Origin of the sequence: Candidatus Pantoea bituminis, assembly GCF_018842675.1 — a bacterium.
GTDB classification, from domain to species: Bacteria; Pseudomonadota; Gammaproteobacteria; order Enterobacterales; family Enterobacteriaceae; genus Pantoea; species Pantoea phytostimulans.
The window spans coordinates 3,053,209-3,514,581 of the sequence record NZ_JAGTWO010000004.1 but is presented as its reverse complement, the minus strand read 5'-3'; the positions used below and the strand labels follow the sequence as shown (position 1 = coordinate 3,514,581).

The window sequence follows — 461,373 nt, the reverse complement described above, 5'->3', positions numbered from 1 at the left end:
TCCGTTGGTGAATGTGTTCCGTGGTATCTCTGAAACCATGTTCAAAGTGACGCACATGATCATGCGTTATGCGCCGGTTGGCGTGTTTGCGTTGATCGCGGTCACTATTGCTAACTTCGGCTTTGCTTCACTCTGGCCGCTGGCAAAACTGGTGTTGCTGGTTTACGCCGCAATTCTGTTCTTTGCCTTTGTGGTGCTGGGGTCGGTTGCGCGTTTCTGCAAGCTGCGTATTACCACGCTGATGCGCATCCTGAAGGATGAGCTGATTCTTGCTTATTCGACGTCAAGCTCTGAAACCGTGCTGCCGCGTATCATGCAAAAGATGGAAGCCTACGGCGCGCCGAAAGCTATCACCAGCTTTGTTGTGCCTACCGGTTACTCATTTAACCTGGATGGTTCAACGCTTTATCAGAGTATTGCTGCCATCTTTATCGCCCAGCTTTACGGTATCGACCTGTCGCTGACCGACGAGATTATCCTGGTGCTGACGCTGATGGTGACCTCAAAAGGCATTGCGGGCGTACCGGGCGTGTCGTTTGTGGTGCTGCTGGCTACGCTGGGCAGTGTCGGTATCCCGCTGGAAGGTTTGGCCTTTATTGCGGGTGTTGACCGCATCATGGACATGGCACGTACCGCCTTGAACGTGATCGGTAATGCGCTGGCGGTGCTGGTTATCGCGCGCTGGGAAGACCAGTTCGATGCGAAACAGGCAGCAGAATATGAATTAAAGCTGCGGACACAGACCGCAAGCTAATCACTGCTTTCTCTATGAAAGGGGCTCAACGGAAATTGAGCCCCTTTTTATTTGGATGTTTCCCGGTAAGAAGCACGCGGGTAAGCTGTTTTTTACCGGGAAGCCTGATTACGAAATACCCCGAAGACGTTAAGGTGAGTCTTCGCTCGCTGGCCAGAAATTTAGGTGTGTCGCCTTCAGCGCTAAGTCGCCGCACGTTTACTTCGAAACTGCACAGTAAAAACCTTCGCCGTTGCGGCGGCCGGTCTAAAGGTTGCTGCTCCCTTACTTCACCTCATTTTTTTACCCTTGCCACAGCATCAATAAAAAATTGATCTCACTCGATGAATTAATCATTCGTTATGATAAAACATTAAGCGAATAAATTATTCCTAAACGGAGCCTGTCATGAACCTCGATCTTAGCCAGATGATTACCGAAGGCCGTAATCCAGCCAGTCAAAATATTGATGAACTCCCTACTGAAGCGATGCTGCGTGTCATTAATGACGAAGACAAAAAAGTCGCGCTGGCGGTTGAAGCGATTGTGCCGCAAATTGCTGAGGTGGTTGATGCAATTTGCGCGGCGTTTAAGGCGGGTGGACGCTTGATCTATTGTGGCGCGGGCACCTCTGGACGTTTAGGCATATTGGATGCCAGCGAATGTCCACCTACCTTCGGCACGCCGCGCAGCCAGGTTATGGGGTTAATTGCGGGTGGGCACACTGCAATTTTACAGGCGGTCGAAAACGCAGAAGATAATCGTGAGCAGGGCGCACAGGATTTGGTTGATATCAACTTTAGCCGTGAGGATGTCTTAGTCGGCATCGCCGCCAGCGGGCGCACGCCTTACGTGATCGGGGCGCTTGACTATGCCAACGGTTTGGGCGCGACCACCGCTGCGCTCACCTGTAATCCCAACAGCGCAATGGCGCAGATTGCCCGCATCGCCTTAACGCCGGTGGTGGGGCCGGAAGTGGTCACGGGATCGTCACGAATGAAAGCAGGTACAGCGCAAAAGTTAGTGCTGAATATGCTCACCACGGGCGCGATGATCCGCAGCGGCAAAGTGTATGGCAACTTGATGGTCGATGTTGAAGCGACTAACCAGAAGCTGGTACAGCGTCAGGTCAATATCGTGATGCAGGCGACCGATTGCGATGAAGCCACCGCCAGCGCAGCGCTGAAGGCGTGTGCGGGCCATTGTAAAACCGCCATTGTGATGGTGTTGGGTGGATTAAATGCTGATGAGGCAAAGTCCTTGCTCGCTAAACATCAGGGCTTTATTCGCCAGGCGCTGTATGACGCAGGAGCACGCTGATGGCGAAAATCACCGACGCGCTGTTACGTGACATCTTGCAGGCCGTGGGCGGTGCAGAAAACGTCGCGGTGTGCGGCAACTGCATGACGCGTCTGCGTTTGACACTCAACCACGCCGAACTGGCCGACATCGGTAAATTAAAAACGTTGCCGGGCGTGCTGGGTGTGATTGACAGCGATGCGCAGTTGCAGATTGTCCTGGGTCCGGGAAAAGCGCAGACTGCGGCTGAAATGATGCAAGCACTGTTGATAAACAGTGACGCTGGATCCGATCTAAAAGCCGTGGCAGCGCAGCATAAACAGCAATACAAGACGAAACAAACCAGCGGGTTGCACCAGTTTTTATCACGTTTCGCCACTATCTTTACGCCGTTGATTCCAGGGTTTATCGGTGCAGGCTTATTATTGGGTTTCGCCACGCTGATTGAGCAAAGCTTTCATCTTACCGCGCCTGGGGATCACGCCCCTGGGTTGCTGCATACCGTGGCGTACATGAAAGTGTTCGGCAAAGGGCTGTTTACTTTTCTTAGCATCCTGATTGGGTACAACGCGCAGAAGGCTTTCGGCGGCACGGGCGTCAATGGTGCGATTATCGCCTCGCTGTTTATTCTGGGTTATCACCCTGACGCCAAGGTGGGTTATTTCAGTGGAATGGAAACATTCTATGGGCTGAGCATTGATCCCCGCGGCAATATTATTGGCGTTTTACTGGCGACAATATTCGGTGCGTGGGTCGAAAAACAGTTGCGAAAAATCATTCCCGATAATCTGGATATGATTCTCACGTCACTTTTCACCTTGATCATTACCGGCGCTATCACCTATCTGTTAATTATGCCGATCGGTGGCGAATTATTTAAAGGCATGTCGTGGTTATTCATCCATTTAAATAACAATCCGTTCGGTTGTGCGCTGCTTGCTGGGCTGTTTTTAATTGCGGTAATGTTCGGTATTCATCAGGGCTTTATTCCGGTCTATTTTGCCCTGATGGAAACGCAAGGCTTCAATTCGCTGTTCCCTATATTAGCGATGGCGGGCGCAGGCCAGGTTGGCGCTTCGCTGGCACTTTGGTGTAAAGCGGAAAAGGGCGCACTGCTGCGGGCTCAAATCAAAGGGGCAATTGTGCCGGGCCTGTTAGGTGTTGGCGAACCGCTAATTTATGGGGTAACTCTGCCACGTTTGAAACCCTTTATCACCGCATGTGGAGGTGGAGCATTGGGCGGTTTTTTCATTGGTTTGGTGGCATGGCTGGGCTTACCGGTGGGGATGAACACGGTATTTGGGCCTTCAGGTTTAGTCTCTTTGCCGTTAATGACCTCCAGTCAGGGTATTTTTGCGGGCATGGCGGTGTATTTGGTGGGTTTAATCGTGGCCTGGATCGGCGGATTTTTACTGACCTGGTGGTTTGGCACACGTGATGTTGATCTCAGCTAACCGGGCCAAATCATACTGTAACCCAGACGGCGTAAAGTGATCTAAGTTCCACTTACGCCGTCTGGTTAAAATAAATTTACCGGGAAGCGCAGTGGTAAATCAGAGCCAATCGTAAGTAAGCTGTAAAAAAACATTAAGGTATTATAAGCACTAAAGTCTCATGTCAATATGAAGAGAAGGGTTATAGGCTGTTTTGATTCAGCACTTTTTTCTGGTTACTTCACAACTAATTACTGAATATCCTGCCGCTACGCTTTTGTAATACGTAGCAATTACGTCTATATATCAATTCATAATATTTTCAGCCTTGAGTGATTAATTTTATTCAGTAATGCTCGGCTGTATAAAATAATAATCAGTCACTGATCCCGACTTTTTTCAGCAATCTGGGAAGCGTTAATTCCTGCAATTTTATCATATCCATCCTTTTTAAACCTTGCCTGGCAAGGTGATTCCTGCACGCCTTTTTTGGAGATAAAAATGAGGTTGAAATTAAACCCGATTGCTTTAGGGATGATGACAGCACAACTGCTGTTTACGCCAGTTATGTCTGTTCAGGCGGCTACGCTGGGCACTTATACGCCGCAGGTAAATGATAATCAGGTTGGCAAGCTGGTGGTGAACAGCGGCACAGAAACGTTGAGCGGCAATCAAGCTTTCACGGCGGGAACAGACGGTGCTGTTACTACCGCGCTAGGGCAGGTTGTCATCACGCAGGGATCGCAATATCTCAATCAAGATCGTCTTGATCCCGGCCCACAAAATTTCGCGATTACGATCCCCGATGCAGCCACCGGTTCAAATACGACTTTTCAGGTCTATAACCCTGCCAGCCTAACGGCTTTAGCGCCAGTTACTGGCACCACCCCTGTTCCCGATGTACAAAATGTCCTGGGCGAGCAATATATCAATGCACGCATCGCGGATGTTACTGGCGGTACGCTAAATGTGAATATCGGCCAGGCAAACGCTGCCAGCAGCGCCGGCACGAATAGCTGGTCAATGGCAGCTAAACAGACGCAACTGTTTGATGTGGGTGCCAACAGCACGGTGAACTGGAACAGTAATAACCGCATCAGCTTTTTTGGTAGCGCCGCCACGCCGAATGGCGCGAGTGCAACCAGCAGCTATCAGGTACAGAATTTAGCTTCCTACAACGGCGCATTCAGTGTTACCACCCTGAATGGCAGCAGCACCAACTTCACCGTCACCAATGCCAGCCAATTGCGAGCCTACAACAACTGGCTGATTGACCAACTCAAAGCCGGCAACCTTGATAAAACACGCTATCAGGCTGAATTCAACAAGGCGGTGACATTCACTAACGCCAATATCGTTTACAACGTCAGCGCCACGCCACCGGATGAAGTTACGCAGAGTATTGGGCAACGCATTGTGATCAATGCTGATGGGGCTAACGCGCGAGTGAATCTGGCGGCAGGAAAAACGCTGGAAGTGGTGGGCGCAACAGGTGGAGCAATAAGAGCGGCCAACGGCGCAGAAGCGGTGATCGATGGCAAGCTCGCCAGCCGGGGAGCCGTGACTAACAACGGTACGGCGCTGGTGTTAACCGATAACAGCAAAGGCACCAATAATGGTGTTATTAACGGCGGTTTTCTCAATCGGCAAGATGGCACCGGTATTGGCTCAACCGGTTATGGCGCAAACGGGGTAGCGGTGCAGAGCGGCAGCACTTTTGATAACAATGGAATACTTAATCTGGCGACCACCGGCAGCAATTCTCAATATGGCGTAGCGGGCATCACGCTGGCAGATAACGCCACGGCCAATAACAGCGGCAATATTAATGTTGGCGTTAACGGTTCCAGCGCGCGCGGTACCACGTCTGGCGTGTTACTGACCGATCCCAGCGCCACGTTTACCAATACCGCTAGCGGTAATATCTATATTGGTCGTGGGCCACAAAACAGCACCGGTGAAGCGGTGGCCGACACCGCAATGAACCAGAGCGGCCTGACCAGCGGTATCGCGCTGGTGGCGAACGGCACCGCGATTAACGCAGGCAATATCACTCTCGGTTCACGGGTACAGAACGGCGCGGGCATGTCTGCAACCAATGCCAACAACGCCACCTTGATGAATACCGGCACGATTAACGTGAACGGCGCAGCAGCAACGGTTCCGCGTGAAAACATCGGCATGGCGGCTATCAACAGCAGTGGCAATATTGTTAACGATGGCACCATCAACCTGAATGGTGTTAACGGCACTGGCCTAAAAGTGTTGGCAACCAACGGCAACACCGCCAGCGCCAGCTCTACCGGAACCATTAACGTGGCGGGCGGCGCCGATCCTGCCAGCGGAACACGCAATTACGGCGTATGGGTAGAAGGGCAAGGCACTGGCACGGCGCAGTCTACCGTTGATGGCCCGATCAACCTCAGCGGCATTGGCGCAATTGGGGTGCATGCCCGCGGCAATGCCACGATACAAGTTGCGCAGCAAGCGGTGCCGACTTTCTCCAACGGCAGCAATCAAATTGCCTTCTTTGCTTACGGACCCAACGCACGCATCAACGTGGCGGGCAATAATCCGTTTGATGTCACCACGCAAAACTCCACGCTGTTCCGCGTTGAGCAGGGCGCCGATTTCGACGGCAGCAATCTGTTGCTTACCGCATCCGGCGCAGGTTCAACCGCCGTGATGGGCAGTGGAACCGGCGGCACCCGCGTGAATACCCAAAATGCGGTGATCAACGTCAGCGGCACCGGCGCGAACGGCGTCACCATTGAAGGCGGTGCACTGGGCACAATAGATGCCGCTACCCGAATGAATCTGACAGGCAGCAATGCGATTGGCGCGATTGTTGATGGGCAAAAACACACACTCGCGGGCAGCAACAGTGGAGCGCCAGTCGCCAGCACCAGCCTGAATTCAGCGGCAACCCTGAACGCCTCACAAAATGGCCTAACTGGCTATCTGGCCCGTAACCGCGCACAGTTAACCAACACGGGGATATCAACTTCAGCGGGGCAAACTCGACCGGCATTCGCGTTGAAAGCGGCGCAACCGGCACCAACAGCGGCAATATCGCTATCAATGATGGCGGCACGGGCATCGCGGTGAACAGCAGCGGCACCACCACGACCGCCAATAACAGCGGCGTGATTAACGTCAACGGTGGCAGCACCCGCAGCCGTACTCGAGGCGTGAGTGCCAGTGGCAGCGCTGCAGTGGTTAATCTCAATAGCGGCGCGGTAAACCTCAACGGCGTTGGCGCGATAGGCGCAGAAGCAGTAAGTGGTGCGCGGGTTAACGTCTCATCAGCCTCCACGCCGGTGTTTAACAACAGCGAGCAAATTGCCTATCACGCAGCCGGCTCAGGTTCTCTCATCAACAGCGCCGCAACCGTGCTTGACGTCAATAGCAGCGGCTCAACCGGTTATCGTATTGATGATGGTGCGACGCTGGCACTGAGCAACGGCAGCGCATTAACCAGCAGCGCCGCCAACAGCACCGGCGTGATCGTTTCTGGCAGCGACAGCACACTGAACAGCGGCAGCAGCCAGTTCAACGCCAGCGGTAATGGCAGCACCGCAATACGCGCGGAAGGCGGTGCACAGGCCACGCTCGACGCGGGCAGCGCCATCACGCTAAGCGGCGACAGCAGCGTCGGCGTACTGGTTAACAATCTGCGTACCGATCTCAGCAACACGTTAAACGGCGATTCCGCACCGACGCTCATCACGACCAACGGTTTAGTTAACGGCGCAGGCAGCAACGCGGTAGGTATCGACGTCACCAACGGCGCAGAGCTGGTTAACAACGGCAACGTTGATCTTACCGGCAGCAGCAATATCGGCATTCGTTCGCGCAGCGGCAGCACCATCAGCAATAACGGTGTGGTCAATGTGGCAAACGGAACCGGGCTGGATGTCAGCGGATCGGGATCGACGCTGGCGAAAGGGGAGTGATCACTGTCGCCAACGGTGTGGCGGGGTACGCATTAGTGATGGCGCACAGCTGGCTTTAACCGGCAGCGACACGGCGATTACCACGAATGGCAATGCGCACGGCATTTTGCTGGACAGCGGCGCGTCTTCACTCAGCGCCAGCGACGCCACCATCAATGTTAACGGCTCCGGCAACGGCATCGAAAACCGTGCGGAGCTGGGTAACGTGAGTCTGAGTAATCTCACCGTGAACGTGGGTGATGGCAACGGCATACGAACCGCCGTGCCGTTCGATCCCGCTTCAACCGTGACCACCAACGTCAACGGCAGCGGGACCGGTTTGAATATCGTCAATGCCGACGGCTCAACCACGCAGGGCGATCTCACGTTGGGTTCGGGTTACGTCTTTAACGTCAACGGCGCGGGCGGCACCGGGATTCGCGCCAATACCACGGGCAGAGTGATGACCGCAGCCAACGTTAATATCAATGATGCCGCCGGCGGCTCAGCTCTGGTTTCCAGCACCGCAGGCAGTATCCTGAACACCGGCACTTTTACATCAAATAGCCTGACTTCACCGGTGGTTGATTTGCGCGGTGGACAAACTCTGTTTGAAAACCTTGGCACTATCATCACCGCCAACCCTTCTACCGTCGCGGTGGCGGGCAGCAATGCCAACGATGAGATCCTGTTGACCGAAGGCGGCGTAATCGGCGACATCAATCCTGGCGGCGGCCGTGATACGTTCCGCTGGACCGGCGGCACGCTCAACGGCAGCCTGACGATGGGCGGCGATAACAACAATCTGGCTGAAGTCAGCGGTGTTGATCTCAGCACGACTTACCATCTCACCAGCGGAAACGGCACCGGCAATACGCTGACCTTTAATGATATCGCTGCGCGAGGCGGCTCGTTCAGCGCCGACGATCTCAGCAAAGGGGTAAACCTTGGCAGCGGCTGGAGCACCCTAAACTTCTATGGCTCGCAATGGACGCTGACCGATAACCTGCAACTGGCGCACAGCACCATCAACATCGGTAGCGATTCAATACTGTATGCAGGCAACAATGTGCATCCGACGCTGGCGGGCGGCAGTGATAACTCGCTGGTGGTGAATAACGCAGGCGTTATCGATTTAACCAACGGCGGCGGTTCACCGGGAAATACGTTGGATATCGAGGGTTCTCTGGCCTCCAGCGGCGGACAGCTCAATCTGCTCACCCATCTCAACCAAGGCGGGGCGCTGAGCAATCAGTTCACTGACCATCTCAATGTTGAGGGGAACGCCAGCGGCACCACGCTAATGAATGTACAGCTCGATGCGGCAAGCACCGGTATGCTGACCGATCTCAACCGTAATGGCGGCATTGATGCCGGTGAAGGGATTTCATTGGCGCAGGTCGCAGGCAATGCCAGCGGCAACAGCCTGGCGCTGGCGGGCGGGTACATTGCGGCAGGGCCGTGGCAATATCGTCTCTACAGCTTTGCACCAGGCAGCAGCGATCCGAATCAGCGCCTGGTCAATGGAACGGGCAATAATTACTGGGATTATCGTCTGGCAAATTACTACGTCTGCGAGGGAGAAAGCAGCTGTTCAACATTCGTGACCACGCCGTTTGATACCACAACTAACCAAAATATCAGCAGTAGCCGAGCGGAATCACGCCCAGCGGTCGTGCCGCAGGTGCCATCCTATATCTCCGCACCCGTTGGATTGGCTTATTACACCGCCGCGATTATTGACGATCTGCATAAGCGTTTGGGTGAACTACGCCACGAGCAAACGCGCTCAGAAGGCGATGGCGGCGAGATGTTTTTGCGCTACATCGGTTCTAACCTGAAATACAAAAGTGACCAGCGTTTCCGCGATTACGGCTACGATTTTGACCTCGACTACAGCGCGGTTCAGGTGGGCGGTAATCTGCTGCGCCTTGATGGTGAAAAAGATAGCCTGCGCGGCGGCTTAGCCTACACGCGCGGTAACACGCGTATTCGGCCTGACGCTGCAGACGGTTACAGCAGCACCAGTTTTGACAGCGACAGCCTGGCCTTTTACGGCACTTGGCAGCGCCAAAATGGGTTCTATCTTGATGGCGTGTTGTCGTTTGATCGCCATCGCGGTGAAACCGATGTCGCAAGTAAGAAAGATGTGGCGACGTTAAAAGCGAATGGCTGGACCGCGTCATTAGAGAGCGGTTATCCCTTTGAGCTGGCACACGATATCAAGTTAGAGCCGCAGGCACAGCTGATGTACATGAAGCTCAACATGAGTGATTTTGTTGATGCAGATGGCAACAAGGTGCGTTACGACAATGATAATCAGATTCTGGGTCGTCTCGGTGCACGCCTGGATCGCACCTGGACGGACGAGAGCCATCGCCAATACACACCTTATCTGCGCGCGAACTACTACAAAGGCTGGGGCGGCACGGTAAAAAGCACGGTTTCAGCCGTCGATAATCCCTCATTCAGCGGGAGTTTCGATAGCGGCCACGTCGGGCAAATGTGGGAGTTAGGCGCAGGCGGAACCGCAACAGTGAAAAAAGATCTGTCGTTGTATGCAGAAGCGGATTACCGCAAAGAGATTGATAGCAACGGCGCCAAAGGGTGGCGGTATAACGTTGGCGTGCGCTGGCAATTCTAATCTACCCTTCATTCTTCGCGTTGCAGATGCGTTGGCTACGCAGTTTCACACCCGTCGCTTACTTCAGTAAGCCGGCGAGCCTTCCTGCAACGCGAATTATTCGGGTAGAGCCGTGCAGTTCTGTCATTCTCGCGGTTGCTGCGTTTTAAAGAAGGATTTCATTTACTCTCAAACCCTTCTAATCGATTCAAACGCCTAAAAAATGTGAAAGCCGCCTCAAAGCGGCTTTTTTCATGGGGAAAATTAATCAGAAACGCTAAAGAGTCTGCGGCGACTTGCCGAAAAGATAAAAATTCGTAATCGTTTTCTTTTTACCTGGCCGGCTTGCCTCAAGGAATTTCCCATGCGTAATAACCAACCCGTATCTCAGCGTGAGTATGTGTTTGATGATCATGCGACATTGATGTCGACCACCGATCTCAATAGCCACATCACCTACGCCAACGACGCGTTTATCGAGGCCAGTGGATTCTCGCCAGAAGAAGTGGACGGTCAGCCGCACAACATGGTGCGCCACCCGGATATGCCGTCTGAGGCGTTTGCTGATATGTGGGCAACGCTGAAACAGGGGGAACCCTGGACCGCGCTGGTAAAAAACCGTCGTAAAAACGGTGACCACTATTGGGTGCGCGCCAACGCCATTCCTGTGGTACGCGAAGGCAAAGTGCAAGGCTATATGTCTGTGCGAACCAAACCCAGCACAGAAGAAGTGCGCCAGACCGAAAAGCTCTACCGCGAATTTCGTGAAGGTCAGGCCAAAGGACGCCGTTTTCATAAGGGATTGATCGTGCGGAGTGGCTGGCGTGGTTTTAGCTCCATCCTGAAAACCCTGCCGCTGCGCTGGCGCATCCGCAGCACCTTATTTGCACTGCTGCCGCTTTCCGTCGCCAGTGTCTGGCTACTCGGCGTGACATCTCTGCAGCTCAGCTGCTTTGCGGGCGGCATGGCGATGCTGCTATTGCTGGCCAGTGCATGGCTGGAACAACAAATTTCGCGCCCAATCGAACGCATGTGCAAACAAGCGTTAAGCGTGGCAACCGGATCCAGCCATAAAGTTGAACAGATGGATCGTGTTGATGAAGTGGGCATGACGCTGCGCGCTATTGGGCAGCTCGGCCTCATGTTCCGCTGGCTGGTAGATGACGTTAGCGGCCAGGCGATAAACGTCTTGAGCGCCAGCGATGCGATTGCGCGCAGCAACAACGAACTGAGTCGACGTACTGAACAGGCTGCGGCCAATGTGCAGCAAACCGCTGCCACCATGAACGAAATGACCGCCACGGTGAAGAGCAACACCGAAACCGCCAGCGAAGTGAATTCGCTCTCCGCTAACACCAGCGGCGCCGCGATCAAAGGCGGTGAAGTGATGAAAGAGATGATGGGGATGATGGGGGAGATCGCCGACAGTTCTAAGCGTATCGCCAACATTACCAGCGTGATCGATGGCATCGCCTTCCAGACCAATATCCTGGCACTGAACGCAGCCGTAGAAGCGGCGCGCGCCGGCGAGCAGGGCAAAGGTTTTGCTGTGGTGGCGGGTGAAGTCCGCAGTCTGGCGCAGCGCAGCGCCAAAGCCGCCAGCGAGATCAAAACGCTGGTGGAAACCAGCGCCAGCCGTGTGAAGTCGGGGAGTGATCATGCAGATGCTGCGGGTCGAACCATGCAGGATATCGTCTCGCAGGTGCAAAACGTGACGTCGCTGATTGCACAGATCAGTGCGGCAACCGCCGAACAATCCATCGCCCTCAGCGAAGTCAGCACGGCGGTTGAAGATCTTGATGATATAACGCATCAGAACGCTGCTCGCGTACAGGAAAGCGCTGAAGCATCGGGCCGCATGACGCATCAGGCCAACCGTTTGGTCGAAGCGATCAGCGTGTTCCGCTAAGAAGCCACCGCCTGCGTGCTGTCTCGACCCGCACGCAGTGCGCCGGGCGATTGTCCCACAATGCGTTTAAATGCGCGGCTAAACGCCGCCAGCGAGCCGTAGCCAAGATGATAGGCGACGGCTTCCACGGCTTCGCCATTATTCACGATACGCTGTACCGCCAGCCGCATGCGCAGTTCAGTCAGATAACGCAGCGGCGTCATGTTAGTTGCATTCAAAAAGCGCTCCGCAAACACCGAACGTGAACAACCCGCTTCGCGGGCTAAACGTTCCACTGTCCAGTTTTCGCCGGGTTCACGGTGCATCGCGGCAATCGCCTGACTCAACCGCGGATCGCGCATCGCCTGCACTAACCCGCTGCTTTGACCGCAGCCGTTCTCTACCCAGCCACGCACAATCAGGGCGGCGACCACATCGGCAAGGCGCGACAAAATACCGGCGAAACCCGCCTGTCGAGTACGTGATTCTCGCTCCATCGCCGCCAAAATTGGGCTGATTTCAGGGTACTGTGACAATAAGGTGCTGACCAGCATCACGTCTGGCATGGTGTTGATCAGCGGCTGCATGCCACCCAATTCAAACGCCATACAGGCGCTAAACAGAATCACGCTGTGTTCGTCTTTACACGCATCGGCGGGCGCGGCAATCGCACAAACGCTGTCGCAGATCGGCTTGCTTTCCAGCTTGTTAATCGACTCGCATAACGCTTCTTCGCTGGAGATCAAACTGTGCGGCTTGCCGTGCGGCACCAGCAGAGCATCGCCGCTGTTGAGCTGAAAAATGTTGCCGGAAGCGCTGCGCACCAGCAGCGAACCGCGCCCGACAAAGTGAAACTGCGCGCGGCCTGGCGCGTTATCAAAGCGCAGTCCAAACGGCGCAGAGACTTCGATACGCTGGTAATTCACGCCATACAGGCGCATTCCCATCAGCAGTTCACTGGTCAGATCTTCATAGTGGCTCATGCGATTCCAGACGAATTATCAATAAACACGGTGTACGCATCATAGATCGTCTTTTGTCTGCCCTCTATGCTCACACTTACTTTTTTATCCTCTGGAGAAGCAGCATGAGTCTGAGCACAGAAGTGGCTGATGAGGTTTCCTCACCCGCCCGTCCCGCGTGGGGCGCGGTATTTGCTATGGCGTTTGGCGTTTTTAGCTTAATTACCGCCGAATTTTTACCGGTCAGCTTGTTGACCCCGATGGCGGCGAGTTTGAACGTCTCAGAAGGACAGGCGGGGCAAACGGTGACGGTTACCGCGCTGGTCGCGCTGTTTACCAGTTTGATCACGGCCAGCGTTACGCGCCGTCTTGATCGCCGCGTCGTAATGCTGACATTTTCACTGTTAATGATCGCCTCAGCGTTGCTGGTGGCGTTTGCGGAAAACCTGACTGTGATCCTGCTGGCCCGCGTGCTGCTGGGCATGGCGATCGGGGGATTCTGGACGCTTTCGACCGCCATTACTATGCGGCTAGTGCCCAGCGATCAGGTGCCGCGCGCGTTGTCGATTGTGTTCAGCGGGATTTCGCTGGCAACGATTATCGCCACGCCGGCAGGCAGCTATCTTGGTGGCCTCATCGGCTGGCGTAACATCTTCCTGCTGACAGCGATGTTGGGCGCGGTGGCGCTGTTGTGGCAATTCTTTACCCTGCCTGCGATGCCTGCAGAGAACAAAGCGCGCAACGGCGGCGTGTTAGATCTGCTGCGAATCAAAGTGATGCGCTGGGGAATGCTGGCAGTGATCATGATGTTCACCGGTCACTTTGCCTTCTTTACCTATCTGCGCCCGTTCCTTGAAGGTGTGGCGTTACTGAATCTGAATCAGCTGTCGCTGGTGCTGTTGGCCTTTGGCGTCGCGAACTTTTTCGGTACTTCGCTGGCGGGTTATCTGGTGACGCGCAGCGTGTCGTTAACCTTAAGCGGCATGGCGTTGTTGATGAGCGCAACGGCGTTTCTGTTAGTGACGTTTGGCGATGTAAGCTGGATGGTCGGCGCAGGCGTAGCATTGTGGGGCATGGCGTTTGGATCGATGCCGACCGGCTGGTCAACCTGGATTTCTCGTGCAGTACCGGATGATGCAGAATCGGGCGGCGGCTTGCTGGTGGCAACCATTCAGCTGGCAATTACCTTTGGTGCTGCGGCTGGCGGCTGGATGTTCGATTTACAAGGCGCAGGCGGTGTGTTCCTCGCCAGCGGCGCGCTGATGTTACTGGCAGCCATCACCATCTTTACTCGCGTGAGACACCACGGATAACTTTCTTCTATGGCAGCGATATATGCTGCCTTTTTTATTTGGCATAGTGAATTAACCTTTTGCGTCTTTACTGCGCTAATTGTGCTTTTTATAATCAGTTATTTTGAATGAGTTCAGCAAATCTCTCCGCTTTTTCTTGATCAACTTCTCACCTAATATATCTATCAACAAGGCGACAGCGCCTAACTTCTTAAAAATTGACCAAGGAATTGACCATGAATACCATCAAAACTTTTGCTGCTGTAATGACTCTTTCACTCCTGCCTTTTGCTGGTTTTGCACAAACCGTGACCGCTACCGGCACTACGCTGGATGGTGCAGAAGCGAAAATCGCTGCACAGGCTCAGGAAACTGGTGCTTCCTATAAAGTGACTGAAGCTTACTTCAATAACGGCGTACACATGACCGCTGAATTGACTAAATAAGTTATCTCTTGCGCCGACAGGACGCCTTTGGGCGTCCTGTCGGCGTTTCTGCCAGTACCTGGCAATAATAATCCTGTCACTTTCCCACCGAAATAATTATTATTCTCAAAAAATATCCATTCTCATTTTTTATACCCTAAATAATTCGCGTTGTAGGAAGGCGGCAAATCCGTAAATCCTGATGAGCATATTGAGGTCAGTGATTCGCGTGAATGAGAGCAGCCAACGAGCCTGCTATGAGAAGCATGACGGGAATTTTTGCTTTATTTATCAGGTTGCAATGATGGGCTTTCTTTCCGCTGCTTTTCGCGGTGGATTTACTATGGAGAAGTTATGAAAGCTTTAACGACTAAGCAATGGGCGCTGCGTCCTCTGCTGCTGGCAACAGCACTGTTTTCTGTTTCGGGTCTACTGGCTGCACAAGCTGAAGATCTGAATCAACCGATTGGTAAAGGTGCTTACGAGCTGGCAGTAAGCCAGAAAGATAACGCACTTTTCCTGGCGACTGCGCAAAACACTGACGGCAAAGGCGGCACCGTTTTCCGTCTTGATCCGCAGGATTTAGCGGTGAAGCAATCAATCAACACTGAGCTGAAAACCTTTGGCGCTGCGATTAATCCGCAAACCAATATTCTTTACTTCGGCAATACCGTGAATGGCTCGTTAACCTCTGTTGACGCCAGCAGCGGCAAAGTGCTGAACACGCTGGTGCTGGACAGCCGCAAGCGTGGTGAAAACGTGCGTCCACTGCAGCCGCGTCAGGTGGCCGTTGATGCGAAAACCGATCGCGTCTACGTCACGGGTTTAGGCCCTGAAAGCGTGGTGTGGGTCGTTGACGGTAAAACGCTGCAACTGATCAGCACCGTGACGAACACCGGCAAAATGGGCACCGGTTTAGCCGTCGATTCTGACGCGCAAAAAATCTATGTCACCAATAGCGACGGCGAGTTGGTCACTATCAATACGCGTACCAATGCCATTGAGAAAAAGCAGAAGATTGATGCGGAAAAAGAGCATTTCTTCCTGAATATCGCTCTGGATACAAAAGGTCAGCGTGCGTTCCTCAGCGATTCAAAACAGTCGCAGGTGCTGGTCGTTGATTTACGCGATCAAAAAGTCATTCATAAGATTGACGTGCCGGAATCGCTGGCGGTGCTGTTCAATGCCGATCGCGATGAGCTGTATGTGACACACCGTAAAGCGGGCGAAGTGAGCATCATTGATGCCAGCAGCTACAAGGTGAAGCGTACGGTGAAAACGCCGGGTCTGCCGAACAGCCTGGCGCTGTCAGCCGATGGCAAAGCGCTGTTTGTTAGCGTCAAGCAGCCGGGTTCGCGTAAAGAGCCACCGAAAAATCCAGACAGCGTGATGCGTATAGCGCTTTAAGTCTGATCTCTGCGTGCGTCCTCTGTCCTCTGCGCGCTGTCCCCCATCCCGGCCTTCCCCGTGAAGCGGGGAAGGAGACGCTGCCACATGCAGCTTTACTACTCGCATATTGCAGCATCTTCCTCCCCCATGTATGGGGGAGGACTGAGGTGGGGGCAAACGACCTTGCACTTAGCTTACTGAGGTATTCGCTGCTTTGGTGAGGTATTCGCTGTCCCCCATCCCGGCCTTCCCCGCGAAGCGGGGAAGGAGACGCTGCCACATGCAGCTTCAATACTCGCATATTGCAGCATCTTCCTCCCCCATGTGTGGGGGAGGACCGAGGTGGGGGCCAAACGACCTCGCACTTAGCGTACTGAGGTATTCGCTGCTTTGGTGAGGTATTCGCTGTCCCCCATCCCGGCCTTCCCCGCGAAGCGGGGAAGGAGACGCTGCCACATGCAGCTTCAATACTCGCATATTGCAGCATCTTCCTCCCCATGTATGGGGGAGGACTGAGGTGGGGTCAAACGACCTCGCACTAAACGACAGCCAGCACAGTCCAAGCCCAAACTACACCTCTTCGGACGCCTCACGCATCATCTCTTCATGCGGAATGTCCTGCAAAATCTGCTCGAAACTGCGCAGACGTTTGTAGATCGACATTAACTCCACCAGCGTTGACCACGACGTAATCAGATACTGGAAAGAGCTACGCACCTGATCAAATACGTTGGTAATCTGGTTTAACAATCCCAGCGTAATGGTGCCTGCCACAATCGACGGAAACAGCAGGAACAAGCCAAAGACGTTATCCACCTGCAAATAAAGAATGCGGGTGATATTGAAATAGAGATAGTGAAAGTAAAGGCGGAAATAGTTAGTCCGTACCCGGCTGAACAGCTCCTGCACGGTGGGTGGCGAGGCGCGTGAAGCATCATCTTCGCCGTAAACCAGCTCTTTACGATATGCTGCTTCTACTCGCTGATTGCGGAACTCCAGCCCCGGCAGTTTAATTCCCACCAATGCTAACAGCCCGGTACCAAACACTGACCACAGCACCGCGGCGATCACCAGCGCATAGGGAATGTTACCCAGAAACGGCACATCTTTAACGTGATGTGACAGCGTGACCAGCACCGGTAAAAAGGCCACCAGCGTCATAATTGCCTGAATAAAGCTCACGCCCCAATCTTCCAGCGTGGTGGCAAAGCGCATGGTGTCTTCTTGTACACGCTGAGCGGCGCCTTCGACATGACGCAGGCGTTGCCAGTTGTGCATGTAGTAATTGTTCATCGCGGTACGCCAGCGGAACACCCAATGACTAATGAAGAATGAGTTCATTACGCCAATCACTACGGCAATCAGTGCGATGCCTAAAAATGCTCTGACTTCACCATAAAATTCACTGATTTGTACCGAACCGGCTTTCGTCAGCGCTTTCTGGATCAGGTCATAGAAAGGCCCATACCAGGCGTTAATCGCCACGCCAACCTGCACGCCAAACCAGGTCACAAAGATAATCAGGGCTGAACCCCACACTGACCAACGCTGCCAAGGATGATTATCAATCACCCGCCAGGCCAGCGCGAAAACGGTCACCATGATCCAGTAATAGGCATAAAACCATAGCTGACTGGCAGCGATAAAGCGTGCTGCCGTGGTCGGTAAAGGCTGTTTCATTGCGGCATCAAAAGCTGGCCATAACGCAGGTATACGATCGGCAAAACCGAACCACGCAAAAATAGCCAGCAAGCTCCAAATCGCTGCTGAGCTAAAAAACAGCGCTGGCCGGGGAAAAAGGACTTAAACATAGGTTCTCCGCTGTTGTGTGCAGACTGTTATAACGTTTTTGGCTGCTCTCTGTAAGTGATGTGATGTATCAGACAATGAATGCGTGGCGATGGATGTTAATGAATTTGTGCGATTTTGTTTCCATCCCCTCAATCTTTGTGGCTAACGGTGTTACACTAACGGCAATTGTTACCGGTAACAATGAAGCTGTAACCCTAAAACCGCTTATAAAAACCATTACAACGCAATCAATTACTCTTTCATGCCGCATTGTATGCGGTACTGAGGCAATGTCATGTCAGAACAAAAAAGGGTCATTCACGCAGGGATTTTTTGCTGAAGACCATCACCCTGGCGCCAGCAATGGCGGTGGGTGGCGCTACTATGGGTGCATTCACAACACCAATGGCAGCGCAGGCTGCAGAAGTAAATTCAACCGGCCCGCAACAGGCGCGTGATTATCAACCCAACTGGTTTACTGCCGAAGAGTTCGCTTTTATTAAGGCGGCGGTCGCGCGCCTGATCCCCAAAGATGATCGGGGTCCCGGCGCACTGGAAGCGGGCGTACCGGAATTTATCGATCGTCAGATGAACACCCCTTATGCGACCGGTGCAACCTGGTACATGCAGGGACCGTTCAATCCTGACTTGCCGAAAGAGCTGGGTTATCAGCTGCCGCTGGTGCCACAGCAAATCTATCGGCTGGGCCTCGCCGATGCGGATGACTATAGCAAACAGCAGCATGGAAAAGTGTTCGCTGAGCTGACTGGCGACCAGCAAGACGCCTTGTTACAGGCAATGGAAAGCGGCAAAGCCGAGTTCAAACAACTGCCAAGTAAAACCTTCTTTGCGTTCCTGATTCAAAACACCCGCGAAGGCTTCTTCAGCGATCCGATCCACGGCGGCAATCAAGGCATGGTGGGCTGGAAGCTGATTGGCTTCCCAGGCGCCCGCGCCGACTTTATGGATTGGGTAGAGCGCGGCGAACAATATCCGTTCCCGTCAGTGTCGATTCGCGGAGAGAGAACGTAAGCATGGCTAACGAAAATAAAAAAGTAGACGCGGTGATTGTTGGGTTCGGCTGGGCTGGCGCAATCATGGCGAAAGAGCTGACCGAAGCCGGGTTAACCGTGCTGGCGCTGGAGCGCGGTCCGCATCGCGATACGTATCCTGATGGATCGTATCCGCAATCCATTGATGAACTGACCTATAACATCCGCAAAAAGCTGTTCCAGGATCTGTCAAAAAGCACCGTAACGATTCGCCATAACGCGTCGCAAACCGCCGTGCCTTATCGTCAACTGGCTGCCTTTTTACCCGGCACCGGCACCGGCGGCGCGGGTCTGCACTGGTCTGGCGTGCACTTCCGTGTTGATCCGACTGAATTGCGTATGCGGAGTCATTACGAAGAGCGTTACGGCAAAAACTTCATTCCTGAAGGCATGACGATTCAAGATTTCGGCGTGAACTACGACGAGCTGGAACCCTTTTTTGACAAGGCTGAGAAAGTGTTTGGCACCTCCGGTACGCCGTGGAGCATCAACGGTAAAGTGGTGGGCAAAGAGATCGGTGGCAACCCGTTTGCACCCGATCGCTCAGATAAGTTTCCATTGCCAGCGCAAAAGCGCACCTACTCGGCGCAGCTCTTTTCCCAGGCGGCAGAATCGGTTGGCTATCATCCTTATGACTTGCCTTCAGCGAACACTTCTGGCCCCTATACCAACACCTACGGCGCGCAAATGGGCCCGTGTAATTTCTGCGGCTACTGCAGCGGTTATGCGTGCTACATGTATTCCAAGGCATCGCCAAACGTCAACATCCTGCCCGCGCTGCGTCAGGAGCCGAAGTTTGAATTACGCAACAACGCTTACGTGCTGCGCGTTAATCTGACCGATGACAAAAAGCGCGCCACCGGCGTGACGTACGTTGATGGTCAAGGCCGTGAAGTTGAGCAGCTGGCGGATTTGGTGATTCTTTCTGCTTTCCAGTTCCACAACGTGCATCTGATGCTGCTGTCGGGCATTGGCAAGCCCTATAACCCGATTACCAATGAAGGCACCGTTGGTCGCAACTTCGCGTACCAAAACATCTCCACGCTTAAAGCGCTGTTCGACAAAAACACCACCACCAATCCGTTTATTGGTGCGGGTGGCGCAGGCGTAGGTGTGGATGACTTTAATGCCGACAACTTTGATCACGGCCCGCACGGCTTTGTCGGTGGTTCGCCGTTCTGGGTTAACCAAGCGGGTACCAAACCGATTTCGGGTCTGCCGACGCCGACCGGCACGCCAAACTGGGGCAGTAAATGGAAAGCCGCCGTCGCGGACACTTACACCCATCACGTGTCGATGGATGCCCACGGCGCGCACCAATCTTATCGTGCCAATTACCTTGATCTCGATCCTAACTACAAAGATGCCCACGGCCAGCCGCTGCTGCGCATGACCTTTGACTGGCAGGAAAACGACATCAAGATGGCGCAGTTCATGGTCAGCAAAATGCACAAAATTGCTGAAGCGATGAACCCTAAATTGATCATGGGCGCCGCGAAAACCGCTGACAGCCATTTCGATTCCACCGTTTATCAAACCACACACATGAATGGCGGGGCGATCATGGGTGAAGATCCCAACACCAGCGCGGTTAACCGCTATCTGCAAAGCTGGGATGTGCCGAATGTGTTTGTACCGGGCGCGTCAGCCTTCCCGCAAGGGCTGGGTTACAACCCAACAGGCATGGTGGCGGCGCTGACGTATTGGTCCGCGAAAGCCATCCGCGAGCAGTACCTGAAAAATCCAGGTCCACTGGTGCAGGCATAAGGAACATGGCGATGAAAAAAGGCATTTTGGCCCTGATTCTGGGCACGTTGACGTTCTCTGCACTGGCGGACGACAGCAACAGCGATTTGGTAAAGCGCGGCGAGTATCTGGCGCGTGCCGGTGACTGCGTGGCGTGTCACACCAGCAAAGACGGAAAACCCTTTGCGGGTGGTTTACCGATGGTCACTCCGATCGGCACTATTTATTCGACCAATATCACGCCGGATAAATCGACCGGGATCGGTGATTACAGCTACGACGACTTCCAAAAAGCGGTGCGTCACGGCGTGGCGAAAAATGGCGATACGCTCTATCCGGCGATGCCATTTCCCTCTTATGCAGTGGTCAATGATGACGACATGAAGGCGTTGTATGCCTATTTCATGCATGGCGTTGCGCCAGTTAATCAAGCTAATCAAGACAGCGATATTCCCTGGCCGCTTTCGATGCGTTGGCCGCTGGCGATTTGGCGTACTGTGTTTGCACCGGAAGTGAAGGCTTTCAAGCCGGCTGAGCAGGAAGATCCCACGCTGGCACGAGGACGTTATCTGGTTGAAGGCTTAGGCCACTGCGGCGCATGCCACACGCCACGTAGCATCACTATGCAAGAGAAAGCCCTGACCAATAACGAAGGGAATGATTATCTGTCTGGCAGCAGCGCACCGGTTGACGGCTGGACCGCCAGCAACCTGCGCGGCGACAACCGCGATGGTTTAGGCCGCTGGAGTGAAGACGATTTGAGCCAGTTCCTGCGTTACGGTCGTAACGATCACACCGCAGCCTTTGGCGGCATGACCGAAGTGGTTGAGCATAGCTTGCAGCACTTGAGCGACAGTGACATCACGGCGATTGCGCGTTATCTGAAATCATTGGGTGCGAAAGATCCGCATCAAACGGTGTTCAGCGTTGATGAGGCAACGGCGAAAGCGCTGTGGAAAGGGGATGATCATCAGGCGGGTGCCTCGCTGTATGTCGACAGTTGTGCAGCGTGTCATAAAACCGATGGCAGCGGCTATCAACGTTTTTATCCTGCGCTGCGCGGCAATCCGGTGGTGTTAGCTGACGATCCAACCTCGCTGATTCATATCGTGCTGGTGGGCGGCGAATTGCCGGGTGTGAAAGGTGCGCCATCCACCATCACCATGCCTGCATTTGGCTGGCGCATGAATGATCAGCAGGTCGCGGATGTGGTGAACTTTATCCGCACCAGCTGGGGAAATAAGTCCGACAAACAGGTCAGCGCTAAAGACGTTGCCGAACAGCGTAAAGATGTGAAGGATCGCACTGGTAGCGCAGATATCAAGGTGCTGGAAGGCAAGTGATTTTTGGTGGCGTACGCATTTTAGACGGCGTACGCTGTCCCCCATCCCGGCCTTCCCCGCGAAGCGGGGAAGGAGACGCTGCCGTATTTGAGTAAGGAGACGCTGCCACATGCAGCTTCAATACTCGCATGTTGCAGCATCTTCCTCCCCCATATATGGGGGAGGACTGAGGTGGGGGACAAACGACCTCGCACTCAAGAGGACCGAGGTGGGGCCAAACGACCTCGCACTTAAAAAAACAAGCGCAGATGTTAAATATTCTCTAAATCAATACCGCGCGTTTTCGGGCCATAAATTCCCACCGACAACATCACCATCAGCATACTCAGCACAATAAAGGCGATCACGCCTTGCGTGCCGGCGTATTGCAAAATCAAGCCAATCAAAATGCTGCTGAACACTGTCGATAAGCGGCTGAACGAGTAGCAAAAGCCAACCGCACGGGCGCGAATATGCGTCGGGAAGATCTCAGTTTGATAAGCGTGATAGCTAAATGTCAGCCAGGCGTTGGAATAGGTGATCAAAAAGCCGCAAATAATCAGCAGCACCGGATTGGTCTGGAAGGCGAACAGCGTGCCGAATATCACCGTCATCAGCGACGACATCACAATCTGCCATTTATTTTCAAACTTATCGGCGTAACGGCTGCAAATCAATGAACCGAGCGGGTAGGCCAGCGTGATAAAAAAGGCATAAAGCAAACTGTGTGTGACCGTGGTGCCTTTGCCCGACAGCAGCGCGGGCAGCCAGTTACCGAAGCCGAAGAAACCAATTGCCTGGAAGAAATTCATTACCACCAGCATCAGGGTGCGCTTGCGATAAGCGGGTGCCCAAATCTCGCTGAAACGCCCTTTTTCGGCAGTTGTGCCGCGGCATCATCGGGTGGAAAATCTGCGCCCGGCGTCATGCCACAACGCTTTTCCATTGCCGAGAGCACCTGATGCGCCTCTTGATGACGGCCTTGTTGCGCCAGCCAGCGTGCCGATTCCGGCAGGTTTTTGCGAATAAACCAAATCACCAGTGAACAGAGCGCGCCTGCAATCACCACCCAGCGCCAGCCTTCCAGGCTGAGGATGGTTTGCGGCACCAGCCACCACGACATCAAAGCCACCGCAGGCACTGAGAGAAACTGAATGAAAAATGAAAACGCGAAGGCGCGGCTACGCAGATGCGTAGGTACCCATTCCGACAAGTAGGTATCGATGGTGACAAGCTCAATGCCCAAGCCAATACCGACTAGAAAGCGGAACAGGATGATCATTTCGGCGCTTTGCTGAAAAGCCATCAGCAGCGAAAACAGGCCATACCACATGAGTGCGCACATAAACGTCAGGCGGCGACCAAAGCGATCGGCGTAGGGTGCTAACAGGCTTGCGCCAAAAAACAGACCCAGAAACGTTGCAGAAGCAAAAGCGGCCTGATCGGAAAAGCCAAACACGCCTGCGCTGCCCGTATGAAAAACGCCGGTGGCCAGCAAGCCAGAACTGATATAGCCGGTTTCAAACAGGTCGTAGAGTTCGAAGAAGCCGCCTAGCGCCAGCAAAGAAATGAAACGCCACAAACCGGCGGAGGAAGGCAGCGCATCAATGCGTCCCGCTAAGCTGTTGTTGGGTGCCGACGAAGCGTGCGTCGGCGCCATCCCTGTTGGGCAGGCTGTTGTCATTTTTACGTAAACCTCGGTGTGGCAGTGTTTGCAAATCTCGCTAGCGGTCTTGATTAGATTTAAAAATAATTAACCGTTAGCAAGCGAAGAGATAGCAGGATAATAAATTCGAGGATCGTTGCCGAGAGGCAAGTTGGTGAGTATTTAGCAACGTACGTTGCAGTTTTCGCCGTCCATGGCGAATCGGGATTAATGCAGTTGTGGATAGACGCCTGGACCAATCGGTAAACCTAACGCGTACCAGACCAGAAGCAGTGCAATCCAGCTGATAAAGAACACCAGCGGATAGGGGAAAATCAGCATGTAGTAAGTGCCAAGCTGTGCATCTTTTTGGTAGCGCTGTAGAAAGGCCAGAAACAGCGGCAGGAACGGCGACATGGGTGCCAGCGGTAGCACGGAGGAATCGGCAATACGGAAAATCATCTGGGCAAACGCGGGATGGAAGCCGAGCAGCATAAACATCGGCACAAAAACCGGCGCGAGAATCGACCAGATGGCCGAACCGCTGGCGATAAACATACAAAGAAATGCTGAAAGGAACATCAGGCCCAGAAACGCAGGTGCACCGCTGATTCCTGCGCTTTCCAGCACGTCGGTCAGACCGAGTGCCATGAATTTGCCCATGTTGCTCCAGTTAAAGAACGCCACGAACTGCGACAGCGGAAACACCATCACGATAAAGCCCGCCATATTCTTCATCGGATCGACCAGCAGCTGCGGAATATCATCCGGGCGACGGATCTGCTTCGTGACCACGCCGTAAGCTATCGCCACCACGAAAAAGAACAGGATGATGATCGGTACGATGCCTTGAATGAAGGGCGAGGGAATGATCGAACCGGTTTTAGGATCGCGCAGCGGCGCATGTTCGGGCACCACCAGCAGCGCCATTAAGCCAATAAACAGCAGCGCGGCAATGCCCGCTGTACGCAGGCCCCGATTCTCCAGCGGTGTCAATGCAGCAAGTTTTTCGCCGCTGCCATCTTTCCACTGCGGCAAGCGCGGCTCGACGAATTTATCGGTCAGCAGCGCGCCGGCAATGGTCAGCACAATCACCGACGACGCCATGAAAAACCAGTTATCGATCACGCTGACGTGCACGGTATCGCTCACTGCTTTTGCCGCTTCGGTACTAATGCCCGACAACAACACGTCGGTGGTCACAATCAGTAAGTTGGCGGTAAAACCGGATGCAACGCCCGCGATCGCGGCCAATAACCCGGCAACCGGATGACGCCCGACCGCAAGGAAAATCAGCGCGCCGAGCGGCGGCATCACCACTAAAGCTGCATCAGAAGAGATGTGGCTAAAGAAAGCGATGAACAGCACCATGTAGCTGGCGTAACGGCGGCTAACGCGTGAGGCCATTTTCACCATCAGGGATTGCAGCAACCCGACTTTTTCCGCCAGACCAGCGCCAATCACCAGCGCCAGAATCGATCCCAACGGCGTAAAACTACTGAAGTTCTTGATGATATTCGGCAGGATCCACTGTAAACCCGCCACGCTAAGCAAATTATTGACCCGTACCATCTCGCCGTTACTGGGGTTTTTAACGGCTAAATCCAGTGCGCTGATCACGGCGGTTGCCACCATCAACGCCACAATCAAATAAACAAACAGTAAAAAGGGATTGGGTACTTTGTTGCCAACGCGTTCAATCCAGCTGAATACCTTACCCGGGCTGCGGTTCTCCGATGCGACTTCCATCCGTCCTTCCTCGTTTTGTGTTTGCTTGTTTTTATCTCGGTCCGCGCCATGAGGCGCGGCCGGTGGCTCAATCGGCCAATTTTGACGGCGTGATGCCGTCCGGTATTGGGCATGCGTAAGGCTGCGCCTGACGTGCCTTGCTGAATTCGTCGCGACAGCGCGCCAGCGCATCGTCATCGTTGAGCAGGGTTAATGCCGTTGCCGCCATCACCTTTCCTGCCAAAAACATGCCTTTATGCGCGATGCTGGTGCGGCCTTGCGCCACCAGTTGCCACGTATGCAGCGGTGTACCGAAGGTAAAGCAGGGCGCAAAGCACTGCGCAGTGGGCGTAACCCAGCTCACATCGCCGACATCGGTTGAGCCATACAGCATTTCACGCGTGATCGCATACGGGGCGACCTCATCCATGAAAAGCTTGTCACCCAGCGTCTCAACCCACGCCTGACCCGCTTCGCCACCCGTACGTGCCGCATTCAGCTGCGCATTGCGTAAGTCATCTTTCGTTAACGTGGCGCGGATCTCTGCCGCGAACGCGCGCTCCTCATCGCTGTAATCAGGTAAGCCAAACTGATGCAAATAACGCTCCATCACAGCTTCCAGTGCGCGATTTGGCACATAATTGGAACAGGCTTTGTCAAAACGCACTGACATCTGGGTATCTGTCATCAGCGCCGCGCCTTTGGCGATATTGATCACCCGTTGATAGATATCCTGCGCCTGTTGCAATTCAGGGGCGCGAATCAGGAACAGCACTTCGGCATCGGCCTGCACGACATTAGGCGAGACGCCACCGCTGTTGGTCACCGCATAATGCAGACGCGCTTCCTGCACAATGTGTTCACGCAAGAAATTGGCGCCGGTATTCATCAGCGTCACCGCATCCAGTGCGCTACGCCCCAAATGCGGTGAGTTAGCGGCATGTGCCGCGACGCCTTTGAAGTGAAACGCCGCCTGAATATTGGCTAACGTGCTGAGGTTGAACATGCCGCTGAAACCTTCAGGATGCCAGGTCACTGCGGCATCCACATCGTTGAAGAGACCTTCACGCACCATAAACGTTTTGCCGGAGCCGCCTTCTTCGCCTGGGCAACCATAAAAGCGCAGCGTGCCGCCGGTGTTGTGTTGCTGCATCCAGGCTTTCACCGCAAACGCCGCAGCCAGCCCGGCGGTACCCAGCAGGTTGTGGCCGCAGCCGTGACCATTACCGTTTTCCACCAGCGGTTTCGGTTGTGCACAGCCAGCCTGCTGGCTCAGGCCCGCCAGCGCATCGAATTCCCCCAGGATGCCGATAACGGGTTTGCCACTGCCAAAACTGGCGATAAACGCGGTATCCATGCCGCCGACACCGCGCTCAACGTCAAAACCCTCTTCTGCCAGCGCATCAGCCAGCAGCGCGGAGGAGCGGGTTTCGGCGAAGCGGGTTTCCGGCACGTCCCATATAGCATCGCTAAGCGCGCTAAAGCGGGCCTGATGCTGCTCGATATAATCCGCAATAAACGATTCAATCATCGTGCACCGCCAAACTGCGCCTGATTCAGCGCCAGCGTAGAGAGCAATGTGACGGCGGTTGCCATCACCTTCTCATCGAAATCGAATTTCGCGTTGTGATGGCCCGCGGCCAGTTCGCAGCCAAAAATGGCGTAGGAGGCTTGTCCACCGCGCTGCTTAACGCGCTCCATCATGTAGGTGGCATCTTCCGAACCAGCGGCTTGCTGTTTGCGATCGACAACCGAGTTGAACACACCGAGCGCTTCAGCCTGCTGGTGGATGAAATCTACCCAAGGTTGCGTTGGCGTAGAACTGCGTGCAGCGCCCATCAGCTTCACCTCATATTCAACGCCATACATAGCGGCTGCACCGGCGATGACGCGCAGCGCCTGCTGATAAATGTCGTCGTTAACTTCATTGCTGACGCCGCGTGTTTCCACCTTCATCAGCGCACAATCGGCGACTACATTACGCCCCGTTCCCGCCTGCAACACGCCGACATTGACGCGCGCCACGCCGCCGCTGTGCTGGGTTAAACCGTGCAGCGCTAAGGTGGCCTGCGCCGCCGCTAACAGCGCATTGCGGCCTTCCTCGGGGCGGCCACCTGCATGCGCGCCCACACCGGTAAAGCTCACGTCCAGCTTGGTGGTGGCGAGGAAACTGTCGCTGCCACACACCAGTTCGCCTGCCGGTACGCCAGTGCCGAGGTGAATGGCAGTGAACAGATCAACATCATCGACCACGCCCGCTTCAACCATCGCTTTGGCACCCTGCACGCCTTCTTCAGCAGGCTGAAAGATAAGTTTGATGGTGCCGCTCAACTGCGTTTTCATCGCCATTAACAGTGAGGCAACGCCAAGGCCGATGGTGGTGTGACCATCATGTCCGCAGGCGTGCATCATGCCTGGATTGCAGGATGCAAAGCCTTCGCGCTGCGGCAGGTGATCCGCGGCCTGACTTTCATTCAAATCCAGCGCATCCATATCAACGCGAAAACCCATTACCGGGCCGGGACGACCGGTCTCCAACGTGGCAACGATGCCGCAAAATCCGCCCGAGAAGTAAGATAACCACTGCGGCAGCGCACCTTGTTGCAACGCACGGGCTTCCTGAAGCTGTAGCACTTCGGCAGAGGGCAAGCCCATGCGTGCATCCGCATTAATCACTTCACGACCCAGTTGCAGTTGATAACCGAGATTGTGCAGCGCTTCGGCGACCAATGTAGCGGTGCGAAACTCTAGCCAGCCTGACTCAGCAAATTGATGGAAGTCGCGCCGCCAGCTTTTCATCTGCGGAATCAATGCGCTGACGTGGTCGGAAAGGGTATTCATCGGCAATCTCCTGGTGTTGGTTTTTTATGCATTGTTCTGAATCTACACAATGGTAAACACCCACATAAGATGCGAATATCTTGTGTCTGATAAACAGCGGTTATCACAAAAATCATGCCTGCTAATCTCAAACTTCATCAATTACGCGCGTTTGTTGACGTAGCGCGTCAGGGCAGTATTCGCGCGGCTAGCCGTTTATCGGGCCTTTCACAGCCGGCGTTGACGAAAGCGATTCAGGAACTGGAGTCGGTTCTTGGCGCACGGCTGTTTGTTCGCCGCCAGCAAGGTGTGGTGTTGACCGACATCGGTGATAACTTTTTCGTCACGCCAGTCTGGTGTTGGAGGAGTTGCGGGTAGCGCAAGAAGATATTCAGCAGCGTCTGGGGTTGGGCGGTGGGCAAGTGAATATTGGTGTAGGCGGCAGCGTTGCGCGCACCATCATGCCGCAGGTAATCAATCAGTTTCACCGTGAATATCCGCTGGTCAAAGTACGCATTGTTGAAGGCCAGTTGGTGTCGATGGTGCATGAATTGCGCCAGGGCGCGCTGGATTTCACCATCAATACCTATGATCAAAGCCATCTCGATCAGGAGTTGATGTACGAGCGCATGATGGAGCGCGAATACAAAGTGGTCGTGCGGAAAGGGCATCCGCTAGAGAAAGCGCGCTCGCTGGCAGAGTTGCAGCAATGTGACTGGACCATGCCAACGCCCAAAGGCAGCTATTATCGCTTGCTGCATGATCTGTTTGGCGATCGCGGCATGGCACCGAAAATTGTCGTTACCTGCGAAACCTTTATGGCCTGCACCAGCCTGGTGGCGCAGAGCGATTTCGTCTCTATCTTGTCGGTGGATGTGATTGATGATCCTATTTTAGGCCGACAGTTGGTGGCATTAGAGCTGGATGAACCGCTGCCGAAAGCGACCTTTTATTTGATTCAACGAAAAGACGCTGCGCTAACGCCGATGAGCAGCTACATGGCGCAGTTATTCCGTAGAAATTGCCAGCAGTGACAAGTGACCAGCTCTCATCGTCTACACTTTGGAGTGTGGTGAATTAATCCATCCAACCCACCAATGGAGGTTACGATGCAAGTGAGTCCTTACCTGTTTCTCTACGGCCGTTGTGAAGAGGCGATCGAGTTTTACTTGAATGCGACGGGTGGCGAGCTGCTCTATAAGGTGACTTTTGGCGATATGCCGGAGCAGGGCGAGCAGGTCGGCGATAAATCAGCGCCGCCGCTACCCCTGAAAAAATCATGCATGCGCATTTGCGTATCGGGCAAGGGAGCTGATGTTAAGTGACGGCAACCCTAATCAGCCGCCCGCTTCTGAGCACGCAGGTTACGCGGTCAGCCTGGCGACAACCGATACGGCGCAAGGTGAAGCCTGGTTTGAAAAGTTATCAGCCGGGGGAAAATCACAACGCCTTGGCAGGAAACATTCTGGGCCAAAGGGTTTGGTATGTTCATCGATAAGTTCGGAATTCCATGGCGCATCAATGTCTTGAAGCCGCATGAATAAAGGCAAAGCGCTCTTCCCCAAGTGGGGAAGAGCGAGGCAGGCGGCGAATGCCGCCTGTGGCATTAGAAGTTATAACCTGCAACCAGGTAATAACCCCAACCGGTAGATTTCACTTCAAAATCACCGTTACCAAAGTTCAGCTCACGGCCATCAGCCCACTGTCCGCCATTGTGGAAATAACGCGCCACGGCAGAGAAATGCCAGTGATCGTAACCCAAAGAGAGGATGTGGCTAGAGGCGATAGAGTTGCTGGTACGTGAAGAGCCGCCTTTTTCGGCCAGGTCTGAACCCCAATCGAAGTTAGTGAAGCCCACGTAACCCAGATTACCCCCACAGCGTGGTGATCGGTACAAAGTATTTCACTTTGAAGCGATAACCATCCCAGCTATTTTCGTTCGCCGCGCCGTAGTTTTCCCACTGGTATTTCGCATAAACGTTCAATGAAAGGCCAACATCGCTGTGCGTATCGATGTCGGTTCCTAAACCCATGTACCAGGTATTTTGGCGATTATCGCTGTTACGGCCCATGTCGTAGATGTAGTTATTGGCGAAATACCACTCTTTGAATGGACCAAACGCCAGGCTGGTGCCGGTCAATTTGTCGATAGAGAAGCGCGGTTCGATCTCCATGAACATCGGTGAGCCGTGGTCAAAAATGCCGTTGGCATTGCTGTTGCCCACGCCGAAGAAGTTTGTCAGGTCGAGGTAGCCATAAAAATCGAACCAATCTTTCTTGGCGAAAGCTTCATATTCCAGATAAACATCGTTGTTGAACTGGGGTCCGAAACGCGTGTGGTAGCTGCCCACCACGTTGACGCTTTGGTGCCACCAGTCAGAAACATACTGCGGATCGCTTTCAGCCGCTTGCGCAGCGCCGCTCATGGAACATGCCAGCAAGGCACCTGCTACCAACGTTTTAAATTTCATTATCATTAACCACATGCTTTTGACCGCTGCACGACTGGCGCGATCAGAGTGAAATCGATCCCTTGATGGGCAGTGAATTGTTTTAATCAGCCAAAGGCGTTTTTAAGCTCGCGTAGCGTGCCTGCAACAAGGGGATAGAAAATAGATTTTGCTCACGTTTGTCAAAATGTGTTGCATGATAATTCAGCTGAAATGTGATGATGATCACATTAATAGTGGGTGGCGAACGGAACCAGGCAACCGTTTACGTTGTCAGGTTCCGTTTCGAACAGGTGAGATCAGGGAAGGGTAACGCGAACCTGCAAGCCGCAAATGGCGCCTTGTGGATTGAAACAGTTGGAAAGTGCGACATGAATGCTGTTCTTCTCCGCCACGCTACGCACAATCGATAAACCCAGACCGCTGCCTTGGGCTTTCACATCTGGCGAACGAGCAAAGCGATCAAAAGCACGCTCAATAAACGATTCCGGTATACCCGGCCCGTTATCAACAATATCGACCACCGTTTGTCCCGCAACGCGATGCAGTAAAACATCCACCAAACTGCCTTCTGGCGTATGTAACATGGCGTTACCAATCAGGTTATCGAACAGGCTACGTAGTTCGGAGCGGCTCGCCTGCAAACGATAATGGGTAGAGCCGTTGAAACCGATGTCGATACCACGCTTATCTGCCACAACCATGAGCTGCTCAATGCTCTCTTTCAGCAGATCGTCCAGTTCAATATTCTCGATGCTGGCGACCACGGTTTGATCTTCCTGACGTGAAATATTCAGTAACTGTGTGACCAAATGACGTGTGCGCGTCACGCCCGCTTCAAGCTGATCAAACTGGCGGCTGGCTTCACCCTGTTGAATATGTTGGCGTAAATTTTCTAGCTGTAAGGTAACAGCGGTGACAGGCGTTCGCAGTTCATGAGCAGCATCTTCCAAAAATTGACGCTGGGCCGACCAGGCTGCGCGCAGTTTATCGAGTAGCGAGTTGTAAGCCGCAACCAGCGGCAGGATCTCATCCGGTAAGCCATCGGGCGAAACATTGTGGGGATGATGAGTTTCCTGGGCGGCGATCTGGCGCGATGCGACGCGGAGATCGCGGGTGATCTTACGCACGACCAACCAGATCACCAGCAGCGAAAGCGGCATCATTAGGATCAAGGGTACGATCGCTGAGAGTGCCCGCTTCACCATCAACTCTTTCATATAGCTCAGGTTATGCATCACCTGAATGGTTTTGATATCACTGCCGGGTTGGCCGGGTCGCGTATAAATACGCCATTCGCAATCATGGCAACCGCCGACATCGGCATCGTGATAGCCTTTTTCGCTTGCAGCGGGGCGTGCAGTTCTGGCCAGGAGCTGGCGCGCAGTTGACCATCGGCATCCCAGAGCTGAACCACAAACGCGCTTTTCAGCTTGTCGGCTGGCACCATAAGGGGCATTAACGCAGGAATTTGTTTGTTGGTTGCCCAGGCATCGGCGATTTTAGAGAGCTGATCATCCTTCATAGTGCCAATCATGTCGCCATAGCAGCTAAAGAAATACCAGCTCACGCCGCCAATCATCAATAAATGGATAATCAGCAGCGTGCTCAATAATTTATTACGCAGGGATCGCATAAAAGTGAAAGGTTTCATATTGCCGGTACTCGCCAGCCTAACCCGCGCACATTGCGGATTGCATCGTTGTCTAATTTGCGGCGCATACCGTGAATCAACACATCCACCGCGTTGCTGGTGACCTCTTCGCCCCAACCGTAAATGCGATTTTCCAACTGCTCACGAGACAAAATGGCGCCCGGACGCTCCAGCAAGGCATACAAAAGCGCATATTCACGCGCGGTAAGCTGCTCGCGCTGGCCTTTGTACATCACTTCACGCGTCAACATGTCTAGCTGAACATCGCCGCTGCCTAACACCGAATCTGCCGCGCCGTGACGACGTCGAGTAATGGCACGCATTCTTGCCAGCACTTCTTGCAGATCAAAAGGTTTAAGCAGGTAATCATCTGCGCCGGTGTCCAGCCCTTGTACGCGCTGTGCCACGGTATCGCGTGCGGTGAGAATCAGCACTGGCGTCGCATCGCCACGGCTGCGCGCCCGGCGTAACACCTGCAAACCGTCATCACGCGGTAAACCGAGATCGAGCAATACGCAGCTGTAGCCGCCCTCAGCCCAGGCATTATGGGCAAAAACGCCGTCACGAACCCAGTCAACTGACCAGCCCGCTGCTTCCAGCGCCTGCTGTAAATTTGCGCCAATCATTTCATCATCTTCGACTAACAACACACGCATGGATGATGTCCTCTAAAAAGTTGCTGGCAGTGTAGCGCTGGCAGCAGTTTAGCGCTGGATAGTTAGCGCAGAATTATATCCGTTAACCTTCACGCGGTAGACAGGTGGCCGCAGCACGTTTTAGGTCAGGTTTAAGACCCGAAAAGCGCAGATGCTAATTCTGCGCTAATTTTCTGCTAATTAAGGGATAAATTTAACGCGTTAAAGTGGGTTCACTGCACATCAGGCGATATCAGGAGGAACCCATGAATCAGCGCGAGTTTATTCGTAGTTTGCTGGAGTGGATTGAAGGCAATTTAGGACACGATTTGCATCTGGACGAGGTAGCACGTCGCTCCGGCTATTCCCGTTGGCACCTGCAACGATTATTCCGGCAGCACACCGGTTTCTCACTGGCTGAATATATTCGTCAGCGGCGTTTAACCGAGTCTGCGTTGACCTTGCTCAGTAGCAATGAAGCCATTTTACAGGTGGCGATGAGTTATGGTTTCGATACACAGCAGGCGTATACGCGTACCTTTAAAAACTATTTTATGGTGACGCCAGGGCAACTGCGTCGTCAAAGACGCGTCGAACCCGATCGTCTTTTATTCCCGCTGGCTATGGCAAGCTGAAAATTCCGACGTTCTTGCCATGGCATGCGTTGCAAACGCTGTTGATCGAGAACGTCGGAATGATCGCCTTTGGCCAAATGATGGTATTGGCAGGTGTACGCATTCGGCATCTGCCTTGTACCCGGATAATAATAAACAGGCGGGATACTGACGAGAGTAAGACATATCAGCCAAGATGAAATGCGTTTGTATTAGACAGAGCAAGAGAAAATAACAGAACGGCGAGCATGAAAAAATAAAGTAAAGGCTGTTTCTCATTGGTTAGTTTTATTGTTTTTTTCCGCGATGAGGATATTTTCGCTCGGTTGCAGGTTCCCTCTGAATGAGCTCCTGCATTGGCATTGCTGTTGAAGTCACTGTTGAAGGCTTCACTGAAGATAGCACCATCCTAAGCACCGCTGTGCCTACTTTTTGGCATTTTTAACCGGGTGAGGTTCTGCTGGTTTCGTCGCCTGTTGCCGCATTGATAATGCCATTTTTATCGCCTTCAATTAAACCTTATACGCTAATGTCCGTTATTAGTTTCTGGGCAGGTTTATCGACATAATTACCGATAGCAGATCAAAAAAATACCGCTTTAAGACTCCACTCTCTTATTTTCCTTCTTGGTTAGTTCAGCGTGTGAAACGACATTGATTTAAATATAAACTCACGATAAACGCGAATTAACGCCCTGAGCGTAACGTATGATATTTTTATTTCAAATGATGCGAAAGAGATCAGCCAGGGATGAGTAATGGATAACAGTGATAACCTGACCGCCATGCTGTTGTTTGCGCGTGTCGTAGAGTTAAAAAGTTTCACCGAGGCGGCACGCGCACTGGGATTATCTAAATCTCACGTCAGTCGCGAAATTGCCCGGCTGGAAGTGCGGCTTGGTATCAAACTTTTACAACGCACCACCCGCAAAATGGCGCTCACTGAACTGGGTCAGGCCTATTATCCTTTCTGCATGCGGATGCTAGCTGAGATGCATCGTGCGGATGCCTTCGTGCAGCAGATGCATCAGGAACTTACAGGCAATGTGCGGTTGCAAGCACCGGTAACGTATGGCTGCCAATGTATTGTGCCGCTGCTTAATCGCTTTCTTCGCCGCCACCTGCATATCAATATTGATCTTGATTTAACCGATCGCAACAGTGATGAAATCAGCGATCAGGTTGATGTGGCGATTGTTATCCGCGCCCGTGCACCTCAGCAGGGCAATTTTCGCGTCCTCAGCGATATCGATTGGGGATTGTACGCCGCGCCAGGTTATCTGATGCAGCATCCTGCTATTAGCCATCCTGATATGTTGCCACGCCATGATTTGCTGATGTTTCATGGCCCTGCGCACACGGCGGCACTGCCGTTTCGCCGAGATAAGCAGCGACTGGTGGTGGAAGTTCGCAGCCGTTTTCGTGCTAACAACAGCATGGCGCTATTAAACGCCGCACTCGCCGGTAGCGGTATTGCTTATCTGCCTTCCTATATGGCGCAGGAAGCAGTGGCGCGGGGAGAAATTCAGCAGCTGTTGCCGGAATGGCAAATGGATCGCCTGCAAAGCTATCTGCTATTACACGATGCCGAACAGCCGACTTCGCCCATCAGCTTACTCTGCGACACGTTAATTAACGCATTAGCATCGGCGTGATTGTTGTTCAGTAGCAACAGAAAGGGCTACAGAGTAAATATCACGCCGCGACTGTTGTTTGATATGCACCATTGGTAGCCTGACTCCCTGATCATTATCGGGAATTTGCTATGGGACAGAGTGCAGTTGTGGAGTTTCAATACTGGCGGCGCAACTTATGGGTTTGCGTATTGGGATCGTTCAGCACCATTGTAGCGATGACACTGCTGTTGCCGTTCTTGCCGCTTTATGTTCAGCAATTAGGCGTAAGTGAACCGGCTGCAATTGCTCGTTGGTCAGGCATCGCTTATGGCGCCACGTTTTTTACAGCTGCCCTGACCGCGCCGCTCTGGGGAAAACTGGCCGATCGCTACGGACGAAAACTGATGCTGATCCGCGCCAGCCTCGGCATGGCGGTGGCGATGTCGCTGATTGGTATGGCAACCGCGCCGTGGCAACTGGTTGCGCTACGTTTACTGGCGGGATTATTAGGCGGTTATGCCTCTGGCTCGACCATCTTAGTGGCCTCGCAAACACCCAAATCGCAGACCGGCTGGGCACTGGGAATATTGGCCTCAGGGATTATGGCCGGTAACGTCGTGGGGCCGTTGCTGGGCGGTGCGTTGCCGCCGTTGATTGGCATTCGACAAACTTTCTGGCTGACCGGTGCAGTGATTTTCCTCGCTTTCCTGGCGACGACCTTTTTATTAAAAGAAGTCCCTAAACCAAAAACGAGAGAAAAAACCAGCACGACAGAGCACGAAGCGGAACAGCCTGTGAATCGTTCGCTGGTGCGGTTAATGTGGCTTTCGGGCATGCTGCTGATTTTCGCCAATATGTCGATTGAACCGATTATTACTCTTTATATCGGTCAGTTTGTGCAGGGTGATCAGGCAGTGACATTCATGGCGGGCTTGGTAATGTCTGCCGCCGCGTTGGGCAGCATTCTCTCTGCACCGAGGCTGGGTAAGCTGGCAGATCGTATTGGCCATTGGCGTGTATTAACCGCAGGCTTGCTGGTGTGTGCGCTGTTATTAATCCCGCAGGCATTTATCACGGCGGCATGGCAATTAGTGGTTTTGCGATTCCTGATGGGAATGGCGCTGGGCGGATTAATGCCCTGCATCACCGCGATTATCCGCCACAACGTGCCGGAAACGCAGGTCGGACGGATGCTGGGCTATTCGACTTCGGCGCAGTATATCGGTCAGGTCAGCGGGCCACTGTTTGGTGGATTTGTCGGCGGCGCTTTTGGAATGAGGCCGGTATTTTTAGCCACCTGCGTAGTGATGGCAATGTGTAGCTGGCTGAACTGGCGGCGTAGCCGGGGTTAATGGGGTTGGCGTTCGCTCAGAGCTCGCTGTCCCCCATCCCGGCCTTCCCCGCGAAGCGGGGAAGGAGACGCTGCCGTATTTGAGTAAGGAGACGCTGCCACATGCAGCTTTACTACTCGCATATTGCAGCATCTTCCTCCTCCATGTATGGGGGAGGACCGAGGTGGGGGCCAAACGACCTCGCACTCAAGAGGACCGAGGTGGGGGACAAACGGCTCCGTACTGAGCTTACTGAGGTATTCGCTGCTTTGGTGAGGTACTCGCTGTCCCCCATCCCGGCCTTCCCCGCGAAGCGGGGAAGGAGACGCTGCCGTATTTGGGAAAGGGGACGCTGCCGCATGCGGAAAGCATTAGCCATAAAAAAGGCGGACCGAAGTCCGCCTTGTGTCATTCGCTTAACGCGTATTACTTGCTGTCTGGCAATGCATAGGCAATCACATAATCACCCAGCTTGGTACCAAACGAACCGTGGCCGCCAGCAGCAATGACAACATACTGCTTGCCATTTACTTCATAGGTCATCGGCGTTGCCTGGCCGCCTGCTGGCAGACGTGCCTGCCACAACATTTCACCGGTATCGGTGCTGAAAGCGCGCAGATAGTTATCTGCGGTTGCACCAATGAAGAAGACTTTACCGGCGGTAGTGATTGGGCCGCCCAACATTGGCATGCCCATTTTGAACGGTACTGGAACCGGTGCGCTGTCGCGGACGGTACCGATACGTTTTTTCCACACTACGTCGTTAGTTTTCAGGTCAACAGCAGAAACGTAACCCCATGCTGGTTGCTTACACGGCAGACCGAACGGAGAAAGGAACGGATTCAGCTCAACGCCGTAAGGCACGCCGTACTGTGGCTGAATACCGGTTTCTGTACCGGAACCGCCTTCAGCACCTTTCGGTGGCTCAATTGGGTTGCCGGGACCACGCGGGATCAGCTTCGACACAAACGGCAGCGCCATTGGGTTAGCAATCGCGATCTGACGATGTGGATCGACCGCAATACCGCCCCATTCGAACATGCCGAGGTTACCTGGGAACACCAACGTACCTTGCTCTGACGGCGGCGTGAACGGACCTTCATAGCGCAGACGCTTGAAGATCACGCGGCACACCAGCTGGTCATACATCGTCGCGCCCCACATGTCCTTGTCTGTCAGATTCTGTTTAGGACGGAAGGTCAGTTCAGAGTACGGTTGCGTGGCAGAAACATGATCGCCTTTGGCGGCACCCTGTGGAACCGGCGTTTCTGGCGCAGGAACCACTGGCTTACCCGTACGACGATCCAACACGAAGATGTTACCGGTTTTAGCCGGAGCATAAATCACCGGAACGGTGTTGCCATCTTTGTCGGTGATATCAGCCAGCGTTGGCTGTGAAGGCAAGTCCATATCCCACAAATCGTGGTGAACAGTCTGATACGACCATACCAGTTTACCGGTAGTGGCGTTCAGAGCCAGCACGCTGCTCGCGTAACGCTCCTGCTCTGGCGTGCGATTACCGCCCCAGATATCTGGCGTGGTAACGCCCATCGGCAGGTAAACGGTATCCAGTTTTGGATCGTAAACCGCAGGGGCCCACGAGTTCGGCGAGTTCATGGTGAAGGTGTGTTCATCAGCCGGAATCGCGTTAGGATCTTTCGCGCCTGGATCAAACACCCACAACAGTTTACCGGTGTTCACATCAAAGCCACGAATAGCACCTGAAGGTTCACGGGTAGAGTAGTTATCTGTTACGGCACCTGCCATCACGATAGTGGTATCGGTGATGATTGGCGGAGAAGTAGGCTCATACTGGCCCGGCGTAGTAACCGGCTGCTTGTGCTGCAGATCCAGCTCGCCGTTATTGCCGAATGCTGGGCAACGCTCACCGGTTTCTGCGTCCAACGCAAACAGACGACCATCGTTCACTGGCAGATAGACACGACGCGAGCACAGCGCAGGCTGGCTGTTTGCTGCATCCGCTGCGGCCGGAACTTCATGGTAAGAGACGCCACGACAGGTAATATGCTGGAATGTTGGGTTCGGCTTCAAGCCGGGATCAAATTTCCATTTTTGCTTACCGGTTGTAGCATCCAGCGCAAACAGAATCTGATGCGGGGAACAGAGATAAAGCGTGTCGCGGATTTTAATCGGCGTGACTTCATCGGTGATTTCACCCGGATCGTTCGCGGTTTTCAAATCGCCGGTCTGGAACTGCCAGGCAACCTGCAGCTCTTTAACGTTTTGATTGTTGATCTGCTTCAGCGGAGAAAAACGTGTACCCTGCTGGTCGCGGGCATAAGCCGGCCAGTCAGCGTCAGCGATGTTGCTCAGCGGCTGGGCTTGGGGAGCATTGTCGGCAGTCGCCGGCACTGAACCCTCAATGACCTGCGGATCGTTGAAGACGGCATAGGCGAGAACCAGAACGCTGGCAACCAACGCCACGCCCATTGCGCCTAACGCACCTTTGCCGACGCTGTTAAAGCCGCGATAAACAAACGGCAGAATCAGCCAGATGCCGAAGATCACCAGTACGTCAGTACGCGGCGCCAGCGCCCAAAAGTCAGTACCGACTTCCCAGACACCCCACACCAATGTGGCGAGCAGCAGCAAAGCGTAAACGATCAGCGCGGCACTGTTGCGACGCCAAATCAGGAAAGCGGTAAGCAGCATCGCTGCACCGCCGATGATGTAATACCAGGAACCACCAATGGCGGCTAACCAAATACCGCCAATCAACATAAACGCACCTGTTAGCACTGCGAACAGCACTGTCAGGAGACGAATTACGCCAAAAGATGAGGAGTTTTTCCCCATAATATCGACCTCGTTTCGTTGCCATAAACATGAGAAAACAACCGTATAAGCTGTTTTCAGTTATAAGATACTGATGGAAAAGGTGTTCTTATCTGACTCTTCCAATAAGTCTTTAGATCCCTGTGAAGTAAATGTTATAGCAAAATCGTTAAGAGGTTTGATTTTTTAGCTTAATGCTCTTAACGTAATGAATAATGCGACATTTTATGGGGTTATATGCGAGGTAAGGGCGCGAGTATGCGCCCTTAAGACAACGAGGCCATATTTAGCGTTATATCTCCAGCAGTTCACCTTCAGAGCGCTGTTGCTGCCAACCACTCATATTCAACGTCGCCAATTGTTCAGCCGATAATCGCGGTTCATGACTGCGGACAATCACCTCAGCGTCTCTTTCACGAAATGACGCCATAAAAAAAGGAAAGGTGAATTTTTGATAATTTTCATTAAAGAAACTTTCATTCAGCACAATGCCAGAGAGGGGAAAAGAATCCATCACGCGCCAGTCTGCGCCAGGCGGTGCAAAGTCATAGAGCCAGAAACTAAAATCGTTTGATAATTCAAGCAGTGCCGCGTAATGCGCTTTTAAACTGTAATAATTGATACCAAGCCTAACGCGGCTGTTTTTCAAATGAGAATAAGCCTGAGGCACCTTAATCATTCCCTGTAATCTAATTTCTTCAAACGGGATAATCATTAATGTTGCTTCATTAGCGAGTTGGTTATGTAATGAAATTATGTTGCGCGTATTAAGTATGTTTGGATTGTCCTGGGTTGAATGGAGATAAGGCACGCTATAGCAAATGCCAACGACATTACTATTCACGTGATGAATTGGTTCAGTAACATAAGGATTGTATAAACTGTTTTCCATTATCTCTATTAAAAAATTATAAAAATTAATTGGATATTAATTATTGATATAAACATTTTTACGTTAAAAACGCGGCTAAATATAAAACAATTTTGTAAGTCAAATCACCCTTTTTATTGTGTTATTTAATTTATATCTGGTATTAAACCGGGAAATTACCGCTTGGCTTCCAATAATTACGACAAATATATTCAACAAGCGGAACAAGTAGGACGTTAATTGAATTATCAAAATAACATCGCGTAAGTGAATGAACCTCAACGATCGTTCGCACGGGATGCCGTTGCCTGGCAGGCTATTTTCACGCACCCTAAAGCTGAGTAAAGGCAGGACAAGGTGCGGCTGCGCCACACAGAACACCGTGCAACGACGCGGGACAGGCCGTTTTAGGCCACTTAAAAATGGGATGGAAAAATGGGATTTATGGCATCGGCAGCGGAAGATTCGCTGCTGCGACATCGCGCGTTTGTGGCTTTCTGGCTGGCTCGAACCTGCTCGTCGTTTGGTTTTCAGATGTTTTCGGTGGCGATCAGCTGGCAGATTTACGCGCTCACCAACAGCGCGTTAGCGTTGGGCATGATTGGACTCATGCAGTTTTTGCCCTCGGTATTATTGGCCTTGCCTGCCGGACATTTAGCCGATCAGTTTGATCGCCGCCGAATTGTGCTCTTTGGTCAGCTGATTGAGTTCGCGGCATTAGCGGCGCTGGTGATGCTAACGCTGTTCCACTGGGCGGATAAAACCGCATTGTGGGGATTAGTCTTTATGATTTCGGTAGCGAAAGCTCTGGAGTGGCCGGCTATGTCATCCATGCTGCCAGCGCTGGTGCCACCGTCGATGTTAGCGCGTGCCATGGCTTCTAATGCGGTTGGCGGCCAGGCAGCGGTCATCGTCGGGCCGACTTTGGGCGGCTTGCTTTACGTTGCGGGTCCCGATGTGGTGTATGGCGTCTCAGGCTTGTTTTATCTGATCTCATTGATTCTGGTGAGCCGTTTGCGCTACGAGCGTCCACCGCAAGTTCGGCTGCCGATGAACATGAAAAACCTGTTTGCCGGTATTCACTTTATCCGTGAGCGCAAAGATGTATTGGGTGTGATTTCGCTTGATCTGTTTGCCGTGCTGTTGGGCGGTGCCACTGCGCTACTGCCGATTTTTGCCAAAGATATCCTGCATACCGGACCTTGGGGATTAGGCATGTTGCGCGGTGCGCCTTCCATCGGTGCACTATTAGTCGGTTTATGGCTGAGCCGTAACAAGCTGGAAAAGAACGTCGGCATGATTATGTTTGGATCGGTGGCGGGTTTCGGCGTGGCGACGTTGGTATTTGCGCTCTCGAGCCAGCTCTGGTTGTCGTTGATTGCATTAGCGGCGCTCGGCGGCTTCGATATGGTCAGCATGGTGATTCGCGGATCGCTGGTGCAACTTGATACACCAGACGATATGCGCGGCCGAGTCAACGCCGTCAACGCTATCTTTATTAACACCTCTAACCAGCTGGGTGAGTTTGAGTCGGGCTTATTGGCCGCCTGGTTGGGTGCTGCGCCCGCCGCTGCGATTGGCGGCATCGGTACGCTGATTGTGGTGGCATTGTGGATGAAGTTATTCCCACATTTGCGTAAACGACAAAAGCTGGAAAATGAAACGGTGCCATGAAAAACCGGCCTTAAGGCCGGTTGAGTGAGAGTCCAGTAACTGCAGCCTGACGTGCGCGGAGAAAAGCGTGCGTCAGGGGAGGCAAAACATGCCGCCTATTTTCCCAGGTTGGCGTCAAAAGTATTCCAGCTTGTTGTCATATCCACTACGCTGCGGGTTTTGCGGGCCTCATCGATTTTAATGGCGGTGAGTCCCGCTTCCAGCGCGTCCACCACCGAAACTTTCAGTGGCGTTCCCTGTTTAATGTGTTTCACAATCTCTTCAGCCATTAAGGCGTCGGCACCGTAGTGTCCGTCGTAGGCATTGCCGCTGTAAGCGGTATCCACTTCCTTTTCGCCGGTTCGGGCATTGTGCACGCGGAAATAGTTACGTACAAAGTCGCCTTCCGCCATGCCATCCGTTCCCATTACACAGAACCGACGAAACTCGTCCGGTACGTTGAGGTTGGCGTGAAAAGCCAGCGTTGCGCCGCTGGCATACTCAATGATCGCCGTTTGGTAATCGACGATATCGGCATCGCTATCAAACACGGCATCGGTGCTGGACCAACCGCTGGGTTTCACGTGATAAACCTCTGAATCTGCAGTCACCGCACCTTGTGGGGCGTGTTGCGGCGTAAACGATTTGCGTCCACCAAAGCTGGCTACGCGTACCGGGCGTTCACCCATAAGGCCTTGGTAGAGATCGATATCGTGACAGCACTTTTCCAGGATATACGGGCCGGCGTATTTCTCCAGACGACGCCAGTCGCGCTGGAAGAACGCACCGTGATAAGGCTTGATATGCTCGGTCGCTTCAATGGAGGTAATTTCACCTAATCGACGGTCATCGCGCGCCGCCAGCAAATCGTGATACAGCGGCGAATAGCGCAGCACCAAACCGACCAAAATTTTATTCTCGCCATACTGATTAACCAGCTTCGCCATCGCCATGGTCTGTTCTTCATTGATTACCACAGGCTTTTCGGTAAACACGGTAAAACCGGCAGCCAGCGCTTTGCCGACATGCTCAAGGTGGAGGAAATTGGGCGAACCCACTAACAGCAGATCAAAACCGCCGTGCTGCAATAGCGCTTCAATAGAATCAAATGCTTTACCAGGATCGATGCCAAAACTGTGCAGATTGGGTAGCCCGGCGGGGGCTGGATCGCAGTAGCCGACAACCGAAAATGATGAATCGGCTTTATTGAACTCTTTCACTACATGGGACAAGCGAAAGCCAAGACCGATAATGCCTACTTTCATGTTAAACCCCTGACGGAAAATTCTTGAACATTGAAGAGTGGAAGCTCGCCGCTGAATCACCGCAGCTGCTGATAATCTGACCATCAACTTATTACGATAGAAAAACTAATGTCAATAACTTGCTGCGAGCGGTACAAGAGCGATTTTTGATAATATTCTGTTTTATAATGATTAATCTGTATTTTTTCTTTGCCATATTTATTTGTGATTGCGATTTAAGTTTTTTCCCCTATCGTTCGGTCATTAATGAAACAACCCTAAAAACGGTGGAGGCGGGAGGAAGCGCGTGCAATCACACTATCTCCTTGGCATTGATGGCGGCGGTACACGATGCCGTGCGCGACTCACCTCGAACGGCACGGTGTTAGCAGAAGCCATTGGCGGCCCCGCCAACGTTTGGTCAGATTATGATGCGGCGTTGAAAAGCGCCGAACAGCTTATTGCCCAGGTTATTGCTCAGGCTGGATTACCTTCGCAGGCGCTGACACAAACCACCGTTGTCGCAGGCCTGGCGGGTGCGAATGTCGCGTCAGTTAAAGCACGGCTAGCGAGTTGGCAACCGCCGTGTGCCGCGTTGCGGGTAGTAAGTGATGTAGAAATTGCCTGTGCGGGTGCACACGCGGGAGAGCCGGGTGCGGTATTTATCATCGGCACCGGCAGCCAGGGCGCCGCCTGGGATGGTGAACACTTCACACTGCTTGGCGGCTGGGGTTTTGCGCTTTCCGATCAAGGCTCTGGTGCCGAGTTAGGACGCCGTGCGTTGCGACTGGCGCTGCTGGCCCACGAAGACATTATTCCAAAAACCGATTTTACCGACAGCCTGATGGCGCAGTTTGATCGCAGCCCGGAAACCATGCTGCTGTGGACGCGTAATGCAGTTCCCGCTGACTGGGCTCGCGTTGTGCCGCCTGTCTTCGCAGCGGCTGACGCGGGTGATGCGCATGCGCGTTCGTTATTGCAACAGACCGCTGACGATATCGGCTTGATGGTGCGCCGCCTAACCACCTTGAGCGCCGGGCGCTTAGCGCTGATGGGCGGACTCGCCGATCCGATTCAATCCTGGCTTGCTGAAGACATTCAGGCGCTGTTGGTGGCCCCGCAATGCGATGCGCTAGCGGGTGCTATAAGCCTGGCTCAACGCGTTAATCGATAACATAAGGGATTTATGACCGCGCCGAACGTTACCGCACGCATCCTGCGTCTGATTGTTGAAAATGCTCCTATTAGTCAATCCGATCTGAAAGTGCGCAGCGGACTCAGCATGTCAACGGTATCACAAGCCACTAATCGCTTACTGGCTCAGGAAGTGGTACAGGAGCTGGGTTTACGCCGCGTCTCCATGGGCCGCCCTAAAACTCTGCTGGGTCTTAATCCCGATCGCGCCAGCGTGATTGGAATTCAGCTCAACGCCGAACGCAACCTGATCGTTACGACCGACCTCAACGGCAATCTGCTGGGTGAACAGCAAATGCCGTCGGGTGCTATGACGCCACGCCAACTCGGTGATGCGCTGGCAAAATTCCTGCGCAGTGTAGAAGGGAAACGCGTTGGTGCCATTGGTCTGGCGTTATCGGGGCTGGTGGATGCCGAAAACGGCTATTGTATTCGCTCCAAAGTGTTGGACTGGGATAACGTTCCCATCGCACGGCTTTTAGAAGAGCGTTTTTCTCTGCCGGTTTTCATTGAAAACGACGCCAACGCGATGGCGATGGCGGCGCTGGTGTTTGGTCAGTTGGGCACGGCACAATCCGCGATTATCGCGACTTATGGCAAAGGGATTGGTGCGGGGATTGTCTTGAATCGTCAGCTTTATCGCGGACGCCACGGCAAAGCGGGTGAGATTGGTAATGCGCTGCTCGGGGATGGCTCGATGCGTCTGCTGGAGGAGGTTGCCTCTTCTAAAGCCATTTTGCAGCGTGTGGCCCGCGACGAGCAGGACGAGGCGCTGACGTTACAGGCATTAGATCTACGGCCTACGCCTGATGTTTTAGCGGCGCTAGAAGAAGCGGGGCGTGAACTGGGTATTTCGCTGGCAAACCTCTCTGTGGCTTACGATCCTGACGTGGTTTATCTGGCGATGGAGCCGCACATGGCATCACGTATTCTGCTTGATCATATCACCCAAAGTTTTCAGGCCTATCGCTTAAAGTTGACGCCGCAAATGACGCCATTGCAGTTCCTTACCGAATCAAATCGCATGTGGGCGTTGGGTGCGGCAGGCTTCGCCATCAATAAGCTGCTTGATCTGCTGGCTGCCGAGGCCGATGAAGAGCCCGTCACCTGAATCTCAGCAGGTAAAAGGGCGCCCCGGCGCCCTTTTTACGTCATGTTTTCAAGCTGCGGTTTAACGCAGACGCTGGCCTTGTTCATCAAACAGCAGGCAATGCGCTGCTGAAATGCCCAGCCGCACCCGTGCACCCAGTTCACGCTGATGTGTTTCTCGCTCTTCCACCACTAACATCTGCTCACGACCAATATCGAGGTAGAGATAGTTGGTGTGGCCGAGCAGCTCGCTAAAGGACAACTCGCTTTCAAACTGCAATGCTGGTGCGGTTTGTTCAACGGGCTGAAAGTGTTCGGGACGAATACCCAGCTTGAGCTGCTGCCCTTCACGACACGGCGCCGTAATCTTTAGCACCAAATCGCTGATATTCAGCTCCGGCACGCGTAACTGCACTTCACCATCACCTACCGCACTGATTTCAGCCGCCAGAAAGTTCATTCTTGGCGAGCCAATAAACCCGGCGACAAACAGGTTGTCGGGATCTTTGTACAGCGTCAGCGGTGCGCCGACTTGCTCAATGCGTCCCTGACGCAGCACTACGATGCGATCCGCCAGCGTCATCGCTTCCAGCTGATCGTGCGTCACGTAAATCATGGTGTTGCCCAGCGAGGCATGCAGACGCGCAATTTCAATACGCATTTGCAAACGTAGCTCAGCATCCAGATTGGAGAGCGGCTCATCAAACAGGAAGATGCGTGGATGACGAATGATGGCGCGCCCAATAGCCACACGCTGCCGCTGCCCGCCCGATAAGGCGCGCGGCAGACGATCAAGTAATTCGGTCAGATGCAGACGCGCCGCCGTCTGTTCAATCGCTTTGGCGATCTCCGCTTTCGGCTTTTTCATCACCTCAAGCGGATAGGCCAGGTTACCGCGCACTGTCATATTCGGGTAGAGCGCGTAAGACTGGAACACCATCGCAATTCCGCGTTCGGTTGCAGGCTGGTGCGTCATCTCTTTTTCTTCAATCAATAACTGCCCGCTGCTGATCTCTTCTAACCCGGCGATCATACGGAGCAAGGTAGATTTACCACAGCCTGAAGGGCCGACAAAGACCACAAATTCGCCGCTGTTGATCGTGAGATCGATGCCATGAATGACGTTAACGTGCTCATACGACTTTTTAACATTCTGCAAGCGCAGGCTGGTCATGAACTACCTCACTCAGAGTAACTGGCCCATATAAATGGCGTTGTTGCGCACGATGTGACTGAACCCCAGGCGCTGATAGAAAGCGCAAACCTGCTCATTTTGCAGGCTCACGCCAAGATGCACGCCGTTGACGCCCGCAGCGCGCAGCGCCGCCAGTTCATGCTCGATTAATTTGCGTCCCCAGCCGCCTTTTTGCACCGGCGGTAACAGGTTGATATGCAGATGCGCGGGCCAGTGTTTTACCAGTTGTTCGGCAGCTGCGTCGGGATGGTTAATGCTGTCGAGTATTTTGCTGTCGAATGCCGCAACCGGCTGGCGATGCTGGTATTTTTGCTGCAAGACCGGCCACCATTCAGCCGCTAACTGCGCTTCAAAAGCGCGTGTGTCTGGTGCAGCCACCACATAGCCCATCACTTCACTTTCACTCTCTAATACAAAAGCAAAGTCAGGCGCGAAGCGTGCATAAGGCACTGCAAAGCGCTGGCCAGGGTATTCAGGATCGGCATAAAGCGCGCTGGCATCGGTTCCCACATTCGCTGTTTGCAGGCAGATGCGGTAAAGCGCCGGGAAGTCCGCTGGGGTTGCCGGACGAATAACAGGTTGATTCGCCATCATCGTTTCTCGTTGGTCAGGAGATGAACAGTTTTTACGTTAATGAAAGCTGACTTAGTTTTCAAGATGGAATAATTACCTTGTCGCACAGGAGTGGGGCCGGAAGCAATGTTTATAGCGCAACGGCGAGTACATCTGTGATCGCTGACACGCCCATGCTGCGCCGTCTGTGGCGCATTTAAGGCGCGATTAAACGTCGCAAATGTGAGCGTGATAGGATTTTCATATGTTTTATCATGGGGTTATTTTGATGTGATAAGTACGAGATAAGATGCTGATAATTGACGCGGATGGTTGCTTTTTCATCGGTTGTGCTGCCGTTAACCAGTACACACGACGTGTAAGGGCGACGTGATGGTGTTTATTTGCGCAAGTTCACAACTCAACGTATCTCCGTATCGTCTGTTTGACTTTATTTTTTTATTAAAGTAAGTATGTGGGAGTGCAATTTCTGTGCGGCTTCAGTCTGCGGGATTGGCAGACGGTGAAATGAAGGGATGCCCGTTCTGTGATGGAGAAACCGAGCATTATGTCTAGTTCCTCAGTTCGTTCGTTCCGAATCCGTAATGTGCGTGCGCTGTCGCGCCTGATAGCGGCGGGCCTGCTGGTGAGCAGCGTTTCATATGCTGCACCCGCCGTCACCCTGAATGAATGGGATATCTACAACTATCCGCAGCAGACCGAAGCGGTGGATCAGGGCATTAAAGCGTTTTCGCAGCAGAATCCTGGCATTGTGATCAATCGCTCGGTTCACTCGTTTGAAGATACGCGCATCCCGCTCAAGCTGGCATTAACGGCCGGAGACGGCCCGCAGATCGCGCAGGTCAATCAAGGCGGTGGCGATATGGGTTCGCTGGTGAAAGATAAACTGCTGGTGCCACTCGACAGCTATGCCAGCAGCGACGGCTGGACCACGCGCTTCCCCGATTCCATTCTCAAACGTAACCGTTGGTCCGACAGCGGCGACTTCGGCAGCGGCAAACTGTATGGCGTGGCGAGCCTCGGTGAAATGGTCGGCCTCTATTACAACAAAGCGCTGCTGGATAAAGCGGGCATTGCAGTGCCAAAAACGTTGCCTGAGCTGGAAAGCGCGATGGCGAAGCTTAAAGAGCAGGGCGTTCCACCGATGATGCTGGGCTTGCTGGATGGCAACATGGGTCAGCAGCTGCTCAGCACGATTTGGCAGGCGCAAATTGAAAGCAGCGATCGTAAAAAACTGGATGATCTGATCTACGACGTGGGCGGCACCTTTAAAGATAACAAGCTGGTCAAAGCCGCCAATATGATGAAAAGCTGGAATGAGAAAGGCTATCTTTTCCCGGGTTTTCAAGGCATTGGTCATGATGATGCCGCTACGCTGTTCCAAAATGGGCAGGCAGCTTTTCTGATCAGCGGGACCTGGTATCTTGGCCAGTTTAAAGACAACAAAGATATTCATTTTGCTGCCATGCCAGCGGGCGAGGGCGTGCAGCATGCCTTAATGGTGGGCGGCACCGATTTAGCTTTCTCTGTTACCAGTACGGCTAAAAGCAAAGAGCAGCAAGATGCGGCCGCGAAATTCATTGATTACATGGTTTCAGACACCATGGCAAACCGCTGGTTGAGCGTGGGCTTCCTGCCCGCCAGCACCAACAAAGAGGCCAAAATGCCAGCGGATAATGCACTGTTGGCTGAAGCTTATCAGGTTTGGTTAACGCTTAACGCCCATGATGGTTTAGGGCATTACGTGGACTGGGCTACGCCAACCATGAACGCCGAGTTGAATCAGAATGTGCAACTGCTGCTGGGCGGACGTCAAACTGCCGATCAGATGGTGAATAATTTCGATAACAACTATCAGCGTTACCTGCAAACTCTGAAAAAGTAAGCTGAGCGGCCCGGCTCTGCGTCGGGCCAGATCGTTGTTCTGACCACGAGTACGGTTATGTTGAATCAAAGCGGTTGGCGTAATTTTCTCTATTTTCTGCCGGCGGTGCTGGTTTATGCGGTGTTTTTGTTATTACCGCTGCTGGCGTCGTTGGGTGTGAGTTTTACCGAATGGGATGGCACGTCGCTGCCGATTTTTACCGGTATCAGCAACTACATGCGGATGTTCAGCGATCCGATATTTTGGGTGGCGTTGGGCAACAATGCGGTATTGATGCTGTTTTACACGCTGCTGCCCATCAGCATTGGCCTGTTGCTGTGCAGCTTTCTCTACGACACCCGCAATAACAAAGAGCGCAGCGTGCTGCGTATCCTGTTTTTCCTGCCTTATATCATGCCGATGGCGGTGTTGGGCGTGGTGTGGCGCTGGCTCTACAATCCGGCTTTTGGCCCCATTGATCAGGTGTTACGTGCCATAGGCTTGCCACAATTAGCCCTCTCGTGGTTGGGTGATTTTACCTGGGCGCTGCCCGCCGTTGGCATGGTCGCTACCTGGTATTTCTTTGGTTTTTGTCTGGTGCTGTTTATGGCGGGCTTGCAGCGTATGGATCCCTCATTGTTGGAAGCGGCCGATTTAGATGGATCATCCCGTCGGCAAAAATTCATGCGCATCACCTTGCCAGGCCTACGTCCTGAGCTGCGTATTGCACTGCTGTTGACTGTGATCGCCAGCCTAAAAGCCTTCGATCTGGTTTATGTGATGACGCAAGGCGGGCCGGGAACGTCAACTATGGTCACCAATATCTTTATGTATAAGCAGGGTTTCGATCTGCACTATTTCGGTTACGCCTCATCGGTGGCCGTGTTTAGCATGATGATTGTGTTAATCATTAACTACCTTATTCATCTGGCTTTAAAGGAGCGTTACTGATGCGCAGCACACCGGTAATCTCCCGCACGCTGATCTGGATTGTGGCGCTGATGACCATTCTGCCTTTTATCATGGCATTAATGACCTCATTCAAAACGCAGATGGAACTGTTTCAGGGCGTGTTCACGCTGCCCGCTTCCATCAACTTCAAAAATTATGTCACCGCCTGGCAGCAAGGCCATTTTAACATCTACTTTTTTAACTCGGTGCTGGTGGTGATCCCGGTCGTGCTGTGCAGCATTCTGCTGGGCATTTTGGCTGGATTTGGTTTTGCCTGGCTAAAAATCCCCGGCAAAAAACTGATCGCTGCAATGCTGGCGTTGGGCATGGTGCTGCCGAGTGAAGCCTTTATTATTCCGCTCTATCATGAGCTACGTTGGATGGGCCTAACCAATACCTATCTGGCGCTGATCCTGCCGCAAATCGCGCTGTCGCTGCCCTTTACCACGTTGATGATTGCCAGCGCCTTTCAGCAGGTACCGAAGGAGCTAGTTGAAGCTGCGGTTATGGATGGTGCATCGCGAGTGAAAATTCTGTGGGGCATTCTGGTGCCAGCCATTTGGCCGACGTTGTCGACGCTGGCGCTGCTGCTGTTTATCTGGACGTGGAATGAGTTCCTCATCCCGCTGATTCTGGTCAACAAAGATGAGTTGCGTACGCTGCCGATCGGCATGATGTTCTTTCAGAACAAAAACACCATCGATATTCCCGTGCTGATGGCGGGCGCGATGATTGTGATTTTGCCGTTGGTGGCGGTATTCCTGATCTTCCAGCGCAAATTTATCAGCGGCGTGACCGAGGGCGCGGTGAAGTAATTTGCGAGACATCGCACAAAACAGCCATTAAGTCACCCAAATCGGTGCGGTGGCGACCAGACAAAGGTGCGCTGCGCCGAAGCGTGTTGCAATTCCTCTTCCTTAACCTTTCGGGAGACGCACGATGCCCCTTTCTTTGGCAGATTTTCATCCCGCCGCTGATGGTGAAACCCTCGACACCGCGGTGCTGCAACGCGCTATCGATCACGTTATGGCCGCTGGCGGTGGATGCCTGACGATTCCACCAGGTCGCTATCGCAGCGGCACGCTAACCTTACCCTCAAATTTCGAGCTGCATTTAGAGGCGGGCGCGGTGTTAATCGCCAGCCGCGACGTTGCAGATTATCAAGGCATTCAAGCACAAAGCAGCGCTGAGAAGTCGCATAACGTGTTGCTCTACGCGCTGAACCGCCGCAACATCACTATCAGTGGCAAAGGCTGCATTGATGGTGATGGTGAAGCCTGGTTTGCTGCGGAACGCGACGATCAGGGCTATCGTCTGCCCTTAGCCGATCGTCCGCGCATTATCGTGTTTGAAGCCTGTGAGCAGGTCACGCTCGAGGCGTTCAGCATTGTACAGGCACCGATGTGGACCGTGCATTTAGTCAGCTGCCGCCACGTACATATCGATCACTTAACCATCGATAACAGCATGACCATGCCAAATACTGATGCGCTGGATATCGACAGCTGTGAAGCCGTCTTTGTCAGCAACAGTTATTTAAGCGCGGCTGATGACGCAATCTGCATTAAAACTACCCACAAACCGGCATCGCTGCGTCGTCCCGCGCGGCAAATCATGATCACGAACTGTTTGCTGCGTTCCTACAGTTGCGCTTTCAAAATTGGCACCGAAACCTGGGATGATATTGAAGATGTCACCGTGACCGGCTGCACTATTTTTGACTCGAATCGCGGCATTGGTATTTTGTCGCGTGACGGCGGCGCGATGCGACGTCTGCTGTTCAGCAATATCACTTTTGCTTGCCATTACGCACCGCCGTGTCACTGGGGCAAAGCAGATCCGCTGTTTGTTTCGGTGCGCTCGCGCGATCCCTGATTCAACCCGGGATCGTTGAGCAACTGCAATTTGCTAACGTCAGCGGCGTCGCTGAAGGCGCGATCAATCTGCACGCCGCGCAGCCGGGTTGGATCCGTGATGTGTTGATTACCCAGGTTCAGTTAAGGCAAACCGTGGCGCAGGTTGAGCAAGGCTATTATGACGTGCGTCCACCCTGTAACCCCGATTCACCGACAGGCATGGGACTGGATAACGCCTACAAGCTCAACCCAGAGACCGGTGAAGCATTTGGCGTAGAGCGTTATCCCGGCGGTTTACCGGGACTGTATGCGCGTGGTGTAGAGAATCTTCAGTTGCATAACCTGGCGATTGAACGGCCTTCACCGTTACCGCCAGGCTGGCATCCCGATGGCGTGCGGGTGTTAACGGAATAACCGTGACAGAGCAGCTTAGAGCGCGGCGGCGATAGCAGCACCCAGTTCTTCGGTGCTGGCGCTGCCACCAAGGTCGCGTGTCAGGTTTTCCCCGCAGCCAGCGTACGCTCAATCGCGTTGAGCACGGCGTCGCCCGCCTCTTTATAGCCAAGGTGTTCCAGCATCATTGCGCCACACCAAATCTGTCCAATCGGGTTGGCAACGCCTTTGCCGGCAATGTCAGGGGCAGAACCATGAACCGGCTCGAACAGGCTGGGAAATTTGCCTTCAGGGTTGATATTGGCGGAAGGCGCAATGCCAATGGTGCCGGTGCAGGCGGGACCAAGATCTGACAGGATGTCGCCAAACAGGTTGCTGGCAACCACCACATCAAACCAGTCAGGATGCAGCACAAAGTTAGCGGTCAAAATATCGATGTGATACTTGTCGACGTTGACTTCAGGGTAATGCTCGCTCATTGCTTCAACGCGGCTGTCCCAATAGGGCATGGTGATCGCAATACCGTTCGATTTGGTGGCGGAAGTGAGATGCTTCTTCGGACGACGCTGTGCCAGTTCGTAAGCAAATTTCAGAATGCGATCGACGCCGACCCGCGTCATCACCGTTTCCTGAATCACCACTTCGCGATCGGTACCAGGGAACATGGTGCCGCCTACGCTGGAGTATTCGCCTTCGGTATTTTCACGTACTACATAAAAGTCGATATCACCCGGTTCGCGATTCGCCAACGGCGCTTTCACTCCGGGCATCAGGCGCACAGGACGCAGGTTAACGTATTGATCAAATTCCCGGCGGAACTGCAACAGCGAACCCCACAACGACACGTGATCGGGAACAACGTCCGGCCAACCCACTGCGCCAAAGTAGATGGCATCAAAAGTTTTGAGATGCGGAAACCAATCATCCGGCAACATTTTTCCGTGCTGCTGCCAATACTCGGCGCTGGCGTAGTCAAACCACTCCCAGCGCAGCGGAATATTAAATTTCTCTGCCGCCGCGTTCATAACGCGAATGCCTTCAGGCATCACCTCTTTCCCGATGCCGTCTCCGGGAATAACCGCAATACGATGGATTTTGTCTGACATAGGGTACCTTTGCATTTGCTGTTTGAGTTATAGCCACAGTATAACTGTGCATCTTGAGGAAATAATTAGCCTGAAAATTAAGCCAATGTTGAATCAAAGTAGAGAATCCCGTACATCGACCGACGATTTAGCCTTTTTTATTCGTATTGCCAGTTTGGGCAGTTTGACGGCAGCGGCACGCGAATTGGGTTTATCGCTGGCGGCAGTCAGCAAACGTCTTAGCCTGCTTGAACAACGGCTAGGCGTGCAGTTATTGCGTCGCACCACGCGGCGGCTGGAGCTGACAGTGGAAGGCAGGCGTTATTTCGACGGTGCGCGTCCGCTGTTAGATCAACTCATGGCGCTGGAAGAAGCAGTAAGCGGCGAAACCGAACAGTTACGCGGCACGCTCAACATCAACGCCTCTTTCGGCTTTGGACGTCGCTACGTTGCACCTTGCGTCTCGGCATTTGCTGCCCTGCATCCGCATTTGTCACTGTCGCTGCAACTGAGTAGCCAGCCGCTTAACTTTTTGGATGCGCAGGTGGATGTGGATATTCGCGTCGGCGAACCGCCCGATTCGCGGCTGGTGGCGCGTAAACTGCATACCAATCCGCGCGTGTTGTGCTGCTCACCCGCTTACGCCCAAAAACAGGGTTTACCGCAATCGATTAGCGAACTCGCCCAACACAACTGCATCTTGCTGCGTCAGTATGAGAGTGACTTTGCCTTGTGGCGTTTTGTCTCGGGTGAACAGAGCCTGAATCAAAAAGTACGCGGAAGCTTGATCACCAATGATGGCGAAGTGGCGATGCGCATGGCGCTGGATGGTCACGGGATTTTGCTGCGTTCATGGTGGGATGCGCAACACAGCATCCATCGCGGTGACTTGCTGCATGTGCTGCCTGAATGGCACGCGCCCGATGGCGATATTTTTGCTGTCTGGCAGGCGCAGCGCCAGCTTCCGGCGCGTATTCATGCATTTGTGGATTTTATGCAGCTCAGGCTAGCAGCGGATCTTCAGGTACAACAGCAGGAGGCGCAGAATCATCCTGTTAGATGACGTGCTGGCGCAATGGTGCGATCGCCTCACGTTCTACGTAGTGGATTGTTGGTAATCATAGCTTGCAGCTTTTTAGTGTTCTGCGACGAATTAAGCCGTTAATAGTGGCGCTTTCCTCTACACTGGGAGCACGCATCATAACGGAGTGGATCTTATGAACGACAAGAAAATGATTTCTATCGATCAGTTCAACACAGCGGAACGTGTTGAAGTTGACGAAGCATTGCAGGCGCTAATGCAAAAATATCGCGCTAAGTCAGGCAAAGAGCCGGACAGCAAAAAGAGAAAGAGCTCAGCGCAGAAGCACGCGAAGTGGTGATGACCGCTAAGCTGGCACGCGAAAAGAGAAAGCCGAACGCACCGCCAAAAAACCGGCCCGCAGAAAGAAACCCTCTTCAATGGCAGCCAGTGAAGTCAACGATTTCAGTTGGTCAGCCTCTGTTGATCGCGGTAAGCGACGTTAAGCAACGCACTGGACAGGGTCATAATAACCTGTGACCCGCTGTATCTATCCCACGCATCATTCCTCACCGTTTAACCCTCGCCGATATTTTTCTGCTTATCTGCATCCGTGATATTGACCCTTGCTGTGCACTCTCGCTGACTACTGCGCATGCGGATTCGCAAGTGCGTGATTTTGCTGTTCCGCTGTGGAAAAGCCGGGTAGATCAGGCACGTAAGGCTAACGCGTTGCGTTTACATATTTTTTACTAATGCGTATGATTCTCATTCTTTTTATATTTCCCGCCGCGCTGCGGCCTGACGGGAGCCGTTCGTCCATTGATGGAGTTAAGAATGAAATCTTTGTTCAGCTCGCATAAAGCCGCGCTCGCGCTGGCCGTTGCCGCGACTTTTAGCCTGACTGCTTGCCAGACGCCTGCGAAAAAGCCGAAGAACCGGTAGTAGCAGCCGCACAAGCACCAGCCGATACCAACCTGACACAGCGCGAGCTGGGCGATGGTTTGTATGAAATGGCCTATCTGCCAGCGAAAAACGCGCTTTACGTTGCCAGCGCGCAGGGCTTCAAAGATGTCAGCGGCGGCATGATTTATCGTCTGGATGCAACTACGCTGAAAACCACCGGCGAAGCGCATACCGATCTGAAAAACTTCGGCATGTTGATCGATCCAGACGGCAGCGCATTGTACGCGACCAACTCGCTGGATGGTGGCATCTCTAAAATCGATCCAGAAAACGGCAAAGTGCTGAAACGTCTGATGTTCAGCGAGAGAAACGACAAGGGCTTCCCGTTTGGCGCGCGTGAAATCTTCTGGCACGAAGGCCAGCTCTATATCGGCGGGGTAGGCGATCCGGGTGTGATTTGGGTGGTTGATGCCAAAACCATGAAGCTGAAAACCCGCATCAAAAATGCCGGCAAATGGGTCACCGGTATCATCTACTCATCCGTTACTGATCGTATTTACGCAGCGAACGGCGGCGGCGAAATCCTGGTGATCAATCCGCGCAGCCACAAAATTGAAAAACGCCTGACCGCAGGCGATGGCAAAGAGTATCTGTTCCTGAACATGGCAGAAGATCCGGCTACCGGCCGTCTGTTCGTGACGGACAACTCTAAAGCGAAGAACACACTGGTGTTTGATGAGCGCAGCGGCAAAGTGATCAAGCGCCTGGATCTGGGTGATTCGTTGGGCATTAAATTCAACGCTAAGCGCAATGAGATCTATATCAGCCAGCGTGAATCGAAGAAAGTGCTGCAACTGGATGCCACCACTTACGCGGTGAAAAACAGCTGGTCATTCGACAGCCATCCAAACAGCCTGTTCGTGTCGCCGGATGGACAGACGCTTTACGTTACTGTGAAGCAAGAGTTTAACAAGGACCACAGCACCAAAGGTCCTGACAGCGTGGCGCGTATCGCACTGAAATAAAAAAGGCGGCATCGCTGCCGCCTGATGACAAGGACGCTGCGGCGTCCTTTTTTATTTTTCTACGCCCTGAACCAGCACCACACGATAGTGGGCACCTTTCAGGCGATGCTCTTTAGCCGCCTGATATTCCGGGCTGTCATACCATGCGTGAGCCGCTTCCACACTGGGAAACTCCAGTACCACCACGCCTTCTGCTTCCGGGCCTTCCAGCGTTTCCAGCGCGCCGTAAAAGGCGAGGGCATTAATGGGATGATCGCCGCGAGCTTTGCCCGCTTTCTCGGCGTAGGTTGCCATTTCGGCGTCATTCAGGGTTTCATCACGAATAAATACAACGTAAGCGCTCAACAGAATTCTCCTTAAGCTTTTTTATCTTCGGTGTTGGTATCAAAATCAGCAGCATCATGACGCTCATGCAGCTGATCGGCAGGTTCACCCATCACGCGGTTCACTTTGCGGCCACGAATCACCGCAGGACGTTGCGCAATCTCTTTCGCCCAACGCTGCACGTTTTTATAGGATTGAAGATCTAAATATTCAGCAGCACCGTACAGATCGTTAAGCACAAGATTGCCGTACCAAGGCCAGGTGGCGATGTCGGCGATAGTGTAATCGTCACCGGCAAGATAGCGGTTCTCGGCAAGCTGGCGATCCAGCACGTCAAGCTGACGCTTGGCTTCTAACGTGAAGCGGTTGATGGCGTATTCAATTTTTCTGGCGCGTAATGGTAAAAGTGACCTAAGCCACCGCCAAGGTAGGGCGCAGAACCTTGTAGCCAGAACAACCAGTTCAGCGTTTCAGTGCGCTTAGCGATATCTTTCGGCAGGAAGTGACCAAATTTTTCTGCCAAATAGAGCAGGATATTGCCCGATTCAAACACACGGATCGGTGGCGTTGCTGAGTGATCGCTGAGCGCGGGAATTTTTGAGTTAGGGTTAATATCAACAAAGCCGCTGGAGAACTGATCGCCTTCGCCAATGCGAATCAACCACGCGTCATATTCAGCGTCATTGACGTTCAGCGCCAGCAGCTCTTCCAGCAGAATAGTGACTTTCTGGCCGTTTGGTGTGCCCAGTGAATAGAGCTGAAGCGGGTGTTTGCCAACCGGCAGACTTTTTTCGTGCGTAGGGCCAGCGAAAGGGCGGTTAGTTTTTGCGCCGTTGCCTTTGGCTTCGGGATCCCAGGTCCAGACTTTCGCGGGCTGATACGTATTTTCCGACATGGTAAAGGTTCGCCTTGTTGTGATTGAGTTTTCTTTCGAGTGTAGCAGGTGGCTAAAAGCCGGTTTAACCCTGCTGGCGGTGAACGATGGATGTATGGCTGGGATAAAGCATAAAGTCGACGCTGCCTTCGACACAGGAACAAAAGGGGATTCCCTTTTTCAACCGTTGCAAAAGCAGGCTCTATACCCGCCTGCGGGGTGTTGCCTGTTCAGGCTAAAGAGTTGCCGACTTTGCGGCGTGGATTACCGGTGCAGGCTGGTTGGCAATGTCAGGCGCATTGCTGAACGCAAAAAGGCAGCGGATGAGCTGCCTTTTTAGTGTTTATCTCTCTATTTTAACCCAGCAGTTCGCGCTCAATCAGCTCGCGCGTTTCAACTGCCTGCACTTTCATTTTTTCCGGATAACCAAACAGCGAAGAGGCGATGATCGATTCGCCGCCCACTTTGTAGCTGCGGTTAGCAAAGTCCATATCGCGCAGCGTCTGGAACAGCGTCGGGAAGTCGACTTCACCTTCGCCCACGCCCACGTGTTGGTGAATGGTGGCATCCACACCAGGCGGGTTAACAATGTAGCGGCAATGTTTGGTGTGGTTCATTGTATCGGCGATGAGTACGTGCGAAAGATCGTCTCCGGCATATTGCAGCATGCTTTTCACGTCGCCTTTGCCTTTGTCGTAGAAGAAGGTGTGCGGCACGCTGTAAACGTATTTGACGTTCTCACTGCGAAAAGACTTCACGATATCGGAGGTTTCGTTGTTCTCTTCGCAAAAATCCCACGGATGTGACTGGATTTCGACGCGGATGCCTTCACGTTCGATAATCGGCAGCAACTCTTCCATTGAGCGATAGAACATCTCTTCACAGATTTCCGGTTCGTTTGGCGTCCCTGATAATTCGGTGTTGATTACCTGAACGCCCATTTCGACTGCGATCTCGATCATGCGTTTCCAGTTTTTCACCGCCGCCTGACGACGCAGTTCATCTGGACCAGACCAGCGATACACCACAATAAAAGAGGAGATTTCAAGGCCGGTCGAGCGCAAGGCGTTCTTGTACTCCGTCATGATTTCGCGGCTGGCTTTGGGATGCTTATAAAACGGGTTAATTTGCGGATGTGGCGACTGTTCGATGTATTTATATCCCCAATCGGCTACCTGATTAACCATGCGGGTGATGCCCATATCTCTAATCACATCCACATCAAAAGCGATTTTCATCTGTCTACTCCGGGGCGTTTAAGGTTGCAGTTCTTCGTTAAAGCAACTCTTCGTTAAAAACAATGCCGGTCTGCTTTCTGACTTCGTCCATCGCGCTCAAGGTGAGAATCGCGGTGTCGAGAGAGTGGCGCGGCGAATCAATCCGGTTTTGACCAATGCACCAGGCAAAATGGTTAATTTCATGGCACAGCTGGTCATAACGGTTATTCGGTTCTTCCCAATGCAGCGTACGACTGCCGTCACTGGACGTGAGGCGGAAATGGCCTGGGGCATAAAACTGGCCATCCATGACAATGCTGGCGCCGCGACCCGCAATGACGGCAGTGCCGGGCGTATTGCTGAACAGCGTGGTATGCAATACCGAATGCATGCCTTGCGCGTGGGTAAAGAGCATTGACGTTTGTCCATTGACGCCGCCTGCAACATCCTGACCTTTTGCCACAATGCTGGTGGGTGCGCCGCCGACAAATACGCTGAAGCCCACCAGATAGCTGCCAAGATCCAGCATTGGGCCGCCTGCCAGCTCTTGGTTAAAGATGCGGTGATCCGGCGTGAAAAATTCACCATGATCGGCAATCAAGGTATGAACATCGCCGAGGGCGCCATCATCAAGCAACTGGCGAATGACATCATATTTAGGCGCGAAATCGCACCACATGGCTTCCATACATAGGACGTTACGCGCCGCAGCCGCGTGTTTCAGCTGCTTAGCCTGGTCGGCATTCAGCGCCAATGGCTTTTCAATCAAGACATTTTTGCCCGCTTCAATCACCCGCAGGCCGTCCGGGAAATGATGGTTGTGCGGCGTAGCGATATAGATCGCATCAACGTCGTCACGCGCCAGTAATTCATCAATGCCGCCGCAGGCGTGGGCAATTGACCATTTGTCGGCAAAGCGCTGCGCTTTGTCACGGCTACGTGATGAAACGGCAACCAATTGCTGATCGGTATGATTGCGCAGCGCATGGGCAAAGTGATCGGCGATCCAGCCGGGGCCGACAATGCCCCAGCGCAGCACCGGAATCTGTTTGGCATCGGGCAAACGTGGAACAGGCAGCGTTGAAGGGAACATAACATCTCCATTTACAAGTGTTCGCGTTGGGTCTCTCGCAGGCCGATACGTTCAACAGCCTTTCACTTCAGAACGTACGACACCGTTTTCACCCTTTGGCTGTCGCACATCGATAGATTCATCTCTTTTTAGCAAATGCGTGTTCTGGAATGAATCCAAAAAGAAATGAATGTTTCATTTTGCGAAGAGGATCAACTTTATGAGGTGTTTCCTATCAAAATTATGATAGGAAATTGGCCCGCAATGGGATAATAAAGTCAGGGTATAAACGAGATACAACGTGACAGGCGGAAAGATCGTCGCCGACGTTTATCAAAATGCTGATGAGAGCGAATAAAATGTCTGGAGAGAGTGATGTCGAAAGTCACCATGACCGCGATTGCGCATGAAGCAGGAGTTGGCGTGGCCACAGTGGATCGCGTGCTTAACCGACGAGCACCGGTACGCGGCGTAACCGAACAGAAAGTGTTAGCGGCGGCAAATCGGCTGGGCTACCGGCTGGAGCAGTCACGCATTTTACATCCGAACCAGCCTGCCGCTGCCATTACGTTGCGCATGGGCTTTATTCTGCTGTCGGCAAGATACTCCTTTTATCAGCCGCTCAGTGATGCGTTACGTGAACAGGCGGAACCTTTCCAGCCGCCGGGTAGCGAAGCTGAATTTTGCTGGCACGACATCAACGAAGTGGAAGCGGTAGCAACGTCGCTGCGCAATCTGGCAAAGCGCGTTGATGTCATCGGTATCGTTGCGCTGGATCATCCGTTAATCCGTCACGCTATTCAGGATGTAACGCGCAACGGCGTACATGTTTACGCGCTGTTTTCTGATTTTTCGCCCTGCGGTCATGCAGGTTTTATTGGCCTTGACAACCAGAAAGCGGGCCGCACGGCGGCGTGGATGGCACAGCATCTGCTGAAAAAGCCTGGCTGCGTAGGTGTGTTGCTTGGCGACCATCGATTCACCTGTCAGGAGCGTTGCGAAATCAGCTTTCGTTCTTACCTACGTGAAGCGGGCGTCACCCAGCGGGTGCTCGAACCCTTAAAGACGCACGAATCGATTGAGGGCGGATATTTGGCCGCTCAGCAACTGCTAAAAGATCATGATGATTTGGTGATGATCTATGCGCCCTGCGGGGGGATCGAAGGCGTGGTGCGGGCATTACGACAAAGCCAACGGAAAGGGATTACGCTGCTGTGTCACGGCCCGATTCAGGATGATGAACTGGCGCTGATTGATGGCACAATTACGCTGATGCTAAGGCATCGTATTGAAGAGATGGCTAAAGTGGTCATTACCACCTGTGTGAATGCGCAGACTGAAAACAGTGGGCATTTTTCCCAGGTGACATTGCCATTTGACGTGGTGACGCGAGAAAACCTTTAGTTTTAATCGGTTATCTTATCAATGATAGTAAACTATCAAAAAATGAAACAAAACAATGCGATCGTTATCAAAAAACGAAACTTCCATTGTTGTTTGATATGAAATTTTCGTTTGATACTGTCGGCAACTCTCATAGCACGGACAGATATCATGACGATTCATATTGCCAATGCGCCTTGTAGTTGGGGCGTGGATAATCCCAAAAATCCCTTTTACCGCCGTGGCAGAAGGTCCTGAGCGAAGCAGCTCTGGCTGGATACAAGAGTATTGAACTAGGCCCGTGGGCTTATCTGCCTGCTGAACCCGCCGAACTCACTAAACAGTTGAACAACTTTTCGTTGTCGTTGGTAGCGGGAACGATATTTGACGATTTAGTTAGTGAAGCTCATTTCCCGGCAATGGTGGAGTTAACGCACAACATCTGTCGCATTCTCTCCAACGTGCCCACCGCAGAAAAAGTCCATGGCAAGAATGCGCCGGCACCTTATCTGGTGATTATCGACTTTGGTAATCCTGAACGCGCTAAATATGCCGGTCAATCTGACAAAGCGCCGCGCCTTTCTACCGAAGAGTGGCAGCGTATGATGCAGCACATCACCACGTTGAGTGACATCGCCTGGCGCGAATATGGCGTAAGGCCGGTGATTCATCCGCATGCGGGTGGCTGCATTGAATATGCGGATGAGCTGGCGCAGCTGGTAAACGATATTCCTCACGAGGTAGCGGGTTTGTGTCTCGATACCGGGCACCTTTACTACTCCGGCATGGATCCCATTACCTATCTGCAACGCTATTGGGAGCGTATCGATTACCTGCATTTTAAGGATATTAACGATGCGGTGTGGCGTGATGCCATTGCGCGCGGACTCGATTTCTTTACCGCTTGTGCCGAAGGCGTGATGTGTCCGATTGGCAAAGGGGCGATTGATTATCCTGCGGTTCGCGCCTTTCTGGCGGAGCGCAACTATCAAGGTTGGATCACCATCGAGCAGGAGCGCGATCCACGTAATGCGGATACCAGCCTGCGTGATGTGACCGCCAGTCTGCATTATCTCCAGTCGGTCGGATTTTAGGGGCAACACTATGATCAATGGTAAAAAAGCGATTGGCCGTTCACTACGCTGGGGCATGGTAGGCGGCGGCGGAACCAGCCAAATTGGTTATATTCACCGCTCGGCAGCGTTGCGTGATGGTAACTTTTCACTGTTAGCGGGCGCATTTGATCTTGATGCGCAGCGTGGCCGAGATTTCGGGGTTGCGCTCGGCGTGGCGGCGGAGCGCTGTTATCCCGACTATGAAACGCTGTTCGCGGCGGAAGCAGCACGTGAAGATGGTATTGAAGTGGTCTCGATTGCTACCCCAAACAATACGCACTTTGCAATTTGCTGCGCTGCCATTAACGCTGGGCTGCATGTGGTGTGTGAAAAGCCGCTCTGTTTCACTACCGCCGAGGCGGATGAACTGGAGCGCTTGTGTGCAGAGAAAAACAAAATCATCGGCGTAACCTACGGCTATGCCGGGCATCAACTGATTCATCAGGCGCGTGAGATGATCGCCGCCGGGTTGTTGGGTGAGATCCGCATCATCAACATGCAATTTGCCCACGGTTTCCACAATGAAGCGGTTGAGTTGCAGAGTGAGAGCACGAAATGGCGCGTGGATCCGCGTTTTGTCGGGCCGAGTTACGTGCTGGGCGATTTGGCGACGCATCCGCTGTTTATTGCCGAAACCATGGTGCCAAACTTGCAGGTGAAGCGGCTGCTCTGTTCACGGCAAAGTTTTGTTGCTACGCGTGCGCCGCTGGAAGATAACGCCTTTGTGATGATGGAATACGATAACGGCGCGGTGGGCACCATGTGGGCTTCAGCGGTGAATGCCGGTTCGATGCATGGCCAGAAAGTCCGCGTCGTGGGCGCAAAAGCCAGCCTGGAGTGGTGGGATGAGCAACCTAACCAGCTGCGCTATGAGATTCAGGGTGAGCCGGTGCGCATCATGGAGCGTGGGATGGGGTATCTCAATGAGCGTGCGCTTGCTGACGACCGCATTGGTGGGGGCATCCTGAAGGGTTATTTGAAGCCTGGTCAAATCTCTATCATCGTTTCGCGCAGGCCATTGATGCCACCGACCGTGGCGACAGTGCTTTTCTGCAAGATTTTTGGTATCCCGATGTCCATGCTGGTTTGATGGGCGTGCGCTGGGTGGAGAAGTGCGTGAAATCAGCAGATGCCGGCGCGGTATGGGTAGATTTTTGACGTAAAGGAGGGTCGAAAATAGGTTTGACCCGCAGGGCGAGCCACAGGGATGTGGCGAGATCATCGAACGTTCAATGAACGGGTTCGACCCGTAAAAACGCAAAAACCCGCCAGAGGCGGGTTCTTTAAATATGGTGCCCGAACCCGGAATCGAACCAGGGACACGGGGATTTTCAATCCCCTGCTCTACCGACTGAGCTATTCGGGCAACGGGGCGCATTAAACCGTAAAGGCTTCGGCCCGTCAACGGCTTTCATGAAAAAACCGTGGGAAACGTGACTGATTGCCTGAATTTCAGGCAAAGGCGGTGAAATATCAGGCTAGTGCGCCATTTTTGCGGCACAACGCTATGCCCAAAACATCTTCGGCCAGGCTTTTCGCTGTCGTGACATCCTGCACATTCCGCTTCACCAGCAGTTTGCTCAGACAACCTTCAAGTATCAGTTCAATCTGATCGGCAACCATGGACGGATTATCTAACGCTAGCGCGACTAAAATGTCGTGGGTAAATTGCCATGAAGCACGCTTTTGCTGCTCTGCCAGCTGATGTATCGGCTGATCGGGTTGTGGATAGAAGCTACAAGCCGCAATAAACAGGCAACCAGGAAAGCGTCCAATGCTGACTTGTTGGCTGAGTACCTGATAACGCGCCATCAGCTTCTGTTCATGGCTGAGCGTCTCATCCAGCAAAATCTGTCGGCGCCAGGTATCAATTTGCTGAGCATGATAACGCAGGGCATCGTACAGCAAGGCATCACGGTCGGGCCAAAAACGCTGCAATTGTTCAATCGGAAATTGACTCTCGCCTGCCAACTGTTGCAGCGATGTGGTGGCGGCAAGGCCGTTCTGTTCAAGCACATTCAACGCATGCTCGAGTATTTGTTCACGTTGCAAGTGACTCTCCTCTGGTATGCGAACCCGCTGATACGCGCGGGCGGTGTCCTGACTCCAGTTTTGTTTACTGGCCCAGTTTCTGCAAATGCGCGCGGAAATCAGCGGCATTGAGGAAGCCGGTGACCCGCGAATCAGGAATTTCTGCGCCTGTAGCGTCAAAGAACAAAATGGTGGGCAAGCCCAGTACATTAAGACGTTTTAACAGCGCATTATCGCTGGCGCTATTGGCGGTAACGTTGGCCTGAAGTAACTGCACTTTACTCAGCTGATCGCGAACTAAGGGGTCGCTAAAAGTATATTTTTCGAACTCTTTGCAGGCGACACACCAATCGGCATACAGGTCGACCATAGTGATACGCCCTTGCGCCTGCTGTAAAGCATTGTCGAGCTGTGAGGCAGACGCAATCGATGAGAAGGGCAGATGAGCTACGCTTTGTTGCGCCACGCTGTTACCGAAGGCCCAGTCTTGTAATGGGCGCGCACTGATCAACGCGGCGGCGAGCATGATGATTTGCACCACACGCCATTTGCCGCTGTGGGCGCGCAGGCTAGCGCTGAACGCCCACGCGAAGAAGGCCACGCCAAGCAAACTCCAAAGCCGTATTCCCCAGATGTCACCTAAAATCCGCTCCAGCAAAAACACCGGCAAGGCGAGAATGACAAAGCCAAAGCCTTCTTTGACCATTTGCATCCACGGCCCGCTTTTCGGCAGCAGCTTATTGCCAAACATCGTGACAACAACCAGCGGTAGCCCCATTCCTAGCGCATAGAGCCACAATGTGCCTGCGCCGGCCCAGAGATTTCCGCTTTGAGCAATATAGAGAAGAATGGCGCTGAGCGGCGCGGTGGTACAGGGCGAGCAGATCAATCCGGCCAGTGCGCCCATCAGGAATACGCCAATTAACGAGCCGCTTTGTTGGCGATTGCTCCAGAGTGTCAGGCGTGTTTGTAGCGTCGAGGGCAGCTGCAAGGAGAACAGCCCAAACATCGACAAGGCCAGAATAATAAACAGGGCGGATAAACCGATTAATACGTAAGGATGCTGGAGCGCAGCCTGAAAACGTAATCCCGCCGCCGCCACGATCACGCCTAACAGCGTGTAAGTCAGCGCCATGCCCTGTACGTAAACCATCGCCAGGGCAAACAATCGACCCAACGAATAGTTACGCTGACCGCCAAGAATAATGCCCGAAATCAGCGGGTACATCGGTAGTACGCAAGGCGTAAACGCGACGCCAATGCCAATTAACAGCGCCCAAAGCGGCGAGAAAGGCAGCGAGTCGGTGGGTGCGGGTTGCGCATGGGCGACAGGCGGCGTGCTGTTAGCCGCAACCGCACTTAAAGGAACGGTGCGTGTTTCAGGTGGATAACAGAAACCGGCTGCAGCACAACCTTGGTAAGTGACGCTGATCGTCGCCCCTTTCGCGGCCTGTTGCAGCGTCACGGGGATCGTCAAATCTTGCGGATAGATTTCGCTTTTGCCGTAGAACTCATCTTCATGCGGCTGGCCAGCCGGGAGATTGAGCGGAGCGATCTGCGCATTTTGCGGTGTGACGTGAATCTGCTGCCGATAAAGGTAATAACCCGATTTCACTTTCCAGCTGAGCTGGAGTTGTGAACCTTGCTGATTGAAATCAAAAGTAAACGCCTGATCGACCGGCACAAAGCGGCTGCTGTTGTTGGGAGAAAAAGCGACGCCTGCGCCTGCAGGCAGATAAACAGCGCAAAAAATAGCGTGATTAGGCGAGAGATGCGTGCAGCCATGACAAGTATTCACTGTCTCCATGTTGAACCGGCAACGCCAGCAGTTCGGGCACATCATAAGGATGTGCACCTTTAAGCAGATCCATTAACGCTTGCTGATGATCGCTGTCGCATTTCAACAGCATCTGCACCTCGTTGGCCTGCTCGAGCTTGCCTTGCCAGACGTAATAAGAGGTCGCGCCAGGCAGCAAGGTCACGCAGGCAGCCAGTTTCGCTTCTAACGCCACTTTGGCTAACTGTTGAGCACAAGCTTGATCGGGTGCGGTGCAAAGGATAATGGCGGCATTCATCGCGCGGCTCCTGAGTAAAAGAGCGCCGATGATAGCACGCTCCAGGGGCAACAACGTTTACAGGTTGTAACCGCGCTATAACACCAATCCACCAAAGACAAAGCCGAACAAAACCGACAGCGTAATCGCCAGCACGCCTGGAATGATAAACGAGTGATTAAAGACAAACTTGCCAATGCGGGTGGATCCGGTGTCATCCATTTCAACCGCCGCCAGCAAAGTAGGATAGGTAGGCAAAACAAACAGTGCTGAAACAGCAGCAAACGAAGCAATTGCGGTCAGTGGGGAGACGCCCAGCAGCAGCGCGGCAGGCATTAGCGCTTTGGTGGTGGCCGCTTGTGAATAAAGCAGCGTCGCGGCAAAGAACAGCACCAAAGCCAGCATCCACGGGTAAGTTTGCAGCGTATCGCCCGCCAGCGTTTGAATATCGCTAAGGTGCGCTTTGACAAAGGTGTCGCCCAACCAGGCAACACCCATCACGCAGATACAGGCGCTCATGCCCGATTTAAACGTGCTGGCGCTGAGAATTTCCCCGGTATCGATCTTGCAGGTCAAACAGATCAAGGTCGCGATGGTAAGCATAAACACCACAATCGCTTCGTTACGTGGCAGCACCGGATTAGCGATCAGCCCGACACTTTCACTGGTTGCGGTGGCATACAGCACCACCGCGACAATGGCGATTAAGAACAGCCAAACGGATTTTTTCGCGCCGGGTTTAGCCACAAAATGCGTCGCGCCGCGCAGCACCACTTCACCTTTGGCTAATCGCGCTTGGTAAACCTCATCATCTTTTAACTCTTTGCCAAGGAAATTGGTCACCAGCGCGGCAAGGAAAATCCCGACCATGGTTGCCGGAATGGCGATGGCCAGCAGGGTAATATAGCTGACGCCGCGCGGTTCCAGCAGTGTGGCAAAAAACACCACCGCAGCAGAAATAGGTGAAGCAGTAATCGCAATTTGTGACGCCACCACGGCGATGGAAAGTGGACGAGAAGGGCGCACGCCTTGCTCTTTGGCAACTTCGGCAATCACCGGCAGCGTTGAGAAAGCGGTGTGACCGGTTCCTGCCAGCAAGGTCATCACGTAGGTGACCAGCGGGGCGAGAAAGGTGACGTAGCGTGGATGCCGTCGCAGCAGGCGTTCGGCCAGGCTGACCAGATAATCCATGCCGCCTGCCACCTGCATGGCAGCAATCGCGGCGATCACCGCCATGATGATTTCAATCACGTCGAAGGGGATCACGCCGGGCTTCAGGCCGCAGAACAGCGTCAGAACCAGTACGCCTAAACCGCCGGCGAAACCAATACCAATGCCGCCGAGGCGTGCACCTAACCAGATCGCCAATAAGACAATTGCCAGCTCAACGAATACCATCCTGCCACTCCAAAAATTGACCTGCGAAAAATGGCGTGTAGCTTGGCAAAAAAAGGCACATCGCGTTGATCGCGGCGTGCCTTTAAGAAAAGAGTTAATTTAAGTTTTACTGCTCGCTTTCATCGGTATAGCGTTTTGCTTTATATACCGGATACATCAGGTTCTGTACCGAGAAAATATCGTCCAATTCGCTTTCCGTCAGCAGACCGCGCTCCAGCACCACTTCACGCACGCTCTTACCGGTTTCGGCACAGATCTTACCGACAATGTCACCATTATGATGACCAATGTAGGGGTTGAGATAGGTCACGATGCCGATAGAGTTGAAGACATAGGCTTCACATACTGCTCGGTTGGCGGTAATGCCGTTAACGCATTTTTCCAGCAGGTTGTAACAGGCATTGGTCAGGATGCTGATCGATTCAAACATCGCCTGACCAATCACCGGTTCCATTACGTTCAGCTGCAACTGACCCGATTCAGAGGCCATCGTCACGGTAATGTCATTGCCGATGACCTTGAAGCAAACCTGGTTCACCACTTCAGGCACCACCGGATTCACTTTGGCTGGCATGATTGAAGAGCCGGCCTGTAATTCTGGCAGGTTGATTTCGTTCAACCCTGCACGCGGACCTGAAGAGAGCAGGCGCAAATCGTTACAGATTTTGGATAACTTCACCGCCAGACGCTTCAATGAAGAGTGCACCATGACGTAGGCGCCGCAGTCTGACGTCGCCTCAATCAAATCTTCAGCCGGGATAACCGGCAGGTTGCTGACTTCCGCCAGACGCTGTACCGCCAAATGTTGATAACCGTCTGGCGTGTTCAGGCGCGTGCCGATGGCCGTCGCGCCAAGGTTAACTTCCAGCAGCAATTCCGCCGTGCGGAGAATGCTTTGGTTTCTTCATTCAGCAGGACGCTAAAGGCGTGGAATTCCTGGCCCAGCGTCATTGGCACCGCATCTTGCAGCTGTGTACGCCCCATTTTCAGGATGGTTTGGAATTCGTCAGATTTGCGCTGAAAGCCTTCGCTAAGCTGATGAATGCCGTCGAGCAGTTTCAGGATTGAGCTGTAAACCGCAATGCGAAAACCGGTGGGATAAGCGTCGTTGGTTGACTGGCATTTATTGACGTGATCGTTGGGGTTCAGATACTGGTATTCACCTTTCTGATGTCCCATCAACTCCAGCCCGATATTCGCCAGCACTTCGTTGGTGTTCATGTTAACCGAAGTGCCTGCGCCGCCTTGGTAAACATCCACCGGGAACTGATCCATGCAGCGACCATTATTTAAGACTTCATCACAAGCCTGAATGATGGTGTTAGCAATATTGCGTGGAATGGTTTGTAGCTCTTTGTTTGCCATTGCAGCGGCTTTTTCACCATCACCATGCCGCGAACGAATTCGGGAATGTCGCTGATTTTGCTGCTGCTAATGTAAAAATTCTCAATCGCACGCAGAGTATGAACGCCATAATAGGCATCCGCCGGAACCTCGCGCATACCTAACAGGTCTTCTTCGATACGAATGTTGTTCGCCATGGTAACCTTCTTGTTGTTGCCGCTTTGAAATGCCGCTATCCATCACAGATGATCTGTTTTATTTTGTCTTGAAGAGCCAGCACCGTCATTTTATCCATCTTCGAACGGGCGAGCACGATCATATTCTGATGCATCTAAAAAGCATGAATGCAGATCACCTTACCGATGTCGCCGGGTTAACGATATGTGAAGTTGGTTACAAAATTAACCCCAAAGTAAAAATTTGGCAGGATCGGTTGAAATCGCGGCGGCGGGAGCCCATCTCTTTTCATATCATCACTCTGATGAACGCTTTCTGCTGTTTGGCATGACGCCGGGCAGCCACAACTCACAGGAGTATTCGGTGCGCTGGTTACCGTTAGTGATCTTTTTTGTATTGGCCTGGATTGAGATTTCCCTCTTCATCCAGGTTGCGCACGTCATCGGCGTGCTGTTCACCATGTTGTTGGTGATCTTTACCTCATGTATTGGTGTGTCGCTGGTGAAAAATCAGGGCATGAAAAACTTCATGGCGATGCAGGAAAAACTCGCACGTAATGAAAGTCCGGCTAACGAAATGATCAAAAGCGTTTCGTTGATCATCGCCGGTTTTTTGCTGCTGCTGCCGGGTTTTTTCACCGACTTCCTCGGTTTGCTGCTGCTGTTGCCACCGGTGCAAAAACATCTGACATTGAAGTTGATGCCGCATCTGCGCGTCTGGCGTGGGCCGGGAGCAGGCCCAGACAGTGGTTACACGATGGATGGTGAATTCGAACGCAAAGAGGGCGATCGCATTGAGCATAAAGACGATCCCAAGGATCGTTAATATAAGCAGCTGATAAAACGCGACGAAAGTCGCGTTTTTTATTTATCCGTTCACATTCCTGCTTCAAAGACGCATTGATCGGTCAAAAAGTGGTCGGTTATCACATTCAAGTAAAAAAATTGTTGTCCAGCCCCTTGAAAGCACAAGAGCCCGCCCCTACTTCTCTGGTCACGAGGCCGGAAGCCAAACAGACCGGCGTTCAACCCAAAAATGAATGATTGGACTTCTCAAAGGAGAGCTATCAAATGAAAATTCGTCCATTGCACGATCGCGTTATCGTCAAGCGTAAAGAAGTTGAATCCAAATCAGCTGGCGGCATCGTGCTGACCGGTTCTGCAGCCGCTAAATCCACTCGTGGTGAAGTGCTGGCTGTCGGCAACGGCCGCATCCTTGAAAGTGGCGACGTTAAGCCGCTGGACGTGAAAGTTGGCGATGTAGTGATCTTCAGCGAAGGTTACGGCGCGAAAACGGAAAAAATCGACAATGAAGAAGTGCTAATCATTTCTGAAAGCGACATTCTGGCAATTGTTGAAGCGTAATTTTTTACGCGTAATTCACTGAACGAAACGAATTTAAGGGATATTTGAAATGGCAGCTAAAGACGTAAAATTCGGTAATGACGCACGCGTAAAAATGCTGCGTGGCGTAAACGTACTGGCAGATGCAGTAAAAGTTACCTTGGGTCCAAAAGGCCGTAACGTAGTTCTGGATAAATCTTTTGGTGCACCTACCATCACTAAAGATGGTGTTTCTGTCGCACGTGAAATCGAACTGGAAGACAAGTTCGAAAACATGGGCGCGCAGATGGTGAAAGAAGTGGCCTCTAAAGCGAACGACGCTGCAGGCGACGGCACCACCACCGCAACCGTTCTGGCTCAGTCTATCGTTAACGAAGGCTTGAAAGCTGTGGCTGCGGGCATGAACCCAATGGATCTGAAGCGCGGCATCGACAAAGCGGTTATCGCTGCAGTTGAGAAGCTGAAAGAACTGTCTGTTCCTTGCTCTGATTCAAAAGCTATCGCACAGGTTGGTACCATTTCTGCTAACTCTGATGAAACCGTTGGCACCCTGATCGCTCAGGCGATGGAAAAAGTGGGTAAAGAAGGCGTTATCACCGTTGAAGAAGGCACCGGTCTGCAAGACGAGCTGGACGTGGTTGAAGGTATGCAGTTTGACCGCGGTTACCTCTCTCCGTACTTCATCAACAAGCCAGAAACAGGCGCCATTGAGCTGGAAACCCCGTTCATCCTGTTGGCTGATAAGAAAATCTCTAACATCCGCGAAATGCTGCCTGTGCTGGAAGCCGTTGCGAAAGCAGGCAAACCACTGCTGATCATCGCTGAAGATGTTGAAGGTGAAGCATTGGCAACGCTGGTGGTGAACACCATGCGCGGCATCGTTAAAGTGGCTGCGGTTAAAGCACCTGGCTTCGGCGATCGTCGTAAAGCCATGCTGCAGGATATTGCTATCCTGACCGGCGGTACCGTGATTTCTGAAGAGATCGGCATGGAGCTGGAAAAAACAGCTCTGGAAGATCTGGGTCAGGCAAAACGTGTTGTGATCAACAAAGACACCACCACCATCATCGATGGCGTGGGTGAAGAAGCGACCATTCAGAACCGCGTAACTCAGATTCGTCAGCAGATCGAAGAAGCAACGTCTGACTACGACAAAGAAAAACTGCAGGAGCGCGTAGCGAAACTGGCAGGCGGCGTGGCCGTACTGAAAGTGGGCGCAGCGACTGAAGTTGAAATGAAAGAGAAGAAAGCGCGCGTTGAAGATGCCTTGCATGCAACCCGTGCTGCGGTAGAAGAAGGCGTGGTTGCTGGTGGTGGTGTAGCGCTGGTTCGCGTTGCAGCACAGCTGGCTGATCTGCGTGGTCAGAACGAAGACCAGAACGTAGGTATCAAGTTGCGCTGCGCGCAATGGAATCTCCACTGCGTCAGATCGTTTCTAACGCCGGTGAAGAGCCTTCTGTTGTCGCTAACAACGTTAAAGCAGGCGACGGTAACTACGGTTACAACGCGCAGACTGAAGAATATGGCAACATGATCGACTTCGGTATCCTGGACCCAACCAAAGTAACCCGTTCTGCTCTGCAGTACGCGGCTTCTGTTGCGGGCCTGATGATCACCACCGAATGTATGATCACTGATGCGCCTAAAGGCGATACCCCTGATTTAGGTGGTGGCGCTGGCGGTATGGGTGGCATGGGCGGTATGGGCGGCATGATGTAATTGCCGTTGACTGCTTAAGTCACGAAGCCCCCGATCGGAAACGGTCGGGGGTTTTTCTTTTTGTATGGAAAATAGTATAAGTAGTGGCGCAATAGTTGGGCTTAACGGGATTAGGGCAATGAATGTTCAGAAAAAAGTGCGCTTTTCTGCTACGCTGCCACCCGACTCTGATGATAATAAATGGGGATTACAATGCGGATTAACCTCTTGCTCGGACTGGCGGCTGGCGCGTTACTGCTGGCGGGCTGCAGCAGCTCAACTCAACTCTCTTCTGGCGGCCAACGTGTAACATTTACCGATCAGCAGCCCGGCAACGAGTGTCAGCTTCTGGGTAACCTTACCGGCTCACAAAGCAACTGGCTGACCGGTGCGGGTGGCGAAACCAGCGCACTGCGTGGAGCAGCCAATGATTTGCGTAATCGCGCAGCAGAAATGGGTGGCAACGTTATTTACGGTGCAACCAGCCCAACACAAAATATCTTGTCTGCCTTTGCACCGCTCGACAGCAAAATGAGTGGTCAAGTCTATAAGTGCTCGCAAAGCTAAACCGCGTTTGATGCGAAAAGATTTTTCTACTGGCCGGATTTGACTCCGGCCATTTTTATTCCTGCTTGAGTTGCAGATCCAGCGGCGTTTTGCTCGGCTCGCCACCGATTTCACGTGCCAGCTTCGGCACCAAATACCCCGATACCAACGGTAAGAGATTGCGCATCAGCGCACGCGCTTCTTCATCAGAAACAAAGAAATGCGCCGCGCCCTGTACTTTGTCCAGTACGTGCAGGTAATAGGGCAGAATACCGGCGTCGAACAGCGCATTGCTTAAGGTTGCCAGCGTTTGCGCGTTGTCATTCACGCCGCGCAGCAACACGCTCTGATTCAGCAGCGTGACGCCTGCGCGCTTCAGCTTGTGCATCGCATCACGCAGCGCATCGTCAATTTCCTGCGCATGGTTGATGTGCGTTACCAGCAGCACCTGTAACCGTGTTTCGCCCAGCAGCTGGCATAATACGTCAGTGATGCGCGCCGGAATCACCACCGGCAAGCGGCTGTGAATACGCAAGCGTCTGAGATGCGGAATTTTTTCCAGCTCGGCAATGAGCCATGCCAATTCATGATCTTTTGCCATCAACGGATCGCCGCCGGAGAAAATGATTTCATCCAGTTCCGGGTGGTCCGCGATATACTCCAGCGCCGCTTGCCAGTTGCGCTTGTTGCCTTGGTTATCCTGATAGGGAAAATGACGGCGAAAGCAGTAGCGACAGTTGACTGCGCAGCCGCCTTTTACCAATAAAAGTGCGCGGTTTTTATACTTATGCAGTAAACCGGGCACAACGTTATTTTGTTCATCCAGCGGATCGGTGCTATAACCTGGCGCATCAATGAATTCCTGACGACTGGTCAGTACCTGCAACAGCAGCGGATCCTGTTCATCGCCTTTTTCATACGGGCAATGAACGCGCGGGGCACGCGCAGGGCGAAGAGGCGACGTGCATCTGCACCTTGCGCCAGCTCTGCATGCTGATCCAGGGCTAAAATTTGCAGTAATTCATTAGGTTCAGTGACAACATCAGCAAGTTGCTGCAACCAATCTTCTCTGGAAGGTGTATTTAGGGTTACAATGTGTGCCATTTTTTTGGCTAAGTACCAGTATCAATTTTCGTAGAGGGCCTTCATGGCGACTTATTCTAGCAACGATTTCCGTCCCGGTCTTAAAATCATGTTCGAAGGCGAGCCATATGCCATCGAATCCAGTGAGTTCGTTAAACCGGGTAAAGGTCAGGCATTCGCACGCGTTAAAATGCGTCGCCTGCTGACGGGTTCTCGCGTTGAGAAAACTTTCAAATCCACCGACTCCGCTGAAGGCGCAGACGTAGTGGATACCAACCTGAACTATTTGTACAACGACGGTGAGTTTTATCACTTCATGCACCCGGAAAGCTTTGAGCAGTTCCAGGTTGAAGAGAAGACCGTTGCTGAAGCAGCGAAATGGCTGCAAGACAATGCTGAATGTATCGTTACGCTGTGGAACGGTCGTCCGATCGCTGTTCAGCCGCCGAACTTTATCGAAGCAGAAGTTATCGAAACCGATCCGGGCCTGAAAGGTGACACCGCAGGTACCGGCGGCAAGCCAGCTAAGCTTTCTACTGGCGCAGTGGTGAAAGTGCCATTGTTCGTTCAAGAAGGCGAAGTGGTTAAAGTTGACACCCGCTCTGGCGAATACGTGTCACGCGTTAAATAAGTACATAATCAGGCGCATCCATCGATGCGCCTTTTTCTTGTGTGAGTTGAGAAAATGAAAAAGCTGGCAAAATTTATCGCATTCGCGTTGCTGGTCTCCTCTGCGCTGAGCGCCTGCAACACTTTCCACGGTTTTGGTGAAGACGTTTCCCATTTAGGCGGAGCGATTTCGCGCGCAGCAAACTAATTTCCCGACTGTTTTCTTTTGTGGTACTGACAGCAGCAACCCGCTGAATTCCGGCTATGCTTAAATCGCTGTACTTTTACTGCAACCAAAAAAGGAAATTAGTATGTTAAAGAAAAGTATTGTCACAATCTTCTCTGTATTGCTGCTCTCTTCATTGCTTTCGGCATGCAATACCACGCGTGGCGTTGGTGAAGATGTAGAAGCAGGCGGCCAGGCTATTCAAAACAGCACGAAGTAATTCTAACCGGTGCGAAACAGCGCGTTTCGTACCGGATTTTCTTAGCTACCTTGTTTCACCCAGATCAATTCCTCTACCGGGAAACCGGCCTGACGCGCCTGCTCAACCAATTTCTGTTTAACGGCTGGCTCAAGCTGAGGCGTTCGAGACAAAATCCATAAATAGTGACGATTCGGGCCGCATATCAGTGCATAACGGTATTCCGGGTCAAGCGCGATAACGTTATATCCGCCATAGAACGGGCCAAAGAAAGAGACTTTCAGCGCGGCTCGCTGCTTGTCGCCAGTAAAGTAGGCTTTACCTACACTTTCCTGCCAGCGTTGTTTCTGGGCGTTAAAGCCGCGGTTTACGACCTTCAAGCCGCCATCTTCTCGCGGGCTGTAGTTTGCTGTGACCTGCTCAAGCCCACGCTCGAACCGATGATCTAATCTGGCGATTTCATACCATTTACCGAGATAACGCTGACTATCAAAGTTTTCGATAACGGTAACATTCTTCGGCGGCGTGGTGCTGCAGGCTACGGAGAGAAAAGCGCTGAGGCTGGCGACGAGAGTTTTCCATGGTGACATGTGCGATTCCTTTGTGATTTAACTGCTTAAGTATAGAAGAGCTGCCGATATTTTTTCCCGCTTCGGCATGAGATTGTTTGCCGCAGGCAATGCGGGTAGACTTCCCTCCCTTATTTGTATCAGGAGTCATCACCATGAGCGAAACGGCAAGCTGGCAACCTAGCGCATCCATTGCCAATTTGTTGAAACGCGCCGCTATCTTAGCGGAAATACGGCGTTTCTTTGCCGATCGCGGCGTATTAGAAGTTGATACGCCTGCCATGAGCCAAGCCACGATTACCGATATCCATCTGGTGCCTTTCCAGACACGATTTGTCGGGCCCGGCGCGGCGCAAGGGCGCGATCTTTGGTTGATGACCAGCCCGGAATATCATATGAAACGCCTGCTGGCAGCGGGAAGCGGTCCGATCTACCAAATGAGCCGCAGCTTTCGTAATGAAGAAGCGGGACGCCATCACAATCCAGAATTCACCATGCTGGAGTGGTATCGCCCACACTATGATATGTACCGGCTGATGAATGAAGTTGACGACCTGATGCAGCAAGTGCTGGAGTGCGACAGCGCTGAATCACTTTCTTATCAGCAGGCGTTTATTCGTCATCTTGAAATTGATCCGCTTTCAGCCGATAAAGCGCAACTGCGTGAAGTTGCAGAGAAGCTGGGCGAGGGCGAATTAGCGCGTGCAGAAGACGATCGCGATACGCTGCTGATGCTGCTGTTTATGCTGGGCGTTGAGCCAAAAATCGGACAGGATAAACCCTGCTTTGTTTATCACTTCCCTGCCAGCCAGGCAGCATTAGCAGAAATCAGCACGGAAGATCACCGTGTAGCAGAGCGCTTCGAGGTCTATTACAAAGGCATTGAGCTGGCGAACGGTTTCCGTGAGCTGACCGACAGCCGTGAGCAGCGTCAGCGCTTCGAACAAGATAACCGCCGGCGTGCCGCGCGAGGCTTACCGCAACATCCTATCGATACCAATTTGTTAGACGCGTTGGCGCATGGTATGCCTGCTTGCTCTGGCGTTGCACTGGGTGTTGATCGATTAATTATGCTGGCTCTGAAAGCGCAGTCGCTGAATGAAGTGATCGCTTTTCCAGTCGATCGTTGCTAAAGGCTTTATCTCATGCGGCAGTGCGCAGCTGTTCCCGATGCGATGCGCACTGAAAAAGGCAGGTAAAAACGCGGCTCCTACAAGGATGTAGGTGATTTGATATGTCATCCCTGACTTATCATTGAATTGTGAGCGACAGATAACAACGTTACTGGCTGTTGTCTGGGAATTCCTGAATGGTCACCGGCAGCGTTAATTTCTGATCGTTACGTAAAACCTGCACGTCTATTACTGAACCCGGGCGAATCTCCGCCACCTGATCCATGGTTTCCTGTGCGGAAATGGCCGGTTTATTATTCACACTCAACAACACATCATTGACCTGAATGCCGCCTTTGTCTGCCGGCCCATCTGGCGTCACCACGCTGACAATAATGCCTTGTACGCGATCCAGATTACTGCCCTGACCATGTAGCGGCGGCAATTCACGGCCTGTAATCCCGATATAACCACGAATCACACGACCATCGCGGATCAGTTTATCCATGATTTTTGACGCCAACGCGGTGGGAATGGCGAAACCAATCCCTTCCGGCGTTTCACCATCGTTACTTTTGTCGAACGTTAAGGTATTGATGCCCATTAACTCGCCCAGCGAATTAATCAGTGCGCCGCCGGAGTTACCTTGGTTGATTGAGGCATCCGTTTGCAGAAAGTTTTGCCGCCCGGATGAACTCAAGCCCACGCGGCCGGTTGCGCTGATAATGCCTTGGGTCACGGTTTGACCGAGATTGTAGGGGTTACCAATCGCCATCACCACGTCGCCAATGTGCGCAATACGTTGCGAATTAATTGGAATTACCGGCAGGCCGGAAGCGGTAATTTTTAGCACCGCTAAATCGGTCATTGCATCGGAACCTACCAAGGTGGCTTCGAAAAAACGGCCATCTTGTAACGCGACAATAATTTGATCCGCGTTATTGATAACGTGTTTATTGGTGAGGATGTAGCCTTTTGCGTTCATGATTACGCCAGAACCCAGCGTAGTAATGCCACGATTGTTATTACCGTGCGCGCTGCGGTTATAAACATTCACTACCGCAGGCACGGCGCGGCGCACCCCTTGATTGAAACTAAAGGGTGTTTCGTCATTGCTGTTATCTTGGATGTGCAGGGCTTCGCTGCCCATGCGCAGTGCAGGCAAGGCCGCAAGTAAAATACCCGCAACAATCAGGCCCAACACAACCGAACGCAAAAGTTTAAGAAACATGGTGTTAAATCACGCCAGGGAGATCGCTGGGGAGAATAACATGAGTGCGGCGGACACACACGTGCTTGTGTCCGCCGCAGTAGAGGGTTTATCTATCTCAACAGGCCGGTTTGTCTTAAAAGCGACTTACCTTAAAAGCCGCTTATCTTAAAAGCAGATAGATATTTTCATCGCCACGTACCACATTCAGAGCCAGTACTGGAGGTTTACCTTCCAGTACCTTGCGCATTTCTGCGATAGATTGCGTGCGATTGCGGTTAACGCCAACAATCACATCCTCTTTCTGCAGACCAACCTGCTCGGCAGGTGTACCTTTTTCGATGGTATCGACTTTAACGCCTTTATCACCGGTTTTGGTCTGGCCGTCGCTCAACGTAGCGCCTTGTAAGGCTGGCGACATCAGTTGTGCGCTGGCGGTACTCTGCGCGCTTTGCTCAAGCGTTACGTTAACCGTAATTGGCTTGCCTTCACGCAGCAGTCCTAACTTCACCTGTTCGCCCGGTGCGGTGGTGCCAATTTTGACGCGCAATTCAGCGAAGCTGGTAATCGGTTTATCATTCACTGAAGTGATGATATCCCCAGATTTAAGCCCCGCTTTCTGCGCTGCTGACTGCGGCAGCACTTCAGAAACAAAGGCACCGCGTTGTGCATCAACGTTAAATGCTTTCGCCATATCGGCGGTCATTTCTGTGCCTTTGATGCCTAACTGGCCGCGCTTCACTTCACCGAATTTGATCAGCTGCTGCGCCAGATTCATCGCCATGTCGCTTGGAATCGCGAAACCAATACCGATATTGCCACCGCTTGATGCCAAAATAGCGGTGTTGATACCGATCAGTTCACCATTGAGATTGACCAGCGCGCCGCCAGAGTTGCCGCGGTTAATGGCTGCGTCGGTTTGGATAAAGTTCTCCAGCCCTTCAAGGTTTAAGCCGCTACGGCCCAGCGCAGAAATAATCCCGGAGGTTGCGGTTTGACCAAGGCCAAACGGGTTGCCAATGGCCACGGCAAAATCACCCACTTTGAGCTGATCTGAGTCGGCAATTTTCACCTGCGTCAGATTTTTTGCGCCTTCGATCTGGATGAGTGCAATATCAGTCTGCTCATCATGGCCGATCAGCTTGGCGTCATATTCGCTGCCATCGCCCAGTTGGACATTGATTTTGTCTGCGCCATTCACCACGTGATTGTTCGTTAGCACGTAGCCTTTTGCGGCATCAATAATCACACCCGAACCCAGTCCTTCAAACGGCTGCGGCTGATTATTGCCACCCGGCATCTGGCCAAAGAAACGTTTTAACGGTTCGGGAATCTCCTGCGTTTGTGCAGCAGATTCAGTGCCTTCAACATGAACGCTAACCACAGCTGGCAACACTTTTTCCAGCATTGGGGCCAGGCTTGGAAGCGGCTGACCTTGGATTTGTGCTGGCAGCGTCGCCATCGCGCCAGGCGCGGCGGCAAGACTCATCCCAATACTCAAGGCTAATGCGCTAAACAGTCGTGCTTGTTTTTTCATTGCTACAACGCTCTCGCTGCAAAAAGTGGGGGGAATAAAAGAGTGTGACAGTCGTTTGAGGTCAGGGTTCGTAAAAACAAAGGGCGCAGACTCGCTGCGCCCCAAAATGATTAATCGCGTGCTGCTCGTTCGCCACGCAACAGGCCGGAAGCACCTTCCGAATAATCACGCGGCATCTGAACAGGCGCTTGATCATTATCGGCTTCCGCTTCAGTCAGCTGATAAGCAAAAGGGTTTTTCTCGCCTGGCAGATTTGGCAGCAGGTCATTGGAGCCTTTTGCCATGTGTTGATACAGCTGGCGGTAATCGCGCGCCATATTATCCAGTAACTCCGCGCTTTGAGCGAAGTGGTTGGTTAGCTCTTCGCGGTAGTCCGAAAGCTCCGCTTTGGTCTTTTCCAGTTCGTACTGCATGCTGCGTTGCTCACGCAATTTTTTGTTGCCAAAACGCATTGCAACCGCGCCGACAATAATGCCTACCACTAAACCAATTAGCCCGTATTCCCAGGTCATAATGACTCCCGTGTAATTTCCGTTGTTCCGTAGGGCATTGCACCTTTCCATAATAGTCACTATACCCGTTAATCTTATGGATGTGGAACTCTGGAGCGGCATCGCTTAGTGTAGAGTGGCCTTTTTTCGACAACTGCTGTGTGAATAAGACAAATTTCAGGGACTGTGAGAGAACAATGCAAACTTCATCTCCGCTTGCACGCTATGAGCAAGCGTTATCGCAAGGCGAGTTTAAGCCCGATGATGTCCAACGCGACGCTATCACCCGATTAGACGTGCTCCAGCAAGGATTAATAGCACGTAAGAATAGCGCTGCGCCATCTGCTCAGGGCCTGTTTGGTCGCCTGTCAAAACTGATAGGTAAAGAGAAAAGTGAAGTGCAACCGCCGGTACGAGGTCTGTATATGTGGGGCGGCGTGGGGCGCGGTAAAACCTGGGTCATGGATTTGTTTTTCAGTCTATTCCTGGCGATCGCAAACTGCGTTTGCACTTCCACCGATTTATGTTGCGGGTACATGAAGAATTAACGGCCCTGCAAGGCCAAAGCGATCCGTTACTTATCATCGCCGATCGTTTCAAAGCTGAAACCGATATCCTCTGCTTCGACGAGTTTTTTGTTTCCGATATTACCGATGCCATGCTGCTGGGTACGTTGATGGAAGCGCTGTTTGAGCGCGGCATTGCATTGGTTGCCACCTCTAACATCCCGCCTGACAATCTGTATCGTAATGGCCTGCAACGTGCCCGTTTCCTGCCCGCTATTGAGCAGATCAAAAAGCATTGCGATGTGATGAATGTGGATGCGGGTATCGATTATCGCTTGCGCACCTTAACGTCTGCGCATTTGTGGAAGTTCCCCTTGAATGACCAAACCCACAAAGAGATGGAACAGATGTTCCTGGCGTTGTCGGGCAGCAAACGGGAAGCGGCGCCGGTCCTGGAAATCAACCATCGCAGTATGGCAACGTTGGGCGTTAGCGAAGGCGTATTAGCTATCGATTTCCTGACGCTATGTGGCGAAGGGCGTAGCCAACATGACTACATTGAGTTGTCGCGCCGTTTTCACAGTGTGTTGCTGTATGATGTGCCGGTGATGATCTATAAAACCGAAGATCAGGCGCGCCGCTTTCTGGCGCTGGTCGATGAATTTTATGAGCGCCATGTCAAATTAGTGGTTGCGGCAGAAGCCTCGCTGTTTGAAATCTACCAAGGTTCACGTCTGAAGTTTGAGTATCAGCGTTGCCTGTCGCGATTGCAGGAAATGCAGAGCGAGGAATATCTTCGCCTTAAGCATCTACCTTGAGCAATAAAGTGGGGAAATGGTGAAATAGGGTTCGATTTTTGTAATCGACTTCTCTATAATCTTGCGACCCCACGTTACAGCAAAGGATTTTTTCCCAAATCCTCTGTGTTCCAGTAACTCTATCCGAAGGGGTGGCTTGCTGGTCAAAATGGTCGTGTGAGCCTCAATCGTTTACTTAAGCGTTTGGGATTTCACCAACGTGTAACTTAATTTGGGTAAGCTTTTCGATGAAAACTTTTACAGCTAAACCAGAAACCGTCCAACGTGACTGGTATGTTGTTGACGCAACTGGCAAAACTTTGGGTCGCCTGGCGACTGAACTGGCCAGCCGTCTACGTGGTAAGCATAAAGCGGAATACACTCCGCACGTTGATACCGGTGATTACATCATTGTTCTGAACGCAGAAAAAGTTGCTGTAACCGGCAACAAGCGTTCTGACAAGATCTACTATCACCACACTGGTCACATCGGTGGTATCAAACAGGCGACCTTTGAAGAGATGATTGCTCGCCGTCCTGAGCGTGTGATTGAGATCGCGGTTAAAGGCATGCTGCCGAAGGGCCCGTTGGGTCGTGCTATGTACCGTAAACTGAAAGTTTACGCAGGCAACGAGCACAACCATGCGGCACAGCAACCGCAAGTTCTTGACATTTAATCGGGATTAAAGGCAATGGCTGAAACTCAAAACTACGGCACTGGTCGCCGCAAAAGCTCATCCGCACGCGTCTTCATCAAGCCGGGTAGCGGTAACATCGTAATTAACCAACGCTCTTTGGAGCAATACTTCGGCCGCGAAACTGCACGCATGGTTGTGCGTCAGCCGCTGGAGCTGGTTGATATGGTTGGTAAATTCGATCTGTACATCACTGTTAAAGGTGGTGGTATTTCTGGTCAGGCAGGTGCGATCCGTCATGGTATCACCCGCGCTCTGATGGAATACGACGATTCTCTGCGTGCTGAACTGCGTAAAGCGGGCTTTGTTACCCGTGATGCGCGTCAGGTTGAACGTAAGAAAGTCGGTCTGCGTAAAGCACGCCGTCGTCCACAGTTCTCCAAGCGTTAATTGTTTGTTGCTTCGGCAACGTCAATTGGCTCAAAAAACCCGCTTCGGCGGGTTTTTTATTTTTGGGCTTTTTTCATCAAATAGTGTCTAAAACGCCCACGCTGCTCGCAAAATACCCTCAAAAATTCATTCCTCGCCCACAAGCTGCCTAAAATCTGGTAAACTCTGTGTCACTTTGCGCCCGCTGAGCCGGCGCGTTATGCGCTTTCCCTCGGTCGGGACGTCAGTCGACGCTGCTAACGCGGGCTGCGTGCGAGATCTATAAGCAGGTGAGTCGCCGAGTGGTTGGCTATTCGCAGTAACTTTTTGTGAACAAACTTGGAGGTTTTCATGGCTGTCGCTGCCAACAAACGTTCGGTAATGACGCTGTTTTCTGGTCCTACTGACATTTTCAGCCATCAGGTACGTATTGTCCTGGCGGAGAAGGGTGTCAGCGTAGAGATCGAGCAGGTCGAAATGGATAACCTGCCGCAGGATCTGATTGACCTCAACCCGTATCGCACCGTGCCGACGCTGGTAGATCGTGAACTGACGCTTTATGAATCACGTATCATCATGGAATATCTTGATGAGCGTTTTCCACATCCACCGTTGATGCCGGTTTATCCGGTTGCGCGTGGTGAAAGCCGCCTGATGATGCATCGCATCGAGCAGGACTGGTACAGCCTGATGAGAAAGGTTGAGAACAGCAGCGGTCAGGAAGCTGAAGCAGCACGTAAGCAGTTGCGTGAAGAGTTGCTGGCCATTGCACCGTTGTTTGGACGTACGCCGTTCTTCATGAGCGAGGAGTTCAGCCTGGTTGATTGCTACCTGGCTCCTTTGCTGTGGCGTTTACCTTCAATGGGTATCGATCTGATTGGTTCAGGTTCTAAAGATCTGAAAGGCTACATGAATCGCGTATTTGAGCGTGACTCTTTCCTTGCTTCATTGACTGAAGCCGAACGTGAAATGCGCCTGCAAGTCCGGGGCTAATTTATGGAAATGTCGCAACTCACTGCACGTCGTCCCTATCTGTTACGTGCTTTCTATGATTGGTTGCTCGATAACCAGTTAACGCCGCATTTGGTGGTCGACATCAATTTGCCCGGTGTGCAGGTTCCGTTAGAGTATGCGCGTGATGGACAGATTGTCTTGAACATCGCGCCGCGTGCAGTCGGTAACTTGGATCTGGCCAATGATCAGGTGTCATTTAATGCACGTTTTGGTGGCGTTCCACGTCAGGTAAACGTGCCAATGGTGGCAATTCTGGCTATTTATGCCCGTGAAAACGGCGCAGGCACCATGTTCGAACCTGAACCCGCTTACGAACATTCCGCACCGGAAGAGTCAGAAGCGCAGGAAGAGACTGTGATGTCAGTGATTGATGGTGATCGTCCTGATGATGCCAACGATAATGAAACGCCGCCTGATGATGAGCCGCCGCCGCGTGGTGGTAGACCTTCACTGCGTGTAGTGAAGTAAGCAAAGCAATATGATAAATGCCTGTCACTCGCTGATGGGCTTTTTTTGCGCTAAAGATAATTAATAACGGCAAAAAAATCCGGGAACGCGCACGTTACCCGGATTTTTTATTCGCTAGTCATCGCGGTGACGATTAATAAACGTCACGCAGATAGCGCTTCTCTTTCTTCAACTGATCGATGTAATCAGCGGCACGCTCGCTGGAAAGTCCGCCATATTGACGAACGATTTCATACAGCGCACTGTCCACATCTTTGGCCATGCGCGAAGCATCGCCACATACGTAGAAGTAAGCACCTTCCTGCAGCCAGGCGTATAACTCTGCACCTTGCTCTAACATACGGCTTTGCACATAGACTTTTTGTCTTGATCGCGTGAAAACGCCAGATCAAGACGAGTCAGTAAGCCGCTTTCCTGCCATGCCGTCAGCTCTTCACGATAAATAAAGTCATGTTCCTGATGCTGATCGCCGAAGAATAACCAGTTTTTACCCTGCGCACCGGCAACCTGACGTTCCTGCAGGAAAGCACGGAACGGCGCGATACCGGTACCTGGACCCACCATGATCAGCGGCGCATTAGTATTCGACGGTACGCGAAACGCTTTGTTAGGCGAAATGAAGATAGCTGGCTTTTCACCACGACGGACGCGTTCGGCCAGGTAGGTTGAGCAAACACCGCTGCGATTACGTCCACCGCTGTGATAACGCACAGAAGCTATCGTTAAGTGCACCTGATTCGGATGCGCTTTGGAGCTGGAGGAGATGGAATAGGCGCGATGCTGTAAAGGGCGCAGCAGGGCAACAAATTCTGATACTGATAGCGAACGTGTCAGTTCAAGTTGCAGCAGATCTAACGTGTCCTTGCCCCACAACCAAACGCCCAACGCATCTTTGTCATCATGTTGCAGTACGTGGCGCAGTTCCTGGTTAGTGGTATTTTGTCCTACCCACTCAATGAGTTTGCGCGACGGCTCTGAAATCTCAAATTGATAAGTCAGCAGATCGCCCAAGCTTCTGTCGAAGCCGGAAACAGGCGTTTGGTAATCCGCATTTAACTGCGTTAACAGCAGGCTAACCAGCGAAGGTTCGTTTACAGGAATCACACCCAGCGCATCGCCCGCTTCATATTTCAGGCCGCTGTCGGTCAAATCAAACTCGAAGTGACGGATGTCCTTAGCGGATTGTTCGCCTGACAGACGCTTATTGGTAACCAGCGCGGCGGCATACGGGTTGGATTTATTGCTACCTGGAATGACCGGTGCTTCTGGTGCGCTATCCAGCACGGTACCGCTGCTGCCAGCACTTGACGCAAACTGCGGCATTGAGCTGTTTAACCACTCGTTAGAAGGCTCTTCGTAGTCGATGTCACAATCAATACGATCATAGACACGCTTCGCACCCAGCTGCTCAAGACGCATATCGATAAATTTACCGGCCTGGCAGAAACCATCGTAGCCAGTATCGCCAATGGCCAACACGGCAAAATGCATCTGCTCCAGACGCGGCGCGGTGCTGGCAGAAATTGCATTCCAAAACAGCTGCGCGTTATCTGGCATCTCACCTTCACCATAAGTGGAGGTAACAATCAGCACGTGACGCATTGTCGCGAACACATCGAGATCGACTTCACCCAATGCCTGAACCACCGGCACCAAACCTTTAGCGCGTGCAGATTTAGCTGCAGTTTGTGCCAGCGCTTCTGCATTACCGGTTTGGGAACCGTACAGAACATGCAGCTGAGTTGTCGCGGCTGCACCAGTACCCGCTGCGACCTGCTGTTTATCTTCTAACACTAACAGACGGGAGTGGAGACCGGCGAGAAAGCCCGCCAGCCAATACTTCTGGTCGCCATTAAATGGCGCATCTTCAGGAATGTAAGGAATTTTCATGGATACTTTTACTCAATCCCGTTCTTACCCATCCTATTTCATGTTGCAGAGGTGTGGGCTGCGTCGTTTCCCCAGTTACAACATGATTGCTGTTGCTGGGGATTCGTCGTTAGCCAACTGCCTGTAACACAAACTATTTAAGGCAATTATTAATGTTCATATTCGTTTTCGTCAGTGTTGCTGTTAGGACAGTTTCCCGACAGCAGCAGCAATTTCTGGCAAAGCAGCGCGTGCGAACAGCTCTTCGAAATCAGGCAGATGACCTAACACCTCACGGTTGCAGGCGTCCTGATACATGATCCAGCCATAGGTTGCCAGGCTGTCCATTGAGCGAATGTTGCGTTGCGTCAGCGCAGCCTTGTAATCCGTCATACGTTTAGTGCCGATCAGGCTAGCCAGCTCATCGTCGGTGTAGCTCTCAATCGCCGCACGTGCGTGGCGTTGAAGTTTGCTGATCAACGAGAAGTCTTCAGTCATCAACAGGTTACGTACCGCTTTCTCTACCGCAGGATCTTCCACAGAAGTGCCTTTAGGTAATTTACCCAGCGCCAGCTGTTGTGCAAAGCTCAACACGGTGTAGTTGTTCAGCAGTACGAACATTTCCAGCGTATCGGTTGCGCCATAAGCCGGCACCGCGCCATTAGCAATAGTTTTGCCTTCACGCCAGGCTGATTTGAACTTAGCAACCTGATGTCCAGCCAGCGCAGTTGATAACTCTTCCAGCAAATCTTTACGTGATTTCGCCTTCAGGATTTCGCCACCATCTTGATACAGCAGCAGTGAGCGCGGCATCACGTAAACAAAGTGGTGACACTCCGTTTCCCAATTCTCTAACAGCCAGGCAGCGCGTGGTGACTGGGTCGCTTCCAAATGCCAGTTCAGCATCGTCAGCACCGCTTGCTTGTGCGTTTGCGCCATCTCGTCCTGATCGGCGATAGAACCGAACAGTACTGAGTCACCTGCGGCATGGCTGGCGAGTGATCCATACGGGTCATACTGGTAAGCGAAACCGCCGCTCATGCCGTTGCCGAAGCCTGTACCAAATGTACCCAGGTTCAGGATTGCGCCATTAGTCATGTATTCGCAACAGAAGTCACCAACACCTTCAACTACTGCGGTTGCGCCTGAATTACGTACGGCAAAACGGTCACCCGCCTGACCTTGAACAAACAGGCGTCCACCCGTTGCGCCAAACAGCGCAAAGTTACCGATCAGCACGTTGCCATCGCTGTCTTGTGCGCCGCCGCCCGGAGACATTACCACCAGCTCGCCACCACATTGACCTTTACCAACACCATCATTACAGGTGCCGTAATGCTTTATTTGCATACCGTCATTGCAGAAGGCACCGAAAGATTGGCCCGCAGAGCCAGAAGTGCTGATCTTCACCGTTTCAGGTGCCAGATAGCGACGACCACGATCATCCTGCAACACCGCTGGCATTGCGTTCAGTTGCTCAGCCGTCAGTTGATGATTGAGCTTGCGTTCAATATCAATCGCTAGCTGGCCGCCGACACTCTTGTTCCGGTTGTTCAACGTGATGTTATTGCCCAACGAAATGTCATTCTTGCCTTGCGTGACCAGTTCAGTGTTCAGCTGCTCAATCCAGGCATCATCCAGTTCGAAATCTTTTTCCAGATACACGGGACGATCGATTTTCAGCTCGGGCACCACGGTTAACATGGCGCGGAAATCGAGTTTACCGACTTCCAGTGGGTGATCCATTAAGTGCAGCAGATCAGAGCGTCCACGTGCTTCACGCAGCGAATGCAGGCCCATGCGCGCCAGGATTTCACGCACCTCATGCGCAACGTTCATGAAATACTGTGCCAGCTGACGGGGATCGCCATCAAAGGCTTCGGCATTAGTGGTTAAACCTGCCGGGCACTTAACGTTACAGTTTTTCGCCATCACACATTTCAACATCATCAGTGCGGTGGTACCAAATTCAAAGCTGTCGCCACCCAGCAGCGCCGATTTCACGACATCGCTGCCGGTCTGCTGTGCGCCAGAGCAACGCAGCAAGACTTTCTCACGCAGGCCGTTAGCACAGAGCGCCTGATGTACTTCCGCGATGCCGATTTCCGCCACGCGTCCAGTGTATTTCAGACTGGTGACGGAAGCTGCGCCGGTGCCGCCAGTATTCCCTGCAACGTTGATAACGTCTGCGCCTGCTTTCGCTACGCCAACCGCAATCGTACCGATGCCTTCCGATGAGACCAGTTTAACGATGACGCGAACGCGAGCGGCTTTACAGTCGTGGATCAGCTGCGCTAAATCCTCGATAGAATAGGTGTCGTGGTGAGGTGGCGGTGAAACCAGCTCGACACCCGGCGTACCGCCACGGGCTGCTGCGATTTCCACGGTGACTTTAGGCGCAGGTAACTGACCCCCTTCGCCTGGCTTCGCACCTTGGCCAATTTTGATCTCCAGCTCTTCCAGCATCGGATCAGCTAAATAAGCCGCCCATACGCCAAAACGGCCCGAGGCCAGCTGTTTGATACGTGATGCACGGATGGTGCCGTGGCGTGAATAGTGTTCACCACCTTCACCGCAGTTGCTCATGCCGCCAACCATATTGGTGCCGTGTGCAACCGCTTCATGGGCCGGGGCGACCAGCGCGCCGTGGCTCATCGCACCGGAAGCAAAAGTGCGGGTGATTTCACAGGCTGGCTGGATTTCGTTCAGTGGCAGTGAAGGCAGCGTGGTGAAAATCCGTGACAGATAATCTGCGGCCTTGCCATAAGCGGTGACATTCAAGCCATTGCTCACCACTTCGGTGCTTTCAATTTCATCATTGAAGCGTGATTTCAACGCACGTGATAGCGCTGCGAGGCGTTCGCTTTCCGGCTTCAGGCCGGTGATCGCATCCGTTAAACGCAGCGTAAAGTGGTTAAGGCTGCCATCAACGGCTTCACAGACCAAACCACGTATAGCAAAACCGTTGTTGGTCAACGAGTAACGTCCCAGCTTACGACGGAATTCTGCTTCACTGTCGATGTGCGTCAAATCCGCCGGAAAGGCCAGAATATCGCGCAGTGCAGCTGGACGACGCTTACGTTCTTCATACATCAGACTAGAGAACTGACGATAATCTGAAGTGATGGAGAAGTTGTTGATCACTTCATTTGGGATACGCTCAAAGCTGCTGTCCTTAAAGGATTCCGCTTTGATTCCAAATGCGTTATCCAGCTTGGCCAGCGTCATCAAACGGATGAAGTTATCTTCTTCACGCGCTTTGTCGGCAAAGCGAATAGGCTCTTCAGTCATGTCGATAAAGGTGCGAACAGCGATGGTGCCATAAGAGTGACCGGCACCTTCAGCACGCTCTTTAAACAGGCCAAGCAACGGCACTTCGGACTCACCCTGAATTTTCAGGGCGCTCTGATGCCAGTCAACCGCCATCTGCGCGATAGTGGCAAAACCTGCGCCACCGACCGGGGTACGGATATTTGGAAAATACTTTTTCAGTACTGGATCGTCAGTATTAAGGAAGTTCGGCTCAAAGAACTCACCGCAGCTGTAACTTTCTACGGTGCACAGGCCAACTTTACCCATGGTTTTCATCAGCGCTTTTTCGGCCGCTTTGGCATAGCGTTTAAACGCTTTATTGCCTTCTTCACCTTCGCCATATTTCTCTTCGGCACGCATCTGCACGCCAAGCGGATAAATAGCGGAAGCACCAAAGCCCAAGGCTGCTGCGATATGGTGTGAAGAGATGCTCTGGCCACTTTCAACCACCAGCGAAACATCAAGACGCAAACCTTCCTGCACCAGACGCTGATTGATAGCAGAAACCAGCAGCAGCATTGGAATCGCAGCTTGAGTTGAAGAGATGTGGCGATCGGTAAGCACCGCGATGCCGCCTTGGGTGCGGGCAAAATCGACGACCTGTTGCGCCAAATCGTCGATGGCTTTTTCTAGCGCATTGGCATTTGCTGTGCGGCTCAGCAGATCTTTGCCAACGACTGGCTCGTACAGCATCTCAAAGCGTGCGTAAGGTGCAACGTCTTGCTCACGCAACTGCAGCATATCGAGATGGCTAAGAATCGGCGTTGGCACGATGATTTGACGGCCTTTGCTGCGGCCCAGATGCGGTTTCGCACCCAGCGCTACGCGCAGCGTCATGCCGTCTACTTCACGGATCGAATCCAGCGGCGGGTTAGTAACCTGCGCAAAACGTTGAGAGAAGTAGTGCGCCATCCCACCTTCATGATCGGATAAGCCGTTAATGGCGTTGCCGTAACCCATCGCGGAGATTTTCTCTGCGCCGGTTGCCAGCATGGGATCCATCATGAATTTGAAGCTTTCTTGGTTGTAATAGTACGCCACGAAGCGTTGATAGGCTTTCAGGTCGCCACGATAGCGCAGCGGCGAGCCTTGCTGCTCTGCTGGGATCACCGGCAGATCTTGCAGATCGACACGGGCTGTAGCCAGCAGGGCAGAATAATCTTTTTCAGCTGCCAGTTTTTCCAGCGCCTGATGCGTGGTATAGCTGCGTTTTTCACGATGATCGAAATAGAGCATACCGCCTGCTTCGATACGGCCGCGACGCAGAACACTTTCCGGTGGGAAAGCAATTTGGCCCGCTTCGGACATCGCACCAATATAGTCTACTGTTTCAACAGAACGCAGTGGACGCAGGCCAAGACGGTCAAGACGTGCACCGATGACTTCACCATTACCAAAAATCAACGCAGCCGGGCCATCGTTCTTCTCTTCATACAGCGAGAAGTACTCCAGCATGTCACGCACCTCATTGGATAAGGAGGTGTCGTTTTCCCAGGCTGGCGGCATCATGGAAACAACGGCGGTGATCAGATCGAGGCTGTCTTCCATCAAGCGGCTGTGAATACTTTGGTCGAGACGCGAGCTGTCGGATTGGCCTTTTGGACGCACAATCTTCTTACCCCGCGCCAGCGCCAGAGCTGACTCCGCAATGCGGTTTTTACGGTCGGTGTTTAACTCGCCGTTATGCGCCATCAGGCGGAACGGCTGCGCCATGGTGGTATGCGGATCGGTATTGGTAGAGAAACGGGTATGGAAGAATAATCCACGTACCTGATGATCGGGATCGGTCAGGTCTTTGAAGTAAGGAATCACTTCGTTTGAGTTCAGACGCGCCTTGAATACCTGCGTCCGTGACGAGAGCGAAAGAGGATAAAGCCCACCAAATTCGCTTTCAGTAAAGGCACGCGCTTCGATAGCCAGCAGGGCGCGATAGATGCGTTGTTCAAAGTCGTTTTGATCGACGACATCCTGCGGTGCAGTGAAAATCCACTGCACAATCGGTAACTGGAATTGCACAGCGGCCGGACGCGTCACGCTGCTGTCTAGCGGCATGTCACGTTTCATGATGATAGACAGGCCAAAGCTGTTCAACGCTTCTTCTACCAGACGTTCAGCATTTGCACGCAGCTCGGCATCTTTTGGCACAAAGAAGTTACCGACGCCAAAACGGCCCGCTTCCAGCGCCTGGCCCGTAATCTTACGGAAGAAGTGCAATGAAAGGTCAACGTTTACCCCAGCACCGTCACCGACGCCTTCAGCCGACATGCCCCCGCGGTGAGGTACAGTACAAAGGGCGCTGTGCGCCATCTGCAGGATCTCATGGGTCTGCTCGCCGTCCTTACGCGTAATGAAACCTACACCACAGCTATCACTCCCTGCTGCTGGGTCATACAAGCCATAGGGATTAGGTTTTTTATTGGACATTGAGGGTCTCCTTAAACTGCTTTAGACATTACCTGCATTATTTCAAACACTAAGCGCCAATGAGCGCAGTTTCATTTTCATTGCCACACGCTGTCGAGCGGGCATTATTGCTCCGAGCAGTTCACTCCAGACAGGTTTAAAACGTCCTTGATTGAGCTGCTCTTAGATTTCCGGTCTCTTAAAGGAGATGACTTACACCACGCGGGAGTCTTCTGATTGCATAGATATGCCGAGACACTGGCCCGTCAGGAAAGCTTTCAGCGGATTTCCAACTTATCGGGAAAGCGGAAACAGGTCAAATAACGATACTTGTCAGGGTTATTTGAGTCTTTTCGTCATTAACTACATGATTTTAAAGTATTAAACAGCTAAATTTATCGCTGTTAGCCGGTACGTTAATGGCCCATAAATGTGAACTGTCTCACTGTGGTGCAGCGATCAAATCTCTGCACCATGCTGGTGATAGGGTCTTTAACAGCATTAAATGCTGTTACGGCCATTTCATGCACAGGATGTATCTGTTTTTCTTATATGGGTATATTTGAATGAAATATGGCGATGTTATAAGTAAAATTAATTAAGCCGAATATGCTTAAAACAGTGCTTAAGATGAATGGGTATGCAAATAGATAAGTAAGCCTGTGCAACAGAATGCTGCCAGGATATTGAAAAAGGGGAATGCTAATCGGTCGCCATCGTTCAGGCGGCCCTACAGATTATTCAGTTAGCACAATTAGTCAAGGGTTTTAAGCTTAATGTCATCAACGTCGGCGATTGATGCGGCTGATGCACCAAAATAGAGCAATCACGTCTTTAACCCGCTGATGCATGACGCCGCCAGAAGCGTAATTACGCTATCATGTGCCTGTTTCTCTTCCAGGGAGTATTTATGAAACAAATTCGCCTGCTGGCGCAATATTACGTTGATTTGATGGTTAAGCTTGGCTTGATACGCTTTTCGCTGCTTTTGGCCTCAGCGCTGGTGGTATTGGCGATGATTGTCCAAATGGCAGTCACGATGGTGCTGCGTGGGCATGTCGAAAGTATCGACATGGTGCGATCGGTATTTTTGGCCTGCTCATTACACCTTGGGCGGTCTATTTCTTATCGGTGGTGGTCGATCAACTGGAAGAATCCCGGCAGCGACTGGCACGGCTGGTTGATAAACTGGAAGAGATGCGTACCCGCGATCTTGAACTCAATCAGCAGATGAAAGAGACCATTTCACAGCTGAATCAAGAGATCGCTGACCGTAAAAAAGCTGAACTGGCGCGCGAGCAGGTTATGGATAAGCTGCGTGAAGAAGTGGCGCGACGTGAGCAGGCACAAATTGAGCTTGAGCAACAATCCTCCTTCCTGCGTTCTTTCCTGGATGCCTCTCCCGATTTGGTTTTTTACCGCAATATTGATAAGCAATTTTCTGGCTGTAATCGGGCAATGGAATTGTTAACCGGAAAAAGCGAGAAGCAGCTGATTGGTCTGACGCCACGCGATATTTATGATGACGATGCGGCGACAAAAGTGCTGGAAACCGATGAGAAGGTCTTCCGTCATAATGTTTCTCTGACTTACGAACAATGGCTGCAATATCCTGATGGTCGTAAGGCCTGTTTTGAAATTCGAAAAGTGCCTTATTATGACCGCGTGGGTAAGCGTAGTGGGCTAATGGGTTTTGGACGCGATATAACGGAGCGTAAGCGCTACCAGGACGCTTTAGAGAACGCCAGCCGGGAGAAGACGACCTTTATCTCTACGATCAGCCACGAGCTGCGCACGCCGCTTAATGGCATTGTCGGTCTCAGCCGCATTTTGCTGGATACCGATCTTAATCAAGAACAGCTCAAATACCTCAAAACCATCCATGTTTCCGCCATCACGCTCGGCAATATCTTCAACGATGTTATTGAAGTCGACAAAATTGAGCGGCGCAAAGTACAACTTGATAATCAGCCGATCGACTTCACCAGTTTCCTTGCCGATTTAGAAAATCTTTCTGGCTTGCTGGCTCAGCCAAAGGGGCTGAAGTTTGTCATGGCGCCGCAGTTGCCTTTACCGCATAAAATCGCCACTGATGGCACGCGTCTGCGCCAAATTCTTTGGAACCTTATTGGTAATGCCGTGAAGTTTACCCAACAAGGTGAAATTGTCGTGCGCGTTGCTTACGAGCAGGATGAAACGTTGCGCTTTGAGGTTCAGGATTCTGGCTTAGGTATTCGCCAGGAAGAGCAGGACAAGATTTTTGCGATGTACTATCAGGTGAAAGATCAGCATGGCGGTAAACCTGCAACCGGTACCGGTATTGGGCTGGCCGTTTCACGTCGGCTGGCACAGGCAATGGGCGGGGATATCACCGTTAGCAGCGCACCAGGCCAAGGTTCTTGCTTTACCGTGAAGATCAAAGCGCCGCGTGTCGCTGAAGAGGTGGAAGATGATGGCGTTGATGACAACATGCCGCTGCCTGCGTTACACGTATTGCTGGTTGAGGATATTGAGCTCAACGTGATTGTCGCGCGTTCGGTCCTTGAGAAATTAGGCTGTAGCGTTGAAGTAGCCATGACGGGCGGCGAGGCGCTGGCCATGTTTGATCCACTGGAATTTGATTTAGTCCTGCTGGATATCCAACTACCTGACATGACCGGCCTGGACGTTTCACGCGCCATTCATCAGCGTTATCAAAACAGCGACCTGCCGCCGCTGGTCGCGCTCACCGCCAATGTGCTCAAAGACAAGAAAGAATATTTCGATGCCGGTATGGATGATGTGCTGAGCAAACCGTTGGCCGTACCCGCGTTAACGGCAATCATCAAAAAGTTCTGGGATTATCAAGCCGAGACTGATGAAGAAGAAACCGAATCCGCGCAAGAGACAACGCTTACGCTGCTTGATGTATCGATGCTTGAGCAATATATCGAGCTGGTTGGCCCAAGCTTGATCACGCAAAGCCTCGACATGTTCGAAAAAATGATGCCGGGATATGTAGATATTTTAGAGTCCAATTTGATGGCGCGCGACCAGAAAGGTATTGCTGAAGAAGGGCATAAAATTAAAGGTGCGGCGGGTTCGGTGGGTTTACAGCATTTACAGATGCTGGCGAAGCAGATTCAAAGCCCTGAGCTTCCTGCATGGTGGGATAACGTGGCTGAGTGGATTGAAGAGCTGAAACATGAATGGCGTCATGATGTACAGGTGCTACGCGAATGGGTAGCTGAGAAAGAAAAGCAGATCGCTAGAAAAAAATGACCCCAGCCGAGGCCGGGGTGCGCGAATACTGCGCCAACACCAGGGAAAAAGGCGCTGCTGCTATGCTTAGAGTATTTGAGCGCAACAGCGTGGTATTGGTTAACACTGTCATCACCTTAGCAAATTCATCTTAACTTGTGACAAGATTCATTAAAATGTGTGATGTTGAGCAGCGTTTAAATACAGAAAACATTAATTTGGCAACACAGTCAAGTAAGGAATTAATTTCTGCGATGCATTGCTTTATTTTTAACCAGATGTGGGGTTTTTGCACGCTTTTGCGTCACTTGAGAAGCTTAAAAGAAAAAGCCAAACGGCAATTTAACGCTCACACAGCAAATTGGGATATTTTCTTAGTTAAGTTTATAAAAAATAAAGCTAAATGTTTCATCGGGCATGGGTTATCCAAAACGTTTTGGAAACCTTAAAGAGAAATTTCCAGTTAAAGGTTCTACCAATTGATTTCCGTCTAACGTTAGGTGAAAACTTTAATCTTTTTTGTTTAAAGTAAAAGGATTAAAGATCGGAATTTGCACATTCTTTAGAATTTATCGATCAATCAATGAAGAGTAACGAACTAATCATTTTGCGATAGTTAAGTGTAGTGAAACATTTATGATGGCGTATATCACAAATTGTTAAGTGTTTTTTTGAAAAAAGTCTAACTGAAGCAGGGTAATGGAACCGATTCCTTTTTGCTGGAAGTGCTTGAAGTAACTGGATCTGTTAAAGCTGATTTGCAATTTTACTGCGTAATCTGTCTGTAAAATAACCCGTATCGTTTGGCTTTATTGCCTGATAAATCCATTTTAAGCCTGTGATTTCTACAGCAATTGATTAATGCCTAAAACAAGTAAGAGAAGATTGCATGAGTAAGTATAAAGGAAGCCTCGGACAACGTATTAAGCGCATTGTTGTCCGCATGCTGTTGGCATGGTTAGGGATTTGGGTAGCAGGCATTGTGCTTTTTTCGTTTTTGCCGGTTCCTTTTTCCGCCGTGATGGTTGAGCGACAACTGGTCGCCTGGATAAATGGCCGGTTCGATTATGTGGCGCATTCGGATTGGGTAGGGCACGACGAAATCTCACCATGGATGGCATTAGCCGTGATTGCATCAGAAGATCAAAAATTTCCGGTGCACTGGGGATTTGATGTAGCAGCTATAGAGTCTGTGTTGGATAACAGCAATGAAAAAATGCGCGGTGCATCTACACTGTCACAGCAAACGGCCAAAAATCTGTTTCTGTGGGATGGACGCAGTTGGGTGCGTAAAGGTCTGGAAGCCGGTTTGACCGTGGGAATTGAAACCGTGTGGACCAAACGCCGCATTCTGACGGTTTACCTGAATATTGCTGAGTTTGGGGACGGAGTCTTTGGCGTTGAAGCGGCATCGCAGCGTTTCTTTCATAAACCCGCCAGCCGCCTCAGTATGTCGGAAGCCGCGCTGCTGGCTGCTGTGCTGCCTAATCCTATTCGTTTTCGTGCCGATGCGCCTTCAGGTTATATCCGGCAACGTCAGCAATGGATCATGCGGCAAATGCGCCAGCTGGGCGGCGAGGGATTCCTGCAACGCAATAAGCTGGATTAATCAGTCTTCGTCAAAACCCGCTTCAAACAGCTCAATGACAGCAGCTAGCGCCTGAATTTCTTCCGGGCCGCTGGCTTCAATTTCGATATGGCCGCCTTTGGCAGAGTCCAGCATCAGTAACGCAATAACGCTACTGGCTTCGGCTTCAGTACCCGCTTCATTGCGTAATAGTACTTCTGCGTCAAAACTTTGTACCAACTCAAACAGCTTCATTGCCGGGCGCGCATGCATGCCCAGCTTATTTTTGATTTCTACAGTTTGTTTGACGGTCATGATTTGCGTTTTTCCAACGTACGATGACGAGACTGTACATTTTTACCGCGGGAGCGGAAATAATCTGCTAGCTGTTCAGCAATATAAACTGAACGGTGTTTTCCCCGGTACAACCGATGGCTACGGTTAGGTAACTGCGGTTGTTGGTTTCCAGCATCGGTAGCCACAATTCAAGATAGCTACGCGTCTGATAGATAAAGTTGTGCACTTCAGTGTGGCGATCCAAAAAAGCCGCTACCGGACGGTCAAGACCGGTCATCGGACGTAATTTGGGATCCCAATGCGGGTTCGGTAAGAACCGAACATCAAAGACATAATCAGCATCTATCGGAATACCATGCTTGAAGCCAAACGACTCAAATACCATGGTCAGTTCGCGTTCGCGCTTGCCCAGCAGACGGGTACGCAGCATTTCAGCCAGTTCATGCACGGACATTTCTGACGTATCGATAATTAAATCGGCACGCGAGCGTAGCGGCTCCAGCAGATCGCTCTCTTCGTCAATGGCACTTTCCAGCGACAAGTTTTTGCTGGAAAGAGGGTGCAAACGACGCGTATCGCTGTAGCGGCGAATCAACGTATTACGATCAGCGTCGAGAAACAGCAGCTGCGGTGAAAACGTATCAGGCAGATTATTCAGAGCGGTTTCGAAGATTTCCGGCGATTCTGGCATGTTACGCACATCAATGCTGACAGCAGCGGAGATGTTGCGTTCTGCCAACGAGTTTGCTAACTCCGGCAGCAAGACCACCGGCAGATTATCGACGCAGTAAAACCCCATGTCTTCCAGTGCGCGCAACGCCACTGATTTTCCTGAGCCTGACCGACCGCTAACGATCATCAGCACCATGACCTTCTCTCCCGTTTTAAAACCGGCACCGGGCCGGTAAAGACGCTTTACTGTTCTGACTGGCCTTCTGTAATAATCGCGTAGAGCTCTTCATTACTTTGCGCCGCTCGCAGGCGACGACAGACGGTTTTATCTGCCAGTCTTTTCGCCACCAGTGAAAGAGTATGCAAGTGCGTTTTGCATTGATCTGCGGGAACCAGAAGGGCAAACAACAGATCGACCGGCTGATTATCCACCGCGTCAAAGGCGATGGGCTGTTCAAGACTAATGAACACGCCTACCGCGCGCAATGTATCTTCATCCAGCTTGCCGTGAGGAATCGCAATTCCATTGCCAATACCGGTGCTTCCCATGCGCTCACGGGTAAGAATTGCTTCGAAAAGCGTTTGGTGCGGCAGGTTGAGCTGCTTGGCGGCCAGTTCGCTGATAATTTCCAGCGCCCGTTTTTTGCTCTGGCAATGTACGCTGCTGCGGGTGCAGTCCAGCGAAAGTACGGAGCTCAATTCCAGTGTCAGATCGTTGTTCATCATCGTTTCACTTGCGAGTTCACTTAGCCACTCACGTTCGCATATAACCGCTATGTTGACGTCAGATGGCGCTGGCTTAGATGACAAAACGGGGCGGTTAATCCGCCCCATCCTGTGCGCTCTAGCGCGTTAAGCGCTTAACCAGCGTGAAGGTTAGTGTTTTTTCAGTTTGTCTTTGTGTTTGGTCAGTTGACGGGTGAGTTTATCAATCAAACCGTCAATAGCCGCATACATATCTTCCGCTTCCGACGTGGCGTGCAGTTCGCCACCGCTGACGTGTAAAGTCGCCTCGGCAATTTGATTGACCTTCTCGACTTTCAGAATAATATAAACCTGATTGATACGATCAAAGTAGTGTTCCAGTTTGGCAAACTTACCGTTAACGAATTCACGCAGAGGTTCGGTGATTTCGACATGTTGCCCAGTGAGGTTCAGCTGCATAGGTCTTCCTTCTCATTTCTGTCAAACCAGCTGTTTACGCTGGTTCGATGGCGGGATGGATAAAGACTCGCGGTACTTAGCGACGGTTCGACGCGCCACCATGATCCCTTGTTCAGATAACATGGAGGTGAGCTTACTGTCGCTCAAGGGCTTGGCAGGATTTTCCGCCGAAATTAATTTTTTGACCAATGCACGAATCGCAGTAGACGATGCTTCGCCGCCACCTTCGGTATTCACGTGACTGGAGAAAAAATACTTCAATTCAAAGATGCCACGCGGGCTATGTAAATATTTTTGCGTGGTAACGCGGGAAATTGTCGATTCATGCATTTCAACGGCTTGCGCAATATCTGCCAATACCATTGGACGCATAAACTCTTCGCCTTGTTCAAAAAAAGCGTGTTGTTGTTCAACAATACAACGAGTCACTTTTAGCAACGTATCGTTGCGGCTTTCCAGGCTTTTAATTAGCCACTTTGCTTCCTGCAAATTACTACGAATAAATTGATTATCGCTGTCGTTGCGCGATGAACCCCCATCGCAGCATATTGCTGGTTGATCTTTAAACGTGGCACGCTGTCAGCGTTGAGATCCACTGTCCAGCGTGTGCCGACTTTACGTACCAGCACGTCGGGAATCACATACTCAGGTTCGCCGGTATTCACCGATTGGCCAGGACGCGGATCCAGTGATTGGATCAGCTGCATGGCCTCTTTCAACACATCTTCTTTTAAACGCGTTACGCGCATCAGACTGCGGAAATCGTGATTAGCCAATAAGTCGAGGTGGTTGCTAACGATCAGTCGCGCTTCTGCCAGCATCAGCGTATCAGGAGCATATTGTGAAAGCTGCACCAGTAAGCAATCACGCAAGTCACGAGCGCCAACGCCGATGGGATCAAAACGTTGGATACGTTTTAATACGGCCTCAACCTCATCAAGCTCAAGCTCTTCATTGCCGATGCTGTCGAGGATCTCTTCAAGCGAAACGGTAAGATACCCGGTATCATCGATGGCATCGACAATGGAGGTCGCAATCGCGCGATCGTTATCGGTAAAAGGTGTTAATCCCACCTGCCACATCAAATAATCTTGCAATGATTGTGTTGTTTCGCCTTGATAAATAGGCAATTCATCATCTTGATAATCGGTTCCGGTGCCTGAAGGCGTGCCTGCGGTATAAATCTCGTCCCAGGTTGCATCAAGCGGCAGCTCTTCCGGCATATCTTTCTGCTCTAACGCTTCACGTGTATCCAGCGCTTCGGCTTCTTGATATTCGCGGGAATCAACTTCGTCGTGCAGATCGGTTTGTTCAAGCAGCGGATTACTTTCCAGCGCGAGTTGTAGCTCTTGCTGAAGTTCAAGCGTTGAAAGCTGCAGCAGACGAATGGCCTGTTGCAGCTGTGGTGTCATCGCCAGCTGTTGGCTGAGCCTGAGTTGTAAACCTTGCTTCATAGACAGGATTGATTTTCCTCAGCAAACGTCAGTGTTAGCGACACCTTATCAGAGTCTGAACTCTTCGCCCAAATAAACCCGCTTAACTTGCTCATCTGCAAGAATTTCTGTAGGCGTGCCGTGGGCAATCAAGTGACCTTGGCTCACGATATAGGCGCGTTCACATACCGCCAGCGTTTCACGAACGTTGTGGTCGGTGATTAGCACGCCAAGGCCGCTATCACGCAAGTGTTCAATGATCTTTTTGATGTCGATAACTGAGATGGGGTCAACACCGGCAAACGGTTCATCTAACAGAATAAATTTTGGATTTGCGGCCAGGGCACGCGCAATTTCGACGCGACGACGTTCACCCCCAGACAATGCCTGTCCCATGCTGTCACGCAGGTGTTCGATGTGGAACTCTTCCATCAGCTCGTTAGCACGATCCTGACGTTGCTCTTCAGTCAGATCATCACGGATCTGTAACACCGCCATGAGATTGTCGAACACGCTCAGGCGGCGAAAAATGGACGCTTCCTGAGGAAGATACCCGATGCCACGACGCGCGCGCATGCAGCGGCAGGATACTGATATCTTCATCATCAATGATAATGCGGCCCGCATCGCGCGGCACAATGCCCACGACCATATAAAAAGTCGTGGTCTTGCCCGCACCATTGGGACCCAGCAGGCCGACAATCTCGCCGGACTTCACTTGCAGACTAACGTCTTCTACCACGCGACGGCCTTTATATGCCTTCGCCAGATTTTCTGCGATTAATGTGGCCATAGCTATCAGTTACTCTTTTTCCGCTGTTGGACGAACCTTGCTTATCTTGCAACTGCGATGGCACCAGCACGGTGGTCACTCGTTTACTTTGACCCTGACTGTACGCCTGCATTTTTTGTTCTTTAACCAGATACGTTATGCGATCGCCTTTGATGTTGCTGTCTTGCTGTTCGATGTACGCATTGCCAGTCAACTCAACAAAATCGTTGGCCAGTTCGTAATGCAATTTTGAGGCATGGCCCTGAACCGGTTTGCCGCTGTCCTGCATTTGATAGAAAGTGGCGGGGTTACCGTAAGCATCAACAATGGTTTTCTTGCTGTCGCCGCCAGGACGCGTAACCACCACTTTGTCCGCAGTGATTTTGATCGAGCCTTGCGTCACGATAACATTGCCGGTAAAGGTGGCCACGTTGCCTTGCAGATCCAGCGCCTGGTTCTGCGAATCGATATTCACGGGTTTATCCGAGTCACCGGTCAAGGCCAGCGCTGGAACACTGGTCGCAAGCAGCACGCTGGCCAGTAAATACTTAAGGCTGTTTTTGTTCATTTTGAATTTCATAAGAAGTTTTGACCTTTTCGATTAACTCGGCGTTTTTTGTCCGTAAATTACCGCGCATTTTCATGCCGGTAGAGTTAAAGCTGCGGCCATAGAGCGTTACCTGGTCGTCAGACGTCACGTCCTGACTGACAAGGTTCACTTGAGCATTGTCAGTTTTGATACGCTGAAGCTGAGAATCCTGCGTCAGCGTAGTGAGCTCAACATGTCCATACAGATAAAGCATACGATCTTTGGTCAGCTTTGCTTTATCTGCGCGTACCGACCAGGTTGGCACTTTGTTTTCATCGTAAGTGGTCATCACTGGATTATCGAACCAGCTCAACTCATCGACTGAAAAGTAGGTCACCTTGTCTGAAACCAGCTTGTACGTCAGGGCACCTTGCGGGTTATACACCACCGTATTGGAGTCTGCGCTGGTGTAAGTTGGCGCCTGATCGTTAGCAACGGGCGCGCTAGTGTCGTCCTGATTAGTCAGATTCCAGCCGATAAGAACCAGTGCAATCAAAGTCAGAATCAGCGTTATCCAACGCCTGCTTTTACTCATACCGATTGCCCTTTGGCATCCTCAAATTTATCTTGCGCCATTAAGATCAGATCGCATAATTCACGTACCGCACCGCGTCCACCGGCGATACGCGTCACGTAATTGGCGCGTGGCAGTAAAACAGGATGTGCATCTGCAACGGCAACACTCAGACCTACTTTGGCCATAACCGGCCAGTCGATGAGATCGTCACCGATGTAGGCAACCTGTTCATCAGAAAGAGACAGTTTATCCAGAAGTTCACGATAGGCCAAAAGCTTATCCGACTGGCCCTGATAAAGATGACGTATGCCGAGGGTTTTGCAGCGATCTTCCATCAGTCGAGCGTTGCGGCCGGTTATAATAGCCACTTCTACATCGGAGGTCAGCAGGCAGCGAATGCCGTAACCGTCGCGGACATTGAAAGCCTTCAGCTCTTCACCGTTATTTCCCATGTAAATGACGCCATCTGACATCACGCCATCAACATCACAAATCAGCAAACGAATCTTACTGGCGCGCGCCATTACAGCGGCACTAACCGGTCCGTAACACGTTTCAACGGTGGCACTTTCTAACGGCATTCTCTTTTCCTGTTCAGACCACGCCTGCGCGCAGCATGTCATGCATATGTACCACACCGAGCAGACGATCGTCATCGGCCACCAGTAGCGCGGTGATGTTTTTGGTTTGCATCAAATTCAAGGCATCCACCGCCAGGACATTAGGGCGAACGCGAATGCCGCCACGCGTCATTACTTCTGCAATGGTTGCCCGCTGGAAATCGATGCCCATGTCGAAGATGCGGCGTAAATCACCATCGGTAAAGATGCCTTCAATTTTCATCAGATCGTTAACGATAACGGTTAACCCGAGGTTTTTACGTGTAATTTCCAGCAGCGCATCACGCAGAGAAGCGTCGTGCGTGACATGCGGCATTTCATCACCGCTGTGCATAATATCACTGACATGCAGCAGCAGTTTGCGACCCAACGCGCCGCCTGGATGTGAAAGGGCGAAATCTTCAGGCGTGAAACCGCGTGCTTCTAATAGCGCAACGGCTAATGCATCACCCATGACCAGGGTGGCGGTAGTACTGGTGGTGGGCGCAAGGCCGAGCGGACAAGCTTCCTGCGGCACCTTGATACATAAATGCACATCCGCCACGCGTCCCATGGCGCTTTCAGCGCGGCTAGTCATGCAAATGAGTTTAATTTTTTGACGCTTGATCACCGGGATCAACGCCAGAATTTCGTTAGACTCACCGCTGTTTGAAATGGCAATGACAACATCATTGCTGCTCACCATGCCAAGATCGCCATGACTGGCTTCGCCAGGATGAACAAAAAATGCCGGGGTACCGGTGCTGGCAAACGTTGCTGCCATCTTTTTACCGATATGACCCGATTTGCCCATTCCCATGACCACAACTTTGCCTTTACAGGCGAAAATCATGGCGCAAGCACGCGCGAAATCCTCATTGATATATTGGTCGAGTTGTTCCAGTCCTTCACGCTCAATGCGCAGCACCGCTTTTCCTGCTTGCTGGAAATCAAAATCACCGATCGATTGCTGATGTGACATGGCAAATCTGTCCTTTTTATCCGTCTATAAACGCCGGCTGTAACCACAGCAGCGTAACCCAGACGATGAACCCACAGAGTAAAAGTGTGCCTGCGGTGCGGCCTATACGGCGGCGGCGCAGTAAGCAAAGCAGGGCAAAGAGGGCGCTTACGCCGAGCATGACCCAATAATCACGTGCGAAGGCGTGATAATCTACGCTGCCAGGATGCATCAGTGCCGGCAGGCCCAGCACAATGGCAATATTATAAATGTTGGCACCGATCAGATTACCGATAGCGATATCATCTTCACCTTTCAGCGCACCTGCGATGACGGTGGCCAGCTCTGGCAAACTGGTGCCGACTGCAATTATCGTCAAGCCCATGACGAGTTCACTGACGCCAAAATAGTCTGCAAATACCGTGGCGTTATCGATCACCATACGTGTCGACATCGGTAAAATAATCAGCGCAACGGCCAGCCAGAGAAAGGCCACCGTGTTATTGCCCTCTTCGCGTGGCAGTTCAGCCAATTGTTCACGCGTTAACGTGTCATTGTTATTAAGTTCGGCTTTACGAGCAATGCGGATCACCACGATCAAATAGAGGGCGGCAATGGCAATCAATCCCAGACCATCAAGTCGACTAAGATGATTATCAAACAGCATAATACCGCTCAGTAATGAGACCAGCAGCATTAGCGGCAGTTCGCGGCGAATCAGATTTGAATGGACAGTCAGCGGGTGCAGTAAAGCCGCTCCTCCCAAGATCAGCAATATATTAGTAATGTTCGAGCCCAGCGCGGTGCCAACAGCGAGATCCATTTGACCATGCTGCGCCGCTGAGAAGGAGAGAATGATTTCTGGCAACGACGTACCCATGCCGACCACCGTCATGCCTATAATCAACGGTGGTATGCCAAATGAGCGGCAGAGAATCGAGGCGCTAAACACCAGACGATCGGCACCATAAGCCAGTAAAAGCAGACCGATAATCAGCAGTGCGGTAGCTACGAACATTAAAAATCCTTGCGTGTAAATCGGGGTCGGCACGCCTTGTCCGACTGATTTAAGATTCTGTGTGCTGAAACAGGCGCTGATTTTGACCGCCTAAACGACAAAAGTAAATTTTATGCCCGTTTTCGCTAAATCTTAGCGGTAAGTTTCTGTAAAGCTATCGTGCAACAAGGTTGAACAGGCTACCATCGTACCCCATGTTTACGCCCGATCTGCATAAGAGGTAAGAATGATCCAGCAGCAAACGAATCTGGTAGAGGTTCGTGGCGTGAGTTTTTCGCGCGGAGATCGCAAAATCTTTGATGACATTTCGCTCACGGTGCCGAAAGGTAAGGTGACGGCGATAATGGGACCATCGGGGATAGGTAAAACTACGTTGCTACGCTTGATTGGCGGCCAGCTTCAGCCTGATGGCGGAGAAATCTGGTTCCGTGGCGAAAATATCCCCACGCTTTCACGCGCTAAATTGTACGAAGCGCGTAAAAAAATGAGCATGTTGTTTCAGTCTGGCGCGTTGTTCACCGATCTTACCGTCTATGAAAACGTGGCCTGGCCGCTGCGTGAACATACCCAATTGCCGCCGGCTCTGCTACACAGCACGGTGCTAATGAAGCTAGAAGCGGTGGGTTTGCGCGGCGCGGCCCAGCTGAAACCCGCCGAGCTTTCTGGCGGTATGGCACGTCGCGTGGCCTTGGCGCGTGCAATTGCGCTTGAACCTGAATTAATCATGTTTGACGAACCTTTTGTCGGCCAGGATCCCATCACTATGGGCGTGCTGGTTAAATTGATCGATGAATTGAATCACGCCTTAGGTCTGACCTGCATTGTCGTGTCGCATGATGTGCCAGAAGTGTTAAGTATTGCGGATTACGCTTATATCGTGGCAGGACAAAAAATTATTGCACAGGGTAGCACGCCGGACCTGCGGGCAAATCCCGACCCACGCGTGCGCCAGTTTATTGATGGGATTGCGGATGGACCTGTCCCATTTCGTTTTCCGGCCGGCGATTATCTTGCCGATTTAACCGGCTCAGGGAGAATTTAAGCTGATGCTATTGAAGGCACTGGCGTCATTTGGACGTCAGGGAATTGAAACCTGTGCCAGCTTTGGCCGCGCAGGCTTAATGCTGTTTCACGCACTGGTGGGTAAGCCAGCGTTTCGCAAACACGCGCCGCTGCTGATAAAGCAGCTTTATAGCGTCGGCGTCCTGTCATTGCTCATTATCGTGGTTTCCGGCTTATTCATCGGCATGGTCCTTGGGCTGCAAGGATATCTGGTGCTCACTACGTACGGTGCAGAAACCAGCCTCGGCATGCTGGTGGCTTTGTCGCTGCTGCGTGAACTGGGGCCGGTGGTTACCGCGTTGCTCTTTGCCGGTCGTGCGGGTTCAGCATTGACCGCTGAAATCGGGTTAATGAAAGCCACAGAACAGCTCTCCAGCATGGAAATGATGGCGGTAGACCCGTTACGTCGCGTGGTTTCACCGCGTTTCTGGGCCGGCTTTATCAGTATGCCGTTGTTAGCGCTAATTTTTACGGCGGTGGGAATCGCGGGTGGTGCCTTGGTTGGCGTGAGCTGGAAAGGCATCGATCCGGGTTTCTTCTGGTCTGCGATGCAGAACGCCGTCGACTTTCGTACCGACGTGGTCAACTGCATCATTAAAAGCGCCGTGTTTGCCGTGACGGTAACCTGGATTGCCTTATTTAATGGATATGATGCGATTCCGACTTCTGAAGGAATCAGTCGCGCGACGACGCGCACCGTAGTGCACGCTTCACTGGCGGTGCTCGGTTTGGATTTTGTGCTGACAGCACTGATGTTTGGGAATTGATGCAATGCAAAGCAAAAAAAGCGAAATCTGGGTTGGCGTATTCATGATCATGGCGTTACTGGCCATGCTATTTCTCTGCCTGCGCGTAGCAGATCTTAAATCTATGGGGACCGATCCCACATGGAAGCTGTTCGCGACCTTCGACAACATTGGTGGCTTGAAAGTCAGCTCACCCGTCAAAGTGGGTGGCGTGGTTATTGGTCGCGTTACAGATATTTCTCTTGAACCGAAAACGCTGCTGCCGCGTGTCACCATGGATATCAGCGACCAGTACGCGGATAAAATCTCCGATACCAGTTCACTGGCGATTCGTACGCAAGGCTTGTTGGGTGAGCAATTTCTGTCGTTAAATCTAGGGTTTGACGATCCCGAGCTGGGCTCGGCGATGCTGAAAGATGGCGACACGTTACGCGATACTAAGTCGGCGCTGGTGCTGGAGGACCTGATCGGTCAATTCCTGTATAAGAGCGGCGATAATAAAGACAATAACGATAATAAGGATGCGCAGGGCAGTACCAATGCTGCTGCGGCACCGGTTCAACCTTAAGAAAGAGGTCACACACGATGTTTAAACGTTTACTGATGATTGCCATGTTGGTGGTAACACCGTTAGCAGCGAATGCCGCCGATCAGAGCAATCCTTATAAAATGATGAATGAGGCGGCGCAGAAAACCTTTACGCGCTTGAAAGTAGAGCAGCCGAAGATCAAGCAGGACCCCAATTATTTACGTGAAATCGTACGTCAGGAGCTTCTGCCGTATGTGCAGATTAAATATGCAGGCGCATTAGTGCTGGGTCGCTACTACCGTGATTCGACTCCGGCGCAGCGTGAAGCCTATTTCAGTGCATTTGGTGATTATCTGGCGCAGGCTTATGGTCAGGCGCTGGCGTTGTATAACGGCCAATCCTATCAAATTCAACCAGAGCAGCCGATTGGCGATACTAATATCGTGGCGATCCGTGTGTCGATTATTGATCCTAATGGCCGCCCACCGGTTCGCCTGGATTTCCAGTGGCGTAAAAATAGCCAAACAGGAAACTGGCAGGCTTACGATATGATTGCTGAAGGCGTTAGCATGATTACGACTAAGCAAAATGAATGGAGCGATCTGCTGCGCACCAAAGGTATTGACGGTCTGACGGCGCAACTGAAGCGTTCTGCTGCTCAGCCGATCACGCTGGATAAACAGTAACAATGGGCGAATCACTTCGCTGGCAGCGTGATGCCAGCACGCTGTTGCTCAGCGGCGAGCTTGATCGCGATACGTTGCTGTCCCTATGGCAGCAGCGAGATACATTGATCAAGGATGTTCAAACCATCAATGTTGCCGCGCTGGAGCGCGTAGATACAGCAGGATTAGCTTTATTGGTGCATCTACGAGAAATTGCCCGCGCTCAAGGCATCACGCCATGTTTCAGTGGGATCAGCGATAAACTGCAATCTTTGATTACCCTTTACAATCTGCAGCAGATTATTGTTTCTGCGGATAAAAACGCCTGATTTCCTTCTGTTAAGCTAAGCCCCTGTTTTGTACAGGGGCTTTTGCGTATTTAAGAGTCAGGCGCTTTCCTCTAAGATGTCATCCTTATTATTATCAAGTGAAGTTAAAAGCAATGGAAAACAGTGAAATTCAGGCTGTGCTAATGCAAGCACTGCCTTTGGACGAAGTCCATGTGATGAGCAATGATGGCAGCCACTTCCAGGTTATCGCGGTGGGCGAGCTGTTTGGCGATCTTAGCCGCGTAAAGAAACAGCAGGCTGTCTACGCGCCGCTGATGGAATATATTGCGGATAATCGCATCCATGCTGTCTCCATCAAAACCTATACTCCCGCTGAATGGGCACGTGACCGTAAACTCAACGGTTTCTGAGCCGTCAGCGTGGCGAGCTCGCCACTGGCGAGCCCAATCTTTAGCTAGTTAATTGAGAGCCGTGTTAATGGACAAATTTCGTGTGCAAGGCCCCACCCGCTTAAGTGGTGAAGTAACCATCTCTGGGGCAAAGAATGCCGCGCTGCCTATCCTGTTTGCCGCGTTGTTGGCTGAAGAGCCGGTTGAAATTCAAAATGTGCCAAAGCTGCGGGACATTGATACCACCATGAAGCTGCTGACCCAGCTGGGTGCAAAGGTTGAGCGCAACGGTTCCGTACACGTCGACGCCAGTGCAGTTGATATTTTCTGTGCGCCTTACGATTTGGTTAAAACCATGCGTGCTTCTATCTGGGCGCTTGGCCCACTGGTTGCACGTTTTGGTCAAGGACAGGTTTCACTGCCAGGCGGCTGCGCAATTGGCGCGCGTCCGGTTGATTTGCACATTACCGGTCTTGAGCAACTGGGTGCAGAGATTAAGCTGGAAGAGGGCTATGTTAAAGCCTCTGTGAATGGCCGCCTGAAAGGCGCGCTTATTGTCATGGATAAAGTCAGCGTTGGCGCAACCGTGACCATCATGAGTGCTGCAACATTGGCAACCGGTACCACCGTGATTGAAAATGCCGCTCGCGAGCCGGAAATCGTCGATACCGCGAACTTCCTGAACACGCTGGGCGCAAAAATCAGCGGAGCGGGCAGTGATAAAATTACCATCGAAGGTGTTGAACGCTTAGGTGGCGGTGTTTACCGTGTTCTGCCCGATCGTATTGAAACCGGTACGTTCCTGGTAGCAGCGGCCATCTCTGGCGGGAAGGTACTGTGCCGTAACACGAAACCTGACACCCTGGATGCGGTGTTAGCGAAATTGCGTGATGCTGGTGCCGATATCGAAATCGGTGAAGACTGGATCAGTCTCGACATGCATGGCAACCGCCCGAAAGCGGTTAACGTGCGTACCGCGCCACATCCAGGTTTCCCAACCGATATGCAGGCACAGTTCACGTTGTTGAACATGGTTGCAGAAGGTACCGGTGTTATTACCGAAACCATTTTTGAAAACCGCTTTATGCATATCCCAGAATTGATTCGTATGGGCGGTCATGCCGAGATAGAAAGCAACACGGCGATTTGTCATGGTGTAGAGACGTTATCGGGTGCGCAGGTTATGGCCACCGATTTGCGTGCTTCTGCAAGCCTGGTGCTGGCAGGCTGTATTGCTGAAGGCACGACGTTTGTTGATCGTATTTATCACATCGATCGCGGCTACGAACACATTGAAGACAAACTGAAAGCGATGGGTGCGGATATTGAGCGCGTCAGTGGCGAATAAGCACGTCTAAAGCTTTGGTTGAACAAGCCAGCCTCGGTTTCCGCGGCTGGTTTTTTTGTGCACTATCCAACAATCTATTCTGAGTCCGATTCGGCTTTTAGTGCTGCGCTATCGGCCAAGGGCCGGATACGTTTTTCCGATCCAATAAACATTGGGTGATGGGATCGTAATAGCGACTTGGCCAAATTTCTGCTGGATGGACCTTGATCGCATCCGCGATCAGCCATTCGCCTTTGGGCCAAGGGCGCGATAACGCATTTGCCAACGTTGATGAACTCAACCCTGCTTCGCGGGAAAGCGCGGCTAAAGTCGTACCACGTTTACGTAGTGCCGCGATAATGTCGGCGGGGTGCCAGTCTTCATTCCTTTTTGCATAAACCTGTTCTCCTTGTCCTTGTTAATGCGTCACCCTGAGGGCGATCCTCATTCTCTTTGAATATTATAACTGGAAAGTTCTGGGTCTTTATAGCAAATAATTTCCATTAAGTTCCAGTAATATTCGGATCGAACGCATAGAACTGCGCGGCCTGGCGCAAAAGCCTTGCAAAAGATGTAAGCCAGACAGAAGAAGGGGGAAATCAAAGAAACGGAGCCGTTTAAGGCTCCGTGAGGATTAGAAATCGCGTTGTACTGACATGTGCGCGAGCGATTCCAGCGCGCGACGCCACGGTGTTTCCGGCAGGATTTTCAACGCAGCAATCGCTTTATCCGCTTCTTGCTCTGCGCGCGAGCGCGTCCATTCTAATGAACCGCATTGATGCATTGCTTCTAGCACCGGCTCCAGCAAATGACGTCCGTTGCCTTGCTCAATCGCTTCGCGGATCATCTTCGCCTGTTCCGGCGTGCCGTGCTGCATGGCATGAAGCAGTGGCAGAGTTGGCTTGCCTTCGCTGAGATCGTCGCCTGTGTTTTTGCCTAGCGTTTCACCGTCGGCACTGTAATCCAGTAAATCATCAATTAACTGGAAAGCGGTACCAAGAAAACGGCCATAATCCTGCAACGCTTTTTCCTCTGCAGGTGTGGCTTCAGCAAGAATCGCGGATGCCTGAGATGCAGCTTCGAACAGGCGCGCGGTTTTACTGTAAATCACGCGCATGTAACTCTCTTCGGTGATGTCGGGATCGTTGACGTTCATCAACTGTAAGACTTCACCTTCTGCAATCACATTCACCGCTTCAGACATCAATGCCAGTATGCGCAGCGAGCCCATGCTGGTCATCATCTGAAAGGCGCGAGTGTAAATAAAATCGCCTACCAGCACGCTTGCTGCATTACCGAATGCAGCATTCGCTGTCGCTTTGCCACGGCGCATATCGGATTCATCCACCACATCATCATGCAACAGCGTGGCGGTATGGATAAATTCGATCAGCGCCGCATTGGTCACATGCAGGTCACCCTGATAGCCCATTGCGCGAGCGGAAAGCACGGCAATCATCGGACGGATGCGCTTTCCGCCGCCACTGATGATGTAATATCCCAGCTGATTGATGAGCGAGACATCTGAATCGAGCTGGTCGAGGATGGTCTGGTTAACGGCAGCCATATCCTGCGCGGTTAATTCATTTATCTGTTCTAAGTTCATTCGTCTTTTCAGCTATGACTCGTTTCTCTGCCATGGTAATTGCTTTTACCCAGCCAGCGTTCAGGTTATCTGTTACTGATTGTACTTGAATTTTCAGGTTGATAAACGTTTGCGTTCAGCCTGTGTTTTTTTCTGCAAGAGAGTGCAAAGTGCTCTTGTCTTCTCCTGGAGTTTTGCGTAGAATTCGCGCCCTATTGTGAATATTTAGCGCGCCGCCTGATCAACTAAAAAGGCAAGCGCAGAAGCGGAGTTTTATATGTACGCGGTTTTCCAAAGTGGTGGTAAACAACACCGAGTAAGCGAAGGTCAGACCGTTCGCCTGGAAAAGCTGGACATCGCAACCGGTGAAACCATTGAGTTTGACCAGGTTCTGATGATTGCAAATGGCGAAGACGTGAAAATCGGCGCGCCACTGGTTTCAGGCGGTGTTATCAAGGCTGAAATCGTTGCTCATGGTCGTGGCGAGAAAATTAAGATCGTTAAGTTTCGTCGTCGTAAGCACTACCGTAAGCAGCAAGGCCACCGTCAGTGGTTCACTGACGTGAAAATCACTGGCATCACTGCCTAACAGGAGATCTGAGAAATGGCACATAAAAAGGCTGGTGGCTCGACTCGAAATGGTCGTGACTCCAATGCAAAACGTCTGGGTGTTAAGCGTTTCGGTGGTGAATCTGTTCTGGCAGGTAGCATCATCGTTCGTCAACGTGGAACCAAATTCCACGCAGGTACCAACGTAGGTTGTGGTCGTGACCATACCCTGTTTGCTACCGCAGACGGCAAAGTACAATTCGAAATCAAAGGTCCGAACAACCGTAAATACATCAGCATCGTTGCTGAGTAAGGTTGTCGTGACGCAGACGTTTAACGTCTGAACGCACGAATTGAAGGCCCCGCAACTCATGCGGGGCTTTTTACATTCTGCGCTTGGTTGCCTTAAAGGCGACGCATCACAAAAGTTTGCTGTACACTTTATGTACGCACTGGCGAAAGCCAATCCTGATTTATCCGCCGCTGGTCAGCGCAGAAGACCCTGGCGGACCCGTTTGCAGCTGTGTTGCAGACGATTGTGTGACGGAGAGAGAAAATGAAGTTTGTTGATGAAGCAACAATTTTGGTTGTTGCAGGCGATGGCGGTAATGGTTGCGTCAGCTTCCGCCGCGAAAAATATATCCCGAAAGGGGGTCCAGACGGCGGTGATGGTGGCGATGGCGGTGATGTTTATCTGCTCGCTGATGAAAACCTGAACACGCTGATCGACTATCGCTTCGAAAAATCCTTCCGCGCAGAACGTGGACAGAACGGCCAAAGCCGTGACTGTACCGGTAAACGCGGCAAAGATATCGTTATTAAAGTCCCAGTGGGGACGCGAGTGATTGACCAAGGCACCGGTGAAACGCTGGGCGACATGACGCGCCATGAGCAGAAGCTGATGGTCGGCAAAGGTGGCTGGCACGGTTTAGGCAATACCCGCTTCAAATCCTCGGTAAACCGCAGTCCACGCCAAAAAACCATGGGTACGCCTGGTGAGAAGCGCGACTTGCAGCTGGAGCTGATGCTGCTGGCAGACGTCGGTATGCTTGGCTTACCGAATGCCGGTAAATCGACATTTATCCGTGCTGTTTCTGCCGCTAAACCTAAAGTTGCGGATTATCCGTTTACTACGCTGGTACCAAGCCTTGGCGTCGTGCGTATGGATAGCGAGCAGAGTTTCGTGGTCGCTGATATCCCGGGTCTGATCGAAGGCGCAGCGGAAGGCGCAGGCTTAGGCATTCGCTTCCTGAAGCACCTCGAGCGCTGCCGCGTATTACTGCATCTGATCGATATAGCGCCAATCGATGAAACCGATCCGGTTGAAAACGCGCGCATTATTCTTGGTGAGCTGGAAAAATACAGCGAAAAGCTCTTCAACAAGCCACGCTGGTTAGTGTTCAACAAAACTGACCTGCTGAGCGAAGAAGAGGCGCAGTCCCGTGCTAAAGCGATTGCTGAAGCGCTGGGGTGGGAAGATAAGTATTACCTGATCTCTGCCGCCAGCCGCAATGGCGTTACTGATTTGTGTTGGGACGTGATGAGCTTCATCAACGCCAATCCAAAAGAAGCCGATGTCGAAGAGAAACAACCGGAGAAAGTGGAGTTCATGTGGGATGATTACCACCGTGAAACCATTGAGAATACGGTTGAAGAAGAAGATGACGAAGAGTGGGACGACTGGGATGAAGAAGACGACGAAGGCGTCGAAACTGTCTACCAGCGTTAAGCATTTACGTCTCATCAAAACTTGCCCCATCGGGGCAAGTTTCGTTTTATCCTAGTACCGCCACACTGAGCCGCGCGCTACAGCACAATTGATCCCGCTTGTTACGAATTTCAATCTGCCATACCTGACTACGCGAACCCAAATGCAGTGGACGACAAATGCCGCGCACCTCGCCGCTGGAAACCGCACGATGATGGCTGGCATTGACTTCAACGCCCACGACGCTGCTGCCTTCATCCACGCACATGTACCCCGCAATCGACCCCATTGATTCAGCCAATACCACAGACGCACCGCCGTGTAACAGACCAAAAGGTTGATGAGTACGCGCGTCTACTGGCATGGTGGCCTCGAGATAGTCATCACCGATCACGGTGAAAACGATCCCCACATGCGCCACCAGTGAATTTTCACCCAGCGCATTCAATGCGTCTAAACCGATGGATCGTTTCCAGATCGCTGCCATGCATTACGCTCCTAACGTTGCGCCGCCGTCGACCACAATATCTTGCAGCACCACATGGCTGGCCAGATCAGAGGCGAGGAATAGCACGTTAGCCGCAACTTCTTGTGGCTTAGCGATTTTACGCAACGGAATACCCAGCTTGAATTGTTCCGGGAAGCCCTCAATCATCTCCTGCTCGCCGGTTGGCGTGTGCCACAGGCTGCGCTGCATATCGGTATCGGTCGATCCTGGCGAAACGATATTACAACGCACACCGTATGGCGCCATTTCTAGCCCAACGGTTAAACACAGGCTGCGTAGCGCAGCTTTCGATGCGCCGTAAGCAGACATACCGATGCGCGGCGCATGTGCTGCGTTAGAGGCAATGGTGACAATAGCGCCCGCACGTTGTTCACGGAACACCGGCAAGGTTTGCTGGAACAGGTTAAATGCGCCGCCAGCATTCACCGCCAGGCACGCTTGCCAGTCAGCGAAGGTCAGTTCATCGGTTGCACCAACGCGTAAAATTCCCGCTGCATTGACCAACACATCAATACGCGGCTGCGCGGTCAGAACACGCTGGCAAACTGTTTTCACCTGGTCAGGGTTGGCGACATCCATGGTGTGGCAAGGAAACGGATAATCATGCTCATGAAAACGCAGATCGAATGCTTCTACCTTCGCCCCAGCTTGATGAAAAGCCAACGCAGTATGATAACCAATCCCTTGTCCGGCACCGGTTACCCACACAATCTTCCCGCTGAAATCAAACGTGTTATTCATTACGCTGGCTCCCGTGAAAGCAGCGCCCACCAGCCATCTATGCTCGGATTTTTTGCCAGGCTGACAAAATCAATATCGCTATGAACCTGACGCCAGCGTGCCGCCAGCGACATTACGCGCACTGAATCCAGACCGTAATCGATCAGGTTTTCGCCATCTTCTGGCACGTCATCATCTTCCAGCAGCGGCAGGATCAGCGCACGCAGATCATCTTTACTGAGCGGCAACGGCATTAGGTCGGCGGTCATGACCACTTTTCCGCTGCGGCCTGCTGTATAAGTCAGCGCCATCATGTGTTCGTCGCGGGTAAAATCTGCCAGCGCATCCGCCACCATAAAGGGCTGAATATTACGCATAAAGGCATCCGTTGCGGTCGTCAGGCAGCCAATGTGCGCGTAGACACCCGTGATGATCAACTGATCACGGCCCATCTCTTTCAGCGTTGCTTCCAGTGGCGAACGATGAAAAGCGCTGTAACGCCACTTCGTCAGCACATGGTCATCTGCATCCGGGGCTAGCGCCTCAACGATTTTCTGCTGATCGGGATGCTTGTTCAGTCCCGGTCCCCACATATCATTGAGCAGGGCGCGATCTTCATCGCTTTGCTCATTGGGCTGCGCGGTATAAAACACCGGAATACCCTGCGCTTTACAGTAGCGGCGCAGTCGGGCGATGTTCTCGACCACTTGATTGACGAGCGGGCTGTTTTCGCCCCAGAAGTTAAGGAAATAGGCCTGCATATCGTGAATCAGTAAAGCTGCGCGCTGAGGCTCCAGCGTCCATTTCACTTTGTTGTTTGGCAACTCGGTGGCAGTTGGCAACGAATATGAGGTCAATTTTGGAATAGCCATTAAAATCTCCAGAACAAATCAGGCTTGCGCTTGTTGATCAGCAAGTTGTTGGCGCAGACGTTTTTTGTCCACCTTGCCGACGGGGGTCAGCGGCAGGGCATCTACGCAGGTAATACGATCGGGCAGTTTAAATTCGGCAACGCCCAGCTCACGCAGGTGGCGACGCAGCACCACCGGTTTGATCGGTTGGCTGGCGACAATAAAGGCACAGCTTTTCTCGCCCATCAGCTCATCGTTCATTGAAACCAACGCCGCATGGATCACATCTGGATGGCGTTGCAGCAAGTTCTCTATCTCTTCCGCCGCGATTTTTTCGCCGCCACGGTTGATCTGATCTTTTTCACGCCCCTGGACAATAATGTTGCCGTCTGGCGTCATTTCGATCAGATCGCCGGAGCAATAAAATCCATTTTCATCAAAGCTGGCGGCATTGTGTTCCGGGCTGTTGTAGTAGCCGCGGAAGGTATAAGGGCCACGCGTCATCAGGCGGCCAACTGCGCCAACGGGCAGCGGATTACCGTTCTCATCAGCCACCCAGACTTCATCATCAGGAGAGATCGGGCGGCCTTGAGTGGTGAGAATGGTTTTCTCATCATCGTCCAGTCGGGTGTAGTTGACTAAGCCTTCGGCCATGCCAAACACCTGTTGCAGCTTGCAGCCAATCTCAGACTGAATGCGCGCGGCTAAGGTTTCGCCTAGCTTGGCACCGCCAACCTGAATGCGTTGCAGAGATGCCAACGGCTTGTTGGTTCCCCATTCCTGGATGGCCTGTAACCACAGACTCACCGCGGGCGGTACTAAACCGGTGTCAGTGATTTGATGCTTTTCGATCAACGGGAAGCAGAGCGTCGCGCTGGGGTCGGCCGCTAAAATTACTTGCCCGCCTGCGTCAAATACGCCAAGCGCGCCCGGCGAACTCATTGGAAAATTATGTGCAGCGGGCAGGGCGATCAGATAACGCGTTTCTGCCGTAACGTGGCAAATCACATTGCTGTCGCGGATGCTGTAGTAGTAGTCGTTATGGGTACGTGGAATCAGCTTTGGCGTACCGGTACTGCCGCCGGAGAGCTGGAAAAATGCCACTTCATCGCCCGCTGTTGGCGTCGCGTTGAATTCACCTGCCGCTTCTGCCAGCAAGGATTCCAGGGTGTTTTCCGGTTGAGTATCATTGCGCAGAATAACCTGTTGCAGTGAAGCGTGTTCACGGCAAAGCTGTTCAATAAAGCGGTCATCAGCGAACAGCGCGTGGCTGCGATCGGCAATCAACAGTTTCGGTTCGATCTGGCTGGCGTAGGCGCTGAGTTCGGTGCGTTGATGACTGAACAGCGCATTCACGGGCGCAACGCCAATTTTAAACAGGGCAAACAGTGTCAGGTAAAACTCCGCCACGTTGCCGAGTTGAACCAGCGCAGTATCACCATTTTTTAGGCCGCGTCTTTGCAGCGCAGCAGCCAGGTTATCGCTGAGTTCAGCGAGCTGACGATAGCTGAACTGACGATCGCCATCAATTACTGCCACGGCATCGCTGTTTTTATGTCGTGCCAGAATGTCGGTCATCGGCACATCAAGCCAGTAACCTTTTTCGCGGTAGCGCGCGGCGAGATCTTCAGGCCAGCGGCTGTATGAAATTGTCATGGAATACCCTTTATTGCAGTCCAAATGCGCGAAGCATGGTATCGAGTTTAACGCCAGTTTCACGCCATTCTGATTCAGGTTGTGAATCGGCAACAATACCTGCGCCAGCAAAAGTTGAACGCGTGCACCTTTAACCGTGCCGCAACGAATCGTGACAACCCACTCACCGTTGCCTTGATCGTCACACCAACCGACGATACCGCCAAACAGCTGGCGTTCGAACGGCTCCAATGCCTGAATCAGGCGCTGAGCGCGCTGGTGCGGGAAGCCACTTAAAGCCGGGGTTGGATGCAGCAGGCACGCCAGCGACAACGCATTTTCCTGCTCATCCAGCACTTCGCCATCAATCTGCGTGGCAAGGTGCCATAAGGTCGATGTGGTGATTAATGAGGGAACAGTGGGCACTGAAAGCAAACGGCTACGCGGTTGCAGCGTTTCGCGCATCGCATCGGTCACTAACTTGTGTTCATGACGATCTTTATCAGAGTTCATCAAGGTTTCGCCAGCGGCGCGGTCGCGTTGGCTATCATTCTCACGGCGGGCAGAACCCGCCAGCGGACAAGAGCTGAAATCGCGGCCCTGTTTACGCAGCATCAATTCCGGGCTCGCGCCGACTAACGCGCCGCCTTCCGGCAGCGGCAGGTGGAAGTGATAGCTGTTAGGGTTTTGCGCGACAATACGTTGCATCAACGCCGCCGTATCAACGGGCTGTTCGGTAGCGATATCCATCAAGCGCGACAGCACCACTTTATCCAGATCGCCGCGCTGCGTTGCCGCAACAGCTTGCGCCACCATCGAAGTAAAAGCGTCGTGATCCGGCACCGCAGTACGACGGCGCACGTGCGGCAACGTCTCTTCGGGCGCCGTTTGCGGCACGTTTAAATCTGCACGATTGAAGGTTTGATAAGACTCAGGAATAAACAGCGCAGAAGGCTGATTGACGTCAAACGGGATTGCGCCCACCAGAATCGGATTCGCAATGCCCTGTTTTCTTGCAGATGCAAAGTGCTGCTGCAATTGTTGTTGAAAATCCCCGCCCAACGCCGCGCCATCTTTTACCGGCGTGGTAATGGTAGTGAAACAGCCTTGGGTTGTCAGACTGCGCCACGGGGAAGTAAACAGAAAGCCACGACACAGCGCCGAGAAATCCTGCAACAAGGGATTTTCAAACGTCAACGTTTCCACCATAATTTTCACCTATAAATGATAAGATAATTAATAATGATTATCATTTGTATTGTGGCTCTGTAAGCTACGTTGATTAGTTTGGAGTGTCAATAAATTCGCGGGGTTTCGACTGCGTTTTCATGCTAAATCAGCATATTGAGCAGGGTTTTTGTCACAGCTAAAGGTGGATTGGATCTTATGTATAAACGGGATTTTTGGGCGATGATCGCCCTCTTTTTCGCCAGCATGCTGGTTCTCAGTGGCGTTGCTCACGCTGAAAATGGCTGGCCGCGCACGGTGCAGGGCGCCAAAAACAGTATCACTTTGCAGCAGGCGCCCACGCGCATTGTTTCCACCAGCGTCACGCTCACCGGTTCTTTATTGGCGATTGATGCACCAGTGATCGCCAGCGGCGCGACAGCACCTAATAGTCGACTCGCTGATGCACAAGGTTTCTTTCGTCAGTGGGGCGATGTCGCAAAACAGCGCGGGGTAAAACGTTTATACATTGGCGAACCAAATGCAGAAGCGATCGCCGCTGAAGCGCCTGATCTGATCGTCGTCAGTGCAACAGGCAATGATTCAGCCATCAAGCTGGTTGATCAGCTTTCAGCCATCGCGCCGGTGTTGGTGGTGAATTATGACGATAAAAGCTGGCAGCAGCTGGTGAGCGTTTTGGGTGAAGCGACCGGGCACGAAGCCCAGGCAGCGGCGCGCGTCAAAGCTTTTGACGATCATGAAAACGCGCTGAAAAGTAAATTAACGCTGCCACCACAACCTGTTTCTGCCATGGTGTGGAACGGAGATGGGCGCGCGGTAAATCTGTGGACTGCTGAATCTGCGCAGGGCAAGTTGCTGCAACAGTTGGGTTTCACGCTGGCGACGCCGCCGGTCAATATTCAGCAAGGGCACAGCATGGGGCAGCGCAAAGACATTATTCAGTTATCGGGTGAAAACCTGGCGGCTGGCCTAAACGGCAACAGTTACATGCTGTTTGCCGCCGAGGATAAAACCGCCCATGCGGTGATGAATAATCCGTTCCTGAAGCAAACGCCTGCGGTAGAAAAAAGCAGGTCTATGCGCTAGGTCTGGACACGTTTCGCCTCGATTATTACAGCGCCAGCAACCTGCTGACGCGTCTTGAGCAGCTGTTTGTTAAATCATAAGCTTTGTTCCGCCAGCTTTGGCGCTGGCGGTTGATAACGTCGCAACTGTCCCATTACCAACCACATCAGCACACCCAACAGCGCGGCAGCAAAACCAAACAGGCTTGCCGCCTGTTGCGGCAGCAGCAAAGAACCCATTGAACCAATGATGGCAGCGCCTATTGCATCGCCTGTGACGTTCTGCGCCGTCCACAAGCTATTAATGCGACCTAACAGCGCATCCGGCGTCAAGGTTTGGATCATCGCGTACTGTACCAGGCTGTTAATCGCGCTGAAGTAGCCAAACGCCACCAAACAAACCAACCCCAATTCAAAGCGTGGCATCAGGCTAAACAAGCCGAGGGCGATAAAGGCTGCAATCGCGCTGGCTAATACTAAGAGACCCGGACGCGGCGAATGGGTCAGTCGCCCGCTGGTCAGCGCGCCTACGGCAGCGCCGAGCGGCACGGCGGCATACATCAGCCCGAGCTGATCAAGGTCAACCTGCCAATGCGTTGCCAACGATGGATAAAGCACCCGTACCGCGCTGGCTAACGTGACCAACGCACCAATCAGCGCAACCATGCCGACAATCGGGCTGGCAAACAGAAATTGCACGCCAGTGGCTAAGGCTTTAAGGGGATGTTCTCGCGGCTGTGGCGGCGGAGATAACGCCGGTAATCTCAACAGCGTTAACACCGTCAGCAGCGTACCGAAAGCGGCTAACCCATAATTCCAGGCGACGCTGCCGTGGGCAATCACTAATCCTGCAATGGCTGGCGAAAGAATCGAGCCAAAGCGCACTGTTAACATAGTAATCGCGCCCGCTTTCATGATGTTTTCACGGCCTACCAGCGCGGGCGTGGCGGCCAGCAGCGCCGTTACGCCAATCGCGCCAAAAAAGCCGTCCCACAATCCCAGCGCAAAGACCGCGATTACCGAAGGTTCAGGCAGCAGCGCATTAATGCACAGCGCGACAAAACCCAAGCCGCAGGTGGAGCGGGCAAACAGAATAAGACGACGACGTTCATAGCGATCGGCTAATACGCCACCGGTAAGCAGGCCGATAAACATTCCCGCGCCTGCCAACGTGACGGATAACCCGACCAACAGCGGCGAATGGGTGAGTTGTTGAATTTGTACCGGAACGGCAACGGCTAGCATGCCGAGCGAAACAATGGAGATAAAGCGAGCAATAAACACGGCGCGAAAAGCGGGATGTGTTTTAAGCAGGCTGAGATCGATAAAGTAGGAGGGTTTGTTCATTTCATCGCCTATAAACGCCGATTTTCCTCGTCATTGAGTGAATAAGTCATGGTAACATACAAAAATACGAGTAATAACGATAATAAGTATCATTATCAAAGTGGCTTGCCCGCAGTGTCGTTGATCAGTGAAGGTTTAAAACGTTATGCGCCAACTCCGTGCGATAGCAGGTTCAGGGATGCTGCTGTTGCTGCTTCTTGCGCTCAGTTTAATGCTGGGAGCAAAATCCATTGCTTTACATGATGTCACGCACGCGCTGTTTTCAAGCTGCACCAGCGCCGACTGCGTAATAGTACGTGATGCGCGCTTGCCGCGAACCCTGGCGGGCTTATTAGCGGGAGTTGCGCTGGGCATTGCTGGCGCTTTGATGCAGAGCCTGACGCGTAATCCGCTCGCCGATCCCGGTATTCTGGGGGTTAACGCTGGCGCGGGCTTTGCCGTGGTGATTGGCATAGCGCTGTTTGGCGCAGATTCACCGCTGGACTGGCTCGGCTTTGCTTTTGCCGGTGCGCTGATCGCCTCTTTGCTGGTGGCCTTAACGGGCGCGCTCGGCGGCGGCCGCGTGAACCCGGTTCGCCTGACGCTGGCGGGCGTGGCGCTCGGCGCAGTGCTTGAAGGCTTGACCTCCGGCTTATCGTTGCTGAATCCTGAAATCTACGATCATCTGCGCTTTTGGCACAGCGGCTCGCTCGATATCCGCAACTTCTCTGTCCTGAAAACCACCTTTCCTGCGGTTGTGATTGGCTGTGCCGTGGCGCTGCTTCTGGCACGATCCTTAAATAGCCTGAGCATGGGCGGTGATATGGCGACCGCGCTGGGCACGCGCGTGGCACGCACGCAACTGTTTGGACTGCTGGCAATTGCGCTGCTCAGCGGGGCAGCAACCGCTGCCGTTGGGCCGATTGCGTTCGTTGGATTGATGACGCCTCATTTAGCGCGCTGGCTGGTGGGCAACGATCACCGCTGGCTGCTGCCAGCCACTTTATTGATGACGCCTTGCCTGCTGCTCGCGGCCGATATTCTGGGCCGCATAGCGGTACCGGGTGAATTGCGTGTTTCGATTGTTACCGCGATTCTTGGCGCACCCATGTTGATTGTGTTAGTACGACGCAAACTGGGAAGAGGGCAAATATGAGTCGGATGATGATCAATAGCATTGTCCTGCTGATCGCATGCCTGTTGCTGGCCTTTTTAGGCGTAACGCGCGGGACCTTACCGATTTCCGCTGAGCAGCTGTGGCAAGTGATTAATGGCGATGCAGCACGCAATATCCAGTTAATCGTGATCGAATGGCGCATGCCACGCGTGTTGATGGCGCTGTTGATTGGCGCGGCACTTGGCGTCAGCGGCGCGATTTTCCAGTCTCTTCTGCGCAATCCGCTGGGCAGTCCCGATATTCTCGGCTTTAACACTGGCGCTTACAGCGGCGTATTGGTGGCGCTGGTGCTGTTTCAACAGAACATCGAAGGCATGACGTTGGCCGCGCTGCTGGGTGGCTTGATCACTGCTGGCGTGGTGTATCTGTTTGCCTGGCGAAACGGTGTTGATACCTTTCGGTTAATCATTGTCGGAATCAGCGTGCGCGCCTTATTAATGGCGCTGAACAGCTGGCTGATCATCAGCGCTTCGCTGGAAGCCGCACTCAGCGCCGGTTTATGGAGCGCCGGATCGCTCAACGGCATTACCTGGGCCAAAACGACGCCTGTTATCCTCGTATTGCTGTTGGCAATGGTAGCAACCGCCTTATTAGCACGGCGCATGCGCCTGCTGGAAATGGGTGACGATACCGCTTGTGCGCTGGGCGTGCCGGTCGAACGCAGCCGCATCTGGCTGATGTTGATCGGCGTAGTGCTAACGGCCGCGTCTACTGCATTGGTGGGACCTATCTCGTTTATCGCCCTGTTGGCACCGCAAATTGCCCGCCGTTTGTCGGGCGGCGTGAAAGGCGCTTTGCCTCTGGCGGCATTGTGTGGCGCGCTATTGCTGACGGCAGCAGATTACGCCGCACAGCACTTTTTCTTGCCTTACCAGTTGCCGGTTGGCGTGATTACGGTCAGCCTTGGCGGACTTTATCTGATTGCCTTACTGATACGGGAGGCGCGACGCCAATGACAGGCACATCCAGGTTACAAGGTGATGCACTCACGCTGGGCTACGATAAGAAAATCGTGGCCGAAAATCTCTCGGTAGCCATTCCTGATGGCGAATTAACAGTGATTATTGGCCCCAACGCCTGCGGTAAATCCACGCTGTTACGCACCTTAAGTCGTTTGACTGCACCGCTGAAAGGGCAGGTCATGCTGGATGGCGAAGCCATTGCGCGTTATGCCACTAAAGAGGTCGCGCGACGGTTGGGCTTGTTGCCGCAAAGCTCTAATGCACCCGCCGGGATCAGCGTCAATGAGCTGGTGGCGCGTGGGCGTTATCCACATCAAGCCTTATTTGGTCGCTGGCGTGACGAAGATGAAGCAGCGGTGCAGCAAGCGATGCTGGCAACCGGTGTCGCAGATTTGGCTAATCAGCAGGTAGATACACTTTCTGGCGGTCAGCGGCAGCGCGTGTGGATTGCGATGGTGCTGGCCCAGCAAACGCCGCTGCTGCTGCTGGATGAGCCGACAACCTGGTTGGATATCACCCATCAGATTGAATTATTAGAGTTAATGCAGGATTTGAATCAGCAGCATGGCCGCACGCTGGTGGTGGTACTGCACGATCTTAATCAGGCGTGCCGTTACGCCACCCATCTGATTGCGATGCGCCATGGGCGCATTATCGCGGAAGGCAAACCCAGCGAAATCATTACACCTGCGTTGATTGAATCGATTTATGGACTGCGCTGCATGATTGTTGATGATCCGGTCGCGCATACGCCAATGATTGTACCGCTGGGTCGGTCACGCACGTAAACAGATTTCAACGGACAGTGCGTGTGTGGGCCACTGACGTATTCAGGCCAAAAAACCAGAAGCAATGACCCAGAGAAAAAACAAAAACACCATGCCAGAAACAACACAGGGCGGTGATGACGCCCTGTGTTTTTAGTACGTCATTGTCAGAGCGCCGCCAGTAACCGCTGCAAGCGCGGCCCAATCTGCTCAAACATGCGTGGCGAGATGATATCAACGTGCGCACAATCCATCGGCCAGATCTCCAGCTCCGCAACATACGGCGACCAGGCACGAGTGGCATCTTGTCCCGGCTGCTGCGTTTGTTCTGCGAGGAACAGCGTGGCGCGACCGTTGAAACGGATACTGCGTGCCGTCGCCAGCAAACGTACTGAACTGGCGTAGTTGGCTTCGATAGTGTTAAACATCGCTTCCATCCCTTCGCCTGCCTGCTGACGCTGCGCAGCGATAAACTGTTCACGCTCGCGGTTTACCTCCTCCAGCACCGCCGGATCCAGGACATTTTCACCGCGCTTCTCATCCCAGTTCTGTGTTTCGGGTGGCCAGGTATCGAGCAGGCCAAGGAACGCCACTTTTTCGCCAAGCGCTTCGAGACGCGCAGCAATGCCTTGCGCCAGCGTGCCACCTAGCGAATAACCGATGAAATAGTAAGGGCCGTGAGGTTGCTGCTGACGAAGCGTGGCCAGATGTGCATCGCAGACCGCATCAAGATGCTGAGCCTGATTCAACGGACTATCGATATCCGGCGATTGAATGCCCATCAACGACCAGCGCGCATCCAGATAGCGTTGCAGCACGCTGAACTGCCAGGCAAAACCGGAAGCGGGATGGAAGCAGAACAGCGTTGGGCCATCGCCTTTACGTAACGGCAATACGGCTTCAAATCCGGCGCGACCCGCATCTTCCTCACTGCTTAACAGCGCAGCGAGTTTTTCTACCGTTGAAGCCACCATTACTTGGCCAACCGAAACCGGCAGGTTCAGGCTACGGCGCAGTTGCGCTGCAAGGCGCATCGCCAGCAGTGAATGGCCGCCCAGAGCAAAAAGTCATCCTGTGCGCTGATATTGTCACGCTCAAGCAAGGCGGAGAAAGCAGCGGCCAACGTGGTTTCCAGGCCGGGATGCGGCGCACGACCTGCGGCTGCAGCCTGGCTTTGCGGCATTGGCAGCGCTTTGCGATCGAGCTTGCCGTTGCTGCTCAGCGGGAAAGCGTCAAGTTGAACCATCGCCACCGGCACCATGTGCGCGGGCAGATGAGCGGCGAGGGCGGCGCGCATCGCCTCGCTGTCAATCGGGTGATCCGCAACGACATATCCCACCAACTGTCGCGCATCGCCTTGCTGAATGGCATTGCCCAGCACCACGGCATGTGTCACCGCTTGCTCCACGCCGGGTAATGCCGCCATCGCATGATCGATCTCATTCAGTTCAATACGTTGACCACGAATCTTTAGCTGATCGTCGCTGCGGCCCAGATATTCCACCGCGCCGTTTTCCAGCCAGCGTGCTACGTCGCCGGTGCGATACATCCGCGTGCCGTTGCCGTAAGGATCGGCGACAAAACGGCTGGCAGTAAGATCAGGGCGATCAAGATAACCGTGCGCCAACTGCACGCCAGTCAGGTAAAGATCACCGGCTACGCCTGGCGGCACCGGCTGCAAGCGCGCATCAAGAATGCGTAAACCGGTGTTCCACACCGGGAAGCCAATCGGCACGCTGGCACCCTGGACTGCCGCCAGTTCTGCGCCAAAAGCAGGATAGTAACTGACATCAACGGCGGCTTCGGTTGGACCGTATAAATTATGCAACTCAACTTGAGTAAGCGCTTGCCATTGGCGCGACAGCTCCGCAGGCAGCGCCTCGCCACTGCAAAAAACACGCCGCAGGCTGGCACATTGCGCTACTGCTTTATCATCCTGCAGCGAAGCGACAAAGGCCGCTAACATTGAAGGAACGAAGTGCGTGGTGGTAACGCGGTGGCGTGCGAACAGGTGTTGCAGCGCTTCGGGATCGCGATGCGCATCGGGTGGGGCCATCACTAATTGCGCGCCCACCAGCAGCGGCCAGAAAAACTCCCACACGGAAACATCAAAGCTGCTCGGGGTTTTTTGTAACACCACGTCGTCAGCGGTCAGCGGATAGTGATCCTGCATCCATAGCAGGCGGTTGACGATCGCTTCATGCCCGACCAAAACCCCTTTCGGACGACCGGTAGAACCGGAGGTATAGATGATGTAAGCGCCATCTTGCGGATGCGGCAAGAGAGAGGTGATTTCAGCAACCGGAGCCAAAGTGCATCGTAGAACATCGGTTCTACGGGAGAAATCGCGGCCAGGCGCTGGGCCAGATCGCGGCTGGTTAGCAGCGTTTTCGGTGCGGCATCTTCTAACATCATCTGCAAACGATCGTCTGGATAGCCGGTATCCAGCGGCAAATACGCGGCGCCAACGCTAACAATTGCCTGTAGCGCCAGCGATAGAAACACAGAGCGCGGCAACGCCACGGCGACGATGTCACCGCGCTGAACGCCTTTAGCGATCAGTTCACTGGCCAGCGCCTGAACCTGTTGCTGCATCTCCTGATAATTTAGGTTGTGCAGGTTATCGGCCAGCGCGGGTGCATGCGGCGTACGCTGTGCCTGCTTGATCAGCAGGCTGCTTAAGGTTTCAGCGGGCAGCGTCACAGTAGTTTGATTGATATCTGCCAGCTGTAGATTTTCATCGGGTGTGAGCAGATTCAGTTCACCGCAGGCGCGATCTGGCTGTGTAGCGAGTTGGTTCAACAGTAAAGTGAAGCGATTGAGGTGCTGTTTCAGCGTGCTTTCACTGTAGCGTTCAGCATTGGCCAACAGTTCAAGGGTTAAGTCACCTTTCTCGCTGATGTAAATGGCGATCTCAAGATCGCGAACCGGGCCAGAAGCGAGCTGATGCGTGACGCCTTCAATGCCAGCGAAATCCAGCTGGTAATCGAACATTTTGAGATTGATCACCGGGCCATAAAGCGGATCGGTATCGCCAAGGCGACCCAGATCGCGCTGCACCTGCTCAGCATCAAAGCGTTGGTGACGGCGCATCTTTTTTACTTCTTTCGCGAGCTGTGTCGCCAGTGTGATCAACGGTTGTGTAGGATCGTAATGCACTGCCATCGGCAGCACATTGATCACCGGGCCGGTGGCGCACAGCGCGGCCGATCCGATACGGCGCATAAAAATAAAGCCAGCGGCAAAATCATTTTGTCCGCTCAGGCGTGCCAGCCAGAGCGCGACCAGCGCAAAAGCGGTATCCGCGGCGTTGAGATTATGTTGCTGCGTATGTGACAACAACGTCTGGAAAGAAGGGCGATCCAGCGCCAGTTCCAGACGCAGCAGATCGGTGCTGGCACTTTGCCCTGCCAGCGGCTGTGCGGCCAGCGAGGCGGGTGGCGGAAGCTGAGCCCCTTTTTCCCGCCAGAATTCACGGTCGCGCTGCCAGGTCGCCGATTGCTGGTAACGCTGATACTCCTCAACCACTTCACTGAAGGGCACAAACGGCGTGGGTTCCGGCGCTTCGTTACGTTGCCCAGCGGTATAAAGATTGGCGATACGACGCGTCAAAGCAGTAAAGCTAAAACCATCAACAACCAGATGATGATAGCGCTGATACCAATACCAATGCTGATCGCCAAGACGCATCAGGCTGTGATGCCACAAGGGCGCACCGCTTAACACACGCAAATCGCCAGACATATCCTGATGCATCAAGGCGCGAGCTGCTGCTGCGGGATCGGTTTCGTGACGTAAATCGATGACATTGGGTTCACTAAAGGTCTGCGGAGAAGACCACTGCTGTGGCTCGCCATCTTGCTCGCCAAACGCCATATTCAGCGTATCCGCTTCTTTCATGCCAGCGACAATGGCCTTGGCCAGCATGGCACTGTTTAGCTCGCCGCGCAGCTCAACAAAGTGTGCGACCGCGTAAGCGTTGTGGTGTTTCGACAGCTGATCGGCAATCCAGATGCCAGGCTGCGCAGCGACCAGCGGCAGAGTGATATGTTCAGTAGGATTTCGGCTCATCAGGGTTTCAGACATCGTCGCTCCGGTTTGGGTTTTCGGTAACCGGACGGATGTCGTGCCAGTTTTCGTTTAACCAATGCAGGCAGGCTGCTTGCGGTTGCGGGCCGAATACGGTTTGCCATCCTGCGGGAATCGCATTGAAGGCGGGCCATAAACTGTATTGTTGCTGCGCATTTTTTAGCACATGACAATCCTGCTGGGGATCGTCAAATGGGTTGAGATGTTGCATGTCTGTCTCCTGCTCATAAAAGGCGAGCGAGATAAGCGGATTACCGGTGTTGCCACATTGCTTTCAGTCCATTCAGCAGGCCACCGCGCCAGCACAGCGCATCGTGACCGCCTTCGACCGGGTGATAGTCGACCTGATGTCCACATTGAGTCAGGTCACTTTGAAGTTGTTGGTTTGCTGCCAATATCAGGCGCTCGCGCTTGCCCGCTTCCAGGTAAAAACGGCGCGGTGGCGCAGCCAATAAACCTTGCTGCAATTGCTGTGGCAGCCAGCCGTTGGCCTTACCGCGTTCTGGCCACCAAAGGAACCCGATAAGCTGACGGCGGCACCAAAGGTTTCTGGCCAGCTCAACGTGGCGTAAACCGATGAGAGGCCGCCGAAGCTTTGTCCGACAATAACCGTGTCAGCCGCTTCATGAGAATAGGCGGCCCATTGCTGTATTTGGGGCAGCAGCTCCTCTTGAATCGCCAGCCAAAAGTCGGCGTTACAAGGGAGTTCCTGGGTGCGGTGCTCGCGATCAATGATATCAATCATCACATAGACCGCAGCAGGCAACTCGCCCGCATCGGTAAGCTGCTGTAACGGCCCCGCAACAGGCATGGTATGTGCCCAAAACTGGCCATCTAAAAGCAGCGCCAACGGACGGTGTTCAACAGACGTATCGCCTGTGGTGTATAGCCAAATTGAGCGTTCATTGCCCAGCCGTTCACTGCGCCAGATGTGATGCTGCAACGGCAGTATGGGCGCAAGGCCTTCATCAACGGCGCGCCAGTCATCCTGATTCGGTGAGTGCGGCAGATGCAGCGGAGAAACGCCCATGCCACGTCCACCTGACCAACCGCGCAAAGGATTGAGCGAATCGATTTGTGCCGTAGGGAATTTATCGCGCCACCAGTTGCGTAGCGTATGCATGTCGGGCTGCCCTTGAAAGGCATCAGCCTGATCATCGGGCATCAGGCAATAGCTGCCGCGCCAGGTTGCAGGCAAGGTGGTTTGCCAGAACCAGACATCGGTCTCAGGAATGCGCGCTAAAGAGGGGGAGCAGCTTGCTGATGGTGATCGGTCACGCCGGTAATATTGATCCATACCCGCTGAGTTGATGACTGTGATTCATCACCTTGCGGGTCGCGCCAAAAAACGTGACGTTGCAATCACCGGTTTCACTGGCCTCAACGAAGGGAATACCACGTTGTTGTTGTTCTTGCCACCAGCCTTCACTTCCGGTCATTTCATTTAACCACGTCATATACACCATCAGCCGATCACTGCACGTTGTTACTTTCATGAATGTTATGAATAATACTATTGATAATTATTTGCATTTGCAATAGGGTGTTTCCGCTCTACGGGGAGCGCGCGCGTTCCGTCTACCGCATCTGCTCTAATGAAGAGACGATGTTCTCCAAAGGACGGCCCGGTTAGATCTGGAATGCGTTGCAGGCAAGGTAAATACCTTTCACCGGCGCGCCAGCAGTTGCAATGCTGTTGGCAATCCAGGAAATAAAAAATGAAGAAATTATCACGGCTTTCATTAGCCATTTTGCTTGAAATCGGTTTAGCCGCATCTTTTGTTCCCGCAGCGCTTGCCGCGGAAACCACCTCTGAATCAAACACATCCAGCGACGATAACGCATCCACTGACGGTAGTAATGGCACGCTGGTGGTCAATGCAGCAGAACAGACGCTGCAAGCCCCAGGTGTTTCGACTATTACCGCTGACGAAATCAAAAAACGCCCGCCGGCACGTGATGTCTCTGAGATCATCCGTACCATGCCTGGCGTTAACCTCACCGGGAACTCTACCAGCGGCCAGCGCGGCAACAACCGCCAGATAGATATTCGCGGTATGGGCCCGGAAAATACCTTGATTTTGGTTGATGGCATGCCGGTTTCCAGCCGCAACTCGGTACGCCTTGGCTGGCGTGGCGAACGTGATACGCGCGGCGATACCAGCTGGGTTCCCCCTGAGATGATCGATCACATCGAAGTGATTCGCGGTCCGGCTGCGGCACGTTACGGCAACGGTGCGGCGGGCGGCGTGGTGAATATCATCACCAAGAAAGAGAGCAATGCATGGCACGGCTCCTGGAATACCTACTTCAATGCGCCAGAGCATAAAGAAGAAGGCTCGACCAAACGCACCAACTTCAGTTTGATGGGACCGTTAGGCGATGACTTTAGCTTTCGTCTTTATGGCGGACTCGCGAAAACTCAGGCTGATGCCCAGTTTATTAACGAAGGCCATCAGTCGCTTCGCACCGGCTCTTATGCAGATACCGTGCCTGCAGGGCGTGAAGGCGTAGAAAATAAAGATATCAATGCATTGCTGCGCTGGGCTTTCGCTCCCATGCAGGCGCTTGAATTTGAAGCGGGCTATAGCCGTCAGGGCAACCTGTATGCAGGCGATACGCAAAACACCAATACCAGTGCCTTGGTGCAGAGCAAATATGGTGAAGAAACCAACCGGTTATATCGCCAGAACTTTGCGGTGACCTGGACCGGCGCGTGGGATAACGGCATCAGCACCCGTAGCTATGCGCGGTATGAAAATACCCGCAACTCGCGCATGAACGAAGGATTGGCGGGCGGAACAGAGGGCATTTTCTCTGATGACGGCTTCTCAACCATTCAGTTAGATGACGTGATGCTGCACAGTGAGATCAGTGTGCCGTTTGAGTTGTTGGTTAATCAAACGGCGACCTTCGGCACCGAGTGGAACCAGCAGCGCATGAAAGATGGTTCCTCTAACAGCCAGGCGCTTTCGGGTGGCAATATTGACGGTTTATCTACCGGCACGCGCAGTCCTTATTCGCAGGCTGAAATCTTTTCACTGTTTGCCGAAGATAATATCGAAGTGACAGACAGCACGATGCTGACGCCAGCATTGCGCTTTGATCATCACTCGATTGTGGGTGACAACTGGAGCCCATCGCTGAATCTGTCGCAAGGTTTGGGTGATGACTTCACGCTGAAGTTAGGGATTGCGCGTGCGTATAAAGCGCCAAGCCTGTATCAGACCAACCCGAATTATGTGCTTTATAGCCGTGGCCAAGGCTGTGCGGCCAGCGCGGGTGCCTGTTATCTGATGGGGAATGATGACCTTAGTGCCGAAACCAGCATCAATAAAGAAGTTGGGCTGGAGTGGAAACATGACGGTTATCAAGCGGGCGTGACTTGGTTCCGTAATGACTATCGCAACAAAATCGAAGCGGGTTATTTGCCGACCGGAACGTCCACTTCCGGCACCACGGATGTCTATAAGTGGGAAAACGTACCGAAAGCGGTCGTTGAAGGTTTAGAGGGCACGCTGAATATTCCTTTCTCCGACACGGTGGCGTGGAACAACAATCTGACTTATATGCTGCAGAGTAAAAACAAGGAAACAGGCGATCGCTTGTCGATCATTCCTGAATACACCTTGAACTCTTCCCTAAGCTGGCAGGCCACGCAGGATCTGTCGCTGGAAACAACCTTAACGTGGTACGGCTCGCAAACGCCGAAGAAATATAACTACAAAGGGGAAGCGGTGACCGGCAGTGAGAAGGATCAGGTTAGTCCTTATTCAATCGTTGGTATGAGCGGCACCTACGACATCAATAAGTACGCCAGCGTGACGCTGGGTATTGAAAACCTGTTCGATAAACGTCATTTCCGCGAAGGGAATGCGCAGACAACCGGTAACGAAACAACCGGCGCGTATATGTATGGCGCAGGCGCGAATACTTATAACGAGTCAGGTCGTACGTACTACGTGAGTGTTAATACTCACTTCTAATAAGCCGCAATAAAAAACGCAGCGGGTAGCAAGCCCGCTGCGTTGATCGTATTACTTCACTCAGTTGTTCTTATTGATATCGCTATATAGCCTGCTCTCGAAACGCACCAGCGGAATTCGGCGTTGGCGTTGATCCTCTGGCGGCACAGCATAACCAGAAAGGAATTGCACGAAAGCCACACGCGTACCGCTTGAGGTCGTTATAAAGCCTGCCAGGTTATACACGCCTTGCAGTGAACCGGTTTTCGCTGAAACTTTGCCATCCAGTCCCGCTTCATGTAATCCGCCGCGATATTGCAATGTGCCATCGTAGCCCGCTAACGGCAGCATAGAGATGTAATCCAACGTATTGTCGTTCTTGGCGATGTATTGCAGCACCTGCATCATGGTTTCTGGCGAAATCAAATCGTGGCGTGATAAGCCCGATCCGTCGACCTGAATGCTGTTGCCCAGATCAATATTGGCTTTCTGCTTCAGGATGCGGCGGATCGCATCTGAACCCGCACGGAAAGTGCCCGGCACGTTGAAATAGTGATGGCCGATGGTACGGAAAACGGTGTCGGCAATCATGTTGTCAGACTTTTTCAACATCATGCGCAACAGCGTATGCAGCGGCGCGGATTGCGTCGAGGCTAATACGGTGCCTGGCGACGTGGCTTGCGCTTGACGAACCAGATGGCCGCTGTAATCGATATCCGCTGCACGCAGTTCCGATTTTAAGATTTCGCCAGCCCAGGCTGCACCATCCTGTACTGCAAACGCCAGGGGCAGGGGTTCTGCGCGCTGTCGCATACAACCGGTTAAGGTATAGCGGTTCAGTTCACCCGGCACCACATCCAGTTCACAATATTGACCTTCACCGCTGTTGCGGCCAAGGGTGCGAACTTGACTAAACATGTGTGCAGGATAATAAGAAGCGATGCGTACAAAGGCGTTCTCGCCTGGCGTATTGGCGCTATAAAGTGAAACTGAGAAACAGTTTTTATCCACTATTGCCGCCGCAGGAGGCGCACTAAAGCACTGTGTGAGATCGTTCCACGGCCAGCCGGGTGCCATGTCATGGCTGGCAAACACCGAAGTATCAATCACCAGATTGCCTTTGATATGCGTCACGCCCTGCTTTTTAACGCAGCGACCATATTGCGCAGATCCTGACGGCTCAGCGTAGGATCGCCCGCAAAACGTGCCACTAAATCGCCGTTCAGCGTGCCATCAACAATGGCACCTTTGGTTTCAAACGTGGTTTGAAAACGGTAGTCGCCGCCTAATTCTAGCAAGGCCGCCAGCGCAGTGATCACTTTCATGGTACTCGCGGGCAACGCCATTTGCTTGCCGTGGTAATCGATGATCGGAGTTGATGCGCCGATTTTCTGCACCATCAACGCCAAATTAGCGCCGTCGGGCAAATATTGCATATATTCATCAACGGGGGCTGCTTGTGCCTGCAGCATAAATGCACAGGTTAATCCGGTAACAAGTCGTGAAAATCGCATAATCTCGCGGTAACTGGCATGTGAGGACGTCAATACTACGTCCCTGGACGGTGCAAAGTAAACGATGACCCGCAGGGAACTCTGGGGTAAAATACGTATCAAATTGCAAAACCTTTTCTGGCCTGGAAACTTATCTGGGTCAGGATTCTTTTGTTTTCAAAACGGCACAACGTGTCGCAGAACGCTTTTTCTGCAATCACCGGTCAGGATGACACCGTTAAACAGGAAAGATGACGAGGAGCTTAAATGAATCAGATTCCGATGACGTTAAGAGGCGCTGAAAGATTGCGCGAAGAGCTGAACGAGCTGAAAACCGTGAAGCGCCCGCGCATCATCGCCTCGATTGCTGATGCTCGCGAGCATGGCGATTTGAAAGAAAATGCTGAATATCACGCTGCGCGTGAAGAGCAGGGCTTTTGTGAAGGCCGCATTCAGGAGATCGAAGCAAAACTCTCCAATGCACAGGTGATCGACATCACCCAAATGCCTAAAACCGGTCGCGTGATTTTTGGTTCAACGGTTAGCGTGCTGAACCTTGATACCGATGAAGAGTCAACCTATCGCATTGTGGGCGATGACGAAGCGGATTTTAAACAAAATCTGATTTCGGTGAACTCGCCAATGGCACGCGGGCTGGTGGGTAAAGAGGCCGATGATGTTGCTATCATCAAAACGCCTGGCGGCGATGTGGAATATGAAATCCTGAAGGTGGAATACCTTTAAGATGTTGCTACGCTTTGAAAAGCACAGAAGCACAATGTAAAGAAAGGAAAAAGGCCGCACTGCGGCCTTTTATCCTATGTGAGAGCATGGCACTTTCACTGCCCGATTATCGTGGCAGAGAAATTTTGCTCTCTTTAGCAGGGCGATACAGCACCAGCGTTTTGCCGATCACCTGAACGTTGTTGGCGCGTGTTTCACGCACGATTGCTTCAACGATCAGCAGTTTGGTTTCACGATCTTCCGAGGCAATTTTCACCTTGATCAATTCGTGATGTCCTAATGCGTATTCGATTTCGGCCAGCACGCCTTCGGTAAGGCCATTTCCACCGATCATCACGACCGGCTTGAGCGGATGGGCAAGACCTTTCAGGTGCTGTTTTTGTTTGGTACTTAGATTCATCGTATTTTTTACTTACTCAGGGATTGAAAACGGTTCATTCTACCGCCATCTCGGGTATATCGCCAAATCGACGCAACCCATTGCGTGCAGGTTTATCGCTACGATGACGATTTAGTTGGAAAAATTATGACGGGTAAAAAGCGTTCAGCCAGTTCTAGCCGCTGGCTCCAGGAACACTTTAGCGATAAATATGTGCTTCAGGCACAGAAAAAGGGTTGCGCTCGCGCGCCTGGTTTAAACTTGAGGAAATACAGCAGGGTGACAAGCTTTTCAAACCCGGTATGACCGTGGTAGATCTGGGTGCAGCACCCGGTGGCTGGTCGCAATACGTTGTACAGCAGATAGGTGCAAAAGGTCGGGTCATCGCTTGTGATATTCTGCCGATGGATCCGATTGTCGGTGTCGATTTCCTTCAAGGTGATTTTCGTGAAGAATCGGTGATCAAAGCGCTGCTTGAACGCGTTGGTGATCAGAAAGTCCAGGTTGTCATGTCCGATATGGCACCTAACATGAGTGGTACACCTGCCGTAGATATTCCCCGGTCGATGTATTTAGTGGAACTGGCGCTGGAAATGAGTCGGGATATCCTGGCACCCGGCGGCAGCTTTGTAGTGAAAGTGTTTCAGGGAGATGGCTTCGATGAATACCTACGGGAAATTCGCTCCCTTTTTACGAAAGTGAAAATTCGGAAGCCAGACGCTTCGCGTTCACGTTCGCGTGAAGTGTACATTGTGGCGACTGGGCGCAAACTATAACCAAATTGCTGGAGAAGTAGGCTAGATCGCTGCGATTCCATGTATGAAGGATATATAGTACCCTACGCTATCTGTTAACACCGTTGTAATATGAGGTTAATCCCTTGAGTGACATGGCGAAAAACCTGATTCTCTGGTTAGTCATCGCGGTCGTGCTGATGTCTGTATTCCAGAGCTTTGGGCCCAGCGAGTCGAATGGCCGAAGGGTTGATTATTCAACCTTCCTGTCGGAAGTGAACCAGGATCAGGTCCGCGAGGCACGTATTAACGGGCGTGAAATTAACGTAGTTAAAAAAGACAGCAATAAATACACCACTTACATTCCTGTCAATGACCCCAAGTTGCTCGATAACCTCTTGACCAAAAACGTCAAAGTGGTTGGCGAACCGCCGGAAGAACCGAGCCTGTTGGCTTCAATCTTCATTTCGTGGTTCCCGATGCTGCTACTGATTGGCGTGTGGATCTTCTTTATGCGGCAGATGCAGGGCGGCGGTGGCAAAGGCGCGATGTCCTTTGGCAAAAGCAAAGCCCGCATGTTGACAGAAGATCAGATCAAAACCACGTTCTCTGACGTCGCTGGTTGTGATGAAGCGAAGGAAGAAGTTGCTGAACTGGTGGAATACCTGCGCGAACCAAGCCGCTTCCAAAAACTGGGTGGTAAAATTCCGAAAGGCGTTTTGATGGTTGGCCCGCCAGGTACAGGTAAAACGTTGTTGGCAAAAGCGATTGCCGGTGAAGCTAAAGTACCTTTCTTTACTATCTCAGGTTCTGACTTCGTAGAAATGTTCGTAGGTGTGGGTGCATCTCGTGTGCGCGACATGTTTGAGCAAGCGAAGAAAGCTGCACCTTGCATCATCTTTATCGATGAGATCGATGCTGTAGGTCGTCAACGTGGTGCCGGTTTAGGCGGCGGTCACGATGAGCGTGAGCAGACGCTTAACCAGATGTTGGTTGAGATGGATGGTTTCGAAGGTAATGAAGGCATTATCGTTATCGCAGCAACTAACCGTCCTGATGTGCTTGACCCAGCGCTGCTGCGTCCGGGTCGCTTCGACCGTCAGGTTGTGGTTGGTTTGCCAGACGTACGTGGACGTGAGCAGATTCTGAAAGTACATATGCGTCGCGTTCCATTAGCGACCGATATTGATGCTGCAATCATTGCTCGTGGTACGCCAGGCTTCTCCGGTGCGGATCTTGCTAACCTTGTGAATGAAGCTGCGCTGTTTGCTGCTCGCTCTAACAAACGTGTTGTGTCGATGGTTGAGTTCGAAAAAGCGAAAGACAAAATCATGATGGGTGCGGAACGCCGCTCTATGGTGATGACGGAATCGCAGAAAGAATCAACCGCATATCATGAAGCAGGCCATGCAATTATTGGTCGTCTGGTTCCAGAACACGATCCGGTTCACAAAGTAACAATTATTCCACGTGGCCGCGCGTTGGGTGTGACCTTCTTCTTACCGGAAGGCGATGCAATCAGCGCCAGCCGTCAGAAACTGGAAAGTCAGATCTCTACGCTATACGGCGGTCGTTTGGCTGAAGAGATTATCTACGGTGCTGAACGTGTTTCTACCGGTGCGTCGAATGACATCAAAGTCGCGACAAATCTGGCACGCAACATGGTTACACAGTGGGGCTTCTCGGAGAAACTCGGTCCATTGCTGTATGCGGAAGAAGAGGGTGAAGTGTTCCTTGGGCGTTCAGTTGCTAAAGCGAAACACATGTCTGATGAAACCGCGCGCATCATTGATCAGGAAGTTAAGCACCTGATTGACAGCAACTACCAACGTGCTCGCCGCATTCTGGGTGAAAACATGGACATCCTTCATGCGATGAAAGACGCGCTGATGAAGTATGAAACCATTGATGCACCACAGATCGACGACCTGATGGCACGCCGCGAAGTGCGTCCACCAGCGGGCTGGGAAGATCCAGGCAGCAGCAATTCTGACAGCAACGGTACGCCAAAGGCGCCACGTCCGGTTGATGAACCGCGTACGCCAAATCCTGGCAATACTATGTCAGAGCAGCTCGACAAATAAGCTGTAACGTCGTCAAATAAAACCCCGGCTGGTCCGGGGTTTTTTATATCCTGAAATTGTTACTCAAGGAGTTTTTCGCCATGAAGTTGTTCGCTCGTGATTCCCATCTCGATTTATCTTTTCCCCATGTGATGGGTATTTTAAATGTCACGCCGGATTCCTTTTCAGATGGCGGTAAACATAACGTCTTGGTTGATGCGCTCACGCATACCAACGAAATGGTCAATGCAGGTGCCACCATTATTGATGTTGGTGGAGAATCGACACGTCCCGGCGCAGATGAAGTCAGTGTTGAAGAAGAGCTGGAGCGTGTTATTCCGGTTGTTGAAGCGATTGCCCAGCGTTTTGAAGTTTGGATTTCAGTCGATACCTCAAAACCTGAAGTTATTCGTGAATCTGCACGTGTAGGGGTTCACATCATCAATGACATTCGTTCATTATCTGAACCGGGTGCACTTGAAGCGGCGGCTGAAACGGGACTACCTGTGTGTCTGATGCACATGCAGGGCGAGCCGCGTACTATGCAGCAGGCACCAGAATATGAAAACATTTTAAGCGAAGTAGACGCTTACTTCGTTAATCAGATCGCACGCTGTGAAGCCGCAGGGATTAAAAAAGAGAATCTGATACTCGACCCAGGCTTTGGTTTCGGTAAAAATCTGAGCCACAACTATGAGCTGCTGGCTCACCTTAGCGATTATCACCATTTTGGTTTACCGCTATTGGTGGGTATGTCGCGTAAATCGATGATTGGCCAATTATTAAATGTCGGTCCTGGCCAACGTTTAACGGGTAGCCTCGCCTGTGCGGTCATTGCTGCTATGCAAGGCGCACAAATCATTCGCGTACATGACGTCAAAGAAACTGTCGAAGCGATGCGCGTAGTTGAAGCAACGCGTAGAGCAAAAGGATAATTAGGCATGAGTAATCGTAAATATTTCGGTACAGATGGCATTCGCGGCAAAGTGGGTGAAGCACCTATTACACCTGATTTTGTACTGAAATTGGGCTGGGCGGCCGGTAAAGTGCTGGCGCGACACGGCTCAAAAAAATTATTATCGGCAAAGATACGCGTATTTCTGGTTACATGCTGGAATCAGCATTAGAAGCGGGTTTAGCCGCGGCAGGATTATCCGCAGCCTTTACAGGGCCAATGCCTACGCCCGCCATCGCTTATCTGACTCGCACTTTTCGTGCCGAAGCTGGCATTGTGATCTCCGCGTCGCATAATCCTTTTGACGATAATGGCATTAAATTTTTCTCATCTGAGGGCACTAAATTGCCTGACGAAGTAGAGGAAGCCATTGAATTAGAAATGGAAAAGCCGATTACTTGTGTCGAGTCAGCTGCATTAGGGCGCGCTAGCCGTATTGTCGATGCTGCCGGACGTTACATTGAATTTTGCAAAGGCACCTTTCCAAGCGAACTCAATCTCAACGGACTGAAAATTGTGGTGGATTGCGCGAATGGCGCGACGTATCACATTGCTCCTAACGTATTGCGCGAATTGGGTGCGACGGTTATTGCTATTGCCACCCAGCCGGATGGGATGAACATCAACAAAGAGTGCGGCGCGACCGATCTGAAAATGCTTCAGCAGCGTGTACTCGCCGAAAAAGCGGACATCGGCTTAGCCTATGACGGCGACGGCGATCGCATCATGATGGTTGATCATCTTGGCGAAAAAGTGGATGGCGACCAGATTCTCTACATCATCGCGCGTGAAGGCTTGCGTCAAGGCCAATTGCGCGGCGGTGTAGTCGGCACGCTGATGAGTAATATGGGCTTAGAGTTGGCGCTTAAGCAGTTAGGCATTCCTTTTGTTCGGGCTAAAGTCGGTGACCGCTATGTGCTGGAAAAAATGCAGGAAAAAGGCTGGCGCTTAGGAGCAGAGAACTCTGGTCATGTCATTTTGCTGGATAAAACCACGACGGGTGATGGCATCGTAGCAAGTTTGCAAGTACTCACTGCAATGGTGCGTAACCATATGAGCCTGCACGATTTGTGCAGCGGTATGAAAATGCTGCCTCAGGTATTAGTCAATGTACGCTTTACGGGTGAACACGATCCGCTGGAAAGCGAAGCAGTGAAAGCGGTAACCGTAGAAGTGGAAAAAGCCCTGGCTGGACGTGGTCGCGTATTGCTCCGTAAATCAGGAACTGAACCTCTGATTCGCGTCATGGTTGAAGGTGAAAACGAGGCACAGGTAATTGAATTAGCCAATCGTATCGCCGATCAAGTGAAGGCTGTTTAAGCTGTTTAAAGGCGGTCGGCAATAGGCCGAACCGCCTGTAAAATCACCGGGATGGCGCTTTTTTCTGCAATCAGCGTGTCTGTTGCAAATTGCACTTGCAGAGGTATGCGCCTTTGGTTAGTATTCACACCCGCTTCTGATGGGTGATGACGAGATATCCCATCAATACTGGTTGAAGCTTTAACTGTACGATTACCGTGCAAGGAACAGGTTGAATATGTACGAAGCTCTTTTAGTTGTTTTCCTTATTGTAGCTATCGCCCTCGTGGGTATGATCATGCTGCAGCAAGGCAAAGGCGCTGATATGGGAGCCTCATTCGGTGCAGGCGCATCCGGTACGTTGTTTGGTTCAAATGGGTCAGGAAACTTCATGACTCGTATGACTGGCATCTTAGCGGCATTGTTCTTCATCATCAGCTTGGTTCTGGGTAATTTGAACAGCAATAAAACTTCGAAAGGAAGCGAGTGGGAAAATCTTTCTGCGCCAGCGCAGTCTCAGCAGACTGAACAGCCAGCGCAACCGGCAACGCCGGGTAACGATATTCCTAAGTAAATTCGTCAACGCTTGCGACGCAACTGATTCACGTTGCGGTCTGAAAAGTGCCGAGGTGGTGGAATTGGTAGACACGCTACCTTGAGGTGGTAGTGCCCGATTGGGCTTACGGGTTCAAGTCCCGTCCTCGGTACCAAATCTTAGTATTACTTGCATTTAATGCATGTTCGGCGTAATATTCGCCACGTTTTCGGACGCGGGGTGGAGCAGCCTGGTAGCTCGTCGGGCTCATAACCCGAAGGTCGTCGGTTCAAATCCGGCCCCCGCAACCACTTTCCCTTAGAGTTCTTTTTCAAATATACTGTATGCATCCACGGGCGCATTCGCAGCGAATTTTAAAAAATTCTTTTGGATTGGGTCCGAGCGCTTCGCGGCATACAGGGTCCAGTGATAAAAAGCCCCGAATTTTCGGGGTTTTTTGTTATTAGCGAATCGTAATACTGGGCTTTAGGCCCTTTTTTTATGTCTTGGGGTGGGCTTGTCCACATTAGAGCAAAAATTGACAGATTTGATATCGGCTCCGGTAGAAGCACTGGGCTACGAACTGGTGGGAATTGAATTCGTTCGGAGTCGCACATCAATCCTGCGCATCTATATTGATAGTGAAGATGGCATCAATGTCGATGATTGCGCGGATGTCAGCCACCAGGTGAGCGCAGTAATGGATGTTGAAGATCCCATTACCGTGCCTTACAACCTTGAGGTGTCCTCACCGGGACTCGATCGTCCGCTGTTTACCGCTGAACATTATGAGCGCTATGCAGGTGATGAAGTGACTCTGGTGCTGCGTATGGCCGTTCAAAACCGCCGTAAATGGCAGGGAATCATCAAGTCTGTAGAAGGCGAGATGATCACGGTAAACGTTGAGGGTAAAGATGAAGTGTTCGCGCTGAGTAATATTCAGAAAGCGAACCTGGTCCCCACTTTTAAAAGTCCGGATTGAGGCTAACCAGGATGAATAAAGAGATCTTAGCTGTTGTAGAAGCCGTTTCTAACGAAAAAGCCCTGCCGCGTGAGAAAATCTTCGAAGCGCTGGAGAGCGCGCTGGCTACTGCGACCAAGAAAAAGTACGAGCAAGAAATTGAGGTGCGCGTAAGCATTGATCGCAGAAGTGGCGATTTCGATACTTTCCGCCGTTGGGAGATCGTAAACGAGGTTACACAGCCAACGCGCGAGATCACACTGGATGCGGCCCGCTTCGAAGACGAAGCATTCAATCTGGGCGAATATGTTGAAGATCAGATTGAATCGGTTACTTTTGACCGCATTACTACTCAAACCGCGAAGCAGGTTATCGTACAAAAAGTACGTGAAGCTGAGCGTGCGATGGTGGTTGATCAATTCCGCGAGCAGGAAGGCGAAATCATTACTGGCGTGGTAAAAAAGTTAACCGCGACAATATTTCGTTAGACTTAGGCAGCAATGCCGAAGCGGTGATTCTGCGTGAAGATATGCTGCCGCGTGAAAACTTCCGCCCAGGCGACCGCATTCGTGGCGTACTCTATTCAGTACGACCTGAAGCGCGTGGCGCGCAGCTGTTTGTGACGCGTTCCAAACCGGAAATGTTGATCGAACTGTTCCGCATCGAAGTGCCAGAAATTGGCGAAGAAGTGATTGAAATTAAAGCCGCCGCTCGTGATCCGGGCTCGCGTGCCAAAATTGCTGTAAAAACCAATGACAAACGTATCGATCCGGTAGGTGCTTGTGTGGGTATGCGCGGTGCGCGTGTTCAGGCTGTATCCAGCGAACTGGGTGGCGAGCGTATCGATATCGTGCTGTGGGATGACAATCCGGCACAGTTTGTTATTAATGCCATGGCTCCGGCTGATGTGGCATCAATCGTGGTTGATGAAGATAATCACACCATGGATATCGCTGTAGAAGCTGGAAATCTGGCTCAGGCGATCGGCCGTAACGGCCAAAACGTGCGTCTGGCTTCCCAATTAAGTGGTTGGGAACTGAACGTGATGACCGTCGATGATCTGCAAGCTAAGCATCAGGCTGAAGCACATGCAGCTATCGATATGTTCACCAAACATCTCGACGTTGATGAAGAATTCGCTACCATTCTGGTGGAAGAAGGATTCTCTTCGCTGGAAGAATTGGCTTATGTGCCTATCGACGAGCTGTTGGAAATTGACGGCCTCGACGAAGAGACCATTGAAGCCCTGCGTGAACGAGCAAAAAATGCGTTAACCACCCTGGCATTAGCGAAAGAAGAGAGCCTTGGTAATCAGGAGCCCGCTGAGGATCTTCTGAATCTTGAGGGCTTGGATCGTGCGCTGGCTTATCGCCTGGCAGCAAAAGGCGTTTGCACGCTGGAAGATCTCGCTGAGCAAGGTGTTGACGATCTGACGGATATTGAAGGCATGACTGATGAGCAAGCAGGCTCGCTAATTATGGCCGCACGAAATATCTGCTGGTTCGGCGATGACGCGTAATAACAGGAAGGAACAGCATGACAGATGTAACCGTAAAATCGCTGGCCGCAGAAATTCAGACTCCGGTCGATCGCCTGGTACAGCAATTTGCTGATGCGGGGATCCCTAAGTCTGAAAACGACGCCGTATCCCAGCACGAGAAAGAAACCTTACTGTCTCACTTGAATCGTGAGCATGGTCAGGCCGGTTCAAGCAAGCTGACGTTGCAGCGTAAAACGCGTAGCACCTTGAATATTCCTGGCACCGGGGGTAAAAGTAAGTCGGTGCAAATTGAAGTCCGCAAAAAGCGTACATACGTGAAAGGCGATGCAGATGCTGAGCAAGCTCAGGCAGAAGCTGAAGCCGAGGCACAGCGTGTAGCGGAAGAGCAGGCGCAACGCGAGGCTGAAGAAAAAGCCCGTCGCGATGCTGAACAGAAAGCGCAACGTGAAGCCGAAGAAAAAGCCAAGCGCGAAGCCGCTGACAAGGCCAAACGTGCAGCAGCGGAAAATGAGAAAGTGAATAATCAACCTACCGATGACGTGACCAAGGCTGCGCAATCTGACAAAGCCCGTCGCGAAGCAGAAGCTGCCGAACTTAAGCGTAAAGCTGAAGAAGAAGCACGTCGTAAACTCGAAGAGGCTGCCCGCCTCGTAGCAGAAGAAGCCCGCCGTCTGGCCGAAGAGAAATCGGCCGAATGGGAGAAACCAGAAGAAGAGGATAAAGGCGACTATCACGTCACCACCTCGACTCACGCCCGTCAGGCGGAAGACGAGAATGATCGTCAGGTTGAAGCGGGTCGTGCACGTGCGCGTACTACTGCTAAAGCAACGCGTCCGGCTAAAAAAGGCAACAAGCATTCTGAAGCCAAAACTGACCGTGAAGAAGCGCGTGCCGCTATTCGTGGTGGTAAAGGCGGTAAACATCGCAAGCCAAGTGCTCTGCAGCAGGGCTTTAACAAGCCAGCTCAGGCCGTGAACCGCGATGTTGTCATCGGTGAAACCATTACTGTAGCTGAACTGGCTAACAAAATGGCGGTGAAAGGTTCTCTGGTCATCAAAGCGATGATGCGAATGGGCGCTATGGCGACCATCAACCAGGTTATCGATCAGGAAACCGCTCAGCTGGTTGCTGAAGAAATGGGCCATAAAGTTACCCTTCGTCGTGAGAACGAGCTGGAAGAAGCGGTAATGGACGATCGTGACACCGATGCTGCACAGGAATCTCGTGCACCGGTTGTGACCATCATGGGCCACGTTGACCACGGTAAAACCTCTTTGCTGGATTACATCCGCTCTACCAAAATCGCCTCTGGCGAAGCGGGCGGCATTACTCAGCATATCGGTGCTTATCACGTCGAAACTGACAACGGTATGGTGACCTTCCTTGATACCCCGGGACACGCCGCGTTTACCGCAATGCGTGCACGTGGTGCTCAGGCTACGGATATCGTAATCCTGGTTGTTGCAGCCGATGATGGCGTAATGCCACAGACCATCGAAGCAATCCAGCACGCCAAAGCAGCGAAAGTGCCGGTTGTTGTTGCGGTGAACAAGGTTGATAAGCCAGAAGCCGATCCAGATCGCGTTAAAAACGAACTGACTCAGTACGGAATCATTCCGGAAGAGTGGGGCGGCGAAAACATGTTCGTTAATGTCTCTGCTAAAGCAGGTACCGGCATTGATGATCTGTTGAATGCGATTCTGCTGCAGGCAGAAGTATTAGAATTAACCGCTATCCGTGAAGGTATGGCGAGCGGCGTGGTTATCGAATCGTTCCTCGACAAAGGTCGTGGTCCGGTTGCAACCGTGCTGGTACGTGAAGGTACGCTGAACAAAGGCGATATCGTACTGTGTGGCTTCGAATATGGCCGTGTACGTGCGATGCGTGACGAACTGGGCCGCGAAGTGATGGAAGCTGGTCCTTCGATTCCTGTTGAGATCCTGGGTCTTTCTGGTGTGCCAGCAGCAGGCGACGAAGCGACTGTTGTACGTGACGAGAAGAAAGCGCGTGAAGTTGCACTGTATCGTCAGGGTAAATTCCGCGAAGTGAAACTGGCGCGTCAGCAGAAGTCGAAGTTGGAGAACATGTTCGCCAACATGACCGAAGGCGAAGTGTCCGAGCTGAACATCGTGCTGAAAGCCGATGTACAGGGTTCAGTGGAAGCGATCTCCGACTCCTTGCTGAAACTCTCCACCGACGAAGTGAAGGTGAAGATTGTTGGCTCTGGCGTGGGTGGTATCACCGAAACCGACGCAACGCTGGCTGCAGCTTCTAACGCAATCATCCTTGGCTTTAACGTACGTGCCGATGCATCAGCACGTCGTGTCATCGACGCTGAAAGCGTAGATCTGCGTTACTACTCGGTCATCTATAGCTTGATCGATGAAGTTAAAGCAGCGATGAGCGGTATGTTGGCACCTGAGTACAAACAGCAGATTATTGGTCTGGCTGAAGTACGTGACGTGTTCAAATCACCGAAATTTGGCGCTATCGCAGGTTGTATGGTGACGGAAGGTAACATTAAACGTCACAATCCAATTCGCGTTCTGCGTGACAACGTGGTGATTTACGAGGGTGAGCTCGAATCACTGCGTCGCTTTAAAGATGACGTTAACGAAGTACGTAACGGCATGGAGTGTGGTATCGGCGTTAAGAACTACAATGACGTACGTACCGGCGACATGATTGAAGTCTTTGAAGTGATTGAAGTTAAACGCACCATCGAGTAATAGACGATGTGATGCAATTTGGGAGGCCGCTGGCCTCCCGAATTATTTGGGAGAAATAATTATGGCGAAAGAATTTGGTCGCCCGCAGCGCGTGTCACAAGAGCTGCAAAAAGAGATCGCGATGATTTTGCAACGCGAAATTAAAGATCCACGTCTGGGCATGATGGTTACTGTCTCCGGCGTTGAGGTCTCCCGCGATCTCGCTTATGCCAAAGTGTTTGTTACCTTCCTCAATGATAAAGATGAAGAAGCGGTCAAGAATGGCCTGAAGGCATTAAAAGAAGCCTCTGGCTATATTCGTATTCTGCTGGGCAAAGCCATGCGCCTGCGAATCGTGCCTGAACTGACTTTCTTCTACGACAACTCGTTGATCGAAGGGATGCGCATGTCGAATCTCGTCAGCAGCGTAGTGAAAAGCGACGTTGAACGTCGTGGTACAGATGCAAAGGATGAGGACGAGGAAGCGTAATGAGTCGTCCTCGTCGTCGCGGCCGCGATGTCCATGGCGTTCTGCTACTGGACAAGCCGCAAGGTGCCTCTTCCAATGATGTCTTGCAAAAAGTGAAGCGTATCTTCAACGCCAACCGCGCAGGACACACTGGCGCGCTCGATCCACTGGCGACCGGTATGCTGCCGATTTGCTTGGGCGAAGCCACCAAGTTTTCTCAATACCTGTTGGATTCCGATAAGCGTTATCGTGTTATTGCTCGTCTTGGTGAGCGAACAGACACGTCGGATGCTGACGGAAGCGTAGTGCAAACGCGCCCAGTAAAATTTAGTCAGTCTGAACTCGATAGCGCGCTAGAGAGTTTCCGCGGTGATACTTTGCAGGTACCTTCAATGTTTTCAGCATTGAAGCATCAAGGTCGCCCGCTCTATGAATATGCACGTCAAGGCATTGAGATTGAGCGTGAAGCACGTCCCATCACTGTTTACGAACTGCAGTTTATTCGCTGGCAAGATGATGAGCTTGAGCTGGAAATCCACTGTTCTAAAGGCACTTATATTCGCACCATTATCGACGATTTAGGTGAAAAGCTTGGCTGTGGTGCACATGTCATCATGCTGCGTCGTGTACAGGTTGCGCGTTATCCCTTTGAGAAAATGGTCACGCTGGAGCAGCTCACTGCGCTGGCTACCGCAGCAACAGAAGCTGGTCTTTCCTTAGAAGAGCAGCTTGATCCTCTGTTGTTACCGATGGACAGCCCGGCATCTGATTTTCCTGAAGTGAATTTGCCACTGGCTGCCGCAGCCTATTTCAAGCAGGGCCAGCCTGTGCACGCCAGCAATTCACCTGCCTCGGGATTGGTTCGCGTCTACGAAGGTGATGAGCGCAAATTCATCGGCATGGCTGAAATTGCCGATGACGGGCGCGTGGCGCCACGTCGTTTGGTAGTTGAGTATCAAGATTAAGCCACGCCCTGTTTTTGTCTGAGGGCATTTGCGTTGCTATCGGACGAAGAGTAGAATGGTGCGGCTTTAAAGCGGGATGCTGAATTAGAGATCGGCACCCATACATTCATTTAACTGGAGTTTATTATGTCTCTAAGCGTAGAAGCTAAAGCAGAGATCGTTGCTAAATATGGTCGTGGTGCTAACGACAGCGGTTCAACTGAAGTTCAGGTTGCTCTGTTGACCGCGCAGATCAGCCATCTGCAGGGCCACTTCTCTGAGCACAAAAAGACCACCACAGCCGTCGCGGTCTGCTGCGTATGGTATCACAGCGTCGTAAGCTGCTGGATTACCTGAAGCGTAAAGACGTTGCACGCTACAGCAGCCTGATCGAAAGTCTCGGTCTGCGTCGCTAAGTCTGAAGAATCTGATCGAAGGTGCTGCGCAGTAATTTGCAAAGAACATCCCATACGATCAGATTTGTGCGAGTTTCGCGAAAAGGGGGCCTTTATGGCCCCTTTTTTCGAGCAATCCGCAGCAATCCGGGCCAAACTCATGTATTGTTGCTTAGAGTGATCTTCGATTGCAGAGGTTCGCGCGGCTAATGAGAGGCTTTACCGCATGGGCGGTTAAGGTTGTCATTAGTCGCGAGGATGCAACAGAAGATCGGTAATCAATGGCAGGCTAAAGATGGCTTGCCCCGAAGTTAAGGATTTTAATTTTGCTGAACCCGATCGTACGCAAATTCCAATATGGTCAGCATACCGTCACGCTGGAAACTGGCATGATGGCACGCCAGGCCACTGCAGCTGTTATGGTAAGCATGGATGACACTGCGGTATTTGTTACCGTTGTAGGCCAGAAAAATCTAAACCAGGCCAGGATTTCTTCCCGCTGACTGTAAACTATCAAGAACGTACCTATGCAGCAGGTCGCATCCCGGGCAGTTTCTTCCGTCGTGAAGGCCGTCCAAGCGAAGGCGAAACGCTGATCGCGCGTCTGATTGACCGCCCGATTCGCCCGCTGTTCCCAGAAGGTTTCGTTAACGAAGTTCAGGTTATCGCGACTGTTGTTTCTGTAAACCCACAAGTTCACCCTGACATCGTTGCGATGATCGGTGCATCAGCAGCGCTGTCGCTGTCTGGTCTGCCTTTCAACGGCCCGATCGGTTCTGCACGCGTAGGTTACATTAACGATCAGTATGTGCTGAACCCAACTGCAGATGAGCTCAAAGAATCTCGTCTGGATCTGGTGGTTGCAGGTACGCAGAATGCTGTACTGATGGTTGAATCTGAAGCAGAGATCCTGTCTGAAGAGCAAATGCTGGGTGCCGTAGTATTTGGCCACGATCAGCAGCAAATCGTTATCGAAAACATTAACTCACTGGTTGCTGAAGCAGGTAAACCACGTTGGGATTGGCAGCCAGAAGCGCCAAACGTTTCACTGAATGCACGCATTGCAGCTCTGGCTGAAACTCGCCTGAGCGATGCTTATCGCATCACTGAAAAACAGCAGCGTTATGAGCAGGTTAACCTGATCAAGAGCGAAACTACGGCTGCTCTGCTCGCTGAAGAAGAAACGCTGGATGAAGGTGAAATCAGCGATCTGCTGCACGCTATCGAGAAAAACGTTGTACGTACTCGCATCCTGAATGGTGAATTGCGTATCGATGGTCGCGAAAAAGATATGATTCGTGGTCTGGATGTGCGCACTGGCGTACTGCCGCGTACTCATGGCTCCTCTCTGTTTACCCGTGGTGAAACTCAGGCGCTGGTAACAGCCACGCTGGGTACGACACGTGATGCGCAGAATCTGGATGAGCTGATGGGTGAACGCACCGACAGCTTCCTGTTCCACTATAACTTCCCTCCGTACTCCGTAGGTGAAACCGGTATGGTGGGATCGCCTAAGCGTCGTGAAATTGGTCACGGTCGTCTGGCAAAACGCGGTGTGTTGGCAGTTATGCCAAAAGCGGAAGATTTCCTTACACCGTTCGAGTTGTGTCTGAAATCACCGAATCTAACGGTTCATCTTCAATGGCTTCTGTATGTGGTGCATCGCTGGCCCTGATGGATGCAGGTGTACCGATCAAAGCGGCCGTTGCGGGTATCGCGATGGGCTTGGTTAAAGAAGACGAAAAATTTGTCGTGCTGTCAGACATCCTGGGTGACGAAGATCACCTCGGCGACATGGACTTCAAAGTAGCGGGTAGCCGTGAAGGTATCACTGCGCTGCAAATGGATATCAAAATCGAAGGTATCACTCGCGAAATCATGCAAGTGGCTTTGAATCAGGCTAAGGGTGCGCGTCTGCACATTCTGGGCGTGATGGAACAGGCTATCAGCACGCCGCGTACTGAAATCTCTGAATTTGCGCCACGCATTTACACCATCAAGATCAGTTCAGACAAGATCAAAGATGTCATCGGTAAAGGCGGCTCAGTAATTCGTGCGCTGACTGAAGAAACCGGCACTACCATTGAAATTGAAGACGACGGCACCGTGAAAATCGCGGCAACCGATGGTCTGAAAGCGAAAGAAGCGATTCGCCGTATCGAAGAGATTACAGCTGAAATCGAAGTAGGCCGTATCTACAGCGGTAAAGTCACCCGCATCGTAGATTTTGGTGCCTTCGTCGCTATCGGTGGTGGTAAAGAAGGTCTGGTGCATATTTCTCAAATTGCTGACAAGCGCGTTGAGAAAGTCACCGATTATCTGCAGATGGGTCAAGAAGTGCCCGTTAAAGTGATGGAAGTTGATCGCCAAGGCCGCGTACGTCTGAGCATCAAAGAAGCCACAGAGACAAAACCGCAGGTTGAAGAAGCTGCAGCTGTGAGCACACCTGACGCAGAGTAAGACGTTCCTGATTTGCCTCTCCTTGCTTAGCAGGGAGAGGCGTTTGTGTTATCGCGAGGGCGGGAATCCTTGTGCGCAGCAGGCGGATGACAGGACGGTTATCCTAATGTTTGTATTCGGGAGTGGGAAATGAAGCCTTTTTTGCGCTGGTGTTTTGTTGCGACAGCTTTGACGCTGGCAGGATGCAGCAACTCCAATTGGCGTAAGAACGAAGTTCTTGCAGTACCTTTACAGCCCACACTGCAGCAAGAAGTGATTCTGGCGCGCATGGAACAAATTCTTGCCAGTCGAGCCCTCACCGATGATGAACGCGCACAGCTGTTATATGAGCGCGGAGTGTTGTATGATAGTTTAGGTCTGCGGGCATTAGCGCGAAACGATTTTTCGCAAGCGCTGTCTATAAGACCGGATATGCCAGAAGTATTTAATTACCTCGGCATATACTTAACGCAGGCTGGCAACTTTGATGCCGCCTATGAAGCGTTTGATTCTGTACTTGAGCTTGATCCAACTTACAACTATGCGCATTTAAACCGTGGTATCGCCCTCTATTACGGCGGTCGATACAAGTTAGCGCAAGATGATCTGCTGGCGTTTTATCAAGACGATCCTAACGATCCTTTCCGCAGTTTGTGGCTTTATCTCGTTGAACGCGAGATGGATGTCGACAAAGCAAAAGTAACTTTGCAACAGCGTTACGACAAAGCGGTTCGAGATCAATGGGGATGGAACATTGTCGAGTTCTACTTGGGCGATATCAGCGAAAAAACGCTGATGGAACGTCTCAAGATGGACGCAACGGATAACACCTCGCTCGCTGAACATCTCAGTGAAACCAACTTCTATTTAGGTAAGTACTACCTAAGTCTGGGGAGAAGGACGACGCGAAAGCGTTGTTCAAACTGGCGGTGGCCAACAATGTAAATAACTTTGTTGAACACCGATACGCATTGTTGGAACTGGCGCAACTCGGCCAGGCACAAGACGATTTATCAGAATCTGACCAGCAATAGCTGACGAACTTTTATTGCCTAAAAACCTGTAAAGTCATCATCTTGATAGGTGAGGGCTTTCCTGTTCGTCAAAACTTCTAATTTGAGCCGGTTCACACTTTTTGATGAAAATAACTGAAAGTTTTCACGACGAGTTATGTAGACTGGCCGCCGCAATCTAAGAGGCACGTGTACTACATGACTGATATTCAAACCACTTTTGCTGACCTTGGCCTGAACGCCGACATCCTCGAATCACTGAACGGTATGGGCTATGTTAAGCCATCCCCAATCCAGGCTGAGTGTATTCCTCACCTGCTGGCGGGCCGTGACGTGTTAGGCATGGCGCAGACCGGGAGTGGTAAAACCGCGGCCTTTTCTCTGCCGCTGTTAAACAACATTGATCCAACCGTCAAAGCACCACAAATTCTGGTGCTGGCACCGACCCGCGAATTGGCGGTTCAGGTTGCTGAAGCTGTAACTGATTTTGCTAAACACATGCGTGGACTGAACGTTGTGGCCCTTTACGGCGGCCAACGTTATGACGTACAGCTGCGCGCTTTGCGTCAGGGACCACAAGTCGTTGTGGGTACACCTGGCCGTCTGCTGGACCACCTGAAACGCGGCACGTTAGATCTTTCTAACCTGCGCGGTCTGGTGTTGGACGAAGCTGACGAAATGCTGCGTATGGGCTTCATCGAAGACGTTGAAACCATCATGGCTCAGATTCCAGCCGGTCATCAGACCGCTCTGTTCTCTGCAACCATGCCAGAAGCGATTCGTCGTATTACTAAACGCTTCATGAAAGATCCTCAGGAAGTGCGTATTCAGTCAAGCCTGACCACGCGCCCGGACATCAGCCAGTCTTACTGGACCGCTTACGGTCGTAAAACCGACGCGCTGGTTCGTTTCCTTGAGTCTGAAGATTTTGATGCCGCTATCATCTTTGTGCGCACCAAAAACGCAACACTGGAAGTGGCCGAAGCGCTGGAGCGTAGCGGTTACAACAGTGCTGCATTGAACGGTGACATGAACCAGGCGCTGCGTGAGCAGACTCTGGAGCGCCTGAAAGATGGTCGTCTGGATATCCTGATTGCAACCGACGTTGCTGCACGTGGTCTGGATGTTGAGCGCATCAGCCTGGTTGTCAACTATGACATCCCGATGGACGCAGAATCTTACGTTCACCGTATCGGCCGTACCGGTCGTGCGGGTCGTGCTGGCCGCGCGCTGCTGTTCGTTGAGAACCGCGAGCGTCGTCTGCTGCGCAACATCGAACGCACCATGAAGTTGACTATTCCAGAAGTTGAGCTGCCTAACGCAGAGCTGCTGGGTGAACGTCGTCTGGCTAAATTTGCTGCTAAAGTTCAGCAGCAGCTGGAAAGCAGCGATCTGGATCTGTATCGCGCGCTGCTGGCTAAGATGCAGCCAGAAGATGAGATGGATTTAGAAACGTTGGCTGCTGCGCTGCTGAAAATGGCACAGGGTGAACGTCCACTGATTCTGCCACCAGAAGCACCGCGTCCAGCACGTCGTGAGTTCCGCGATCGTGATGAGCGTGATGGCCGCCGTGACAGCCGTGATTCACGTGGTCCACGCGAAAACCGTGAAGGTGGCGATCGTCCACGTCGCGAGCGTCGTGATGTCGGTGAGATGCAGCTGTATCGTATCGAAGTAGGCCGTGATGATGGTGTTGAAGTTCGTCATATCGTTGGTGCTATTGCTAACGAAGGTGATATCAGCAGTCGTTACATCGGTAACATCAAGCTGTTTGGTACGCACTCAACAATCGAGCTGCCGAAAGGCATGCCTGGCGATGTGCTGCAGCACTTCACTCGTACGCGTATTCTGAACAAGCCGATGAATATGCAGTTGCTGGGTGATGCACAGCCAAACGAAGGTCGTGGCGGCGAACGTCGTCCAGGCGGTCGTGATGGCGGTGGCGAGCGTCGTGGCGGTCCAGCCGGTGCAAACCGTGAAGGTCGTGAAGGCGGTCGTCGTTTCTCTTCCGAGCGCCCAGCTGGCGGTCGTGAAGCAGGCGGACGCACTTTCAACCGTGAAGGTAGCCGTGGCCCACGTCGTGAAGACGGTGCCGCAGTAGCACCACGTCGTCGTGATGCATAAGACTTTGCTGGGCGGAAACGCCCACTGAGTTGCAATAAAAAGGAAGCCCATGTGGCTTCCTTTTTTTATGCATTTAACCCGTCCTGAATAGCGCTGGTCGCCTGCTGACGACGCGGACTTTTTTAAAATCCAGCATCATTCTGATCAGCGCTTCATTCCCCAGCAAACAAAGCGCATTGCACATCAGCAGCCTTCAAGCGTTTCAACGAGAAAATCCCGGTCCGAACTTTCGTCAATAAGCGGCAATAAAAAGCGCCACCACCAGAACAATTACAGGGTTCGAGCGGCTTCCATGGCAATGGCAAACGACCGCAAACGTGCTTGAGGATCATGAATCTGGCCGTTAACCATAATTTCATCTGCCTGCGTTTCACGCTGCAAGGCTGCTAATCCGTGACGTATTTTGTCAACGTCACCCACCAGAGACATGCTCAGTGCTTGTTGCACGCCATACTGTTCGGAAGGCGACCACAGATTATCCATGTTCTTAACCGGAGCAGGCAGCGGACCTGGTTTACCGCGACGCAGATTTATAAACTGCTGCTGCTGCGACGTAAACAGGAAGCGTGCGTCGCTGTCGCTATCAGCAGCAACGATGTTAATGCACACTGTCGCGTAAGGTTTGGCCAGTCGCGCAGAAGGTTGGAAGTTTTCGCGATAAACATGCAAAGCCTGGAATAACTGATCGGGCGCAAAATGCGAGGCAAAAGCAAACGGCAAGCCCATTTTGGCAGAAAGCTGCGCGCTATACAGGCTGGAACCGAGTAACCAGACGGGAATCTTCATCCCTAAACCGGGTACGGGCTGTACAGCGGGATGTTCGCCTTCTTCAGCATCGAACCAGTTGATCAATTCCTGTACATCTTCCGGGAAGGTATCAGCATGAATCCCCGAAAGGTGGCGACGCAGCGCCATCATGGTCCGCTGATCCGAACCTGGCGCTCGGCCCAGTCCCAAATCTATACGGCCAGGATAAAGTGAAGCGAGCGTACCGAACTGCTCAGCGATCACCAATGGCGCATGGTTAGGTAACATGATGCCACCGGAACCTAACTGCAGTGTTTCGGTATTCGCGGCAAGATAGCCAATCAGCACAGCGGTTGCTGCGCTGGCAATGCCGGTCATATTGTGGTGCTCAGCCAGCCAGTAACGCTGGAAGCCTAAAGCTTCAGCCTGGCGGGCCAGCGCCAGCGAATTATGGAAAGCGTCACGCGCCGTGGCGTCTTGCGGAATTGGGGCCAGATCCAATACGGAAAGGCGGACGTTTTTTCTCAGACATGGGTACTCCAAAGTGTATGGCGCAGGCGTTAAACCCTTCTCCAACCAGTATTACGCATCATTACCCATATTAAAACTGTTAACACTGACCGAAATATAGCCTCTATGTGCCTTTCAGGGTTGCGGCGTTAATGCCATACCGGCGAGCTTGCGCCAGTAACCGTTACAGTCATTGCCTTTTGCTAGCAGCAATGGACTCTGGCCCTCTTCATTAGCGCGAAAGCGCTTAATTTCTGAAAGCGTACCGACGTTTTGCGGCGATAAGCGCACGATATCAACCCAATTATGCATGCCAACCAGATCGTTGCCGAGGTTATAGCAGTAGCCGCTCATGGTCTGAATGCCGTTAAGCACAAACACCTGCTGGCGTTCTTGTGACATCACGCGACGGCCATTGGGATAATTGATACAACAGGTTTCGCAGGCATCCTTGGCGCGATTTTCTGAACGTGCAGTAAAGCAGCGCGCCGATAGCGCCAGCGGCAGATTGCCGTAGCCAAGAATCTCTACTTCAAACTGCTGACGAATACCGCGCTCATCACACTGCTGAAGCAGCAGTAAAAGCCAGTCACGCGACATCTCAACCGGCATGCACCAGCGCGTCATTCCCTCTTTCACCAACAGTTGCAGCGTGTCGGTGTTATAAATATTGAGTGTTGGCCCGGCAACAAAGGGAAGATTGCGTTCCGCCGCCATATTCACCGTGCCGAAGTCATTCGCTTCAATGAGAAATTCGCCATTTTCGACATAACGCTGCAACTCCTTCAATTCAGAAGGGGATTGCAGCAGCGCCAGCGTGCTGATAACCACCTGTTTACCACTTGCTGCCAACTCGCGCGCCAGCATCATCCAACCCGAAAAAGAGGTGGCCCGGCGTTTGCTACAGACGGCTTCGCCCAGGTAAATGATTTCTGCGCTGCTGCTCGCGGCTTGATGATAAAACGCTTCCAGCTGATCGGCGGGCCAATACCAGAGCACCGGCCCAAGGGCATATTTCATAACGACTCCTTATTGCCACTCGCGGTGATACGCACCTAGCGTGGTTTGCGTACCTTCAGAAAGTGCACCCAGCGAATTCATCCATTGTGGTGCCACCACAAACTGTTCGGGTTGTGCGATACAGCGGTCAATCGCCTGCCGCCAGACACGGGCAACGTCAGCCACATACGCGGGGCTGCGTTGGCGTCCTTCAATCTTCACCGATGCCACGCCAGCCTTAAGCAGTTCGGGTAGCAGTTCCAGCGTGTTCAGACTGGTCGGCTCTTCCAGCACGTGATAAAGCTGCTCATCAACCTGGTAGCGGCCTTTACACAGCGTGGGATAACCGGCGCTTTCATTAGGCGCATAGCGATCAATCAACACTTCATTCAGCCGGGATTCCATGCCTGCAGGAGTTTGCTGCCAACGGACAAATTTTGCGGGCGAACAAGCGCCTGCGCTGTTGGGAGATTCACCCGTCAACCAGGATGAAAGATAACAACGGCCTTCAGCCATAATGCATAAACTGCCAAAGGCGAAGACTTCCAGCGGCACCGGCGTGCTGCGTGCCAGTTGTTTAACCTGATGAATCGATAGCACGCGCGGTAGCACCACACGATGCAAATTAAAATGGCGATGATAAAAACGAATCGCTTCAAGGTTGGTTGCTGAAGCCTGCACCGACAGATGACGTTCAACCTGCGGATAATGTTGAGTGGCATATTCCAGCGTCGCGATGTCGGCAAGGATTAACGCATCTGCGCCGTTTTGTGCCGCGACATCAATGGCTCGCTGCCAACGTCCTGCGCCATCGGGATGTGCAAAAGTGTTGATCGCCACATGCAATTTACGACGATGCTGATGAAGATAGCGCGCCGCTTCCGCTAGCTTCTTATCGGTGAAATTCAGCCCGGCAAAATGGCGTGCATTGGTGTCATCTTTCAGGCCAACGTAGACCGCGTCAGCCCCATTTTCTACCGCAGTGCGTACTGCCGGCAGATTCCCTGCTGGGCAAAGCAGCTCCATGGTCAATCCTCACGATATGCAATGGGCATCGAGTCTAGGCATACGTGCGGGAGAAAATGTTGATTTAAGGCAGTGAAACCCTAAATCATCAACGTGGCTGCTGTTTTTTTGGGCATTATTAGTCGGGTTTTATTGATCTGAGCGGACGCGCGGGCAACATGATGTGGCACTATACGTAAAATTTTTTAAGGGAGTAAAGAGTGTGTTTAGCCAGCTGCATGCGCATTGTGTCAAAAAAGGACCAAAAATCTTAGGGTTATCTGCATCACTCACCCCATTTTTCGTTAAAAAGTTGTTACTGCAACAACTCTTAAACTGGCAATTTCGTCATTCTTTGGCTGAAGGTGAGTTAAACTTTCTGGAAGGGCGCTTTCTGGGTATCGAAATTGGTGATGTGAATTTAACATGGGTCACCACGATTCAGAATGGCCAACTGGCGGTATTGCAGGATGCCGAAGCGGATGTCTGGTTTCGGGGCAATGCCAACGACTTATTGCTGGTGGCAGCACGTAAAGCAGATCCCGATATGTTATTTTTTCAACGCCGACTGGTTATTGAAGGCGATACAGAATTGGGACTGGAGGTGAAGAACGTAATGGATGCAATTGAACTTGACGCCATGCCCACGCCGTTACGCACGGGATTGCAGCAGCTTGCTGCTTTTGTGGAAGCTGGTATGACACTGGACTCAAAAGCCGCTCAGGCACGCGCAGGTGACACATGTTGATTCGAACCGAGATTGGTGTCGATGCAGCAGGTATCGACAGTTTACTGAAACGCTGCTTCAAGAGCGCCGCCGAAGCGGAATTAACACAGTCATTACGCGAAGATGGTTTACTCACGCTTGGCGTAGTGGCCACGGACGATGAAGGTCAGGTTTTAGGTTATGCGGCTTTCAGTCCAGTGACGTTGCAAGGTGAAGATCGTGGCTGGGTAGCCTTAGCCCCGTTGGCGGTGGATGAAAGCTTGCGCGGTCAAGGCATCGCCAAGCAGCTGATTTATGAAGGGCTGGATACGCTCAACGAGTTCGGCTACAGCGCGGTCGTGGTGCTAGGCGATCCGGCATTTTTTAACCGCTTTGGTTTTGAACCGGCGGCGCGACACGGCCTACATTGCCGCTGGCAGGGCGCAGAAGCAGCTTTCCAGATCTACCGTCTGGCGGAGGACGCTTTTGAGGGCGCAGAAGGACAAGTCGAGTTCGGCGAACCCTTTAATCGCTTCAACTAAACCAGTCCTCAAGGCTGGCAGGTTGGCTGGCGACTAACAGCAGTTTTTGCTGACGCGTCAGCTGCTTAACCTGATACTCCAGTTGCGATGCTCGGGCACGATCGCCAGCTTCGCAATGGAACACTAAATCAAGAGGACCTTTGCCGCGCAGGGCGCGAGCACCGCGTCCATTTTGATGCTGATTAACGCGACGAATGACGTCAGTGGTAATTCCTGTGTAAAGGATGCCTGCGGCAGTGCGCACAATGTAGAGCTGCCAGCTCTGATTCATAACCCATTTTCTCTCAATAATGCCTGCCGGGCAGTGTAGCGCGCTTGTGGCGTGGCGGCTATCTGGCGAATTGCGCATTGAATGGAGCGCCTTGTGTCCGACCGTCCTCATCTGGTTCGTTACCTGAAAAAGCAACACGTTCTTTCTCTCTGCTGTACTGCGGACAGTGAATTATGGTGCGCCAACTGTTTTTATGTTTTTGATGAAACGCGCATGGCCTTTTGGATCATGACGGAGACAGATACGCGCCACGGCTTGTTGTTAATGAAAAATACGCAAGTGGCGGGCACCGTGAATGGTCAACCTAAAACGGTGTTATTGATAAAAGGCGTACAGTATCGCGGGCGAATCGCGTTATTAAACAGTGAAGATGAGACTGAATCGATAGCGCGTCAGGCTTATCAGAAGCGCTTCCCTGTTGCGCGCAAAGTTTCCGCACCGCTTTGGGAGATTCGTTTAGACGAATTGAAAATGACTGATAATGCCTTGGGATTCGGTAAGAAGATTATCTGGCAGCGAGCCAATCTGGACTGAAAATTCCCTTTCCCTGGCGGGAAAGGGAAATAAGCTTACAGCGCTTGCAGAATCCGCACTGACTCGCGGTTAAACGCCGGTAAGTCATCAGGCGTACGGCTGGTGACAAGCTTGTCATTATCCACAACGACTTCTTTGTCATGGAAGTCCGCCCCGGCATTAATCAGGTCGATGGCGATAGCCTTGACCGAGGTCATTTTGCGTCCACGCACGCCGTTAGCGCTAATCAGCAACTGCGGACCGTGACAGATAGCAAAGATCGGCTTGCCGGTAGCGACAAAATCTTTCGTGAACGTGACAAAACGATCATCGCCGCGCAGTGAATCTGGGGAGTGTCCGCCCGGTAGCAGCAGCGCATCAAATTCAGCAGGGCTGACATCATCGATGCTGCGATCGATTGTCACTTCTGCTTCGCCTTTTTTGCCTTTAACGGTTTTCCCGGCCTGCATCTCAATGGTTACAACGTCAAAACCTGCTTGCTTATAAGCATCTGCAGGTGAGGTAAATTCTGAGTCTTCGAATTCATCGGTGATCAAAACCGCAACTTTCTTGCTCATTTATTCCTCCTTAATAGTGTGTAGCGCGACTTACGCTATTCTCTACCCATCGTGCTTCACGCTGCAGCAGCACTGCTGCAATCTGAATAACTCAGGATATTCATACCCATTAAGCCTGGTCGGCAATGATGAAAATGCAAGCCAAGCCGGGGATATGAGCACTCTTTTTGTCATTAAGTAGAATAATGTATAAGGGGATGCGATGAATCGCGTTTTACTGACTGGTGCAACCGGGTTGGTGGGGTCATATCTGCTACGCCTGTTGATTGAGGATTCACGCATCGACGAAATCATCGCGCCCACGCGGCGGCCATTACCCGCGATGCGTAAAGTGGTGAATCCCGTTGAAGCGGATCTCACAGATGTTTTGGGCCCGCTAGAAGCCTCGCTGGATACGGTATTTTGCTGTCTGGGTACCACGCGCAAGCAGGCGGGCAGTAAAGAAGCGTTTGTACACGTTGATTACACGTTGGTGGTAGATAGCGGATTAAGCGGCTTACGGCTCGGAGCAAAACAGATGCTGGTGGTCAGCGCACACGGCGCTAATCGTAGCTCGCCGTTTTTCTATAACCGGGTAAAAGGTGAGATGGAAAACGCGCTGCGTCATCAAGGCTGGCCGCACCTTACGCTGGTGCGACCTTCACTGCTGCTGGGTGAGCGGTCGAAGAAACGTGGCGGTGAAAGTCTGATGGCCCCGCTGTTCACTATGTTGCCTGGCAACTGGCGTTCGGTGCAGGCACGCGATGTCGCGCAATGCCTGCACGATCAGGCATTTTTACCGGGAAAAGCGCGCGTCACAGTCATTGAATCCGGTGACATTCCGCGCAACTTAACGTAAATACCAGAGTTGTTGATTGCGGCTGCCGCGCCATTGCAGCGTGGCATCTTTCTCTGCCTCAATGAAACGCCCATCAATTAACACATCGATAAAATCCAGCACTTCGCGCTGTGACGCATTCAGTTCGTCAATTTGATAGCCGGTCCACAGCCAAATATCTTTCCCCGCGCACGCTTTGCGTACTCGCTTAACCAGACGGCGAATGTGCGGCACGTTATGCGGATGCAGCGGATCGCCACCGCTTAGCGACAACCCCTGGCGCGGAATGCGCGTATCCATTAAATCTGCCAACAGACGCTCCTCCATTTCCAGGCTAAAGGGCACGCCAGAATCGAGCCGCCAGGTGCTTTGGTTGTAACAGCCGCGACACTGATGCTCGCAGCCTGCCACAAACAGCGTGCAGCGAGTGCCGGGTCCATTCACGACATCGACGTCGTAATAGCGATGAATATGCATCATCCCAGCGGTCCGCTGTCGAGATGTTTGACGCGGCGCTGTACTTCCTGCTGCTTGCCGCTGTTAAAGGGTCGGGCATCCGGGCTGCCGAGATAACCGCAGACGCGTCGCGTAACCGAAACGCGCGCCGGATCGTGATTACCGCATTGCGGACAAGTAAACCCGCGGCTGGTACAGCTAAACTCGCCGCTGAAGCCGCAGTCGTAACATTCATCGATAGGCGTATTGGTGCCGTAATAAGGCACGCGGTCGTAGCTGTAATCCCAGACATCCTCCAGCGCTTTCAGGTTGTGTTGCATATTGGGATATTCGCCGTAACAGATGAACCCGCCACTCGCTAACGCCGGATAGGGCGCTTCGAAGTCGATTTTGTCGTAGGGATTAACCTTTTTCTCCACATCAAGGTGGAAGCTGTTGGTGTAATAGCCTTTATCGGTGACGCCTGCGACCACGCCAAATTCGGCCGCATCAAGGCGGCAAAAACGGTCGCACAGATTTTCACTTGGCGTGCTGTAGAGGCTGAAGCCATAGCCGGTTTCGGCTTTCCAGGCTTCTGTGGCTGCCCGCATATGCGTAATAATGGCAACGCCTTTGTTACGCAGCGCCGCACTGTCGTAAGGATGTTGAGCGCCGCCGCTCAGTGCATTCAGTGTTTCATGCAGGCCGATAAAACCCAGCGAAAGCGATGCGCGACCATGGCGAAAAATCGGGCCAATCTCATCATCCGCTTTAAGCCGAACGCCACATGCGCCTTCCATATAGAGAATCGGCGCGACGCGCGCTTTGGTTTTCTCCAACCGTGCCACACGCGTCATTAATGCGCGTTTCGCCAGCGCCAGTCGCGTATCCAGCAGCGACCAAAAACGCGCATCATCCCCTTGGGCTTCCAGCGCAATGCGTGGCAGGTTCAGGCTGATTACGCCAATGTTATTGCGTCCTTCGTGAATCTGCTGGCCGTTCTCTTCGTACACGCCCAGAAAGCTGCGGCAGCCCATGGGCGTTTTGAATGAGCCGGTGACCTGAACCACCTGATCGTAATTCAAAATGTCGGGGTACATGCGTTTGCTGGCGCATTCAAGCGCCAGCTGCTTGATATCGTAATTGACGTCGCCCGCGCGGCGGTTAACGCCTTCACGAATCGCAAACACCAGCTTAGGGAACACCGCCGTTTTATGATTTTTACCCAATCCGGCCAGACGGTTACGTAAAATGGATTGCTGAATCAAACGCGACGCCCAATCGGTGCCGAGACCAAAGCCAAATGTCACAAACGGCGTTTGTCCGTTGGCGGTATGCAACGTGTTGACTTCATATTCCAACGACTGAAAAGCGTCATAACACTCTTTTTCAGTGCGTGCCCGCGCATAGGCTTCTGGCTCCGCGATCTGCCATTCGTCAGCCACCGCGCGATGTTTCGCCAGGCTCAGCGCCACAAACGGCGCGAGCACTTCATCAATGCGGTTGATAGTGGTGCCGCCGTAAATATGACTGGCGACCTGCGCAATAATTTGTGCGGTCACGGCGGTTGCAGTGGCAATGGATCTCGGCGGTGCGATCTCCGCGTTGCCCATTTTGAAACCGTTGTTCAACATGCCCGTTAAATCGATCAGCATGCAGTTAAACATCGGGAAGAAAGGGGAATAATCGAGATCGTGATAATGAATTTCACCGCGTTCGTGCGCCAGCACAACATCACGCGGCAGAATTTGCTGCTGCGCATAATGTTTAGCGACGATCCCCGCCAGCAAATCGCGCTGCGTCGGGATCACTTTGCTGTCTTTATTGGCGTTTTCATTGAGCAAGGCCGCATTGGTCTGATCGACCAAACCGCGAATAGCGTGATGCAGTTTGCCACGTTGTTCACGTGCGACATCGCGGTCATGACGATACTCAATATAAGCACGCGCCAGATGCGGATAAGGCCCACACATCAAGGTTTCCTCAACGGCACACTGAATATCACGAATATCGACTTCATGCTGTTCTGCCAGCTGCGCGCTGACGTTATCTGCCACCGCTGCACACCAGGCCGCATCATCAACTTTTACTGCTAATGCTGCGGCTGCAACCGCATCACGAATGCGCTGCGCATCATACCCAATGCGACACCCGTCGCGTTTTATCACCACCGTTGCCATCTTCCTGAATCCATATGTAGGTGTTTTTAAGGAGCATACGCACTACATGTAGTTATTTCCTTGAAATAATACTGCTCAATTTGACCGAAAACAAAGAAGCGATATCCAGTTTTGAAAAAGGCGTCCGCAGCCTAAAAACGGGGATAGGTTCACACTTCTCTGCGACACACTTGATTTACGCCGCGAAACAACTTTAATGAAGCCTTTGTGCTCTCTTCTCGTCATTGACTCTACAAGGATGCCCGCCGATGTCGTTACGCCGTTCTTTTGTTGCCTGTTGTTGCGCTTTGTCCTTCTCCGCTTTTGCCGAAAACTTGTCTTTAATGCCTTGGCCGCAACAGGTTGAACAGCCTGCCAGCGGTGAAAAATTACGTTTGACGCCACAGCTGACGCTGAATATTTCTGGCGATCATCTGGCTGGCGCTGAGTCGCGTTGGCTGGCGCGCATTGCCCGGCAAACGGGCTGGCCATTGCTGCCAGCGGCGCAGCCGGTTGAGCATCCAACCATTCGCGTGGTGATTGCGCGCGCCGTTGACCCGCTCCCTAAACCGGACAGCGATGAAAGCTACCAGTTGCAGGTCAACGGTGACGGTGTGCTGCTCAGTGCAAATACCCGGTTCGGCGCGATGCGCGGTATGGAAACGTTGTTACAGCTGATTGAAAATGGGGACAAAGAGACGGCAATACCTTACGTCACCATTCACGACAAACCGCGCTTTCCATGGCGTGGTTTGCTGATCGACGGCGCGCGTCATTTCATGCCGATTGAAACCATCAAACGGCAGATCGATGGTCTTGCTGCTGCGCGTATGAACGTTTTTCACTGGCATTTGACTGACGATCAGGGCTGGCGCTTTGCATCCAGCCATTATCCGCAGCTGCAACAGAAGGCCAGCGATGGCCTGTTTTATAGCCAAGAAGAGATGCGCGAAGTGGTGCGCTATGCTACCGAGCGCGGCGTGCGTGTGGTGCCGGAACTGGATGTACCGGGACACGCTTCTGCTATCGCGGTGGCGATGCCTGAACTGATGAGCGCGCCGGGACCTTACAAAATGGAGCGTGGCTGGGGCGTATTTAAGCCGCTGCTCGATCCCAGCAATGAGCAGGTTTATCAGGTGATCGATACGCTGGTGGGCGAAATGGCGGCGATCTTCCCCGATCCCTACCTGCACATTGGTGGTGATGAGGTGGATCCCACTCAATGGAATGCGTCCAGCAAAATTCAGCAGTTCATGCGCGACAATAACCTGAAAGATGCCCATGCGTTACAGGCTTACTTCAATCTGCGGGTCGAGAAGATTCTTGAAGCGCATCATCGTCAAATGGTGGGTTGGGATGAGATTTATCATCCTGACCTGCCACGCAGTATTTTAATTCAGTCATGGCAAGGCCAGGATGCGCTGGGCGCGGCGGCCAAAGATAATTATCGCGGCATTCTCTCTACCGGTTTTTATCTCGATCAGCCACAACCTGCCGATTATCACTATCGCAATGAAATCTTCCCGCAAGGTCTGGAAGCACAGGATGAGATCCACAGCGGCGAACAGGCGCAGAGCTGGTCATTTACTCTGCCACGCCTCAAAGGCAAGGCCGTCGACGGCAGTTTTACGCTGATCGAGGGCAAAGAGGGTTGGCGTGGCTTTATCGATTTCGCTGGTAAATCGCGTCGCATGGTGAAGAGCATTACCTGGCTTTCATCGCAGCAGGTGAGCTTTGAGGTTGATACTTGGATGGGGCCTCTTAAACCGACCCTGACGCTCACGCCAGATGCGCTTAGCGGTTACATGCTGGTTGGCAATGTGCGTTATGCTACACAAGGGAAGCGGATGGCGAAAGTGCCAGCAGGTATCGCCCCAACGCTGCCGAATATGCAGCAGATGCAGCAAAACCTGTTGGGCGGTGAAGCCGCGCTCTGGGCCGAGAACGTTAACAGCAGCATCATTGATACCAAATTATGGCCACGTGCTTTTGCGGTTGCTGAACGTTTGTGGTCGGCAAAAGACGTCACTCAACCCGACAATATGTATCAACGCCTTGAAGCTATGGATCGCTGGACCACGATCTCAGTCGGCACGCAGCAACATGCACAAGCTGAACAGCAGATGATGCGATTGGCGAATCGTAGTGATATTCAACCGCTACGGCTGTTCGCACAAGCACTGGAACCGGCGCAATATTACACGCGTCAGCATCTGAAATTTCAGGCGGGACATTATGATTATCACGAACCCTTGAATCGTCTGGCGGATGTGCTGCCAGCAGAAAGTCTTGCGGTACGCGCCCTGGACAAACAGGTGGATGCGCTGATTGCCAACCGGGCCAATTCATCCGCAGCGGCAGCGATTCGTGCGCAGTTGCACATTTGGCACGATAACAACGATCAGTTAAAACCGCTGCTAAGCGCCAGTTATATGTTGCAGCCGCTTGAAAACAGCGCCAAACAGGTCAATGAGCTGAGCCAAATGGGAATTGAATTGGTGAATGCCTATACGCGTAATCAGGCATTTGGTGCCAACGACGTGGCCGACATGCATGCCAAACTGGATGCAGCGGCGCAATTGCAGGATGAAACGGTGATTGCACTGGTGCGGCCGCTAGAGAAATTGTTGCGCGCCTTTAAATAAAAGAGCGCGTCGCTTGAGGCGGCAAGCGGGTAAGTCCCCGGGCGCTTACGTAGGTAAGTGGCCGGGGCGAACACACGCAGCCAACGCATCTGTCGTTCGAAATATGCAGCGGGATTAAATGGGCCTGCTGACAGAATGACGCCGCACCAGCGTCGGACTAAACATATTCGTCACTTCAGGCAGCGGCTGGTCGTTAGCCAATGCTAACGCCAGTTCTGCGGCCTGCTGCGCCATGGTGACTATCGGATAGCGCACCGTGGTAAGGCGCGGACGTACATAGCGTGACACCAACACATCATCGAAACCAATCAGTGACATCTCTTCCGGGACACGTACGCCGTTGTCGCTTAGCACCGCCAGTGCACCGGCAGCCATCGAGTCGTTATAGCAGGCGACGGCGGTGAAATTTCTGCCGCGTCCTAACAGCTCAGTCATTGCCTGTTCGCCGCCGACTTCATCCGGTTCGCCCCACGTCACCAGGCGGTCGTTACACGGCAAACCGTGCTCTTTCAGCGCGTCGTAATAGCCTTGCAAACGATCTTCCGCGTCGGAAATGGTATGAGTAGAGCAGACGAAGGCAATATTTTGATGGCCCAACTGAATCAGATGGCGCGTCGCCAGCCAGGCACCGTAGCGGTCGTCGAGCGCGATGCAGCGTTTTTCAAAGCCTTTGAGCAGCCGATTGAGCAGCACCATCCCCGGTACTTGCTTCATTAACACTTCCAGTTCGGCATCAGGAATTTTTTGGCGTGAACCACCAACGCTGCACAGCGATGACGCATTAATTGCTCAATCGCCTGCCGCTCTTTTTGCTCATTGTGGTAACCGTTACCAATCAGCAAAAAGTTACCGGTTTGTCCTGCCACCTCATCAACAGCTTTAACCATTGCGCCGAAAAAGGGATCGGAAACGTCACCCACGACTAAACCCAGGGTTTCAGTGGATTGCTGCGCCAGGGCGCGTGCATTGGCGTTTGGATGATATTGCAGTTGCTCCATTGCCTGGCCTACAGCCTGACGCGAGCTTTCACTGGCTTTAGGGGAATTATTGATAACGCGAGAAACCGTGGCGACAGAAACGCCCGCCAGTCTGGCAACATCCTTAATGGTCGACATGCGTTTACCTGCTTCCGGGGAAAACGTTTACACATGGCATCAGTGTTACGGAAAAGCAGGCTCACATCAACCCAACAGAATGCCAGCGTCGTCGCAAAAGAGCGCAAAATCAGCCCTTGTGCAGCGGCTTACAAGGGCGACGCGTTGCATGTTATGCTGTTTTTCCCCAACACCTGCTGTGAAAAACAAAGATGAAAACAAGAGTGCCACATCTGGCGCACTGGGGCGCCTTTAACGCCGTGACAGAAAATGATCGTCTGATTGGCTGCGAACCGTTTTTCGCCGATGCCGATCCGTCACCGATGCTGAATACTATTCCTGAACTGGTCTACTCCGATAAACGTATCCGCCAACCGATGGTGCGTCGCTCGTGGCTAAAATCGCGCGAAAACAGCGATCGCACATTGCGTGGCCGGGAAGATTTTGTCGCGGTGGATTGGGATACCGCGCTGGATTTAGTGGCAGACGAAAACCGCCGTATCCGCGAGCGCTACGGCGCATCGGGTATTTTCACCGGTTCGTATGGCTGGTCTTCTGCGGGCCGTGTTAACCATGCGCGCACGCTGGTTCGCCGCTTTTACTTTAAGGGCGGCGGCGGTGTTGATCAGCAGGGGAATTACAGTTGGGGCGCAGCACAGTTTTTCCTGCCGTATGTGATTGGCACGTATATGCCGCTTACCGGTCGTGTGACCGATTGGCCAGAAGTGGTTGAACACGCGGAAATTTTTGTCGCCTTTGGCGGTCTGGCGCTGAAAAATGCGCAGGTCGCTTCCGGCGGTGCCGGTCAGCACACCTTGAAACCGGCGCTGGAACAGCTCGTCGCCAAAGGTACGCCGATCATCAACATCAGTCCGATGCGTGACGATTGCCCCGCCTTTGTTAACGCCGACTGGATCCCGATTCGCCCCAATACCGATGCCGCATTAATGATGGCGCTGGGCTATGAAATTCAGCAGCGCGGCGCGGTAGATGAGGCTTTTCTTGCCAGCCATTGCACCGGCTGGCCGCAGCTGCGTGCTTATCTGCTGGGCGAAAGTGACGGCGTGGCCAAAACCGCCGGTTGGGCCAGCCGTATCACCGGGATTCCGGCAGAGCGCATTGTGCAGTTGGCACAGCAGCTCATCGGTAAACGCAGCTTTATTACCTGTTCCTATTCGGTACAGCGCGCGCACCGTGGCGAGCAGCCCTATTGGATGATGATTGCGCTCTCTTCAATGCTGGGCCAGCCAGGCTTGCCGGGTGCGGGCTTCTCCTTCGGGCACGGTTCGATGAACAGCGTCGGCAATCCGCGTCAGGAAGGGCCTTCGCCATTAATGAGTACTGGGCCCAACCCCGGCGGCCTGTCGATTCCTGTGGCTCGCATCAGCGACATGCTGCTGAATCCTGGCCAGCCTTATCCATTCCAGGGCGAAACGCTGACCTATCCCGATATCCATCTGGTGCACTGGGCGGGCGGCAATCCATTCCATCATCACCAGCAGCTCAACCGTCTGGTGGAAGGGTGGCAGAAGCCCGATACGGTAGTGGTGCAGGATATTGTCTGGACGCCGGCGGCACAGATGGCGGATATCGTATTACCCGCCACCACCACGCTGGAGCGCAACGACATTGGCGGGTCATCTCGCGATCGCTTCGTGTTTGCGATGCATCAGGCGGTTAAACCGCAGCATCAGGCGCGCAATGATTTCGATATTTTTGCTGATCTTGCTGAGCGTCTTGGCTACCGCGAAACCTTCACTGAAGGACGCAATGAGATGGAGTGGATCGCGCACCTTTATCAGCAATGTGCGGTGGCACATGCGCATAAAGGCATCGAGTTCCCCGAGTTTGACGCATTTTGGCAACGCGGCTTTGTTGAGATTCCAGAAGGCGGCAAGCCTTATGTGTTTATGGATAATTTCCGCGCCGATCCAGTCGCCCATCCGATTCAAACCGCCAGCGGCAAGATTGAGCTGTTTAGTCAGACCATCGCCGATTATCAGCTGGACGATGTTGCCGGACATCCTGAATGGCGTGAGCCTCAAGAGTGGTTGGGTTCGCCGTTGAGCCGTGACTATCCGCTGCACATGATCTCGATTCAACCCTCTGATCGTCTGCACAGTCAGCTGGATGCCACGGAAACCGTGCAGGGCAACAAAACGGCCGGGCATGAAACGCTCTACATGCATCCGCAAGATGCCGCTGTGCGTGGCATCGTGGAGGGTGATGAGATCGAAGTCAGCAATACGCGCGGCACGATGCTGGCAGGCGTGCGTGTGACCGACGGATTAACGCCGGGCGTGGTGATCGTGTCTACTGGTGCCTGGTTTGATCCTGGCTTCGGCGGCAAATGGCAGCCGTGGGATCGCGCGGGCAACCCAAATGTGCTGACGCTGGACATCGGGACCTCGTCGCTGACCCAGGGTCCTAATGCCATGAGTTGCCTGGTAGAAATCAAAAAACATCCCGTTTGCAAAATAGCGTAGAGATCTCATGGCTGGTTACATTTTGCGGGTAACTGTTGCGTTTGAGTGATAGCAGCCGATCAATCCACCTTGCTACAGTCAGGGTCCCAGAGGTATTGATGGGTGAACATCAATAGATTTTTTTGATTACACCAACCTGCGCAGATGCGCAGGTTTTTTTGCCCAAAATTCAGTGATTAACATTCTCCAGAGCGTTCGGCTTGCAGGAAGGCGGCAAAGGAATCAATCTCGATGCGCTTACCGGAGTCAGTGATTCGAATGAACCAGAGCCGTCAACGCATCTGCAAGCTGAAATTTAACGAGGATTACGAACTGAAACACAGTTTTCCTGTTATCCCGGCAGCGCTTTCTTTATAACTGCTGACTTAAGCCTCTTTTCATTATTTAGCGCAGCGGAATGCCATGCCCCGGATTAAAAAACTACTGGGAAAAGACCAGATTAAAGCCTCTTTCAACCCTTTTCGATTTCGTTTGATCTGCCTGGGCGTGCTGGCCTGCATGGTGGTGCTATTGGCGCGCGTAGCCGATTTGCAGTTCCTGAATCAGCCGATGCTGGAACACGAAGCCGATCAACGCTCGCTGCGTACCGTTACGCTGCCAACCAGCCGCGGCACCTTGCTGGATCGCAACGGCGAAGCGCTGGCGCTCAGCGTACCATCGCGCGATATCATTGCCGATCCGCTGCGCGTGTTGGAGGGCAACCCCGATTTTACCAGCGAGAAGTGGGCCTATCTTGCTGCCGCATTGAATATGCGTCCTGAACAGATTGCCGCGCAGATCACTGCCAACCCTAAACGTCGCTTCCTCTATTTGGGCCGTAAAGTCGAGCTGGGTATCGCCAAAGACATTAAACAGTTACGACTAAAAGGCGTCAGCGAAGTATATGACGACAGCCGCTTTTATCCGATGAGCGAAGCCTCTGCACCGTTGATTGGTATTGTCGGGGCCGATAATGTCGGCCTGAACGGGCTGGAAAAGGGCTTTGATAAAGTTCTGCAGGGCGTGCCTGGCAAAGAGGTTTATCGGCAAGATGCGATGGGTAACATCATCTCAATGATCAACTATCAGCCGCCAACCCAGCCGCCAACAGTGCAGCTCAGCATTGATAAGTTCGATCAATACACGCTGTACAGCAAGCTGCGTGATGGTGTGTTGCTGAATAAAGCCGATTCAGGTGCCGCCGTATTGGTGAAGATCGACACCGGCGAGATCCTGGCAATGGCCTCTTATCCATCGTTCAACCCCAACAATTACGATGGCGCAACGCCTGCGCAAATGCGTAACGCCGCGATCAACGACAGTTACGAACCCGGTTCTACCGTGAAACCGCTGGTGGTGATGGAAGGGCTGGAGCGCCATTTAGTGCGGCCTGATTCGGTTATCGACACCACGCCGTATCGTGTGAATGGGCACCTGATCCGTGATGTTGGCCATTGGCCGCGCTTGACCATGACCGGCATCTTGCAGAAATCCAGCGACATTGGCGTTTCGCATATCGCGCTGGCGATGCCAGCTGAAGCGCTGGTGAACACGTATCACGCTTTTGGTCTTGGCAAACCCACGGGATTAGGGCTGACGGGTGAAAGCGTGGGTTACTTCCCGCTGCACCGCACGCGCTGGGCGGATATCGAACGCGCCACGTTTTCCTTTGGTTATGGCTTACGCGTCACGCCACTGCAAATCGCCCGTGAATACGCCACGCTGGGTTCTTACGGTACCTATCGTCCGCTCTCGATCACCAAAGTGACGCCGCCGGTGCTCGGCGAGCAGGTCGCGAACCCGGAAACCGTTAAGCAAGTGGTGCACATGTTGGAAAGCGATGTTTTACCGGGCGGAACCGGGCTAAAAGCGGCGGTACCGGGTTATCGTCTGGCGACCAAAACCGGTACGGCGGAGAAGATGGGCACCAGCGGCAAATACGATGGCGGCTATGTGAACTATACCGCGGGCTTGGCGCCTGCCAGCCATCCTGAAGTCGCGCTGGTGGTAATGATCAACCATCCAACCGCAGGCGACCACTTCGGTGGTTCGGTGGCTGCGCCGGTATTCGGCAACATCATGGGGCCTGTACTGAAGCATATGAACGTCGCACCGGATGCTATCTACAGTAAACCTTCGGATAAATCTTAGTAAAATCAAAGTGTAAGTGAGGTGTGTGAGTTTTTCACACCTCGTTTCATTTCCGCGTATTCATTTGCTTTTTCCGCCTGTCGCTCAGCGCGCAACGGTGCGAGGATAAAAGTCCCAGAGGTATTGATGGGTGTGAAAACAAAGCTGCTCCGGCAGTCATAACCCTGTTATTACACCGACCCACGCAGATGCGTGGGTTTTTTTGCCTTAATCGCGTGGCGGTTAACCCGCTACATCGAGTTGTAGACATTTCACGAGGTCGGCGACAACGAGGCTGACCTGATGCTGTGATTAGCTACTCACACCTCTTAACCCGCCCTTTACGCTTACCAACAAACGTAAAAACATCTGCTGCAGTAAGCTGACAGCCTGGCGACAACACGCCTGGAGACAGCGCTTTCTGAACATAACGTGCGAAAGGTCCGCACAGAAAGTTTAGGATTTTCGATTCGAAAATATATTTTACGCTTCCTTAACAGCGTACTTCTTTTGACCTCCCTACAATGAACGCCTTTGAGAGTGGTCACTCTCGTTACTTTTACCTTCTTGTTGAGAAAAACTATGCGCATGAAAGTTATTTCAGCCAGCGTGGTGTTTTTACTGGCTGCTTGTGACCAGGGAGCGAAGCAGCCTGCTGCTGCAACCACGCCGGAAGTTGGCATCGTCACACTCAAAAGCGAGCCGGTAACCTTGCTGACTCAATTGCCGGGCCGCACGACTGCAGTGAAAACTGCGGAAGTCCGTCCGCAGGTGAGCGGTGTGATTCAAAAACTGCTGTTTACGGAGGGGGCGAAGTGAAAGCGGGCCAGCCTCTTTATCAAATCGATCCGGCCACTTATCAAGCAGCCTATGACAAAGCCCATGCAACCTGGCAAAACGATGCGGGGTGGCAAAACGCTATCAGCCTTTAGCGGCTGCACATGCCATTAGCCAGCAAACGTATGATGATGCCGTCGCGGCCGAGCGTGAAGCGAAAGCCGATGTCGAAAGCGCGAAGGTCAACCTGGATTACACCTTGGTTAAAGCGCCGATTACGGGCCACATTAGCCGGTCACTGGTCACCGAAGGTGCTTTGGTCACTAGCGGACAAACCGATTATCTCGCCACTATTCAACAGCTCAATCCTGTCTATGTTGACGTCAGCGAATCCTCCACCGATCTCCTGCGCCTGCGCAAAGCCTTGGCCGACGGCAAGCTAGAGAAAGTGGGCGATAACGCGGCCGCGGTAAAACTGACGCTGGAAGATGGCAGCACTTACGAGCAGCAAGGCAAATTAGCCTTCTCGGAAGTGAATGTTGATGAGGCGACCGGCAGCGTGGTGCTGCGAGCGGTGTTCCCTAATCCGCACAATGAACTGCTGCCGGGAATGTACGTGCACGCCAGTTTCCCGCAGGGCGTACAGCAGCAGGGAATTATGGTGCCGCAAGAAGCGATCATGCATGACAGCAAAGGTCAGCCCTATGTCTACGTAGTGAAAGCTGACGACAGCGTTGAGCAGCGCAGCGTAACCACCGGTGAAATGATCCAGGCAAGGTGGCTCATCACCCGCGGTCTGAACAGCGGCGAAAAAGTGGTGGTGAATGGCCTGCAAAGCGTGCATAGCGGCAGCAAAGTGAAAACCGTGGCGGCTAACGTCAACGACATGCCCAGCGCTGACAGTGTCAGCCTGACAATGACCGATCCCTCGGCCCAATAAGGAGACGTCATGTCTACGTTCTTTATCCAGCGTCCAATATTCGCCTGGGTTGTGGCGATTATTGTGATGCTGGTAGGCGCTATCGCCACGCTGAATTTACCGGTTAATCAATATCCCAACATCTCACCTCCCGCCGTCTCTATTTCGGTGACGTATCCGGGTGCCAGCGCCGAAACCACGCAAAACACCGTGGTACAGGTCATTGAGCAACAGCTGAATGGCCTGGATGGATTGCGCTATCTGGAATCGAACAGCGCCAGCGATGGCAGTGCGCAAATCATCGCCACTTTTAATCAGGGCATTGATCCTGATATCGCTCAGGTTCAGGTACAGGATCGCGTTTCTCTGGCGGAATCTCAGCTGCCCACTGATGTCACACAGCAAGGCATCCGTATTCGTAAATACCAAAAAACTTCATGATGGTGATAAGCCTGGTGTCGAAAGATGGCAAGCTGAGTAACGGTGATCTCGCCGATATGTTGGTATCGAAGCTGGAAGATCCCATCTCGCGTACCAAAGGCGTTGGCGACTTCATGGTATTGGGTTCTGAGTATGCGATGCGCATCTGGCTCGATCCGGCCAAACTCTATAAGTACAGCCTGATGCCGAGCGACGTCAGCACCGCTATTGATAACCAGAACGTGCAGGTCTCTTCCGGTTCGCTCGGCGGCTTGCCGACCATTCCTGACGCTAAAACGAATGCCACCATTCTGGGTAAATCACGCTTCACCAGCGTGAAGCAGTTTGAAAACGTGCTGCTGAAGGTAAACAGTAACGGTTCGCAGATCCGCCTTAAAGATGTGGGTAACGTGGCATTAGGCCCACAAAGCTACACCATCGACTCAACCATGGATGGCAAACCTTCTGCCGGTATTGCGTTGCGTCTGGCAACAGGCGCCAACGAGCTGGATACCGCCAAAGCGGTGCGCGCCACGGTAGAAGCGCTGAAAGATTCGCTGCCGGATAACGTCGAGGTGCAATATCCCTACGACACCTCGCCAGTGGTCAGCGCGTCAATCGAAGAAGTCGTGAAAACGTTGCTCGAAGCGGTGGTGCTGGTGTTCTTCGTCATGCTGATTTTCCTGCAAAACCTGCGCGCAACCTTTATCACCACGCTGGTGGTGCCAGTGGTCTTGCTGGGAACCTTCGGCATTCTTTCTGCTTTTGGCTACAGCATTAACACCCTGACGATGTTCGGCATGGTATTGGCGATAGGGTTGCTGGTGGATGACGCCATCGTGGTGGTGGAAAACGTCGAGCGCGTGATGCACGAAGAGCAGCTCGATCCCAAAACCGCCACCATTAAGTCGATGCAGCAGATTCAGGGCGCGCTATTTGGTATTGCCTTGGTGCTGTCGGCGGTGCTGCTGCCGATGGCGTTCTTCTCGGGATCGACCGGCGTTATCTATCGTCAGTTCTCCATCACCATTGTGTCAGCCATGGCGCTGTCGGTGCTGATGGCGCTGATCTTTACACCGGCGCTGTGCGCGACGTTGCTTAAATCCTCCTCCGCCGAGCACAAAACCACCGGGCTGGCCGGTTGGTTTAACCGCAAGTTCGACAGCGGCACGCTGCATTACACCCGCGGCGTCAGCAAAGTCATCTCGCGTCGCGGCCTGTTTCTGGTGGTGTATCTGATGATTGTTGGCGTCACCGGCTATCTGTTCACTCGCGTACCGACCACCTTTTTGCCGGATGAAGATCAGGGATTGATGATGGTGCAGATCACACTGCCGGTGAATGCCTCATCGCAGCGCACCCAAAAAGTCATTAACGATCTCAACGACTATCTGCATGACAAGCAAGCGTCGGTGGTCACTACAGTATTTGCGGCCAACGGTTTTAACTTTGCCGGACGTGGGCAAAACAGTGCTATGGCGTTTGTCCGTCTCAAAGACTGGAGTGAACGTACCCAATCGAGCCAGAGCGTGAAAACGCTGGCGGCGAATATCATGGGGCACTTCGCCAATTATAAAGACGCGAAAATCTTTGCCATGGTGCCACCGGCGGTCATGGAGTTGGGGAACGCCACCGGTTTTGACTTCTATCTACAAGATACTGCGGGCCATACGCATCAGGAAATGATGAATGCCACGCACACGTTTCTTGCGCTGGCTAACAACGATCCACGCCTGAGCGCCGTTCGCCTCAACGGCATGGAAGATGAACCGCAATATCAGCTGGAGATCAACGATGAACGCGCCAGCGCGTTGGGTTTGAGCATGGCTGATATCAACAACACCCTGTCGGTCGCTTGGGGATCCAGCTACATCGATCAGTTCATGTATAACGGCCGCGTCAAAGAGGTTTACCTGATGGGTAAAGCCGATTCGCGCGTGACGCCGGAAGATCTCAACAAATGGTACTTTCGTAACAGTAGCGGAACCATGGTGCCGTTCTCGGCCTTTGCCAGCGGCGAATGGGTCAGCGGTTCACCGCACTATGAACGCTTTAACGGCATGACGGCAGAAGAGATTCTCGGCTCGCCAGCCTCAGGTTACAGCAGCGGTGAAGCGATGAAAGCGGTGGAAGAGATTGGCGCGAAAATGCCAAAAGGCTTCCGCGTGCAGTGGTACGGCATCTCCTATGAAGAGCAGGCGTCTGGCTCACAAACAGCGCAGCTCTATGCTATTTCCGTGCTGGTGGTGTTCCTGTGCCTGGCCGCGCTTTACGAGAGCTGGTCGATTCCGTTCTCAGTGCTATTGGTGGTGCCGCTTGGCGTACTGGGCACCATCAGTGCGGTGCTGCTGCGCGGTTTGCAAAACGATGTGTTCTTCCAGGTCGGATTGCTCACCACCGTTGGGCTGGCCGCGAAAAATGCCATTTTGATCGTGGAGTTCGCCAAAGAGCTGCACGAACGTGAAGGCAGAACGCTGGTGGACGCTGCGGTAGAAGCAGCACGCTTGCGTATTCGACCCATTATCATGACGTCGATGGCATTTATTCTTGGCGTACTGCCGCTCACTATCTCAAACGGGGCGGGTGCGGGCAGCCAGCACTCCATTGGTACGGCGGTAGCGGGTGGAATGCTTACCGCGACATTCCTCGCCATTTTCTTTGTACCGATGTTTTACGTGGTGGTTTCGCAGCTCTTTTCCCGTAAGAAAAAGCCTGAGGTTGTTCACAATGATAACTAAAGCAACGCGCTGGACGCTGCTGCCATTGGTGGCCGCCCTTGGCTTAACTGGTTGTACGTTACAGCCCAACTATCAGCGCCCAACGCTGCCGGTGGATACGCATTACGATCAAAATACGCCGGTCGGCAATGTCGCCGATCTGCCGTGGCAGAACTTCTTCAACGATGCCACGATGCGCCAGCTGATCGACCTGTCGCTGCAAAACAACCGCGACCTGCGCGTCGCAGCATTGAATGTTGAACAGGCGCGTGCCTCGGTGCAGATCGATCGCGCTGCGCTGCTGCCGTCGATTAACGCCACCGCCAGCCAGACGTCGGCCCATGAACCTGCGAACCTCTACAATACGCAATCAACCGGCGCGGTGACTTATCACGAGTTAAACGCCGGATTAGGCGTGACTTCATGGGAGCTGGATTTCTGGGGACGCTTGCGTAGCCTGCGCGATCAGGCCCAGGAGACCTATCTCTCCACTGAAGCCACCGAACGCGCAACGCGCATTTCGCTGATTTCACAGGTGGCATCGGCGTGGCTAACGCTCTGTTCCGATAACGATCTTCTGCATCTCGCCGAACAAACTGTGCAGAGTCAGCAGAAATCCTATGATCTGACCAAAATAAGCTACAACGGCGGCGTCAGCAGCGATCAGGATTTGGCACAAGCAGAAAGCACCGTGCGCAGCGCCGAAGCGGATGTGGCGAGCTATACGCGTCAGGTACGACAGGATGTGGATGCGCTGCGGCTGTTGGCTGGCACTGATTTACCCGCCACGCTGCTGAAAAACGCCACACTCGACAGCAACTGGCAATTTCCGCAGACGCCAGCGGGATTGCCGTCGGATCTGCTGACGCGCCGCCCGGATATCATCGCTGCTGAACACACCCTTAAAGCCGCTAATGCCAATATCGGCGCTGCGCGCGCGGCCTTTTTCCCGAATATCACGCTAACCGCATCGGGCGGCTCAACCAGCAGCTCACTGGGGCATCTGCTGGAAGGCGGTACAGGCGCCTGGTCGTTTGCACCCTCGATCTCTCTGCCGATCTTCGACGGCGGAGTGAATCAGGCCAATCTGGATATCGCTAAAATCGAAAAACGTATTGAGATCGCCAACTATGAGAAAGCGATTCAGACTGCGTTTAAAGATGTTAACGATGCGCTGGCTGGGCAGGATACCTGGCAGAGCCAGCTCATGGCGCTGCAAAAAGAGGTCGCGGCCAACCAGCGCGATTACGACTATTCAGATTTGCGTTATAAGCAAGGCGTTGATAACTATCTCAATGTGTTAGTCGCACAGCGTTCGCTGTATACGGCACAGCAGGCGCTGATTGCGGCACATTTGGGACAGCTTAATCAAAAAATTACGCTGTACGAAGCATTGGGCGGCGGCTGGAAATCATAATGACGAGCCGTCTCGTCACGCATTTAGCGAGGCGGCTATTCACGATTTTAAGCGTCCCTATTCGGCAACGCTTTTCGACACACCTTGCCGGTTAATCAAGGTTATCTCCGCTTAACCAGACCAGGTCTAAAGCAGAGTCATCGCGCTGAACCGAGCGAAACCCTGATTCTTCTTAACGAAAACCTTACGGTTTGGCGATGGAAAATCGCATCAAATTTAGCCGATAATGCGTGCCGTGATAATTGTGCCCGTCATACTTTACGTTGCCTCTTTGTTGGCTATGCTCACTTACCCGAATCCTGTCGTTCACTACGCCTATCGGGATTCGTCAGCGTGCTACCGTCATGCAACGCAACGTATTTAGAGTACGCACCACGAAATAATCCCCTGCTTTTAAGGGGGAATTCCTTATTCCTTGTTTACCTGAAGAGTTCGATGATTACTAACGCATCCCGTTCCCCTCGTTCCCGCTGGCTTAAATGGCTGCTTCTTTTAATCGTGGTATTGATTATTGCCGCTGTTGCCTGGCGTTTGTTGCCGTTTGGCAAAGGATCGAGTGGCGGTATGCCGCCAGGCGGTCATGCAGGTCGCGGTGGCCCTGGCATGATGATGGGCGGCGGCGCAACGCTGGTACACAGCGGCGTGGCCAGCACCGCAGATGTGCCGGTTTATCTCAATGCACTTGGCACCGTCATCCCCAGCGCCAGCGTTACCGTTACCAGCCGTGTCGATGGACAGCTGGAGAAGGTTTACTTCACTGAAGGGCAGAAAGTTGAAGCAGGACAGCTGCTGGCGCAGATTGATCCGCGTAGCTATCAGGCGACGTTGAATCAATATCAAGGTGCGTTAAATGAGAACCAGGCACTGCTGAAAAGCGCAGAACTGACGCTGGCGCGCTATCGCAAGCTGGCGGCGCAAGATTCTCTCTCCCGCCAGGATCTGGATACGCAGATAGCCACGGTAGGGCAGTATCGCGGTGCGGTTGCCACCGATCAGGCGCAAATCGACAGCGCTAAACTCAGTATCGAATACGCTCGCATCACTGCGCCGGTTAGCGGCCGTGTTGGATTGCGTCAGGTTGATCCGGGCAACATGGTGCAAAGCTCCAGCAGCACCGGTTTAGTCACTCTGACCCAGATGCAGCCCGCCGCCGTCACGTTTAGCGTGCCGCAGAGCAATATCCCCACGCTGGTCAAAGCGCTGCATAACAATCAAAATCTGCCCGCTACGGCATTTGATGAGGACAATACCAGCACGTTGGCCAACGGTGAGGTGAAGTTCATCAGTAACCAGATCGATACCGCCACCGGCACGGTTGAGCTAAAGGCCACCTTCCCCAACCAGGACGAAGCGCTGTTCGCTAATCAGTTTGTTAATCTGCGTTTGCAGACCAATCTATTGAAAGGCGCGACGGTGATCCCAACACAAGCGTTGCAGATGAGCAGCGACGGCAGCTTTGTTTTTGTGATCAACAAAGACAATACCGTGACGCGCAAAGCGGTGACCGCCGGGCCGGCATTGGATGACGATCGGCAAGCGATTTTAAAAGGCGTAGAGCCGGGCGATCGTCTGGTAACGGAAGGCATTGATCGCCTGACCAACGGCAGCAAAGTGTCGGTGGCGGATGAAACGCAAACCACCGCAACCGCCGAGGCCAAATGAATCCGTCACGCCTGTTTATCCTGCGTCCGGTCGCCACCATCTTGCTGATGGTGGGCGTGCTGATCGCCGGTATTTTTGCCTACAAGTTTCTTTCCACCTCGGCGCTGCCACAGGTCGATTATCCGACCATTCAGGTCACCACACTCTATCCCGGCGCCAGCCCGGACGTGATGGCTTCATCAGTGACCTCGCCGCTGGAGCGTCAACTCGGTCAAATGGCGGGTTTGAGTCAGATGACCTCCACCAGTTCCGGTGGATCATCGATCATCACCCTGAAGTTCAGTCTCGACCTGTCGCTGGATGTGGCGGAGCAGGAAGTGCAGGCGGCGATAAATGCCGCGAACAATCTGCTGCCCAGCGATCTGCCAAACCCGCCAACCTACAAAAGGTCAATCCGGCGGACAGCGCGGTGATCACCTTAGCTGCCAGCTCAGAGAACCTGCCGCTGACGCAGGTGCAGGACTTGGTGAATACGCGCGTGGCGCTCAAGCTATCGCAAATTTCTGGTGTCGGCATGGTGACGCTGGCGGGCGGACATCAACCAGCGATTCGGGTGCAGATGGATCCAAAAGCGCTGGCGGCGCACAATTTGACGCTGGAAGACGTCAACACCCTGATTAGCAACAGCAACGTTAACGGTTCGAAAGGCGGCTTTGATGGTAAATACCATTCGGTCACTATCGACGCCAACGATCAGCTGCGTACCGCAGACGAGTACGGCAATTTAATCATTACTTATCAAAACGGTGCTGCGCTGCGTCTGAAAGATATTGCGCATATTGAGCAAGGGCCGGAAAACAGCTTCCAGTCGGCGTGGGCGAATAACAGCCCGGCGATTGTCATCAGCGTGCAGCGCCAGCCGGGTGCAAACGTGATTCAGGTCGTGGATGGGATTAAGGCGCAGCTGCCGACCTTGCAGGCCGCGCTGCCAGATGGCGTGAAAATGACGATTCTTTCGGATCGCACGCAAACCATTCGCGCCTCGATCAGTGACGTGCAGTTTGAGCTCATGCTCTCGATTGCGCTGGTGGTGATGGTCACTTTCCTGTTCCTGCGCAATGTGGCAGCGACACTGATCCCCAGCGTGGCGGTGCCGCTGTCGTTGATTGGCACCTTTGGTGTGATGTACCTCGCTGACTTCAGCCTGAATAACCTCTCGTTGATGGCGCTGACCATCGCTACCGGTTTCGTTATTGATGATGCCATTGTGGTGGTTGAAAACATCTCGCGGCGGCTGGAAGAGGGCGAACCGCCAATGGAAGCGGCGCTAAAAGGCTCGCAGCAGATTGGTTTCACCATCATTTCACTAACCTTTTCGCTGATTGCGGTACTGATTCCGCTGCTGTTTATGGGCGACGTGGTCGGACGCTTGTTCCGCGAGTTTGCTATCACGCTGGCGGTGTCGATTCTGGTCTCAATGGTGGTGTCGCTAACCTTAACGCCGATGCTGTGCGCTTATCTGCTGCGCCACATTCCAGTCGAAAAGCAGTCGCGCTTTTCACGCAAGGGCGGTGAATTATTCGATAAGCTGATTCGCGGCTATGATCGCTTGCTGACCATCGTGTTAAATCACCAAAAGCTGACGCTGCTGGTGGCGCTGGCCACCTTCGCGCTGACCGCGCTGCTCTATGTCATGGTGCCGAAAGGCTTCTTCCCGACGCAGGATACCGGTTTGATTCAGGGCGTGACCGTGGCGTCGCAGGATGTCTCTTTTAATGAGATGGCAAAGCGTCAACAGGCGCTGGCGAAAGTGATTTTGCAGAATCCTGCGGTAGAGAGTCTGTCCTCTACGATTGGCATAGATGGCAATAACACCAGTCTGAACAGCGGGCGTATACAGATCAACCTCAAGGCGTTTGATGAGCGCAATGACAAAGCCGATGCAGTCATCAAACAGCTACAACAGGCGGCGACGCAGGTGGCTGGTATCCAGCTCTATATGCAATCGGCCCAGGATTTGACAGTCAACGACCAGGTTACGCCAAGCCAGTATCAGTTCACGCTTGACGATGCAGACAGCGAAAATCTGGTGCAGTGGTCGCCGAAAATGGTGGCGGCACTGCAGCAGCGTCCAGAGTTTAATGGCGTGGTAAGCAATCTTCAGGATCAGGGACGCGTGGCGTATGTCGAGCTGAACCGCGATAAAGCGGCGCGTTACGGCATTACTGCTTCGGATGTGGATACCGCGCTCTACAACGCTTTTGGTCAGCGTTTGGTGTCGACTATTTTTACTCAGTCGAATCAGTATCGCGTGGTGCTGGAAGTCGCGCCGAGGTATCAACAAGGCCCGGCGTCATTTGATGATGTTTACCTGCAACCTTCCAGCAGTTCAGACGAAGAGAGCGACAGCAGCACCTCGTCGAGCAGTAGCAGCACCACGTCAACCACCACCAGCAGTAGCGACAGTTCCACCACCAGCAGCAGCGGCATGGTGAAACTGACGTCGATTGCCACCCTTCACCAGCGCACCGGTTCGCTGATGCATATGCGTTTGAACCAATTCCCGGCAGTGATGATCTCCTTCAACCTGAATGCCGGTTATTCACTGGAAGATGGGCAGAAAGCGATTGCCGAGGTGCGTGAACAGCTGCAACTGCCATCGAGCGTGACGCTGCGTTATCAGGGCGAAACGTCAGCGTTCCAGAGCGCGACGGGTAACACGCTGTGGCTGATTTTGGCGGCGCTGATCACCATGTACGTGGTGCTCGGCATTCTGTATGAAAGCTTTATTCATCCAGTGACCATCCTTTCCACGCTGCCGTCGGCTGCGGTGGGCGCCTTGTTGACGCTGATGCTGGCGGGCACCGAATTCAGCTTGATCGCGTTGATTGGCGTGATCCTGCTGATCGGCATCGTGAAAAAGAACGCCATTATGATGATCGACTTTGCGCTAGAAGCGGAGAATAAGCAGCACCTCAGCCCGCGTGACGCCATCCATCAAGCCTGTTTATTGCGTTTCCGCCCGATTCTGATGACCACCATGGCGGCGCTGCTGGGTGCGTTGCCGCTGATGCTGGCGTCCGGTTCGGGCGCAGAGCTGCGTCAGCCGCTGGGTCTGGTGATTGTTGGCGGTTTGATCGTCAGCCAGGCGCTGACATTGTTCTCTACGCCGGTGATTTACTTGTGGTTTGACGCGATTGCACAGCGCGGCAACGCGTGGGTGAAACGCCGTCAGCAGCAGACGCGGAGTGGGCAATGAATTTGACCCGGCTGTTTATCTTCCGTCCGGTTACGACCTTGCTGCTCACCATGGCGATCCTGCTGCTGGGCGCCTTGGGCTATCGCTTGTTGCCGGTCGCGCCGCTGCCGCAGGTTGATTTCCCGACCATTATGGTCAGCGCCAGCCTGGCGGGTGCCAGCCCGGAAACCATGGCGGCAACGGTGGCCACCCCGCTGGAGCGCTCGCTGGGGCAAATCGCGGGCGTAACGGAAATGACCTCAAGCAGCTCGCAGGGTTCCAGCAATATCATTTTGCAGTTTGAGCTTGATCGCGACATCAACGGTGCAGCGCGTGACGTTCAGGCGGCAATCAACGCCTCGCGTAGTCTGCTGCCGAGCGCCATGGAATCGCTGCCAACCTACCGTAAAGCCAATCCGTCCGATGCGCCGATAGTGATGCTGGCGTTGACGTCTGCAACTCGCACGCCAGGCGAACTCTACGATCTTGCTGAAAGCAAAATCGAGCAGGCGATGGGGCAGGTGAAAGGGGTCGGCGAAGTGTCGCTGATGGGCAGCGCCTTGCCTGCGGTGCGCATCGATCTGCAACCGCTGAAGCTGACGCAATATGGCATTTCACTCGATACCGTGCGCAGCGCGGTCGCCAACAGCACCACTAATCTGCCAAAAGGGATGTTACAAGGCAGCACGCAATCTTGGGTGGTGGACAGCAACGGGCAGCTGGATAAAGCCAAAAGCTATCGCGATTTGATCGTTAGCTATAAAGAGGGAAAAGCGGTGCGGCTGCACGATGTCGCAACCGTTTATGACTCGGTTGAAGATCAATATCAGGCGGGGTTCCTTAACGCGTCGCCTTCGGTGATGGTGGGTATCAAACGCCAGGCGGGCGCTAATATGCTCGACACCATTGATGCGATCAAAGCGCAACTGCCGGAGCTGGAAAAAATCTCCCTGCGGATACCGCGCTGAAAGTGGTGGTGGACCGTTCGCCTGGGGTGCGCGCCTCGCTTTACGACACGGAAGAAACCTTGCTGGTAGCAGTGCTGCTGGTGATTGCGGTGGTGTTTGTCTTTTTGCGTAATCTGCAGGCGGTGATCATTCCCGCGTTGGCCTTGCCGGTTTCGCTGATTGGCACCTGCGCTGTGATGTATCTGCTCGGCTACAGCCTAGATAACCTGTCGCTGATGGCGCTGATTATCGCCACCGGCTTCGTGGTGGATGATGCGATCGTGGTGCTGGAAAACATCACGCGCCACATTGAAGAGGGGCTAAGTCCGCTGCGGGCCTCGCTGCGCGGTGCGCAGGAAGTGAGTTTCACCGTGCTGTCCATGACCATGTCGCTGATTGCGGTATTCATTCCCATCTTGCTGATGGGCAGCATCGTCGGGCGTCTGTTCCGCGAATTTGCCGTGACGCTCACCGTGTCGCTGCTGATCTCAATGTTTGTGTCGTTGAGCCTGACGCCGATGCTCTGCTCGCGACTGCTCAAACCCAAGCCCAAGGTCACTAAACGGCCGCATCCGCTCTATCAGTTTATTGAAAACCGGCTCAATCGCTTGTTGGACGCCTATTCGCGCGGCTTGAATTGGGTGATGCGCCACCAAAAGCTCACCATGTTCAGTTTGGTGCTAACGGTGCTGCTCAACCTGTTTCTGTTCTCGGTGGTGGAAAAAGGCTTTTTCCCGAATCAGGACACCGGCCTGCTAATGGGCGCGCTGCGTGCCGATCAAAACATCTCGTTTCAGGCGATGAAGCCGAAGATGTTGGCGTTTACCAAGATCATTCAGTCCGATCCGGCGGTGGAAAGCGTGATGTCATCGATGGGCAGTGGGATGTTCGGCTCGCGTAACAGCGCGAACTTCTTTGTGCGCCTTAAAGATTTTGATCAGCGCGATGCCACGGCCACCGAAGTGGCGAACCGCCTGAGCATGAAAACCAGCCATATCGCTGGCGCACAGATGTTCCTGATGGCAGCGCAGGATCTGCATATCGGCGGACGCAGCGCCAACGCGACGTATCAGTACAGTTTGCAGGCTGACAATCTCGATCTGCTGCGCGAATGGACGCCCAAAGTACAGGCGGCGCTGGCGGCAATTCCGCAGTTCAACAGCGTCGATTCCGACTCGCAAACGGGCGGTCAGGAAGTGGTGATGAACATTGATCGCGACCGCGCCACCCGGCTTGGCGTTGACGTTCAGATGCTCGACACGCTGCTGAATAATGCTTTTAGCCAGCGGCAAATCGCAACGCTGTATCACACGCTGAACCAGTATCACGTGGTGATGAGTTTGCAGGATAGCTACACGCGCGACCCAGAAATTCTCAAGCAGCTTTATGTCATTAACGATAATGGCGACCGCATTCCGCTGTCGGCCTTCGCCACGTTTGTGGGTGGCAATGCGCCGCTGTCAGTGACGCATCAGGGCCAATCAGCGACCAGCACCGTGGCGTTTAACCTCAATGATGGCGTTTCGCTGGAACAGGCGCAGGTGCTGATCAAACAGGCGATGGCGAAACTCGGTTTGCCTTCGACGATCCAGGCTGGTTTTGCGGGTACCGCCGCGGCGTTTGCGCAGCTCACCGCCACCATGCCGTGGTTGATCCTGGCGGCGCTGGCGGCGGTCTATATCGTGTTGGGCGTGCTGTATGAAAGTTATATCCATCCACTGACCATTCTTTCTACGTTGCCTTCGGCGGGCGTAGGCGCGCTGCTGCTGCTGCTGCTCACCGGTACGCAACTCACGGTTATCGCCCTGATCGGCATTATTTTGCTGATTGGTATCGTGAAGAAGAACGCCATCATGATGATCGACTTTGCCATCGATGCAGAACGCAGGTTGGGCATGTCGCCGCAGCAGGCGATTACTCAAGCCTGCCTGATGCGCTTTCGTCCGATCATGATGACCACGCTGGCGGCCTTTTTCGGTGCCTTGCCTTTGGCGCTGGGCAGTGGCGGCGATGCTGATCTGCGCAGCCCGCTGGGCATTGCGATTGCGGGCGGTCTGGCGCTGAGCCAGCTGCTGACGCTGTTCACCACGCCCGTTATTTACCTCTGGCTCGATCGTTTGAGCCGCGCAACTCAACGTCAATGGCGCCGTTTGCGCCATGCGGAATCCTGATTCATGAAAGTATTGACCCCAATTATGCTGGCGCTGCTGCTGAGCGGCTGTACCCTTGGCCCCGATTATCATCGCCCTGAGATGTCAGTGCCGGTACATTACAAAGAAGCCAAAGGCTGGCAGCAGGCGACGCCGCAGGATGATCTGCACAAAGGCGAATGGTGGGCTGTTTATCACGACGCCACGCTGAGCAGCCTGCTGAGTCAGGTAAGCATCAATAACCAGAACGTTGCCAACTACGCTGCGCAGTATCGTCAGGCGCAGGCGCTGGCGTCGCAATCTCGCGCTGAGCTGTTTCCTTCGTTGGGTTATGACAGCAGCGTGACGCGCAGCGGCAGTCATGCCACCACCGGCAGCAGTCAACGCACCACCAGCAGTAGCCATCAGGCTGAGCTAAGCGCCAGCTGGGAGCTGGATCTATGGGGCAAGCTGCGTCGTACGCTGGAGGAGAACAAAGCCAGTGCGCAGGCGAGCGCGGCAGAGCTGGCGAACATCACGCTGAGCGCACAGTCTGAACTGGCGCAGGATTACTTCCAGCTGCGCATCATGGATCAGAAAATTGCGCTGTATCAGCAGAGCATCGACGCCTACCAGCGCTATCTCACGGTGATTGAAAACAAATACCAAACCGGTAGCGAATCGCGTGCCACGTTAGCGCAGGCGCAGATGCAGCTGGAGAGCGCCCGCGCCTCGGCGCAGGATTATCAATGGCAACGCGCGCAGATGGAACACGCTATCGCGTTGCTGGTGGGCAAAGCGCCCGCTGATTTCTCCTTACCGGTGGCGAAGCTGGATGCCACGCTGCCAACCGTTCCTGCCGCCTTGCCGACACAGCTGTTACAGCGTCGTCCTGACATCGCCTACGCCGAACGTAACGTGGCAGCAGCGAATGCGGCGGTGGGCGTGGCCATTGCCGGTTACTTCCCGGATTTAACCTTAAGCGCCAGCGGCGGCGTGAGCGCTTCTACGCTGCATAATCTCTTCTCGCTACCAAATCGCATCTGGTCGCTGGGGCCTGAACTCAGCGGTACGCTGTTGGATTTTGGCGCCACTTCTTCGCAGGTCGAACAGGCCCGAGCGTCGTATGACGCCAGCGTCGCCAGCTACCGTCAAAGCGTGCTGGAAGCGTTGCAGGAAGTGGAAGATGAGCTGGTGGAGCTGAATACCTTGCAGGGCGAAATGGCTTCCCAGCAGCGTGCTACCGCCGCCGCGCAAGAGTCGGCCCGCGTAACGCGCAATCAATATGATGCCGGGATGATCGACTACCTCGACGTCGCCACCACTGAAAACAGTAGCTTGAGCGAACAGCAAAATCTCCTGTCGCTGCAAAGCACTCAGTGGGTCAGCAGCGTAGCGTTGATTGCCGCGCTGGGCGGTGGCTGGCAGGCGCCAAATAAGTAGTTGTCGAATACTTCCAGATCCTGCATCGTGAGGGGCTAATTTTAACGATGCTATGGAGCTGGCATGTTATTCAAAATCTTACGTCTGGTTTTCCGCCTGTTATGGCGTGTCGAGCTGCGTGGTGATGTCGCTGAATTGCATAGAGACAAGGTGCTCATCACGCCCAACCACATGTCGTTTCTGGACGGCATGCTGTTGGCGCTGTTCTTACCCATCAAACCGGTTTTCGCTGTCTATTCGACGATCAGCGAAAAATGGTTCATGCGGGTGATCAAACCGTTTATCGACTTCGTACCGCTGGATCCCACCAAGCCGATGTCGATCAAACATCTGGTTCAGGTAGTCAACAGCGGTCGTCCGGTAGTGATCTTCCCGGAAGGCCGCATTACCGTTACCGGATCGCTGATGAAGATCTACAGCGGTGCCGGTTTTGTGGCGGCAAAATCGGGCGCGAGCGTGGTGCCGATGCGTATCGACGGTGCAGAATTTTCGCCGTTTGGTCGCCTGGCGGGCGTATTCAAACGCCGCCTTTTCCCGCGTATTACCTTGAGCATTTTGCCTGGGACACGTATTCCTATGCCCGACGCAAAACGGGCACGCGAGCGCCGCATTTTAGCCGGCGAACATCTGCATCATGTCATGATGGAAGCCCGCATGGCGGTACGCCCGCGTGAAACGCTGTTCGACGCGTTTCTCAATGCGCGTATCCGCTACGGCGCGTTCAAACGCTGCATTGAAGATGTCAATTTCACACCCGACAGCTACACCGGTTTGCTGAAAAAACGCTGGGCGTGGGACGCATCCTTGAGCGTTATAGCCAGCCAAAAGAGGTTGTTGGCCTGCTTCTGCCCAATGCCACCGTAACGGCTGCGGCGATTCTCGGTGCCTCCATGCGTGGCCGCGTTCCGGCGATGCTGAACTACACTGCGGGCGTCAACGGCATGCGCGCTGCACTAACGGCTTCGCAGGTGAAAACGGTGTTTACGTCTCGCCAGTTCCTCGACAAAGGGGACTTGTGGCATCTGCCGCAAGGCTTGAGCGACGTGCAGTGGATCTATCTGGAAGACTTGAAAGAGACGGTAACGCTCAAGGACAAGCTCTGGATCCTTGCGCATCTGCTGATGCCGCGCCGGGCGCAGGTTAAGCAGCAGCCCGAAGACGCCGCGATGGTGCTGTTTACCTCGGGATCGGAAGGCAATCCCAAAGGTGTGGTGCATTCGCATAAAAGCCTGCTGGCCAACGTTGAGCAGATTCGCACCGTGGCGGATTTTACCCCGCGTGACCGCTTCATGTCGGCGCTGCCGCTGTTTCACGCCTTTGGCTTAACGGTTGGCCTGTTTACGCCGCTGATGACCGGCGCGCAGGTATTTCTTTATCCCAGCCCGCTGCATTACCGCATCGTGCCGGAACTGGTGTACGACCGAAACTGCACCGTGCTGTTTGGCACGTCAACCTTCCTTGGCAACTATGCGCGCTTCGCGGCCCCGTACGATTTTGCTCGCTTGCGCTATGTGGTGGCTGGGGCGGAAAAATTGCAGGAAAACACCCGTCAGGTCTACATGGAAAAATATGGCATACGCATCCTTGAAGGTTACGGCGTGACTGAATGCGCGCCAGTGGTGGCGATTAACGTGCCGATGGCGGCGAAGGCGCATACCGTAGGCCGCATTCTGCCGGGCATGGATTCGCGTTTGATGTCGGTGCCGGGCATTGAGAAGGGCGGACGATTGCAACTGCGTGGGCCGAATATCATGAAAGGCTATTTGCGCGTTGAGAACCCTGGCGTGCTGGAACTGCCGGTGGCGGATAATGGCGAAGGGCAAATGGAAGCGGGTTGGTACGATACCGGTGATATCGTCAGCTTTGATGAAGGCGGTTTTTGCCAGATCCAGGGCCGCGCCAAGCGCTTTGCTAAAATCGCAGGAGAAATGGTTTCGCTGGAGGTCGTTGAGCAGATCGCGCTGAAAGCTTCACCGGATAAGCAGCATGCGGCTTCGCTGCGCCCGGATGGAAATCGTGGTGAAGCCTTGGTGCTGTTTACCACCGATAACGAACTGGCACGCGATCGCCTGCAAAAAGCCGCGCGTGAGATGGGTGCGCCGGAGTTGGCGCTGCCGCGTGATATTCGCGTGGTGAAACAGCTGCCGCTGCTGGGTAGCGGCAAGCCCGATTACGTCACCCTGAAGAAAATGGCGGAAGAGGAGCAGGCATGAGTGCGCGACCTGAACGCGATGCGCCGCTGATGTCGCGCAGCATGTTGGCGGTGATTGTCGCACAGTTTTTCTCCGCATTTGGCGATAACGCGCTGCTGTTTGTCACGCTGGCGGTGCTTAAAAACCAGTTTTATCCCGACTGGAGTCAGCCGATTTTGCAGATGCTGTTTGTCGCGACTTACATCCTGCTGGCACCGTTTGTGGGGCAAATGGCAGACAGTTTTGCCAAAGGTCGGGTCATGATGTTTGCCAACAGCCTGAAGCTGCTGGGCGCGCTGGTGATCTGCTTCGGCTTGAGTCCTTTCATTGGCTATACGCTGGTGGGTATTGGCGCAGCGGCTTATTCTCCAGCGAAATACGGCATTTTGGGGAAATTACCCAAGGCGAAAAACTGGTGAAGGCCAACGGCCTGATGGAAGGATCGACCATCGCAGCGATTCTGTTGGGTTCGGTGGCAGGCGGCATTCTGGCTGACTGGAATTTGCTGGTGGCGCTGGTGGTTTGTGCGCTGACGTATGGCATTGCGGTAGTGGCGAACCTGTTTATTCCCAAGCTGCAGGCAGCACGACCCGGCCAAAGCTGGCATTTCGCGGCAATGTTACGCAGCTTTATCGCGGCTTGCCGCGTGCTGTGGCGTGACGCAGAAACCCGCTTCTCCTTACTGGGAACGAGTCTGTTTTGGGGCGCGGGTGTGACGTTGCGCTTTCTGCTGGTGTTGTGGGTACCGGTAGCGCTCGGCATCACTGATAACAAAACGCCAACTACGCTGAATGCCATGGTGGCGATTGGCATTGTATTGGGTGCGGCGGCTGCGGCGAAGCTGGTGACGCTGGAAACGGTCCGCCGCTGTATGCCTGCAGGCGTGCTGATTGGCGTGATGGTGGTGATCTTCTCAATGCAGCATTCGTTGCTGAATGCCTATTTATTGCTGATGGTCATTGGCGCGCTGGGTGGCTTTTTTGTCGTTCCTTTGAATGCGTTGTTGCAGGCGCGTGGCAAGCAAAGCGTGGGATCGGGCAATGCCATTGCGGTGCAGAACCTTGGCGAAAACACCGCGATGCTGTTGATGCTAGGACTTTACACGCTGGCGATCAAAGCAGGCGCACCGGCAGTAGCAACCGGGATTGGCTTCGGTACGCTGTTTGCGCTGTCAATTGCCGTGCTTTGGGTATGGCGTCCGAGTAAAGGTTAGATTGTGCTGGCGCTGCTATATGTTAGTGATGAGGCTGCATGTGGCAGCATCTCCTTCCTCCGCTTCGCGGGGAAGGCCGGGATGGGGGACAGCGCGCAGAGGAGGTAGGAGACAGCGCACGCTTAACCAACGTGCGCAGAGGACAAAATCAACGGCGAACCGCGATCGCCTCAATCTCAATCTTCACGTCTTTCGGCAAACGCGCCACTTCAACACATGAACGAGCTGGGAAACTGGCGTCATGCTCGGTGAAAAACGCTTCATACGTGGCGTTCACGGTAGCAAAGTCGTTCAGGTCTTTGACGAAAACGGTGGTTTTCACGATATCGCCCACTTTCAAACCTGCAGCTTCAACAATCGCCTTCACATTTTCCAGTGACTGGCGCGCCTGGGCTGAGACATCGTCTGCAACAGTGCCGGTTGCCGGATCAACGGGAATCTGGCCCGAAGTGATAATCATGCTGCCAAGATCAACGCCCTGAACATAAGGACCGATTGCTGCCGGGGCTTTTTCCGTACTGATTTCGCGAGACATTATTGCTCCTGGGTTGTGTGCAATAGCGGCATCACAGCGCCGCCGACGGTTCCATTATAGGGAGGAGAAAACGGATTACCAGTGACCCAACACCACATGACGAGCGAACTCTTTCTCGCAATATTTGCACTTCAAATGCACATCATCGGCACGACTTTTCACCGCAAAGCTGGAGAACACCGGCTCGCTGCGGCTAATGCAGTTGCTGTTCGGGCAAGTCAGCACACGGTCGATGCGGTCCGGCAAGGTGGGCGCAATCTTTGCGACCACTTCATATTCGTCGATACGGTTGACCGTCGCATGTGGCGCGTAAACTGCCAGCTGGTTGATCTGGTCATCAGTGAGAAAAGTGTTTTCAATCTTGATCAAATCTTTGCGGCCCATTTCACCTGACGGCAAATTCAAGCCGATAGTGATGCGCTGATCGGTCTCGGTCAGGCGAAACAGCGACAGCAGCTTAAAGCCAACCTGAGCGGGAATGTGGTCGATTACTGTGCCGCGTTTGATCGCTTCGACCTGCAATTTATTGTCGTGAGTCATGCTGTTTGCTCCTTACAGGGCGAGTTCGCTGTTAAGTACCAACGCCAGCAAAGCCTGACGCGCGTAAATGCCATTGCCGGCCTGCTGGAAATACCAGGCGTAAGGCGTTTTATCCACATCGGTAGTAATTTCATCGATGCGCGGCAGCGGATGCAGCACCTTCATATTGTCACGCGCATCGGCTAAATCGGCGGCGCGAAGAATGAACTGGGCTTTCACGTTGGCATATTCGGACGGATCAAGACGCTCTTTCTGCACGCGCGTCATATAGAGAATATCCAGCTCTGGCATCACCTCTTCAAAACTGTCGTGACGCGACCATTTAATGTTCTGCTCATCCAGCATGTCAGTGATGTAAGCCGGCATTGCCAGCGCATCGGGTGCGATGAAGAAGAAGCGGTTGCCATCAAATTTGGCCAGCGCCTGCGTCAGTGAATGCACGGTGCGGCCATATTTCAGGTCGCCGACCATGGCGACATTGAGGTTGTCGAGGCGACTTTGCGTTTCGCGAATGGTAAACAGATCCAGCAGGGTTTGTGTCGGGTGCTGATTCGCGCCATCACCGGCGTTAAGCACAGGAATACCGCCGGAAAACTCCGTTGCCAGACGCGCTGCGCCTTCTTGTGGATGACGCATCACAATCGCATCAACGTAGGTGCTGATCACTGAAATAGTGTCCGCCAGCGTTTCACCTTTTTTACCTAGCGACGTATTGCTGCCGTCAGAAAAGCCCACAACCGAGGCGCCTAAACGATGCATGGCGGATTCGAACGACAAACGGGTTCGCGTCGATGCCTCAAAAAAGCAGCTGGCGATCACGTTGTGTTTTAATAACTCCGGCTGCGGGTTGGCTTTGAGCTGCGCGGCGGTATGCAGCACCAACTCCAGCTCGTCGCGGCTGAGATCGTTAATTGAAATAATGTGCTTGCGATATAGCGGGTTAGCCATAGCTCTCTCCTCTGCGCTGCCGGATTTCAGACAAAAAAAGCCCCTGATTAAGGGGCTTTTTTAAGATCGGGTCGATGACGGAAAGAAACAGATGCGCCGCCTGCATTCAGGCGAGATTGGGCGTCAAATTTTTCGTTGCGCTGTTGCATGTTTCCTCCGGCAAATTGTGGCGCATTATACGCATTCAGTAATTTGCTTCAAGGGTAAATCGCACACAACGAAAACGTTTGCTCCGGCTTATTTATCGCTGGCCGAGCGTCGCCACCATCACCGCCTTAATGGTATGCATACGGTTTTCCGCCTGATCAAAGACCACGCTGTGCGCGGATTCGAACACCTCATCACTGACTTCCATACCCTTGTGCAAACCATATTGTTCCGCCATCTGGCGTCCCAGGGTGGTTTGATCATCATGGAAGGCGGGCAGACAATGCAAAAATTTCACCGCTGGGTTGCCGGTCAGCGCCAGCATCTCGCTATTGACCTGATAACCCCGCAGCAAGGCGATACGCTCTTCCCACACCGCTTTAGGTTCGCCCATTGATACCCAAACGTCGGTATAGATAAAGTCCGCACCTTGTACGCCTTCAGCAATGTTTTCGGTCAGCGTGATTTTGCCACCGGTTTGCTGTGCCGCCTGGCGACAATGTGCCACCAGCTCTTCTTCCGGCCAGCAGCCTTTTGGCGCCACTAAACGCAGATCTAACCCTACCAACGCGGCGGCTTCCAGCATGGTATTCCCCATGTTGTTACGCGCATCACCAACGTAGACCAACGTCATTTCGCTGAGTTTTTTAGTCGGCAGCTGTTCCTGCATGGTCAGCAGATCGGCGAGTAACTGCGTAGGATGAAACTCTGTGGTTAAGCCATTCCACACCGGCACACCGGCATATTCAGCCAGGGTTTCAACCAACGCCTGGCCATAGCCGCGATATTGTATGCCGTCATACATGCGGCCTAAAACGCGTGCGGTATCTTTCATCGATTCTTTATGGCCAATCTGGCTACCGCTTGGGCCGAGATAGGTGACGTTAGCGCCTTGATCGTAAGCGGCAACTTCGAAAGAGCATCGGGTACGGGTCGAGTCTTTTTCGAAGATGAGCGCAATGTTTTTGCCTTTCAGATACTGCTTTTCAGTCGCACTTTTTTTAGTGCTTTTTAATTCAGCTGAAAGGGTAAGCAGATAATCGATTTCGGCAGGGAGAAATCCAGTAATCTCAGGAAATGGCGTTGATAAAGCTGACTCATGCAGCGCTCCATGTAACCAATATAAGTGAATTAAAATTCAATCTAACCGTATGAATATGCATTTTCAACCCCGGCGTGAATAAACTTTTCGTTTTGTGTAGTGGCGCGCCGGGCAGTGTGGGAAAATACTTGATTATTGCCAAACTCAGAGAGGACATCGCCATGGCATATGAAGCATTGTTGGAAGAGCAGCGTGAAGAGACGCGCCTGATCATTGAAGAGCTGCTGGAGGATGGCAGCGATCCCGACGCGCTCTATACCATTGAGCATCATCTCTCATGCAACAACTTTGACTCACTTGAAAAAGCCGCTGTAGATGCGTTCAAGCTGGGCTATGAAGTGACCGAGCCGGAAGAGCTGGAGCTGGAAGATGGCACCACGGTGATGTGCGTGGATATCATCAGCGAAGCGGCGTTAAAGCCAGAGCTGATTGATGCACAGGTCGAGCAACTGGTGAATCTGATTGGTAAATACAACGTCGATTATGACGGTTGGGGCACCTATTTCGAAGATCCAGACGCGGAAGATGAAGACGACGAAATCCTCGATGACGAAGAAGATGACGGTATTCGTCACTAATTTCTAGCGGGCGGAGCATGCTCCGCCTCCTTTTTTAACCCACGTTTTAATCTAATGAACTACGCACCGTTACTCGAACCCATCTACCAATTCCTTCATTGCCGCACGCCGCAAGCCTGGATAGACGAAGCGCGCAAGCCGGAAAACCTTACACTGTTACTGACCGATCATCTGGTTTGCGAGCTCAAGGCGGCACAAACCGCGGTGTGGTTGATCCGTAAATACGTCGCCGACAAACCCAGCGGCGAGGCTATTCGTGCCTGGTTGAAGCCGTATGAAGATTTTATCTTTCGCGAAGATGGCGACAGCGATTTCATTAACGCGCATAAAAACCTGACCAAAAGCATTATTGTTCGCAATGAATTACCGTGGGCGGATGATTTGGTTGAGAAGATGGTGCTGCTGATTAAAGAAGAGCTGCATCACTTTTATCAGGTTTGGGAAATTATGCAGTCGCGCGGGTTGGTTTATCAGAAAATCACCTCAAGCCGTTATGCCAAATCACTGCTGCGCGAAGTCACCACGCACGAGCCGGATACGCTGATCGACAAGCTGATTTGTGGTGCCTATATTGAAGCGCGCTCCTGCGAACGGTTCGCCAGTTTAGCGCCCTATCTGGATAGCGAACTGGAGACCTTTTATATTTCGCTGTTGCGTTCAGAAGCGCGTCATTATCAAGATTATTTGACGCTGGCCGCGCAGATTTCACCCAAGGATATTGCGCCAAGGGTGCAGATGATTGGTGAAACTGAAGGGCGGTTAATTAGCGAGCCGGATAAAGAACTGCGTTTTCATAGCGGTCTGCCCGCGTTTTGACGGTTTTTTCCCTCATCCGCAAGCGGATGAGGGACAGGATTACAGCACTTTCAACATCCGCACTTCACAATCGACATGGCCGGTGCAGCCCATGGCGCGATCAATTAATTCAAAACCCAGCGACTCATAGAGTTTGATCGCCCGCGTCAGGCTGGCGGTGGTTTCAAGATAGCAGCGACGAAAACCGCGCTGGCGCGCATGTTCCATGGCACAGATTGCCAGTTCACGCGCTAAACCTAAGCCGCGCACATCGGGCATGAAATACATCTTTTGCAACTCACAGATATCTGGCGCGCTACAGGCCAGCGCGGCGATGCCGCCGCCGCCCATCACTTTGCCTTGATACTCGACGATCCAATAAGCGCTGTGTTCGGCGCTGTAAACCTCAGAGAGTCGATCAAGGTCAGGATCGGAAACGGTATAGCCTTTGTCGGCAGTCAGGCCGAACTCCGCAGAAACAACTCGAATAACCTGCGCGATATGCGGATTGTCGGCGGCAGTGATTGGACGCACCTGAAGGTCACGTCGCGTTGCGGTGGTAGTCATCATCTCTTCCGAATCTATTGCGAAATAAATAAAAAAAGCCGGGCTTAGCCCGGCTTGATAATTAAGCAGTCAGACTAAGACGCTTACAATGCCGCAATCACGGCCTGCTGTTCAATCAGTTTTGTTTTTGATTGTTCCAGATCAGCCACACGCTCGCGTTCTTTCACTACCACCGCTTCCGGGGCGCGTGAAACAAAGCCTTCGTTAGCCAGTTTGGCCTGGATCTTATCGATTTCGACATCCAGCTTAACCAGCTCTTTCGCCAGACGCTCAAGCTCGGCTGTTTTATCAACCAGATCGGCCATTGGGATCAACAGTTCAGCACCTTCAACGATCTTGGTGACGGAAACGGGACCTTTCTCGCCCGCAGGCAGCACGGTCAAACTTGCCAGACGCGCCAGGCGTGACAGGAAGTTGCGGTTATCTTCAACGCGACGCAGCGCAGCAGGCGAGGCGTTACGCAGCAACACGTCCAGCGGTTTGCTTGGCGCAATGTTCATTTCTGCACGAATATTACGTACCGCGACAATCGCCTGTTTCATCCAGTCGATATCCGCTTTCGCTTCAGCATCTTCTTTCGCCGCGTCGTAGTGCGGGAAAGGCTGCAACATGATGGTGTCGTCGCTGATGTTTTTCAGCACTTTCACACGCTGCCAGATGGTTTCGGTGATGAACGGAATAATCGGATGCGCCAGGCGCAGTAACGCTTCCAGAACGTGCAGCAGCGTGTGACGCGTGCCGCGCAGCTCAGATTCGCTACCGCTGGTCATCACCGGCTTAGTCAGCTCCAGATACCAGTCGCAGAACTGGTTCCAGGTGAAATCGTAAAGCAGGTTAGCCGCGATGTCGAAACGGTAGCTGTCCAGCGCTTCACGGTAGGCTTTCACCGTGCTGTTGAACTCGGTCAGGATCCAGCGATCCGCCAGCGACAGCGTCATTTCGCCGCCGTTTTGGCCGCAATCTTGATCTTCAGTGTTCATCAAGACAAAGCGGCTGGCGTTCCACAGCTTGTTACAGAAGTTGCGGTAGCCTTCCAGGCGCTTCATGTCCCAGTTAATGTCTCGACCGGTTGAAGCCAGAGCTGCCAGGGTGAAACGCAGCGCATCGGTACCTGACGGCTCAATGCCGTTCGGGAACTGTTTCTCGGTGCGTTTACGGATCTTCTCAGCCAGCTGCGGCTGCATCATGTTGCCGGTGCGTTTTTCCAGCAGCGACTCCAGTGAAATGCCGTCAACCATATCCAGCGGGTCAATCACGTTGCCCTTGGATTTCGACATCTTCTGGCCTTCTTCGTCACGAATCAAACCGGTCATGTAGACGGTTTTGAACGGAACCTGCGGCTTGCCGTCTTCATCTTTGATGAAGTGCATGGTCAGCATGATCATGCGGGCAATCCAGAAGAAAATGATGTCGAAGCCGCTGACCAGCACGCTGGTCGGATGGAAGGTACGCAGCGCTTCGGTGTTTTCCGGCCAGCCCAGCGTAGAGAATGTCCACAGGCCGGAGGAGAACCAGGTATCAAGCACGTCATCATCCTGACGCAGCGCCACATCGGCGGCCAGGTTGTTTTCGCTGCGCACTTCGTCTTCGGTGCGGCCAACATAGACGTTGCCGTCATTGTCGTACCATGCCGGAATGCGATGACCCCACCACAACTGACGTGAAATACACCAATCCTGAATATCGCGCATCCAGGAGAAGTACATGTTTTCGTACTGCTTCGGCACAAACTGAATGTCACCGTTTTCAACCGCTTCTACGGCGACTTTCGCCAGCGGGGCAGTACGCACATACCATTGGTCGGTCAACATCGGTTCGATGACCACGCCGCCACGGTCGCCGTAAGGAACGGTCAGATCGTGGGGTTTGATCTCTTCCAGCAGGCCACGTTCATCAACAGCCGCGACAATCGCTTTACGTGCAGCAAAACGCTCCATTTTCTGGAACTCTGCTGGGATATCATCGGCACAGGCATCGCTGACTTCGCCGTTGGTATCGAACACTTCCGCGCGCTCGCGGATATCGCCATCGAAAGTCAGAATGTTGATCATCGGCAGCTTGTGGCGACGGCCAACTTCATAGTCATTAAAGTCATGCGCTGGCGTGATTTTCACGCAGCCGGTGCCTTTTTCCATGTCGGCGTGTTCGTCGCCAACGATTGGGATCAGGCGGTTCACCAGCGGCAGCAGAATAAACTTGCCGATCAAATCTTTATAACGCGGATCTTCTGGATTGACCGCCACGCCCGTATCGCCCAACAGGGTTTCTGGACGTGTGGTGGCTACCACCAGATAATCTTTGCCATCTGCGGTTTTCGCGCCATCAGCCAGCGGATAGCGGATGTGCCACATCGAGCCTTTGCTCTCGCGGTTTTCCACTTCCAGATCGGAAATAGCGGTGCGTAATTTCGGATCCCAGTTAACCAGGCGCTTGCCACGGTAAATCAGGTTCTCTTTATAGAGACGTACGAACACTTCTTTCACCGCATTGGACAAACCATCATCCATGGTGAAACGTTCACGCTCCCAATCCACTGAGTTGCCCAGACGGCGCATCTGACGGGTAATGGTGCCGCCCGATTCTGCCTTCCACTGCCAGATTTTTTCGATGAACGCATCACGTCCGTAATCCTGACGTGTTTTGCCCTCTTCAGCGGCAATTTTGCGCTCAACCACCATCTGCGTGGCGATGCCCGCGTGGTCAGTACCGGCTTGCCACAAGGTATTTTTACCCTGCATGCGCTGGTAGCGAATCATGGTATCCATGATGGTTTGTTGGAAAGCGTGACCCATGTGCAAGCTACCGGTGACGTTCGGCGGCGGGATCATGATGCAAAAGCTTTCCTGGCTGGTATCGCCATTCGGTTTAAAGTAGCCCTGCTTTTCCCAATGCTCGTAAAGCGGCTGCTCGATATCTTGCGGGTTATATGTCTTTTCCATGTTCTGCTATGTCGTTTGCGGCTGTGGCGGCGTTGCCGTATTCAATTGGAAACCAACGCTGCGATACGCTTTGTAGCGATCACGCGCCAGCTGTTTGAGAGATTCTTCGTAAGGGACGAAGTCTACCACTTCATGGAAAGCAGTGGCAAAATCTGCGAACTGTGGCAGCAGGCTAATGAGCAGATCGCGAGGCGAACTGCCGCGACGCTGCGGCCAGGCCAGCTCAACCGGCGCGCCGTAGCGCGGGCCTTCGCCGGCAAGATTATGCGGCACGAAGGCGTTTGCCGGTCGTTGCCACAGCGCTTCGTCGAGACGAATGGCTTGCTGCTCATCTTCACAGGCGATCAGCACCCGTTTGCCCGCCCGCCAGCGCGTTTCAGCCAGATCGCACACCAGCGCTTCAATGGCGCTCAGGCCGTCGCTCGGTGCATCGGTTTCCATCACGTAGAAGGTTGCGTTTTTCATCGGCATGCTCGTCAGAAGATAAAAAGGGCGGAATCTCCGCCCTTGCTTTCAATGTAGAAGAAGCTGTTAATCGTCGCCGTTCAGTCCCGCGCGATTCAACAGGAACTGCGACAGCATCGGCACTGGACGTCCGGTTGCGCCTTTGGCTTTGCCTGAACGCCAGGCGGTACCCGCGATATCGAGGTGCGCCCAGTTATATTTGCGCGCAAAGCGAGCCAGGAAGCAAGCGGCGGTGATCGCACCACCGGGACGTCCACCGATATTCGCCATATCAGCGAAATTGGACTCCAACTGCTCTTGATACTCATCCGCCATCGGCAAACGCCACGCGCGATCGCCGGATTGCTCAGAAGCACCAATCAATTCATGCGCCAGCGGATTATGGTTCGACAGCAAACCGCTGACGTGATGACCCAGCGCAACCACGCAAGCCCCGGTCAGCGTCGCGACATCAATCACCACTTCCGGTTCGAAACGTTCAACGTAGGTCAGCGCATCACACAGCACCAAGCGGCCTTCTGCATCGGTGTTTAACACCTCGACGGTTTGGCCAGACATGGTGGTTAGCACGTCGCCTGGGCGCATTGAACGGCCATCCGGCATATTTTCACAGCCCGCCAGCACGCCCACTACGTTCAGCGGCAGATTAAGTTCCGCTACCATGCGCATCACACCATACACTGACGCTGCGCCGCACATGTCGTACTTCATCTCATCCATGCTGTCGGCCGGTTTGATCGAGATGCCGCCAGAGTCGAACGTTAACCCTTTGCCCACCAGCACGATAGGGCGCGCTTCGGGATCGGGATTACCTTTGTATTCAATCACCGACATCAATGATTCGTTCTGCGAACCGGCACCTACCGCCAAATAGGCGTGCATGCCAAGCTCTTTCATCTGCTGCTCGCCAATCACGCGGGTGGTAACATTTTTGCTGAAGGCATCCGCTAACTGACGCGCCTGCGATGCCAGATACGCGGCGTTACAAATATTTGGCGGCATATTGCCAAGATCTTTAGCCGCTTTAACGCCTGCAGAGACGGCTAATCCATGCTGAATCGCACGTTCGCCGCTGGTGAGTTCACGGCGTGTTGGCACGTTAAACACCAGTTTACGTAGCGGACGGCGCGGTTCAGCTTTGTTGCTTTTCAGCTGATCGAAGTTGTACAGCGCCTCTTTGGAGGTTTCCACCGCCTGACGAACTTTCCAGTACGTATTACGTCCTTTGACATGCAGTTCTGTCAGGAAGCAGACCGCTTCCATCGAGCCGGTGTCATTCAGCGTATTGATGGTTTTTGGATAACCTGCTTGTACTGACGCTCGTCCAGCTCACGTTCTTTGCCACAACCAATCAGCAAAATACGTTCGGACAGGATGTTCGGCACATGATGGAGCAGTAGCGTCTGGCCCACTTTTCCTTCCAGCTCGCCGCGACGCAGCAGGGCGCTGATGTAGCCATCGCTGATTTTATCCAGCTGTTCGGCTATCGGTGACAGACGGCGCGGTTCGAAAACGCCAACGACAATGCAAGCACTGCGCTGTTTTTCCGGGCTTCCGCTTTTTACACTGAACTCCATGCACTCTCCTGAATCTTAAAGACAACGGCCGTCGCTGTCGCTAGAATGTAGCGCGCTCGTGACCCATTTATTCATCGTGGCGGCATGACATTTAGCCACTGGAGGTCATAATGAATCAGGGTGACAAGATGTTGTTTTTTCACCACCCAAACGCGATTGTCATACAATTTTAGCTGCGATAACGGCCATTGATGAAGAAAAATGGCTGATAAGCGTTGAAACTAGCGATTTTCCTGCAAAAAGACAAGTTTTCACAGGCGTACTAAGCGTGATCATCATTAGATATCTGGTTCGTGAAACGCTCAAAAGCCAGCTGGCTATCCTCTTCATCCTGCTATTAATCTTCTTTTGTCAGAAGTTAGTCAGGATTTTAGGAGCCGCGGTGGATGGCGAAATCCCGACAAACCTTGTTCTGACACTGTTAGGCCTCGGTGTGCCTGAAATGGCACAACTTATTCTGCCCTTGAGTCTGTTTCTGGCGATTTTGATGACCCTTGGGCGGCTCTATACGGAAAGTGAAATTACCGTCATGCACGCCTGCGGCCTGAGCAAAGCTGTTTTGGTCAAGGCTGCAATGGTGCTGATGTTATTCACGTCGATTGTGGCGGCGGTAAATGTCGCCTGGCTGGGACCGTGGTCATCACGTTATCAGGATGAAGTGACGCAAAACGCCAAAGCTAACCCTGGCGCAGCGGCGCTGGCGGCAGGTCAATTCCAGACCTCCAGCGATGGCAACGCGGTGTTGTTCATTGAAAACGTGAAAGGCAACCAGTTCGGGAACGTGTTCCTGGCGCAGCTGCGGCCGAAAGGTAACGCACGCCCCTCTGTGGTGCTGGCAGACAGCGGCCACATGGAACAGCGTAATGACGGCTCGCAGGTGGTCACGCTGGATAAAGGCACGCGCTTTGAAGGCACGGCAATGCTGCGTGATTTCCGCATCACCGACTTCAATAATTATCAGGCGTTTGTCGGCTATAAAGAAGCCACGCTCGATCCCAACGATGCTGAGCAGTCCGATTTTGTCGGCTTGTTCCACAATGACACGCCAGAGTTTCGCTCTGAGCTGCATTGGCGCATCACGCTGGTGTTCTCGGTCCTGATCATGGCGTTGATGGTGGTGCCGCTCAGCGTGGTGAACCCACGTCAGGGGCGCGTACTGTCAATGTTACCGGCCATGCTGCTTTACCTGATTTTCTTCCTGTTACAGAGTTCGTTGAAATCGAGTGGTGCTAAAGGCCGCCTCGATCCAGCCCTCTGGATGTGGGTGGTGAATCTGAGTTATCTGCTGCTGGCGGTGCTGCTTAACTTGTGGGATACGGTGCCGATGCGTCGCGTACGCGCCCGCTTTACTCGCGGAGGGTCGGTCTGATGTTTCGCGTTCTTGACCGTTATATCGGTAAAACCATCTTTAACACCATCATGTTGACGCTGTTCATGTTGGTGTCGCTCTCCGGCATCATCAAGTTTGTTGATCAGCTGCGTAAAACCGGGCAGGGCGCCTATACCGCCCTGGACGCGGGTTACTACACGATTCTCAGCGTGCCAAAAGATATCGAGATCTTCTTCCCGATGGCGGCATTGTTGGGCGCGCTGCTGGGCTTGGGTGCTTTAGCCCAGCGTAGCGAGCTGGTGGTCATGCAGGCGGCGGGTTTTACCCGTACGCAAGTCGCGCTGTCGGTAATGAAAACCGCTATTCCGCTGGTGCTGCTGACAATGGCAATTGGTGAGTTTGTTGCGCCGCAAGGCGAGCAAATGGCACGTAATTACCGTGCGCAGCAGCTGTACGGCGGCGCGCTGCTTTCCACGCAAAATGGCTTGTGGGCGAAGGATGGCAATAGCTTCATCTATATTGAGCGCATCAAAGGCAACAATGAAATCGATGGTGTGAGCATTTACAACTTCAACGATCAGCGTCGTTTGCTTAGCGTGCGTTACGCCGCCAGCGCGACCTGGGATATGAATAAAAAACGTTGGATACTGTCGCAGGTTGATGAATCTGACTTAAACGATCCCAAGCAAATTACCGGTTCGCAGAGCTTGGGTGGCGAATGGAAAACCAACCTGACGCCGGACAAACTCGGTGTGGTGGCGCTGGATCCCGATGCGCTATCCATTAGCGGCCTCTACAATTACAGCAAGTATTTGAAGCAGAGCGGCCAGGAATCTGGACGATATCAGCTCAATATGTGGAGCAAGATTTTCCAGCCGCTTTCGGTAGCCGTAATGATGTTGATGGCGCTGTCATTTATCTTTGGTCCGCTACGTAGCGTATCAATGGGCGTACGCGTCGTTACCGGCATCAGCTTCGGCTTTCTGTTCTATGTATTGGATCAGATTTTTGGCCCACTCAGCCTGGTTTATGGATTACCGCCCGTCATGGGGGCGATTCTGCCAAGCTTCGCCTTCTTTGCGATCAGTATGTTCATGTTGATTAAACGGCGCTAAGCCGGGCGATAACAGAAGAGAAATGGCCGATTTATCGGCCATTTTTTTGCCTTAAAGCGGGGCACAACGGCCCCATAAGCGGATTTAGCGAGGAAAAAGCATAAACAAGGTGGGCAATTGTGAAAGCAGATACAAGATCAAACCGATCGTACCGCCAACCAGCGTGCCGTTAATACGAATAAACTGCAGGTCTTTACCAATGTTCAGCTCAATCTGTTGCGACATCTCACGCGCATCCCAACTTTTCACCGTATCGCTGATGTGGTGAGTCAGGAAGGTGGAAAACTCAGGCGCCACGCTGCGTGCGGCATCTTCAAGATGTTGATTCATGGAGCGGCGTAACGCTTCATCAGCGGCCAGCGTTTCACCCAGCCATAAAGCCGCCAGGCGTACCCTTTCCTGAACGCGAGAATCGTCGCTGCTGAGATCGGCTTTCAGCCACGAACGCAGATCGTTCCACAATTCGCCGATATAGCGATTCAGCGACGCATCTTCTTTCAGCCAGCTTTTAATCACTTCGGCACGTTCGGCCATCTCAGGATCGTTTTTCAGCTTCTCAATCAGGCGATCCACGGCACGATTAAAACCCAGGCGCAGCTCATGTCCCTGATCCAGCGCAACCTCATCAAGCAGCGTATCAACCGCGTTGGCGACCAACTCCGCGCTGTGCTCGCCAAGCCATTCTGTGGGCAACATTTTGGCTTTTATCGGATGTTCCCGCTTCAGCCAGCGCACAATTTGTAGCGCGATGAACTCGCGGGTGCTGGGCTTGTGCAGCAATCGCAACAGCTGTTCTACTGCGGCATCCAGCAGTTCCTGATGGCGATTATTCTTGGTCAGGCTCTCAAGCATCAGCGCGCTGGTTTGGCTGAGATCGACTTTATCAATGGCGCGATGCACCGCTCGGCGTAGAAAGTTTTGAATTCGCGTATCGTCAGTGAGATCAAGGAAGCCGCGCATCACTTGCAGCAAGTGACGCCCAACGCGATCGGCATTACCGGGCGCATTGAGCCAGTCCGCCAACATGCGTGACGGATCGTGGCGACGGATCAGATTGAGCAGCGAATCCGTGTCGAGGAACTTCTCCTGCACGAAGCGACCAAGATTATCGCCGATACGATCTTTGTTACGCGGAATGATGGCCGTGTGGCGTGAGATAAATGGCACCGGCACGCGACGAAACAGCGCAACGACAGCGAACCAGTCCGCCAGCGCCCCGACCATCGCCGCTTCGGCTATCGCTTTTACACCGCTAACCCAAAAGTTGGGCGGCAGAAAAAGGGTGACAATAAGCGTGGCAGCTGCCAGCAGCAGCAGCAGTAACGCCAGACGCTTGGTCCGTTTCAGTTCGTATTCTTTATCCATATTATGATCTTAGCAGAGGTGCAACGTTAACGTCGGCGTCCGCCCAGCAGGCTCCCTAATACGCCGCGAATGATTTGATGAGTGATTTGACGCGTGGCGCTTTTCGCCATGGTTTGTACTACGCCATCTTTTTTCCGCCGCGCGGGCCGGTGCTACCAAACAAAATATCCTTCAGGCCGCCCAGAATGCCGCCATCCACCGCCACGCTGTTGCCTTTGACTTCTGGCGCATTGGCGCTTTCACTGGCTGCTTGCACACCTTGTTGCAGTCGTTCAAAAGCCGATTCGCGATCGACGTCGGTGTCATATTTGCCCGCCAGCGGCGAATGGTTGATCAGGCCGTTACGTTCATCAGCATTGACCGGGCCCATGCGCGAGCCGGGGGCAATCACCATTGCACGTTCAACCACCGATGGGCTGCCTTTCTCATCTAAAAATGAGATCAGCGCTTCGCCGGTGCCGAGCGCTTGTATCGCCTCGACAGTATTAAAGTTTGGATTGGCGCGCAGCGTTTCCGCTGCGGTTTTTACCGCTTTCTGATCTTTGGGTGTGAAAGCGCGCAGGGCGTGCTGGACGCGATTACCTAACTGGCCCAGCACGCTGTCGGGAATGTCAGCAGGATTTTGTGTGACAAACCACACGCCAACGCCTTTAGAGCGAATCAGGCGAATCACTTGCTGAATTTTTTCCAGCAGAACCGGCGGCGCATCACTGAAAAGCAGGTGCGCTTCATCGAAGAAAAAGACCAGTTTGGGTTTATCGAGATCGCCCGCCTCCGGCAGATGTTCATATAACTCTGACAACATCCACAGCAGGCTGGTGGCGTAGAGTTTCGGCATTTGATAGAGCTTCTCGGCGGAAAGGATATTGATATAGCCTTTGCCGTCGCTGTCGACACGCATCCAGTCGGCGATCTCCAGCATCGGCTCACCGAAGAAGTGTTCCGCGCCTTGCTCTTCCAGCGCCAGCAGGCCGCGCTGAATGGCACCCACCGATGCGCTGTTAATGTTGCCATATTGCGTCTGGAAAGATTTGGCGTTATCGCCGATGTATTGCGTCATGGCGCGAAGATCTTTGAAATCCAGCAGCAGCAGGCCTTGATCGTCGGCGATCCGGAAGATGATTTGCAACACACCACTTTGCACCTCATTAAGATTCAGCAAGCGTGCCAGCATTAATGGGCCAAGGTCAGAAACCGTGGCGCGCACTGGATGGCCTTTCTCGCCAAAAATATCCCACACCATCACTGGATTACGCTGCGGCTGCCAGTCGCTGACGCCGATTTTCGCCAGTCGCTGCTGCAATTTTTCACTGCTTTGGCCTTCCGCCGCGACGCCGGTTAAATCGCCTTTCACATCAGCCATAAAGACCGGCACGCCGATAGTGGAAAAAGATTCTGCCAGCTTTTGCAGCGTGACCGTTTTACCGGTGCCGGTTGCGCCGGTAATTAAACCGTGGCGGTTGGCCATCTGCGGTAAAAGATGGAGTTGGATGTCGGACGTTTGGGCAATCAGCAGCGGGGAAGTCATTATTTTCCACTCTCAGGCGATAGGATATGCCTGAAGAATAGCAAGCGGGGCGCGGCAGAGCGGAGAAGATTTACCCGAAAAACGGACGCGTCCCGCCAGGCGCGAACTCGGCGGGACGTAAAACCTTACTTTTGGACCTCCTCAAAGTTGAGCAGCGAGACGCCAATGCCCTGACGCACGTGGCTGATGTTGTTACGCACCGCGACCTGCGTCGCACCTTGTAACATCACCACATAAGGTGAATCTTGCTGAACGCGGGTCTGTAAATCAGCGTATTGCGCGCGGCGCTTCGCGACATCACTTTCGCCTGCCGCCGTGCGGGTTTCTGCGCTGAGATCGGGAATCTCCCAACCTACGCGCCATGCCAGCGTTTTGCCGCCGTTGGGAACGTTATAGGCGAAGGCGCTTGCGTTGGTGTTTGGGTCGATATAGTCCGCCCCCCAGTAAACAAAGATCGATTCAAAGTCGCGACCGCGCATTTTGCTCCATAACTCTGACTCTGCCACCGGCTGAATATCCAGATTGACGTCCGCCTTGGCAAAGCTGGCTTGCAGCGCCTGTGCGACGTCAATATAAGGCGGCTGATTCACCACGGTTAACGCAATATGGCTGCCGGGCTTGATGCCACCTTTTTGCAGAATCGCTTTGGCTTTATCTACATCGTAATGGAAAGGCGTGCTGTTCAGTGCACCGTCAAAGCCATCCGGCAAAAAGCTCTGATGAATACGGTATTGGCCCTTGAGCAGCTGATTGGCGACGCTGTCGTAATCGACTAACCAGCGGGCGGCTTGCCACAGCGCGGGGTTCGCCAGGGCGGGTTGCTGGGCGCTTTTGGTGTTAAAGCCGAGGTAATAAACCAGGCTAGACGGGAAGGCATCAATACGTACACCCGCGTCGGTTTTTAACGCGGCGATTTGATCTGGCCCGAGCTGGTAAGCCACATCAACATCGCCCTGTTGAATCAGAAGACGCCGCGAACCGGGATCGGCTACGCCTTTTAGCAGCACGCGTTTCAGATGCGGTTTTGGACTCGCATTGGCATTGGCGTCCAGCACCAGCGCCTGCAGCGGAATAAACTGCTTGATAGCATAAGCGCCGCTGCCCGCAGAATGCACTTTGAGCCAGCCATTGCCGAAATCATTATTGCTGGCGTGTTGCAATGCCAGCTTACTGTCAACAATCGACGCCACGGGCGCTGTTAACAACCGCAGCGCCAGATCGTTGCCGATTTGCGCCGGCCAGCGCAGTTCAAGCTGATGATCGTTGATCACGGTAAATTGCTGGTCGATGTTCTCCGGCGTCCAACCAAACTCGCCGAGGATAAAAGAGGGTGCTTTGTTTAGCTTCACCGCACGCGTTAACGAGAACACGACATCCTGTGCCGTTAACGGATTACCGCTGGCAAAACGTGCCTGCGGATTAAGATCAAATATCAGGCTGTGCGGCGTTTTCCCGGCTTGCCATTTTAGGGCGGCGAGCGGCGATAACTGCTGCGCATCCTGATGATTCGGTTCCAGCAGTGTTTGATAAATGTTACGCAGGCTGCTGTTGCTGACGGTTTCAAAACTTTCGGCGGGATCAAAACTGATAATGCCATCCAGCGGCACGGCGACGACCAGGGTGTCTGTGGGTGTTGCCGCCTGAGCGGTGGTAGCTAGCGTCATGGTGGCCAGCAACGCGAGTAGCGATTTACGCATGAGGTTTATCCTGAGTAATTGATAAACCTACTCTATCCGGCAATGAGAAATGTCAAAATGCCGCTTTGTTCTGAGCTTTGCATAAATATTGCGTCAGGCTTTCAGGCAGATGAACAATTTGAAACAGAACGACGCCGGTAAATAGCGTTGCGTATTTTTTATCCGCCCGGAAAATAACCGACCTATTCTGATTTGCTGCTTATTACGGCTATATCTGTTTGCAACCGGGTAAAAGTAAATATAATGTTGCCAATGAGAATAATTCTCTTGTATGGAAGTATGATTTATTTTTATCGATTATTTTACGTGATGATGACATTACGGAAATAATAGTGGTTAATGATTCAGCATATTGTTTCAATTACCCGATGATTGTGCGGTTTTAGCCTAAATTTCCTCCCTCAAATTTTGTTACCTGCCTGCAACCTCTCAGCAACACGATGATAAATTTTCACTAAAACACATTTCAAATTCAATTTTTACATTTAGACATATCTATATCCCTAAGATTGCCAGGTTATTAACCGATATGTTTCGTTATTCACATAATAATTACTTCTACTTCACCTTGTTTAAGTTATACGCGTGTAGGCTGCGCTCGTGTTCTCCCATCACTTACTTGAGTAAGTCTTTGGCGAATTAATGAGCGTGCCGCCATGCGATAGCTTGAATAATGTTTAGTAGAGAGCAAATGAGAGTCGTGCGGCTATGCTTCTTCAAAAACCCACCACCAGGCGTAAATTTTTACTGGGCTCATTATTGGCATTGCCATTAAGTGAGCTGGTATTTAAAGGAATAACTGCAGCGCAAGCTGCGGAATTGGCAGCACCGGAATTAGCTGACTATAAACCGATATTTTTTAGTGCAAATGAGTGGCAATTTATTCTTGCGGCGACCGATCGTTTGATTCCGGCTGGCGGCAACGGTAAAGCACCAGGCGCACTGGAAACCAACGTGCCGATCTTTATCGATCAGCAACTGCACAGCGAAGAGTTTGGTAGCGAAATCTACATGCAAGGCCCGTTCAATATCAACGCGCCGGCCACCATGGGGTATCAGATCCCATTCCGTCCACAGCAGCTGTACAAGACCAGCATTAAGTTGGTTGAACAGTGGACGCAGAGCACTTATCAAAAATCCTTCCATGCGCTTACTGAGCAAGAGAAAGATGACGTGCTGACAAAAATCAGCAAAAACGGTATCGACTTCGCCGCATTGGGTGAAGAGAACCTGAAAGCGTCGCAGTTCTTTAGCCAGCTGCTTTCCGATACCAAGCACGGTTACCTCGCGGACCCTATGTACGGCGGCAACAAAGGCATGAAAGCCTGGATTGCTATCGGCTTCCCGGGCGCGCGTGCCAGCTTCACCGAATGGGTGAAACAGCACAACGTTCCGTATCCGCTAGGCCCAGTGAGTATTAAAGGTGAGCGCGCCTAAGCGTGCATCCCGCATCAGGTATTTGAAACAGGATTATCATGGCACAGGTTACTAAAAAAGAAGTCGACGTCATTGTCTGCGGCCTCGGCTGGGCTGGCTCGTTGATGAGTATTGAGCTGGCGCTGGCTGGGCTTGAAGTGCGCGCGCTGGAGCGCGGTGGCGATCGCGATTACGACGAATTCGCTTACCCAAAACCGGCAGATGAATATGCATACGCGGTACGTAATAAAGTGTTTGCGACCCCGGCAGAAGTCGCGGTAACGGTTCGCTACAACACCAGCCAGACCGCATTGCCGACCCGTAAATGGGGCGCGTTTGCACCGGGCACCGGTGTGGGTGGCGCAGGTATGCACTGGACGGCCGTTTTGATCCGTCCAACCCCAACTGATATCAAACTGAAAACCTACGTGGATGAGGCGTACAAGCCAGGCATCCTGCAGGAAGATATGCGCGTGATGGATTTCCCGTTCACCTGGGATGAGATCGAGCCTTATTACTACAAGTTTGAGCTGATTTGCGGTCAGTCTGGTAACACCGGCAACCTGCGCGGCCAAATCCTTGAAGGCGGAGATCCGTTTGAAGGGCCGCGTTCAGAACCTTATCCGCTGCCTGCGCTGGATGACACGCTTAACAACGTGATGTTCAAAGAAGCGGCGACCAAACTGGGTTATCACCCGTTCCCGAATCCGTCTGCTTGCGTATCGCGGGCGTGGAAAAACCCGTACGGCAACCAGATTGCGCCGTGTAACTACTGCGGTTATTGCAGTAAATATCCGTGCCTGAACTACTCCAAAGCCTCACCGCAAACTGCCGTGATGGATTCACTGAAGCGCATGCCAAACTTCTCTTATGAAGTGCACGCCGAAGTGATCAAAGTGGTGCTGAACGATGACAAGAAAACCGCGAAAGGCGTGATCTACATTGATGCGCAGGGCAACGAATGCTTCCAGCCTGCCAAAATCGTGGTACTGAGCAGCTTCCAGCTTTATAACGTCCGTTTGATGCTGCTGTCCGGTATCGGCAAACCGTACAACCCAATCACTGAAGAGGGTGTGGTAGGACGTAACTACGCGTTCCTGTCGAACGGCGGTGCGACGTTGTTCTTCAAAGACAAAAACTTCAACCCGTATGCGACCGCAGGCGCAACCGGCCAGATGTTTAATGATATCTCGCCAGGCAACTTTGATGGTCCTGCACTTGGCTTCCTTGGCGGCGCGAAGATCCACAGTTCGCAAGCAACCGGTACGCCAATCAGCACCGCGCTGCCTAAAGGCACGCCAACCTGGGGCATGGGCTACAAGCAAGGCCTGGAAGAGTGGTACGGCCATTCCATGAAGATCAGTATCACCACGACGTGCCAGTCGTACCGTGACATCTATCTGGATTTGGATCCGAACTACAACGATCATCACGGCTTGCCGCTGCTGCGCATGACCTTCAACTGGAAAGAGAACGAGTTGAAGTTGCAGCAACACCTGAAAGGTATCGTGGGTAACATCACGAAAGAGCTGAATCCAGACAGTTCCAGCATGAGCTTCCTGCCAATGGGCGCTGACTTTGACCTGACCAAATACGTTTCCACCCACAACGTGGGCGGCGCGGTAATGGGCGACAACCCGAAAACTTCAGCACTGAACAAGTACTTGCAGAGCTGGGACGTGCATAACGTCTTTGTACCGGGCGGTAACGCTTTCCCGCAGAACTTCCAGGCTAACCCGACCGATACCATCGGCGCGATTACCTTGATGGCGGCACAAGCAATCAAAGATCACTATTTGAAAAATCCCGGCCCACTGGTACAGGCGTAAGCGTATGAACAAGCTGAATTTAAAATCATTCTTATTCGCCAACGCCTTGCTGCTTGCCAGCGGATTTGCGGTGCAGGCGCACGCAGAAGATGACGCTCAACTGATCAAGCAGGGCGAGTATTTATCTCGTCTTGGCGATTGCATGGCGTGCCACTCGGTTTCGGGTAAGCCCGATTACGCGGGGGTTGGCGATTGAGTCGAATCTTGGCACCATCTTCTCCACTAACATCACGCCAGACAAAGAGCACGGTATCGGTAATTACACCGAGCAGCAGTTCTCTGACGCGGTACGTAAAGGCGTTCTGCCGGACGGCTCACGCCTTTATCCGGCGATGCCTTACCCGGACTACGCCAAGATCAGCGACACCGATATGCACGCGCTGTACGTTTACTTCATGAAGGGTGTGAAGCCGAGTGCTGAACAGCCTTCTGAAACAAAGCTGAGCTTCCCGTTCAGCCAGCGTTGGGGCATGCGCTTCTGGAACTGGGCGTTCACCACGGACAAACCGTTCCAGCCAATTGGCGGCGCATCTGAAGAGATCAACCGCGGTGCTTATATCGTAGAAAGTCTCGGCCATTGCGGCAGCTGTCATACGCCACGTGGTTTAGGCATGAACGAGAAATCGCTCGACAGCGGGGATGATCAATTCCTGGCGGGTGGCAGCCTGAATAACTGGGATGTGCCTTCGCTGCGTGGTATGCCGCGTTGGAGTGAGCAGGAGATTGTTGAATACCTGCAAACTGGACGTAATGACAAAGCTGCGGTGGGCGGTGAGATGAAGTCTGTTATTGAACACAGCAGCTCACACATGACCGATGCCGATCTGAAAGCGATTGCGGCTTACCTGAAGTTCATTGGGGGTAATCCAGCGTTGCAGGCGAGTAATGTGCAGGCGCAGCAGGCGACTGAAGCCAAACTGACGGCAGCGAAAAACCTGAGCGAAGGCGAACGTCTTTATCTCGACAACTGTGGCGCATGTCACTTTGTCACCGGTAAAGGTGCGCCGGGGATCTTCCCGGAATTGGATCAGGCAACCATCGTGAATGCAAAAGATCCAACCGGTTTGATCCACACCATTCTGGTGGGTGCTCAGCAACCGTCAACAGAGAAAGCACCGTCGACGCTGGCGATGCCGGGCTTTGGGAGTCGCCTGAGTGATGAAGAAGTGGCGCAGCTCGCCACCTTCGTTCGCCAGGGTTGGAGCAACCAGGCGCCAGCGGTGAGCAAAGATCAGGTAGCGGAAGTACGTAAGTCACTTCAACACTAAGCTGCTCCGAGCGGTCCCTTCCTCCATTTACGGGGGAAGGTTAATCACTCTCCGATCGGTCCCTTCCTCCATTTATGGCAGAAGGTTAATTACTCTCCGATCGGTCCCTTCCCCCATTTATGGGGGAAGGTTAATCACTCTCCGATCTGTCCCTTCCTCCATTTATGGGGAAAGTTAATCACTCTCCGATCGGTCCCTTCCCCCATTTATGGGGGAAGGTTAGGATGGGGGACAGCGGGCAGGATATTCCTCTGCGCAATGCCCCCACCTTAGTCCTCCCCACACGTGGGGAAGGAGACTGATCGAGTGAGTTGTTGATGGGAGTGAAAAGGCTGCTCGAGTGAGTTGAAGACCGATGAATCTCTCCATGAAACGCGTGAACCACTTCCAGCACGCCGTTGATGACAAACTGCACGCCCATACCGTTATGGGGGAAGGTTAATCACTCTCCGATCGGTCCCTTCCTCCATTTATGGCAGAAGGTTAATTACTCTCCGATCGGTCCCTTCCCCCATTTATGGGGGAAGGTTAGGATGGGGGACAGCGGGCAGGATATTCCTCTGCGCAATGCCCCCACCTTAATCCTCCCCCATAAATGGGGGAGGAGACTGATCGAGTGAGTTGAAGACCGATGAATCTCTCAATGAAACGCGTGTACCAATTCCAGCACGCCGTTGATGACAAACTGCACGCCCATACAGATATGGGAGAAGCTTAATTACTCTCCGATCGGTCCCTTCCCCCATTTATGGGGGAAGGTTAGGATGGGGGACAGCGGGCAGGATATTCCTCTGCGCAATGCCCCCACCTTTATCCTCCCCCATAAATGGGGAAGGAGACTGATCGAGTGAGTTGTTGATGGGAGTGAAAAGACTGCTCGAGTGAGTTGAAGACCGATCGAATTTCTCAATGAAACGCGTGAACCACTTCCAGCACGCCGTTGATGACAAACTGCACGCCCATACAGACCAGCAAAAAGCCCATCAAGCGCGAAATGGCTTCAATGCCACTTTTGCCGACCAGCTTCATAATCCCGCCTGAACAGCGCAGCGAAATCCAGAGAATCAGACTCACCAAAAAAAGATAATAACCGGCGCCACAGTGATGACCCAGTCAGGGAAATCTTCGCCACTTCTTACTGTAGAGGCTGAACTGATGATCATCGCAATGGTGCCAGGCCCGGCGGTACTCGGCATGGCTAACGGCACAAAAGCGATATTCACCGTTTCTTTCTTTTCTAGCTCATCCAGCTTTTGTTCAGCTTCAACCGATTGTCCCGCCGCTTTAGTCGGAAACAGCATGCGAAAACCGATAAACGCGACAATCAATCCACCCGCAATACGCAAGCCTGGAATCGAGATGCCAAAGGTGTGCAGCACCGCGTTACCGGCGTACCACGCCACCATCATGATGGCAAAAACGTAAACTGAAGCCTGAAAGGCCTGATGATTACGCTCGCTGAAACTCATGTCGCCAGCTAATCCTAAGAACAGCGCCACGGTAGTGAGCGGGTTGGCGAGCGGTAGGATCACCACTAATCCTAATCCGATAGCTTTTAAGAGTTCCAGCATGCCGTTTCCCTCTATGAATGAAGCGTCAGCGGGATGCTGACGCACATTTTTAGTGTTTCGGGCGTTCAAGCGCTTCTAACAGTTCCGGGAAAAAGTCTTGTAAAATTTCAGGCGTCATCAATTCAGGATATTGCATCAAATGTTCACGGATGCGCTCATTCACGTCGGGAATTAACTGCTGAGCAGCGTGAGTGGCATTCACTTTTTGCTTCTTCATAATGCGCAAAATGGCGTCGGGCAAGCTGTCTTCATCATCGGTATCGTCCGCCATCTCCAGCGCATCCAGCTCGTCAAACATCTCCATGAGCTCTTCGGTTTGCGGCGTACGCGACTCATATTCGCGCGGCTGTTCTTCCTCAAGGTAGCGCAGCATGGCGCGCATCGGTGTGCCATCTGGCGTAGAAGGCGGCTCAGCTGCAAACCAGTTCAGCAGCTGATGCATGGTGACCTGATGCACATGGTAGCCGCTATCGACCAGTTCATCTGCGAGCAACTCGGCAGTTTCATTCTCAATCAGGCAGATATGCGTTTTGTTCGGTTCGTATTGTTCAAGCCATTGGTATATCTCTTCAATTACACCGTCTTCGTACTCGAATTTTTTGTTGATATAGCTGCCATCCGGGTCGTGTACGCAGGCTTTTATGAGATCGGGATCGAAGTAAATCGCAATGTTGAAGCCTTTCATACGTGCAGTCCTGTGTGATTCTAAAAACTCACTATAACGCTGGATGATGCGTTAGGAAACGACAGGGATCAGCAGTTTGCTGCGGCACAGGTTACGCGAACAATTAGCGTTCTCGCCGTGGTGATTTTTTACGTGTTGTCGTAAAGAAATGAGAAACGATTCAAGGGGGTAAAAGACGTAGCGCTAAATTTGCGGAGAAACGGCGGGAAAGGGGGAATAAGCGCATGACATCTTGTTCATACGCTTAAATTTATTCGATCAACATGCGATTAAGAAATGAAGTTTTTGCCTTGCTTCAATACCACATCACACGCTTTGGTTTTCAGCTTCTCGCCCATGGTTGAGTTGCTCAAGGTTTGCAGATTCAACTGCTGACCGTTACCGGTATTCAGCAAACCGGCCACGCCTTGCTGGTAATCGGTTTTCTGCTCTTGTGCGGTTGTGGTATTCAGGCCCAGCTTGCTCAGTACCTGATCTTTCACCGACTGCACATTGTTTTTCACCACATTGTGCTCAACACAATATTGCATCACACCTGCTGCGTTGGTCATGCTGTTGGCGCTAACCGCTTTGTCACCGCCGTTGAGTAAACCGGTGAGTGATGACAGCGATAAGCCACTGTTCTGCGCGCTTTGAGTATTGCTGGTGGAAGTGCTGTTGTTCTGCTGATTCAACTGCGACGCTGCGCTGCTGAGTTGATCCTGCCAGCTTGCTGCCGATGCGCTACCTGCTACGAAAAGCGCGGCTAAACCCCATCCCAAATTTTGTAACTTTTTCATCTCAACCTCAGTCATTTAATTATCTTCACTGGCCTTGGCCAATTCAGAGAAGTCTGAACGATAAAAGTTCAATTAAATACAGGATGCTTGTCCTTTTGAGAATATTCTGCATGGATCTGCTGTTGTTTTAATCAGTGTCGATATAAGCATTGGTTTGTATTTATAAAAGTGGCTTGGACGTGCCTTTTATTATTAAAGTGCTTGGTCTGAAATATTAATTAATATTTATTAAAACTTAGATATAAACAAGCGCGCTTAGTCCTGGGAAATGTAAATTTCGCGCTGCGTTTAGTTGATAGAATCCAGGCAGGGTGCGGGTTTGAGTGGCTTTAAGCATGAAAAGTCGGCGTTGATTATTTTCATTAATCATCAGTGAGTTAGGTTGATTTTATATTTTATGATGTTTCACTTTTATAGTGATTTTAACGGCTTTAACATTTGGGTTTAATTTAATGGTGATCAATAAAAATTATTATTTCTTCTTCCAAACTCAAATTTATCATCTAGGCTTAATCACTGTGTCAGGCAGTTGCGGCGAATATTCATCTCACTCATAGAGATTGTGTGAATATTTAATTATCGAGAAGATATGCGGGAGAGAATATGGCTGGACAGCCGGAACACAATAAAGAAGCTGACGTCACGCTGAAGCTCGCTGAAGAGCAGATAGAGCTGACAAAGCAGAAGGTTGTGGATGGTCGTGTCCGTGTAACCCGTTCCACAACTGAGCATGACGAAGTGATCAATACGTTGCTTAATAAGGAAAAAGTTGAGGTTGAGCATGTGGCTAAAGCGCAACACGTAGAGTCCATGCCAGAAATCAGGGAAGAAAACGGCGTACTTATCGTTCCGGTCGTTGAGGAAGAAATTGTTGTAGTAAGAAAACTGGTGCTTAAGGAAGAGATCCACATTCGAAAGGTTCAGGAGACCGTGCCTTTTCAGGAAGTGGTAACTCGACGTAAGCAGCAGGTAAACATAGAGAAAGAAGACGATCGGTAATAAATAGCTAACAAGAGAGGAATAATCATGGCACACGAAAAAATCGTAACATTGTTCGATTCTGCAATTCAGGCAGATGCCGCGAAAAGAAATCTCCTGAAAGCCGGTTTTCCTGATCAAGATATCAGTTTAATCAGTGGTGAACGTTTGCAGTCAGAAGGGAAAGCTATTCGACATCCAAGCATCTGGCAGCGTCTGTTTGGTCATACAGTAGATGAAGATCAGGCGGACATTTACAGTAAAGCGATGGATAAAGGCGGCGTAGTCCTTTCATTGCGCACCGAGGAAGAGAAGCTGGCCAAAGCAATGACCATCCTTCATTCCCATGACTCGGTTGATGTTCCTTCACGCATGAAGAGTTCGCTTACCGACTCGACACAGCAAAATGCGGGCGAACGTGCAGTAAATCCTACTGCAGGCCGTGAGTTTGCGGGCGAAACCAATGATCGCAGCCGTAGCAAAGTTGAACCACTGCGAACTTCTCTCACTGGCGATGAAAGTGAAGAAGATATTCTACGTCTGGCTGAAGAGCAGCTGGAAGTGGGTAAACGTCTGGTTAGCGAAGGTTCAACGCGTGTACGCCGTTATACTGTGACCGATGAAGTCGCAAAAGATATTTCGCTGCATGAGCAGCATGCTGATATTTTCCGTCGCTCTGTGAATGAGCCAGCGCTGACCGGTGAAGTGGACTGGTCGGAAAAAACGGTAGAAGTCGCCGAGTCGCACGAACAGCCGGTGATCAACAAAACCACCAATGTGAAAGAGGAAGTGGTGGTGCGGACAGATGGCAGCGATCGCACTGAAACAGTGAACGATACCGTACGCCGTCAGGAAGTGGACATCGACAGGAAGACACCCGCAGCGGTTGAAGGTGCGCTAACACCGAATAGCGGAAATACGGCAAGCAGTGCAGGTGTGTCACCCGCTGCGGCTGCTACTAATCCCAATGGTGTAAACACGACCGGCAATACACCACTGAATGCGCAAACGCGTGATACCAAGCCCAGCGTAACCGAAAGGGCAGGTGAGAAAATTGGCGAAGCGAAAGACAAGGTCGAAGATAAACTGAAACAACGTAATTACGACCATTCGCACTAAGTAGTCAGTTAAATGTCGCGGAGATGATTTCGCGTCAGTAGCAGGTTTAGAGCGGTTTACGTTTTAAGCTTTGCAACACCAGGCAAGGTCAGCCGGAAGGCTGGCCTTGTTGCATTTAGTGGATTTACAGCACTTTCCGCTGATTTTTTCGCCGCTTAGCGCATATCTCTGTTAAAGGGGCTTGCGCGTTGAGCGTGTAACGGTATAATCCCCAACGTTTTCCGCATCCTCTTCAGTGCCGAAGTGGCGAAATCGGTAGACGCAGTTGATTCAAAATCAACCGCCGCAAGGTGTGCCGGTTCGAGTCCGGCCTTCGGCACCATACACGATGTTTTCAATGAAAACAGGAAGTTAAGAGGAATATTCCTTCTTTCTGTCATCAAGAACTGTATAAAACCCTGTCACACGAAAATGCCTCTGTGGTTAGTAGTGGCGATTTGGGATTTTAACTCACAGTGGCGTGTAGTTCCAAGCTCAAACACGTATCAGCATCCAACTTGAAGCGAATGACGCAGCCAGCGTCTCAAAACTCTCCCAAAACAGTCTGATCATACGCATTTCAGCCCGATGTGTGGCGTTTTACAGCCCCAAAACAGGTCTATGGTGGTCAATCGTACCTGCACACGAAATGCAGGCTCTACCAGCGTCTCAGCCACGCTCCCTTATGGGTACACGGTTATCCTGATAAGGTTGTGATCACTCTGAACATTTGATGAAGTCGCTACGCTCCGATTGTTGGTAGTACCACCAGCGGGGCTTTATGGCTACTATTGTCTTCAGGAATGATTAAGAAGAGAAAAAGCGCGAGTATTTATCCCGCGCCCTAAACTCACTAAGGCAAGAATTTCACAATTTCGGCTTGCCATGTTTTTTTATGAATGACTCTTCCTTTATGCAGGTTAGCATCCAATATTTCAGCTTTACTGAGTTGTGACAACAGTGCCCAATTTCTATCAAAGATGTAGGTAGCATTGTTGCATTGAGAGCTTTCCAAAATGAAAACATTGCTTTTTGTAAATCCAAATACAACGTAGCCTTGGAATCCTGCATTACCAACTGCTACAAAATCAGGCTCCCTGCCATTAATTAGTTCGAGTCTACCTTCAACTACGGCTGCATTAGACTTGCTTCGAATGTTTATGGCTGAAATAATTTGAGTTCCAATCTTGTCCCAAGGGTGCTGACCTTGGGGTAGCAAGCTCCAGTTGAGTTTTATCGACTTACTTTTGATTATTGTGTTGAGTTGATCGTCAACAGGCTCACATAAACCAAAAATTTCCAGAAAAAGATTTACGCAGTGTGTCACCAATTCTTTGTTTTCGTCTGATAACTTTAATTTAGGTGAGATTACTAATTTTTCCCCATTTAAGTTTTCAACGATCTTCAGTTCTATACTTGGTGGCGGCGTTAAAATCCTTTTGTATCGCTTATATTCAATTTCGCGGGTGTCAGTGACTTCTTGAGTATCACCGCCACCAATGTATTGTTGACGCGTCCAAGATATTTGCCGATAGGCTGTTTCTTTGGGTGCTTTTTTATCGGGAACCGATTTACCCATTGAATTGAATCTTGTGATTGGCCCCATAATTTTGGGCAGAACTTCTTCACCTAATACCCTGTTACTTGTGAAACCTATTGAGTCAGTTTTCTTGGTATCAGGTAATGGATGAGCAATGTAGATTTCTCGTCCATCAAAGTTGGCTATGTAGTTATCAATATTACGAATACGCTTTTTCTGAATAAGCATTGAACGTTCCTTTTGACTACTTATATCGGTTTACATAACCAAGCAAGCCAAGCACAATTACATCGTTGAAATGTAGGAAAGGGTGACTGACGTTTGAGTCTGCAAACTCATGTTGGTTATGCCCAGAGAGCCGGGTCACAATATTGTTCCCGGTTTTTTTATGCCCTTTTAACAGCATGAGCACTACATGTAGTGCCTTTTTTGCTTTCAAGCACTACATAATGAGTATATTAGCCAGCATTTTAATCAGCACAAGCATTGATTTTCGCGAAAAATTCCGTCCTGGGGGTGGCGAAATTCCTGGATCGTTATTCCGTAAGGCCTGCCACTGGTGTCAACTGCCAGCGACTTTTTTCACCTTTTGATCGAGCGTGTGTTTATTGCTCAAATGTGTCTATTCGGGATTTTTCTAAGGACAAAAACGCTCTGAAAAGGCCGCTATGAGCGAACTTGCGAAAATTGCTTATGAATTTTTTAGGTTGGTAGATATGAAAAACGACTCTGAAGCAGTTACCAATTCCATTGAAGCCATGCTGGATTGTTAACGACATGTTGCATAATGTTGTTGACATAAACAATAACATTGGTTACTATTAATTATCCCCGATGAACATCCCGCACTCATCGCAGACCTACCATTTATGAATCAATCCCTAACAAACTCTTCATTGTCACCTGAAAGATTATTTTGATTGTCCCTGCAAGTTGATGCGGGTCGTAAAACCGATGTTAGCTCTCATACATGGCTGACGGTTTCTCGTGGGGACAATTCTTTTTAAGGTGACAATGAAGAGTTTTTTATTGTCTGTTTGGCAGTGGCTCTATAATCCCGCAACCAATAATCACCCTTGAGGTATCAATGTATGTAACAGCAACCAATCCACAGTCACGCACTTTCGTAAAAGCATATCACGATGTCCTGATGTCTCCCGACCTGAACCCGACTGATAAACTTGTATATCTGACATTGCTTTCTTATCAAGAAGCTGGCCTTCAGGTTTTCCCGTCTAATGATCATGTTGCTAAGTCGCTTGGGCTTTCTAAGTCTACGGTCATCCGTTCTACAGGTGCATTAGAAAAAGCAGGGCTAATTACCAAGGTTCGTCGATTCAACAACTCCAACCTGGTAACTGTCAATTCTGTAGAGGTGTCAAAGTGCAACGTCCAGAGGTGTCAATCTGCTACCTCCAGAGGTGTCAAAATGACCTCCTATAAGAATACTGATAATAATAAAGATAAGATCAGTTTAGAAAATGAAGGTCAAAGTCAAAACATTAGAGCTTCGCTATCACGGGTAAACAAGGGATTGTATGAGACCAGAATCCATTGTGATGAGAGCGTTAGCGATCTTAATCTTGATGAAGAAATCTCTAAAGAGAACTCTTTAAATAGAGAAAAACTGGCGACAAAGACATACGCCAGTATGCCTCCTGCTCAAGATGACTTTGATGATGAACCACTCGATCATGACGATGACTATTCAGATGATTCATTTACTGCAACTCCAGACGATGATTTACCTTATAACGATGATGAAGCAGAACCCATTCAGAACATCTTCTCTGGTGGTAATCGTATCGGTATGGCTCCGCATCAGGTCAAACGTCAGAAACAATTCAATCGCAATAACCCCGCCTGTTAATTCTGCTGCTCAGTCCTGAACCCTATTATGACTGAGCGCTTATTCATATGTCAGCACAGACCCATCTATCATAAAAGGTATCCCTCCAATGCATGCCCTCACATCAACTCCAGAAGTGCAACGCTTCTTAGACCTTATCCAATCTGGACAGTCACCTTCTCAGGCTGCTAAGCAATCTGCTCTAAATCCCCATGAGGCCATTCTGATCAGGAAACTGGCAGGTCTTCCGGTTAACAGCCATCAGCCTCATATCCCTGAAAAGGTCGCTTATCTTCGATCTCAGGGACTCACTTACAAGCAGATCGCTCAGCATCTCAATATTTCACTGAGCTATGTGAACATCATCCTTCAACGTCATCGTAAACAATCCCGGTAAAGCATCAATGCAACAATTCACTATTCATTTCCTATATGACGTCGTCCCAACAGGGCTTTTCACCTTCTTCATTTCGAAACTGTTTAACGACCTCTATAAATAGTTAACTTATTGATCTGTAATTATTATTCTGAGCATTCTTCTTGACAGATGTCTATCCAGATTGTCGCTACAGCTTCCCAGATCTCCACCTCATTTGGAAAAATCGCTAATGAACATCCAACCTGCTGATAACTCAGCTACTGCCCCAGCCTTACTCCGTACCTGTATCAACCCAGCAGACATTGATCTGTTCCAGGCGGCTGTCTTTTACCGTGACCCAACACTATTAGCACTGTTCAGCCTGAAACCTGACGATGTTCAGCTAAAAGACCAACTGGCTGTGATGGGCAAGATCACTGCTGACCGGAACGCACAGCGTCGTCATGAACAGTCAAAGGTAAACAAGCATCTTAAGGAACAAGCGCAAGCATCTACTGTGACAGGTGCACCTGCTGAGCAGTCTGTTCAGACATCTCCTGCCAAAGCTTCATTTCACCTAACAGTTCCCAAAACCCTCAAAGCAGTCTGACGTTCACATAGGGTATGCCTTATTAGTTCATGTGATTAAATCACAAATCGCATTCACATTGAGTGGTAGTGTTGACTTATCATGAACTATTCACGTATAGTCTAATAAATTAACTTATCGTGAATACCAAGGCTGAACATGATGGATACGCTGCTTTACCTAAGAGCCAGTACAGACGAACAAGATGCTAATCGTGCTCGTGAGTCGATGCTTCAGTTTGCTGCTGATCATGGGCTGAATATCATCGCTGAATACGTCGATAACGCTTCAGGAGCATCGTTACAGCGTCCTGAACTGAACAGACTGCTCAAGGATGCCCGTAAGAATGACGTCTTGCTGGTCGAGTCTACAGACCGCTTAACACGCCTTTCGGCTGAAGAGTGGGAACAACTGAAGATGTTGCTCACTGAACGTGGACTCAGACTTGTGATTGCTGATGTACCCACCAGCTATATGAACATGCAAACTGGAAACGTTGTTACAGACGGTATCCTTAAGGCTATCAATCAGATGTTGGTTGAGATACTTGCTACGATGGCCCGCGAAGACTACGAGAAGCGTAAACAGCGTCAGCTACAGGGAATAGCGAAAGCTAAAGAGGCAGGTCTGTACAAGGGCAGGGCAGCAGATACAGCACTACGTTCAAAGATACTGGTTAACCGTAAGAAGTTCCCAAACATGTCACAGAAGGAACTCGCACAGCTTTCAGGATGCTCTGTGGGGCTGGTAAACAAAGTTCTGAAAACATTGGCCTGATAGCTATCTCTGGTTTGTTCTTCATTTCATTGTGACAGTTCCGACCAGATAACTAAAAATATCTATAAATATCATGTGGTTATTGATATTTTAACTTTTGCATAAAAATCTGATCGTAAGTCTGACCCGTCTAAGCACCGAGAGCCTGACTTCAACAAAATCCTACAGATATTCCCCCACCAGCAATCCTCACCAGTTTTATTCCCCCTCCAAATTTTTGAAAAAAGATCCTGACAGAGAGGTCACCATGAAGATCCATAGATCTGAAGTTCTCTATAACAGACGACTATCCGAACAGGATCGTCAGAGAGAGATTAAACGCCAACAAGCATTCCGTGATGTGAAAGCAACTGCTGATCGATTTCGTGCGTTACCGACTGAGCCTGAGCATTTCTATCAAAACTCAACAGGTGACAAGATAGGAATCAGCAGTTTGCCAATATCACTTTGCTGAAGAGTAAATCAGCTCTTGTTTTTAACAACACAGCCCCATGTAGCGAAATCTTGCATTGCATCGGTCGACTTTTCAGACAGGGAGGGCATCTGCTCACCCATGTTCTTTCCCATCAGATAGCCGTAATCAGAGCATTTATTCAGGTCACCAACCGGAGCATTTTTAGCAATAATACCCTTCAGTTCGTTTATCTGGTCACGACTCATTCCAATTTCCTGAGCGAGTACACGCGCAGCCTTTTCTTGCAACTCTTCTGGCCCTTCACCAAAAGCGTGTGCAGCACCAGTAAATAAAATTGCTGATGCCAAAATAACTGTGATTTTTCTCACTGCTTATTCCTTAACGATAGGTTTTTCACAGTTACTGGTATCGGCATTAAGCTGCAACACATTAGCTTTTTTACTCATGCCACGTTAATAAAGGGTTGACTAATTGTTACAAAAGTGTTAAATTAATTATATACCTCGATGTTTACTGAATGTTCCAAACAACCCTTTCAAATCTCCTCCTGTGTTTTTTATTCTCTCTGCAAAGAGTTCTTTATCGGTCTCTTAGTCAAAATCCTGTCGGCTTCCATCTCTCTCCAGTGGCTCTCAGCGCAGGTGCAAAACTACTCCGTCCTTTGCGGGGTGCGGTTAAGTAGTCTTTGCAGAGATTGTATTCGTTCCTGAATATTCGTCGTCGTCCTGATCATCGGGTTGGCGACATTTTTTTATCTGACAATAAGGCATCCCGCAATGATTCCAGCAATTTACGTTTTGACTACGACCTTTATCACAGTGACCCTCTGTCACATTGACACGCTCTATGTAAAGCATCATGAGGTGGCCCAATGAACGCAAATATCATTCAGTGGCGAGATCCGCGAGACCTGAAAAAAGGTTTCGTGATTGACCTTGGAAATGGCTCAGCATCGCAAGTTCTCAGTTGTGTATATAAACGCCCAGAAGAACTAATTAACGCCTTTTCAGATTGCTTTTTGATGATGCGTTATTCACCAGTTGAAGCACAGGAAATGGCAGAGACTCTCTACTCAGAGACACGAAAAAAGATGGATGTGATGCTCCGTGATTTAATTTCCACACCTCGTGTCCAAATCCCCGCAAACGCTGCTGTGCAGCACTAAGGCAAAAATAATGACTACTACTAACTGTGCACCACATCCAGACGTACAGAATTACAATGTTGAATCACAAGATCTCAACCGCGCTACTAAAATTACTCTCAAAGCCCACCAGCTTAGTGATTCCGATGCAGAACTGGTAGACCGATTTGAACAGGAAGCCCAACAGCTTCGTGACCAGCTCGATAGACAAGCGATTATTGACGAAGCAGATAATGAGTCTACTTTTGAGAATCTTTATCCTTCTCAGAAGCGTCAATTTCTTGAACAATACTGGACGCCTATAATTCTAAGGCTCACTGAATCTCATGAAGCAGCGTGTGATGCAGTGACGGATTTCGAAGATCACGAATTATCGTTCCGAGCGAAGCTTCAAGCAGAATATGCATACCACTTAAAGCACCCTGACGTTAAAACGCGTTTCTCCAGTGGCGATTTCCATTTCAACGAGATGTTAAAGAGTGGTCATTTCGATATTGAAGGCTACAAGCTGGTCGAGCGTCGTAGCAACGGTGGATCTCTACAGATCGTTAACGGGGGCCTTGCTCCCGCTCAGGGAAGTTCTACTCTGGTATTTATTCCTAATAGCGTTAAGAATCTCCTTGAATATGCCAACAGCGACCTTGCCTTGGAGTATTCAAAAAATGAGTATGAATATCAATTGAAGCGACTTCTTACCAAACGTAATGCAGCCGCACTCGCACTCACCAATGCGAAGAAATCCGCTCGTGAGCAACTTGCAGCTATTCCAACTTTCGAGCAGCTGGTCTCAGATGCGGTTAAGAGATCTTCTGTTAAAAAGTAACAATCAAGACCCTTTAAAGGCTCGCGCTTAATTGTCGTGGGCCTTTTCTTTATATATCTCCTAATTAAAGGCGAGAAACATGAATGACTGCATCAAATAAACAAGTCGTAGATGAATTTGTTATCCAAATGGGCTTTTCTGAAAATGTCTTACGTGGTCTGGTAAAACTGGAAAAGCAAATCCTGCCTATAGCTAACCGCATTGAAAAATCACTTAATCGCCCCTTTGCCAAAGACCGTTCCTCAGCTCTAAACACTACTTTCAAAAACATTGAGAAGCGTGCTGCCCTTGCGGGAAAAAATATCAACAAGTCTCTGTCACGTGGATTTGCTATCGGACAGGCTAACAGCGGTCTCTTTAACCGCTATGAGGCAGAAGGTCTTGCCGCTGCCCGTAAAGTGGGTAAAGCAATGCGTGATGCATATCGAATCCGTGGGTCTGCACCACCATTACCTCCGCTACCTCGACAGGGATCGGGCCAATCTCGCGTTAGCGTTCGTCAACGTATTGAGGATATCCACCAACGCCAATTGACATCAGGCTTCTACGGTCAGATGGTTAATCGTGATGCTGAGCGTGCTGCACAGTACCGTTCACGCCTTGAACGTCTGAGAATGGAGTCCACTGCCGCTGGTGATATGCGTGGGTTCCGTCAAAATCTCCGTACTCTTAACTATGAGTTCTCTCAGACTCAACGTTTAGCATCACAGCAGCGTGCAGCACAGCGCATTCAGGCTCTCGAAGCGTCTAATGCTGCTAATGGATTGTCACGTCTTGCAGACTCCGCAGGTGGGCTTGTAGCAGGCTTCTTTGCACTAAACAGAGCACTGGATTTTCTTCAGGAATCAATCACCATCGGTGGTAAATTCCAGCAGGCACACACTATGGGCGTGGCGGCATATGGTGATGAAGCTGAAAATACTCGCATGACCTTGAAAGCGGATCAGACTTCTCGTAGCTACGGTTTAGACCCGTTACAGACACGTGAGCAAATGGCTCAGATGCGTATGACCATGCCGGATAGCTTCAAAAATGATCAAATCGCCGAACTATTTGAAAACGAAAGCGTTTTTTCGCATACAACAGGTATGGATCCGCAAGCAGTAGGCAGACTCAACTATGCGCTTCAACAAATTAGCGTCTCCGCGCACCTCCTCGGTCAGGATTTTTACAGGTGGTAAATGCCTCGCCAGCGCTGGTCAAAGGTCTGCAAAAGCTCCACGGATTTACGAACAGTAGCCAGCTAAAAGAATACTACAAGACCGTACCCGGTAGCGCATTCGTAGCAGATGCCCTCAAGGTTATGAAACCAACTGACCAGCAGAAGACTATGGCGCAGCAGAATATCATTGCAGCTCAGGGCCGTCTGGCTGGTTCTATGCAATTTGCTAAACGTGACTTCTTCGATCAGATGGAAAAGCCTATGGTCAGACTGTTTGCTACCCTGACCGACTCCGCTGACAATCTCGGAGTGGCATTAACACCAGCAGCCAATGGAGTAGGCTACCTTGCAGACAGGATCAGTGACCTTGCAGAAGGTTCTAATAAAGCAGCAATGAACCTCTCTGGATATGCAGGGCTTGCAACAGAGCACTGGACAGACTTCTATAATGGTCTCGACAAATCTACTCAGAGCAACCTTCAGAGGCTCTCAGGCGTCTTTAACGAGTGGTTCGACGTGTTGATCGCTGTTGTTGCAGGTAAGCTCGCATTAGCGGGAATCTCTAAAGTTGGTCAGATGGCTGGCTTAGGTGGAATCGGTGGCGTGATGGGAGCAGCAGGACGAACTTTTGCTATTGCAGCAGCCGTTGTCTTAGGTAAAGAACTCGGTAATCTTGTGTTTGATCAATGGGTTCCAGCTTTTCACAAAGCTATGGGCTGGGATGGCACCAAAACTAATCGCGGTGGAAACGTGGTTGAAGGTAGCTGGGTGGATACAGGTCTTAACTGGCTTGATGGTGTTATTAGTACAGTTAAGCAATCACCTTTGCCATCTGCTACGGGCTATCCAGCATACTCTGGAGAAATCGCAAATCGCGCTGCTTACCTACCTCCAGCACAGAAACCTATCACCTTTGCACCTCTTAAGCTGGAGATTGTCAACTCTGGTGCGCTTAATGTGACCATGCCAGACGGCTCTATCCAAAAAGTGGCCCTTGACGCTGTTCAGCAGCAACACGAGTTCCAGATGATGTCTGCTCAGGGTCTGCAAGGTAGTTGGCAAGGGGCAGGTGATAATGCTGGATTCAGTCCATCATCGTTGCTCAGAGGTAATTAGCCGTGACCCCGTTCGGCCTAAAAGCTGTTCGGGGTTTTTATATCAAAGATTTTCGTCACATTTCGCGAGAAAGAGCAAAGTTGACGCTGTCAGATGAAGGGAATAACTCGCCAGATGCTCAGGTACGGTTGTGACTTCATGACCTTGCCCATGGCCACCTTCTTTATTCCTGATGGTTGGAATACCACTTTCAAGTAAGATTCTCAAAGATGAGAACTCATTCTGCATATATTCAGGTATCAATCCATTCACCAGACAACCATTAATTAGTTTCTTGGCAGTATCGGTCTGATTGAATTCCCATCCGCGCTTAGTATGAATAGCTTTCATAAGGCTTTCAAAGGATTTCAGGCAGTCATTAAGACACTCTTTGTACTTTTGATGTCTATAATGTTCATGGGCTGAGAGGAACTCATCATTAGCCCCTTGATATACAATATTATTACCAATTATTTGAAGTATTGGTTTAACTACATCAGAGTGGATAAATTGCGAATCCACTTTAACTATTTCTCCAGATTCAAACTGATATCCTATCCCTGCTTCTTTGAATCTAATGTTGAGTTCATCAATAGCATTGTCAGCGGTCTGTTGGTTACCTTGATATTTCCAATAATCTTTTCGTATAACATGATGAATGTATTTAAAACTTAATTCTATGACGTCCAAACACCTTTCATGATTTTTTTCATTAAGAAAGAAGTCGAAAATAGCTTGAGAATTATTTTGGGCACGCTCTTTAAGCGAAAATACCCCGTATTCGCGGCATAAAGCTTTGTGAATAGCATCATAGATATCACCTGCATGGTAACCGGGCCCGTTATCATATCCTATTGTCTCTCTAATTATATGAATAACTTGAACACGGAAATTTTGAGGAAGTTCTGTATACTGATATACATCAGGGACTTCGCCGCGTAGTCTTTTCTGTCTTTTTGAAAATAAATCAAATATAGCCAAGTTCCGCTCCAAAGCACGTGATGTTGAAAGGGAGTTAGTGGAATCCCTTAGACGAGTATGCACAACGCATAATGGATATAATCATAACCAAAAGATAAGTGGTTATAACAGTGCTGTTTACACTAAGCGAAAACTAATCATTTCTACATACTTCGACAGCTCTGTGATTCTCCCTCGTTTACTATATGTTTTGAAGCTCTCAGTTCGCCCTCGCTCATGCCCCATAAGTAAAGCGATCCTATCCTCTGGTACTTGTGCTCGATCAAGCTGTTGAGCAAACTCATGACGTAAGCTGTGGAACACTTTCCGATCCGTCCTTGACTCCCCAAGGCTTTACGCTTTGCCCTTGTGAAACGCTGTGTATGCCATGTAGAGCGCTTACCATCTGCACGATTAATCAAGGATGCCCGATAGAATAAGAAGCCGTTATGAGGCGTCTGATGCAATGATTCAACAAGTGTAATTATTTGGCTGTGAACGGGAACTAAGCGTGACGCTGCCTTAGTCTTACCTTCAAAAATATCAAAACACATCACATCTTCAATTGTCTTTATATTGTCTGTTTTCAGGGAGCAGATCTCATTAAGCCGCATCCCGCTATACATTCCGATCAAAGTTACAGCTTGCATCTCTGCATCACCGTCAAACTCAGCGAACACCTGTGCCAGTTCTATATGAGTGAATACCTCATAATTGACTTTGCTGCTTTTCGCTTCCAGCCCATGACCTCGCCAGGGATTATCTTGGGGTGCATCGTGATAACGGTTCCGTGCGAGATCCCATATTTGAGCCAAAGCGCTGATGTAGTTTTGTATCGTCTGTGGGGCTTTTTCAGTCTTCAGGATATCAAGCCAGCCCGTCACGACAGTACGGTTTATATCCCTAAGCTGAATGTCCCGCTTTTTAAGATGTGATAACAGTACTTCAACAGCCTTATTAGTTTTTGACAGTGTGGTCAGCTTTCTTTTCTCGCTGAATTGCACGAGATAAACGTCACGCATATTCAATAGAGAGGGGCAAGTCTGGACATGTGTTTGAACGCTCAGTAAAGGAGAGGGCGCATCTTTAGCAATCACGCTGATCTGGCGAAGTTCACCAAGAATCTGCTCAACTCGTGACCCAGGTTCTTTAGGTCTAAGTTGCTCGCGAAGGCTATTAAACTCCGTAGCCACACTATCTCTAAACAGTCTTGCTTTCCTGATATCTCCCGTCCCTGTTGAGCGTATGAAGTAGCTCTTTCCATCGAAGAAATGCTTCATGTATGGAGGAATGGCTATCCTGACTATCCAAACGCCAGACGGATCGGTAACAAGGTAGGAATCTTTCTTGATTTGCATAAAAACCCCGTGTTAATTTGCACAGGCATTTTCATGCGCATTTGGGATATGCCGTAATTCTTCAAACTAAGTTAATCGTTAAAAATCTGCGAGTTACCTACGCAGAAGATTTTAAATAGTTTGTCGCAAGGTGTGCCGGTTCGAGTCCGGCCTTCGGCACCATCGAGAATGCAAATTAAGTCGCTTACGAGCGGCTTTTTTGTGCCTGGAATTCAGTCCCAGCAAGGCTTTACCCGTTTTTCAGTCAACCGACGTCAATCTGAGTTACCCCACATCAACATGCTTGTGAGTATAGAACCGAGTCTATGGAAGGGATACCATCATGGCCCTGACTGATACCAAGGTGCGTTCGGCAAAACCTAAAGCAAAGGAATACTCGCTAGTAGACGGCGATGGTATGTTTTTGTTGATACACCCTAACGGTTCCAAATAGTGGCGCTTTCGTTTAATGGCATTTGGTGTTTACCCCGAAACGTCACTGGCTGATGCTCGTCAAAAGAAAGAAGAGACCAGGAGGCTTGTTGATGTCGGTGTTGATCCTTGTGAACATAAGCGTGCTGTAAAAGAAGAACAGGCTAAAGAGGTCATCACTTTTGAATCTGTTGCCAGAGACTGGCACGCCAGCAATCAAAGGTGGTCTGAGTCGCATAGTAGTCGTGTTCTTAAGAGTCTGGAAGATAATCTCTTTGATGCGATTGGTAAGCGAAATATCGCTGAGCTAAAAACCAGAGATTTACTTATTCCTATCAAAGCCGTAGAGATGTCTGGACGTCTTTAGGTGGCAGCACGTCTACAACAACAAACAACAGCAATTATGCGATTTGCCGTGCAGAGCGGTTTAATCGATTACAACCCCGCACAAGAGATCGCTGGAGCGGTTGCTACAGCTAAGCGGCAACATCGCGCTGCGTTAGAACTAAATCGTATACCTGAACTACTTCATTGCATTGATCACTACTCCGGCAGGCCGTTAACAAGGTTGGCCGTGAAACTCACTTTGTTCGTTTTCATCCGTTCAAGTGAACTGCGTTTTGTCCGTTGGACAGAAGTGGATTTTGAAACAGCTATGTGGACGATTCCGGGAGAACGTAAACTATTGGAAGGAGTTAAACACTCTCAGCGTGGCTCCAAGATGAAAACTCCACATCTTGTTCCCCTGTCGCGACAAGCTCTCACCATTTTGGAAAAGATCAAAAGCATGAGTGGAAACCGCGAGCTGATTTTCGTTGGCGATCACGATTGTAGTGGTTTATTGAAATTTTATTTGAAATTTTTAGCTATAAAAATCTCTAAGCATGTCCAGACAGAAATAAAACTATTTAATCTTCCAACCTCATCTGCTATAAGCGAGTTATGGAATAAATCTAATATCGGTCTTAAATTTTTATCATTATAAAAATTTGTGGTTAAATAAATTATTGAACTTAATTCTCCTCTTGTGAGTTCACTCATCTTAGGACCATCAATAATTTTTGGAATAGAATGTTTTCTAACAATTTTATTTTTTACTTCAATGAAAAAACCTTCGTCAACCAATTCGTTTTCAGGAGGAATATTGGAGTTTCGACATAACGAAAAAGCAGTAGTTAGAGTGCTTAATATTTTTGATTCAATTCTTTGTGAGGTGGTATTTTCCAGAATAACTCACTATCACAGGTGTCTATTTCTGTTGAATCAATACTAACAGTCAATTCTATAATGGCAAATTCACTATACATTAAATCGTATGTGTTTATTTTCCTGTCAATATATTCTCTTTGTGTTTTAGATAGTAAATTAAATTCTTTATTTAAGTTAAAAAACAAACTGGAAAAATTTTTTTGAATTCACTATATCCTCATATTTTAATTGAAGCATTGATGCCATTAAAGATAAAATCATTGTAATTTAATAGGAAATTCCATACCCCTTTGCATTTAAGGTATTTAACAGTGGTCATTTTTATCATAATTTAATTATGTGAGTTTTATTGCATTCAATTGCAAGTCATTAACAAATCTCATGAGTATTCACCTCTCATTAATACATAATATTTATATCAGTCATAAAGCCATTTTCCCGCTTTGGCTGATTCAGCAAACATTTTAACAGTTAATGGTTTGCGTGTTTTCTCTATATCTTCTCGTTTTATTTTAAACCACCGAGTTAGTAGTGGTGTATTATCCCAAGGGAAATAACACGACCATTTAACACAAGAAAGATCAACATTAAATATTTTTTCAAATTTATCCAAAGCTTCATGCAGATCGTCACCGGGAGCATCAAATAAGTCATAATCAAGATCCAGCGGAATTTCCTTCCAGTTTTTATCTAAACTAGTTGAGATCTCCTCTTTAAACAAGTCTACAACTTGGTCTTGAATACTTTTCATTAAAAGTATGACCACTGTATACGATCTTTTGGACGGGCTATTAGGTTGTATTTTGCCTGAGTTTTTCTTGATACTTGGTAAATTGCGTTTACAAGACCTATCCAGCCCAACCATGGAACATATCGTGCTATGACAGCAGCAAGATTATTTGTTTTTCGCATCCTTATACCAACTGGTGTAGGAACCCTAATGCCAAACGGAGTTCGTGCATCTCTCAGAACCATTCTTCCGTATTTGGAAATAACGCTTGTGCCTTTTATTGCATCTCCCGGCTTAGTTCTGGTTTTTAACCACGGTTGCCCAGCAAGGATAGCTGCACCTGATTCAATGCCTATCCCCAGTTCATCACAAAATTGTTCAAGAAAAATAACATCGAAAAGTTCACCCGGAGATAGATTGCTTTCTCCGTGGTAGAAATACGTTCCATTTAACTCTTCGGTAGTATCCATTTCATCACCTATTATGCGGTCTGCCGGTCATTCCATGCGTCAGCGTAGATTATGTTTCCGTCACAGTGCTTCCAAGTGATCTTTTCATAACGCAACTCAACAGATTCAAGGTGGTTGTTATTTTTGTCTTCTGGCGATGCCATTGTTGGAGATATTGAGACAATCCGAACACCTTCGAGCAGCATGTTGAAATATTCTACTTCCTGACCAGCATCGTTGATTTTATACCATTTTATTTCAGCGGATTTCAGGTTCTGACCCGTGGCAACGGCTTTATATAGGTATGGACTTGAATAGTCGAACTCTTTAACAATGAGCATAGGTGAGTGTTGGCGGGTTCCTGTAGGTTTACCTGTGGCGTTATCAGTGGGGATTGAGAGGTTATGGTGAAATCCTTTGAACTCAATGCTGAATTCCCTTCCTGCTACGTCACAGCCACCTTTAATGAGTGCGCCACCATCATCGTAAATCCACATATTGCCTGGAATTGCCATGTTCTTTTTCCTTATGTTGTTGTAAATCCCTGTAAATAGAGTATCTATTGAACGGAGGCGAGTAAATGACCAATGTGTGTTTTTTTAGCCTCCTCTCAGATTAGGCGATGCGTTTATGGCTATCGCAAGATCCATTTCGACCTGCGAGATAGAGGGCAACAATGCGGGATTAACCGGGGCTGGCGGCTGATGAAGCGTGCCGGGATAAAGGCTCAGGTCGGGTATCGAAGCCCACGAGCGCGTAAAGGTGAAGTCAGTATCGTGACACCCAACAGACTCCAGCGGCAGTTCAACCCGGAAGCACCGGATGAACGTTGGGTAACGGACATAACCTATATCCGAACCCACGAAGGCTGGCTGTATCTGGTCGTAGTTGTAGACCTGTTCTCGCGCAAAGTTATCGGCTGGTTAATGCAACCCCGGATGACAAAAAATATTGTTCTGAATGCGCTTTTGATGGCCGTGTGGCGACGTAATCCCCAAAAGCAGGTGTTGGTTCATTCTGATCAAGGTAGTCAGTACACAAGCCATGAGTGGCAGTCGTTCCTGAAATCACACGGACTGGAGGGCAGTATGAGCCGTCGTGGTAACTGTCACGACAATGCAGTTGCAGAAAGCTTTTTCCAGCTACTGAAGCGTGAACGGATAAAGAAAAAGATCTACGGAACACGGGAAGAAGCACGCAGCGATATTTTTGATTACATCGAAATGTTTTATAACAGCAAGCGTCGGCATGGTTCGAGTGATCAGATGCCACCGACGGAATATGAAAATCAATATTATCAACGGCTCAGAAGTGTCTAGATTATCCGTGGCGATTCATGAGGTAAGGCTTTGGATTCCCGTTTCGGTCAAACAAGATTGTTAGTAATCGCATACAGAATCCTTATAGCGACTTTGCAGGGTTCAATTAATGATGTTGACTTTCCTTATTTGCAAATAAATCATTTTTACACTTTGCTGCAAAATCGCATGGAATTTGATAAATCAGTGCTGAATTTGGCCCGTATTCGTTATAGGTTTGGATCCAGTCACTGTGACTATCTTGGCGTGAATCATGTCGCTGCATCAGTACTTATCATAACGTTCATCGCGAAAGCGCCAGTTAAAACTCTCAATAAATTCGCTCCGCTTGTTCTACTGGAATAATCGTTTTTAAAGACATGTTTAAAGGGCCATTTATCCAGTGCTCAATATGAAAATCTAGGTTCCAAAATTCTTATTACATTTAATTATCTTAAAATAGCGGGGTGGCTCCCAGAATTATAATTAAAATTCCCCTTAATTTAGCGCGGCAAAATGAAAGGCACATCGAGAAAATAGGAAAAATCAAGACTAGGCTCATAGATGTGGCCTGAATGAAATGGGAAAGTATTCTCAGCCATGATTATATTTGTAGATTTGGATATAGATGACGCTAGAAGTGGGAAAGGCGTTTTCATATAAAGTTGCATTTATGGCTGAATTTTGCAGTCATTTTAATACTGCAAGATGACCTCACTTTCTTAGGACTACATTTTGCGAGCAATATGATTATGCTTATTAATATTGCTTGATTTTTCACACTCACAAGCAGGATGAGCGAAAATCATTTTTTAATGCTAATTAATTTTTAGCTACGTCAAATTACTTTAAACAATATCAAGGATGAGAGTATGTACGCATGCAGGAAGCAGGCGTGGCGGTATGCTGCGCTCTTTATTCTGGGGAATGGGGTATCTTCAGTCTCCGCTGCCGTAGCAGAGCCGCCTGGACCCGTGCAACTGTCTGCCGCTCCGTTAGCGAATATACTGCCACCGACCTTCTCCTCCGGCGCGAGCGCCATTGATGCCCAGGAGCAAATCCGGCATCAGGAACGGGAACGGATTTTACAGCAGCAGAATACCCCGCAAACCGATATCCGGCTTTCCTGCCTGAAACCACACTGCCCGATTATCCCAACAATGAATCCCCGTGTTTCAGAATAAACACCTTTGTGCTGGAGGGGGACGAAGCCAGTGGTTTTCAGTGGGCGCTCGACGCTGTGAAAAATGCGGAAGGACACTGTTTAGGATCGCAGGGGATCCTGCTTGCGATCAACAAAGTCCAGAACGCCATACTGGAACAGGGATACGTTACCACACGGATAATGGCGCAGGAGCAGGACCTCACCCGAGGAACCTTTACGCTGGTACTGCAGCCCGGCCGCATTGAGCAGGTACGCTTTAACGGACCTGTCTCATACCGTGCAAGACTCTGGAACGCCGTTCCGGCCCGTCCAGGTGATATTCTCAACCTGCGCGATATTGAGCAGGCGCTGGAGAATTTTAAGCGGGTATCCGGGTGTGCGGCCGGAAGACCTGACGGAATCGCAGAAGCAAACGGTCAGCGTGCTGGGCTCGCTGGCGGCGGGACTTGCGGGCGGCCTGGCGGGAGACAGCACGGCAGACGCCGTTGCGGGGGCGCAGGCCGGTAAGAATGCGGTGGAGAACAACGCACTCAGCGACATTATCGAGAACCAAGCCTCGGGCGTGTCGCAGGAAGAAAAGTATCAGAGCGCGCAGAATCACCTGAAAGCCGCAGTGGAAGAGTTTAAGGCGCAGAACTGTGCCGGGCTGGGCGCGGAGGCCTGTTCGGCTAAAATGGACGCGCATCGCAATGAGCTGCTGGCCGGCTTTGGCGGATTCGGGCTGGATTTCGCTCCGGTCGTCGGCGATATCAAGAGTTTTGCGGAAGCACAGGGGGCGATAGATTATCTGGCGGCAGTGGTCGGGTTGATACCCGGCGCGGGCGATGTTGCAGGTAAGGCCATCAAGGGGGCAGAAGCGGCGCTGAGGAAAGGTGATCTTGCTGAGGCGTCTAGCTTGATCAATAAGGCCAGTAGCGAGATATCAGCAAAAACCCCAACTGGTTCGAAGGGTAACCCCTTAATAGTTCCTGATGGGATTAACAAACCAACAATTATTGGTAACAGAGAGTTCTCAGGGCATTCTCTTGATCGAATGCAGAAACAAGGGATTACGCCCACTGTCGTTGATAATGCGATTAAACCGGAAAATGCAGTAAAGGGTAAAGTACCAGGTACTACGGCCTATCATGATAAGACCAATAACTTAACGGTAATTGTTAATGAAAAATCCGGGCGAGTTGTAACTGTTGATTTTGGAATCATAAAGCAATGAGTAGACTAGGTAATATAGCGTTAACTGATTATGACTTAAGACAACTTGAATTAATGCGGGGTATTTTGAAAGCGTATGATGCGGAAAAGATCTCATTAAGTGATGTGATAAACAAACTGGAAGGCTTGTTTGAGTGTTTACAGTTTTCAGATAATGAGTGGAAAACAGACTTTCATACCCATTGGTTCACATTAGAGCAAGTATATGCTGTTGCTTTAGATAGAAATGAACCATTAAGCTATTATGAATCTTATCTTATTGATTCAATGGGTGAATTAAGAAATTTACTAACAGTATAACGTTGAAAAACCCCGGCCAGTTGACCGGGGTTTTTGCTGTAGAGCAATAATGCACTCAGCAACATTATCGAGAACAAAGCCTTAAGGCGCAGAACTGTGCCGGGCTGGGCGCGAAGGCCTGTTCGGCCAAAATGTACGCACATCGCAATGAGCTGCTGGCCGGCTTTGCGGGGCTCTTTATAACATTTTTATCAGTATTTTATAAAAAAGGAGTTTTTAAATGAAGACTTACTATCTAAAAAAGAATTTACCGTCAACCATTAAGTTAATGTGTATTGTTTCGACCATCCCACTGCTTGCATCTTGCACAGGACTTAATTCATTGTATCCTAAGTTTAAAAATTATCATGGAGCTGACTCCGCCGTACTTTACGTAAAGGATGATGGATATAACTATTCAATTTACACTTTCTCGCTCACTAATGAAGGTTGTTATGAGAAAAAAGAGCGACGTTTATTAACCCGAAACCTCTTTGTTAAAGGTTCAGATTCCCATGCATTTGAATATACCATTAAAGCGGGTGAGAATTATGTAATTGGATATCAAGAGCCAGGTAAGTTTGTTTACCGCAGTTTTATACCTGAATCTGGTGTTAGATATGCTCTATTGTCCAATGTATTGGTGAAATTGATTGATAAACAAGGAGTTAATGATGTAACCATTGAAAAAATAAATGATCATCATAAAAAACCGGCGTTAATTCATGGCTGGAATATTAAAAATATCTGCCCGGACATTTTTGGTTATCGCCATGTAGATTAATATTCATTAGTAACATCATCATAAGTCCCGACTGTTGCGGCAGGATTTTATTTTATTGGCGTCTAATAACGCGCCCGGTATTATTGCAGACAACAAAGCCGCAGCGGTAAAATAACCTCCGCGGCCGATGCCGATAATGCACAACTGGACAACGGCGTATTCGCTATCATCGGTGGACAACTGTAGATTGTCGGCAACCAGCTGATCGGCAGGAGCCTAATGGATAGCACAAGCGGCGGGGCGATGGGCGAATATATCGCTCAGCAGATGTATCCGGGCGTTGACCGTAAATTCCGGGGTCTGAAGCCCAACCGTACGAAAACGTACGCTAAGTATGTTTTTAAACTAAACAACTGTATATTACAATCCATCGACTAATACATTTGCAGTAAAACGAACGGATGATTTTCCTCGAACTATGTTCAGACCAAATCCTGCGGATCATGGTTTTGATACAAATTTGGATTATTTCAATGCGCAATAAAAATGAGATTTATTTATGTCGAGTGTGCGGACTTGAGCAATTAGATCCCCTTGGGGGGATGACGGTAAAAGTGCAACTTTTGATATATGCGATTGTTGTGGTGTTGAGTTTGGATATGAGGATGCAACGTTGAGCGGGATTAGACGATATCGCGAGAAGTGGCTAACTAACGGAGCCAAATGGAACACAACAAAATCGATACCAGATAATTGGATGCTACATCAGCAGTTAAAAAACATTCCTGAAGATTATCTTTGATAATCGCGTTTTACCTGGGAATCTGAAGAGTACCAGCCATAAGTGACAAACCTGATTATTTGAGTTAAATCTCCGGTCGCCAAGCCGGGATTTCTCTCTGTATCCGGAGTAACTGAAAGAATCGCAGATAAATGCTCGCTGTGATGGGCAAGCATCGAGATTGGGAAATGAAAAAATCGTCAGAAAAAGTTCAGTGTCTTGAGTGCGGGAAATGTTTTGATTTTTGGCTCCGCACCTTAGAAAAGCCCATCAGATGTCCGCATTTGAATACCGTGATCGTTGGAGTATTCCACGCCAGCAAGCTCTGGCTAGCATTTCTCACAGAGCGACCTGCCGGTCTAATATAATGGCGCGTATAAACCATGGTGAGCTGTGCCTGGATGCGCAAATTAAAATGATGCGGCAGGCGGCTATTACCAGGCAGAAATCAAAGGCGATGATCCGTTTATGGCGGCGTTGCTGAGTAAGGCGGGCGCATCGGCCGGTTATGCTACGGGTAATGTTATTAAGATACCGTTTGATAAAAAGCTAAATCCAATATCAAAACAGTATGAATGGGTGCCGACAGGGGTATGGACGATAACAAAACCAGTAGCAGTGAATCCCGTACCTAACTTGGTTGGTAATATTGTTGGTAGTGGAACTAGTGAGTCAACAATCAGCGGATTGTCCGAGATTAATAAAGCAGGCAAAAATGATGATTAAAAAACATATAGCAAGATTATTTATCTTATCTTTGTATGTGGGGCTGTCTTTGTTTTTTAGTCTTTTTGTCATGTTTGTATTTTTATCATGGCTGCAATTAGATATAGGGACAACATGGACGGAATGGCAAAAAATTATCATTAATCTTGCATTTTTGAGTTTTAAACTGAGTCTACTATGTATACCTATAGGTTTTGTTCTCTGGTTTTTTTATTACCGAAACATTTAAGCATGTAGTCATTTATTAATTTGTAAACAATCCCAGCCACAGTGAACCGCCCCCTAAAGTTGGCGTGGAGAATAACTCGCTGAGTGGTGACAAGGCGCGGGAAACGGTTAAACAGACCGCGAACACCCTGAAAAACCAGGTCAGAGACAAGCTGGGTGAAGGTACTCTCTCTTCTATCGTTAACAGCATTATCGGTGCGGCGGCAGATACCGGCGATGCGGTATTAGGTACGACAGATTATGGTGCTGATGAGACGATGGCGCTGACAGCTTGCGCCGTTGGTGATGGCTACTGTAATCAGGCTTTAAGCGATCTGGCAGGTAAGAATCAGGCTGCGGCAGACACGCTGAAAGCCCTGATGAAGAGTGAGACTTGGTCAGCGGCTGCGGAGGCAGTAGATTGGGCAGAAAATTAATTGCCGAAGCTATGAAGCGTTGCGATGAAAGAGAATTTTCAGCAATTCAGCTCTGGACGTTCAACAAACTGAAGGCTGCGTGATGACTTTCTTAGTCATTCGGTTTTGAATTATCTAATGGCTACCAAGGTAAACAGTGGGGAGGTGATGTTATAGAGTAGCTGCCCACTCGCCAGGTGCGATAATAGATTCATAACCGTACATTGTGATACTCAATATGCCCGATTCTGGCATGAACTTGATATTTTCGCGGAATGATTTCCGTTATGAATGATATACATACATACGTTTTTCAAAATAGTTAATGCCCTGTATTCCAGGGCATCACAAAATACTATTTATAAACGGTTGCGGTGCCACGAATTTTGTCACCTTCGTTACCTGAAGTAATAACAAAATACTTCCCACCCAACTCATCAGCTTTCTGTGAAATATCTTTCATAGCATCTGATGGCGCAGTGTATTCTTTGGTTGTGCTGACTTCACCCACTTTCTCATACTGTTTTGCCTCTTCTTTAGTGATCTCTTTTGCAGCAAAAGCAGATGAGCACATCAGAGTTGTTAAGGCCAGAGCTATCATGCTAACCGAAATTTTTCTCATTATTTCACCCTTATGATCTGAAAGGAAAGACATCTTTAAATGCTATGAAATGATTAGCCGAGGTTTCGTTTAAAGCAAATAAATAAATATTATTACTCAACTGGCATCTTTACTGCGGGGTATGAGATTCATTCAGTCTAACTGAGCATGTCACCATACATGGATGGTGGATTAAAGGTGACCTATCTCTTTATTACAAATCCCTTACAGCTCCAAATTTTCTTAACATCAGTAAGAATGTTCCTAATGGCGAAATTCCGAAAAAAACAGCAAACACTCGGTTTGTTATAACTGATTGATTTTAAGCTTTTTTATTTTTAGTTTTTATTTATAAAACAATTATTACCTATTTATAAATGCTGTGAATTCAAGCAAATAAGAGATGTTTGGTACTCATGAATCTTGTCAGTTTATAACTTTGATTTTATTCAAAGAATTGTGAAGAGACTTACTAATTCCTTACATTGATGTTGCTGAAATTCAAATTGTGACTAAGTTAAATATCAAAATGTAAATAAAACAGTCTTATCCTCGGGTTATGTTTAATTCTTAAACTGCACGGGCCTTTCTCTACTTGGATGATTTTTTGTTTTGCTGCCAGAGATAATTCAAATTCCCTACTACCCACTAACCGTCTTAACTTTAGTGATCGAGGAATTTTTGAAAAATTATTGGACGAGTGTGATCGCCTGTTCTTAACCCTGTTTAAGAGAAAGTCCCATGCGCAAAATAATAGCTTTGGCCATTTTATTTAATATCTCATCAGCATGCGCAAGTGGACTTTATCTATATGAAATTGGTACTGATGATATAGGTCTGGCCGGTGCAGGTCAGGCGGCGCGTGCGCAGGATGCCTCAACGCTCTTTACCAATCCTGCGGGCATGACAAGGTTGCCTGACAAAATGCTCACGGTTGGTGCGCAGGCACTGTATGGCGATGCCCCTTACCGCCTGGACGATGATGCACAACTCAGCGGCAACAGCCCCGGTAATGTCATTGGCTGGTTTCCCGGCGGCAGCGCTTTTTACACGCAACGGATCAGCCCAACCGTGAGTGCCGGATTAGGATTTTATGGCAACTACGGCCTCGGCCTGCATTTCGGCGACTGGGCCGGGGAAAACCTAATCAAGGACAGCACGCTCCTGGCGGTTACCCTGATGCCCGCGCTGGCCTGGCAACTCAACGATGCATTTTCGCTAGGGGCAGGGGTGGGTATTAACTATGGCCTGCTGAAAATAAAGCGCGCTCGTGGCGATGAACTGTCCGACCATGACTGGGCGCTCAACGGAAAAGTGGGTGCGCTGTGGCAGTTTAACCCGCAGACGCGTGCCGGATTAACCTATACCAGCCGGACAAATTATCACTTCAACGTTAACAACACTGTCCGGCTTGACCAGCTCAATAATTCCCCTTCCTGGACATTACCCATCGCGGCCACCGTCAATACCCCGCAGCAGATCATGCTCAGCCTTTTCCATCAGCTGAATGAACGTTGGGCTGTAATGGGTGATGCGGGATGGCAGGACTGGAGCGATTACGGCAACAGTGAAATAACCGTGGCAGGCAATCAGGTGGGTGACAACGGGCGTCTACGTGATACCTGGCACCTCGCACTGGGCACACAATTCAAACTCACTTCTGACTGGACACTGAATACCGGCGTTGCCTTCGACAGCAGCTTTTACCGCAGCCAGCAGGATACCTCTCTGACGATGCCGTCCGGCGATACCTGGCGCTGGGGCGTGGGTGCGCGTTACCAACTTGATCCTGCCAGCAGCATCGGCGGCGCCTTCGAATACGCGCACATCGCTTCCTCACACGTCTCCTCTCCGCTGATTAAAGGGCGTTATGACAATCCTGCTCTCTACTTTTTTGGCATCAATTACAGCCGGACATTCTGACCCGACTCACTAAGGAGGCACACCACATAACTTAATGTCGAACGATCTGACCGGGCGGGCGAACCCTTTGCCTTTCCTACGAGAGTCCACTTATCTGGAGCACAGAAATGTCAAAAGTGCCATTTTGCAAATCGCTGCTCGCCTCAATGTTATCTGTCGCCTGCTGTGCGACCAGCGCTTATGCAGCCCCGGCAAGTAATACCACGACGGCGCCGGAGCAAAATAATCAGAAGCCCAATATCGTTGTGATATTCGGTGATGACATCGGGTACTGGAACGTCAGTACCTACAATCAGGGAATGCTGGGCTATCAAACGCCCAATATCGACAGTATTGCGGCCGAAGGTGCCAAGTTCACTTCTTATTACGCGGAACAGAGTTCCACGGCTGGTCGTTCTTCGTTCATTACCGGTCAGATGCCATTCCGCACCGGGATGAGTAAGGTCGGCATGCCTGGTGCGCCGCAAGGGCTGCAAAAGGAAGACCCGACCATTGCCAGCGTTCTCAAGCAGTTGGGTTATGCCACCGGTCAGTTCGGTAAAAACCACCTCGGCGATCGCAATGAGTTTCTGCCTACCGCACATGGCTTCGACGAGTTTATGGGCAACCTGTACCACCTGAATGCGGAAGAAGAACCAGAAAACCCGGATTACCCGAAAGATCCTGAATATAAGAAGCAATTCGGCCCGCGTGGCGTCATTAAGTCCAGCGCGGACGGGAAAATCGAGGATACCGGCCCGCTGAATACCAAGCGTATGGAAACCGTCGATGAGGAAACGCTGGCGGCGAACAACGACTTTATGGAGCGGCAGGTCAAAGCCAACAAGCCGTTCTTCACCTGGTACAACACCACACGTATGCATAACAAAACGCACATTAAACCGTCCGATAAAGGCGTGACCGGTTTAGGTGACTATGCCGACGGTATGGTGGAGCACGACAAAATCGTCGGTGAAGTGCTGAAGAAAATCAAAGATCTCGGCATAGAAGACAACACCATTGTTGTTTACACCACCGATAACGGCCCGATGACGGCCACCTGGCCCGATGCCGGTATCACACCGTTCCGGGGTGAGAAAAATACAGGCTGGGAAGGCGGCTTCCGCGTACCTGCGATGGTGAAATGGCCGGGACATATTAAACCCGGAACGCTAATCAACGACATCATCGGCAGTAATGACTGGTTCCCAACGCTGGTGGCTGCAGCGGGCGTGCCGGACATTAAACAGCAGTTACTAAAAGGCTATAAAACCAGTGCCATGACCTACAAAGTGCATCTGGATGGTTATAACCAACTTGATTTCATCACCGGTAAAACTCAGGAGGATCCGCGCAAAGAATTCTTCTACTGGAGTGATGACGGCGACCTGTTGGCGATGCGTTATGGTCGCTGGAAAGCGCACTTCATGATTCAGGAACGTTCAGGTATGGACGTATGGAAATACCCGTTCGTGAAACTGCGTGTACCGCTGATATTTGACCTGAAAATCGACCCGCTGGAAAAAGGCACCGATGGCATGGATTACAACCACTGGTTCTATGATCGTCTGTTCCTGCTGGGCGGTGCGCAGAAATATGCCACTGAAATGCTACAGAGCTTTAAAGAGTTCCCGCCACGTCAGAAACCGGGCTCATTCACCGTTTCTGATGTGTCGAAACTTATTGAGGAAGGCAGTCCGGCTACCAACTGATGCTCTGACCACACCACCGGGTGAAATTTTTCACCCGGTTTTCAGGAGGCGTTCATGAAATACAGTACAACCCTGCCGGTTAAACCCCTTCCTACGGCGGAAAAGTTCAGTGGGAAAGGGCCTGCTTACACGCGTCGTTTTCATGTGATGGCGAAACCTACTGGATCGCGTTGCAACATCGACTGCAACTACTGTTTTTATCTGCACAAAGAACAGCTTCTGGAACAGGACAGACACAGCGGCATGAGCGATGAGGTGCTGGAAACCTTCATCCGGCAGTACATCGACAGCCAGGATGGCGAACAGGTGGTGTTCTCGTGGCAAGGCGGCGAACCCACGTTAATGGGGCTGGAGTACTTCGAAAAAATCGTGGTGCTACAAAAGAAATATCAGAAACCGGGTCAGCGTATTGAAAACGATCTGCAGACCAACGGCATTCTGATTAATGACAGCTGGGCGCGCTTTCTACGTCAGCACAATTTCCTGGTCGGCATTTCCATTGATGGGCCGGCTGAATTGCACGATCGCTACCGCGTGACGCGCAGCGGCAAACCCACTTTGAAAAAGTGATGGCGGGCGTTGCCGCGTTAAAGCGCCATCATGTTCCCTTCAACGCCTTAGTCACCGTCAACCGCACCAATGCGCGCTTCCCGCTGGAGGTCTACCGCTTTCTGACGCGCGAACTGGGTGCTACTTACATCCAGTTTAATCCCTGCGTTGAGCCGGTCGATTTCAAGCAAACCGCACCGCAGTTCTGGCACGACGACACCATTCCGGTCATCGGTTCACGTCGCGCGCGCCCCGGCGACCTTGACTCCATTGTCACCGACTGGTCAGTGGATCCCGATGACTGGGGGCGCTTTCTGATTGCTGTGTTCGAGGAGTGGGTGAACAACGATTTAGGTCGGGTGCAGGTCAATCTGTTTGAAACCGCTGTGGCGCAAACTATGGGTATGCCCGCGCAGATTTGCATCACCTCAGAGTTTTGCGGCAAAGGTCTGGCGATTGAGAAAAATGGCGACATTTTTTCCTGTGATCACTACGTCTATCCCGAATACAAATTAGGCAATGTGCAGAGCACCAAGCTGGCGCACATGGCCTTTTCCGAGCGACAAAAAGCCTTTGGTTTAGGTAAGCGGGATACGCTACCTGCTGCCTGCAAACGCTGCCCTTACCTGAAACTCTGTTATGGCGAATGCCCGAAAAACCGCATCGTCAGGAGCGAAGAAGGCGAGCTGGGAATGAATTATCTCTGTCCCGGTATCAAAGCCTTTTTAACTATGCGCAGCCGATTCTGGTTGGCATTGCGACGCTGCTGAAACGTCAGACGGTGGAACCTGCATAATGAATAATCGTGAAAAGCTGCTGGCGCTGGAAGCCAGTATGAACAAGCAGGTGATTGGACAGCAGGAGCTGGTGCGAATGCTGATCGTGGCCTTATTGTGTGACGGTCATGTGCTGCTGGAAGGCTTGCCGGGCTTGGCGAAAACGCGTGCGGTGCGCGAACTGGCTCGCCATATCGAAGGCGAATTCCGTCGTATTCAGTTCACGCCTGACCTGCTGCCCTCAGACATTACCGGCAGCGAAATCTATCAGCAAAATGCCACACGGGAAGAAGATCAGTTTCGCTTCCGCCCCGGCCCGGTGTTCGGCAATATCATCCTCGCCGATGAGATCAACCGCGCCTCAGCTCGCGTGCAGTCGGCGCTGCTGGAGGCCATGGAAGAGCGTCACGTGACCGTCGCAGGCAAAACCTGGCCGCTGCCGGGAGTATTCATGGTGCTGGCGACACAAAACCCGGTGGATCAGGAAGGTACCTGGCCCTTACCTGAAGCCCAGCTTGACCGTTTTCTGATGAAGGTGATTGTCGATTATCCGTCGAAAGAGAATGAACAGCGGGTAATGCAACTGGTGCGCGCTGAGCAGCAGGCAAAATATCAGGCTGCTCAGCATGAAAACCCTGTACCGGAAACCGACCCGTTGCTGATAAGCCAACAGGATATCGCCGAATGCTGGCGTGAAATCGCCACGGTTTATGTAGCGCCAACCGTAGAGCAGTACATCGTCAATCTGGTGGAAATGACGCGTCATCCCGATCAGGTCAGCGAAGTCTTTGCGGGTTATATCAGCCTCGGCATCAGCCCGCGCGGCACGCTTGCCTTGGATCGCTGTGGTCGTGCCTGCGCGTGGTTGGATGGCCGTGATGCGGTGTTGCCAGAAGATATTCAACGCATCGCGCCGGCCGTGCTGCGCCATCGTCTGCTGCTGAGCTATCAGGCAAACGCTGACAACTGCACGCCCGATCAGGCGATTGCCATGCTTCTTAGCGCAGTGGTGGCGTAATGCCGCAGCCGTTGACGCTTGAACTGGCTGACCTGATGGCGCTGGCAGGTGACGCACAGCGACTGGATAATCCCCGGGGCAAATCCCACCCGGCGCATTAACCGGTGAGCGCGTGTCCCGCCAGCAGGGACGCGGCCTGAACTTCGATAGCTTACGTCGCTATCAGCCGGGTGATGATGTCAGGCTGATTGACTGGAAGGCCACAGCACGCCTCCGCTCACCGTGGATCCGCCTCTACAATGAGGAGCGCGAACGACCCGTATTCATCCTTGTGGATCAGCGTCTGGACATGTACTTCGGTACCCGCCTGCAGATGAAATCGGTCGCCGCTGGAAACATTGCCGGATTGCTGGCATGGCGAAGCTGGCATGACGGTGATCGACTGGGCTGCGCGATATTGGGTGATGATGAACTGGCGCTGCATCCCTGCCGTGCGCCGAAACGCAACCTGATGCCCATTCTTACTGACGTTCAGCGTATGAATGCTCAGCTTCCCGCGCATTATGCGCAAAACCATCGACAAAACGTCTCCCTGTCAGACGCGTTGCAACGTATTGTCCGCCTGCTGCCCTCCGGTAGCTGGCTGGGGATCATCAGTGATTTTCACGATCTGGATACACGCTGCGATGCGGTGTTGGCTCACCTGCGTCGCCGCTGCGAAATTACCGCCTATGTCACGCTTGATGATCTTCATCGCCGCCTGCCGCCGCACGGTCAACTTGCGGCGTATTACCATGACGTAAGCACCGCGCTCAATCTCACTTCTCACCTCAGCGATCGCATTCAGCAAAGCGTAACCGAGCGTCTGTCGCAGCAGCAACGGCGGTTACAGCGAATGGGGATCACGGTGAAAACTATCGTGACCGGTAATGCAGTTCTGCCGCAGCTACAGCAGGAGGATGCGCATGCTGGCAAAAGGGTTTAGCACACCGGAACTGGCGCATCCTGCTCTGCCAGCAGCCGCCTCATGGTTCCCGTTACCGGCAGGCTGGGCGGTGCTCGGCGTGATGCTGTTACTGGCGATGTTCATTGCCCTGCTTATATGGCTCGCACGCTTTCGTCGTAATCGCTGGCGGCGCGAAGCGCGAAAACACCTTGCTCAACAGCAGGTGGATGGCTGGATAACATGGGTTAAGCGGGTGCTTCTGGTGCAACACTCTCGCACCCAGGTCAGCCAGTGGCAATCGCCGGAACAACTTCTGGCGCAGACCCCGCTGGATGAAGAACTGCGCGCGCTGATGTGTCGTCGCTACTGTCAGCCAGATAATCAACTCGAAAGCGCTATCAATCAGCGAATCTCACAGCAGTTACGCCACTGGCTGGAGACGCTGCCTCATGTCTGAGTTTTTATCACGGATCGACTTTGTCTGGCCATGGGTGGGCGTGCTGCTGTTTTTACCGCTGATTACTCATTATCTGATCCCTGCAAAGCAGCCGACGAGTGAACAGGTGAGAGTGCCTTTTTTACCTGAACTGGCTGAAGCCCTGCAACTCTCGGCGCCAGCACCACAAGCCAGTTGGCGTCATCGGCTGCTGTTCTGGACAGTATGGATTTTAATGATTGCTGCGCTGGCCCGGCCTGAATACCTGATGCCGCCGAAAACGGTGATAAAACCCATGCGCAACATCGTGCTGATTTTGGATGTTTCCGGTTCAATGGAGAAAAACGACGGGCAGAATGGTCAGACGCGCTTACAGGCGGTGCAGCAAACGGTGCGCACTTTTATCAGCCAGCGCAAAAATGATCGCATCGGTCTGGTGATTTTTGCCAGCCAGGCGTGGCCATTTGCGCCGATCAGCGAGGACAAACAGGCGCTTCAAGCGCGTATCAGCCAGCTGGCACCGGGCATGATTGGTCAGCAAACTGCGGTGGGGGATGCACTGGGCGTGGCGGTGAAACTGCTGGATCACAGCCTCGAAGCCGACGCGTCAAAAATGGCGATTCTGCTGACAGATGGCAATGACACCGCCTCTCAACTGCAACCCACGCTCGCCGCGCAGCTCGCAGCCGCGCATCACGTTATGGCGCACACCATCGCCTTTGGCGATGTAAACAGCAGCGGCGAAGATAAAGTCGATACGGCGCTGCTGGATAACATTGCCCATATAACCGGCGGTAACGCCTGGCGCGCCGCTACCAACCGCGACGCACTCGCGCAGGTCTGGCAGCAAATTGATGCGCAAACGCCGGAACAGGTTAAAACAGTGGGCTTATCCTGGCATCGTCCGCTGTTCGTCTGGCCGTTAGCCCTTGCGCTACTCGTATTACTGCTGTTTGCCATCAGCAGCACAATGATGAGGCGACGTGCATGAGCGATTTCCATTTCCTCTATCCCTGGCGATTACTGGGTTTGCTGCTCTGTCCGCTGCTCTATTTTTTGGCTCAGCATGCAGGAAGTGCCTGGCATCGTGTCATGGAAAAGCCTTTTGCGGCCGCGTTGATTAAAGGTCAGCGTGTACGGGCGCGACAGGTGCTGCCGTGGCTCTTTTGCCTGGGTGTATTGGCTTTAGCCGGTCCGAGCTGGCAACGAGACTTGCCCGCCGCATTCACGCCCGAAAACAACGTGATGGTGATCATGCAGCAGGATCTCAGCATGCTGGCGCAGGATGTGCCGCCTGACCGCCATCAGCGCATGCAGCAGAAAATCACCGCACTGATGACGCAAATGCCCGGTAGCCACTTTGGTTTAGTGGTTTACAGCGCTGATGCCTGGCTTACCACGCCGCTGACCAATGATGCCGATTTTTATAACCTGTTCCTGACGGCCCAACAGCCGACACTGGTGCCGCAGGGTGAGGGTTCCGGGCTGCGTCAGGCGGTCGCCCTTGCGCTTAAAAATCTGCCCGCAACGCCTGAAGCCCCACGCGCGCTGATACTGGTCGCTGATAACGTAGCACAGCAGGACGTTGAGTGGCTGCGGCAGCAAAATCTGCCTCTCCAGATCTGGGTAGTAGGCACGGCAAACGGCGGCAGACTGCCGGAAGCGCAGGCGTCGCAGGGCATCGATACGCGTCTCAATGTCGCGCGCTTTGAGCAAATCCGTGATGGCGGCATTCCGGTGACGCTGGTCTCTGTCGAAGATGATGACCTACGCGCGGTCAGCGGACATATTCAGCAAAGCGTGACGGCGCAGCAGAACAGCCGGCAAGATTTGCAGTGGAAGAACAGCGGCTATCTGTTGGTCGTCCCAATGCTGATGCTATTACTGCTCTGGCGACAGCAGCTGCTCTGCCTGGCTGTCGTGATGCTGCCCTTACTGATCTGGTCTCCCGCCAGTTCAGCGGCACTTCTGGACGCCTGGATACGCCCCGACGTGCAGGGACAATTTGCCTTTAATCACGGTAACTATGCAGCCGCCGCCCAACGCTTTCAGGATCCGTTGCGGCGGGGGATTGCCTTCTATTACGCGCAGGATTACGTCTCGGCGCTGGGGGCTTTTCGTCAGGTTCCTGCCACCCCTGAAAGTCTGTTGTGGATAGGCAACTGCTACGCACAACAGAAATCCTGGCAGCAGGCGCTGCACAGCTACGATCAGGCGCTGAGTTTACGACCCGAATGGGCAATGGCTCAGCAAAACCGGGCGAAAATTGCGCATATCATCATGCAGCTGCGGCAAAAAGAACGCGACCGCCAGGCCGATCAGCATGAGCAGAAAGATGAAGATCCTGACGCCATTAAACACGATCTCAAACCCGATCAGGGCGTGAACCAGCTGGATATGAAGCCCATCGCGGGCGCTGCGCCCTCGGCTGAACAGTGGTACAGCAATCTCACCCTTTCGCCCGGCGGTTTGCTGGAAAATCTCTACCGCTCCACACCGGCGGAGGCACCATGAAGCGACTTATCGTTTGTCTGCTGTTGCTGCTAAGCCTGCCGGTACGGGCTGAAATGGCCATGACGCGCGAACTGGTTGCTCCTGATCAACTGGTGCCGGGCCAGCCAGTAACGATTGCTGTGACCTTCTGGACGGACAGCTGGTTTAATCCGCCGCCGCAATGGCCGGAAATGGTCATTGAAAACGGTAACTTGCTTAACACGCCGCTGCCCAACCAACTGGTAACACGTAATCGCGGCGGTATCAGCTGGAGCGGCATCCGCATGGAACGTCAGGTGATGGCGTGGGATCAGGGCGAGCTGCGTTTTCCTGCTACAGATGTAGTGATGCGTTCCGCGAATCAGCCGCCGAAAACGGTGTCGCTGCCGGTGCTGCAGAAGTCGGTCAGCTGGCCCGCCGATGTGCGTCAGCCAGACCGTTTCTTGCCAGCCAGCAGGCTTGAACTTTCGCAGCAATGGCGACTTTACCGCGCCTCAGAGGATAAGCAGTTACATGTCGGTGACGTCATTGAGCGCGTTGTAATAGTGCGCGCGACCGATGTGATTGCCGTGCAAATCCCGCAACTGCTGTATGCCATTCCCGGTTCCGGTGCGCAACGCTTGCCGCCGGTAAACAGCAACCTGACGCAAGGGCGAGATGAGATCGTCGGCGCACAGCGTGAAGAACGGCTGCGTTATCTGCCCTCTCAGTCCGGCGAACTGGTGATCCCACCGTTGCGTTTACGTTGGTGGGATACACGCCAGCATCAGTGGCAACTGGCTGAATTACCCGGTGCGCATTACGCCATCGCCGCTGCGCGTCCGGCTGGCAGTGAACAGGCGTTGAAAGCCCGCGCCCCGACCAACTGGAAGTCGTTGCTGATGGGATCGGCGATCGTGCTGGCGCTGCTGCTGCTGGGCTTCTTTTTCCGACGCCTCCTTAGCCAGAGCCTGCAACGGCTGGTTCAGCGCACGCGTGAATACTGGCGGATCGTCCCGCTACCTGACCTCATTCCGACCAAAAGGAAAAGATGATGAAATTAAAACCCCTGCTGGCATTGCTGATTACGGCTCATCTTGGTTCGGCGTTTGCGGCAGACGATCCGCTCAGTGCCTGGAATAACGGCCACGCAAAACAGGCTATTGAAACGTGGGTGAAGGAAACCACGTCATCGAACAGCAAAGACTTCATTCCTGTCAGTCAGCGTTATGTGGTGTTTGATAATGACGGCACATTGTGGCCGGAAGCGCCGCTGACGTTTCAGTTGCAGTTCGTGATTGATGAAATCAAACGCCTCGCCCCACAACACCCGGAATGGAATAACGATGCCTTAGTGCAGGCGGTAATAAACAACGATATGAAAGTGGTGATGCAGTCGGGCAAAAAGGGGTTGATGCAGTTGATGGCTCTGACGCATAGCGGCATGACGACGGAAGAATTTAGCCAGCGCGTTAGCAACTGGGTCGATAATCATCGTCATGCGCGTTTCGGCTGCCGTTATGACCAGCTGGGCTATCAGCCGATGCGCCAGCTGCTGGATTATCTGCGGAATAACGGTTTCAAAACCTGGATTGTGTCTGGAGGAGGCATCGATTTTATGCGCGTACTCGCCGAGAAAATGTATGGCATCCCGCCCGAACAGGTTGTCGGCTCCTTTTCGCTGAGTGAGTTCTCTCTGACAGATAACGGTACGCAGCTGCGTAAAACCATGAACGGCGCCTTTTACGATGATGAAGCGATGAAGCCGGTCGCCATCCATCTCTTTATGGGGCGGCGTCCGGTCGGTGCGTTCGGTAACAGCGACGGCGATGTGCCGATGCTCCAGTACACCTCCGCCAATCCGACCTACAAAACCTTTGGTTTACTGGTTCATCACACCGATGCTGCGCGTGAATATGCTTACGACGCGCATCCGCCCGCCAGTGGAACGCTTATCAGCGGGTTAAGACTGGCACCCCAAAAGGGTTGGGTCATCGTCGATATGAAGAAAGAGTGGAAAACAGTGTTTGACCCTTCGCAATGCAGCGCTGATCAAAGCAGTGAATAAATGATTTATTCGGGTTTAAAAGGGCCGAAACGGGCCGGGAGATAAGAATGAAATACTTGATACCGATCGTATTGATGCTGCTGTCACAAACGCCCGCACTGGCTAACTCCGCCTATGAAAACCTGGCCTTTGCGCTGAGGCAGCAGAAGATTACCGATGACCTGCGCCACAAGTGTCAGATACCGACGACGGTAACCGATGAACAATTGCAGAGACGCTTTCTGGACAGCACCCATGATAATTCTGCCGTGCTGTCAGCCGTAAAAGCGCTGACCGAAAACAATCAAAAGCGTTATCAGACCTTCCTGAGCCAGGTCAAATGCCCGCAGTAACCAGCAGAGTCCAGGGTTAAATATGCTATCACGCGAATAAATGCATGCTATCCGGAGGTTAACTATGTTGCGTCATGTACGGAATGCATGGAGTGGGACTTTCTGGCTGTTGATTTCAAGCCAGGCGGCGCTTGGCGCAGAAGTTAACGACAATCGCGACAAGCTTGATGATGATCCGACCAAGGTGACGACCAAAGTAGGTGTCTCGTGGTCGGACACCTATGACATGGACGACAGCAATCTCTCTTTCTCAGGCTCGGTCGCGCTGGACCCGGCAAAAAAACTGAACGCACGTGTTAACAGTGATGCCAGCGAGTGGCGCGTGGGCGGATCATGGCTGTTTCCGGTAGGCATCGTTAACTTTAATTTTGGCAAAAACGAATATACCAATGGTGCAACGCAGACTAACTATTCCATTGGAACCTTTGTACCACTTAGCCATTTCGGCTTCGCACCTGCCGGTTTCCAGATATTCCCAATGGCCAGATACACCTACAACACCGGTGAGATAACCGGTTGCAGCACCGGAAATGCAGCTGACTGTAAAGCGCCTCAGTTCGCCGATGGTATTCCTTCCGAGTATGGATTCAGCACGATCACCACCTCCGGCAGCAGTGGGTATCTTGGTGCCTTTACCCTCCGACCGCTGACGCCTGAACTTACGATGATCGGCTTTGCGGCAGGCTCTTATGGATCAAAAAATGAGAAGGGGGAGAATTACCGGGGTTATTTTGGCGGGCTTGGCGCAGGTTATCGGTTTGATGAGCACAGTTCAGTAAACCTTCTGACGTTCGTTATGGACAACAACACCTATCTGGACGATCCCGATACACGCTTTCTGATTTCGTATACCTGGCAATTTCAATAATACGCATTGACGGCTGCCTTACGGATGGATTTACCGCCAGGCAAAGTACGGCTTCTGGAGGCAAAATGATTAAAGCGGTGATGTGTATATGCGGTTGTCTGTTGTTCTTCACGTTACAAGATGCGCTAGGCGCGGAGCCGCGTCAGGCTCCCTCGGCGCAGGAAAAAGCGCGTACGTTATATCTGCTTAATCAGCCAGTAGTGATGCTGCAGGCAAAATTTGGTCTTACCACGCCAGAGGAGCGGGTCCAGCGAATCGTGACGATATTGCGCTCGCTCAATGATAATGACCTCGCTCAGTCGGTAGAGATGCACAATGTGACGCGCTACCGACAGCCAGCCGTGCTTTTTTCTATCAACGGCAAACCTTTTATGTTGCTCGCTGAGAATGACCTGGATGAAGGGGATGATCTGACGCTTGCGCAGGCGGCGGAACGCGTCAGACTCCGTCTGGACACACTTCGACAATCATTGTCTGAGCAGTATTCATCGCGTTACCTGCTGCTCTCAGCGGGTAAAAGCTTTTGGGTGCCCTGTTACTGCTCGCATTCATCCTGTTTGCCCTGCGCTCCTACGCCTGGCTGAAACGGATATATGCCGTAAGGCGTGCTCAGCGGAAAAGCATCATTCCTGGCGCACTGCGCGCCTTTCTCGGTCCCATTGAGGTAAGGCTGTATGCCATTGTTCTTATCTCGGCTTTCCTCGTGTCATTTTACATCTGGGTCAGCTGGGTGTTGCGGCTGTTTCCCTGGACGCGAATTTGGGGCATGGAGCTGGGAGGTTATGCGCTAGGGCTGTTGCAACGCCTGGGCATGGCCATACTTTCCGCTCTGCCAGGCATGCTGATTGTTGTGGTCATCTTCCTCATAACGGCGCTGGTGACGCGATTGCTCAGACTGGTGCTCAGGCGAGTCGAGACCGGGCAGTTACACCTGTCGGGCCTGCATCCAGATACCGTTGGCGTCACCCGTAAACTGATCAGCGTAGTCATCTGGTTATTCGCCTTGTCGGCGGCTTATCCGTTTTTACCCGGGGCTAACTCGCTCGCCTTCAAAGGGATAAGCGTTTTCTTCGGGCTGATGCTGACGTTGGGATCGGCAGGCGTGATGAACCATGCTATGAGCGGGTTGGTGCTGACCTATTCTCGCGCACTGCGAAAAGGCGAAGTTATCAGGATTGCCGATCATGAGGGCGTCGTCAGCGAGGTGGGCATGCTGGCAACTAAAATTCTGACCCGCGAGAACTACGAGGTTACGGTTCCCAACGCGGTTGTCGTCAGCGGCAGAATTGTGAACCTGAGCGCAACGTTGAAAGGCGACGGCGTTAACATGACGACCAGCGTCACCATTGGTTATGACACGCCCTGGCGGCAGGTTGAAGCGATGCTGGAGCTTGCCGCCAGTCGCACACCGGGGATTAATCGCAGCATTTCCCCGCTGGTGCGCCAGCTGGCGCTGCAGGACTGGTATGTGGCGTATGAACTCCAGGTCCGGCTTCAGGCGGGAGAATCACTGGCTGGGGTAAGAAGTATTCTCCACGGCCATATACAGGATGTGTTCAACGAATTCGGCGTGCAGATCATGTCTCCTAACTTCATCAGTCAGCCTGAGCAGCCGGTGATCGTGACAAAATCGAAATGGTTTACGCCTCCTGCGAACCAGGATGCTTCTGACCGTTCGCGATAGGGATTAAGCAGGTTTTTGCTTTGCCCACTGGTTACGACCCTGCTGCTTTGCCCGGTAGAGCGCGTTATCAGCTCGTTTAATAATTCCGGCAGCACTCTCACTGCTGCCTGAAAGAGCAATGCCCATGCTGACGGTGACTCTATTGCTGACTTCTGATGCGAGATGCGGTAGCGCTGTTGCATGCAGACTCGCCTGGATACGCTCTGCAACCAGAGCAGCTTCGTCCAGAGAGGCAGTTGGCAGCACGACCACAAACTCTTCCCCTCCGTAGCGTGCTACCAGATCTGCCGGCGTGCGAACCGACGATTTCAAAACGCCGGCTACTTTTGCCAGACAATCATCCCCGGCCTGATGGCCGTAATGGTCGTTGTAGCGTTTGAAATAGTCCACATCGAGCATGATCAGTGCAAACGGCAAAGCCTGGCGGATAGCGTCATCCAGATAGTTTTCCATTGACCGCCGGTTTGCTGTCCCGGTGAGTGCATCCTGATGCGCCATAACATCAAGCATTGCAATAAGCATCCGGTTCTCCTGATAACGACGCCAGGCTTCATCAAACCAGCGCTGCAGGATATAGCGGCCATAAATGAGAATGGTTGTGAGGATGAGCCAGACCAGTAAGAATCGCACGCTGATGCCCTGATTCAGTTGCATACTTGCCAGCAAAGCGGTTAACCATAATGGGGTCAGGAATAGCATAAGAGCAGGTGGGTGATAATAAAGCGCAGCCAGCGCGGTGAGCATAAGGATCACACTGAGGGGCCAGGCAAATGGCAGGTGCCACCAGACGATAAAATGATAGCTGCAGTAGCTCCACATCAAACTGAGAATCAGCAATAAACCCATACTTATTGGTGTAAATCTGGCTGGAAGACGATAGATAAAAAATGCCAGTAAAAAGGAGAAAGCAATGATGCCAACCGCAATGCCATTAATGAGAGGAAGTATTTCTGCCTGGTCGCTGATTGAACGGTCAAAACCGCTGATGAGGACATTGCGAAAAAAATGATTAGAGCAAAGCTGACGTTCACAAACGTGAACCAGGGAATACTTACGAATAGCGCCTGCCTGACCATATCATTACGGTCCTGCCATACTATCGCCGTATCAAAAGCACGATGTCGACCGCCAGAACTCTGATCCATCCCTGATGGCCTCTCAAATGAATAATTACTCTTCAGTGTAATAGAGGGGCAACTTTCAAGGCAGAAATGTTGAACCAGATTATGAAAGCCAAAAAATTGCAAACCCTGATGAACACTAAATTCCACTCTGTATCGATTGGGTTTAGCTAACTTTTTGTTTTTAATGCAAAAATATTTTGAGTGAGCAGTGTGAAGGATATGCCATAAAACCTTCTTTAAATGAAAATGAGTGTATGGGTTTCTGCGGGTAGAAAAAATCGTCGTCATTCAGCCTATTGTCTCTTTGAAACGGGCATAAAAAGAACTCAGGAAGTGGATAGCTATGAAGATTTAGACAAAAAAATTGCGGGGCATATAAGGGGGAGTGCGTGAGTTTGTGATACTATTTTTTCTTTTAAATCAGTGGCTTTTTTTGTATCTGGAATTCAGCTTAGGCATTTGCTGAACTGCTTGTTCAAACCGACTTTACGGGAAATTTGCTACTCCGAATCACGTCAAAGCTTAGATTTCAGCAAGCCATTCAACCACGTCTCAACGCGATCAGGCCGCTGGTCCTCACTGGTCCACGTGTCGATAACCTGCAATTCAGGCGCTAACTTGATTAGCCCAGCCTCATTCATATCCGTAAACTGACGTCCCTGCTTTTCCCGCTCGCCCATGCCATATTTAAACGACACATAAAGTATGCCGCCTGGTTTCAGGGCCGTTGCCACTTTTCTCATCACCGATGGCAGCTCAGTCAAAGACACATGCAACAAGGAAGCACAGCACCAAATTCCATCGTAACGTGCTTCAGCATGCAGATCCTGAAATCGCATCTGCCGGATCGCCAATCCGCTATAAGCACTCGCTAGCGCCACTAATTCAGCCGAGGCATCAAAAGCTTCAACCTCAAAACCGCGCTCAAAAAATGCTTTTACGTCGCGCCCTGATCCGCAACCTGCATCCAGAACTCGCGCCCCGGCAGGCAGCAATGCCGTGAAGCGATCACGAACCGGAGACATCTCAACCGCAACGGTATCATCAAAAAATTGCTGCGCATTGCGCTGATAGAAATCTTGCGTGGTCAAAAAGTTCATCTCCACAAGCTTGAGGATGCCAGATATGGAACAGCTTATTATTGCGAGCAGATTGCCAGGCGGTATTGAGAAAGCTGCGGCGTGCAATGTCGCTTTTACCGGTTTGCTTGATAAGCGTTTCACGCAGCGGTAAATGGCTGTTAATAAAGTACTCGTTACGCTTATGTAATCGTTCTAACAACAGCTGGGAGGGCACATGTGCAAATTTCCCCTCTTTGCCGCGATTACAGTTTTGGCAGGCCAATACCAGATTCCACACACCATTAATATTTGCCACGTAATCGCGTGCTGACCAAGGAATGAAATGATCGACATCGGTTAAATCGATGTCACCGCTAGCCAGACTCACCGGACGGAAGCAATAAAAGCAGCGACCTTTCTGATAGCCATTCAGGCTGTTACGGCAGCTGGTGATATCGACGCGGCGATCGTTTTTACGGGTGAACAATATTTGCTGAGTATCGTCATATTCTATCGCCAGCAAATGGCTCGACACGCCCATTTCCCATGCACGTTCCACTAAGCGCCAGCGAGCATCGGTTTCATGAATCAGGTTCTGGAATTGTTGGGTTTCAGTCAGTTTGAAAAATGCATCCGTCAGGCGAATTCCTTTATGGCTTTTGCGTTCATCGACGAAGAATCGCACATCAATTTCAGCACGGTTGACGTTATGAAAGGCATCAATCACATTGGCAAATCCACGCTTAACCGTCACATTGAGCAGATCATCTTCACTGATTTCACCGCGATTAAATCGGCTGCACGCATCAATAAACTGGCTGCTTTTAACGGTTATTTGTTTTGGCGCGTGTTCGAGATGGCGACATAAATGCTGGCTAAACGGGTGCGCCAGTTCATCCATCGTAATACGTTCTTTTTCCTTCGAGTGCAGATCATAAAGCGCGTGGGCGAGGGCAAACTTATACGAAGCAACGTTGTTGCCAAACAGAATAACGCCGCGCCAGTAGTTTTCCAGCGAAGGATCGGCCTGATAAAAATGCATGTTTCGTGTCCTGTGGCGTAGCCGATTTGCGAGTCGGCTTCCAAATTACTGCAACACGTAACAGCTTTGCATAATGTTTGCGAAAATTCACCTTGGGTAAGCCTGCATAAAGCGGTGAGCTATTCAGGGTGGCAAAAAAGTGAAGGAGGCGTTTTCAAAGGGATGTCGCCTTTTTAACAAAAGCCAGGCGACGATATTCCCCGTAGAGTTATGATTCCTTTCTCCGCTCTTCACAACAAAGGACTCTGTTATGAACTGCACCACTGCAATCTCATCTCAAACCCGCTGGGGGATTGTTCTGCTTGGCGTGCTGGCAGGCTTGTTATGGGCCGTCGCTGAAACAACCCTCTTCTCTGACTCCACACAAATCTATCTGAAAGTATTCGCGCTTGGTTTTTCCAGCGTCGTTGCCTGCACGGCTATTCAAATACGATCGCGGGTGAGTTGGTTGGCAGCGTTAGCCGTGTTGCCATTTTTGGCTTTGATGACTGGCTGGTTGCGCTGGAATAATGAGACGATCGGCAATATTCGAATTATCTCGGTGGCGGTGCTCTGGCTTTATTTGCTGATGCCGTTACTGCAAGTCTGGACGACTAAAAAAGGGCCGCGTCCTGCGGCTGCAATCGTTGCGGCGCTGGGGGGCAACAGCTTTGCGCTGCTGGTCACCGCATTAGCCACCGGCGTATTGTGGCTGCTGCTGGTGTTCTGGAGCGGCTTGTTTAATCTGATCGGCATTAAAATATTTGAATGGCTGTTCTTTAAAAATGACTTTTTCCCGCCAATTGCAACAGGCGCGGTGATCGCTGCCGGGATTGTGCTCTCTCGTCAGCAATTCACTATCAGCCAGATGTTTCGCCGCTTAATCACTTTGCTGATGCGCGCCATGCTGGTGATGCACGCGCTGGTATCGCTGCTGTTCCTGGCGTCGCTGCCCTTTACTGGACTGGCGATCATTCCTGAGCAAGTCTCCTCTACCGTGCTGCTTACCAGCATGGCGGTAGCGATGATGATCATGACGGCGATAGTCTGTTCTGGTGATGACGAAACGTTAAATTCTCCGCTGTGGCTGCACAAAATCGTGGTGCTGGCGCAATGGCTGACGCCGGTTTTTGCTGGATTAGCCTGTTACACCTTAGGGTTGCGTGTGGCGCAATATGGCTGGACGGTTGATCGCGTAACGGCAGCAGTCATGGTGGCGTTGGCGCTGCTCTGGACTTTCGCTTGTACAGGATTGCGCCGCAAAGCCTGGCATAAAAGCATCAGCGTTGATCAACTCACCGCCAGAATATTAGCGCTGTCGGCGCTGTGCTGGCTGTTGCTGCACAGCCCGGTTATCGATCCTTATCGTATCAGCGTCAATAACCAGCTTTCGCGACTCGAACAAGGGGTGCAGAAAGCGGATGAGGATGATCTCTCTATGTTCAGCAGCGCCGGGCGACGAGGACAGCAGGCGCTGAAACTGTTGCAGCAGCATCCAGAATGGTTAACCGAGCCGGGATTGCTGTACGCATGGCAAGGCAATATGCACAGCAAAGCGGCACCCGAAGCAGGCAGTAAAATGCTGCGTGAGCGGATTACACAGCGGGCAGATAGCGCTTCGCCACCCGAAGATTGGTGGCAAACGGAACACCATAATAACAATTATCGTGTTAGCGCCTGCTTGCTTAGCAAGGCCGATTGCACCGTGTGGGCGATGGATCTGAATGGCGACGGGCAACCGGAAGTGCTGCTTTTTAATCGCGAAAGGCATCAGATTGCGGTGTATGCGCATTATCAAGATCGTTGGGACGAAGTAGGGGTAATTGCAGCGGCGGTCAGTAATACAGTGTTTGAACAGGCAGTAAAGCAGGGCAAGCTCAATAGCGTAGAAAAACCGTGGCGGGACTTAGAGATCGATGGTCAACGCTATCCGGTGGAGTATCAATATCAGCATGAAGCGCTGAAGTAAGGGGTGATAAGAGACCACTACGATGCCCTAATGAGAAGCCAACAGTAACCTCTGTCTCACGCATTTTATTGGTTTTAAGGATGAGACGAGTAACCCAATAAAAAAGGGCTGCCATCGGCAGCCTTTCTCAAATCCTGTCAGTGCAAACAACACTGCTTAAACTTTTTCCCGCTGCCGCATGGGCAGGGATCATTCCTGCCTGGCAACTTATCTGCCACGATCGGCTTTTGCACCATTGGAATCGCTTCTGGCTGTGAAATCCAGTGATCATGCAGCGCCAGTGCAGCAGGGCGGATGGCATCAATGCTGGCTTCCATTTCGTCTGGCGACAGCGCATCAATTTTCTCAAGGTTCTCTTCAGATCCATGCAGAGCGATGGCATCCAGTGCTGGCTGCAGCTCCTGTGGCAGGGCAGACCAGTCAGTCAGCGCCACGCCGCGCATGTAGCCAAAGCACCACTCTTCCACGACGGTGAATTCCAGACCTTCCATCTCGCGGATGCCAAATACCGGTTCAAACTGCTCCGGGAACTCGGAAAGGCGATCGGCAATGTCGTTCATGTGCTGAAAGCAGAGTTCCATAAAGCGCGTCATCTCGCGCTCGTTGGTCCATTTCGGAATATGCTTTTGGCCGCCCCACATGGCGACCAGCCACTCGCTGGGTTCAACCGTTGTCGGGCCCGAAAGCACGGCAGTCAACAGGCCGTCCAATTCAGAGACATCCAGTATCGACGCTTCACTGCCGTGTTTTTCCAGCATCTCTTCAAGCCATTCCAGCTCTTTCTCGGACAGTGGGCCTTCTTTCATACGGTTGCCTCCCGGGCATTTCATTAATCAGAAAAAACCGCAGCAGTGTACACGCCTATCCACTCAACGTCAGGTATATACCCGCCATACTTAAGGGTGCAGCAAGGCGCGTCGCCTCTGCACCCAAGCTTAAAGTATACCGGGTATAAAACGATTAATTTAAATCAGCGCGATCCAGGCCATACGCTTTATCCAGCGCGCCAGGCTCCATCTGTGAAAGCACCATCAGGCGGTTCCAGCTGTTGATGACGGAAATAGCCATCGCCAATTCTGAGATTTCGACCTCTGAAAAGTGCTCGCTCACGGCGTGATAAAGTTCATCCGAAACCCCATGCGCATTTATACGCGTTAGCGCTTCAGTTAATGCCAATGCGGCTTTCTCTTTCGCACTAAATAACGGCGATTCACGCCATACGGCAACATGATAAATACGTAGTTCGCGTTCGCCGTCCAGTTTGGCTTGTTTGATGTGCATATCGACACAAAAGGTGCAGCCATTTAACTGTGAAGCACGGATATCAATCAGGTGCTTCATCATGCTGTCGATGGCGCTTTTATGTGAAGCCAGGGTGACGTCGCTAAGCGATTTAACCAAGCCAGGAATCGTTTTAAAGTGATTTACACGTGATGTCATGATGGTGCCCTCAGTTAATTAAACAGATGATCAATGCATTGCAATGCATGAGGTAAGGCGGTTTGACGGCTCACAGGATCGTGTGTGCCGTCGACTCGAATAAACTTCACATCGTCAATGCCGATATAAGCCAATGCGGTGCGAATATAGGGCGTGAACTGATCGTCCTGCATGAAAGGTCCTTGGGCAAAAACGCTGCCGCTGGCAACCACGCAATAAACCTGTTTGTTATTCACCAAGCCAATCTTGCTGCCTTCGGCCGTGAAGGCGAAGGTGCGCCCAGCGCGGGTGATATGGTCAAACCAGGCTTTAAGGACCGATGGCAACCCGAGGTTCCACATCGGTGATGCGATCACCAGCAGATCCGTTTCCAGCAGTTGATCAACCAGATGCTCCGATGTTGCGATTGCCTCGCACTGTTCTGCGGTCCGGCTGTCAGCGGGGGTAAAGAATGCGCCGATTGTGAATGCATCAAGGTGCGGTAACGGATCGCGGGAAAGATCAATCACGGTTTCAACCAAGGCGGGATGGCGCAGCTTGAGTTTGTCTACCAAATAAGATGAAGCGGTACGCGAGGCGGAACCTGCGAGATCAGGACTGACTTTGATATGCAGCAGTTTCATTACTTTTCCTCTTCAAGATGTACGGTTGTGCTGGTAATGGCGCAACGAATGCAGGCATCTTAGCGAGATATGACTGAGGTAAAAGGGTCAAAACTGATGAAAACAGGTAGGACATAGGCGTGGGCTATAAAGAGATCTACGCGCGCTATCGCCAACAGATTATGGCGGGCGCGCTGAAGCCGGGCGACAAAGTGCCCGCCATTCGGGTGCTGGCTGAAGAGTTAAAGGTGGCGAGAAAAACCGTTGAAGCGGCCTACGCCGTGTTGATCGGTGAAGGTTATTTGGTCAGTCAGGGCGCGAAAGGCACGCGCGTAAATCCCGATCTGGTGATCTCGCGACGAGAGCCAGCCGAAGAACCCGCGCCGTTAGCAGACAGCAGCCTAAACCAGCTAACCGGATTGCGTGATAATCCTGGGGAAATGCGGCTGGGTATTCCCTCGCTGGATGAGTTTCCGCTGAAAAAATGGTTACTGATTTCCGGCAAAGTGGCGCGCAGCCTGCGCCCGGAAGAGATGACGAACCAGCCAGTAACCGGTTACGCACCGCTGCGCGAAGCCATCGCCGGTTATCTAAACATTTCACGTGGTCTCGATTGTCAGCCAGAGCAGGTGTTTATCACCAGCGGTTATCGCGCCAATTTACGGCTGATTCTGCAGGTGCTGGCGCAGCCGAGCGACAAGGTGATATTTGAAGATCCCGGCTATTTTTTGGTCAGAAATTACTGAAGCGTATTGCGCCTAACCTGCATTATGCGCCGGTTGATCGTCAGGGGATCAACGTTGATTATCTGCTGCGGTATCATGCGGATGCGCGTTTCCTGATTACCACGCCAACGCATCACAGCCCGTTGGCAGTCACGCTCTCATTGCCACGTAAACATCAGTTGCTGGGATGGGCACAAGAGAATCAATCATGGATCATTGAGGATGATTACGACGGCGAATTTCACTACACCAAAAGGTGATCCCGGCTTTGAAAAGCCTCGATCATGACGATCGGGTGATCTACATCGGTACCTTCAGTAAAACGGTGATGCCCGCGCTACGGATCGGCTATATCGTGATGCCAAAAGAGACCGTTTCTCGCTTTAAAGAGTTGGGCGAAATCACAGAAACGGGCTTGTCACTGCTACCGCAAAAGATCCTGGCGCAATTTCTCAGCGAGGGACACTTCTACAAGCACATTAAAAAAATGCGAACGCTTTATCAGCAGCGCCGCCGCCTGATGCTGGACGCGCTTAACCGGCTGTTTCCTGAGACGTTCAGCTATGAACTGAGTGATGGTGGCATGCACATTGTCGCGTTTTTGCGGCGCGGCACGCAGGATGTCGCACTGGCAGAACTCTGGCAGGCGCAGCAGTTGCAGGTGTTTTCTTTGTCGGCATGGTACACGCAGACGCAGAAACGCTATGGCCTGATCATTGGTTACACCAATATTCGTTCAGAACAGCAGGCGATGACTTTGTTGCAGCGGGTGCAGCAGCCAACGTTGGCCTTGCTGCAGCAGGCAAACTAACGCCAAAACCGCGCTACAGCGCTGTTGCGCTTTATGGTATCTTGCGCCGCATTCGATGTTTTATTGACCGCCTAACCTCTTCACCAAAAAACGATAAACGGGCATTTTTGCTTTAACCAGGATGGACAGTTTGACGCACTTTTTTGCCCGCTATCTCACTGCGCAGAATACGCTGTGGGGCGACCTGTTACTGCGGTTTTTAGCGGTGGTATTTTGCTCGTTCCTGCTTTCTGCCTGCGGCACGCTGTCGCAAACCTCTGCACCGGTAGGCGATCGGGTTTATCTCATGCATGACACCTTTCATGAAAACGTTGATGACATCGTGCGTCATTACATGCAGGAGAAACAGGTTTCTGGCATCAGCATTGCGATTATCCATCGCGGCGGGCCGGCGCAATTTTATTCTTTTGGCGTTACGGATGATCTGCACCGTTATCCGATCACCCCTGATACGCTGTTTGCGCTGGGATCGCTAAGTAAAGGCGTGACGGCAGAAGTCATTATCCAATTGGTGAATCAGGGCCAGCTACATTGGAATGACACGCTAAAAGCGTTGTTGCCAGATAGTGTGAAGCTAAGCGCAGATGCACAGCGCATTACGCTGTTGCAGCTGGTAACACACACGTCTGGCTTACCGCGTCAGGATATGGATTTGCCGATGCTGCGCCAGTTTATGCGCTATCTGGGGAACGGTGAAAACTTCTATGGCAGCCTTGATAGCGATGCATTGCTGGAATATCTGGCGGATTTCTCCGCACCCGCAGTGCAGGTGCCGCACTACTCCAATCTCGGTTATGCGCTGCTTGGCTACATCCTACAGCACCGTTTTCACCAGAATATTCAGACGCTGGCATCAAACCTGATATTCACCCCGCTACAGATGAGCCAAAGCAGCTTCAAGCCAGAACAACTTGCTGCTTATCCCTGGCGTGCGCTGGGCCATGCAGGCGATCAGCCCAAATTTATTGCCCGCGGTACGCTGACGCCGGATTGGCATTTCAAAGGTAACATGGTGGCGGCGGCCAGCCTTTATAGCAACGCACGCGATCTGATTACTTATTTGCAGGCGCATTTAGCGGCAACGGATAATCCCGCCTTAAATCAGGCTTTCGAGGCGGTAAATCGTCCTTGGTATCAGCACGGCACGCAGGCACAAAATATCGCCTGGGTAACCGATGAGCTGGACGGCCAAAAAATTACTTATCAGGTGGGTTATATTGGCGGTTATTCCAGTTTTATTGGCTACGATAAACGTAACGGGAATGCCATTGTGGTGTTACAGAATGCGTTTAACTGGAGCAATTATCTGGGCATTGCCTTGCTGGTGGATTTGGCCGCTAAAGCGCGAGTTAATCAGCGCTAGCCGGGGAATAGCGTCGCGTTTCCTTACACTTAGCTGAAAAGTGCAGGGAACTGAGTTGCTGTACAGAATGTCTATCTCTTGGTCTACTGTTACTCATACTAATTCAACGTGGAAATCATTATGCGCAGGACTCACATCGCTTTTCTTTCAGTAGGATTACTGTTTGGCTCATTGAGCCTTGTTACCGCTGCTCAGGCCGCCAATGAAGGCACTGATACCGTGCCGCCGCCGCCGCAAATTCAGCAGGCCGATCCCAACGCGCAGCCAGATGCTAATGCCGCGCAGCCAGATGCCACAACACCACAGCCACAAGCACCGTCTTCACAATCTAATGATGGCATTACGCCGACTACGCCAGCGCAGTCTGATGCGAATGCGCCAACCGGCACGCCAAACTACGATCTCACCACCATCATTATCGATTACAAAGAGTACAAAGTGGGCGATACCGTGCCGCAGCAGTACACCGAAAAAACGTACACCATCACTGAATGGCAAAAACGTAATCTGCCTGCGCCACAAGAAAATACCCATTGGGCTTACATCAACGCCAACTACATTTTGATTACCAATGACACCGGTAAAATTGTTATGGGTAAATCAGGCGATATTTTCTTCCGTGGATAAATAAAAGAGCCGGTCGAGATGACCGGCTCTTTTGTTAGCCAAAGCGCTCGGCGCGGAAAGCGGCCAGCATAGGATGCTTCTCTCCGGTAACAATTTCATCCGCCAGTAGTTCTCCGACGATCAATGCCAACGTTGCGCCCGAATGGGTAAACGCCACAAAACAGCCCGGCACTTTCTCCAGCTCACCCAACACGGGATCGCCATCGCCTGGGATCGGTTTTAATCCCAGCTTCCAGCTTTCCGCTTTCAGTGGTGTGCCAGCGCGCAGCAGCTTGCTGGCTTCCTGCGCCAGTTGTGCCACTACGCTTTCTTCGATCTGATAAGTGCCATCCGCTTGCAGTTTGATGTCGTTTTCATACCAGTCATGATCCAGCGCGTAACGCTTGCCGGGATTGGGCCGCACCGCCGCGCGCGGGGTATTCAGCACAGTTTTTAGCGGTTGATCGCTTGCCTCTGTAATCACCAGCATGGAAACCGGCGATCCATTGGGAAGGGTGACACCCAGCGGCGCGACCACATCTGGCGTCCAGGGACCGCAGGCAACCAGCACGGCATCCGCCGCTATTTCGCCTTTATCATAGCGGATTCCTTTCGCGCGACCCTGTTCGGCAATGACACTGGCTTTGCCGGCGTGCTCAATAATTTCACCGCCCAGCGCACGAAACTGCCCAGACAAATGCGCGATCAAATGCGGCAAGCTGACCCAACCTTCGCCGGGATTAAAAATCGCTTCCTCTGCCATCGCTTGCGGATCGACACCTTTATCGACCTGCGCCACGGTAGCGGGCGTAATCAAATGCGAATCGTAGCCGTGCGCTTTTTCGTAAGCGTGGCGCGCCTGTGTTCCCGCCACATCGTTGGCAGGCCAGCAAAGGCCGCCATCAAAACGCAGCCAGTCACGTGTAGGATCGGCAGCAAACAGCGTACGATAGCGATCAATACCCGCCATACGCAGGGCGTGGTAAGGCTTCGATCGTTCACCTGCGGAGTTTAGCCACGACAGCGAACGTCCCGAAGCCCCAGAACACAACGCGGCTTCTGTTAACAAGGTGACTTTCGCACCGCGCTTTGTCAGTTCTAACGCACTAGAAACCCCTAATACACCGCCACCCAGCACCAAGACGTGCATGTCGTTTTTTACCGCCATTGTTAAGTTCCTTACGTTTAAAAGTGGGGAAGGATTACAGCACTTCCGAAAGAAAACGTTGCAGACGCGGCGATTGCGGCGCGTCAAAAATAGCGCTGGGCGAACCGGCTTCGACAATCTCACCTTCGTCCATAAACACCACCTGATCGGCAACCTTGCGCGCAAAGCCCATCTCATGTGTGACCACCACCATCGTCATGCCGCGGCGACATAAATCAGCCATCAATGTCAGCACGCCTTTCACCAATTCGGGATCAAGCGCCGAGGTCGCTTCATCAAACAGCATGACTTCAGGATCCATCGCTAACGCACGGGCAATCGCTACGCGCTGCTGTTGTCCGCCAGAGAGATCGCGGGGGTGTTGATCGGCGCGCGGGCCTAATCCCACTTCCTCCAGCCGCTGGCGGGCAATCGCAAACGCCTGCGCTTTCGGCAGTCCTTTGACTTTCCACGGTGCCAGCGCCACGTTTTCCAGCGCGCTGTGATCCGGGAACAGATTGAAGTGCTGAAAAACCATGCCGATGCGCAGCCTTAACGCGTCGGGCTTGTCACGCAGCACTGATCGATCCGCCAGAAATACATCGCCCGACTTGGGTTCATGCAGCCGGTTGATCCCACGCAGCAGCGTCGATTTACCCGAGCCGGATGGTCCAATAATGCAGGTGGTGGTGCCAGGCGCGATCTTCAGCGAGACACCGCGCAGGACTTCGATCGGCCCGTAAGCCAGTGTGAGGTCACGCAATTCCAGGCTGGCGCCATGCCAGTTGGCCTGAGCAGGCTGCTCGGCGAGACGTGTTTGGCTCATCATTGCCCCCGATCGCTGATTAATGGATTGGTCGCCAGTGTGTTATTGGGCAGCTTTTGCACTTCGTCCACCTCTTTCAACCCACTTTGCGGTGCGCTAAGACGGCGGCGGCCGGTGCGATAGCGCACATCGACATAGTTCACCATGTGGGTAAGCGGCACGGTAATCACCAGATAAAACAGGCCAGCCAGCATCAGCGGTGAAAGGTTGCCGGTGAGTACTGCTGCATCCTGGCCCACGCGGAACAGCTCGCGCTGGTTGGTCATCAAACCCAGCAGATAGACCAGTGACGAATCTTTAATGATGGCAATGAACTGGTTCACGATAGCGGGCAGCACGCGGCGAATCCCTTGTGGGATCACGACCAATCGCATCGCGCGTCCATAGCTCATGCCCAGTGCACGACAGGCTTCCATTTGGCCGCGCTCAACGCTTTGAATACCGGAACGAAAAATTTCACCCATATAAGCGCTGGCAATCAGACTGAGCGCAAAAATGCCAAGCGGGTAGGGCGTAGGGCCAAACAGCTGATAGCTGAAACGCGCCAGGCCTTGACCAATCAGCAGAATGGTCAGAATGGAGGGCAGGCCGCGAAACAGATCGGTGTAAAGACGAGCGGGTATACGCAGCCAGCGTGAGGGCGAAATGCCCATCAGCGCCAGCAGCAAGCCAAACAGCGTGCCGAGCAGCGTGGCGGCAAGCGAGATGATCAACGTGTTCACCAGGCCCGTCGCCAGCAGTTGCGGCAGCACCTCCATCATCGAAGGAAAATCGAAAAAGGTGCGAGAAAGAATTGTGAAAAGATCCATCGCCATTCTCCAGTCAGTACGGATGAGGTTGGCGCAAAACGCTAAGCGTCTGCGTTAAGACTGGCCGTCGGGTAGATATTGTTTTGGCATTGGCGAGCCAGGGAACCATTTCTGGTAAAGCTGTTTCCAGGTGCCATCCTGCATCGCGGCTTTGATGGCCTTATCCAGCGCGGCTTTGAATTCAGGTTTACCTTTGGCGATGGCGACGCCAGCGGGCGCATCAAACGAAGGAATGTCGGCGGCAGAAACCAGTTTGAAGCGATCGGCATAGCTTTTGGCCGCTTCGTAATCGAGGAATACGGCATCAAGCGTGCCGTTGTTCAGCGCAGAGATTGCGGCGTTGTTATCGGGAAAACGCACCAGATCGCTTTGGGTGAAATGCTGTGCCGCGTAGTTTTCCTGCAAAGTGCCTTGAACCACACCCAGACGGCGTTTAGCTAACGTCTCCACGTTCTTTACGCCGCTGTCGCTGCGGGTAAGCACCGTAAGATAACCGGCGAGATATCCGGTCGAGAAATCCACGGTTTTTCCCGTGCCGGCGTAATGCCGATAGCCGCTACCGCCGCATCATATTGCCCGTTAGCCACAGCTGGCATGATTGCCGAGAAGTCCTGACCAATAAAATCGACGTTATCGATCCCCATGCGATGGGCCACGTTTTTGAAGAATTCGACGTCGAAGCCGGTGAACTGACCGCTGGCGTCGGTGAAGGTGTAAGGCTTGGAATCCCCCACGCTGGCAACACGCAGATGGCCGGGTTCAATCAAGCCGTAAGGATTGGCGGTTGACGCCGCCAGCGTGCTGAACGAAAGCGAACACAGGGCGATGGAGGTGCAGAGCAGTTTGCTCAGAGTCATTTGCGATTTCATAGCTCATCCGTTTTGCAGGTTAAACATCAGAGACAGTTGAGCCGGAAATTTATTTTTGAGACCGGTCTCAACATAAGTGACACCTTGATGACGTTGTCGTTGTGAGACCGGTCTCAAGGGGTTAGAATGAGTTTAAGCACAGCCATTTTTCAACGTCAATCTTCCTGTCATCAACTTGTGATTCGAAATAATTATGACCAACCTGAAATCGCGTTCAAAAGCACCAACCGTGGCTGATGTGGCACGGGCAGCAAATGTTTCAAAAGCGCAGGCAGCGCGGGCGCTTGGCGGTTATGGCGCGGTAAGTGATGAGGTTCAGGATCGTGTCAACAGCGCGGCGTCGCAGTTAGGGTATCGGCCCAATGAATTGGCGCGCAGCATGAATACCGGGCGCTCCAACACCATTGGCGTGATTGTGGGTGATATCGAAAACCCGCATTTTGGTCTGGCGCTACGCGGCATGGCCGATGTTGCGCGTCTGGCGGGCTTCCATCTGCTGTTGAGCAACAGCGATGAAAAATCGCTGGCCGAGCAGGAAGCGGTTCGTGTGATGCTGGAAAAGCAGGTGGACGGTATTATTGTTGCGCCTAGCTGTTCGGACCAGCAGAAGAACAGTCATTTAATGCAGGTTCTGGCAGAAGGCCGGGCACTTAAATTGTTTGATCGTGCTGTCATTGGTTTAGATGTTGAAGCGATTTGCTGCGAATTTACCGGAGTTGCTCGGCAAGCGACACAGCAGTTGATCAGCGTTGGACATCAGCAAATAGCCTACGTCACCAGTATGGAACTGGATCGGGACTATCAGGAATCGGCTGATTTCGGTTTAACACCGGTGGCGCAGCGTGTGGGCGGCATGATGCAGGCGTTTGCTGAAGCGGAATTGCCGTTTGATCCGGGATTGGTGCAGGTGAATGCGCAGGATGAAAAGCAGATTGCGCGTATCGTTGATGCATTATGGCAGCGACCGCAGCCGCCCAGCGCACTGATTGCGTCTGACAGCGTGGTAGCGATGTGGCTGCTGCGAGAAATCACGCGGCGCGGGCTGCGTATTCCACAGGATGTTTCCTTCATGATGTACGATAACTTCCCGTGGAGTGAAGTGGTGACACCGCCGCTGACGGTGGTGGCGCAACCGGTGTATGAAATGGGACGCGAAGCGGCACGGCGCTTGATTGCTGAGATTCGCGGCGAATCGCCCGGACCGATGCCACGCTTTGAGGCAGAATTAATGGTGCGGCAATCCATTGCCGCGCCAAAGCTTAATAACTCGATTTAGTCGCTGACGGGGTGCCGCTTTTGAAATGCGCTAAGCGACTGTCCAGCGCCGAGGTGTAGAGCATGGTATCGACGCCGACGGCGACAAAATTCGCACCCCAGCTGATTGCCCGCTCCGCCATCGCAATATTTACCGCCAGAAAGCCAGCGGCTTTACCGGCACGACGTATGCGCCTGATGCTTTGCTCAATGAGCATTTGCACCTCGGGATGATCGGCATTATCGGGATGACCCAGTGACGCCGACAGATCCGCTGGACCGATAAAGATGCCATCAACGCCTTCTACTTCGAGCAGAGCGTCCAGATTCTCAATTGCCGTTTTGCTCTCAGCCTGAATCAGCAGGCAGAGCTCATCATTGGCACGCGCCATGTAATTCTCCACCCGGCCCCAGCGCGCCGCACGTGCAACGCCGGCTCCGACGCCGCGCGTACCCAGCGGCGGGTAACGCGTAGCCGCGACCAGCGCGCGCGCCTGCTCGGCGGTGTCGATCATTGGTACCAGCAAGGTGCGCGCCCCAATATCTAAAACCTGTTTGATCAGCGCGGTTTGAAACTCCACCGGGCGAATCACCGGTTGGCTGCGATAGGGCGCAATCGCCTGGAGCTGATGATAAAGATCCTGCACGGTATTGGGCGCGTGCTCACCATCCACTAATAACCAGTCATAACCGCTGGTGGCAGCGATCTCAGCCAGATAAGACGACGTGCTGCTGAGCCATAAACCAATCTGCGTTTCACCCCTGGCCAGCCCGGCTTTAAAGGGATTGTGTAATGGATCCTGCATGTTGCCTCCTGTATTAATGACTTGCCTGCTGAGGTTGCGGCGCGCTGCGTCCGACCTTCAGGCTGAGAATAAGCATTGAACCTATTGCCGCGATCAGCGCCAACGCCAGCAATCCGGCGCTGCTGCTGCTGAACGCTATTTCCGCATTTACGCGAATCAGCGGGGCGAGGAAGCCGCCCACGGCACCAAACAGGTTGACGAAGCCGATACCTGCTGCCAGTGCGGTACCCGATAACAATTGGGTTGGCATGGTCCAGAACACCGGCTGTACGGCGATAAAACCCACCGCCGCTACGCTAAGCGCAATCATCGCCAGCAGCGGCGAAACCAGACCTGAAATGCCAATGCCCAATGCCGCGGCCAGCAAGGTAAAGGCCGCGACGCGACGCCGCTCGCCGCTGCGGTCGGAATAACGGGGAATCAGCCAGGTACCGAACAACGCGGCGATCCACGGAATTGCCGCAACCAGTGAGGCTGTAAAGCCCACTTTGGTGCCAAGCAGGGCAGCGACCTGGGAAGGCAGAAAGAAGATCAGTCCATATACCGCGATCTGGATGGTCATGTAGATGATGGCCAGCTGCCAAACGCGGCCATTACGTAGCGCATCGCGCAGGTGCGCCGTGGGTTTTTGCTGCTCTTCAGTGATGAGTTGCTGCTGCAAAGCCTGTTTTTCGGCGGTGCTCAGAAAGCGTGCTTCGGCAGGCGTGTTGTCGAGATAACCGAAGGTGAAAATACCCGCCGCGACCGCCAGCAAACCTTCAATGATAAACATCCAGAACCAGCCGGGATGGCCGAGGAAACCGTGCATTTCAAGCAGCGCACCGGAGAGCGGCGACCCCAGCGTTAAAGCCAGCGGCGCACCCATGTAAAATAATCCCATTACGCTGGCGCGCTGTTGTTGTGGAAACCACTGTGACGTCAGATAGATCATGCCTGGAAAGAAGCCCGCTTCTGCTGCGCCAAGCAAGGTACGCACCAGCAGAAATTTTGCTTCGGTATCGGCAAAAGCCATCGACGCAGAGAGAAAGCCCCACAGTAAGGTGGTGCCGCCAATCCAACTGCGCGCGCCAAAGCGGCGCATCAGCAAATTTGCGGGTACGCCAAGCAGCGCGTAAATCACAAAGAAAATACCGGCCCCTAAGGCGTAGGCTTCGTTGCTCAGGCCAGTATCCAGCTGGTACGCCTCTTTAGCAAAGCCAATATTGGCGCGATCGAGAAACGCCAACACGTAGAGCATCAACATGAACGGAATGAGGCGGGCGCGATTTTTCTTCACTGCGCTTTTCAACGCACTTTGCACCGGTGTATTCATCGGAATGATCCTCATGAACCCGGCTGCGATCGCCGATCGCAGCCGAAGCTATTAATGATGGTAAGGGCGCTTCAGGCCATCGCGGTTCAGCTCAACGCCGAAACCGGGTTTATCCAGCGCAGATTTATGCAACCGACCGTTTTCAGGGACGGGTTCGTTGATCAGCAGAGGATCGAACTGCGGACGCAGCGTGCTGCAATCGGGGCTGGTCATCAGGAATTCACTGAACGGGCTATTGGTAAACGTGATGACGGCATGATGCGAATAGACTGACGATCCGTGTGGCACCACCAGCTGTCCACGTGATTTAGCCAGCGCGGCGACTTCAACCAGCGTGGTCAAGCCACCACACCAGCCAACATCAGGCTGCAAAATATCGATGCCGGTGTCCGCTAGCGTGCGAAACGATTGCAGCGTGCCGTGATGTTCACCGCTGGTAATCAGCATGCCCGGCGGTGCCTGGCGTTTAAGCTGCGCGTAGCCTTCAAACTGCTGCGGCGGTAAACACTCTTCCAGCCATTTAACGTTGTAGGGCGCACAGGCGTGCGCCAGTTTGGTGGCGAAATTGACGTCCTGACTCATCCAGCAATCCAGCATTAGCCAGAAATCAGGACCGCAGCTTTCGCGATAGTGGGCGATGCGTGCAACCTCTTTGCGAATACCTTCGTCGCCGTCGTGCGGTCCCCATTGCACCGCCATTTTCCCGCCGATGAACCCCATTTTTTGCGCCAGATCGGGACGTGCGCCGGTCGCGTAAAATTGCAACTCATCACGCACCGCGCCGCCGAGCAACTGATAAACCGGCAGATTGGTGACGTTGCCAAACAGATCCCACAGCGCTAAATCCACGCAGGAAATCGTATTCATCACCACACCGCCGGAACCGGCGTAGTACATCGTCGCGTTCATCATCTGATCGTGGATCAGTTTGATGTCGCTGACGCAGCGTCCTTCAATGAAGCGATTCAGGTGATTTTCGACAATGAAACAGCCCATTTCACCGCCAGTGGTGATCGCAAAACCGGTTTGACCATTCTCCGCTTCCACTTCCACCACTAACGTACCGAGCACATTGATGCCAAACGACTGGCGTGACTGCTCATACTGTTTGTATTTGCTCATTGGCGTGGCGACATGATCGTCAATCCAGTGGTTAGCACCCTGATCGTGATAATCGCCGCCAGCCGCAGCTTTCTCAGCTGTTGCTCCGCCAACAAAATAAGCGCGAACCGTTTTTATTTTAGGTAGGGACATAATGTTCTCCGAGTTATGAGGCGTGTTTTTCCGCCGGGCTGCGCCAGCCCAGCAAACGAGAAATATCGCGAGCGCAGGCAATAGCCAGGCCCGCGAGGTAATCGCGCTTGTCGTCGTCAATCTCTAAACGCGTACCGACTAACGAAATCGCGGCGACCAACTGCTGACGGACGTCAAAAATCGGTGCAGCAACGCAGCGCACATCAGGAAAATCTTCACCATTATCAAAGCTCCAACCCTGACGGCGAATGCGGGCCAGTTCGGTATACAAGGCATCTGCGCTGCGTAAGGAGGTGGGCGTAACGGCAACAAAGCGCAGCGATTCAATGATGCGCGCCTGCTCTTCGGCCGGTTGCCAGGCCAGCAGGCACTTGCCAATACCGGAGCGATACAGCGACAGGCTTTTTCCTTCGTGCGAACGCACGCTGATGGTGGCGGCAGATTCAAGTTTGAGGATGTAACAGGCGTGACCGCTATCAATGATGCCGAGATGGCACAGCAGGTTGGTTTCCTGCATTAAACGCGTCAGACGCGGACGGGCAATATCGCGAATATCCATGTGCTCAAGCGCATGACCCGCAAACTCCACCAGCCGCGTCCACAAACAGTAATGATCGTTACGATCAACCGTGATCAAGCGCTGTTTTTTGAGTTCAGCAAACAGCAGATAAGCGCTGCTTTTTGGCAGCGCCAATGCCTCAATGATCTCGGCAGCGCTGCATGGCCCGTGTTGCGCAATAAAGTTGAGAATAGCGATGGCGCGCGTAAGCGCCGGAACAGGCGTTACTTCCAACATACTGGACTCCAGTCTAAGGATCTGGAGAGCAGTGTTGTGTTTTCGTTAATGGAGAAATGTGAGCTATTTCAAATTCATCGCGCCAGACCGCTTTGGGCAAACAATGGCGTACAAGAATGTGAGACGTGCCGCGTTGCCAGTACAGTTGGCTGTACTCAGCGCAGTAAACGGCCCACTTGCTGAGCACCTGCAACGATCTGCGTGTCGCTGGTATTGCCGTAGCCCAATACCAATCCCTGTTGTTTGGGGTCAGCAAGATAAAACGTCGAGAGCGCAGCCGGGGCAAAACCTGCCTGCCAGAGTGCAGCGGCCAGCGCCACATCATCTTGATTTTCTTGAAGCTGTAGGACTAAATGCATGCCGCTGTCGCCACCCAACAAAACAACGTTTTCGCCCAGTACGCGTTGCAATTCGGCGCGCAATTTGGCCTGACGTTGACGATACAACCGGCGCATTTTGCTTAAATGACGGCTGAAGTCGCCACATGTTATAAAGCGCGCTAACGCCTGCTGTTCCAGCCGATTGCCGCCCCGCAGTAATTCGTGCAACGCAGGCCGGATGCGTGAAAGCAGATGTGCGGGTAGCACCATAAAACCGAGCCGCAAAGCAGGAAACAATGTTTTGCTGAACGAGCCGAGATAAATTACCGGGGCGCGCTCTCTCATGCCTTGCATGGCAGCAATCGGCTCGCCGCGATGGTGATAATCGCCATCGTAATCATCCTCAATAATCCATGCCTGATGCTGTTGCGCAGCAGCAATCAGCGCCAAACGTCGTGCCGCACTCATCACCACACCGAGCGGATATTGATGCGTTGGCGACGTGTAAATCAGCCGTGGCGGAACGTTTTGCCAGTGACGCTCCTCTGGCGCGAGACCGTGTGCATCAACGGCAATCGGGATGACCTTAAGGTCACCAGCATGCATCGCGGCTTTGGCACCGCGATAACCCGGATCTTCAACCCAGCCGGTTTCACCGGGATTAGTCAGCAGTGTGACGCAGAGCGATAAAGCCTGCTGCGCGCCTTCGGTGATCACAATCTGCTCCGCCGTGCAGCGCACACCACGCGTCATACTCAGATGCTGCGCTAAAGCCTCACGCAGCGCGCTTTCTCCAAGCGGATCGCCATAACCCAGCAGGCGGTGCGGCGTTTGGCTTAGCACGCTGTTTAACGCTCGACGCCATGCAGGAAATGGAAAATGGCTTAACGCTGGCACGCCCGCACGCAGCGGGTATTCTTCGCTGTTGGTGCGATGGCTGGAATGCAACGACGTCAGGCGATTGGCCAGCGGCAAAGAAGCGGGCAGGTCAGCGGATTTGAGCATGTGAGGCGATACCATGGGGCTAACGCGGCTGCCTTGCCGATCGCTCAGCACATAACCTTCTGCCTGCAAATGTGTCCAGACATTGATCACCGTATTACGCGAAACTTGCAGCTCGTTGGCCAGTTGGCGTGTGGCCGGTAGTCGGGTGCCCGCAGGAAGATGGCCATTGAGAATAGCCTGTTTAATCCGCTGATAAAGCTGTTGCTGCAGCGTGACATCTTTAGCCGTGAGGGGAGCAAACAGCAACGAGGAAATATAAGACGACAACAGGCGCTCCGTGGATCCATCATTTTCCACCATTGTGGCGCTTTTTAAGCGACCAGCAAAGTGGCAATCTGCTTTCATCATCTCAATCGGGAGGCAGCATGTCACAGCATACGAATCAATATGGTCAACCCGTTGGCCAGTCTTTGGACTGGCAGGAACGGCCTTATCCGCAGCGTGAAATTTTTATCGGTCAATCATGTCGTCTTGAGCCGTTTAGCGTGGCAAAGCATGCCGATTCGCTGTTTGAAGCCTATTCGCTGGCGGAAGATGGCCGCGACTGGACATACATGTTTGTCGGCCCGTTTACCCATAAGCAGGCTTGGCTGGAGAGTGCAGCGCAGATGGAAAGCAGCCGCGATCCGCTGCATTTCGCGGTGATTGACCTGCAAACGGAAAGGGCAGTCGGCAGCCTGGCGCTGATGCGCATCGAGCCTCAGCATGGCGTAATTGAAGTGGGCCATGTCGCGTTTTCACCGTTATTAAAGCAGACGCGAATGGCGACCGAAGCGCATTACCTATTGATGCGCTATGCCTTTGAGCAGCTCGGTTATCGTCGTTATGAATGGAAATGCGACAGCTGCAACGCCCCTTCACGCCGTGCGGCGGCGCGGTTGGGATTCCGCTATGAAGGGGAATTCCGTCAGGCGATTGTTTACAAAGGCCGCACGCGTGACACCTGCTGGTTCTCAATCATTGACGGCGAATGGCCGCAGGTGAAAAGCGGCTTTGAACGCTGGTTGCATAGCGAAAACTTTACGCCGCAAGGAGAGCAGCGCGAGAAGCTGGAGGCGCTGCGCCGTTAATGGGCATCTTCACGGAATGTCATGCTGTCAGGTAAAAATGTACGTCATGGCCGCCATCACCCGGGTGGTGGCCATGACCATCAGTAACCTTTTATCCAACGCATACCGTTTTTCAGCCTAGCGACATCGACCTTAAGCTGCGGCACATCAGTTTTGCGTTGTGCCCAAAATGCAGAAGTTGAAGGTTAACCCTGCGGCACTATTTTTATATCCACCATACCGATGCCTAACTTACGTGGATCCTGGCCGGTGATATTGCCGATGTTACTCAATTGCGGTTCCGGTGGCACAATAATCAAATTATGGCTGCCGTTGGGATTATCAAAATGCAGCGTGGTGGTGGAGAACTCCTCACCTAAGGTCAGCAGCTGCTGCTGATCGCCGACACGCACGGGAATAGGACGATGTACGTTCGGGCCAAAGGCGCGTGCGGTGATCACCAGATCAAACTTCTGCGGCAGTGGATCGACATACTCAATTTTCACTTCCGGCGCGAGATTGGCGTTCGACCAGCGTCCCCAGCTTTCCGGACGCGAGATACCGCTAAAGCTTTTTACGCTGTTAGGTGCACCCGGTACGGTTAATAAAAAGCGATCGGCCTGATAGCGAATATCATTATCCAGCACGCGAATCTGCGCGAGGTTACGTTGATATTGTGCATCGCTGGTGGTGCTTGCTGGAAATTGCACTTTGCTCTTCCACTGCGGTTTATCAATCCGCGTCACGGTGGGTTGACCGCCCATTTGCCCCATCGCCAGACAATAATCGGTGGAAAGTGCCAGTTCGGGTTTCCATAAACGCGCCATTTTAAAGCAGCGATCGACCCAAACGAATTTATCCGTTGAGACAAAATCGGCCAGCTGATAACGCAGCGGTGCTGAATATTCCCCTTCTGGCATCGGCTCAACGTGCTTATCGTTTACGCGAAACAGAATCGGTAATTTGAAGGTGGTACCGGAAAAGCTGAAAGAGTTTTTCGCGGTATCAATGGTGAAACTGTCCATTTTCTTAGGGAAATTCCACAGTTGAATGATATCGGGCTTCCAGCTCAGTACTTTGCTCTTCAAATCATCAAACTGGGTTGAAAGAGAGATAGAAGAAAGGTTGCTGCGACCCAAACCGATAGCGTTATCTCCGCCCAATATATCCAGCAGCGTCGCGCCGTTATCCATGGTGCTGCGTTTAGTCTCGATCACTTCAGCTTGCGGTTGATCGCCGCGAATAATCATGTAGAGGTCACGGCGCGGCTGTTTTACCAAATATTGATGCGCGGTGTTGTTCATCGCCAGATGATCCGATGTCACCACAATCACCGTATTTTTGAACCAGGGTGACGCTTTGATGCGTTCAATCAGGCGCGCTACATGTTCTTGTGAGCAGGCAACGGCACTGAAAGATTGGTTGGGTTTCCCGTCAAAGCTGTAGCTCTTGCGTTGGCAGCTACGCGAAATAAATCCGTCAGGATGATGTGTGTCTACCGTCAGCGTAAACAGCGCGAAGCGTTTCTGTTGACGTGATAGCTCTTCATATTTCTCAAACACTTCATCCATCACCGTGTCATCGTAATATCCCCAGTTATTACGATAAGTGGGATCGGCAACGCGGCTTTTAAGTTCTTGCGAACCATACATATTGGCAGGGCTAAAACCGTGGGATGTCAGGAAAACATCTTTACCGGCAAAGCGTAAATCTGCGCCCTGAATAAACCAGTTTTCGTAGCCGGAATTTTTCAGGATGTCGCCCAGGCAAACGTTTTGCGGATAAAAGCTGGAAAGCGAAGCTGACGCGTTACCGTCGAAAGGCGCGAACAGCGGAATGCCGCATTGCGATGAAACCATGCCTGCGATGGTGTAATCGGTGCCAGGCAGCTGTTCGGTATTGCTGAAGTCGATGCTCTGTTCTTTTTCACGGCTGAGTTCTGGTGCCAGCCCCGGAAAAGCCTGCTCATCAAAATAGGTGCGCTCCAAACTTTCACCGTAGATATAGACCACGTTGAGTTTAGGATGGTCGATACGGTTTTTAGGCACTTTATAAAAGTTTTCAAAATCTGAATTCGCTTGCTGGGTATGGGAAGCGATCAGCGAAGCGACCTGACGAAAAGCGGGCGTGGTTTGCACAGAACCCACAGCACAGATAAAGGCCAGTAGGCTCCAGCCGAAGTTGTGGGGACGCGCACGACGACGCAGCAGCCACGACAACAGGCAAAAGAGTGAAAACAGCACAATAATCAGCCCGATAGCGGGCACGACATATTTGCTGATACCGGCGCCGGTCAGGCTGTTGGTCAGCGTATAGAGCACCGCATCATTGATGCCGTCGCCGGTAAAATAGTTGCTGGCATAAAGGGTGGCGTTGAGCACCACAAACAGAACAAGTAATAACAGGACAACAATGAACCAAAATTTATTTCGCCCGGCTTTAGTGGAATAAATTGCAATAGCGGCCAGAAACAACACGACTGACACTAATTCGGACAACGTCAATTCCTCTCTTCAGGTGAGTACGCAGCGCCTTGCGCAATCGGTCATTTTCATAATAGTTTTTTCGACAATCTATCTTGGCTGTCACACGGCTGCAACACATCCGATCAGAATTGTGGAGTGGAAGAGGAAATGGTTTAACGGCGGTTTAAAGTTGATGTGATTTGCACTGACGGCGGTCACAAAACACCGTCAGTGAGGCGCTGGAAGAGGTTACAGTTTACCGGTCAGGTATTGCGCTTCGCCGTCCGCGAAACTCCAGTCGCCTTTGTCGTTGGTGATAAAGCTGATCATTAAATCATTGCCCTGCACACCGCAGTTTTCACGCAGTTCACGTGCCAGCTCCGCCATAAACAGCTGTTTCTGTTCGCGGCTACGCGGACTGGTATAGACGCGCACCATCACCAGATTGTCACTGCGGTTGAAACCTAAACCGGTATCCTGAAAAACCATCTGATAGCGCTTATTTTCCTGAACAATCTGATAACGATCGCGCTCGGGTACGTTAAAAGCGGTCAAGACGGCACGATGAGCAGCGTCTAACAATGTGCGTAATTCTGACTCAGAACGACCTTGAATAACATCGAATTGCAGCAAAGGCATGGCGGTTCCCCTGATTTTAATAGAAGTTTACTAAAGGCTGATGACCTCATGCTGCCTGCTTCCACCGCAAAGAAAAAGCGCGTACGCTGAATTGATTATTCACTATATTGAACAATCATCATGAAAGAGATGAAGACGGATGCGCTGTGGGAACATCTTCATTGGCTGACGATACTGGCAGAGCAGGGCAGTTTTACCCGCGCGGCTGAACGGCTGGAAGTGAGCAAAGCGTCGATGAGCCAAAAGATTAAAGAGTTGGAAGCGATGGCGGGTGTGTCGCTGGTGCAGCGCACTACGCGCAGCGTGCGCTTGACCTCGGCAGGCGAGAAGCTGGTTGAGGATTTGCGCGAGCCCTTTGCGCGCATTGAACAGAGTTTTTTCAGCGTGCGTGATACCGCCGGACCCGTTCGTGGTTTAGTCCGCGTAACCGCGCCGGTTGCATTTGCCCGCCAACACTTAGTACCGCTGATTGGGGATTTTTTGCGTGAATTTCCGCAAGTACGATTGCAACTGGATGTTACCGATCGCATCGTCTCGCTAAGCAGCGAAGGATTTGATTTAGCGATACGCCACAGCGACACCCTGCCTGAAACCCACGTCGCGCTGCCGCTGTGTGAAACACGTACGCTGCTGGTGGCGTCACCCGGTTATTTAACGCAACAGGGCCAGCCGAAAACGCCTGAGGATTTGGCGCAGCATAACTGCCTCTATTATCCCCGTGGTGTTGAATCACCTCGCTGGGCCTTTGCTGCTACGCACAGCAGTGAACGCGTGCAGGTGCGTATTCAGGGCTGTTTTGCCACCAATAACAGTGAGTCGATTAGGGATGCAGCACTGCAAGGATTGGGGATCGCAATGTTACCGGACTTTAGCGCCAGCGAGGCGTTAAAGTCCGGCTCATTGCAGCAGGTGTTGGCGGACTGGCAAGCCGTCGATGCCTTTGCGGCTCAATTATGGATTGTGCGCCCATGGGCAGCACAGGTGCCGCGTGCAGTAACGACATTTGCGCAATGGTTACGCGCGCGCTTTGCTCATTACTGATGGCAGCGCCAGCGGCGCCGGTGCCGCACCGTGTACCATCTCACCAATCAGGCTGGTGCGATTGTACAAGCCAAGCCGCAGGTTAAAATCAAGATGCAGACGTTCATTCCCGGTCAGTTTGATGATGGGCGGTGGCGTCTGCGGACGCTGCTGAAACAGCACGGAGCGAGCAAAAGCATCGCTGTTGTCGGCGTGCAATCCCTGATAGAAAAAGGCGTTGGCTTCACCCTTGCGCAGATAAAAGTTAATGCGGCGATATTCACGAATCGCGACTTGCTGTGCCAGCGACAGCAATTGACGTGAAGGATTATCAATGTTCTGCACAATCAGCGCGAAGTCATCGCGCTTTTTCATTTCCTGAAAATAGTTCTGGATACCGACGTTTTTCACGGGGGCCAGCTGCCTTAACCATTCACGCATAAAGGGATTTTGCGGAGCGGCAGCCAGAAACCAACCTTCAGTCACCGGCGAAAGGAAATTGATCGTTGAGCTTTCACGATAATATCCAATTAAATCCATTGGACGTTCCTGATGCACTTTATGTACCCAGGAAAGATCCTCAAATAATAGCGTGCTGCAATCAATCCCAATGCCGCCATAACGATAGAGCAGCTCAAGCCTGATAATGTCACTTTTGTGGGCTGGGGTCAGATCAGATGAAATAAATCTGAGATCCGGTAACCATTGTGAGAGCGTGCGTCGGGTAATAATATTGACGTCGTGATCGGGATTATCCTGGCGTAATTTCTTAATATTTATCGCCATTGATTTTGGCAGATGGTCATCGTGCCAATACATCCAGACAATTTTAGGGATGTCTGGCAACGATTTTTGCTGCGACATCAACACCACATTCTGTTCCTGCCTGGGATCATATTCAGGCGCACGGACTGCGCTCTGTTTTTTCTTATTCCAGAGCATTTGGCTGGTAAAGGATATTCTTTTCCAGTTGCGCCATAACTTATGCGCAGGACGTTGGCTAAATAGAGTCATGGTGCACCTGTTATTATCATTATACCCATTAAATTAACGCTGCAGATGCGGTCTTTGTCCCAGTCACTTACTGATGTAAGCGCCCAAAGATTCACGCGCTTGCCGACGTGCTGCAACCTGAATTAATGAAAATAAACATCTTCATCCTTCATGCTGCAAATAGCCTGCTCTGCTCCCGCTTCCCTTAACGACTTACCGCAGTAAGTTTTAGGGTATTAACACGCTTGCCGCCTCGATTAAACTCAAATTATTTAGGGATGAAACCCGCTACATTTTTGGCGGCATATGCATGCCTGCAACGCGAATTGCATGGGTAGATTATGGTTTTCCCTGATGATGACGCAGTGTTAAGCGCGCGATAGTTTCCTCACGGCTGTGTAAAATTGCACTGCACCTTCTTAATAAAACATTCCTAACGCATTAGCTATTTCTTTTTCAGACTTTAGGAAAAACCGGAATTAAATCGATCAGGAAGAATTTATATTAAGTTAGCCAATGTTAATCTTTTATATAAGATTTATTACTGCTGCACGTTTTTTTAATTAAGGAAGTTCTTAATTTTTTACTGCACTCTCCTGCTACAGCAGGGTTTCAAACATTCAGGTCGGACAGTTGAGCTTAACTCCGTGCTTTAACGCGGCTCATCTATAGGTTGGCTCGCACCGAGTAACGGTGATTGTCTACGCTTAAGGAAGGCTTACAGAGAAAGGAGACGATATGCAGCATGAATCGAGCGGTTTGCTGGCGGTAGATAAACGAGGCAATCGTGTACTGTTTCTCAATCCTGAAACTTTTGCGGTGCAGCAAGAGTTAAACGCCTTTCCACCGAGACCACATGAATTACTGATGCTCACGCCGTGGAAAAAGCGTATGTGCCGATCTACGGTGATGGCATTCACGGCGACAATCCGCATCCTGGTCATAAAGTGGCGGTGATTGATTTACGGCGTCGTGAGATCAGCGGTTTCATTGATATGTCGCCGCTGCGTGCGCCACACAGCGGCCAGTTGGGACGAGACGGCAAGGTTTACCTCTGCTGTGAAAACAGCGCGATGGTTGCGGTGATTGATCCCGCGACCGACAAAGTGGAAAAAACCATCCCCATTCCCTCGCACAATGCGCATCGCCTTACGCTGTCACCCAGCGGCCGCAAACTGTTTACCGATAACGAAGAGGACGCCAGCATCACGGTGGTGGATTTGTGTGAAGCTGAGGGGCGCGTCATTGACAATATTTTATTGCCTGGCCCGATTGCGGGGATCGCTGCTTCACCAAAACATCCCTATCTGGTGGCGAGTGCTGCCGATGCGCCGTCGCTTTATGTGATCGATCGACAAAGCCATCGCATTCGTCAGCGGCTGGCGCTGCCGGGTCATCAACAACCTTGTCAGGTGGTGCGCTTTAGCCCGGATGGCGAAATGCTGGTAGCAATAGGTGATGGTGAACCGATCGTGACGCTGTTTGACGATCTGCTTAATCCGTTGGGCGATATCGTGGTAGGTAATAAACCGATGGATGGGTGCTTCAGCGCCGATAAACAGCAGTTACTGATAGCCAACGAAGATGATGGCACGCTGAGTGTGATTGATTTAGCCCAGCGAAAAGTGATTGCAACACCGCGCGTGGGCACGGGCTGCGAAATACTGAGTTACTTCAAGCTGGATTAGATAAAAGGGCGGTGATAGATCGCTGAACTCCAGTGGCGGCTGCTGGCATGTTTTTCAGCCTGCCAGCCGCGTTTACGCAATTCACGGGCAATCATCTTGTTCATAATGCCGTGCCCGAGCAGTAGCACGGTACCGCGTTGGGAATGTTCAATCAGTTTGTCAGCCGCTTGTGAGGCGCGCCGGCGCGCGTGCCGCAAGGATTCCGTTTCTCCCGCATAGCCACACAGCCACAATAAGCGCAACAGCGTCAGCCAAACCGGGGTAGGCAGATGAACCCGTTCAGATCGCAGTAACGGAATCGCCACTTCGCTGAAGAGATCATCGATTTCCTGTGGATGTAAACCGAGCTGGACGAGAGAGGAACGGGCACGCGGCAGCGGGCTACAGACCACCACTGCGGCCTGGCGAGCAATATGGATGCTGCGTTCAGGTGGCAGATCGCTGACCAACGCGAGATCGTAAGCTTCGCACCAGTCAGCCAGCGCCTGCGCGTTGATCCGTCCACCCACATGATGGTCGGGTTTACCGTGTCGCATCAAAATAATCGTCATAACACTCCTGCGGTATCTCCTTTTAGGGTAATGCATTGTCACCATATGCCAATCAGCTAACGTATTTTCGGAATAAACCGCTGTTGTCATCACGTTGTAATAGCGCTGTGCGACAACAGCAGGCGATGAAAGGCATCAGGCTACGACTGCCTTTAATGATAAGAAAAAATACTCTTTAACGACGCGTTCAATCTTTTTATTTGCGCTATTTCGTCACTAATAGGTTGAATTAGCAATAAAAAAGAAAATGACGCGTTGTAATAATGAAATTATTTTAACATTTTAAGGTAACGTTGCTTGATTTATCTACGCGCGTAGATACACTGTGGCCACAGTGATTGCTCTGGGTGCTTGAGGCACGGTAGGCGCAATAATGGTGATGTTACTTTCGTCTGGTTTACGCGACCGATTAACATAAGATCGGCGGTAAAGACGGAAAATAAGATTCCAACACCAGGGAATTCTTTAATGACCTTTCATCATGGTTAGCCAACTGAACGTCTCTGCCGGGCCGTTCTGCTGATAAGCAGAGAATTGACCCACGGAAGGGCGTTTATCCAACTGCATTTTTCAGGGATAGGGTTATGGCAGCACAACATTCCGTTAAGCAACAGGCATCACTGTCTTCCACCTCTGCCGCCGATGCGCGGTTTAATACCTCTTCCGGCCGCAAAGACTTCTGGCGCGCCACGTTCTCTTGTTGGCTAGGCACGGCAATGGAGTATGCAGATTTCGCACTCTACGGCCTCGCTGCGGGCATTATCTTTGGGGATGTTTTTTCCCGGAAGCGACGCCCGCGATGGCATTACTTTCTAGCTTTGCAACCTGGTCAGTTGGCTTTATAGCCCGCCCGATTGGTGCACTTTTTTCGGCTGGCTTGGCGATCGTAAAGGCCGAAAAGTCGTGATGGTCACTACCATTATCTTAATGGGTGCTTCAACCACCTTAATCGGGTTAATTCCCAGCTATGCCGCCATTGGCGTGTGGGCACCCGCGTGTTTGGTGCTGCTGCGCTTCACGCAAGGGTTGGGCGCAGGGGCGGAGCTTTCTGGCGGTACGGTAATGCTAGGAGAATATGCGCCGGTTGAACGTCGCGGCCTGGTTTCTTCTGTGATTGCGCTGGGGTCAAATAGCGGCACGTTGCTGGCTTCACTGGTGTGGCTGCTGGTGGTGCAGATGGATCAGGAGAGTTTGCTGGCATGGGGCTGGCGTATTCCCTTTCTCAGCAGCGTAGTGATTGCACTGGCAGCGCTGTGGATCCGCCGTAACCTGCGTGAAACGCCGGTTTTCGAGCGCAAAAAGGCGGAGCTTGAAGCTGAACGAGCGCAAACCCTAACCACGCATCGTCAGGATGTAGATAGCCGCCCCTTCTGGCAGCGTACCCGCGCTTTCTGGACCATGGTGGGGCTGCGCATAGGTGAAAACGGGCCTTCTTATCTTGCTCAAGGTTTTATCGTGGGCTATGTCGCTAAAGTGTTGATGGTGGATAAATCGGTGCCAACAACGGCGGTATTTTTAGCTTCGCTGCTGGGTTTTTGGTGATTCCACTGGCGGGTTGGCTCTCCGATCGTTTTGGTCGCCGTATTGTTTACCGGGTGTTCTGCCTGTTGTTGATGATCTATGCATGGCCTGCCTTTACGCTGCTTGATACGCGTGAGACGGCAATTGTCATCCCGGTCATTGTCGTGGGCATGGCGCTGGCGTCGCTGGGTATCTTTGGCGTGCAGGCGGCGTGGGGCGTGGAGCTGTTCGGCGTCAATCATCGCTACACTAAAATGGCGGTAGCCAAAGAGCTTGGCTCAATTTTGTCTGGCGGTACGGCGCCCCTGATCGCTGCCGCAATGCTCTCTTATACCGGACATTGGTGGCCGATTGCCGTCTATTTTTCTGCCATGGCGGCGATTGGATTCTTCACTACTTTTGTTGCGCCCGAAACGCGTGGGCGCGATCTCAACCTGCCAGAGGATGCGATTTAATCTGGCAATATTTGCTCAGCTGCGGAGTGTGCTGGTGCGCTTCGCACGTTGATTTAAGGAGACGCCTTGGCTAATCAGCCGACAGGTAAAGTGACACGCAGTGATGTCGCAAAAGTCGCAGGCACGTCGGTGGCGGTGGTCAGTTATGTCGTGAATAACGGGCCGCGCCCGGTGGCGGAGGCTACCCGGCAGCGCGTGCTTGATGCCATTAAGCAAACCGGTTATCGGCCTCAACGCAGCTGCGCGTGCGTTGGCGTCTGGCAATACCAAGACTTTTGGCTTAGTAGTGCCCAATATCAGCAATCCTTTCGTTGCCTCAATGGCACACATGCTGCTGCAAGAGTCGCTTAATCACGGTCACGTTATGTTGCTTGGCGACGCAGGCGATGACCGTAAGCGCGAACTCGAACTTATTCAGGGTTTACTCAACCGTCAGGTTGACGGCCTGTTTTACAACAGCGTCGATCGCCATCCCTATATTGATGTGATCAAAGCCAGCGGCACACCGTTGGTGATGCTGGATCGCGTTGAACCGCAGCCGGGTGTTGGCATGCTGCGGGTGAATGAACGTCAGGCGGCGTATCAGGTTTGTGCGCATTTGCTGAGCCACGGTTATCAGCGTGTCGGCATGATCAGCGGCCCAAAAGAGATGCTGAACGCACAGGATCGTGTTCAGGGTTGGCGCGACGCGATGGAGGAAAAAGGCTTAACGGTGGATGAATCACTGATTTTTCCTGCCAGCTATTCGCGGCAGGGCGGATACGATGCCGGCCTGCAAATGCTCGCCAATAATCAGATGCCGCGCGCCTTATTTACCAGTAATGAAGGACAGGCCATTGGCTGTATTCGTGCCTTTGCTGAACAAGGCATTCGGGTTCCAGAAGATGTGGCGTTGGTCTGTTTTAACGGTACCGAGCAATCTGCCTTTCATGTCCCCACGTTAACCACTGTACGCCAGCCGCTGCGTGATATGGCGCGAAGCGCCATTGCCATGCTGAAAAACTGGGATGGCGAAGCGAAGCTGGAAGAGTTTCCGCATCAGCTTGAAATTGGTGAATCTTGCGGCTGTCAGGTCAGCATTAACCTAAGAAGAAAATGAAAAGAATTATTATTGATTGTGATCCGGGAAACGGCATTGCGGGTGCCAACACTGACGATGGGCTGGCGATTGCGCTGGCTCTGGCATCGCCTTTGTTATCGCTGGAATTGATTACTACCGTTGCAGGAAACACGCCCTGCGAAACCGGTGCGCAGGTAGCAAAAGATCTGATTGTCCGGCTCGGGTTGGATATTCCCGTGGTGCAGGGCGCGACGCAGGCCTTGCAGGAAGATCCCGCACCCTGGCGTGAAACGCTGGATAAGCGGGTTGAAAAGCTGGAGCTTGTGAAGCTGTGGCAAGGCGTGCGTCAACCCGATGCTGTTATGGCCGACGGTGACGATGCAGCCGAGGCGATGGGCAAACTGATTTGTGATAATCCCGGTGAGATCACGCTGGTGGCGATTGGGCCGCTGACCAATGTCGCACTGGCGATGCAGCGCTATCCGGCGATGGCAGAATCCGTGGCAGAAATCGTTATTATGGGCGGCGTCTTTGCCTTAGATGACTACATCAAAGACACCAATTTCGGTGTGGATCCCGAAGCCGCGCATTATGTATTACACAGTGGCGCAACGTTGACGCTGGTGCCGATGGATGTCACCACGCAAACCCTGCTTACCCAGCAAGATCTCACACGACTCACCGATATTGATCATCCACTGACGCAGTTTGTGCGTGAAACGTTGCGCCCGTGGATTGACTATTCCATGCGTACGCGTCGTCTGCCGGGCTGCTGGATCCACGATGCGCTGGTCGTCGCCTGGCTACTCAATCAGCGCGTTGCTTGCGGCATCGATTATCGGGTCGATATCGAACTGCGCGAAGGAGCAACCCGAGGTAAAAGCTGGCGGTATCGTCAACCGCTGCGCGTTGATGTTGGCATTCCTGCTCACTGCGGTGCGCTGGTGCATGTGCTCCACAGCGTGGATAATGATGTATTGCTGGCGATTATTCAAAAGGCATTTGCCAGTCTGAAAAACTGACTTTTGGGCGATTATCTCGCCCATTTCCCTTCTCACATCTCCAGACACGCTTATTTACAGCCTGAAGCAGAGGCTGACAATTAGTTAGCACGCTAATCCTTTCTGACATGATATATACAAAAGCTTAACAAGCTCGTAACTCAGCAACGGGTTGCGCCCACAATAATTTCGGCCAACGAGCCGGAAGCCTCTCAGACAGGATACTCCTATGTTTAACTGGACTTCGACCCAGCGGAATGTGGCGTTTGCTAGCTTCGCCAGCTGGACGCTGGACGCCTTTGACTTCTTTATCTTGGTGTTTGTATTGAGCGACCTCGCGCAATACTTTCACACCTCCGTTTCTGATGTATCAATAGCGATCATGTTGACGCTGGCGGTGCGACCGATTGGTGCGCTGCTGTTTGGCCGGTTAGCGGAAAAATATGGTCGAAAACCGATCTTGATGCTGAATATCGTGCTGTTTTCACTGTTTGAATTACTTTCAGCCTGGTCGCCTAGCTTCGGTGCTTTCCTCGCGTTCCGTGTTATTTACGGCGTGGCGATGGGCGGGATTTGGGGCGTGGCGTCATCGCTGGCGCTGGAAACCATTCCAGACCGCTCGCGCGGCTTGATGTCAGGTATTTTTCAGGCGGGTTATCCTTGCGGCTACCTGCTGGCATCGATCATTTTCGGCCTGTTTTTCGAAACCGTGGGCTGGCGCGGCATGTTCCTGATTGGCGCGGTGCCTATTCTGCTGCTGCCGTTTATCTATTTCAAAGTGCCTGAATCACCGGTGTGGTTAGCGGCGCGTGAACGTAAAGAGAGCTCGGCGCTGCTGCCCATTATTCGACAGCACTGGAAGATGTGTATTTATATGGTGCTGTTGATGGCCTGCTTTAACTTCTTTAGCCACGGCACCCAGGATCTTTATCCCACTTTCCTGAAAGTTCAGCATCAGTTCGATGCGCATACGGTCAGCATCATCGCCATTAGCTACAACATTGCAGCCATGCTAGGCGGTATTTGCTTTGGTGCGTTGTCGGAACGTATTGGCCGTAAAAAAGCGATTATCCTGGCGTCCTTTCTGGCATTACCCGTGTTGCCGCTTTGGGCTTTTTCCAGCGGTTCATGGGCCATTGGCGCCGGTGCGTTTTTGATGCAGTTCATGGTGCAGGGCGCGTGGGGCGTAGTGCCCACTTACCTGACGGAACTGGTTCCCGCTAATGCACGCGCGGTGCTGCCAGGCTTTGTTTATCAGTTAGGTAATTTGATTGCTTCAGTGAATGCCACGCTGCAATCACGTATTGCCGAAGCGCACAGCGGCAATTACGGATTGGGCATGGCGATAGTGGCGGGTACGGTGGCGATATTGATCTGCGTACTGGTGGCGTTTGGCCGCGAAACGCGCGGCATTGAGATTTCAGGTGCGCCAGCGAAAGCGTCCCCTTAACGTGCTTCGCACACGTCCACCCATTTCGCCGCAGTAAGATCGGCCATTTGCTGTGGCGTAATACGCACGGCGCTATGGATGGCGCCCGCTGCCGGTAGCACTTCATCGAAGCTGCGCAGCGACACATCACAATAAACGGTGAGCGGGTTTTCCAGGCCAAATGGGCAAACGCCGCCAACCGGATGCCCGGTCCAGTTGATCACTTCATCCACGCTTAACATGCGTGCTTTAGCGCCTAGCGCCGCTTTCAGTTTGCGATTATCAAGCCGTGCATCGCCGCACGTAACAATCAAAACCACTTCACCTTTGACTTTCAAGGACAACGTTTTGGCAATTTGCCCTGGCGCAACGCCATGAGCGCGTGCAGCCATATCTACCGTGGCGGTGCTTTCTGCCATCTCAATAATGTCAATTTCAGGGGCGTGTTCGGCAAAGAACTGGCGGACCGACTCCAGACTCATCTTACTCTCCAGGCTAATCGAAGGCATAAAAACTGCCATAAGCCAGGAAAGCTGTAAACGAGATAAAGAGAGAATTCGTAACAGAATGCGCAGGAATCAGGTTGGATTTAGGGTGCAGTTACCACATTGCTCAACATCAGGAATGCGGTAGCGCTGACAGCAACTGCGACGCACCATCTGGCCATTACGCGGCAGCATGGTGCGATAGAGCGGATTATCGCTACCATCCAGCAGGCGGCTGGTAAAAAACAGCGCTTGTTCAAGCTGTAACACCACATGCTCTTCCAACTGGGTTTTCAACTCACCAATAAACCAGGAGAAAGAGAAACCCATGTTATTCCAGATGAGCCTTGCGTTGATGTCACCGTGCTGAGCAATGCCATTCACCACAGGAATCAGGTGTTGCTGAATGAGTCGATCAATACGCTGTTGCGCATTGAGATAGTGCGCGTCTTCATCTTCCTGCACATCAATCCAAAAGGTGCAGGGATAACCGTTTTCATGAAACGCCACGCGTATGTGCTCTACAGAACAGTCTAGCGCGCGCGGTTCAAGTAATAGCGCCAGCATCAGCGGTGGCAACAGCAGGCCAAAGTACCACTGCGCCCACAGGGATTGCACCGGTTTGGCTTCACGAACGGCCTCAGGATGATTGCGATAGAGATAATCACTGTAACGCTGGGTAAGCGGGATAAACGCATCGGACGAGGACCATTCCGCTAACGTCATCGTTGGCATGGTGGGCTGCCCAAACTTAATCACTTCCAGCATGTAGCTACGCTGCGTGCGCATCAGCTCATGTAAAACATCCGCCAGCGACTGATGATTTTGCATGAAAATCACCGGTTGGGCGCTAAAACGATGTTGCTGTTCAGATACAGTTGCCATGCCAACTCGCAGCGGAAAGTGGAGATAAGAAAGCAAATGATAATCGTTATTGATTCTATCTACAAGCTGAGTGAGCGTGCTGGTTATTCTGTTTAATTTGTAGGGTTTAATTAAGTCATTAATAGGAACTTATAGGGCAGAATAGTGCAAGCGATGGATAAAGCAATATTATTGCCCACCATCGCCGCATTAATTAATGTGCTTCGCTGGATGACATGACATTGGATTTCGGTAAATCCTCCCAGGCAAGAATTGTATTTCTTCCCTGATTCTTCGCCACATATAACGCACGGTCAGCGTTCGCAACAGCCTGATCAAATTCGTTATCATAGATAGGCGCAATCCCGGCGCTAATAGTAACGTGAGTAGAAACACGTTCGTTAAAGCGATGAGGAATTTCTAAATCCACCACATACTGACGAATTCTTTCAGCCAGTTTCATGGCTATCGAGGCATTTACGTTGGTCATTAATACCAAAAACTCTTCACCGCCGTAGCGTGTGACTACATCACGCGAGCGTACCGCATCACGAATCGCTATTGAAACGCGTGCCAGCGCCTGATCGCCCATCGCATGACCGTAATTATCGTTGTAGGCTTTGAAGTGATCGATATCCAGTAACAGCACATAATGGCTGCCAGCATGATTATCCAGAATATTGTCTAAACGGTTTTTTAGCCCGCGTCGGTTATACAAACCCGTCAGCGGATCGAGCATGCTGAGATCGCTAAAATTCTCTTTTTCTTCATAAAGTTGGTGCATCAATCGCAGGGTGAAGTGATCGGTGCGACGTCGCATCAGATGCTGCAAGGAGAAGCCGATCAACGGCAGGGCGATGGTCAATAAAATCAATGCAAGGTGTTCGCCATTGTCCAGCAGCAGCACGGTTAACACCGGCGGCGTGATATTCAGACAGAAAGCCAGCAGATAATCACTCAGGGCGATGGCGCTAATAAAGAACACGCTCAACAAGCTGATGATCAAAAAGCTACCATCAAAATAAAAAACCAGATGGTAGCGATAGTTAATATGCCAGGCCCACAAGGCGCCAAGAATGAAAGCAACAGGATTTAATAGCGGTAATTTTAGTTTGGGCTTGATTAAATAAAGGGCTAACAACGCTGCGCTTAAAAGCGTAACGAGGATAACCGGCAGCGTCATTTCACTTTTCGCCAGACCTATCACCGGCGCCAGACAAAATAGCGACACGGCGATATTTAAAAATAATAAAAGCATCAGCGATAGCCGATATTTGCTGTGTTTCAATTCATCATAAGATTGTATTTTCATTATAATTACTCTTGACGGCTCTGAAATACCAAAGCGCAAGCCGGCAGAAAATATTCTGCGACGGACAATAAACAAATTATTGCTGTGTTCTAAAGAGAGTTATCGGCCGCAATTTAGCATTTTCCAACTGGTCTGTCATCTTCCCGGCCAGGCAAAGTAAAAACAGGCTGCAGGAAGAGAATAATTGTCATATGATAATGGGAATGCTTATCATTTGAGGGGTTGGGCAATGGTTATGGCGATGGTTGCCGCCTGCGGTTTGTGGGGATTCAGCTGGATGATGGGGAAAAAACTGGATAGTGCGTGGGGAATATTATTGCCCTGCGCAGCGCTGCCAATATTTGCGCTGTGGGAACCGAGCTTTAGCCAATGGCGAATCGTAATGATTGTGGCGCTACTGCTGACAGTGGTGATGTTATTTAATCGTCACCTGCGTCATTACCTGCTGTTGCCATCTTGCCTGGCATTAGCCGGTGGATTAGCAGCAGTTTCAGTGAATTTTCACGCGATATGATTGTTTAGCGTTGGGAATAGCGGGAAGTACAACAGAAAGGATGACAACGTTGGTGCGAAGAGAGGGACTTGAACCCTCACGTCCGTTAAGACACTAACACCTGAAGCTAGCGCGTCTACCAATTCCGCCACCTTCGCATCGCGTTGTCTTTTCATATCACCGCATTGGTGCGAAGAGAGGGACTTGAACCCTCACGTCCGTTAAGACACTAACACCTGAAGCTAGCGCGTCTACCAATTCCGCCACCTTCGCGCAGTGCTGTGCGATATGAAATATGTGATTTTGGTGCGAAGAGAGGGACTTGAACCCTCACGTCCGTTAAGACACTAACACCTGAAGCTAGCGCGTCTACCAATTCCGCCACCTTCGCATACCCGTAACACTTGATAGTATTACAACCACGGAGGCGCATTTTAGAGATTTTACCCATTGCGTCAATAGATATTTCACGGTGATGAAACGATCGCTGCAAAAAGCAACGTTTTCACCACCGCAAAAGCAAAGTTAACGCAAAAACAGGTTTTTAACGGGCTTTCGCACCGCGACCGTAAACGGCACGATAAACTTTGAAACGGCCAGTTTGTGCCAGCACTTCATGGTTGCCAAACGTTTCGTCTAACACCTGTGGATAGGGCAGGAATGCATTGGCAACAATACGTAACTCTCCGCCGCTGTTAAGGTGTTTTACCGCACCGCGAATCAAGGTTTGTGCGGCGTCCAGGCTGGTTTGAACACCCTCATGGAAAGGCGGGTTGGAGAGGATCAGATCAAAACGGCCGGTCACGTCTGAGAAGACATTACTGGCGAACACTTCACCTTCCAGTCCATTCGCTGCCAATGTCGCTTTACTGGCTTCGATTGCGGCGGCATGGACGTCGCACAGCCACAGACGCACCTTTGGAGAATGACGCGGCAGGGATGCGGCAATCACACCGGCACCGCAACCGATATCCAGTACTTTACCTTTCATGTGCGGCGTCAGCGTTGACATCAGCAGCGCGCTGCCAGCATCCAGACCATCACGGCTGAATACGCCCGGCAACGTATGAATGGTCAAATCATCGAGTTGATAAGTATTGCCAAACGCGTTGGCATCAAACTCGGGTTGCGTCTCCAGACGACCGTGATACAGACCACAACGGCGCGCGCTGTCGATCTTTTCCAGTTTTACATACTTTTCCAGCATGCCTTCGGCGCTGCGCACGCCGCTGCGGTTTTCACCCACCACAAACACATCGCAGCCTACCGGCAACATTGACAGCAGATTTTGCAGCTGAAACTGCACTTCTGGTTTGTTCTTGGTCCAGAAGTAAACCAGCGTATCGCAGCCCTGCACGTCTTCTGCTTGTGCAACCATCCCGTAACGCGCCTGCTCGCCCATTCGGCGACTCAGGTTTTGCCAATGATGATATTGCTGGGTATGCACGCGCGATGAAGCGGTTTCCAACTGAGCGGGCAGGTCATCCTGCAAATCACCAGCAAACAGCACGTGGCGGGCGGTAAATTCATCACTGTGGCGCAGAATAACTTCGCTGGCCGGGGTAAAAGCAGACATGTAGGGCTCCTGTAAGATCTGAGCGGGGATTATAGTGGTTTGTTGGCGCATGTACGATGGGTTTGCTAGCATAGCGTCGCATTCAGGCAGCAGAGCAGGTAACACCATGACGTCCAGGCGCGACTGGCTTTTACAGCAAATGGGAATTACGCAGTACCAACTGCGCCGACCGCGCGTGCTACAGGGCGAAATTGCCGTCACGCTGGCAGCGGAGACACGCTTAGTTATTGTGGCTGAAACAGCGCCCGGTTTACAGGAGCCGATCATTCGCGACGTGCTGCATGCGCTTAATTTGCAAAGCTCACAAGTCATGATGGTGACGCCGGAACAGCTGGAAATGCTGCCGGAAAAACTGGATTGTGCGGGCTGGCTACTGGGCGTTGAAAGTGAACAGCCCTTTAATGGCGTCGCGTTATCGAGCGCCTCCTTCAATGAACTGATCAGCAGCGGCGCGGCAAAACGCGCGCTCTGGCAACAGATGTGTAACCATGACAGCCATCTCTTTTCTCACCCCTGACGATCTGGCTCAGGCTTTTGCCATTGAACGTCGTAGCCATGCTTTTCCCTGGAGCGAACAGACTTTTGCCAGCAATCAGGGCGAACGTTTTTTAAATCTCCGACTTGAAGTAGAAGGCAATTTGGCCGCCTTCGCTATCACGCAGGTCGTATTGGATGAAGCCTCACTATTCAATATTGCTGTCGACCCCGCTTATCAGCGGCGTGGCTTAGGTCGCCAGTTATTGCAGCACTTAATCGATCAACTGATTGAGCGTGATGTCATGACGCTTTGGCTGGAAGTTCGCGCCTCAAACCTGCCTGCCATCGCGCTCTATGAACAGCTCGAATTTAATCAGGTAAGCCGTCGCCCTAACTATTATCCCACCGCTAGCGGACGTGAAGATGCTTTGATCATGGCGCTGACGCTGTAAGGAATTTAAAGGAGCTTTGATGTTAGAGAACTGGGATTGCATCCTGTTTGATGCCGATGACACCCTTTTCCATTTTGATGCGTATGCCGGATTGCAGCGCCTTTTTGCTGGCTACGATGTGCAGTTTACCGATCAGGATTATATTGACTATCAATCGGTTAATAAGCCGCTTTGGGTCGATTATCAGAACGGCGCCATCTCAGCACTGCAACTACAAACGCGTCGCTTTAACGGCTGGAGTGAAAAACTCAGTATCTCACCTGAAATTCTCAACAGCGGTTTCCTCTCTGCAATGGCTGAGATCTGTACGCCACTGGAAGGGGCTGTCAGCCTGATGAACCTGCTACACGGTAAGGTCAAGATGGGGATTATCACCAACGGCTTCACCGCGTTACAGCAAACCCGATTAGAGCGTACTGGTTTCCGCGATTACTTCGACATCTTAGTGATCTCTGAGCAAGTTGGCGTGCCAAAACCGGATGCACAGATCTTCGATCACGCGCTTTCATTGTTGGGAAATCCGCCGCGGGATCGCGTGATGATGGTAGGGGATACACCGGAGTCCGATATTCTTGGTGGTATGAATGCAGGCATTAAAACCTGCTGGCTGGATCATGGCACGCGCCCGTTACCCGCGCATATCACGCCTGACTGGCAAATCAAACGTCTCTCAGAACTGGAAATCATTCTTAAAGCGTAACGCTGCTTTTAATGATTAAACGGGTTATAAAAACCACCTGTCATCGCGTTGGGTGGTTTTTTTATTTACGCGTTATCGGATTGGAATACATCATCATTCGGTCAATCACCGCCGTGCTAAGCAGATAGCGTGCGAGGGGAGCATATCAGCCTTGTCAATTTGCTTGCGCAACCTGGTCCTCCCTTAACCAGCAAAAGCGTTAACGACTTAAACCCGCTTTTCCTCGGCTTTTTCATCGCGTTCCGCTTTGGCTTCTTCTTCATCCCGATCTTCTTTTACGGGTTTACTGGCTGTCAGCAGGAAAGGGGATTGTTGCCAGCGAGTACGGCGATCGCGCAGCAAAGTACGGGTGAGAATGATGCCAATCGCTAACGCCAGCAGCATCATCAAACGCAAAATATTGGTGGTGTTATCGACCTGGCGTGATTCCGTTACCAACACATGCGTATCCAGCGTCACCCGCAGAAAGCCGAGCGGGCCGTCGCTGTTCCTCAGCTGTTGGACGATTTGATGATTGAAATAGCTGCCAGCGCGTTTGCCATCCAGCGCCAAACGATCGCGAACATTGATATTTTCGCCGCTGTGCGCCACCAAACTGCCATCGTCATCATAAACCGACGCATCAAGAATGCGGCTATTAGAGGTCATCTGATCAAGGATACCCTCAATTTTATTGCGATTATTTTCACTGTTGTCCATCAACGGTTGCAGGCTGAAAGCCACCTGATTCGTTAACGTGTGCGCCAGCTCTTCTACCTGTTCCGAGCGCGCCATTTGATGGCCGAGACTAAACCAGGACGCGCCCTGCATCAGGACGACCAACAGCGCCATCGAGATGAGTACAATCACCGTACGATGTAAGCGAAATTTCAGTGCAGTTTTAGCCATCGATAACCCGTGTCACGTCACAACAGAAAGCCTGGAGATTATGTTGCCAGAAGCAGCGCAGACAAGGTAGCCTCTTGCGTGGTTTTGTTGTGCCTACAGGAGCTCTAATGCCAAATCGTCTTACCTGGTGCGATCTGCCCGCCGATGTTTCACTCTGGCCGGGTTTGCCCCTTTCTCTGAGCGGTGATGAAGTGATGCCGCTGGATTACCGCGCTGGCCGAACCGGCTGGTTGCTTTACGGTCGCGGACTGGATAAACAACAGCTGACCGATTATCAGCATAAACTCGGTGCGGCGATGGTGATCGTCAGCGCCTGGAACGTGGATGAGTATCAGGTGATTCGCCTGGCGGGTTCGCTAACGCCGTTCGCCAGCAAACTGGCGCATGACGCCGGGCTGGATGTGGCGCCGTTGGGCAAAATCCCGCATTTGAAAACGCCAGGTCTGCTGGTGATGGACATGGATTCCACCGCCATCCAAATCGAATGCATTGATGAAATTGCGAAGTTAGCCGGCAGCGGCGAGCTGGTTGCCGAAGTGACTGAACGCGCCATGCGCGGTGAACTCGATTTTACCGCCAGCCTGCGTCAGCGCGTAGCGACATTAAAAGACGCGGACGCCAATATTCTGAAACAGGTGCGCGATGAATTGCCGTTGATGCCAGGCTTAACCACGCTGGTACAGAAGCTGCAAGCGCTGGGCTGGCAGGTGGCTATCGCCTCGGGTGGGTTCACTTATTATGCTGAATATCTGCGCGATAAGCTGCATCTGGCTGCGATCGTCGCCAATGAACTGGAAATTCGTGACGGCAAGCTGACCGGTGAAGTCATCGGCCCGATTGTTGATGCACAATATAAAGCAGACACGCTGAAGAAGCTGGCACAGCGTTTTGATATCGCCCCGGAGCAAACCGTGGCGGTGGGCGATGGCGCTAACGACCTGCTGATGATTAAAGCATCGGCGTTGGGCATTGCTTACCATGCTAAACCTAAGGTGAATGAGCAGACGCAAGTCACCATTCGCCACGCCGATTTGATGGGTGTTTTCTGCATCCTCAGCGGCAGTCTGATTCACGAAGAGCGTTAACAGAGGTATTGATTTGGCCAAAGCGGCAAAACGCGCATTCGTCTGTAATGAATGCGGCGCAGATTATCCACGTTGGCAGGGGCAATGCAGCGCCTGCCATGCCTGGAATACTATCACCGAGGTGCGTATTGCTGCCTCGCCTACTGCTGCGCGCAACGAGCGCTTAAGCGGCTACGCAGGCAGCGCTGGCCCCAGCCGGGTACAAAAACTCTCTGAAATTAGCCTTGAAGCGCTACCGCGTTTCTCGACCACTTTTAAAGAGTTTGACCGCGTATTGGGCGGCGGCGTGGTGCCGGGAAGCGCTATTTTGATTGGTGGTAGCCCAGGCGCAGGGAAGTCAACGCTGCTGTTGCAGGTGATGTGTAAGCTGGCGGGAGGGATGAAAACCCTGTACGTCACAGGCGAAGAATCGCTGCAACAGGTCGCAATGCGCGCCCATCGTCTGGGATTACCGACAGAAAACATGAATATGTTGTCGGAAACCAGCATCGAACAAATCTGCCTGATTGCCGAGCAAGAGAAGCCGCAGCTCATGGTTATCGACTCGATTCAGGTGATGCACATGGCTGATATCCAGTCATCGCCGGGTAGCGTGGCACAGGTGCGTGAAACCGCCGCTTACCTGACGCGGTTTGCCAAGACGCGCGATGTGGCGATCATCATGGTCGGTCACGTCACCAAAGATGGCTCGCTGGCCGGCCCGAAAGTCCTGGAACACTGTATTGACTGCTCGGTATTGCTGGACGGCGATGCCGATTCGCGTTTCCGCACGCTGCGCAGCCATAAAAACCGTTTTGGTGCGGTTAACGAACTGGGCGTGTTTGCTATGACTGAGCAAGGCATGCGTGAAGTCAGTAATCCTTCCGCTATTTTCTTGTCACGTGGCGAAGAAGTGACGTCCGGCAGTTCAGTGATGGTGCTGTGGGAAGGCACGCGTCCACTCTTGGTAGAGATTCAGGCGCTGGTGGATCACTCCATGATGGGTAATCCACGCCGCGTTGCGGTGGGGCTGGAGCAGAATCGCTTGGCGATATTGCTGGCGGTGCTGCATCGTCATGGCGGATTACAGATGGCGGATCAGGATGTATTCGTCAACGTAGTCGGCGGCGTTAAGGTCACTGAAACCAGTGCGGATTTAGCCTTGATGCTGGCCATGGTTTCCAGCCTACGCGATCGCCCTTTGCCACAGGATTTAGTGATCTTTGGTGAAGTGGGATTAGCCGGTGAGATTCGCCCGGTGCCAAGCGGACAGGAACGCATTTCTGAAGCGGCGAAGCACGGCTTTAAACGCGCCATTGTTCCGGCAGGAAACGCGCCGAAAAAACCGATCGATGGCATGAAAGTTTACAGTGCGAAAAAACTGGCCGATGCGCTGGCTATTTTAGAAGAGCTTTAAGCTTTACCTGCCCTGTTTCCGCTGGCGGGAGCAGGGCACAATTCTGCTAAAGGGCTATGTTTATTCAGCATCCGGCATGAAAGTTAACATGCCGGGCCGCAGCGGGTTATCGCTTTTTCCGCTTGCAGGCGAAAGTTGGCGTGAGGGCCTTTTCTCTTTACGCCACATATTATTCACGCAGGAGGCACGACATGTCGTCGTTTGATTATCTAAAAACGGCCATTCGCCAGCAGGGCCACACGCTGCAACAAGTCGCCGATGCCAGCGGCATGACCAAAGGGTATTTGAGCCAGCTGCTCAACGCCAAAATCAAAAGCCCCAGCGCACAAAAATTAGAAGCGTTACACCGCTTTCTCGGCCTGGAATTTCCACGGCGCGATAAAACGGTTGGCGTGGTATTTGGTAAGTTCTATCCGCTGCATACCGGCCATATTTATCTGATTCAGCGCGCCTGTAGCCAGGTTGATGAACTGCACATCATTATGGGTTACGACGAGCCGCGCGATCGCGGTTTGTTCGAAAACAGCGCCATGTCGCAGCAGCCTACCGTCAGCGACCGATTACGCTGGTTATTGCAAACCTTTAAATACCAAAAAATATTCGTATTCACTCCTTTAATGAAGAGGGCATTGAGCCTTACCCGCATGGCTGGGATGTCTGGAGCGAAGGGGTAAAATCATTCCTCAGTGAACAGGGTATTGCGCCCGACTGTATTTACACCAGCGAAGCGCCCGACGCAGAGATGTATGAACAGCATCTTGGCATACCAACGGTAGTGGTTGATCCCAATCGATCGTTTATGAGCATTAGCGGCGCGCAGATCCGCCAGGATCCGTTCCGCTTCTGGGAATACATTCCCACCGAAGTGAAGCCGTTCTTTGTGCGTACCGTGGCGATCCTTGGCGGTGAATCCAGCGGCAAATCGACGCTGGTTAATAAACTCGCCAATATTTTCAACACCACCAGCGCCTGGGAATATGGTCGCGATTACGTCTTCTCGCATCTTGGCGGTGACGAAATGGCGCTGCAATATTCTGACTATGACAAAATCGCGTTGGGTCAGGCGCAGTACATCGATTTTGCGGTGAAGTACGCCAACAAAGTTGCTTTCATCGACACCGACTTTGTCACCACGCAGGCGTTCTGTTTAAAGTACGAAGGGCGCGAACATCCGTTTGTTCAGGCCCTGATCGACGAATATCGCTTCGATTTAGTCATTTTGCTTGAAAACAATGTGCCTTGGGTGGCGGACGGCTTACGCAGCCTGGGCAGTTCGGTTGATCGGCGTGAGTTTCAATCGATGTTGATCACCATGCTGAGAGAGAACAATATCGAATTTTTGCACGTTAAAGAGGACGATTACGACGCGCGTTTTCTACGCTGCATTGAGCTGGTGAAAGGGATGTTGGGCGAACAAAATAATCCGTAATCCCGAAGAGATGGCCGCTGCTGCGCTGTTTTTAGCCTCAGATGAAAGCCGATACATTGCGGGGGCTGAACTGTGCATTGATGGCGGAATGGCGCGAACTGCCCGTTTCCCCACTTGCGGAATAGTGCGAGCTGCCCCTTCCCCGCAAGCGGGGAAGGTTGGGATGGGGACAAGCCACACACGCTAAAAACGCCGCCAACCCACACCCATCCCGCCAAAAAATCAGTAAACCATCACCACTTTGCCACGCATATGGCCTTCCAGAACACGCGCATGCGCCGCCTGCAATGTCTCAACGCTCAAGCCCTGTAAGGTCTCATTCAGCGTGGTTTGCAGTTTTCCAGCATCCAGCAGTTCAGCCACTTCATTCAGAATCTCGCCCTGGCGCGCCATATCGGGTGTGTTAAACATGCTGCGGGTGTACATCAACTCAAAATGCAGTGCGGCACTTTTCAGCTTCAGCTGATCCATCGCCAACGGCTGTTCGTTTTCCACGATGGTACAAATGTGGCCCTGCGGCGCAATCAGCTTAGCCATGGTTTCCCAATGACCATCGGTGTCGTTCAGGCAGAAAATGAAATCCACCTGCTTAAGATCGTGCTTTTCCAGTTCACCGATCATGTCTTTGTAATTGATCACCAGATCCGCTCCGCGATCACGGCACCATTGTGCGGAATCTTCACGCGACGCGGTGGCGATCACTTTGACTTTGCTGCGCATTTTCGCGAATGGAATCGCCAGCGATCCTACGCCGCCTGCACCGCCCACGATCAGCAGGGTTTGATCGGCTGTGGCATTTTGCAGATTAAGACGTTCAAATAACCCTTCCCAGGCGGTCAACGCAGTCAGCGGAATTGCCGCTGCCGCTGCCCAATCCAGGCTCTTTGGTTTGTGACCAACAATGCGGGAATCGATCAGTTGTTCGCTGCTGTTGCTGCCGGGGCGAGTAAGATCACCCGCGTAGAACACTTCATCACCTGGCTTAAAGTTGCTGACTTTGCTGCCCACTTCCAATATTACGCCGCTGGCATCCCAGCCTAAAACGCGTGGCACCTGCAAGCCGTTCTTAATGGCACCTTTGTGAACCTTGGTATCAACCGGATTCACTGAGGCCGCTTTGACTTCAACACGCAGATCATATTCGCCCGGCGTTGGCGTTTCTGGAGTGATTTCAATAAAAGTATGTGGATTTTCTGGATTGATAGCGATAGCGCGAATAGTCATAGGGTTCTCCTGTTTTGATGACTTAAGTGTAGAACCCCATTTTGCCAATGATAAGATGGACAATCTTTCATAGCGTGTTCGTCTGAGGTGAACAATGGCATTTCGTCAATGGCAGGATATGGCGCTGTTTGCCTTAGTCGCCGAATGTGGCAGCTTTACCGCAGCGGCTGAGCGGGTGGGATTGCCTAAATCCAGCGTCAGCCAGCGCATTAGCCAACTGGAACAGCGTCTTGGAATCCGTTTAATGAATCGCACTACGCGCCAGCTCAATCTCACGTTTGCCGGTGAACGCTATCTGCTGCATTGCCAGGAGATGATGCAGGCCAGTGAACGTGCCGATCAGGCCATTGCTAATTTGCGTGAAAACCCCAGCGGACGGCTGCGTATTACCAGCCCGGCAGGCATCGGCGCGACGTTGCTGGCACGCTGTAATGCTGAGTTTTTGCAGCTTTATCCAGACGTCACGTTAGATGTTTCTGTTTCGGATGACATACGCGACCTGGTTCAAGAGGGATTCGACATCGCGCTGCGCACCGGTCAGCCGCAGGATTCGTCGTTGATTGGACGTCGGGTCGGTTATTGCGAACGCACGCTGGTGGCGTCGAAACATTACCTTGAACAGCACGCGCCCATCACGCATCCGCAACAGCTGGCGGAGCATCGTTGCATCGCCCATCACGCGTGGAATGAGTGGGTACTGAAGCAGGACGATGCGTATTACCGTTGGCTGCTGCCGCCGGGTCATCTGACCGATAATTTGGTGTATGCACGCGAATGCGCATTGGGTGATGCAGGTATTACGCAGCTGCCGCGCTTTTTAACCGAGGGCGCAATGGCGGATGACCGCTTAGTGCCTGTGCTGCCAGAGTGGGAAATGGAGGGGAACGAGTTGTGGCTGGTCTATCCGAGTCGCAAGTTGAATTCGCCTGCGCTGGCAAAGTTTATTGAATTTGCGCTGCAATCAACGGTGTTTAAGGCGTTTTACCGCTAACGCTATCCCGTAAAACGGGCAAAAAAATAGCGGCATTTCTGCCGCCATTTCTCTTACTTAATCATACGTTTGTACTTGATGCGCTTCGGCTCCAGCGCTTCTGCGCCGAGCGTGCGTTTCTTGTACTCTTCGTATTCGGTGAAGTTACCTTCGAAGAATTCGATATTGCCTTCATCCTGGTAATCCAGAATGTGCGTGGCGATACGGTCAAGGAACCAACGGTCATGCGAGATAACCATGGCGCAGCCTGGGAACTCCAGCAAGGCGTTTTCCAGGGCGCGCAGGGTTTCGATGTCCAGGTCGTTGGTCGGTTCATCAAGCAGCAACATATTGCCGCCAACCTGCAGCAGCTTGGCGAGGTGCAGACGACCACGCTCACCACCCGAGAGTTCACCCACGCGTTTACCCTGATCAACCCCTTTGAAGTTGAAGCGGCCAACGTAGGCACGGCTTGGCATTTCGGTGTTGCCGACACGCATAATGTCCTGGCCGCCGGAGACTTCTTCCCACACGGTTTTGGAATTATCCATGCTGTCACGGAACTGATCGACAGAAGCCAGCTTCACGGTATCACCGAGCACGATGCTGCCGGAATCAGGCTGTTCCTGACCAGACATCATACGGAACAGGGTGGATTTACCCGCACCGTTCGGGCCGATAATGCCGACGATAGCGCCTTTCGGCACGGAGAACGTCAGATCGTCGATCAGGACGCGGTCACCGTAAGATTTGCGCAGATTAGTCACTTCTACCACTTTGTCGCCCAGACGTGGGCCAGGTGGAATGAACAATTCGTTGGTTTCGTTACGCTTCTGGTAATCGGTGTTGTTCAGCTCTTCAAAGCGTGCCAGACGGGCTTTGCCCTTGGACTGACGGCCTTTCGCACCCTGACGAACCCACTCCAGCTCTTTCTCAATCGACTTACGACGCGCCGCTTCAGAAGAGGCTTCTTGCGCCAGACGTGCATCTTTCTGCTCAAGCCAGGATGAGTAATTGCCTTCCCACGGAATACCTTCGCCACGGTCCAGTTCCAGAATCCAGCCCGCGACATTGTCGAGGAAGTAACGGTCGTGGGTGATCGCCACAACGGTGCCTTCGAAGTCGTGCAGGAAGCGTTCCAGCCAGGCCACGGATTCGGCATCCAGGTGGTTGGTGGGTTCGTCCAGCAGCAGCATGTCTGGCTTTTCCAGCAGCAGGCGACACAGCGCAACACGGCGGCGTTCACCACCCGACAGGTTGCTGACTTTTGCATCCCATTCTGGCAGGCGCAGCGCATCAGCGGCACGTTCTAACTGCGTGTTGAGATTGTGACCATCGTGCGCCTGGATAATCTCTTCCAGACGACCCTGCTCAGCAGCCAGCTTATCGAAGTCAGCATCTTCTTCTGCGTAAAGCGCATAGACTTCGTCCAGACGTTTTAACGCGCCAACCACTTCTGACAGCGCTTCTTCCACCGATTCACGAACGGTGTGTTCCAGATTGAGCTGCGGTTCCTGCGGCAGGTAACCAATTTTGATCCCTGGCTGCGGGCGCGCTTCCCCTTCAATGTCTTTATCGATGCCCGCCATGATGCGCAGCAGCGTAGATTTACCCGAGCCATTCAGGCCGAGCACACCGATTTTGGCGCCAGGGAAGAAGCTAAGGGAGATGTTCTTAAGGATATGTCGCTTCGGCGGAACCACTTTGCCGACGCGATGCATGCTATAGACGAATTGAGCCACGTTGTATTGAGCCTCTGGGTCTGTTTGTCGTTTGGATGATGTCGAAGTTTAGCCTTTTTCACCGTCTAATCACAGCCAACGCACGGGGATTCTTCTGATGTGTGCCGCAGTTTGGGATAACTGTTTGATTTACGCACAACCTCGAGACTATGCTGCCTTTTTGCCTTAAAACGGAGGAGGTTCGATGAGAGTGCTGATCGCAGCGGATGAAAACGCCTGGGGCGGATTGATTGAGTCGATTCGCCAAACCATGCCGGATGTCGAATTTGTCGCCTCGGCGGGTCATGCGGCAGAAAGCCTGGCGGGCTTTGACGCCCTGATCCCCGGCATGTGCAAAGTCGATGCGCGCCTGTTAGCCACCGCTGACCGCTTAAAGCTGATTCAACAAGCGGGCACCGGCCTGGAAAGCGTGGATATCGCGGCGGCAAAACAGCAGGGCATTATGGTCGCGAACGTGCCCTCTCATACGTCGGGCAATGCAGATTCCGTGGCTGAACTCGGTATCTGGATGATGATTGGTCTGGCGCGTCGTCATCAGGAGATTGCGCAATGTCTGGCGCAGCAGCGGCTCGGTCAGCCGGTGGGGATGGGGTTGATGGGAAAAACCGTGGGGCTGGTGGGATTGGGCGGCATCGGTAAAGCGCTGGCGAAACGCCTGGCGCCGTTTGGTATGCGCATGATTGGCGTGAAGCGCGAGGCTGACGCGGCATTTGCAGAAAAGTACGGTCTGGATTGGGTCGGTGATATGGCGCAACTGCCGCAGCTGCTTGAGCAAGCCGATTTTGTGATCCTCAGCCTGCCGGATAATGCGCAAACGCACCATATCATCGACGAAAAAGCGTTGAGCCAGATGAAGCCTGACAGTTTCCTGATCAATCTGGGACGGGGCGGTTTGATCGACAAAGAGGCGTTTATTGCTGCGCTGGAAAACAACACGCTGGCGGGAGCCGGGTTGGATGTGTTCTGGCAGGAGCCACCCGATCCCAACGATGCCGTGTTTAGCTACAACGTGATCGCTACGCCGCACATTGGTGGCGTAACCGATATCTCTTTAGCCGGAAATGTAGCAGGCGTTTGCGAAAATTTGCGCCGGTTACGTGATGGCGAAGCGGTGGACAACCGCTGGGCATAATGGCCTATGGCAGGCGCAGCGGAATGTTTTGTTGTGCCAGCCAGTTATTCAGATCCTGCTCGGGTGCGCTGTCACTGACCAGCAAATCGAAAGCACGCAGCTCTCCAATTCGCACCGGCAGCACTTTGCCATATTTACTGCTGTCCGCCACCAGCACACGCTGGCGGGCACGCAGCATTGCGTGATGCTTCATCGCCAGTTCATTGGTGTTATAGCAGGTTGCACCCTGATCCTTATCGATTCCGGCGGCTGAGATAAACGCCAGCGTAGGGCAGAGATCGTCGAGAATCGAATGTGCCCCAATCGGCGTAAACAGCGCGTTGTCCGCATGAAATTCACCCCCGCTTAAGATCACATTGCAGGCGGGTTTTTCTTTCAACGCTAAAAAAGTGTTCATGGCGCAACAAATAGCGGTGAAAGGCAAGGTGTCGGCAATGGCATCGATGATGTACGGCAGCGTGGTGCCGCAATCAAAAAACACGGTGTCGTTTTCACCAATCAAACTGGCCGCAGCTTGCGCTAGCCGCTGCTTTCTGGCGGCATTTTGCCCATGTTGATCGGAGATGAAATAGTGCCCAGCGTGGCTTTTGGGATCGCTAACGATGTAACCGCCCAGCAGCACTACTGTGGACGCAGGTTCCGTTAAATCGCGGCGAATAGTCATTTCTGAAACGCCGAGCAGTTGCGCTGCGTCTTTCAAGTGCAGTTTATCAGTGCGTTTCAGCGCCTGAGCCAGCTTGTGGATACGTTCGTCGCGCCGGGTTTCCATGTTCATCTCTGTATTATTAGTATCCTGATGTTCCGCATGAGGTTTCACTCTTTCGGCCTGTCAATCGGGACAAATCCCCCGAATTTTAATGAGTTGCCTCTCATCTTGCAGATGGATTTTCAATCTTACCCGTAATAGAAACGACCCGCAAACTTCGCGCCGCGCCGCGAGATCAGCACGCTTCTCCGCCAGATAATCACGCTTTAACCCAGCCCTGAGCGCTATCTTTGTCTGAGGGTTGATGTTGCTTTGTTAAAATAGTAACACGATATTTATGTATAAAGCTCGCTAAGACGGCTGTTACCACGCGCTCAGGATGTGGTTTTTATCACATATTTAACTTATACGAATTGTTATTGTTATTTTAATAACATTTTAAGGTTAAAAAAGAGCCAGGAGAAAAAGATGCAGATAGCCGTTATCGGGTCAAACATGGTGGACCTTATTACTTATACCAACAGCCTGCCGAAAGCGGGCGAAACCCTTGAAGCGCCCGATTTCGCTATCGGCTGCGGCGGAAAGGGCGCTAATCAGGCCGTGGCGGCGGCAAAGTTGGGCGGCAACGTGATGATGATCAGTAAAGTGGGGGACGATCTGTTCGCGCCTAACACCGTCGCCAACCTGCAACAGCAAGGCGTGGATACCCGCTACGTCACCACTGCACCGGGCACCTCCAGCGGCGTGGCACCTATTTTTGTCGACGATCAGTCGCAAAACCGCATCCTGATCATCAAAGGAGCTAATCAGCAGCTTAAACCGGCAGATATTGATGATGCCGCTGAGGCGCTAACATCCTGCAAACTGATGATCCTGCAACTCGAAATCCCGCTTGAAACCGTCTATTACGCGATCGATTTTGCCCGCCAGCACAATATCAAGGTGATTCTTAATCCCGCGCCCGCAGTCGCGGATCTGGATATTCAGTACGCCTGCAAATGCGACTTCTTCATGCCAAATGAAACCGAGCTGGAGATTCTGACCGGTATGCCCGTTAGTACCGATGAAGAGGTGCAACTTGCAGGGCAGTCGCTGCTAAAACGTGGGCTGAAAAACCTGATCATTACCCTTGGCAGTCGCGGCTCGCTGTGGATGACGGGCGATGATCTGCACCACGTTGCACCTACGCCGGTCAAGGCAGTGGACACCAGCGGAGCGGGCGATGCTTTTATTGGCTGCTTTGCTTACGTGCTAGTGAAAACCGGTGATATCGCTGAAGCGATGTCACAGGCATCTGCCTATGCCGCCTGTAGCGTGACCGGCCGCGGCACCCAGCGCTCTTACCCCGACGCGGACAGCTTCCAGCGTTTTCTGAACGTTCAATGAGGCCCTGTTATGCAACCCAAAACCCTGCAAACTAAAACGATGCAACAGAACGCAATGCCACAGAATATTGTTCAGCAATCTGATGGCTACTTAAATAAAACGCCGCTGTTCCAGTTTATTTTGCTCTCTTGCCTGTTCCCGCTTTGGGGCTGTGCTGCGAGCCTGAATGACATTCTTATCACCCAGTTCAAAAGTGTCTTTGCCCTGAGCGACTTCGCCAGCGCGCTGGTGCAAAGTGCGTTTTACGGCGGCTACTTTCTGATTGCGATCCCGGCTTCACTGGTGATCCGTAAAGCCAGCTACAAACTGGCGATTTTAATGGGATTAGCGCTCTATATTGTCGGCTGCATGCTGTTTTATCCCGCCTCGCACATGGCGACATACACTATGTTTCTGGCGGCAATCTTTGCCATCGCCATTGGTCTGAGCTTTCTTGAAACCGCTGCCAATACTTACAGCTCGATGATTGGTCACCGCGATCATGCCACGTTGCGTCTGAACGTCAGCCAGACGTTCTATCCGATTGGTGCGCTGATGGGCATTGTGCTGGGTAAATATCTGGTGTTTCAGGATGGAGAGAGCCTGGAAAGCCAGATGGCGGGAATGAGCGTCGAGCAGGCTCATGCATTTCGCCTGACCATGCTGGAGCACACCTTAGAACCCTATAAATATTTGGTCATGGTGCTGGTGGTCGTGATGTTGCTGTTTATGTTCACGCGTTATCCGCGCTGCAAGCCGGAGAGCAGCGAAAAATCGCAGCCTTCCCTGCGCGAAACGTTCCGCTATCTGGCGAATAATCGCCACTTTAAACGCGGCATTGTGGCGCAGTTTCTCTATGTTGGTATGCAGGTTGCGGTGTGGTCGTTCACTATTCGTCTGGCGTTAACATTGGGCGCAACTAATGAACGTCACGCCTCCAACTTTATGATGTACAGCTTTATCTGCTTCTTCATCGGTAAATTCGTCGCTAACTTCTTGATGACACGCTTCCGGGCGGAAAAAGTCTTGATCGCCTATTCGGTGCTGGGGGTGCTGACTTTAGCCTATGTGATGCTGGTGCCTAACTTCACGGCAGTTTACGCCGCCGTGTTTGTCAGCGTGCTGTTTGGACCGTGCTGGGCCACCATCTACGCCGGGACGCTCGCTACGGTAGATAATAAATATACCGAAGTGGCGGGGGCGTTTATTGTCATGGCGATTGTTGGCGCGGCTTTTGTGCCTGCGCTGCAAGGCTTCGTCTCTGATCATCTGGGTTCAATGCAGCTGGCGTTTGGCGTCTCGCTGCTCTGTTTTGCCTGGGTTGGCTTCTATTTCTGGGGCGAACTGCTTCATAAAAAACAGGCTAACGCAGCGGGACGTTTAGTGGAGGAGCTGCCATGAAAACCCGTTTACCGTTGCATCGTGAGCAGTTTCACGCCACGCCAGGCGTGCTGCTGCAAAATGAAGATTTCACAGTAGAGCTGTTTCGCTATCCTGCGGGCATCGAAGCGGTACGCATCCACAATCGGCGTGGTACGGTGATCGTGCTGCCCTTTTACGGGCAGATGATCTGGCAAGCAAGCTTTGATGGGCATTCGCTGACCATGGGCCACAGCTTTAAGCAGCCGCTGCCGGGCAGTTCAATTATTGATACTTACGGCTGTTTCGCCTTTCACTCCGGTTTGCTGGCGAATGGCTGTCCTTCAGCGGAGGATGATCATCCGCTGCACGGCGAAATGGCGTGCGCCCGCATGGACAACGCCTGGATCGTGCTGGAAGAGGGGCGAGTGTCACTGGAAGGTGAAACCGAATATGTGAAAGGGTTTGGTCATCATTATCTGGCGGCACCGGCGGTGCGTTTGCAGGCCAATCACGCGCGACTGCATATCGAAATGACAGTCACCAATCTTGCGGGTGCGCCAATGCCGCTGCAGTACATGTGCCATCTCAACAGCGCATGGGTGGAGCAGGGACGTTTCCAGCAGTCGATCCCTGATGATGCTTTCCAGCTGCGCACCACCATCCCAGCGCATGTGCGGCCTACGCCAGCCTGGCGGGAATATACCGATCGGTTGGCGCGGGATCCCCAATCTTTACAGCAGTTGGATCAACCGCAGATGTGCGATCCTGAGATCGTCTTTTTTGCTGACGATCTGGCGCAATATGGTGAGGAAGTACAGTTTGAACTGCATTCGCCGCAAGAGGATTACGCCTTGATGACGCGCTTTTCCACTGCGCAGTTTCCGCATGCCACGCGCTGGTTACTGCATAATCGCGATCAGCAGGTTGCAGCCTATATCCTGCCCGCCACCTGTCGGCCAGAAGGCTTTTTAGCAGCGAAACAGGCCGGCACGCTGATCGAACTGGCGCCGGGCGAGCAGCGGCATTTTTCGGTTGAAACCGGCCTGCTGTAAGGTCAGTGAGGCAGCCGCAAGGCTGCCTTAAATCGCGGCTATATTGCCACTAACCCGCGCACGCCTTCCGCTTCCATGCTATCGCCACGCCCGCGCTGAACGATTTCGCCACGCGACATCACCAGATAATTGTCTGCCAGTTCCGCCGCAAAGTCATAGAACTGCTCGACTAATAAGATCGCCATATCACCGCGCTGTGCCAGCTGGCGGATCACCGCGCCGATCTCTTTGATCACCGAAGGCTGGATCCCTTCTGTGGGCTCGTCGAGGATCAACAGTTGCGGGCGACACGCCAGTGCGCGGCCAATCGCCAATTGCTGCTGCTGACCGCCAGAAAGATCACCGCCACGACGTGATTTCATCTGAAACAGCACCGGGAAAAGCTGATAGATCTCATCTGGCACCTGTTTCGCCTGCGACGCGGAGAAGCGCGACAGTCCCATCAGTAGGTTCTCTTCCACCGTCAGACGGGGAAAATCTCGCGGCCCTGCGGTACGTAAGCGATGCCGGATTGCACGCGCTGATGCGGTTTGCGTGAATTAATCACTTTATCCTGCCAGCGAATTTCCCCTGACTTGGCGGCAATCAATCCCATCAGGCATTTTAGCAACGTGGTTTTGCCTACGCCGTTACGGCCCAGCAAACAGGTCACTTCGCCGATCTTCACCTCAAAAGAGAGGCCGCGCAGAATGTGGCTGCCGCCATAATATTGATTCAGTTCAGAAACCTGTAGCATCTCAGCGTCCCAAATAAACGTCGATTACCTGTTCGTTGGCCTGTACTTCGCGCAACGATCCCTCAGCCAAAACCTGACCTTGATGCAATACCGTGACGTGATCGGCGATGGTTTCAACAAAACCCATGTCGTGTTCCACCACCATCAGCGAATGTTTACCCGCCAGGCTGCGAAACAGTTCGGCGGTGTACTCAGTTTCGGCATCGGTCATGCCCGCCGCCGGTTCATCCAGCAGCAGCAGATGCGGTTCCTGCACCAGCAACATGCCAATCTCCAGAAACTGCTTTTGTCCGTGTGACAGCAAACCCGCTTTGCGCTGGCGCTCACCGCCCAAACGCAGCAGTTTTAAGACTTCATCAATACGATCCTGCTGCTCGCCGCTCAGACGGGCGCGCAAGCTGGCCCACACGGATTTATCCGCTTTCAGGGCAATTTCAAGGTTTTCAAATACCGTCAGCGCCTCAAACACCGTGGGTTTTTGAAACTTGCGGCCAATCCCCGCGCGTGCAATTTCTACTGGCGAAAGCTGGGTGAAATCGCTGTTCTGGTCGTAGATTACCCGGCCATTATCGGGCCGGGTTTTTCCGGTGATCACATCCATCAACGTGGTTTTACCGGCACCGTTGGGGCCGATCACACAGCGCAATTCACCTACGCCGATCTGCAGGGAAAGATCGGTTAGGGCGCGAAAGCCATCAAACGAGACGTTGATCTTTTCCAGCTGCAGGATCGGATCGGTTTGCGCACGGTGGCGATCCGCGCGGTGCGGTTGGGTAAACAGCGGTAAAGGTTCAGTCATCTTTCCTCCGACGCAGCAGGCCAATTACGCCACGCGGCAGAAACAGCGTGACCAGGATAAACATCAGGCCGAGGAAAAACAGCCAGTATTCCGGGAAAGCAACGGTGAAGAAGCTTTTGGCACCATTGACAATGCCAGCGCCCAACAGCGGGCCAATCAGCGTGCCGCGACCGCCGAGCGCCACCCAAATGGCGGCTTCGATCGAATTAGTGGGCGACATTTCGCTGGGGTTGATAATGCCAACCTGCGGCACGTAAAGCGCGCCCGCCAGGCCACACAGCACTGCAGAGAGCGTCCAGACAAACAGCTTGAAACCTCGGGGATCGTAACCACAAAACATCAGGCGGTTTTCGGCATCGCGAACGGCCGTCAACACCCGGCCAAACTTGCTGCGTGCCAGTGAAAAACCCACTGCCAGGCTAAGCAGCAGCAATAAGACCGTGGCGACAAACAGCCCAATGCGCGTGCTGGTGGCGGTGACATTGAAGCCGAGCAGGGTGGTAAAACCGGTGAAACCGTTGTTGCCGCCAAAGCCAGTTTCGTTGCGGAAAAACAGCAGCATGCCCGCGTAAGTCAGCGCCTGCGTCATGATCGAGAAGTACACACCTTTGATTTTTGAGCGGAAGGCGAAGAAGCCGAACACCAGCGCCAGCAAACCGGGCACCAACACAATCAGGCACAGCGCCCAGGCAAAATGTTGGGTGCCTGCCCAAAACCACGGCATCTCATTCCACGAGAGGAATGACATAAAAGCGGGCATGCCGTCGCCTGATGCCTGACGCATCAGGTACATGCCCATGGCGTAACCGCCCAAGGCGAAAAACAGCCCGTGGCCCAGCGACAACAATCCGGCGTAACCCCACACCAGATCGAGCGCTACCGCTACCACGGCATAACAGAGGATTTTGCCCACCAGCGTCAGCGTGTAGGTGGAAATGGCTAACGGATGTGCGGCGGGCAGCAGCGCCAGAAAGGGCATCACCAGCAGCGCGAGGGTCAGCAGCATACCGATGCTGAGCGTGAGACGCGGTGCTCTACGCGCCACGGTTAAGGTTATGGGTTGCGTCATCAGTCAATCACCCTTCCTTTAACGGCAAACAGGCCTTGCGGACGCTTCTGGATGAACAACACGATAATTACCAGAATCAATATTTTCCCCAGCACGGCACCGATTTGCGGCTCCAGCACTTTGTTAAGAATGCCAAGACTGAAGGCCGCGACAACGGTGCCCGCCAGTTGGCCGACGCCGCCCAGCACCACCACCAGAAACGAGTCGATGATGTAGCCTTGACCGAGTTCCGGGCCGACGTTGCCCAACTGCGACAGCGCCACGCCGCCAAGACCGGCAATGCCGGAACCTAAGCCGAATGCGAGCATATCCACACGACCCGTGGGCACGCCGCAGCAATCTGCCATGGCGCGGTTTTGCGTTACTGCGCGCACATTCATGCCAAGGCGGGTGCGATTCAACAGCAGCCAGGTCAGCGCCATTACCCCAATGACAAACAGGATCACTGCAATGCGGTTCCACGGCAGTACCAGATTTGGCAGCACCTGCAAGCCGCCCGACAGCCATTCCGGGTTAGCAACTTCCAGGTTTTGTGCCCCAAACAGCACGCGTACCAGTTGGATCAGCATCAGGCTGATGCCCCATGTCGCCAGCAAGGTTTCCAGCGGGCGACCATACAGATGACGAATGATGGTGCGCTCCAGCGCCATGCCGATGCAGGCGGTGACCAAAAAAGCCACCGGCAGCGCCAGCAGCGGATACCAGGCCAGATAGTGCGGTGCAAACTGCTGAAACAGGTTTTGCACAAACCAGGTGGCGTAAGCGCCCAGCATCAGCATTTCGCCGTGGGCCATGTTAATCACGCCGAGCAGGCCGTAAGTAATCGCCAGGCCCAGCGCAGCTAACAGCAGAATCGATCCGAGCGAAAGACCACTAAACGCCTGACCCAGCAGATCGCCCCACATCAACCGTTTTTGGATTCGCTGCAAGCTTTCGGCAGCGGCGTCACGCACTGTCGCGTCAGGTTCGTTAGCCGCCTGAGTTAAGCGTTGCAGGCTGGCTTGGGTGTTAGGATCGCTGGAATCGCCGAGCAGCTTCACGGCTTTCAGACGCACCAACGGTTGAGGATCGGCCAGTTGCAGGTTAGCGATAGCCATCGCCAGCGCAGCGTGAACGCGGCTCTCTTGTTCAGCGGCGAGGCGTTGTTCAATCAGCGGTAGCTGGTCAGCGACGCCGTCATTCTGCAGTTGTTGAGCGGCGCGCAGGCGGACATTCGCATCGTCGCTGACTAACTGGTGAGCGGCGAGTGCACCCGTAACCAGAACGCGTAACCGGTTATTCATGAAGACTTTTTTACGTCGCCTTCAGGCTGCGGGCTGGCGTCTAACGGCAGCAGAGCGTCGCCGACTTTACTGAAAGGCTGTTTTTTCTGATCGATGACCACGGTTTCGGCTTTCAGTGCTTGCAGCAGCGGCAAACGACTGGCTTCCGGCGCGGCTGCCCACTGTTGTAATAGCATTGCCTGTTGGGTGCGGCTGGCCGCAGCGAAATCCGCTGCCGGTCCGGCGTTGGCAAAAAGCGGCAGCCACAGCAGCAGGCTAAACAGGCAGAGGCGAAGATTCATAGGATTGGGCCTCGTTGGTCTGATAAAAATGCGGGTAAGGTGCGTGCGGTCCCCCATCCCTGCCTTCCCCGCACGCGGGGGAAGGGGAAGATCGTGCTGCACGCGGCTTAGTGGCTGACATTTAGCAGCGTCTTCCTCCCCCACGGGTGGGGAGGACCGAGGTGGGGGACAGCAGGCACCTAACCTACCCATCCCAGCCTTCCCCGCACGCGGGGAAGGAGAAGATCGTGCTGCACGCGGCTTAGTGGCTAACATTTAGCAGCGTCTTCCTCCCCCACGCGTGGGGGAGGACCGAGGTGGGGACAGCAGCCACCTAACCTCTTACAGAGTTTGGAGGCAGCAGACGCCTAACCTACTGCGTCGTTTTCACCGGATGGTCAGGCTTTTTGTCATTACCCGCGATATACGGGCTCCACGGCTGCGCACGTACGGGTTGATCGGTCTGCCACACCACGTTGAATTGACCATTCTCCTCCACTTCACCGATCATCACCGGTTTATGCAGATGGTGATTGGTCTGATCCATGGTCAACGTAAAGCCGTCCGGCGCTTTAAAGGTTTGGCCCGCCATCGCTGCACGCACTTTATCTACATCGGTGGTGCCCGCTTTTTCTACCGCCTGCGCCCACATATGAATGCCGACATAGGTCGCTTCCATTGGATCGTTAGTCACAACAGAGTTAGCATTCGGCAGATTATGCGCCTTGGCATAGGCACGGTAATCCGCCACAAACTTCGCGTTGGTTGGGTTATCAACCGATTCAAAGTAGTTCCACGCCGCTAACTGGCCGACCAACGGTTTAGTGTCAATGCCGCGCAGTTCCTCTTCGCCCACCGAGAAAGCCACAACCGGAATATCGGTAGCTTTGATGCCTTGGTTTGCCAGCTCTTTGTAGAACGGCACGTTGGAGTCACCGTTGATGGTGGAGACCACCGCTGTTTTGCCGCCCGTCGCAAACTTCTTGATGTTAGAGACGATAGTTTGATAATCGCTGTAACCAAACGGCGTGTAGACCTCTTCAATATCTTTATCCTGCACGCCTTTCGAGTGGAGGAAAGATCGCAGAATCTTGTTGGTGGTGCGTGGGTAAACGTAATCAGTGCCTAACAGAAAGAAGCGTTTGGCGCTGCCGCCATCTTCACTCATCAGGTATTCCACTGCGGGAATCGCCTGCTGGTTTGGCGCTGCACCGGTATAAAAGACATTGGGCGACATCTCTTCGCCTTCATACTGCACCGGATAGAACAGCAGGCCATTTAGCTCTTCAAATACCGGCAGTACCGATTTACGCGATACCGACGTCCAGCAGCCAAACACCACTGCGGCTTTATCCTGTGTTAGAAGCTGACGCGCTTTTTCGGCGAACAGCGGCCAGTTAGACGCGGGATCGACCACCACCGGTTCCAGCTTTTTGCCCAGCACGCCGCCTTTGGCATTGATCTCATCAATGGTCATCAGCGCCACATCTTTCAGCGGTGTTTCTGAAATCGCCATGGTCCCGGAAAGGGAGTGCATGATCCCCACTTTTATGGTGTCGGCAGCCTGAGCGCCCCAGGAAAGGCCCATGCTGACAACCGTAGCGGAGAGTGCGAAAGCCTTGAGCAACGAACGTCTTTTCATCGTTTTAGAACCCCTAAATGTGTTTTGAGTTATTCAATGGGTTGAAGCCGGGCCTGCTGTAACATGTGTAAGGTGATTTTCCTGACCTCCGCCTTACTGACGGCGATATGGTTGGTCAGGATGCGCTGCGCCTCCTCGGTCCGTTGCTGAAAGATCGCCTGTAAAATCTGAGCGTGTTCCTGGTAAGTCGCATCAACACGATCGTCACGGGTAAAGTCGAGACGACGGATAATGCGAATTTTTTCGGTTAACTCCGCGTGGATACGCGCCATTTCACGGTTCCCCGCCGACGCCACCAGCGTCATATGAAACGCCTCATCGTGCTGCGAAACGGTTTTTCCTCTTCTAGCCGCTCCGCCTGAATCCAAAATTGTTTGAGTTCAGTTAACAGCGCGGCGCACTGTTCAGATGGCAAGGCGCACAGGCGTTTTACCGCCTCGCACTCCAGCACGGTGCGCAGGTCGTACAGCTCTTCGAAATATTCGAAGTCAAAGTTCTTGATCTGCCAGCCGCTGCGAAACCAGACCTCGACGTAGCCTTCACGCTCCAGCCAGAAAAGTGCCTGGCGCACTGGTGTGCGGCTCACTTCCATGCGCTCGGCGATTTCATTCTCGCTAAAGCGATCGCCGGGCATCAGGCGGAACTCGAAAATATCGTTTTTCAACGCCTGATAAACGCGCTCTGCCAGCGCTTCCGGGCGTCCTTTACCGCGTTGCATTGGAGATGACATCAACGCTCCTTATTCCAGCCACAGCAGCGTATCGCCGGGACTGACCGGACGGCCCGCCTGACAGGCAATGCGTTTCACTCGACCCGCTTGCGGCGCGACAATCGCCAACTCCATCTTCATCGCTTCCACAATGATCAGCGTCTGACCCGCTTCGATGTCGTCGCCCGGCTGCACCACTACTTTCCAGATGTTGCCGTTCATATCGGCCTGCACCGCGAATGCGCTGTCGTCCTCTTCCATGACGTGTAATGTCTCTTCGCTGGTCAGCGGCGCGCTCTGCTCTTCCTGCGCCCAGAGCGTGACTTCCTGTTCGAAAGCGGCCGACTGACGCTGACGGAAGTCGGCAATCGATTCGGCGTTATTTGCCAGGAATTGTTGATGCTCAGCAAAGTCGAACAGCGTTTCTTCAATACGGAGGGTGGCGCGGCCTTCACGGAAGTCATCGCGTAGCTGATTCAGCTCCGCTTCGCTCACCGGATAGAAACGTACCTGATCGAAAAAGTGCAGCAGCCAAGGTTCGTCAGCAGCAAACTGACTGTTTTTCAGGAATTTGTTCCAGATCGGCAGCGTACGGCCTACCAACTGATAACCGCCGGGTGAATCCATGCCGTAGATGCACATGTACATGCCGCCGATACCCACGGTGCCTTCCGCGGTAAAGGTGCGCGCCGGGCTGTATTTGGAGCTCAACAGGCGATGACGGGGATCTATCGGCACCGCGCAAGGTGCGCCAAGGTAAACATCGCCCAAGCCGAGAATTAAATAGCTGGCATCGAAAATCGTATCGCGCACCGCTTCGCGGCTGGCTAAGCCGTTAATGCGTTGGATAAAGTCGACATTATTTGGCAGCCACGGCGCGCTGGCGCGCACCGTTTCCTGATAGCGCTCGACCGCGCCTAAGGTGGCGCTGTCTTCGAACGCCATCGGCATCCAGACAATACGTGACGGCACTTTCAACGTGCTGACGTCGCCAAGCGTGGCTTCCAGCCCTAACAAGACGTGCATGAGCTGCGACTGGCTGAGGATGCGGCTGTCATAGCGCACCTGCAAAGAGCGAACGCCTGGCGAAAGCTCTTCCACACCCGGCACCGCCTGTTCGCGCAGCGCATTCATCAACAAGTGCACCCGTAAACGCAGCGCCAGATCCAATACGTTATCGCCATATTCGATCAGCACATATTTGTCGCCCGCCTGGCGATAAACCGCTTTTGGTGTGTGTTCGGTGGCATCAATAGCAGCCAGAATAGTGGCTGAGCCAAACGCAGTTTCTGCCAGCGAAGGCACATCAAATTTCGGCGCGTGTTCGGGGCGCAGCGTCTCTACCACATGCATCTGCGCTTTTTCCAGCGCTAGCGCTTCACTGGCTCCAATTGGATGGAAACGAATTTTGTCGCCCGGTTTCACCTGGCCGACTTTCCATAATTCCGCTTTGGCGATGGTCACAGGGCAGACGAAACCGCCAAGGCTTGGGCCGTCGTGCGTCAGGATCACCGGGAAGTCGCCAGTAAAGTTCACCGCGCCGATAGCGTATTCGCAATCATGCACGTTCGAAGGATGCAGGCCAGCTTCGCCGCCGTTGGCGCGAGTCCAGCTCGGTTTCGGGCCCACTAAGCGCACGCCTAAGCGGTTGGAGTTGTAATGCACTTGCCAGTCGCTGGCGAAGAACGCGTCAATGGCGGCCTGAGTGAAAAAGTCGGGTGCGCCGTGTGGGCCATACAGCACGCCGATACGCCATTCCGTGCCGTAATGCGGCACCAGCGCGTTATCCAGCGCTTGCGGTTCGCTAACCGGTGCCGGTGTGGTGCAGGCGGCAAGCTGCGGCTGAGAAATGGCCAGCATATCTGCAACGCGCAACGTACGACCGGCGTGACCGCCAAACTGACCCAGCGAGAAGGTCGATCGGCTGCCGAGATATTCCGGCACGTCAAAACCGTTGCGCACCGCCAGATAACTGCGGCAGCCACTCTGCGCACGGCCCAACGTCAATGTTTGTCCCGGTTTGACCGTCAGCGGTTGCCAGTAATTTACTGCTTCGCCATCCAGCGTGGCGGCGCAATCGGCGCCCGTTAATGCAATGGTTGCCTCGCTGTGAAAGCGCAGGGTCGGGCCTTGCAAGGTAAATTCCAGACCGGCAGCGGCTTCATGATTGCCGACGATGCGGTTCGCCAGGCGAAAAGCGAAGTCATCCATCGGCCCGGAGGGCGGCACGCCAATATCCCAATAGCCGAGGCGACCAGGGAAATCCTGAATCGAGCTAAAGGTGCCAGGTTGCAGCACTTCAATCACCGAGGCGGCTGGCGTGAAGCTGTCGAGGAAGCGCGTCCAGACTTTGCCGCTGCGAAAGGCATCCGTTGCAATAATCTGGCGCAAATAGTCGAGGTTGGTGGCAATGCCGTGCAACTGCGTGGCGTTGAGCGCAGTCTGCAGCTTTTCCAGCGCGGCTTCACGTGTGTCGGCGTGAACAATCAGCTTGGCGACCATCGGGTCGTAAAAACTGGAGACCTCAGTTCCGGTGTCGATCCAGCCATCAATGCGCACGCCTTCCGGGAAGCTGACGCCGGTTAATACGCCGGGGCTAGGCTGAAAGTTTTTCAACGGATCTTCGGCATACAGGCGCACTTCAATGGATGCACCTTGTGGAGCCTGTTGCAGACGCGCCCAATCGATACTTTCGCCTGCTGCCACTTTCAGCATGCATTCCACCAGATCGAGACCGGTGACGCATTCAGTGACCGGATGTTCTACCTGCAAACGCGTGTTCACTTCGAGGAAGTAAAAAGCATCCTGTTCGGCGTCGTAAATATATTCCACTGTACCGGCGCTGCGGTAATTCACTAACTCACCAAGACGCACCGCTGAAGAGAGCAGGGCGTCACGCGTAGCGTGTGGCAAATTCGGAGCAGGCGTCTCTTCTACCACTTTTTGATTGCGACGTTGCAGTGAACAATCGCGCTCACCCAACGCCACGACTTTGCCGCTGCCGTCGCCGAAGATTTGCACTTCTACATGGCGGGCGCGGTCGATGCAGCGTTCGAGAAACACACCGGCATCGCTAAAAAATTGCTCACCGAGACGCCGCACACTTTCCCAGCCATTGCGAAGCGCGTCGGCATCGGCACAGCGCGTCAGGCCAATGCCACCGCCGCCGGCAGTGCTTTTTAGCATGACCGGATAACCAATCTGTTCAGCGGCGCTCAGCGCGTCGTCCAGCGAAGCCAGCAGCGGCGTGCCTGGCGTCATCGGTACGCCGGCGCTGGCCGCCAGTTCACGTGCGCGATGCTTCAAACCAAACTCACCAATCTGCTGTGCGGTGGGGCCAACAAAGGCGATACCGGCCTGCTCGCAGGCATCCGCAAACGGCAGACTTTCAGAGAGAAAACCGTAGCCAGGCCAGATAGCTTCCGCGCCGGTTTCTTTGGCAGCCGCTAAAATTTTGTCGATACGCAAATAGCTGTCGCTGGCTTTGTCACCGCCTAACGCAATAGCCACATCCGCATCTTTTACGTGCTGCGCATTGCGGTCAGCATCGGAATAGACCGCGACGCTTTTACGCCGAGGCGTTTGAGGGTACGAATGGCGCGACAGGCGATCTCGCCACGGTTAGCAATCAACACGGTACTGAACATGGTTTAGTTACTCCCCTGAGCAGCGAGCCAGTTACGCCAGCCACCAAATTCGGTAATCTCCAGCGCGCTGTTCAGCGCGGAACCTTCACAAATAAAGCCTTTCACCACGCGGCCATTTGCCAGCGTCAAGCTGCCAATGCCCAGCGGCGCGGGAATTTCCGCCACAAATTCACCGAAGCGCGCCAGTGGGATATCCCACAACTCGACGGTGATGGCAGAGCCTTGCTCAGCGCGCATCAGGCCTGGCTTTTTGATGGGGCCATCCAGCAGCGCAAACAGGCGATAACAGCGGGCGGTTTGCGTCTCTTCAACGAAAACGGCCTGACGCGTGGTGAGCTGGAAGTTGAGCGGCATTCCGGTAAGGTGCGCACCCACCACAGCGACGCGCACGTGATCGGTTGAAACGGGCAGTGCGGCGTGAACCGCGGGCTGAGCTCTACCGGTCGCGCCCAGCGGCAGCGCCATTTGTTGCTGCCAGCGCAGGCCAAAGTCCGCTAGTGCACGATCGTGCCAGGCCGGTGCAATCAGCGTGATGCCTGCCGGTAAATCGTCATTGCGAAACGGCGCAGGCAGCGCCAACGCAGCAAGATCGGCTAGGTTGGTGAAGTTGGTGTAATAACCAAAGTGCGAGTTGTAATGCACCGGCTCCTGCTTCATCTCTTCCTGGGTGTGAATGGTGGGTGAAGTCGGCACCACCAGCGCATCAAACTGCGCCAGCGTTTGCTGAATTTGACGCGTCAATTCAGCGCGCAGATATTCCGCTTCATAAGCCTGAACCGCGCTGTATTTCAGGCCGCTGGAAACGATACCGTGAACCACCGGATCCATCTCTTCCGGTCGATTAATCATCTCCCCGACGGCCACGGTGCGCTCTGCGACCCACGGGCCGTAATAGAGCTGTTCAGCTAATTTTTCAAAAGGGGTGAAATCGATAGGATGCAATGTTGCACCGCTGGCCAATAATGCTTCCAACGCCTGATCCCACGCGCCTTCAGCCGCAGCATCGTCAAAAAACTCTGGGTTAGCCGGAATGGCGAAGTCGGGATGCGCTTTCATACTGGCGGGCGCGGTATGAGGATTGTGACGTGAATAGGCATCATCAGCGTCGTAACCGCCAGCTACGCTGGCAACGATGAAGGCATCTTCTACCGTTAAGGCGAACACCGAAATGGTGTCATTCAGGCGGCAGGCCGGAACAACGCCGCTGGCAGAAAACCAGCCTTTAGTCGGTTTCAGACCCACCATATTGTTGAATCCGGCGGGAACGCGACCTGAACCGGCGGTATCGGTGCCTAATGAGAACGCGACTAAACCACGCGCCAGTACTGAAGCCGAGCCGGAACTGGAACCGCCACTGACATAGTCGGCATCAAAGGTGTTGCATACCGCACCAAAGGGCGAACGTGTGCCGACCAAACCCGTGGCGTATTGATCGAGATTAGTTTTACCGATCACAATCGCGCCTGCGGCTTTAAGTTGCGCGACAACAAAGGCGTCTTTTTCGGCAGTATAAGTGAAAGCGGGGCAGGCGGCGGTGGTGGGCCAGCCCGCGACATCAATATTGTCTTTCACGGCGAAAGGCACACCGAACAGCGGAAGCGCCGCAGGGTTGCGTAGATAGCTGGCCAGCAGCGGCTCGATCTGGGCGTTAAGCTGGGCGGGTGTCGCCAAATAGAGCCAGGCGTTGTCTTGGGTATTAAGCGCTGCCAGATGCGTTTGCAGCAGCGTGTAGATCTGTTGCGGTTCCTGTTGGTAGCGCTGCTGCCACTCGTTAAGGGTCAAGCCAAATGTCGAAGCCATGCGATGAATTCCAACTGGTATACAAGATGGAATTCAACAGAGCAAAGGCTGTGCCAGATTTTTAACGCTATGATCTGAGGGTTAAAGTTCACCCGTCATAAGTTTAACTGATGATAAAATGCACAACCGCAGCGCAGGGTTTGCGCAATTGCAGTGCGTTTGGCTCACGTTGAGTAAATTTTGTGAAGAACATGGCAAGAGCGCAATGGCCTGGTTAGCATGAAGAAAGTCTGGCACGTAGCCGGAGCCCAGAAACAGAGGAGATTTACGTGGAGAAGTGGCGTAACTGGATGATAGGGATTTGTCTGGTCAGCACGGCCAGCAGCGTATGGGCTGACTCGCTCGATCAACAACGGCAACGTTATCAACAAATTAAGCAAGCCTGGGACAGCAATCAGATGGCGACGGTGGATCAACTGTTGCCCACGCTACAGGATTACCCTCTGTATCCGTATCTGGAATATCGTTTGCTGGCGCAGGATCTCGATCAGGAGACCAGCCTGGCGGTAAAGAATTTCATTCAAAAATATCCTACTTTGCCGCCCGCAAGATCGCTGAGCACGCGCTTCGTCAATGTGCTGGCACATCGTCAAGACTGGCAAGGTGTGTTGACCTTCAGCCCGACTGAACCCAAACCGGTACAGGCGCGCTGTAACTGGTATTACGCCAAATGGGCAACCGGGCAGCAGCAAGCCGCCTTTGAGGGCGCGAAAGCGATTTGGCTGCGCGGCACTGCCTTGCCTAATGACTGCGACGCGCTTTTCTCGGCATGGCAATCGTCCGGTCAGCTTTCGCCAATCACTATTCTGGAGCGTATTCGCCTCGCGATGAAAGCGGGCAATGACAGCCTGGTCAGTTATCTGGCAAAAATGCTGCCTGCCGATTATCAAACCATGGCCGATGCCGTGTTGGCTTTGCAGAAAGATCCGCTTTCGGTCACCACCTTTGCCAGCGCAGTCGGCCCAACCGATTTTACCCGCCAGGCCACGATCTACGCCTTTACGCGTGTAGCGCGTGAGGACATGGAAAATGCCCGCAGCATGATTCCGATCTTAGTGCGTGCGCAAAAGATGGAAGCGGCCGACGAACAGGCGCTGAAAGAGATTGTGGTGTGGCGCATGATGGGCAGCGATCTGACCTCCGAGCAGGCGCGCTGGCGTGATGCGGTAGTGATGAACAGCGAATCAACGGCGCTGGTGGAACGTCGCGTGCGTCTGGCCTTAAGCGAAAACAATCGTCGTAGCCTGAACACCTGGATTGCCCGCCTGCCGGTGGAAGCCAAAGAGAAAGATGAGTGGCAATATTGGCAAGCTGACCTGCTCTTTTCACAAAACCGCAAAGAAGAGGCGGAAGAGATCCTACGTAAGCTGATGAAGCAACGTGGTTATTATCCGATGGTCGCAGCGCAGCGTTTAGGCGTGGATTATCCGTTGCAGGTCGATGCCGCTCCGAAACCCGACAGTACCACGCTGCAAGGCGCGGAGTTGGCGCGCGTGCGTGAGCTGATGTATTGGGGACTGGATAACCTGGCGCGTAGCGAGTGGGCGAATCTGGTGGCGAGCAGAACGCACGTGCAGCAACAGATGCTGGCGCGCTACGCCAACGAGCAGGATTGGTGGGATCTCAGTGTACAAGCCACCATCACCGCGAAAATGTGGGACAGCTTAAAAGAGCGTTTCCCACTAGCATGGCAAAGTCTTTATCAGCAATACACCCGCGATAAAGGCATTCCGCAAAGCTATGCGATGGCGATCTCTCGTCAGGAAAGTGCGTGGAACCCTAAAGCTCGTTCACCGGTGGGCGCAAGCGGTTTGATGCAAATTATGCCGGGTACGGCTACCCATACCGTGAAGATGTATAACATTCCCGGTTACGTGAATAACAGCCAGTTGCTGGATCCGCAAACCAATATTCAGATTGGTACGCAGTATCTGGAGTATGTTTTCCAGCAGTTTGGGCAGAACCGCATTTTTGCTTCAGCAGCCTATAATGCTGGCCCCGGCCGTGTGCGAAGTTGGCAGAAAACCAGCGCAGGAAATCTCGATGCGGTCGCGTTTATTGAAACCATTCCGTTCTCAGAAACGCGTGGCTATGTGAAGAACGTGTTGGCTTATGATGCGTACTATCGTCACTTTATGGGCCAGCCGGATAAGATCCTTTCGGATGGTGAGTGGAATCGCCGTTACTAGCTGTGCTAAGCTTCCGTACTCTTTAGCGAGTACGGAAGCCCTTTCATGACCCAATCTTTTGCCCCTTCAACCCACACCGGTTCTGCTGACAATAATTGGCTGCGCTTTGTCGATTTGATGCAAGAAGCTTTCGCTAATGGCCATGCGCTGCCGCTGATGCAGTTGATGATGACGCCAGATGAACGCGAAGCCTTTGGCACGCGCTTGCGCATTATCGAAGAGTTGATGACGGGAGAAATGAGCCAACGCGAGCTGAAGAATGAGCTTGGCGTGGGCATTGCGACCATTACGCGCGGATCAAATAGCTTAAAAGAGGCGCCGCCAGAGCTAAAGCGCTGGCTGGAGGCGCGGCTGATTACTGCTGATACAAAGGGTGAGTAAACGGGCACAGCGCCAGTATCAAAGCCTGATGATAAACGCTTGAACGGCTCAATAAACCATGGGTAAAAGCCCCAATTGCGCCACCTTTTTGTTTAATATTCTCTTCGCCAGTTAATCGCGCCATCTCTTCGCCCAGTTCACGTCCTTCACGTAAACCTGCCATTACCACCGGCGGCAGGGTAAAGCTGGCTGAACGCGATTCCCCCGCTGCTTTTGGTTCTCCACTACCATCCAGGCGAAGGCGCAATCGTCTTCAATGCCGGCTTCAATCGCTACCCAAAAGTTCGCTTCTGGTCGGACCTGACGCGCATTCATCACGCGCTGACGTGCGCCAGTTCGCGTTTCCAGATTGGTTAAGGGCTGAGCCGCCACGCCGCTATCGACCTCGACCCCTTCAATATGGCAGGATCCTTCGCCGAAAACGTCGTTGAACGCTTGTGCAATCGCGCGAATTTTTGCTGGGTTGATGGTGGCTGCGACAACATGGTACATAATTGGTTGAACCCTTGAGTGATTAAGGCAATTTTGGTCGCAGTATAACGGAAACTAAGCATGTTACAGGTCTATCTTGTTCGTCACGGTGAAACGGTATGGAATGCGGAGCGACGCATTCAAGGTCAATCCGACAGTCCGCTGACGGAAAAAGGTGAACAACAAGCCCATCAAGTGGGCGAGCGCGTTAAAGATTGGGGCATCACGCATATCATTTCCAGCGACTTAGGCCGCACGCGTCGCACCGCAGAGATCATTGCCGATGCCTGCGGTTGTGCCGTTACGTTGGATCCACGTCTACGTGAGCTGAACATGGGCGTGCTGGAGAAGCGCCCACTGGACGGTTTGACGGCAGAAGAGGAAACATGGCGTGCTGGATTGGTTAATGGCACCGAAGGCGGCCGTATCCCGGATGGTGAATCAATGACGGAAATGGCGGAGCGTATGCATGATGCGCTGAATACCTGTCTTGATCTGCCTGCAGGCAGCCGCCCACTTATTGTCAGCCACGGTATGGCGTTGGGCGTCTTGGTGAGCACCATCCTCGGATTGCCTGCTTATGCCGAACGTCGTCTGCGTCTGCGTAACTGTTCAATTTCACGCGTTGATCATCAGCAAAGCGCCTGGCTGGCCAAAGGTTGGGTGGTTGAAACGGCGGGGGATATTTCACATCTGGATGCCCCTGCACTCGACGAGTTGCAGCGCTAAGGGCAACGTTGATAAAAAATGCCGTCTCGAGGACGGCATTTTTGTTTAGCTCGCCTGTTGAGGGCGAATAGGAATCAGATATTCGCAACGAATCTCTGTTGGCGGCTCGCTGCGCTTTTTACCACCGTGGGTGAAGAAGCGCTCGATATCCTGACCCTGGCGACGCGTCAGGCCCAGCGTTGGCATGCAGGTTCCATACAGCAGCAGAATAAATTCTTGCAGTTCAACGCGCGGTCCGGTGTAGGTGAACTGGACGTAATCACCCGCTTCCAGAATTACGCTCTGGCCTGAATGCATGTTGATGGCATTATCGGCTGGCACGGCGGTGGTATAGAGAATTTCCTGCTCATCATCTTTATCGTGGCTGGCGCGCACCTGATGCAAGCCATACAGTACCGGCGGCACCGTATCGGTTTCCAGCAGGAACTGCTTCCAAAAATGGATGCGCATTTCGTCGCGATAGCTGGAAATTTGTTCCAGTGTGCAGGTGTAATTCTGCGTTTGCCCTACCAGTACCGTTTCAGGCAAAGTGACGAAACTCGGTTCTGGCTGTTTATCGTCAACAAGGCGAATCGGCGGACGAATACCGTATGAATTCCAGTCTGATGAACGGCGATACCACGCAGGTGTTTGATTAAACTGCTTTTTAAACGCGCGGGTAAAGGTCTGCTGTGAATCGAAGCGATATTGCAAAGCAATATCCAGGATTGGGCGGCTGGTAAGGCGCAGGGCGACCGCCGCCTTAGATAAGCGGCGTGCGCGAATATAGGCGCCAATGGCGTGCCCGGTGACGTCTTTAAACATCCGTTGTAAATGCCACTTGGAATAACCCGCTTTCAAGGCAACATTATCCAGTGAAAGTGGTTGATCCAGGTGGCTCTCCAGCCAGACAAGCAAATCGCGAATGATACCGGCTTGGTCCATAAAACATCCTCATACTTTCTGGTGGCGCAGCTAAACGCAGTCGACGAATAATAGCACTAATTGCTCAAAGGGCGTGGGCAGTTTCATTTGGGATGATTGTGCTACATCAATGCGGGTTTAGACCCGTTATGGTTTGGTCTTTGTGGACAATTGCCAGTACATTACATTCTCATCTATTACGTTTGCAATGGTAACTCCATGACAATATCTCGCCTTCTCATCGCCGCAGTCGCCACGGTGACTTTTTCCAGCCCTTTACTCGCCGAAGAGATTGGCTCAGTAGACACGGTTTTCAAGATGTTCGGACCCGATCATAAGATCGTGGTTGAAGCCTTTGATGACCCAGACGTCAAAAATGTAACCTGTTATATCAGCCGGGCAAAAACCGGCGGTATTAAGGGCGGATTAGGTCTGGCGGAAGATACATCAGATGCAGCCATTTCTTGTCAGCAAATCGGTGCTGTTGAACTCAGTGATAAAATTGTCCAAGGCAAAGCGCAGGGTGAAGTCGTGTTTCGCCAGCGCACCTCACTGATTTTCAAGAAGCTGCAGGTTGTACGCTTCTTTGATAAAAAGCGCAACGCTTTGGTCTATTTAACTTATTCAGACAAAGTGGTGGATGGTTCACCAAAGAACGCGCTGAGCGCGGTGCCGATTATGCCGTGGCATTAAGGCAAAGAAAAAACGCCCGAATGGGCGTTTTTTCATTTAGTCTTCGAGATCGCCGCAGAAACGATAACCTTCACCATGAATCGTGGCGATGATTTCTGGCGTATCCGGCGTGGATTCAAAGTGCTTACGAATACGGCGGATTGTCACATCAACAGTACGATCGTGTGGCTTCAGCTCGCGGCCAGTCATTTTCTTCAGGAGATCGGCACGGGTTTGAATTTTACCCGGGTTCTCACAGAAGTGCAGCATGGCGCGGAACTCACTGCGTGGCAGCTTATATTGTTCACCGTTCGGGTTAATCAGCGAGCGGCTATTAATATCCAGCGTCCAGCCATTGAATTTATAATCTTCCACCTGACGACGCTCTTCACTCGGCAGCGCCAAATTCATGGTGCGTGACAGTAGATTGCGTGCGCGGATGGTTAACTCACGTGGATTAAACGGTTTGGTGATGTAATCATCGGCACCGATTTCCAGACCAAGGATTTTATCCACTTCATTATCACGACCGGTCAGAAACATCAGCGCAACGTTGGCTTGTTCACGCAGTTCACGCGCTAACAGCAAGCCGTTTTTGCCGGGAAGGTTGATGTCCATGATCACCAGATTGACGTCATTGTCGGTCAGAACCTGATGCATCTCAGCACCGTCGGTCGCTTCATACACCACATAACCTTCAGCCTCAAAAATACTTTTGAGGGTGTTACGCGTGACCAGTTCGTCTTCAACGATAAGAATGTGCGGGGTCTGCATATTTCGCTACCTAAAATTTGCCAACAAATCGAAATCAGGGCGTACAGCGGTTATTCGGTCTCCTTACGGAGAGCGGCGTGCCGCGCTGAACCGTTGTACGAAATTATGTTTTGATAAACTCTCTATCAACGTCAACAACAGTGTTAGCTCAGCCAGTCAGGATGAATCTTGCATGCCCCGGGATGGCGCATATCCTAACTGCATTAACAGCAACCTAACAGCACCAACAACAACCGATAAGCATAAAAACAACGCTTCGTTGACTTATATCAAATGCAAGTGTAGCACGTTAACACTTTTGTGAAAAACTTCTCGTAGATTGCCTGCTTAGCTCACAAAAAGCAGCATTTTCGCTACAATTTCACTGCATGATACACAAAGTGCAATGTGCAGGAATTAATGTTTCACTAAGCTGAAATAAAAGGATTTTCTATTTTACTTTCTGTTTTAACGCGCTTGGTGGCGAAATCTTGCTCTGTGGCTTTTTTTAATAGGTTTTAACATCGTTAACATTTCATTTTCCTGTTTCTTATCGATCCGCGATGTCATGAACGTGCGTGTTACAATATGGCGCGATGTTAATAAACTGATGGAATAATCATGCGTTTCCCTTTCATTCTGGTTTCGCCCGCTCGGGCAGAAAATATTGGCGCTGCCGCACGTGCGATGAAAACCATGGGATTTAGTGAATTACGAATCGTTGCCAGCGACGCGTGGCAAGATCCAGCGGCCCGACGTGTCGCTCACGGTGCCGGGGAGATACTCGATAATCTGCAAACCTTTGACACGCTCGCTGATGCGCTACATGACATCGAATTTTCAGTCGCTACCACCGCCCGCAGCCGTGCTAAATTCCGCCATTACGCCACGCCAACGCAGGTTGAAACGCAGCTGCTGGAAAAACGTCAGTGGGTGAAAAGCATGGCGCTGGTGTTTGGCCGTGAAGACAACGGGTTGACGAATGAAGAGCTGGATCTGGTCGACTTGCTGACCGGAATCCCGATGGCGAACGACTATCCCTCCTTAAATCTAGGGCAGGCGGTAATGGTGTATAGCTATCAACTGTCAGCGCTGAATCAGGTTGCGGCACCGGCGCCTCAAATAGCCGATGCCCAGCAATTGAAAGCGCTGCATCAGCGATTCCAGCATCTGTTGGTTCAGCTGGACGTTAGCAATGATGAAAAACTCGCGGACTGGATCGATCAACGTATCGGCGTGCTGGAGCAACGCGACAGTGCGATGCTGCATCGTTTGCTGCATGACATAGAAAAAACTTATAGATAAATCGTCCGGAAAAGTATGATTTTTTAGCGGCAGATCGTAGCAGAATTCGCCAGTGCAAAAGATCCACTCTGGATTCTTAGAAGATGACGAAACTGTGCGCAGCGTTGAGAATTTACACAATCGACAAATTCGTTGACTTAAAGTGCCCTTTGCTTTACTTCTGGAAGGCAGACGGACAACCAAAGACAGACAGAAAATAAATCTAAATGCGTAACTTCAGCCTGATTACCACAATTATTACCACCACCATTACTACAGGTAACGGTGCGGGCTGACGCATACAGGATAAAATAGAAAAAAGCCCGCACCTAACCAGTGCGGGCTTTTTTTCGGCTCAAATTCAGGAGAGTGAATATCATGCGAGTGCTGAAATTCGGCGGGACTTCGGTGGCAAATGCGGAACGTTTTCTTCGCGTAGCCGACATTTTGGAAAGCAATGCGCAGCAGGGACAAGTTGCAACCGTGCTCTCGGCCCCGGCCAAAATCACCAATCACTTGGTGGCGATGATTGAGAAAACCATCAGCGGTCAGGATGCTTTACCGAATATCAGTGATGCCGAACGTATTTTTGCTGACCTGCTGCGTGGCTTAGCCGATGCGCAGCCGGGTTTTGATTATGACCGTCAGAAAACTCGCGTTGATTTAGAATTTGCTCAGTTGAAGCAGGTGCTGCACGGCATCAGCTTGCTGGGACAATGCCCAGATAGCGTTAACGCCGCCATTATTTGCCGCGGTGAAAAACTCTCTATCGCTATCATGGAAGCGCTGCTGCTAGCACGCGGTCATGGCGTTAGCGTCATCGATCCGGTCGAGAAGTTATTGGCTGTTGGGCATTATCTTGAATCCACCGTGGATATCACGGAGTCCACGCGTCGTATTGAAGCCAGTAAAATCCCAGCAGAGAATATGATTTTGATGGCGGGTTTCACTGCCGGTAACGAGCGCGGTGAGCTGGTAGTGCTGGGCCGCAACGGTTCCGATTATTCTGCTGCGGTATTGGCCGCTTGCCTGCGTGCCGACTGCTGTGAAATCTGGACTGACGTTGACGGCGTCTATACCTGTGATCCGCGTCAGGTGCCTGATGCTCGCCTGCTGAAATCGATGTCTTATCAGGAAGCGATGGAGCTTTCCTATTTCGGGGCCAAAGTGCTCCACCCGCGCACCATCGCCCCGATTGCCCAGTTCCAAATTCCCTGCCTGATCAAAAACACCGCCAACCCGCAAGCGCCCGGCACCTTGATTGGTGGCGAAGGCGATCAGGATGAAAGTCCGGTCAAAGGCATCACCAATCTGAACAATATGGCGATGTTCAACGTTTCCGGCCCAGGCATGAAAGGCATGATCGGCATGGCTGCACGCGTCTTTGCCGCCATGTCCCGCACCGGTATTTCGGTGGTGTTGATCACGCAATCTTCTTCTGAATACAGCATCAGCTTCTGCGTACCGCAGAGCGAGCAGGCACGCGCGCGTCGCGTGCTGGAAGAGGAATTCTATCTTGAGCTGAAAGATGGCCTGCTTGATCCGCTGGATGTACTCGAAAATCTGGCGGTGATTTCGGTAGTGGGCGATGGTATGCGCACGCTGCGCGGTATCTCCGCCAAGTTCTTCTCAGCGTTGGCGCGTGCCAATATCAATATCGTCGCGATTGCGCAGGGCTCTTCAGAGCGTTCGATTTCAGTGGTCGTGAATAACGATGAAGCGACCACCGGCGTGCGCGTCGTGCATCAAATGCTGTTTGCCACCGATCAGGTTATTGAAGTTTTCGTGGTGGGCGTTGGCGGGGTAGGTGGTGCGCTGTTGGATCAGCTGCATCGTCAGCAGGCCTGGCTTAAGAAGAAGCATATCGATTTACGCGTTTGCGGCATCGCCAATTCACGTGCATTGCTGACTAACGTGCACGGCATTGATTTAAGCAACTGGAAAGCCGAAATGAACGAAGCCAAAGAGCCGTTCAATTTGGGCCGTTTGATTCGTTTAGTGAAAGAGTATCACTTGCTGAATCCCGTCATCGTTGACTGTACGTCAAGCCAGGCGGTTGCCGATCAGTATGCCGATTTCCTTGCCGACGGTTTTCACGTGGTGACGCCGAACAAAAAGGCCAATACCTCGTCGTGGAACTACTACCAGCAGATGCGTACGGCGGCAGCGAAATCGCGTCGCAAATTCCTCTATGACACCAATGTGGGTGCAGGCTTGCCGGTGATTGAAAACCTGCAAAACCTGCTGAACGCGGGTGATGAATTAATCAAGTTCTCCGGTATTCTCTCAGGTTCGCTTTCATTTATTTTCGGTAAGCTGGACGAAGGCGTGTCGCTGTCGCAAGCCACGCACATGGCGCGTGAAATGGGCTTCACCGAGCCGGATCCGCGTGACGATCTCTCTGGCACCGACGTAGCGCGTAAGTTACTGATTCTGGCGCGTGAAGCGGGATACCAGCTTGAGCTGAGTGATATTGAGATCGAACCGTTGTTGCCGGAAAGCCTGCTTGAAATCAAAGACGTTGAACAGTTTATGCAGCGTCTGCCGGAACTGGATAATGCCTTTGCTGCCCGCGTAGCCAAAGCGCGAGATGAGGGAAAAGTCTTACGCTTCGTTGGTGCGATTGAAGAGGGCGGCAGTTGCAAAGTGAAAATTGATGCCGTAGATGGCAACGATCCGCTCTATAAAGTGAAAAATGGCGAAAACGCGCTGGCGTTTTACAGCCGCTACTATCAACCGATTCCGTTGGTGCTGCGCGGATACGGTGCCGGAAATGACGTAACTGCGGCCGGTGTATTTGCCGACTTGTTGCGTACGCTGTCATGGAAGTTGGGAGTTTAATAATGGTAAAAATTTATGCACCGGCCTCAATTGGTAACGTTAGCGTCGGCTTTGATGTGCTGGGCGCTGCGGTCTCGCCGGTGGATGGTTCGTTACTGGGCGATTGCGTCTCAGTCGAAGCCGCAGACACGTTTAGTCTGACCAACTCTGGCCGCTTCGTCAGCAAATTGCCGGACGATCCCAAAGAGAACATCGTATATCAATGCTGGCAGCGCTTTTGCGAAGCGATTGGCCAAACCGTGCCGGTAGCGATGACGCTGGAAAAGAACATGCCGATTGGCTCCGGCCTCGGTTCCAGCGCCTGTTCTGTGGTTGCGGGTTTGATGGCGATGAACGAGTTTTGCGGCAAACCGCTCAGCGATACAGAACTGCTGACGCTGATGGGCGAGCTTGAAGGCCGCATTTCAGGCAGCGTACATTACGATAACGTTGCGCCATGCTTCCTTGGTGGTATCCAGCTGATGCTGGAAGAGAACGGCATTATCAGTCAGGAAGTGCCGGGTTTTGATGACTGGCTCTGGGTGATGGCGTATCCGGGCATCAAAGTTTCTACCGCCGAAGCGCGCGCTATTCTGCCCGCACAATACCGTAAGCAGGATTGCATCAAGCATGGTCGCTTGCTCGCGGGATTCATTCACGCCTGCCATACGCGTCAGCCGTTGCTGGCAGCTAAACTTATGCAGGACGTGATTGCGGAACCGTACCGCACCAAACTGTTACCAGGCTTTGCCGAAGCGCGTCAGGCTGCGCAGGATATCGGTGCACTGGCTTGCGGAATTTCCGGCTCAGGTCCAACACTTTTCGCCGTTTGCAATCAAATGGAAACGGCCCAGCGGATGGCTGACTGGTTGAGCCAGCACTATCTGCAAAATGATGAAGGCTTCGTCCATATCTGCCGCCTGGATACGGCTGGCGCACGTAAATTGGGATAACGCATGAAACTCTATAATCTTAAGGATCACAACGAGCAGGTCAGCTTCGCCCAGGCGGTGAAACAAGGTCTGGGTTCGCAGCAAGGGCTGTTTTTCCGCTGGAGCTGCCTGAGTTTGAACTGACCGACATCGACGCCATGCTGGAAATGGATTTTGTTAGCCGCAGCAGCAAGATTCTTTCTGCTTATATCGGCGACGAAATCCCAGCGCAGCAGTTGGCTGAACGTGTTAAAGCGGCCTTTGCTTTCCCTGCACCGGTTAAGCAGGTCAGTGAGGATATCGCTTGTCTGGAACTGTTCCACGGCCCGACGCTGGCATTTAAAGATTTTGGCGGTCGCTTCATGGCGCAAATGCTCTCCTATTTCAGCGGCAGCGATGAGCAAATCACGATTTTAACTGCGACGTCAGGCGATACTGGCGCGGCGGTCGCGCACGCATTTTATGGCATGAAAAACGTGCGCGTCGTGATCCTCTATCCGCAAGGCAAAATCAGTCCATTGCAGGAAAAACTGTTCTGTACGCTGGGTGGCAATATCGAAACCATCGCCATTGACGGCGATTTTGATGCATGCCAAACGCTGGTGAAACAGGCGTTCGATGATGAAGAGCTGAAAAAGGCCATTGGCCTGAACTCCGCCAACTCCATCAATATCAGCCGCCTGCTGGCGCAGATTTGCTATTACTTTGAAGCGGTGGCACAGCTGCCGCAGGAGAAACGTAATCAACTGGTGGTGTCCGTGCCAAGCGGTAACTTCGGCGATTTAACCGCCGGTTTGCTGGCAAAATCGCTGGGTTTACCGATCAAACGATTCATTGCCGCTACCAATGCTAACGATACCGTGCCGCGATTCTTGGGCAACGGCGCATGGCAGCCAAATGTTACTGTAGCAACGTTGTCGAACGCGATGGATGTGAGCCAGCCCAATAACTGGCCGCGCGTAGAAGAGTTATTCCGTCGTAAAACCTGGCGCTTGACCGATCTGGCGTATGGCGCGGTAACTGATGACACCACTAAAGCTGCCATGCGTGAGCTGGCGAGCATAGGTTATATTTCAGAGCCACACGCGGCAATTGCCTGGCGCTTGCTGCGCGATCAGTTGCAGGAAGGCGAATATGGCCTGTTCCTCGGGACGGCGCATCCAGCGAAATTTATTGAGAGCGTGGAAGCGATTCTGGATCAGAAACTGGCATTGCCGGCTGAATTAGCCGAGCGCGCTGAACTGCCGCTGCTATCACATACGATGAAAGCCGATTTTACCCCGCTGCGCGCTTTCTTGCTGAAAGCGTAAGCACAAAAAAGGGACGATCATCGTCCCTTTTTCTTTATATCGAGTTAATTAAACCTGCTCTGAGCGCTTAAATACCCACTCGCTGTCATTGCTGCTGGCCGCATCAAACGTATAACCGTCCACATCAAACGCCTTCAACTGCTCCGGTTTTTGCAGCTGATTTTGAATGATATAGCGACTCATTAATCCGCGTGCTTTTTTGGCGTAGAAGCTGATCACTTTATACTTGCCGTTCTTCTCATCTAAAAACACCGGTTTGATTAACTGCGCCTGCAATTTCTTCGGCTTAATCGCTTTGAAGTATTCATCCGATGCCAAATTAATCAACACATCATCGCCTTGATCAGCCAAAGCGTCATTGAGTGTGTCTGTCAGCAGCTCGCCCCAGAAGCTGTAAAGATCTTTGCCTGCCGGACTGGCGAATTTGATACCCATTTCCAGCCGATAAGGCTGCATTAAATCCAGTGGGCGCAACACACCATATAAGCCAGACAACATCCGCAGATGCTGTTGGGCAAAGTCAAAATCGTTGTCGCTAAAGGTTTCAGCCTGCAAGCCTGTGTAGACATCGCCTTTAAAGGCCAGAATCGCCTGACGCGCATTATCAGGCGTGAATTCAGGCTGCCAGCTGTTAAAACGATCGGCGTTGAGGTGAGCCAGCTTATCGCTGATGCCCATTAACGAAGCGATTTGTGCAGGTGACAGATCGCGCGCTACCTCAATTAGCTGTTGTGACTTTTCTAACAGCGCAGGTTGGGTATAGCGCGTGGTCGCCAGCGGGCTTTCATAGTCCAGCGTCTTGGCGGGAGAGATCACCATCAACATGTTCGCTTCCTCATATAACCCCTATTTTTACAGGGCATTGGCTGATTATTTAGCCTCGCAGTGTAACAAAAAAGCCGCAAAGATCGGCAAATCACAGCTATTTGTTAGCGCTATCGTAAACGGCATTTCTCGACCTTGCACCGCTGTTGCTGCGTGATATTATCGCAACAGCCTTTTTCACCCTGACAGTTAACTAAGAGAAAAGAACATGACGGACAAACTTACCTCCTTGCGTCAGCTGACCACTGTGGTTGCTGACACCGGTGATATCGCAGCTATGAAGCTGTACCAGCCACAAGACGCTACCACCAACCCTTCTTTGATTCTCAACGCCGCGCAAATTCCTGAATACCGCAAACTGATCGATGAAGCGATTAGCTGGGCACGTGAGCAGAGCAGCAACAAAGAAGAGCAGCTGCAGTTGGTTTCTGACAAGCTGGCCGTCAACATTGGTTTAGAGATTCTGAAACTGGTTCCAGGCCGTATTTCAACTGAAGTTGATGCTCGCCTTTCTTACGACACCGAAGGCAGCATCGCTAAGGCGCGTAGCCTGATCAAACTCTATAACGATGCGGGCATCAGCAACGATCGTATCCTGATCAAACTGGCTTCAACCTGGCAGGGCATCCGCGCAGCGGAGCAGCTGGAAAAAGAAGGCATCAACTGTAACCTCACGCTGCTGTTCTCCTTCGCACAGGCGCGTGCATGTGCAGAAGCTGGCGTGTTCCTGATTTCCCCTTTCGTGGGTCGTATTCTTGACTGGTACAAAGCGAATACCGACAAGAAAGAGTACGCACCTCATGAAGATCCAGGCGTGGTTTCCGTGTCTGAAATCTACAGCTACTACAAGCAGCACGGTTATGAAACCGTGGTGATGGGCGCAAGCTTCCGTAACGTTGGCGAAATCGTTGAACTGGCAGGTTGTGATCGACTGACCATCTCTCCTGCGCTGCTGAAAGAACTGGCTGAAAGCGAAGGCACTCTTGAACGTAAGCTCAGCTACAGCGGCGATGTGAAAGCGCGTCCTGCTAAAATGACTGAATCTGAGTTCCTGTGGCAGCACAATCAGGATCCAATGGCGGTGGCAAAACTGGCGGAAGGCATCCGCAACTTTGCTGTTGACCAAGGCAAACTTGAGAAGATGCTGGCAGAACTGCTGTAATCTTGCACCGTGGCGGCAGATGTCGTCACGGTTTTCTCTTTTCCGCACCTTTCGCTTTGTATTATCCTCTCTCTGTTCCCCCTTTCTACTCCACCGCAACGCGGTAAATCACAGCGAACCAAAACGATGAATACATTACGCATTGGGTTGATCTCCGTTTCCGATCGCGCCGCTAACGGCATTTATCAGGATCAAGGGATCCCCGCACTCGAAAGTTGGCTGAGCAGTGCGATTAGCACGCCGTTTGAGATTGAAACCCGTTTAGTGCCGGATGAGCAGCCGATGATTGAACAGGCGATTTGCGAGCTGGTGGATGAACGCTTTTGCCATTTGGTGTTAACCACAGGCGGAACCGGTCCGGCGCGTCGCGATGTGACACCCGATGCCACCCTGGCCGTTGCCGATCGTGAAATGCCCGGTTTTGGTGAGCAGATGCGTCAAATCAGCCTGCAATTCGTGCCGACTGCCATTTTATCGCGTCAGGTCGGCGTGATCCGCAAGCAGTCTTTAATTCTTAATCTTCCTGGTCAGCCCAAATCGATTAAAGAGACGCTGGAAGGCCTGAAAGATGAGCAGGGCAACGTTAGCGTTGCAGGGATTTTCGCTTCTGTACCTTATTGTTTACAGTTATTGGAAGGGCCCTACGTTGAAACGCATACGCAGGTCGTAGCAGCTTTTCGCCCCAAAAGCGCGATACGTGAGATAAATAACTAAATATTCCGATTTTCAGGCATAAGCTATAGCCTGGCTGGTGTGGTGAAAGATTGACGGTATAGTAAGCTCAGCTTTACAACCGTTTCTCTTTTGCCTCTGGAATGTTATGGAATCGAATCAGACTCAACGCCTGAACGGCCAGGATTATAAAACCCTTTCACTCGCTGCCCTCGGCGGTGCCTTAGAATTTTACGACTTCATCATTTTTGTTTTTTCGCTGCGGTGATCGGCGAACTCTTTTTCCCACCTGATATTCCTGAATGGCTGCGCCAGCTACAAACTTTTGCCATTTTCGCGGCAGGTTATCTGGCGCGCCCGCTAGGCGGCATTATCATGGCGCACTTCGGCGACAAAGTGGGCCGCAAAAAGATGTTCAGCCTAAGCATTTTATTGATGGCGCTGCCCACGCTGGCAATGGGCGCACTGCCGACTTACCAAACTATCGGGATTGCGGCACCTTTATTAATGCTGTTGATGCGCATGTTGCAAGGTGCTGCAATTGGTGGGGAAGTGCCGGGCGCTTGGGTATTTGTCGCCGAGCACGTACCTTACAAGCGAATTGGTATTGCCTGCGGCACGTTAACCGCTGGGCTAACCGTGGGCATTCTGTTGGGTTCGGTGGTCGCAACGCTAATAAACACGTCAATGACACCGCAAGCCATTCGCGAAGGTGGCTGGCGTTTACCGTTTTTTATCGGCGGTGTGTTTGGTTTAGCTGCGATGTATTTGCGCCGTTGGCTGCATGAGACACCCGTTTTTATTGCCATGCAAAAGCGTAAAGCGCTGGCGGATGAACTGCCTTTGAAAGCGGTGGTGGTGAACCATAAAAAGTCAGTGATCATTTCTATGCTGCTGACCTGGCTGCTCTCAGCATGCATTGTGGTAGTGATTCTGATGTCGCCGGTCTGGTTGCAGAAGCAGCATGGCCTTGCGCCTGCGTTAACCTTACAGGCCAATAGTTTTGCAACCATTATGCTTTGTATAGGCTGCATCGTTGCCGGCGTAGCGGCAGACCGTTTTGGTGCAAGTAAAGCGTTGATCACAGGCAGTGTATTACTGGCGGCGTGCAGTTGGGCGTTCTACCACTTTACGCCGTTGTATCCGCAGCAGCTTTTCCTGCTGTACGGGTTAGCAGGCCTGAGCGTTGGCGTTGTCGGCGTGGTGCCTTTTGTGATGGTGCGCGCTTTTCCAGCCGAGGTGCGCTTTAGTGGTATCTCCTTCTCTTATAATGTCGCCTACGCAATTTTCGGTGGCTTAACGCCGATTTTTGTTACCTTGTTGATGAATGTCTCATCGATGGCACCTTCATGGTATGTGCTGGCATTAGCGCTGGTTGGGTTGGTGACGGGAATTTGGTTGCGAAGTGATATCAGCCACGAAAATGCGGTGCATGAGGCCGTTGCGCAGCAGCCTTAATCACGAGCAGCAGCTTTAAAAATAAAAACGCGGAGCCTGGCTCCGCGTTTTGCATCTGGCACATCATTATTAATATTGAGCAGAAAGGCGGTCATGCCGAAACCCATTAAACCGAGTGGAGCGGAGTTAGCCAACGTTATGGTGCTCATTGTTCCTGTAATGTCGCGAATGTGGATTTAGGGGATGTTTTTTGCCCGAAAGCCCTGTTTGCAATGGCTGGGAGCAGCTCACAGAGAGGCGCGGACGCAACGTCTTTGATCTGAGTAGAAAGAAGATCGAAATTTTTTTGGTTTAACCCTTGATGCGCTTCGAAGCGGCCCCATTTACTTGTCATCGAGCGTTGTGAACGTTGGAAAAAAGCATGTGGTGATGGTTGAAAGTAAACAACCCGCCCGCATAACAGGTTCACAACCCAAATTGGCAAAGAATTTAAGTGGGAGACGTTTAGATGGGTAAGATTATTGGTATTGACCTGGGCACAACCAACTCTTGTGTTGCGATCATGGATGGCGGTAAAGCTCGCGTGTTGGAAAACGCCGAAGGCGATCGCACCACGCCTTCGATTATCGCTTATACCCAGGATGGCGAAATTCTGGTTGGTCAGCCGGCTAAACGTCAGGCAGTGACTAACCCGCAGAACACGTTGTTCGCGATCAAGCGCCTGATTGGCCGTCGTTTCCAGGATGAAGAAGTACAGCGTGATATCAAAATCATGCCGTACAAAATTGCTAACGCCGATAACGGCGATGCATGGCTGGAAGTGAAAGGCCAGAAAATGGCACCACCGCAGATTTCTGCCGAAGTGCTGAAAAAATGAAGAAAACCGCGGAAGATTACCTCGGTGAGCCAGTGACTGAAGCGGTTATTACCGTTCCAGCCTACTTCAATGACGCCCAGCGTCAGGCGACCAAAGATGCAGGTCGCATCGCGGGTCTGGAAGTAAAACGTATTATTAACGAACCAACAGCCGCTGCACTGGCTTATGGTTTGGACAAAGGTCAGGGCAACCGCACTATCGCGGTATATGACCTGGGTGGTGGTACTTTTGATATCTCCATCATCGAAATTGATGAAGTTGACGGCGAAAAAACCTTTGAAGTTCTGGCGACCAACGGTGATACCCACTTGGGTGGTGAAGACTTCGACAGCCGCCTGATCAACTACCTGGTTGCAGAATTTAAGAAAGATCAGGGCATCGATCTGCACAACGATCCGCTGGCAATGCAGCGTCTGAAAGAAGCCGCAGAGAAAGCGAAAATCGAACTCTCTTCTGCGCAGCAGACTGACGTTAACCTGCCGTACATCACTGCAGATGCGACGGGTCCTAAGCACCTGAACATCAAAGTAACGCGCTCTAAGCTGGAATCGCTGGTTGAAGATCTGGTTGCACGTTCGATTGCTCCGCTGAAAGTGGCGCTGCAGGATGCTGGCCTGTCTGTATCAGAAATCAACGATGTGATTCTGGTTGGTGGACAAACGCGTATGCCGCTGGTTCAGGCTAAAGTGACTGAATTCTTCGGTAAAGAACCACGTAAAGACGTGAACCCGGACGAAGCAGTGGCAGTAGGTGCTGCAGTGCAGGGTGGTGTTCTGGGCGGCGAAGTGAAAGACGTCCTGCTGCTGGACGTTACTCCGCTGTCGCTGGGTATCGAAACCATGGGTGGCGTGATGACTTCGCTGATCAGCAAGAACACCACGATCCCAACCAAGCACAGCCAGGTGTTCTCAACAGCTGAAGATAACCAGAGCGCCGTGACCATTCACGTGCTGCAGGGTGAGCGTAAGCGTTCTAGCGATAACAAATCGTTGGGCCAGTTCAACCTCGACGGTATTCAGCCAGCGCCACGCGGTATGCCACAGGTTGAAGTGACCTTTGACATTGATGCTGACGGTATTTTGCATGTTTCTGCAAAAGACAAAAACAGCGGCAAAGAGCAGAAAATCACCATCAAGGCTTCTTCAGGTCTGAATGAAGAAGAGATCGAAAAAATGGTGCGTGATGCAGAAGCGAACGCTGAGTCGGACCGCAAGTTCGAAGAGCTGGTTCAAACGCGTAACCAGGGCGATCAGATTGCCCACAGCACGCGCAAGCAGCTGGAAGAAGCGGGCGACAAACTGTCAGCTGATGACAAAGCACCGATCGAAGCAGCCCTGGCTGAGCTGGAAACAGCGCTGAAAGGTGAAGATAAAGCAGAGATCGAAGCTAAAATGCAGGCGCTGATGGAAGTATCCAGCAAACTGATGGAAGCAGCACAGCAATCTCAGGCGGGTGCTGCCGATGCAGGCGACGCGTCAGCGAAGCAAGAAGATGACGTGGTTGACGCTGAATTTGAAGAAGTAAAAGACAACAAGAAATAATTGCCCCTGACCGGGCGCGACGGTTGGCCTGACAGCCGTTGAAACCAGCACGGGCGTAGGAGTTTTCTCCACGCCCGTGCGATCATGTTAAGGGCTAAATAAATATGGCGAAGAGTGATTACTACGAGATTTTAGGCGTCGCCAAATCCGCAGACGAGCGTGAAATCAAAAAGGCATATAAACGCCTGGCAATGAAATTTCACCCGGACCGTAATCCTGGGGATAAAGCGGCCGAAGACAAGTTTAAAGAGATAAAAGAAGCTTACGAAATCCTGACCGACGCGCAGAAGCGTGCGGCCTACGATCAATATGGCCATGCAGCCTTTGAACAAGGCGGTATGGGCGGCGGTGGATTCGGTGGCGGCGGCGGTGCAGATTTCAGCGATATCTTTGGCGACGTATTTGGCGACATCTTTGGTGGTGGTCGCCGTCAGCGCGCATCCCGTGGCGCTGATTTACGCTACAACATGGAGCTGTCGCTGGAAGAAGCGGTACGCGGCGTGACCAAAGAGATCCGCATTCCAACGCTGGAAGAGTGTGAAGTTTGCCACGGCAGCGGCGCGAAAGCCGGCACCAAACCGCAAACCTGTTCTACCTGCCATGGCCAAGGCCAGGTGCAGATGCGTCAAGGTTTCTTCACCGTGCAGCAAGCCTGTCCAACCTGTCACGGTCGTGGCTCGGTGATTAAAGACCCGTGCAACGCCTGTCATGGTCATGGACGCGTCGAGAAATCGAAAACGCTGTCAGTGAAAATCCCTGCGGGTGTGGATACCGGCGATCGTATTCGTCTGACTGGCGAAGGTGAAGCGGGTGAGCACGGTGCACCAGCGGGCGATCTTTATGTTCAGGTATCGGTGAAGAAACACCCGATCTTTGAACGTGAAGATAACAACCTCTATTGCGAAGTGCCGATCAATTTTGCGATGGCAGCGCTGGGCGGCGAAATTGAAGTGCCGACGCTGGATGGTCGTGTGAAGCTGAAAGTGCCTACTGAAACGCAAACGGGCAAGCTGTTCCGTATGCGTGGCAAAGGGGTGAAGTCGGTGCGCGGTGGCGCAGTCGGCGACTTGCTGTGTCGCGTTGTGGTGGAAACCCCGGTTAGCCTCAACGAAAAACAGAAATCGCTGCTGCGTGAACTGGAAGAGAGCTTTGGCGGACCAAGCGGTGAGCACAACAGCCCGCGCTCAAAAAGCTTTTTTGATGGCGTAAAGAAGTTCTTTGATGACTTGACCCGATAATTTTTCACTCTCTGAAAAAGCCAGCGCACTGTCGCTGGCTTTTTTATGCTTACCTTCAAAGGTTCGGTATTTCCGAGCCAAGTCTCATGAATAACCTGCTTTTTTCGAGCTATCATAGGCGGTAATCTAACGCCTTTAATTTTCCCTTTGGAAAAGGAAGCTTGTTCATGAACATTCAACTTAAAAAATTTCTCCATAGTGACGCAACGGGTGGCGTCGTACTGATCATCGCTGCGGCGTTGGCGATGGTTTTAGCAAATAACAGCGGTACGCAGCAAAGCTATCTCAACTTCCTCGCTATTCCGGTGGAGTTCCGTTTCGGCGAGCTCGATATCAGCAAAAATTTACTGTTATGGATTAACGATGCGCTGATGGCACTGTTTTTCCTGATGGTTGGACTGGAAGTGAAGCGCGAATTAGTGATGGGCGCGCTAGCTAAACGTGAACAAGCCATTTTTCCGCTGATTGCAGCCCTGGGCGGCATGGTCGCACCAGCAATATTGTTTTTGCTTTTCAATGGCGCAGATCCAGCCACACACAGCGGCTGGGCCATTCCTACCGCAACGGATATCGCTTTTGCTTTGGGTATTTTGGCGTTATTGGGCAGTCGCGTGCCGCCCGCGTTGAAAATATTCCTGATGGCGTTGGCAATCATTGACGATCTCGGCGCGATAGTCATCATTGCTCTGTTTTATACCTCCGATCTTTCCCTGGTATCCTTGAGCGTTGCCGCTGCAGCCATAGTTGTATTGGGGCTGATGAACCTGATGAATGTGCGTAATACCGGCCTCTATTTGATTGTAGGAATCGTGTTATGGACTGCAGTGTTGAAATCAGGGGTACATGCGACGCTGGCGGGTGTTGTGGTCGGCTTCCTGATTCCATTGGCTAAGAAGGATGGGCATTCTCCAGCCATTCATCTTGAGCATGCACTGCATCCTTGGGTGCGTTGGCTGATTTTACCGCTGTTTGCTTTTGCTAATGCCGGGGTCTCGCTAGACGGTGTTTCATTCGGGCACCTGTTTTCACTGTTACCGCTGGGCATCGTGGCGGGATTACTGATCGGTAAGCCTTTGGGGATTACGCTGTTCTGTTGGCTGGCGGTAAAAACCGGCTTGGCCAAACTGCCTGAAAAAACTGATTTGAAAGACATCGCCGCAGTCGGTGTGCTGTGCGGCATCGGTTTTACGATGTCGATCTTTATCGCCTCGCTGGCGTATGGCGACCACAATGCAGAACTTATTACGCTCGCGAAGCTTGGCATCCTGATGGGCTCGATACTCTCTGCTGTCTTGGGTTATCTGATTCTGTGGCGTCGTCTGGCAAACCGTGCAGCGTAAAAGGTTGAGAAAGTAGGTATGCCGCACCTCAATTACAACCACCTTTATTATTTCTGGCATGTGTGCCGCGAAGGTTCAATCGTTGGTGCGTCAGAAGCACTCTTTCTGACACCGCAAACCATAACTGGTCAAATCAAGGCGCTCGAAGAGCGCCTGCAAGGCAAACTGTTCCGGCGGCAGGGAAGGGGATTAGTGCCGACTGAACTGGGGCAACTGGTTTTCCGCTATGCCGATCGCATGTTTATGCTGAGTCATGAAATGCTGGATATTGTTAATTACCGCAAAGAATCGCATCTGTTGTTTGATGTCGGGGTTGCGGATGCGTTGTCTAAACAGCTCGTCAGTAAAATATTAGAAGCGGCGGTGGTATCGGGTGAAAAGATTCATCTGCGCTGTTTTGAATCGACCCATGAAATGCTACTGGAGCAACTCAGCCAGCATAAGTTGGATATGATTGTGTCGGATTGCTCGATTGATTCCACGCAGCAGGAAGGGCTGTTTTCGGTGAAGCTGGGCGAATGTCCGTTGAGCTTTTGGTGTACACAGCCGCTGCCAGAATTACCGTTCCCTGCGTGTCTGGAGACGCGTCAATTACTCATTCCAGGACGACGTTCAATGCCGGGCCGCAAGATTCTTAACTGGATTCATAGTCAGGGATTGCAGGTTGAAATTTTAGGCGAGTTTGATGATGCAGCACTGATGAAATCTTTCGGTACGCAGCAAAATGCCATTTTTGTTGCCCCGAGTCTGTACGGGCAAGATATCTATCAAAGCGATGGAATGTATGAGCTAGGGAGACTGGATTCAGTGATGGAGGAGTATCACGTTATTTTTGCCGAGCGGATGATTCAGCATCCGGCAGTGCAGCGTATCTGCCATCGCGATTTTAGTGAACTGTTTGCGCCACGATCAGCAGACGAAAAAAACCGGCTTAGCGCCGGTTCTTTCAACAAAGCGATTAACAAAAGGCGATTAAGCCAGTTTGTTGATCTGAGCCGTTAAGTTTGCTTTATAACGGGCAGCTTTGTTTTTGTGGATCAGACCTTTAGCAGCCTGACGGTCCACGATTGGTTGCATTTCGTTGAATGCGTTCTGCGCAGCAGCTTTGTCGCCTGAAGCGATCGCCGCGTATACTTTCTTAACGAAGGTACGCATCATAGAGCGGCGGCTAGCGTTATGCTTACGGCGTTTCTCAGATGTTACGGCGCGTTTCTTAGCTGATTTGATATTAGCCAAGGTCCAACTCCCAAATGTGTTCTATATAGACAAATCAAAGGCCGAGGACTATGCCTTTCGAACCTAATTTTGTCAATGGATTTGTGCAAATAAGCGTCGCTTACATTCAACAGCGCGGACGACACTCGGTTACGTATTTGATGGCGCAAGATTCTACCAGCTTCCCCTCGCTGAATACAGTATTTCGCGACAAAATTCTTCTGTATCGCTCTGACAACAGGAAATGACCGCCATAAAGCAGGAAAGGCGTGCTGACGGGTTAACCTTCGCGGCTTTCGAGGGTATAATCCGCCGATTTCCATCGCGTTGAGTCAGCCATGAAGTTTATCCGCGGCATTCATAACATTAAAGAGCAGCATCGCGGCTGCGTTCTGACCATTGGTAATTTTGATGGCGTGCACCGCGGTCATCAGGCGCTGATGTCCCAGCTTCGCGAAGAGGGACGTAAACGTAATCTGCCGGTAATGGTGATGCTGTTTGAGCCACAGCCGCTGGAGCTGTTTGCTGGCGAAAAAGCCCCGGCCCGTTTAACGCGTCTGCGCGAAAAGCTGAAGTATCTGGCTGAAGCCGGTATTGATGAAGTGGTCTGCGTACGTTTTGATCGCCGCTTTGCGGCATTATCAGCCCAGAGTTTTATTGCTGAACTGCTGGTCGAAAAGCTCAATGTGAAGTTTCTCGCGGTCGGCGATGATTTCCGTTTTGGCGCTGGTCGTCTGGGTGATTTCCTGTTATTACAGAAAGCGGGTGCTGAATATGGCTTTGATGTAGTCAGCACGCAGACCTTTTGTGACGGCGGCAAGCGTATTAGCAGCACCGCTGTGCGTCAGGCGCTGGCCGATGATGATTTTGCGCTGGCGCAGTCATTGTTAGGCCATCCTTTCAGTATTTCAGGCCGCGTAGTGCACGGTGATGCACTGGGACGCACCCTTGGTTTTCCCACCGCGAACCTTCCTTTACGCCGCGCTGTCTCGCCGGTGAAAGGCGTTTTTGCGGTTGAGGTGCACGGCTTGACGCCGCAGCCGCTGCCGGGTGTGGCCAATATTGGTACGCGCCCAACGGTAAAAGGTTTGCGCCAGCAGCTTGAAGTTCACCTGCTTGACATCAATATGAATCTATATGGTCAGCACATTGATGTTGTGCTGAAGAAAAAATTACGAAACGAGCAGCGCTTTGCCTCACTGGAGGCGTTGAAAGAACAAATTGCGAAAGATGTGGTAACGGCCCGGCAGTTCTTTGGGCTTTAACCTGAGCGAAAAACGGAATCGAGAATCTGATGAGTGACTATAAATCTACCCTGAATTTGCCGGAAACGGGGTTCCCGATGCGTGGCGATCTGGCCAAGCGCGAACCGGGAATGCTGCAACGTTGGTATGATGACAACCTTTACGGCATCATCCGCGCAGCCAAAAAAGGGAAAAAACCTTTATCCTGCACGATGGCCCTCCTTATGCGAACGGCAGCATTCATATTGGTCACTCAGTTAACAAGATTCTGAAAGACATTATCGTTAAGTCGAAAGGCATGGCGGGCTATGATTCGCCTTACGTTCCAGGCTGGGACTGCCACGGTTTGCCTATCGAGCATAAAGTCGAGCAGATGATTGGTAAGCCGGGTGAGAAAGTCACTGCAGCTGAATTTCGTGAAGCCTGCCGTAAATATGCTGCCGAGCAGGTAGAAGGTCAGAAAGCTGACTTTATCCGCTTAGGCGTATTAGGTGACTGGGATCGTCCTTATCTGACGATGAATTTCCAGACCGAAGCCAATATCATTCGCGCGCTGAGCAAAATTATCGGCAATGGTCACCTGCACAAAGGCGCTAAGCCGGTGCATTGGTGTATGGATTGCCGCTCAGCATTAGCGGAAGCGGAAGTTGAGTATTACGACAAAACCTCGCCATCTATTGATGTGATGTTTAACGCCATCGATACGGATGCGGTGCGCAGTGCTTTCGGCGTATCACAGGTTAACGGCCCCATTTCTTTAGTGATCTGGACGACCACGCCTTGGACCATGCCGGCTAACCGTGCCATCTCATTGCACCCTGAATTCGAATATCAACTGGTACAGATCGAAGGCCGTGCGCTGATCCTTGCCAAAGAGTTGGTCGAAAGCGTGCTCAAGCGTGCAGGTGTCAGCGAGTGGACTGTGCTGGGCGAATGCAAAGGTGCAGCCCTTGAGCTGCAAAAATTCCAGCATCCTTTCCTCGATATCCAATCCTTGGTGGTTTTAGGCGAGCACGTTACGCTCGAAGCAGGTACGGGTGCCGTTCACACTGCGCCAGGCCACGGCCCGGATGACTATGTCATCGGCCAGAAATATGGCATCGAAGTCGCTAACCCGGTTGGGCCAGATGGCGCTTTCCTGCCAGGTACTTATCCAACGCTGGATGGTATCAACGTCTTTAAAGCCAACGATGTGATCGTTGAGCTGCTGAAAGAGAAAGGGCGCTGCTGCACGTTGAAAAACTGCTGCACAGCTATCCGCACTGCTGGCGCCACAAGACGCCGATCATCTTCCGTGCGACGCCGCAGTGGTTTATCAGCATGGATCAAAAAGGCCTGCGTGCGCAGTCGCTGAAAGAGATCAAAGGCGTGCAGTGGATCCCAGACTGGGGCCAGGCACGCATTGAATCAATGGTCGCTAACCGTCCTGACTGGTGTATTTCACGTCAGCGTACGTGGGGCGTGCCGATGGCGCTGTTCGTTCATAATGAATCGGAGCAGTTGCACCCCGATACGCTTGAGCTGATGGAAAAAGTCGCCAAACGCGTTGAGCAAGATGGCATCCAGGCATGGTGGGATCTCGATCCGCGTGAGCTGATGGGCGATGACGCCGATCACTATCGTAAAGTACCAGATACACTTGATGTCTGGTTTGACTCCGGTTCAACCAGCTATTCCGTGGTTGATGCGCGTTCAGAATTTGAGGGACACACGCCGGATCTCTACCTGGAAGGCTCAGACCAGCATCGCGGCTGGTTTATGTCATCCTTGATGATCTCCACGGCAATGAAAGGCAAAGCGCCTTATCGTCAGGTTCTTACCCATGGTTTCACCGTTGACGGCCAAGGCCGCAAAATGTCGAAATCCATCGGTAACACCGTATCGCCGCAAGATGTGATGAACAAACTGGGCGCTGATATCCTGCGTTTATGGGTCGCTTCTACTGACTACTCTGGCGAGATGGCCGTTTCTGACGAAATCCTTAAGCGTTCAGCTGATGCTTACCGTCGTATTCGTAACACCTCGCGTTTCCTGCTGGCGAACCTGAGTGGCTTTAATCCCGCCACCGATTTGGTAAAACCAGAAGATATGGTGGTGGTCGATCGCTGGGCTGTTGGTCGTGCGCAAGCCGCGCAGGCTGATATCGTTGCCTCTTACGAAAATTATGACTTCCATGAAGTGATTCAGCGCCTGATGCAGTTCTGCTCAGTAGAAATGGGTTCCTTCTATCTCGATATCATCAAAGATCGTCAGTATACCGCCAAAGGCGACAGCCTGGCGCGTCGCAGCTGCCAGACCGCGCTGTGGCATATTGTTGAGGCGTTGGTGCGCTGGATGGCACCTATCATGTCCTTCACCGCTGACGAAATTTGGGGTTACCTACCGGGCGATCGTGCGCAGTATGTCTTCACTGAAGAGTGGTATGACGGCCTGTTTGGTCTGGCAGAAAACGAAGCATTGAACGATGCCTACTGGAGTGAGCTGCTGAAAGTGCGCGGCGAAGTCAACAAGGTGATCGAACAGGCGCGTGGCGATAAACGCATCGGCGGCGCGCTGGAAGCCACGGTTACGCTGTATGCGGACCCTGAGCTGGCGGCTAAGCTGCAAGCATTGGGCGACGAATTGCGTTTTGTACTGCTAACGTCTGGGGCGAAGGTTGCAGATTACGCCTTGGCGAGTGACGAAGCGCAGCAAAGTGAGCTGTTGAAAGGTTTGAAAGTGGCACTGCATAAAGCGGAAGGCGAGAAATGCCCACGCTGCTGGCACTACACGACCGACGTTGGTCAAAATCCAGAGCACGCAGAAGTTTGTGGTCGCTGTTTCACCAACGTAGCCGGTAACGGTGAAGAGCGTAAGTTTGCCTGATGAGTAAACCTATTTTCTCTACCGGACTGCGCTGGCTATGGCTGGTGCTGATCGTCATCGTTGTCGACTTTGCCAGTAAGCAATGGGTGATGAACAACATGATGCTGCACGAGACGCAGCCACTGATGCCGTTCTTTAACCTGTTTTACGCCCACAATTACGGTGCGGCGTTTAGCTTTTTAGCCGATAAAGGCGGCTGGCAACGCTGGTTCTTTGCCGGTATTGCGATTGCAATCGTCGTGTCGCTGTTAGTGATGATGTATCGCAATCGCGCCAGCCAAAAATCGCGAACATCGCTTACGCACTGATTGTGGGTGGCGCGGTGGGCAATCTGTTTGATCGTTCGTATCACGGCTTTGTGGTCGATTTTATCGACTTCTACGTCGGCAACTGGCATTTCGCTACGTTTAATATTGCTGATTGCGGCATCTGTATTGGTGCTGCGTTGGTGGTGCTGGAGGGCTTTTTCAGCCCAACCAGCAAACAGGCAAAACAGAAAGGGTAAGTCATGACTGAGTCTGTACAGCGCGAAAGCGCGGTGTTGGTGCATTTTACGCTGAAGCTGGAAGATGGCTCCACGGCGGAATCGACCCGTGCAAACGGCAAACCAGCGCTGTTTCGTCTGGGCGATAGCAGCCTTTCCGCTGCGCTGGAACAGGCGTTGCTGGGATCAAAAGTGGGCGAGAAGCGCAACTTCACGTTGGCGCCTGAAGACGCATTTGGCAGCATCAGTCCCGATCTCATCCAGTATTTCTCGCGTCGCGATTTTATCGACGCAGGTGAACCTGAAGTCGGCGCTATCATGCTGTTTAGCGGCATGGGCGGAAGCGAAATGCCAGGCGTGATACGTGAGGTTTCCGGCGATTCTATCACCGTTGATTTCAACCATCCGCTGGCAGGCCATCGCGTTCAGTTTGATGTAGAAGTGCTGGAGATTGATCCGGTACTGGAGGCGAACGATGCAAATTCTGTTGGCTAATCCGCGCGGCTTCTGCGCTGGGGTTGATCGGGCAATCAGTATTGTTGAGCGTGCATTAGAAATGTACGGGGCGCCAATCTATGTACGCCACGAAGTGGTACATAACCGCTACGTGGTTAATAGCTTGCGCGAGCGCGGCGCGATCTTCATTGAAGAAATCAGCGAAGTGCCTGATAACGCTATTCTGATTTTTTCAGCGCACGGCGTTTCACAAGCTGTTCGCGCTGAAGCGAAAGCACGTAACCTGACCATGCTGTTTGACGCGACCTGCCCATTGGTCACCAAAGTGCATATGGAAGTGGCACGTGCCAGCCGTAAAGGCGTAGAAGCGATTCTGATTGGACATGCAGGCCATCCTGAAGTTGAAGGCACCATGGGCCAATACAGTAATCCCAATGGCGGCATGTATCTGGTCGAGTCGCCAGAAGACGTGTTCAAATTGTCAGTCAAAGATGAAAGCAATTTGAGCTTTATGACGCAAACCACGCTGTCAGTGGATGATACGTCTGACATCATTGATGCGCTGCGCCAACGCTTCCCCGCGATCATCGGCCCACGTAAAGATGATATCTGCTACGCCACTACTAATCGTCAGGAAGCGGTGCGCACGTTGGCTCGCGATGCTGCTGTGGTGTTAGTGGTGGGATCGAAAAACTCCTCTAACTCGAATCGTCTCGCAGAACTGGCGCAACGCGCAGGAAAGTTAGCGAAACTGATCGACTCCGCTGATGATATTCAGGAAGAGTGGGTTAAAGGCGTTGACTGCATTGGCGTGACGGCGGGTGCATCGGCACCCGATATTCTGGTACAGCAAGTTATTCAGCGCCTGCGTGAGCTGGGCGGGGAAGCGGCGATCGAGTTGATTGGCCGTGAAGAGAATATCGTGTTTGAAGTGCCAAAAGAGCTGCGTGTTGATGTAAGAAACGTTCAGTAAAGCGATAATGCTGAAAAAGATAAAAAGGCCGACTGAGTTCGGCCTTTTTTGTTTTTATCCGATTGAAAAAACCGCGGTTCCACTCAATGAGATTGCTTTTACTGATAATCGATCACGGCTGGCATAAAATTCTTATTATCCTGGATTAATAGTGGCGTGGTTGTTAACTCATCGTTAACCTGATTACGCTTTGCATGCATAGTTTTGTCTTAGGAATGAATAAATATGAAAAATATCCGCATTGCCATCGTCGGCGCGCCGGGTCGTATGGGGCGTAACCTGATTCAGGCAACTCAGCAGGCGGAAGACGTTGAACTGGGTGCTGCACTGGCCCGCTCGGGGTCATCTTTGATTGGCAGCGACGCTGGAGAATTAGCTGGCGTAGGTAAAACAGGGGTGCTTATCACCGACGATCTTCTTAGTGTCATCGATGATTTTGACGTACTGATCGACTTTACCCGCCCAGAAGCAACGCTGGCTTATATGGCAATTTGTCGTGAGCATAAAAAGGCGATGGTGATTGGTACTACCGGTTTCGACGAAGCGGGCAAAGCGGCAATCCGCACTGCCGCAGAAGAGATTGGGATCGTGTTCGCAGCCAATTTCAGCGTTGGCGTCAACCTGGTGTTAAAGCTGCTTGAAAAAGCAGCGAAGGTCATGGGCGATTATGCGGATATCGAAATTGTGGAAGCGCACCATCGTCACAAAGTTGATGCGCCTTCTGGAACAGCGTTAGCGATGGGCGAAGCCATTGCTGATGCGATGAGCTGGAATCTGGATGAACATGCCGTGTATGCGCGTGAAGGCCATACCGGCGAACGCAAACCGCAAACCATTGGTTTCGCCACGGTGCGGGCAGGCGATATTGTCGGTGAGCATACGGCAATGTTTGCGGATATTGGCGAGCGTGTAGAGATAACGCACAAGGCTTCAAGCCGTATGACCTTTGCAAATGGCGCTGTTAAAGCGGCATTTTGGTTGAAGGGCAATAAATGTGGCCTTTATGACATGCGTGATGTGCTGGATTTGTCGATGTTGTGAGTGTTGTGAACCATCGTGATGTGGTTGTTTCAATCGGTAACTTATTGATTGAGCTAGGGCAGCTTTTTTGCTGCCCTTAATTTTATAAAAAATAAGAGCTTGGTTTAATAATTACTTCGAAATGCTTTTTTCTGCATTTTAACTTAGGAAGAAACCGCTAAAAATGCCAATTTTGACCAAATGGTCAAAAATAATAGTGTAGCGGCTCCGTTTTGTAATTTTCATGCCCTGGCAATCGTTTAATTATCCGAGTTTTCCCCTCTTTTTACTGCTTATCCCCGTTTTAACATCCAGAAGCCTGAAAAGGGCAAAAAAATACGTTCATAGGGTAGACAAGCTTCAGGGCGATCATTAGAATGCGCGCAATTTGCCAAAAATCGATAATTCAGGCGGTTTTTGCATTGATTCAGGTAGCTATTATGAATTAATATGCAGATATTGTGACTGTTTATTCCCTGGAGGATGTTTTGATTAAGTCAGCGCTCTTGGTTCTGGAAGACGGAACCCAATTCCACGGTCGGGCCATCGGGGCAACGGGGTCGGCAGTGGGGAAGTCGTTTTCAACACGTCAATGACTGGTTATCAAGAAATCCTCACTGATCCTTCCTATTCCCGCCAAATCGTTACCCTCACTTATCCCCATATCGGCAATGTTGGTGTTAATGCCGCCGATGAAGAATCCAGTCAAATCCACGCTCAAGGCCTTGTTATTCGCGATCTGCCGCTGATTACCAGCAACTTCCGTAGCGAAGAAAGCCTATCCGCTTATCTGCAGCGCAATAACATTGTTGGAATTGCCGATATCGATACCCGCAAACTGACTCGTTTGCTGCGTGAAAAAGGTGCGCAGAACGGGTGTATCATCGCGGGCGATAACCCGGATGCAGCACTCGCATTGCAAAAGGCGCAGGCGTTCCCGGGTTTGAAAGGCATGGATTTGGCGAAAGAAGTCTCGACCACCGAAAGCTACGCCTGGCAACAGGGAAGCTGGGCGTTAGAAGGCGGCCTGCCAGAACAAACAAAAGCAGAAGAGCTGCCTTATCACGTTGTTGCCTACGATTACGGTGTAAAGCGCAACATTTTGCGCATGCTCGTAGATCGCGGCTGCCGTCTGACAGTGGTGCCTGCGCAGACTTCAGCAGAAGACGTATTGAAACTGAATCCAGATGGCGTCTTCCTCTCGAACGGTCCTGGCGATCCAGAACCTTGTGACTATGCCATCAAGGCGATTCAGTCCTTCCTGCAAACGGAAATTCCGGTTTTCGGTATCTGTCTTGGCCATCAACTGTTGGCGCTGGCGAGCGGTGCTAAAACGGTGAAGATGAAACTTGGTCACCATGGCGGCAACCATCCTGTTAAAGATTTCGATAATAATACCGTGATGATCACTGCGCAGAACCACGGTTTTGCTGTTGATGAAGCTGACCTGCCTGCCAACTTACGAGTTACGCACATCTCGCTGTTTGATAAAACCGTGCAGGGCATCCATCGCACCGACAAGCCTGCGTTCAGCTTCCAGGGACACCCTGAAGCCAGCCCGGGTCCGGGTGATGCAGCACCACTGTTTGACCACTTTATTGAATTGATTGACGCATTCCGTTCTAAAGCGAAGTAATCAGGAGCTAATCATGCCAAAACGTACAGACATAAAATCCATCCTGATTCTTGGCGCCGGTCCTATTGTGATTGGCCAGGCCTGCGAATTTGACTATTCCGGTGCGCAGGCGTGTAAAGCGCTGCGCGAAGAGGGTTACCGCGTCATTCTGGTGAACTCCAACCCGGCCACCATCATGACTGACCCGGAAATGGCTGATGCGACTTACATTGAGCCGATTCATTGGGAAGTGGTGCGCAAAATCATTGAAAAAGAGCGCCCGGATGCCGTGCTGCCCACCATGGGTGGTCAGACAGCGCTGAATTGCGCGCTTGAACTGGAGCGTCATGGCGTGCTGGAAGAGTTCGGTGTCACCATGATTGGTGCGACCGCCGACGCCATCGATAAAGCTGAAGACCGTCGTCGTTTTGACGTGGCGATGAAGAGTATTGGACTGGAAACCGCGCGTTCCGGCATCGCTCACAATATGGAAGAAGCGTTGGCAGTGGCTGCCGATGTCGGCTTCCCTTGCATTATTCGTCCTTCCTTTACCATGGGCGGCACCGGTGGCGGTATCGCTTACAATCGTGAAGAGTTCGAAGAAATTTGCGAACGCGGTCTCGATCTTTCACCCACCAATGAGCTGTTGATTGATGAATCGCTGATTGGTTGGAAAGAGTACGAGATGGAAGTGGTGCGTGATAAAAACGACAACTGCATCATCGTCTGCTCCATCGAAAACTTCGATGCAATGGGCATTCACACCGGTGATTCCATCACCGTCGCACCTGCCCAGACGCTGACCGATAAAGAATATCAAATCATGCGTAACGCCTCGATGGCGGTACTGCGTGAGATTGGCGTAGAAACCGGTGGCTCGAATGTACAGTTCTCGGTAAACCCGAAGAATGGCCGTTTAATCATCATCGAAATGAACCCGCGCGTGTCACGTTCATCGGCGCTGGCGTCGAAAGCTACCGGCTTCCCGATTGCGAAAGTTGCCGCCAAACTGGCTGTGGGTTACACCCTTGATGAACTGATGAATGACATCACCGGTGGCTTAACACCTGCGTCATTCGAACCTTCTATCGACTACGTTGTGACCAAAATTCCTCGCTTCAATTTCGAGAAATTTGCCGGGGCTAACGATCGCCTGACCACGCAGATGAAATCGGTCGGTGAAGTGATGGCAATTGGCCGTACTTTCCAGGAATCAATGCAGAAAGCGCTGCGTGGTTTGGAAGTCGGTGTTAACGGTTTCGACCCAAAAGTCAGCCTTGATGATACAGAAGCGTTAACCCGCATCCGTCGTGAATTAAAAGACGCCGGTTCAGATCGTATCTGGTACATCGCTGATGCATTCCGTGCAGGTATGTCAGTGGATGGCGTTTTCAACCTGACCAATGTTGACCGCTGGTTCCTGGTGCAGATTGAAGAGTTAGTCCGTCTGGAAGAGCAGGTTGCACGCGAAGGGGTAAACAGTCTTGATGAAACGTTCCTGCGTGCTCTGAAGCGTAAAGGCTTTGCCGATGCACGTCTGGCGACGTTAGCGGGCGTGGCAGAAAGCGAAATCCGTAAACTGCGTGAGCAGTTCAACTTACATCCGGTTTACAAGCGCGTTGATACCTGCGCCGCAGAATTCTCAACTGATACCGCTTATATGTACTCAACTTACGAGGAAGAGTGCGAAGCCAATCCAAACCAGGATCGTGAGAAAATCATGGTGCTGGGCGGTGGTCCAAACCGTATCGGTCAAGGTATTGAGTTCGACTACTGCTGCGTCCACGCCTCTTTAGCGCTGCGTGAAGATGGTTACGAAACCATCATGGTGAACTGTAACCCTGAAACCGTATCAACGGATTATGACACCTCAGACCGCTTGTACTTCGAGCCGGTCACGCTGGAAGACGTACTGGAAATTGTTCGCATTGAGAAGCCAAAAGGCGTAATCGTGCAATATGGTGGTCAAACTCCACTGAAACTGGCGCGTGCGCTGGAAGCGGCTGGCGTACCGGTAATTGGTACCAGTCCAGACGCCATTGACCGCGCAGAAGACCGCGAACGTTTCCAGCAAGCAGTAGAACGTTTGAACCTGAAGCAACCGGCTAACGCCACCGTGGCAACGCTGGAGCAGGCTGTCGAGAAAGCAGCTGGCATCGGTTATCCGCTGGTCGTCCGTCCATCCTATGTTTTGGGTGGTCGCGCAATGGAAATCGTCTATGACGAAGCTGACCTGAAGCGTTATTTCCAGACGGCGGTATCGGTCTCTAACGACGCGCCTGTGTTGCTGGATCGCTTCCTTGATGATGCGGTAGAAGTTGACGTTGATGCGATTTGCGACGGCGAACGCGTGTTCATTGGCGGCATCATGGAGCACATCGAGCAGGCGGGCGTTCACTCTGGAGACTCCGCGTGCTCACTGCCAGCCTATACGCTGAATCAAGAGATTCAAAACGTGATGCGTCAGCAGGTCGAAAAGCTGGCCTTTGAACTGAAAGTACGTGGTTTGATGAACGTCCAGTTTGCCGTGAAAGACAACGAAGTCTATCTGATTGAAGTGAACCCACGTGCCGCACGTACTGTACCGTTCGTGTCAAAAGCGACTGGCGTACCGCTGGCGAAAGTGGCTGCTCGCGTGATGGCAGGCAAAACGCTGGCTGAGCAGGGCGTCACCAAAGAAGTGATTCCACCGTACTATTCGGTGAAAGAAGTGGTGTTGCCGTTCAACAAGTTCCAGGGCGTTGACCCGATTCTCGGTCCAGAAATGCGCTCAACCGGTGAAGTCATGGGTGTGGGCCGTACTTTTGCTGAAGCTTTCTCTAAAGCGATGCTGGGTGCGCAGAGCAACATGAAGAAAACCGGTCGTGCACTACTGTCGGTGCGTGAAGGCGATAAAAAACGTATCGTCGACCTGGCCGCGAAGCTGCAGAAGTTTGGTTTTGAATTGGATGCAACTCACGGCACTGCCGTGGTGTTGGGTGAAGCGGGTATCAATCCACGTCTGGTAAACAAGGTGCATGAAGGTCGTCCGCACATTCAGGATCGTTTAAAGAATGGCGAATACACCTACATCGTGAATACCACGGAAGGTCGTCAGGCGATTGAAGATTCCAAGTTAATCCGCCGCAGTGCACTGCAGTACAAAGTGCATTACGACACTACGCTGAACGGTGGTTTTGCTACCGCAATGTCGTTGAATGCCGATCCGACTGAGCAAGTGATTTCCGTGCAGGAAATGCACGCGCAAATTAAATAAGCATCACGTGTAAAAAACGGCTCCTTCGGGGGCCGTTTTTTTACGTAAATATTGCAATTTATTTTAAATTATTCGAATGCAGACAACGCCTTTGTTGTTTGAAATATAGCAGTAAAGAAAAATATGTTCTAAGCTTTGATTACAAAAGTATCTGATTTGACTTAATTTTTAGCGAATAATGCGAATTATCCTACTCCGCACAAATCTATAAAGCAAAAGCTAGCTGTCTAAATAATTCACAATGTAATATTTCGTTCGCTCATTATTGGAGCGTTAACAGAGATATTAATAAAAAATGAAAATGCATAAATTTTCACTGAGTGCAGTGGCTGCACTGATGACCTTTTTACCGTTTGCCAGCCAGGCAGAAATCACGATTCTGAAACAAGATGTACAGGCAGGCGATCCGCTGAGCCGCCTGAATTTTGCCGTGGGCGGCAGCATCCGTGCTCAGGTCAATCACCAGACTGGCGTTAACGACTCATCTTACAAACGCGACGGCTTCGATGGCGGTACGCGCTTCCGTTTTGGTGCAGATTATTACCTGTTCGATGATGTGAGCTGGGTCAGTTATTACGAGCTGGGTGTGAACATTCCTAAGCTGTTTGACTGGGACGATCACTACGCTGACGGTGCAAACAACACCACTCGCCGCCAGCTCTATACCGGCCTGAAAAGCAAAACGTGGGGCCAGTTGACCTTTGGTCAGCAAAACAGCGTTTATTACGATGTGGTTGGCGCTAAAACTGACATCTGGGATTACGATATGCTCGCTCAGGCGCCAGGCAACGGCATTAGCGGCGACTATGACGGCTCTTACCGTTCCCGCAAGCAGTTGAAGTATAAAAACACCTTCGGCGCGCTCGATGTTTATGCTTCTTATCTGTTTAATGATAACGAGTATTTACCGGGCAACAGCCTGCGCTACAAGCGTAAAGGCGGCGGTTCGTTGGGTGTTGATTACCACATCACTGACGATCTGACTTGGGGCACCGCGTGGAACTACACGCATGCAACGATGCGTAACGCAGAGACGGGCGACAGCAAAGATTACGACCAGAATATCTTCGGTACCGCGTTGAGCTGGACGCCAGGTAACTGGACATTCTCTGCCGGCGGCGGCTGGTACGAAAACTTCATCCCGACCAAGCAAAGTAATGTGAACAACTATTTTGCTGATGATGCGTGGGGCATCGAATACTTTGCCGGTTACAAGATCCCGGTTAAGCAATATGGCTTAAAAGCTGTGCAGCCGTACGTGATGGGCGATCGTCTCGAGTACGTGAATGGTCGTGACTATCAGCGTATCGATAATGGCCTGGGCGTAACGCTGTTCCTCGACTACGGCTTCCGTGTTGACTACGAACACGTATTTACCTCAAGCACGGACAATCTGGGTGATATGAACCTGGTGCGTTTACGCTACGATTTCTAAGCGAAAAAATCAAAACGTAACGGCTCCTTTGGGAGCCGTTTTTTTAAGAATGAGCTGGGGCGCGCAACGGATCGTCGCCAAAGCGATTTGGCCCTTCGCTGCCTTTGAAGCAGAAGTAAATCAGCAGTAACAGCGTACCGATGAAAGGTAAAAGTATCAGCAGCAACCACCAGCCGGATCGGTCAAGATCGTGAAGGCGGCGAACTGAAACCGTGATGGAAGGAATCAATATTGCCAAAGAGTAAAGCGTTGAGAGTAATCCTTCATCGTGCCAAATATTGAAGCCTAAAACTGTATCAAGCACGGTTAAAACCACTGAAACGAGAATGTTCACTAACACAAACAGCCAGTAAGTTTTACGGCGGCAGCGACTCTGTATTACGCCATACTGCTTTAACGCAGAGAGATATTCATTCACAGCATATTTCCTTATTTTGCGTGATCAGTAGGTGCGACCTGGTAGGGTAAACCCAAGTGTATTCTATGCAGCTAACTCTCCGACGTCACGGCCAGAAGCTGCAACCTTCTCCTTGTACTCGCTAACGGATCTTAACTGGCGGCTTGATTCAAAAGAACGCAAAAACACGGTTTAAAATTCTGTCCAGTAACAAAAATGCGGCGGCAAAAAAGCTTTACGCAAATAGACCCTTATCGCTATCGACGAAAGTTTCGCCTTTACGTATGATGGCGCCAATTTTTTCCAGTGAGTCTTTTAACATGATTAGTCTTATCGCGGCATTAGCAGCTGATCGCATTATCGGTATGGAAAACGCCATGCCGTGGGACCTGCCTGCGGATTTGGCTTGGTTTAAGCGTAATACCTTGAAAAAGCCGGTTATTATGGGTCGCCTGACGTTTGAGTCTATTGGCCGACCGTTACCGGGACGTTTGAATATCGTTGTGAGCAGCAAGCCGGGTGACGCAGAAGGCGTGACGTGGGTAACATCTCTGGAGGAAGCGGTTCAGGCTGCCGGTGATGCAGAAGAGATCATGGTGATTGGTGGCGGTCGTGTATACGAGCAGATGCTGAACCGTGCCGATCGTCTTTACCTGACCCATATCGACGCTGAAGTTGAAGGTGACACGCAGTTCCCGGATTACGAGCCGGACGAATGGCAATCTACGTTCAGCGAATTCCATGATGCTGACGAGCAGAACTCACACAGCTACTGCTTTGAGATTCTTGACCGTCGTCGTTAATTTCTCTTGAAAAAAACGCCTTGGCGGTGAAGACAAGGCGTTTTTTTATGCCCGTTTTAACGGCAGAAAGTTAGCTTGCTGACTGTTGTGAAGAAGCCGTTTCAGGTAGCGCATCCTTTCGATTCGAGGCTTGAACGTAATAACGCTGTTCTTCCCAGTGCAGCAGAGTGAGATTGCCACCCCAGCAGCAGCCTGTATCTAATCCAATAACCCCTTCGGGTGTGCCTTTACCTTCCAGCGATGCCCAATGGCCGAACACAATGGTGTAATCACGGGCAACCGGGCCTTGAATGTTAAACCACGGCTTCAGCGGCGGTAGGGCAGATTCTGGCGAATCTTTGCAGATCATATCCAGCTGACCATTCGGAAAACAGTAGCGCATACGGGTTAGTGCATTGGTGCTAAAACGTAGTCTCGCCAGTCCAGTAAGCTCTTCGCTCCAGTTGTTAGGCATGTCGCCATACATCGCGTCCAGAAACAGCGGATAACTGTCGCTGGCGAGCACCGCTTCCACTTCACGCGCGCATTTCTTTGCGGTTTCGATGTCCCATTGCGGCGTGATGCCTGCATGACCCATGACCAACTTTTTTCTTCATCAACTTGCAGCATTGGCTGGCGGCGCAACCAGTTGATCAAGGTATCAGCGTCGTCAGCTTCAAGCAGGGGAGTGAGGCGATCTTTAGGCTTATTGCGGCTGATTCCCGCATAGACCGCCAACAGATGGAGATCGTGATTACCCAACACTAACCGTACGCAATCACCCAGCGACTTGACGTAACGGAGGACATCGAGTGAGCCAGGGCCGCGCGCAACTAAATCACCGGTCAACCACAAGGTATCTTGCTCAGGATTGAAATCGACCTGCTTCAGCAGTGCACGTAACTCGTCGTAACAACCGTGGACGTCGCCAATCAGGTAAGTGCTCATAGAGTTTTATCCGAAATAAAATCATTCGCCCGGCAGAACCGGGCGAAGTGAAAGCATATCAATGAATGTGAGTTTGAATCGCGAGGCGGAATACCGGGATGTCAACGTGAAACGCATCGCCCTGTTCGTCGACCATCACGTAATGGCCCTGCATGGTGCCCATCGACGTTTCCAGCACCGCGCCGCTGGTGTATTGATATTCACCACCCGGTGCAATGTGTGGCTGTTCACCAATCACGCCTTCACCCTGAACTTCGGTTTCACGACCATTACCATTGGTGATTAACCAATAACGACCCAGCAATTGTACGGAAGAACGGCCCATATTGCGGATGGTAACCGTGTAAGCAAAGACGTAACGCTCATCATCCGGGGAAGATTGTGATTCCACATACAGGCTTTGCACATGGACATGCACGCGGGCCGTTTCACTCATGACTACTCCTGCGCTTCATCCTGATGGTTCGCCAGCCAGTTTGCTAACTGGCAATACTGCGCGACCGAAACGTTTTCAGCACGCAATGTCGGGTCGATAGAGAGTTCTTCTAGTGCACCCGCCGCCACCATATGATTGAGGCTATTACGCAGCGTCTTACGGCGCTTACCAAACGCTTCGGTAGTAATGCGGCTCAGTAAACGCACGTCACTAACCGGATGCTGCGGCTCAGTATACGGAACTAAACGCACGACGGCAGAATCCACTTTAGGCGCCGGCGTAAACGATTCTGGCGGCACTTCAAGTACTGGAATGATCTGGCAATAATATTGCGCCATAACGCTCAGGCGACCATACGCTTTACTGCCCGGACCCGCGACTAAACGGTTCACCACTTCTTTTTGTAACATGAAGTGCATGTCTTTAATCGAACCAGTATAGCTGAAAAGGTGAAACATCAGCGGAGTCGAAATATTGTACGGCAAGTTGCCAAACACGCGCAGCGGCTGACCTCTTTCTTCTGCCAGCGCGGCAAAGTCGAATTTCATGGCATCTTGCTGAAAAATGGTCAGCTTCGGCCCAAGAAAGGGATGAGTCTGCAGACGTGCAGCCAGATCGCGATCCAACTCCACAACCGTCAAGCTATCGAGACGTTCGCCTACTGGCTCGGTTAATGCACCCAAGCCGGGCCCGATTTCCACCAGCGCCTGATCGCGCTGCGGATGAATAGCGGAGACAATGCTCTCGATAATGTACTGATCGTTCAGGAAGTTCTGCCCGAAACGTTTACGGGCGAAGTGCCCCTGATGGACGCGATTATTCATTACTGCTCTTGATCATAGTGATGGCGAGGTTAAGCGCCGTGATGAAGCTGCCCGGTTCTGCCTGTCCCAGCCCGGCTAACTCTAGCGCGGTGCCGTGATCGACTGAAGTCCGGATAAAGGGCAAACCGAGAGTGATATTCACCGCACGACCAAACCCCTGAAATTTTAGCACCGGTAGACCTTGATCGTGATACATCGCCAGCACCGCATCCGCATTTTGCAGATATTTTGGCTGGAACAAGGTATCTGCGGGCAGAGGACCGGTAAGCTGCATGCCCCGCTGGCGTAATTCGTTGAGAGCAGGAATGATCGTATCGATCTCTTCCCGTCCCATATGGCCTCCTTCGCCCGCATGCGGGTTAAGGCCACAGACGAAAATATGCGGCTGGGCAATCGCAAATTTTTGCTGCAAATCGTGATGCAAAATGGTGATGACTTCGTGCAGGCTGTCACGGGTAATGGCAGCTGAGACATCTTTTAGCGGCAAATGCGTGGTGGCTAAGGCAACGCGTAACTCTTCCGTCGCTAACATCATTACAACGCGATGACTCCCCGCGCGATCGGCGAAGAATTCGGTGTGACCGGTAAAAGCAATACCAGCGTCGTTAATCACACCTTTGTGCACCGGGCCAGTGATCAACGCGGCAAACTCACCCTTCAGACACCCATCGCAAGCGCGCGCCAGCGTAGCCAGTACATATTCGCTATTGGCAACACATAACTCGCCGGGTTTAACCGGCTGTGGCGTTTCAATCGGTAGCACGGTTAGCGTGCCGGCCTGCTGCGGTTGTGCCGCAACGCCAGGCTGGTAATCACGCAAGGTCAGCGGCAGCCCAAGCTGGGCGGCACGCTGACGCAGTAAATCGGGCGAGGCGCACACCACCAATTCAACCGGCCAGTTTTGCTGGGCCAGTTGAATGGTGAGGTCAGGACCAATCCCGGCGGGTTCGCCGGGGGTGATCGCTACACGGAAATTACTGAGCATTGTTGTCCAAAATCTTCACGTAAGCACCGGCGCGTTGTTCCTGCATCCAGGTTTGTGCTTCTTCAGCAAATTTACGGTTGAACAGCAGACGGTAAGCACGCTCTTTCTGGGCCGCATCGGTTTTATCAACCTGTCGCGTGTCCAGCAACTGAATCAAGTGCCAGCCGAACGAAGAGTGAACCGGTTGGCTAGTCTGGCCTTTTTGCAGGCGCAGCAACGCATCGCGGAACGCAGGATCGAACGCTTCTGGCGAACTCCAGCCCAAGTCGCCGCCCTGGTTCGCAGAACCCGGATCGTCAGAGAACTGTTTCGCTGCAGCAGCAAAAGTGGTTTTACCACTGCTGATATCGGAAGCAATCTGTTGCAGCTTGGCGCGTGCTTGATCCTCTGTGAGGATCGGAGACGGTTTCAGCAGGATGTGGCGTGCATGCACTTCCGTCACAGAGATATTTTTGCTCTCGCCACGCAGGTCATTCACTTTCAGGATATGGAAGCCCACACCGGAACGAATCGGACCCACGATATCGCCTTTCTTGGCGGTAGCCAGCGCCTGCGCAAACAGGGTCGGTAACTCTTCGATTTTACCCCAACCCATGTTGCCGCCTTTCAGCGCTTGTGAATCTGCGGAGTAGGTTACTGCCATTTTGCCGAAGTCAGCACCGCTTTTCAGCTCGCCCACCAGCTGTTTCGCCAGCGTTTCTTGATCATCAACCTGCTGCTGCGTCGGGTTTTCTGATAATGGCAGCAAAATATAGCTGACGTTCAGCTCGGTGCCTTGGGTGTTTTGCGAGGCGATTTGCGTCGACAGCGTGTCCACTTCCTGAGGCAAAATCGTTACGCGACGGCGCACTTCATTGTTACGCACTTCGGTGATCAGCATCTCTTTGCGGATTTGCGCACGGTAAGTGTTGTAGTTCATACCATCATACGCCAGGCGGCTACGCAGCTGATCGACACTCATCTTGTTCTGACTGGCAATATTTTGAATCGCCTGATCCAACTGCTGATCGGTGATCTGCAGGCCAGCTTTTTCACCCATTTGCAGCAGAATGTTGTCCATGATCTGACGCTCAAGAATCTGATGGCGCAACGTTTTATCGTCTGGCAATTGCTGACTCGCCTGCTGCGCCTGAGATTTGACCGTGCTCATCATGCTATCCACGTCACTCTCAAGAACTACGCCGTTATTGACCACGGCTGCAACTTTATCAACCACTTGTGGTGCTGCGAACGCGGTGTTGGCAGTTATCGCCACACCAAGAATCAGCATTCTCCAGTTCTTCATACTTTATCCATTGTTGTTTCCGCACTGCGGGATTGCCTGTCAAACATCACAACATCAAAAAGCGCGCTGGTAAGGGATGATGCCCTGACGCAACATTTGGTTGGTTCCTAAGCCATAGTTGGAACTCAAACCACGCAGCTCTATGTTGAATGAGATTTGGTTGTCGTACTTGCTGTCGTTGTTTTCCCAACCGTTGATTTTGCGCTCGTAACCCAGGCGAATAGCATAACAGCATGAGCTGTATTGCAGGCCAACCAGCTGTGATGCCGGTTTGCTGTTGCGCGTGTCGTAGTAATAAGCACCTACCACAGACCATGCATCAGCAATCGGCCAACTGCCGGTTGCACCGACCTGAGAAATCCCGTTTTTGTAGATCGGGTTGGTAATCAGGTTGGCATTGTTCAACGCGCTTGCGACGTATTCCGGGCTGCTGTAGCGGTAGCTCAGCTGCACCATACGATCGGCATCACGGCGATATTCCAGCACCGCATTCCCCTGAGAGACGTTATCCAGGCGAGTATCATATTGCACCCCGCCGCGAACGCCCCAACGATCGCTAACCTTCCAGTATGTATCACCTGCCCAAATCAGGCTGCCGGTGTCATCTTCTTCACTGGTTTGATTAACGCCAGTGCGTGAAGGGGTAAACGAGTAGATTTGACCTACGGAAGCGTTAAAACGTTCAACCAGATCGTTATCATAAATACGCGTCGTCACACCGGTTGCTACTTCATTGGCTGAAGCGATACGATCCAGGCCGCTGTAAGTGCGGTCGCGGAACAAACCGGTATAGTCGGTTTGTAGCAGCGTGGAGTCGTACGGATAGATATCGCTTTGGTCGCGGTAAGGGATATAAAGGTACTGAACGCGCGGTTCCAGCGTTTGGGTATAGCCTTCCGCCCAATTCATATCGCGGTCAAACACCAGACGACCATCGACTTTCAATTGTGGCATGGTGCGGTTGACGGATTCTTTCAACTGATTGACGCGAGTGGTATCAATCGAGTTGTTGTAGTAATCGACATCTTTCTGCTGATAGTGCGTCGCAAGGAATTTCGCTTCAGTATCAAGACTTGCCCAACCATTAGACAGCGGCAGATCCAGCGTCGGCTCAATATGCAGGCGCGTAGCTTCGGGATAGCGATCGCTGACGTTGGTAAACTTCACCGCTTGCGCATAAATACGCCCATCAAACGGACCCATATCATTTTGATAGAAATTGAGGTCCAACTGCGGCATTGCGCGGTAAACGTTGTTGCTGTTGGTGTTACCGAAAACCTGGAAGTCTTTGGTCGACAGCGTCGCATCCCAGTTGGTATCCGCATAACCCGCACTGAATTTTTGCGTGGCGTAACCGTCGGTTGAGCTGTAGTACGTCGAGTCAAGATCGTTGAAGTAGTACTGATCGCTGACTTTGGTGTAGTTGGCATTGAAGCGCCAATGCTGATCGTAAACACCAGAATGACGCCAGTAGAACAGCCAGCGGTCTGAACTGTCATTTTGCGCGATGCCGCGTACCGCTTTGTCGTTATTGTATTGATCGTCTGAAGCCAGATAATCAAACTCAACCAAGCCTGCGCCCGCCTGCGTCAAATAACGGAATTCGTTCTGCAATTGCAGGCCGCGCTTGCTCATATAGTGCGGCGTGATGGTGGCATCCGCTTGCGGCGCGATGTTCCAGTAATAAGGCAGAATAAATTCAAAGCCGTTGCTGCTGCCATATTTTGCGTTAGGGATCAGGAAGCCGGAGCGGCGACGATCGCCAATCGGCAATTGCAAATAAGGGCTGTAGAAAACCGGCACGGAACCCAGCTTAAAGCGGGCATTCCAAATCTCAGCCACTTCTTCTTCACGGTCCTGAATCACTTCAGAACCGACCACGCTCCAGCTGTTTGAGCCAGGCAAGCAAGAGGTAAAGCTGCCATTTTCTAAAATGGTGTAACGGTTATTACCGCGCAGTTTCATTTGGTCGGCGGTGCCGCGGCCCTGACGTCCCACCATTTGGTAGTCGCCATTCCAGACATTGGTGTCTTTGCTGTTCAGATTCGACCAAGCTTTCGGACCTTTCAGGATGACCTGATTATCGTCGTAGTGCACATTACCCAAGGCATCGACGGTACGCACCGGTGTGGTTTGTCCATCTTGCTGGCGTTGATGAAGTTGCACTTCATCCGATTGCAGTCGGCCATTGCCTTGTTCAATGTTCACATTGCCAGTGAATACCGCGTCGTCAGGATAATTACCCTTGGCAGAATCCGACTTGATGGTCACAGGCAGCTCATTGGTGGTGCCTGTCACCAAAGGACGGTTATAGCTCGGCACGCCTAACATACACTGCGACATCAAATCGTCGGCGAGGGCATGCTGACTGGTAAGGGCTGCACCAATCAAGGTGGCCAGCAGGGTAGGTATACGTTTTTTCATACGCGGTATCGAGAATTCCATGAAAACTGGCATCATGCCGACAATCCGGTCAGAGACTAACTTACTGCCCGGCGTTGCGCCAGTGTTAATCCGTGTCTGCCCGCGTTGCCGTTAGGCGCTGAGATAAATGACAGGTATGATAATGCAATTTTCAGCCGCAAGCATGGCGAATTGAGGAGTTTATGCGCTACTGGGGAAAAGTTGTGGGTCTGCTATTAGGATTGATTTCCGGTGCAGGCTTTTGGGGCATTGTGATCGGTTTGATCATTGGCCACATGATAGATAAAGTTCGCGGTGCTCAGGGCAAGGCTTACTTCTCAAATAATCAAACGCGTCAAACGCTGTTCTTCAGTACCACTTTTCAGGTAATGGGCCATTTAACCAAGTCAAAAGGGCGCGTGACCGAAGCCGATATTCAGATTGCTTCTTTATTAATGGAGCGCATGCAGCTTCATGGCGAATCGCGTACCGCTGCGCAACGCGCCTTTCGCGAAGGCAAGCAGGGCGACTATCCGCTGCGCAGTAAGCTGCGTGAGTTCCGCAGCGCCTGTTTTGGCCGCTTCGATCTGATTCGGATGTTTCTGGAAATACAAATTCAGGCGGCGTTTGCTGATGGTTCGCTGCATCCCAACGAGCGCCAGGTACTGTATGTCATTGCAGAAGAACTGGGTATTTCCCGCACTCAGTTTGATCAGTTCCTTCGTATGATGGAAGGCGGTCAGCAATTTGGTGGTGGGCAAGGCTCTTCTTACGGCGGTTTTCAGCAGCAACGCGGTCCGACTCTGGAAGATGCGTGCAGTGTGTTAGGCGTTAAGAGTAGTGATGATATCACCATCATCAAGCGTGCCTATCGCAAGTTAATGAGTGAACACCATCCTGACAAACTGGTGGCGAAAGGTTTACCGCCAGAAATGATGGAGATGGCGAAGCAGAAAGCGCAGGAAATCCAGGCGGCTTATGATTTGATTCGTAAGGAAAAGGGTTTTAAGTAGTCGTTGTTTTCTCGCCTTAATTCTCTTGAGTGCGAGGTAATTTGTCCCCCAGCTCAATCTTTTTGAGTGCGAGGTAATTTGTCCCCACCTCAATCCTCCCCACACGTGGGGAGGATTGAGGTGGGGACAGCGCGCAGAGGCCAACACAGCGCGCAGAGGCCAACGCAGTGCGCAAAAGGTTAAAAATCCGCCGGCTGGCGAAACGTCATTGCGTTACCAAATTTTGGATGCGTAATGGTCAGTGATTCCGCATGCAGCAGCAGTCTTGGTGCCATCGCTTTGGCTTCCGGGTGCGCATAGAAGTTATCCCCCAGAATCGGATGTCCCAGCGCCAGCATATGTACACGCAGCTGGTGCGAACGTCCGGTAATCGGCTTCAGTGAAACGCGCGCTGTTGTTAGCGAAATACTCCACCACCTGATATTCGGTTTGCGCAGATTTGCCGGTTTCAAAACAGACCTTCTGCTTCGGACGATTAGGCCAGTCGCAAATCAGCGGCAAATCCACTAATCCTTTCTCTTCCGTTGGATGTCCCCACACGCAAGCTACATAGGTTTTCGACGGCTCGCGTTCGCGAAACTGACGCTTCAATTCGCGTTCAGCCGCTTTGGTCAAGGCCACCACAATCACGCCGCTGGTGGCCATGTCGAGACGATGTACCGATTCTGCCTGCGGGAAGTCACGCTGAATGCGCGTCATTACGCTGTCTTTGTGCTCTTCCAGCCGACCGGGCACGGAAAGCAGGCCGCTGGGTTTATTCACCACCATAATGTGATCATCCTGATAAAGGATGTGCAGCCACGGTTCAAGCGGTGGATTGTAAGGTTCCATGCTATTTTCCAAAAAAGGGCCGCGCGGCCCTGAATTTTATTGGTGGGTAACGACAATTAAGCGCAGCGCATCCAGGCGCCAGTTGGCCTGATCAAGATGCTCCAGCACTTGCTGACGATTGCTTTCCAGCGCCTCAATCTCATCTTCACGAATATTGGGGTTAACCGCTTTCAGCGCTTCAAGACGTGACAACTCTGAGCCCAGTTTTTCGTCAGCTTCACGACGGGCAGCATCAATCACCGCGCGCGCTTCACTGACTACTTTCTCTTCGGCCTGCGTCAGAATTTCGTGTACATCTTGCTGCACCGCGTTCACCAGCTTGCTGCCGGTATGACGATTAACGGCATTTAGCTGACGGTTAAAGCTTTCAAACTCAACTTTGCCCGCCAGGTTGGTGCCGTTGCGATCCAGCAACAAACGGAGTGGCGTTGGCGGCAGGAAGCGAGTCAGCTGTAGGTTTTTGGGCGCCTGCGCTTCGACCACATAAATCATCTCAACCAGCAAAGTGCCGACCGGCAGCGCTTTGTTCTTCAGTAAAGAGATTGCGCTGCTGCCGGTATCACCGGAAAGAATCAAATCAAGGCCGTTGCGGATCAGTGGATGTTCCCAGGTAATGAACTGCGTATCTTCGCGGGACAACGCCTGGTCGCGGTTAAAGGTGATGGTGCAGCCATCTTCTGGCAAACCTGGGAAATCGGGCACCAGCATGTGATCGGATGGTGTCAGCACGATCAGGTTGTCGCTGCGATCTTCCTGATTAATACCGACGATATCAAACAGGTTAAGCGCAAAGCTCACCAGATCGGTGTCGTTGTCCTGTTCAGCAATCGCATTCGCCAACGCCTGCGCAGATTCGCCACCGTTGGAATTCAGCTCCAGCAAGCGGTCGCGACCCTGTTCCAGCTGTGATTTCAAGGCGTCATGCTGCTTGCGGCATTCAACGATAAATTCGTCGAACCCTTCGTTGTTCTCAGGTGCCGCAAGGTAGTTAACCAGCTGCGAATGCACGCTATCGTAAATGGTACGACCGGTGGGGCAAGTGTGCTCAAACGCATCCAGCCCTTCGTGATACCAGCGCAATAACACCGCCTGCGCGGTTTTTCCAGCCACGGCACCAGAATCTGGATGTCATGCATCTGACCAATACGATCCAGACGACCAATACGCTGCTCCAGCAAATCGGGATTTGAGGGCAGATCGAACATCACTAAACGATTGGCGAACTGGAAGTTACGGCCTTCAGAACCGATTTCCGAACACAGCAGCACCTGCGCACCATTCTCTTCAGAGGCGAACCAGGCCGCTGCGCGGTCACGTTCAATGATTGACAAACCTTCGTGGAATACCGCAGCGCGGATGCCTTCGCGTTCACGCAGAACCTGCTCCAGTTGCAGCGCGGTGGCGGCTTTAGCACAAATCACCAGCACTTTTTCTTTGCGGTTGCTGGTGAGATAACCCATCAGCCATTCTACGCGGGGGTCGAAGTTCCACCAGGTACCGCTGTCGCCTTCAAACTCCTGATAAATCTGTTCAGGATAAAGCAGGTCACGGGCGCGCTCTTCAGCACTTTTACGGGTTCCCATGATGCTGGAAACTTTGATCGCCGTTTGATACTGCGCAGGCAGCGGCAAGCGAATTTGATGCAGTTCGCGTTTCGGGAAGCCTTTTACGCCATTACGCGTGTTACGGAACAGCACGCGGCTGGTGCCGTGGCGATCCATCAACATTGAAATCAGTTCTTTGCGTGCATCTTGTTTGCCGTCGCGGTCGCTGTTAGCTACCTGAAGCAGCGGTTCGATATCCTGCTCGCCGACCAGATCGCTGATGCTGTTCATCTGCTCTTGAGAAATGGACTGATCTGCCAGCAATGAGGAAACCGCATCGGCCACCGGGCGGAAATGCTGTTGCTCTTCAACAAACAGAGCGAAGTCATGGAAGCGATCCGGATCGAGCAGGCGAAGGCGCGCAAAGTGGCTTTCCATTCCCAACTGCTCTGGCGTCGCGGTTAACAGCAACACGCCCGGCGTTTTTTCGGCTAACTGCTCAATCACCTGATATTCACGGCTTGGCTCACCTTCGGACCACGCCAGATGGTGCGCTTCGTCCACTACCAGCAGATCCCACTCAGCCTCAGACAGCAGCTCAAGACGCTGTTTATTGCGGCGAACAAAGTCGAGTGAGCAGATAATAAGCTGCTCAGTTTCAAAAGCATTATCGCTGTCATGCTGCGCTTCGGTGTAGCGATCATCATCAAACAGCGCAAAACGCAGGTTAAAGCGGCGCAGCATCTCAACCAGCCATTGGTGTTGCAGGGTTTCCGGTACCACAATCAACACGCGTTCAGCGCGACCAGCCAGCAGTTGCTGCTGAATGATCATCCCGGCTTCAATGGTTTTACCCAAGCCAACTTCATCAGCCAGCAGCACGCGCGGTGCATGACGACGACCGACATCGTGAGCAATGTGCAGCTGATGCGGAATCAGGTTAGTACGCATACCGCGCAGTCCGCTGGTCGGCAGACGATATTGCTCGCTGTGGTATTTGCGGGCGCGGAAGCGCAGGGCAAAGCGATCCATGCGATCGAGCTGTCCGGCGAACAGGCGATCCTGGGGTTTACTGAACACCAGCTTGCTGTCGAGAAACACTTCACGCAGCATCACGTCGGCCTCTTCAGTATCGAGGCGCATGCCGATATAGGTCATCAGGTCATTTTCGTTGCGGACTTCATCCACTCGCATCTGCCAGCCTTCATGGCTGGTGATGGTATCGCCCGGATTGAAGATGACGCGAGTAACCGGCGAATCGTTGCGGGCGTAGAGGCGGTTTTCGCCTGTGGCCGGGAAAAGCAGCGTAATCATGCGCGTATCGATCGCGACGATCGTTCCCAAACCCAGTTCACTTTCCGTATCACTAATCCAGCGCTGACCTAATGTAAAAACCATATATTTTTTAGCTCGAATTTTTTAACGTTTTTGAAGGTGTTCCCAACTCCAGGGCAATAGCATGTCATCCAAACGATAAGGTCTGGTGAACGTGTCAGAGCGGTGAGTTTTGGGAAGGGCGCTATGGTACTGGATGGCAGGGCATTCGTCACCTGTCAAAAAGTCCCAACTGACCGTTTATAAGTGTAGCAAAGTCGCCGTCGACGAAAGGTAAAATGCCATCGGCCACCGGTTGTAACTGCTTGCTAACGTAATGATCGTAGTCGAGTGGCGTAATCCGCGCCTCCAGCGGCTCCGGGCCTGCAGTGGCAATCACGTAGCGAATGCGCCCGCCATTTTGGTACTGTAAAGGTCGTCCCAGCTTGCGATTCTCTTCATCAGCGATGCGCGCAGCGCGTACATGCGGCGGCACGTTACGTTCATACTCTTTTAACGGACGACGCAGGCGTTTTTTGTAAATCAGCTGATCGTCCAGCTCACCCGCCAGCAGTTGCGCCACTGTTTCACGAATATAATCCTGCCAGGGTTCGCGACGAAAGATGCGGCTGTATAACGCTTGCTGAAACTGCTGCGCCAGCGGCGTCCAGTCGGTGCGCACCGATTCCAGACCTTTAAATACCATGCGCTCGCTAGCGCCTTCGCGGATCAATCCCGCGTAGCGTTTTTTACTGCCTTGCTCGGCACCGCGAATGGTGGGCATCAAAAAGCGGCAAAAATGACTCTCGTACTCCAGCTCTAATGCGCTGTTAAGCCCATATTCGCTTTGCAGATGCTCGCGCCACCAGATATTAACCTTTTCTGTCAGCTGTCGGCCAATCGCGGCCGCCTGCTCTTCGCTGTGCGCTGTCTTCAACCAGACGAAGGTGGAATCGGTATCGCCGTAAATAACGTCGTAACCTTCAGCCTCAATCAATTCACGCGTTTGCTGCATGATGGCGTGCCCGCGTAGCGTAATCGATGAGGCCAGACGAGGATCAAAGAAGCGGCAGGCGCTGGTGCCGAGTACGCCATAGAACGCATTCATGATGATTTTCAGCGCCTGCGACAGCGGCTTGTTGCCCTGTTTTTAGCCGCTTCGCGTCCTTGCCAGATCTGCTCAACGATTGCCGGTAAACAGTGCGTCTGGCGTGAAAAACGTGCTTCGCGGAAACCAGCAACCGAATCGGTATCGTTTGGATGCGCTAATCCTTCCACCAACCCGACCGGATCGATCAGGAAGGTGCGAATAATCGAGGGATAAAGGCTTTTATAGTCGAGCACCAATACTGAGTCATACAAGCCGGGACGCGAATCCATCACGTAGCCGCCAGGGCTGGCTTCGGGGGCTACGTCGCCTAAGTTTGGCGCGACAAAGCCCGCACGGTGCATGCGCGGAATATAAAGATGACCAAATGCTGCCACCGATCCACCGTGACGATCCACCGCCAAACCGTTTACCGCCGCTCGTTCCAGCAAAAATGGCATGATCTCTGTTTTGTGGAAGATGCGTGTCACCAGTTCACAATCTTTCAGGTTGTAACGCGCCAGCGCCGGTTTATCGTTGGCAAAACGCCAGTTAATCTCTTCCATGCGCTGCCAGGGATTGTTGATCGCTTTCCCTTCGCCCAATAGCTGTTGCGAGACAGATTCCAGGCTAAATGAAGGAAAATCCCAGAAGGCGGATTTCAGCGCGTCGATGCCATCAATAATCAGGCGGCCAGTTGCCTGAGCGAAAAAAACGCCAGGCTTAAAGCCATGTTCGCGCCATTCCAGCGGGGCTTGTTGACGCCCAAGGCGCAGCGGAATGCCGTAACGATCGGCATGTTTTTGCAGCATACGCAGGTCAAATTGCACCACGTTCCAACCAATAATTACATCGGGGTCATGTTGTGCAAACCAATGATTAAGCGCTTCCAGCAGTTGTGGGCGGCTTTCCAGATAGATCAGCTCAAAGTCGAGTTGGCTGGCATCGCTGTTGGGCGGCCCAAGCATGTAAACCTGACGCTGTCCGCAACCTTCGAGTCCAATGCAGTAAAGTTCGCCATGCTGAGTGGTTTCAATATCCAGCGAGACCCATTTCAGCGGAGGACGATAATCGGGATGCGGCTTCAGGCGCGTGTTCACGACGCTTTCACCTTGCTGATCACCGCTGAACCAGACGGGCGCAGTGATAAAGCGCTCCATCAGAAAGCGCTCTGGCGGGCGAATATCCGCTTCGTAAATTGGAATGCCGTTTTCCCGCAGCTTTTTCTCAATCCACTGTAACTGGCGATTCTGCCGACAATAGAGGCCAAACACTGGGCGACGGCGGAAGTCTTTCAATTCCAGCGGCTGAATGCGTACGTGTCGTTCATCCTTTATCAGCGCTTCAACCTGCGCCTGATAATCGCAAGGGATAAAGGCGACCGACTCTTGCACCGGCAGTACAACGCGCTGTGGACCGTCATCGGTTGCCAGCCAGAAAATGATTTCGGTGCCTTGTGCGCTGTCGCGCCAGTGTCGGGTGAGCAGGAAACCTGCGCGTGGCATATTCACACTCTCTCCAGAAAGCCGGATTCGGGATGGGCAGTGAGCAAAGTATAACATGGATATTTATACAGTTCTCGCGGCTGGCTTTTGTCAATATCAGCGTACAATTCTTGCCTTGACGCTTCGATGCAGGCTCAGGACAATCCAGCCTTGTGCTTTTTTAAGGAAGGTTATGGAAGCCTGGGTTCAACACCTTTTTACACAGTCGCTGGAATGGGCGCTGTTTGCCGTTGCAATGGTGACGTTTCTTGAATCACTGGCGTTTGTGGGATTATTACTGCCGGGTACGGTTTTGATGGCCAGCCTCGGCGCGTTGGTGGGTAGCGGACAAATTGGTCTCTATCCTGCCTGGGCGGCGGGTTTTGCTGGATGCTTGATTGGTGACTGGGTTTCCTATGGCATTGGCTGGAAATTTCAGGGGCCGCTGCATCGCTGGAAATATATTCAAAAATACAAAGGATTGCTGGATAAAACCGAGCATGCACTGCATCAGCACAGTATGTTCACCATTCTGGTGGGGCGCTTTGTTGGGCCAACGCGTCCGCTGATTCCGCTTGCCGCAGGCATGTTGGAGTTGCCGGTGCGCAAGTTCCTGCCGCCCAATCTCATTGGCTGTATTTTGTGGCCGCCGCTGTACTTGCTGCCAGGTATTTTAGCAGGCGTGGCCATTGACGTGCCGAAAGCGGCGCAGGGCGGTAACTTTAAGTGGCTGCTGCTGTTAGTGGCGATTATCGCGTGGCTCGGATTTTGGCTCTGCTGGCGCTGGTGGCGCAGCGGTAAAAGTCAGGATTGGGCAACAGCGTATCTGCCGCCACAACGCTTGCGTTGGTTAGCACCGCTTGGATTTGCTATCGCGGTAGGCGCATTGGTGGCGATTCAGTTCCACCCCATGATGCCCATTTTCCTGCACTTGTTAGGGCAAGTTTTCTTTAATTAACGGCGCGGGATGCCGAGCACATCGGCTTCCCGTGTTTCTCCCGACAGCAACTGCTGCGTTGCGCCATCCCAGTAAACCCGACCATCCACAATGACCACGCTGCGCGGCGCAATTTGCTGCGCATCTTCCAGGCTGTGCGACACCATAAGTAAGGTAATGTTGCGTGTCTCACACACTGAACTCACCAGTTGCAGCATCTCTCCACGCAAGGCGGGATCGAGGGCTGAAAAGGGTTCATCCAGCAGCAGAACCGGGCGATCGCGCAGTAAGCAACGTGCCAGCGCAACACGCTGACGTTGCCCACCGGAAAGCTGGCCCGGCAAGCGCGTAAGCAGATCGCTTAACCCAACCTGTGTTGCAATAGCCGCCAGTTGTTGTTGTTGGGTGGCATTTAGCTTCAAGCCTGGATTCAGCCCCAGCGCCATGTTCTGCTGTACGTTGAGGTGTGGAAACAGGTTGTTCTCCTGAAACAGCATCGAAACCGGACGCTTTGCGGGCACGCTGCGCGTGTGATCTTTGCCATCAATCTCCAGCATTCCCTGACTGACCGGTAAAAATCCGGCAATCAGGCTCAGCAACGTACTTTTACCTGCGCCGCTGGGGCCAAGAATCGCCAGACGTTCGCCACGTTGCGCAGTCAGGCTGAAACGCATCGGCAAGTGGTGATACAGGTAAGTGAGGTTATTCAGAGTCAGCATGGTGGCCCGGTAATTTTTCCATCAGAGTAAACAGCAACAGGCAAAGTAACAGCAGCAGCAGGGCGGTAACTGCTCCGTCTGCGCCACGATAAGAACCAATTTGTTGATACAGGTAGAACGGTAAGGTGCGGAAATCTGCGCTACCAAACAGCGCAACCACGCCAAAATCTCCGATCGATAACACGCAGGCAAAGGCCAGTGCCTGAGCTAAAGGTCGCTTCAGGGCGCGCAGTTCAATCAGACGTAGTCGATTCCAGCCCTGGATACCCAACGAATTGCACAGGTTTGCGTAGCGCTCAGCGATATCGCGCATGGGGTTTTCCAATACTTTCAGGGCGTAGGGAATGGAAATCAGTGCGTTAGTGAATATCACTAAACCGTCAGCGGAAGTGGGCAAGCCAATGGTGGCGTTGAACAGCAGGAAAAAGCCGGTCGCCAGCACGATACCGGGCATCGCCAGAATCAACATACCGCTGGTATCTATGATCTGTGCGGCCACGTTGCGTTGGCGCATACGCAATTCACGGCTGCTCCACAGCAGCATCATAGTCAGCAGCACGCAAAGCAGGCCAGCACCCAGCGCGATACGCAGCGAAGTGAATGTGGCCTGCCACAGCGCCGGTTGTGCCAACGCCCCGCGCAGGCCGCCATGCAATCCATCCACGATGACTGCCAGCAGCGGTGGTAACAGCAGCAGCAGCGCCAACACAATCAAGGCAAAATCACTCACGCGAGCAAGCAGGGAATCTTGCGGATCGCGCCAGCCGCGCAGTTGACTGATGCCAGCGGGAATGGCCTTGCTAAAACGCTGGCTGAGCAAAACTAAAGTCAGGCAGCAGGTGAGCTGTATCAGTGCCAGCAATGCTGCGCGCCCCGGATCGTAGTCATAACTCAGCGCCTGAAAAATGGCGAGTTCAATGGTGGTGGCTTGCGGCCCGCCGCCCAGCGACAACACGGTAGCAAAGCTGGCAAAGCAGAGCATAAATATCAGCGCGCCGGTCGGCAGCAACTGACGGCGCAGCCACGGCCATTCCAGCAGGCGGAAATGGTGCCAGCCGCGCAAATTAAGCTGCGCGGCCAGTTGCCGCTGCTCGGCCGGGATGCTTTCTAACGCCTGCAACATCAAACGCGTTGCCAGCGGCAAATTGAAAAACACATGTGCCAGCAGAATACCTTGCAGGCCGTACGGCGAAAAAGCGTAATCGATATTAAAAAACTGGCACAACTGCGCCAACCAGCCGACGCGACCATAGACCGTAAGCAAGCCAAATACCGCGACCAAAACCGGCAGAACCAGCGTCATGGCGCACAGCCGCAGCAATAATTGGCGGCCAGGAAAGCGCCGCCGGTAAAGTGCGCGCGCGAGCGCAATCGCAGGCAGGAGCGACAACAGCGCAGAAAGCAGCGCCTGACCAAAGGAGAAGCCGATAACGTGATGGAGATAGTCGTCCTGCAATACGCTGCGCCAGTCCGTATCAGGCGCAGCGATCCACAGCGAGGAAAACGCCAGCAGCGCCACACTGCACAGCAGCAGCGTGGCGAGCGAACCGGGAATCAACCAGAGCGGAATTAACGGCTGACGGCGCGTTGCCATGCATTAATCCATTCTGAGCGGTGATCGGCGACATCTTGCGATGAGAATTGCAGCGCAGTATTTGGCACGCTCAACGATGAAAATCCTGCCGGTAAATCAGTTTTGATTACGGGATACATCCAGTTACCGGTTGGAATCGCGTTCTGGAAGGCGGGCGACACCATGAACTGCATGAACTGTTGCGCCAGTTTGGGTTGTTTGCTGCTGGCAAGCTGAGCCGCAACTTCAACCTGCAAATAATGGCCTTCGGCAAACGACGCAGCGGCGTAATTCTCTTTTTCTCTTCGATGATGTGGTAAGCAGGCGAGGTGGTGTAACTCAACACCAGATCACCTTCACCTTTCAGGAACAGACCGTAAGCTTCGCTCCAACCTTTGGTGACAGTAACGGTTTTCTGCGCCAGCTTCTGCCAGGCCTGCGGTGCCTGATCGCCATACACTTTTTGCATCCACAGCAGCAAGCCTAAACCCGGCGTGCTGGTACGCGGGTCTTCATAAATGACGCGCCACTTCTCTGGACTATCAACCAGTTCTTTCAGGCTTTTAGGCGGATTTTTGAGTTTATTTTTGTCATAGACAAAGGCGAAGTAGCCGTAATCGAAGGGCACAAAGGTTTTATCTTGCCAGCCATCGGGTAACTGTAGCTTGCTGGTGTCAACGTCGCTGGGCGCAAACAGACCCGTTTTTTGTGCCGCCTGCACCAAATTGTTATCCAGCCCTAATACCACGTCGGCTTTGCTGTTCTTGCCTTCCATGCGCACGCGATTCAGCAGCGACACGCCATCTTCCAGCGCGACGAATTTCAGTTCGCAATTGCACTGCGCTTCAAAGGCTTTTTTCACCGCTGGGCCAGGGCCCCAATCGGCTGAGAATGAATCGTAGGTATAAACGGTTAAGGTCGGTTTGGCAGCAAAGACGGGCGCTGACAGCAGCAGCAGCAGAGACAGACATTTTTTTAACACTTTGCGCTCCTTAAGGAGAATTGTTATATGAGTCGCAAAGGATCTGAGCACGTTGGCCTCTCAAATCCCTACGTCGGTATTAACCGAATCAGGTTCGACGGGTATATCTCAGCTCATTGCGACAATCGCAAGCGGCACCCCGTTGAGAACGAGTCATTCTAGTCATTTCATCGCCGGGGCGAAAGGATCACAGCTCCGGCGGCGCGAACCAGGCGGATTTAAAATCAAACCAGCCCAGCGTATTCATGCGCACGCCACGCATACTGCGTTCTCCTTCCAGCAGCAGCCAGTGATGAAACAGCGGATGCAACCCGCCTTCCTCGACCAAGCGCTTGCTCCATTCGGCAAGCGGCAGCGCTTTTTCACGCCAGCGTGCGGCATCGCTGTGCCAGTCAATGGGCAGGCAATGATGCAGCAACGGCACCTCATAGAGCTGAGCAAACAGTGAATATTCCAGCGGCAGGGTGAAATTGACGCTGCCCAGCCAGATATCGCTTTCAGCCTCGCCCTGATGCCAGCTTTCATAGCTGACTTCACACGTTTCAAGCGTTACGCCATGTTGCGCTAATAAAGGGCGTAGCGCATTAGCGATGCCTTCGTGCTCAACGTGTTGGCTATACCAGGTGAGCGTCAGGCTTTTCAGCCCAGCTGGTTTCTCAACGGGCGTTAAGTCACGGCGATGGTGCCAGCGCGGCAGCAAACCGTAAGCGGGAAACCAGTAGCGCTGATAGCCAGCGCTCGCATGATTGAGCAGGGCAATAGGATTAAATAAATAGCTGACCCAGCGGCGAATCGCCTCGTTGCGACCTTTTTCTGATCGCTGATCGAATAGCAAATAATAACATCCCTCTTCGAGCCGACTCTCTTCCTGCTTTTCATCAACGGTGTCGCCCTGCAAACGTACGCCTGAATAAACCAGTTCGTCGCTGATCTCAGGCAATACCCAAATTGAGACGTCATCGATCAGGGCGCGAAAGCCAAAGTAGTCATCAAACGCTTCGATTTTCAGCTGGCTTTGCTGATTGCGCACCACGCTGTAAGGGCCAGTCCCCTTAGGCTGGCGAGCGAAATCACGCTGCTCGGGCCATTCACGCGGCAGAATCATGGCGCTCACGCTGCCAAGTAACCAAGGTAACCAGTCGTCGGGCTGGCTTAGCGTGATATCCAGCGTCCAGGGGCGGGCGAGGTGATGAGTTGGAAATGTGAAAACAGCGGCTGATCACGCAGGCGTTCAAGACTGCCGATGACATCAGCCATTTCTAATTCGCGACCGTGGTGAAAGCGGATAGCCGGGCGTAAAAAAAGCGCCAGTGCAGCGGCGATGTTTGCTGCCAGTGGTGCGCAATATCCGCCTCGATTTCCCCGTTTTCCTCATTTATTCGCGTCAGCCCACTAAAGATTTGTCGTGCCAAATGCGTCTCTGAGCGGCGCAGCGGCGATCCAGGCAGCAGATTGAGTAACGGGCGGTAATAAAGCACGCGAAGAATATGTTTGCCCTGGCGGAAACTGCGGCCCAGATGCGCGCTGATCATCTGTCGCACCTGATTTTTATCGCCGACCAGTTGCACCAGTTGATCGATACGATCCTGCTCCAGCAAATCTTCTGCCCGCTGCTGCTGTAGCGCGAGTCCGGTATAACAAAAAGTCAGCTGTGAACGCTTGCCGCGCCCGGCTTCAGCTTGCCAGGTTAGCCATCCAGCATCTTGCATAGCGTTAAGTAAATTACGCATATGACGGCGAGAGCAATGCAGTAAATCCGCCAGTTCACTCAGCGTGGTTTCTTGCGTCTGGCCCTGGCAACTTTGCCACAGGCGAATGAATTGCTGTTTAAGGCGTGATGAGGACATAAAAGAGGAACTCCCTGTAAAAAGCGCTCTGTTTTTCCTGCCTCATATTAGAGGCAAACTGAACCTCATTGGAAGAGCGGGAGGCATTCAGCAATGAATGGCGCTCAACCATGATCGCGCAGCGATGCGGGATCCTTTCTGAGTAGGGTGCAATTACACCGCCAGCAGGATTTTATCTGCTGGCTTTTTTCGTGTTGCGCTGTATCGTCTACCCTTGTTTTTTTCCTCGGTTTTTTCATTCTGTTAGGGATTTCGGCATGAAGTCGCAGCGTCGCATCAATCCGGTTTATCTCGCGTTTATGGTGGCATCGTTCATGATTGGCGTAGCCGGTGCATTACAAGCACCCACGCTCAGCTTGTTTTTGACGCGTGAAGTGCAGGCGCGGCCGTTTTGGGTTGGGCTGTTTTTTACCATTAATGCCGTGGCCGGGATTGTGGTGAGTATGCTGGTAGCCAAGCGCTCAGACAGCGTCGGTGATCGCCGTCACATCATTCTGTTTTGTTGTCTGATGGCGCTGTGTAATGCCATTTTGTTTGCCTTCACGCGTCATTATTTCACACTGATTACGCTGGGCGTGCTGCTGTCAGCGCTGGCCAGCGTCTCCATGCCACAGATTTTTGCGCTGGCGCGAGAATATATTGACCATTCCGCGCGCGAAGCAGCGATGTTCAGTTCGGTAATGCGTGCGCAGATATCACTGGCTTGGGTGATTGGGCCGCCGCTGTCGTTTGCACTGGCGCTCAACTATGGCTTTGTCACGCTGTTCATGGTGGCGGCAGCGCTGTTCTTTATCTGCATCCTCCTTATTTGGTTTACCTTGCCTTCGGTGCCACGCGCTGATTCGCTGATGCACAGCGGCGGCATGCCGATCAGCGGTTGGCGCAACCGCGATGTCAGGCTGCTGTTTATCGCCTCCGTGACAATGTGGACCTGCAATACCATGTATATTATCGATATGCCGCTCTATATCAGCAGCACGCTGGGCTTACCGGAAAAGCTGGCGGGGTTATTGATGGGAATGGCGGCAGCACTGGAGATTCCAGTGATGTTACTGGCTGGCTATTGCGCTAAACGCGTCGGTAAACGCAACCTGATGCTGATCGCGGTAGCGGCAGGTATTCTGTTCTATCTCGGACTGGTATTGTTTAGTTCGCGCCATGCGTTGCTGATTTTGCAGCTGTTTAATGCAGTATTTATCGGCATCATTGCCGGAATAGGCATGCTGTGGTTTCAGGATTTAATGCCAGGACGACCGGGCGCAGCCACCACTATGTTCACTAATTCTATTTCCACCGGCATGATTTTGGCGGGATTGATTCAGGGAACCTTGAGCGAACGCTTTGGACATATCTCAATATATTGGCTGGCGTTAGGGCTGGCTATTGCCTCTTTTGCCATGTCGGCGCGGGTACGCAACGTATAAGAAAAGGGCGACTAAATCGTCGCCCTTAATGATTAACGCAGGAAAGCGGGCTGCTTCTGCTCATAATCAGAGATCGAGGCTTCGTGCTGAAGCGTCAGGCCAATGCTGTCGAGACCATTGATCATGCAGTGACGACGGAAACTGTCGAGCTCAAACGGATACGTTTTATCGCCTGCGGTCACGGTTTGCGCTTCAAGATCAACAGTGAAACGGATGCCTGGCTGTGCAGCGACCAGTTTAAACATCTCATCGACTTCTTCATCGCTGAGCTTTACCGGCAGCAGCTGATTGTTAAAGCTATTGCCGTAAAAGATATCGGCAAAACTGGGTGCAATCACCACGTGAAAACCGAAATCTGTTAGCGCCCAAGGTGCGTGCTCACGTGACGATCCACAGCCAAAGTTTTCACGCGCCAGTAAAATACTGGTGCCTTTGAATTCGGGCTTGTTCAACACGAAGCTGGCAGTCGGTACGGTGCCGGCATCATCTTCAAAGCGCCAATCGTGAAACAGGTGCTGACCAAAACCGGTACGCGTAACTTTCTGCAAAAACTGCTTAGGGATGATCGCGTCGGTATCGACGTTTGCCGCATCCAGCGGCGCAACAATCCCGGTGTGTTGGGTAAATTTATTCGCCATGACTTATGCTCCTGTCGTCAGTTCACGGATGTCAGCAAAATGACCAGTTACCGCAGCCGCAGCTGCCATGGCCGGGCTAACCAGATGCGTACGGCCGCCACGTCCTTGACGTCCTTCAAAGTTACGGTTGCTGGTAGAGGCGCAACGCTCACCCGGATTCAGGCGATCGTTGTTCATGGCCAGGCACATTGAGCAACCCGGCAAGCGCCATTCAAAACCCGCTTCGAGGAAAATCTTATCCAGACCTTCCGCTTCCGCCTGCGCTTTTACCGGACCCGAGCCTGGCACCACCATCGCCATTACGCCTGGCGCGACTTTGCGGCCTTTGGCAATCGCAGCAGCAGCGCGTAAATCTTCAATACGTGAGTTAGTACAAGAACCGATAAAGACTTTGTCGATGCTAACGTCAGTCAGCTTGATGCCTGGCTGCAGATCCATATACGCCAGCGCTTTCTCTGCGGAGGCGCGTTCAACGGGATCGGCAAAAGAGGCTGGATTCGGGATCGCTTGATCAACGGCAATGACCTGGCCTGGATTTGTTCCCCAAGTTACCTGAGGCGCGATCTCTTCGGCATGCAGGGTAACAACCGCATCAAATTTTGCGCCTTCATCTGACTTCAGGGTGCGCCAATACTCGACGGCTTGTTCCCATTTCTCACCGTCGGGTGAAAACTGGCGACCTTTCAGGTAAGTAAAGGTGGTGTCATCCGGTGCCACTAAACCCGCTTTGGCACCCATCTCAATGGCCATGTTGCACAGCGTCATACGACCTTCCATGCTCAGCGCTTCAATGGCTGGGCCACAGAATTCGACTACATGGCCGGTGCCGCCTGCGCTACCGGTTTTACCGATGATCGCCAGCACAATATCTTTGGCAGTGATGCCGGTAGCCGCTTCACCCAGCACTTCGATTTTCATGGTTTTGGCACGGCCCTGTTTCAGGGTTTGCGTGGCAAACACATGCTCAACTTCTGAAGTACCGATACCAAATGCCAGCGAACCAAAAGCGCCGTGCGTTGCAGTATGTGAATCACCGCAAACAATGGTCATGCCGGGCAAAGTCATACCTTGCTCTGGACCAATTACGTGCACAATGCCTTGAAACGGGTGATTCAGGTCATACAACTGCACGCCAAACTCGGCACAGTTCTTCATCAATTCTTGCATCTGGATACGTGCCATCTCGCCCGACGCATTGATATCTTTGGTCTGCGTGGAGACGTTATGATCCATGGTCGCGAAGGTTTTAGACGGCTGACGGACTTTACGACCGTGAGCACGCAGGCCATCAAAGGCCTGCGGTGATGTCACTTCATGGATCAGATGGCGATCGATATAGAGCAATGGGGTTTCATTTGGCGTTTCATTAACGACATGTGCATCAAATAACTTCTGGTATAAAGTTTTCATTATTTTATTTTTCCTCGGCGATAAAGCGGGCAATGATACTGCCCATCTCATCTGTGCTGACTGCTGGGCCATCACCGGCTAAATCTTTGGTACGATAACCTTCTTCCAGCGCACGACTGATCGCGCGCTCAATGCTGTCTGCAGCGTCATTAGCATTCAGGCTGTAGCGCAGCAGCAGAGATAAGGAGAGGATCTGCGCAACGGGGTTAGCGATATTTTGTCCCGCGATGTCAGGCGCAGAACCGCCTGCCGGTTCGTAAAGACCAAACCCTTCTTCATTCAGGCTGGCGGAAGGCAGCATGCCCATTGAACCGGTGATCATGGCGCATTCGTCAGAAAGAATGTCACCAAACAGGTTAGAACACAGCAGCACATCAAACTGTGAAGGATCTTTGATCAACTGCATGGTGGCGTTGTCGATATAGATGTGGCTCAACTGCACGTCAGGATATTCTTTAGCGATCTCGTTAACGATTTCGCGCCACATTACGGAGGTTTGCAGCACGTTGGCTTTATCCACTGACGTAACTTTATTACGGCGTTTACGAGCAGATTCAAAAGCAATGCGCGCAATACGTTCAATCTCGAAACGGTGATAGACCTCGGTATCAAACGCACGCTCATGTGGACCGCTGCCTTCGCGGCCTTTTGGCTGACCGAAGTAGATGCCGCCAGTTAACTCACGCACGCAAAGAATATCGAAGCCCTTTGCAGCGATGTCGCTACGCAGCGGACAAAATGCTTCCAGGCCGCTGTAGAGCGCAGCAGGGCGCAAGTTGCTAAACAGTTTGAAGTGCTTACGCAGCGGCAACAGCGCGCCACGCTCAGGTTGGGAAGCGGGAGGTAAATGCTCCCATTTTGGGCCACCTACCGAACCAAACAGAATTGCATCGGCTTGTTCACAACCGGCTACTGTTGCCGGTGGAAGGGGTTCACCATGACGATCAATCGCGATGCCGCCAACATCATATTCGCTGGTGGTGATGCGCATATCGAAGCGTTGACGAATCGCATCTAACACTTTGATGGCCTGCGCCATGACTTCTGGACCAATACCGTCGCCCGGTAAAACTGCGATATGTGAAGACGTAGACATAGTTACACCGTTTCCTTCTGATCTTTAAATTTGCGCTGCAATTCTTTTTCAACCTGTTTGGCACGCCAGATATTGTTCAGGGCGTTGACCATCGCTTTGGCGGAAGACTCGACAATATCCGTTGCCAAGCCGACACCATGAAATTTACGGCCGTTGTAGCTCACCACAATATCAACCTGACCCAAGGCATTTTCGCCGTGGCCTTTTGCCGTCAGTTTGTAGTTCACCAGCTCGGCATCAAACTGGGTGATGCGATTGATCGCTTGATAGACCGCATCGACTGGGCCGTTACCGGTTGCCGCCTCAGATTTTGCTTCTTCACCACAACCCAGATTCACCGATGCGGTTGCGTTGATGCTTGAACCCGACTGCACATTAAAATCGTTCAGCTGGAAATATTCCGGCTCTTCGTTTTGCTTGTTAATGAACGCCAGCGCTTCCAGGTCATAATCGAATACCTGACCTTTTTTGTCGGCCAGTTTCAGGAACGCGTCGTACAGTTTGTCCAGGTTGTAATCGCTCTCTTTGTAGCCCATCTCTTCCATGCGATGTTTTACCGCGGCACGGCCTGAGCGTGACGTCAGATTCAGCTGGATTTTGTGCAGGCCGATCGATTCTGGCGTTAATATTTCGTAGTTTTCACGATTTTTCAGCACGCCATCCTGATGGATGCCGGAAGAGTGAGCAAAGGCGTTAGAACCGACCACCGCTTTGTTAGCGGGAATCGGCATGTTGCAGATCTGGCTAACCATTTGGCTGGTACGGTAAATTTCCTGATGCTGAATATTGGTATGGACGTTCATGATCTGCTGACGGGTTTTAATCGCCATAATCACTTCTTCCAGCGCACAGTTACCTGCACGTTCACCCAGACCATTCATTGTGCCTTCGACCTGGCGCGCACCCGCCTGAACCGCAGCAATCGCGTTGCCGGTAGCCATACCTAAGTCGTCGTGGGTATGAACGGACAGAATGGCTTTATCGATGTTAGGTACGCGGTTGACCAACTGACGGATGATGTCTGCGTATTCACCCGGCAAGGTATAACCCACGGTGTCGGGAATGTTGATGGTTGTCGCGCCTGCGTTAATCGCGGCTTCAACCATGCGGCACAGATCATCAATCGGCGTACGACCGCCATCTTCACAAGAAAATTCAACATCATTGGTGTAATTACGGGCGCGTTTCACCATGTGAACGGCGCGCTCAATCACTTCTGGCAAGGTGCTGCGCAGCTTAGTGGCGATGTGCATCGGCGACGTGGCGATAAAAGTGTGAATGCGAAACGCTTCGGCAACGCGCAGTGCTTCGTATGCGGCGTCAATATCTTTCTCTACACAACGCGCCAGACCACAGACGCGGCTGTTTTTAATAGTGCGCGCAATGGTTTGTACCGATTCAAAATCACCAGGTGAGGAAACCGGGAAACCGACTTCCATTACATCGACGCCCATGCGCTCCAGCGCTAAAGCAATCTGCAGTTTTTCTTTCACACTCAGGCTGGCCTGTAATGCCTGCTCACCGTCGCGCAGAGTGGTATCGAAAATAATGACTTGTTGGCTCATCGTATTCATCCTTATGCATTAACTTCGCTTTGCAACGAGCATAAAAAAACCCGCGCATCGGCGCGGGTTTTTAACTTTCAGCAGGTTTGAATCAGTGTTTGATTCCGCCCACAAGTCTACCGCGCAAATTGGCTGCGTTTAGTAGTAGACCTAGTAGGCGAGTAGAACGAAACATGGATTCAAACCTCGTAAATTTTTTTGCTGCACATATTGGTACTGGAATCCCTAAGGGATGTCAACCATAGGTGAAGGGTTATTTCATTAGGTCGCTAAGAAAAATATTCTGTAGTTTTACGTCGTTGCAGAGTTATGCGCAGCAGCATAAAAGCAGGGATATCACCTGAGGATGAAAACATAAGGATTCAATAAAATAAATTATTATATCCCATTGAGTTATAATGTTTAATTTTAATTATTTTGCCGTAATGATTACGGTTGGTGAGCGTTTGATGCAGCAGAATCTCATGTGAATGGATTGTTTTAAGGATAATAACGCCAGAAATGAATTGTCTCAGGAAATTGTGGGCTAACGCTTCCTCCAATAACTTTTTGCTATTTCTTAGATCACGCTGCAATTAATATCATGACTAGCATTTTCGTCTGCTGTTAGCTCACGTAATTAGTTTAATCATCGTAGCCAAATCTTATCGAGCAGAGCCTTTAAAGCCTAATCGATTGCCTAACTCAAGTTTGAAGTTTGCCTGCCAGGTTTTCTACGGTTATGGTAATCGACCTACTATCAAAAGAATTAAATCAGCAGATTTCTCTGTATCTGGACAGCGGAAATGATTCCCGCTGTCTACGCGTAAACATAAGGTTTTGATCTTAATTGGCGAACAGGGAGCAGGATGCAAGTGACATGCTGGAAAGCATTCGTCAGTGAATTCAGTTCCTTTAGCCTGGAGGCAGAAAATGGAGATGTTGTCAGGAGCCGAAATGGTCGTCCGTTCGTTAATCGATCAGGGCGTAAAGCAGGTATTCGGTTATCCGGGCGGAGCGGTGCTTGATATCTATGACGCTCTGCAAACGGTGGGTGGTATTGATCACATATTAGTTCGCCATGAACAGGGCGCAGTGCATATGGCTGACGGTCTGGCGCGCGCCACTGGCGAAGTGGGTGTGGTGCTGGTGACCTCGGGTCCCGGTGCAACCAACGCAATTACCGGTATTGCTACGGCATACATGGATTCCATTCCGCTCGTTATTCTATCGGGGCAAGTACCGTCTTCACTGATTGGTTACGATGCTTTCCAGGAGTGCGACATGGTGGGGATTTCCCGCCCGGTGGTGAAACACAGCTTCTTAGTGAAAAGCACCGAAGAAATTCCTGGCGTTTTGAAAAAAGCCTTTTGGCTGGCAGCAAGTGGTCGTCCCGGTCCGGTCGTCATCGATCTGCCGAAAGATATTCTAAATCCTGCCCACAAACTGCCTTATATGTGGCCGGATTCGGTGAGCATGCGCTCATACAATCCAACCGTTCAAGGACATAAAGGTCAGATCAAGCGCGCTTTGCAAACGCTGTTAGCAGCGCATAAGCCTGTGATGTATGTCGGTGGCGGTGCGATTACTTCCGCTTGTGAAGCTGAAGTGCTTCAGTTGGCTGAAAGCCTGAATATCCCGGTTACAAACTCATTAATGGGATTAGGCGCTTTCCTGGCACGCATCGCCAGTGCCTTGGCATGCTAGGCATGCACGGGACTTACGAAGCGAACATGACGATGCACAATGCCGATTTGATTTTTGGTATTGGCGTACGTTTTGACGATCGCACCACCAATAACCTGGCAAAATATTGTCCTAATGCCACGGTGATGCACATTGATATCGATCCTACCTCGATTTCTAAAACCGTTGCCGCAGACATTCCTATCGTCGGCGATGCTAAACAAGTTCTGCAGCAGATGCTGGAACTGCTGGCGCAAAACGAAAGCAAGCAGCAGCTTGATAGTCTGCGCGATTGGTGGCAAACGATTGATGGCTGGCGTAGCCGCAAGTGTCTTGAATTTGATCGCACCAGCGACAAGATCAAACCGCAGGCGGTCATTGAAACTATTTATCGCCTGACTCAGGGCGATGCTTACGTCACCTCTGATGTCGGCCAGCACCAGATGTTCGCCGCACTTTATTATCAGTTTGATAAGCCGCGTCGCTGGATTAACTCCGGCGGACTGGGAACGATGGGCTTTGGATTGCCAGCAGCGCTGGGTGTGAAAATGGCGCTGCCAGATGAGACGGTGATTTGCGTAACCGGTGATGGCAGCATTCAGATGAACATTCAGGAGCTTTCAACTGCACTGCAATATGACTTGCCGGTGCTGGTGCTAAACCTCAACAACCGCGTTCTCGGCATGGTGAAGCAGTGGCAAGACATGATCTATTCAGGGCGCCATTCACAATCCTATATGGAATCGCTGCCTGATTTTGTTCGCCTGGCAGAAGCATATGGACACGTTGGAATTGCGATTCAACACCCTGCCGAGCTGGAAGAGAAGTTAGCCTTGGCGCTGGATACGCTAGCGAAAGGTCGTCTGGTATTTGTTGATGTTACGGTTGATGGCAGCGAGCACGTTTACCCGATGCATATTCGCGGTGGCAGTATGGACGAGATGTGGTTGAGCAAAACGGAGAGGACTTAATTATGCGTCGCATTTTATCAGTTTTGCTGGAAAACGAATCCGGCGCATTGTCTCGCGTTGTCGGCTTGTTTTCACAACGCGGCTACAACATTGAAAGCCTTACTGTTGCACCAACCGATGATCCGACACTTTCGCGTATGACGATCCAAACGGTCGGCGATCAAAAAGTATTGGAGCAGATCGAGAAGCAACTGCACAAACTGGTTGATGTATTGCGCGTAACCGAGTTGGGGCAGGGTGCCTACGTTGAACGTGAAATTATGTTGGTGAAGATCCAAGCCAGCGGATATGGACGCGAAGAAGTTAAACGTAATGCTGAAATCTTTCGCGGTCAGATTATCGATGTGACGCCAACGCTTTACACGGTTCAGCTTGCAGGCACCAGCGACAAGCTGGATGCTTTTTTGAATACCGTGCGCGATGTTGCGGAAATTGTTGAAGTTGCACGTTCGGGCATCGTTGGTGTCTCACGTGGCGATCGCATCATGCGGTAATAACGTAGCGGAATCAAACAACTGTGTGCTAACCCGGCGAAATGCCGGGTTTTTTTATTTTTATGCGCTATGCCGCCTACCGTCATAAAAGCGGTTGCCCCACACACTTTTCTGCTGTTAGATGTGATAAATGAGTTGTCCTTAGCGTAACTGCGGCTATTTACGCTGCAGAAGCGTGCTTGATTGTGGGGTTATCGTGAAACTGGATGAAATTGCGCGCCTGGCAGGCGTGTCGCGCACCACGGCCAGTTACGTCATTAATGGCAAAGCGCGGCAGTATCGTGTCAGCGACAAAACCGTCGAGAAAGTCATGGCGGTGGTGCGTGAACATAATTATCACCCCAATGCGGTGGCCGCAGGGCTACGTGCGGGGCGCACGCGTTCGATTGGTTTAGTTATTCCTGATTTGGAAAACACCAGTTATACGCGTATCGCTAATTATCTTGAGCGGCAAGCACGTCAGCGTGGATATCAGCTATTGATCGCCTGTTCGGAAGATCAGCCCGATAATGAAATGCGCTGCATTGAGCATCTGCTGCAACGCCAGGTTGATGCCATCATCGTTTCAACCTCTTTACCACCCGAGCATCCGTTTTATCAACGCTGGATCCACGATTCGCTGCCGATTATTGCATTGGACCGTGCGCTTGATCGTGAGCATTTTACCAGCGTGGTGGGTGCAGATCAGGACGATGCCTTTATGCTGGCGGCTGAATTGCGTCAGCTTGAAGTAAAAAACGTGCTGTTCCTGGGCGCTTTGCCAGAGCTTTCAGTGAGTTTTCTGCGAGAAACGGGTTTCCGTGATGCATGGAAAGAGGATGATCGACCCATCGATTACCTTTATTGCAACAGCTTTGAACGTACCGCTGCCGCGGCAATGTTTGAAAAATATCTCGAAGACCATGCGATGCCAGAAGCACTTTTCACCACCTCATTTGGATTGCTGCAAGGTGTGATGGATGTAGTGCTGAAACGTGAAGGACGTTTACCTACGGAGCTGGCTATTGCGACTTTTGGCGACCACGAATTACTGGACTTTTTAGAGTGTCCGGTTTTAGCGGTAGGTCAGCGGCATCGTGATGTTGCGGAGCGAGTACTTGAACTGGTTCTTGCCTCACTGGATGAGCCAAGAAAGCCCAAACCTGGACTTACACGTATTCGCCGTAATTTATTCCGACGCGGACAATTAAGCCGCAAATCAAAATAAAACGTGGGGCAGCAATTATGCTGCCCCAATAATTACCGTGGTAATTAAATTAGCGTAAAAAATCGCCAAGTCGTAAAAAAGAGTAAATTCTGCACACGTTAACTAACACATTATTGGAGAGGTATTTCTTTATTTGTTTAGATCTTCATCATTCAGCCAAGCCACGTCCCGCCTGATGCGCTAACTCATCCTTTAGGAAATCCCCTAAAATGCCACCGCTGTCTCAGAATCCACGATAAATATGCCGTCTCAATAATTGTTCTATTTTCCATCGTTTTTTTTACGTGCTTCAATTTTATTCAGTTATTCATCAAGTTAATTTCCATTTTGATTTTTTTAGCAGAGTTGATGCTCTGTAATTCAATTTTAGTCAGCATGAAATAGTGATATTCACTTACCGCTCCGGCTTGACAAGGATTTCATCGGGTCCTTAAACTCGTTTCGTGGTAAAAAGTGGGATAAAGTGGCGGAAATGGGTAACTGAGGAGAAAGGCTGGCATGTTCCGTGGAGCAACGTTAGTCAATCTTGACAGCAAAGGACGACTGGCCGTACCAATGCGCTATCGCGATTTGTTGAACAGTGAGTCTCAAGGTCAAATGGTTTGCACCATCGATCTTCATCAGCCCTGCCTGTTGCTTTATACCTTGCCTGAATGGGAAATCATTGAAAAGAAGCTTGCTCGCTTATCCAGTATGAACCCGCTTGAGCGCCGCGTGCAGCGCTTGCTGTTGGGGCATGCCAGTGAGTGTCAGATGGACAATGCAGGCCGCTTGCTGCTGGCGAACACGCTTCGTCAGCATGCCAAATTATCAAAAGAAGTGATGCTGGTTGGACAGTTCAATAAGTTTGAGCTGTGGGATGAACAGACCTGGTATCAACAAGTTAAGGACGATATTGACGCAGAACAGTCGGCTCAGGAACCTTTATCTGATCGATTGCAGGACTTGTCGCTATAGCTATGCAGGAAAATTTTAAACATACCACCGTGCTGTTGGATGAGGCTGTTAACGGCCTCAACATCAAGGAAGACGGGATCTACATCGACGGCACTTTTGGTCGTGGCGGTCATTCACGCTTAATTCTTTCGCAACTTGGTGCGAACGGGAAGCTCATCGCCATCGATCGTGACCCGCAAGCTATTGCCGCGGCCGCTGAGATTGATGATCCACGTTTTACAATTATTCATGGCCCTTTTTCTGCGCTGGCAGAATATGTCACCGAGCGTGATCTGGTTGGCAAGATCGACGGCATTTTGCTGGATCTTGGCGTCTCTTCTCCGCAGTTAGATGACGCCGAGCGTGGCTTCTCTTTCATGCGTGATGGGCCGCTCGATATGCGTATGGATCCCACGCGAGGGCATTCTGCCGCGGATTGGCTGCTCCACGCTGATGAAGCTGATATCGCTTTCGTGCTGAAAACTTACGGTGAAGAACGTTTTGCTAAGCGTATTGCACGTGCCATTGTCGAGCGCAATCGTGAACAGCCAATGACGCGTACTAAAGAATTGGCTGACGTTATCGCAGCGGCAACGCCGATAAAAGACAAGTTTAAACATCCTGCGACACGCAGTTTCCAGGCGATTCGTATCTGGATTAACAGTGAACTGGAAGAGATCGACATCGCGCTGAAAGGGGCCGTTGAGGTGCTGGCAACTGAAGGCCGCTTATCCGTTATCAGTTTTCACTCGTTAGAAGATCGCTTGGTTAAACGTTTTATGCGCGATCAAAGTCGTGGTCCGCAAGTTCCACCTGGAATTCCGATGACTGAGTACCAGTTAAGAGAGTTAGGTGGACGAGAGCTGAAGCTGCACGGCAAGTTGGTGCCGGGCGATCGTGAAGTATCAGAAAACCCACGCGCGCGCAGTTCGGTGTTGCGTATTGCGGAGAGAACGTAAGCATGATCGGCAATGAGCGCCACAGCCTGCCCGGCGTCATTGGCGGCGATCTGCTGCGTAAGGGCAAAGTTCCGGTATTGCTGTTAATCGCCGTAATGGTTTCAGCGGTGTTCGTTGTCACCACGACGCATAAAACGCGTTTGTTAACGGCACAGCGTGAACAGTTAGTACTGGAACGTGATGCGCTTGATATTGAATGGCGCAACCTGATTTTGGAAGAAAACGCCTTGGGCGATCACAGCAGAGTAGAGCGGATCGCGACCGAGAAGCTGCAGCTGCAGCATGTTGATCCTTCACAAGAAAATATTGTGGTGCAGAAATAAGGACCTCAAACAGCGAATGAGCGGCGCAGGCAGAACGCTGAAGTTGAAGAAACCGGAAGATAAAGCCAGCTTTGTAAGCTGGCGTTTTGCGTTGCTGTGCGGCTGTATTTTGCTGGCATTAGGCGGCCTTCTCTCCCGTGTCGCCTGGTTACAGGTTATTAACCCAGACAAACTGGTTAAAGAGGGCGATTTGCGCTCGCTGCGCGTGCAGGCGGTGCCGACGGCACGTGGCATGATCAGCGATCGTGCAGGGCGTCCATTGGCGGTAAGTGTCCCGGTCAATGCTATTTGGGCCGATCCTAAAGAGCTGCACGATGGCGGTGGCGTGACATTAGACAGCCGCTGGAAAGCGCTGTCTGATGCGCTCTCCATTCCTCTTGATCAGCTCGCCGCTCGCGTCAACGCCAATCCAAAAGGACGTTTTGTCTATCTGGCGCGCCAGGTCAATCCGGCTATTGGTGAATACGTTAAAAAACTTAAGCTTCCCGGTATTCATCTCCGCGAAGAGTCTCGTCGTTATTACCCGGCAGGGCAGGTGACATCCCATCTAATCGGCTTCACCAACATTGATGGTCAAGGCATTGAAGGGGTCGAGAAGAGCTTTGATAAATGGCTTACCGGTGCGCCAGGCGAACGTACGGTACGTAAAGATCGCTTTGGCCGCGTAATTGAAGATATCTCTTCAGTAGACAGCCGCGCCGCACATAACCTGACACTAAGCATTGATGAGCGCTTACAGGCGCTGGTTTACCGTGAATTGAATAACGCGGTTGCCTTCAACAAAGCGGAGTCTGGAACCGCCGTGCTGGTTGATGTCAGCACCGGTGAAGTGTTAGCGATGGCAAACAGCCCAGCTTACAACCCGAATAATCTCAGCAATACGCCTAAAGAGATGATGCGTAACCGCGCTATCACAGACATTTTTGAGCCAGGCTCCACGGTGAAACCGATGGTGGTGATGACGGCGCTGCAACGCAACGTGGTCAAAGAAAACAGCGTATTGAATACCGTGCCTTATCGTGTAAATGGTCATGAGATCAAAGATGTGGCGCGTTATAACGAATTGACCCTGACAGGGGTTTTGCAGAAGTCGAGTAACGTCGGTGTTTCACGTTTGGCGTTAGCGATGCCCTCCTCAGCGCTCGTAGATACTTACGCACGCTTTGGACTGGGTAAACCGACCAATTTGGGGCTGGTCGGGGAAAGTAGTGGCTTATACCCTCAAAAACAACGGTGGTCTGACATAGAGAGGGCCACCTTCTCTTTCGGCTACGGGCTAATGGTAACGCCGTTACAGTTAGCGCGAGTCTATGCAACGATTGGCAGCTACGGCATTAATCGCCCGCTGTCGATCACTAAGGTTGATCCACCGGTTGCCGGTGAACGCGTTTTCGATGAGTCACTGGTGAAAACCGTGGTGCATATGATGGAAAGCGTCGCGCTGCCGGGTGGAGGTGGTGTTAAAGCCGCCATCAAGGGATACCGCATCGCGATCAAAACGGGTACGGCAAAAAAGTCGGACCGGATGGGCGCTACGTCAATAAATACATTGCTTACACTGCAGGCGTTGCGCCTGCCAGTCACCCTCGTTTTGCGCTGGTGGTGGTGATCAACGATCCCCAGGCCGGCAAATATTATGGCGGTGCGGTTTCCGCGCCGGTGTTTGGTGCCATCATGGGCGGCGTTTTACGCACCATGAACATCGAGCCGGATGCGTTGCCGGTCAATGACAAGAACGAGTTAGTGACTAACAGAAGTGAGGAATCAAGTGACAGATCGTAACCTGCGCGACTTACTTGGCCCATGGGTGCCAGACGCGCCGGCACGTCAGCTTCGTGACATGACGCTGGATAGCCGCATTGCGGCATCGGGCGATCTGTTTGTGGCTGTTGCAGGCCACCACGCCGATGGACGGCGTTTTATTCCGCAGGCTATTGCTCAAGGCGTTTCGGCTGTGATTGCTGAAGCAGAAGGCGAGGCCATTGACGGCGAAATTCGTGAAATGCACGGCGTACCGGTGGTTTATCTGGCGCAACTGCATCAGCGTTTATCCGCATTAGCTGGGCGCTTCTATCAACAGCCCGGTGAAAAACAGCAGCTGGTTGGCGTTACTGGCACCAACGGTAAAACCACTACCACGCAGCTTTTAGCGCAGTGGGCGAAACTCTTAGGTGAAACCAGCGCGGTAATGGGCACGGTCGGCAACGGCCTTTTCGGTCAACTCGTACCCACTGAAAATACCACCGGATCTGCAGTCGATGTACAACATATCCTGCATGATCTTACCGCGAAGGGTGCCACCCTGACGGCGATGGAAATTTCCTCACACGGCTTGGTGCAGCACCGCGTGGCGGCTTTGCCTTTTGCTGCTGCGGTATTCACCAATCTCAGCCGTGACCACCTCGATTATCATGGCGATATGCAGAGCTACGAATCTGCGAAATGGCTCTTGTTCTCTGAGCATCAGGTAGGCGAAGCGATTCTGAACGCTGATGATGAGGTAGGGCGCCGTTGGTTGGCCAACCTTCCTGATGCCGTAGCGGTCACTATGGAAAATAATCTGCAGCCAGGCTGCCATGGCCGTTGGTTGAAGGCGGACAATGTGACCTATCACGATGATGGTGCGCATATCCGTTTCAGCTCGAGTTGGGGCGAAGGTGAAATCAATAGCCGCCTGATGGGTGCCTTTAACGTCAGCAACCTATTGCTGGCGCTGGCGACATTGTTGGCGCTCGATTATTCACTGGATGAGTTAGTGCGCGTTGCGCCGCAACTGCAGCCGGTAAATGGTCGTATGGAAGTCTTTAGCGCCGCAGGCAAGCCGACTGTCGTCGTCGATTATGCCCACACGCCAGACGCGCTGGAAAAAGCGCTGGAAGCGGCGCGTCTGCACTGCAAAGGTCAGCTTTGGTGCCTGTTTGGCTGTGGTGGCGATCGCGACAAAGGCAAACGCCCACTGATGGGCGCGATTGCTGAGCAATATGCGGATGTCGTGGTGATCACTGATGACAATCCTCGCAGCGAAGATCCACAAGCCATTGTGAAGGATATTTTAGCCGGCCTGCTGGATCCAACGCGCGCACGCGTGGTTGCAGGTCGTGCACAAGCCGTGACCAATGCCATCATGCAGGCTCAGCCAGACGACATCGTGTTGGTGGCGGGTAAAGGGCATGAAGATTATCAAATCGTCGGCAATCGCCGCCTTGATTACTCTGATCGCGCGACTGTTGCGGCTTTATTAGGGGCGCGGCATGATCCCGGTTTCCTTAAGCACTTTGGCAGAGATCACAGGTGGTACGCTATATGGCAGCGATTTAACGCTGAATGAGGTGACCACCGATACCCGCAAAGTCACGGCAGGCTGTCTGTTTATTGCCATCGTCGGCGAACGCTTTGATGCACATGACTTTGTCGGTGAGGCAATTGCCAGCGGCGCGCTGGCCTTATTGGTGAGCAAACATTTACCCGTCGCTGTACCACAAGTGGTGGTTGATGACACACGTTTGGCGTTTGGCAAGTTAGCCGCGTGGGTGCGTCAACAGGCGAAAGCGCGCGTTGTCGCGTTAACCGGCTCTTCCGGTAAAACCTCAGTCAAAGAGATGACTGCGGCTATTTTGCGTCAGTGTGGTGAAACACTTTATACCGCAGGGAATCTGAATAATGATTTCGGCGTGCCGATGACGCTGCTGCGCCTGACCGCTGAACATCAATATGCGGTGATTGAATTAGGTGCTAACCATCAGGGTGAGATTGCTTACACTACCGAGCTGGTTCGCCCTGAAACGGCTTTGGTCAATAACCTTGCCGCTGCGCATCTCGAAGGCTTTGGATCTTTGGATGGAGTCGCTAAAGCCAAAGGTGAAATTTTCTTAGGCTTACCTGCCCACGGTACCGCCATTCTCAATGCCGACAGCAACGACTGGCCGCACTGGCAACAACACCTGCACGGTAAAACGGTTTGGCGTTTTTCGCCTCAAGCCAAAGAGTGTGATTTCTCTGCCAGCGATATCACTGTAGGGCAAGATGGCACGCACTTCACTATGCATACGCCGCGTGGCAATATCGCCATCACGCTGCCGCTGCCTGGCCGCCACAATATTGCTAACGCGCTGGCCGCCGCTGCGCTGACTCTTTCAGTAGACGCGCCGCTAAGCGCAATTCAGCTCGGCCTTAAAACACTCAAGTCTGTTCCTGGACGCCTGTTCCCGATCCGCTTATCACCAAGCAAGTTATTGCTGGATGACAGCTACAACGCGAACGTCGGCTCAATGACTGCTGCTGCGCAGGTACTGGGTGAAATGCCGGGTTATCGCGTGATGGTGGTGGGTGATATGGCGGAACTGGGTCATGAAGCAGAACAGTGCCATCGTGAAGTCGGACATGCGGCTAAAGCTGCAGGAATTGACCGCGTATTAAGCACCGGAAAAATCAGTCACCTCATTAGTGAAAGCAGCGAAGTTGGCGAACATTTCAGCGATAAAGCCGCGTTGACTGAACGTTTACGCTCGCTGTTGTCCGAACACACAGAAATTACGGTCTTGATTAAAGGTTCGCGTAGTGCCGCCATGGAGCAGGTAGTACAGAGCTTACAGGAGAAAGGAACATGTTAGTTTGGCTGGCCGAGCATTTGGTCGCATTTTATTCCGGCTTTAACGTCTTTTCGTACTTGACGTTTCGCGCCATTGTCAGCCTGCTGACCGCCTTGTTTATCTCTCTTTATATGGGGCCGCGTCTGATTGCCTGGCTACAAAAATTGCAGATTGGTCAGGTCGTTCGTAACGATGGTCCTGAGTCGCATTTTAGCAAGCGCGGCACGCCCACCATGGGCGGGATCATGATTCTTACGTCCATCACTATTTCAGTATTGATGTGGGCGTATCCATCCAATCCTTATGTCTGGTGCGTATTGGTGGTGCTGGTAGGGTTTGGCGTCATCGGCTTTGTTGATGATTACCGCAAAGTGGTGCGCAAAGATACTAAAGGTCTGATTGCTCGCTGGAAGTATTTTTGGATGTCGGTGATCTCACTGGGTGTCGCCTTCGCCCTGTTTCTGGCGGGTAAAGATACGCCAGCGACGCAGCTGGTGGTGCCGTTCTTCAAAGACATTATGCCGCAGTTGGGCTTGTTTTATATTCTGCTGGCGTATTTCGTGATTGTCGGAACCGGCAATGCAGTGAATTTAACCGATGGTCTGGATGGCCTGGCAATTATGCCCACCGTCTTTGTTGCTGCCGGTTTCGCGTTGGTAGCCTGGGCGACCGGTAACGTGAAGTTTGCTGAGTATTTGCATATTCCTTATCTTCGCCACGCAGGCGAACTGGTGATTGTCTGCACCGCGATTGTCGGCGCTGGGTTGGGCTTTTTATGGTTCAACACTTATCCGGCGCAGGTCTTTATGGGCGATGTCGGTTCACTGGCTTTGGGCGGTGCGCTGGGCACGATTGCGGTGCTGCTGCGTCAGGAGTTCTTGCTGGTGATCATGGGCGGCGTGTTTGTGGTTGAAACGCTGTCGGTAATTCTGCAGGTGGGATCGTTCAAGCTGCGCGGCCAGCGTATTTTTCGCATGGCGCCGATCCATCATCACTATGAATTGAAAGGGTGGCCGGAGCCGCGCGTCATCGTGCGCTTCTGGATTATTTCGCTGATGCTAGTGCTGATTGGCCTGGCCACGCTGAAGGTACGTTAATTATGGCTGACTATCGGGGCAGGAAAGTCGTCATTATCGGGTTAGGCCTGACCGGGCTTTCCTGTGTTGATTTCTTTTTAACGCAGGGTGTTACACCGCGCGTGATGGATACCCGTATATCGCCGCCCGGCCTCAACCAGGTTCCCGCACAGGTCGAGCGCTATGTCGGCGGCATCAATATCGATTGGCTGCTCGCGGCCGATCTGATAGTTGCCAGCCCCGGAATTGCACTGTCGCATCCTGCTTTAAGCGAAGCTGCTGATGCGGGTATCGAAATCGTGGGTGATATTGAACTGTTCTGCCGAGAAGCGCAGGCACCTATTGTGGCGATCACCGGTTCTAACGGCAAAAGTACCGTCACTACGCTGGTCGGTGAAATGGCAAAAGCCGCCGGTTGGCAAGTTGGCGTTGGCGGCAATATCGGTTTGCCTGCGCTGAGTTTGTTGAAATCACCTGCACAACTTTATGTGCTGGAACTCTCCAGCTTTCAGCTGGAAACCACGCACAGCCTGAGAGCGGCAGCCGCAACCATTCTCAACGTGACGGAAGATCATATGGATCGTTATCCGTTGGGCATGCAGCAATACCGCGCCGCCAAGCTGCGTATCTATGAGAATGCGCAGGTATGTGTGGTGAATGCAGATGATGGATTAACCATGCCGGTGCGCGGTGCAGATACACGCTGCGTCAGTTTTGGTATCGATATTGGGGATTATCACCTGAACAAGCAGCAGGGCAGCATCTGGTTGCGGGTGAAAGGCGAAAAAGTACTGAATACCGATGAAATGAAACTGGTGGGTCAGCATAACTACACCAACGCGCTGGCTGCACTGGCGCTGGCGGATGCCGTAGGTTTACCACGCGCCACCAGCCTGGCGGCTCTGACCGCTTATAGCGGGTTAGCGCATCGCTTCCAGCTGGTGCATGAACATAACGGCGTACGCTGGATTAACGATTCTAAAGCCACCAACGTTGGTAGTACCGAAGCGGCGTTGAAAGGGTTGATAGTGACCGGGCGCTTGTGGCTGTTGCTGGGCGGTGATGGCAAGTCGGCAGATTTCACGCCGCTGGCACGTTATCTACAAGGCGACAATTTACGGCTGTTCTGCTTTGGTCGCGATGGCGATGCGTTAGCCGCGTTGCGCCCTGACGTGTCGGTACGCACTGAAACCATGCAGCAGGCGATGACGCAAATTGCTGCGCAGGTTCAGCCTGGTGACATGGTACTGCTATCGCCAGCATGCGCCAGCCTCGATCAGTTTCGCAACTTTGAGCAACGCGGTGACGCGTTTGCACAACTGGCGAAGGAGCTGAGCTGATGAATATTCCAGGCGCAGGTTTGGCCAGTTACTTCTCAAGCCGCTTGAAAGATTGGGTGATGGGATCGCGTGAAAGCGACGACACTTCGCTGGTGTTGTATGACCGTACCTTGCTGTGGCTGACTTTTGGTTTGGCGGTTATCGGCTTTGTCATGGTGACATCGGCATCAATGCCGGTGGGCCAGCGCCTCAATGAAGACCCGTTTTACTTCGCAAAGCGCGACGCGTTTTACATCTTATTGGCTTTGGGTATCGCCTTGGTGACGTTGCGCGTGCCGATGGATTTTTGGCAGCGCTACAGCAACATCATGTTAATGACATCAGTAGCGATGCTGCTGATCGTATTAGTCGTCGGTAGCTCGGTAAACGGTGCATCGCGCTGGATTGCTCTAGGCCCGCTGCGTATTCAGCCAGCTGAGTTATCTAAGTTGACGCTGTTCTGCTACCTCGCCAGCTATCTGGTGCGAAAAGTTGAAGAAGTACGTAACAACTTTTGGGGTTTCTGTAAGCCGATGGGCGTGATGGTGATTTTGGCCGTCTTGCTTTTGGCGCAGCCTGACCTCGGAACGGTGGTTGTATTGTTTGTAACGACGCTGGCAATGCTGTTTCTGGCGGGAGCCAAACTGTGGCAGTTCCTGGCGATTATCGGTTCCGGCATTTTCGCCGTGGTGCTGTTGGTCATTGCCGAACCTTACCGTATGCGGCGTGTGACCTCTTTCTGGGATCCGTGGGAAGATCCGTTCGGTAGCGGATACCAGTTAACCCAGTCGCTGATGGCATTTGGTCGCGGTGAGTTCTGGGGGCAAGGCTTGGGAAATTCAGTGCAAAAACTGGAGTATTTGCCCGAAGCCCATACCGACTTTATTTTCTCGATTATCGGTGAAGAACTCGGCTACATCGGTGTGGTTTTAGCATTGTTAATGGTATTCTTCGTCGCTTTTCGCGCAATGTCGATTGGACGCCGCGCTCTGGAGCTTGATCAACGCTTTTCCGGCTTTTTAGCCTGTTCAATTGGCGTGTGGTTTAGCTTTCAGGCTTTGGTAAATGTCGGTGCTGCAGCGGGCATGTTGCCTACCAAAGGCTTGACCTTACCGCTGATCAGTTACGGCGGCTCCAGTTTGATCATCATGTCAACGGCCATCGTCTTCTTGTTGCGCATAGATTATGAAACGCGTCTGGCGAAAGCGCAGGCGTTTACCCGAGGTGGTCGATGAGTGGTAAACGATTGATGGTTATGGCAGGCGGGACTGGCGGGCATGTATTCCCCGGTCTGGCTGTCGCCCATCATCTGATGGAGCAGGGTTGGCAGGTGCGTTGGTTAGGCACCGCGGATCGCATGGAAGCCGATTTAGTGCCGAAGCATGGCATCGAGATTGATTTTATCCAGATTAGCGGATTGCGTGGTAAGGGCATTAAAGCTCAGTTGCTGGCACCCATGCGTATTTTCAATGCATGGCGCCAGGCGCGGGCCATTATTAAAGCCTGGCAGCCGGATGTGGTACTCGGGATGGGCGGTTACGTCTCCGGGCCTGGCGGTTTAGCGGCGTGGAGTTGCGGAATCCCGGTGGTATTGCATGAGCAAAATGGCATCGCTGGATTGACCAATAAATGGTTGGCAAAAATCGCCACCAAAGTAATGCAGGCTTTTCCGGGTGCATTCCCTAAAGCGGACGTGGTGGGAAATCCGGTGCGTACCGATGTATTGGCTTTGCCTTTACCGATTGCACGTTTAGCCAATCGGAACGGCCCGGTTCGCGTTTTAGTGATTGGTGGCAGTCAGGGCGCACGTATTTTGAACCAGACAATGCCAGAAGTGGCTGCCGAACTGGGCGAGCAGATTACAATTTGGCATCAAACCGGTAAAGGTGGTTTGCCTGACGTACAACAAGCCTACGTAAAAGTGGGGCAAACGCAGCACAAGGTCACTGAGTTTATTGATGATATGGCTGCCGCCTATGCGTGGGCTGATGTGGTGGTCTGTCGTTCTGGTGCTTTAACCGTTAGCGAAATAGCAGCGGCAGGATTGCCCGCCATTTTTGTGCCGTTTCAGCATAAAGATCGCCAGCAATACTGGAACGCGTTACCGCTAGAAAAAGCGGGCGCGGCGAAAATTTTTGAGCAGCCGCAATTTACTGCGGATGCTGTAGCGGACACGCTGCGCCACTGGGATCGCCAAACATTGCTGACGATGGCTGAAAAAGCGCGTCAGGTGGCGATTCCCGATGCGACCGATCGGGTCGCGCTGGAAGTGGCTCGCGCCGCAAAGTAATGAATCCGGTCAGCTCGGCTGACCTGTGCTCATGCTGAGCACAAACTGAAATAGCAGGTAATTGAGAGCGATGAATACACAACAATTGGCAAAACTGCGTTCTATAGTGCCCGAGATGCGTCGCGTCCGGCACATCCATTTTGTCGGCATCGGCGGTGCTGGCATGGGCGGTATTGCCGAAGTGTTAGCAAATGAAGGCTACCATATCAGCGGTTCTGATCTGGCGCCGAACCCGGTTACGCAGAATCTGGCTGCGCTGGGTGCAACCATCTATTTTAATCATCGCCCGGAAAACGTGACTGATGCCAGCGTCGTCGTGGTCTCCAGCGCGGTATCTCAGGATAATCCAGAGCTGATTGCTGCCCGTGAACAGCGCATCCCCGTGATTCGCCGTGCTGAAATGCTGGCTGAACTGATGCGTTTTCGTCATGGCATTGCTGTAGCGGGTACGCACGGCAAAACCACAACCACAGCAATGGTATCAAGCATTTATGCCGAAGGCGGATTGGATCCTACTTTCGTCAATGGCGGATTAGTTAAAGCAGCCGGAACGCATGCGCGTTTGGGTAGCAGCCGTTACTTGATTGCAGAAGCAGATGAAAGCGATGCGTCGTTTTTACATCTGCAACCCATGGTTGCCATTGTGACCAATATCGAAGCCGATCATATGGATACCTATCAGGGCGACTTCGAGAATTTGAAACAAACTTTTATTAATTTTCTGCATAACCTGCCGTTTTACGGTCGTGCAGTGATGTGTATTGATGACGTCGTTATTCGCGACCTGTTACCCCGTGTAGGACGTCAAATTACGACCTACGGGTTCAGTGATGATGCTGATTTTCGCATTGAAAATTATGAACAACGTGGAGCACAAGGGCATTTCACCTTAGTACGCCAGGACAAGCCGCGCTTGCAAATCACGTTGAATGCACCGGGTCGTCATAATGCGCTCAACGCAGCCGCAGCTGTGGCGGTTGCAAGTGAAGAGGGCGTTGAAGACAACGCTATTCTGGCTGCGCTGGAAAGTTTTCAGGGTACCGGTCGTCGCTTTGATTTATTAGGCGAGTACTCCACTGAGCCGGTCAACGGACACGCGGGCAGCGCCATGCTGGTGGACGATTATGGTCATCATCCCACTGAAGTTGATGCCACGATCAAGGCTGCGCGTGCAGGCTGGCCAGATAAAAAATTGGTCATGATTTTTCAGCCACATCGTTACACGCGTACTCGCGACTTGTTCGACGATTTCGCTAACGTATTGTCACAAGTGGATGTTTTGCTCATGCTGGACGTTTATGCAGCAGGCGAAACGCCGATTCCCGGCGCTGACAGCCGCGCGCTGTGTCGGACCATTCGCGGTCGTGGCAAAGTGGATCCGATTTTAGTGCCGGATCACGATGTACTGCCGGAAATGCTGGCACCGTTGCTTTCAGGTAACGATCTGATCTTGGTACAAGGCGCAGGTAATGTGGGCAAAGTCGCACGTAAATTAGCGGACTGCAAACTGCAACCGGAACGCAAAGCGGAGGACCGTCATGGCTGAGAAAGTTGCTGTATTAATGGGGGGACTTCAGCAGAGCGTGAAGTCTCGCTGATGTCAGGCAATGCCGTTTTAGCCGGGCTACGTGAAGCGGGCATTGATGCGCACGCTGTTGATACGCGTGATGTGTCGGTATTAAACCTGAAAGATCAGGGCTTCGCCAAAGCGTTTATTGCGCTACATGGTCGCGGTGGTGAAGACGGCACGCTGCAAGCCGTGCTGGAATTTATTGGCCTGCCTTACACCGGCAGCGGCGTGATGGCATCCGCTATCACCATGGACAAATTGCGCACCAAGCTGCTGTGGCAGGGCCGAGGTTTACCTTCTGGCCGCTTCGTCTGGCTGACCCGTCAGCAAATGGATGCAGGTCTTGACGCAGATACCTATGCGGCGATCGCGGCGTTGGGCTTGCCGGTATTTGTTAAACCAAGCTGCGAAGGATCGAGCGTCGGCATCAGTCGCGTAAACGAATTAAGCGCGCTGCCAGCAGCGTTAGAAGAAGCGTTTCGACATGACAATGATGTATTAGTTGAGGCTTTTTTAAGCGGCGGTGAATACACCGTAGGTATTGTGGGCGAGCACGTTTTGCCTTCGATACAAATAAAAGCTGCCAGCGAGTTCTATGACTATGAAGCTAAATACATTTCTGACGATACTGAATACTTCTGCCCGAGTGGTTTAAGTGCTGATCGTGAAGCAGAACTGCAGCAATTAGTGTTAGCGGCCTGGCGTGCTTTGGGCTGTAGCGGCTGGGGACGCGTGGATGTAATGGCTGATGGTGAAGGTCGTTTCCATCTATTGGAAATTAACACCTCACCAGGTATGACAAGCCACAGTCTCGTGCCAATGGCAGCGAAGCAGGCAGGAATGACCTTCTCGCAGCTGGTTGCTCGTATTGTGGAGTTGGCCGACTGATATGTCACAGGCGGCGATGAATGCACGTAACCGTGAACGTGAACCGCAAGAGCGTGTACGCTCTGGACGCAGTAACGGAGCCCGACTTTTTGGCATCATATTTTTGCTAATCGTTGTGGGCATTATGGTTTCTGGCGGGCTAGTGGTACTGAAGTGGATGAATGATTCATCACGCTTGCCGCTGTCGAAGCTGGTGGTGACCGGTCAAACGCATTACACCACCCACGATGATATTCGCCAGGCAATTTTATCACTTGGCGCGCCCGGCACGTTTATGTCGCAGGATGTGGACATCTTGCAGCAGCAAATCGAGCGACTACCGTGGATTAAGCAGGTAAGCGTGCGTAAACAGTGGCCAGATGAACTGAAGATTCATTTGACTGAGTACACGCCGGTAGCACGCTGGAATGATTTACATATGGTAGACGCGGATGGCGTCTCCTTCAGCGTACCGGCGAATCACATCGGAAAAGAAACAATGCCGATGTTGTACGGGCCAGAAGGCAGCGAAAAAGAGGTGCTGGCGGGCTACCACAGCATGGACGATGTGCTGAAAGCCCGGAAGTTTACCCTGAAGGTAGCGTCGATGACGGCGCGGCGTTCGTGGCAATTGGTTACCAGTGATGATGTGCGCATTGAACTGGGACGCAGCGACACCATGAAACGTCTGAACCGCTTTATTGAGCTCTACCCGGTGCTACTGCAGCAAGGTCAGAATGAAAGCAAACGTATCAGCTATGTCGATCTGCGATACGACTCTGGCGCTTCTGTGGGATGGACGCCGGTAGTGATGGAGCCACAGGACAGTAATCAGCAACAGAACCAGGCACAGGCTAAACAACAATGATCAAGGCAACGGACAGAAAACTGGTAGTTGGACTCGAAATTGGCACCGCAAAGGTTGCCGCCCTGGTTGGAGAAATTCTGCCCGATGGTATGGTCAATATTATTGGGGTCGGCAGTTGCCCGTCCCGCGGCATGGATAAAGGTGGCGTAAACGACCTTGAATCAGTGGTGAAATGCGTTCAGCGCGCCATTGATCAGGCTGAGTTGATGGCAGATTGCCAGATCTCCTCCGTCTATCTTGCATTATCGGGCAAACATATCAGCTGCCAGAACGAAATCGGGATGGTTCCGATTTCCGAAGAGGAAGTGACTCAGGATGATGTAGAAAATGTGGTGCATACCGCTAAATCGGTTCGCGTACGCGACGAGCATCGCATCCTGCACGTTATTCCTCAGGAATATGCTATCGATTATCAGGAAGGTATTAAAAATCCGGTTGGACTTTCTGGTGTACGCATGCAGGCAAAAGTACACCTGATTACCTGCCATAACGACATGGCAAAAAATATTGTCAAAGCCGTTGAACGTTGTGGCCTGAAAGTTGACCAATTGATTTTTGCCGGATTGGCATCCAGTTTTGCAGTATTAACTGAAGACGAACGTGAGCTAGGGGTCTGTGTTGTCGATATCGGTGGCGGTACAATGGATATCGCGGTGTACACCGGTGGCGCGTTGCGTCATACCAAAGTCATCCCTTATGCAGGGAATGTAGTGACCAGCGATATCGCCTATGCCTTTGGCACTCCGCCAACTGACGCTGAGGCGATTAAAGTCCGGCATGGTTGTGCGCTGGGTTCTATCGTAGGTAAAGATGAGAATGTTGAAGTACCCAGTGTGGGTGGTCGTCCTCCTCGCAGTCTGCAGCGCCAAACGCTGGCCGAGGTGATTGAACCGCGCTACACAGAGCTTTTGAATCTGGTCAATGACGAGATTCTGCAATTACAGGAACAATTACGTCAGCAGGGCGTGAAACATCATCTGGCAGCCGGTATTGTGTTAACAGGTGGTGCCGCGCAAATTGAAGGACTGGCGGCCTGTGCGCAACGCGTATTCCATACGCAGGTACGTATTGGTCAGCCACTGAATATCACTGGTTTGACTGACTATGCGCAGGAATCATATTACTCAACCGCAGTGGGACTGCTGCATTACGGCAAAGAGTCGCACATGAATGGCGATGCAGAGACAGAAAAACGTGCATCGGTGGGAAATTGGTTCAAGCGCATCAATAGTTGGTTGAAAAAAGAGTTTTAATTTTTGATAAAGGAGATCATGCTGGTTTTTTTAGTGATCTCCAGGCGACAGGCACATAACGGAGAGAAATCATGTTTGAACCTATGGAATTAACCAACGACGCGGTGATTAAAGTCATCGGCGTCGGCGGTGGCGGCGGTAACGCCGTAGAACACATGGTACGCGAGCGTATCGAAGGTGTAGAATTCTTCGCTGTTAACACCGACGCGCAAGCGTTGCGTAAAACAGCAGTCGGCCAGACCATCCAGATCGGTAATAACATTACCAAAGGTCTTGGCGCGGGCGCGAACCCGGAAGTGGGCCGCAACTCCGCAGAGGAAGATCGCGAAGCATTGCGTGCTGCGCTGGAAGGGGCAGACATGGTGTTTATCGCTGCCGGTATGGGCGGCGGCACCGGTACCGGTGCTGCGCCAGTTGTGGCTGAAGTGGCCAAAGATTTAGGTATCCTGACGGTTGCTGTGGTGACTAAACCCTTCAATTTTGAAGGCAAAAAGCGCATGGCATTTGCCGAGCAGGGTATTGCTGAGCTTTCAAAACATGTCGACTCACTGATTACTATTCCTAACGACAAGTTGTTGAAAGTACTAGGTCGCGGCATTTCATTGCTGGATGCTTTTGGCGCAGCAAACGATGTGTTAAAAGGCGCGGTTCAGGGTATTGCAGAACTGATTACACGTCCGGGTCTGATGAACGTCGACTTTGCTGACGTACGCACCGTCATGTCTGAAATGGGTTATGCCATGATGGGCTCAGGTGTAGCGTGTGGCGAAGATCGTGCTGAAGAAGCTGCTGAAATGGCGATTTCCAGTCCTCTGCTGGAAGATATCGACCTTTCTGGCGCTCGTGGCGTCCTGGTTAACATTACCGCTGGCTTTGACCTGCGTCTGGATGAGTTCGAAACCGTGGGTAACACCATCCGCGCCTTCGCCTCTGACAACGCAACCGTCGTGATTGGTACGTCATTAGATCCAGAAATGAATGACGAACTGCGCGTCACCGTGGTAGCAACCGGTATCGGCATGGACAAACGTCCTGAAATCACGCTGGTAACGAATAAGCCTGCCAGCCAACCGGTTATGGATCATCGCTATCAGCAGCACGGCATGTCGCCGTTGCCGCAGGAGCAAAAACCGGCTGCGAAAGTGGTTAATGACCAGACTGCGCAATCTAATAAAGAGCCTGACTACCTTGATATTCCTGCGTTTTTACGTAAGCAGGCTGATTAAGAATATCCCTATAATTGGGAATCTCCGCTCTTTGTGCTAAAGTGTCCGCCCGCTGGTAAAGTATACTGGCGGTTGGAAAGGTAATATTGCGAGATAATACGATGATCAAACAAAGGACATTAAAACGTATTGTTCAGGCGACTGGTGTCGGTTTGCATACCGGCAAGAAAGTCACACTGACATTGCGCCCTGCGTCGGCTAATACCGGGGTCATCTATCGTCGCACTGACTTGAATCCACCGGTTGATTTCCCGGCTGATGCAAAATACGTGCGCGACACCATGCTGAGTACTTGCCTGGTGAATGATGAAGGCGTACGTATTTCGACGGTTGAACATTTAAACGCCGCCTTGGCGGGATTGGGTATCGATAACATTATTGTTGAAGTCGATGCGCCAGAAATCCCGATCATGGACGGCAGCGCAGCACCGTTCATCTATTTGCTGATGGATGCAGGTATCGAACAGCTGAACAGCGCGAAAAAATTCGTGCGCGTTAAGCAAACCGTGCGTGTTGAAGATGGTGACAAATGGGCCGAGATTAAGCCGTTTAATGGCTTCTCGCTGGACTTCACCATCGACTTTAAACATCCGGCAATCGACTCCAGCTCTCAGCGTTATCAGATGAACTTTTCTGCTGAAGCGTTTGTTCGCCAAATCAGTCGCGCGCGTACATTTGGCTTTATGCGTGAGATCGAATATCTGCAGTCTAAAGGCCTGTGCCTGGGCGGTAGTTTAGATTGTGCGATAGGTCTGGATGATTTCCGCGTCTTGAATGAAGACGGTCTGCGCTTTGAAGATGAATTCGTTCGTCACAAAATGCTTGATGCAATTGGTGATTTGTTTATGTGCGGCCACAACATCATTGGCGCGTTTACCGCGTTCAAATCAGGCCACGCATTGAATAACAAGTTGCTGCAAGCCGTTTTAGCTAAGCAAGAAGCCTGGGAATGGGCAACTTTCGAAGACGAAGCTGAACTGCCGCTGGCATTCAAAGCACCCAATTTGGTTCTGGCTTAATTACCTCAGAACATCTAAAACGGCTGGCAATGCTGACACCCTCTCCGGTCAGCGGCGTCAGCCGTTTTTTATTGTCTCGCTGTTCTCTCCTGAAGTGCGATGCCGCTCGCAAGTAAATCTCTTAGTTGCTGAATTGCTGAACAATCAAGCGTGTTTTCTCCCAGAGCGACTTTAATCCCAGGTGTGGATGTCCCACATTAGTGATACTATCTCAGGCGCTTTTATCGGCTTAACGCCACTGCATTACGCGGTTGGTGATCAAAAAATTGATGCGCAAATCGACTCTTGTGCAATGGAAAGGTTGTGATCGAACTTCTTTTACGCTGGCGACAATTAGGCAGACGCTATTTCTGGCCTCATCTCCTGTTGGGGATGGTGGCGGCCAGTCTTGGCTTGCCAGCGTGTGCACAAAGTTCAGAACTCAACGCATCATCAGAATCACCTGCCAGCAGTTTGTTTATCGGCAACGCTGCCCGATTCGATCATCTTATTCGCCTACAAGAAGCGGCGAGACGCCCAAACTTCACTGTGGATTATTGGCATCAACATGCTATCCGCACCGTGATACGCCATCTCTCTTTTACGTTGACGCCGCAGACGCAGGCGGAAGAGCAGGGTGCGCTACCGCTGGCAGCGCAAAAGCTGGCGTTACTGGATTCGCTTCAAGCGTTACTGACTTCACAAACTGCGCTGCATACCGCGCCGCAGATAAACCGTTCTAAACCGCACTCTGCTGCCCAGCCTCATACGTATGTTGAGTGGCACGCTAAAGTAAACGGCATTCGCGCCGGACCTTCCTCATTGTTCTGCTAATCTTTTTGGTTGTTTCACACTTTTAGATTTCGCAGCCCGTGATTACACGGCTGAATTGAGAAAATATTTATTATGTTAATCAAAATGTTGACCAAGGTTTTTGGTAGCAGCAATGATCGTACTTTACGCCGTATGCGTAAGGCTGTTGATGTCATCAACAAGATGGAGCCAGATTTTGAAAAGCTCTCTGATGATGAATTGAAAGCTAAAACTGTATTATTCCGTGAGCGTCTGGCAAAAGGCGAAACGCTGGAAAGCTTGATTCCTGAAGCCTTCGCCACAGTACGTGAAGCGAGTAAGCGCGTATTTGGTATGCGTCACTTTGATGTCCAGCTGATTGGCGGCATGGTGTTGAATGACCGCTGTATCGCGGAAATGCGTACCGGTGAAGGTAAAACGTTGACGGCAACCTTGCCGGCTTATCTGAATGCGTTAACCGGTAAAGGCGTTCACGTGGTCACGGTGAATGACTATCTGGCGCAGCGTGATGCCGAAAATAACCGTCCGCTGTTCGAATTCCTCGGCTTGTCCGTCGGTATTAACATGTCAGGCTTGCCGGCTCATGCTAAACGCGAAGCTTATGCGGCTGACATTACTTACGGCACCAACAACGAATATGGCTTCGATTATCTGCGCGATAACATGGCGTTCAGCCCGGAAGAGCGCGTACAGCGTAAACTGAATTATGCGCTGGTAGATGAAGTGGACTCCATCTTGATCGATGAAGCGCGTACGCCGTTAATTATTTCTGGTCCTGCCGAAGACAGCTCTGAGCTCTACACCAAAGTTAATAAAATCATTCCGCACCTGGTTCGTCAGGATAAAGAAGACACTGAAAACTTCCAGGGCGAAGGTGATTTCTGGGTGGATGAAAAGGCGCGACAGGCGCACATGTCTGAACGTGGTTTAGTCAAAGTGGAAGAGCTTTTGGTTAGCCAAGGCATCATGGATGAGGGCGAGTCTCTGTATTCGCCAACCAATATCATGCTGATGCACCACGTTACCGCTGCGCTTCGTGCCCACGCGCTGTTTACCCGCGATGTAGATTACATTGTGAAAGATGGCGAAGTAGTTATCGTCGATGAGCACACCGGGCGTACCATGCAGGGACGTCGCTGGTCCGACGGCCTGCATCAGGCTATCGAAGCGAAAGAAGGTGTTGATATTCAGAACGAGAACCAGACGCTGGCCTCAATCACTTTCCAGAACTACTTCCGTATCTATGAAAAACTGGCCGGTATGACCGGTACAGCAGATACCGAAGCATTCGAATTTAGCTCAATTTACAAACTGGATACCATTGTCGTACCAACCAACCGCCCAATGGTGCGTAAAGATCTGGCTGATCTGGTCTACATGACTGAGAAAGAGAAGATTGATGCAATCATTGAGGATATCCGTGAGCGTACCGCAAACGGACAGCCTGTATTGGTGGGTACCATCTCCATTGAAAAATCTGAAGTTGTTTCTAATGAACTGACGCGCGCAGGCATTAAACACAACGTGTTGAACGCCAAATTCCACGCCCGCGAAGCAGAAATCGTGGCGCAAGCGGGCCAGCCAGGCGCGGTAACGATCGCCACTAACATGGCGGGTCGTGGTACAGACATTATGCTGGGTGGTAGCTGGCATGCTGAAGTCGCTGAGCTTCAGGATCCAACAGAAGCGCAGATCGAAGAGATTAAAGCCGCATGGCAGATTCGCCACGATGCAGTGCTGACCTCAGGCGGTTTACACATCGTAGGTACAGAGCGTCACGAATCTCGCCGTATCGACAACCAGCTGCGTGGGCGTGCGGGTCGTCAGGGTGATGCAGGTTCATCACGCTTCTATCTGTCGATGGAAGATGCGCTGATGCGTATTTTTGCCTCGGATCGCGTGTCAAACATGATGCGTAAATTAGGCATGAAGCCTGGCGAAGCGATTGAACATCCATGGGTAACAAAAGCGATTGCTAATGCACAGCGCAAAGTAGAAAGCCGCAACTTCGATATTCGTAAGCAACTGTTGGAATATGATGATGTTGCTAACGATCAGCGCCGCGCAATTTACAGCCAACGTAATGAACTGCTTGATGTTTCTGATGTGAGTGAAACCATCAACAGCATTCGTCAGGATGTGTATAAAACCACCATCGACACCTACATTCCACCGCAGTCGCTGGAAGAAATGTGGGATGTCCCTGGTCTGGAAGAGCGTTTACGCACTGATTTCGATCTGGAACTTCCTATCGCTGAATGGTTGGATAAAGAACCCGATCTGCATGAAGAAACGCTGCGCGAACGTATCATGACGCATGCGATGGAAAACTACGCTGCGAAAGAAGAAGTGGTTGGCGCTGAGACAATGCGTAGCTTCGAAAAAGGTGTAATGTTACAGACGCTGGATTCACTGTGGAAAGAGCATCTGGCAGCCATGGATTATCTGCGTCAAGGTATTCATCTACGTGGTTACGCGCAGAAAGATCCTAAGCAAGAATATAAACGCGAATCCTTTGCTATGTTCGCAGCAATGCTGGAGTCACTGAAATATGAAGTGATTAGCACGCTGAGCAAGGTGCAAGTTCGCATGCCGGAAGAAGTTGAAGCGATGGAGCAGCAGCGTCGTGAAGAAGCTGAACGTTTGGCACAGCAGCAGCAGCTTAGCCATGTTGACGATGAAATCTTAGCGAAAGAAGAGCTGGCGCAAGAGAGCGGTGAACGCAAAGTTGGACGTAACGATCCCTGTCCATGCGGCTCGGGCAAAAAATACAAACAGTGTCATGGGCGTCTGGCCTAATAAGCACTGAAAGAAAAAGGAGCCGATGGCTCCTTTTTTATCCCTATTTCTGCAACTAACTGTATGCCTTGGCGCTGGATAACAGCAGGTCTTCATTAAGCCTGACGCCATGATAAGGGATAGTGACCAGCAGGCCATCCGGTAATTTGTGGCGTTTTAGCAGGGCGCGGCTTTGAAACAATAATTGGTGATAATTATTATCGCTAATACCGTAAGCGCGCTCATTCCAGACAATTGAAATGATTTGTTGTTTAGAGGTGACTTTCATAAGCAGGCAGTTAAAGAAACGTTTTTGGGCATCGTTTAACGGGATGACAATGTTGCCGGGATGCCATGTCAGATGATTATGGACACTGTCGAGGGTCAGAATGTCATGAAAAATCACCTGCCGGGCGGAATGTATCTCTCTGGCGGTGTTGTGGGCAATGTATGTAAGCATGGGATTAACCGTTGCGCAGTCTAGTGAAACAATAGGTAAGTGCGAGTATTGCTAAACATCTGGAGCAACGTCATTGCGACCTGTCTTGTTTGATTTCATTACAGTGCCTAAAGCGTTTAACTTCCTTTAAGCCATGTTTTAAAATCACGGCTCATTCAGCTAAAACTCTGGGATATCATTCATGAAACACCTGCAGGTCGCGGTAGGTATTATTCGCAATGCCGACAAACAAATTTTCCTGGCCCAGCGTGCAGCGACCTCATATATGGCCAACAAGTGGGAATTCCCCGGTGGCAAAATTGAGGCTGGGGAGAGTGCTGAACAAGGATTGATCCGCGAGTTACTAGAAGAAACCGGAATTGAAGTGACTGAAGCCCAAGCTATTGGTGAAGCAGATCATACCTATGAAGATCTTCGCGTCACGCTACACTTTTTCTTAGTGGAAGGCTGGAAAGGTGAGCCGTGGGGACGAGAAGGGCAACCGCAACGCTGGGTGGAACAGCATGCGCTGGTGGCTGATGAGTTTCCAGCGGCCAATCATCAGTTGATCGCACGCCTGATTGCGGGTGAATTCTAAAAGTGGGGCATTATGCCCCACTTAACGTTAATGCTCTTCTTCGCTCCAGTTATCACTGTCGTTCAAATCGCCGTTACTGGGAATGCGTTTCTCTTCTGCGGCCCATTCCCCTAGATCAATGAGCTGGCAGCGTTTGCTGCAAAAGGGCCGCCACGGGCTCAGCTCGTCCCAAATAACATCTTTGCCACATTGTGGGCATTCCACGGTCATAATTTCTTCTTGCATGTTCACCTCTAACAACAGGCCAGTTGAAAATCGAGTCGAGCGGGCACTTCACCTCGTTCGGCATCAAATGGCATAAAACGGATGGCATAACGGCTTTTATGGCCGGAAACTTGCGGATAAAGCGAATCTTCCAGCAGCAGCTGTAGACGCAGTAAATCTGCGCCTTCGGCATTATCCTGATAAAAACCATTTAGGCTGGTTTGATGGCGAAATGCACCTGACTGGCGAATCAAATCAAGGATCATCGCCAGGCTGCTACGCAATGGCACCAGCGTTTCAAGCCAGTCATCAACCTGGGAATTGCGTATTTCCTGCGGCTGATGCAACCAGATATGTAAGCTGGGCAGGTCGAAGCTGCAACAACCGCCAGGAATACTCAGGCGCTGGCGAACCAGTCCAATCAGACGATTTTCACGCAGCTGTTGCCCCATGCGTGGCGCATGCATAAGCTGAGTTGATTGCATTTTCAGCGTATCGCGTAACGAGTCTACCAGCGTCATATCGACGCCCGGTACATCAGCCCATGCCCGTAATTTCAGTTGCTGCCGCTCCAGCTCTTTCAACAGTTCTGTACGCATATCACCGCGTTCAAATATATCCAGCAGTTCGCCAATCAGGCGAAAGAAATTTAGCGCGCTGGTGGTATTACTGAGCGGCACGCTTTCTAGTAGTTGATTAATAAGGAATTCAACGCGTAGCCATGTGCGCATTTTTTCATTCAGTGGGTGTTCAAAAAGAACGACTGTACTCATGATGTTAATCCTGTTGCGTTGCCGCTAACGCCAGATAGCGTTGATGGAGTTCGGCAACTTGCGGCAGCGCATCTTCCGGTGCGCCGCTATTATCAATGATGTCGTCAGCACAGGCGAGGCGCTGTTGGCGCGTGGCCTGTGCTGCAAGAATATTTTTGCCTGCTCTAAGGAAATATTATCGCGCAGTTGGGTGCGTTGGAGCTGCGTCGCTTCATCAACATCAACGACTAAAATGCGGTTAGCTTGATGCTGCAACTTATTTTCTACCAGTAGCGGCACCACCCATAAAACGTAAGGCGAGCGGGCTTGAGCCTTAAGCTGCTGCGTTCGGGCATTGATCAATGGGTGTAAGAGACTGTTAAGCCAATGCTTCTCTTCTGGTGACTGAAAAATGATTTCGCGTAAACGTGCGCGAAAAAGAGTGCCTTGCTCAGTGAGCAGCGATTTGCCATGGCGTTCAACAATGGCCTGCAAAGCAGGTGAGCCTGGCTCAACCACCTCACGGGCGATCACATCGGCATCAATAATTGTTACGCCCAGCGCCGCAAAGCCATTAGCAATGGTGCTTTTTCCGCTACCGATACCACCGGTCAGCGCTACGGTATAAGGCATAAGGTTCTCTCAATCACGCTGGTAGACGCTGAATCATCGTTAAGTTCTTTCTCTAAAACACAAAAATGCGCGGCAGATCACTTTCATGTTTTTCAGCTAAATTTATCGGATTGTAGCTTAAATAAAGTGAAATTCGCAGTCTTGCAGCAGGATGATTAGCGCGTATCATCATTTCACTGGAGCCGTGCTTGCTTCGCGAACTGCGGTTCGTTGCCACTAACCAGGACATTATTTATGCGTATCGAAGAAGATTTGAAACTGGGCTTTAAAGATGTATTGATTCGTCCCAAACGTTCTACGTTGAAGAGTCGTTCTCAGGTTGAACTGGAACGCAACTTCACCTTCAAGCATTCAGGCTTGAGCTGGAGCGGTGTACCGATTATCGCAGCCAATATGGATACCGTAGGGACTTTCCTGATGGCAGAGGCACTGGCCAGTTTCAATATTCTTACCGCCGTTCATAAACACTATAGCGTTGATGATTGGCGTGCCTTCGTTCAACGTGTGCCAGTCTCAATTTTGAATCACATCATGGTTTCAACCGGCACCTCAGATGCCGACCTCAACAAGCTTGTTGCAATCATGGCACTTTCAGATGATCTGCAATTCATCTGTATTGATGTCGCGAACGGTTATTCGGAACACTTTGTCGAATTCTTGAAACGTGCGCGTGAAACCTTTCCGGGCAAAACGATTTGTGCCGGGAACGTGGTAACAGGCGAAATGGTTGAAGAGTTGATACTTTCTGGTGCTGATATCGTTAAAGTCGGTATTGGTCCCGGTTCTGTTTGTACCACTCGTATGAAAACTGGCGTGGGCTACCCGCAGCTTTCTGCAGTGATTGAATGTGCTGACGCCGCACACGGCTTGAGTGGACAAATTGTTAGTGATGGGGGTTGCGCTGTGCCGGGCGACGTTGCTAAAGCGTTTGGCGGCGGAGCAGACTTCGTCATGTTAGGCGGCATGCTTGCTGCGCATGATGAATGTGAAGGCAGCGTTATAGAAGAGAACGGTGAAAAATTCATGCTGTTTTATGGCATGAGTTCTGAATCTGCTATGAAACGTCATGTTGGCGGTGTAGCGGGTTACCGTGCCGCTGAAGGTAAAACCGTGAAATTACCGCTGCGCGGGCCAGTTGAAGAAACCGCACGCGATATTCTGGGTGGTTTACGTTCAGCCTGCACCTATGTCGGTGCCGAACGGTTGAAAGAGCTGACTAAACGCACCACCTTCATTCGTGTTGCTGAGCAAGAAAACCGCGTATTTAATCGTTGATGTAACGGGGCGCGTTCTCCAGCGCGCCCTAATGCATAGCATCGCCCAGACCAAAAACCGGTAAATACATGGCAATGACCAGCGTGCCGACAATTCCCCCAATGATGACCATCATCATTGGTTCCAGTGAGGCTGCAAGGCTATCTGCGCGGCTCAATGTTTGATCTTCATGCCATTCAGCCAGACGCGCCAGCATGACATCTAATGCACCAGCTTCTTCGCCAACACGCACCAATTGGCCACACAATGCGGTAAACAACGGATGATTATCGAGTGCCTGATGCAGTGGCTTTCCTTGCGAAATATGCTGTTGCAGCTTCTCAATGGCTTCGCGCCAAAGCAATGAAGAGAGCGTAACCTGCACAGCCTCCAACCCTTGCAGCAATGTCAGCCCGGCTTGTTGGGTTAGCTGCAAAATCGTGTACACCTGGGTCAGTTGGCTGCCACGCCACAATCCTGCCAATATTGGAATGCGTAAAAGCATACGCTGTTCGTAACGCTGCCAGTCGCTTGAACGACGCCGCAACTCTCGCCAACCCAGCAAAATGAACATAAACAGGAATGTCAGCGTTAGGCCCCATGACTGCAAGCCGGTGGAAAGTTGCATGACTGCTGCGGTAAATGCGGGAAGGGGAGCATCAAAGGATGCGTAAACGGAGACAAATTCAGGCAGCACGAAAAGCAGCATCCCACACGAAACCGCGATAGCCACCATTAAAATAAACAGCGGATAACGTAGCGCCTTGATCACTTTACTCCAGAGATATTGCTGCCGAGCCTGCTGGTGTGCCAATTGCGCGCAACATATATCCAGCTGGCCGGTTAATTCTCCCACCTCCATCAATGCAGGAAAAAGTGGCGGGAAAATCTGCGGCCAGTCACGTAATGCCTGCGAAAAAGGTTCACCCGATAACACACGTTGCTGAAGCGCTACAAGCAAGGCTTGCCAGCCTTTATGCGGATGCCCTTCAGCAAGCAGTATTAATCCTTCTGAAAGGGGCAATCCTGCTTTTAGTAGCGTCGCAAGTTGACGAATCAGATCTATTTTCTGCTGCCATTTCCAGTCGCGCTGGCGCCAGACTTTATCTCGCTTCCAGTTGATTGGCAGCAGATCGTTTTCAGTCAGATCCACAAGCAGTCGATCACTATTAAGCGCCAGGCTTTTGCCACTTTGCAGTTCGCCTTTACTGTCGACGGCTTGCCAACTGTACAGACACAGATTAGCCATCGTCGAGTCCTATCACGCGTTGCATTTCCTCTAACGAAGTATCGCCCCGGCTAACGGCTTCGAGTCCTGCCGCCAGCAGCGATCGCATTCCTTGCTGTTTTGCCAATGCCAGCAGGCTATCAAGCGGCATTTCAGCGGCAATAGCGTTCTGAAGCTTGGCCGTAACAGGCAGCAGTTCAAACAGCGCCAGTCGACCAAAATAGCCGGAAAAACAGTGATCGCAGCCGGGTGCTCGCCAGGTTTGTAGCGTGCCAGGCCAAAGTTCCGAGGGATAATGCGCGACTGCCTGCGCAGGCTGGCGGCAGTGTGGACATAAGCGCCTGACTAAGCGCTGCGCAACAATCAGGCGCAGCGCAGAGCCCAGCAGGTAGCCAGGAATCCCCATTTGGCGCAATCGCGTCAATGTTTCTGCGGTGGAATTAGTGTGAAGCGTCGATAACACCAAATGTCCGGTTTGTGCCGCCTTAACGGCGATTTCTGCCGTTTCTGCATCACGTATTTCACCCACCATAATGACATCGGGATCCTGACGCAGCAGGGCACGCAACACGCGGTTAAAATCAAGGCCACACTTGGGGTTAATCTGCGTCTGATTAATCCCAGGCAGCGGGATCTCAATGGGATCTTCAACGCTGCACACATTTTTCTCTGGCTTATTGAGTGCGCTCAGCCCGCTATACAACGTAAAAGTTTTACCGCTGCCGGTGGGGCCAGTAACCAAAATCAAACCTTGTGGCTGTGCTAATGCGCTCGTGATAAGGCGTAACTGGGCGGCTGGCAAGCCCAGTTTATCCAGCGACAAAGCGGCATTTTCACTTTGAAGCAGGCGCACGACCGCTTTTTCGCCACGGTTGATGGGTAACGTGGACAAACGAAAAGAAGCCGGTTTGCCTTCGATCTCCATGCTGAATTGCCCATCTTGCGGTAAGCGACGCTCAGCGATATCTAATCCACCCAAAATTTTCAACCTCGCTAACAGCGCTGCAGGTTGAGTATCTGGCAATGAGGAGAGCGGATGAAGGACGCCATCAATGCGTAACCTGATCCTTAAACCATGCTGCAAAGGTTCAATATGAATATCTGAAGCGCGTCGCTGCAGCGCCTGACGCAAAATCTGCTGCGTGGCTTCAATGGCTGATTCGGTTGGCGTAGCTTCACGGGCAACCAGCGGCTGCTCGGCATGCTGAAACTGATCCATCCGCGCCTGCGGCCAGCACTCAATCTCAATCTGACACTGGCTGGCAAAATGCAGTGCTTCAGCCAAGCCTGAAGGAACCGATTCGGTAACCGCTACACGTAGCTGTGTCGCATCGTGGTGTAACACAATCGCCTGGTGGCGCTGGCACAGAGAAGTGAGTGCATTCTTAGACTTTTTCATCGCCAGCTCCTTTATCCGCGAAGCGGAATTGCGCCAGGCAATTGTCACGCAGGCTGGTATTACTGCTGGTACAGCTACGCTGCCAGTTAAGGCCTCCTTCATTGCTGTCCCAAATCGGTAGCATCTCTACGCTCAAGCCGTTCAGGCTTTCCTGGCCTGACAGCATAATGACGCCATTGGTTACGCTCAAAGAAGAGACATAGCGCGAGCCTTTGGCAGCAGGAATGCCGCGCTGCCCTGCCTGGCATTGCGTTGGCCCTCCACGTTCGATGGCACAAAGTTCTACCGCCGTTTTATAGGGCACCATGGTTTGCAACATGTCGGTAAGCGCTGCACGTTGCAGATAGTTTTGATAAGCGGGGAGGCCGATGGCGCTGAGGATGGCAACAATGCCCACCACAATCATCAATTCGACCAAGGTAAAACCACGTTGAGCATTCATTGCATGTCTCCTGAATAAGAAGGAGACAGCCTAAAAATATCGCAGGGTCAGCGACAGCGGTGTCTTTAGCGGATGGATGTTATTACGCAGGCAATCAGTAATGTTGCAGGCAAAAGAGCAGAGCGGTGGAAGCGAGCCCGCAAAATGAGCCGGAACAGGCGTCCGGCTTCGCGGTCTATTTTTGTTGAAAACGCATAGAGAGGTCGAGCGCACGCACGTGTTTAGTCAATGCGCCGACAGAAACATAATCCACGCCGGTTTGGGCGATTTGTGGCAGCGTGGTTTCGGTAACGTTGCCCGATACCTCAAGCAGCGAACGGCCATGCGTAATTTTGACGGCTTCACGCATTTCATCAAGGCTGAAATTATCCAGCATGATGATATCGGCTGCGGCGTCCAGCGCCTGGTTCAATTCGTCTATAGATTCAACTTCGACTTCTACCGGTACATCAGGGTGCAGCCAGAAGGCTTTCTCTACCGCCTGACGAATCGAGCCACTGGCAATAATATGATTTTCTTTGATTAAAAAGGCATCTGACAGACCCAGTCGATGATTATTACCGCCGCCGCAAAGCACCGCATATTTCAGCGCAGTACGTAAGCCGGGCAACGTTTTTCGTGTATCCAGCAGCTGTGTTTGGCTGCCTTCCAGCAACTTCACGTAACGGCTGACTTCACTCGCCACGCCTGAAAGCGTTTGGACGAAATTCAGCGCGGTACGCTCAGCAGTCAGTAACAAGCGAGCAGAACCTTCAATTTCGAACAGCAGCTGATCAGGCACCACCGCCTGGCCATCTTCTATATGCCAGGTCAGGGAGACGTGTGAACCCAGTTGGTTAAACACCTCTTCCACCCAGCGTTTACCACAGAAAACACCGACTTCCCGAGTGATTACTTGTGCATGGGCTTGAGTATCTGCTGGCAAAAGCTGAGCAGTAATATCACGCTCGCTATCGATATCGCCGCCAAGATCTTCCTGCAAAGCACGTGCAACGGCTTCGGGGATATCATTTTCGATGCGCTCAATCAGCGCCTGACGGCGGCTGTCTGGATCATAACGACGCGTAGACATAAGCGTTTTGCTCCAAAAGGGTCAATGAATGTGGCGTTCACAATAGCCTGAAAGGCATATTCATGCCAGCAAGGAGAAGGGTTTTGTTTAGTATCCTTAACTTGCATATTGTCCTGGCCTCAGAATCGACGCATTAAGACGCAAGAAACCCTTAAAATACATGTTATTCTCAGCCAGGTTTGTATAAGGAAATCGGCATGAAAATTGAACAAGGTTGGCTGAGACATGCGCGTCGGGTGCCCTCGCCACACTGCAACGATCGTCCTGCAGAGGAAGCGCCTTCATTGTTGGTGATTCATAACATCAGCTTACCGCCGGGCGAATTTGGCGGTCCGTGGATTGATCGCCTGTTTACCGGCACCTTGCCTGCGGATGCACATCCTTATTTTGCCGATATTGCGCACCTCCGCGTTGCGGCACATTGCTTGATTCGCCGCGATGGCGAAATTGTTCAATATGTCTCTTTTGATAAGCGCGCCTGGCATGCAGGCGTTTCGCAGTTTAGAGGGCGCGATAACTGCAATGATTATTCGATCGGTATTGAGCTTGAAGGCACCGATGTTGAGCCTTATACCGAAGCACAATATCAATCATTACAGCAGGTAACCCAGTTGCTGATGCAAACGTATCCGCTGACGCCATCGCGGATTACCGGGCACAGTGATATCGCGCCAGAACGTAAAACTGATCCCGGTCCTGCTTTTGACTGGGAATACTATAAGCAGCTGTTAACGCAATAAAAATTCTGACTTTCCTGGAGTCTGTATGACGTTGTTTACCTTGTTATTAGTTTTAGGCTGGGAGCGCCTGTTCAAACTGGGCGAGCATTGGCAGTTCGATCATCGGCTTGAGCCTCTGTTTCGTCGTCGGCAGCACTTTTCAATGATGCGTACGCTGCTCATGATGGTTTTAGCGATGGCGATAACAGCACTGGTGGTGTGGAGCCTAAAAGGGCTATTGTTTGGCGTGGCGCAACTGCTGTTCTGGATTATGATCGGTTTGTTGTGTATTGGCGCAGGCTCGGTGCGATTGCATTATCACAACTATTTAAAAGCGGCTAGCCACGACGATGCCGCTGCGCATCAGGCAATGGCTGCAGAATTAACACTTATTCACGGGGTGCCGGTTGAATGCAGCGAGCGCGAGTTTCTGCGGGAACTGCAAAATGCGCTGATCTGGATTAACTTCCGTTTCTACCTCGCTCCGCTGTTCTGGTTTGTGGCAGGTGGCGCGTGGGGGCCGGTTTTGCTGGTGGGATACGCTTTTTTACGTGCCTGGCAAAGTTGGTTGGCAAAACATCAAACACCTATGGCGCGAGCGCAATCAGGTGTTGATGGCATTTTGCATCTTGTGGACTGGATCCCGGTCCGGCTGGCGGGTGTCGCTTATGCCCTGCTAGGACACGGCGAAAAAGCCTTGCCGGCCTGGTTTGCTTCGTTGACCGATCGTCACCGTTCGCAATATCAGGTATTAACCAGCCTGGCGCAGTTCTCGCTGGAGCGTGATCCGCATACGGATAAAGTTGAAACGCCACGTGTTGCGGTGGCGTTAGCCAAGCGTATTTCGCTGGTGTTAGTTGTCGTTGTGGCGTTGCTGACAATTTACGGCACGTTAGTGTAATCGGCAGGCGGTACACCAAAGTCTGGTGTGCCGTCTTCTCGCCACTCAATGTATTTCAGCCGCGTGTGGCGGTTTGGGTCCCACAGCGGGTCGCCCTCAATTTCGGTGTAGTTACGTGCGTGATACACCAGCACATCCCGGCCTTCCTCATCTTGCGTGAAGCAGTTATGCCCCGGACCATATTGATGGTTATCCCAGCTTGAACCAAATACCGGACGTGCGGATTTGTGCCACGCTTCAGGCTGTAACAGCGGTGCATCTAACGCTATCGATAACAGACCCATGCAGTAATTTTCGTCCGTTGCGCTAGCAGAATAACTGACAAAAAGTCGCTGGCCATGGGTAATCACCGCAGGTCCTTCATTTACGCTAAACCCGGCACATTCCCACTCATATTCAGGGCGGCTTAGCATCACTGGCGTGCCTTTCAGCGTCCAGGGATTGAGTAATTCAGCGAGATAGAGGTTGGAGTTACCGGGAATCGTCGGATCTTTTTGTGCCCAGAGATACCAGTTTTTTCCCTGATGAACGAAGTGCGTGGCATCTAATGAAAAGCTGTCAATGTGGGTGAAAACGCGACGGCACGGTTGCCATTGACCGCTGAGAGGATCGGCGTCGTCGCAGACCAGCGCATACATACGATGCTGAAACAGCCCATCTTTGATGTCACGCGTTGGGGCTGCGGCGAAATAGATTACCCATTGTCCATTAATATTATGCAGTTCAGGTGCCCAGATCAGTTCGCTGCATGGGCCGCTTTCCGGTTTGCGCCACACCACAACAGCTTCAGCATCGCGTAGTCCTTGCAGTGACGAGGCCTGTCGAATCTCTAAACGATCATATTCCGGCACCGACGCGATGAAATAATAGTGCTGCTGATGAAGCAAAATGAAAGGATCAGCGCGCTGCTCGATAAAAGGATTCGGCAAGATAGTGCTCATTTTACTTCTCCAGTTTGAGTGGCGACGCCGTCGCGTTGATGAAGCGGTTGTAAATCACGGAAGTTTTCTCGACGCAGAGCCAGATCGGCCTGAATGGTTTGCATCATTTTGCGGTCTACCTTCATCAGGCGAACCACACCTGCAGTAATCAAGTAGCCTACGCCGGGAATCACAGTGAACAGCAATATGATGCCGTTGACGGCTTGCGGAGATTGCTGTTTAGCGCCGGCATCGTAGCCATAAAATGACAACAGAAAACCCACCATCGCGCCTGCGACCGCCAGGCCTACTTTCAAAAAGAACAGATTGCCGGAAAAACTCATCCCGGTAATACGCTTGCCGGTTTTCCATTCACCGTAATCATCAACGTCAGCCATTAATGACCAGTGCAACGGCGAAGGAATCTGATGCAGGATATTCAGCAGGAAGTAGGCGACCACCACCATGACAGTGGCGTGCGGATCGATCCAATAAAAGCCGCAGGAAAACAGTGCCAGCGCGATATTGGTCCAGAAAAAGACTTTGAGTTTGCACCAGCGATCGGTCAGTACTTTTGCCAGCGTGCTGCCCAACATCATGCCAATCACACCCAGACTGATGAAAATCGTGGCGAAATGCGTGCTTTGTCCCATCACCCACGTCACGTAATACATGGTTGCGGCCATGCGAATGAAGCCAGGGCAAACATTGCAGAACGTGAGCAGCAAAATGCGCACCCACTGATCGTTTTTCCAGACGTCGCGCATATCCTTTTTCAAATCGTCATGGCTCGGGACGGCGGGGTGGATGCGTTCACGCACGTTCGCAAAACAGAACAGAAACATGCCCAGCCCAATCAGAGCGAGTACGCCCATCGCCATTTGATAACCGCGCGCTTTGTCCTCTCCACCAAACCATTCCGCCATAGGGAGCAAAGAGAGCGACAAAATCAGTGTCGCAATTCCCACCATCACGAAGCGGTAAGACTGACAGGAAACGCGTTCGCTGGGATCGTTAGTAATGACGCCACCCAGTGAGCAGTAAGGGATATTTATCGCGGTGTAGGTTAGCGACATCAGGAAGTAGGTGACGAAAGCCCAGATCACCTTGTATTCGTAGCGCCAATCCGGCGTAGTAAACATCATGACGCTGAACAACACATAAGGTACGGAAATCCAGAGTAGCCATGGACGGAAACGTCCCCAACGGCTTTGAGTGCGGTCAGCAATGGCACCCATAATCGGATCGGTCACCGCATCCAGTACGCGAACTGAAAGCAATAACGTGCCCACCAGCGCGGGGGCCAGGCCAAAAACATCGGTATAGAAATAGTTGAGGAATAGCATGATGGCACCGCCAATCATGTTACATCCGGCATCGCCCATGCCGTATCCAAGCTTTTCTCGAAATGAGAGGGCTGCACCTTTCATGGTCTTCTCCTGCGCATCCGGTGTGAGCAGGAATTATCATCGTTAAATCAATATCATGGCTGGCAACAATTCGTCACTAAGATGGACAAAACAGGTGTGGAGAGAGAAGTGTGACTGAGATCAGAAGTTTGAAAGAAAACCCGCCGAGGTTTAACAAACGTCGGCGGGCAGCAGATTAAGTTTTCTGCGTGTGCTTTTTAATCATGTAACCAATGCCCAAAATCACCAACCAGACGGGGATCAGCCAGACAGAAATGGCCATGCCCGGCGTGATAGCCATGAGCACCAAAATACCGGCCAGAAACACCAGGCAAATCCAGTTACCGATTGGGTAGAACAGCGCTTTGAAGCGTGTTGTCACGCCTTGCTGATCTTTCTTCCTGCGGAATTTCAGGTGAGCAAGGCTGATCATCGCCCAGTTGATCACCAGCGCGGAAACCACCAGCGACATCAGCAGACCGAACGCTTCGCCTGGCATCAGGTAGTTGATCAACACACACAGCGCGGTAGCAACGGCTGAAACCAGAATTGTCATAACCGGCACGCCGCGGCGATCAACTTTAAGCAGTGCTTTTGGCGCATTGCCTTGTTGCGCCAGACCAAACAGCATACGGCTGTTGCAGTAAACACAGCTGTTATAAACCGATAACGCCGCTGTCAGGATCACCACGTTTAGGGCGTTAGCCACCATGGCATCACCTAATTCGTGGAAGATAAAGACGAACGGACTGGTTTCAGCGGTGACGCGTGTCCACGGCATCAGTGACAGCAATACGGTCAGAGAACCGATATAGAAGATCAGGATGCGCCACAGCACTTGGTTAGTCGCTTTCGGAATACTGGTTTCTGGATTGTCAGCTTCTGCCGCCGTGATCCCAACCAGTTCCAGGCCACCAAACGAGAACATGATAATGGCCATCACCATCACCAAGCCGCCAAAACCGTTCGGGAAGAATCCGCCTTGTTCCCACAGGTTTCTTACCGTGGCTTGCGGGCCGCCGTGACCGCTGAACAGCAGCCAGCCGCCAAACAGGATCATACCAATAACGGCAACCACTTTAATAATGGCGAACCAGAATTCCATCTCACCAAACACTTTTACATTGGTCAGGTTGATGGCGTTGATCATCACGAAGAAGATGGCTGCCGAAGCCCAGGTGGGGAAGTCTGGCCACCAGAACTGAATGTATTTGCCTACCGCAGTGAGTTCCGCCATTGCCACTAAGACATACAGAACCCAATAGTTCCAGCCCGAAGCGAAACCTGCAAAGTTGCCCCAGTATTTATAGGCAAAGTGGCTAAAGCTACCTGCAACCGGCTCTTCAACCACCATTTCGCCCAACTGACGCATGATGAGAAAAGCGATAAAGCCAGCGATGGCATAACCCAGAATAACGGCCGGTCCGGCAGATTTTATGACCGATGCACTGCCCAGAAATAGACCGGTCCCCACCGCACCACCCAGCGCGATCAGCTGAATATGGCGGTTCTTAAGACCGCGCTGCAGCGCTTCGCCGTGCTGTTGTTCCATACAAACCTCGTGATGTTGAATTCTTCGCTCGCAGCGCAAGTTCGCTGTAATGAAGTGGTTACATTAACGTATTGATTTTTTTACGGTATCAGGCGAGCGATATGCTGCTCACTGCTACCCTGGCGACAAGAATAGTGATAAGCGCATTGCTTTGCACCTGCTTTCGCTTTTCGTGCGGGGAGTTGGCTTAAAATCCGCCGTTTCTTACATAAAAAATGCAGCAGAATTTCTGCCACGAAATAACACTAAACACGAATAAGTTTGCCTTATGGTAAGACGTGTCTTAATTCACTAACCGCGTGTAAGGTTTGGTAAAAGTGAAAATATTTAACATTTGGCGTGACACTAATTTTTCATTTTTTTAACGGTAACTTAGCGTCAGGCCATGGCAGCACTGGATTGATATGTGACGGAAGCCATATAGACACAAGGTGAATACTTTGTTACTTTACGGCCACCATTTTGCAATTGGTATTACCAATTTACTCCGGACGATTGGCATAATAAGAAGGGAAGATGGCTTACAGTAAGATTCGCCAACCCAAGCTCTCCGACGCAATCGAGCAACAGCTCGAATCGTTGATTATGGAAGGGACGCTTCGTCCGGGAGAGAAGCTGCTCCCAGAGCGCGAACTCGCCAAACAATTCGATGTCTCACGTCCGTCACTCCGCGAGGCAATCCAGCGCTTAGAAGCCAAAGGATTATTGCTACGCCGTCAAGGCGGCGGAACGTTCGTACAAGAACATCTCTGGCAAAGCATGAGCGATCCGCTCGTTGAGCTTCTCGCCGACCATCCGGAATCACAGTTTGACCTGCTGGAAACGCGCCACGCGCTTGAAGGTATCGCCGCCTATTACGCGGCACTGCGTGGTACAGAAGATGATGTGCAGCGTATTCGTGACTGCCATGTTCAGATTCAACAGGCACAAGATAGCGGCGATTTAGACGCCGAAGCGGACGCAGTAATGCAGTACCAAATTGCTGTCACAGAAGCGGCCCATAACGTTGTGCTATTGCATTTGCTACGCTCGATGGGGCCGATGCTGGAGAAAAACGTCCGCCAGAATTTCGAATTACTCTACTCGCGCCGAGAAATGCTGGCGAAAGTGAGTGGTCACCGCGCCAGTATATTTGAGGCGATTGTGGCTCGTGAGCCAGAACAAGCACGCGAAGCTTCACATCGTCACCTGGCGTTCATAGAGGAAATCTTGCTGGACAGAAGTCGGGAGCAGAGCCGTCGAGAACGCTCCCTACGTCGTTTACAGCAACGTAAGGAATAACGTGCGACACAGATCGTGCGGACATGTGCGACGAGCCTGTCTCCCTTAAGCTTTACAGGCTCCCGATTATTCAACGTATTAGACACAGATAAGGAACACACCCATGTCAGAACGTTTACACAATGACGTGGATCCGATCGAAACTCGTGACTGGCTACAGGCGATCGAATCGGTCATCCGTGAAGAAGGTGTAGAACGTGCGCAGTATCTGATTGATCAGGTACTGGGTGCAGCCCGCAAAGGCGGCGTGAAAGTTGCTGCAGGTTCCTCTGCAATCAGCAACTACATCAACTCTATTGCCGTTGAAGATGAACCGGATTATCCGGGGAATACCTCTCTTGAACGTCGTATCCGTTCCGCAATCCGCTGGAACGCTGTCATGTCGGTGCTACGTGCATCGAAGAAAGATCTGGAGCTGGGTGGCCACCTCTCTTCCTTCCAGTCTTCTGCAACCATTTATGAAGTGTGCTTTAACCACTTCTTCCGCGCGCGCAGTGACAAAGATGGCGGCGATCTGGTTTATTTCCAGGGTCACATTTCTCCAGGCATCTATGCGCGTGCGTTCCTCGAAGGTCGTCTGACCGAAGAGCAAATGAATAACTTCCGTCAGGAAGTGGATGGCAAAGGTTTGTCATCATATCCGCACCCGAAACTGATGCCAGAATTCTGGCAGTTCCCGACCGTTTCCATGGGCCTTGGTCCATTGACGGCAATTTATCAGGCTAAATTCCTGAAATATCTGGAACACCGTGGCCTGAAAGATACCTCAGCACAAACCGTTTACGCCTTCCTGGGTGATGGTGAGATGGATGAGCCAGAATCCAAAGGTGCGATCACTATCGCCACCCGTGAAAAACTGGATAACCTGGTCTTCATCATCAACTGTAACCTCCAGCGTCTGGATGGTCCGGTCACTGGTAACGGCAAGATCATCAATGAGCTGGAAGGCATCTTCGCTGGCGCAGGCTGGGAAGTGATCAAAGTGATCTGGGGCGGTCGTTGGGATGAGTTGCTGCGTAAAGATACCAGCGGCAAACTGATCCAACTGATGAACGAAACCGTTGATGGCGATTATCAGACCTTCAAATCACGTGACGGCGCTTACGTGCGTGAGCATTTCTTTGGTAAATATCCGGAAACAGCTGAGCTGGTTAAAGATCTGTCCGATGATGAAATCTGGGCATTGAACCGTGGCGGCCACGATCCGAAGAAAGTCTATGCAGCACTGAAAAAAGCGCAAGACACCAAAGGCAAACCGGTTCTGATTCTGGCGCACACCATCAAAGGTTATGGTATGGGCGACACCGCGGAAGGCAAGAACATTGCTCACCAGGTGAAGAAAATGAACATGGACGGCGTTCGCTATATCCGCGATCGCTTCAACGTGCCTGTTGCCGATGAAAAAATTGAAGAGCTGCCTTACGTCACCTTCGAAGAAGGTTCTGAAGAGCACACCTATCTGCACGCTCAGCGCCAGAAGTTAGGCGGTTATCTGCCTTCACGTCAGCCACAGTTTACTGAAAAACTGGAAATGCCTGCGTTGGAAGAGTTCGGTGCGCTGCTGGAAGAGCAGAACAAAGAGATCTCTACCACCATCGCCTTCGTGCGTGCCCTGAACGTGATGCTGAAGAACAAGTCGATCAAAGATCGTCTGGTTCCTATCCTTGCTGACGAAGCGCGTACCTTTGGTATGGAAGGTCTGTTCCGTCAGATTGGTATTTACAGCCCGAACGGTCAGCAATATACCCCGCAGGACCGTGAGCAGGTTGCTTACTATAAAGAAGACGAGAAAGGTCAAATTCTGCAGGAAGGGATCAACGAGCTGGGTGCAGGTTCATCCTGGCTGGCGGCGGCGACCTCTTACAGCACCAACAACTTGCCAATGATTCCGTTCTACATCTATTACTCGATGTTCGGTTTCCAACGTATTGGTGATTTGATGTGGCTGGCGGGCGACCAACAGGCGCGCGGCTTCCTGGTCGGCGGTACCTCCGGTCGTACCACGCTGAACGGCGAAGGTCTGCAGCATGAAGATGGTCACAGCCATATTCAGTCGCTGACTATCCCGAACTGTATTTCTTACGATCCGTCTTATGCCTACGAAGTGGCTGTCATCATGCAAGATGGCCTGAAACGTATGTATGGCGAAGCGCAGGAAAATATTTATTACTACATCACCACGCTGAACGAAAACTACCGCATGCCAGCGATGCCGCAAGGCGTTGAAGAAGGTATCCGTAAAGGTATCTACAAGCTGGAAACCGTAGAAGGCAGCAAAGGTAAAGTTCAGCTGTTGGGTTCAGGTTCAATCTTGCGTCATGTGCGTGAAGCTGCGCAGATCCTGGCGAAAGATTACGGCATCGGTTCTGACGTATTCAGCGTCACCTCGTTCACCGAACTGGCGCGTGATGGCCAGGATTGTGAGCGCTGGAACATGCTGCATCCGACCGAAGAAGCACGCGTTCCTTACATCGCTCAGGTAATGAGTGATGCGCCAGCGGTGGCGTCAACCGACTACATGAAACTGTTTGCCGAGCAGGTTCGCAGCTATGTCCCTGCTAGCGATTATCGCGTGCTGGGTACCGACGGCTTTGGTCGTTCGGATAGCCGTGAAAATCTGCGTCATCACTTCGAAGTTGATGCTTCTTATGTGGTGGTTGCGGCACTGGGCGAGCTGGCTAAACGTGGCGAAATCGATAAGAAAGTGGTAGCGGAAGCGATTACCAAGTTCAATATCGATGCCGATAAAGTTAACCCGCGTCTGGCTTAAGAGGTAAAAGAGTAATGGCTATCGAAATTAAGGTACCGGACATCGGGTCTGATGAAGTTGAAGTCACCGAGATTCTGGTCAAAGTTGGCGACAAGGTGGAAGCCGAGCAGTCGCTGATCACCGTGGAAGGCGACAAAGCTTCGATGGAAGTGCCTTCACCGCAGGCCGGCGTGGTTAAAGAGATTAAAATTTCTACCGGCGATAAAGTCGAAACGGGCTCTTTGATCATGATGTTTGACGCAGAAGGTGCAGCAGAAGCTGCGCCAGCGCCAGCGGAAGAGAAAAATCAGAGGCGGCGCCAGCGCCAGCCGCTGCTACTGCTACCGCGAGCAAAGACGTCAACGTCCCGGATATCGGCGGCGATGAAGTCGAAGTCACAGAGATTTTGGTGAAAGTCGGTGACAAAGTGGAAGCTGAACAATCACTGATTGTGGTTGAAGGCGACAAAGCCTCGATGGAAGTGCCGGCTCCGTTCGCTGGCACCGTGAAAGAGATCAAAATCTCTACCGGTGACAAAGTGAATACCGGTTCTCACATTATGGTGTTTGAAGCAGAAGGCGCAGCACCTGCGGCCGAAGCGAAGCCAGAAGTGAAAGAAGCAGCAGCAACGGCTCCTGCCGCCGCTGCGGGCGCCAAAGACGTCAACGTGCCGGATATCGGCGGCGATGAAGTCGAAGTGACCGAAGTTTTGGTGAAAGTCGGCGACAAAGTCGAAGCTGAGCAATCACTGATTGTGGTTGAAGGCGATAAGGCTTCGATGGAAGTGCCGGCACCGTTCGCCGGCACCGTGAAAGCGCTGAAAGTGTCGACGGGCGATAAAGTCAGCACCGGTTCACTGATCATGGAGTTCGAAGTTGAAGGTGCAGCACCGGCTGCGGCTCCAGCTCCAGCAGCGAAGCAAGAGACTGCGGCACCTGCCAAAACTGACGCTAAACCCGCTGCGGCACCGGCGAAAGCCGAAGCCAAAGGCGAGTTTGCAGAGAATGATGCTTACGTACATGCCACGCCGGTTATCCGTCGTCTGGCCCGTGAGTTCGGTGTTAACCTGGCGAAAGTGAAAGGCACCGGCCGTAAAGGTCGCATCCTGAAAGAAGACGTACAGTCTTACGTGAAAGATGCGGTTAAACGTGCGGAAGCAGCACCGACTGCAGCCAGCGGTGGCGGTTTGCCGGGCATGTTGCCATGGCCGAAAGTCGACTTCAGCAAGTTTGGCGAAATCGAAGAAGTCGAACTGGGTCGTATTCAGAAAATTTCTGGTGCGAACCTAAGTCGTAACTGGGTGATGATCCCTCACGTTACGCATTTCGATAAAACAGATATCACCGAGCTGGAAGCCTTCCGTAAGCAGCAGAACGCTGAAGCTGAGAAACGTAAACTGGATGTGAAATTCACGCCAGTAGTGTTCATCATGAAAGCGGTTGCCGCTGCTCTTGAGCAGATGCCACGCTTCAACAGCTCGCTGTCCGAAGATGCGCAGAAGCTGACGTTGAAGAAGTACATCAACATCGGTGTGGCAGTGGATACACCTAATGGCCTGGTTGTTCCGGTATTTAAAGACGTGAACAAGAAAGGCATCACCGAGCTGTCTCGTGAGTTGATGGCGATCTCGAAGAAAGCGCGCGATGGCAAGCTGACTGCGGGCGACATGCAGGGCGGATGCTTTACGATCTCCAGCCTTGGCGGTTTGGGTACGACTCACTTCGCGCCGATCGTTAACGCGCCAGAAGTGGCTATCCTTGGTGTCTCCAAGTCTGCCATGGAGCCGGTATGGAACGGTAAAGAGTTTGCGCCGCGTCTGATGATGCCAATCTCTCTTTCCTTCGATCACCGTGTCATTGACGGTGCTGATGGTGCACGTTTCATTACCATCGTTGGCAACCTGTTAGCAGATATTCGTCGTCTGGTGATGTAAGTACAAACAAGGCCGGCAGATGCCGGCCTTCTTGTAACATTCGTAGCACCGCGGTTGGCAGTTTGTTAACAATTCTGTAAACTCTTGCGGTGAAAGTCCCGGTGGAACAAGGGCATCATAAGAACGTCTGACCCGCCGGATATCAAATAAGAGGTCATGATGAGTACAGAGATTAAAACTCAAGTCGTGGTACTTGGGGCAGGTCCTGCAGGTTACTCTGCAGCCTTCCGTTGCGCTGATTTAGGTCTGGAAACCGTAATCGTTGAGCGTTACAGCACCCTCGGTGGTGTTTGTCTGAACGTAGGCTGTATCCCGTCAAAAGCGCTGCTGCACGTCGCCAAAGTGATCGACGAAGCCAAAGCTCTGGAAGAGCACGGTATCGTGTTTGGCCAGCCGCAAACTGACATCAACAAAATTCGTTCCTGGAAAGAGAAGGTTATCAACCAGTTGACTGGTGGCCTCGCGGGTATGGCGAAAGGCCGTAAAGTGAAAGTGGTTACTGGCCTCGGCAAATTTACAGGTGCCAACACGCTGGTGGTTGAAGGCGAAGGTGGATCAACCACCATTAACTTCGACAACGCCATTATCGCTGCGGGTTCACGTCCAATTGAACTGCCATTTATTCCTCATGAAGATCCCCGCGTATGGGATTCCACAGACGCGCTGGAGCTGAAAGAAGTGCCGAAACGTCTGCTGGTTATGGGCGGCGGTATTATCGGTCTGGAAATGGCGACCGTTTATAAAGCGCTGGGTTCAGAGATCGATGTGGTTGAAATGTTCGACCAGGTGATCCCGGCTGCCGATAAAGACGTAGTAAAAGTCTTTACCAAACGCATCAGCAAGAAATTCAACTTGATGCTGGAAACGAAAGTCACCGCTGTTGAAGCGAAAGATGACGGCATCTACGTTTCTATGGAAGGCAAAAAAGCTCCGGGCGAAGCGCAGCGTTATGATGCGGTGCTGGTTGCGATTGGTCGTGTGCCAAACGGTAAAGGTCTTGATGCGGGTAAAGCGGGCGTGGAAGTGGACGATCGTGGCTTCATCCGCGTTGACAAGCAAATGCGTACCAATGTGCCGCACATCTACGCTATCGGCGATATCGTCGGTCAGCCAATGCTGGCGCACAAAGGTGTGCACGAAGGTCACGTTGCCGCTGAAGTGATTTCTGGTCTGAAGCACTACTTTGATCCAAAAGTGATTCCATCAATTGCTTACACCGAGCCAGAAGTTGCCTGGGTGGGTCTGACCGAGAAAGAAGCGAAAGAGAAAGGCATTAGCTATGAAACGTCCACTTTCCCGTGGGCTGCTTCAGGTCGTGCTATCGCTTCTGACTGTGCAGACGGCATGACCAAGCTGATTTTCGACAAAGAAACGCACCGTGTGATTGGTGGTGCCGTTGTCGGGACTAACGGCGGCGAGCTGCTGGGCGAAATCGGCCTGGCGATTGAGATGGGCTGCGATGCGGAAGATATCGCATTGACTATCCATGCTCACCCAACGCTGCATGAATCCGTTGGTCTGGCGGCAGAAATCTTTGAAGGCAGCATCACCGATCTGCCAAACGCGAAAGCGAAAAGAAATAAGCGCCTGCGTAATTAATTAAGCGGCTCCGAAAGGAGCCGTTTTTTATTATGCATGCCTTTAAAAGTATTAAATTAAAAAATAAGGAAAATGGAATATTTATAACGGATAAAGGTCGATAAAGCTAATATTTACATTATCAGAAATGGCAGCGTGAACTCTGCACTTAACGAAGTGCTTACTGCTTTTTTCTTCATTAAGCACAGCCGAAACTTTGATGATCATTACGTTTAACCGTACCTCACATAAGGCGTAGCAACGCGCTAGCGTTAACCCTAAAAGTATTAGCCATAAATAATGAATAACCCCTATTGCGACTTCATAATAACGTCTCTTTTTTATGCAAGCGATATTATCAGTGGGGATTTCTCCTTCTCCCTAAGGCTGATAACTGAGGCAGGAAGCCTCAAGCGCCCAGCGGCTCTCGACTCACGTCTTATTTAATTTCTCTTTTTTATTCCCTTACGTGTGTTTTCTTATTGAATTTAAGTAAGTTAATGAGTGAGATTGTAATGCGATTCATAAAATTAAAAAGTTAAAGGTGGGTTTTTATCTGGCTTGATTTTTTAATGAGGCGAGTGTCGTTTGGCTTTGCGCAATGAAGGGTAGATTGATTTCTCTTTTAATGACGTCAAAGCAAGCCGTGTTCAATATGGCTCGCTTTTTATCGCTCAATTTTTTAATTTTAATGATTCATTTAAATGTAATTATTGATTGGCTCAATCCTTATTCTCTCGCAACCATTTAATGAAATGTCTTAGCGGCGTCGATAAATAACGACGGCTGGGATAATAGAGCCAGAACCCTTCTGCATAGCCAGTATATTCCGCGAGTACCTCCACTAACGTCCCTTCAGCCAGGCTTTGTTCCACGGTAGCCTGGTGCAAAAAGGCGATCCCTGCACCTGCCAGCGCCGCCTGCAAAATACGTTCGTTATTATCCAGGACCAGCGTGCCGCTGACAGAGACTTCCTGTTTCCGTCCCTCCGTCCAAAATTCCCAACGATAACGACGGCCGCTGGGAAAGCGGCGCTCAATACAGGGAAATTTCAGTAGGGCATCTGGCGTTTCCGGTGCGCCGTAGCGCGCAATATAAGCAGGGCTTGCCACCGCCAGCGCGCGCATTGGCGGGCCGAAAGGCAGGGCAATCATGTCCTGCGCCAGTACATCGCCGTAGCGAATACCCGCGTCATATCCAGCATCAATGATATCTACCAGCGCATCGTTGCTGTCGATCTCAAGCGTAATCTCAGGATAGCGCTGCACAAACGGCAAAATCAGCGAGTCGAAGAACAAGGCTTCTGCCGAGCGCGGCATATTGAGCTTTAGGGTTCCACGCGGATCGCTGCGCCAGTCATTGAGTTCATCCACCGCCTGGGACAAGTCGAGTAAAGCGGGTTGAATGCGCTGGAGAAAACGTTCGCCCGCTTCGGTCAGCGCCACATTACGTGTAGTGCGATTTAACAGCCGCACGTCCAGGCGCTGCTCAAAATTGCGCATGGCGTGACTGAGTGCAGAAGGCGTGACATTTCGCTCCTCTGCAGCCTTACGAAAGCTGCGGTGCTGAGCGATAGCAGCGAACATTTCAAGTTCCTGAAGCGTGGCGCGATGATGGGTCATTGCTGAGTTTTACTCACTAAATCGGCAAGATAAGCACAATTGTTGCCGTGATTGTTGAGGGTTATAACATTAACACTGAACACAACGAGGAGAGAACCATGCAACAACGTCAATTGGGCAATCAGGGATTACGCGTATCAGCATTGGGTTTAGGCTGCATGGGGATGACGTTCGCTTATGGCCAAAATGATGCGCAGCAGGCACTAAACACGCTTAATCGTGCATTCGATCTGGGCGTGGATTTTCTCGATACCGCTGAAGTGTACGGGCCTTTTACCAATGAGGAACTGATCGCGAAAGCGATTAAAGGTCGGCATGGTCAGGTAAAAATCGCCACAAAGTTTGGTTTCCGCATTAATGAAGAGGGCGAGGGCTGGCAGCGCGTCACGGGCGTAAACAGCGATCCGGCACATATCCGCCGCGCAGTAGAAGGATCGTTACAGCGTTTAGGGGTGGAAACCATTGAGCTTCTTTATCAGCATCGCCTCGATCCCAACGTGCCGATTGAAGAGGTGGTAGGTGTGATGGCGGCGTTAGTGAAGGAGGGCAAAGTTCGCTATCTCGGGCTGTCAGAAATCTCTGCAGCGACCTTGCATCGTGCGCATGCGGTACATCCCATCTCAGCGGTACAAAGTGAATATTCGTTATGGACGCGCGACCCGGAGCAGGGAATTTTAGCGGCCTGTCGTCAGTTAAACATCGGATTCGTGCCTTACAGCCCACTCGGACGCGGTTTCCTGACGGGCAAGCTAAGTCACACATTCGCGGAAGATGATTTCCGTCGCGGTTTACCGCGTTTTCAGCAACAGGCGCAGGAGCATAACCAAAAGTTAGTTAATCAACTCACTAAAATGGCACAAGGTTATGATATTACTGCGGCACAAATGGCATTGGCGTGGGTATTAGCAAAAGGTGAAGATATTGTACCGATTCCTGGCGCCAGTAAAATTCATCATCTGGAAGATAACTGTGCGGCAGTCAATGTCAGGATACAGGCGGCAGATGTAGCTCAACTCGATGCGCTCTTTGCCGCGCAGAACGTTCAGGGTGAACGCTATTCCCGCGCAGAAATGGGCTTGGTTGATAACCCATAATCTGCTCCTCATTAGTTAAAAAGCAGGTGCGTAATGCCCTGCTTTTTTCGTCTCAACGGCGTTTTCTAGCTAAATCTGCTACAGAAGTTAACAATGTTGCTTTTTTGTAAACAGATTAACAATCAGGCGAAATCCTGCTATGCTGCCCCACGCGGAACCGGGCACCTTACCCTACTCACGGAATGCTTTGTCATCGGGGTGCACCGGAAACCCATACAATGAGAGCGAGGAGAAAGTCGTGCTAGAAGAATACCGTAAGCACGTTGCCGAGCGTGCAGCCCAGGGAATCGTAGCTAAGCCTTTAGATGCTTCCCAGATGGCCGCGCTGGTTGAACTGCTGAAAAGCCCGCCTGCGGGTGAAGATGAATTTTTGATCGATCTTTTGGTCAACCGTGTTCCACCCGGCGTCGATGAAGCGGCGTATGTAAAAGCGGGATTCCTGGCGGCCATCGCCAAGGGCGAAGCAACCTCTCCTCTGGTATCCCCTGAAAAAGCGGTTGAACTGCTCGGCACCATGCAAGGCGGTTACAACATTCATCCGCTGATTGAAGCTCTTGATGATGCCAAACTGGCACCTATCTCTGCGAAGGCGCTTTCTCGCACGCTGCTGATGTTTGACAGCTTCTACGATGTAGAAGAGAAAGCCAAAGCGGGCAATGAATATGCCAAACAGGTGATGCAATCCTGGGCAGACGCCGAGTGGTATCTGTCTCGTCCAGAGTTAGCAGAAAAAATCACTGTTACGGTTTTCAAAGTAACCGGTGAAACCAACACGGATGACCTCTCTCCAGCGCCGGATGCGTGGTCACGTCCAGACATCCCATTGCATGCTTTAGCGATGCTGAAAAATGCCCGTGAAGGCATTGAGCCAGATGAAGCAGGCAGTGTCGGCCCGATCAAACAGATCGAAGCGCTGCAAGCCAAAGGCTTCCCGCTGGCGTACGTCGGTGATGTTGTCGGTACCGGTTCATCACGTAAATCTGCCACCAACTCGGTGCTGTGGTTTATGGGTGACGACATCCCGAACGTGCCAAACAAGAAAGGCGGCGGCGTGGTATTAGGCAGCAAAATTGCGCCAATCTTCTTTAACACCATGGAAGATGCCGGTGCACTGCCGATTGAAGTCGACGTTAGCGACCTGAACATGGGTGATGTTATTGACATCTATCCGTTCAAAGGCGAAGTCCGCAACCATGAAACCGGCGATCTGCTCGCTAACTTTGAGCTGAAAACCGAAGTTCTGATTGACGAAGTGCGCGCCGGTGGCCGTATTCCGCTGATCATCGGTCGCGGCTTGACCAGCAAAGCGCGTGAGTCACTGGGCTTGCCAATCAGCAATGTCTTCCGCCAGGCGAAAGATGTGGCAGAAAGCAGCCGCGGTTACTCGCTGGCACAGAAGATGGTGGGTCGTGCATGCGGCACCGTTGGCATTCGCCCAGGCGCCTATTGCGAACCAAAAATGACTTCCGTCGGTTCTCAGGACACTACCGGTCCAATGACCCGTGATGAACTGAAAGATTTGGCGTGTCTTGGCTTCTCCACCGATCTGGTGATGCAGTCGTTCTGTCACACTGCGGCATATCCAAAGCCGGTTGACGTGAACACGCACCATACGCTGCCAGACTTCATCATGAACCGTGGCGGTGTGTCACTGCGTCCAGGCGACGGCGTGATTCACTCATGGCTGAACCGCATGCTGCTGCCAGATACGGTCGGCACCGGCGGTGATTCTCACACCCGTTTCCCAATCGGTATCTCTTTCCCGGCGGGTTCTGGTCTGGTGGCGTTTGCTGCTGCAACGGGCGTGATGCCGCTCGACATGCCGGAATCGGTGTTGGTGCGCTTCAAAGGTAAGATGGAGCCGGGCATCACGTTGCGCGATCTGGTGCATGCGATTCCGCTTTACGCCATCAAGCAAGGTTTGCTGACCGTTGAGAAGAAAGGGAAGAAAAACATCTTCTCTGGCCGCATCCTGGAAATTGAAGGCTTGCCAGATCTGAAAGTTGAGCAGGCATTCGAACTGACCGATGCGTCAGCAGAACGTTCTGCCGCAGGCTGTACCATCAAGCTGGATCAGGCTCCGATCAAAGAGTACCTCAGCTCCAATATCGTGCTGCTGAAGTGGATGATTGCTGAAGGTTATGGCGATCGTCGTACGCTTGAGCGCCGTGTTGAAGGCATGCAGAAATGGTTGGACGATCCTCAGCTGCTTGAAGCTGATGCGGATGCAGAATATGCCGCCGTTATCGATATCGATCTGGCTGAGATCAAAGAGCCGATCCTGTGCGCACCGAACGATCCAGACGATGCTCGCTGGTTGTCTGACGTACAGGGCGAGAAGATCGATGAAGTCTTCATCGGTTCATGCATGACCAACATCGGTCACTTCCGCGCTGCCGGTAAACTGCTCGACAGTCACAAAGGCCAGTTGCCAACGCGTCTTTGGGTGGCTCCGCCAACCAAAATGGATGCCGCGCAGCTGACAGAAGAGGGCTATTACAGCGTCTTCGGTAAGAGCGGTGCACGTATCGAGATTCCAGGCTGTTCACTGTGTATGGGTAACCAGGCACGTGTAGCAGACGGCGCAACCGTGGTATCGACTTCAACCCGTAACTTCCCGAACCGTTTGGGAACCGGCGCGAATGTCTTCCTGGCGTCAGCGGAACTGGCTGCGGTCTCTTCTCTGTTAGGCAAGCTGCCTACGCCAGAAGAGTATCAGCAGTTCATGGCGCAGGTGGATAAGACTGCCACCGATACTTACCGCTACCTGAACTTCGATAAGCTGGATCAGTACACTGAGAAAGCCGACGGCGTGATTTTCCAGACCGCGGTTTAATCGTCAAGCGATAGCAACAAGGGGCGATAATTCGCCCCTTTTTCTTTTCTGTTTACGCCATCATTTCCCGTAAAAAATGCAGCGTAGTTTCCTGTTCCAGCGCAGACAAGCGAGAAAAAAGCCGTTCCCGATCGGCGAGTTCGCCACAGCAATCCAAAAATTTTGATCGCCGCTCCGCCTCACTAAAAGGTTCAGCTTGCGTTCCTTTGGCCTGATAACGTGAATGGATGATTTCTCGACCTTCTTTTAGCGTCAGCGTCAGTATATGCGGTAAATCACGCTGTTCTGCTTCCTGCTCTGGCGTCCAGGCGTCCATTTTTACCCGCAATAACAAGGGATTTTGTGCCTGATGCTTTACCGCCTCGGCAGTAAAATCGGCCACGCTTAATGCGCCTTGCTGTAACATCACCGCCACGCAATAGGGCATGGAAAAGCGTGCCTGCATCTCATCTTCTGGCTGTGTATAGGCGAGATTACGCCAGTTCGCAATGCCCACCTGACAATGTATCTGTTCAATATCATCCAACTGAAACTGCTGCTGCTGTTGCAGGTCGGCAATGGCGTCGAGAATGCGATGAGTAGAACCGCAGCAGGGATGTTTCTTTGGCATCACGCCGATGCTTTCAATTACATGCGGATCGCTGCTTTCCGGCAGCGTCGGCACCTGCAGCCTCCCATCGTAGAGTTCAGCAAACCCCATTGGGCATTCAATGATGTCCAGACGACCGCTGATACCGGTGCTTGCCAGCGTTGCGGCGTCAACGGCGTTACGTGCCGCCATCCCGGCATGGAAGGGTTTTAATGGCGTACCGAACTGGCCTTTTACACCGCTAGCGAGGCTAACGGCAATGCTCAGCGAACGCGCAATCGCCACCGCATCGTGACCCATCAACGCCGCCACGCCCGCCGCGCTGCCAATGCAACCAACGGTTGAGGTGCCGTGCCAGCCTGCGGTGTAATGACCATATCCCACCGCATCGCCGATAAATGCCTGCGCCTGCAAGCCAATTAAATAGGCTTTGATCAGCGCCGATCCGCTGCACTTTTCAGCCAGTGCCACCGCGAGCAGCGCTGGCACTAAAACGGCAGAAGCGTGGCTCATCCCCGGCGCGAAGTTGTCGTCAAAGTCGATTGCATGCGCTGCGGTCGCGTTAATCAGTGCATCGACCGCCACGCTGCGGGCATCGGCAGACCAGGCTTGTGCTACGGCGCGGGTAGAAAAATCGTCGCGCCCGGCAACCAGGCAGGCCAGCGTGTCGGTAATAGCCTCACGCGCCAGCTGCTGTGCGTGAGGCGAGAAGGCGGGCGGCTCGGCACACCAGCGCGCTAAAGTTTCGATCAACGTCATCAGTTATGCCTCGCTGGCAGCCAGAAACTGGCGCGTGTAAGGTTCATTAGCGGCACCGCGCCGTAACGTATCGGCGCTCAACTCTTCCAGCAGCTTGCCGTGATGCATAATGCCGACGCGTTGACACAAATGCGTCACTACCGCCAAATCGTGCGTCACCATCAGATAGGTTAATTGCCGCTGTTTTCGCATCACGCTGAGCAGGTTCAAAATTTCAGCCTGCACCGAGACATCCAGCGCCGAGGTCGGCTCATCCAGCAATAACACCGAAGGCTCAAGAATCAGCGCACGCGCAATCGCCACGCGCTGGCGTTGCCCACCCGAAAGCTGATGGGGATAGCGATAACGAAACGCATCTGACAGGCCCACTGCATTCAACACATCGCTGATGCGGGCTTCATGACGATCCATCCGATGCAGCTTCAAGGGTTCTCGCAGGCTGTTCCACACCATTTTACGCGGATGCAGCGAGGCATAAGGATCCTGAAATACCATCTGAACCTGACGATAAAATGCCTTATCGCGCAGCGGCTGCTGCTCACGGTTATTGAACAGGATATGACCTTGGTAATCGTGATTAAGGCCGGCGAGGGCACGCAAAATGGTGGATTTCCCACAACCCGATTCGCCGATCAGACCATAACAATCGCCATGCGCCAGCGTGATGCTGACGTCATCGACTACCTGACGATATTGCGCACCTTTACCGAATGCGATGCTGAGATTAACCGTTTCGATACTGCGTTCAGTGCCTGGAATCGGGGTCATAGGGCAACTCCATCACGGAAACGGGGGCCATGTAACCAGGCAGGATCACGCCTGGGCACGCGAAGCAATTCAACGGGATGATGCAGTCGCGGCTGGCTGGCCAGCAATGCCTGCGTGTAAGGATGCTGGGCGTGTTCCAGCCGATCAGCGCGAATCTCTTCAACAATGCGTCCGGCGTACATCACCAGCACGCGATCGCAGAAACGTGAAACCAGATTGAGATCGTGGGTAATGAACAACAAACCGGTCTGACGTCGTGACAGCTGCTCATCCAAAATATGCAGCACCTGCTGACGCACGGTAACGTCCAGCGCCGAGGTCGGTTCATCGGCAATAATCAAATCGGGTTCGGGGATCAGCATCATGGCAATCATCACGCGCTGTCCCATGCCGCCCGAAATTTCATGCGGGTAAAGCTGTGCGACTTTCTCCACTTCACGGATATGCACTGAAGCCAGCATTTCACGCGCCCGTGTCTGCGCTTCCTTTCGGCTCACGCGGCTGTGAATGCGCCAGGCTTCCGCCACCTGATCGCCAATGCGCATCAGCGGATTCAGAGAAAAACGCGGATCCTGCAAAATCATCGAAATGCGATTGCCACGAACCGTGCGCATTTTTCGCTCGCTGCTGTTGAGCAAATCAATGTCACCAAACTGCATTTTCGTCGCGCTTACCTGAGCGATTTTCGGGGTGAGTTTCAGCAGTGCGCGGCAGGTTTGTGATTTGCCGGAACCGGATTCGCCGACGATCGCGACTTTTTCACGCCCGACTTGAAAACTGACGTCGCGTACCGCGTGATGATCTTCATGCGCGCCTTTGAAAACGATATTGAGATTCTCTACCTTCAGCAGTTGATTACTCATGGCGAATATCCATTACGTCGCGCAGGCCATCACCCAACAAATTGAAAGCCAGACTGGTGAAAAGGATGGCTAAACCGGGAATGGCGGCGATCCAACCGTTGTTCAGCATGAACTCACGACCTGAAGCCAGCATCGCGCCCCATTCCGGGCTGGGGGCTTGTGCGCCCAGACCGAGAAAGCCCAGCCCGGCGGCAGTGAGAATGATCGCCGCCATATTGAGCGTGACGCGCACCACCACCGAAGGCAGGCACATTGGAATGATGTGACGTACGATGATGTGCCACGAAGACGCACCTTGTAGCCGCACCGCCGCAATGTAATCCATCTTGCGGATTGCCAGCGTCTCGGCGCGTGCCAGGCGAGCAATCGGCGGCCACGCGGAGAGAGAAATGGCGATGATGGCGTTTTCGATGCCGGGGCCGAGTGCAGCGACAAACGCCAGCGCCAGAATCAGGCTGGGAAAGGCGAGAAAGATATCAACTAATCGCATCAACACCGTATCGACCCAGCCGCCCAGATAACCTGCGGCGGTGCCAATCAGCAGGCCGAGCGGCGTGATGATCAGAGCGGTGAGTGCAGCGATATACAAGGTAATGCGTGCACCGTAGAGCAGGCGGCTAAAGATATCGCGTCCCAGCTCATCGGTGCCCAACCAGTGCTGGGCATTGGGCGCTTGCAGGCGAAACGCCAGGTTCTGCGCGAAGATATCCTGCGTGGCCAGCCACGGCGCAAACAGCGCTGCCGCGATAATCACCAGCAATACCAGCAAACCAAACAGCGCGGAGTGGTTGGCGCAAAAACGGCGCCACTGGATCCAGCCGAGCTGAACCTGCGCCTGCAACGGAGAGTGTGGAGCCGGATCGCTCAGCCAGGCACGCAGGCCGCTCTGAGGACGGACTCGCAGGGTTTTATGGGCAGAATCGGTCATTGATCCTCCTGACGGGTTCGCGGATCGAAGATGCGATACAGCAGATCGCAGAGAATATTCAGGCCAACAAAGATCGCACCAATCAGCAGCGTGCAGCCGACCACCGCGTTCATGTCTCCCGCCAGCAGTGCATTCGTCAGGTAGCGGCCAAAACCGGGCCAGGCAAACACCGTTTCGGTCAGCACTGCGCCCTCCAGCAGCCAGGCCCAGGATAGCGCCACCACAGTGAGCGTCGGCACGGCGATATTGCGGAAGGCGTGGATCCAGACACAGCGCGACCACGACAACCCCTTGACGCGTGCGGTGATGATGTACTCCTGCGACAGCTGCTCAATCATAAAGCTGCGCGTCATACGGCTGATGTAGGCCAGCGCGCTCAGGCCAAGAATCGAGGCGGGCAAAATGATGTGGCCGAACACATTTTTGAATACCGCCCAGTTGCCGCTTAATGCGCTGTCGATCAGCCAGAATCCGGTCACCGGTTGCAGGTCAAACTCATAGAGAAAATCGATGCGTCCGGGCCCGCCGATCCAGCCCAAAGTGGCATAAAACAGCAGTAATCCCATTAAACCGAGCCAGAAATGGGGTGTGGAATAGCTTAATAAGCCAACGAAACGGATGAGATGATCGAACCACGAATTACGGTACATTGCGGCATAAACCCCCGCCGGAATGCCGAGTCCAACACCCAGGATCGCCGCCACGGTGGCCAGCTCCAACGTGGCCGGAAACACGCGGGCAATGTCTTCAGCCACGGGATGGCTGGTGGTCAACGCGGTACCAAAGTTGAAATGCAGCAGCTGCCAGACGTAATCGATAAATTGCTGCCACAGCGGTTGATCCAGCCCTAACTGATGAAACATCTTGTCGTAGGCTTCCTGACTGGCGTTATCACCAATCACTGCAACGACCGGATCGATCGGCAGCAGTCGGCCAATAAAAAAGGTTAATGCGGCCAGTCCCAGCAGGGTAAAAGCGATTGAAATTAGCCCCGAAACAGGCGCCTGCAAAGGCGCCATAAGGGAGAGGGCGAGGTATTGATCGATGTGGGTGTGATCACCTGAGACATCTGTTACCTCCGTTACTTGCTTGCGTCACCGTACCAGACGCGGAAACCGTTCCAGGTCCAGTTCTTCACCACCGGACTGATCCCGGCGCTGTTGTACATCTGGAACATGATCGCCATCGGGCCTTTCTCCATCTGCTCACGTTGCAGATCGGCATACATCGCGCTGCGCTTGATGTCATCCGGTTCCAGCAAGGCGGCATTGACCTTTTGGTTCATCGTCGGGTCGTAGTAGGCAGCACGCCAGCTAGGATATTGCGTCGCGCGGGCTTCTTTGCGGTTGTCAGGATTGAACACTAAGCGCGAGGCGTTGCCGTAGGCATCGGGCACCGACGTTTGCCATGCCATCATCGCACTCTGGAATTCGCGGCCCCGCGCCCGGCTAAACAGTTGGGCGTTCGCCATGCGTTCAAGGGTTAACTTGACGCCGATCCTCGCGGCATTCTGCTGCACACTTTGCGCAATTGGCGCGGAGTGCGGCAGAGTGCCGAAGATCACCGACGCGCTGAAACCATTGGGATAACCGGCTTCGGTTAGCAGTTGTTTGGCTTTGTCGAGATCGAGTTTAAACGGTTGGCCCGCCTGTTCATCCAGCGCACCAAAGGCGCCAAGCTGCACGAAGCTGGCGTGAGGGACGCCAAGGTAGGGCATGACGCTTTTCGCCAGGCCGTCGTAATCGATCAGATAACGCATCGCCAGACGCACTTTTTCATTCTTGAAAATGGGATCTTCATTGTTGAAGGTCCAGAAAAAAGCTGCGGTTTAAGGGCTTTTTCCACTTTGACCTGACCGCCTTCATCCAGCGTTTTAAGATCGTCAGCGGAGAGATCGCGAGCAATATCCACATCGCCTTTGGTTAATAACAGCCGCTGCGTGCCGGTTTCTGCAACGTGACGAATCAACACGCGTTTTAGTGCCGGCGCTTTGCCCCAATAATGGGGTGAAGCCTGAAGCACCACGCCTTCGCCCGCATTCCAGCGCATCATCTGATACGGCCCAACACAGGCGGTATGCGTAGAGAGATATTTATGCCCGAGATCGCCGTCCACCGCTTGCTGTTCGACCCATTTGCGATTGAGCAGCGAAGAGACGTTGTTGGCGGCAATCGCCTGAAGGAGAAGATTGGTGGGATAGGCTTTATCGAAGGCCATCACCAGCGTGTTGTCGTCAGGCGCGGTAATCAGGCTATCAACGTTTTCTTTGGTGAAACCGTACTCTTTAATCGCTGCGGCGTTGCCGTATCCGAGTTTCACCACGCGCTGCATTGACCAGGCCAGATCGCCTGCGGTGGCGGACGATCCATCGGCGAATTTCAGATTGTCCTGCAAGTGAAAGGTAATCGTTTTGCGATCGGCTGAAACATCCCAGGTTTTCGCCAGGTTTGGCACCAGCTCTTTTTCATCGCTCAGCTTAAAATCCACTAACGTGTCGCAGGTATTCGCGTAGATTTCACTGGTCACCACTTCGCCAATTTGGGCCGGATCCCAGGTGCTAATGGCGTCAATGTTCCACGCCATCACCAGTGAATCGGGCGGGGTAGCAGCCTGAAGCGGCGCGCAGCAGGCCCCAGCCAACGCTAACGCGGCGGTAATCTGTGTTGCTTTCATTATTCTCTCCAGAGGATTACAGGTTATCCGGGCGTGGCTGAATCGGTGGCTTAACGTCGGGTGGAATCGGGCAGTGATAAGGCTTTTCACTGATCTGTTCGAAATGGGCTTTTTTCACCTGAGCTAACAGCACTTTGTCTGTCAGCACATCAACAGCGGTCGCTGCCATGACTTTGGCAACATGCGTCAGGCCTTTGTGTGCGGCGGGCATTTTGCCTTGCGCAGTCAGTTGCCATGAATGGCCCGGCGTGCCAATGGCCATGGTCGGCACATGCGCCTGCACGGTCGGAATCACCCAACTGACGTCACCAACGTCGGTCGAGCCAATCATCACTTCACCCTGTGTATCGAGAGGAATGATGTAATCGCTGAGCGGCTTAGGATTAGCCGGTTTCACGCCGGTTTTGCGGTAGCAGCTGTCGATCTCTTCGGGCGACAAGGTCGCTTGAATGTCAGCCGCGAAAGCGAGGTCGGCTTGGTCGAAAGCCACCGGCCCAAGCGCCTCAAGGTTGCGCTGCATCGCTTCTTCCAATGGACGGTTGCCCAACAGGTTGGACACCGCGCTCATGATGCTGATCTCCACTTTAGTGTCAGTCATCATCGCTGCACCTTGCGCCACGCGTTTGACGCGTTCGTTAAGATCAAACATGGCGTGAACATCGCGTGAGCGAATGGCATAGCGCACCGCAGCTTTCGCCTGCACCACGTTGGGTGCGATACCACCAGAATCGAGCATGGCGTAGTGAATACGCGAATCCTGTGGCACGTGTTCACGCAGATACTGCACGCCAACGTTCATCAGTTCGACACCATCTAACGCGCTGCGGCCCAAATGCGGCGAGGCGGCGGCGTGAGAAGAACGGCCAGTGAAGAAAAAGTCCATGCGGGTATTCGCCAGTGACAGCGGTTTTGCCACTTCATGATGAGCGCCAGGGTGCCAGGTAATCGCTACATCAACGCCGTCAAATGCGCCAGCGCGCGCCATAAAGGATTTAGCTGCACCGCCTTCTTCCGCGGGACATCCGTAGTAGCGTACGCGACCAGGGAGGCCGGTTTCTTCCAACCAGGCTTTCATCGCAGTGGCGGCCAGCATGGCGGCTGAACCCAATAAGTTGTGACCGCAGCCATGGCCGTTGCCGTTGCCTGGCAAGGGTGAATAGGACGCTACGCCTGCCGCCTGACTCAATCCGGGCAACGCATCATATTCACCCAAGAAAGCGATGATCGGCCCGCCATCGCCCGCTTCACCCATCACGGCAGTGGGAATATCCGCAACGTTTTCAGTCACACGGAATCCTTGCTGTTTTAGCATCGCGGTATGCTCAGCGACCGAGCGGTATTCGGTATAACAAATCTCTGGCATACCCCAGACCCGATCGCTGAGTGCACAAAAAGTTGCTTGGTGTTCTTCAACCCACTTCCAGACTAACGCTTTGTTTTCCATTGCAATCCCCAGATTGGTTGACCCGCACAGCGGCAGACGCTTTCACGTCTCTGTGTCGTCAGCATGGGCGAACAGGTTGGCAAAAGGCCAATGAGCAATTCACACAACCCATTCCAAAATTGCATAGTTTTCATTCACGCCGCAGTAGCAGGTTGAAGTTGCTGTACCCGATCCCACAGCAATTCCGCCTGCGGGTTCTGTAACACCGGTTGTCGATAGAGGCGGATCGCCAGCGACATATCCCAGCGGCTGTCGTCTGCGCGTACCAGCATGCCGCTGGCCAGTTCCTGATGAATCAGGCTGAGCGGCAGCCAGGCGACGCCGCCACCTGCCAGCACCATCGCTTTCAAATTCACCGACATACCGTTTTCGTATACCGCTTCCAATGGCAAAGGACGTTCACTCAGCATTTGTGCCAGCGCATGGGCAAAAAGGAGTGTTGTCCGTAGCTGATCCACGGAATCGGTCCGCCATGCGGATCAACCGGATAGAGCGGCTTGCCGCTGCTGTCGGGACGACAAACAGCAATGGCGCGCTCACGTCCCAGTTGCACCATCGGATAAGGCGCGAGCTGATGGATCAGCGACACGGCATCATGGGCATAAGTCAGGAGAAAATCGGTTTCACCGCTGTGAAGCGTGGCGATATGCTCAATAAAGCTCGGTTTCGAATTGCACATACGAATGTAGCCCAGCTGTTGTTTCAAATTGAGCCGCTGAATCCAGTCAGGAAAAAGGTCAGCGAAAGGGTATTCAGCATGGCAAAACGCAGCACCGCAGTACGTGAACGAAAGCGTTGATGTAAATCGTTACGCAGATGCGTCATGGAGAATACCGTTTCCCTGGCGGTAGCAAGAAAGATTTGCCCCTCTGGGGTTAAGGTCACCGGATAGGTTTTGCGATTAAACAGCGGCACGCCAAGCCACTCTTCTAATTGCCGTATCCGACGACTCAGGGCGGATTGAGTAATGTGACGCTCATCGGCAGCGCGGGTAAAACTGTTACTACGGGCAACGCTGAGAAAATCTTCAAACCATTTCAATTCCATAGCAGGGACCTCTTTGGATGAATGGGAAAGCAACGTCTGCGGGATTACACACTTTGTTACACGCAAGAAACGCGCCAGACTTTCATCAAGGGAAAAACGCTGCAAAGGGCGCTGTGGCCTGCAATAATGCGCCATCTGTCACAATGTAGAGGGCAGGCTGCGCACAAAATGCACTCAGGGAGTGCAAGGTGAGCCGCGAGAGCAAGAGGATAACGCAATGGAATATGAGTTTTTACGAGATGTAACGGGCCAGATTAAAGTGCGCATGTCGATGGATCATGAAGCAGTTGGCCATTGGTTTAATGAAGAAGTGAAAAATGATCTCGGATTGCTGGATGAAGTGGAAGCGGCCATCGAAGAGGTAAAAGGCAGCGTGCGACAATGGCAGCGCGTCGGCAGCGAATACACCATTTTGCTGGATGAAGAAGAGGTGATGATCCGCGCTAATCTGCTGGCACTGGAAGATGACGGCATGGAAGAAGGCATGAACTATTACGATGAAGAGAGCCTGTCATTCTGTGGTGTAGAGGATTTTTTGTTGGTGATCGCAGCTTATCGCCAATTCCTTCAGCAATATGGCCATAAAGGTTGAGCCGCATTCGCCGCTCAACCTGCGTTCCGGCTTAAAGAATATGCGTTATTTGACGAAAGAAATTGCGTACAATTTCAAACGTCGACCAGATTCCAATCAGTGAAATCACCCCCAACAACGCCTGTTCCCACAGGCGATTTGCCTGACCTTCCATCATGAAACGCTTGCGGCTGGTCATGATAAACAGCCCAACCAGCAGCGGCGGCAAGACCAAAGAGGTCGCGACGCTGGTGCCGAGGATATTCAGCATCACTAAATCTGGCGCACCGGGAAAGGTGACAAGAATCGGCAGAATGATATAGACCGCAATCTGCACCCGCTTAAACCACGGATTATCATCTGGTGTTGCGTAACGTTGATTCAGGTTTCCCGTGTGATGCACACAGCTGAAAATCAATGAACAGAAGCCGCGAGACTGCGAAGGAAAACTGGTAAAGCTGGCGAGAAAAATACAGGTCCACAGCAAGTAAGGCCCGGCTGGGCCGACGACGCTGGACATCATGGCAGAAAGATCATTTTCATCGGCGATGGTGCTGCCCGAACCGTGCACCACTTCGGCGGCCACACTCCAGAACAGCACGTTAATCACCAGCATCGGTAACATGCCAAACAGCAAGTCAAGCTGTTGTAGCTTGCGGTATTTCGGCCCAACCCAACCTTTGTCACGCATGAAACCGGGATAGAGCAGGTTGCTGGTGGAGCCGCCAATAGCGCCAATGGTCGAGACAGCAATGAACACGGCAAAAAAAGGCCCGGCGTTTTCCGGCAGGCCGAAAGTCAGGCCGCGCAGAAAGCCGCTAACATCAAAATGACCGACCTTGATCATCGCATACAAAAACGAGCCAATCATAATCACCGACGCAATTCGCGCCAGCGTTTCGAGGTGACGATATTGATTGCGTGTCAGCATCATCAGCAGCGTCATGCTCACAATCACCACGCTCCAGAGAAACACGCCCCAGGTTTCGCCGCCGAAATGATTAAAAAGCTGATAAAGACCCACCGCACCGGCACGTAAAAAACTCATCTGCACCACGAACGCCACAATGGCGATCAGGATGCCAAAAAACAGTGGAAAGCCGCGCCAGACGCGTTTGTAGCCTTGAATAATGTCGTTATCACCAAAGCGGTTCATCAAGGTGTATTTGGCGATGTAGGAGATCATAAAACCACGCGCGAGCAGGGCGATGATCAGCGTCCAGAGCAGGTCATAACCATAATTGGCGCCCGCGACGGTGGAAGCCACCAGATCACCGGTGCCGAGAAAGGTCATCGCCAGCACTAAGCCAGGACCAAAACTGCGCAGATACCCACGAAAGGTGGTCGGCAAGTGATGATCGGCGACCGGGATGCTGATTTCTTGTTGCGATGTACTCATGGTGAAGCCTCACAATGAGGGTGACTGCAATGGCATTTTTGCTCTTTTTGCGCGTCACCGTAGGGTTTAGGGAGAGTAAATTTACACCGTCGCCACCGGCGTGGCAGGTGAACCCACCGCACCAGGCAGGCGCAGCGGCGGTGCAGTGAGCAGAAACGCGGTTCGTTGCTGTAGGGCCAGCCAGTCAGCCAGCGGACTCATCAGCCACAGTTCACCGAGATAAACCCCAAGCCGAAACAGGCAGAGATCGTGCAGCGGATGTGACGGATAAAAATCATTGTTAAGAGGTTTAGCGGGCAGAATTTCCACCGCAGGATTGTCAGCCAGCAGCGCAACCACGCCGCTGTCATGTACCCATTGACGCAGCGCCGGATCGCTACCATCCAGCCCGGCAAAATGGCTGTTGAGATAAGCCATATCGGGTTCACCGTTCATTTCAATAATCGCTTCATCCATGCCGGTACGGAAGCACACAAGATCGCCGGGCCGAACGTCGATATTATCGGCCTCGATGATCTGCATCAGATGCTGATAACCAAAGGCGAAACGCCTAATACCGAAATGGCGTTTGATATCGATCATCACCGCACGACCCTGAATACCGTGCTGCGCCATATTCTCAATACCCAATGCTTTTGCACCGAGATGCGTACCGCTATCACAACCACAGCCGCCGCGATAATCGGTTTCACCGACAATATCCACTCCCGCTTTATAGCCGTTGTAGAACACCATTTCGGCATCGCCGTTATCGTTCACATCGAACCATTGCCCCATGTGCGCCAGACTGTCCCATTGCGTTGAGTACTGCAGCGCCAGCGTCACGCTGTCGTCACAGATGACATCGCTCAGGCGTGCATCATCCCGCGACAGTGGATAGGTCATATTGGCGTTTTCACCACGCCGCGTGGCGTTAAGCTGCGGCGGTGGGCGACGTGGATTCATCGCCGTGCCGCCAGGCAGATCCAGCGGCAGGCTCAGGCAAAACGTTTGGCCTTCACGCACTTCGGCAATCCCTTCAAGTACCTTGGCGGCGGTCAGCAAATTCAGACGACCCAACTGATCGTCGGGACCAAAATCGCCCCAGGTTGACAGTGCAGGCCGTTTCTTCCAGCGGGTATTCATACTTCACTCCTTGCAGATGCATCCAGTGGCTGGGCGTTGTTCAGCGTCATCGGCGTTACGCGCGGCAGCCAGAAACCGTAAATCAGCGCGCCAATAATGCCCACCACGCCTGCGATTTCTAATGGGATAACGAATGAATGGGTGTACTGCATAATCACGCCAATCATGATCGGCGAGATGATGCCCGCCAGGTTGGCAGCCATGTTTTGGATACCGCCGATGGTGGCGACGTTGGCGCGGTTTGGCGCAACGTCAGACGGCAGCGCCCACAGCGCGGCGGAAGCAAAGGTTGCCGAGAAGTTGGCAAAACACAATGCCGCCAGCGCCAGGCCCACCGTCGGCGAAAAGGCGGCTAAGCCAATGGTCGCGCTGCCGAGCATGCCACCCACCAACGGAATTTTTCGCGCGACGCTCAGTGAGTAACCGCGACGCACCAGGCTGTCGGAAAGCAAGCCACCGCACCAGCCGCCGATAATCGCCGCCACGCCGGGCAACATGCCGAGCAAGCCGAACTTCATCAACGAAAGATGGAAGGTTTCCACCAGATAGGTAGGGAACCAGGTGAAGAAGAAATAAGAGACGAAGTTGATGCAGAAGAAGCCCGCCATCATTGCCTGCACCGTGCGCTGGGTCAGTAGCTGGCGAATGCTCATCGGAGCGCCGGTTTCCGCATCCTGATTCGCTTCAATGAAGGCCACTTCTTCGGCGGTGGCGGAAGGGTGATCGCGCGGTTCGCGATACCACAGATACCAACCCAGTGCCCAACCTACCGCCACCACGCCAGAAATCACAAAGGTGGCGCGCCAGCCAACCCATGCAATCAGCAGCGAGATAATTGGAATCGCCAGCGTGCCGCCGATTTTGCTGCCGTTATTAAAGGTCGCGGCGGCAAAGCTGCGTTCCTGACGCGGGAACCAGCGTGTCACCGTTGACGAACTGGCGGGATAACTCGGTGCTTCTACCGCGCCCAGTACAAACCGAAAGCCAACCAACGCGGCTATGCTGCTGGCTAAGCCGCAGGCCGCGGTGGCTAATCCCCAGCCGAGGCTACTTAACGCGAAGGTGATGCGCGGGCCAAGCCGATCAACCAGCCAACCGCCGGGCAGCTGGAACAGCACATAGCTCCAGAAGAAGGCGGACAGCAGCAAACCGCTGTCGGTGGGCGAGATGTGCAGCTCCTCGCTCATAAATGGCATGGCGACACTCATCGCCGCACGATCGATGTAGTTAATGGCGATACCCACTGACAGTACCGTCAGAATCACGTAACGAAACTTCCCTTTACTTTTACTTGCCGAAACGACTGCAGGTGATCCATTGGAATTCAGCGACATCATCGCCTCCAATTGTTTTTTATTGTGGTTACAGAGAGGGAATGCCGCATGCAGGACGCATGCGGCGTTATGTCAGAAGGTGATCACAGACTGTGGCTCACCGCCTGATGTTCGTGAGCCTGTTCTTCGTCAACGATTGGCTCGACTTTGCCCAGCAGGAACAGGTAGTTAAGAATACCAATCACCACCAGCACGGCGGAGAACACCAGCGCCCAGGTAAAGTGACCGGTAGCGCCGACAATCGCACCGGTAATGATCGGACCCACCGCGCCGCCCATATTGGAGACCGTATTTTGCAGACCGGCGACAATCGACACGCTGTTCTGCGGTGCAACATCGCCAGGCAATGCCCAGACCTGCGAAGCCGCCACGGTGGTGCCCGATTTAGCGATACACAGCAGCAGCACGGTCATAAAGACGGAATCGGTGAACGGCGCGAAACCAATGCACAGCGCCATTAACAGACCCACGGTGAGAAACAGTTTGCGCGTGGCGGTCAGCGACAAGATTTTCTTGTGGACGATGCGATCTGACATCCAACCGGCAATCACTTCGATCACCATGCCGCAAATCAGCGGCAGCGCAGCCACCATGCCCATTTTGAGGAAATCCATTCCCTTGTCTTGCACCAGATAAGTCGGCAGCCAGGTAATGAAGAAGTAGGAGGTATAGTTAATAGTGAAGAAGCCAATACACATTGCCCAGATGTTGCGGTAGCGCAGCAGTTTGTACCACTTCATGGGACGAACGCTTTTATCGCCATGTTTTTGTGTCTGGCCATCGCGGATCAAACTGATTTCGCTCTGGCTGATCTTCTTATGATCTTCCGGGTTCTCTGCATAGATAAAGTACCAGGCGATGACCCAAAACACGCCAATTGCGCCGATTACCAGGAAGGTGATACGCCAGTCAACCATGGCGATCATCCAGACGATCAGCGGCATGGCCACCGCGCCGCCAAATTTCGACGCACTGTCGAACAGGCCAGAAACGGTGGCACGTTCGCGGTCGGGGAACCAGCGCGCGGTAATACCCGCATTGCTCGGATAAGCAGCTGCTTCACCGATGCCCAGCGCCAGACGCATGGCCAGCAATGATTTAAAACCGGTGGCTAAACCCATCGCCATGGTCGCGATTGACCACCACGCCACGGCGATGCCCAGCCCTTTTTCTGGCCGTAGCGGTCAGCAAACCAGCCTGCCGGAATTTGCAGTAGCGCATAAGACCAGAAGAACGCGGCCATGATAAAGCCCATCATTTCTGGATTGATGTCCAGCTCAGTGATCAGGTGCGGTGCGGCAGCGAGAGTACAGTTCGATCAATGTAGTTAATGGCGATCGCCAGCCACATCAGGCCAGCGATCCACCAACGGATACGCGAGGTGTTGTTCATCGTTATAATCACCAAACTGTTCGGTAAGAGAAGCGGTCGGTCTTACGCCAACCCGTTCATCACGTTAACTGGGCGTTCGCCCTGTTTAAGGCACTGAATAATCTGCTGCACGCAACGTTCGCCAATAGCGCTGATTGCGCCGTCGGTATAACCGGCGATGTGCGAGGTAGGAATAAAATTCGGCAGCGTAAACAGCGGATGTTCAGCTAAGGGTTCGTGGTCGAATACGTCAGCGGCAGCGCCAGCAATCACGTTGTCCTGTAGCGCCTGGAACAGATCGTTTTCGTTGATCACGCCACCGCGTGAGACGTTGATCAGGAAGGCAGATTTCTTCATCCGTTTGATACGCGCGGCATTGAACAGGTTACGGGTTTCATCGGTCAGTGGCGTATGCAGCGTGATGAAATCGCCTTCTTCAGTCAGACGATCCATGCTGACGAACTCGATGCCGTGCTCGGCGGCAAATTTCTCATCGGGATAAAAATCAAACGCGATAACGCGCATGTTGAAGCCTTTGGCACGCAGCGCGACCTGCTTACCAATATTGCCCAGCCCGATAATGCCCAACGTTTTACCGTAGACGTCGGTGGCGAAAATACGTGGCCAGTTGCCGGCGCGGGTTTCCTCTGCGGCCTGCGTGATCTGACGCGCACTGTTAAGCATCAGCGCGAAAGCGAAGTCAGCCACCGCGTGCTTGTTGGCGTCAGGGACATTGGTGACATAAATTTCGCGCGCGCGCGTTGCATCCAGATCGATGTTATCGACGCCAACGCCATGTTTACATACCACTTTTAACTGGGGCGCTTTCGCCAGCAGCTCATCGTTGACATCAGTAAAGGCCACGATCATCGCGACGGTTTCAGCCAGATGCGGCTCCAGCGTCGACAATGGCGCATCGGCGGGCAGCGTAATCAGCTCAAAGCCATGCTGTTTCAGGGTGTCGATGGGCGCCGCATCATATTTAGCAAAGGAGGGCGAGGTGCAAATCACTTTCATAATTTTTCCCGGTGTCAGGTTTCAGGCAAGGGCAGCAAAGGCCACCCTGACGGCCATTACTGCAAATATTGATTCACGATTTGACGGATCTTCTGCTCTTCTTCGGCGCTGAAATGCACGGCATAGCGGCTTTCACCGACGTCATAGCCCAGCAGCGTGACGGCTTTTTCACCGCCGCTGGCGAGAAGCCGACGCTGTATAAATCCGTACGCAGGCCCGTCACATTCTCTTGTGCCAGACGTGAGGCGGCGACATCGCCAGCGTTGAAGTGTGCCCAAATAGCGTTGATCTCTTGCGGCGCGACGTTGGCGAGGCCAGAAATGCAGGCTGAGCAGCCATCGACAAATCCTTGATGAATCAATGAATCTGGACCGTTCAGCACGTCGAAGTTATCAATGCCTTCAGCGGCTTTCAGGAAACCACTCAGGCTTTCATAGCTGCCCGCAGAATCTTTGATACCGATAATGTTGGGATGTGAGGCCAGCTTGCGCACGGTTTCGGGCTGCAAGGTATTACCGGTACGCGCCGGAATGTTGTAAAGGAATAGCGGGACGTCGAGCGCGTCGGCCACGGTTTGGTAGTGATAAATCAACTCTTCCTGCTTCAACGGCACGAAATAAGGCGTGATCACGGATACGGCGTCCACGCCCAGTTTGGCGATCTGCTTGCCAAGGCGAATGGTTTCACGGGTCGATATTTCACCGATGTGCGCCACCACTGGCGCGCTGCCGTTGACTTCATCCACGCAGGTTTCGGTAACCGCTATTTTTTCCTGCTCGTTCAGCACGAAGAATTCGCCGTTGGTGCCGCCGCAGAAGATACCGTTACCTGCATTCAGTTGGCGTTTTACCTGCTCGCGCTGGGTGGTGGGATTGAAAGCGCCATCACGATCAAAGGCGGTGATGATGGCGGTTAATACGCCGACTATTTTCTGGCTCATGAGAATCCTCGTTATGCCTGGTGTGAAGGAAACAGCGTCAAATACACGTCACGCACATCGTTGGCGCTGACCGCCGTTGGCACGTTTTTCATCAGACGTTGCACATCTAATGCCGCTTCCACTAAATAGGGCAGGTGGTCCGGGCTGATACCCAGCTCTTCCAGACTGGCTGGCAGTTTCAGGCGCTTGACCAGCGCAGTGAAGTAATCCACCAACGCCAGAGATTTGGCTTCTTCACTCAGCGAGCTATCTGCTTCTGGCAGCAGATCGTATGCCTGAGCAAATTTGCTCACTGCGGCAGGACGAACGAAACGCATGCAAGGTGCCAGTAAAATGGCATTGGCAACGCCGTGCGGTAGGTGATATTTGCCGCCCAGCGGATAGGACATGGCGTGCACCAGATGCGTACCGGCGTGGGCAATGGCGGCGCCGCCATAATAGGAAGCCCACAACATTTCCAGTCGCGCCTGTAGATTGCCCGGTTGGTTAATGGTGGTTTCAAGATTGGCGAACAGCTTCTTCATGCCAATCAGCGCATAGTTATCACTCACCGGGTTCGACACGGTGGCAGTGAAACATTCGATCAGGTGACACAGCGCATCAATGCCGGTTGAAGAGGCGATATGTGCAGGCATGCTGGTGGTGAGTTCAGGCACCAACGCCACGAAATCGGGCAGCATTACCGGCGAAATAATGCCGACTTTGGTCTCTTTTTCTGGGATGGCTAAAATCGCGTTGGGTGTGGCTTCAGAGCCGGTTCCTGCGGTGGTAGGAATTAACAGCGACGTGGTGCGATGCTGCGGTTTCTCGCCCGCTAACAACGCCTCCAGCGACGGCGCATTCTCTACGCACAACACGGAAAGCAGCTTAGCGACATCCAGTACGCTGCCACCGCCGACACCAATCACTAAATCAACGTCACGTGAGGGCAATGCGCTGAGGATAGCCGCGACATCATGCTGGCTTGGCTCTGGCGGTACGTTGTTCACGATGCTGACGTGAGCAATCTGCTGTTTCAGTTGTGCAATCAGCGCCTGAACCGCAGGAATGCTTTCGATATTCTTGTCGGTAACCAGTAATGCTTTCGCCTTACCGTTAAGCAGATAGCGAATGTCATTCAGCGCCTGATAGCCGCTGATAACCGTGCTGTTGATATTCATTTCATACCCTTTTCACTGTGTATCTGAACTGAATGATTGTGTTTGCTCATATCAGTGCGAGTTCCGTCACTTACTGTGCCTCAATTTATAGGGCATATTGATTTCGATTAATTTGATCTTGCTCACATATAATCAATCATGATTGAATATAATCATCGTCAGCGGCAAGCAGCCGAAACAGGAGAAACAATGACCCAATCGTCATGGAAAACCCCGGTATTGGTGATCGCCGATGATTTTACCGGCGCGAACGATGCGGGCAGCGGACTGGCCCAGGCGGGAGCGCGTGTACATGTGCTGTTCAACAGCGAGATGCCGCATAACAGCGAGGCAGTAGATGTTTGGGTGATCAGCACTGACAGTCGGGCAATCAGCGCTGAGCTGGCGGCGGAGCGCATTACGCAGGTGGTAAAGCAGCACGCCCTACACGCCGGCTGGCTGGTTAAAAAAATTGACTCAACCTTGCGTGGCAATGTCGGCGCAGAAGTGAATGCCGCACTCAAAGCCAGCGGCAAACAGCTGGCGCTGGTGGTGCCGGCGGTGCCGCGTCTTGGACGCACCACGCGAAACGGCGCGGTTTATTTAGATGATGTGCTGCTCACCGATACCGAATTTGCCAGCGATCCTAAAACGCCAATCTCAAGTGCCAATGTGTTGCAACAATTGCAGTTGCCGGGCACACAGATCGATCTCGCCACATTACGAAGCGATCGTCTGGAGACCGTACTGAATAATCTGCGCGGTGTGGTGGTGGTGGATGCAGAACAGGACGCGGATATCGCCCGTCTGGTACGCGCTGCGGCGCGTTTAGCTGAAACGCCTTTATTAGTCGGCGCGGCGGGATTAAGCGATGCGCTGGGCGCGCACCTTTCTACCCGTGCAGCAAAGCCGGTGTTAGCGGTGGTGGGATCGATGAGCGCCAGCGCCCAGCAGCAAATCAGCAAGCTGGCGAGGCAGCGCAACATTGCTCTGATCGACATCAATATTAGTGAGCTGTTCTTGCAACCGGCGTGGCCTTCCGCGTCGGAATGGATCATGCAAAGCGTGGCGACGCTGCGTGCAGGTCAGCACACGGTGATTCGAACCTGCCAGCGAGCCAATCAGCGGCAAGAAATTGATCAACTTTGCCAGCAACACAACATGACACGTCAACAACTGGGCGAGGCGATTTGTGCGTTTCTCGGCGAGATGACGCGCACCGTGTGCCGTCAGCAATTGCCAAATGCGCTTTATCTTTCCGGCGGCGACGTGGCCATTGCCGTTGCCCGGGCGCTGGGTGCCAGCGGGTTTCAAATTCAGGGTCTGGTGGCGGGCTGCGTGCCGCACGGGGTTCTGCTTAACAGTGAATTTATCTTGCCGGTGATGACCAAAGCGGGTGGCTTTGGCGACGAAAACACCCTGGTAGAAGCCATACGTTTTATTGAGGAGAAGTCGAGTGAATAAAATTATTGCGGTGACGATGGGCGATCCTGCGGGCATTAGCCCGGAAATTATCATCAAAGCGCTGACTGAAGGCGATCTGAACGGCGCGCCAGCAGTGGTGGTGGGTTGTGCCAGTACTCTGCGCCGCATCATGGCGATGAATATCACCCCGCAAGCTGAATTGCGGGTGCTCGACAGCGTAAAGGATGCGCATTTTGCGCCAGGTATCATCAACATCCTTGATGAACCGTTGGCGAACCCGGAAGCGTTAAAACCTGGCGTGGTACAAAAAGAAGCGGGCGATCTGGCCTGGCGCTGCGTAAAGCGCGCGACGGAACTGGCGCTGGCCGGAGAAGTGCAGGCGATTGCCACCGCGCCGCTGAACAAGGAAGCGCTGCATTCGGCAGGCCATATCTATCCGGGACATACCGAACTGCTGGCGCACCTTACCAACACTAAAAATTACGCCATGGTGCTGTATACCGATAAGCTGAAGGTGATTCATGTCACCACGCATATTGCGCTGCGTAAGTTCCTCGATACGCTGAATCGTGAGCGCATTGAAACGGTGATTGGCATGGCGGATACCTTCTTGCGCCGCGTCGGTTTTGAGAAGCCGCGTATTGCCGTCGCGGGTGTTAATCCCCACGCGGGTGAAAATGGGTTATTTGGCGATGAAGAGATCACCACGGTTGCACCCTCAATCAAGGCGATGAAAGCGCAGGGCATTGACGTTTATGGGCCTTGTCCGCCAGACACGGTGTTCCTGCAATGTCAGGAAGGGCAGTACGATATTGTGGTGGCGATGTACCACGATCAGGGACATATCCCGCTGAAGCTGCTGGGCTTTTATGATGGCGTGAACATTACCGCAGGACTGCCTTTTATCCGCACTTCGGCAGACCACGGCACCGCGTTTGATATCGCCTGGACAGGTAAAGCGAAGTCTGAGAGCATGGCGATCTCGATCAAACTCGCGATGCAGCTTGCATAGGGAAATATGAAGGGACAAAGTCGTCTTGACCAGATTATGGATTATCTGAAAAGCCATAATCTGGTGACTGTAGAGCAGTTGGTGAGTGCGATTTCCGCCTCACCGGCCACCATTCGGCGTGATTTGATCAAGCTGGATAAAGAGGGCGTAATCAGCCGTAGCCACGGCGGTGTGACCTTAAACCGGTTTATTCCCAGCCAGCCCACCACGCTGGAGAAAATGCAGCGTAATTTAGCCGAAAAACAGGCGATTGCTGAACAAGCAGCCAGCTTTGTGCGGTCGGGTGATGCAGTGGTGCTGGATGCCGGCACTACTATGCTGGAACTGGCGAGGCAGCTCACGCACCTGCCGCTGCGCGTCATCACCGCAGATTTACATATCGCGCTGTTTCTTTCCGAATTCAAACAGATCGAAGTGACCATTATTGGTGGGCGCATTGATGATTCCAGCCAGTCGTGTATTGGTGAACATGGGCGCCGTCTGTTGCGCAGCATTAACCCCGATATCGCGTTTGTCAGCTGCAACTCATGGAGTCTGGAGCGCGGCATTACCACGCCGACCGAAGAGAAAGCGGGACTGAAGCACGATCTGTTAGCGAATGCCGCACGGCGTGTCTTGCTGGCTGATAGCAGTAAATACGGTTCCTGGTCGCTGTTTTGCGCTTCGCCGCTGGAAAATTTAACCGATGTGGTGACCGACAACCGGCTGGAAGAGGACGTGAGGCGGGAGTTACGTGAACGCGGCATTGGCTTACAGTTGACGAAATAGATCGGGGTCGTTTGTCCCCTCCCAGCCTTCCCCATGAATGGGGAGAAGCGAGGTGGGGGACTGCGAGAACCAACTCCAGCTTCAGCGAGCACCTAACTTAGCCTGCAGAGGCAGCCACTACAGCGTCTTCAAACCCATTGAAGGTATGTTACGGCCGTAGTAAATCTCACGCATCTCTTTCCACAGCAAATCAGTAATGCGCTTGTGTTCTTGTGGGCTGAGATCTTCCGGCTTGGTATTAAACAGGTAATGTTTCAGTTCAAAATCTTTCAGCATCATCTTGGTATGAAAGATGTTTTCCTGATAGACATTCACGTCCACCATGTCATACATCGCTTTCATGTCATCTGACATGAAGTTCTGAATCGAGTTGATCTCGTGATCGATGAAATGCTTCAACCCATTCACGTCACGGGTGAAGCCGCGCACGCGATAATCAACCGTAACGATGTCCGATTCGAGCTGGTGAATCAAATAATTCAGCGCTTTCAGCGGTGAAATCACGCCACAGGTGGAGACTTCAATGTCTGCGCGGAAGGTACAAAGTCCGCCTTCGGGGTGGCTTTCGGGATAGGTGTGTACGCAGATATGGCTCTTGTCGAGATGAGCAACCACCGAATTCGGCAGCGGGCCAGGATGCTCCGAGTTATCGATATCTTTCGGATCGATCGGCTCTTCGCTCACCAGTATGGTCACGCTCGCGCCCTGCGGCTCATAATCCTGGCGTGCGATATTCAGCACGTTGGCACCAATGATCGAACAGGTTTCCGTCAAAATTTCAGTCAAACGGGTCGCGTTATATTGCTCGTCAATGTAGGCGATATAGCCATCGCGCTCAGCTTCCGTATTTGCATAGCAAATATCGTAAATACAAAAACTCAGGCTTTTAGTCAGGTTGTTGAAGCCATGTAGTTTTAGCTTTTGCAATTTCATTCACCCCCTTATAAATGCTCGGTCTGTGACAAAGCATTCAACAGATATTGCGGCAGGGCAAAGCTGCCGGTATGGATTGCCGCGTTGTAGTAACGGCAGTTCAGGCCAGCGGTCTCGAAACGCGTCTGCAAGGTTGCAGCGTCGAGCTGGCGCAACGCAGGATTGTCGCTCGCCCAGGCAAACGTCATGATGCCGCCGTAATAGGTCGGAATCGCGGCTTGGTAGAAACTGACATCGGCAAAGTAGTGGCTAAGTTTGCGATGGCTGTTGATGGCTTCGTCCTGTTGCAAGAAACACACGCCATTTTGCGCCACGAAGATGCCATTTTCATTAAGGGCATTCTTGCAGCCAGCATAGAATTCTGAGGTGAACAAACTCTCGCCTGGGCCGATAGGATCGGTACAGTCAGAGATAATCACATCAAATTTTTCATGGGTTTGATTAACGAAGTTGACGCCATCATCAATCACCAGCGTGAAGCGCGGATCGTCATAGGCACCGGCGCTGTGATTGGGCAAATATTGACGGCAAAAAGTGACGACGCCCGCATCAATTTCCACCATGGTGATTTTTTCAATCTGCGGATGGCGTGAGACTTCACGTAACATCGCGCCATCGCCACCGCCAATAATCAGTACGCTTTTGGCTGCACCGTGCGCCAGAATTGGCACGTGCGTCATCATTTCATGATAGATAAACTCATCACGTTCAGTGGTTTGTACCACACCATCCAACGCCATCACGCGGCCCATCTCCGCATTTTCGAAGATGATTAAATCCTGATGCGCTGTCTTTTCCCGATAGAGTTGTTTATCGACGGTAAAATACTGTCCAAAACCAGCATGAAGCGTTTCATACCACGTTTCTTTTTGGGCCATTTTTTGGGGCATGGTAGGCTCTCCTCTAATGACATCGCCATGAAAATGGGCGGCACATCATAGCTAACTCTGACCGTGGTTGCACGGTCAAATGTTCAGCAGGAGAGCGGGTTCTGCGGGTTATTTAACGTAGGCAAGCAGGCTTAAAGAATCACGCGCCAGGGACTTACACTTTTTGTCATTGGCGATCGCAATACCGCTTAAATCACGATAGCTATCTTCGCCAAGCGCCTTCATGTTGTAGTTGCTGTAATTGCTTAAATCCCAGCGATTTTGTTGCGCAAAAAATACCAATGCTTTACGAATCTGCGCATCGGGTAAATCTTGATAGCCGCAGTCGTTTTTCAAATAAACGAACACCGCCGTGAGATCGGCCAGATCTTCGGCTTCGGATTCGCTCAAGGCAAAGCTGGTGGAGGAGAAGCCAAGGAGTCCTGACAACAGCAGGATCTTGATGCTCTTCTTCATAGTCATTCTCTTCAAGGGATAATCTTATTGACGTTAGCACAGTTGTTAACAGGTTTTCGATTAATTTGCCCGCTACCGCAGAGGACCGCATTTTTTCGGGCGATTCTGGTGGGAATGCTTGACCTTCCCATTAGGTCAGGGTTTAGGCTATGCCCTCTCTTGTCACAAGGATGATTACCATGCAACGTCGCCATTTCCTCAAACTCACCGCTGCACTGAGCGCGGCGGGTGCGCTGCCGCTCTGGAGCCGCTCGCTAATGGCGGCTGAACGCCCGCTGCTGCAAATTCCTTCTTTACTGGAACCGGATAGCAGAGGCCAATACAACCTCACCGCCAGGCAAGGCAGCACGCAGTGGAAGGGCAAAGACGTTCCAACCTGGGGTTATAATGGCAATCTGCTCGGGCCGGCGTTGGTGTTACAAAGTGGCAAGGCAGTCACGGTAAATATTCACAACCGGCTCAACGAAGCGACGACGCTGCACTGGCATGGTTTGGAAATCCCCGGCGCGGTTGACGGCGGACCGCACGCCAGCATTGCGCCCGGCACGACGCGGCAAGTGACATTTACGCCCGATCAACCGGCGGCAACCTGTTGGTATCATCCACATTTACATGGCAAAACCGGTCATCAAGTGGCACAGGGTTTGGCTGGATTGGTGCTGTTAGAAGATAATGAATCCGGCAAATTACGTCTGCCCACGCAGTGGGGCGCAGATGATGTACCGCTGATTTTTCAGGACAAACTGCTCACAAAGCAGGGCGATCGTATCGATTATCAACTGGATATCATGCGTGCCGCGGTGGGCTGGTTTGGCGACATGATGCTGACCAACGGCGTGCAGTATCCGCAACATGCTGTGCCACGTGGCTGGCTGCGTTTGCGCCTGCTCAACGGGTGTAACGCCCGTTCGCTGCACATCGCTGCCAGCGATAAACGTCCACTGTATGTGATCGGCAGTGACGGCGGTTTGCTGGCTGAACCTGTCAAAATTGCGTCGCTGCCTTTGTTACCGGGTGAACGTTTTGAGGTGATGATTGACACTTCTGACGGCAACGCCTTTGACATCGTGACATTGCCTGTTGAGCAAATGGGTATGACGTTGGCACCGTTCGACCAGCCCTTGCCGCTGGTGCAGATTTTACCGCTGCGCGTGATGGCCAGCGCCACGTTACCCGACACGTTAGCCACGTTGCCTGTTATACCAAAAACCGAAGGGCTCAATACGCGCTGGCTGCAACTGATGATGGATCCGCAGCTTGACCAGCAAGGTATGCAGGCATTAATGCAGCGCTATGGCGAGAAAGCGATGGGCAAGGGCCACCATGAGATGAAAATGGGCGGCGGTGATAGCAGCATGGCGCACGGCGAACATTCAATGGATCACGGCGCACCAAACCAGCAAAAAACCGCAGCGGCCTATGACTTCCACAACGGCAATAAAATCAATGGTCAGGCGTTTAATATGGCTAAGCCGATGTTCAATGTCGAGCTGGGCGCGGTAGAGAAGTGGACGATCTCCGGGGAAGGCGACAGCATGCTGCATCCCTTCCATATTCACGGTACGCAGTTCCGCATTTTATC

General features: G+C 52.2%; 313 protein-coding genes, 7 tRNA genes, 88 pseudogenes, 1 riboswitch and 1 other annotated feature (2 of these 410 cut by a window edge). Of the genes and pseudogenes, 225 read left to right on the top strand and 183 right to left on the bottom strand.

Annotated features, from left to right (window positions below):
• The 7 genes from gltP to KQP84_RS20240 all read left to right on the top strand — a co-directional run.
• Window positions 1-754 carry the 3' portion of a glutamate/aspartate:proton symporter GltP gene (gene gltP, locus KQP84_RS20260; RefSeq protein WP_215847873.1) on the top strand. Its footprint begins 548 nt before the window's first position, so the window shows 754 of its 1,302 coding nt (coding positions 549-1,302); its start codon lies off the left edge, out of view; it ends in the stop codon at window positions 752-754.
• 387 nt (window positions 755-1,141) lie between these two features.
• Window positions 1,142-2,053 (top strand): N-acetylmuramic acid 6-phosphate etherase, encoded by a 912-nt coding sequence (gene murQ / locus KQP84_RS20255; protein ID WP_215847872.1) that lies wholly within the window; start codon window positions 1,142-1,144, stop codon window positions 2,051-2,053.
• Window positions 2,053-3,486 (top strand): PTS N-acetylmuramic acid transporter subunit IIBC, encoded by a 1,434-nt coding sequence (murP, locus tag KQP84_RS20250; protein ID WP_215847871.1) that lies wholly within the window; start codon window positions 2,053-2,055, stop codon window positions 3,484-3,486. The genes murQ and murP overlap by 1 nt, the downstream gene beginning before the upstream one ends.
• Window positions 3,487-3,966: 480 nt before the next feature.
• A complete protein-coding gene (locus tag KQP84_RS25550) occupies window positions 3,967-6,573 on the top strand; it encodes a beta strand repeat-containing protein (protein WP_252515315.1) in 2,607 nt (868 codons plus the stop codon).
• Window positions 6,570-7,421 (top strand): hypothetical protein, encoded by an 852-nt coding sequence (locus tag KQP84_RS25545; protein WP_252515314.1) that lies wholly within the window; start codon window positions 6,570-6,572, stop codon window positions 7,419-7,421. The genes KQP84_RS25550 and KQP84_RS25545 overlap by 4 nt, the downstream gene beginning before the upstream one ends.
• Window positions 7,357-10,044, top strand: coding sequence for an autotransporter family protein (locus KQP84_RS25540; RefSeq protein WP_252515313.1), 2,688 nt, complete (start codon window positions 7,357-7,359; stop codon window positions 10,042-10,044). The genes KQP84_RS25545 and KQP84_RS25540 overlap by 65 nt, the downstream gene beginning before the upstream one ends.
• Window positions 10,045-10,387: 343 nt before the next feature.
• The gene (locus tag KQP84_RS20240) at window positions 10,388-11,932 is read left to right on the top strand and encodes a methyl-accepting chemotaxis protein (protein ID WP_215847870.1); all 1,545 of its coding nucleotides are present in this window, start codon (window positions 10,388-10,390) and stop codon (window positions 11,930-11,932) included.
• Here KQP84_RS20240 and KQP84_RS20235 read toward each other — a convergent pair.
• The gene (locus KQP84_RS20235) at window positions 11,929-12,894 is read right to left on the bottom strand and encodes an AraC family transcriptional regulator (protein ID WP_215847869.1); all 966 of its coding nucleotides are present in this window, start codon (window positions 12,892-12,894) and stop codon (window positions 11,929-11,931) included. The genes KQP84_RS20240 and KQP84_RS20235 overlap by 4 nt on opposite strands.
• Before the next feature lie 104 nt (window positions 12,895-12,998).
• On the opposite strand from KQP84_RS20235, the gene KQP84_RS20230 reads away from it, so the two are divergent.
• From KQP84_RS20230 to yncE, 3 genes are all read left to right on the top strand, one after another.
• Window positions 12,999-14,186: an MFS transporter gene (locus KQP84_RS20230; RefSeq protein WP_215847868.1), complete on the top strand. Its 1,188-nt coding sequence runs from the start codon at window positions 12,999-13,001 to the stop codon at window positions 14,184-14,186.
• Window positions 14,187-14,401: 215 nt separating this feature from the next.
• Window positions 14,402-14,611, top strand: a complete 210-nt coding sequence (locus KQP84_RS20225; protein ID WP_215847867.1) for a YdgH/BhsA/McbA family protein — start codon at window positions 14,402-14,404, stop codon at window positions 14,609-14,611.
• Window positions 14,612-14,944: 333 nt separating this feature from the next.
• Complete coding sequence (yncE, locus tag KQP84_RS20220) at window positions 14,945-15,997, top strand: 7-bladed beta-propeller protein YncE (protein ID WP_215847866.1); 1,053 nt, start codon at window positions 14,945-14,947, stop codon at window positions 15,995-15,997.
• 552 nt (window positions 15,998-16,549) lie between these two features.
• On the opposite strand, the pseudogene sbmA reads toward yncE, so the two are convergent.
• A pseudogene (gene sbmA / locus KQP84_RS20215) lies at window positions 16,550-17,790 on the bottom strand (peptide antibiotic transporter SbmA).
• A gap of 262 nt (window positions 17,791-18,052) precedes the next feature.
• Between sbmA and KQP84_RS20210 the strand changes: the two are divergent.
• From KQP84_RS20210 to KQP84_RS20200, 3 genes are read left to right on the top strand one after another with little or no spacing between them, the layout of a single operon-like run.
• Window positions 18,053-18,802, top strand: a complete 750-nt coding sequence (locus KQP84_RS20210) for a gluconate 2-dehydrogenase subunit 3 family protein (protein WP_252515484.1) — start codon at window positions 18,053-18,055, stop codon at window positions 18,800-18,802.
• Between the two features lie 2 nt (window positions 18,803-18,804).
• Window positions 18,805-20,589 (top strand): GMC family oxidoreductase, encoded by a 1,785-nt coding sequence (locus KQP84_RS20205; RefSeq protein ID WP_215847865.1) that lies wholly within the window; start codon window positions 18,805-18,807, stop codon window positions 20,587-20,589.
• Between the two features lie 11 nt (window positions 20,590-20,600).
• Window positions 20,601-21,911 carry a c-type cytochrome gene (locus KQP84_RS20200; RefSeq protein WP_215847864.1) on the top strand — a complete coding sequence of 437 codons (1,311 nt, stop codon included), beginning with the start codon at window positions 20,601-20,603 and terminating at the stop codon, window positions 21,909-21,911.
• A 251-nt stretch (window positions 21,912-22,162) separates the two neighbouring features.
• Here KQP84_RS20200 and KQP84_RS20195 read toward each other — a convergent pair.
• The 4 genes and pseudogenes from KQP84_RS20195 to KQP84_RS20180 all read right to left on the bottom strand — a co-directional run bounded on the left by KQP84_RS20195 (window position 22,163) and on the right by KQP84_RS20180 (window position 28,104).
• Window positions 22,163-23,574: pseudogene (locus tag KQP84_RS20195) on the bottom strand (MFS transporter).
• A gap of 189 nt (window positions 23,575-23,763) precedes the next feature.
• Window positions 23,764-25,284, bottom strand: coding sequence for a p-aminobenzoyl-glutamate transporter (gene abgT / locus KQP84_RS20190; RefSeq protein WP_215847863.1), 1,521 nt, complete (start codon window positions 25,282-25,284; stop codon window positions 23,764-23,766).
• Between the two features lie 67 nt (window positions 25,285-25,351).
• Complete coding sequence (locus tag KQP84_RS20185) at window positions 25,352-26,794, bottom strand: M20 family metallopeptidase (RefSeq protein WP_215847862.1); 1,443 nt, start codon at window positions 26,792-26,794, stop codon at window positions 25,352-25,354.
• Window positions 26,791-28,104, bottom strand: coding sequence for an amidohydrolase (locus KQP84_RS20180; protein WP_215847861.1), 1,314 nt, complete (start codon window positions 28,102-28,104; stop codon window positions 26,791-26,793). Before KQP84_RS20180 ends, KQP84_RS20185 begins: the two co-directional genes overlap by 4 nt.
• A gap of 114 nt (window positions 28,105-28,218) precedes the next feature.
• On the opposite strand from KQP84_RS20180, the pseudogene KQP84_RS20175 reads away from it, so the two are divergent.
• Together KQP84_RS20175 and yjdN are read left to right on the top strand one after the other, a co-directional pair.
• Window positions 28,219-29,117, top strand: a pseudogene (locus KQP84_RS20175) (LysR family transcriptional regulator).
• A gap of 75 nt (window positions 29,118-29,192) precedes the next feature.
• A pseudogene (yjdN, locus tag KQP84_RS20170) lies at window positions 29,193-29,627 on the top strand (VOC family metalloprotein YjdN).
• 62 nt (window positions 29,628-29,689) lie between these two features.
• Here yjdN and KQP84_RS20165 read toward each other — a convergent pair.
• The 3 genes and pseudogenes from KQP84_RS20165 to KQP84_RS20155 all read right to left on the bottom strand — a co-directional run bounded on the left by KQP84_RS20165 (window position 29,690) and on the right by KQP84_RS20155 (window position 32,843).
• Window positions 29,690-30,554, bottom strand: a pseudogene (locus KQP84_RS20165) (nucleoside-specific channel-forming protein Tsx).
• A gap of 278 nt (window positions 30,555-30,832) precedes the next feature.
• Window positions 30,833-32,187 (bottom strand): annotated as a pseudogene (locus KQP84_RS20160) (sensor histidine kinase).
• A complete protein-coding gene (locus tag KQP84_RS20155; RefSeq protein WP_215847860.1) occupies window positions 32,184-32,843 on the bottom strand; it encodes a response regulator in 660 nt (219 codons plus the stop codon). Before KQP84_RS20155 ends, KQP84_RS20160 begins: the two are co-directional and overlap by 4 nt.
• A 245-nt stretch (window positions 32,844-33,088) precedes the next feature.
• Here KQP84_RS20155 and KQP84_RS20150 point away from each other — a divergent pair, with 245 nt between their 5' ends.
• From KQP84_RS20150 to KQP84_RS20140, 3 genes are all read left to right on the top strand, one after another.
• Window positions 33,089-33,457, top strand: coding sequence for a helix-turn-helix domain-containing protein (locus KQP84_RS20150; RefSeq protein ID WP_215847859.1), 369 nt, complete (start codon window positions 33,089-33,091; stop codon window positions 33,455-33,457).
• Window positions 33,458-34,193: 736 nt separating this feature from the next.
• On the top strand, window positions 34,194-35,090 hold the full coding sequence (locus KQP84_RS20145; protein WP_215847858.1) for a LysR family transcriptional regulator: 897 nt from the start codon (window positions 34,194-34,196) through the stop codon (window positions 35,088-35,090).
• A 110-nt stretch (window positions 35,091-35,200) separates the two neighbouring features.
• The gene (locus tag KQP84_RS20140) at window positions 35,201-36,403 is read left to right on the top strand and encodes an MFS transporter (RefSeq protein WP_215847857.1); all 1,203 of its coding nucleotides are present in this window, start codon (window positions 35,201-35,203) and stop codon (window positions 36,401-36,403) included.
• A gap of 405 nt (window positions 36,404-36,808) precedes the next feature.
• Here KQP84_RS20140 and KQP84_RS20135 read toward each other — a convergent pair whose 3' ends face one another.
• Both KQP84_RS20135 and KQP84_RS20130 read right to left on the bottom strand, forming a co-directional pair.
• Window positions 36,809-39,199: a glucose/quinate/shikimate family membrane-bound PQQ-dependent dehydrogenase gene (locus KQP84_RS20135; RefSeq protein ID WP_215847856.1), complete on the bottom strand. Its 2,391-nt coding sequence runs from the start codon at window positions 39,197-39,199 to the stop codon at window positions 36,809-36,811.
• A gap of 271 nt (window positions 39,200-39,470) precedes the next feature.
• On the bottom strand, window positions 39,471-40,070 hold the full coding sequence (locus KQP84_RS20130; protein WP_215847855.1) for a hypothetical protein: 600 nt from the start codon (window positions 40,068-40,070) through the stop codon (window positions 39,471-39,473).
• 414 nt (window positions 40,071-40,484) lie between these two features.
• Here KQP84_RS20130 and KQP84_RS20125 point away from each other — a divergent pair, with 414 nt between their 5' ends.
• Window positions 40,485-41,723 (top strand): MFS transporter, encoded by a 1,239-nt coding sequence (locus KQP84_RS20125; protein ID WP_215847854.1) that lies wholly within the window; start codon window positions 40,485-40,487, stop codon window positions 41,721-41,723.
• 95 nt (window positions 41,724-41,818) lie between these two features.
• Here the strand turns inward: KQP84_RS20125 and KQP84_RS20120 are convergent, their stop codons facing one another.
• A complete protein-coding gene (locus tag KQP84_RS20120) occupies window positions 41,819-42,967 on the bottom strand; it encodes a Gfo/Idh/MocA family protein (RefSeq protein WP_215847853.1) in 1,149 nt (382 codons plus the stop codon).
• Between the two features lie 286 nt (window positions 42,968-43,253).
• On the opposite strand from KQP84_RS20120, the gene KQP84_RS20115 reads away from it, so the two are divergent.
• Entirely contained in the window at window positions 43,254-44,120 is an 867-nt protein-coding gene (locus KQP84_RS20115; RefSeq protein WP_215847852.1) for a glucosamine kinase nucleotide-binding domain-containing protein, read from the top strand.
• Between the two features lie 12 nt (window positions 44,121-44,132).
• Window positions 44,133-45,251 carry an ROK family transcriptional regulator gene (locus tag KQP84_RS20110; protein WP_215847851.1) on the top strand — a complete coding sequence of 373 codons (1,119 nt, stop codon included), beginning with the start codon at window positions 44,133-44,135 and terminating at the stop codon, window positions 45,249-45,251.
• Between the two features lie 60 nt (window positions 45,252-45,311).
• Here KQP84_RS20110 and KQP84_RS20105 read toward each other — a convergent pair whose 3' ends face one another.
• Complete coding sequence (locus tag KQP84_RS20105) at window positions 45,312-46,403, bottom strand: ABC transporter ATP-binding protein (protein ID WP_215847850.1); 1,092 nt, start codon at window positions 46,401-46,403, stop codon at window positions 45,312-45,314.
• Window positions 46,404-46,415: 12 nt separating this feature from the next.
• Complete coding sequence (locus KQP84_RS20100; protein ID WP_215848353.1) at window positions 46,416-47,015, bottom strand: GNAT family N-acetyltransferase; 600 nt, start codon at window positions 47,013-47,015, stop codon at window positions 46,416-46,418.
• Window positions 47,016-47,544: 529 nt separating this feature from the next.
• On the opposite strand from KQP84_RS20100, the gene KQP84_RS20095 reads away from it, so the two are divergent.
• From KQP84_RS20095 to KQP84_RS20080, 4 genes and pseudogenes are all read left to right on the top strand, one after another.
• Window positions 47,545-48,882, top strand: a complete 1,338-nt coding sequence (locus tag KQP84_RS20095; RefSeq protein ID WP_215847849.1) for an ABC transporter substrate-binding protein — start codon at window positions 47,545-47,547, stop codon at window positions 48,880-48,882.
• A 57-nt stretch (window positions 48,883-48,939) separates the two neighbouring features.
• Complete coding sequence (locus tag KQP84_RS20090) at window positions 48,940-49,812, top strand: carbohydrate ABC transporter permease (protein WP_215847848.1); 873 nt, start codon at window positions 48,940-48,942, stop codon at window positions 49,810-49,812.
• On the top strand, window positions 49,812-50,627 hold the full coding sequence (locus tag KQP84_RS20085) for a carbohydrate ABC transporter permease (protein WP_215847847.1): 816 nt from the start codon (window positions 49,812-49,814) through the stop codon (window positions 50,625-50,627). Before KQP84_RS20090 ends, KQP84_RS20085 begins: the two co-directional genes overlap by 1 nt.
• Before the next feature lie 124 nt (window positions 50,628-50,751).
• Window positions 50,752-52,082, top strand: a pseudogene (locus tag KQP84_RS20080) (glycoside hydrolase family 28 protein).
• 15 nt (window positions 52,083-52,097) lie between these two features.
• On the opposite strand, the pseudogene KQP84_RS20075 reads toward KQP84_RS20080, so the two are convergent.
• A pseudogene (locus KQP84_RS20075) lies at window positions 52,098-53,167 on the bottom strand (tartrate dehydrogenase).
• Window positions 53,168-53,252: 85 nt separating this feature from the next.
• Between KQP84_RS20075 and KQP84_RS20070 the strand changes: the two are divergent.
• From KQP84_RS20070 to KQP84_RS20060, 3 genes and pseudogenes are all read left to right on the top strand, one after another.
• On the top strand, window positions 53,253-54,209 hold the full coding sequence (locus tag KQP84_RS20070) for a LysR family transcriptional regulator (protein ID WP_215847846.1): 957 nt from the start codon (window positions 53,253-53,255) through the stop codon (window positions 54,207-54,209).
• 154 nt (window positions 54,210-54,363) lie between these two features.
• Window positions 54,364-54,673 (top strand): annotated as a pseudogene (locus KQP84_RS20065) (hypothetical protein).
• A 331-nt stretch (window positions 54,674-55,004) separates the two neighbouring features.
• Window positions 55,005-56,098: pseudogene (locus tag KQP84_RS20060) on the top strand (YncE family protein).
• 51 nt (window positions 56,099-56,149) lie between these two features.
• Here KQP84_RS20060 and KQP84_RS20055 read toward each other — a convergent pair.
• The 4 genes and pseudogenes from KQP84_RS20055 to KQP84_RS20040 all read right to left on the bottom strand — a co-directional run bounded on the left by KQP84_RS20055 (window position 56,150) and on the right by KQP84_RS20040 (window position 59,606).
• Window positions 56,150-56,443 (bottom strand): DUF1330 domain-containing protein, encoded by a 294-nt coding sequence (locus tag KQP84_RS20055; protein ID WP_215847845.1) that lies wholly within the window; start codon window positions 56,441-56,443, stop codon window positions 56,150-56,152.
• A gap of 11 nt (window positions 56,444-56,454) precedes the next feature.
• Window positions 56,455-57,317, bottom strand: a pseudogene (gene yghU / locus KQP84_RS20050) (glutathione-dependent disulfide-bond oxidoreductase).
• A gap of 335 nt (window positions 57,318-57,652) precedes the next feature.
• Complete coding sequence (locus KQP84_RS20045; protein WP_215847844.1) at window positions 57,653-58,534, bottom strand: sugar phosphate isomerase/epimerase family protein; 882 nt, start codon at window positions 58,532-58,534, stop codon at window positions 57,653-57,655.
• A 37-nt stretch (window positions 58,535-58,571) separates the two neighbouring features.
• Entirely contained in the window at window positions 58,572-59,606 is a 1,035-nt protein-coding gene (locus KQP84_RS20040) for a Gfo/Idh/MocA family protein (protein ID WP_215847843.1), read from the bottom strand.
• A 354-nt stretch (window positions 59,607-59,960) separates the two neighbouring features.
• On the opposite strand from KQP84_RS20040, the gene KQP84_RS20035 reads away from it, so the two are divergent.
• The 3 genes and pseudogenes from KQP84_RS20035 (at window position 59,961) to KQP84_RS20025 (ending at window position 63,241) form a co-directional block, all read left to right on the top strand.
• A complete protein-coding gene (locus KQP84_RS20035; protein WP_215847842.1) occupies window positions 59,961-60,989 on the top strand; it encodes a LacI family DNA-binding transcriptional regulator in 1,029 nt (342 codons plus the stop codon).
• A 150-nt stretch (window positions 60,990-61,139) separates the two neighbouring features.
• Window positions 61,140-62,062: pseudogene (locus KQP84_RS20030) on the top strand (TIM barrel protein).
• A gap of 10 nt (window positions 62,063-62,072) precedes the next feature.
• Window positions 62,073-63,241 (top strand): annotated as a pseudogene (locus tag KQP84_RS20025) (Gfo/Idh/MocA family protein).
• 132 nt (window positions 63,242-63,373) lie between these two features.
• Here the strand turns inward: KQP84_RS20025 and KQP84_RS20020 are convergent.
• From KQP84_RS20020 to aspA, 6 genes and pseudogenes are all read right to left on the bottom strand, one after another.
• Window positions 63,374-63,449: transfer RNA gene (locus KQP84_RS20020), tRNA-Phe, on the bottom strand.
• Window positions 63,450-63,556: 107 nt separating this feature from the next.
• On the bottom strand, window positions 63,557-64,135 hold the full coding sequence (gene dicD / locus KQP84_RS20015; RefSeq protein ID WP_215847841.1) for a division control transcriptional repressor DicD: 579 nt from the start codon (window positions 64,133-64,135) through the stop codon (window positions 63,557-63,559).
• 64 nt (window positions 64,136-64,199) lie between these two features.
• Window positions 64,200-65,899, bottom strand: a pseudogene (locus tag KQP84_RS20010) (protein-disulfide reductase DsbD).
• Window positions 65,875-66,189 carry a divalent cation tolerance protein CutA gene (gene cutA / locus KQP84_RS20005; RefSeq protein WP_215847839.1) on the bottom strand — a complete coding sequence of 105 codons (315 nt, stop codon included), beginning with the start codon at window positions 66,187-66,189 and terminating at the stop codon, window positions 65,875-65,877. The pseudogene KQP84_RS20010 and the gene cutA overlap by 25 nt, the downstream one beginning before the upstream one ends.
• 75 nt (window positions 66,190-66,264) lie before the next feature.
• Window positions 66,265-67,566 carry an anaerobic C4-dicarboxylate transporter gene (locus KQP84_RS20000; protein ID WP_215847838.1) on the bottom strand — a complete coding sequence of 434 codons (1,302 nt, stop codon included), beginning with the start codon at window positions 67,564-67,566 and terminating at the stop codon, window positions 66,265-66,267.
• A 106-nt stretch (window positions 67,567-67,672) separates the two neighbouring features.
• A pseudogene (gene aspA / locus KQP84_RS19995) lies at window positions 67,673-69,107 on the bottom strand (aspartate ammonia-lyase).
• 343 nt (window positions 69,108-69,450) lie between these two features.
• Between aspA and KQP84_RS19990 the strand changes: the two are divergent.
• From KQP84_RS19990 to KQP84_RS19975, 4 genes and pseudogenes are all read left to right on the top strand, one after another.
• Window positions 69,451-69,912, top strand: a complete 462-nt coding sequence (locus KQP84_RS19990) for an FxsA family protein (RefSeq protein WP_215848352.1) — start codon at window positions 69,451-69,453, stop codon at window positions 69,910-69,912.
• Between the two features lie 245 nt (window positions 69,913-70,157).
• Window positions 70,158-70,451, top strand: a complete 294-nt coding sequence (locus KQP84_RS19985) for a co-chaperone GroES (protein WP_052898812.1) — start codon at window positions 70,158-70,160, stop codon at window positions 70,449-70,451.
• 49 nt (window positions 70,452-70,500) lie between these two features.
• A pseudogene (gene groL / locus KQP84_RS19980) lies at window positions 70,501-72,149 on the top strand (chaperonin GroEL).
• A 192-nt stretch (window positions 72,150-72,341) separates the two neighbouring features.
• Window positions 72,342-72,695 (top strand): DUF4156 domain-containing protein, encoded by a 354-nt coding sequence (locus tag KQP84_RS19975; RefSeq protein ID WP_215847837.1) that lies wholly within the window; start codon window positions 72,342-72,344, stop codon window positions 72,693-72,695.
• Window positions 72,696-72,750: 55 nt separating this feature from the next.
• On the opposite strand, the pseudogene epmB reads toward KQP84_RS19975, so the two are convergent.
• A pseudogene (gene epmB, locus KQP84_RS19970) lies at window positions 72,751-73,778 on the bottom strand (EF-P beta-lysylation protein EpmB).
• A gap of 43 nt (window positions 73,779-73,821) precedes the next feature.
• On the opposite strand from epmB, the gene efp reads away from it, so the two are divergent.
• The 3 genes from efp (at window position 73,822) to KQP84_RS19955 (ending at window position 74,812) form a co-directional block, all read left to right on the top strand.
• The gene (gene efp, locus KQP84_RS19965) at window positions 73,822-74,388 is read left to right on the top strand and encodes an elongation factor P (protein WP_215847836.1); all 567 of its coding nucleotides are present in this window, start codon (window positions 73,822-73,824) and stop codon (window positions 74,386-74,388) included.
• 54 nt (window positions 74,389-74,442) lie between these two features.
• Window positions 74,443-74,574, top strand: a complete 132-nt coding sequence (locus tag KQP84_RS19960; RefSeq protein WP_193405234.1) for an entericidin A/B family lipoprotein — start codon at window positions 74,443-74,445, stop codon at window positions 74,572-74,574.
• A gap of 103 nt (window positions 74,575-74,677) precedes the next feature.
• Window positions 74,678-74,812 (top strand): entericidin A/B family lipoprotein, encoded by a 135-nt coding sequence (locus tag KQP84_RS19955; RefSeq protein ID WP_215847835.1) that lies wholly within the window; start codon window positions 74,678-74,680, stop codon window positions 74,810-74,812.
• 41 nt (window positions 74,813-74,853) lie between these two features.
• On the opposite strand, the gene KQP84_RS19950 is transcribed toward KQP84_RS19955, so the two are convergent.
• Window positions 74,854-75,381, bottom strand: coding sequence for a lipocalin family protein (locus KQP84_RS19950; RefSeq protein WP_215847834.1), 528 nt, complete (start codon window positions 75,379-75,381; stop codon window positions 74,854-74,856).
• A gap of 134 nt (window positions 75,382-75,515) precedes the next feature.
• Between KQP84_RS19950 and epmA the strand changes: the two genes are divergently transcribed.
• Window positions 75,516-76,493 carry an elongation factor P--(R)-beta-lysine ligase gene (gene epmA / locus KQP84_RS19945; RefSeq protein WP_215847833.1) on the top strand — a complete coding sequence of 326 codons (978 nt, stop codon included), beginning with the start codon at window positions 75,516-75,518 and terminating at the stop codon, window positions 76,491-76,493.
• A 148-nt stretch (window positions 76,494-76,641) separates the two neighbouring features.
• Here epmA and degS read toward each other — a convergent pair whose 3' ends face one another.
• From degS to zapG, 3 genes are all read right to left on the bottom strand, one after another.
• On the bottom strand, window positions 76,642-77,703 hold the full coding sequence (gene degS / locus KQP84_RS19940) for an outer membrane-stress sensor serine endopeptidase DegS (protein ID WP_215847832.1): 1,062 nt from the start codon (window positions 77,701-77,703) through the stop codon (window positions 76,642-76,644).
• A gap of 142 nt (window positions 77,704-77,845) precedes the next feature.
• On the bottom strand, window positions 77,846-79,219 hold the full coding sequence (gene degQ / locus KQP84_RS19935) for a serine endoprotease DegQ (protein WP_215847831.1): 1,374 nt from the start codon (window positions 79,217-79,219) through the stop codon (window positions 77,846-77,848).
• 110 nt (window positions 79,220-79,329) lie between these two features.
• A complete protein-coding gene (gene zapG, locus KQP84_RS19930; protein WP_215847830.1) occupies window positions 79,330-79,731 on the bottom strand; it encodes a Z-ring associated protein ZapG in 402 nt (133 codons plus the stop codon).
• A gap of 176 nt (window positions 79,732-79,907) precedes the next feature.
• Between zapG and zapE the strand changes: the two are divergent.
• From zapE to sspB, 5 genes and pseudogenes are all read left to right on the top strand, one after another.
• Window positions 79,908-81,034: pseudogene (zapE, locus tag KQP84_RS19925) on the top strand (cell division protein ZapE).
• A 227-nt stretch (window positions 81,035-81,261) separates the two neighbouring features.
• Window positions 81,262-81,690 carry a 50S ribosomal protein L13 gene (gene rplM / locus KQP84_RS19920; RefSeq protein ID WP_067427471.1) on the top strand — a complete coding sequence of 143 codons (429 nt, stop codon included), beginning with the start codon at window positions 81,262-81,264 and terminating at the stop codon, window positions 81,688-81,690.
• Window positions 81,691-81,705: 15 nt separating this feature from the next.
• Entirely contained in the window at window positions 81,706-82,098 is a 393-nt protein-coding gene (rpsI, locus tag KQP84_RS19915; protein ID WP_215847829.1) for a 30S ribosomal protein S9, read from the top strand.
• Between the two features lie 330 nt (window positions 82,099-82,428).
• Entirely contained in the window at window positions 82,429-83,070 is a 642-nt protein-coding gene (gene sspA / locus KQP84_RS19910) for a stringent starvation protein SspA (RefSeq protein ID WP_215847828.1), read from the top strand.
• 3 nt (window positions 83,071-83,073) lie between these two features.
• The gene (gene sspB / locus KQP84_RS19905; RefSeq protein ID WP_215847827.1) at window positions 83,074-83,559 is read left to right on the top strand and encodes a ClpXP protease specificity-enhancing factor; all 486 of its coding nucleotides are present in this window, start codon (window positions 83,074-83,076) and stop codon (window positions 83,557-83,559) included.
• A 133-nt stretch (window positions 83,560-83,692) separates the two neighbouring features.
• Here sspB and KQP84_RS19900 read toward each other — a convergent pair.
• Both KQP84_RS19900 and KQP84_RS19895 read right to left on the bottom strand, forming a co-directional pair.
• Window positions 83,693-85,449: pseudogene (locus KQP84_RS19900) on the bottom strand (sulfite reductase subunit alpha).
• 183 nt (window positions 85,450-85,632) lie between these two features.
• A complete protein-coding gene (locus KQP84_RS19895) occupies window positions 85,633-91,164 on the bottom strand; it encodes a glutamate synthase-related protein (protein WP_215847826.1) in 5,532 nt (1,843 codons plus the stop codon).
• An 889-nt stretch (window positions 91,165-92,053) separates the two neighbouring features.
• On the opposite strand from KQP84_RS19895, the pseudogene arcB reads away from it, so the two are divergent.
• The 3 genes and pseudogenes from arcB to mtgA all read left to right on the top strand — a co-directional run bounded on the left by arcB (window position 92,054) and on the right by mtgA (window position 95,992).
• Window positions 92,054-94,404 (top strand): annotated as a pseudogene (arcB, locus tag KQP84_RS19890) (aerobic respiration two-component sensor histidine kinase ArcB).
• 155 nt (window positions 94,405-94,559) lie between these two features.
• Window positions 94,560-94,832 carry a hypothetical protein gene (locus KQP84_RS19885; protein ID WP_215847825.1) on the top strand — a complete coding sequence of 91 codons (273 nt, stop codon included), beginning with the start codon at window positions 94,560-94,562 and terminating at the stop codon, window positions 94,830-94,832.
• 440 nt (window positions 94,833-95,272) lie between these two features.
• Entirely contained in the window at window positions 95,273-95,992 is a 720-nt protein-coding gene (gene mtgA / locus KQP84_RS19880) for a monofunctional biosynthetic peptidoglycan transglycosylase (RefSeq protein WP_215847824.1), read from the top strand.
• Here the strand turns inward: mtgA and npr are convergent, their stop codons facing one another.
• From npr to KQP84_RS19825, 11 genes and pseudogenes are all read right to left on the bottom strand, one after another.
• Window positions 95,993-96,265 carry a PTS phosphocarrier protein NPr gene (gene npr / locus KQP84_RS19875; protein ID WP_215847823.1) on the bottom strand — a complete coding sequence of 91 codons (273 nt, stop codon included), beginning with the start codon at window positions 96,263-96,265 and terminating at the stop codon, window positions 95,993-95,995.
• Window positions 96,262-97,115, bottom strand: a pseudogene (gene rapZ / locus KQP84_RS19870) (RNase adapter RapZ). The gene npr and the pseudogene rapZ overlap by 4 nt, the downstream one beginning before the upstream one ends.
• A 47-nt stretch (window positions 97,116-97,162) precedes the next feature.
• Window positions 97,163-97,642 carry a PTS IIA-like nitrogen regulatory protein PtsN gene (gene ptsN / locus KQP84_RS19865; RefSeq protein WP_215848351.1) on the bottom strand — a complete coding sequence of 160 codons (480 nt, stop codon included), beginning with the start codon at window positions 97,640-97,642 and terminating at the stop codon, window positions 97,163-97,165.
• Between the two features lie 153 nt (window positions 97,643-97,795).
• Window positions 97,796-98,083, bottom strand: coding sequence for a ribosome hibernation promoting factor (gene hpf / locus KQP84_RS19860; RefSeq protein WP_215847822.1), 288 nt, complete (start codon window positions 98,081-98,083; stop codon window positions 97,796-97,798).
• A 21-nt stretch (window positions 98,084-98,104) separates the two neighbouring features.
• Window positions 98,105-99,537, bottom strand: a pseudogene (gene rpoN / locus KQP84_RS19855) (RNA polymerase factor sigma-54).
• Window positions 99,538-99,585: 48 nt separating this feature from the next.
• Window positions 99,586-100,309 (bottom strand): annotated as a pseudogene (lptB, locus tag KQP84_RS19850) (LPS export ABC transporter ATP-binding protein).
• Complete coding sequence (gene lptA, locus KQP84_RS19845) at window positions 100,269-100,868, bottom strand: lipopolysaccharide ABC transporter substrate-binding protein LptA (RefSeq protein WP_215847821.1); 600 nt, start codon at window positions 100,866-100,868, stop codon at window positions 100,269-100,271. The pseudogene lptB and the gene lptA overlap by 41 nt, the downstream one beginning before the upstream one ends.
• Entirely contained in the window at window positions 100,837-101,412 is a 576-nt protein-coding gene (gene lptC, locus KQP84_RS19840) for an LPS export ABC transporter periplasmic protein LptC (protein WP_215847820.1), read from the bottom strand. The genes lptA and lptC overlap by 32 nt, the downstream gene beginning before the upstream one ends.
• Complete coding sequence (gene kdsC, locus KQP84_RS19835) at window positions 101,409-101,975, bottom strand: 3-deoxy-manno-octulosonate-8-phosphatase KdsC (RefSeq protein WP_215847819.1); 567 nt, start codon at window positions 101,973-101,975, stop codon at window positions 101,409-101,411. Before kdsC ends, lptC begins: the two co-directional genes overlap by 4 nt.
• Window positions 101,976-101,988: 13 nt before the next feature.
• Entirely contained in the window at window positions 101,989-102,975 is a 987-nt protein-coding gene (gene kdsD, locus KQP84_RS19830; RefSeq protein WP_215847818.1) for an arabinose-5-phosphate isomerase KdsD, read from the bottom strand.
• Between the two features lie 16 nt (window positions 102,976-102,991).
• Window positions 102,992-103,972, bottom strand: coding sequence for a calcium/sodium antiporter (locus KQP84_RS19825; protein ID WP_215847817.1), 981 nt, complete (start codon window positions 103,970-103,972; stop codon window positions 102,992-102,994).
• A gap of 226 nt (window positions 103,973-104,198) precedes the next feature.
• Here KQP84_RS19825 and mlaF point away from each other — a divergent pair, with 226 nt between their 5' ends.
• The 7 genes from mlaF (at window position 104,199) to murA (ending at window position 109,001) form a co-directional block, all read left to right on the top strand.
• Complete coding sequence (gene mlaF / locus KQP84_RS19820; protein ID WP_215847816.1) at window positions 104,199-105,014, top strand: phospholipid ABC transporter ATP-binding protein MlaF; 816 nt, start codon at window positions 104,199-104,201, stop codon at window positions 105,012-105,014.
• A gap of 4 nt (window positions 105,015-105,018) precedes the next feature.
• The gene (mlaE, locus tag KQP84_RS19815) at window positions 105,019-105,801 is read left to right on the top strand and encodes a lipid asymmetry maintenance ABC transporter permease subunit MlaE (RefSeq protein ID WP_215847815.1); all 783 of its coding nucleotides are present in this window, start codon (window positions 105,019-105,021) and stop codon (window positions 105,799-105,801) included.
• A 4-nt stretch (window positions 105,802-105,805) separates the two neighbouring features.
• Window positions 105,806-106,348 carry an outer membrane lipid asymmetry maintenance protein MlaD gene (gene mlaD / locus KQP84_RS19810; RefSeq protein WP_215847814.1) on the top strand — a complete coding sequence of 181 codons (543 nt, stop codon included), beginning with the start codon at window positions 105,806-105,808 and terminating at the stop codon, window positions 106,346-106,348.
• A gap of 17 nt (window positions 106,349-106,365) precedes the next feature.
• Window positions 106,366-106,995, top strand: a complete 630-nt coding sequence (gene mlaC / locus KQP84_RS19805) for a phospholipid-binding protein MlaC (protein WP_215847813.1) — start codon at window positions 106,366-106,368, stop codon at window positions 106,993-106,995.
• Between the two features lie 2 nt (window positions 106,996-106,997).
• Entirely contained in the window at window positions 106,998-107,303 is a 306-nt protein-coding gene (gene mlaB, locus KQP84_RS19800) for a lipid asymmetry maintenance protein MlaB (protein WP_215847812.1), read from the top strand.
• Window positions 107,304-107,416: 113 nt separating this feature from the next.
• Window positions 107,417-107,674: a BolA family iron metabolism protein IbaG gene (gene ibaG / locus KQP84_RS19795; RefSeq protein ID WP_215847811.1), complete on the top strand. Its 258-nt coding sequence runs from the start codon at window positions 107,417-107,419 to the stop codon at window positions 107,672-107,674.
• A gap of 67 nt (window positions 107,675-107,741) precedes the next feature.
• Window positions 107,742-109,001 carry a UDP-N-acetylglucosamine 1-carboxyvinyltransferase gene (murA, locus tag KQP84_RS19790; protein WP_215847810.1) on the top strand — a complete coding sequence of 420 codons (1,260 nt, stop codon included), beginning with the start codon at window positions 107,742-107,744 and terminating at the stop codon, window positions 108,999-109,001.
• A gap of 97 nt (window positions 109,002-109,098) precedes the next feature.
• On the opposite strand, the gene KQP84_RS19785 is transcribed toward murA, so the two are convergent.
• Window positions 109,099-109,341 (bottom strand): helix-turn-helix domain-containing protein, encoded by a 243-nt coding sequence (locus tag KQP84_RS19785; protein WP_215848350.1) that lies wholly within the window; start codon window positions 109,339-109,341, stop codon window positions 109,099-109,101.
• A 273-nt stretch (window positions 109,342-109,614) separates the two neighbouring features.
• Window positions 109,615-110,586, bottom strand: a complete 972-nt coding sequence (ispB, locus tag KQP84_RS19780) for an octaprenyl diphosphate synthase (RefSeq protein ID WP_215847809.1) — start codon at window positions 110,584-110,586, stop codon at window positions 109,615-109,617.
• 256 nt (window positions 110,587-110,842) lie between these two features.
• On the opposite strand from ispB, the gene rplU reads away from it, so the two are divergent.
• From rplU to cgtA, 3 genes are all read left to right on the top strand, one after another.
• Entirely contained in the window at window positions 110,843-111,154 is a 312-nt protein-coding gene (gene rplU / locus KQP84_RS19775; RefSeq protein WP_193405201.1) for a 50S ribosomal protein L21, read from the top strand.
• 15 nt (window positions 111,155-111,169) lie between these two features.
• Complete coding sequence (rpmA, locus tag KQP84_RS19770) at window positions 111,170-111,427, top strand: 50S ribosomal protein L27 (RefSeq protein ID WP_031592019.1); 258 nt, start codon at window positions 111,170-111,172, stop codon at window positions 111,425-111,427.
• 243 nt (window positions 111,428-111,670) lie between these two features.
• On the top strand, window positions 111,671-112,843 hold the full coding sequence (gene cgtA, locus KQP84_RS19765) for an Obg family GTPase CgtA (RefSeq protein ID WP_215847808.1): 1,173 nt from the start codon (window positions 111,671-111,673) through the stop codon (window positions 112,841-112,843).
• A gap of 46 nt (window positions 112,844-112,889) precedes the next feature.
• Here the strand turns inward: cgtA and KQP84_RS19760 are convergent, their stop codons facing one another.
• The 5 genes and pseudogenes from KQP84_RS19760 to KQP84_RS19740 all read right to left on the bottom strand — a co-directional run bounded on the left by KQP84_RS19760 (window position 112,890) and on the right by KQP84_RS19740 (window position 117,745).
• Window positions 112,890-113,309 carry a hotdog fold thioesterase gene (locus KQP84_RS19760; RefSeq protein ID WP_215847807.1) on the bottom strand — a complete coding sequence of 140 codons (420 nt, stop codon included), beginning with the start codon at window positions 113,307-113,309 and terminating at the stop codon, window positions 112,890-112,892.
• Between the two features lie 3 nt (window positions 113,310-113,312).
• Window positions 113,313-114,071, bottom strand: coding sequence for a 2,3-dihydro-2,3-dihydroxybenzoate dehydrogenase (dhbA, locus tag KQP84_RS19755; RefSeq protein ID WP_215847806.1), 759 nt, complete (start codon window positions 114,069-114,071; stop codon window positions 113,313-113,315).
• On the bottom strand, window positions 114,071-114,922 hold the full coding sequence (locus tag KQP84_RS19750) for an isochorismatase (RefSeq protein ID WP_215847805.1): 852 nt from the start codon (window positions 114,920-114,922) through the stop codon (window positions 114,071-114,073). Before KQP84_RS19750 ends, dhbA begins: the two co-directional genes overlap by 1 nt.
• Window positions 114,923-114,940: 18 nt before the next feature.
• The gene (locus KQP84_RS19745) at window positions 114,941-116,557 is read right to left on the bottom strand and encodes a (2,3-dihydroxybenzoyl)adenylate synthase (protein ID WP_215847804.1); all 1,617 of its coding nucleotides are present in this window, start codon (window positions 116,555-116,557) and stop codon (window positions 114,941-114,943) included.
• 10 nt (window positions 116,558-116,567) lie between these two features.
• Window positions 116,568-117,745 (bottom strand): annotated as a pseudogene (locus KQP84_RS19740) (isochorismate synthase).
• A 177-nt stretch (window positions 117,746-117,922) separates the two neighbouring features.
• Between KQP84_RS19740 and fepB the strand changes: the two are divergent.
• Window positions 117,923-118,890 (top strand): annotated as a pseudogene (gene fepB, locus KQP84_RS19735) (Fe2+-enterobactin ABC transporter substrate-binding protein).
• On the opposite strand, the gene entS reads toward fepB, so the two are convergent.
• Window positions 118,885-120,135 (bottom strand): enterobactin transporter EntS, encoded by a 1,251-nt coding sequence (gene entS, locus KQP84_RS19730; protein WP_215847803.1) that lies wholly within the window; start codon window positions 120,133-120,135, stop codon window positions 118,885-118,887. The pseudogene fepB and the gene entS overlap by 6 nt on opposite strands.
• Before the next feature lie 145 nt (window positions 120,136-120,280).
• On the opposite strand from entS, the gene fepD reads away from it, so the two are divergent.
• The 3 genes from fepD to KQP84_RS19715 are packed head-to-tail and all read left to right on the top strand — an operon-like array spanning window position 120,281 to window position 123,041.
• A complete protein-coding gene (gene fepD / locus KQP84_RS19725) occupies window positions 120,281-121,270 on the top strand; it encodes a Fe(3+)-siderophore ABC transporter permease (protein ID WP_215847802.1) in 990 nt (329 codons plus the stop codon).
• Window positions 121,267-122,247, top strand: coding sequence for an iron-enterobactin ABC transporter permease (gene fepG, locus KQP84_RS19720; protein ID WP_215847801.1), 981 nt, complete (start codon window positions 121,267-121,269; stop codon window positions 122,245-122,247). Before fepD ends, fepG begins: the two co-directional genes overlap by 4 nt.
• On the top strand, window positions 122,244-123,041 hold the full coding sequence (locus KQP84_RS19715) for an ATP-binding cassette domain-containing protein (protein ID WP_215847800.1): 798 nt from the start codon (window positions 122,244-122,246) through the stop codon (window positions 123,039-123,041). Before fepG ends, KQP84_RS19715 begins: the two co-directional genes overlap by 4 nt.
• 146 nt (window positions 123,042-123,187) lie before the next feature.
• Here the strand turns inward: KQP84_RS19715 and KQP84_RS19710 are convergent.
• The 5 genes and pseudogenes from KQP84_RS19710 to KQP84_RS26280 all read right to left on the bottom strand — a co-directional run bounded on the left by KQP84_RS19710 (window position 123,188) and on the right by KQP84_RS26280 (window position 128,471).
• A pseudogene (locus tag KQP84_RS19710) lies at window positions 123,188-127,106 on the bottom strand (enterobactin synthase subunit F).
• Window positions 127,099-127,320, bottom strand: coding sequence for an MbtH family protein (locus KQP84_RS19705; protein ID WP_215847799.1), 222 nt, complete (start codon window positions 127,318-127,320; stop codon window positions 127,099-127,101). Before KQP84_RS19705 ends, KQP84_RS19710 begins: the two are co-directional and overlap by 8 nt.
• A 40-nt stretch (window positions 127,321-127,360) precedes the next feature.
• Window positions 127,361-127,504, bottom strand: a complete 144-nt coding sequence (locus tag KQP84_RS26370) for a hypothetical protein (protein ID WP_373276621.1) — start codon at window positions 127,502-127,504, stop codon at window positions 127,361-127,363.
• 2 nt (window positions 127,505-127,506) lie between these two features.
• The gene (gene fes / locus KQP84_RS19700; protein WP_373276620.1) at window positions 127,507-128,406 is read right to left on the bottom strand and encodes an enterochelin esterase; all 900 of its coding nucleotides are present in this window, start codon (window positions 128,404-128,406) and stop codon (window positions 127,507-127,509) included.
• Window positions 128,349-128,471, bottom strand: coding sequence for an enterochelin esterase domain-containing protein (locus tag KQP84_RS26280; RefSeq protein ID WP_370661491.1), 123 nt, complete (start codon window positions 128,469-128,471; stop codon window positions 128,349-128,351). Before KQP84_RS26280 ends, fes begins: the two co-directional genes overlap by 58 nt.
• A 356-nt stretch (window positions 128,472-128,827) precedes the next feature.
• On the opposite strand from KQP84_RS26280, the gene KQP84_RS19695 reads away from it, so the two are divergent.
• Window positions 128,828-131,095: a TonB-dependent siderophore receptor gene (locus KQP84_RS19695; RefSeq protein WP_215847798.1), complete on the top strand. Its 2,268-nt coding sequence runs from the start codon at window positions 128,828-128,830 to the stop codon at window positions 131,093-131,095.
• A gap of 60 nt (window positions 131,096-131,155) precedes the next feature.
• On the opposite strand, the pseudogene dacB reads toward KQP84_RS19695, so the two are convergent.
• Window positions 131,156-132,588, bottom strand: a pseudogene (gene dacB / locus KQP84_RS19690) (serine-type D-Ala-D-Ala carboxypeptidase).
• A 246-nt stretch (window positions 132,589-132,834) separates the two neighbouring features.
• On the opposite strand from dacB, the gene greA reads away from it, so the two are divergent.
• On the top strand, window positions 132,835-133,311 hold the full coding sequence (greA, locus tag KQP84_RS19685; RefSeq protein WP_215847797.1) for a transcription elongation factor GreA: 477 nt from the start codon (window positions 132,835-132,837) through the stop codon (window positions 133,309-133,311).
• A 106-nt stretch (window positions 133,312-133,417) separates the two neighbouring features.
• Here greA and yhbY read toward each other — a convergent pair whose 3' ends face one another.
• Window positions 133,418-133,711 (bottom strand): ribosome assembly RNA-binding protein YhbY, encoded by a 294-nt coding sequence (gene yhbY / locus KQP84_RS19680; RefSeq protein ID WP_215847796.1) that lies wholly within the window; start codon window positions 133,709-133,711, stop codon window positions 133,418-133,420.
• 126 nt (window positions 133,712-133,837) lie between these two features.
• Here yhbY and rlmE point away from each other — a divergent pair.
• The 17 genes and pseudogenes from rlmE (at window position 133,838) to KQP84_RS19595 (ending at window position 151,830) form a co-directional block, all read left to right on the top strand.
• Window positions 133,838-134,466: pseudogene (gene rlmE / locus KQP84_RS19675) on the top strand (23S rRNA (uridine(2552)-2'-O)-methyltransferase RlmE).
• Window positions 134,467-134,579: 113 nt separating this feature from the next.
• Complete coding sequence (ftsH, locus tag KQP84_RS19670; protein WP_215847795.1) at window positions 134,580-136,508, top strand: ATP-dependent zinc metalloprotease FtsH; 1,929 nt, start codon at window positions 134,580-134,582, stop codon at window positions 136,506-136,508.
• A gap of 80 nt (window positions 136,509-136,588) precedes the next feature.
• Window positions 136,589-137,422 carry a dihydropteroate synthase gene (gene folP / locus KQP84_RS19665; protein WP_215847794.1) on the top strand — a complete coding sequence of 278 codons (834 nt, stop codon included), beginning with the start codon at window positions 136,589-136,591 and terminating at the stop codon, window positions 137,420-137,422.
• Between the two features lie 6 nt (window positions 137,423-137,428).
• Window positions 137,429-138,762 (top strand): annotated as a pseudogene (gene glmM, locus KQP84_RS19660) (phosphoglucosamine mutase).
• A gap of 217 nt (window positions 138,763-138,979) precedes the next feature.
• On the top strand, window positions 138,980-139,315 hold the full coding sequence (secG, locus tag KQP84_RS19655; RefSeq protein ID WP_215848349.1) for a preprotein translocase subunit SecG: 336 nt from the start codon (window positions 138,980-138,982) through the stop codon (window positions 139,313-139,315).
• A 49-nt stretch (window positions 139,316-139,364) separates the two neighbouring features.
• A tRNA-Leu gene (locus KQP84_RS19650) sits at window positions 139,365-139,451 on the top strand.
• 59 nt (window positions 139,452-139,510) lie between these two features.
• A tRNA-Met gene (locus tag KQP84_RS19645) sits at window positions 139,511-139,587 on the top strand.
• Window positions 139,588-139,793: 206 nt separating this feature from the next.
• On the top strand, window positions 139,794-140,258 hold the full coding sequence (gene rimP, locus KQP84_RS19640; protein ID WP_215847793.1) for a ribosome maturation factor RimP: 465 nt from the start codon (window positions 139,794-139,796) through the stop codon (window positions 140,256-140,258).
• A gap of 11 nt (window positions 140,259-140,269) precedes the next feature.
• A pseudogene (gene nusA / locus KQP84_RS19635) lies at window positions 140,270-141,756 on the top strand (transcription termination factor NusA).
• 17 nt (window positions 141,757-141,773) lie between these two features.
• A complete protein-coding gene (gene infB, locus KQP84_RS19630) occupies window positions 141,774-144,467 on the top strand; it encodes a translation initiation factor IF-2 (RefSeq protein WP_215847792.1) in 2,694 nt (897 codons plus the stop codon).
• 61 nt (window positions 144,468-144,528) lie between these two features.
• Window positions 144,529-144,936 carry a 30S ribosome-binding factor RbfA gene (gene rbfA, locus KQP84_RS19625; protein ID WP_215847791.1) on the top strand — a complete coding sequence of 136 codons (408 nt, stop codon included), beginning with the start codon at window positions 144,529-144,531 and terminating at the stop codon, window positions 144,934-144,936.
• The gene (gene truB, locus KQP84_RS19620) at window positions 144,936-145,880 is read left to right on the top strand and encodes a tRNA pseudouridine(55) synthase TruB (protein WP_215847790.1); all 945 of its coding nucleotides are present in this window, start codon (window positions 144,936-144,938) and stop codon (window positions 145,878-145,880) included. The genes rbfA and truB overlap by 1 nt, the downstream gene beginning before the upstream one ends.
• A 126-nt stretch (window positions 145,881-146,006) precedes the next feature.
• A pseudogene (gene rpsO / locus KQP84_RS19615) lies at window positions 146,007-146,275 on the top strand (30S ribosomal protein S15).
• Between the two features lie 305 nt (window positions 146,276-146,580).
• Window positions 146,581-148,714: pseudogene (gene pnp / locus KQP84_RS19610) on the top strand (polyribonucleotide nucleotidyltransferase).
• A gap of 129 nt (window positions 148,715-148,843) precedes the next feature.
• A pseudogene (nlpI, locus tag KQP84_RS19605) lies at window positions 148,844-149,727 on the top strand (lipoprotein NlpI).
• Window positions 149,728-149,831: 104 nt separating this feature from the next.
• Window positions 149,832-149,888 (top strand): protein YrbN, encoded by a 57-nt coding sequence (gene yrbN / locus KQP84_RS26275; RefSeq protein WP_139810663.1) that lies wholly within the window; start codon window positions 149,832-149,834, stop codon window positions 149,886-149,888.
• Between the two features lie 16 nt (window positions 149,889-149,904).
• On the top strand, window positions 149,905-151,830 hold the full coding sequence (locus tag KQP84_RS19595) for a DEAD/DEAH family ATP-dependent RNA helicase (RefSeq protein ID WP_215847789.1): 1,926 nt from the start codon (window positions 149,905-149,907) through the stop codon (window positions 151,828-151,830).
• Between the two features lie 270 nt (window positions 151,831-152,100).
• On the opposite strand, the gene KQP84_RS19590 is transcribed toward KQP84_RS19595, so the two are convergent.
• The 3 genes from KQP84_RS19590 to ubiU all read right to left on the bottom strand — a co-directional run bounded on the left by KQP84_RS19590 (window position 152,101) and on the right by ubiU (window position 155,112).
• Entirely contained in the window at window positions 152,101-153,105 is a 1,005-nt protein-coding gene (locus tag KQP84_RS19590) for a luciferase-like monooxygenase (protein WP_215848348.1), read from the bottom strand.
• Window positions 153,106-153,222: 117 nt separating this feature from the next.
• Complete coding sequence (locus KQP84_RS19585; protein WP_215847788.1) at window positions 153,223-154,107, bottom strand: U32 family peptidase; 885 nt, start codon at window positions 154,105-154,107, stop codon at window positions 153,223-153,225.
• 9 nt (window positions 154,108-154,116) lie between these two features.
• Entirely contained in the window at window positions 154,117-155,112 is a 996-nt protein-coding gene (gene ubiU / locus KQP84_RS19580; RefSeq protein ID WP_215847787.1) for a ubiquinone anaerobic biosynthesis protein UbiU, read from the bottom strand.
• Window positions 155,113-155,314: 202 nt separating this feature from the next.
• Between ubiU and ubiT the strand changes: the two genes are divergently transcribed.
• Both ubiT and KQP84_RS19570 read left to right on the top strand, forming a co-directional pair.
• A complete protein-coding gene (ubiT, locus tag KQP84_RS19575; protein ID WP_215847786.1) occupies window positions 155,315-155,839 on the top strand; it encodes a ubiquinone anaerobic biosynthesis accessory factor UbiT in 525 nt (174 codons plus the stop codon).
• Entirely contained in the window at window positions 155,833-156,339 is a 507-nt protein-coding gene (locus tag KQP84_RS19570; protein ID WP_215847785.1) for a GNAT family N-acetyltransferase, read from the top strand. The genes ubiT and KQP84_RS19570 overlap by 7 nt, the downstream gene beginning before the upstream one ends.
• Here KQP84_RS19570 and KQP84_RS19565 read toward each other — a convergent pair.
• Window positions 156,332-156,610 (bottom strand): GIY-YIG nuclease family protein, encoded by a 279-nt coding sequence (locus KQP84_RS19565; protein WP_215848347.1) that lies wholly within the window; start codon window positions 156,608-156,610, stop codon window positions 156,332-156,334. The two genes, KQP84_RS19570 and KQP84_RS19565, sit on opposite strands and share 8 nt — an antisense overlap.
• A 93-nt stretch (window positions 156,611-156,703) precedes the next feature.
• Between KQP84_RS19565 and KQP84_RS19560 the strand changes: the two genes are divergently transcribed.
• Window positions 156,704-157,144, top strand: coding sequence for a YhbP family protein (locus KQP84_RS19560; protein ID WP_215847784.1), 441 nt, complete (start codon window positions 156,704-156,706; stop codon window positions 157,142-157,144).
• A gap of 35 nt (window positions 157,145-157,179) precedes the next feature.
• Here KQP84_RS19560 and KQP84_RS19555 read toward each other — a convergent pair whose 3' ends face one another.
• The gene (locus KQP84_RS19555) at window positions 157,180-157,701 is read right to left on the bottom strand and encodes a type 1 glutamine amidotransferase domain-containing protein (protein WP_215847783.1); all 522 of its coding nucleotides are present in this window, start codon (window positions 157,699-157,701) and stop codon (window positions 157,180-157,182) included.
• Window positions 157,702-157,903: 202 nt separating this feature from the next.
• Between KQP84_RS19555 and KQP84_RS19550 the strand changes: the two genes are divergently transcribed.
• Window positions 157,904-158,539, top strand: coding sequence for an NAD-dependent epimerase/dehydratase family protein (locus KQP84_RS19550; protein WP_215847782.1), 636 nt, complete (start codon window positions 157,904-157,906; stop codon window positions 158,537-158,539).
• Here the strand turns inward: KQP84_RS19550 and nrdG are convergent.
• Entirely contained in the window at window positions 158,531-158,998 is a 468-nt protein-coding gene (gene nrdG, locus KQP84_RS19545) for an anaerobic ribonucleoside-triphosphate reductase-activating protein (protein ID WP_215847781.1), read from the bottom strand. The two genes, KQP84_RS19550 and nrdG, sit on opposite strands and share 9 nt — an antisense overlap.
• Window positions 158,995-161,133, bottom strand: a complete 2,139-nt coding sequence (nrdD, locus tag KQP84_RS19540; protein ID WP_215847780.1) for an anaerobic ribonucleoside-triphosphate reductase — start codon at window positions 161,131-161,133, stop codon at window positions 158,995-158,997. The genes nrdG and nrdD overlap by 4 nt, the downstream gene beginning before the upstream one ends.
• A 248-nt stretch (window positions 161,134-161,381) precedes the next feature.
• On the opposite strand from nrdD, the gene KQP84_RS19535 reads away from it, so the two are divergent.
• Window positions 161,382-163,757: a beta-N-acetylhexosaminidase gene (locus KQP84_RS19535; RefSeq protein WP_215847779.1), complete on the top strand. Its 2,376-nt coding sequence runs from the start codon at window positions 161,382-161,384 to the stop codon at window positions 163,755-163,757.
• A 114-nt stretch (window positions 163,758-163,871) separates the two neighbouring features.
• On the opposite strand, the pseudogene galR reads toward KQP84_RS19535, so the two are convergent.
• Window positions 163,872-164,872 (bottom strand): annotated as a pseudogene (gene galR / locus KQP84_RS19530) (HTH-type transcriptional regulator GalR).
• A 191-nt stretch (window positions 164,873-165,063) separates the two neighbouring features.
• On the opposite strand from galR, the gene KQP84_RS19525 reads away from it, so the two are divergent.
• The 11 genes and pseudogenes from KQP84_RS19525 (at window position 165,064) to lplT (ending at window position 188,460) form a co-directional block, all read left to right on the top strand.
• Window positions 165,064-167,337 carry a molybdopterin guanine dinucleotide-containing S/N-oxide reductase gene (locus KQP84_RS19525; RefSeq protein ID WP_215847778.1) on the top strand — a complete coding sequence of 758 codons (2,274 nt, stop codon included), beginning with the start codon at window positions 165,064-165,066 and terminating at the stop codon, window positions 167,335-167,337.
• Window positions 167,338-167,739: 402 nt separating this feature from the next.
• Window positions 167,740-169,467: a penicillin-binding transpeptidase domain-containing protein gene (locus KQP84_RS19520; protein ID WP_215847777.1), complete on the top strand. Its 1,728-nt coding sequence runs from the start codon at window positions 167,740-167,742 to the stop codon at window positions 169,465-169,467.
• Between the two features lie 561 nt (window positions 169,468-170,028).
• Window positions 170,029-171,163, top strand: a pseudogene (locus KQP84_RS19515) (efflux RND transporter periplasmic adaptor subunit).
• Between the two features lie 9 nt (window positions 171,164-171,172).
• A pseudogene (locus tag KQP84_RS19510) lies at window positions 171,173-174,300 on the top strand (efflux RND transporter permease subunit).
• Window positions 174,290-175,696 carry an efflux transporter outer membrane subunit gene (locus tag KQP84_RS19505; RefSeq protein WP_215847776.1) on the top strand — a complete coding sequence of 469 codons (1,407 nt, stop codon included), beginning with the start codon at window positions 174,290-174,292 and terminating at the stop codon, window positions 175,694-175,696. Before KQP84_RS19510 ends, KQP84_RS19505 begins: the two are co-directional and overlap by 11 nt.
• A 435-nt stretch (window positions 175,697-176,131) precedes the next feature.
• Window positions 176,132-177,358: an MdtA/MuxA family multidrug efflux RND transporter periplasmic adaptor subunit gene (locus tag KQP84_RS19500; protein WP_215847775.1), complete on the top strand. Its 1,227-nt coding sequence runs from the start codon at window positions 176,132-176,134 to the stop codon at window positions 177,356-177,358.
• A pseudogene (locus tag KQP84_RS19495) lies at window positions 177,355-180,557 on the top strand (efflux RND transporter permease subunit). The gene KQP84_RS19500 and the pseudogene KQP84_RS19495 overlap by 4 nt, the downstream one beginning before the upstream one ends.
• A pseudogene (locus KQP84_RS19490) lies at window positions 180,554-183,654 on the top strand (efflux RND transporter permease subunit). The pseudogenes KQP84_RS19495 and KQP84_RS19490 overlap by 4 nt, the downstream one beginning before the upstream one ends.
• A gap of 3 nt (window positions 183,655-183,657) precedes the next feature.
• Window positions 183,658-185,055, top strand: a complete 1,398-nt coding sequence (locus tag KQP84_RS19485) for an efflux transporter outer membrane subunit (protein ID WP_215847774.1) — start codon at window positions 183,658-183,660, stop codon at window positions 185,053-185,055.
• Window positions 185,056-185,118: 63 nt separating this feature from the next.
• Window positions 185,119-187,268: pseudogene (aas, locus tag KQP84_RS19480) on the top strand (bifunctional acyl-ACP--phospholipid O-acyltransferase/long-chain-fatty-acid--ACP ligase).
• Window positions 187,265-188,460: pseudogene (gene lplT / locus KQP84_RS19475) on the top strand (lysophospholipid transporter LplT). The pseudogenes aas and lplT overlap by 4 nt, the downstream one beginning before the upstream one ends.
• 148 nt (window positions 188,461-188,608) lie before the next feature.
• Here the strand turns inward: lplT and ridA are convergent.
• The 4 genes and pseudogenes from ridA to argF form a co-directional block, all read right to left on the bottom strand.
• Window positions 188,609-188,995 (bottom strand): 2-iminobutanoate/2-iminopropanoate deaminase, encoded by a 387-nt coding sequence (gene ridA / locus KQP84_RS19470; RefSeq protein WP_215847773.1) that lies wholly within the window; start codon window positions 188,993-188,995, stop codon window positions 188,609-188,611.
• A 75-nt stretch (window positions 188,996-189,070) separates the two neighbouring features.
• On the bottom strand, window positions 189,071-189,535 hold the full coding sequence (pyrI, locus tag KQP84_RS19465; protein ID WP_215847772.1) for an aspartate carbamoyltransferase regulatory subunit: 465 nt from the start codon (window positions 189,533-189,535) through the stop codon (window positions 189,071-189,073).
• A 12-nt stretch (window positions 189,536-189,547) separates the two neighbouring features.
• Complete coding sequence (gene pyrB, locus KQP84_RS19460) at window positions 189,548-190,483, bottom strand: aspartate carbamoyltransferase (protein ID WP_215847771.1); 936 nt, start codon at window positions 190,481-190,483, stop codon at window positions 189,548-189,550.
• 241 nt (window positions 190,484-190,724) lie between these two features.
• Window positions 190,725-191,731 (bottom strand): annotated as a pseudogene (gene argF, locus KQP84_RS19455) (ornithine carbamoyltransferase).
• Window positions 191,732-191,893: 162 nt separating this feature from the next.
• Here argF and rraB point away from each other — a divergent pair.
• Entirely contained in the window at window positions 191,894-192,310 is a 417-nt protein-coding gene (gene rraB / locus KQP84_RS19450) for a ribonuclease E inhibitor RraB (RefSeq protein ID WP_215847770.1), read from the top strand.
• A gap of 54 nt (window positions 192,311-192,364) precedes the next feature.
• Window positions 192,365-193,126, top strand: coding sequence for a tRNA isopentenyl-2-thiomethyl-A-37 hydroxylase MiaE (miaE, locus tag KQP84_RS19445; RefSeq protein WP_215847769.1), 762 nt, complete (start codon window positions 192,365-192,367; stop codon window positions 193,124-193,126).
• 39 nt (window positions 193,127-193,165) lie between these two features.
• Here the strand turns inward: miaE and KQP84_RS19440 are convergent, their stop codons facing one another.
• The 4 genes and pseudogenes from KQP84_RS19440 to pepA form a co-directional block, all read right to left on the bottom strand.
• Window positions 193,166-193,672 carry a GNAT family N-acetyltransferase gene (locus tag KQP84_RS19440; protein ID WP_215848346.1) on the bottom strand — a complete coding sequence of 169 codons (507 nt, stop codon included), beginning with the start codon at window positions 193,670-193,672 and terminating at the stop codon, window positions 193,166-193,168.
• A gap of 83 nt (window positions 193,673-193,755) precedes the next feature.
• Window positions 193,756-196,611: a valine--tRNA ligase gene (locus tag KQP84_RS19435; RefSeq protein WP_215847768.1), complete on the bottom strand. Its 2,856-nt coding sequence runs from the start codon at window positions 196,609-196,611 to the stop codon at window positions 193,756-193,758.
• A gap of 6 nt (window positions 196,612-196,617) precedes the next feature.
• Window positions 196,618-197,076 carry a DNA polymerase III subunit chi gene (locus tag KQP84_RS19430; protein WP_215847767.1) on the bottom strand — a complete coding sequence of 153 codons (459 nt, stop codon included), beginning with the start codon at window positions 197,074-197,076 and terminating at the stop codon, window positions 196,618-196,620.
• Window positions 197,077-197,142: 66 nt separating this feature from the next.
• Window positions 197,143-198,653 (bottom strand): annotated as a pseudogene (pepA, locus tag KQP84_RS19425) (leucyl aminopeptidase).
• 268 nt (window positions 198,654-198,921) lie between these two features.
• On the opposite strand from pepA, the gene lptF reads away from it, so the two are divergent.
• Both lptF and lptG read left to right on the top strand, forming a co-directional pair.
• Entirely contained in the window at window positions 198,922-200,022 is a 1,101-nt protein-coding gene (gene lptF / locus KQP84_RS19420; RefSeq protein ID WP_215847766.1) for an LPS export ABC transporter permease LptF, read from the top strand.
• Complete coding sequence (gene lptG / locus KQP84_RS19415; RefSeq protein WP_215847765.1) at window positions 200,022-201,098, top strand: LPS export ABC transporter permease LptG; 1,077 nt, start codon at window positions 200,022-200,024, stop codon at window positions 201,096-201,098. The genes lptF and lptG overlap by 1 nt, the downstream gene beginning before the upstream one ends.
• 84 nt (window positions 201,099-201,182) lie before the next feature.
• Here lptG and KQP84_RS19410 read toward each other — a convergent pair whose 3' ends face one another.
• From KQP84_RS19410 to KQP84_RS19400, 3 genes and pseudogenes are all read right to left on the bottom strand, one after another.
• Complete coding sequence (locus KQP84_RS19410) at window positions 201,183-202,463, bottom strand: DUF445 domain-containing protein (RefSeq protein WP_215847764.1); 1,281 nt, start codon at window positions 202,461-202,463, stop codon at window positions 201,183-201,185.
• Window positions 202,464-202,489: 26 nt separating this feature from the next.
• Window positions 202,490-203,991 (bottom strand): annotated as a pseudogene (locus KQP84_RS19405) (helicase HerA-like C-terminal domain-containing protein).
• A gap of 125 nt (window positions 203,992-204,116) precedes the next feature.
• Entirely contained in the window at window positions 204,117-205,688 is a 1,572-nt protein-coding gene (locus KQP84_RS19400) for an ABC transporter substrate-binding protein (protein ID WP_215847763.1), read from the bottom strand.
• A gap of 708 nt (window positions 205,689-206,396) precedes the next feature.
• Here KQP84_RS19400 and KQP84_RS19395 point away from each other — a divergent pair.
• The 3 genes and pseudogenes from KQP84_RS19395 to KQP84_RS19385 all read left to right on the top strand — a co-directional run bounded on the left by KQP84_RS19395 (window position 206,397) and on the right by KQP84_RS19385 (window position 210,201).
• Window positions 206,397-207,125: a gluconate 2-dehydrogenase subunit 3 family protein gene (locus tag KQP84_RS19395; RefSeq protein WP_215847762.1), complete on the top strand. Its 729-nt coding sequence runs from the start codon at window positions 206,397-206,399 to the stop codon at window positions 207,123-207,125.
• Between the two features lie 38 nt (window positions 207,126-207,163).
• On the top strand, window positions 207,164-208,933 hold the full coding sequence (locus KQP84_RS19390) for a GMC family oxidoreductase (protein WP_215847761.1): 1,770 nt from the start codon (window positions 207,164-207,166) through the stop codon (window positions 208,931-208,933).
• A gap of 4 nt (window positions 208,934-208,937) precedes the next feature.
• Window positions 208,938-210,201, top strand: a pseudogene (locus tag KQP84_RS19385) (c-type cytochrome).
• A 906-nt stretch (window positions 210,202-211,107) separates the two neighbouring features.
• Here KQP84_RS19385 and KQP84_RS19380 read toward each other — a convergent pair.
• The 3 genes and pseudogenes from KQP84_RS19380 to KQP84_RS19370 all read right to left on the bottom strand — a co-directional run bounded on the left by KQP84_RS19380 (window position 211,108) and on the right by KQP84_RS19370 (window position 213,236).
• A pseudogene (locus tag KQP84_RS19380) lies at window positions 211,108-211,772 on the bottom strand (MarC family NAAT transporter).
• A gap of 49 nt (window positions 211,773-211,821) precedes the next feature.
• Entirely contained in the window at window positions 211,822-212,457 is a 636-nt protein-coding gene (locus KQP84_RS19375; protein WP_215847760.1) for a hypothetical protein, read from the bottom strand.
• A gap of 269 nt (window positions 212,458-212,726) precedes the next feature.
• Window positions 212,727-213,236 (bottom strand): YjjA family protein, encoded by a 510-nt coding sequence (locus tag KQP84_RS19370; protein WP_215847759.1) that lies wholly within the window; start codon window positions 213,234-213,236, stop codon window positions 212,727-212,729.
• Window positions 213,237-213,839: 603 nt separating this feature from the next.
• Between KQP84_RS19370 and KQP84_RS19365 the strand changes: the two genes are divergently transcribed.
• The 3 genes from KQP84_RS19365 to KQP84_RS19355 all read left to right on the top strand — a co-directional run bounded on the left by KQP84_RS19365 (window position 213,840) and on the right by KQP84_RS19355 (window position 215,655).
• Window positions 213,840-214,235: a DUF2382 domain-containing protein gene (locus tag KQP84_RS19365; RefSeq protein ID WP_215847758.1), complete on the top strand. Its 396-nt coding sequence runs from the start codon at window positions 213,840-213,842 to the stop codon at window positions 214,233-214,235.
• A 27-nt stretch (window positions 214,236-214,262) separates the two neighbouring features.
• Window positions 214,263-215,333, top strand: a complete 1,071-nt coding sequence (locus KQP84_RS19360; protein ID WP_215847757.1) for a YsnF/AvaK domain-containing protein — start codon at window positions 214,263-214,265, stop codon at window positions 215,331-215,333.
• Between the two features lie 237 nt (window positions 215,334-215,570).
• A tRNA-Leu gene (locus KQP84_RS19355) sits at window positions 215,571-215,655 on the top strand.
• Between the two features lie 510 nt (window positions 215,656-216,165).
• Here KQP84_RS19355 and KQP84_RS19350 read toward each other — a convergent pair.
• Window positions 216,166-217,080 carry a hypothetical protein gene (locus tag KQP84_RS19350; protein ID WP_215847756.1) on the bottom strand — a complete coding sequence of 305 codons (915 nt, stop codon included), beginning with the start codon at window positions 217,078-217,080 and terminating at the stop codon, window positions 216,166-216,168.
• An 859-nt stretch (window positions 217,081-217,939) separates the two neighbouring features.
• On the opposite strand from KQP84_RS19350, the gene KQP84_RS19345 reads away from it, so the two are divergent.
• From KQP84_RS19345 to KQP84_RS19330, 4 genes are all read left to right on the top strand, one after another.
• Window positions 217,940-218,722: a helix-turn-helix domain-containing protein gene (locus tag KQP84_RS19345; RefSeq protein WP_215847755.1), complete on the top strand. Its 783-nt coding sequence runs from the start codon at window positions 217,940-217,942 to the stop codon at window positions 218,720-218,722.
• An 88-nt stretch (window positions 218,723-218,810) separates the two neighbouring features.
• On the top strand, window positions 218,811-219,098 hold the full coding sequence (locus KQP84_RS26270; protein ID WP_215847754.1) for a helix-turn-helix domain-containing protein: 288 nt from the start codon (window positions 218,811-218,813) through the stop codon (window positions 219,096-219,098).
• A 211-nt stretch (window positions 219,099-219,309) separates the two neighbouring features.
• Window positions 219,310-219,669: a hypothetical protein gene (locus tag KQP84_RS19335; RefSeq protein WP_215847753.1), complete on the top strand. Its 360-nt coding sequence runs from the start codon at window positions 219,310-219,312 to the stop codon at window positions 219,667-219,669.
• Window positions 219,670-219,807: 138 nt separating this feature from the next.
• Window positions 219,808-220,425, top strand: a complete 618-nt coding sequence (locus KQP84_RS19330) for a recombinase family protein (RefSeq protein WP_215847752.1) — start codon at window positions 219,808-219,810, stop codon at window positions 220,423-220,425.
• Window positions 220,426-220,887: 462 nt separating this feature from the next.
• Here the strand turns inward: KQP84_RS19330 and KQP84_RS19325 are convergent, their stop codons facing one another.
• On the bottom strand, window positions 220,888-221,208 hold the full coding sequence (locus tag KQP84_RS19325; protein WP_215847751.1) for a hypothetical protein: 321 nt from the start codon (window positions 221,206-221,208) through the stop codon (window positions 220,888-220,890).
• Between the two features lie 503 nt (window positions 221,209-221,711).
• On the opposite strand from KQP84_RS19325, the gene KQP84_RS19320 reads away from it, so the two are divergent.
• From KQP84_RS19320 to KQP84_RS19305, 4 genes are all read left to right on the top strand, one after another.
• Complete coding sequence (locus tag KQP84_RS19320; RefSeq protein WP_215847750.1) at window positions 221,712-222,005, top strand: hypothetical protein; 294 nt, start codon at window positions 221,712-221,714, stop codon at window positions 222,003-222,005.
• Between the two features lie 10 nt (window positions 222,006-222,015).
• Window positions 222,016-222,807, top strand: a complete 792-nt coding sequence (locus tag KQP84_RS19315; protein WP_215847749.1) for a hypothetical protein — start codon at window positions 222,016-222,018, stop codon at window positions 222,805-222,807.
• 83 nt (window positions 222,808-222,890) lie between these two features.
• Entirely contained in the window at window positions 222,891-223,988 is a 1,098-nt protein-coding gene (locus KQP84_RS19310) for a hypothetical protein (RefSeq protein ID WP_215847748.1), read from the top strand.
• Complete coding sequence (locus KQP84_RS19305; RefSeq protein WP_215847747.1) at window positions 223,982-225,085, top strand: hypothetical protein; 1,104 nt, start codon at window positions 223,982-223,984, stop codon at window positions 225,083-225,085. The genes KQP84_RS19310 and KQP84_RS19305 overlap by 7 nt, the downstream gene beginning before the upstream one ends.
• Before the next feature lie 42 nt (window positions 225,086-225,127).
• Here KQP84_RS19305 and KQP84_RS19300 read toward each other — a convergent pair whose 3' ends face one another.
• Both KQP84_RS19300 and KQP84_RS19295 read right to left on the bottom strand, forming a co-directional pair.
• Entirely contained in the window at window positions 225,128-226,045 is a 918-nt protein-coding gene (locus KQP84_RS19300) for an abortive infection family protein (protein WP_215847746.1), read from the bottom strand.
• 117 nt (window positions 226,046-226,162) lie between these two features.
• Window positions 226,163-227,382, bottom strand: a pseudogene (locus KQP84_RS19295) (tyrosine-type recombinase/integrase).
• A gap of 322 nt (window positions 227,383-227,704) precedes the next feature.
• On the opposite strand from KQP84_RS19295, the pseudogene KQP84_RS19290 reads away from it, so the two are divergent.
• A pseudogene (locus KQP84_RS19290) lies at window positions 227,705-228,622 on the top strand (tyrosine-type recombinase/integrase); the annotation flags it as partial.
• 798 nt (window positions 228,623-229,420) lie between these two features.
• On the opposite strand, the gene KQP84_RS19285 reads toward KQP84_RS19290, so the two are convergent.
• From KQP84_RS19285 to KQP84_RS19275, 3 genes are read right to left on the bottom strand one after another with little or no spacing between them, the layout of a single operon-like run.
• The gene (locus KQP84_RS19285; protein WP_370661490.1) at window positions 229,421-229,768 is read right to left on the bottom strand and encodes a DUF1493 family protein; all 348 of its coding nucleotides are present in this window, start codon (window positions 229,766-229,768) and stop codon (window positions 229,421-229,423) included.
• On the bottom strand, window positions 229,753-230,202 hold the full coding sequence (locus KQP84_RS19280) for an STM2901 family protein (RefSeq protein ID WP_215847744.1): 450 nt from the start codon (window positions 230,200-230,202) through the stop codon (window positions 229,753-229,755). The genes KQP84_RS19285 and KQP84_RS19280 overlap by 16 nt, the downstream gene beginning before the upstream one ends.
• Window positions 230,203-230,213: 11 nt before the next feature.
• A complete protein-coding gene (locus tag KQP84_RS19275) occupies window positions 230,214-230,696 on the bottom strand; it encodes an Hcp family type VI secretion system effector (protein ID WP_050128328.1) in 483 nt (160 codons plus the stop codon).
• A gap of 111 nt (window positions 230,697-230,807) precedes the next feature.
• Here KQP84_RS19275 and KQP84_RS19270 point away from each other — a divergent pair.
• From KQP84_RS19270 to KQP84_RS19245, 7 genes and pseudogenes are all read left to right on the top strand, one after another.
• Window positions 230,808-231,500, top strand: a pseudogene (locus KQP84_RS19270) (IS3 family transposase); the annotation flags it as partial.
• 953 nt (window positions 231,501-232,453) lie between these two features.
• Window positions 232,454-233,028: pseudogene (locus KQP84_RS26420) on the top strand (POTRA domain-containing protein); the annotation flags it as partial.
• Window positions 233,012-233,857: pseudogene (locus tag KQP84_RS25855) on the top strand (VENN motif pre-toxin domain-containing protein); the annotation flags it as partial. The pseudogenes KQP84_RS26420 and KQP84_RS25855, both read left to right, overlap by 17 nt.
• The gene (locus tag KQP84_RS19260) at window positions 233,854-234,156 is read left to right on the top strand and encodes a hypothetical protein (protein WP_215847742.1); all 303 of its coding nucleotides are present in this window, start codon (window positions 233,854-233,856) and stop codon (window positions 234,154-234,156) included. The pseudogene KQP84_RS25855 and the gene KQP84_RS19260, both read left to right, overlap by 4 nt.
• A gap of 220 nt (window positions 234,157-234,376) precedes the next feature.
• Entirely contained in the window at window positions 234,377-234,919 is a 543-nt protein-coding gene (locus KQP84_RS19255; RefSeq protein ID WP_215847741.1) for a hypothetical protein, read from the top strand.
• Between the two features lie 1,189 nt (window positions 234,920-236,108).
• On the top strand, window positions 236,109-236,366 hold the full coding sequence (locus tag KQP84_RS19250; RefSeq protein WP_215847740.1) for an adenylate cyclase: 258 nt from the start codon (window positions 236,109-236,111) through the stop codon (window positions 236,364-236,366).
• Between the two features lie 293 nt (window positions 236,367-236,659).
• Window positions 236,660-237,010, top strand: a complete 351-nt coding sequence (locus KQP84_RS19245; protein ID WP_252515311.1) for a hypothetical protein — start codon at window positions 236,660-236,662, stop codon at window positions 237,008-237,010.
• Window positions 237,011-237,344: 334 nt separating this feature from the next.
• Here KQP84_RS19245 and KQP84_RS19240 read toward each other — a convergent pair whose 3' ends face one another.
• Window positions 237,345-237,611 (bottom strand): YdgH/BhsA/McbA-like domain containing protein, encoded by a 267-nt coding sequence (locus tag KQP84_RS19240; RefSeq protein WP_215847739.1) that lies wholly within the window; start codon window positions 237,609-237,611, stop codon window positions 237,345-237,347.
• Between the two features lie 720 nt (window positions 237,612-238,331).
• Here KQP84_RS19240 and KQP84_RS19235 point away from each other — a divergent pair.
• From KQP84_RS19235 to KQP84_RS19175, 13 genes and pseudogenes are all read left to right on the top strand, one after another.
• Complete coding sequence (locus KQP84_RS19235) at window positions 238,332-239,513, top strand: OmpP1/FadL family transporter (protein ID WP_215847738.1); 1,182 nt, start codon at window positions 238,332-238,334, stop codon at window positions 239,511-239,513.
• A 107-nt stretch (window positions 239,514-239,620) separates the two neighbouring features.
• The gene (locus KQP84_RS19230; RefSeq protein WP_215847737.1) at window positions 239,621-241,204 is read left to right on the top strand and encodes an arylsulfatase; all 1,584 of its coding nucleotides are present in this window, start codon (window positions 239,621-239,623) and stop codon (window positions 241,202-241,204) included.
• 54 nt (window positions 241,205-241,258) lie between these two features.
• Window positions 241,259-242,549 (top strand): annotated as a pseudogene (locus KQP84_RS19225) (anaerobic sulfatase maturase).
• Entirely contained in the window at window positions 242,549-243,547 is a 999-nt protein-coding gene (locus KQP84_RS19220) for an AAA family ATPase (RefSeq protein WP_215847736.1), read from the top strand. The pseudogene KQP84_RS19225 and the gene KQP84_RS19220 overlap by 1 nt, the downstream one beginning before the upstream one ends.
• Before the next feature lie 112 nt (window positions 243,548-243,659).
• Window positions 243,660-244,472, top strand: a complete 813-nt coding sequence (locus KQP84_RS19215; RefSeq protein ID WP_370661489.1) for a DUF58 domain-containing protein — start codon at window positions 243,660-243,662, stop codon at window positions 244,470-244,472.
• Entirely contained in the window at window positions 244,453-244,890 is a 438-nt protein-coding gene (locus KQP84_RS19210) for a DUF4381 family protein (protein ID WP_215847735.1), read from the top strand. Before KQP84_RS19215 ends, KQP84_RS19210 begins: the two co-directional genes overlap by 20 nt.
• Window positions 244,883-245,860 carry a VWA domain-containing protein gene (locus KQP84_RS19205; RefSeq protein WP_215847734.1) on the top strand — a complete coding sequence of 326 codons (978 nt, stop codon included), beginning with the start codon at window positions 244,883-244,885 and terminating at the stop codon, window positions 245,858-245,860. Before KQP84_RS19210 ends, KQP84_RS19205 begins: the two co-directional genes overlap by 8 nt.
• Window positions 245,857-247,383 carry a vWA domain-containing protein gene (locus KQP84_RS19200; protein ID WP_215847733.1) on the top strand — a complete coding sequence of 509 codons (1,527 nt, stop codon included), beginning with the start codon at window positions 245,857-245,859 and terminating at the stop codon, window positions 247,381-247,383. The genes KQP84_RS19205 and KQP84_RS19200 overlap by 4 nt, the downstream gene beginning before the upstream one ends.
• The gene (locus KQP84_RS19195; protein WP_215847732.1) at window positions 247,380-248,396 is read left to right on the top strand and encodes a BatD family protein; all 1,017 of its coding nucleotides are present in this window, start codon (window positions 247,380-247,382) and stop codon (window positions 248,394-248,396) included. The genes KQP84_RS19200 and KQP84_RS19195 overlap by 4 nt, the downstream gene beginning before the upstream one ends.
• Window positions 248,396-249,409, top strand: coding sequence for an HAD family hydrolase (locus tag KQP84_RS19190; RefSeq protein WP_215848345.1), 1,014 nt, complete (start codon window positions 248,396-248,398; stop codon window positions 249,407-249,409). The genes KQP84_RS19195 and KQP84_RS19190 overlap by 1 nt, the downstream gene beginning before the upstream one ends.
• A 47-nt stretch (window positions 249,410-249,456) precedes the next feature.
• Window positions 249,457-249,741, top strand: coding sequence for a YicS family protein (locus tag KQP84_RS19185; protein WP_215847731.1), 285 nt, complete (start codon window positions 249,457-249,459; stop codon window positions 249,739-249,741).
• Window positions 249,742-249,805: 64 nt separating this feature from the next.
• Window positions 249,806-250,609 carry a hypothetical protein gene (locus tag KQP84_RS19180; protein WP_215847730.1) on the top strand — a complete coding sequence of 268 codons (804 nt, stop codon included), beginning with the start codon at window positions 249,806-249,808 and terminating at the stop codon, window positions 250,607-250,609.
• A 65-nt stretch (window positions 250,610-250,674) separates the two neighbouring features.
• Window positions 250,675-252,293 (top strand): annotated as a pseudogene (locus tag KQP84_RS19175) (mechanosensitive ion channel family protein).
• A 3-nt stretch (window positions 252,294-252,296) separates the two neighbouring features.
• Here the strand turns inward: KQP84_RS19175 and KQP84_RS19170 are convergent.
• The 3 genes and pseudogenes from KQP84_RS19170 to KQP84_RS19160 all read right to left on the bottom strand — a co-directional run bounded on the left by KQP84_RS19170 (window position 252,297) and on the right by KQP84_RS19160 (window position 255,520).
• Window positions 252,297-253,438 (bottom strand): annotated as a pseudogene (locus KQP84_RS19170) (GGDEF domain-containing protein).
• Between the two features lie 494 nt (window positions 253,439-253,932).
• Window positions 253,933-254,508 carry a class I SAM-dependent methyltransferase gene (locus KQP84_RS19165; RefSeq protein WP_252515310.1) on the bottom strand — a complete coding sequence of 192 codons (576 nt, stop codon included), beginning with the start codon at window positions 254,506-254,508 and terminating at the stop codon, window positions 253,933-253,935.
• Complete coding sequence (locus KQP84_RS19160; protein WP_215847728.1) at window positions 254,462-255,520, bottom strand: HNH endonuclease; 1,059 nt, start codon at window positions 255,518-255,520, stop codon at window positions 254,462-254,464. Before KQP84_RS19160 ends, KQP84_RS19165 begins: the two co-directional genes overlap by 47 nt.
• A gap of 250 nt (window positions 255,521-255,770) precedes the next feature.
• On the opposite strand from KQP84_RS19160, the gene KQP84_RS19155 reads away from it, so the two are divergent.
• Complete coding sequence (locus tag KQP84_RS19155) at window positions 255,771-257,468, top strand: DUF4153 domain-containing protein (RefSeq protein ID WP_215847727.1); 1,698 nt, start codon at window positions 255,771-255,773, stop codon at window positions 257,466-257,468.
• Between the two features lie 137 nt (window positions 257,469-257,605).
• On the opposite strand, the gene KQP84_RS19150 is transcribed toward KQP84_RS19155, so the two are convergent.
• From KQP84_RS19150 to KQP84_RS19140, 3 genes are all read right to left on the bottom strand, one after another.
• On the bottom strand, window positions 257,606-258,274 hold the full coding sequence (locus KQP84_RS19150) for a YecA/YgfB family protein (RefSeq protein ID WP_215847726.1): 669 nt from the start codon (window positions 258,272-258,274) through the stop codon (window positions 257,606-257,608).
• 154 nt (window positions 258,275-258,428) lie between these two features.
• Complete coding sequence (locus tag KQP84_RS19145) at window positions 258,429-258,908, bottom strand: carboxymuconolactone decarboxylase family protein (protein WP_215847725.1); 480 nt, start codon at window positions 258,906-258,908, stop codon at window positions 258,429-258,431.
• 14 nt (window positions 258,909-258,922) lie between these two features.
• On the bottom strand, window positions 258,923-259,531 hold the full coding sequence (locus tag KQP84_RS19140; protein ID WP_215847724.1) for an FMN-dependent NADH-azoreductase: 609 nt from the start codon (window positions 259,529-259,531) through the stop codon (window positions 258,923-258,925).
• Window positions 259,532-259,644: 113 nt separating this feature from the next.
• Here KQP84_RS19140 and pdxR (KQP84_RS19135) point away from each other — a divergent pair.
• The 3 genes and pseudogenes from pdxR (KQP84_RS19135) to KQP84_RS19125 all read left to right on the top strand — a co-directional run bounded on the left by pdxR (KQP84_RS19135) (window position 259,645) and on the right by KQP84_RS19125 (window position 263,036).
• A pseudogene (gene pdxR / locus KQP84_RS19135) lies at window positions 259,645-261,046 on the top strand (MocR-like pyridoxine biosynthesis transcription factor PdxR).
• 121 nt (window positions 261,047-261,167) lie between these two features.
• The gene (locus tag KQP84_RS19130) at window positions 261,168-262,409 is read left to right on the top strand and encodes a serine hydrolase domain-containing protein (protein WP_215847723.1); all 1,242 of its coding nucleotides are present in this window, start codon (window positions 261,168-261,170) and stop codon (window positions 262,407-262,409) included.
• Window positions 262,410-262,529: 120 nt separating this feature from the next.
• The gene (locus KQP84_RS19125; RefSeq protein ID WP_215847722.1) at window positions 262,530-263,036 is read left to right on the top strand and encodes an RcnB family protein; all 507 of its coding nucleotides are present in this window, start codon (window positions 262,530-262,532) and stop codon (window positions 263,034-263,036) included.
• A 34-nt stretch (window positions 263,037-263,070) separates the two neighbouring features.
• Here KQP84_RS19125 and KQP84_RS19120 read toward each other — a convergent pair whose 3' ends face one another.
• The 4 genes and pseudogenes from KQP84_RS19120 to KQP84_RS19105 all read right to left on the bottom strand — a co-directional run bounded on the left by KQP84_RS19120 (window position 263,071) and on the right by KQP84_RS19105 (window position 266,666).
• The gene (locus KQP84_RS19120; RefSeq protein ID WP_215847721.1) at window positions 263,071-264,183 is read right to left on the bottom strand and encodes an NAD(P)/FAD-dependent oxidoreductase; all 1,113 of its coding nucleotides are present in this window, start codon (window positions 264,181-264,183) and stop codon (window positions 263,071-263,073) included.
• Window positions 264,184-264,217: 34 nt separating this feature from the next.
• Window positions 264,218-264,991 carry an amino acid ABC transporter ATP-binding protein gene (locus KQP84_RS19115; protein ID WP_305798593.1) on the bottom strand — a complete coding sequence of 258 codons (774 nt, stop codon included), beginning with the start codon at window positions 264,989-264,991 and terminating at the stop codon, window positions 264,218-264,220.
• Window positions 264,988-265,797, bottom strand: a complete 810-nt coding sequence (locus tag KQP84_RS19110) for an amino acid ABC transporter permease (RefSeq protein ID WP_215847720.1) — start codon at window positions 265,795-265,797, stop codon at window positions 264,988-264,990. The genes KQP84_RS19115 and KQP84_RS19110 overlap by 4 nt, the downstream gene beginning before the upstream one ends.
• Before the next feature lie 54 nt (window positions 265,798-265,851).
• A pseudogene (locus tag KQP84_RS19105) lies at window positions 265,852-266,666 on the bottom strand (ABC transporter substrate-binding protein).
• 193 nt (window positions 266,667-266,859) lie between these two features.
• Here KQP84_RS19105 and KQP84_RS19100 point away from each other — a divergent pair.
• Window positions 266,860-267,942 carry a LacI family DNA-binding transcriptional regulator gene (locus tag KQP84_RS19100; RefSeq protein ID WP_215847719.1) on the top strand — a complete coding sequence of 361 codons (1,083 nt, stop codon included), beginning with the start codon at window positions 266,860-266,862 and terminating at the stop codon, window positions 267,940-267,942.
• On the opposite strand, the gene yfaU is transcribed toward KQP84_RS19100, so the two are convergent.
• From yfaU to pdxR (KQP84_RS19075), 5 genes are all read right to left on the bottom strand, one after another.
• Window positions 267,926-268,726, bottom strand: a complete 801-nt coding sequence (gene yfaU / locus KQP84_RS19095; RefSeq protein WP_215847718.1) for a 2-keto-3-deoxy-L-rhamnonate aldolase — start codon at window positions 268,724-268,726, stop codon at window positions 267,926-267,928. The genes KQP84_RS19100 and yfaU overlap by 17 nt on opposite strands.
• A gap of 13 nt (window positions 268,727-268,739) precedes the next feature.
• Complete coding sequence (locus KQP84_RS19090) at window positions 268,740-270,038, bottom strand: MFS transporter (RefSeq protein ID WP_215847717.1); 1,299 nt, start codon at window positions 270,036-270,038, stop codon at window positions 268,740-268,742.
• Window positions 270,039-270,089: 51 nt separating this feature from the next.
• On the bottom strand, window positions 270,090-271,292 hold the full coding sequence (gene rhmD / locus KQP84_RS19085) for an L-rhamnonate dehydratase (protein ID WP_215847716.1): 1,203 nt from the start codon (window positions 271,290-271,292) through the stop codon (window positions 270,090-270,092).
• A 13-nt stretch (window positions 271,293-271,305) separates the two neighbouring features.
• Window positions 271,306-272,088, bottom strand: coding sequence for an IclR family transcriptional regulator (locus KQP84_RS19080; protein WP_215847715.1), 783 nt, complete (start codon window positions 272,086-272,088; stop codon window positions 271,306-271,308).
• A 155-nt stretch (window positions 272,089-272,243) separates the two neighbouring features.
• Window positions 272,244-273,680, bottom strand: a complete 1,437-nt coding sequence (gene pdxR, locus KQP84_RS19075) for a MocR-like pyridoxine biosynthesis transcription factor PdxR (RefSeq protein WP_252515309.1) — start codon at window positions 273,678-273,680, stop codon at window positions 272,244-272,246.
• A 98-nt stretch (window positions 273,681-273,778) separates the two neighbouring features.
• Here pdxR (KQP84_RS19075) and KQP84_RS19070 point away from each other — a divergent pair, with 98 nt between their 5' ends.
• Window positions 273,779-274,483, top strand: a complete 705-nt coding sequence (locus tag KQP84_RS19070; RefSeq protein ID WP_215847714.1) for a GNAT family N-acetyltransferase — start codon at window positions 273,779-273,781, stop codon at window positions 274,481-274,483.
• A 185-nt stretch (window positions 274,484-274,668) separates the two neighbouring features.
• Here the strand turns inward: KQP84_RS19070 and opgB are convergent, their stop codons facing one another.
• Window positions 274,669-276,960 carry a phosphatidylglycerol--membrane-oligosaccharide glycerophosphotransferase gene (gene opgB, locus KQP84_RS19065; RefSeq protein ID WP_215847713.1) on the bottom strand — a complete coding sequence of 764 codons (2,292 nt, stop codon included), beginning with the start codon at window positions 276,958-276,960 and terminating at the stop codon, window positions 274,669-274,671.
• A gap of 216 nt (window positions 276,961-277,176) precedes the next feature.
• On the bottom strand, window positions 277,177-277,566 hold the full coding sequence (locus KQP84_RS19060) for a tautomerase family protein (protein WP_215847712.1): 390 nt from the start codon (window positions 277,564-277,566) through the stop codon (window positions 277,177-277,179).
• Between the two features lie 120 nt (window positions 277,567-277,686).
• Here KQP84_RS19060 and KQP84_RS19055 point away from each other — a divergent pair, with 120 nt between their 5' ends.
• Window positions 277,687-278,607: a LysR family transcriptional regulator gene (locus tag KQP84_RS19055; protein WP_215847711.1), complete on the top strand. Its 921-nt coding sequence runs from the start codon at window positions 277,687-277,689 to the stop codon at window positions 278,605-278,607.
• On the opposite strand, the gene KQP84_RS19050 is transcribed toward KQP84_RS19055, so the two are convergent.
• Window positions 278,581-279,600 carry a glycosyltransferase family 32 protein gene (locus KQP84_RS19050; RefSeq protein ID WP_215847710.1) on the bottom strand — a complete coding sequence of 340 codons (1,020 nt, stop codon included), beginning with the start codon at window positions 279,598-279,600 and terminating at the stop codon, window positions 278,581-278,583. The two genes, KQP84_RS19055 and KQP84_RS19050, sit on opposite strands and share 27 nt — an antisense overlap.
• A 717-nt stretch (window positions 279,601-280,317) precedes the next feature.
• On the opposite strand from KQP84_RS19050, the pseudogene KQP84_RS19045 reads away from it, so the two are divergent.
• Window positions 280,318-281,267, top strand: a pseudogene (locus KQP84_RS19045) (beta-propeller fold lactonase family protein).
• Here the strand turns inward: KQP84_RS19045 and KQP84_RS19040 are convergent.
• Entirely contained in the window at window positions 281,264-281,818 is a 555-nt protein-coding gene (locus KQP84_RS19040) for a histidine phosphatase family protein (protein ID WP_215847709.1), read from the bottom strand. The pseudogene KQP84_RS19045 and the gene KQP84_RS19040 overlap by 4 nt on opposite strands.
• 584 nt (window positions 281,819-282,402) lie before the next feature.
• Between KQP84_RS19040 and KQP84_RS19035 the strand changes: the two are divergent.
• The 4 genes and pseudogenes from KQP84_RS19035 to KQP84_RS19020 all read left to right on the top strand — a co-directional run bounded on the left by KQP84_RS19035 (window position 282,403) and on the right by KQP84_RS19020 (window position 287,305).
• A pseudogene (locus KQP84_RS19035) lies at window positions 282,403-283,794 on the top strand (MFS transporter).
• Between the two features lie 66 nt (window positions 283,795-283,860).
• Window positions 283,861-284,893 (top strand): annotated as a pseudogene (locus KQP84_RS19030) (LacI family DNA-binding transcriptional regulator).
• Window positions 284,890-285,876 (top strand): nucleoside hydrolase, encoded by a 987-nt coding sequence (locus tag KQP84_RS19025; protein ID WP_215847708.1) that lies wholly within the window; start codon window positions 284,890-284,892, stop codon window positions 285,874-285,876. Before KQP84_RS19030 ends, KQP84_RS19025 begins: the two are co-directional and overlap by 4 nt.
• A gap of 208 nt (window positions 285,877-286,084) precedes the next feature.
• Complete coding sequence (locus tag KQP84_RS19020; RefSeq protein ID WP_215847707.1) at window positions 286,085-287,305, top strand: MFS transporter; 1,221 nt, start codon at window positions 286,085-286,087, stop codon at window positions 287,303-287,305.
• Here KQP84_RS19020 and KQP84_RS19015 read toward each other — a convergent pair.
• From KQP84_RS19015 to KQP84_RS19005, 3 genes are all read right to left on the bottom strand, one after another.
• Window positions 287,302-287,766, bottom strand: a complete 465-nt coding sequence (locus KQP84_RS19015; protein ID WP_215847706.1) for a YbaK/EbsC family protein — start codon at window positions 287,764-287,766, stop codon at window positions 287,302-287,304. The genes KQP84_RS19020 and KQP84_RS19015 overlap by 4 nt on opposite strands.
• 96 nt (window positions 287,767-287,862) lie before the next feature.
• The gene (fhuF, locus tag KQP84_RS19010) at window positions 287,863-288,654 is read right to left on the bottom strand and encodes a siderophore-iron reductase FhuF (RefSeq protein ID WP_215847705.1); all 792 of its coding nucleotides are present in this window, start codon (window positions 288,652-288,654) and stop codon (window positions 287,863-287,865) included.
• 193 nt (window positions 288,655-288,847) lie between these two features.
• Window positions 288,848-289,945, bottom strand: coding sequence for a GGDEF domain-containing protein (locus KQP84_RS19005; protein WP_215847704.1), 1,098 nt, complete (start codon window positions 289,943-289,945; stop codon window positions 288,848-288,850).
• A gap of 229 nt (window positions 289,946-290,174) precedes the next feature.
• Between KQP84_RS19005 and KQP84_RS19000 the strand changes: the two genes are divergently transcribed.
• Window positions 290,175-290,459, top strand: coding sequence for a DUF1435 domain-containing protein (locus tag KQP84_RS19000; RefSeq protein ID WP_215847703.1), 285 nt, complete (start codon window positions 290,175-290,177; stop codon window positions 290,457-290,459).
• 50 nt (window positions 290,460-290,509) lie between these two features.
• On the opposite strand, the gene KQP84_RS18995 is transcribed toward KQP84_RS19000, so the two are convergent.
• The 4 genes from KQP84_RS18995 to rsmC form a co-directional block, all read right to left on the bottom strand.
• Window positions 290,510-290,596: transfer RNA gene (locus KQP84_RS18995), tRNA-Leu, on the bottom strand.
• Window positions 290,597-290,624: 28 nt separating this feature from the next.
• A tRNA-Leu gene (locus KQP84_RS18990) sits at window positions 290,625-290,711 on the bottom strand.
• A 31-nt stretch (window positions 290,712-290,742) separates the two neighbouring features.
• Window positions 290,743-290,829 (bottom strand) — tRNA-Leu (locus KQP84_RS18985).
• Window positions 290,830-290,982: 153 nt separating this feature from the next.
• Window positions 290,983-292,014: a 16S rRNA (guanine(1207)-N(2))-methyltransferase RsmC gene (gene rsmC / locus KQP84_RS18980; protein ID WP_215847702.1), complete on the bottom strand. Its 1,032-nt coding sequence runs from the start codon at window positions 292,012-292,014 to the stop codon at window positions 290,983-290,985.
• Window positions 292,015-292,120: 106 nt separating this feature from the next.
• On the opposite strand from rsmC, the gene KQP84_RS18975 reads away from it, so the two are divergent.
• Genes KQP84_RS18975 through yjjG form a run of 3 tightly spaced genes read left to right on the top strand, consistent with a single transcriptional unit; the run spans window position 292,121 to window position 293,643 of the window.
• A complete protein-coding gene (locus KQP84_RS18975; protein ID WP_215847701.1) occupies window positions 292,121-292,531 on the top strand; it encodes a DNA polymerase III subunit psi in 411 nt (136 codons plus the stop codon).
• Window positions 292,503-292,943, top strand: a complete 441-nt coding sequence (gene rimI / locus KQP84_RS18970; RefSeq protein WP_215847700.1) for a ribosomal protein S18-alanine N-acetyltransferase — start codon at window positions 292,503-292,505, stop codon at window positions 292,941-292,943. Before KQP84_RS18975 ends, rimI begins: the two co-directional genes overlap by 29 nt.
• Before the next feature lie 19 nt (window positions 292,944-292,962).
• A complete protein-coding gene (gene yjjG, locus KQP84_RS18965; RefSeq protein WP_215847699.1) occupies window positions 292,963-293,643 on the top strand; it encodes a pyrimidine 5'-nucleotidase in 681 nt (226 codons plus the stop codon).
• A gap of 207 nt (window positions 293,644-293,850) precedes the next feature.
• On the opposite strand, the gene KQP84_RS18960 is transcribed toward yjjG, so the two are convergent.
• On the bottom strand, window positions 293,851-294,531 hold the full coding sequence (locus tag KQP84_RS18960) for a YtjB family periplasmic protein (RefSeq protein WP_215847698.1): 681 nt from the start codon (window positions 294,529-294,531) through the stop codon (window positions 293,851-293,853).
• Between the two features lie 107 nt (window positions 294,532-294,638).
• Between KQP84_RS18960 and serB the strand changes: the two genes are divergently transcribed.
• From serB to KQP84_RS25520, 4 genes and pseudogenes are all read left to right on the top strand, one after another.
• Window positions 294,639-295,616, top strand: a complete 978-nt coding sequence (gene serB, locus KQP84_RS18955) for a phosphoserine phosphatase (RefSeq protein ID WP_215847697.1) — start codon at window positions 294,639-294,641, stop codon at window positions 295,614-295,616.
• Between the two features lie 13 nt (window positions 295,617-295,629).
• Window positions 295,630-297,012, top strand: a complete 1,383-nt coding sequence (gene radA, locus KQP84_RS18950; protein WP_215847696.1) for a DNA repair protein RadA — start codon at window positions 295,630-295,632, stop codon at window positions 297,010-297,012.
• Between the two features lie 191 nt (window positions 297,013-297,203).
• Window positions 297,204-298,441 (top strand): annotated as a pseudogene (gene nadR, locus KQP84_RS18945) (multifunctional transcriptional regulator/nicotinamide-nucleotide adenylyltransferase/ribosylnicotinamide kinase NadR).
• 1 nt (window position 298,442) lies between these two features.
• Window positions 298,443-298,538 (top strand): annotated as a pseudogene (locus KQP84_RS25520) (SDR family oxidoreductase); the annotation flags it as partial.
• Window positions 298,539-298,663: 125 nt separating this feature from the next.
• Here the strand turns inward: KQP84_RS25520 and KQP84_RS18935 are convergent.
• Window positions 298,664-299,665, bottom strand: coding sequence for a zinc-binding alcohol dehydrogenase family protein (locus tag KQP84_RS18935; protein WP_215847695.1), 1,002 nt, complete (start codon window positions 299,663-299,665; stop codon window positions 298,664-298,666).
• Between the two features lie 94 nt (window positions 299,666-299,759).
• Here KQP84_RS18935 and KQP84_RS18930 point away from each other — a divergent pair, with 94 nt between their 5' ends.
• Entirely contained in the window at window positions 299,760-300,656 is an 897-nt protein-coding gene (locus KQP84_RS18930) for a LysR family transcriptional regulator (protein ID WP_215847694.1), read from the top strand.
• 53 nt (window positions 300,657-300,709) lie between these two features.
• Here the strand turns inward: KQP84_RS18930 and ettA are convergent, their stop codons facing one another.
• On the bottom strand, window positions 300,710-302,377 hold the full coding sequence (ettA, locus tag KQP84_RS18925) for an energy-dependent translational throttle protein EttA (protein ID WP_215847693.1): 1,668 nt from the start codon (window positions 302,375-302,377) through the stop codon (window positions 300,710-300,712).
• Window positions 302,378-302,561: 184 nt separating this feature from the next.
• On the opposite strand from ettA, the gene KQP84_RS18920 reads away from it, so the two are divergent.
• The gene (locus KQP84_RS18920; RefSeq protein WP_215847692.1) at window positions 302,562-303,509 is read left to right on the top strand and encodes a 2-hydroxyacid dehydrogenase; all 948 of its coding nucleotides are present in this window, start codon (window positions 302,562-302,564) and stop codon (window positions 303,507-303,509) included.
• Between the two features lie 4 nt (window positions 303,510-303,513).
• Here KQP84_RS18920 and deoR read toward each other — a convergent pair whose 3' ends face one another.
• The gene (gene deoR / locus KQP84_RS18915) at window positions 303,514-304,278 is read right to left on the bottom strand and encodes a DNA-binding transcriptional repressor DeoR (RefSeq protein ID WP_215847691.1); all 765 of its coding nucleotides are present in this window, start codon (window positions 304,276-304,278) and stop codon (window positions 303,514-303,516) included.
• Window positions 304,279-304,683: 405 nt separating this feature from the next.
• Between deoR and rbsK the strand changes: the two genes are divergently transcribed.
• From rbsK to KQP84_RS18900, 3 genes are read left to right on the top strand one after another with little or no spacing between them, the layout of a single operon-like run.
• Window positions 304,684-305,601, top strand: a complete 918-nt coding sequence (gene rbsK, locus KQP84_RS18910; protein WP_215847690.1) for a ribokinase — start codon at window positions 304,684-304,686, stop codon at window positions 305,599-305,601.
• 54 nt (window positions 305,602-305,655) lie between these two features.
• Window positions 305,656-306,981: an L-fucose:H+ symporter permease gene (fucP, locus tag KQP84_RS18905; protein WP_215848342.1), complete on the top strand. Its 1,326-nt coding sequence runs from the start codon at window positions 305,656-305,658 to the stop codon at window positions 306,979-306,981.
• Entirely contained in the window at window positions 306,978-307,994 is a 1,017-nt protein-coding gene (locus KQP84_RS18900; RefSeq protein WP_215847689.1) for an aldose 1-epimerase family protein, read from the top strand. The genes fucP and KQP84_RS18900 overlap by 4 nt, the downstream gene beginning before the upstream one ends.
• A 38-nt stretch (window positions 307,995-308,032) precedes the next feature.
• Here KQP84_RS18900 and urtE read toward each other — a convergent pair.
• From urtE to atzF, 8 genes and pseudogenes are all read right to left on the bottom strand, one after another.
• Window positions 308,033-308,730, bottom strand: a pseudogene (gene urtE, locus KQP84_RS18895) (urea ABC transporter ATP-binding subunit UrtE).
• A gap of 1 nt (window position 308,731) precedes the next feature.
• The gene (urtD, locus tag KQP84_RS18890) at window positions 308,732-309,529 is read right to left on the bottom strand and encodes an urea ABC transporter ATP-binding protein UrtD (RefSeq protein WP_215847688.1); all 798 of its coding nucleotides are present in this window, start codon (window positions 309,527-309,529) and stop codon (window positions 308,732-308,734) included.
• Window positions 309,522-310,598: an urea ABC transporter permease subunit UrtC gene (gene urtC / locus KQP84_RS18885; RefSeq protein ID WP_215847687.1), complete on the bottom strand. Its 1,077-nt coding sequence runs from the start codon at window positions 310,596-310,598 to the stop codon at window positions 309,522-309,524. The genes urtD and urtC overlap by 8 nt, the downstream gene beginning before the upstream one ends.
• Window positions 310,598-312,162, bottom strand: a pseudogene (gene urtB / locus KQP84_RS18880) (urea ABC transporter permease subunit UrtB). Before urtB ends, urtC begins: the two are co-directional and overlap by 1 nt.
• Before the next feature lie 352 nt (window positions 312,163-312,514).
• Window positions 312,515-313,783 carry an urea ABC transporter substrate-binding protein gene (gene urtA / locus KQP84_RS18875; RefSeq protein WP_215847686.1) on the bottom strand — a complete coding sequence of 423 codons (1,269 nt, stop codon included), beginning with the start codon at window positions 313,781-313,783 and terminating at the stop codon, window positions 312,515-312,517.
• A gap of 29 nt (window positions 313,784-313,812) precedes the next feature.
• Window positions 313,813-314,513: pseudogene (locus tag KQP84_RS18870) on the bottom strand (GntR family transcriptional regulator).
• 9 nt (window positions 314,514-314,522) lie between these two features.
• Window positions 314,523-318,139, bottom strand: a pseudogene (gene uca, locus KQP84_RS18865) (urea carboxylase).
• 3 nt (window positions 318,140-318,142) lie between these two features.
• Window positions 318,143-319,939: an allophanate hydrolase gene (atzF, locus tag KQP84_RS18860; protein WP_215847685.1), complete on the bottom strand. Its 1,797-nt coding sequence runs from the start codon at window positions 319,937-319,939 to the stop codon at window positions 318,143-318,145.
• A 269-nt stretch (window positions 319,940-320,208) separates the two neighbouring features.
• Here atzF and sltY point away from each other — a divergent pair, with 269 nt between their 5' ends.
• Together sltY and trpR are read left to right on the top strand one after the other, a co-directional pair.
• Complete coding sequence (gene sltY / locus KQP84_RS18855) at window positions 320,209-322,128, top strand: murein transglycosylase (RefSeq protein ID WP_215847684.1); 1,920 nt, start codon at window positions 320,209-320,211, stop codon at window positions 322,126-322,128.
• 45 nt (window positions 322,129-322,173) lie between these two features.
• Window positions 322,174-322,509, top strand: a complete 336-nt coding sequence (gene trpR / locus KQP84_RS18850) for a trp operon repressor (RefSeq protein WP_215847683.1) — start codon at window positions 322,174-322,176, stop codon at window positions 322,507-322,509.
• Here the strand turns inward: trpR and yjjX are convergent.
• Window positions 322,484-323,001: pseudogene (gene yjjX, locus KQP84_RS18845) on the bottom strand (inosine/xanthosine triphosphatase). The gene trpR and the pseudogene yjjX sit on opposite strands and share 26 nt — an antisense overlap.
• 60 nt (window positions 323,002-323,061) lie before the next feature.
• Here yjjX and gpmB point away from each other — a divergent pair.
• Window positions 323,062-323,709 carry a 2,3-diphosphoglycerate-dependent phosphoglycerate mutase GpmB gene (gpmB, locus tag KQP84_RS18840; RefSeq protein ID WP_215847682.1) on the top strand — a complete coding sequence of 216 codons (648 nt, stop codon included), beginning with the start codon at window positions 323,062-323,064 and terminating at the stop codon, window positions 323,707-323,709.
• Between the two features lie 45 nt (window positions 323,710-323,754).
• Here the strand turns inward: gpmB and robA are convergent, their stop codons facing one another.
• Window positions 323,755-324,633, bottom strand: a complete 879-nt coding sequence (gene robA / locus KQP84_RS18835; protein WP_215847681.1) for an MDR efflux pump AcrAB transcriptional activator RobA — start codon at window positions 324,631-324,633, stop codon at window positions 323,755-323,757.
• A 198-nt stretch (window positions 324,634-324,831) separates the two neighbouring features.
• Here robA and creA point away from each other — a divergent pair, with 198 nt between their 5' ends.
• On the top strand, window positions 324,832-325,305 hold the full coding sequence (creA, locus tag KQP84_RS18830) for a protein CreA (RefSeq protein WP_215847680.1): 474 nt from the start codon (window positions 324,832-324,834) through the stop codon (window positions 325,303-325,305).
• Window positions 325,306-325,341: 36 nt separating this feature from the next.
• On the opposite strand, the gene arcA is transcribed toward creA, so the two are convergent.
• Window positions 325,342-326,058, bottom strand: a complete 717-nt coding sequence (gene arcA / locus KQP84_RS18825; protein ID WP_215847679.1) for a two-component system response regulator ArcA — start codon at window positions 326,056-326,058, stop codon at window positions 325,342-325,344.
• 600 nt (window positions 326,059-326,658) lie between these two features.
• Between arcA and KQP84_RS18820 the strand changes: the two are divergent.
• From KQP84_RS18820 to thrC, 5 genes and pseudogenes are all read left to right on the top strand, one after another.
• Window positions 326,659-327,361, top strand: a pseudogene (locus KQP84_RS18820) (tRNA/rRNA methyltransferase).
• A gap of 187 nt (window positions 327,362-327,548) precedes the next feature.
• Window positions 327,549-327,617 (top strand): thr operon leader peptide, encoded by a 69-nt coding sequence (thrL, locus tag KQP84_RS26260; protein WP_215848341.1) that lies wholly within the window; start codon window positions 327,549-327,551, stop codon window positions 327,615-327,617.
• Window positions 327,556-327,674: a sequence feature (Thr leader region), on the top strand. It overlaps the preceding gene by 62 nt.
• Before the next feature lie 25 nt (window positions 327,675-327,699).
• Entirely contained in the window at window positions 327,700-330,162 is a 2,463-nt protein-coding gene (thrA, locus tag KQP84_RS18810) for a bifunctional aspartate kinase/homoserine dehydrogenase I (protein ID WP_215847677.1), read from the top strand.
• A gap of 2 nt (window positions 330,163-330,164) precedes the next feature.
• Entirely contained in the window at window positions 330,165-331,094 is a 930-nt protein-coding gene (gene thrB / locus KQP84_RS18805; RefSeq protein ID WP_215847676.1) for a homoserine kinase, read from the top strand.
• A 3-nt stretch (window positions 331,095-331,097) separates the two neighbouring features.
• Window positions 331,098-332,383 (top strand): annotated as a pseudogene (gene thrC, locus KQP84_RS18800) (threonine synthase).
• A gap of 48 nt (window positions 332,384-332,431) precedes the next feature.
• On the opposite strand, the gene yaaA reads toward thrC, so the two are convergent.
• The gene (gene yaaA, locus KQP84_RS18795) at window positions 332,432-333,208 is read right to left on the bottom strand and encodes a peroxide stress protein YaaA (RefSeq protein ID WP_215847675.1); all 777 of its coding nucleotides are present in this window, start codon (window positions 333,206-333,208) and stop codon (window positions 332,432-332,434) included.
• Window positions 333,209-333,416: 208 nt separating this feature from the next.
• On the opposite strand from yaaA, the gene tal reads away from it, so the two are divergent.
• The 3 genes and pseudogenes from tal to KQP84_RS18780 all read left to right on the top strand — a co-directional run bounded on the left by tal (window position 333,417) and on the right by KQP84_RS18780 (window position 336,500).
• Window positions 333,417-334,370 carry a transaldolase gene (gene tal, locus KQP84_RS18790; RefSeq protein WP_215847674.1) on the top strand — a complete coding sequence of 318 codons (954 nt, stop codon included), beginning with the start codon at window positions 333,417-333,419 and terminating at the stop codon, window positions 334,368-334,370.
• A gap of 126 nt (window positions 334,371-334,496) precedes the next feature.
• Window positions 334,497-335,084, top strand: coding sequence for a molybdopterin adenylyltransferase (gene mog, locus KQP84_RS18785; protein WP_215847673.1), 588 nt, complete (start codon window positions 334,497-334,499; stop codon window positions 335,082-335,084).
• 106 nt (window positions 335,085-335,190) lie between these two features.
• Window positions 335,191-336,500: pseudogene (locus KQP84_RS18780) on the top strand (MFS transporter).
• A gap of 65 nt (window positions 336,501-336,565) precedes the next feature.
• On the opposite strand, the pseudogene KQP84_RS26415 reads toward KQP84_RS18780, so the two are convergent.
• A pseudogene (locus tag KQP84_RS26415) lies at window positions 336,566-336,649 on the bottom strand (acetate uptake transporter); the annotation flags it as partial.
• 299 nt (window positions 336,650-336,948) lie between these two features.
• On the opposite strand from KQP84_RS26415, the pseudogene dnaK reads away from it, so the two are divergent.
• From dnaK to nhaR, 4 genes and pseudogenes are all read left to right on the top strand, one after another.
• Window positions 336,949-338,858: pseudogene (gene dnaK, locus KQP84_RS18770) on the top strand (molecular chaperone DnaK).
• Between the two features lie 104 nt (window positions 338,859-338,962).
• On the top strand, window positions 338,963-340,096 hold the full coding sequence (gene dnaJ, locus KQP84_RS18765; protein WP_215847672.1) for a molecular chaperone DnaJ: 1,134 nt from the start codon (window positions 338,963-338,965) through the stop codon (window positions 340,094-340,096).
• A gap of 167 nt (window positions 340,097-340,263) precedes the next feature.
• Window positions 340,264-341,436, top strand: a complete 1,173-nt coding sequence (nhaA, locus tag KQP84_RS18760; protein ID WP_215847671.1) for a Na+/H+ antiporter NhaA — start codon at window positions 340,264-340,266, stop codon at window positions 341,434-341,436.
• An 18-nt stretch (window positions 341,437-341,454) separates the two neighbouring features.
• Window positions 341,455-342,438 carry a transcriptional activator NhaR gene (nhaR, locus tag KQP84_RS18755; protein ID WP_215847670.1) on the top strand — a complete coding sequence of 328 codons (984 nt, stop codon included), beginning with the start codon at window positions 341,455-341,457 and terminating at the stop codon, window positions 342,436-342,438.
• Here nhaR and rpsT read toward each other — a convergent pair.
• Window positions 342,409-342,672: a 30S ribosomal protein S20 gene (gene rpsT, locus KQP84_RS18750; RefSeq protein WP_006117633.1), complete on the bottom strand. Its 264-nt coding sequence runs from the start codon at window positions 342,670-342,672 to the stop codon at window positions 342,409-342,411. The genes nhaR and rpsT overlap by 30 nt on opposite strands.
• A gap of 317 nt (window positions 342,673-342,989) precedes the next feature.
• Between rpsT and ribF the strand changes: the two genes are divergently transcribed.
• The 9 genes and pseudogenes from ribF (at window position 342,990) to KQP84_RS18705 (ending at window position 355,999) form a co-directional block, all read left to right on the top strand.
• Entirely contained in the window at window positions 342,990-343,916 is a 927-nt protein-coding gene (gene ribF / locus KQP84_RS18745) for a bifunctional riboflavin kinase/FAD synthetase (RefSeq protein WP_215847669.1), read from the top strand.
• Between the two features lie 29 nt (window positions 343,917-343,945).
• Window positions 343,946-346,760, top strand: a pseudogene (gene ileS / locus KQP84_RS18740) (isoleucine--tRNA ligase).
• Window positions 346,760-347,265 (top strand): annotated as a pseudogene (gene lspA, locus KQP84_RS18735) (signal peptidase II). The pseudogenes ileS and lspA overlap by 1 nt, the downstream one beginning before the upstream one ends.
• Window positions 347,266-347,268: 3 nt before the next feature.
• Window positions 347,269-347,739 carry an FKBP-type peptidyl-prolyl cis-trans isomerase gene (gene fkpB, locus KQP84_RS18730; protein ID WP_215847668.1) on the top strand — a complete coding sequence of 157 codons (471 nt, stop codon included), beginning with the start codon at window positions 347,269-347,271 and terminating at the stop codon, window positions 347,737-347,739.
• Entirely contained in the window at window positions 347,720-348,673 is a 954-nt protein-coding gene (gene ispH, locus KQP84_RS18725) for a 4-hydroxy-3-methylbut-2-enyl diphosphate reductase (RefSeq protein WP_215847667.1), read from the top strand. The genes fkpB and ispH overlap by 20 nt, the downstream gene beginning before the upstream one ends.
• Window positions 348,674-348,898: 225 nt before the next feature.
• The gene (gene dapB, locus KQP84_RS18720) at window positions 348,899-349,714 is read left to right on the top strand and encodes a 4-hydroxy-tetrahydrodipicolinate reductase (protein WP_215847666.1); all 816 of its coding nucleotides are present in this window, start codon (window positions 348,899-348,901) and stop codon (window positions 349,712-349,714) included.
• 467 nt (window positions 349,715-350,181) lie between these two features.
• Window positions 350,182-351,329, top strand: a pseudogene (gene carA, locus KQP84_RS18715) (glutamine-hydrolyzing carbamoyl-phosphate synthase small subunit).
• A 13-nt stretch (window positions 351,330-351,342) separates the two neighbouring features.
• Window positions 351,343-354,564 carry a carbamoyl-phosphate synthase large subunit gene (carB, locus tag KQP84_RS18710; protein ID WP_215847664.1) on the top strand — a complete coding sequence of 1,074 codons (3,222 nt, stop codon included), beginning with the start codon at window positions 351,343-351,345 and terminating at the stop codon, window positions 354,562-354,564.
• Window positions 354,565-354,859: 295 nt separating this feature from the next.
• Window positions 354,860-355,999, top strand: coding sequence for a porin (locus KQP84_RS18705; protein ID WP_215847663.1), 1,140 nt, complete (start codon window positions 354,860-354,862; stop codon window positions 355,997-355,999).
• 43 nt (window positions 356,000-356,042) lie between these two features.
• Here KQP84_RS18705 and KQP84_RS18700 read toward each other — a convergent pair whose 3' ends face one another.
• The gene (locus KQP84_RS18700; RefSeq protein WP_215847662.1) at window positions 356,043-356,417 is read right to left on the bottom strand and encodes a DUF805 domain-containing protein; all 375 of its coding nucleotides are present in this window, start codon (window positions 356,415-356,417) and stop codon (window positions 356,043-356,045) included.
• 299 nt (window positions 356,418-356,716) lie between these two features.
• Between KQP84_RS18700 and folA the strand changes: the two genes are divergently transcribed.
• Complete coding sequence (gene folA / locus KQP84_RS18695) at window positions 356,717-357,199, top strand: type 3 dihydrofolate reductase (RefSeq protein WP_215847661.1); 483 nt, start codon at window positions 356,717-356,719, stop codon at window positions 357,197-357,199.
• Between the two features lie 70 nt (window positions 357,200-357,269).
• On the opposite strand, the pseudogene apaH reads toward folA, so the two are convergent.
• From apaH to lptD, 6 genes and pseudogenes are all read right to left on the bottom strand, one after another.
• A pseudogene (apaH, locus tag KQP84_RS18690) lies at window positions 357,270-358,126 on the bottom strand (bis(5'-nucleosyl)-tetraphosphatase (symmetrical) ApaH).
• A gap of 58 nt (window positions 358,127-358,184) precedes the next feature.
• Window positions 358,185-358,562, bottom strand: coding sequence for a Co2+/Mg2+ efflux facilitator ApaG/CorD (gene apaG, locus KQP84_RS18685; RefSeq protein ID WP_215847660.1), 378 nt, complete (start codon window positions 358,560-358,562; stop codon window positions 358,185-358,187).
• 2 nt (window positions 358,563-358,564) lie between these two features.
• A complete protein-coding gene (gene rsmA, locus KQP84_RS18680; RefSeq protein WP_215847659.1) occupies window positions 358,565-359,386 on the bottom strand; it encodes a 16S rRNA (adenine(1518)-N(6)/adenine(1519)-N(6))-dimethyltransferase RsmA in 822 nt (273 codons plus the stop codon).
• A complete protein-coding gene (pdxA, locus tag KQP84_RS18675; protein WP_215847658.1) occupies window positions 359,379-360,371 on the bottom strand; it encodes a 4-hydroxythreonine-4-phosphate dehydrogenase PdxA in 993 nt (330 codons plus the stop codon). The genes rsmA and pdxA overlap by 8 nt, the downstream gene beginning before the upstream one ends.
• Entirely contained in the window at window positions 360,361-361,656 is a 1,296-nt protein-coding gene (surA, locus tag KQP84_RS18670; RefSeq protein ID WP_215847657.1) for a peptidylprolyl isomerase SurA, read from the bottom strand. The genes pdxA and surA overlap by 11 nt, the downstream gene beginning before the upstream one ends.
• 54 nt (window positions 361,657-361,710) lie before the next feature.
• Entirely contained in the window at window positions 361,711-364,116 is a 2,406-nt protein-coding gene (lptD, locus tag KQP84_RS18665) for an LPS assembly protein LptD (RefSeq protein WP_215847656.1), read from the bottom strand.
• A gap of 146 nt (window positions 364,117-364,262) precedes the next feature.
• Between lptD and djlA the strand changes: the two genes are divergently transcribed.
• Window positions 364,263-365,072 carry a co-chaperone DjlA gene (gene djlA / locus KQP84_RS18660; RefSeq protein ID WP_215847655.1) on the top strand — a complete coding sequence of 270 codons (810 nt, stop codon included), beginning with the start codon at window positions 364,263-364,265 and terminating at the stop codon, window positions 365,070-365,072.
• Between the two features lie 179 nt (window positions 365,073-365,251).
• On the opposite strand, the pseudogene rluA reads toward djlA, so the two are convergent.
• The 3 pseudogenes from rluA to polB form a co-directional block, all read right to left on the bottom strand.
• Window positions 365,252-365,903: pseudogene (gene rluA, locus KQP84_RS18655) on the bottom strand (bifunctional tRNA pseudouridine(32) synthase/23S rRNA pseudouridine(746) synthase RluA).
• A gap of 36 nt (window positions 365,904-365,939) precedes the next feature.
• Window positions 365,940-368,845 (bottom strand): annotated as a pseudogene (gene rapA / locus KQP84_RS18650) (RNA polymerase-associated protein RapA).
• A gap of 148 nt (window positions 368,846-368,993) precedes the next feature.
• Window positions 368,994-371,359: pseudogene (gene polB, locus KQP84_RS18645) on the bottom strand (DNA polymerase II).
• 166 nt (window positions 371,360-371,525) lie between these two features.
• Here polB and KQP84_RS18640 point away from each other — a divergent pair.
• On the top strand, window positions 371,526-372,290 hold the full coding sequence (locus tag KQP84_RS18640; RefSeq protein WP_215847654.1) for a DedA family protein: 765 nt from the start codon (window positions 371,526-371,528) through the stop codon (window positions 372,288-372,290).
• Here KQP84_RS18640 and thiQ read toward each other — a convergent pair.
• The 4 genes and pseudogenes from thiQ to sgrR all read right to left on the bottom strand — a co-directional run bounded on the left by thiQ (window position 372,287) and on the right by sgrR (window position 377,390).
• On the bottom strand, window positions 372,287-372,988 hold the full coding sequence (gene thiQ / locus KQP84_RS18635) for a thiamine ABC transporter ATP-binding protein ThiQ (protein ID WP_215847653.1): 702 nt from the start codon (window positions 372,986-372,988) through the stop codon (window positions 372,287-372,289). The genes KQP84_RS18640 and thiQ overlap by 4 nt on opposite strands.
• Complete coding sequence (gene thiP, locus KQP84_RS18630) at window positions 372,972-374,582, bottom strand: thiamine/thiamine pyrophosphate ABC transporter permease ThiP (RefSeq protein WP_215847652.1); 1,611 nt, start codon at window positions 374,580-374,582, stop codon at window positions 372,972-372,974. The genes thiQ and thiP overlap by 17 nt, the downstream gene beginning before the upstream one ends.
• Window positions 374,558-375,543: pseudogene (gene thiB / locus KQP84_RS18625) on the bottom strand (thiamine ABC transporter substrate binding subunit). Before thiB ends, thiP begins: the two are co-directional and overlap by 25 nt.
• A gap of 47 nt (window positions 375,544-375,590) precedes the next feature.
• A riboswitch (TPP riboswitch) is annotated at window positions 375,591-375,695 on the bottom strand.
• Window positions 375,696-375,730: 35 nt separating this feature from the next.
• Window positions 375,731-377,390 (bottom strand): annotated as a pseudogene (sgrR, locus tag KQP84_RS18620) (HTH-type transcriptional regulator SgrR).
• Window positions 377,391-377,647: 257 nt separating this feature from the next.
• Between sgrR and KQP84_RS18615 the strand changes: the two are divergent.
• Window positions 377,648-378,814: an MFS transporter gene (locus KQP84_RS18615; protein WP_215847651.1), complete on the top strand. Its 1,167-nt coding sequence runs from the start codon at window positions 377,648-377,650 to the stop codon at window positions 378,812-378,814.
• Window positions 378,815-378,846: 32 nt separating this feature from the next.
• Here KQP84_RS18615 and leuD read toward each other — a convergent pair whose 3' ends face one another.
• The 5 genes from leuD to leuL all read right to left on the bottom strand — a co-directional run bounded on the left by leuD (window position 378,847) and on the right by leuL (window position 383,698).
• On the bottom strand, window positions 378,847-379,452 hold the full coding sequence (gene leuD, locus KQP84_RS18610) for a 3-isopropylmalate dehydratase small subunit (RefSeq protein ID WP_215847650.1): 606 nt from the start codon (window positions 379,450-379,452) through the stop codon (window positions 378,847-378,849).
• 3 nt (window positions 379,453-379,455) lie between these two features.
• Window positions 379,456-380,862, bottom strand: coding sequence for a 3-isopropylmalate dehydratase large subunit (gene leuC / locus KQP84_RS18605; RefSeq protein WP_215847649.1), 1,407 nt, complete (start codon window positions 380,860-380,862; stop codon window positions 379,456-379,458).
• Window positions 380,863-380,866: 4 nt separating this feature from the next.
• Window positions 380,867-381,958: a 3-isopropylmalate dehydrogenase gene (gene leuB, locus KQP84_RS18600; protein ID WP_215847648.1), complete on the bottom strand. Its 1,092-nt coding sequence runs from the start codon at window positions 381,956-381,958 to the stop codon at window positions 380,867-380,869.
• Between the two features lie 2 nt (window positions 381,959-381,960).
• The gene (leuA, locus tag KQP84_RS18595; protein WP_215847647.1) at window positions 381,961-383,523 is read right to left on the bottom strand and encodes a 2-isopropylmalate synthase; all 1,563 of its coding nucleotides are present in this window, start codon (window positions 383,521-383,523) and stop codon (window positions 381,961-381,963) included.
• 91 nt (window positions 383,524-383,614) lie between these two features.
• Window positions 383,615-383,698, bottom strand: a complete 84-nt coding sequence (leuL, locus tag KQP84_RS26255) for a leu operon leader peptide (protein WP_215848340.1) — start codon at window positions 383,696-383,698, stop codon at window positions 383,615-383,617.
• Window positions 383,699-384,435: 737 nt separating this feature from the next.
• Between leuL and ilvI the strand changes: the two are divergent.
• From ilvI to secA, 21 genes and pseudogenes are all read left to right on the top strand, one after another.
• Window positions 384,436-386,159: pseudogene (ilvI, locus tag KQP84_RS18585) on the top strand (acetolactate synthase 3 large subunit).
• Between the two features lie 2 nt (window positions 386,160-386,161).
• Window positions 386,162-386,653 (top strand): acetolactate synthase small subunit, encoded by a 492-nt coding sequence (ilvN, locus tag KQP84_RS18580; RefSeq protein WP_010253849.1) that lies wholly within the window; start codon window positions 386,162-386,164, stop codon window positions 386,651-386,653.
• Window positions 386,654-386,849: 196 nt separating this feature from the next.
• Window positions 386,850-387,860 carry a catabolite repressor/activator gene (gene cra, locus KQP84_RS18575; RefSeq protein ID WP_215847646.1) on the top strand — a complete coding sequence of 337 codons (1,011 nt, stop codon included), beginning with the start codon at window positions 386,850-386,852 and terminating at the stop codon, window positions 387,858-387,860.
• A gap of 498 nt (window positions 387,861-388,358) precedes the next feature.
• Window positions 388,359-388,817: a division/cell wall cluster transcriptional repressor MraZ gene (gene mraZ, locus KQP84_RS18570; RefSeq protein WP_215847645.1), complete on the top strand. Its 459-nt coding sequence runs from the start codon at window positions 388,359-388,361 to the stop codon at window positions 388,815-388,817.
• Window positions 388,818-388,819: 2 nt separating this feature from the next.
• Complete coding sequence (gene rsmH, locus KQP84_RS18565; RefSeq protein ID WP_215847644.1) at window positions 388,820-389,755, top strand: 16S rRNA (cytosine(1402)-N(4))-methyltransferase RsmH; 936 nt, start codon at window positions 388,820-388,822, stop codon at window positions 389,753-389,755.
• A gap of 2 nt (window positions 389,756-389,757) precedes the next feature.
• Entirely contained in the window at window positions 389,758-390,078 is a 321-nt protein-coding gene (ftsL, locus tag KQP84_RS18560) for a cell division protein FtsL (protein ID WP_215847643.1), read from the top strand.
• Window positions 390,038-391,860, top strand: a pseudogene (gene ftsI / locus KQP84_RS18555) (peptidoglycan DD-transpeptidase PBP3). The gene ftsL and the pseudogene ftsI overlap by 41 nt, the downstream one beginning before the upstream one ends.
• Window positions 391,847-393,322: pseudogene (murE, locus tag KQP84_RS18550) on the top strand (UDP-N-acetylmuramoyl-L-alanyl-D-glutamate--2,6-diaminopimelate ligase); the annotation flags it as partial. The pseudogenes ftsI and murE, both read left to right, overlap by 14 nt.
• A gap of 7 nt (window positions 393,323-393,329) precedes the next feature.
• Complete coding sequence (gene murF / locus KQP84_RS18545) at window positions 393,330-394,688, top strand: UDP-N-acetylmuramoyl-tripeptide--D-alanyl-D-alanine ligase (protein ID WP_215847642.1); 1,359 nt, start codon at window positions 393,330-393,332, stop codon at window positions 394,686-394,688.
• Window positions 394,682-395,764 carry a phospho-N-acetylmuramoyl-pentapeptide-transferase gene (gene mraY / locus KQP84_RS18540; protein ID WP_215847641.1) on the top strand — a complete coding sequence of 361 codons (1,083 nt, stop codon included), beginning with the start codon at window positions 394,682-394,684 and terminating at the stop codon, window positions 395,762-395,764. The genes murF and mraY overlap by 7 nt, the downstream gene beginning before the upstream one ends.
• A 2-nt stretch (window positions 395,765-395,766) precedes the next feature.
• Window positions 395,767-397,083 (top strand): UDP-N-acetylmuramoyl-L-alanine--D-glutamate ligase, encoded by a 1,317-nt coding sequence (murD, locus tag KQP84_RS18535; RefSeq protein ID WP_215847640.1) that lies wholly within the window; start codon window positions 395,767-395,769, stop codon window positions 397,081-397,083.
• Entirely contained in the window at window positions 397,083-398,297 is a 1,215-nt protein-coding gene (gene ftsW, locus KQP84_RS18530; protein ID WP_215847639.1) for a cell division protein FtsW, read from the top strand. Before murD ends, ftsW begins: the two co-directional genes overlap by 1 nt.
• Complete coding sequence (gene murG / locus KQP84_RS18525) at window positions 398,294-399,352, top strand: undecaprenyldiphospho-muramoylpentapeptide beta-N-acetylglucosaminyltransferase (protein ID WP_215847638.1); 1,059 nt, start codon at window positions 398,294-398,296, stop codon at window positions 399,350-399,352. Before ftsW ends, murG begins: the two co-directional genes overlap by 4 nt.
• A 70-nt stretch (window positions 399,353-399,422) precedes the next feature.
• On the top strand, window positions 399,423-400,898 hold the full coding sequence (gene murC, locus KQP84_RS18520) for a UDP-N-acetylmuramate--L-alanine ligase (protein ID WP_215847637.1): 1,476 nt from the start codon (window positions 399,423-399,425) through the stop codon (window positions 400,896-400,898).
• A pseudogene (locus tag KQP84_RS18515) lies at window positions 400,891-401,810 on the top strand (D-alanine--D-alanine ligase). The gene murC and the pseudogene KQP84_RS18515 overlap by 8 nt, the downstream one beginning before the upstream one ends.
• A gap of 1 nt (window position 401,811) precedes the next feature.
• The gene (gene ftsQ / locus KQP84_RS18510; RefSeq protein ID WP_215847635.1) at window positions 401,812-402,657 is read left to right on the top strand and encodes a cell division protein FtsQ; all 846 of its coding nucleotides are present in this window, start codon (window positions 401,812-401,814) and stop codon (window positions 402,655-402,657) included.
• Window positions 402,654-403,910 (top strand): cell division protein FtsA, encoded by a 1,257-nt coding sequence (gene ftsA, locus KQP84_RS18505; protein ID WP_215847634.1) that lies wholly within the window; start codon window positions 402,654-402,656, stop codon window positions 403,908-403,910. The genes ftsQ and ftsA overlap by 4 nt, the downstream gene beginning before the upstream one ends.
• A 71-nt stretch (window positions 403,911-403,981) precedes the next feature.
• Window positions 403,982-405,136 carry a cell division protein FtsZ gene (gene ftsZ / locus KQP84_RS18500; protein ID WP_215847633.1) on the top strand — a complete coding sequence of 385 codons (1,155 nt, stop codon included), beginning with the start codon at window positions 403,982-403,984 and terminating at the stop codon, window positions 405,134-405,136.
• 101 nt (window positions 405,137-405,237) lie between these two features.
• Window positions 405,238-406,155 carry a UDP-3-O-acyl-N-acetylglucosamine deacetylase gene (gene lpxC / locus KQP84_RS18495; RefSeq protein ID WP_215847632.1) on the top strand — a complete coding sequence of 306 codons (918 nt, stop codon included), beginning with the start codon at window positions 405,238-405,240 and terminating at the stop codon, window positions 406,153-406,155.
• A 303-nt stretch (window positions 406,156-406,458) separates the two neighbouring features.
• On the top strand, window positions 406,459-406,968 hold the full coding sequence (gene secM, locus KQP84_RS18490) for a secA translation cis-regulator SecM (protein WP_215847631.1): 510 nt from the start codon (window positions 406,459-406,461) through the stop codon (window positions 406,966-406,968).
• Between the two features lie 72 nt (window positions 406,969-407,040).
• Window positions 407,041-409,746 carry a preprotein translocase subunit SecA gene (gene secA, locus KQP84_RS18485; RefSeq protein WP_215847630.1) on the top strand — a complete coding sequence of 902 codons (2,706 nt, stop codon included), beginning with the start codon at window positions 407,041-407,043 and terminating at the stop codon, window positions 409,744-409,746.
• A 55-nt stretch (window positions 409,747-409,801) separates the two neighbouring features.
• On the opposite strand, the gene KQP84_RS18480 is transcribed toward secA, so the two are convergent.
• Window positions 409,802-410,185: a winged helix-turn-helix domain-containing protein gene (locus tag KQP84_RS18480; protein WP_215847629.1), complete on the bottom strand. Its 384-nt coding sequence runs from the start codon at window positions 410,183-410,185 to the stop codon at window positions 409,802-409,804.
• Between the two features lie 181 nt (window positions 410,186-410,366).
• Between KQP84_RS18480 and mutT the strand changes: the two genes are divergently transcribed.
• Window positions 410,367-410,762: an 8-oxo-dGTP diphosphatase MutT gene (gene mutT / locus KQP84_RS18475; protein WP_215847628.1), complete on the top strand. Its 396-nt coding sequence runs from the start codon at window positions 410,367-410,369 to the stop codon at window positions 410,760-410,762.
• Window positions 410,763-410,789: 27 nt separating this feature from the next.
• On the opposite strand, the gene yacG is transcribed toward mutT, so the two are convergent.
• The 3 genes and pseudogenes from yacG to coaE all read right to left on the bottom strand — a co-directional run bounded on the left by yacG (window position 410,790) and on the right by coaE (window position 412,351).
• The gene (yacG, locus tag KQP84_RS18470) at window positions 410,790-410,987 is read right to left on the bottom strand and encodes a DNA gyrase inhibitor YacG (protein WP_215847627.1); all 198 of its coding nucleotides are present in this window, start codon (window positions 410,985-410,987) and stop codon (window positions 410,790-410,792) included.
• A gap of 8 nt (window positions 410,988-410,995) precedes the next feature.
• Window positions 410,996-411,739, bottom strand: a complete 744-nt coding sequence (zapD, locus tag KQP84_RS18465; RefSeq protein ID WP_215847626.1) for a cell division protein ZapD — start codon at window positions 411,737-411,739, stop codon at window positions 410,996-410,998.
• Window positions 411,740-411,743: 4 nt separating this feature from the next.
• Window positions 411,744-412,351: pseudogene (gene coaE, locus KQP84_RS18460) on the bottom strand (dephospho-CoA kinase).
• Between the two features lie 234 nt (window positions 412,352-412,585).
• On the opposite strand from coaE, the gene KQP84_RS18455 reads away from it, so the two are divergent.
• Entirely contained in the window at window positions 412,586-413,626 is a 1,041-nt protein-coding gene (locus tag KQP84_RS18455; protein WP_215847625.1) for a GMP reductase, read from the top strand.
• Window positions 413,627-413,654: 28 nt separating this feature from the next.
• On the opposite strand, the gene hofC is transcribed toward KQP84_RS18455, so the two are convergent.
• From hofC to nadC, 4 genes are all read right to left on the bottom strand, one after another.
• Window positions 413,655-414,854, bottom strand: a complete 1,200-nt coding sequence (gene hofC / locus KQP84_RS18450; RefSeq protein WP_215847624.1) for a protein transport protein HofC — start codon at window positions 414,852-414,854, stop codon at window positions 413,655-413,657.
• Window positions 414,847-416,232, bottom strand: a complete 1,386-nt coding sequence (gspE, locus tag KQP84_RS18445; protein WP_252515307.1) for a type II secretion system protein GspE — start codon at window positions 416,230-416,232, stop codon at window positions 414,847-414,849. Before gspE ends, hofC begins: the two co-directional genes overlap by 8 nt.
• A complete protein-coding gene (gene ppdD / locus KQP84_RS18440; protein WP_215847622.1) occupies window positions 416,219-416,674 on the bottom strand; it encodes a prepilin peptidase-dependent pilin in 456 nt (151 codons plus the stop codon). The genes gspE and ppdD overlap by 14 nt, the downstream gene beginning before the upstream one ends.
• 175 nt (window positions 416,675-416,849) lie before the next feature.
• Window positions 416,850-417,746 carry a carboxylating nicotinate-nucleotide diphosphorylase gene (gene nadC / locus KQP84_RS18435; RefSeq protein ID WP_215847621.1) on the bottom strand — a complete coding sequence of 299 codons (897 nt, stop codon included), beginning with the start codon at window positions 417,744-417,746 and terminating at the stop codon, window positions 416,850-416,852.
• Window positions 417,747-417,943: 197 nt separating this feature from the next.
• Between nadC and ampD the strand changes: the two genes are divergently transcribed.
• Both ampD and ampE read left to right on the top strand, forming a co-directional pair.
• Window positions 417,944-418,486: a 1,6-anhydro-N-acetylmuramyl-L-alanine amidase AmpD gene (ampD, locus tag KQP84_RS18430; protein WP_215847620.1), complete on the top strand. Its 543-nt coding sequence runs from the start codon at window positions 417,944-417,946 to the stop codon at window positions 418,484-418,486.
• A gap of 25 nt (window positions 418,487-418,511) precedes the next feature.
• Window positions 418,512-419,366 (top strand): beta-lactamase regulator AmpE, encoded by an 855-nt coding sequence (ampE, locus tag KQP84_RS18425; RefSeq protein ID WP_215847619.1) that lies wholly within the window; start codon window positions 418,512-418,514, stop codon window positions 419,364-419,366.
• On the opposite strand, the gene KQP84_RS18420 is transcribed toward ampE, so the two are convergent.
• The 3 genes from KQP84_RS18420 to aroP form a co-directional block, all read right to left on the bottom strand.
• On the bottom strand, window positions 419,348-420,307 hold the full coding sequence (locus tag KQP84_RS18420; RefSeq protein ID WP_215847618.1) for a glycoside hydrolase family 43 protein: 960 nt from the start codon (window positions 420,305-420,307) through the stop codon (window positions 419,348-419,350). The genes ampE and KQP84_RS18420 overlap by 19 nt on opposite strands.
• Window positions 420,304-421,716: a glycoside-pentoside-hexuronide (GPH):cation symporter gene (locus KQP84_RS18415; protein WP_215847617.1), complete on the bottom strand. Its 1,413-nt coding sequence runs from the start codon at window positions 421,714-421,716 to the stop codon at window positions 420,304-420,306. The genes KQP84_RS18420 and KQP84_RS18415 overlap by 4 nt, the downstream gene beginning before the upstream one ends.
• Before the next feature lie 175 nt (window positions 421,717-421,891).
• Entirely contained in the window at window positions 421,892-423,247 is a 1,356-nt protein-coding gene (gene aroP / locus KQP84_RS18410) for an aromatic amino acid transporter AroP (protein WP_215847616.1), read from the bottom strand.
• Between the two features lie 516 nt (window positions 423,248-423,763).
• Between aroP and pdhR the strand changes: the two genes are divergently transcribed.
• The 4 genes and pseudogenes from pdhR to lpdA all read left to right on the top strand — a co-directional run bounded on the left by pdhR (window position 423,764) and on the right by lpdA (window position 430,809).
• Window positions 423,764-424,528, top strand: coding sequence for a pyruvate dehydrogenase complex transcriptional repressor PdhR (gene pdhR, locus KQP84_RS18405; RefSeq protein ID WP_215847615.1), 765 nt, complete (start codon window positions 423,764-423,766; stop codon window positions 424,526-424,528).
• Between the two features lie 103 nt (window positions 424,529-424,631).
• Window positions 424,632-427,298 (top strand): pyruvate dehydrogenase (acetyl-transferring), homodimeric type, encoded by a 2,667-nt coding sequence (gene aceE, locus KQP84_RS18400; RefSeq protein ID WP_215847614.1) that lies wholly within the window; start codon window positions 424,632-424,634, stop codon window positions 427,296-427,298.
• A gap of 14 nt (window positions 427,299-427,312) precedes the next feature.
• A pseudogene (aceF, locus tag KQP84_RS18395) lies at window positions 427,313-429,210 on the top strand (pyruvate dehydrogenase complex dihydrolipoyllysine-residue acetyltransferase).
• A 159-nt stretch (window positions 429,211-429,369) separates the two neighbouring features.
• Window positions 429,370-430,809 (top strand): dihydrolipoyl dehydrogenase, encoded by a 1,440-nt coding sequence (gene lpdA, locus KQP84_RS18390; protein WP_215848338.1) that lies wholly within the window; start codon window positions 429,370-429,372, stop codon window positions 430,807-430,809.
• Between the two features lie 701 nt (window positions 430,810-431,510).
• On the opposite strand, the gene KQP84_RS18385 is transcribed toward lpdA, so the two are convergent.
• Window positions 431,511-432,410 carry a LysR family transcriptional regulator gene (locus KQP84_RS18385; protein ID WP_215847613.1) on the bottom strand — a complete coding sequence of 300 codons (900 nt, stop codon included), beginning with the start codon at window positions 432,408-432,410 and terminating at the stop codon, window positions 431,511-431,513.
• 98 nt (window positions 432,411-432,508) lie between these two features.
• Between KQP84_RS18385 and KQP84_RS18380 the strand changes: the two genes are divergently transcribed.
• Together KQP84_RS18380 and acnB are read left to right on the top strand one after the other, a co-directional pair.
• Window positions 432,509-433,504, top strand: a complete 996-nt coding sequence (locus KQP84_RS18380; RefSeq protein ID WP_215847612.1) for an aldo/keto reductase — start codon at window positions 432,509-432,511, stop codon at window positions 433,502-433,504.
• A gap of 238 nt (window positions 433,505-433,742) precedes the next feature.
• A complete protein-coding gene (acnB, locus tag KQP84_RS18375; RefSeq protein WP_215847611.1) occupies window positions 433,743-436,340 on the top strand; it encodes a bifunctional aconitate hydratase 2/2-methylisocitrate dehydratase in 2,598 nt (865 codons plus the stop codon).
• Window positions 436,341-436,392: 52 nt separating this feature from the next.
• Here acnB and KQP84_RS18370 read toward each other — a convergent pair whose 3' ends face one another.
• From KQP84_RS18370 to KQP84_RS25495, 10 genes and pseudogenes are all read right to left on the bottom strand, one after another.
• Window positions 436,393-437,688, bottom strand: a complete 1,296-nt coding sequence (locus KQP84_RS18370) for an MmgE/PrpD family protein (protein WP_215847610.1) — start codon at window positions 437,686-437,688, stop codon at window positions 436,393-436,395.
• 3 nt (window positions 437,689-437,691) lie between these two features.
• On the bottom strand, window positions 437,692-438,456 hold the full coding sequence (locus KQP84_RS18365; RefSeq protein ID WP_215847609.1) for an ABC transporter ATP-binding protein: 765 nt from the start codon (window positions 438,454-438,456) through the stop codon (window positions 437,692-437,694).
• Entirely contained in the window at window positions 438,453-439,319 is an 867-nt protein-coding gene (locus KQP84_RS18360; protein ID WP_215847608.1) for an ABC transporter ATP-binding protein, read from the bottom strand. The genes KQP84_RS18365 and KQP84_RS18360 overlap by 4 nt, the downstream gene beginning before the upstream one ends.
• Complete coding sequence (locus tag KQP84_RS18355; protein ID WP_215847607.1) at window positions 439,312-440,247, bottom strand: ABC transporter permease; 936 nt, start codon at window positions 440,245-440,247, stop codon at window positions 439,312-439,314. Before KQP84_RS18355 ends, KQP84_RS18360 begins: the two co-directional genes overlap by 8 nt.
• A pseudogene (locus tag KQP84_RS18350) lies at window positions 440,244-441,316 on the bottom strand (ABC transporter permease). Before KQP84_RS18350 ends, KQP84_RS18355 begins: the two are co-directional and overlap by 4 nt.
• Before the next feature lie 12 nt (window positions 441,317-441,328).
• Window positions 441,329-442,920 (bottom strand): annotated as a pseudogene (locus KQP84_RS25990) (ABC transporter substrate-binding protein).
• Between the two features lie 16 nt (window positions 442,921-442,936).
• Entirely contained in the window at window positions 442,937-444,364 is a 1,428-nt protein-coding gene (locus tag KQP84_RS18340; protein WP_215847606.1) for a M20 family metallopeptidase, read from the bottom strand.
• A gap of 134 nt (window positions 444,365-444,498) precedes the next feature.
• Window positions 444,499-444,774 (bottom strand): LysR substrate-binding domain-containing protein, encoded by a 276-nt coding sequence (locus KQP84_RS25505; protein WP_252515305.1) that lies wholly within the window; start codon window positions 444,772-444,774, stop codon window positions 444,499-444,501.
• Complete coding sequence (locus KQP84_RS25500) at window positions 444,768-445,070, bottom strand: LysR family protein (RefSeq protein ID WP_252515304.1); 303 nt, start codon at window positions 445,068-445,070, stop codon at window positions 444,768-444,770. Before KQP84_RS25500 ends, KQP84_RS25505 begins: the two co-directional genes overlap by 7 nt.
• The gene (locus KQP84_RS25495) at window positions 445,067-445,411 is read right to left on the bottom strand and encodes a LysR family transcriptional regulator (RefSeq protein ID WP_252515303.1); all 345 of its coding nucleotides are present in this window, start codon (window positions 445,409-445,411) and stop codon (window positions 445,067-445,069) included. Before KQP84_RS25495 ends, KQP84_RS25500 begins: the two co-directional genes overlap by 4 nt.
• 217 nt (window positions 445,412-445,628) lie before the next feature.
• Between KQP84_RS25495 and yacL the strand changes: the two genes are divergently transcribed.
• The gene (gene yacL, locus KQP84_RS18330) at window positions 445,629-446,003 is read left to right on the top strand and encodes a protein YacL (RefSeq protein ID WP_215847605.1); all 375 of its coding nucleotides are present in this window, start codon (window positions 445,629-445,631) and stop codon (window positions 446,001-446,003) included.
• Window positions 446,004-446,034: 31 nt separating this feature from the next.
• On the opposite strand, the gene KQP84_RS18325 is transcribed toward yacL, so the two are convergent.
• The 7 genes and pseudogenes from KQP84_RS18325 to KQP84_RS18295 all read right to left on the bottom strand — a co-directional run bounded on the left by KQP84_RS18325 (window position 446,035) and on the right by KQP84_RS18295 (window position 454,328).
• Window positions 446,035-447,381: an Nramp family divalent metal transporter gene (locus tag KQP84_RS18325; RefSeq protein ID WP_215847604.1), complete on the bottom strand. Its 1,347-nt coding sequence runs from the start codon at window positions 447,379-447,381 to the stop codon at window positions 446,035-446,037.
• A gap of 81 nt (window positions 447,382-447,462) precedes the next feature.
• Complete coding sequence (locus tag KQP84_RS18320) at window positions 447,463-448,506, bottom strand: cyclase family protein (protein WP_215847603.1); 1,044 nt, start codon at window positions 448,504-448,506, stop codon at window positions 447,463-447,465.
• Complete coding sequence (locus KQP84_RS18315; RefSeq protein ID WP_215848337.1) at window positions 448,503-449,840, bottom strand: MFS transporter; 1,338 nt, start codon at window positions 449,838-449,840, stop codon at window positions 448,503-448,505. Before KQP84_RS18315 ends, KQP84_RS18320 begins: the two co-directional genes overlap by 4 nt.
• 83 nt (window positions 449,841-449,923) lie before the next feature.
• Window positions 449,924-451,232, bottom strand: a pseudogene (locus tag KQP84_RS18310) (MFS transporter).
• Window positions 451,233-451,274: 42 nt separating this feature from the next.
• A complete protein-coding gene (locus tag KQP84_RS18305) occupies window positions 451,275-452,228 on the bottom strand; it encodes a phosphoglycerate dehydrogenase (RefSeq protein WP_215847602.1) in 954 nt (317 codons plus the stop codon).
• 73 nt (window positions 452,229-452,301) lie between these two features.
• On the bottom strand, window positions 452,302-453,168 hold the full coding sequence (locus KQP84_RS18300) for a dihydrodipicolinate synthase family protein (RefSeq protein ID WP_215847601.1): 867 nt from the start codon (window positions 453,166-453,168) through the stop codon (window positions 452,302-452,304).
• 11 nt (window positions 453,169-453,179) lie between these two features.
• Window positions 453,180-454,328, bottom strand: a complete 1,149-nt coding sequence (locus KQP84_RS18295) for an iron-containing alcohol dehydrogenase (protein WP_215847600.1) — start codon at window positions 454,326-454,328, stop codon at window positions 453,180-453,182.
• 189 nt (window positions 454,329-454,517) lie between these two features.
• Between KQP84_RS18295 and dtnK the strand changes: the two genes are divergently transcribed.
• The 3 genes from dtnK to KQP84_RS18280 are packed head-to-tail and all read left to right on the top strand — an operon-like array spanning window position 454,518 to window position 457,512.
• Window positions 454,518-455,771, top strand: coding sequence for a D-threonate kinase (gene dtnK, locus KQP84_RS18290; protein WP_215847599.1), 1,254 nt, complete (start codon window positions 454,518-454,520; stop codon window positions 455,769-455,771).
• Window positions 455,764-456,744, top strand: coding sequence for a D-threonate 4-phosphate dehydrogenase (locus KQP84_RS18285; RefSeq protein ID WP_215847598.1), 981 nt, complete (start codon window positions 455,764-455,766; stop codon window positions 456,742-456,744). The genes dtnK and KQP84_RS18285 overlap by 8 nt, the downstream gene beginning before the upstream one ends.
• Before the next feature lie 6 nt (window positions 456,745-456,750).
• Window positions 456,751-457,512 carry a DeoR/GlpR family DNA-binding transcription regulator gene (locus KQP84_RS18280; RefSeq protein WP_215847597.1) on the top strand — a complete coding sequence of 254 codons (762 nt, stop codon included), beginning with the start codon at window positions 456,751-456,753 and terminating at the stop codon, window positions 457,510-457,512.
• Between the two features lie 117 nt (window positions 457,513-457,629).
• On the opposite strand, the gene speD is transcribed toward KQP84_RS18280, so the two are convergent.
• The 3 genes from speD to KQP84_RS18265 form a co-directional block, all read right to left on the bottom strand.
• Window positions 457,630-458,445 (bottom strand): adenosylmethionine decarboxylase, encoded by an 816-nt coding sequence (gene speD / locus KQP84_RS18275; protein ID WP_215847596.1) that lies wholly within the window; start codon window positions 458,443-458,445, stop codon window positions 457,630-457,632.
• A gap of 8 nt (window positions 458,446-458,453) precedes the next feature.
• On the bottom strand, window positions 458,454-459,323 hold the full coding sequence (gene speE / locus KQP84_RS18270) for a polyamine aminopropyltransferase (protein ID WP_215848336.1): 870 nt from the start codon (window positions 459,321-459,323) through the stop codon (window positions 458,454-458,456).
• A gap of 120 nt (window positions 459,324-459,443) precedes the next feature.
• Window positions 459,444-459,791, bottom strand: coding sequence for a YacC family pilotin-like protein (locus KQP84_RS18265; protein WP_215847595.1), 348 nt, complete (start codon window positions 459,789-459,791; stop codon window positions 459,444-459,446).
• 179 nt (window positions 459,792-459,970) lie between these two features.
• Between KQP84_RS18265 and cueO the strand changes: the two genes are divergently transcribed.
• Window positions 459,971-461,373, top strand: the 5' portion of a protein-coding gene (cueO, locus tag KQP84_RS18260; protein WP_215847594.1) for a multicopper oxidase CueO. The gene runs 187 nt beyond the window's last position; only the first 1,403 of its 1,590 coding nucleotides appear in the window; it begins with the start codon at window positions 459,971-459,973; its stop codon lies beyond the right edge, outside the window.

Bases quoted from the DNA above. Each gene is read 5' to 3' on its own strand.
- murQ (WP_215847872.1), top strand. From the start codon at position 1,142: ATGAACCTCGATCTTAGCCAGATGATTACCGAAGGCCGTAATCCAGCC.
- murP (WP_215847871.1), top strand. From the start codon at position 2,053: ATGGCGAAAATCACCGACGCGCTGTTACGTGACATCTTGCAGGCCGTG.
- KQP84_RS25550 (WP_252515315.1), top strand. From the start codon at position 3,967: ATGAGGTTGAAATTAAACCCGATTGCTTTAGGGATGATGACAGCACAA.
- KQP84_RS25540 (WP_252515313.1), top strand. From the start codon at position 7,357: ATGTGGCAAACGGAACCGGGCTGGATGTCAGCGGATCGGGATCGACGC.
- KQP84_RS20240 (WP_215847870.1), top strand. From the start codon at position 10,388: ATGCGTAATAACCAACCCGTATCTCAGCGTGAGTATGTGTTTGATGAT.
- KQP84_RS20235 (WP_215847869.1), bottom strand. From the start codon at position 12,894: ATGAGCCACTATGAAGATCTGACCAGTGAACTGCTGATGGGAATGCGC.
- KQP84_RS20230 (WP_215847868.1), top strand. From the start codon at position 12,999: ATGAGTCTGAGCACAGAAGTGGCTGATGAGGTTTCCTCACCCGCCCGT.
- KQP84_RS20225 (WP_215847867.1), top strand. From the start codon at position 14,402: ATGAATACCATCAAAACTTTTGCTGCTGTAATGACTCTTTCACTCCTG.
- yncE (WP_215847866.1), top strand. From the start codon at position 14,945: ATGAAAGCTTTAACGACTAAGCAATGGGCGCTGCGTCCTCTGCTGCTG.
- KQP84_RS20205 (WP_215847865.1), top strand. From the start codon at position 18,805: ATGGCTAACGAAAATAAAAAAGTAGACGCGGTGATTGTTGGGTTCGGC.
- KQP84_RS20200 (WP_215847864.1), top strand. From the start codon at position 20,601: ATGAAAAAAGGCATTTTGGCCCTGATTCTGGGCACGTTGACGTTCTCT.
- abgT (WP_215847863.1), bottom strand. From the start codon at position 25,284: ATGGAAGTCGCATCGGAGAACCGCAGCCCGGGTAAGGTATTCAGCTGG.
- KQP84_RS20185 (WP_215847862.1), bottom strand. From the start codon at position 26,794: ATGATTGAATCGTTTATTGCGGATTATATCGAGCAGCATCAGGCCCGC.
- KQP84_RS20180 (WP_215847861.1), bottom strand. From the start codon at position 28,104: ATGAATACCCTTTCCGACCACGTCAGCGCATTGATTCCGCAGATGAAA.
- KQP84_RS20155 (WP_215847860.1), bottom strand. From the start codon at position 32,843: ATGCGTGTGTTGTTAGTCGAAGATGATGAAATGATTGGCGCAAATTTA.
- KQP84_RS20150 (WP_215847859.1), top strand. From the start codon at position 33,089: ATGAATCAGCGCGAGTTTATTCGTAGTTTGCTGGAGTGGATTGAAGGC.
- KQP84_RS20145 (WP_215847858.1), top strand. From the start codon at position 34,194: ATGGATAACAGTGATAACCTGACCGCCATGCTGTTGTTTGCGCGTGTC.
- KQP84_RS20140 (WP_215847857.1), top strand. From the start codon at position 35,201: ATGGGACAGAGTGCAGTTGTGGAGTTTCAATACTGGCGGCGCAACTTA.
- KQP84_RS20135 (WP_215847856.1), bottom strand. From the start codon at position 39,199: ATGGGGAAAAACTCCTCATCTTTTGGCGTAATTCGTCTCCTGACAGTG.
- KQP84_RS20130 (WP_215847855.1), bottom strand. From the start codon at position 40,070: ATGGAAAACAGTTTATACAATCCTTATGTTACTGAACCAATTCATCAC.
- KQP84_RS20125 (WP_215847854.1), top strand. From the start codon at position 40,485: ATGGGATTTATGGCATCGGCAGCGGAAGATTCGCTGCTGCGACATCGC.
- KQP84_RS20120 (WP_215847853.1), bottom strand. From the start codon at position 42,967: ATGAAAGTAGGCATTATCGGTCTTGGCTTTCGCTTGTCCCATGTAGTG.
- KQP84_RS20110 (WP_215847851.1), top strand. From the start codon at position 44,133: ATGACCGCGCCGAACGTTACCGCACGCATCCTGCGTCTGATTGTTGAA.
- KQP84_RS20105 (WP_215847850.1), bottom strand. From the start codon at position 46,403: ATGACCAGCCTGCGCTTGCAGAATGTTAAAAAGTCGTATGAGCACGTT.
- KQP84_RS20100 (WP_215848353.1), bottom strand. From the start codon at position 47,015: ATGGCGAATCAACCTGTTATTCGTCCGGCAACCCCAGCGGACTTCCCG.
- KQP84_RS20095 (WP_215847849.1), top strand. From the start codon at position 47,545: ATGTCTAGTTCCTCAGTTCGTTCGTTCCGAATCCGTAATGTGCGTGCG.
- KQP84_RS20090 (WP_215847848.1), top strand. From the start codon at position 48,940: ATGTTGAATCAAAGCGGTTGGCGTAATTTTCTCTATTTTCTGCCGGCG.
- KQP84_RS20085 (WP_215847847.1), top strand. From the start codon at position 49,812: ATGCGCAGCACACCGGTAATCTCCCGCACGCTGATCTGGATTGTGGCG.
- KQP84_RS20070 (WP_215847846.1), top strand. From the start codon at position 53,253: ATGTTGAATCAAAGTAGAGAATCCCGTACATCGACCGACGATTTAGCC.
- KQP84_RS20045 (WP_215847844.1), bottom strand. From the start codon at position 58,534: ATGAAAATCGCTTTTGATGTGGATGTGATTAGAGATATGGGCATCACC.
- KQP84_RS20040 (WP_215847843.1), bottom strand. From the start codon at position 59,606: ATGTTCCCTTCAACGCTGCCTGTTCCACGTTTGCCCGATGCCAAACAG.
- KQP84_RS20035 (WP_215847842.1), top strand. From the start codon at position 59,961: ATGTCGAAAGTCACCATGACCGCGATTGCGCATGAAGCAGGAGTTGGC.
- cutA (WP_215847839.1), bottom strand. From the start codon at position 66,189: ATGAATGCCGCCATTATCCTTTGCACCGCACCCGATCAAGCTTGTGCT.
- KQP84_RS20000 (WP_215847838.1), bottom strand. From the start codon at position 67,566: ATGGTATTCGTTGAGCTGGCAATTGTCTTATTGGCGATCTGGTTAGGT.
- KQP84_RS19985 (WP_052898812.1), top strand. From the start codon at position 70,158: ATGAAAATTCGTCCATTGCACGATCGCGTTATCGTCAAGCGTAAAGAA.
- KQP84_RS19975 (WP_215847837.1), top strand. From the start codon at position 72,342: ATGCGGATTAACCTCTTGCTCGGACTGGCGGCTGGCGCGTTACTGCTG.
- efp (WP_215847836.1), top strand. From the start codon at position 73,822: ATGGCGACTTATTCTAGCAACGATTTCCGTCCCGGTCTTAAAATCATG.
- KQP84_RS19960 (WP_193405234.1), top strand. From the start codon at position 74,443: ATGAAAAAGCTGGCAAAATTTATCGCATTCGCGTTGCTGGTCTCCTCT.
- KQP84_RS19955 (WP_215847835.1), top strand. From the start codon at position 74,678: ATGTTAAAGAAAAGTATTGTCACAATCTTCTCTGTATTGCTGCTCTCT.
- KQP84_RS19950 (WP_215847834.1), bottom strand. From the start codon at position 75,381: ATGTCACCATGGAAAACTCTCGTCGCCAGCCTCAGCGCTTTTCTCTCC.
- epmA (WP_215847833.1), top strand. From the start codon at position 75,516: ATGAGCGAAACGGCAAGCTGGCAACCTAGCGCATCCATTGCCAATTTG.
- degS (WP_215847832.1), bottom strand. From the start codon at position 77,703: ATGTTTCTTAAACTTTTGCGTTCGGTTGTGTTGGGCCTGATTGTTGCG.
- degQ (WP_215847831.1), bottom strand. From the start codon at position 79,219: ATGAAAAAACAAGCACGACTGTTTAGCGCATTAGCCTTGAGTATTGGG.
- zapG (WP_215847830.1), bottom strand. From the start codon at position 79,731: ATGACCTGGGAATACGGGCTAATTGGTTTAGTGGTAGGCATTATTGTC.
- rplM (WP_067427471.1), top strand. From the start codon at position 81,262: ATGAAAACTTTTACAGCTAAACCAGAAACCGTCCAACGTGACTGGTAT.
- rpsI (WP_215847829.1), top strand. From the start codon at position 81,706: ATGGCTGAAACTCAAAACTACGGCACTGGTCGCCGCAAAAGCTCATCC.
- sspA (WP_215847828.1), top strand. From the start codon at position 82,429: ATGGCTGTCGCTGCCAACAAACGTTCGGTAATGACGCTGTTTTCTGGT.
- sspB (WP_215847827.1), top strand. From the start codon at position 83,074: ATGGAAATGTCGCAACTCACTGCACGTCGTCCCTATCTGTTACGTGCT.
- KQP84_RS19895 (WP_215847826.1), bottom strand. From the start codon at position 91,164: ATGTCCAATAAAAAACCTAATCCCTATGGCTTGTATGACCCAGCAGCA.
- KQP84_RS19885 (WP_215847825.1), top strand. From the start codon at position 94,560: ATGTGTGATGTTGAGCAGCGTTTAAATACAGAAAACATTAATTTGGCA.
- mtgA (WP_215847824.1), top strand. From the start codon at position 95,273: ATGAGTAAGTATAAAGGAAGCCTCGGACAACGTATTAAGCGCATTGTT.
- npr (WP_215847823.1), bottom strand. From the start codon at position 96,265: ATGACCGTCAAACAAACTGTAGAAATCAAAAATAAGCTGGGCATGCAT.
- ptsN (WP_215848351.1), bottom strand. From the start codon at position 97,642: ATGAACAACGATCTGACACTGGAATTGAGCTCCGTACTTTCGCTGGAC.
- hpf (WP_215847822.1), bottom strand. From the start codon at position 98,083: ATGCAGCTGAACCTCACTGGGCAACATGTCGAAATCACCGAACCTCTG.
- lptA (WP_215847821.1), bottom strand. From the start codon at position 100,868: ATGAAATTCAAAATGAACAAAAACAGCCTTAAGTATTTACTGGCCAGC.
- lptC (WP_215847820.1), bottom strand. From the start codon at position 101,412: ATGAGTAAAAGCAGGCGTTGGATAACGCTGATTCTGACTTTGATTGCA.
- kdsC (WP_215847819.1), bottom strand. From the start codon at position 101,975: ATGCCGTTAGAAAGTGCCACCGTTGAAACGTGTTACGGACCGGTTAGT.
- kdsD (WP_215847818.1), bottom strand. From the start codon at position 102,975: ATGTCACATCAGCAATCGATCGGTGATTTTGATTTCCAGCAAGCAGGA.
- KQP84_RS19825 (WP_215847817.1), bottom strand. From the start codon at position 103,972: ATGTTCGTAGCTACCGCACTGCTGATTATCGGTCTGCTTTTACTGGCT.
- mlaF (WP_215847816.1), top strand. From the start codon at position 104,199: ATGATCCAGCAGCAAACGAATCTGGTAGAGGTTCGTGGCGTGAGTTTT.
- mlaE (WP_215847815.1), top strand. From the start codon at position 105,019: ATGCTATTGAAGGCACTGGCGTCATTTGGACGTCAGGGAATTGAAACC.
- mlaD (WP_215847814.1), top strand. From the start codon at position 105,806: ATGCAAAGCAAAAAAAGCGAAATCTGGGTTGGCGTATTCATGATCATG.
- mlaC (WP_215847813.1), top strand. From the start codon at position 106,366: ATGTTTAAACGTTTACTGATGATTGCCATGTTGGTGGTAACACCGTTA.
- mlaB (WP_215847812.1), top strand. From the start codon at position 106,998: ATGGGCGAATCACTTCGCTGGCAGCGTGATGCCAGCACGCTGTTGCTC.
- ibaG (WP_215847811.1), top strand. From the start codon at position 107,417: ATGGAAAACAGTGAAATTCAGGCTGTGCTAATGCAAGCACTGCCTTTG.
- murA (WP_215847810.1), top strand. From the start codon at position 107,742: ATGGACAAATTTCGTGTGCAAGGCCCCACCCGCTTAAGTGGTGAAGTA.
- ispB (WP_215847809.1), bottom strand. From the start codon at position 110,586: ATGAACTTAGAACAGATAAATGAATTAACCGCGCAGGATATGGCTGCC.
- rplU (WP_193405201.1), top strand. From the start codon at position 110,843: ATGTACGCGGTTTTCCAAAGTGGTGGTAAACAACACCGAGTAAGCGAA.
- rpmA (WP_031592019.1), top strand. From the start codon at position 111,170: ATGGCACATAAAAAGGCTGGTGGCTCGACTCGAAATGGTCGTGACTCC.
- cgtA (WP_215847808.1), top strand. From the start codon at position 111,671: ATGAAGTTTGTTGATGAAGCAACAATTTTGGTTGTTGCAGGCGATGGC.
- KQP84_RS19760 (WP_215847807.1), bottom strand. From the start codon at position 113,309: ATGGCAGCGATCTGGAAACGATCCATCGGTTTAGACGCATTGAATGCG.
- dhbA (WP_215847806.1), bottom strand. From the start codon at position 114,071: ATGAATAACACGTTTGATTTCAGCGGGAAGATTGTGTGGGTAACCGGT.
- KQP84_RS19750 (WP_215847805.1), bottom strand. From the start codon at position 114,922: ATGGCTATTCCAAAATTGACCTCATATTCGTTGCCAACTGCCACCGAG.
- KQP84_RS19745 (WP_215847804.1), bottom strand. From the start codon at position 116,557: ATGACAATTTCATACAGCCGCTGGCCTGAAGATCTCGCCGCGCGCTAC.
- entS (WP_215847803.1), bottom strand. From the start codon at position 120,135: ATGAACAAACCCTCCTACTTTATCGATCTCAGCCTGCTTAAAACACAT.
- fepD (WP_215847802.1), top strand. From the start codon at position 120,281: ATGCGCCAACTCCGTGCGATAGCAGGTTCAGGGATGCTGCTGTTGCTG.
- fepG (WP_215847801.1), top strand. From the start codon at position 121,267: ATGAGTCGGATGATGATCAATAGCATTGTCCTGCTGATCGCATGCCTG.
- KQP84_RS19715 (WP_215847800.1), top strand. From the start codon at position 122,244: ATGACAGGCACATCCAGGTTACAAGGTGATGCACTCACGCTGGGCTAC.
- KQP84_RS19705 (WP_215847799.1), bottom strand. From the start codon at position 127,320: ATGCAACATCTCAACCCATTTGACGATCCCCAGCAGGATTGTCATGTG.
- fes (WP_373276620.1), bottom strand. From the start codon at position 128,406: ATGGATCAATATTACCGGCGTGACCGATCACCATCAGCAAGCTGCTCC.
- KQP84_RS19695 (WP_215847798.1), top strand. From the start codon at position 128,828: ATGAAGAAATTATCACGGCTTTCATTAGCCATTTTGCTTGAAATCGGT.
- greA (WP_215847797.1), top strand. From the start codon at position 132,835: ATGAATCAGATTCCGATGACGTTAAGAGGCGCTGAAAGATTGCGCGAA.
- yhbY (WP_215847796.1), bottom strand. From the start codon at position 133,711: ATGAATCTAAGTACCAAACAAAAACAGCACCTGAAAGGTCTTGCCCAT.
- ftsH (WP_215847795.1), top strand. From the start codon at position 134,580: ATGGCGAAAAACCTGATTCTCTGGTTAGTCATCGCGGTCGTGCTGATG.
- folP (WP_215847794.1), top strand. From the start codon at position 136,589: ATGAAGTTGTTCGCTCGTGATTCCCATCTCGATTTATCTTTTCCCCAT.
- secG (WP_215848349.1), top strand. From the start codon at position 138,980: ATGTACGAAGCTCTTTTAGTTGTTTTCCTTATTGTAGCTATCGCCCTC.
- infB (WP_215847792.1), top strand. From the start codon at position 141,774: ATGACAGATGTAACCGTAAAATCGCTGGCCGCAGAAATTCAGACTCCG.
- rbfA (WP_215847791.1), top strand. From the start codon at position 144,529: ATGGCGAAAGAATTTGGTCGCCCGCAGCGCGTGTCACAAGAGCTGCAA.
- truB (WP_215847790.1), top strand. From the start codon at position 144,936: ATGAGTCGTCCTCGTCGTCGCGGCCGCGATGTCCATGGCGTTCTGCTA.
- KQP84_RS19595 (WP_215847789.1), top strand. From the start codon at position 149,905: ATGACTGATATTCAAACCACTTTTGCTGACCTTGGCCTGAACGCCGAC.
- KQP84_RS19585 (WP_215847788.1), bottom strand. From the start codon at position 154,107: ATGAAATATGCCCTTGGGCCGGTGCTCTGGTATTGGCCCGCCGATCAG.
- ubiU (WP_215847787.1), bottom strand. From the start codon at position 155,112: ATGGAGCTGCTTTGCCCAGCAGGGAATCTGCCGGCAGTACGCACTGCG.
- KQP84_RS19570 (WP_215847785.1), top strand. From the start codon at position 155,833: ATGTTGATTCGAACCGAGATTGGTGTCGATGCAGCAGGTATCGACAGT.
- KQP84_RS19565 (WP_215848347.1), bottom strand. From the start codon at position 156,610: ATGAATCAGAGCTGGCAGCTCTACATTGTGCGCACTGCCGCAGGCATC.
- KQP84_RS19555 (WP_215847783.1), bottom strand. From the start codon at position 157,701: ATGAGCAAGAAAGTTGCGGTTTTGATCACCGATGAATTCGAAGACTCA.
- KQP84_RS19550 (WP_215847782.1), top strand. From the start codon at position 157,904: ATGAATCGCGTTTTACTGACTGGTGCAACCGGGTTGGTGGGGTCATAT.
- nrdG (WP_215847781.1), bottom strand. From the start codon at position 158,998: ATGATGCATATTCATCGCTATTACGACGTCGATGTCGTGAATGGACCC.
- nrdD (WP_215847780.1), bottom strand. From the start codon at position 161,133: ATGGCAACGGTGGTGATAAAACGCGACGGGTGTCGCATTGGGTATGAT.
- KQP84_RS19535 (WP_215847779.1), top strand. From the start codon at position 161,382: ATGTCGTTACGCCGTTCTTTTGTTGCCTGTTGTTGCGCTTTGTCCTTC.
- KQP84_RS19525 (WP_215847778.1), top strand. From the start codon at position 165,064: ATGAAAACAAGAGTGCCACATCTGGCGCACTGGGGCGCCTTTAACGCC.
- KQP84_RS19520 (WP_215847777.1), top strand. From the start codon at position 167,740: ATGCCCCGGATTAAAAAACTACTGGGAAAAGACCAGATTAAAGCCTCT.
- KQP84_RS19505 (WP_215847776.1), top strand. From the start codon at position 174,290: ATGATAACTAAAGCAACGCGCTGGACGCTGCTGCCATTGGTGGCCGCC.
- KQP84_RS19500 (WP_215847775.1), top strand. From the start codon at position 176,132: ATGATTACTAACGCATCCCGTTCCCCTCGTTCCCGCTGGCTTAAATGG.
- KQP84_RS19485 (WP_215847774.1), top strand. From the start codon at position 183,658: ATGAAAGTATTGACCCCAATTATGCTGGCGCTGCTGCTGAGCGGCTGT.
- ridA (WP_215847773.1), bottom strand. From the start codon at position 188,995: ATGTCTCGCGAAATCAGTACGGAAAAAGCCCCGGCAGCAATCGGTCCT.
- pyrI (WP_215847772.1), bottom strand. From the start codon at position 189,535: ATGACTCACGACAATAAATTGCAGGTCGAAGCGATCAAACGCGGCACA.
- pyrB (WP_215847771.1), bottom strand. From the start codon at position 190,483: ATGGCTAACCCGCTATATCGCAAGCACATTATTTCAATTAACGATCTC.
- rraB (WP_215847770.1), top strand. From the start codon at position 191,894: ATGGCATATGAAGCATTGTTGGAAGAGCAGCGTGAAGAGACGCGCCTG.
- miaE (WP_215847769.1), top strand. From the start codon at position 192,365: ATGAACTACGCACCGTTACTCGAACCCATCTACCAATTCCTTCATTGC.
- KQP84_RS19440 (WP_215848346.1), bottom strand. From the start codon at position 193,672: ATGACTACCACCGCAACGCGACGTGACCTTCAGGTGCGTCCAATCACT.
- KQP84_RS19435 (WP_215847768.1), bottom strand. From the start codon at position 196,611: ATGGAAAAGACATATAACCCGCAAGATATCGAGCAGCCGCTTTACGAG.
- KQP84_RS19430 (WP_215847767.1), bottom strand. From the start codon at position 197,076: ATGAAAAACGCAACCTTCTACGTGATGGAAACCGATGCACCGAGCGAC.
- lptG (WP_215847765.1), top strand. From the start codon at position 200,022: ATGTTTCGCGTTCTTGACCGTTATATCGGTAAAACCATCTTTAACACC.
- KQP84_RS19410 (WP_215847764.1), bottom strand. From the start codon at position 202,463: ATGGATAAAGAATACGAACTGAAACGGACCAAGCGTCTGGCGTTACTG.
- KQP84_RS19400 (WP_215847763.1), bottom strand. From the start codon at position 205,688: ATGCGTAAATCGCTACTCGCGTTGCTGGCCACCATGACGCTAGCTACC.
- KQP84_RS19395 (WP_215847762.1), top strand. From the start codon at position 206,397: ATGCTTCTTCAAAAACCCACCACCAGGCGTAAATTTTTACTGGGCTCA.
- KQP84_RS19390 (WP_215847761.1), top strand. From the start codon at position 207,164: ATGGCACAGGTTACTAAAAAAGAAGTCGACGTCATTGTCTGCGGCCTC.
- KQP84_RS19375 (WP_215847760.1), bottom strand. From the start codon at position 212,457: ATGAAAGGCTTCAACATTGCGATTTACTTCGATCCCGATCTCATAAAA.
- KQP84_RS19370 (WP_215847759.1), bottom strand. From the start codon at position 213,236: ATGAAAAAGTTACAAAATTTGGGATGGGGTTTAGCCGCGCTTTTCGTA.
- KQP84_RS19365 (WP_215847758.1), top strand. From the start codon at position 213,840: ATGGCTGGACAGCCGGAACACAATAAAGAAGCTGACGTCACGCTGAAG.
- KQP84_RS19360 (WP_215847757.1), top strand. From the start codon at position 214,263: ATGGCACACGAAAAAATCGTAACATTGTTCGATTCTGCAATTCAGGCA.
- KQP84_RS19350 (WP_215847756.1), bottom strand. From the start codon at position 217,080: ATGCTTATTCAGAAAAAGCGTATTCGTAATATTGATAACTACATAGCC.
- KQP84_RS19345 (WP_215847755.1), top strand. From the start codon at position 217,940: ATGTATGTAACAGCAACCAATCCACAGTCACGCACTTTCGTAAAAGCA.
- KQP84_RS26270 (WP_215847754.1), top strand. From the start codon at position 218,811: ATGCATGCCCTCACATCAACTCCAGAAGTGCAACGCTTCTTAGACCTT.
- KQP84_RS19335 (WP_215847753.1), top strand. From the start codon at position 219,310: ATGAACATCCAACCTGCTGATAACTCAGCTACTGCCCCAGCCTTACTC.
- KQP84_RS19330 (WP_215847752.1), top strand. From the start codon at position 219,808: ATGATGGATACGCTGCTTTACCTAAGAGCCAGTACAGACGAACAAGAT.
- KQP84_RS19320 (WP_215847750.1), top strand. From the start codon at position 221,712: ATGAACGCAAATATCATTCAGTGGCGAGATCCGCGAGACCTGAAAAAA.
- KQP84_RS19315 (WP_215847749.1), top strand. From the start codon at position 222,016: ATGACTACTACTAACTGTGCACCACATCCAGACGTACAGAATTACAAT.
- KQP84_RS19310 (WP_215847748.1), top strand. From the start codon at position 222,891: ATGACTGCATCAAATAAACAAGTCGTAGATGAATTTGTTATCCAAATG.
- KQP84_RS19280 (WP_215847744.1), bottom strand. From the start codon at position 230,202: ATGGATACTACCGAAGAGTTAAATGGAACGTATTTCTACCACGGAGAA.
- KQP84_RS19275 (WP_050128328.1), bottom strand. From the start codon at position 230,696: ATGGCAATTCCAGGCAATATGTGGATTTACGATGATGGTGGCGCACTC.
- KQP84_RS19260 (WP_215847742.1), top strand. From the start codon at position 233,854: ATGAGTAGACTAGGTAATATAGCGTTAACTGATTATGACTTAAGACAA.
- KQP84_RS19255 (WP_215847741.1), top strand. From the start codon at position 234,377: ATGAAGACTTACTATCTAAAAAAGAATTTACCGTCAACCATTAAGTTA.
- KQP84_RS19250 (WP_215847740.1), top strand. From the start codon at position 236,109: ATGGCGGCGTTGCTGAGTAAGGCGGGCGCATCGGCCGGTTATGCTACG.
- KQP84_RS19240 (WP_215847739.1), bottom strand. From the start codon at position 237,611: ATGAGAAAAATTTCGGTTAGCATGATAGCTCTGGCCTTAACAACTCTG.
- KQP84_RS19235 (WP_215847738.1), top strand. From the start codon at position 238,332: ATGCGCAAAATAATAGCTTTGGCCATTTTATTTAATATCTCATCAGCA.
- KQP84_RS19230 (WP_215847737.1), top strand. From the start codon at position 239,621: ATGTCAAAAGTGCCATTTTGCAAATCGCTGCTCGCCTCAATGTTATCT.
- KQP84_RS19220 (WP_215847736.1), top strand. From the start codon at position 242,549: ATGAATAATCGTGAAAAGCTGCTGGCGCTGGAAGCCAGTATGAACAAG.
- KQP84_RS19210 (WP_215847735.1), top strand. From the start codon at position 244,453: ATGCTGGCAAAAGGGTTTAGCACACCGGAACTGGCGCATCCTGCTCTG.
- KQP84_RS19205 (WP_215847734.1), top strand. From the start codon at position 244,883: ATGTCTGAGTTTTTATCACGGATCGACTTTGTCTGGCCATGGGTGGGC.
- KQP84_RS19200 (WP_215847733.1), top strand. From the start codon at position 245,857: ATGAGCGATTTCCATTTCCTCTATCCCTGGCGATTACTGGGTTTGCTG.
- KQP84_RS19195 (WP_215847732.1), top strand. From the start codon at position 247,380: ATGAAGCGACTTATCGTTTGTCTGCTGTTGCTGCTAAGCCTGCCGGTA.
- KQP84_RS19190 (WP_215848345.1), top strand. From the start codon at position 248,396: ATGAAATTAAAACCCCTGCTGGCATTGCTGATTACGGCTCATCTTGGT.
- KQP84_RS19185 (WP_215847731.1), top strand. From the start codon at position 249,457: ATGAAATACTTGATACCGATCGTATTGATGCTGCTGTCACAAACGCCC.
- KQP84_RS19180 (WP_215847730.1), top strand. From the start codon at position 249,806: ATGTTGCGTCATGTACGGAATGCATGGAGTGGGACTTTCTGGCTGTTG.
- KQP84_RS19160 (WP_215847728.1), bottom strand. From the start codon at position 255,520: ATGCATTTTTATCAGGCCGATCCTTCGCTGGAAAACTACTGGCGCGGC.
- KQP84_RS19155 (WP_215847727.1), top strand. From the start codon at position 255,771: ATGAACTGCACCACTGCAATCTCATCTCAAACCCGCTGGGGGATTGTT.
- KQP84_RS19150 (WP_215847726.1), bottom strand. From the start codon at position 258,274: ATGAAAGAAGGCCCACTGTCCGAGAAAGAGCTGGAATGGCTTGAAGAG.
- KQP84_RS19145 (WP_215847725.1), bottom strand. From the start codon at position 258,908: ATGACATCACGTGTAAATCACTTTAAAACGATTCCTGGCTTGGTTAAA.
- KQP84_RS19140 (WP_215847724.1), bottom strand. From the start codon at position 259,531: ATGAAACTGCTGCATATCAAAGTCAGTCCTGATCTCGCAGGTTCCGCC.
- KQP84_RS19130 (WP_215847723.1), top strand. From the start codon at position 261,168: ATGGACAGTTTGACGCACTTTTTTGCCCGCTATCTCACTGCGCAGAAT.
- KQP84_RS19125 (WP_215847722.1), top strand. From the start codon at position 262,530: ATGCGCAGGACTCACATCGCTTTTCTTTCAGTAGGATTACTGTTTGGC.
- KQP84_RS19120 (WP_215847721.1), bottom strand. From the start codon at position 264,183: ATGGCGGTAAAAAACGACATGCACGTCTTGGTGCTGGGTGGCGGTGTA.
- KQP84_RS19115 (WP_305798593.1), bottom strand. From the start codon at position 264,991: ATGATGAGCCAAACACGTCTCGCCGAGCAGCCTGCTCAGGCCAACTGG.
- KQP84_RS19110 (WP_215847720.1), bottom strand. From the start codon at position 265,797: ATGGATCTTTTCACAATTCTTTCTCGCACCTTTTTCGATTTTCCTTCG.
- KQP84_RS19100 (WP_215847719.1), top strand. From the start codon at position 266,860: ATGACCAACCTGAAATCGCGTTCAAAAGCACCAACCGTGGCTGATGTG.
- yfaU (WP_215847718.1), bottom strand. From the start codon at position 268,726: ATGCAGGATCCATTACACAATCCCTTTAAAGCCGGGCTGGCCAGGGGT.
- KQP84_RS19090 (WP_215847717.1), bottom strand. From the start codon at position 270,038: ATGAATACACCGGTGCAAAGTGCGTTGAAAAGCGCAGTGAAGAAAAAT.
- rhmD (WP_215847716.1), bottom strand. From the start codon at position 271,292: ATGTCCCTACCTAAAATAAAAACGGTTCGCGCTTATTTTGTTGGCGGA.
- KQP84_RS19080 (WP_215847715.1), bottom strand. From the start codon at position 272,088: ATGTTGGAAGTAACGCCTGTTCCGGCGCTTACGCGCGCCATCGCTATT.
- KQP84_RS19070 (WP_215847714.1), top strand. From the start codon at position 273,779: ATGTCACAGCATACGAATCAATATGGTCAACCCGTTGGCCAGTCTTTG.
- KQP84_RS19060 (WP_215847712.1), bottom strand. From the start codon at position 277,566: ATGCCTTTGCTGCAATTCGATGTTATTCAAGGTCGTTCTGAGTCAGAA.
- KQP84_RS19055 (WP_215847711.1), top strand. From the start codon at position 277,687: ATGAAAGAGATGAAGACGGATGCGCTGTGGGAACATCTTCATTGGCTG.
- KQP84_RS19050 (WP_215847710.1), bottom strand. From the start codon at position 279,600: ATGACTCTATTTAGCCAACGTCCTGCGCATAAGTTATGGCGCAACTGG.
- KQP84_RS19040 (WP_215847709.1), bottom strand. From the start codon at position 281,818: ATGACGATTATTTTGATGCGACACGGTAAACCCGACCATCATGTGGGT.
- KQP84_RS19025 (WP_215847708.1), top strand. From the start codon at position 284,890: ATGAAAAGAATTATTATTGATTGTGATCCGGGAAACGGCATTGCGGGT.
- KQP84_RS19020 (WP_215847707.1), top strand. From the start codon at position 286,085: ATGTTTAACTGGACTTCGACCCAGCGGAATGTGGCGTTTGCTAGCTTC.
- KQP84_RS19015 (WP_215847706.1), bottom strand. From the start codon at position 287,766: ATGAGTCTGGAGTCGGTCCGCCAGTTCTTTGCCGAACACGCCCCTGAA.
- fhuF (WP_215847705.1), bottom strand. From the start codon at position 288,654: ATGGCAACTGTATCTGAACAGCAACATCGTTTTAGCGCCCAACCGGTG.
- KQP84_RS19005 (WP_215847704.1), bottom strand. From the start codon at position 289,945: ATGAAAATACAATCTTATGATGAATTGAAACACAGCAAATATCGGCTA.
- KQP84_RS19000 (WP_215847703.1), top strand. From the start codon at position 290,175: ATGGTTATGGCGATGGTTGCCGCCTGCGGTTTGTGGGGATTCAGCTGG.
- rsmC (WP_215847702.1), bottom strand. From the start codon at position 292,014: ATGTCTGCTTTTACCCCGGCCAGCGAAGTTATTCTGCGCCACAGTGAT.
- KQP84_RS18975 (WP_215847701.1), top strand. From the start codon at position 292,121: ATGACGTCCAGGCGCGACTGGCTTTTACAGCAAATGGGAATTACGCAG.
- rimI (WP_215847700.1), top strand. From the start codon at position 292,503: ATGACAGCCATCTCTTTTCTCACCCCTGACGATCTGGCTCAGGCTTTT.
- yjjG (WP_215847699.1), top strand. From the start codon at position 292,963: ATGTTAGAGAACTGGGATTGCATCCTGTTTGATGCCGATGACACCCTT.
- KQP84_RS18960 (WP_215847698.1), bottom strand. From the start codon at position 294,531: ATGGCTAAAACTGCACTGAAATTTCGCTTACATCGTACGGTGATTGTA.
- serB (WP_215847697.1), top strand. From the start codon at position 294,639: ATGCCAAATCGTCTTACCTGGTGCGATCTGCCCGCCGATGTTTCACTC.
- KQP84_RS18935 (WP_215847695.1), bottom strand. From the start codon at position 299,665: ATGACTATTCGCGCTATCGCTATCAATCCAGAAAATCCACATACTTTT.
- KQP84_RS18930 (WP_215847694.1), top strand. From the start codon at position 299,760: ATGGCATTTCGTCAATGGCAGGATATGGCGCTGTTTGCCTTAGTCGCC.
- KQP84_RS18920 (WP_215847692.1), top strand. From the start codon at position 302,562: ATGAGAGTGCTGATCGCAGCGGATGAAAACGCCTGGGGCGGATTGATT.
- deoR (WP_215847691.1), bottom strand. From the start codon at position 304,278: ATGGAAACCCGGCGCGACGAACGTATCCACAAGCTGGCTCAGGCGCTG.
- rbsK (WP_215847690.1), top strand. From the start codon at position 304,684: ATGCAGATAGCCGTTATCGGGTCAAACATGGTGGACCTTATTACTTAT.
- fucP (WP_215848342.1), top strand. From the start codon at position 305,656: ATGCCACAGAATATTGTTCAGCAATCTGATGGCTACTTAAATAAAACG.
- KQP84_RS18900 (WP_215847689.1), top strand. From the start codon at position 306,978: ATGAAAACCCGTTTACCGTTGCATCGTGAGCAGTTTCACGCCACGCCA.
- urtD (WP_215847688.1), bottom strand. From the start codon at position 309,529: ATGACTGAACCTTTACCGCTGTTTACCCAACCGCACCGCGCGGATCGC.
- urtC (WP_215847687.1), bottom strand. From the start codon at position 310,598: ATGACGCAACCCATAACCTTAACCGTGGCGCGTAGAGCACCGCGTCTC.
- urtA (WP_215847686.1), bottom strand. From the start codon at position 313,783: ATGAAAAGACGTTCGTTGCTCAAGGCTTTCGCACTCTCCGCTACGGTT.
- atzF (WP_215847685.1), bottom strand. From the start codon at position 319,939: ATGGCTTCGACATTTGGCTTGACCCTTAACGAGTGGCAGCAGCGCTAC.
- trpR (WP_215847683.1), top strand. From the start codon at position 322,174: ATGACCCAATCTTTTGCCCCTTCAACCCACACCGGTTCTGCTGACAAT.
- gpmB (WP_215847682.1), top strand. From the start codon at position 323,062: ATGTTACAGGTCTATCTTGTTCGTCACGGTGAAACGGTATGGAATGCG.
- robA (WP_215847681.1), bottom strand. From the start codon at position 324,633: ATGGACCAAGCCGGTATCATTCGCGATTTGCTTGTCTGGCTGGAGAGC.
- creA (WP_215847680.1), top strand. From the start codon at position 324,832: ATGACAATATCTCGCCTTCTCATCGCCGCAGTCGCCACGGTGACTTTT.
- arcA (WP_215847679.1), bottom strand. From the start codon at position 326,058: ATGCAGACCCCGCACATTCTTATCGTTGAAGACGAACTGGTCACGCGT.
- thrA (WP_215847677.1), top strand. From the start codon at position 327,700: ATGCGAGTGCTGAAATTCGGCGGGACTTCGGTGGCAAATGCGGAACGT.
- thrB (WP_215847676.1), top strand. From the start codon at position 330,165: ATGGTAAAAATTTATGCACCGGCCTCAATTGGTAACGTTAGCGTCGGC.
- yaaA (WP_215847675.1), bottom strand. From the start codon at position 333,208: ATGTTGATGGTGATCTCTCCCGCCAAGACGCTGGACTATGAAAGCCCG.
- tal (WP_215847674.1), top strand. From the start codon at position 333,417: ATGACGGACAAACTTACCTCCTTGCGTCAGCTGACCACTGTGGTTGCT.
- mog (WP_215847673.1), top strand. From the start codon at position 334,497: ATGAATACATTACGCATTGGGTTGATCTCCGTTTCCGATCGCGCCGCT.
- dnaJ (WP_215847672.1), top strand. From the start codon at position 338,963: ATGGCGAAGAGTGATTACTACGAGATTTTAGGCGTCGCCAAATCCGCA.
- nhaA (WP_215847671.1), top strand. From the start codon at position 340,264: ATGAACATTCAACTTAAAAAATTTCTCCATAGTGACGCAACGGGTGGC.
- nhaR (WP_215847670.1), top strand. From the start codon at position 341,455: ATGCCGCACCTCAATTACAACCACCTTTATTATTTCTGGCATGTGTGC.
- ribF (WP_215847669.1), top strand. From the start codon at position 342,990: ATGAAGTTTATCCGCGGCATTCATAACATTAAAGAGCAGCATCGCGGC.
- fkpB (WP_215847668.1), top strand. From the start codon at position 347,269: ATGACTGAGTCTGTACAGCGCGAAAGCGCGGTGTTGGTGCATTTTACG.
- ispH (WP_215847667.1), top strand. From the start codon at position 347,720: ATGCAAATTCTGTTGGCTAATCCGCGCGGCTTCTGCGCTGGGGTTGAT.
- dapB (WP_215847666.1), top strand. From the start codon at position 348,899: ATGAAAAATATCCGCATTGCCATCGTCGGCGCGCCGGGTCGTATGGGG.
- carB (WP_215847664.1), top strand. From the start codon at position 351,343: ATGCCAAAACGTACAGACATAAAATCCATCCTGATTCTTGGCGCCGGT.
- KQP84_RS18705 (WP_215847663.1), top strand. From the start codon at position 354,860: ATGAAAATGCATAAATTTTCACTGAGTGCAGTGGCTGCACTGATGACC.
- folA (WP_215847661.1), top strand. From the start codon at position 356,717: ATGATTAGTCTTATCGCGGCATTAGCAGCTGATCGCATTATCGGTATG.
- apaG (WP_215847660.1), bottom strand. From the start codon at position 358,562: ATGAGTGAAACGGCCCGCGTGCATGTCCATGTGCAAAGCCTGTATGTG.
- rsmA (WP_215847659.1), bottom strand. From the start codon at position 359,386: ATGAATAATCGCGTCCATCAGGGGCACTTCGCCCGTAAACGTTTCGGG.
- pdxA (WP_215847658.1), bottom strand. From the start codon at position 360,371: ATGCTCAGTAATTTCCGTGTAGCGATCACCCCCGGCGAACCCGCCGGG.
- surA (WP_215847657.1), bottom strand. From the start codon at position 361,656: ATGAAGAACTGGAGAATGCTGATTCTTGGTGTGGCGATAACTGCCAAC.
- lptD (WP_215847656.1), bottom strand. From the start codon at position 364,116: ATGATGCCAGTTTTCATGGAATTCTCGATACCGCGTATGAAAAAACGT.
- djlA (WP_215847655.1), top strand. From the start codon at position 364,263: ATGCGCTACTGGGGAAAAGTTGTGGGTCTGCTATTAGGATTGATTTCC.
- KQP84_RS18640 (WP_215847654.1), top strand. From the start codon at position 371,526: ATGGAAGCCTGGGTTCAACACCTTTTTACACAGTCGCTGGAATGGGCG.
- thiQ (WP_215847653.1), bottom strand. From the start codon at position 372,988: ATGCTGACTCTGAATAACCTCACTTACCTGTATCACCACTTGCCGATG.
- thiP (WP_215847652.1), bottom strand. From the start codon at position 374,582: ATGGCAACGCGCCGTCAGCCGTTAATTCCGCTCTGGTTGATTCCCGGT.
- KQP84_RS18615 (WP_215847651.1), top strand. From the start codon at position 377,648: ATGAAGTCGCAGCGTCGCATCAATCCGGTTTATCTCGCGTTTATGGTG.
- leuD (WP_215847650.1), bottom strand. From the start codon at position 379,452: ATGGCGAATAAATTTACCCAACACACCGGGATTGTTGCGCCGCTGGAT.
- leuC (WP_215847649.1), bottom strand. From the start codon at position 380,862: ATGAAAACTTTATACCAGAAGTTATTTGATGCACATGTCGTTAATGAA.
- leuB (WP_215847648.1), bottom strand. From the start codon at position 381,958: ATGTCTACGTCTTCACATATCGCAGTTTTACCGGGCGACGGTATTGGT.
- leuA (WP_215847647.1), bottom strand. From the start codon at position 383,523: ATGAGCCAACAAGTCATTATTTTCGATACCACTCTGCGCGACGGTGAG.
- leuL (WP_215848340.1), bottom strand. From the start codon at position 383,698: ATGTTTCGTTCTACTCGCCTACTAGGTCTACTACTAAACGCAGCCAAT.
- ilvN (WP_010253849.1), top strand. From the start codon at position 386,162: ATGCGTCGCATTTTATCAGTTTTGCTGGAAAACGAATCCGGCGCATTG.
- mraZ (WP_215847645.1), top strand. From the start codon at position 388,359: ATGTTCCGTGGAGCAACGTTAGTCAATCTTGACAGCAAAGGACGACTG.
- rsmH (WP_215847644.1), top strand. From the start codon at position 388,820: ATGCAGGAAAATTTTAAACATACCACCGTGCTGTTGGATGAGGCTGTT.
- ftsL (WP_215847643.1), top strand. From the start codon at position 389,758: ATGATCGGCAATGAGCGCCACAGCCTGCCCGGCGTCATTGGCGGCGAT.
- murF (WP_215847642.1), top strand. From the start codon at position 393,330: ATGATCCCGGTTTCCTTAAGCACTTTGGCAGAGATCACAGGTGGTACG.
- mraY (WP_215847641.1), top strand. From the start codon at position 394,682: ATGTTAGTTTGGCTGGCCGAGCATTTGGTCGCATTTTATTCCGGCTTT.
- murD (WP_215847640.1), top strand. From the start codon at position 395,767: ATGGCTGACTATCGGGGCAGGAAAGTCGTCATTATCGGGTTAGGCCTG.
- ftsW (WP_215847639.1), top strand. From the start codon at position 397,083: ATGAATATTCCAGGCGCAGGTTTGGCCAGTTACTTCTCAAGCCGCTTG.
- murG (WP_215847638.1), top strand. From the start codon at position 398,294: ATGAGTGGTAAACGATTGATGGTTATGGCAGGCGGGACTGGCGGGCAT.
- murC (WP_215847637.1), top strand. From the start codon at position 399,423: ATGAATACACAACAATTGGCAAAACTGCGTTCTATAGTGCCCGAGATG.
- ftsQ (WP_215847635.1), top strand. From the start codon at position 401,812: ATGTCACAGGCGGCGATGAATGCACGTAACCGTGAACGTGAACCGCAA.
- ftsA (WP_215847634.1), top strand. From the start codon at position 402,654: ATGATCAAGGCAACGGACAGAAAACTGGTAGTTGGACTCGAAATTGGC.
- ftsZ (WP_215847633.1), top strand. From the start codon at position 403,982: ATGTTTGAACCTATGGAATTAACCAACGACGCGGTGATTAAAGTCATC.
- lpxC (WP_215847632.1), top strand. From the start codon at position 405,238: ATGATCAAACAAAGGACATTAAAACGTATTGTTCAGGCGACTGGTGTC.
- secA (WP_215847630.1), top strand. From the start codon at position 407,041: ATGTTAATCAAAATGTTGACCAAGGTTTTTGGTAGCAGCAATGATCGT.
- KQP84_RS18480 (WP_215847629.1), bottom strand. From the start codon at position 410,185: ATGCTTACATACATTGCCCACAACACCGCCAGAGAGATACATTCCGCC.
- mutT (WP_215847628.1), top strand. From the start codon at position 410,367: ATGAAACACCTGCAGGTCGCGGTAGGTATTATTCGCAATGCCGACAAA.
- yacG (WP_215847627.1), bottom strand. From the start codon at position 410,987: ATGCAAGAAGAAATTATGACCGTGGAATGCCCACAATGTGGCAAAGAT.
- zapD (WP_215847626.1), bottom strand. From the start codon at position 411,739: ATGAGTACAGTCGTTCTTTTTGAACACCCACTGAATGAAAAAATGCGC.
- KQP84_RS18455 (WP_215847625.1), top strand. From the start codon at position 412,586: ATGCGTATCGAAGAAGATTTGAAACTGGGCTTTAAAGATGTATTGATT.
- hofC (WP_215847624.1), bottom strand. From the start codon at position 414,854: ATGGCTAATCTGTGTCTGTACAGTTGGCAAGCCGTCGACAGTAAAGGC.
- gspE (WP_252515307.1), bottom strand. From the start codon at position 416,232: ATGAAAAAGTCTAAGAATGCACTCACTTCTCTGTGCCAGCGCCACCAG.
- ppdD (WP_215847622.1), bottom strand. From the start codon at position 416,674: ATGAATGCTCAACGTGGTTTTACCTTGGTCGAATTGATGATTGTGGTG.
- nadC (WP_215847621.1), bottom strand. From the start codon at position 417,746: ATGTCTACGCGTCGTTATGATCCAGACAGCCGCCGTCAGGCGCTGATT.
- ampD (WP_215847620.1), top strand. From the start codon at position 417,944: ATGAAAATTGAACAAGGTTGGCTGAGACATGCGCGTCGGGTGCCCTCG.
- ampE (WP_215847619.1), top strand. From the start codon at position 418,512: ATGACGTTGTTTACCTTGTTATTAGTTTTAGGCTGGGAGCGCCTGTTC.
- KQP84_RS18420 (WP_215847618.1), bottom strand. From the start codon at position 420,307: ATGAGCACTATCTTGCCGAATCCTTTTATCGAGCAGCGCGCTGATCCT.
- KQP84_RS18415 (WP_215847617.1), bottom strand. From the start codon at position 421,716: ATGAAAGGTGCAGCCCTCTCATTTCGAGAAAAGCTTGGATACGGCATG.
- aroP (WP_215847616.1), bottom strand. From the start codon at position 423,247: ATGGAACAACAGCACGGCGAAGCGCTGCAGCGCGGTCTTAAGAACCGC.
- pdhR (WP_215847615.1), top strand. From the start codon at position 423,764: ATGGCTTACAGTAAGATTCGCCAACCCAAGCTCTCCGACGCAATCGAG.
- aceE (WP_215847614.1), top strand. From the start codon at position 424,632: ATGTCAGAACGTTTACACAATGACGTGGATCCGATCGAAACTCGTGAC.
- lpdA (WP_215848338.1), top strand. From the start codon at position 429,370: ATGAGTACAGAGATTAAAACTCAAGTCGTGGTACTTGGGGCAGGTCCT.
- KQP84_RS18385 (WP_215847613.1), bottom strand. From the start codon at position 432,410: ATGACCCATCATCGCGCCACGCTTCAGGAACTTGAAATGTTCGCTGCT.
- KQP84_RS18380 (WP_215847612.1), top strand. From the start codon at position 432,509: ATGCAACAACGTCAATTGGGCAATCAGGGATTACGCGTATCAGCATTG.
- KQP84_RS18370 (WP_215847610.1), bottom strand. From the start codon at position 437,688: ATGACGTTGATCGAAACTTTAGCGCGCTGGTGTGCCGAGCCGCCCGCC.
- KQP84_RS18365 (WP_215847609.1), bottom strand. From the start codon at position 438,456: ATGACCCCGATTCCAGGCACTGAACGCAGTATCGAAACGGTTAATCTC.
- KQP84_RS18360 (WP_215847608.1), bottom strand. From the start codon at position 439,319: ATGAGTAATCAACTGCTGAAGGTAGAGAATCTCAATATCGTTTTCAAA.
- KQP84_RS18355 (WP_215847607.1), bottom strand. From the start codon at position 440,247: ATGACCGATTCTGCCCATAAAACCCTGCGAGTCCGTCCTCAGAGCGGC.
- KQP84_RS18340 (WP_215847606.1), bottom strand. From the start codon at position 444,364: ATGGAAAACAAAGCGTTAGTCTGGAAGTGGGTTGAAGAACACCAAGCA.
- KQP84_RS25505 (WP_252515305.1), bottom strand. From the start codon at position 444,774: ATGCTGAGTGAACGTCCTTTGCCATTGGAAGCGGTATACGAAAACGGT.
- KQP84_RS25495 (WP_252515303.1), bottom strand. From the start codon at position 445,411: ATGGAATTGAAATGGTTTGAAGATTTTCTCAGCGTTGCCCGTAGTAAC.
- yacL (WP_215847605.1), top strand. From the start codon at position 445,629: ATGGAATATGAGTTTTTACGAGATGTAACGGGCCAGATTAAAGTGCGC.
- KQP84_RS18325 (WP_215847604.1), bottom strand. From the start codon at position 447,381: ATGAGTACATCGCAACAAGAAATCAGCATCCCGGTCGCCGATCATCAC.
- KQP84_RS18320 (WP_215847603.1), bottom strand. From the start codon at position 448,506: ATGAATACCCGCTGGAAGAAACGGCCTGCACTGTCAACCTGGGGCGAT.
- KQP84_RS18315 (WP_215848337.1), bottom strand. From the start codon at position 449,840: ATGTCGCTGAATTCCAATGGATCACCTGCAGTCGTTTCGGCAAGTAAA.
- KQP84_RS18305 (WP_215847602.1), bottom strand. From the start codon at position 452,228: ATGAAAGTGATTTGCACCTCGCCCTCCTTTGCTAAATATGATGCGGCG.
- KQP84_RS18300 (WP_215847601.1), bottom strand. From the start codon at position 453,168: ATGAGCCAGAAAATAGTCGGCGTATTAACCGCCATCATCACCGCCTTT.
- KQP84_RS18295 (WP_215847600.1), bottom strand. From the start codon at position 454,328: ATGAATATCAACAGCACGGTTATCAGCGGCTATCAGGCGCTGAATGAC.
- dtnK (WP_215847599.1), top strand. From the start codon at position 454,518: ATGACCCAATCGTCATGGAAAACCCCGGTATTGGTGATCGCCGATGAT.
- KQP84_RS18280 (WP_215847597.1), top strand. From the start codon at position 456,751: ATGAAGGGACAAAGTCGTCTTGACCAGATTATGGATTATCTGAAAAGC.
- speD (WP_215847596.1), bottom strand. From the start codon at position 458,445: ATGAAATTGCAAAAGCTAAAACTACATGGCTTCAACAACCTGACTAAA.
- speE (WP_215848336.1), bottom strand. From the start codon at position 459,323: ATGGCCCAAAAAGAAACGTGGTATGAAACGCTTCATGCTGGTTTTGGA.
- KQP84_RS18265 (WP_215847595.1), bottom strand. From the start codon at position 459,791: ATGAAGAAGAGCATCAAGATCCTGCTGTTGTCAGGACTCCTTGGCTTC.